The 449,629-nt window shown below is 72.2% G+C and carries 435 protein-coding genes, 2 tRNA genes, 2 pseudogenes and 3 riboswitches (2 of these 442 cut by a window edge); of the genes and pseudogenes, 275 read left to right on the top strand and 164 right to left on the bottom strand.

What is annotated here, in order from left to right:
* Positions 1-1,354, top strand: the 3' portion of a protein-coding gene (locus H8838_RS16075) for a penicillin acylase family protein (protein ID WP_185994608.1). It extends 1,223 nt beyond the left edge of the window; the window shows 1,354 of its 2,577 coding nt (coding positions 1,224-2,577); the start codon falls outside the window, past its left edge; its stop codon occupies positions 1,352-1,354.
* On the opposite strand, the gene H8838_RS16070 is transcribed toward H8838_RS16075, so the two are convergent.
* Positions 1,338-1,940 (bottom strand): 5-formyltetrahydrofolate cyclo-ligase, encoded by a 603-nt coding sequence (locus H8838_RS16070; protein WP_224766190.1) that lies wholly within the window; start codon positions 1,938-1,940, stop codon positions 1,338-1,340. The genes H8838_RS16075 and H8838_RS16070 overlap by 17 nt on opposite strands.
* Before the next feature lie 23 nt (positions 1,941-1,963).
* Here H8838_RS16070 and H8838_RS16065 point away from each other — a divergent pair, with 23 nt between their 5' ends.
* The 7 genes from H8838_RS16065 to H8838_RS16035 all read left to right on the top strand — a co-directional run bounded on the left by H8838_RS16065 (position 1,964) and on the right by H8838_RS16035 (position 7,249).
* Complete coding sequence (locus H8838_RS16065) at positions 1,964-3,373, top strand: UTP--glucose-1-phosphate uridylyltransferase (RefSeq protein WP_181312442.1); 1,410 nt, start codon at positions 1,964-1,966, stop codon at positions 3,371-3,373.
* Positions 3,366-4,616: a molybdotransferase-like divisome protein Glp gene (glp, locus tag H8838_RS16060; RefSeq protein ID WP_181312443.1), complete on the top strand. Its 1,251-nt coding sequence runs from the start codon at positions 3,366-3,368 to the stop codon at positions 4,614-4,616. Before H8838_RS16065 ends, glp begins: the two co-directional genes overlap by 8 nt.
* Positions 4,617-4,638: 22 nt before the next feature.
* The gene (gene moaC, locus H8838_RS16055; protein ID WP_181312444.1) at positions 4,639-5,106 is read left to right on the top strand and encodes a cyclic pyranopterin monophosphate synthase MoaC; all 468 of its coding nucleotides are present in this window, start codon (positions 4,639-4,641) and stop codon (positions 5,104-5,106) included.
* Positions 5,103-5,600: a MogA/MoaB family molybdenum cofactor biosynthesis protein gene (locus tag H8838_RS16050; RefSeq protein ID WP_224766189.1), complete on the top strand. Its 498-nt coding sequence runs from the start codon at positions 5,103-5,105 to the stop codon at positions 5,598-5,600. Before moaC ends, H8838_RS16050 begins: the two co-directional genes overlap by 4 nt.
* Positions 5,597-6,217, top strand: a complete 621-nt coding sequence (locus tag H8838_RS16045; RefSeq protein ID WP_185994609.1) for a GNAT family N-acetyltransferase — start codon at positions 5,597-5,599, stop codon at positions 6,215-6,217. The genes H8838_RS16050 and H8838_RS16045 overlap by 4 nt, the downstream gene beginning before the upstream one ends.
* 93 nt (positions 6,218-6,310) lie before the next feature.
* Entirely contained in the window at positions 6,311-7,117 is an 807-nt protein-coding gene (gene sepX / locus H8838_RS16040; protein WP_185994610.1) for a divisome protein SepX/GlpR, read from the top strand.
* 56 nt (positions 7,118-7,173) lie between these two features.
* Positions 7,174-7,249 (top strand) — tRNA-Ala (locus tag H8838_RS16035).
* A 68-nt stretch (positions 7,250-7,317) separates the two neighbouring features.
* Here the strand turns inward: H8838_RS16035 and H8838_RS16030 are convergent.
* The gene (locus H8838_RS16030; protein ID WP_185994611.1) at positions 7,318-9,141 is read right to left on the bottom strand and encodes an ABC transporter ATP-binding protein; all 1,824 of its coding nucleotides are present in this window, start codon (positions 9,139-9,141) and stop codon (positions 7,318-7,320) included.
* A gap of 92 nt (positions 9,142-9,233) precedes the next feature.
* On the opposite strand from H8838_RS16030, the gene H8838_RS16025 reads away from it, so the two are divergent.
* The 5 genes from H8838_RS16025 to H8838_RS16005 all read left to right on the top strand — a co-directional run bounded on the left by H8838_RS16025 (position 9,234) and on the right by H8838_RS16005 (position 14,934).
* Positions 9,234-10,865: a family 16 glycosylhydrolase gene (locus H8838_RS16025; RefSeq protein ID WP_185994612.1), complete on the top strand. Its 1,632-nt coding sequence runs from the start codon at positions 9,234-9,236 to the stop codon at positions 10,863-10,865.
* Positions 10,866-10,947: 82 nt separating this feature from the next.
* A complete protein-coding gene (locus H8838_RS16020; RefSeq protein ID WP_185994613.1) occupies positions 10,948-12,015 on the top strand; it encodes a glycosyltransferase family protein in 1,068 nt (355 codons plus the stop codon).
* Positions 12,012-13,088, top strand: coding sequence for a glycosyltransferase (locus tag H8838_RS16015; protein WP_224766188.1), 1,077 nt, complete (start codon positions 12,012-12,014; stop codon positions 13,086-13,088). Before H8838_RS16020 ends, H8838_RS16015 begins: the two co-directional genes overlap by 4 nt.
* Positions 13,085-14,080 carry a glycosyltransferase gene (locus H8838_RS16010; protein ID WP_185994614.1) on the top strand — a complete coding sequence of 332 codons (996 nt, stop codon included), beginning with the start codon at positions 13,085-13,087 and terminating at the stop codon, positions 14,078-14,080. Before H8838_RS16015 ends, H8838_RS16010 begins: the two co-directional genes overlap by 4 nt.
* A complete protein-coding gene (locus H8838_RS16005; RefSeq protein WP_181312512.1) occupies positions 14,077-14,934 on the top strand; it encodes a glycosyltransferase family 2 protein in 858 nt (285 codons plus the stop codon). The genes H8838_RS16010 and H8838_RS16005 overlap by 4 nt, the downstream gene beginning before the upstream one ends.
* Positions 14,935-14,937: 3 nt before the next feature.
* Here H8838_RS16005 and H8838_RS16000 read toward each other — a convergent pair whose 3' ends face one another.
* The 3 genes from H8838_RS16000 to H8838_RS15990 all read right to left on the bottom strand — a co-directional run bounded on the left by H8838_RS16000 (position 14,938) and on the right by H8838_RS15990 (position 16,876).
* Positions 14,938-15,111: a CsbD family protein gene (locus tag H8838_RS16000; protein WP_181312513.1), complete on the bottom strand. Its 174-nt coding sequence runs from the start codon at positions 15,109-15,111 to the stop codon at positions 14,938-14,940.
* Positions 15,112-15,186: 75 nt separating this feature from the next.
* On the bottom strand, positions 15,187-15,963 hold the full coding sequence (locus tag H8838_RS15995) for a SigB/SigF/SigG family RNA polymerase sigma factor (protein ID WP_224766187.1): 777 nt from the start codon (positions 15,961-15,963) through the stop codon (positions 15,187-15,189).
* Between the two features lie 178 nt (positions 15,964-16,141).
* Positions 16,142-16,876 (bottom strand): ANTAR domain-containing protein, encoded by a 735-nt coding sequence (locus tag H8838_RS15990; RefSeq protein WP_185994615.1) that lies wholly within the window; start codon positions 16,874-16,876, stop codon positions 16,142-16,144.
* Between the two features lie 138 nt (positions 16,877-17,014).
* Between H8838_RS15990 and H8838_RS15985 the strand changes: the two genes are divergently transcribed.
* Entirely contained in the window at positions 17,015-18,571 is a 1,557-nt protein-coding gene (locus H8838_RS15985; protein ID WP_185994616.1) for an FAD-dependent oxidoreductase, read from the top strand.
* Between the two features lie 13 nt (positions 18,572-18,584).
* Here H8838_RS15985 and H8838_RS15980 read toward each other — a convergent pair whose 3' ends face one another.
* Genes H8838_RS15980 through H8838_RS15970 form a run of 3 tightly spaced genes read right to left on the bottom strand, consistent with a single transcriptional unit; the run spans position 18,585 to position 21,396 of the window.
* Positions 18,585-18,803: a CDGSH iron-sulfur domain-containing protein gene (locus H8838_RS15980; RefSeq protein WP_224766186.1), complete on the bottom strand. Its 219-nt coding sequence runs from the start codon at positions 18,801-18,803 to the stop codon at positions 18,585-18,587.
* Positions 18,800-19,810 (bottom strand): iron-containing redox enzyme family protein, encoded by a 1,011-nt coding sequence (locus H8838_RS15975; protein WP_224766185.1) that lies wholly within the window; start codon positions 19,808-19,810, stop codon positions 18,800-18,802. The genes H8838_RS15980 and H8838_RS15975 overlap by 4 nt, the downstream gene beginning before the upstream one ends.
* Positions 19,811-19,812: 2 nt before the next feature.
* On the bottom strand, positions 19,813-21,396 hold the full coding sequence (locus tag H8838_RS15970; RefSeq protein ID WP_224766184.1) for a dolichyl-phosphate-mannose--protein mannosyltransferase: 1,584 nt from the start codon (positions 21,394-21,396) through the stop codon (positions 19,813-19,815).
* 40 nt (positions 21,397-21,436) lie between these two features.
* Here H8838_RS15970 and rsmI point away from each other — a divergent pair, with 40 nt between their 5' ends.
* The 7 genes from rsmI to H8838_RS15935 all read left to right on the top strand — a co-directional run bounded on the left by rsmI (position 21,437) and on the right by H8838_RS15935 (position 28,997).
* On the top strand, positions 21,437-22,306 hold the full coding sequence (gene rsmI / locus H8838_RS15965) for a 16S rRNA (cytidine(1402)-2'-O)-methyltransferase (RefSeq protein WP_185994618.1): 870 nt from the start codon (positions 21,437-21,439) through the stop codon (positions 22,304-22,306).
* Positions 22,303-23,142: an alpha/beta fold hydrolase gene (locus H8838_RS15960; protein WP_181312518.1), complete on the top strand. Its 840-nt coding sequence runs from the start codon at positions 22,303-22,305 to the stop codon at positions 23,140-23,142. The genes rsmI and H8838_RS15960 overlap by 4 nt, the downstream gene beginning before the upstream one ends.
* Complete coding sequence (locus H8838_RS15955; RefSeq protein ID WP_185994619.1) at positions 23,139-24,029, top strand: TatD family hydrolase; 891 nt, start codon at positions 23,139-23,141, stop codon at positions 24,027-24,029. Before H8838_RS15960 ends, H8838_RS15955 begins: the two co-directional genes overlap by 4 nt.
* 202 nt (positions 24,030-24,231) lie before the next feature.
* Complete coding sequence (locus tag H8838_RS20280) at positions 24,232-25,353, top strand: transglycosylase family protein (RefSeq protein ID WP_317983767.1); 1,122 nt, start codon at positions 24,232-24,234, stop codon at positions 25,351-25,353.
* Between the two features lie 43 nt (positions 25,354-25,396).
* Complete coding sequence (rsmA, locus tag H8838_RS15945) at positions 25,397-26,278, top strand: 16S rRNA (adenine(1518)-N(6)/adenine(1519)-N(6))-dimethyltransferase RsmA (protein WP_181312520.1); 882 nt, start codon at positions 25,397-25,399, stop codon at positions 26,276-26,278.
* Complete coding sequence (locus H8838_RS15940) at positions 26,275-27,201, top strand: 4-(cytidine 5'-diphospho)-2-C-methyl-D-erythritol kinase (RefSeq protein ID WP_224766183.1); 927 nt, start codon at positions 26,275-26,277, stop codon at positions 27,199-27,201. The genes rsmA and H8838_RS15940 overlap by 4 nt, the downstream gene beginning before the upstream one ends.
* A complete protein-coding gene (locus tag H8838_RS15935; protein WP_185994620.1) occupies positions 27,201-28,997 on the top strand; it encodes an ABC-F family ATP-binding cassette domain-containing protein in 1,797 nt (598 codons plus the stop codon). The genes H8838_RS15940 and H8838_RS15935 overlap by 1 nt, the downstream gene beginning before the upstream one ends.
* On the opposite strand, the gene H8838_RS15930 is transcribed toward H8838_RS15935, so the two are convergent.
* The 6 genes from H8838_RS15930 to H8838_RS15905 all read right to left on the bottom strand — a co-directional run bounded on the left by H8838_RS15930 (position 28,998) and on the right by H8838_RS15905 (position 33,528).
* Positions 28,998-29,483: a MarR family winged helix-turn-helix transcriptional regulator gene (locus tag H8838_RS15930; RefSeq protein ID WP_181312522.1), complete on the bottom strand. Its 486-nt coding sequence runs from the start codon at positions 29,481-29,483 to the stop codon at positions 28,998-29,000.
* Positions 29,484-29,533: 50 nt separating this feature from the next.
* Entirely contained in the window at positions 29,534-30,127 is a 594-nt protein-coding gene (locus H8838_RS15925; protein WP_181312708.1) for a TetR/AcrR family transcriptional regulator, read from the bottom strand.
* Positions 30,128-30,153: 26 nt separating this feature from the next.
* Positions 30,154-31,041, bottom strand: coding sequence for an amino acid ABC transporter permease (locus H8838_RS15920; protein ID WP_185994621.1), 888 nt, complete (start codon positions 31,039-31,041; stop codon positions 30,154-30,156).
* Positions 31,038-31,727 (bottom strand): amino acid ABC transporter permease, encoded by a 690-nt coding sequence (locus H8838_RS15915; protein WP_181312524.1) that lies wholly within the window; start codon positions 31,725-31,727, stop codon positions 31,038-31,040. The genes H8838_RS15920 and H8838_RS15915 overlap by 4 nt, the downstream gene beginning before the upstream one ends.
* A 94-nt stretch (positions 31,728-31,821) precedes the next feature.
* Positions 31,822-32,706: a glutamate ABC transporter substrate-binding protein gene (locus H8838_RS15910; RefSeq protein WP_181312525.1), complete on the bottom strand. Its 885-nt coding sequence runs from the start codon at positions 32,704-32,706 to the stop codon at positions 31,822-31,824.
* A 57-nt stretch (positions 32,707-32,763) separates the two neighbouring features.
* Positions 32,764-33,528 (bottom strand): amino acid ABC transporter ATP-binding protein, encoded by a 765-nt coding sequence (locus H8838_RS15905; RefSeq protein WP_397181004.1) that lies wholly within the window; start codon positions 33,526-33,528, stop codon positions 32,764-32,766.
* Positions 33,529-33,662: 134 nt separating this feature from the next.
* On the opposite strand from H8838_RS15905, the gene miaB reads away from it, so the two are divergent.
* Entirely contained in the window at positions 33,663-35,165 is a 1,503-nt protein-coding gene (gene miaB, locus H8838_RS15900; RefSeq protein WP_185994622.1) for a tRNA (N6-isopentenyl adenosine(37)-C2)-methylthiotransferase MiaB, read from the top strand.
* Here the strand turns inward: miaB and H8838_RS15895 are convergent.
* The 4 genes from H8838_RS15895 to H8838_RS15880 are packed head-to-tail and all read right to left on the bottom strand — an operon-like array spanning position 35,162 to position 36,408.
* Positions 35,162-35,524, bottom strand: a complete 363-nt coding sequence (locus tag H8838_RS15895; RefSeq protein ID WP_185994623.1) for a hypothetical protein — start codon at positions 35,522-35,524, stop codon at positions 35,162-35,164. The genes miaB and H8838_RS15895 overlap by 4 nt on opposite strands.
* Positions 35,521-35,772 carry a hypothetical protein gene (locus tag H8838_RS15890; protein ID WP_185994624.1) on the bottom strand — a complete coding sequence of 84 codons (252 nt, stop codon included), beginning with the start codon at positions 35,770-35,772 and terminating at the stop codon, positions 35,521-35,523. The genes H8838_RS15895 and H8838_RS15890 overlap by 4 nt, the downstream gene beginning before the upstream one ends.
* Positions 35,769-36,242, bottom strand: a complete 474-nt coding sequence (locus tag H8838_RS15885) for an NUDIX domain-containing protein (protein WP_185994625.1) — start codon at positions 36,240-36,242, stop codon at positions 35,769-35,771. Before H8838_RS15885 ends, H8838_RS15890 begins: the two co-directional genes overlap by 4 nt.
* Position 36,243: 1 nt before the next feature.
* Positions 36,244-36,408: a hypothetical protein gene (locus tag H8838_RS15880; RefSeq protein ID WP_185994626.1), complete on the bottom strand. Its 165-nt coding sequence runs from the start codon at positions 36,406-36,408 to the stop codon at positions 36,244-36,246.
* A gap of 65 nt (positions 36,409-36,473) precedes the next feature.
* Between H8838_RS15880 and miaA the strand changes: the two genes are divergently transcribed.
* On the top strand, positions 36,474-37,397 hold the full coding sequence (gene miaA / locus H8838_RS15875) for a tRNA (adenosine(37)-N6)-dimethylallyltransferase MiaA (protein ID WP_185994627.1): 924 nt from the start codon (positions 36,474-36,476) through the stop codon (positions 37,395-37,397).
* Here miaA and H8838_RS15870 read toward each other — a convergent pair.
* Complete coding sequence (locus H8838_RS15870) at positions 37,375-37,998, bottom strand: hypothetical protein (RefSeq protein ID WP_185994628.1); 624 nt, start codon at positions 37,996-37,998, stop codon at positions 37,375-37,377. The two genes, miaA and H8838_RS15870, sit on opposite strands and share 23 nt — an antisense overlap.
* Positions 37,999-38,132: 134 nt before the next feature.
* Between H8838_RS15870 and dapF the strand changes: the two genes are divergently transcribed.
* Positions 38,133-38,939 carry a diaminopimelate epimerase gene (dapF, locus tag H8838_RS15865; protein WP_185994629.1) on the top strand — a complete coding sequence of 269 codons (807 nt, stop codon included), beginning with the start codon at positions 38,133-38,135 and terminating at the stop codon, positions 38,937-38,939.
* Between the two features lie 5 nt (positions 38,940-38,944).
* Here dapF and H8838_RS15860 read toward each other — a convergent pair whose 3' ends face one another.
* Positions 38,945-39,532 (bottom strand): NAD(P)H-dependent oxidoreductase, encoded by a 588-nt coding sequence (locus H8838_RS15860; protein WP_185994630.1) that lies wholly within the window; start codon positions 39,530-39,532, stop codon positions 38,945-38,947.
* A 76-nt stretch (positions 39,533-39,608) separates the two neighbouring features.
* Here H8838_RS15860 and H8838_RS15855 point away from each other — a divergent pair, with 76 nt between their 5' ends.
* Positions 39,609-40,184, top strand: a complete 576-nt coding sequence (locus tag H8838_RS15855) for a TetR/AcrR family transcriptional regulator (protein WP_185994631.1) — start codon at positions 39,609-39,611, stop codon at positions 40,182-40,184.
* Positions 40,185-40,284: 100 nt separating this feature from the next.
* The gene (hflX, locus tag H8838_RS15850; protein WP_185994632.1) at positions 40,285-41,805 is read left to right on the top strand and encodes a GTPase HflX; all 1,521 of its coding nucleotides are present in this window, start codon (positions 40,285-40,287) and stop codon (positions 41,803-41,805) included.
* Between the two features lie 78 nt (positions 41,806-41,883).
* Here the strand turns inward: hflX and H8838_RS15845 are convergent, their stop codons facing one another.
* From H8838_RS15845 to H8838_RS15840, 3 genes are read right to left on the bottom strand one after another with little or no spacing between them, the layout of a single operon-like run.
* Complete coding sequence (locus H8838_RS15845) at positions 41,884-42,903, bottom strand: hypothetical protein (protein WP_224766182.1); 1,020 nt, start codon at positions 42,901-42,903, stop codon at positions 41,884-41,886.
* 50 nt (positions 42,904-42,953) lie between these two features.
* Positions 42,954-43,085, bottom strand: a complete 132-nt coding sequence (locus H8838_RS20045) for a putative transporter small subunit (protein WP_224766181.1) — start codon at positions 43,083-43,085, stop codon at positions 42,954-42,956.
* 23 nt (positions 43,086-43,108) lie between these two features.
* Positions 43,109-44,779, bottom strand: coding sequence for a sodium:solute symporter family protein (locus H8838_RS15840; protein WP_185994633.1), 1,671 nt, complete (start codon positions 44,777-44,779; stop codon positions 43,109-43,111).
* A gap of 295 nt (positions 44,780-45,074) precedes the next feature.
* On the opposite strand from H8838_RS15840, the gene secD reads away from it, so the two are divergent.
* Both secD and H8838_RS15830 read left to right on the top strand, forming a co-directional pair.
* Positions 45,075-47,345: a protein translocase subunit SecD gene (gene secD, locus H8838_RS15835; protein WP_185994634.1), complete on the top strand. Its 2,271-nt coding sequence runs from the start codon at positions 45,075-45,077 to the stop codon at positions 47,343-47,345.
* 29 nt (positions 47,346-47,374) lie between these two features.
* Positions 47,375-49,357 (top strand): ATP-dependent DNA helicase, encoded by a 1,983-nt coding sequence (locus H8838_RS15830; protein ID WP_181312540.1) that lies wholly within the window; start codon positions 47,375-47,377, stop codon positions 49,355-49,357.
* Here H8838_RS15830 and H8838_RS15825 read toward each other — a convergent pair.
* The 3 genes from H8838_RS15825 to H8838_RS15815 all read right to left on the bottom strand — a co-directional run bounded on the left by H8838_RS15825 (position 49,351) and on the right by H8838_RS15815 (position 51,754).
* Positions 49,351-50,112 carry a sulfotransferase family 2 domain-containing protein gene (locus H8838_RS15825; RefSeq protein WP_181312541.1) on the bottom strand — a complete coding sequence of 254 codons (762 nt, stop codon included), beginning with the start codon at positions 50,110-50,112 and terminating at the stop codon, positions 49,351-49,353. The genes H8838_RS15830 and H8838_RS15825 overlap by 7 nt on opposite strands.
* A 29-nt stretch (positions 50,113-50,141) precedes the next feature.
* Positions 50,142-50,870: a transcriptional repressor LexA gene (gene lexA / locus H8838_RS15820; RefSeq protein ID WP_181312542.1), complete on the bottom strand. Its 729-nt coding sequence runs from the start codon at positions 50,868-50,870 to the stop codon at positions 50,142-50,144.
* 92 nt (positions 50,871-50,962) lie between these two features.
* On the bottom strand, positions 50,963-51,754 hold the full coding sequence (locus tag H8838_RS15815) for a GNAT family N-acetyltransferase (protein WP_185994635.1): 792 nt from the start codon (positions 51,752-51,754) through the stop codon (positions 50,963-50,965).
* Between the two features lie 296 nt (positions 51,755-52,050).
* Between H8838_RS15815 and H8838_RS15810 the strand changes: the two genes are divergently transcribed.
* Entirely contained in the window at positions 52,051-52,479 is a 429-nt protein-coding gene (locus tag H8838_RS15810; RefSeq protein ID WP_181312544.1) for a LysM peptidoglycan-binding domain-containing protein, read from the top strand.
* A 122-nt stretch (positions 52,480-52,601) separates the two neighbouring features.
* Here the strand turns inward: H8838_RS15810 and H8838_RS15805 are convergent, their stop codons facing one another.
* Positions 52,602-52,976 carry a hypothetical protein gene (locus H8838_RS15805; protein ID WP_181312545.1) on the bottom strand — a complete coding sequence of 125 codons (375 nt, stop codon included), beginning with the start codon at positions 52,974-52,976 and terminating at the stop codon, positions 52,602-52,604.
* Between the two features lie 339 nt (positions 52,977-53,315).
* Between H8838_RS15805 and nrdR the strand changes: the two genes are divergently transcribed.
* Both nrdR and H8838_RS15795 read left to right on the top strand, forming a co-directional pair.
* Positions 53,316-53,783 carry a transcriptional regulator NrdR gene (gene nrdR / locus H8838_RS15800; RefSeq protein WP_181312546.1) on the top strand — a complete coding sequence of 156 codons (468 nt, stop codon included), beginning with the start codon at positions 53,316-53,318 and terminating at the stop codon, positions 53,781-53,783.
* 157 nt (positions 53,784-53,940) lie between these two features.
* A complete protein-coding gene (locus H8838_RS15795; RefSeq protein WP_397180992.1) occupies positions 53,941-56,820 on the top strand; it encodes a vitamin B12-dependent ribonucleotide reductase in 2,880 nt (959 codons plus the stop codon).
* 106 nt (positions 56,821-56,926) lie between these two features.
* Here H8838_RS15795 and H8838_RS15790 read toward each other — a convergent pair whose 3' ends face one another.
* Together H8838_RS15790 and H8838_RS15785 are read right to left on the bottom strand one after the other, a co-directional pair.
* The gene (locus tag H8838_RS15790) at positions 56,927-57,460 is read right to left on the bottom strand and encodes a hypothetical protein (protein ID WP_185994636.1); all 534 of its coding nucleotides are present in this window, start codon (positions 57,458-57,460) and stop codon (positions 56,927-56,929) included.
* A 72-nt stretch (positions 57,461-57,532) separates the two neighbouring features.
* On the bottom strand, positions 57,533-57,868 hold the full coding sequence (locus H8838_RS15785) for a hypothetical protein (protein ID WP_185994637.1): 336 nt from the start codon (positions 57,866-57,868) through the stop codon (positions 57,533-57,535).
* Between the two features lie 41 nt (positions 57,869-57,909).
* Here H8838_RS15785 and H8838_RS20040 point away from each other — a divergent pair, with 41 nt between their 5' ends.
* From H8838_RS20040 to H8838_RS15765, 5 genes are all read left to right on the top strand, one after another.
* The gene (locus H8838_RS20040; protein WP_224766180.1) at positions 57,910-58,110 is read left to right on the top strand and encodes a response regulator; all 201 of its coding nucleotides are present in this window, start codon (positions 57,910-57,912) and stop codon (positions 58,108-58,110) included.
* A gap of 7 nt (positions 58,111-58,117) precedes the next feature.
* Positions 58,118-58,291, top strand: a complete 174-nt coding sequence (locus H8838_RS20035; protein WP_263458196.1) for a response regulator transcription factor — start codon at positions 58,118-58,120, stop codon at positions 58,289-58,291.
* A gap of 29 nt (positions 58,292-58,320) precedes the next feature.
* Positions 58,321-59,115 (top strand): endo alpha-1,4 polygalactosaminidase, encoded by a 795-nt coding sequence (locus tag H8838_RS15775; RefSeq protein WP_224766179.1) that lies wholly within the window; start codon positions 58,321-58,323, stop codon positions 59,113-59,115.
* An 89-nt stretch (positions 59,116-59,204) separates the two neighbouring features.
* Positions 59,205-59,507 (top strand): hypothetical protein, encoded by a 303-nt coding sequence (locus tag H8838_RS15770; protein WP_185994638.1) that lies wholly within the window; start codon positions 59,205-59,207, stop codon positions 59,505-59,507.
* A 5-nt stretch (positions 59,508-59,512) separates the two neighbouring features.
* Positions 59,513-60,040, top strand: a complete 528-nt coding sequence (locus H8838_RS15765; protein ID WP_185994639.1) for a hypothetical protein — start codon at positions 59,513-59,515, stop codon at positions 60,038-60,040.
* Here H8838_RS15765 and H8838_RS15760 read toward each other — a convergent pair.
* Complete coding sequence (locus H8838_RS15760) at positions 60,037-61,599, bottom strand: bifunctional NAD(P)/FAD-dependent oxidoreductase/class I SAM-dependent methyltransferase (RefSeq protein WP_185994640.1); 1,563 nt, start codon at positions 61,597-61,599, stop codon at positions 60,037-60,039. The two genes, H8838_RS15765 and H8838_RS15760, sit on opposite strands and share 4 nt — an antisense overlap.
* A 65-nt stretch (positions 61,600-61,664) precedes the next feature.
* On the opposite strand from H8838_RS15760, the gene H8838_RS15755 reads away from it, so the two are divergent.
* The gene (locus H8838_RS15755; RefSeq protein WP_181312558.1) at positions 61,665-62,237 is read left to right on the top strand and encodes a helix-turn-helix domain-containing protein; all 573 of its coding nucleotides are present in this window, start codon (positions 61,665-61,667) and stop codon (positions 62,235-62,237) included.
* Between the two features lie 55 nt (positions 62,238-62,292).
* On the opposite strand, the gene H8838_RS15750 is transcribed toward H8838_RS15755, so the two are convergent.
* Positions 62,293-63,465, bottom strand: a complete 1,173-nt coding sequence (locus H8838_RS15750; protein ID WP_185994641.1) for a M14 family zinc carboxypeptidase — start codon at positions 63,463-63,465, stop codon at positions 62,293-62,295.
* Positions 63,466-63,546: 81 nt separating this feature from the next.
* On the opposite strand from H8838_RS15750, the gene H8838_RS15745 reads away from it, so the two are divergent.
* Positions 63,547-65,322 (top strand): acyl-CoA dehydrogenase, encoded by a 1,776-nt coding sequence (locus H8838_RS15745; RefSeq protein WP_185994642.1) that lies wholly within the window; start codon positions 63,547-63,549, stop codon positions 65,320-65,322.
* Here the strand turns inward: H8838_RS15745 and H8838_RS15740 are convergent.
* Both H8838_RS15740 and H8838_RS15735 read right to left on the bottom strand, forming a co-directional pair.
* Positions 65,319-65,930, bottom strand: a complete 612-nt coding sequence (locus tag H8838_RS15740) for a contact-dependent growth inhibition system immunity protein (protein ID WP_185994643.1) — start codon at positions 65,928-65,930, stop codon at positions 65,319-65,321. The genes H8838_RS15745 and H8838_RS15740 overlap by 4 nt on opposite strands.
* A 52-nt stretch (positions 65,931-65,982) precedes the next feature.
* Complete coding sequence (locus H8838_RS15735) at positions 65,983-69,093, bottom strand: M14 family metallopeptidase (RefSeq protein WP_185994644.1); 3,111 nt, start codon at positions 69,091-69,093, stop codon at positions 65,983-65,985.
* Positions 69,094-69,218: 125 nt separating this feature from the next.
* On the opposite strand from H8838_RS15735, the gene H8838_RS15730 reads away from it, so the two are divergent.
* Entirely contained in the window at positions 69,219-69,626 is a 408-nt protein-coding gene (locus tag H8838_RS15730) for a DUF7715 family protein (protein ID WP_185994645.1), read from the top strand.
* On the opposite strand, the gene H8838_RS15725 is transcribed toward H8838_RS15730, so the two are convergent.
* The 3 genes from H8838_RS15725 to H8838_RS15715 are packed head-to-tail and all read right to left on the bottom strand — an operon-like array spanning position 69,623 to position 71,882.
* Positions 69,623-69,907 (bottom strand): contact-dependent growth inhibition system immunity protein, encoded by a 285-nt coding sequence (locus H8838_RS15725; protein ID WP_185994646.1) that lies wholly within the window; start codon positions 69,905-69,907, stop codon positions 69,623-69,625. The two genes, H8838_RS15730 and H8838_RS15725, sit on opposite strands and share 4 nt — an antisense overlap.
* 14 nt (positions 69,908-69,921) lie before the next feature.
* Positions 69,922-71,289: an RNase A-like domain-containing protein gene (locus H8838_RS15720; RefSeq protein ID WP_185994647.1), complete on the bottom strand. Its 1,368-nt coding sequence runs from the start codon at positions 71,287-71,289 to the stop codon at positions 69,922-69,924.
* On the bottom strand, positions 71,286-71,882 hold the full coding sequence (locus tag H8838_RS15715; protein ID WP_185994648.1) for a contact-dependent growth inhibition system immunity protein: 597 nt from the start codon (positions 71,880-71,882) through the stop codon (positions 71,286-71,288). Before H8838_RS15715 ends, H8838_RS15720 begins: the two co-directional genes overlap by 4 nt.
* Before the next feature lie 140 nt (positions 71,883-72,022).
* Between H8838_RS15715 and H8838_RS15710 the strand changes: the two genes are divergently transcribed.
* Entirely contained in the window at positions 72,023-73,450 is a 1,428-nt protein-coding gene (locus H8838_RS15710; protein ID WP_185994649.1) for a DUF222 domain-containing protein, read from the top strand.
* Here the strand turns inward: H8838_RS15710 and H8838_RS15705 are convergent.
* The 3 genes from H8838_RS15705 to H8838_RS15695 form a co-directional block, all read right to left on the bottom strand.
* Positions 73,425-73,721 (bottom strand): WXG100 family type VII secretion target, encoded by a 297-nt coding sequence (locus tag H8838_RS15705; RefSeq protein ID WP_185994650.1) that lies wholly within the window; start codon positions 73,719-73,721, stop codon positions 73,425-73,427. The genes H8838_RS15710 and H8838_RS15705 overlap by 26 nt on opposite strands.
* Positions 73,718-74,023 carry a WXG100 family type VII secretion target gene (locus H8838_RS15700; RefSeq protein ID WP_181312569.1) on the bottom strand — a complete coding sequence of 102 codons (306 nt, stop codon included), beginning with the start codon at positions 74,021-74,023 and terminating at the stop codon, positions 73,718-73,720. Before H8838_RS15700 ends, H8838_RS15705 begins: the two co-directional genes overlap by 4 nt.
* 164 nt (positions 74,024-74,187) lie before the next feature.
* Positions 74,188-74,622 carry a hypothetical protein gene (locus H8838_RS15695; RefSeq protein ID WP_185994651.1) on the bottom strand — a complete coding sequence of 145 codons (435 nt, stop codon included), beginning with the start codon at positions 74,620-74,622 and terminating at the stop codon, positions 74,188-74,190.
* Between the two features lie 145 nt (positions 74,623-74,767).
* On the opposite strand from H8838_RS15695, the gene H8838_RS15690 reads away from it, so the two are divergent.
* Complete coding sequence (locus H8838_RS15690) at positions 74,768-74,986, top strand: hypothetical protein (RefSeq protein ID WP_181312571.1); 219 nt, start codon at positions 74,768-74,770, stop codon at positions 74,984-74,986.
* A 7-nt stretch (positions 74,987-74,993) separates the two neighbouring features.
* On the opposite strand, the gene H8838_RS15685 is transcribed toward H8838_RS15690, so the two are convergent.
* The 4 genes from H8838_RS15685 to H8838_RS15670 all read right to left on the bottom strand — a co-directional run bounded on the left by H8838_RS15685 (position 74,994) and on the right by H8838_RS15670 (position 78,806).
* The gene (locus H8838_RS15685) at positions 74,994-75,359 is read right to left on the bottom strand and encodes a DUF3054 domain-containing protein (RefSeq protein ID WP_181312572.1); all 366 of its coding nucleotides are present in this window, start codon (positions 75,357-75,359) and stop codon (positions 74,994-74,996) included.
* A 22-nt stretch (positions 75,360-75,381) separates the two neighbouring features.
* Entirely contained in the window at positions 75,382-76,293 is a 912-nt protein-coding gene (locus tag H8838_RS15680) for a Gmad2 immunoglobulin-like domain-containing protein (protein ID WP_185994652.1), read from the bottom strand.
* A 96-nt stretch (positions 76,294-76,389) separates the two neighbouring features.
* The gene (locus H8838_RS15675; protein ID WP_185994653.1) at positions 76,390-77,400 is read right to left on the bottom strand and encodes a cytochrome d ubiquinol oxidase subunit II; all 1,011 of its coding nucleotides are present in this window, start codon (positions 77,398-77,400) and stop codon (positions 76,390-76,392) included.
* On the bottom strand, positions 77,397-78,806 hold the full coding sequence (locus H8838_RS15670; RefSeq protein ID WP_224766178.1) for a cytochrome ubiquinol oxidase subunit I: 1,410 nt from the start codon (positions 78,804-78,806) through the stop codon (positions 77,397-77,399). Before H8838_RS15670 ends, H8838_RS15675 begins: the two co-directional genes overlap by 4 nt.
* A gap of 77 nt (positions 78,807-78,883) precedes the next feature.
* On the opposite strand from H8838_RS15670, the gene H8838_RS15665 reads away from it, so the two are divergent.
* The 6 genes from H8838_RS15665 (at position 78,884) to H8838_RS15640 (ending at position 89,202) form a co-directional block, all read left to right on the top strand.
* Positions 78,884-79,840 (top strand): ABC transporter ATP-binding protein, encoded by a 957-nt coding sequence (locus H8838_RS15665; protein WP_224766177.1) that lies wholly within the window; start codon positions 78,884-78,886, stop codon positions 79,838-79,840.
* Positions 79,841-79,844: 4 nt separating this feature from the next.
* Positions 79,845-81,020 (top strand): ABC transporter permease, encoded by a 1,176-nt coding sequence (locus H8838_RS15660; protein WP_224766176.1) that lies wholly within the window; start codon positions 79,845-79,847, stop codon positions 81,018-81,020.
* Entirely contained in the window at positions 81,017-82,159 is a 1,143-nt protein-coding gene (locus H8838_RS15655; protein WP_185994654.1) for an ABC transporter permease, read from the top strand. Before H8838_RS15660 ends, H8838_RS15655 begins: the two co-directional genes overlap by 4 nt.
* 149 nt (positions 82,160-82,308) lie before the next feature.
* Positions 82,309-83,604, top strand: a complete 1,296-nt coding sequence (locus tag H8838_RS15650; protein WP_224766175.1) for an MFS transporter — start codon at positions 82,309-82,311, stop codon at positions 83,602-83,604.
* Positions 83,585-86,359: a DUF2804 family protein gene (locus tag H8838_RS15645; protein WP_185994655.1), complete on the top strand. Its 2,775-nt coding sequence runs from the start codon at positions 83,585-83,587 to the stop codon at positions 86,357-86,359. The genes H8838_RS15650 and H8838_RS15645 overlap by 20 nt, the downstream gene beginning before the upstream one ends.
* A gap of 62 nt (positions 86,360-86,421) precedes the next feature.
* Positions 86,422-89,202: an ExeM/NucH family extracellular endonuclease gene (locus H8838_RS15640; protein WP_185994656.1), complete on the top strand. Its 2,781-nt coding sequence runs from the start codon at positions 86,422-86,424 to the stop codon at positions 89,200-89,202.
* Positions 89,203-89,310: 108 nt separating this feature from the next.
* Here the strand turns inward: H8838_RS15640 and H8838_RS15635 are convergent, their stop codons facing one another.
* Complete coding sequence (locus H8838_RS15635) at positions 89,311-90,057, bottom strand: zinc metalloprotease (protein WP_181312578.1); 747 nt, start codon at positions 90,055-90,057, stop codon at positions 89,311-89,313.
* 14 nt (positions 90,058-90,071) lie between these two features.
* Positions 90,072-90,833, bottom strand: coding sequence for an endonuclease/exonuclease/phosphatase family protein (locus tag H8838_RS15630; RefSeq protein ID WP_185994657.1), 762 nt, complete (start codon positions 90,831-90,833; stop codon positions 90,072-90,074).
* Between the two features lie 66 nt (positions 90,834-90,899).
* Here H8838_RS15630 and H8838_RS15625 point away from each other — a divergent pair, with 66 nt between their 5' ends.
* Positions 90,900-91,451, top strand: coding sequence for a nucleotidyltransferase family protein (locus H8838_RS15625; RefSeq protein ID WP_181312716.1), 552 nt, complete (start codon positions 90,900-90,902; stop codon positions 91,449-91,451).
* On the opposite strand, the gene H8838_RS15620 is transcribed toward H8838_RS15625, so the two are convergent.
* The gene (locus H8838_RS15620) at positions 91,441-93,642 is read right to left on the bottom strand and encodes an MMPL family transporter (RefSeq protein ID WP_224766174.1); all 2,202 of its coding nucleotides are present in this window, start codon (positions 93,640-93,642) and stop codon (positions 91,441-91,443) included. The two genes, H8838_RS15625 and H8838_RS15620, sit on opposite strands and share 11 nt — an antisense overlap.
* Before the next feature lie 89 nt (positions 93,643-93,731).
* Between H8838_RS15620 and H8838_RS15615 the strand changes: the two genes are divergently transcribed.
* Together H8838_RS15615 and H8838_RS15610 are read left to right on the top strand one after the other, a co-directional pair.
* Complete coding sequence (locus H8838_RS15615) at positions 93,732-95,120, top strand: GntP family permease (RefSeq protein WP_185994658.1); 1,389 nt, start codon at positions 93,732-93,734, stop codon at positions 95,118-95,120.
* On the top strand, positions 95,117-95,638 hold the full coding sequence (locus H8838_RS15610; RefSeq protein WP_181312581.1) for a gluconokinase: 522 nt from the start codon (positions 95,117-95,119) through the stop codon (positions 95,636-95,638). The genes H8838_RS15615 and H8838_RS15610 overlap by 4 nt, the downstream gene beginning before the upstream one ends.
* Here the strand turns inward: H8838_RS15610 and H8838_RS15605 are convergent.
* The 3 genes from H8838_RS15605 to H8838_RS15595 form a co-directional block, all read right to left on the bottom strand.
* Complete coding sequence (locus tag H8838_RS15605; RefSeq protein ID WP_181312582.1) at positions 95,622-96,827, bottom strand: DUF4032 domain-containing protein; 1,206 nt, start codon at positions 96,825-96,827, stop codon at positions 95,622-95,624. The two genes, H8838_RS15610 and H8838_RS15605, sit on opposite strands and share 17 nt — an antisense overlap.
* Positions 96,828-96,849: 22 nt before the next feature.
* A complete protein-coding gene (locus H8838_RS15600; protein ID WP_185994659.1) occupies positions 96,850-98,664 on the bottom strand; it encodes a glycoside hydrolase family 13 protein in 1,815 nt (604 codons plus the stop codon).
* Between the two features lie 18 nt (positions 98,665-98,682).
* A tRNA-Thr gene (locus H8838_RS15595) sits at positions 98,683-98,755 on the bottom strand.
* A 78-nt stretch (positions 98,756-98,833) separates the two neighbouring features.
* On the opposite strand from H8838_RS15595, the gene H8838_RS15590 reads away from it, so the two are divergent.
* The gene (locus tag H8838_RS15590; protein WP_181312584.1) at positions 98,834-99,244 is read left to right on the top strand and encodes an HNH endonuclease; all 411 of its coding nucleotides are present in this window, start codon (positions 98,834-98,836) and stop codon (positions 99,242-99,244) included.
* 11 nt (positions 99,245-99,255) lie between these two features.
* Here the strand turns inward: H8838_RS15590 and pdxY are convergent, their stop codons facing one another.
* On the bottom strand, positions 99,256-100,107 hold the full coding sequence (pdxY, locus tag H8838_RS15585) for a pyridoxal kinase PdxY (RefSeq protein ID WP_181312585.1): 852 nt from the start codon (positions 100,105-100,107) through the stop codon (positions 99,256-99,258).
* A gap of 653 nt (positions 100,108-100,760) precedes the next feature.
* Here pdxY and H8838_RS15580 point away from each other — a divergent pair.
* Positions 100,761-101,297: a hypothetical protein gene (locus tag H8838_RS15580; RefSeq protein WP_185994660.1), complete on the top strand. Its 537-nt coding sequence runs from the start codon at positions 100,761-100,763 to the stop codon at positions 101,295-101,297.
* A 94-nt stretch (positions 101,298-101,391) separates the two neighbouring features.
* Here the strand turns inward: H8838_RS15580 and H8838_RS15575 are convergent, their stop codons facing one another.
* The 3 genes from H8838_RS15575 to H8838_RS15565 are packed head-to-tail and all read right to left on the bottom strand — an operon-like array spanning position 101,392 to position 104,037.
* Positions 101,392-102,162 (bottom strand): dioxygenase family protein, encoded by a 771-nt coding sequence (locus H8838_RS15575; RefSeq protein ID WP_181312587.1) that lies wholly within the window; start codon positions 102,160-102,162, stop codon positions 101,392-101,394.
* A gap of 28 nt (positions 102,163-102,190) precedes the next feature.
* Positions 102,191-102,886 carry a uracil-DNA glycosylase gene (locus tag H8838_RS15570; RefSeq protein WP_185994661.1) on the bottom strand — a complete coding sequence of 232 codons (696 nt, stop codon included), beginning with the start codon at positions 102,884-102,886 and terminating at the stop codon, positions 102,191-102,193.
* A gap of 11 nt (positions 102,887-102,897) precedes the next feature.
* The gene (locus H8838_RS15565) at positions 102,898-104,037 is read right to left on the bottom strand and encodes an alpha/beta fold hydrolase (RefSeq protein WP_185994662.1); all 1,140 of its coding nucleotides are present in this window, start codon (positions 104,035-104,037) and stop codon (positions 102,898-102,900) included.
* A 55-nt stretch (positions 104,038-104,092) separates the two neighbouring features.
* On the opposite strand from H8838_RS15565, the gene H8838_RS15560 reads away from it, so the two are divergent.
* Positions 104,093-105,616, top strand: coding sequence for an FMN-binding glutamate synthase family protein (locus H8838_RS15560; RefSeq protein WP_185994663.1), 1,524 nt, complete (start codon positions 104,093-104,095; stop codon positions 105,614-105,616).
* A 3-nt stretch (positions 105,617-105,619) separates the two neighbouring features.
* On the opposite strand, the gene H8838_RS15555 is transcribed toward H8838_RS15560, so the two are convergent.
* Positions 105,620-107,056, bottom strand: a complete 1,437-nt coding sequence (locus H8838_RS15555) for an alpha,alpha-trehalose-phosphate synthase (UDP-forming) (RefSeq protein WP_317983766.1) — start codon at positions 107,054-107,056, stop codon at positions 105,620-105,622.
* Positions 107,057-107,189: 133 nt separating this feature from the next.
* Here H8838_RS15555 and H8838_RS15550 point away from each other — a divergent pair, with 133 nt between their 5' ends.
* The 6 genes from H8838_RS15550 (at position 107,190) to H8838_RS15525 (ending at position 111,195) form a co-directional block, all read left to right on the top strand.
* Positions 107,190-107,486: a DUF3263 domain-containing protein gene (locus H8838_RS15550; RefSeq protein WP_181312591.1), complete on the top strand. Its 297-nt coding sequence runs from the start codon at positions 107,190-107,192 to the stop codon at positions 107,484-107,486.
* 1 nt (position 107,487) lies between these two features.
* On the top strand, positions 107,488-107,976 hold the full coding sequence (locus tag H8838_RS15545) for a LytR C-terminal domain-containing protein (RefSeq protein ID WP_185994664.1): 489 nt from the start codon (positions 107,488-107,490) through the stop codon (positions 107,974-107,976).
* A gap of 34 nt (positions 107,977-108,010) precedes the next feature.
* On the top strand, positions 108,011-108,868 hold the full coding sequence (gene otsB / locus H8838_RS15540; RefSeq protein WP_185994665.1) for a trehalose-phosphatase: 858 nt from the start codon (positions 108,011-108,013) through the stop codon (positions 108,866-108,868).
* Between the two features lie 96 nt (positions 108,869-108,964).
* A riboswitch (SAM riboswitch) is annotated at positions 108,965-109,101 on the top strand.
* Between the two features lie 13 nt (positions 109,102-109,114).
* Positions 109,115-110,404: a threonine synthase gene (thrC, locus tag H8838_RS15535; protein ID WP_185994666.1), complete on the top strand. Its 1,290-nt coding sequence runs from the start codon at positions 109,115-109,117 to the stop codon at positions 110,402-110,404.
* A 25-nt stretch (positions 110,405-110,429) separates the two neighbouring features.
* A complete protein-coding gene (locus H8838_RS15530; protein WP_181312595.1) occupies positions 110,430-110,705 on the top strand; it encodes a MoaD/ThiS family protein in 276 nt (91 codons plus the stop codon).
* Positions 110,706-110,727: 22 nt separating this feature from the next.
* Positions 110,728-111,195, top strand: a complete 468-nt coding sequence (locus H8838_RS15525; RefSeq protein ID WP_185994667.1) for an OsmC family protein — start codon at positions 110,728-110,730, stop codon at positions 111,193-111,195.
* Here H8838_RS15525 and H8838_RS15520 read toward each other — a convergent pair.
* Entirely contained in the window at positions 111,192-111,671 is a 480-nt protein-coding gene (locus tag H8838_RS15520; protein ID WP_185994668.1) for a GDYXXLXY domain-containing protein, read from the bottom strand. The genes H8838_RS15525 and H8838_RS15520 overlap by 4 nt on opposite strands.
* Positions 111,668-112,873: a DUF2157 domain-containing protein gene (locus H8838_RS15515; RefSeq protein ID WP_185994669.1), complete on the bottom strand. Its 1,206-nt coding sequence runs from the start codon at positions 112,871-112,873 to the stop codon at positions 111,668-111,670. Before H8838_RS15515 ends, H8838_RS15520 begins: the two co-directional genes overlap by 4 nt.
* A gap of 96 nt (positions 112,874-112,969) precedes the next feature.
* Here H8838_RS15515 and H8838_RS15510 point away from each other — a divergent pair, with 96 nt between their 5' ends.
* The 11 genes from H8838_RS15510 (at position 112,970) to narI (ending at position 128,408) form a co-directional block, all read left to right on the top strand.
* Complete coding sequence (locus tag H8838_RS15510; protein ID WP_185994670.1) at positions 112,970-113,710, top strand: class I SAM-dependent methyltransferase; 741 nt, start codon at positions 112,970-112,972, stop codon at positions 113,708-113,710.
* A 127-nt stretch (positions 113,711-113,837) separates the two neighbouring features.
* Complete coding sequence (locus H8838_RS15505) at positions 113,838-114,260, top strand: TadE/TadG family type IV pilus assembly protein (protein WP_185994671.1); 423 nt, start codon at positions 113,838-113,840, stop codon at positions 114,258-114,260.
* Positions 114,257-115,849: a pilus assembly protein TadG-related protein gene (locus H8838_RS15500; RefSeq protein WP_191465637.1), complete on the top strand. Its 1,593-nt coding sequence runs from the start codon at positions 114,257-114,259 to the stop codon at positions 115,847-115,849. The genes H8838_RS15505 and H8838_RS15500 overlap by 4 nt, the downstream gene beginning before the upstream one ends.
* Positions 115,850-116,082: 233 nt before the next feature.
* Positions 116,083-117,714 (top strand): chaperonin GroEL, encoded by a 1,632-nt coding sequence (gene groL, locus H8838_RS15495; RefSeq protein ID WP_185994673.1) that lies wholly within the window; start codon positions 116,083-116,085, stop codon positions 117,712-117,714.
* A gap of 147 nt (positions 117,715-117,861) precedes the next feature.
* Positions 117,862-119,097 (top strand): NAD(P)/FAD-dependent oxidoreductase, encoded by a 1,236-nt coding sequence (locus tag H8838_RS15490; RefSeq protein WP_185994674.1) that lies wholly within the window; start codon positions 117,862-117,864, stop codon positions 119,095-119,097.
* Positions 119,098-119,123: 26 nt separating this feature from the next.
* Positions 119,124-120,137, top strand: a complete 1,014-nt coding sequence (locus H8838_RS15485) for an alpha/beta hydrolase family protein (RefSeq protein WP_224766172.1) — start codon at positions 119,124-119,126, stop codon at positions 120,135-120,137.
* 91 nt (positions 120,138-120,228) lie between these two features.
* A complete protein-coding gene (locus tag H8838_RS15480) occupies positions 120,229-121,476 on the top strand; it encodes a nitrate/nitrite transporter (protein WP_224766171.1) in 1,248 nt (415 codons plus the stop codon).
* Complete coding sequence (locus H8838_RS15475; RefSeq protein ID WP_185994675.1) at positions 121,473-125,183, top strand: nitrate reductase subunit alpha; 3,711 nt, start codon at positions 121,473-121,475, stop codon at positions 125,181-125,183. The genes H8838_RS15480 and H8838_RS15475 overlap by 4 nt, the downstream gene beginning before the upstream one ends.
* Positions 125,183-126,943, top strand: coding sequence for a nitrate reductase subunit beta (gene narH / locus H8838_RS15470; RefSeq protein ID WP_185994676.1), 1,761 nt, complete (start codon positions 125,183-125,185; stop codon positions 126,941-126,943). The genes H8838_RS15475 and narH overlap by 1 nt, the downstream gene beginning before the upstream one ends.
* On the top strand, positions 126,943-127,674 hold the full coding sequence (narJ, locus tag H8838_RS15465) for a nitrate reductase molybdenum cofactor assembly chaperone (protein ID WP_185994677.1): 732 nt from the start codon (positions 126,943-126,945) through the stop codon (positions 127,672-127,674). Before narH ends, narJ begins: the two co-directional genes overlap by 1 nt.
* 2 nt (positions 127,675-127,676) lie before the next feature.
* The gene (gene narI / locus H8838_RS15460; RefSeq protein WP_185994678.1) at positions 127,677-128,408 is read left to right on the top strand and encodes a respiratory nitrate reductase subunit gamma; all 732 of its coding nucleotides are present in this window, start codon (positions 127,677-127,679) and stop codon (positions 128,406-128,408) included.
* 17 nt (positions 128,409-128,425) lie between these two features.
* Here the strand turns inward: narI and H8838_RS15455 are convergent, their stop codons facing one another.
* On the bottom strand, positions 128,426-129,037 hold the full coding sequence (locus H8838_RS15455; RefSeq protein ID WP_185994679.1) for an alpha-ketoglutarate-dependent dioxygenase AlkB: 612 nt from the start codon (positions 129,035-129,037) through the stop codon (positions 128,426-128,428).
* 115 nt (positions 129,038-129,152) lie between these two features.
* Here H8838_RS15455 and H8838_RS15450 point away from each other — a divergent pair, with 115 nt between their 5' ends.
* The 3 genes from H8838_RS15450 to H8838_RS15440 are packed head-to-tail and all read left to right on the top strand — an operon-like array spanning position 129,153 to position 133,271.
* Positions 129,153-129,941, top strand: a complete 789-nt coding sequence (locus H8838_RS15450; protein WP_181312609.1) for an ABC transporter ATP-binding protein — start codon at positions 129,153-129,155, stop codon at positions 129,939-129,941.
* Between the two features lie 17 nt (positions 129,942-129,958).
* Positions 129,959-132,496, top strand: coding sequence for an ABC transporter permease (locus tag H8838_RS15445; protein WP_185994680.1), 2,538 nt, complete (start codon positions 129,959-129,961; stop codon positions 132,494-132,496).
* Between the two features lie 52 nt (positions 132,497-132,548).
* On the top strand, positions 132,549-133,271 hold the full coding sequence (locus H8838_RS15440; protein ID WP_224766170.1) for a GntR family transcriptional regulator: 723 nt from the start codon (positions 132,549-132,551) through the stop codon (positions 133,269-133,271).
* 10 nt (positions 133,272-133,281) lie between these two features.
* Here H8838_RS15440 and H8838_RS15435 read toward each other — a convergent pair whose 3' ends face one another.
* The 3 genes from H8838_RS15435 to H8838_RS15425 are packed head-to-tail and all read right to left on the bottom strand — an operon-like array spanning position 133,282 to position 137,759.
* Positions 133,282-134,922, bottom strand: a complete 1,641-nt coding sequence (locus tag H8838_RS15435; protein WP_185994681.1) for a DNA repair helicase XPB — start codon at positions 134,920-134,922, stop codon at positions 133,282-133,284.
* The gene (locus tag H8838_RS15430; RefSeq protein ID WP_185994682.1) at positions 134,919-135,443 is read right to left on the bottom strand and encodes a CGNR zinc finger domain-containing protein; all 525 of its coding nucleotides are present in this window, start codon (positions 135,441-135,443) and stop codon (positions 134,919-134,921) included. The genes H8838_RS15435 and H8838_RS15430 overlap by 4 nt, the downstream gene beginning before the upstream one ends.
* Positions 135,444-135,452: 9 nt before the next feature.
* Positions 135,453-137,759: a helicase C-terminal domain-containing protein gene (locus H8838_RS15425; protein ID WP_185994683.1), complete on the bottom strand. Its 2,307-nt coding sequence runs from the start codon at positions 137,757-137,759 to the stop codon at positions 135,453-135,455.
* An 83-nt stretch (positions 137,760-137,842) separates the two neighbouring features.
* Between H8838_RS15425 and H8838_RS15420 the strand changes: the two genes are divergently transcribed.
* From H8838_RS15420 to H8838_RS15385, 8 genes are all read left to right on the top strand, one after another.
* Positions 137,843-138,661, top strand: a complete 819-nt coding sequence (locus tag H8838_RS15420) for a PP2C family protein-serine/threonine phosphatase (RefSeq protein WP_181312614.1) — start codon at positions 137,843-137,845, stop codon at positions 138,659-138,661.
* Entirely contained in the window at positions 138,658-139,818 is a 1,161-nt protein-coding gene (locus H8838_RS15415) for an FHA domain-containing protein (RefSeq protein WP_185994684.1), read from the top strand. Before H8838_RS15420 ends, H8838_RS15415 begins: the two co-directional genes overlap by 4 nt.
* A complete protein-coding gene (locus H8838_RS15410; protein WP_185994685.1) occupies positions 139,815-140,888 on the top strand; it encodes an RDD family protein in 1,074 nt (357 codons plus the stop codon). The genes H8838_RS15415 and H8838_RS15410 overlap by 4 nt, the downstream gene beginning before the upstream one ends.
* A 9-nt stretch (positions 140,889-140,897) precedes the next feature.
* Positions 140,898-142,349 (top strand): HAD hydrolase-like protein, encoded by a 1,452-nt coding sequence (locus H8838_RS15405; protein ID WP_224766169.1) that lies wholly within the window; start codon positions 140,898-140,900, stop codon positions 142,347-142,349.
* Between the two features lie 97 nt (positions 142,350-142,446).
* Positions 142,447-142,842, top strand: a complete 396-nt coding sequence (locus tag H8838_RS15400; protein WP_181312617.1) for a cold-shock protein — start codon at positions 142,447-142,449, stop codon at positions 142,840-142,842.
* A gap of 44 nt (positions 142,843-142,886) precedes the next feature.
* The gene (locus H8838_RS15395) at positions 142,887-144,149 is read left to right on the top strand and encodes a hypothetical protein (RefSeq protein WP_181312618.1); all 1,263 of its coding nucleotides are present in this window, start codon (positions 142,887-142,889) and stop codon (positions 144,147-144,149) included.
* Positions 144,146-145,339: a hypothetical protein gene (locus H8838_RS15390; RefSeq protein ID WP_185994686.1), complete on the top strand. Its 1,194-nt coding sequence runs from the start codon at positions 144,146-144,148 to the stop codon at positions 145,337-145,339. The genes H8838_RS15395 and H8838_RS15390 overlap by 4 nt, the downstream gene beginning before the upstream one ends.
* Positions 145,336-145,875: a hypothetical protein gene (locus H8838_RS15385; protein WP_185994687.1), complete on the top strand. Its 540-nt coding sequence runs from the start codon at positions 145,336-145,338 to the stop codon at positions 145,873-145,875. The genes H8838_RS15390 and H8838_RS15385 overlap by 4 nt, the downstream gene beginning before the upstream one ends.
* A gap of 10 nt (positions 145,876-145,885) precedes the next feature.
* Here H8838_RS15385 and H8838_RS15380 read toward each other — a convergent pair whose 3' ends face one another.
* A complete protein-coding gene (locus H8838_RS15380) occupies positions 145,886-147,310 on the bottom strand; it encodes an MFS transporter (protein ID WP_224766168.1) in 1,425 nt (474 codons plus the stop codon).
* A gap of 79 nt (positions 147,311-147,389) precedes the next feature.
* Here H8838_RS15380 and H8838_RS15375 point away from each other — a divergent pair, with 79 nt between their 5' ends.
* A complete protein-coding gene (locus H8838_RS15375; protein ID WP_181312621.1) occupies positions 147,390-148,157 on the top strand; it encodes a DUF3027 domain-containing protein in 768 nt (255 codons plus the stop codon).
* 1 nt (position 148,158) lies between these two features.
* Here H8838_RS15375 and H8838_RS15370 read toward each other — a convergent pair whose 3' ends face one another.
* A complete protein-coding gene (locus H8838_RS15370) occupies positions 148,159-148,461 on the bottom strand; it encodes a DUF2530 domain-containing protein (RefSeq protein WP_224766167.1) in 303 nt (100 codons plus the stop codon).
* Positions 148,462-148,555: 94 nt separating this feature from the next.
* Between H8838_RS15370 and H8838_RS15365 the strand changes: the two genes are divergently transcribed.
* The 8 genes from H8838_RS15365 to ilvA all read left to right on the top strand — a co-directional run bounded on the left by H8838_RS15365 (position 148,556) and on the right by ilvA (position 157,682).
* On the top strand, positions 148,556-150,022 hold the full coding sequence (locus tag H8838_RS15365; RefSeq protein WP_224766166.1) for an NCS2 family permease: 1,467 nt from the start codon (positions 148,556-148,558) through the stop codon (positions 150,020-150,022).
* 109 nt (positions 150,023-150,131) lie between these two features.
* Positions 150,132-150,581 carry a MarR family winged helix-turn-helix transcriptional regulator gene (locus H8838_RS15360; protein ID WP_181312622.1) on the top strand — a complete coding sequence of 150 codons (450 nt, stop codon included), beginning with the start codon at positions 150,132-150,134 and terminating at the stop codon, positions 150,579-150,581.
* 10 nt (positions 150,582-150,591) lie between these two features.
* Positions 150,592-151,845: an MFS transporter gene (locus tag H8838_RS15355; protein ID WP_181312623.1), complete on the top strand. Its 1,254-nt coding sequence runs from the start codon at positions 150,592-150,594 to the stop codon at positions 151,843-151,845.
* Positions 151,846-152,031: 186 nt separating this feature from the next.
* Entirely contained in the window at positions 152,032-152,406 is a 375-nt protein-coding gene (rpsL, locus tag H8838_RS15350; RefSeq protein ID WP_011757353.1) for a 30S ribosomal protein S12, read from the top strand.
* Positions 152,406-152,876: a 30S ribosomal protein S7 gene (gene rpsG, locus H8838_RS15345; RefSeq protein WP_181312624.1), complete on the top strand. Its 471-nt coding sequence runs from the start codon at positions 152,406-152,408 to the stop codon at positions 152,874-152,876. Before rpsL ends, rpsG begins: the two co-directional genes overlap by 1 nt.
* Positions 152,877-152,954: 78 nt before the next feature.
* Complete coding sequence (gene fusA / locus H8838_RS15340; protein ID WP_181312625.1) at positions 152,955-155,072, top strand: elongation factor G; 2,118 nt, start codon at positions 152,955-152,957, stop codon at positions 155,070-155,072.
* Positions 155,073-155,141: 69 nt separating this feature from the next.
* Complete coding sequence (gene tuf / locus H8838_RS15335; protein WP_181312626.1) at positions 155,142-156,335, top strand: elongation factor Tu; 1,194 nt, start codon at positions 155,142-155,144, stop codon at positions 156,333-156,335.
* A gap of 90 nt (positions 156,336-156,425) precedes the next feature.
* Positions 156,426-157,682 carry a threonine ammonia-lyase IlvA gene (gene ilvA / locus H8838_RS15330; protein WP_224766165.1) on the top strand — a complete coding sequence of 419 codons (1,257 nt, stop codon included), beginning with the start codon at positions 156,426-156,428 and terminating at the stop codon, positions 157,680-157,682.
* A 25-nt stretch (positions 157,683-157,707) separates the two neighbouring features.
* Here ilvA and H8838_RS15325 read toward each other — a convergent pair whose 3' ends face one another.
* Both H8838_RS15325 and H8838_RS15320 read right to left on the bottom strand, forming a co-directional pair.
* Entirely contained in the window at positions 157,708-158,160 is a 453-nt protein-coding gene (locus H8838_RS15325) for a VOC family protein (RefSeq protein WP_185994688.1), read from the bottom strand.
* Positions 158,157-158,624: a helix-turn-helix transcriptional regulator gene (locus H8838_RS15320; protein ID WP_224766164.1), complete on the bottom strand. Its 468-nt coding sequence runs from the start codon at positions 158,622-158,624 to the stop codon at positions 158,157-158,159. Before H8838_RS15320 ends, H8838_RS15325 begins: the two co-directional genes overlap by 4 nt.
* Positions 158,625-158,659: 35 nt before the next feature.
* On the opposite strand from H8838_RS15320, the gene trmB reads away from it, so the two are divergent.
* The 25 genes from trmB (at position 158,660) to map (ending at position 172,352) form a co-directional block, all read left to right on the top strand.
* Entirely contained in the window at positions 158,660-159,394 is a 735-nt protein-coding gene (gene trmB, locus H8838_RS15315) for a tRNA (guanosine(46)-N7)-methyltransferase TrmB (protein WP_397180947.1), read from the top strand.
* 398 nt (positions 159,395-159,792) lie between these two features.
* A complete protein-coding gene (rpsJ, locus tag H8838_RS15310) occupies positions 159,793-160,101 on the top strand; it encodes a 30S ribosomal protein S10 (protein WP_008360994.1) in 309 nt (102 codons plus the stop codon).
* An 11-nt stretch (positions 160,102-160,112) separates the two neighbouring features.
* Entirely contained in the window at positions 160,113-160,784 is a 672-nt protein-coding gene (rplC, locus tag H8838_RS15305) for a 50S ribosomal protein L3 (protein WP_181312630.1), read from the top strand.
* A 2-nt stretch (positions 160,785-160,786) separates the two neighbouring features.
* A complete protein-coding gene (gene rplD / locus H8838_RS15300) occupies positions 160,787-161,422 on the top strand; it encodes a 50S ribosomal protein L4 (protein ID WP_181312631.1) in 636 nt (211 codons plus the stop codon).
* The gene (gene rplW, locus H8838_RS15295; RefSeq protein ID WP_181312632.1) at positions 161,419-161,724 is read left to right on the top strand and encodes a 50S ribosomal protein L23; all 306 of its coding nucleotides are present in this window, start codon (positions 161,419-161,421) and stop codon (positions 161,722-161,724) included. The genes rplD and rplW overlap by 4 nt, the downstream gene beginning before the upstream one ends.
* A 33-nt stretch (positions 161,725-161,757) precedes the next feature.
* A complete protein-coding gene (rplB, locus tag H8838_RS15290) occupies positions 161,758-162,594 on the top strand; it encodes a 50S ribosomal protein L2 (RefSeq protein WP_181312633.1) in 837 nt (278 codons plus the stop codon).
* A 5-nt stretch (positions 162,595-162,599) separates the two neighbouring features.
* The gene (gene rpsS, locus H8838_RS15285; RefSeq protein WP_110182960.1) at positions 162,600-162,881 is read left to right on the top strand and encodes a 30S ribosomal protein S19; all 282 of its coding nucleotides are present in this window, start codon (positions 162,600-162,602) and stop codon (positions 162,879-162,881) included.
* The gene (gene rplV, locus H8838_RS15280) at positions 162,878-163,312 is read left to right on the top strand and encodes a 50S ribosomal protein L22 (RefSeq protein WP_181312634.1); all 435 of its coding nucleotides are present in this window, start codon (positions 162,878-162,880) and stop codon (positions 163,310-163,312) included. Before rpsS ends, rplV begins: the two co-directional genes overlap by 4 nt.
* Entirely contained in the window at positions 163,312-164,157 is an 846-nt protein-coding gene (gene rpsC / locus H8838_RS15275; RefSeq protein ID WP_181312635.1) for a 30S ribosomal protein S3, read from the top strand. Before rplV ends, rpsC begins: the two co-directional genes overlap by 1 nt.
* 4 nt (positions 164,158-164,161) lie before the next feature.
* Entirely contained in the window at positions 164,162-164,581 is a 420-nt protein-coding gene (gene rplP, locus H8838_RS15270; RefSeq protein WP_181312636.1) for a 50S ribosomal protein L16, read from the top strand.
* Entirely contained in the window at positions 164,581-164,829 is a 249-nt protein-coding gene (rpmC, locus tag H8838_RS15265; RefSeq protein ID WP_181312637.1) for a 50S ribosomal protein L29, read from the top strand. The genes rplP and rpmC overlap by 1 nt, the downstream gene beginning before the upstream one ends.
* Positions 164,826-165,107 carry a 30S ribosomal protein S17 gene (gene rpsQ, locus H8838_RS15260; RefSeq protein ID WP_181312638.1) on the top strand — a complete coding sequence of 94 codons (282 nt, stop codon included), beginning with the start codon at positions 164,826-164,828 and terminating at the stop codon, positions 165,105-165,107. The genes rpmC and rpsQ overlap by 4 nt, the downstream gene beginning before the upstream one ends.
* A gap of 107 nt (positions 165,108-165,214) precedes the next feature.
* Complete coding sequence (gene rplN / locus H8838_RS15255; protein ID WP_110182954.1) at positions 165,215-165,583, top strand: 50S ribosomal protein L14; 369 nt, start codon at positions 165,215-165,217, stop codon at positions 165,581-165,583.
* The gene (rplX, locus tag H8838_RS15250) at positions 165,583-165,948 is read left to right on the top strand and encodes a 50S ribosomal protein L24 (RefSeq protein ID WP_219924443.1); all 366 of its coding nucleotides are present in this window, start codon (positions 165,583-165,585) and stop codon (positions 165,946-165,948) included. Before rplN ends, rplX begins: the two co-directional genes overlap by 1 nt.
* Position 165,949: 1 nt before the next feature.
* Positions 165,950-166,519 carry a 50S ribosomal protein L5 gene (gene rplE, locus H8838_RS15245; RefSeq protein ID WP_317983763.1) on the top strand — a complete coding sequence of 190 codons (570 nt, stop codon included), beginning with the start codon at positions 165,950-165,952 and terminating at the stop codon, positions 166,517-166,519.
* Position 166,520: 1 nt separating this feature from the next.
* Positions 166,521-166,706, top strand: a complete 186-nt coding sequence (locus H8838_RS15240; RefSeq protein ID WP_011757321.1) for a type Z 30S ribosomal protein S14 — start codon at positions 166,521-166,523, stop codon at positions 166,704-166,706.
* 92 nt (positions 166,707-166,798) lie between these two features.
* A complete protein-coding gene (gene rpsH, locus H8838_RS15235; protein ID WP_181312639.1) occupies positions 166,799-167,206 on the top strand; it encodes a 30S ribosomal protein S8 in 408 nt (135 codons plus the stop codon).
* 27 nt (positions 167,207-167,233) lie between these two features.
* A complete protein-coding gene (gene rplF, locus H8838_RS15230; RefSeq protein ID WP_181312640.1) occupies positions 167,234-167,776 on the top strand; it encodes a 50S ribosomal protein L6 in 543 nt (180 codons plus the stop codon).
* A gap of 3 nt (positions 167,777-167,779) precedes the next feature.
* Positions 167,780-168,163: a 50S ribosomal protein L18 gene (gene rplR, locus H8838_RS15225; protein ID WP_181312641.1), complete on the top strand. Its 384-nt coding sequence runs from the start codon at positions 167,780-167,782 to the stop codon at positions 168,161-168,163.
* A 37-nt stretch (positions 168,164-168,200) separates the two neighbouring features.
* A complete protein-coding gene (gene rpsE, locus H8838_RS15220; RefSeq protein ID WP_181312642.1) occupies positions 168,201-168,803 on the top strand; it encodes a 30S ribosomal protein S5 in 603 nt (200 codons plus the stop codon).
* Positions 168,803-168,985, top strand: a complete 183-nt coding sequence (rpmD, locus tag H8838_RS15215; RefSeq protein WP_101525234.1) for a 50S ribosomal protein L30 — start codon at positions 168,803-168,805, stop codon at positions 168,983-168,985. Before rpsE ends, rpmD begins: the two co-directional genes overlap by 1 nt.
* 1 nt (position 168,986) lies before the next feature.
* Positions 168,987-169,427, top strand: coding sequence for a 50S ribosomal protein L15 (rplO, locus tag H8838_RS15210; protein ID WP_181312643.1), 441 nt, complete (start codon positions 168,987-168,989; stop codon positions 169,425-169,427).
* Between the two features lie 213 nt (positions 169,428-169,640).
* On the top strand, positions 169,641-170,936 hold the full coding sequence (secY, locus tag H8838_RS15205) for a preprotein translocase subunit SecY (RefSeq protein WP_181312644.1): 1,296 nt from the start codon (positions 169,641-169,643) through the stop codon (positions 170,934-170,936).
* The gene (locus tag H8838_RS15200; RefSeq protein ID WP_181312645.1) at positions 170,936-171,511 is read left to right on the top strand and encodes an adenylate kinase; all 576 of its coding nucleotides are present in this window, start codon (positions 170,936-170,938) and stop codon (positions 171,509-171,511) included. Before secY ends, H8838_RS15200 begins: the two co-directional genes overlap by 1 nt.
* 10 nt (positions 171,512-171,521) lie before the next feature.
* Entirely contained in the window at positions 171,522-172,352 is an 831-nt protein-coding gene (gene map / locus H8838_RS15195; protein WP_181312646.1) for a type I methionyl aminopeptidase, read from the top strand.
* A gap of 3 nt (positions 172,353-172,355) precedes the next feature.
* Here the strand turns inward: map and H8838_RS15190 are convergent, their stop codons facing one another.
* Together H8838_RS15190 and H8838_RS20230 are read right to left on the bottom strand one after the other, a co-directional pair.
* The gene (locus H8838_RS15190) at positions 172,356-173,765 is read right to left on the bottom strand and encodes a serine/threonine-protein kinase (protein WP_185994690.1); all 1,410 of its coding nucleotides are present in this window, start codon (positions 173,763-173,765) and stop codon (positions 172,356-172,358) included.
* Positions 173,762-174,898 carry an FHA domain-containing protein gene (locus H8838_RS20230; RefSeq protein WP_185994691.1) on the bottom strand — a complete coding sequence of 379 codons (1,137 nt, stop codon included), beginning with the start codon at positions 174,896-174,898 and terminating at the stop codon, positions 173,762-173,764. The genes H8838_RS15190 and H8838_RS20230 overlap by 4 nt, the downstream gene beginning before the upstream one ends.
* A gap of 148 nt (positions 174,899-175,046) precedes the next feature.
* On the opposite strand from H8838_RS20230, the gene H8838_RS15180 reads away from it, so the two are divergent.
* The 11 genes from H8838_RS15180 to rplQ all read left to right on the top strand — a co-directional run bounded on the left by H8838_RS15180 (position 175,047) and on the right by rplQ (position 190,005).
* Positions 175,047-181,286, top strand: coding sequence for a fibronectin type III domain-containing protein (locus H8838_RS15180; RefSeq protein ID WP_185994692.1), 6,240 nt, complete (start codon positions 175,047-175,049; stop codon positions 181,284-181,286).
* Between the two features lie 73 nt (positions 181,287-181,359).
* On the top strand, positions 181,360-182,328 hold the full coding sequence (locus H8838_RS15175; protein WP_181312650.1) for an AAA family ATPase: 969 nt from the start codon (positions 181,360-181,362) through the stop codon (positions 182,326-182,328).
* Positions 182,329-182,335: 7 nt separating this feature from the next.
* Positions 182,336-183,526, top strand: a complete 1,191-nt coding sequence (locus H8838_RS15170; protein ID WP_185994693.1) for a DUF58 domain-containing protein — start codon at positions 182,336-182,338, stop codon at positions 183,524-183,526.
* A complete protein-coding gene (locus tag H8838_RS15165) occupies positions 183,523-185,928 on the top strand; it encodes a transglutaminase-like domain-containing protein (protein ID WP_185994694.1) in 2,406 nt (801 codons plus the stop codon). The genes H8838_RS15170 and H8838_RS15165 overlap by 4 nt, the downstream gene beginning before the upstream one ends.
* Before the next feature lie 221 nt (positions 185,929-186,149).
* Positions 186,150-186,371: a translation initiation factor IF-1 gene (gene infA, locus H8838_RS15160; RefSeq protein ID WP_026145687.1), complete on the top strand. Its 222-nt coding sequence runs from the start codon at positions 186,150-186,152 to the stop codon at positions 186,369-186,371.
* Between the two features lie 27 nt (positions 186,372-186,398).
* Positions 186,399-186,512: a 50S ribosomal protein L36 gene (gene rpmJ / locus H8838_RS15155; protein ID WP_038272979.1), complete on the top strand. Its 114-nt coding sequence runs from the start codon at positions 186,399-186,401 to the stop codon at positions 186,510-186,512.
* A gap of 206 nt (positions 186,513-186,718) precedes the next feature.
* Positions 186,719-187,093, top strand: coding sequence for a 30S ribosomal protein S13 (rpsM, locus tag H8838_RS15150; protein ID WP_181312653.1), 375 nt, complete (start codon positions 186,719-186,721; stop codon positions 187,091-187,093).
* A 73-nt stretch (positions 187,094-187,166) separates the two neighbouring features.
* On the top strand, positions 187,167-187,562 hold the full coding sequence (gene rpsK / locus H8838_RS15145; RefSeq protein ID WP_181312654.1) for a 30S ribosomal protein S11: 396 nt from the start codon (positions 187,167-187,169) through the stop codon (positions 187,560-187,562).
* Between the two features lie 33 nt (positions 187,563-187,595).
* Positions 187,596-188,204: a 30S ribosomal protein S4 gene (rpsD, locus tag H8838_RS15140; protein ID WP_181312655.1), complete on the top strand. Its 609-nt coding sequence runs from the start codon at positions 187,596-187,598 to the stop codon at positions 188,202-188,204.
* A gap of 149 nt (positions 188,205-188,353) precedes the next feature.
* Positions 188,354-189,370 (top strand): DNA-directed RNA polymerase subunit alpha, encoded by a 1,017-nt coding sequence (locus H8838_RS15135; RefSeq protein WP_181312656.1) that lies wholly within the window; start codon positions 188,354-188,356, stop codon positions 189,368-189,370.
* Positions 189,371-189,450: 80 nt separating this feature from the next.
* On the top strand, positions 189,451-190,005 hold the full coding sequence (gene rplQ, locus H8838_RS15130) for a 50S ribosomal protein L17 (protein ID WP_185994695.1): 555 nt from the start codon (positions 189,451-189,453) through the stop codon (positions 190,003-190,005).
* 68 nt (positions 190,006-190,073) lie between these two features.
* On the opposite strand, the gene H8838_RS15125 is transcribed toward rplQ, so the two are convergent.
* A complete protein-coding gene (locus H8838_RS15125; RefSeq protein ID WP_185994696.1) occupies positions 190,074-190,439 on the bottom strand; it encodes a GntR family transcriptional regulator in 366 nt (121 codons plus the stop codon).
* Between the two features lie 51 nt (positions 190,440-190,490).
* Between H8838_RS15125 and H8838_RS15120 the strand changes: the two genes are divergently transcribed.
* Positions 190,491-191,414: a carbohydrate kinase family protein gene (locus H8838_RS15120; protein ID WP_224766163.1), complete on the top strand. Its 924-nt coding sequence runs from the start codon at positions 190,491-190,493 to the stop codon at positions 191,412-191,414.
* Here H8838_RS15120 and H8838_RS15115 read toward each other — a convergent pair.
* The 4 genes from H8838_RS15115 to H8838_RS15100 form a co-directional block, all read right to left on the bottom strand.
* Positions 191,395-192,141: a DUF2786 domain-containing protein gene (locus H8838_RS15115; RefSeq protein ID WP_219924445.1), complete on the bottom strand. Its 747-nt coding sequence runs from the start codon at positions 192,139-192,141 to the stop codon at positions 191,395-191,397. The genes H8838_RS15120 and H8838_RS15115 overlap by 20 nt on opposite strands.
* Before the next feature lie 86 nt (positions 192,142-192,227).
* A complete protein-coding gene (locus tag H8838_RS15110; protein ID WP_185994697.1) occupies positions 192,228-192,806 on the bottom strand; it encodes a TIGR03086 family metal-binding protein in 579 nt (192 codons plus the stop codon).
* 2 nt (positions 192,807-192,808) lie between these two features.
* On the bottom strand, positions 192,809-193,306 hold the full coding sequence (locus H8838_RS15105) for an SRPBCC family protein (RefSeq protein ID WP_181312660.1): 498 nt from the start codon (positions 193,304-193,306) through the stop codon (positions 192,809-192,811).
* The gene (locus tag H8838_RS15100; RefSeq protein ID WP_181312661.1) at positions 193,303-193,674 is read right to left on the bottom strand and encodes an ArsR/SmtB family transcription factor; all 372 of its coding nucleotides are present in this window, start codon (positions 193,672-193,674) and stop codon (positions 193,303-193,305) included. Before H8838_RS15100 ends, H8838_RS15105 begins: the two co-directional genes overlap by 4 nt.
* 84 nt (positions 193,675-193,758) lie before the next feature.
* Between H8838_RS15100 and truA the strand changes: the two genes are divergently transcribed.
* From truA to H8838_RS15085, 3 genes are read left to right on the top strand one after another with little or no spacing between them, the layout of a single operon-like run.
* A complete protein-coding gene (truA, locus tag H8838_RS15095) occupies positions 193,759-194,589 on the top strand; it encodes a tRNA pseudouridine(38-40) synthase TruA (protein ID WP_181312662.1) in 831 nt (276 codons plus the stop codon).
* Positions 194,586-195,197 carry a class I SAM-dependent methyltransferase gene (locus tag H8838_RS15090; protein WP_181312663.1) on the top strand — a complete coding sequence of 204 codons (612 nt, stop codon included), beginning with the start codon at positions 194,586-194,588 and terminating at the stop codon, positions 195,195-195,197. Before truA ends, H8838_RS15090 begins: the two co-directional genes overlap by 4 nt.
* Before the next feature lie 40 nt (positions 195,198-195,237).
* Positions 195,238-196,605, top strand: a complete 1,368-nt coding sequence (locus H8838_RS15085) for an FAD-dependent oxidoreductase (protein WP_185994698.1) — start codon at positions 195,238-195,240, stop codon at positions 196,603-196,605.
* A gap of 35 nt (positions 196,606-196,640) precedes the next feature.
* Here H8838_RS15085 and H8838_RS15080 read toward each other — a convergent pair whose 3' ends face one another.
* Genes H8838_RS15080 through H8838_RS15060 form a run of 5 tightly spaced genes read right to left on the bottom strand, consistent with a single transcriptional unit; the run spans position 196,641 to position 201,518 of the window.
* Positions 196,641-197,978, bottom strand: a complete 1,338-nt coding sequence (locus H8838_RS15080; RefSeq protein WP_181312665.1) for an ABC transporter substrate-binding protein — start codon at positions 197,976-197,978, stop codon at positions 196,641-196,643.
* Positions 197,975-199,120, bottom strand: a complete 1,146-nt coding sequence (locus tag H8838_RS15075; RefSeq protein ID WP_185994699.1) for a branched-chain amino acid ABC transporter permease — start codon at positions 199,118-199,120, stop codon at positions 197,975-197,977. The genes H8838_RS15080 and H8838_RS15075 overlap by 4 nt, the downstream gene beginning before the upstream one ends.
* Positions 199,120-199,998 (bottom strand): branched-chain amino acid ABC transporter permease, encoded by an 879-nt coding sequence (locus tag H8838_RS15070; protein ID WP_181312667.1) that lies wholly within the window; start codon positions 199,996-199,998, stop codon positions 199,120-199,122. Before H8838_RS15070 ends, H8838_RS15075 begins: the two co-directional genes overlap by 1 nt.
* A 45-nt stretch (positions 199,999-200,043) precedes the next feature.
* Positions 200,044-200,757 carry an ABC transporter ATP-binding protein gene (locus tag H8838_RS15065; RefSeq protein WP_181312668.1) on the bottom strand — a complete coding sequence of 238 codons (714 nt, stop codon included), beginning with the start codon at positions 200,755-200,757 and terminating at the stop codon, positions 200,044-200,046.
* Positions 200,757-201,518 carry an ABC transporter ATP-binding protein gene (locus H8838_RS15060; RefSeq protein ID WP_224766162.1) on the bottom strand — a complete coding sequence of 254 codons (762 nt, stop codon included), beginning with the start codon at positions 201,516-201,518 and terminating at the stop codon, positions 200,757-200,759. Before H8838_RS15060 ends, H8838_RS15065 begins: the two co-directional genes overlap by 1 nt.
* 170 nt (positions 201,519-201,688) lie before the next feature.
* On the opposite strand from H8838_RS15060, the gene H8838_RS15055 reads away from it, so the two are divergent.
* Positions 201,689-202,921, top strand: a complete 1,233-nt coding sequence (locus tag H8838_RS15055; protein ID WP_181312669.1) for a PucR family transcriptional regulator — start codon at positions 201,689-201,691, stop codon at positions 202,919-202,921.
* Between the two features lie 4 nt (positions 202,922-202,925).
* Here the strand turns inward: H8838_RS15055 and H8838_RS15050 are convergent, their stop codons facing one another.
* The gene (locus H8838_RS15050; protein ID WP_185994700.1) at positions 202,926-204,200 is read right to left on the bottom strand and encodes an HNH endonuclease signature motif containing protein; all 1,275 of its coding nucleotides are present in this window, start codon (positions 204,198-204,200) and stop codon (positions 202,926-202,928) included.
* Positions 204,201-204,582: 382 nt separating this feature from the next.
* On the opposite strand from H8838_RS15050, the gene H8838_RS15045 reads away from it, so the two are divergent.
* Complete coding sequence (locus H8838_RS15045; protein WP_185994701.1) at positions 204,583-206,220, top strand: ABC-F family ATP-binding cassette domain-containing protein; 1,638 nt, start codon at positions 204,583-204,585, stop codon at positions 206,218-206,220.
* A gap of 3 nt (positions 206,221-206,223) precedes the next feature.
* Here the strand turns inward: H8838_RS15045 and H8838_RS15040 are convergent, their stop codons facing one another.
* From H8838_RS15040 to H8838_RS15000, 9 genes are all read right to left on the bottom strand, one after another.
* Entirely contained in the window at positions 206,224-206,511 is a 288-nt protein-coding gene (locus H8838_RS15040) for a DUF1905 domain-containing protein (protein ID WP_181312672.1), read from the bottom strand.
* A gap of 32 nt (positions 206,512-206,543) precedes the next feature.
* Positions 206,544-206,963 carry a BLUF domain-containing protein gene (locus H8838_RS15035; RefSeq protein WP_181312673.1) on the bottom strand — a complete coding sequence of 140 codons (420 nt, stop codon included), beginning with the start codon at positions 206,961-206,963 and terminating at the stop codon, positions 206,544-206,546.
* A gap of 87 nt (positions 206,964-207,050) precedes the next feature.
* Positions 207,051-207,761 carry a lysoplasmalogenase gene (locus H8838_RS15030; protein WP_181312674.1) on the bottom strand — a complete coding sequence of 237 codons (711 nt, stop codon included), beginning with the start codon at positions 207,759-207,761 and terminating at the stop codon, positions 207,051-207,053.
* Positions 207,762-207,810: 49 nt separating this feature from the next.
* Complete coding sequence (locus tag H8838_RS15025; RefSeq protein ID WP_181312675.1) at positions 207,811-208,323, bottom strand: DinB family protein; 513 nt, start codon at positions 208,321-208,323, stop codon at positions 207,811-207,813.
* Positions 208,320-209,300 (bottom strand): alpha/beta hydrolase, encoded by a 981-nt coding sequence (locus tag H8838_RS15020; protein ID WP_185994702.1) that lies wholly within the window; start codon positions 209,298-209,300, stop codon positions 208,320-208,322. The genes H8838_RS15025 and H8838_RS15020 overlap by 4 nt, the downstream gene beginning before the upstream one ends.
* Positions 209,301-209,316: 16 nt before the next feature.
* Positions 209,317-210,564: an acyl-CoA dehydrogenase family protein gene (locus tag H8838_RS15015; RefSeq protein ID WP_181312677.1), complete on the bottom strand. Its 1,248-nt coding sequence runs from the start codon at positions 210,562-210,564 to the stop codon at positions 209,317-209,319.
* A 13-nt stretch (positions 210,565-210,577) separates the two neighbouring features.
* Positions 210,578-211,657, bottom strand: a complete 1,080-nt coding sequence (locus H8838_RS15010; protein ID WP_181312678.1) for a phosphotransferase family protein — start codon at positions 211,655-211,657, stop codon at positions 210,578-210,580.
* On the bottom strand, positions 211,654-212,463 hold the full coding sequence (locus tag H8838_RS15005; protein WP_181312679.1) for an SDR family NAD(P)-dependent oxidoreductase: 810 nt from the start codon (positions 212,461-212,463) through the stop codon (positions 211,654-211,656). The genes H8838_RS15010 and H8838_RS15005 overlap by 4 nt, the downstream gene beginning before the upstream one ends.
* Positions 212,463-213,215: an SDR family oxidoreductase gene (locus H8838_RS15000; protein WP_181312680.1), complete on the bottom strand. Its 753-nt coding sequence runs from the start codon at positions 213,213-213,215 to the stop codon at positions 212,463-212,465. Before H8838_RS15000 ends, H8838_RS15005 begins: the two co-directional genes overlap by 1 nt.
* 86 nt (positions 213,216-213,301) lie before the next feature.
* Between H8838_RS15000 and H8838_RS14995 the strand changes: the two genes are divergently transcribed.
* Entirely contained in the window at positions 213,302-213,925 is a 624-nt protein-coding gene (locus tag H8838_RS14995) for a TetR/AcrR family transcriptional regulator (protein ID WP_185994703.1), read from the top strand.
* Here the strand turns inward: H8838_RS14995 and H8838_RS14990 are convergent.
* From H8838_RS14990 to H8838_RS14980, 3 genes are all read right to left on the bottom strand, one after another.
* A complete protein-coding gene (locus tag H8838_RS14990; RefSeq protein ID WP_181312682.1) occupies positions 213,871-215,016 on the bottom strand; it encodes an acyl-CoA dehydrogenase family protein in 1,146 nt (381 codons plus the stop codon). The two genes, H8838_RS14995 and H8838_RS14990, sit on opposite strands and share 55 nt — an antisense overlap.
* 10 nt (positions 215,017-215,026) lie before the next feature.
* A complete protein-coding gene (locus H8838_RS14985; RefSeq protein WP_185994704.1) occupies positions 215,027-216,178 on the bottom strand; it encodes an acyl-CoA dehydrogenase family protein in 1,152 nt (383 codons plus the stop codon).
* Between the two features lie 89 nt (positions 216,179-216,267).
* Positions 216,268-217,554, bottom strand: a complete 1,287-nt coding sequence (locus H8838_RS14980) for a cytochrome P450 (protein ID WP_224766161.1) — start codon at positions 217,552-217,554, stop codon at positions 216,268-216,270.
* A gap of 108 nt (positions 217,555-217,662) precedes the next feature.
* Here H8838_RS14980 and H8838_RS14975 point away from each other — a divergent pair, with 108 nt between their 5' ends.
* On the top strand, positions 217,663-219,360 hold the full coding sequence (locus tag H8838_RS14975; RefSeq protein WP_185994705.1) for an ABC-F family ATP-binding cassette domain-containing protein: 1,698 nt from the start codon (positions 217,663-217,665) through the stop codon (positions 219,358-219,360).
* Positions 219,361-219,374: 14 nt separating this feature from the next.
* Here the strand turns inward: H8838_RS14975 and H8838_RS14970 are convergent, their stop codons facing one another.
* Positions 219,375-220,646 carry a S1C family serine protease gene (locus H8838_RS14970; protein ID WP_224766160.1) on the bottom strand — a complete coding sequence of 424 codons (1,272 nt, stop codon included), beginning with the start codon at positions 220,644-220,646 and terminating at the stop codon, positions 219,375-219,377.
* A gap of 161 nt (positions 220,647-220,807) precedes the next feature.
* Positions 220,808-222,139 (bottom strand): citrate synthase, encoded by a 1,332-nt coding sequence (locus tag H8838_RS14965; protein WP_181312685.1) that lies wholly within the window; start codon positions 222,137-222,139, stop codon positions 220,808-220,810.
* Positions 222,140-222,454: 315 nt separating this feature from the next.
* Between H8838_RS14965 and rplM the strand changes: the two genes are divergently transcribed.
* From rplM to glmM, 3 genes are read left to right on the top strand one after another with little or no spacing between them, the layout of a single operon-like run.
* Entirely contained in the window at positions 222,455-222,898 is a 444-nt protein-coding gene (rplM, locus tag H8838_RS14960) for a 50S ribosomal protein L13 (RefSeq protein WP_181312686.1), read from the top strand.
* Positions 222,899-222,924: 26 nt separating this feature from the next.
* Positions 222,925-223,437 (top strand): 30S ribosomal protein S9, encoded by a 513-nt coding sequence (rpsI, locus tag H8838_RS14955; protein WP_181312687.1) that lies wholly within the window; start codon positions 222,925-222,927, stop codon positions 223,435-223,437.
* Positions 223,438-223,447: 10 nt separating this feature from the next.
* A complete protein-coding gene (gene glmM, locus H8838_RS14950; RefSeq protein WP_181312688.1) occupies positions 223,448-224,815 on the top strand; it encodes a phosphoglucosamine mutase in 1,368 nt (455 codons plus the stop codon).
* 19 nt (positions 224,816-224,834) lie between these two features.
* Here glmM and coaA read toward each other — a convergent pair whose 3' ends face one another.
* Positions 224,835-225,788: a type I pantothenate kinase gene (coaA, locus tag H8838_RS14945; RefSeq protein WP_181312689.1), complete on the bottom strand. Its 954-nt coding sequence runs from the start codon at positions 225,786-225,788 to the stop codon at positions 224,835-224,837.
* Between the two features lie 44 nt (positions 225,789-225,832).
* Between coaA and glmS the strand changes: the two genes are divergently transcribed.
* The 14 genes and pseudogenes from glmS (at position 225,833) to H8838_RS14875 (ending at position 239,092) form a co-directional block, all read left to right on the top strand.
* Positions 225,833-227,677, top strand: coding sequence for a glutamine--fructose-6-phosphate transaminase (isomerizing) (glmS, locus tag H8838_RS14940; RefSeq protein ID WP_185994706.1), 1,845 nt, complete (start codon positions 225,833-225,835; stop codon positions 227,675-227,677).
* Positions 227,678-227,685: 8 nt separating this feature from the next.
* A complete protein-coding gene (locus tag H8838_RS14935; protein ID WP_181312691.1) occupies positions 227,686-228,042 on the top strand; it encodes a holo-ACP synthase in 357 nt (118 codons plus the stop codon).
* Between the two features lie 4 nt (positions 228,043-228,046).
* On the top strand, positions 228,047-229,483 hold the full coding sequence (locus H8838_RS14930; protein WP_185994707.1) for an NAD(P)H-hydrate dehydratase: 1,437 nt from the start codon (positions 228,047-228,049) through the stop codon (positions 229,481-229,483).
* Positions 229,476-230,642, top strand: a complete 1,167-nt coding sequence (gene alr / locus H8838_RS14925) for an alanine racemase (protein ID WP_185994708.1) — start codon at positions 229,476-229,478, stop codon at positions 230,640-230,642. The genes H8838_RS14930 and alr overlap by 8 nt, the downstream gene beginning before the upstream one ends.
* The gene (locus H8838_RS14920) at positions 230,639-231,709 is read left to right on the top strand and encodes an alpha/beta fold hydrolase (protein WP_224766159.1); all 1,071 of its coding nucleotides are present in this window, start codon (positions 230,639-230,641) and stop codon (positions 231,707-231,709) included. The genes alr and H8838_RS14920 overlap by 4 nt, the downstream gene beginning before the upstream one ends.
* Positions 231,706-232,614, top strand: a complete 909-nt coding sequence (tsaE, locus tag H8838_RS14915; protein WP_224766158.1) for a tRNA (adenosine(37)-N6)-threonylcarbamoyltransferase complex ATPase subunit type 1 TsaE — start codon at positions 231,706-231,708, stop codon at positions 232,612-232,614. Before H8838_RS14920 ends, tsaE begins: the two co-directional genes overlap by 4 nt.
* Before the next feature lie 30 nt (positions 232,615-232,644).
* Entirely contained in the window at positions 232,645-233,280 is a 636-nt protein-coding gene (gene tsaB, locus H8838_RS14910; protein ID WP_185994709.1) for a tRNA (adenosine(37)-N6)-threonylcarbamoyltransferase complex dimerization subunit type 1 TsaB, read from the top strand.
* Positions 233,277-233,762, top strand: a complete 486-nt coding sequence (locus H8838_RS14905) for a GNAT family N-acetyltransferase (RefSeq protein ID WP_185994710.1) — start codon at positions 233,277-233,279, stop codon at positions 233,760-233,762. The genes tsaB and H8838_RS14905 overlap by 4 nt, the downstream gene beginning before the upstream one ends.
* On the top strand, positions 233,759-234,814 hold the full coding sequence (gene tsaD / locus H8838_RS14900; RefSeq protein ID WP_224766157.1) for a tRNA (adenosine(37)-N6)-threonylcarbamoyltransferase complex transferase subunit TsaD: 1,056 nt from the start codon (positions 233,759-233,761) through the stop codon (positions 234,812-234,814). The genes H8838_RS14905 and tsaD overlap by 4 nt, the downstream gene beginning before the upstream one ends.
* Positions 234,815-235,117: 303 nt before the next feature.
* Positions 235,118-235,222, top strand: a pseudogene (locus tag H8838_RS14895) (IS481 family transposase); the annotation flags it as partial.
* A gap of 75 nt (positions 235,223-235,297) precedes the next feature.
* A complete protein-coding gene (gene istA / locus H8838_RS14890; protein WP_185996702.1) occupies positions 235,298-236,542 on the top strand; it encodes an IS21 family transposase in 1,245 nt (414 codons plus the stop codon).
* A complete protein-coding gene (istB, locus tag H8838_RS14885) occupies positions 236,542-237,360 on the top strand; it encodes an IS21-like element helper ATPase IstB (protein WP_185996701.1) in 819 nt (272 codons plus the stop codon). Before istA ends, istB begins: the two co-directional genes overlap by 1 nt.
* Positions 237,361-237,425: 65 nt before the next feature.
* Positions 237,426-238,331, top strand: a pseudogene (locus H8838_RS14880) (IS481 family transposase); the annotation flags it as partial.
* Between the two features lie 125 nt (positions 238,332-238,456).
* Positions 238,457-239,092 carry a hypothetical protein gene (locus tag H8838_RS14875; protein ID WP_191465636.1) on the top strand — a complete coding sequence of 212 codons (636 nt, stop codon included), beginning with the start codon at positions 238,457-238,459 and terminating at the stop codon, positions 239,090-239,092.
* A 67-nt stretch (positions 239,093-239,159) separates the two neighbouring features.
* Here H8838_RS14875 and H8838_RS14870 read toward each other — a convergent pair whose 3' ends face one another.
* Positions 239,160-240,698 (bottom strand): hypothetical protein, encoded by a 1,539-nt coding sequence (locus H8838_RS14870; RefSeq protein ID WP_191465635.1) that lies wholly within the window; start codon positions 240,696-240,698, stop codon positions 239,160-239,162.
* Positions 240,698-241,087: a hypothetical protein gene (locus H8838_RS14865; protein ID WP_185996530.1), complete on the bottom strand. Its 390-nt coding sequence runs from the start codon at positions 241,085-241,087 to the stop codon at positions 240,698-240,700. The genes H8838_RS14870 and H8838_RS14865 overlap by 1 nt, the downstream gene beginning before the upstream one ends.
* Before the next feature lie 212 nt (positions 241,088-241,299).
* Between H8838_RS14865 and H8838_RS14860 the strand changes: the two genes are divergently transcribed.
* Entirely contained in the window at positions 241,300-241,908 is a 609-nt protein-coding gene (locus H8838_RS14860) for a hypothetical protein (protein ID WP_185996531.1), read from the top strand.
* Between the two features lie 42 nt (positions 241,909-241,950).
* Here the strand turns inward: H8838_RS14860 and H8838_RS14855 are convergent, their stop codons facing one another.
* Complete coding sequence (locus H8838_RS14855; RefSeq protein ID WP_185996532.1) at positions 241,951-243,147, bottom strand: class I SAM-dependent methyltransferase; 1,197 nt, start codon at positions 243,145-243,147, stop codon at positions 241,951-241,953.
* A gap of 207 nt (positions 243,148-243,354) precedes the next feature.
* Between H8838_RS14855 and groES the strand changes: the two genes are divergently transcribed.
* Both groES and groL (H8838_RS14845) read left to right on the top strand, forming a co-directional pair.
* Positions 243,355-243,651 carry a co-chaperone GroES gene (groES, locus tag H8838_RS14850; RefSeq protein WP_181312401.1) on the top strand — a complete coding sequence of 99 codons (297 nt, stop codon included), beginning with the start codon at positions 243,355-243,357 and terminating at the stop codon, positions 243,649-243,651.
* A 94-nt stretch (positions 243,652-243,745) separates the two neighbouring features.
* On the top strand, positions 243,746-245,368 hold the full coding sequence (gene groL, locus H8838_RS14845) for a chaperonin GroEL (protein WP_185996533.1): 1,623 nt from the start codon (positions 243,746-243,748) through the stop codon (positions 245,366-245,368).
* 69 nt (positions 245,369-245,437) lie between these two features.
* On the opposite strand, the gene H8838_RS14840 is transcribed toward groL (H8838_RS14845), so the two are convergent.
* The gene (locus tag H8838_RS14840; RefSeq protein ID WP_181312136.1) at positions 245,438-246,931 is read right to left on the bottom strand and encodes a hypothetical protein; all 1,494 of its coding nucleotides are present in this window, start codon (positions 246,929-246,931) and stop codon (positions 245,438-245,440) included.
* Between the two features lie 83 nt (positions 246,932-247,014).
* Here H8838_RS14840 and guaB point away from each other — a divergent pair, with 83 nt between their 5' ends.
* The 11 genes from guaB (at position 247,015) to H8838_RS14785 (ending at position 261,436) form a co-directional block, all read left to right on the top strand.
* A complete protein-coding gene (gene guaB, locus H8838_RS14835; RefSeq protein ID WP_185996534.1) occupies positions 247,015-248,517 on the top strand; it encodes an IMP dehydrogenase in 1,503 nt (500 codons plus the stop codon).
* Positions 248,518-248,530: 13 nt separating this feature from the next.
* The gene (locus H8838_RS14830; RefSeq protein WP_181312138.1) at positions 248,531-249,637 is read left to right on the top strand and encodes a GuaB3 family IMP dehydrogenase-related protein; all 1,107 of its coding nucleotides are present in this window, start codon (positions 248,531-248,533) and stop codon (positions 249,635-249,637) included.
* Positions 249,638-249,706: 69 nt separating this feature from the next.
* Positions 249,707-251,437, top strand: coding sequence for a glycerol-3-phosphate dehydrogenase/oxidase (locus tag H8838_RS14825; protein WP_181312139.1), 1,731 nt, complete (start codon positions 249,707-249,709; stop codon positions 251,435-251,437).
* Positions 251,438-251,470: 33 nt separating this feature from the next.
* Positions 251,471-253,087 (top strand): succinic semialdehyde dehydrogenase, encoded by a 1,617-nt coding sequence (locus H8838_RS14820; protein WP_185996535.1) that lies wholly within the window; start codon positions 251,471-251,473, stop codon positions 253,085-253,087.
* Positions 253,084-254,811, top strand: a complete 1,728-nt coding sequence (locus H8838_RS14815; RefSeq protein ID WP_185996536.1) for a GMC oxidoreductase — start codon at positions 253,084-253,086, stop codon at positions 254,809-254,811. The genes H8838_RS14820 and H8838_RS14815 overlap by 4 nt, the downstream gene beginning before the upstream one ends.
* Before the next feature lie 184 nt (positions 254,812-254,995).
* Entirely contained in the window at positions 254,996-256,573 is a 1,578-nt protein-coding gene (guaA, locus tag H8838_RS14810) for a glutamine-hydrolyzing GMP synthase (protein ID WP_185996537.1), read from the top strand.
* A complete protein-coding gene (locus H8838_RS14805; RefSeq protein WP_185996538.1) occupies positions 256,570-257,082 on the top strand; it encodes a hypothetical protein in 513 nt (170 codons plus the stop codon). The genes guaA and H8838_RS14805 overlap by 4 nt, the downstream gene beginning before the upstream one ends.
* An 83-nt stretch (positions 257,083-257,165) precedes the next feature.
* On the top strand, positions 257,166-258,188 hold the full coding sequence (locus H8838_RS14800; RefSeq protein ID WP_185996539.1) for a substrate-binding domain-containing protein: 1,023 nt from the start codon (positions 257,166-257,168) through the stop codon (positions 258,186-258,188).
* 88 nt (positions 258,189-258,276) lie between these two features.
* Entirely contained in the window at positions 258,277-259,374 is a 1,098-nt protein-coding gene (locus H8838_RS14795) for a sugar ABC transporter substrate-binding protein (protein ID WP_185996540.1), read from the top strand.
* On the top strand, positions 259,371-260,177 hold the full coding sequence (locus tag H8838_RS14790) for an ATP-binding cassette domain-containing protein (RefSeq protein ID WP_185996541.1): 807 nt from the start codon (positions 259,371-259,373) through the stop codon (positions 260,175-260,177). Before H8838_RS14795 ends, H8838_RS14790 begins: the two co-directional genes overlap by 4 nt.
* Positions 260,174-261,436 carry a sugar ABC transporter permease gene (locus H8838_RS14785; RefSeq protein ID WP_185996542.1) on the top strand — a complete coding sequence of 421 codons (1,263 nt, stop codon included), beginning with the start codon at positions 260,174-260,176 and terminating at the stop codon, positions 261,434-261,436. Before H8838_RS14790 ends, H8838_RS14785 begins: the two co-directional genes overlap by 4 nt.
* On the opposite strand, the gene H8838_RS14780 is transcribed toward H8838_RS14785, so the two are convergent.
* The 5 genes from H8838_RS14780 to H8838_RS14760 all read right to left on the bottom strand — a co-directional run bounded on the left by H8838_RS14780 (position 261,401) and on the right by H8838_RS14760 (position 268,838).
* A complete protein-coding gene (locus H8838_RS14780) occupies positions 261,401-263,503 on the bottom strand; it encodes an MMPL family transporter (RefSeq protein ID WP_185996543.1) in 2,103 nt (700 codons plus the stop codon). The two genes, H8838_RS14785 and H8838_RS14780, sit on opposite strands and share 36 nt — an antisense overlap.
* A gap of 135 nt (positions 263,504-263,638) precedes the next feature.
* Positions 263,639-264,592: an SDR family oxidoreductase gene (locus H8838_RS14775; RefSeq protein WP_185996544.1), complete on the bottom strand. Its 954-nt coding sequence runs from the start codon at positions 264,590-264,592 to the stop codon at positions 263,639-263,641.
* A complete protein-coding gene (locus H8838_RS14770) occupies positions 264,589-265,536 on the bottom strand; it encodes a bile acid:sodium symporter family protein (RefSeq protein WP_185996545.1) in 948 nt (315 codons plus the stop codon). The genes H8838_RS14775 and H8838_RS14770 overlap by 4 nt, the downstream gene beginning before the upstream one ends.
* Complete coding sequence (locus tag H8838_RS14765; protein ID WP_224766156.1) at positions 265,533-266,870, bottom strand: flavin-containing monooxygenase; 1,338 nt, start codon at positions 266,868-266,870, stop codon at positions 265,533-265,535. The genes H8838_RS14770 and H8838_RS14765 overlap by 4 nt, the downstream gene beginning before the upstream one ends.
* A 123-nt stretch (positions 266,871-266,993) precedes the next feature.
* A complete protein-coding gene (locus tag H8838_RS14760) occupies positions 266,994-268,838 on the bottom strand; it encodes an AMP-dependent synthetase/ligase (protein WP_185996546.1) in 1,845 nt (614 codons plus the stop codon).
* 151 nt (positions 268,839-268,989) lie between these two features.
* On the opposite strand from H8838_RS14760, the gene H8838_RS14755 reads away from it, so the two are divergent.
* Together H8838_RS14755 and H8838_RS14750 are read left to right on the top strand one after the other, a co-directional pair.
* Positions 268,990-269,292: a hypothetical protein gene (locus H8838_RS14755; RefSeq protein WP_185996564.1), complete on the top strand. Its 303-nt coding sequence runs from the start codon at positions 268,990-268,992 to the stop codon at positions 269,290-269,292.
* Between the two features lie 106 nt (positions 269,293-269,398).
* Entirely contained in the window at positions 269,399-270,535 is a 1,137-nt protein-coding gene (locus H8838_RS14750; protein ID WP_185996547.1) for a D-alanyl-D-alanine carboxypeptidase family protein, read from the top strand.
* 33 nt (positions 270,536-270,568) lie between these two features.
* Here the strand turns inward: H8838_RS14750 and H8838_RS14745 are convergent, their stop codons facing one another.
* Both H8838_RS14745 and H8838_RS14740 read right to left on the bottom strand, forming a co-directional pair.
* Positions 270,569-271,711, bottom strand: a complete 1,143-nt coding sequence (locus H8838_RS14745) for an acyl-CoA dehydrogenase family protein (protein WP_181312152.1) — start codon at positions 271,709-271,711, stop codon at positions 270,569-270,571.
* Entirely contained in the window at positions 271,708-272,748 is a 1,041-nt protein-coding gene (locus H8838_RS14740; protein WP_181312153.1) for an LLM class F420-dependent oxidoreductase, read from the bottom strand. The genes H8838_RS14745 and H8838_RS14740 overlap by 4 nt, the downstream gene beginning before the upstream one ends.
* 134 nt (positions 272,749-272,882) lie before the next feature.
* On the opposite strand from H8838_RS14740, the gene H8838_RS14735 reads away from it, so the two are divergent.
* Positions 272,883-273,281, top strand: a complete 399-nt coding sequence (locus tag H8838_RS14735) for a MerR family transcriptional regulator (RefSeq protein ID WP_185996548.1) — start codon at positions 272,883-272,885, stop codon at positions 273,279-273,281.
* Positions 273,282-273,289: 8 nt separating this feature from the next.
* Positions 273,290-274,297, top strand: coding sequence for an aldo/keto reductase (locus H8838_RS14730; RefSeq protein ID WP_185996549.1), 1,008 nt, complete (start codon positions 273,290-273,292; stop codon positions 274,295-274,297).
* Between the two features lie 6 nt (positions 274,298-274,303).
* Here H8838_RS14730 and H8838_RS14725 read toward each other — a convergent pair whose 3' ends face one another.
* A complete protein-coding gene (locus H8838_RS14725; protein WP_185996550.1) occupies positions 274,304-276,061 on the bottom strand; it encodes an ABC transporter ATP-binding protein in 1,758 nt (585 codons plus the stop codon).
* Positions 276,058-277,782: an ABC transporter ATP-binding protein gene (locus H8838_RS14720; RefSeq protein WP_185996551.1), complete on the bottom strand. Its 1,725-nt coding sequence runs from the start codon at positions 277,780-277,782 to the stop codon at positions 276,058-276,060. Before H8838_RS14720 ends, H8838_RS14725 begins: the two co-directional genes overlap by 4 nt.
* A 264-nt stretch (positions 277,783-278,046) precedes the next feature.
* On the opposite strand from H8838_RS14720, the gene H8838_RS14715 reads away from it, so the two are divergent.
* Entirely contained in the window at positions 278,047-278,928 is an 882-nt protein-coding gene (locus H8838_RS14715; protein ID WP_191465634.1) for a hypothetical protein, read from the top strand.
* Positions 278,929-278,993: 65 nt separating this feature from the next.
* Here H8838_RS14715 and H8838_RS14710 read toward each other — a convergent pair whose 3' ends face one another.
* Both H8838_RS14710 and H8838_RS14705 read right to left on the bottom strand, forming a co-directional pair.
* The gene (locus tag H8838_RS14710; protein ID WP_181312160.1) at positions 278,994-279,245 is read right to left on the bottom strand and encodes a hypothetical protein; all 252 of its coding nucleotides are present in this window, start codon (positions 279,243-279,245) and stop codon (positions 278,994-278,996) included.
* The gene (locus H8838_RS14705; protein WP_185996553.1) at positions 279,242-280,480 is read right to left on the bottom strand and encodes a PspC domain-containing protein; all 1,239 of its coding nucleotides are present in this window, start codon (positions 280,478-280,480) and stop codon (positions 279,242-279,244) included. Before H8838_RS14705 ends, H8838_RS14710 begins: the two co-directional genes overlap by 4 nt.
* A gap of 143 nt (positions 280,481-280,623) precedes the next feature.
* On the opposite strand from H8838_RS14705, the gene H8838_RS14700 reads away from it, so the two are divergent.
* From H8838_RS14700 to pcrA, 6 genes are all read left to right on the top strand, one after another.
* Positions 280,624-281,913 carry an ATP-binding protein gene (locus tag H8838_RS14700; RefSeq protein ID WP_185996554.1) on the top strand — a complete coding sequence of 430 codons (1,290 nt, stop codon included), beginning with the start codon at positions 280,624-280,626 and terminating at the stop codon, positions 281,911-281,913.
* A 1-nt stretch (position 281,914) separates the two neighbouring features.
* Positions 281,915-282,559: a LuxR C-terminal-related transcriptional regulator gene (locus H8838_RS14695; RefSeq protein WP_181312163.1), complete on the top strand. Its 645-nt coding sequence runs from the start codon at positions 281,915-281,917 to the stop codon at positions 282,557-282,559.
* Positions 282,560-282,612: 53 nt separating this feature from the next.
* Entirely contained in the window at positions 282,613-284,016 is a 1,404-nt protein-coding gene (locus H8838_RS14690) for an APC family permease (RefSeq protein WP_219924378.1), read from the top strand.
* Between the two features lies 1 nt (position 284,017).
* Entirely contained in the window at positions 284,018-284,491 is a 474-nt protein-coding gene (locus H8838_RS14685) for a universal stress protein (RefSeq protein ID WP_181312164.1), read from the top strand.
* 75 nt (positions 284,492-284,566) lie between these two features.
* Positions 284,567-284,920, top strand: coding sequence for a hypothetical protein (locus tag H8838_RS14680; protein WP_181312165.1), 354 nt, complete (start codon positions 284,567-284,569; stop codon positions 284,918-284,920).
* A gap of 38 nt (positions 284,921-284,958) precedes the next feature.
* Positions 284,959-287,394: a DNA helicase PcrA gene (gene pcrA, locus H8838_RS14675; RefSeq protein ID WP_181312166.1), complete on the top strand. Its 2,436-nt coding sequence runs from the start codon at positions 284,959-284,961 to the stop codon at positions 287,392-287,394.
* A 37-nt stretch (positions 287,395-287,431) separates the two neighbouring features.
* On the opposite strand, the gene H8838_RS20225 is transcribed toward pcrA, so the two are convergent.
* Both H8838_RS20225 and H8838_RS14665 read right to left on the bottom strand, forming a co-directional pair.
* Positions 287,432-288,496 (bottom strand): peptidoglycan DD-metalloendopeptidase family protein, encoded by a 1,065-nt coding sequence (locus tag H8838_RS20225; protein ID WP_219924379.1) that lies wholly within the window; start codon positions 288,494-288,496, stop codon positions 287,432-287,434.
* 320 nt (positions 288,497-288,816) lie between these two features.
* Positions 288,817-290,178: a cryptochrome/photolyase family protein gene (locus H8838_RS14665; RefSeq protein WP_185996555.1), complete on the bottom strand. Its 1,362-nt coding sequence runs from the start codon at positions 290,176-290,178 to the stop codon at positions 288,817-288,819.
* 135 nt (positions 290,179-290,313) lie between these two features.
* On the opposite strand from H8838_RS14665, the gene sucC reads away from it, so the two are divergent.
* Both sucC and sucD read left to right on the top strand, forming a co-directional pair.
* Positions 290,314-291,483 carry an ADP-forming succinate--CoA ligase subunit beta gene (sucC, locus tag H8838_RS14660; protein WP_185996556.1) on the top strand — a complete coding sequence of 390 codons (1,170 nt, stop codon included), beginning with the start codon at positions 290,314-290,316 and terminating at the stop codon, positions 291,481-291,483.
* Between the two features lie 19 nt (positions 291,484-291,502).
* Positions 291,503-292,384 (top strand): succinate--CoA ligase subunit alpha, encoded by an 882-nt coding sequence (gene sucD, locus H8838_RS14655; protein WP_181312170.1) that lies wholly within the window; start codon positions 291,503-291,505, stop codon positions 292,382-292,384.
* Between the two features lie 102 nt (positions 292,385-292,486).
* Here the strand turns inward: sucD and H8838_RS14650 are convergent, their stop codons facing one another.
* A complete protein-coding gene (locus H8838_RS14650; protein WP_185996557.1) occupies positions 292,487-294,361 on the bottom strand; it encodes a SigE family RNA polymerase sigma factor in 1,875 nt (624 codons plus the stop codon).
* 159 nt (positions 294,362-294,520) lie between these two features.
* On the opposite strand from H8838_RS14650, the gene H8838_RS14645 reads away from it, so the two are divergent.
* The 6 genes from H8838_RS14645 to H8838_RS14620 all read left to right on the top strand — a co-directional run bounded on the left by H8838_RS14645 (position 294,521) and on the right by H8838_RS14620 (position 300,771).
* Complete coding sequence (locus H8838_RS14645) at positions 294,521-295,795, top strand: cell division protein PerM (RefSeq protein WP_185996558.1); 1,275 nt, start codon at positions 294,521-294,523, stop codon at positions 295,793-295,795.
* A gap of 9 nt (positions 295,796-295,804) precedes the next feature.
* On the top strand, positions 295,805-296,437 hold the full coding sequence (purN, locus tag H8838_RS14640) for a phosphoribosylglycinamide formyltransferase (RefSeq protein WP_185996559.1): 633 nt from the start codon (positions 295,805-295,807) through the stop codon (positions 296,435-296,437).
* A 2-nt stretch (positions 296,438-296,439) separates the two neighbouring features.
* Positions 296,440-296,517, top strand: a riboswitch (ZMP/ZTP riboswitch).
* Positions 296,518-296,552: 35 nt separating this feature from the next.
* Positions 296,553-298,127, top strand: a complete 1,575-nt coding sequence (purH, locus tag H8838_RS14635; RefSeq protein ID WP_185996560.1) for a bifunctional phosphoribosylaminoimidazolecarboxamide formyltransferase/IMP cyclohydrolase — start codon at positions 296,553-296,555, stop codon at positions 298,125-298,127.
* Between the two features lie 42 nt (positions 298,128-298,169).
* Complete coding sequence (locus H8838_RS14630; RefSeq protein WP_185996561.1) at positions 298,170-299,033, top strand: bifunctional methylenetetrahydrofolate dehydrogenase/methenyltetrahydrofolate cyclohydrolase; 864 nt, start codon at positions 298,170-298,172, stop codon at positions 299,031-299,033.
* Entirely contained in the window at positions 299,030-299,410 is a 381-nt protein-coding gene (locus tag H8838_RS14625; protein WP_181312176.1) for a DUF3017 domain-containing protein, read from the top strand. The genes H8838_RS14630 and H8838_RS14625 overlap by 4 nt, the downstream gene beginning before the upstream one ends.
* A 128-nt stretch (positions 299,411-299,538) precedes the next feature.
* Positions 299,539-300,771, top strand: coding sequence for an IS30 family transposase (locus tag H8838_RS14620; RefSeq protein WP_185995629.1), 1,233 nt, complete (start codon positions 299,539-299,541; stop codon positions 300,769-300,771).
* Between the two features lie 186 nt (positions 300,772-300,957).
* On the opposite strand, the gene H8838_RS14615 is transcribed toward H8838_RS14620, so the two are convergent.
* Positions 300,958-301,950, bottom strand: a complete 993-nt coding sequence (locus tag H8838_RS14615; protein ID WP_181312178.1) for a malate dehydrogenase — start codon at positions 301,948-301,950, stop codon at positions 300,958-300,960.
* A gap of 128 nt (positions 301,951-302,078) precedes the next feature.
* Here H8838_RS14615 and H8838_RS14610 point away from each other — a divergent pair, with 128 nt between their 5' ends.
* Entirely contained in the window at positions 302,079-302,795 is a 717-nt protein-coding gene (locus H8838_RS14610; RefSeq protein ID WP_185995630.1) for a hypothetical protein, read from the top strand.
* A gap of 12 nt (positions 302,796-302,807) precedes the next feature.
* Here the strand turns inward: H8838_RS14610 and H8838_RS14605 are convergent, their stop codons facing one another.
* Positions 302,808-303,920: an aquaporin gene (locus H8838_RS14605; RefSeq protein WP_185995631.1), complete on the bottom strand. Its 1,113-nt coding sequence runs from the start codon at positions 303,918-303,920 to the stop codon at positions 302,808-302,810.
* 111 nt (positions 303,921-304,031) lie between these two features.
* Here H8838_RS14605 and H8838_RS14600 point away from each other — a divergent pair, with 111 nt between their 5' ends.
* The 10 genes from H8838_RS14600 to H8838_RS14555 all read left to right on the top strand — a co-directional run bounded on the left by H8838_RS14600 (position 304,032) and on the right by H8838_RS14555 (position 315,244).
* On the top strand, positions 304,032-306,245 hold the full coding sequence (locus H8838_RS14600; protein ID WP_181312181.1) for an NADP-dependent isocitrate dehydrogenase: 2,214 nt from the start codon (positions 304,032-304,034) through the stop codon (positions 306,243-306,245).
* A 34-nt stretch (positions 306,246-306,279) separates the two neighbouring features.
* Positions 306,280-307,029, top strand: a complete 750-nt coding sequence (locus tag H8838_RS14595; protein ID WP_185995632.1) for a DUF6498-containing protein — start codon at positions 306,280-306,282, stop codon at positions 307,027-307,029.
* On the top strand, positions 307,010-308,236 hold the full coding sequence (locus H8838_RS14590; RefSeq protein WP_224766155.1) for an MFS transporter: 1,227 nt from the start codon (positions 307,010-307,012) through the stop codon (positions 308,234-308,236). Before H8838_RS14595 ends, H8838_RS14590 begins: the two co-directional genes overlap by 20 nt.
* A 55-nt stretch (positions 308,237-308,291) precedes the next feature.
* A complete protein-coding gene (locus H8838_RS14585; protein ID WP_185995633.1) occupies positions 308,292-309,596 on the top strand; it encodes an endonuclease/exonuclease/phosphatase family protein in 1,305 nt (434 codons plus the stop codon).
* Positions 309,597-309,665: 69 nt separating this feature from the next.
* Positions 309,666-310,688 (top strand): tryptophan--tRNA ligase, encoded by a 1,023-nt coding sequence (trpS, locus tag H8838_RS14580; protein ID WP_181312184.1) that lies wholly within the window; start codon positions 309,666-309,668, stop codon positions 310,686-310,688.
* 10 nt (positions 310,689-310,698) lie between these two features.
* Complete coding sequence (locus H8838_RS14575) at positions 310,699-311,211, top strand: 2'-5' RNA ligase family protein (protein ID WP_181312185.1); 513 nt, start codon at positions 310,699-310,701, stop codon at positions 311,209-311,211.
* A 91-nt stretch (positions 311,212-311,302) separates the two neighbouring features.
* Positions 311,303-312,154 (top strand): ABC transporter permease, encoded by an 852-nt coding sequence (locus H8838_RS14570; RefSeq protein ID WP_224766154.1) that lies wholly within the window; start codon positions 311,303-311,305, stop codon positions 312,152-312,154.
* Positions 312,151-312,864, top strand: coding sequence for an ABC transporter ATP-binding protein (locus H8838_RS14565; RefSeq protein WP_185995634.1), 714 nt, complete (start codon positions 312,151-312,153; stop codon positions 312,862-312,864). The genes H8838_RS14570 and H8838_RS14565 overlap by 4 nt, the downstream gene beginning before the upstream one ends.
* A 104-nt stretch (positions 312,865-312,968) precedes the next feature.
* Positions 312,969-313,946, top strand: coding sequence for an ABC transporter substrate-binding protein (locus H8838_RS14560; protein WP_185995635.1), 978 nt, complete (start codon positions 312,969-312,971; stop codon positions 313,944-313,946).
* Entirely contained in the window at positions 313,943-315,244 is a 1,302-nt protein-coding gene (locus H8838_RS14555) for an LLM class flavin-dependent oxidoreductase (RefSeq protein WP_185995875.1), read from the top strand. Before H8838_RS14560 ends, H8838_RS14555 begins: the two co-directional genes overlap by 4 nt.
* A 76-nt stretch (positions 315,245-315,320) precedes the next feature.
* Here H8838_RS14555 and H8838_RS14550 read toward each other — a convergent pair whose 3' ends face one another.
* From H8838_RS14550 to H8838_RS14540, 3 genes are read right to left on the bottom strand one after another with little or no spacing between them, the layout of a single operon-like run.
* Entirely contained in the window at positions 315,321-316,064 is a 744-nt protein-coding gene (locus H8838_RS14550) for a succinate dehydrogenase/fumarate reductase iron-sulfur subunit (protein ID WP_185995636.1), read from the bottom strand.
* Between the two features lie 2 nt (positions 316,065-316,066).
* Complete coding sequence (locus H8838_RS14545; protein WP_185995637.1) at positions 316,067-318,109, bottom strand: fumarate reductase/succinate dehydrogenase flavoprotein subunit; 2,043 nt, start codon at positions 318,107-318,109, stop codon at positions 316,067-316,069.
* A 14-nt stretch (positions 318,110-318,123) separates the two neighbouring features.
* Positions 318,124-318,813 (bottom strand): succinate dehydrogenase cytochrome b subunit, encoded by a 690-nt coding sequence (locus tag H8838_RS14540; RefSeq protein ID WP_224766153.1) that lies wholly within the window; start codon positions 318,811-318,813, stop codon positions 318,124-318,126.
* Between the two features lie 210 nt (positions 318,814-319,023).
* Here H8838_RS14540 and H8838_RS14535 point away from each other — a divergent pair, with 210 nt between their 5' ends.
* From H8838_RS14535 to H8838_RS14520, 4 genes are read left to right on the top strand one after another with little or no spacing between them, the layout of a single operon-like run.
* On the top strand, positions 319,024-320,796 hold the full coding sequence (locus H8838_RS14535) for a methylmalonyl-CoA mutase family protein (RefSeq protein WP_185995638.1): 1,773 nt from the start codon (positions 319,024-319,026) through the stop codon (positions 320,794-320,796).
* A complete protein-coding gene (gene scpA / locus H8838_RS14530) occupies positions 320,793-322,964 on the top strand; it encodes a methylmalonyl-CoA mutase (RefSeq protein ID WP_181312193.1) in 2,172 nt (723 codons plus the stop codon). The genes H8838_RS14535 and scpA overlap by 4 nt, the downstream gene beginning before the upstream one ends.
* Positions 322,961-323,956, top strand: a complete 996-nt coding sequence (meaB, locus tag H8838_RS14525) for a methylmalonyl Co-A mutase-associated GTPase MeaB (RefSeq protein ID WP_181312194.1) — start codon at positions 322,961-322,963, stop codon at positions 323,954-323,956. Before scpA ends, meaB begins: the two co-directional genes overlap by 4 nt.
* A gap of 44 nt (positions 323,957-324,000) precedes the next feature.
* Positions 324,001-325,212 (top strand): amidohydrolase, encoded by a 1,212-nt coding sequence (locus H8838_RS14520; protein ID WP_181312195.1) that lies wholly within the window; start codon positions 324,001-324,003, stop codon positions 325,210-325,212.
* 10 nt (positions 325,213-325,222) lie between these two features.
* Here the strand turns inward: H8838_RS14520 and H8838_RS14515 are convergent, their stop codons facing one another.
* From H8838_RS14515 to H8838_RS14500, 4 genes are all read right to left on the bottom strand, one after another.
* The gene (locus H8838_RS14515; RefSeq protein ID WP_181312196.1) at positions 325,223-326,509 is read right to left on the bottom strand and encodes an ABC transporter permease; all 1,287 of its coding nucleotides are present in this window, start codon (positions 326,507-326,509) and stop codon (positions 325,223-325,225) included.
* Positions 326,506-327,726: an ABC transporter permease gene (locus H8838_RS14510; protein ID WP_181312197.1), complete on the bottom strand. Its 1,221-nt coding sequence runs from the start codon at positions 327,724-327,726 to the stop codon at positions 326,506-326,508. Before H8838_RS14510 ends, H8838_RS14515 begins: the two co-directional genes overlap by 4 nt.
* A complete protein-coding gene (locus H8838_RS14505; RefSeq protein WP_185995639.1) occupies positions 327,723-329,237 on the bottom strand; it encodes an ABC transporter ATP-binding protein in 1,515 nt (504 codons plus the stop codon). Before H8838_RS14505 ends, H8838_RS14510 begins: the two co-directional genes overlap by 4 nt.
* A 209-nt stretch (positions 329,238-329,446) precedes the next feature.
* Positions 329,447-330,541: a BMP family lipoprotein gene (locus H8838_RS14500; RefSeq protein WP_181312199.1), complete on the bottom strand. Its 1,095-nt coding sequence runs from the start codon at positions 330,539-330,541 to the stop codon at positions 329,447-329,449.
* Positions 330,542-330,720: 179 nt separating this feature from the next.
* On the opposite strand from H8838_RS14500, the gene H8838_RS14495 reads away from it, so the two are divergent.
* Complete coding sequence (locus tag H8838_RS14495) at positions 330,721-331,125, top strand: cytidine deaminase (RefSeq protein WP_181312200.1); 405 nt, start codon at positions 330,721-330,723, stop codon at positions 331,123-331,125.
* A gap of 1 nt (position 331,126) precedes the next feature.
* Positions 331,127-332,434, top strand: a complete 1,308-nt coding sequence (locus tag H8838_RS14490) for a thymidine phosphorylase (RefSeq protein WP_185995640.1) — start codon at positions 331,127-331,129, stop codon at positions 332,432-332,434.
* Between the two features lie 57 nt (positions 332,435-332,491).
* Here the strand turns inward: H8838_RS14490 and H8838_RS14485 are convergent, their stop codons facing one another.
* The gene (locus H8838_RS14485) at positions 332,492-332,944 is read right to left on the bottom strand and encodes a MaoC family dehydratase (RefSeq protein WP_181312202.1); all 453 of its coding nucleotides are present in this window, start codon (positions 332,942-332,944) and stop codon (positions 332,492-332,494) included.
* A gap of 19 nt (positions 332,945-332,963) precedes the next feature.
* Here H8838_RS14485 and H8838_RS14480 point away from each other — a divergent pair, with 19 nt between their 5' ends.
* On the top strand, positions 332,964-334,055 hold the full coding sequence (locus H8838_RS14480) for an adenosine deaminase (protein WP_224766152.1): 1,092 nt from the start codon (positions 332,964-332,966) through the stop codon (positions 334,053-334,055).
* On the opposite strand, the gene H8838_RS14475 is transcribed toward H8838_RS14480, so the two are convergent.
* On the bottom strand, positions 334,006-334,635 hold the full coding sequence (locus H8838_RS14475; protein WP_181312204.1) for a hypothetical protein: 630 nt from the start codon (positions 334,633-334,635) through the stop codon (positions 334,006-334,008). The genes H8838_RS14480 and H8838_RS14475 overlap by 50 nt on opposite strands.
* The gene (locus tag H8838_RS14470) at positions 334,632-335,252 is read right to left on the bottom strand and encodes an ATP-binding protein (RefSeq protein ID WP_181312205.1); all 621 of its coding nucleotides are present in this window, start codon (positions 335,250-335,252) and stop codon (positions 334,632-334,634) included. The genes H8838_RS14475 and H8838_RS14470 overlap by 4 nt, the downstream gene beginning before the upstream one ends.
* A 159-nt stretch (positions 335,253-335,411) precedes the next feature.
* On the opposite strand from H8838_RS14470, the gene H8838_RS14465 reads away from it, so the two are divergent.
* A complete protein-coding gene (locus tag H8838_RS14465; RefSeq protein ID WP_185995641.1) occupies positions 335,412-337,037 on the top strand; it encodes a VWA domain-containing protein in 1,626 nt (541 codons plus the stop codon).
* A 10-nt stretch (positions 337,038-337,047) separates the two neighbouring features.
* On the opposite strand, the gene H8838_RS14460 is transcribed toward H8838_RS14465, so the two are convergent.
* The 6 genes from H8838_RS14460 to H8838_RS14435 form a co-directional block, all read right to left on the bottom strand.
* Positions 337,048-337,932 carry an aldehyde dehydrogenase family protein gene (locus H8838_RS14460; protein WP_185995642.1) on the bottom strand — a complete coding sequence of 295 codons (885 nt, stop codon included), beginning with the start codon at positions 337,930-337,932 and terminating at the stop codon, positions 337,048-337,050.
* A complete protein-coding gene (locus H8838_RS14455; protein WP_185995643.1) occupies positions 337,929-339,392 on the bottom strand; it encodes an aldehyde dehydrogenase family protein in 1,464 nt (487 codons plus the stop codon). Before H8838_RS14455 ends, H8838_RS14460 begins: the two co-directional genes overlap by 4 nt.
* Positions 339,393-339,399: 7 nt before the next feature.
* Positions 339,400-340,404 (bottom strand): deoxyribose-phosphate aldolase, encoded by a 1,005-nt coding sequence (gene deoC / locus H8838_RS14450; RefSeq protein WP_181312209.1) that lies wholly within the window; start codon positions 340,402-340,404, stop codon positions 339,400-339,402.
* Between the two features lie 25 nt (positions 340,405-340,429).
* Positions 340,430-342,088: a phospho-sugar mutase gene (locus H8838_RS14445; protein WP_185995644.1), complete on the bottom strand. Its 1,659-nt coding sequence runs from the start codon at positions 342,086-342,088 to the stop codon at positions 340,430-340,432.
* Positions 342,089-342,198: 110 nt separating this feature from the next.
* On the bottom strand, positions 342,199-342,696 hold the full coding sequence (gene tpx / locus H8838_RS14440; RefSeq protein ID WP_181312211.1) for a thiol peroxidase: 498 nt from the start codon (positions 342,694-342,696) through the stop codon (positions 342,199-342,201).
* Positions 342,697-342,776: 80 nt separating this feature from the next.
* Positions 342,777-343,448, bottom strand: coding sequence for a biliverdin-producing heme oxygenase (locus tag H8838_RS14435; RefSeq protein ID WP_181312212.1), 672 nt, complete (start codon positions 343,446-343,448; stop codon positions 342,777-342,779).
* Positions 343,449-343,628: 180 nt separating this feature from the next.
* Here H8838_RS14435 and H8838_RS14430 point away from each other — a divergent pair, with 180 nt between their 5' ends.
* From H8838_RS14430 to H8838_RS14405, 6 genes are all read left to right on the top strand, one after another.
* On the top strand, positions 343,629-344,759 hold the full coding sequence (locus H8838_RS14430) for a heme/hemin ABC transporter substrate-binding protein (RefSeq protein WP_181312213.1): 1,131 nt from the start codon (positions 343,629-343,631) through the stop codon (positions 344,757-344,759).
* Positions 344,756-345,817 (top strand): FecCD family ABC transporter permease, encoded by a 1,062-nt coding sequence (locus H8838_RS14425; RefSeq protein WP_185995645.1) that lies wholly within the window; start codon positions 344,756-344,758, stop codon positions 345,815-345,817. The genes H8838_RS14430 and H8838_RS14425 overlap by 4 nt, the downstream gene beginning before the upstream one ends.
* Entirely contained in the window at positions 345,814-346,698 is an 885-nt protein-coding gene (locus H8838_RS14420; protein ID WP_181312215.1) for a heme ABC transporter ATP-binding protein, read from the top strand. Before H8838_RS14425 ends, H8838_RS14420 begins: the two co-directional genes overlap by 4 nt.
* Positions 346,686-347,879 carry a hypothetical protein gene (locus tag H8838_RS14415; RefSeq protein ID WP_185995646.1) on the top strand — a complete coding sequence of 398 codons (1,194 nt, stop codon included), beginning with the start codon at positions 346,686-346,688 and terminating at the stop codon, positions 347,877-347,879. The genes H8838_RS14420 and H8838_RS14415 overlap by 13 nt, the downstream gene beginning before the upstream one ends.
* Positions 347,866-349,149 (top strand): hypothetical protein, encoded by a 1,284-nt coding sequence (locus tag H8838_RS14410; RefSeq protein WP_185995647.1) that lies wholly within the window; start codon positions 347,866-347,868, stop codon positions 349,147-349,149. The genes H8838_RS14415 and H8838_RS14410 overlap by 14 nt, the downstream gene beginning before the upstream one ends.
* Before the next feature lie 81 nt (positions 349,150-349,230).
* Positions 349,231-350,652, top strand: a complete 1,422-nt coding sequence (locus H8838_RS14405) for an HtaA domain-containing protein (protein ID WP_185995648.1) — start codon at positions 349,231-349,233, stop codon at positions 350,650-350,652.
* Between the two features lie 121 nt (positions 350,653-350,773).
* Here the strand turns inward: H8838_RS14405 and H8838_RS14400 are convergent, their stop codons facing one another.
* Both H8838_RS14400 and H8838_RS14395 read right to left on the bottom strand, forming a co-directional pair.
* A complete protein-coding gene (locus H8838_RS14400) occupies positions 350,774-351,571 on the bottom strand; it encodes an NAD-dependent epimerase/dehydratase family protein (protein WP_185995649.1) in 798 nt (265 codons plus the stop codon).
* Positions 351,571-352,371 (bottom strand): purine-nucleoside phosphorylase, encoded by an 801-nt coding sequence (locus H8838_RS14395; RefSeq protein ID WP_181312220.1) that lies wholly within the window; start codon positions 352,369-352,371, stop codon positions 351,571-351,573. Before H8838_RS14395 ends, H8838_RS14400 begins: the two co-directional genes overlap by 1 nt.
* Positions 352,372-352,465: 94 nt before the next feature.
* On the opposite strand from H8838_RS14395, the gene H8838_RS14390 reads away from it, so the two are divergent.
* Positions 352,466-353,593 (top strand): FUSC family protein, encoded by a 1,128-nt coding sequence (locus H8838_RS14390; RefSeq protein ID WP_181312221.1) that lies wholly within the window; start codon positions 352,466-352,468, stop codon positions 353,591-353,593.
* 12 nt (positions 353,594-353,605) lie between these two features.
* On the opposite strand, the gene H8838_RS14385 is transcribed toward H8838_RS14390, so the two are convergent.
* Positions 353,606-354,058, bottom strand: a complete 453-nt coding sequence (locus tag H8838_RS14385) for a gamma-glutamylcyclotransferase (RefSeq protein ID WP_181312222.1) — start codon at positions 354,056-354,058, stop codon at positions 353,606-353,608.
* 67 nt (positions 354,059-354,125) lie between these two features.
* Here H8838_RS14385 and lpdA point away from each other — a divergent pair, with 67 nt between their 5' ends.
* Together lpdA and H8838_RS14375 are read left to right on the top strand one after the other, a co-directional pair.
* Positions 354,126-355,532 (top strand): dihydrolipoyl dehydrogenase, encoded by a 1,407-nt coding sequence (gene lpdA, locus H8838_RS14380; RefSeq protein WP_181312223.1) that lies wholly within the window; start codon positions 354,126-354,128, stop codon positions 355,530-355,532.
* 2 nt (positions 355,533-355,534) lie between these two features.
* Positions 355,535-356,947 carry an NAD(P)H-quinone dehydrogenase gene (locus H8838_RS14375; protein WP_181312224.1) on the top strand — a complete coding sequence of 471 codons (1,413 nt, stop codon included), beginning with the start codon at positions 355,535-355,537 and terminating at the stop codon, positions 356,945-356,947.
* Between the two features lie 67 nt (positions 356,948-357,014).
* Here H8838_RS14375 and serA read toward each other — a convergent pair whose 3' ends face one another.
* Entirely contained in the window at positions 357,015-358,205 is a 1,191-nt protein-coding gene (serA, locus tag H8838_RS14370) for a phosphoglycerate dehydrogenase (RefSeq protein ID WP_181312225.1), read from the bottom strand.
* 72 nt (positions 358,206-358,277) lie between these two features.
* On the opposite strand from serA, the gene arfB reads away from it, so the two are divergent.
* Positions 358,278-358,688: an alternative ribosome rescue aminoacyl-tRNA hydrolase ArfB gene (gene arfB / locus H8838_RS14365; RefSeq protein WP_185995650.1), complete on the top strand. Its 411-nt coding sequence runs from the start codon at positions 358,278-358,280 to the stop codon at positions 358,686-358,688.
* Between the two features lie 98 nt (positions 358,689-358,786).
* Here the strand turns inward: arfB and H8838_RS14360 are convergent, their stop codons facing one another.
* Entirely contained in the window at positions 358,787-362,164 is a 3,378-nt protein-coding gene (locus tag H8838_RS14360) for a pyruvate carboxylase (protein ID WP_185995651.1), read from the bottom strand.
* Positions 362,165-362,319: 155 nt separating this feature from the next.
* Here H8838_RS14360 and H8838_RS14355 point away from each other — a divergent pair, with 155 nt between their 5' ends.
* The gene (locus H8838_RS14355) at positions 362,320-363,582 is read left to right on the top strand and encodes a SpoIID/LytB domain-containing protein (protein ID WP_185995652.1); all 1,263 of its coding nucleotides are present in this window, start codon (positions 362,320-362,322) and stop codon (positions 363,580-363,582) included.
* 79 nt (positions 363,583-363,661) lie between these two features.
* On the opposite strand, the gene H8838_RS14350 is transcribed toward H8838_RS14355, so the two are convergent.
* Positions 363,662-365,440: an acetyl/propionyl/methylcrotonyl-CoA carboxylase subunit alpha gene (locus H8838_RS14350; protein WP_224766151.1), complete on the bottom strand. Its 1,779-nt coding sequence runs from the start codon at positions 365,438-365,440 to the stop codon at positions 363,662-363,664.
* Positions 365,441-365,595: 155 nt separating this feature from the next.
* Here H8838_RS14350 and H8838_RS14345 point away from each other — a divergent pair, with 155 nt between their 5' ends.
* The 6 genes from H8838_RS14345 to H8838_RS14320 all read left to right on the top strand — a co-directional run bounded on the left by H8838_RS14345 (position 365,596) and on the right by H8838_RS14320 (position 370,900).
* Positions 365,596-366,792 (top strand): acyl-CoA dehydrogenase family protein, encoded by a 1,197-nt coding sequence (locus H8838_RS14345; RefSeq protein WP_185995653.1) that lies wholly within the window; start codon positions 365,596-365,598, stop codon positions 366,790-366,792.
* A 65-nt stretch (positions 366,793-366,857) separates the two neighbouring features.
* Positions 366,858-367,868 (top strand): Bug family tripartite tricarboxylate transporter substrate binding protein, encoded by a 1,011-nt coding sequence (locus tag H8838_RS14340; RefSeq protein WP_224766150.1) that lies wholly within the window; start codon positions 366,858-366,860, stop codon positions 367,866-367,868.
* Positions 367,868-368,371 carry a tripartite tricarboxylate transporter TctB family protein gene (locus H8838_RS14335; RefSeq protein WP_181312230.1) on the top strand — a complete coding sequence of 168 codons (504 nt, stop codon included), beginning with the start codon at positions 367,868-367,870 and terminating at the stop codon, positions 368,369-368,371. Before H8838_RS14340 ends, H8838_RS14335 begins: the two co-directional genes overlap by 1 nt.
* Positions 368,371-369,942, top strand: coding sequence for a tripartite tricarboxylate transporter permease (locus H8838_RS14330; protein ID WP_185995654.1), 1,572 nt, complete (start codon positions 368,371-368,373; stop codon positions 369,940-369,942). The genes H8838_RS14335 and H8838_RS14330 overlap by 1 nt, the downstream gene beginning before the upstream one ends.
* Before the next feature lie 15 nt (positions 369,943-369,957).
* Complete coding sequence (locus H8838_RS14325) at positions 369,958-370,344, top strand: universal stress protein (protein WP_185995655.1); 387 nt, start codon at positions 369,958-369,960, stop codon at positions 370,342-370,344.
* Positions 370,345-370,414: 70 nt separating this feature from the next.
* Complete coding sequence (locus H8838_RS14320) at positions 370,415-370,900, top strand: GtrA family protein (RefSeq protein ID WP_181312233.1); 486 nt, start codon at positions 370,415-370,417, stop codon at positions 370,898-370,900.
* Here H8838_RS14320 and H8838_RS14315 read toward each other — a convergent pair.
* The 3 genes from H8838_RS14315 to H8838_RS14305 are packed head-to-tail and all read right to left on the bottom strand — an operon-like array spanning position 370,889 to position 373,349.
* Positions 370,889-371,509, bottom strand: a complete 621-nt coding sequence (locus tag H8838_RS14315; RefSeq protein WP_185995656.1) for a Maf family protein — start codon at positions 371,507-371,509, stop codon at positions 370,889-370,891. The two genes, H8838_RS14320 and H8838_RS14315, sit on opposite strands and share 12 nt — an antisense overlap.
* Positions 371,510-371,511: 2 nt before the next feature.
* On the bottom strand, positions 371,512-371,745 hold the full coding sequence (locus H8838_RS14310; RefSeq protein ID WP_181312235.1) for an acyl-CoA carboxylase subunit epsilon: 234 nt from the start codon (positions 371,743-371,745) through the stop codon (positions 371,512-371,514).
* The gene (locus H8838_RS14305) at positions 371,742-373,349 is read right to left on the bottom strand and encodes an acyl-CoA carboxylase subunit beta (RefSeq protein ID WP_181312236.1); all 1,608 of its coding nucleotides are present in this window, start codon (positions 373,347-373,349) and stop codon (positions 371,742-371,744) included. The genes H8838_RS14310 and H8838_RS14305 overlap by 4 nt, the downstream gene beginning before the upstream one ends.
* 69 nt (positions 373,350-373,418) lie before the next feature.
* Here H8838_RS14305 and H8838_RS14300 point away from each other — a divergent pair, with 69 nt between their 5' ends.
* The 9 genes from H8838_RS14300 (at position 373,419) to H8838_RS14260 (ending at position 381,515) form a co-directional block, all read left to right on the top strand.
* Positions 373,419-374,207 carry a biotin--[acetyl-CoA-carboxylase] ligase gene (locus H8838_RS14300; RefSeq protein WP_185995657.1) on the top strand — a complete coding sequence of 263 codons (789 nt, stop codon included), beginning with the start codon at positions 373,419-373,421 and terminating at the stop codon, positions 374,205-374,207.
* A 13-nt stretch (positions 374,208-374,220) separates the two neighbouring features.
* Positions 374,221-374,739: a PH domain-containing protein gene (locus H8838_RS14295; RefSeq protein WP_181312238.1), complete on the top strand. Its 519-nt coding sequence runs from the start codon at positions 374,221-374,223 to the stop codon at positions 374,737-374,739.
* A 1-nt stretch (position 374,740) separates the two neighbouring features.
* Positions 374,741-375,724 (top strand): adenylate/guanylate cyclase domain-containing protein, encoded by a 984-nt coding sequence (locus H8838_RS14290; RefSeq protein ID WP_181312239.1) that lies wholly within the window; start codon positions 374,741-374,743, stop codon positions 375,722-375,724.
* A 95-nt stretch (positions 375,725-375,819) separates the two neighbouring features.
* Positions 375,820-376,158, top strand: a complete 339-nt coding sequence (locus tag H8838_RS14285; RefSeq protein WP_185995658.1) for a winged helix-turn-helix domain-containing protein — start codon at positions 375,820-375,822, stop codon at positions 376,156-376,158.
* A gap of 10 nt (positions 376,159-376,168) precedes the next feature.
* Positions 376,169-377,329 (top strand): 5-(carboxyamino)imidazole ribonucleotide synthase, encoded by a 1,161-nt coding sequence (locus H8838_RS14280; RefSeq protein WP_224766149.1) that lies wholly within the window; start codon positions 376,169-376,171, stop codon positions 377,327-377,329.
* A gap of 7 nt (positions 377,330-377,336) precedes the next feature.
* A complete protein-coding gene (purE, locus tag H8838_RS14275; protein ID WP_185995877.1) occupies positions 377,337-377,906 on the top strand; it encodes a 5-(carboxyamino)imidazole ribonucleotide mutase in 570 nt (189 codons plus the stop codon).
* Between the two features lie 4 nt (positions 377,907-377,910).
* Entirely contained in the window at positions 377,911-379,386 is a 1,476-nt protein-coding gene (locus H8838_RS14270; RefSeq protein WP_185995659.1) for a heparan-alpha-glucosaminide N-acetyltransferase domain-containing protein, read from the top strand.
* Positions 379,387-379,415: 29 nt separating this feature from the next.
* On the top strand, positions 379,416-379,862 hold the full coding sequence (locus tag H8838_RS14265; protein ID WP_185995660.1) for an SRPBCC family protein: 447 nt from the start codon (positions 379,416-379,418) through the stop codon (positions 379,860-379,862).
* 9 nt (positions 379,863-379,871) lie between these two features.
* Positions 379,872-381,515 carry a phytoene desaturase family protein gene (locus tag H8838_RS14260; protein WP_185995661.1) on the top strand — a complete coding sequence of 548 codons (1,644 nt, stop codon included), beginning with the start codon at positions 379,872-379,874 and terminating at the stop codon, positions 381,513-381,515.
* 12 nt (positions 381,516-381,527) lie between these two features.
* Here H8838_RS14260 and H8838_RS14255 read toward each other — a convergent pair whose 3' ends face one another.
* From H8838_RS14255 to H8838_RS14245, 3 genes are read right to left on the bottom strand one after another with little or no spacing between them, the layout of a single operon-like run.
* Entirely contained in the window at positions 381,528-382,331 is an 804-nt protein-coding gene (locus H8838_RS14255) for an alpha/beta hydrolase (RefSeq protein WP_185995662.1), read from the bottom strand.
* A gap of 10 nt (positions 382,332-382,341) precedes the next feature.
* Positions 382,342-382,755 (bottom strand): CoA-binding protein, encoded by a 414-nt coding sequence (locus tag H8838_RS14250; RefSeq protein WP_185995663.1) that lies wholly within the window; start codon positions 382,753-382,755, stop codon positions 382,342-382,344.
* A 16-nt stretch (positions 382,756-382,771) separates the two neighbouring features.
* Positions 382,772-383,233 (bottom strand): SRPBCC family protein, encoded by a 462-nt coding sequence (locus H8838_RS14245; RefSeq protein ID WP_185995664.1) that lies wholly within the window; start codon positions 383,231-383,233, stop codon positions 382,772-382,774.
* A 146-nt stretch (positions 383,234-383,379) separates the two neighbouring features.
* Between H8838_RS14245 and H8838_RS14240 the strand changes: the two genes are divergently transcribed.
* Positions 383,380-383,865 carry a pyridoxamine 5'-phosphate oxidase family protein gene (locus H8838_RS14240; protein ID WP_185995665.1) on the top strand — a complete coding sequence of 162 codons (486 nt, stop codon included), beginning with the start codon at positions 383,380-383,382 and terminating at the stop codon, positions 383,863-383,865.
* Between the two features lie 6 nt (positions 383,866-383,871).
* Here the strand turns inward: H8838_RS14240 and H8838_RS14235 are convergent, their stop codons facing one another.
* The gene (locus H8838_RS14235; RefSeq protein WP_185995666.1) at positions 383,872-385,449 is read right to left on the bottom strand and encodes an FAD-dependent monooxygenase; all 1,578 of its coding nucleotides are present in this window, start codon (positions 385,447-385,449) and stop codon (positions 383,872-383,874) included.
* Between the two features lie 268 nt (positions 385,450-385,717).
* On the opposite strand from H8838_RS14235, the gene H8838_RS14230 reads away from it, so the two are divergent.
* Positions 385,718-386,632 (top strand): zinc metalloprotease, encoded by a 915-nt coding sequence (locus H8838_RS14230; RefSeq protein ID WP_224766148.1) that lies wholly within the window; start codon positions 385,718-385,720, stop codon positions 386,630-386,632.
* Positions 386,633-386,687: 55 nt separating this feature from the next.
* A complete protein-coding gene (locus H8838_RS14225; protein ID WP_185995667.1) occupies positions 386,688-387,005 on the top strand; it encodes a hypothetical protein in 318 nt (105 codons plus the stop codon).
* Here the strand turns inward: H8838_RS14225 and H8838_RS20220 are convergent.
* From H8838_RS20220 to H8838_RS14215, 3 genes are all read right to left on the bottom strand, one after another.
* Positions 387,002-387,127, bottom strand: a complete 126-nt coding sequence (locus H8838_RS20220) for a hypothetical protein (protein WP_263458195.1) — start codon at positions 387,125-387,127, stop codon at positions 387,002-387,004. The two genes, H8838_RS14225 and H8838_RS20220, sit on opposite strands and share 4 nt — an antisense overlap.
* Before the next feature lie 218 nt (positions 387,128-387,345).
* Positions 387,346-387,498 carry a hypothetical protein gene (locus H8838_RS14220; RefSeq protein ID WP_185995668.1) on the bottom strand — a complete coding sequence of 51 codons (153 nt, stop codon included), beginning with the start codon at positions 387,496-387,498 and terminating at the stop codon, positions 387,346-387,348.
* Positions 387,499-387,533: 35 nt separating this feature from the next.
* A complete protein-coding gene (locus H8838_RS14215) occupies positions 387,534-388,289 on the bottom strand; it encodes an alpha/beta fold hydrolase (RefSeq protein ID WP_185995669.1) in 756 nt (251 codons plus the stop codon).
* 123 nt (positions 388,290-388,412) lie between these two features.
* On the opposite strand from H8838_RS14215, the gene H8838_RS14210 reads away from it, so the two are divergent.
* On the top strand, positions 388,413-389,708 hold the full coding sequence (locus H8838_RS14210; RefSeq protein WP_185995670.1) for a FlgD immunoglobulin-like domain containing protein: 1,296 nt from the start codon (positions 388,413-388,415) through the stop codon (positions 389,706-389,708).
* A 17-nt stretch (positions 389,709-389,725) separates the two neighbouring features.
* On the opposite strand, the gene H8838_RS14205 is transcribed toward H8838_RS14210, so the two are convergent.
* Complete coding sequence (locus H8838_RS14205) at positions 389,726-390,292, bottom strand: GNAT family N-acetyltransferase (RefSeq protein ID WP_224766147.1); 567 nt, start codon at positions 390,290-390,292, stop codon at positions 389,726-389,728.
* A gap of 267 nt (positions 390,293-390,559) precedes the next feature.
* Between H8838_RS14205 and H8838_RS14200 the strand changes: the two genes are divergently transcribed.
* Positions 390,560-391,885: an HNH endonuclease signature motif containing protein gene (locus H8838_RS14200; RefSeq protein ID WP_317983762.1), complete on the top strand. Its 1,326-nt coding sequence runs from the start codon at positions 390,560-390,562 to the stop codon at positions 391,883-391,885.
* Positions 391,886-391,942: 57 nt separating this feature from the next.
* On the opposite strand, the gene H8838_RS14195 is transcribed toward H8838_RS14200, so the two are convergent.
* Both H8838_RS14195 and H8838_RS14190 read right to left on the bottom strand, forming a co-directional pair.
* The gene (locus H8838_RS14195) at positions 391,943-393,295 is read right to left on the bottom strand and encodes a hypothetical protein (RefSeq protein ID WP_185995673.1); all 1,353 of its coding nucleotides are present in this window, start codon (positions 393,293-393,295) and stop codon (positions 391,943-391,945) included.
* A gap of 184 nt (positions 393,296-393,479) precedes the next feature.
* Complete coding sequence (locus tag H8838_RS14190) at positions 393,480-394,157, bottom strand: TetR family transcriptional regulator (protein WP_185995674.1); 678 nt, start codon at positions 394,155-394,157, stop codon at positions 393,480-393,482.
* A gap of 124 nt (positions 394,158-394,281) precedes the next feature.
* Here H8838_RS14190 and H8838_RS14185 point away from each other — a divergent pair, with 124 nt between their 5' ends.
* Both H8838_RS14185 and H8838_RS14180 read left to right on the top strand, forming a co-directional pair.
* The gene (locus tag H8838_RS14185) at positions 394,282-395,460 is read left to right on the top strand and encodes an acyl-CoA dehydrogenase family protein (RefSeq protein WP_185995675.1); all 1,179 of its coding nucleotides are present in this window, start codon (positions 394,282-394,284) and stop codon (positions 395,458-395,460) included.
* A 327-nt stretch (positions 395,461-395,787) separates the two neighbouring features.
* The gene (locus tag H8838_RS14180) at positions 395,788-396,609 is read left to right on the top strand and encodes a hypothetical protein (RefSeq protein ID WP_185995676.1); all 822 of its coding nucleotides are present in this window, start codon (positions 395,788-395,790) and stop codon (positions 396,607-396,609) included.
* 74 nt (positions 396,610-396,683) lie between these two features.
* Here H8838_RS14180 and H8838_RS14175 read toward each other — a convergent pair whose 3' ends face one another.
* Entirely contained in the window at positions 396,684-398,270 is a 1,587-nt protein-coding gene (locus tag H8838_RS14175; RefSeq protein ID WP_224766146.1) for an LVIVD repeat-containing protein, read from the bottom strand.
* A 62-nt stretch (positions 398,271-398,332) separates the two neighbouring features.
* Between H8838_RS14175 and H8838_RS14170 the strand changes: the two genes are divergently transcribed.
* Both H8838_RS14170 and H8838_RS14165 read left to right on the top strand, forming a co-directional pair.
* Entirely contained in the window at positions 398,333-399,064 is a 732-nt protein-coding gene (locus tag H8838_RS14170) for a DUF305 domain-containing protein (RefSeq protein ID WP_185995677.1), read from the top strand.
* Between the two features lie 374 nt (positions 399,065-399,438).
* Positions 399,439-400,866, top strand: coding sequence for a prenyltransferase/squalene oxidase repeat-containing protein (locus H8838_RS14165; protein WP_185995678.1), 1,428 nt, complete (start codon positions 399,439-399,441; stop codon positions 400,864-400,866).
* A gap of 84 nt (positions 400,867-400,950) precedes the next feature.
* Here H8838_RS14165 and H8838_RS20215 read toward each other — a convergent pair whose 3' ends face one another.
* Positions 400,951-402,147 carry a DUF4430 domain-containing protein gene (locus H8838_RS20215; protein ID WP_263458194.1) on the bottom strand — a complete coding sequence of 399 codons (1,197 nt, stop codon included), beginning with the start codon at positions 402,145-402,147 and terminating at the stop codon, positions 400,951-400,953.
* 35 nt (positions 402,148-402,182) lie between these two features.
* A riboswitch (cobalamin riboswitch) is annotated at positions 402,183-402,318 on the bottom strand.
* 281 nt (positions 402,319-402,599) lie between these two features.
* Here H8838_RS20215 and H8838_RS14155 point away from each other — a divergent pair.
* The 11 genes from H8838_RS14155 (at position 402,600) to H8838_RS14105 (ending at position 413,588) form a co-directional block, all read left to right on the top strand.
* Positions 402,600-404,051, top strand: a complete 1,452-nt coding sequence (locus H8838_RS14155; RefSeq protein ID WP_185995679.1) for a hypothetical protein — start codon at positions 402,600-402,602, stop codon at positions 404,049-404,051.
* Positions 404,048-405,082 (top strand): hypothetical protein, encoded by a 1,035-nt coding sequence (locus H8838_RS14150; RefSeq protein ID WP_185995680.1) that lies wholly within the window; start codon positions 404,048-404,050, stop codon positions 405,080-405,082. Before H8838_RS14155 ends, H8838_RS14150 begins: the two co-directional genes overlap by 4 nt.
* Entirely contained in the window at positions 405,079-406,059 is a 981-nt protein-coding gene (locus tag H8838_RS14145) for a hypothetical protein (protein WP_185995681.1), read from the top strand. The genes H8838_RS14150 and H8838_RS14145 overlap by 4 nt, the downstream gene beginning before the upstream one ends.
* 2 nt (positions 406,060-406,061) lie before the next feature.
* Positions 406,062-407,504 (top strand): ABC transporter ATP-binding protein, encoded by a 1,443-nt coding sequence (locus tag H8838_RS14140; RefSeq protein ID WP_185995682.1) that lies wholly within the window; start codon positions 406,062-406,064, stop codon positions 407,502-407,504.
* Complete coding sequence (locus tag H8838_RS14135) at positions 407,501-408,391, top strand: hypothetical protein (RefSeq protein WP_181312267.1); 891 nt, start codon at positions 407,501-407,503, stop codon at positions 408,389-408,391. Before H8838_RS14140 ends, H8838_RS14135 begins: the two co-directional genes overlap by 4 nt.
* The gene (locus tag H8838_RS14130) at positions 408,388-409,374 is read left to right on the top strand and encodes an AAA family ATPase (RefSeq protein WP_185995683.1); all 987 of its coding nucleotides are present in this window, start codon (positions 408,388-408,390) and stop codon (positions 409,372-409,374) included. The genes H8838_RS14135 and H8838_RS14130 overlap by 4 nt, the downstream gene beginning before the upstream one ends.
* 4 nt (positions 409,375-409,378) lie before the next feature.
* Complete coding sequence (locus H8838_RS14125) at positions 409,379-410,272, top strand: DUF58 domain-containing protein (protein ID WP_185995684.1); 894 nt, start codon at positions 409,379-409,381, stop codon at positions 410,270-410,272.
* Complete coding sequence (locus H8838_RS14120; RefSeq protein WP_185995685.1) at positions 410,262-410,735, top strand: hypothetical protein; 474 nt, start codon at positions 410,262-410,264, stop codon at positions 410,733-410,735. The genes H8838_RS14125 and H8838_RS14120 overlap by 11 nt, the downstream gene beginning before the upstream one ends.
* A gap of 191 nt (positions 410,736-410,926) precedes the next feature.
* Entirely contained in the window at positions 410,927-411,691 is a 765-nt protein-coding gene (locus tag H8838_RS14115) for a vWA domain-containing protein (protein WP_185995686.1), read from the top strand.
* Complete coding sequence (locus H8838_RS14110) at positions 411,688-412,638, top strand: VWA domain-containing protein (protein WP_185995687.1); 951 nt, start codon at positions 411,688-411,690, stop codon at positions 412,636-412,638. Before H8838_RS14115 ends, H8838_RS14110 begins: the two co-directional genes overlap by 4 nt.
* On the top strand, positions 412,635-413,588 hold the full coding sequence (locus H8838_RS14105) for a hypothetical protein (protein WP_185995688.1): 954 nt from the start codon (positions 412,635-412,637) through the stop codon (positions 413,586-413,588). The genes H8838_RS14110 and H8838_RS14105 overlap by 4 nt, the downstream gene beginning before the upstream one ends.
* 41 nt (positions 413,589-413,629) lie before the next feature.
* On the opposite strand, the gene H8838_RS14100 is transcribed toward H8838_RS14105, so the two are convergent.
* Positions 413,630-414,406, bottom strand: a complete 777-nt coding sequence (locus H8838_RS14100) for a thioesterase family protein (protein WP_185995689.1) — start codon at positions 414,404-414,406, stop codon at positions 413,630-413,632.
* Between the two features lie 81 nt (positions 414,407-414,487).
* Between H8838_RS14100 and H8838_RS14095 the strand changes: the two genes are divergently transcribed.
* On the top strand, positions 414,488-415,366 hold the full coding sequence (locus H8838_RS14095; RefSeq protein ID WP_185995690.1) for an aldo/keto reductase: 879 nt from the start codon (positions 414,488-414,490) through the stop codon (positions 415,364-415,366).
* Positions 415,367-415,633: 267 nt separating this feature from the next.
* On the opposite strand, the gene H8838_RS14090 is transcribed toward H8838_RS14095, so the two are convergent.
* A complete protein-coding gene (locus tag H8838_RS14090) occupies positions 415,634-417,259 on the bottom strand; it encodes an acyl-CoA dehydrogenase family protein (protein WP_185995691.1) in 1,626 nt (541 codons plus the stop codon).
* Between the two features lie 107 nt (positions 417,260-417,366).
* Here H8838_RS14090 and H8838_RS14085 point away from each other — a divergent pair, with 107 nt between their 5' ends.
* From H8838_RS14085 to H8838_RS14060, 6 genes are all read left to right on the top strand, one after another.
* Positions 417,367-418,092 carry a PaaX family transcriptional regulator C-terminal domain-containing protein gene (locus H8838_RS14085; RefSeq protein ID WP_181312277.1) on the top strand — a complete coding sequence of 242 codons (726 nt, stop codon included), beginning with the start codon at positions 417,367-417,369 and terminating at the stop codon, positions 418,090-418,092.
* Between the two features lie 99 nt (positions 418,093-418,191).
* Positions 418,192-418,755 (top strand): hemerythrin domain-containing protein, encoded by a 564-nt coding sequence (locus tag H8838_RS14080; RefSeq protein ID WP_185995692.1) that lies wholly within the window; start codon positions 418,192-418,194, stop codon positions 418,753-418,755.
* A gap of 88 nt (positions 418,756-418,843) precedes the next feature.
* A complete protein-coding gene (locus tag H8838_RS14075) occupies positions 418,844-419,587 on the top strand; it encodes a hypothetical protein (RefSeq protein ID WP_185995693.1) in 744 nt (247 codons plus the stop codon).
* A gap of 98 nt (positions 419,588-419,685) precedes the next feature.
* Positions 419,686-420,336 (top strand): copper chaperone PCu(A)C, encoded by a 651-nt coding sequence (locus H8838_RS14070; RefSeq protein WP_185995694.1) that lies wholly within the window; start codon positions 419,686-419,688, stop codon positions 420,334-420,336.
* Positions 420,333-421,544 (top strand): Dyp-type peroxidase, encoded by a 1,212-nt coding sequence (locus H8838_RS14065; protein WP_185995695.1) that lies wholly within the window; start codon positions 420,333-420,335, stop codon positions 421,542-421,544. Before H8838_RS14070 ends, H8838_RS14065 begins: the two co-directional genes overlap by 4 nt.
* Before the next feature lie 47 nt (positions 421,545-421,591).
* Positions 421,592-422,602, top strand: coding sequence for an alpha/beta hydrolase (locus H8838_RS14060; protein ID WP_185995696.1), 1,011 nt, complete (start codon positions 421,592-421,594; stop codon positions 422,600-422,602).
* A 103-nt stretch (positions 422,603-422,705) separates the two neighbouring features.
* Here the strand turns inward: H8838_RS14060 and H8838_RS20025 are convergent, their stop codons facing one another.
* Entirely contained in the window at positions 422,706-423,620 is a 915-nt protein-coding gene (locus H8838_RS20025; RefSeq protein ID WP_224766145.1) for a DUF480 domain-containing protein, read from the bottom strand.
* A 205-nt stretch (positions 423,621-423,825) separates the two neighbouring features.
* On the opposite strand from H8838_RS20025, the gene H8838_RS14045 reads away from it, so the two are divergent.
* The 10 genes from H8838_RS14045 (at position 423,826) to H8838_RS14000 (ending at position 431,503) form a co-directional block, all read left to right on the top strand.
* Positions 423,826-424,242: a MarR family winged helix-turn-helix transcriptional regulator gene (locus H8838_RS14045; protein ID WP_185995697.1), complete on the top strand. Its 417-nt coding sequence runs from the start codon at positions 423,826-423,828 to the stop codon at positions 424,240-424,242.
* Between the two features lie 50 nt (positions 424,243-424,292).
* Positions 424,293-424,715, top strand: a complete 423-nt coding sequence (locus tag H8838_RS14040; protein WP_224766144.1) for a hypothetical protein — start codon at positions 424,293-424,295, stop codon at positions 424,713-424,715.
* Positions 424,716-424,732: 17 nt separating this feature from the next.
* A complete protein-coding gene (locus H8838_RS14035; RefSeq protein WP_224766143.1) occupies positions 424,733-424,975 on the top strand; it encodes a hypothetical protein in 243 nt (80 codons plus the stop codon).
* Complete coding sequence (locus tag H8838_RS14030) at positions 424,972-425,301, top strand: rhodanese-like domain-containing protein (RefSeq protein ID WP_185995698.1); 330 nt, start codon at positions 424,972-424,974, stop codon at positions 425,299-425,301. The genes H8838_RS14035 and H8838_RS14030 overlap by 4 nt, the downstream gene beginning before the upstream one ends.
* Positions 425,302-425,426: 125 nt before the next feature.
* On the top strand, positions 425,427-426,281 hold the full coding sequence (locus H8838_RS14025; protein ID WP_185995699.1) for a nucleoside hydrolase: 855 nt from the start codon (positions 425,427-425,429) through the stop codon (positions 426,279-426,281).
* Positions 426,282-426,371: 90 nt separating this feature from the next.
* Positions 426,372-426,737 carry a hypothetical protein gene (locus H8838_RS14020; RefSeq protein WP_181312288.1) on the top strand — a complete coding sequence of 122 codons (366 nt, stop codon included), beginning with the start codon at positions 426,372-426,374 and terminating at the stop codon, positions 426,735-426,737.
* 179 nt (positions 426,738-426,916) lie between these two features.
* The gene (locus H8838_RS14015; protein WP_185995700.1) at positions 426,917-428,494 is read left to right on the top strand and encodes a Na+/H+ antiporter; all 1,578 of its coding nucleotides are present in this window, start codon (positions 426,917-426,919) and stop codon (positions 428,492-428,494) included.
* Positions 428,495-428,702: 208 nt separating this feature from the next.
* Positions 428,703-429,149: a hypothetical protein gene (locus H8838_RS14010; protein ID WP_185995701.1), complete on the top strand. Its 447-nt coding sequence runs from the start codon at positions 428,703-428,705 to the stop codon at positions 429,147-429,149.
* Positions 429,150-429,407: 258 nt separating this feature from the next.
* Complete coding sequence (locus H8838_RS20275; protein ID WP_185995702.1) at positions 429,408-430,925, top strand: fatty acid desaturase; 1,518 nt, start codon at positions 429,408-429,410, stop codon at positions 430,923-430,925.
* The gene (locus tag H8838_RS14000) at positions 430,922-431,503 is read left to right on the top strand and encodes a TetR family transcriptional regulator (RefSeq protein ID WP_185995703.1); all 582 of its coding nucleotides are present in this window, start codon (positions 430,922-430,924) and stop codon (positions 431,501-431,503) included. Before H8838_RS20275 ends, H8838_RS14000 begins: the two co-directional genes overlap by 4 nt.
* A gap of 60 nt (positions 431,504-431,563) precedes the next feature.
* Here the strand turns inward: H8838_RS14000 and H8838_RS13995 are convergent, their stop codons facing one another.
* Both H8838_RS13995 and H8838_RS13990 read right to left on the bottom strand, forming a co-directional pair.
* On the bottom strand, positions 431,564-432,112 hold the full coding sequence (locus H8838_RS13995; protein WP_185995704.1) for a GrpB family protein: 549 nt from the start codon (positions 432,110-432,112) through the stop codon (positions 431,564-431,566).
* Positions 432,113-432,173: 61 nt separating this feature from the next.
* Positions 432,174-433,403: a CoA transferase gene (locus H8838_RS13990; protein WP_185995705.1), complete on the bottom strand. Its 1,230-nt coding sequence runs from the start codon at positions 433,401-433,403 to the stop codon at positions 432,174-432,176.
* 139 nt (positions 433,404-433,542) lie between these two features.
* Here H8838_RS13990 and H8838_RS13985 point away from each other — a divergent pair, with 139 nt between their 5' ends.
* The 3 genes from H8838_RS13985 to H8838_RS13975 are packed head-to-tail and all read left to right on the top strand — an operon-like array spanning position 433,543 to position 435,172.
* Positions 433,543-433,968: a hypothetical protein gene (locus tag H8838_RS13985; RefSeq protein ID WP_181312295.1), complete on the top strand. Its 426-nt coding sequence runs from the start codon at positions 433,543-433,545 to the stop codon at positions 433,966-433,968.
* Positions 433,962-434,192: a helix-turn-helix transcriptional regulator gene (locus tag H8838_RS13980; protein ID WP_181312296.1), complete on the top strand. Its 231-nt coding sequence runs from the start codon at positions 433,962-433,964 to the stop codon at positions 434,190-434,192. The genes H8838_RS13985 and H8838_RS13980 overlap by 7 nt, the downstream gene beginning before the upstream one ends.
* Positions 434,189-435,172, top strand: a complete 984-nt coding sequence (locus H8838_RS13975; protein ID WP_224766142.1) for an NAD(P)-dependent alcohol dehydrogenase — start codon at positions 434,189-434,191, stop codon at positions 435,170-435,172. The genes H8838_RS13980 and H8838_RS13975 overlap by 4 nt, the downstream gene beginning before the upstream one ends.
* A 16-nt stretch (positions 435,173-435,188) precedes the next feature.
* Here the strand turns inward: H8838_RS13975 and H8838_RS13970 are convergent, their stop codons facing one another.
* The 3 genes from H8838_RS13970 to H8838_RS20010 form a co-directional block, all read right to left on the bottom strand.
* Positions 435,189-436,655, bottom strand: a complete 1,467-nt coding sequence (locus H8838_RS13970; RefSeq protein WP_181312297.1) for an AAA family ATPase — start codon at positions 436,653-436,655, stop codon at positions 435,189-435,191.
* Positions 436,656-437,087: 432 nt separating this feature from the next.
* Complete coding sequence (locus H8838_RS20350) at positions 437,088-437,330, bottom strand: hypothetical protein (protein ID WP_397180827.1); 243 nt, start codon at positions 437,328-437,330, stop codon at positions 437,088-437,090.
* Positions 437,331-437,366: 36 nt separating this feature from the next.
* A complete protein-coding gene (locus H8838_RS20010; RefSeq protein ID WP_224766141.1) occupies positions 437,367-437,642 on the bottom strand; it encodes a hypothetical protein in 276 nt (91 codons plus the stop codon).
* 172 nt (positions 437,643-437,814) lie between these two features.
* On the opposite strand from H8838_RS20010, the gene H8838_RS13960 reads away from it, so the two are divergent.
* Together H8838_RS13960 and H8838_RS13955 are read left to right on the top strand one after the other, a co-directional pair.
* A complete protein-coding gene (locus tag H8838_RS13960; protein WP_181312298.1) occupies positions 437,815-438,183 on the top strand; it encodes a DUF5997 family protein in 369 nt (122 codons plus the stop codon).
* Positions 438,184-438,210: 27 nt separating this feature from the next.
* Positions 438,211-439,956, top strand: a complete 1,746-nt coding sequence (locus tag H8838_RS13955; protein ID WP_224766140.1) for a DEAD/DEAH box helicase — start codon at positions 438,211-438,213, stop codon at positions 439,954-439,956.
* A gap of 57 nt (positions 439,957-440,013) precedes the next feature.
* Here H8838_RS13955 and H8838_RS13950 read toward each other — a convergent pair whose 3' ends face one another.
* Positions 440,014-441,180 carry a DUF6544 family protein gene (locus tag H8838_RS13950; RefSeq protein WP_185995706.1) on the bottom strand — a complete coding sequence of 389 codons (1,167 nt, stop codon included), beginning with the start codon at positions 441,178-441,180 and terminating at the stop codon, positions 440,014-440,016.
* A 166-nt stretch (positions 441,181-441,346) separates the two neighbouring features.
* On the opposite strand from H8838_RS13950, the gene H8838_RS13945 reads away from it, so the two are divergent.
* From H8838_RS13945 to H8838_RS13930, 4 genes are all read left to right on the top strand, one after another.
* Positions 441,347-441,931: a GNAT family N-acetyltransferase gene (locus tag H8838_RS13945; RefSeq protein WP_185995707.1), complete on the top strand. Its 585-nt coding sequence runs from the start codon at positions 441,347-441,349 to the stop codon at positions 441,929-441,931.
* Between the two features lie 72 nt (positions 441,932-442,003).
* Entirely contained in the window at positions 442,004-442,678 is a 675-nt protein-coding gene (locus tag H8838_RS13940; RefSeq protein WP_185995708.1) for an aspartate/glutamate racemase family protein, read from the top strand.
* Between the two features lie 49 nt (positions 442,679-442,727).
* Complete coding sequence (locus H8838_RS13935) at positions 442,728-443,141, top strand: YccF domain-containing protein (protein WP_181312305.1); 414 nt, start codon at positions 442,728-442,730, stop codon at positions 443,139-443,141.
* Positions 443,142-443,232: 91 nt separating this feature from the next.
* A complete protein-coding gene (locus tag H8838_RS13930) occupies positions 443,233-444,387 on the top strand; it encodes a hypothetical protein (RefSeq protein ID WP_191465632.1) in 1,155 nt (384 codons plus the stop codon).
* Here the strand turns inward: H8838_RS13930 and H8838_RS13925 are convergent.
* The 6 genes from H8838_RS13925 to H8838_RS13900 form a co-directional block, all read right to left on the bottom strand.
* Positions 444,341-445,054 carry an alpha/beta fold hydrolase gene (locus tag H8838_RS13925; RefSeq protein WP_185995710.1) on the bottom strand — a complete coding sequence of 238 codons (714 nt, stop codon included), beginning with the start codon at positions 445,052-445,054 and terminating at the stop codon, positions 444,341-444,343. The genes H8838_RS13930 and H8838_RS13925 overlap by 47 nt on opposite strands.
* A 4-nt stretch (positions 445,055-445,058) precedes the next feature.
* A complete protein-coding gene (locus tag H8838_RS13920) occupies positions 445,059-445,736 on the bottom strand; it encodes an HAD family hydrolase (RefSeq protein WP_185995711.1) in 678 nt (225 codons plus the stop codon).
* Positions 445,737-445,791: 55 nt separating this feature from the next.
* Complete coding sequence (locus H8838_RS13915; protein ID WP_185995712.1) at positions 445,792-446,802, bottom strand: NAD-dependent epimerase/dehydratase family protein; 1,011 nt, start codon at positions 446,800-446,802, stop codon at positions 445,792-445,794.
* A 3-nt stretch (positions 446,803-446,805) separates the two neighbouring features.
* The gene (locus H8838_RS13910; RefSeq protein WP_185995713.1) at positions 446,806-447,786 is read right to left on the bottom strand and encodes a TIGR03557 family F420-dependent LLM class oxidoreductase; all 981 of its coding nucleotides are present in this window, start codon (positions 447,784-447,786) and stop codon (positions 446,806-446,808) included.
* 113 nt (positions 447,787-447,899) lie between these two features.
* The gene (locus H8838_RS13905) at positions 447,900-449,081 is read right to left on the bottom strand and encodes an alcohol dehydrogenase catalytic domain-containing protein (protein ID WP_185995714.1); all 1,182 of its coding nucleotides are present in this window, start codon (positions 449,079-449,081) and stop codon (positions 447,900-447,902) included.
* A gap of 100 nt (positions 449,082-449,181) precedes the next feature.
* Positions 449,182-449,629 carry the 3' portion of a crotonase/enoyl-CoA hydratase family protein gene (locus tag H8838_RS13900; RefSeq protein WP_224766139.1) on the bottom strand. Its footprint extends 443 nt past the window's final position, so the window shows 448 of its 891 coding nt (coding positions 444-891); its start codon lies off the right edge, out of view — the gene reads right to left on this strand; the stop codon is at positions 449,182-449,184.

Here is a 449,629-nt window from a genome sequence, read left to right as displayed (position 1 = left end):
CAAGGTCCGCGAGACCCGGCACGGCCCGCTGATCTCCGACGTCTCCCAGGACGCCTCCTCGGTGGGCGCCAACGCGGCGGCCGAGGACCGGGAGCAGGGCCGCGAGTCACCGCCCGGCGGGTACGCCGTCTCCCTGGCCTGGACCGCCCTGGACCCGAGCCCGACCGCGGACGCGATCCTGCAGATGAACCGGGCGAGCAGCTGGCCGGAGTTCCGCGCGGCCGCCTCGAAGTTCGCGGTGCCGGCGCAGAACCTCGTGTACGCCGACACCGAGGGCAACATCGGCTACCAGGCGCCGGGCCGGGTGCCGATCCGGCAGCGCGGGCACGACGGCTCGCGTCCGGCGGCCGGGTGGCTGCCCCGCAACGACTGGACCGGGGAGTTCGTGCCGTTCGATGCCCTGCCCTCGGTGCTCAACCCCGAGGAGGGGTTCGTGGTCACCGCCAACCAGGCGGTGGTCGGCCGGGACTACCCCTTCCACCTGACCGACGACTGGGACCACGGCTTCCGCTCCGAGCGGATCCGGACCCTGATCGAGTCGAAGGAGAAGCTGACCGTCGACGACATGGTCGAGATGCAGACCGACGAGCACAACGCGATGGGCCCGATCCTGGTGCCCTACCTGCTCGACCTCGACGGCTTCGAGAGCGCCTACCAGCGCGAGGGCCTCGACCTGCTCCGCGACTGGGACTTCCAGGACTCCGCCGACAGCGAGGCCGCGGCGTACTTCAACGTGCTCTGGGCCAACCTGCTCCGGCTCGCCTTCCACGACGACCTGCTGCCGCGTATCCACCCCACCGGCGGGGACCGCTGGTTCACCGTGGTCGACGCGCTCCTCGACGACCCGGCCCACCGGCTGTGGGACGACCGCACGACCGAGGAGGTCCGCGAGGTGCGCGACGACGTGCTGCGCCAGGCGGTCATCGACGCGCGCGACGAGATGACCCGGCGCCAGTCGGTGCGGCCCTCGGAGTGGAGCTGGGGGCGCCTGCACCGGCTCGACCTGGTCAACCAGACGCTCGGCACCTCCGGGATCGGGGTGGTGGAGCGGCTGCTCAACCGCACCGGGCACCGGATCGGCGGCGGCTCCTCGGTGGTCAACGCCACCGGGTGGGACGCCAGCGACGACTACACGGTCACCTCGGCGCCGTCGATGCGGATGGTGGTCTCGCTGGCGGACCTGGACGACTCCCGGTGGATCAACCTCACCGGGGTCTCCGGTCACCCGGCCAGCGGCCACTACGTCGACCAGACCGAGCTCTTCGTGGCCGGCGCCACACTGCCGTGGCGCTCCAGCCGGGACGCGGTGGAGCGGGCGGCCGAGCAGACCCTGGTGCTCACGCCCCGGGGCTGAGCGGGTCGAGCGACTGCACGCCCTGGCTGGTGGCCACCGCCCGGACCGCCCGGTCGTGCGCCTGCGCGGGGACGTCGAGCCCCACCTCGTCGGGGTGCAGCAGCACGCAGGTCCACACGTCCGCGGCCACCCGGGCCAGGGCGCGGTCGTAGGAGCCGCCCCCGCGGCCCAGCCGCATGCCCGCCGACGAGACGGCCAGCCCGGGCACCAGCACGGCGTCGGCGCGGGTGATCGCCTCCACCCCGAGCCGGGGGCCGACCGGCTCCAGCAGCCCGCGGCGGGCCGAGACCAGCGTGCCCGGGCCGTCGTAGGTCGCCCAGTCGAGGTCGCCGTCGGGGAGCAGCACCGGCAGCAGCACGCGCCGGCCGCTCTCGCGCAGGGCGTCGAGCAGCACGCCGGTGCCGGGCTCGCGCCCGGTGGAGACGTACGCCGCGACCGTCGCGGCCCGGCGTACGGGGGGTGCGGCCAGCAGGTGCTGGGCCAGCAGGCGCGCGTCCTCGGCGGACTCGGCGAGCGGGCGGCGCCGCCGGGCCGCCAGCACCTGGTCCCGCATGGCGGTCTTGCGGGGGACGTGCACCTCTTCCACGCCGACCAGCCTACGATCGCTCCATGGGGAGTCATTCACAGTCCGCGGGCCTGACCGCGGCCACCGCCAAGATGCGTGCGGCCGGCGTCGACGAGGTCGCCGTGCAGACCTTCGCGCACTACCACCGGCTGCTCGAGCACGGGGAGACCGGCATGATCCCCGAGTCCTCGATCGAGCCGCTGGACATGGAGTCGCTGTCCGAGGTCGAGGTCGACGAGGAGGCGGCGCGCGACGCGATCCGGGCCACCGTCTCGATCAAGCTCAACGGCGGGCTCGGCACCTCCATGGGCATGGACCGGGCGAAGTCGCTGCTCTGCGTGCGCCGCGGGCTCTCGTTCCTCGACATCATCTGCCGCCAGGTGCTGCACCTGCGCACCAAGTACGACGCCCCGCTGCCGCTGGTCTTCATGAACAGCTTCCGCACCTCCGGCGACACGATGGCAGCGATCGCGCGCTACGACGAGCTGCCGGTCGAGGGCCTGCCGCTGGAGTTCCTGCAGAACAAGGAGCCCAAGCTGCTGGCCGACTCGCTGATGCCGGTGGCCTGGCCCAAGGACCCGGACCTGGAGTGGTGCCCGCCGGGTCACGGTGACCTCTACACCGCCCTGCGCGGCAGCGGCCTGCTGGCCCAGCTGATCGCGGCGGGGTACCGCTACGCGTTCGTCTCCAACTCCGACAACCTGGGGGCGGTGCCCGACCCGAAGGTCGCCGGCTGGTTCGCCGGGTCCGGGGCGCCGTTCGCGATCGAGGCCGTACGGCGTACCGCCTCGGACCGCAAGGGCGGGCACTTCGCCCGGCGCAAGTCCGACGGACGGATCGTGCTGCGCGAGTCGGCGCAGACCTTGGACTCCGACAAGAGCGCGCTGGCCGACCTGGACCGGCACCGCTACACCTCGACCAACAACCTGTGGTTCGACCTGCACGCGATGGAGCAGACCCTGGACTCCCGCGAGGGGATCCTGGGCCTGCCGCTGATCCGCAACGTCAAGACCGTCGACCCCGCGGACCCCGCCTCCCCGCAGGTGGTCCAGATCGAGACGGCGATGGGTGCGGCGATCGAGGTCTTCGAGGGGGCCCGGACGATCGAGGTGGGGCGTGACCGGTTCGTCCCGGTCAAGACCACCGACGACCTGCTGGTGCTGCGCTCCGACATCTACGACCTGGGTCCGGACTTCGTCCTGGACCAGAGCGCCTCCGCGGTGCCGTTCGTCGACCTCGACGGCACGTTCTACAAGCTGGTCGACGACTTCGACCGGCGCTTCCCCGAGGGTGCGCCGTCGATGCGGCGGGCCACCCAGGTGCGGATCAACGGCGACTGGACCTTCGAGCGCGGCGTCACCCTGGTCGGCGACGTCGAGCTCGACGCCTCGTCGGCGCAGCGGGTGCCGGCGGGTGCGGTGCTGGGGGAGGACCCCGGGGGCGACGATGCCTGAGGGACCGTCGGCCGACGAGGGGCTCCTCACCGTCCACGACCTGGTGCAGCGCGTGCTGGCCACGGTCTCCCCGCTGCCCGACTTCCCGCAGCCGCTGATGGAGTCCCTGGGGATGGCGGTGGCCGAGGACGTCTTCGCCGAGGTGGCGCTGCCCGGCTTCGACAACTCCGCGATGGACGGCTACGCCGTGCGCAGCGAGGACGTCGCGGGGGCCTCGCCCGAGACCCCGGTGCGGCTGCCGGTGGTCGGGGAGATCGGCGCCGGCCAGGCCCGGATCCTGGCGCTCTCGCCGGGCACGGCGGTCAAGATCATGACCGGGGCGCCGCTGCCCACCGGCGCGGACACGGTGGTCCCCTACGAGTGGACCGACCGTGGTGTCGCCGAGGTGCTGATCGAGCGGGCGCCGACGCTTGGCCAGCACGTGCGCCGGGCCGGCGAGGACGTCGCGGTCGGGGACCGGCTCGTCGAGCACGGCACCGTGCTGGGCCCCCGGCACCTGGGGCTGCTGGCCTCGGTCGGGCGCGCCACGGTGCGCTCGCGGCCCCGACCCCGGGTGGTGGTCATCTCCACCGGCTCCGAGCTGCGCGACCCGGGCACGGCCCTGGGCCACGACTCCATCTACGACGGCAACTCCTTCCTGCTCGCCGCCGCCGCCCGGGCCGCCGGGGCGCTGGCCTACCGGGTGGGCATCGTGCCCGACGAGCCGAGCGCCTTCACCGACGCGCTGAGCGACCAGCTGGTCCGCGCCGACCTGGTGGTGACCAGCGGCGGGGTCAGCGAGGGCGACTACGACGTGGTCAAGGAGGCGCTCTCCGAGCTCGGCACGGTCTGGTTCGGCAAGGTGGCGATGCAGCCCGGCAAGCCGCAGGGCTTCGGCGTCGTGGGCGAGGACCGGATCCCGATCTTCACCCTGCCGGGCAACCCGGTCTCCTCCTACGTCTCCTTCCAGGTCTTCGTGCTGCCCGCGCTGCGCCGGATGATGGGGCGGCTGCCGTACGAGCGTCCGACCCGGCGAGCCCGGCTCACGCACACCATCTCGTCCCCGCCGGGACGGCGGCAGTTCGTCCGGGCCAGCTACCAGGTCGACCGGGGCGGCGCGTTCGTGCAGCCGGTGGGCGGCCACGGCTCCCACCTGATCGGCGACCTGGCCGCCTCCGACGCGCTGGTGGTCGTGCCGGAGGACGTGACCTCCCTGGCCGCCGGCGACATGGTCCAGGTGCTGCGCCTGGACGAGGACTACTGACGGACATCTCGAGGAGCTGACCATGGATCGGTTGACCCACGTCGACGAGAGCGGCGCGGCCCGGATGGTCGACGTCTCGGCCAAGGACGTGACCGCCCGGACGGCGGTCGCGTCGGGGCGGGTGCTGGTCTCCGCGCAGGTGGTCGCCCTGCTCCGCGGCGAGGGGGTGCCCAAGGGGGACGCCCTGGCGGTGGCGCGGGTGGCCGGGATCATGGGTGCCAAGCAGACCCCGGCGCTGGTGCCGCTGTGCCACCCGATCGCGGTCTCGTCGGTCGCGGTCGACCTGCGCGTCGCCGACGACGCGGTGGAGATCACCGCGACCGTCTCCACCGCCGACCGCACCGGCGTCGAGATGGAGGCGCTGACGGCGGTCTCGGTGGCGGCCCTCACGGTGGTCGACATGGTCAAGGCGGTCGACAAGGGCGCCACCATCACCGACATCCGGGTCGAGTCGAAGACCGGTGGCAAGTCGGGGGAGTGGCGCCGGTGACCGGGCCGCTGCCGGCCGGCGTGGTGGTGGCCTCCAACCGCGCCGCCCGCGGTGTCTACGAGGACGAGACGGGCCCGGTGATCGCCGACTTCCTCCGCGCCCAGGGGTACGCCGTCACCGAGCCGGTCGTGGTCGAGGACGGGGAGCCGGTGGCCCGGGCGCTGCGGGAGGCGGTCGCGGCGGGGGCGCGGGTCGTGCTCACCACCGGCGGCACCGGGTTGACCCCCACCGACCGGACGCCGGAGGCGACCCGGACGGTGCTGGACTTCGAGGTGCCCGGCATCGCCGAGGCGATCCGGGCGTACGGCGTGGCGCAGGGCCAGCCCGCCGCGGTGCTCTCCCGGGGGCTGGCCGGGGTGGCCGGCCGGTGCCTGGTGGTGAACCTGCCGGGCTCGCGCGGCGGCGTCCGCGACGGGCTGGCGGTGCTGGAGCCGGTGCTGCGGCACGCCGTGGAGCAGGTGGTCGGCTCGGACCACGACCGCGGCGCCTCATGAGGCCCCTCGGCTGGGCCCTGCCCCCGACCGCCCCGGGGTGGCCGGCGCGCCTGGTCGAGGACTCCCTGGTGCTCCGTCCGATCGAGGTCTCCGACGGGCCCGCCTGGACCGCCACCCGCCAGCGCAACGCCGTCTGGCTGCAGCCCTGGGAGGCCACGGTGCCGCCGGGTGGCGACGCCAGGCCCACGTCGTTCCGCCAGCTGGTCGGTCGGCTGCGCCGGGCCGGGCGGGAGGGCACCACGATGCCCTTCGTGATCGAGCTCGAGGGGCGGCTGGTCGGGCAGGTGACGGTGAACAACATCGTCCGCGGCTCCGCCCTCTTCGCCTCGGTCGGCTACTGGCTGGACCAGGGGGTCGCAGGCCGGGGCGTGATGCCCCGCGCGGTGGCGATGGTGATCGACCACTGCTTCACCGCCGGGCGCCTGCACCGGATCGAGATCTGCGTCCGCCCGGAGAACACCAACTCCCTGCGGGTGGTGGAGAAGCTGGGGCTGCGCGAGGTCGGCTACGCGCCCCGGTTCCTGCACATCGACGGCGCCTGGCGCGACCACCGGGTCTTCGCGATCACCGCCGAGGAGGTGCCCGACGGGCTGCTCGCCCGGGTCCGGGAGGGCTGAGGGACCCGCTCGCGTCCAAGTCACACGAGTTGTTCTGCGACACACCTGTGATCTTGCGCCCCAAGCAGCGGCGTCGAACCTAACCTCGACCTTGTGGACCTCAGCGCATTGATCTTCGTGGCCATCGCCGTGACCTGGGCCGTCTACCTGGTCCCCAAGGCGATCAAGCACCACGACGAGGTCCAGCGCGCCCGGTCCGTGGACCGGTTCTCCCGCACGATGCGCGTGCTCGCGCGCCGGGAGCCGGTCGGCCCGCGGGACGCGCGGCTGGTGGTGACCCCCGGCCGGGCTCCGTCGGTGCCGAAGATCGAGACCAAGGGCCCCGCGCCCGTGGTCGCGACGGTGGCCGCCCGGCGCGCCGCGGCCAACCGCGCCGCCCGCCGGCGCCGCAACGTGCTCAGCCTGATCCTGGGTCTCCTGGTGACGGTGACCGCCGTCGCCGCGGCCGGCGTGATCTCCTGGTGGTACGTCGCCGCCCCCGCCACGCTGCTCGTGGCCTGGCTGGTCGCCTGTCGCCTGATGGTGCGCCAGGAGCGCGGCATCTCCCGCGCTCGGGCGCCCCGTACCCCCGAGGCGGCGGCGCCGGCTCCTGCTCCGGTCGACGACGACACCGTGACCACCGGGATCCCCGCGGTCTCCGGCGACGAGGTCGTCACCACCGCCCCCGAGGTCGTGGTCTCGGACCCGTCGATGTGGGACATGGTGCCGGTCACCCTGCCGACGTACGTGGGCAAGCCCGCCGCCGTGCGCCGCAGCGTGCAGACCATCGACCTGGACTCCACCGGCGTGTGGACCTCCGGCCGCACCGACCAGGACGCCGCGATCGCCCGCGCCGCCGACGACGCCGACCAGGCGCGCCGCGACGACGAGGGCGAGCAGCGCCGGGCCGTCGGCTCCTGAGGAGCAAACCCGATTGGGAGCGCGCGGCACGCGGGTGCTAACGTTCCTACTCGCCTGGGGCTGTGGCGCAGTTGGTAGCGCGTCTCGTTCGCAATGAGAAGGTCAGGGGTTCGAATCCCCTCAGCTCCACCAGAGGCAGATGAGAAGGCAGGTCCCCCGGGACCTGCCTTCTCTGCGTTCCGGGTCAGTGTGGCCCGGGTTCAGGCCGGGAGCTGGTCCCCGGTCTGCACCGCCCACAGCGCCGCGTACGCGCCGCCGGCCGCGACCAGCTCGTCGTGGGTGCCGGCCTCGACCACCCGTCCGGCCTCGAGCACCCAGATCCGGTCCGCGTGGCGCACGGTCGAGAGCCGGTGCGCCACCACCAGCGCGGTGCAGTCGGCCGTGGCCACCCGCAGGGAGCGCTGGATCGCCGCCTCGGTCTCGTTGTCGACCGCGCTGGTCGCCTCGTCGAGCACCAGCACCGCGGGCCGGCGCAGCAGCGCGCGGGCCAGGGCGAGCCGCTGACGCTGGCCGCCCGAGAGGGTCACCCCGCGCTCCCCGACCGGGGCGTCGAGACCGCCGGGCAGCACCTCGATGAACTCCCAGGCCGCCGCGGCCTCGGCCGCCGCCCGGATCTCGTCCCGGGTCGCGTCGGGCCGGCCGTAGGCGATGTTCTCCGCGATCGTCCCGGCGAACAGGTAGACGTCCTGGGCGACGTAGCCGGTCGAGCCGCGCAGCGACTCCCAGTCCAGGTCGCGCACGTCCTGCCCGTCCAGCAGCACCTGGCCCGCGCGCGGGTCGTCGAACCGCATGACCAGCCGGAGCAGCGAGGACTTCCCGGCGCCGGTCGGGCCGACGACCGCGTGGGTCTCGCCCGCCGGCACCACCAGGTCGACGTCGCGCAGCACGTCGGGCCCCTCGCCGTACCCGGCCCGGACGCCGCGCAGCTCCAGCCGGCCCGCGACCGGCGCGGGCAGGCTCCGGGTCCCGGCCGGGACGTCGCTGCGCTCCTCCAGCAGCGACAGGATCCGCACGGTCGAGGCGCGGCCCCGCTGGTAGAGGTCGAGCACCTCGGCCACCTGGGTCAGGGGCCACAGGAGCCGCTGGGTCATGAAGACCAGCACCGAGTAGACGCCGAGCTCGAGCCGCCCGTCCAGGGTGGCCCAGCCGCCGAGCAGCAGGGTGGCGGTGAAGCCGACCAGGATGGCCAGCCGGACCAGCGGCACGAAGGCCGCCGAGGAGCGGATCGCCCGGGTGTTGGCGTCGCGGTACGCCGCGGAGACGGCCGCAACCCGGTCGCGCTCGCGGTCCTCGGCGGTGAACGCCTTGATCGTGGTGATGCCGCCGAGGTTGGCGCTCAGGGTGCCGGACAGGTCCGCCACCGTCTCCCGCACCCGGGCGTAGAGCGGCTCGAGCCGGCGCTGGAAGACCAGCGAGCCGAGCACGATGGCCGGGATCGGCAGGAACGCCAGGAGCATCAGCTGCCACGAGGCGACGGCGAAGACGGCCCCGACCAGGATGACGTTGAGCGTGGTCTGCAGGATCTGCGGCGCCCCGACGTCGAGGAACCGCTCGAGCTGGTTGACGTCGTCGTTGAGGGTGGCCAGCGTCGCGCCCTGGGAGCGTCCCTCGTGCCAGCCCACGTCCAGGTGCTGGGCGTGGTCGTAGGCCTCGACCCGCAGGTCGTGCTCGACGCCCTGGGCCAGCCCTCGCCACAGCACGTCGGCGACGTACTGGCTGGCCGACTCCACCAGCCAGATCACCACGTTGATCGCCGCCAGCCAGCCCAGCTGGGCGTACCGGGACTCCACGCCGAGCAGGTCGGCGACGAAGGAGGCGTCGCCGCGCACCACCACGTCCACGGCGGCGCCGATCAGCAGCTCGGGCATCACGTCGGCGACCTTGTTGATCGTCGAGGTGGCCACGGCGGCCACGAACCGGCCGCGGTAGGTGCGGTGTCGCTGCCACAGTGCGCGCAGGGGCCGGTCGGCGCCGGACGCGGAGGTGGACGCAGGGATGGACGCCTGCGTGTCGGGGGAGGGCATGGGGTGATCCTAGGAACCCGGGCGTCCGGGTTTGTCTCCGGCCGTGACACCCGGTTCAATCGACCACTCATCCCCACCGATCGACAGGACACATGGCCGAGATCCTCTGGTTCCGCGAGCTGGTGGTGATGGTGTCGACCCTCATCGCCTCGATGCTCCCGGTGCCGCCGGCAGCGCCGGACCCGCCGGTGGTCGCCGCGGCGGCGCCGGCGGTCGGGACGACGGTCGAGCAGGTCTTCCTCGACGAGTTCACCGCGACCCCGACCGGGTCGCCGGGGGAGCAGTGGGTGCACCAGGCCAGCTCGACCCCGGAGCGGACCGAGCTGACCGCGGTGGACGGGCGCAGCGTGCTGCGGGTGCGGCCCGAGGGCAACCTGATGTCCCGCGACCCGGTGCCCTACCGGGTGGGCGAGACCTACCGGGTCTCGGCGATGGTCAAGATGCCCGGGAGCACCGGGACCCACCCGGCCTTCTGGCTGCGCTCCCACCTGCCCGACCGGGTGGGCGAGATCGACGTGGTGGAGAGCTGGGGCGGGACCGGCCGGTGCCGGGTCCAGGTGGCCTTCTACTGGCGCTACTTCCCCCGCGAGGGGACGATGGAGTGCCTGGGCGACCGCTACCCCGCGGACATGTCCGGGTGGCACGAGTACGCCGCGGAGTTCACCTACGCCGGCCCCGGGGAGGACCCGGCCACCGCGGTCGCCGCGCCGACCCGGCTCTTCGTCGACGGGGTGGAGACCTGGTCGGCGCCGCACTCGCCGGTGACCCCGGAGTACCTGCGGCTCCAGCACAAGCGCAACTGTCCCGACGACCAGCAGCCGAGCTGCGGCGAGCCGCCGGGCGTCGTCGACGGCCCCTCGATGTACGTCGACTGGGTGAAGGTGGAGCGGCTGGGCCGCGGGATGGCGACCGCCCAGCCCGCGGGGGTGCAGGCGGTGACCGGGACCGCCGCGGGGACCACCGAGCTGCACGCCCTCGACGCGGGCGCCGACTACACCGGCTTCAGCACCCAGACCGCGCTGCCCCTGGTGCCCGAGGAGTGGCGGATGGCCCGGGGCGACTACGACGGCGACCGGGTGCAGGACCTGTACGCCGTCGATCCGGCGGGCACGGTGCACGTGCTGGACGGCGCCGCCGGGTTCCAGGCGTTCCTGGCCCATGACGCGGGCGCCGCCCAGGTCGACCTCTCCGCCGAGGCGGTCTTGGCCCTCCGGGTCGGCGACGCCGACGGCGACGGCCGCGGCGACCTGCACGTCGTGGGCCGCGACGGCTCGGGGAACGCCGTGGTCACCGTCCTGGACGCCGCCTCCGGATTCGCCGAGGTGATCTCCAGCGCGAGCACGCCGCTGCCCGCGGTCGAGAGCCCCGAGTGGAGCTGGGGGGTCGGCGACCACGACAACGACGGGGTCGCGGACCTGCACGCGGTGAACCTGGCGGGTCGCGGCGGCACGGTCGAGGTGCACGTGCTCGACGGCTCGACCGGCTTCCAGACCGTGCTGACCCGGACCAGCACGGCGATGCCGGCGCTCGACCCCGCCACCTGGACGGCGACCTGGGGCGACCACGACGGCGACGGCCGCGTCGACCTGCAGCTGGTCGACCGCGACGACGCGGGACGGACCTCGGTGCACGTGCTCTCGGCGGCCTCGGGCTTCGCGGAGTTCCTGGTCCAGCAGGCCTCCCCGCTGGGCGCGACCACGGACCCCGCCTGGCGGCTCTTCTGAGTTTGCCGCCCGGCCCGGACGGGTACCAGGGGCGCACCGTTCAGGAAGCCGGACGGGAAGACCTTTTTTCCCAGGAGACCTGATGCCGCCACAGCCGATGCGCGTCCTCTCCGTGCCGTCGGGGCACGTCTACGTCCGTCACCTCAGCGAGGTCGAGCCCGACGGGTCGGTGCTCCGGCTCGCCGACGAGCCGGTGCCGGGAGACGTCCCGGCCGCCCAGTGGTGGCCGCCGCCGGTGCTCGACGTGCGTTGGGTGCTCGACCATCAGCAGGCCTTCGACCTGGCGCACCTGCACTTCGGCTTCGACTCGCGCTCGCCGCGCGACCTGGAGGCCTGGGTGCAGACGCTGCGCTGGTGCGGCAAGCCGCTCGTCTACACCGTGCACGACCTGCGCAACCCCCACCACCGCGACTCCGCGACGCACGCCGCGCAGCTCGACGTCCTGGTGCCGGCCGCCGACGCGCTGATCACGCTGACCCCGGGCGCGGCCCGGGAGATCTCCCGGCGTTGGGGGCGCACCGCCACGGTGCTGCCCCACCCGCACGTGGTCCCGGACGCGCTGCTGGACCGCCCCCGGCCCGCGCACGAGGGGTTCACCGTCGGCCTCCACCTCAAGAGCCTGCGGGCCGGGATGGAGCCGCTGCCGATCCTCGAGGTCCTGGTCAAGGTGCTCGCCCCGCTGCCCGACGCCACCCTCCAGGTCGACGTGCACACCGACGTGATGACGCCCGGCATGCCCCGCCACGACGAGGTGGTCGCGGCGACCCTGACCGAGCTGGCCGACGACGGCCTGATCGACCTGCGGGTCCACGACTACTTCTCCGACGACGAGCTGTGGGACTACCTCAGCAGCCTCGACCTCTCCGTGCTGCCCTACCGGTTCGGCACCCACTCCGGCTGGCTCGAGGCCTGCTACGACCTGGGCACCCCGGTGGCCGTGCCCAGCTGCGGCTACTACCGCGAGCAGCGTCCCTGCCTGCCCTTCGTGCTCGACCAGGACGGCCTGGACGTGGCCAGCCTGGAGGAGGCCGTGCTGCGGGCGTACACGGAGCGGCCGCGGTGGCGGGCTGACGCCGCGGTGCGCCGTGCGGAGCGGTCGGCGCTGGCCCGCGAGCACGCGCGCCTGTACGCCGCGGTGCTGGACCGGTGAGGGAGGCTCGTCTGCGGGTGGCGCTGGTCGCCGACTCCCGGCACCCGATCCGCGAGCCGTTCGCCGGTGGCCTGCAGTCGATGACCTGGCACCTCGCCCGCGGGCTGGCAGCCCGGGGCGTGGACGTCACGGTCTGCGCCGCGCCGGGCAGCGACCACGGCCTGGGGGTCCGCGAGCTCGCAGTCTCGCCGCCGCGGCTCAGCGACCAGGCGCGGGCCGACGTCTCCATGCAGCCGACCGAGTGGGTCGAGCAGCACCACGCCTACCTGCGGCTGATGCTCGACCTGGCCCGCGACCCGGGGCTCACGCTGGTCCACAACAACTCGCTGCACTACCTGCCGGTGGCGATGGCCGACGCGCTGCCGATGCCGCTCCTCACCACCCTGCACACCCCACCCACCCCGTGGCTGGAGCCGGCGATCGAGCAGGACGTCAGCAGTCGCAGCCACTTCTCGGCGGTCAGCGACTTCACCGCCCGGCAGTGGGCGCACGTGACCACCGCGACGGTAGTGCGCAACGGCATCGACACCACGCACTGGCCGCTCGGGCCCGGTGGGGAGGACCTGGTCTGGTTCGGCCGGATCGTGCCGGAGAAGGGGGTCCACCTGGCCCTCGACGTGGCGGCCCGGGCCGGCCGACGGCTGCTGCTCGCCGGCCCGGTGGCCGACCGGGACTACTGGGCCGAGCAGGTCGCCCCCCGGCTCGGTCCCCACGCGGAGTACGTCGGCCACCTGCGCCAGCGCGAGCTGGCCCGCCTGGTCGGCCGGTGCGGGGTGGCGCTGGTGACCCCGGAGTGGGACGAGCCCTACGGGCTGGTCGCCGCGGAGGCGCTCTCCTGCGGGACCCCGGTGGTCGGCTTCGCCCGGGGCGGGCTCCCCGAGGTGGTCGACGACACCTGCGCCGAGCTGGTGCCCGCCGGCGACGTCGAGGCCGCCGCGGAGGCGGTCGGCCGGGCCTGGACCCTGGACCGGACGGCGGCCCGCCAGCGGGCGGTCACCGCGTGCTCGGTCGACGCGATGGTCGACTCCTACCTGGGGCTCTACGCCGGCCTGGCCGGGGAGCGGGCCGCGTGATCGGCTGGTACGTCCACCACCAGGGCGCCGGGCACCTGCACCGGATGCTCACCGTGACCTCGCGGCTGGACGAGGAGGTCACGGTCCTCAGCTCGCTCCCGCGGGCGCCCGGGACGCCGCACCGCTGGCTCCAGCTCGAGCGCGACGACCTGGGCGACCTGACCGCGGAGCGCGACGTCACCGCGCGCGGCCGGCTGCACTGGGTGCCGCGCGGCGACAAGGGGCTGGCCGAGCGGCACGCGCAGGTCGCAGCCTGGGTCGCCGTCGCCCGGCCCCGGCTGGTGGTGGTCGACGTCTCGGTGGAGATCGCCCTCCAGCTGCGGCTGAGCGGGGTGCCGGTGGTGCTGATGGCGCTGCCGGGGGAGCGCACCGACCCGGCGCACACCCTGGCCCACGACCTCGCCGAGGCGCTCGTCGCGGCCTGGCCAGCGGGCCTGCCCAGCAACTGGCCACCCGGGTGGCTGGAGCGCACCACCCACGTGGGCGCGCTCAGCCGCTTCGACGGCCGTGCCCCGGACGGCGAGCGACGCCCGGGTACGGCGTACCTGCTGTGGGGGAGCGGGGGCGAGCGGAGCCGCGAGGAGCTGCTGGCGGGCTTGAGTGCCGCCGTGCCGGACCGGGAGTGGATCGGCACGGAGCCGACCTCCGACCCCGACGAGGTCTGGCACCACCTGAGCACGGCCGAGGTGGTGCTCACCCACGCCGGGCAGAACGCGGTCGCGGAGGTGGCGGCCGCCCGGGCGCCCGCGGTGGTGGTCGCCGACCCCCGCCCGTTCGGGGAGCAGGACCACACGGTCCAGCGGCTCGGGCTGCTCGACGTCGCGCTGCCCCTGCCCGCCTGGCCCGCCCCGGAGCGCTGGCCCGGCCTGCTCGACGAGGCGGTGAGCCGCGGCGGGGAGTCCTGGTCGCGCTGGCACGACGGGGCGGGCGCGGAGCGGTTCGCCGCGCTGCTGCGCGAGGTGCTCGACCGGCTGGCGGGGTCCGGGTCGTGAGGCTGGTCGTGGCCACCGTGGTGGCCGGCCGGCACACGCACCTGGCCCGGCAGCACCGGTCGCTGCACGCGGGCCCCCGCCAGCCCGACGGGCTGGTCGTGGTGTCGATGGGGGACCCCGAGGTCGCCGGCGTCGTCGCCCGCGGCCCGTACGCGGACACGGCGCGGGTGCTGGCGGCACCTCTGGGGCCCGAGGGCAGGCTCCCACTGGCCCGGGCCCGCAACACCGCGGTGCAGGCCGCCTGGGAGCAGGACGCCGATCTGGTGGTGCTGCTGGACGTGGACTGCCTGGCCGACGCCGAGCTGCTGGCCCGCTACGAGGAGGCGGCCAACCGGACGGCGTCCTCGCCGGCCGGCCGGGTGCTCTGCGGGCCGGTGGCCTACCTGCCGCCGCCGCACGACCCCGGGCGGGGCTACGACGAGCAGGAGCTGGCCGCGGCCCGGCCCCATGCCGCCCGCCCGGCGCCCGCGCCGGGCGAGCTGCTCGAGCTCGAGGACTGGCGGCTCTTCTGGTCGCTCTCCTTCGCCGTCGACCGTGCGGCCTGGGAGGCGATCGGCGGCTTCGACGAGGCCTACACCGGCTACGGCGGGGAGGACACCGACCTCGGCCAGCGAGCCCGCGCCGCCGGCGTGCCGGGATGGTGGGTCGGAGGCGCTCTGGCCCGGCACCAGTGGCACCCGGTCGAGGACCCCCCGGTGCGGCACCTGGCCGACGTGGTGCGCAACGCCAACCTGTTCCGGGAGCGGTGGGGCTGGTTCCCGATGGAGGGCTGGCTGGAGGCGTTCGAAAGGGCAGGTCTCGCGCGTCGGGGTCCGACGGGCTGGGAGACCTGCCCTTCCGTGGCTACTGCCTGATGTCTACTTCTTGAAGGCGTCCTTGACCTTCTCGCCGGCCTGCTTCAGGTCGGCCTTGGTCTGGTCGGTCTTGCCCTCGGCCTGGAGGTCGCGGTCACCGCTCGCGTCGCCTGCGGCTTCCTTGCCCTTGCCGCCCAGCTTCTCGGTGGCGTTGGAGATCTTGTCGTCGAGACCCATGCTCAGGCTCCTGTCGATCGCGGTTGGAGTACTTCCCGTACCCAGCGACTCCAGGATCATGTGGCGGGCGGTGCCTCAGGCCGCCGTGCTCTCCATCGCCGTCCGGAGCTTGGCGAGCGTGGCGCTGAGCAGGCGCGAGACCTGCATCTGGGTCACGCCGATCTCCGCGCCGATCTCGGCCTGGGTCTTGCCTCCGGCGAACCGGAGCTCCAGGATCAGCCGTTCGCGGTCGGTGAGCGTGGCCAGGATGGGCTCGAGGGCCGCACGGGCCTCGGCCGCCTCGAAGCCGAACTCGTCGGTGCCCAGCGAGTTGCCGAGCTCGTTGGCCTCGCCCGGGGTGAGCGGGGCGTCCAGCGAGCTGGGCACGAAGCAGCCGCTCGCGCCGAGCGCCTCGAGGACCAGGTCGAGCTCGACGCCGAGGTGGGCGGCGATCTCGCGAGGCCGCGGCGAGCGGCCCAGCTCCTGGACCAGCGCTTCCTCGGCGCCGTTGATCGCGGCCTGCATCTCCTGGATGGAGCGCGGCGGGCGCACCATCCAGCCGCGGTCGCGGAAGTGACGACGCAGCTCACCGCGGATGGTGGGGACGGCGAAGCTCAGGAAGTCGCGGCCCTTGTCGGCCTGGAACCGGCGCACGGCCTTGACCAGTCCGAGGCAGGCGACCTGCTCCAGGTCGTCCAGGTCGATGCCCCGGTTGCGGTAGCGCCGGGCCACGTCACGGGCGACCTCGACGTTGAGCTCCACGACGAGCTCCTCGATCTCCCGGCGCTCGTCGCCCTCCTTGCCCGCCGCCTTCTCCAGGAGCTGGGCGGTGGCGGCACGACGGTCGGCGGGGTCGGGCCAGATGTTGTCCACACCGGCCCTGCTAGCGAGTTTCTGCAACACGATGAACTCCCAAGAAATGGGGGTTGACGTGGCAACGACTGCTCGACCACTGCACCTAGATAAGCATGCCTATCCAAAGCCTGCAAGCCGAGAAATCAGTGCAGAAATTCTTTCCCGAAAGGGGTTTCAGACCCCTCCGACAGGGGCATCAGTCATCGATCGTCTGGGCCCGGTAGACCAGGGCCCGAGCCACCTCGGCGACCCGGACGTTGGAGTTGTTCGACAGCCGGACGAGCCGCTTGAACGCCTCCTCGGGGGTGCCTCCGTGGCTGGCCATCAGCAGCCCCTTGGCCTGCTCGATGGTGCCTCGGGACTCCAGCGCCTCGCGCAGCTGGCTGACCTCCCGGCCGAGCTCGCTGATCTCGCGGATGGCCTCGCTCAGCGCCTCCAGCCGGGACTGCTCAGCCGGCTCGTCGAGGAAGAAGCCGCCGCCGGTCGCCTGGCGCACCGCCGCGATCGCGGCGAGCGTCTTCTCCGTCGGGGGGTCGACCGGCTGCGCGGAGATCACCACGCCGCGCACCGAGTCCTCGACCAGGAACGGCCGGTTGACCGGCTCCCAGTAGCGGGTCATGAACCGGCCCTCGTCGGCGCGGTCGGGGATGTCGTAGCGCTGGATCAGCAGGTGGTGGAGCCGGCCCTCGCGCAGCACCCGCTCCGCCGAGCGGCGTACGTGCACGTGCCCGTCGCTCTCCGGCTCCTCGGGGTTCCCCGGGAAGAGCTCGAAGAGGTCGAAGGAGAGGAGGGCGTCCTCCTCGGTCCCGGTGGCCAGCGTGTACGCCGGGTTGACCGCGCGGATGACGAAGTCCTCGTCGATCGCACAGGTGGGGACGGGGGAGGCCAGGAAAGCCTCGTGGTGTCGAAGTGCCTCGAGCACCTTGGTCATGCCGCCTCCGAAATGCGTCCAGCCCCGTCTTCAGGATGAGGCTCGCGGCTAGAACCTCTCTGATCATTCAACCATCGTCGGGGGGCGGCTCGCACCTTCGCAGGTTTCCGACCGGACCCGCCCGGGTACGCCGCCCAGGTGAGCGACCCGATCTGGCTGGACGGCCGTGACGCACCGGCTCATCCATCGCTGGCCGCCGACATCGACTGCGACGTGCTCGTCGTCGGAGCCGGGATCACCGGGCTCAGCACGGCGTGGGAGCTCGCCCGGGCCGGCCGCCGGGTGGTCCTGCTGGAGGCGCGGGCGCTGGGCGTCAGCACCACCGGGGGCTCGACGGCCAAGGTGAGCGCGCTGCAGGGCACGGCGTACTCCCAGATCGCCGCCCGGGCCGGGATCGACTCGGCGCGCGCCTACGCCGCCTCCCAGCAGATGGCCGTGGAGCACCTGGCCGGCGTGGTGGAGCGGATCGGCGTCCGGTGCAGCCTGGAGCGCCGCACCTCCTGGCTCTTCGCCGAGGACCGCCAGGAGGTCACCACGCTGCTGCGCGAGGCCGAGGTGCTCGCCGAGTGCGGGCTCTCGGTGCGCACCGGCTCCGACCCGGGCCTGCCGTTCTACGTCGAGGAGACCCTGCGGCTGGACCACCAGCTGCTCGTCGACCCGGTCGCCTACCTGGACGCGCTGGCCGCCGACTTCGTCCGCTCCGGCGGGATCCTGCACGAGCAGACCCGGGTGGTCGAGCTCGACACCGGGGACCCGCACCGGGCCCGGACCCAGGAGGGCCACACCGTGCGGGCCGCGCACGTGGTCGTGGCCACCCACTTCCCGGCCTTCTCCGAGGGGGTGCTCTTCGCCCGCCTCAAGACCCACCGTGAGCACGTGCTGAGCGCCCCCGTGCCGAACGGCGCGGAGTCCCTGGCCGACATGTACGTCGGGGTCGGGCCGGAGGCGCCTGCCCTGCGCCCGGCCTCCGCGCCCGCGGGCGGCCCGCGCGAGCTGCTGGTCTCAGGCGCGCCGTACATGCCGGGCAAGGAGAGCGCCGCGGTCCGGCTCGCCGACCTGATGGACTGGGCGCGCGACCGGGTCCCCGACTACCAGCCCACGCGGCAGTGGTCGGCACAGGACCACGACTCCCCGGACCGGATCCCCTTCATCGGCGAGCTGCGCCCGCTCACCCGACCTGGCAACGGGGTCTGGGGGGCCACCGGCTTCGGCGGCTGGGGGATGGCCAACGGCGTGCTCGCCGGGGTGCTGCTGCGCGACCTGATCCTGTCCTCGGACGCCGGCGAGGCCCGCGCGGCCGGCCGGTCGGGGGACTGGCGCGAGCTGTTCACCGTCGGCCGGGCCCGCTGGGCGGCCGAGGGCCGTCGCGTGGTGGGACAGGGGGCGGCCTTCGTCGGGCACGCGGTGACCAGCCGGGTGGTCGCAGCCGGGACCAGCGTCCTCCCGGGCGCCCCGGAGGACCTCGCGCCGGGCGCCGCGGGCCGCTTCCAGCGAGGGGTCGACGTGGTCGCCGCCTACCGGGACCACGACGGCGTGCTGCACCAGGTGTCGGCCTCCTGTACCCACATGGGGTGCCTGGTCTCCCTGGACGAGACCGCGGAGAAGTGGCAGTGCCCCTGCCACGGCTCCCGGTTCGAGCTGGACGGCCGGGTCCTGGAGGGCCCGGCCACCTCCCCGCTGCGCCCCGTCGACTGACCGGGCCGGGCCCCTAGGGCCGCAGCTTGGGCGGCAGGACCTTGTGCGTCCCGTCGCACCAGGGCGCGGTCTCGCTCTTGCCGCAGCGGCAGACCGCGCTGACCGGGCGCTGGGTGCGCACCAGGTTGCCCTGGCCGTCGTCGATCACGTGGTCGCCGCGGAGCAGCATCGGCCCACCGGGGCACAGGATCACGTCGGCGTGCGTGAACTCCGCCCCCTGCTCGGCGCTCACGCCGCGCCCGCCGAGGACGGTGCGGCCGCCAGCCCCCACCGGTCCCAGAAGTGCTGGGCGATCCGGTCCTCCTGGTCCAGGCAGGTCCAGGCACCCAGGATCACGTCGTCGAGCAGGTCGGGGGACTCCGCCAGCAGCGCCCCGCAGATCGTCCGCACGGCGAGCTGCTCGTGCACGGCGTCCGCCTCCACGTGCTCGCGGTAGTAGTGCTGGATCTCGGCCGGCATGTCGAGCCGGTCCATCCCCTGGGCGAGCCGTCGGCTCGGCAGCGAGCTGGTCGCCTCGAAGGCGGCCAGGTGCCCCAGGGCCGCGCCGCGGAGCCTGCGGTGCAGGCCGAAGAGGCTCATCACGTTGTTCTGCTCGAGCACCTCGGTGGGCGTCTCGGGCAGGTACGCGCCGTACTCGGCGTCCAGCCCGCACGCCTCGAGGCCGAGGGCGAACAGGTGGGCGTGCAGCCGGCGCGGGTCGCCGCCGCCGTACTCGTCGTACTGCAGCTCCATCAGCGCCGCCTTGGCCACCGGACCGAGCCGGGGGATCACCCAGGAGACCGGGTCGGACTCCTTGAGGTGGTAGACCGAACGGGCCTTGAGCAGCTCGAGCACCTGCTCGCGGGTCGCGTGCCGGTGCACGTACGAGGCGAGCGAGGGGCCCTCGTGCTCCTCGGCGATGCGGAAGATCTCCTCGGCGCTCTCCGCCCGGACACCCGACCTGGCGAACCGGGCGCGCAGGTCCTGCTCGAGGTCGTCCTCCAGGCGGCGGCGCAGGCCCAGCAGGGCGGGGTCCCACTCCAGCCGCTCGTCGACGCCGTCGAAGCCGCGGTAGTGCAGCTCGTGCAGCATCCACAGGCTCAACATCGCGTCCGCGTGGTCGTCCGCGGCCGGGGCCGGGCGGGAGGCGAGGGGGCGGGTGCTGGAGTCGGCGAGCGCGTCGCGGACGCGTTGGCTGAGCGTCCCGCGCGGAGGTGGCATCTGCATGCCGCCGCAGTACCCCGCGTCTCGGGCGGGCATGCTCAGATCCATCTCCTGAACCACATGCGTCCCAGCCACTCGTCGTGGGTGATCAGCTCGTTGGTCCACACCGGCCAGAACCAGGCGAACGCCAGCACCACGAGCACGGTGAACGAGCCGCCGACCACCGCGCCCAGGGTGCGGCGACGTCTCGGGCGCAGGTCCGGACCGACCAGCCGGGCCAGGTAGAGCGCCAGGGCCAGCACCACGAAGGGCAGCATGGCGATCGCGTAGAAGACGAAGATCGTCCGGTCGTCGTACTGGAACCAGGGCAGCCAGGTGGCCGCGACCCCCACGACCGGGACCCCGAACCGCCAGTCCCGGGCTCCCGCCCACAGCGCGAGCGCCGCCAGCAGTGCCAGGCACCCGCCCCACCACAGGACCGGGTTGCCCAGCAGCATCACCTGGCGCAGACAGGTCGATCCCTGGGCGGCCTCGCAGCCGTCGGTGCCGGGCGGGATGTCGAGCTCGACGGAGACCCCGACCGGCCGCTCCATCAGGAGCCACCCCCCGGGCTTGGAGGAGTAGGTGTGGGTGGCGTCGTTGAGGAACGCGGTGTGGAAGGTGTAGACGTCGCGGTGGTAGGAGAGCAGCGACTCCAGAGACTGCCGCACCTCGCCCAGCCCGGAGGCGTCCGGCTCCGAGGCGGTGGGCCAGGGCTCGCCGCCGTCGTAGGTGGAGTACTGGGTCGCCGAGAGCGTCCGCTCGTACTCCTCGGCGTGCACCAGCCAGCCCGTCCACGAGGCGACGTAGACCACGAACGCGACCAGCACGAGGTGGACGAAGGCAGGGACGCCGTCGACCACGGCCGCCCGCAGCACCGGCCACCGGACGCCGAGCGAGCGTCGGGCGCCCGCGCTCCAGGCCCAGACCAGCAGGCCGAACGCGGCCAGCGGGTAGAGCGCCGTCCACTTGGTGCCGACCGCGAGGCCGAACGCGATCCCGCCCAGCAGCAGCCACGGACGGAACCAGACGCGGGGGCCCCACCCGCGGGTCACGCCGTCCGGAGCGAGCCGGGCCAGCCGGGCGTGGAACCACTGCCGGTCCGCCACCACGCAGTGCACGCCGCAGAGCAGGAAGAACGCCATGAAGATGTCGAGCAGGGCCAGCCGGGAGAGCACCAGGTGCAGGCCGTCGAGCGAGACCAGCAGCCCGGCCACCAGACCCCAGAAGACCGAGCCGGTCAGGCGCAGCGCGAGTCGGCACATGACCAGCACCATCAGCGAGCCCACCACGGCCGACGCGATCCGCCAGCCGAAGGGGTCCATCCCGAAGGCCTGCTCGCCCAGCGCGATCAGCCACTTGCCCACCTCGGGGTGGACCACCATCGAGGGGTCGTCCTTCCGCAGGCCGCCGGTGGTGCCCTCGAGGATCTGGGCGTCCGCCCCGTCGACGTAGCTGCGGACGTAGCCGTGGTGCAGCAGCGACCAGGCGTCCTTGGCGTAGTAGGTCTCGTCGAAGGCGAACTGCCGGGGCGAGCCCAGGTGCCAGACCCGCAGCGCGAAGGTGACCCCGGTCAGCAGCAGCGCCGCGGTCCACGCGACGACCGGGTCCTGGAGGCGGGGCCGACGGCCGGGTGGGGTCACGATCGGACACTGTAGAGGTAGCGGGGTGCAGGATGTGGGCATGAACACTGGCCGTTCCCCCCGCCCCGAGTCCGCCCCGACCGGGGTCCTGGTCCTGGCGGCGACCCCGATCGGTCAGCTCGGCGACGCCCCGCCCCGGCTGGCCCAGGAGCTGGCCGCCGCCGACGTGGTCGCCGCGGAGGACACCCGCCGGTTCCGCCGGCTCACCAGCGACCTCGGGCTGGAGGTCAACGGCCGGGTCGTCTCCTACTTCGAGGGCAACGAGCAGGCGCGCACCCCGGCGCTGCTCGACTCCCTGCTGGCCGGCGAGCGGGTGGTGCTGGTCACCGACGCCGGGATGCCCAGCGTCTCCGACCCCGGCTACCGGCTGGTCGTCGCGGCCGTCGAGCACGACCTGCGGGTGACCGCGGTGCCCGGCCCGAGCGCGGTGCTGACCGCGCTCGCGGTCTCCGGGCTCCCGGTCGACCGGTTCTGCTTCGAGGGCTTCCTGCCCCGCAAGGCCGGGGAGCGGGCCCGGCGGCTGGCGTCGCTGGCCGCGGAGGAGCGGACGATGGTCTTCTTCGAGGCCCCGCACCGGACCCAGGCCGCCCTGGAGGCGCTCGCCGAGGCCTTCGGCGACGAGCGGCCGGCGGCGATCTGCCGGGAGCTGACCAAGACCCACGAGGAGGTGCGCCGGGGCGGGCTGCGCGAGCTGGCCCGGTGGGCGGCCGACGGGGTGCGCGGCGAGGTGACGCTGGTGGTCTCCGGGGCCGAGTCGGTGGCCGAGGTCTCCGCCGACCCCGAGAGCCTGCTGGCCGCCGTTTGCGCGCTGGAGGAGCAGGGCACGTCCCGGAAGGAGGCCATCGCCGAGGTGGCGCGCCGGGCCGGAGTGCCGAAGCGGGACGTCTACGAGGTGGTGCACGTGCGATGACGAGGATCGAGACCTTCACCCACGACGGGTTGACCTTCGACGTCCGCGACGGTGGTCCGCTCGACGGCGAGCCGGTGGTGCTGCTGCACGGCTTCCCCGAGCGCTCCGACAGCTGGGACGACGTCCGCGCGCTGCTGCACGCCGAGGGCCTGCGCACCTTCGCACCCGACCAGCGCGGCTACTCGCCGAGAGCCCGGCCCTTCGGCCGGTGGGCCTACCGGCTCGACCGACTGGTCGAGGACGTCGTCTCCCTGGTCGACCGGATCGGCAGCCCGGTGCACCTGGTCGGGCACGACTGGGGCGCGGTCGTCGCCTGGGCGCTGGCCGTCCGGCGGCCCGAGGTGGTGCGGTCGCTGACCGCCGTCTCGGTGCCGCACCCCGGCGCCATGTTCTGGGCGGTGCGGCACGGGCCGCAGGCGGCGAAGTCCTGGTACGTCGGTCTGTTCTTCCTCCCGGTGCTGGTCGAGTCGCTGGTGCGGGTGCGCCCGGACGCCTTCGACACCGCGCTGCTCAAGGGCGGGATGCGCCCCGAGGACGTGGCCCGGGTGCAGGCCGAGATCATCGACGACGGCGCGCTCCCCGGCGCGCTGGGCTGGTACCGGGCGCTGCCGTTCGCGCCGCGCGACGTGTCCCGGACCCCGGTGACCGTGCCGACCACCTACGTGTGGAGTGACAGGGACGTCGCGCTGTCCCGCGAGGCGGCGGAGGCCTGCGGCCGGTTCGTCGAGGGCGACTACCGGTACGTGGAGCTCGAGGGGGTCTCCCACTGGGTGCCACGGCAGGCCGCCGACCTGCTCGCCGCCGAGATCGTGGCGCGGGTACGGTCGGGAGGATGAGCGAGGGACCCGTCCGCAGCCGTTCCGCGACCGAGGAGCGCTCCGGCGCGACCCGGGACCGGGCCCGCCCGCCGGCACCCGAGCCGCTGCCGCACCCGGTGGTGGACAACCACTGCCATCTCGACATCGCCGACGGCGACTGGCTGGCCACCGCCGAGGCGATCGCGGCGGCCGCCGAGGTGGGCGTGCCCCGGATCGTCCAGATCGGCTGCGACCTGCCTGGTGCGCGCTGGGCGGTGCAGGCCGCGGCCGAGCACGACGCCCTGGTCGCCGGTGTCGCGCTGCACCCCAACGAGGCGCCGCGGCTGGCCGCCGCCGGCGAGCTGGAGGACGCGCTGGTCGAGATCGAACGGCTCGCCGCCTCCTCCCAGCGGGTGCGTGCGGTGGGGGAGACCGGTCTCGACCTGTTCCGCACGCCGCCCGAGGGGCTGCCGGCGCAGGAGGAGAGCTTCCGTCGCCACATCGACCTGGCCAAGCGGCTGGACAAGACGCTGGTCATCCACGACCGGGACGCGCACGACGAGGTGCTCCGGGTGCTGGACTCCGAGGGCGTGCCCGAGCGCTGGGTGATGCACTGCTTCTCCGGCGACGCCGCCTTCGCCCGGGCCTGCCTGGACCGGGGGGCGTACCTGAGCTTCGCCGGGACGGTGACCTTCAAGAACGCCGACCCGCTGCGCGAGGCGCTCGCCGTCGCGCCCCAGGACCGGGTCCTGGTGGAGACCGACGCGCCCTACCTGACCCCGGTGCCCTACCGCGGCCGGCCCAACGCCTCGTACCTGGTGCCGCTGACGATGCGGGTGATGGCGCAGGTGCGCGCCGACGACCTCGGAGAGCTCTGCGCGGCCGTCGACCGCAACACCGAGGTGGCTTTCGGGGGCTCCTGGTAGGCGAGAGTCTGGTCACGTCCCACGCCTGGATTGCTGCGTTCGGGTTTGCGACCGCCCCGATTCTCGTTATCGTCTCGTGACTGTTGGCCGGGATCGGAACGATGTTTGCCAGCCGGGTCCCGTGTCCTTCTCACCTCACCAGGTGCGGACGTGAGGTCCGTGCTGGTCTCCGAGGCCCGGGAAGTACGACGCTTGGAGAACCGTGCGCGACAAGATCGCACACCTCAGCCGCAGCAATTCCCTGCTGATCGGGCTGGCCGCCCTCGTGGCCGTCGCCCTCGTGGGGACCACGCTCGGCTACACCGCCCTCACCACGTCGGTGACCCTGACGCTGGACGGCGAGACCCGCGAGGTCAGCGCGCTGGGCGACACGGTCGGTGAGGTCCTGGACGCCGAGGGCATCGAGGTCGGTGAGCGCGACGAGGTCGCGCCCGGCCTGGACACCCCGGTCGACGACGGCAGCGAGATCACCGTGGCCTTCAGCCGCCCGCTCGAGCTGGTCGTGGACGGCCGCTCGAAGACGCACTGGGTGACCGCCACCGACGTGGACGGCGCGCTCGCCCAGATCGGCGACCGGTTCCGCGGCGCCGACCTGTCGGTCAGCCGCAGCTCGTCCATCCGCCGGGACGGGCTCGAGCTCGAGGTCGTCACCCCGAAGAAGATCTCCGTCTCGGTCGCCGGCCGCACGGCCAAGAAGCACCGCGTGCCCGCCGTGACCGTGGCCGACGTGCTCGACGAGCTCGACATCGCGGTCGACGGCGACGACGTGGTCAAGCCCGCGCCGAAGCGCAAGGTGGAGCCCGGCGACTCGATCACCGTGACCCGGGTCAAGACCGTCCGCAAGGCCGTCCAGGGGGAGCCGGTCGCCTTCCGCACCGTGGAGGAGAAGGACGCCGACCTGTTCACCGGCGAGAAGTCCGTGGCCCGCGAGGGACGCAAGGGACTGCGCGACGTGGTCTACCAGCTGCGCTACGAGAACGGCGAGCTGGTCGACCGGACCGTCGTCCGCGCCACCGTGCGGCGCAAGCCCACGAACGCGCTGGTCAAGGTCGGCACCAAGTCGACCGGACCCAACTTCGCCGACGGCAACACCGTCTGGGACCGGCTCGCCCAGTGCGAGTCCGGCGGCAACTGGGCGACCAACACCGGCAACGGCTACTACGGCGGGGTGCAGTTCAGCGCCGCCACCTGGCGCTCGGTGGGCGGCACCGGCCTGCCCCACCAGCACAGCCGCGAGGAGCAGATCAAGCGGGCCTCGATCCTGCAGGCCCGGGCGGGCTGGGGCCAGTGGCCGCACTGCTCGGCGCAGCTGGGCCTGCGCTGAGGCGGCTCGTCCCGCGCCGCGGGGCAGGTCATAGGGTGACGGCATGACGACGACACCGCCGCGGCTCCTCGGTCCGGCGGAGGTGCGGCAGCTGGCGGCCGAGCTCGACCTGCGGCCCACCAAGCAGCGCGGCCAGAACTTCGTCATCGACGCCAACACCGTGCGCCGGATCGTGCGCGAGTCCGGGGTCGGCGCCCACGACGTGGTGCTGGAGGTCGGGCCGGGGCTGGGGTCGCTGACCCTGGCCCTGCTCGACGTCGCGGGCCGGGTGGTCGCCGTCGAGCTGGACCCGCTGCTGGCGGACCGGCTGCCCCGCACGATCGCCGAGCACGCGCCCGACCAGGCCGCGTCCTTCGAGCTGGTGCTGGGCGACGCGATGCGGATCACCCAGGTGCCCGGACCGGCCCCGACCGCGCTGGTGGCCAACCTGCCCTACAACGTCTCGGTCCCGGTGCTGCTCCACCTGCTGGCGCTGCTGCCCTCGCTGGAGCGCGGCCTGGTGATGGTGCAGGCCGAGGTCGCCGACCGTCTTGCCGCCCGCCCCGGCTCCAAGGTCTACGGCGTGCCCTCGGTCAAGGCCGCCTGGTACGCCGACGTACGCCGGGCCGGTGCCGTGGGCCGCAACGTCTTCTGGCCCGCGCCCAACGTCGACTCCGGACTGGTCGCCTGGACCCGCCGGGAGCCGCCGACCAGCAGGGCCACCCGGGAGCAGGTCTTCGCGATCGTCGACGCGGCCTTCGCCCAGCGTCGCAAGACCCTGCGCGCGACGCTCAAGCCGCTGGCCGGCTCGTCCGCCGCCGCGGAGGAGGCGCTGCTCGCGGCCGGGGTCGACCCCACGGCCCGCGGCGAGGTGCTCGAGGTCGCCGACTTCGCCCGGATCGCCGAGCAGCTGCCGGTGGTCCCGACGCGGGGGCTCGCCTCGTGATCCGGGCCCTGGAGGACACCCGCTCGGGCGCGCTCACCGTGCGCGCCGCCGCGAAGATCAACCTGCACCTGGGCGTGGGGGCGCCGCGCGAGGACGGGTTCCACCCGCTGGACACCGTCTACCACGCGGTCAGCCTCTACGACGACGTCTCGGTCGCCCCCGCCCAGGAGTGGACGGTGGAGACCGCGCTGGCGGCCTACCTGGAGGGCGTCGAGCTCCCCGGCCCCGGGGAGAACATCGTCGACGCGGTGGGCCGGCTGCTCGACCCGACCGGCGACCGCGCGGCCGCGGTCCGGATCGGCAAGTCGATCCCGGTGGCCGGCGGCATGGCCGGTGGCTCGGCCGACGCGGCCGCCGCGATGGTGGCGCTGGACCGGCTCTGGGACCTGCGCACCCCCGACGACGAGCTGCTGCGCCTGGCCGCCGAGCTGGGCAGCGACGTGCCGTTCGCGCTGCTGGGCGGCACCGCCCGCGGGCAGGGGCGCGGCGAGCTGGTCACCCCGGTGGCCGACCACGGCGACTACGCCTGGGTGCTGGTGCCGTCCGAGCGCGGGCTCTCCACGCCGGAGGTCTACCGGCGCTTCGACGCGCTCTTCCCGGACGCCTCCCCGGAGCCGCCGTCGCCGACGCGCGTGCTGGAGGCCCTCTCGTACGGCGATGCCGGCCGCCTGGCGATCGCCCTGCGCAACGACCTGGAGCCGGCCGCGCTGGACCTGCGGCCCGATCTGGTCGGCGTGCTGGAGCGCGGCGAGGCCGAGGGGGCGCTGCGCGGCATCGTCTCCGGCTCCGGGCCGACCTGCGCGTTCCTGTGCGAGTCGCACGAGTCGGCGCAGACGGTGGCCGACGCGATGACCGGCGCGGGGCAGCTGGCCCTGCTGGCGCTCGGCCCGGTGGCCGGCGCCCACGTGGTGGAGGTTCTCTGATGGCGGGCCCACGCCCCAACCTGCTCAACCTGGAGCGGGTCTCGAAGTCCTACGGCATCCGGCCGCTGCTCGACGACGTCTCCCTGGGGATCGGCGCGGGGGAGCGGATCGGCATCGTCGGCCGCAACGGCGACGGCAAGACCACGCTGCTCGAGGTGATGACCGGGATCGAGGAGCCGGACTCCGGCCGGGTCTCGCGCACCGGCGGCCTGGACGTCGGCTACCTGCACCAGGGCGACGAGCTGGTCGAGACCCACACCGTCCGGGAGGCGGTGCTGGGCGGCAAGGCCGACCACGAGTGGGCGGCCGACCCGACGGCGCGCGGCGTGGTCCGCGAGCTGCTCACCGGCATCGACCTGGACCGTCCGGTGCTCGGCCTCTCCGGCGGCGAGCGGCGTCGCTGCGCCCTGGCCGCGCTCCTGCTGACCCCGCACGACCTGGTGGTGCTCGACGAGCCCACCAACCACCTCGACGTCGAGGCCGTCGCCTGGCTCGCCGAGCACGTCAAGAACCTCTCCTCGGCCCTGGTGGTCGTCACCCACGACCGCTGGTTCCTCGACGAGGTCTGCGAGACCACGTGGGAGGTGCACGACGGCCAGGTCGACTCCTACGAGGGCGGGTACGCCGCGTTCGTGCTGGCCAAGGCCGAGCGGCAGCGGCAGGCGGCGGCCTCCGAGACCCGCCGGCAGAACCTGGTCCGCAAGGAGCTCGCCTGGCTGCGCCGCGGGGCTCCCGCGCGCACCTCGAAGCCGAAGTTCCGGATCGACGCGGCCAACCAGCTGATCGAGGACGTCCCCCCGCCCCGGGACCGCCTCGAGCTGCAGCGCTTCGCCACCCAGCGGCTCGGCAAGGACGTGTTCGACGTCGAGGACGTCGACCTCTTCCGCGGCGAGCGGCAGCTGCTCTCGCACGCGACCTGGCGGCTCGGCCCCGGTGACCGGATCGGCCTGGTCGGTGTCAACGGCGCGGGCAAGACCTCGGTGCTCTCCCTGCTCACCGGTGACCTCGCGCCGACGGCCGGACGGGTCAAGCGCGGACGCACGGTGGCGTTGCAGCACCTCGGTCAGCAGCTCGACGACCTCGACCCCGCGGGCCGGGTGCTGGACACCGTGGAGTCGGTACGCCGGGTCACCCGGACCCTGGACGGCCAGGAGCTGACCGCCACCTCGATGCTGGAGCGGTTCGGCTTCACCGGCGACCGGTTGACCGCGCGGATCGGAGACCTCTCCGGCGGCGAACGGCGCCGGTTCCAGCTGCTGCGGCTGCTGCTGAGCGAGCCCAACGTGCTGCTGCTCGACGAGCCGACCAACGACCTGGACATCGAGACCCTCAACGTCCTCGAGGACTTCCTCGACGCCTGGCCCGGCACGCTGGTGGTGGTCTCCCACGACCGCTACTTCCTCGAGCGCGTCACCGACTCGGTCTGGGCGCTGCTCGGCGACGGCAAGGTCTCGATGCTGCCCCGCGGCGTCGACGAGTACCTCGAGCGCCGGCAGGCCCTGCTGGCGCGCGAGGCGACGCAGAACCAGCAGACCTCCGCCCAGACCTCCGCGCCGGCACCGGAGAAGGTGCGCGCCGGCGGCGCCGAGGAGCGCGCCGCGCGCAAGACGATGGCCCGGATCGACAAGCAGCTGGCCAAGATCACCGCGCAGGAGGCCAGCCTCAACGAGCAGATCCTGGCGGCGGGGCAGGACTACGAGCGGATGGGCGCCCTGAGCGCCGAGCTCCAGGAGCTGGCCGCCCAGCGCGAGGAGCTGGAGCTGGAGTGGCTGGAGGCCGCCGAGCAGGTCGAGTGATCAGCTGAAGGGGCGCATCAGGCGGCGCAGCAGCCCGGCCAGCTGGGCCCGGTCGTGGTCGGGCAGGTCGGCGAGCAGGGCCGACTCGGCGGCGAGCAGCGCCTCGAAGGCGCCGTCGACGGCCACCTTGCCCTCGGGGGTCAGCCGGACCAGCACGCCGCGGCGGTCGTGCGGGTCGGGCAGCCGCTCCACGAAGCCGCGCCCGGTCAGCCGGTCGACCCGGTTGGTCATCGTCCCGCTGGTCACCAGGGTCTCGCGCAGCAGCCGGCCGGGGGAGAGCTCGTAGGGGTCCCCGGCCCGCCGCAGGGCGGCCAGCACGTCGAACTCCCAGGACTCGATCTCGTGGGCGGCGAAGGCGGACTTGCGGGCCAGGTCCAGGTGCCGGGCCAGCCGGCCGATCCGGCTGAAGACCTCAACGGGGGCGAGGTCGAGGTCGCTGCGCTCACGCGCCCAGGCATCCACCAGGTCGTCGACTTCGTCCCTCATGGGCCGATCCTAGCCGAGTCGAGAATCTTGATGTCGAGACAGGTATGCCTTCAGTCGCCGAGCAGGTGCGGGTCGCGCTCCATCCCGGACAGCCCGTTCCAGGCGAGGTTGACCAGGTGGGCCGCGACGACCTCCTTGGCCGGCTCCCGGGTGTCGAGCCACCACTGGCCGACCATCGCGACCATGCCGACCAGCATCTGGGCGTACATCGGCGCGACCCGGGGGTCGAGCTCCTTCTCCTTGAACTTCGTCATCAAGATGCCCTCGACCCGGCTCGTGACGTCGCCGATGATCGAGCGGAAGGACGAGCTGGAGGCGCCGATCGGGCTGTCGCGCACCAGGATCCGGAAGCCGTCGGGGTTGGCCTCCACGAAGTCCAGCAGAGCCGCCGCCGCCGACTGGAGCAGCTCGCGGGAGGTGCCGTTGGTCAGCGAGTCGCGCATGGTCGTGAGCAGCTGGGTGACCTCGCGGTCCACCACGACGGCGTAGAGCCCCTCCTTGCCGCCGAAGTGCTCGTAGACGACCGGCTTGGAGACCCCGGCCCGGGTCGCGACCTCCTCGATCGCGGTCCCGTCGAAGCCGCGCTCGGCGAAGAGCCCCCGCGCGACCTCGACCAGCTGCTCGCGGCGCTCGGTCCCGGTCATCCGGGGGCTCTTCTTCTTGGCGCTCATCAGCGCAGGGTGTCGCTGTCGAAGCCCGGGCCCACCGGCCCGGCCGTGCCGGTGCCGTCGCCGACCATCGAGACCTGGAGCACGTCCTTCTCGCCGACCAGGCGCTTCTGCACCTTCGTGGCGATCCAGGTGAGGATCAGGTTGACGACCACGTAGACCGCGGTGATCACGATCGCGGTCGGCACCTGGTTCTGGAACTCCAGGTAGATCGGCTTGGCCACCGCGGTCAGGCCGGGGGCGAGGATGTAGTAGCCCAGGCTGGTGTCCTTGAGCGCGACCACCATCTGGCTGATGATCGCGGGCAGCATGATCTTCACCGCCTGCGGGAGCAGGATCAGGACCATCACCTGCGACTTGCGCATGCCGATCGCGTACGCCGCCTCCGCCTGGCCGGCGGGCACCGCGTTGATCCCCGCGCGGAAGACCTCGGCCAGCACCGAGCCGTTGTAGAGGGTCAGCGCGATCACCACGCACCAGAACGAGCTCAGCGGCCCGTTGCCGATCGCGAGGAGGAAGAAGAGGAAGATCATCAGCAGCAGCACCGGGGTGGCCCGGAAGAACTCCACGACCAGCCAGGCGGGCCAGCGGACCCACACGTGGTCGGAGAGCTTGGCCACGCCGAAGACCAGCCCGAAGACGGTGGCGAAGATGATCGAGAAGAACGCCATCTGCAGCGTCCGGAGCAGCCCGTCGACCAGGATGAACTCGAGGTACTGCGGGGTGACGAAGGGCTCCCAGAGCTCGTACTCGAGCTGGCCGCGGTCGTAGAGACGCCACACGGCGAAGGCGACCAGGGCGACCAGCGCGACGACGCTGACGACCGAGTAGAGACGGTGCCGGGCAACGGTCTTCGGCCCGGGGGCGTCGAAGAGGATGGACGCGCTCATCGGGCCACCCGGACCTTCCGCTCGATCGCGTAGGACGAGAGGGCCACGACCTCCACGATGATGATGTAGCCGATCGCGAAGGCGAGGAAGATCCCCATCTTCTGGTCGGAGTAGTTGTTGGTGAACGAGCGCATCGTGGCGACCGCCTCCGCCATGCCGAACGCCGCGGCGACCGAGGTGTTCTTGATCAGCGCCACCTGGACGCTGGTCATCGGGGGGATCGAGGCCGCGATGGCCTGGGGGAGCACGACCAGCCGCATCGACTGGGTGAAGGTCAGCCCGATGGCCCGGCCGGCCTCGGCCTGGCCGAGGGGGACGGCGTTGACGCCGGAGCGCAGGGCCTCGCAGACGAACGCCGAGGTGTAGAGCGTCAGGGCCAGGCAGGACCGGAAGAAGAAGGAGGAGACCTCGTAGCCGGCGATGGAGAAGTTCTCGACGACCTTGAAGGTGTAGCCCAGCTTGGGCATCGCGATCGCCATGAAGATGAAGATCATCAGCAGCGGGGTGTTGCGGAAGAGCGTCACGTAGAGCGCGGCCGCCTTGCGCAGGATCGAGACCGGGCCGACCCGGAAGGTGGCCAGGATCGTGCCGAGGACCATCGAGGCCAGCCCGGAGACGACGAACAGGCCGATCGTCAGGCCGAAGGCCTTCAGGTACTCGTCGAAGTTCGAGAACACCGCGTCCATCGTGCGGTGGCTCCTCTCAGTGGGAGGGTCGGACGGTGCCGACGGACCCGGGGGTCCGTCGGCACCGTCGTCAGGGTCTGGCGGAGCGTGCGCGTCAGGCGCAGGCGTCCATCTCCGGAGCCTCGGGGGTCTCCACGCCGGACTGGCCCAGCGTCGCCTCGAAGGCGTCGGCCCAGGCGCCGTCCTCCTGCGCCTCGGTCAGCGTGTCGGTGATCCACTGGCACATCTCGGGGCTGTCGGGGCTGTAGCCCACGCCGTACCGCTCCTCGGAGAACGGGTCGACGACGACCTTGAGCTCATCGGGGTTCTGCGCGGCGTAGCCGAGCAGGATGGCGCCGTCGGTGGTCATCGCGTCGACGGTGCCGTCGAGCACCTGGTCCACGCACTCGGAGTAGGTGTCGAAGCCGCGGGGCTTGGCGCCCGCGGCCTTGATGTTGTCCAGCGAGGTGGAGCCGGTGACCGAGCAGACCTCGGAGCCCTTGACGTCGTCGAGGGACTCGATGTCGCTGTCGGAGCGGACCAGCAGCTGCTGGCCGGTCACGTAGTACGGCCCGGCCTGGCCGACGACCTTGCGACGGTCGTCGGTGATCGAGTACGACGCGATGACCAGGTCGACCTCGCCCTCCTGGAGGAAGGGCTCACGGTTGTCGGAGATGGTCTCCTTCCACTCGATGCCCTCGGGCGCGATGCCGAGGTCGGCGGCGAGGATCTTGCCGATCTCCGGGTCGAAGCCCTTCGGGGAGTCGTCGGTGGCGCCCTTGAAGCCGATGCCGGGCTGGTCGTACTTGACGCCGATGACGATCTTGCCGTCCTCGGCGAGCTCCTTCATCCGGGTGCCGTCGTCGAACTCCTCGGCGGCGTTGTCCTGCACCTCGACGTCGGCGGTCTCGGTGTCGTCGTCGCCGGCGTCACCGCAGGCCGACAGGCTCAGCGCCAGCGCTGCTCCCACGACGAGGGCCTTGCTCCTGATGAATCGCATGCTCTCTCCCTTGTTTCTACTTCGGATGATGAGTGGTGCGTCGGGGCAGCCGGGGGCTCAGTGCTTGAGGATCTTGCCGAGGAAGTCCTTGGCCCGGTCCGACTGCGGGTTGGTGAAGAACTGCTCGGGGGTGTTCTCCTCGACGATGGCGCCGTCGGCCATGAAGACCACCCGGTCGCCCGCGGTCCGCGCGAAGCCCATCTCGTGGGTGACCACGACCATGGTCATGCCCTGCTGGGCGAGGTCGACCATGACGTCGAGGACCTCCTTGATCATCTCCGGGTCGAGCGCGGAGGTGGGCTCGTCGAAGAGCATCACCTTCGGCTCCATCGCCAGGGCGCGAGCGATCGCGACGCGCTGCTGCTGGCCGCCGGAGAGCTGGGCGGGGTACTTCTGCGCCTGGTGCGCGACGCCCACCCGCTCGAGCAGCTCCATGGCGCGCTTCTCGGCCGCGGACTTGTCCTGCTTGCGGACCTTGATCGGCCCGAGGGTGACGTTCTCCAGGATCGTCTTGTGCGCGAAGAGGTTGAAGGACTGGAAGACCATGCCCACCTCGGCGCGCAGGTTGGCCAGCGCCTTGCCCTCCTGGGGCAGCGGCTGACCGTCCAGGGTGATCGTGCCCTGGTCGATCGTCTCCAGCCGGTTGATCGCCCGGCACAGGGTGGACTTGCCCGACCCGGAGGGGCCGATGACCACGACCACCTCACCGCGCTTGATCTGCAGGTCGATGTCCTGCAGCACGTGCAGCTGCCCGAACCACTTGTTGACACCCTGCAGGCTGACCAGCGCATCCCCGGGCGGGGTCTTCTCGGACTCCGTCATTGGCGCAACCTATCCACACCTAGCCGCCGGAGGCATCCTGAGAAGGCCGCGTTGACCGAATCGTGACCATCACGTAGTGCGGGTGCGGTCGCAATTCATGGGCGTCCGCGGGGCCGCCGTACCCTGGGGAGGCCATGACTGCCACGCCCCAGACCCCCGCGCGCACCTACGAGGTCCGCACCTACGGGTGCCAGATGAACGTCCACGACTCCGAGCGGCTCACCGGCCTCCTGGAGGACGCGGGCTACGCCGCCGCACCCGCGGGCGAGCAGGCCGACGTCGTCGTCTTCAACACCTGTGCCGTCCGGGAGAACGCGGACAACAAGCTCTACGGCAACCTCAGCCACCTGGCGCCGGTCAAGGCGAAGCGCCCGGGCATGCAGATCGCCGTCGGCGGCTGCATGGCGCAGAAGGACCGGGACACGATCGTGGAGCGTGCGCCGTACGTCGACGTCGTCTTCGGCACCCACAACATCGGCTCGCTGCCCGCGCTGCTCGACCGGGCGCGCTCCCAGGAGGAGGCGCAGGTCGAGATCCTCGAGTCGCTCTCGGTCTTCCCCTCGACGCTGCCGACCAAGCGCGACTCCGCCTACGCGGCCTGGGTGTCGATCTCGGTCGGCTGCAACAACACCTGCACGTTCTGCATCGTCCCGTCGCTGCGCGGCAAGGAGACCGACCGGCGTCCCGGCGACATCCTCGCCGAGATCCGCGCCCTGGTCGCCGAGGGCGTCACCGAGGTGACGCTGCTGGGCCAGAACGTCAACGCGTACGGGGTCGAGTTCGGCGACCGTCAGGCCTTCTCCAAGCTGCTGCGCGCCTGCGGTGAGATCGAGGGGCTGGAGCGGGTGCGCTTCACCTCCCCGCACCCGGCGGAGTTCACCGACGACGTGATCGAGGCGATGGCGCAGACGCCCAACGTGATGCCGCAGCTGCACATGCCGCTCCAGTCCGGCTCGGACCGGGTGCTCAAGGCGATGCGCCGTTCCTACCGGCAGGCGAAGTTCCTCGGCATCATCGAGCGGGTGCGTGCCGCGATGCCGCACGCGGCGATCAGCACCGACATCATCGTCGGCTTCCCCGGCGAGACCGAGGAGGACTTCCAGGCCACCCTGGACGTCGTCCGCCGGGCCCGGTTCGCCAACGCCTACACCTTCCAGTACTCCATCCGCCCCGGCACGCCGGCCGCGACCATGCCCGACCAGATCGCCCCCGAGGTGGTCAAGGACCGCTACCAGCGGCTGGTCGCGGTGGTCGAGGAGATCGCCTGGGAGGAGAGCAAGAAGCTCGTCGGCAGGACCGTCGAGCTGATGGTCTCCGAGGGGGAGGGGCGCAAGGACCGGGCCACCGCGCGGCTCTCGGGCCGCGGCCCGGACAACCGGCTGGTCCACTTCGCCGCCGACTTCTCCGGGGTCGAGGCCGACTCCGTGCGTCCCGGCGACATGGTCACCGTCCAGGTCACCTACGCCGCGCCGCACCACCTGGTCGCCGACGGCCCGGTGCTGGCCGTGCGCCGTACGCGCGCCGGTGACGCCTGGGAGCGGCGTACGTCGGCGCCCCCCGCCCCGTCCGGCGTCGGGCTGGGCATGCCGAGCATCGGCGCCCCCGCGCCGCTGCCGCCCGCGCCCGCCTGCGGCTAGCGCAGGCCGGGGTCCTGCTCGTCCGGCTCCTCGCCGTGCGCGCGGGGGTCCGCCTCGGGGTACGCGGACTTGCGGCCCATCCGCGCCGGGTTGCCCGGCTCCTGGCCGTCCGCGGTCTGCTCGGGCGGCGCGTCCTCGCCCGGCCCGAACTCGTCGGGGGAGACATCGCGGAGCCCGTCGGTGGACCGCTGCCCGGGGCCGGTGTGACCGACCCGCTCGCTGCTCACCCCGATCCCGCCCTCGAGGTGGTCGGGGCCGGCGCCGTTGGGGTTGGAGCCCTCCAGGGACTCGGCGACGTCGGGATCGACGCGGGGCTCCCCGTGCTCGGGTCGGTGCTCCTGCTTGCGCTCGTCGCTCATGCCGGGGGCTCGTCCTCGGTGTCGTCCTCGCCGGAGACCTTGCCGTCGTCCGGCGCCTGTTCCTTGTCCTGGTCGGGCTCGGTGATCTCGTCCGGGACCACGTCCTCGTCGACGGCCGCGTTGCTCGAGGGGTCCAGGTCGTGGCCGAGGGTGGCCGGCTCCTCCGGGATCACGGCGTCGACGCCTCCGGGGTAGAGCTCGGGCTCCTCGGTGGTGGGCGTGGGCTGCTCGCCGATCCCGTCGTTCATGTGTGCTCCTGGTCGAATCCGAAGGTCAGGTACTTCACCTCTGTGCCCAGATTCGCCAGGGCCAATCGTTCGTGCGGCACCACCGGGTCCGGCAGGTCGTCGAGCGGGCACCACCGCAGCTCGGCGCACTTCTCCGGCTCCACGATCCGTGGCTCCCCGCGCCAGGAGCGCGCGGAGAAGAAGAAGTCGACCCGCTCGTCGATCGCCAGGTCGTGCCGGGTCCGCTGCATGGTCGCCTCGAACGTCAGCTCGGGCTCGGTGATCGACAGCTCCTCGTACGCCTCGCGGCGGACCGCGTCGTACGCCGTCTCGCCGCGCTCCACGTGGCCGGCGGCCGCGGCCGCCCAGTGCTCGTCCATGTAGCCGGTGCCGCGCCGCAGCTGGAGCAGCACCTCGGTGCCGCCTGTGCCCCCTGCGCCTTCGCGGAGCAGGTAGAGGTAGGAGGCGGGGACGACGACGAAGCGGTCCACCTCAGCCGGTGGGGTTCGACGGGTCGGTGGGCGGGCCGGCCTGGGTCACGCCCTCCTGGCCCTGCTGCAGCTGGTCGGGCAGCTCCTCGCCGTGCTCGCGGGACTGCTCGGCCTCGGCCGTCTCCCCCGGCTGGTCCGAACGCGGGGTGTCCTTCGGTGAGGTCACGGTGGTCCACCTCTTCCTGGGTCGGCAGTTCTCGGTCGGTGGTGCGTGCTTGGCACACTAGCCGCATGCCGAGCGAGGTCCTCCCAGTCGTCGCGGTCGTGGGAGCCACGGCCGCCGGCAAGACCGGTCTCTCCCTCGACCTCGCCGAGCGGCTCGACGGCGAGGTGGTCAACACCGACGCCATGCAGGTCTACCGGGGGATGGGCGTCGGCACCGCCAAGGTGCCGGTCGCCGAGCGCCGCGGCATCCCGCACCACCTGCTCGACCTGATGGGGGTGCGCGAGCCCGCCAACGTCGCCCGGTTCCAGGCACTGGCCCGGCGCACCATCGCCGAGATCCGCGACCGCGGCCGGGTCCCGGTGCTGGTCGGCGGCTCGGCCCTCTACACCCGCGCCGTGCTGGACCGGTTCGAGTTCCCCGGCACCGACGAGGCGCTCCGCCGCCGGCTGGAGGGCGAGCTGGCCGAGGTCGGCCCGGCGGTGCTGCACGCGCGGCTCGCCGAGCGCGATCCCGAGGCGGCCGCCGCCATCCAGGTCGAGAACGGCCGCCGCGTCGTCCGCGCCCTGGAGGTCGTGGAACTGACCGGCCGGCCGTTCAGCGCCAGCCTGCCCCGCCTGGAGTACGTCGACCCGGCCACCGTCCAGATCGGTGTCGACATCGACCGCCCGACCCTGGACGCCCGGATCGAGGAGCGGGTGGCGCAGATGTTCGACCAGGGCTTCGTCGCCGAGGTCGAGCGGCTGCTCGACGAGGGGCTGGAGGACGGACTGACCGCCTCCCGGGCCATCGGCTACCGCGAGGTCGCCGCCGCGCTGCGCGGCGAGCTCACCCTGGCCCAGGCCCAGGAGCGCACGGTGATCGCCACCCGGCGGTTCGCCCGGCGCCAGGACTCCTGGTTCCGCAAGGACCCCCGCGTCACCTGGGTCCGCTTCGACGCCGCGGACCGGGTCGAGCAGGCGCTGGCCGCTATCCGACCGGCGCCACGCTGAGCTCCAACGTGCTCCCGGGTCCGGCCAGCAGCCCGCTGACCAGGGCGTCGCGCGCCGAGGGCAGGTTGAGGAAGGACGCGCCGCAGCGGCGGAACGTGGGCACGGTGAGGTCGCCCGCCAGCGTGGTGGGGGTGAAGATATCGGCCCAGCTCCCGGTCAGGGTGGCGGTCACCTCGCCGCTCGTGCAGGTCTCCCGGACCAGGTTCGTCTCCGGGCTCTCGTCGCGGAACAGCTCGGTCACCTGGACGGCGAACCCGGACCGGACCACCACCGCGCCCTCCCCGTCGGCAGTCGTCCCGCCCGGATCGGTGGTGACGAAGCGGACCCGGGCGGTGGCACCCGGCAGCTCCACCGTGAACGGGGTGCTGGAGAAGTGCAGCCCGCCGTCGATGCTGAAGTCCGGGTTGAGCGTGCCCTCCAGCCGCGTGCCCCAGGGCAGGCGCACGGACGTCTCCCCGCCCGCCAGCGTGGCCGAGCCGGTGGCCAGCCGGGTGAGCGTGTCCCCGGAGTCGGAGTCTGCCGCCGCCGCGGACGGTGCGGCCACCCCCGTGGTCAGGGCCAGGCCGCCGGCCACCAGGGCGCCGAGCATCGAGTGGTGCATGTGGATCTCCCTCCCCAGAGAGTCCGGTTGCCCCCGCCGCGGACTTGCGTCGCTGGAACGTACTGAGACCTGGGTCACGACGCAAGGTGTCCGGCACCGGTGGTCCAGACGTGGGGGCCTGACAGACTGGCCCGGTGACCTACCCGTTCCTCAAGGGGCACGGCACCGAGAACGACTTCGTGCTGCTGCCCGACCACGACGGCTCCGTGCACGGCGACCTCGCAGCGGAGCGCGTGCGCGCGCTCTGCGACCGGCGAGCCGGGATCGGCGCGGACGGCGTGCTGCGCGTGCTGCGGACCGCGGACCCGGCAGCCGCCGGGGCGGAGTGGTTCATGGACTACCGCAACGCCGACGGGTCGCTCAGCGAGATGTGCGGCAACGGGCTGCGCGTCTTCGTCCGGCACCTGGTCGACGAGGGCCTGGTCCCGGCCGGTGAGCTGGTCCCGGTGGCCACCCGCGACGGGGTGAAGGTCTGCTTGGTCGAGGGCCACCTGGTGACCCTCGACATGGGGGCGCCGCGGGTGCTGGGCGAGACCTCGGTGACCGTCGGCGAGCGGTCCTGGCCCGCCCTCCAGATCGACATGGGCAACCCGCACGCGGTGGCCTTCGTCGACGACCTCGCCGACGCCGGCCCCCTGCTGGAGGCGCCCGGCCACGACCCGGCGGTCTTCCCCGACGGGGTCAACGTGGAGTTCGTGGTCCGCCGCGCCGACGGGCACGTGGCGATGCGGGTGCACGAACGCGGCTCGGGGGAGACCCGCAGTTGCGGCACCGGCGCCTGCGCGGTGATGGTCGCGGCCTCCCGGCTGGACGAGGCGCCCGGGCCCAGCAGCTACCGGGTCGACGTACCGGGCGGATCGCTCCGGGTCACCTGGACCGACGACCGGGTGCTGCTCACCGGCCCCGCGGTGATCGTCGCCCGCGGCGAGACCGACCTGTAGCACCCTCAGGCTGTGACGGACGCCGGTGCACGCCGCCCCGCGTCCTGCGCGCCCAGCGCTTCGGCGCGCTCCAGCCACGCAGCCCGACGGGCGTCGTCGGCGTGGCGGACGTCGGTGAACCGGCTGACCCGCACGGGCTTGATCCCGCAGAACTCCATGGTCCGCGCCTTCACCTGCTTGACGGTGGTGTCGCCGACGAGCGGCAGGTACCACCGGGGGGAGTCGGAGGTGACGACCAGGCGCCCGGTCCGCCCGCCGAGCAACCCCTCGGGGCGGCCGTCCTCGCGGTAGCGGAAGGCCCAGCCGATCTCGAGGGTGCGGTCGAAGAACCCCTTGAGCAGCGCGGGCACCGAGCCCCACCAGACCGGGGTCAGGACGGTGACGTGCTCGCTCCCGGCGAGCAGCTCGCGCGCCCGGACCAGGTCGGCCTCGAGCGGCTGGCCCGGCCGGTAGCCCCGGTGCAGGTCGGCGTCGAACGCCAGGTCGCGCAGGGCGAGGACGTCGGTCCCGGCCCCGGCCGCGTAACGCACGGCGAGGGCGGCGGTGAGGGAGGAGGGATCGGGGTGGCCGTCGATGACGAGGGTGCGGGTCATGGGTGTGCTCCTGGGGTGGGAAATCTAGACATTGCCAAGAATCTGGACAATGACAACATCGCGTACCATGTTGCTCGTGTCAAGATCTTCGGCCCGCTACCACCACGGCGACCTGCAGAACGCCCTCGAGGAGGCGGCCCTCGAGCTGCTCGAGACCGTCCCGGCGGGACGGATCAGCCTGCGCGAGGTGGCCAGGCGCGCCGGGGTGAGCCACAACGCGCCGTACCACCACTTCGGCGACCGCGCCGCCCTGCTCAAGGCCCTCGGGGTCCGGGCCATGGGTGACCTGGTCGCCGCCCAGGAGGAGGCGCTCGCTGCCGAGGAGGGGGTGGTCGCGAGGCTGACCGCCATGTTCGGCGCCTACGTCGAGTACGCCTGCGCGCACCCGCAGGCGTTCGCGCTGATCTTCGACCCGGAGTACTGCGTGCCCGGCAGCCCGTCGGAGGAGATGGCGGCCCTGATCTCGCGCAACGAGGAGCTGCTCGCGAGCGAGGTCGCCGACCTGGTCCGGCTGCCCCGGTTCGAGGGACGCGACCCGGAGGCGCTCGCCGCGGGCCTCTGGGCGACGGTGCACGGCATGTCCCAGCTGGTGGTGCTGGGCCACCTGCCGCGCACGGCCAGCAGGCACGCGCTCACCGCCCTGCTCGCCTGAGAGCCAGGCCCCGAGGCGGGACTATCCGGTGTCGGCCGAGCGTTGTGGGTACACATAACGGGTCGCGGCAGCCGCTCCCGAGACCTACAGTGAAGGGCATATGACGAACGCACGAGACTTCTCCCTCGCCGACCAGCTCGACGCCACGCGCGACTGGGAGGACGAGGACCACGACGCCGATCACGACGCCGACACCGACGCCGACACCGAGTTCGCCTCCGGCTACGCCGACGAGCCCGATCCCGAGGAGCCGGAGGAGTCCGTCGGGGCGATGGACCTGGCCGAGCGGCACGCGCTCAAGCGCGTGGCCGGCCTCTCCACCGAGCTCGAGGACATCACCGAGGTCGAGTACCGCCAGCTCCGGCTGGAGCGGGTCGTCCTGGTCGGGGTGTGGACCGAGGGCTCGGTCGAGGACGCGGAGAACTCGATGGCCGAGCTCGCGCTGCTCGCCGAGACCGCCGGGTCGGAGGTGCTGGAGGCGATCTACCAACGCCGGCAGAAGCCGGACCCCGCGACGTACATCGGACGCGGCAAGGTCGACGGCCTGCGCGAAATCGTCGCCGCCAGCGGCGCCGACACGGTGATCTGCGACGGCGAGCTGGCGCCCAGCCAGCTGAGGAACCTCGAGGACCGGCTCAAGGTCAAGGTGGTCGACCGGACCGCGCTGATCCTCGACATCTTCGCCCAGCACGCGAAGTCCCGCGAGGGCCAGGCCCAGGTCGAGCTCGCGCAGCTCACCTACATGAAGCAGCGGCTGCGCGGCTGGGGCGGCAACCTGTCGCGCCAGGCCGGTGGCCGGGTCTCCGGCGGTGAGGGAATCGGTGGCCGCGGCCCCGGTGAGACGAAGATCGAGACCGACCGGCGCCGGATCAACGACAAGATCGCCAAGCTGCGTCGTGAGCTCAAGGCGATGAAGGGCACCCGCGACAACAAGCGGGCCCAGCGCCAGCGCAACCAGATCCCGAGCGTGGCGATCGCCGGCTACACCAACGCCGGCAAGTCCTCGCTGCTCAACCGGCTCACCGACGCCGGGGTGCTGGTCGAGGACGCGCTGTTCGCCACCCTGGACCCCACCACCCGGCGGACCACCACCGCCGACGGCCGGGTCTACACGATGAGCGACACGGTCGGCTTCGTCCGGCACCTGCCGCACCAGCTGGTCGAGGCGTTCCGCTCCACGCTGGAGGAGGTCTCCGACTCCGACCTGATCCTGCACGTGGTCGACGGCTCCCACCCCGACCCGGAGGGTCAGCTGGCGGCGGTCCGCGAGGTGTTCGCCGAGATCGGCGCCGACAAGGTGCCCGAGATCGTGGTGATCAACAAGGCCGACGCGGCCGACCCGATGGTCATCGCCCGGTTGCGCCAGCGCGAGCCGCACTGCGTGGTGGTCAGCGCCCGCACCGGCGAGGGCATCGAGCAGGCGCTGGCGGTGATCGAGCAGGAGCTGCCGCACCCGTCGGTGGAGTTCGACGCGCTGCTGCCCTACGAGCGGGGCGACCTGCTCAACCAGCTGCACCAGCACGGCGAGATCGACGAGCTCGAGCACACCGGGGCCGGCACCCGGGTGCGCGGGCGGGCGCATGAGGAGCTCGCGGGCGAGCTCGCGTCGTACGCCGTCTGAGCCCAGCACACGTGCACCCGATTTGCTGCTGTCCTTGCTCGACGAGCAGCAAATCGGGTGCACGTGCGCGTCCAGGGCCTAGTCCTGGCCGCGGAAGTGCGCCCGCCACGCGTCGCTCGGGCGCGCCGGGACGCCGGCCATCCCGCGGGCGCGGAGCAGGCGGTGCACCCGCCGGACGGTCTCACCGGGCTGACGGTAGATGTCGGCCGAGGTGACCACGAGAAGACGCCAGCCCTCGTCCTCCAGGGACTCGCGCCGGCCCAGGTCGCGCTCCCACTGCTCGATCCGCTCCACGTGGTGGCGTCCGTCGTACTCGACCGCGACCCCGACCTCGGGGTAGCTCAGGTCGTAGCGCCGCAACAGCGCGCCCTCGACGTCGCGCACCACGAGGTTGACCTCGGGCTCCGGTAGTCCGGCGAGCACCAGGAGCATCCGGGTCCGGGTCTCCATGGGGGAGTCGACCTGGTCGCGCACGTACGCCGCGGCCCGACGCGCTCGGACGGCGCCACGTCGCCCGCTGCCGTGGCAGGAGGCGCGCAGCCGGTCGGGGGAGAGCAGTCCCCGGCGCGCCATCTGGTCGCCGACCACGACCAGGTCGACCAGGCCGAGGGTCGAGGCCAGCTCGACGAAGGTCTGCGCGGGGGAGGAGACGGGCAAGCCGCCGACCGTGACCAGGTCGGGCTCACCGCTCGCGAGGTGGCACCGGATCCCGGCGGTACGACGGCGCTCCTCCCGTCGGCGGACGGTCACGTGCTCCTCGGCGTCCTGCGGAATCGCCACCCCGTGGATCCTGGCCGCGGACGCGTGGCTGGCGAAGGCCCCCGCCGGGTGCAGCCGCAGCGCCGCCTCCGCGCGGAGCCGGGCCGTGACCTGCACGCTGGCGCACAGGTGCAACCGCGGGAAGAGACGGACGAACCGCGGTCCCCGCAGCTGTGCGTCGGTGAGGCCGGCAGCGAGGGCCTCGGTGCGGGTGAACGGACGCCGTACGTCGAGCTCGGGCATGTCGCCCAGCCTGCCGAGGACGAAGCCATGGCGGTGCGGCTCGTCCACAGGTCCGCCGAAAATGGCCACGTGCACCCGTTCTGCTGCGGCGATCACCAGATCGACAGCAAGACGGGTGCACGTGGGCGAGGCGGGGACGCCGCAGCTCAGATGATGTCGCGCCCCTCCCGCCGCGCCGCACGCCAGTCGGAGACGAAGGCCCGGCTGAGGACGAAGAGGACGACGGCCACGATCACGGGCCAGATCAGGACGTAGAGGGTCAGGGCGGTGGTGGTCACGGTGCTGCTCCTTCTGCCCGCGCTCAGCGGACCGGGTCGAGGTCGTCGTCGAGGTCGTCGTCGGCCTGGTAGTCGCCGACGCGCTCCTTGACGGTGTCGAAGTCGAACGTCGCGCCGCCGGCCGCCGACATCGCCCAGCAGACGATGGTGCTGACCGAGTACGCGACCAGCGAGCCGCTCAGGGTGGCGTAGTCGTGGACCGCGCCGAGGGCGAACGGCGTGGCGACGACCGCCGCCAGCACGGCGGCCACCTTGGCGGGGCGAAGCCCGAGGAAGCCGAAGACCATCAGCCCCGCCACCACCCCGACGCCGATGATCGACAGCACGTCGACCACCAGGCCGGTGACGCCGTTCATCGGGACCAGGGAGAACCGCACCGGCAGGAAGACCGCGAGCGCGGCGAGCACGGAGACGGTGAAGGCCTTGTTGGTGACCTTCTCCCAGTAGAAGCTGGCGATCACCGGGAAGACCAGGGCGCCCCACAGTGCGCCGACGAAGACCAGCAGGTCGAGGATGTTGAGCTGGAGGCTGGCGAAGGCGATCGCGATCGCCGTCGCGGCGACCATGGTGCCCCGCCCGACCAGCAGCATGGTGCGCGGGTTCGCACCCGCCCGGCCGGCGACGTTCTGCCCGTAGACGTCGGCCATCACGATCGAGGAGAGTGCCGAGAGGTCGGAGTCGGCGGTGGAGGAGAGGGCGCCGACGATCATGATGAAGAAGACGGCGACCAGGATGCCCGGCAGGTACGACGTGGCCATCTGCGGCACCAGGTTGTTGACGTCGCCGCCCTCGGGCTCGATCCCGAGATAGAGCGCGAGCACGCCGAGCATCCCGATCCCGATCACCATCGCGCCGTAGCCGACGGTGGCGGTGATGAAGGTGGGCTTGATCAGGTCCTCACGGACGGCGAAGAGCCGCTGCGCGATGGTCTGGTTGCCGATCGCGTAGGCCAGCACGGCGGCGATGTACGGCGCGCCCTGCTCCAGGAAGGCGGTGCTGGAGAAGAAGCTGCCCTGCTGCGAGGTCAGGTTGCCGGCGCCGGTCTCGAACGCCGCCGGGAACCCCGCGGCGAAGAAGATCACCGGGACGATCACCGCGACCGCCCCGAGCATCGCCACGACCTGGACGAAGTCGGTCAGCACGGAGGCGCGGAAGCCTGACCAGAGCGTGTAGAGCAGCACGCCGCCGGCCACCATGAAGACGCCCTGGACGAAGGTGAACGGGGAGAGCAGCGAGATCAGCACGCCGCCGGCGATGAAGTTGGACATCAGGCTGATCAGGCTGCCGACGACGTTGGAGCCGGCGAGCAGGAGCTGGCTGGACCGCCCGTGGCGCACGTGCAGCACCTCGGCCAGGGTGTGCGCCCGGGGCGCGACCGCCCGGATCCGCTTCCCGAACGGGTAGATGAACAGGATCATCAGGGCGCCCCAGAACCCGTAGTGGATCGGGCCGGAGAGGCCGTAGGTGTAGCCCGAGGTCGCCGAGGCGTACATGGAGGAGGCCCAGATCCAGGTGGCGGTCATGCTGGCTGCGGAGATCCCGAAGCCGATGCCGTGGCCTGCGGTCATGTAGCCGTCGGCACTCTCCTGCTTCTTCCCGATCCGGGTGGAGATCCAGAAGGTCCCGCCGTAGAAGGCGAGCAGCAGGAGCAGGACTGTCCCGGCTCCGAACGTCACGGTGTCGATCTGGTTCAACTCATCGCTCCTCCGCGCCGGAGTGCGAGGCAGCGCCCCGCCACGGGACCGCCTGAGCAGGTCCGCAGATGGCGGCGAGCGAACGGCCTGGATCGGCCGGACGTCGGGGTCGGTCCCCGAGAGGCGCACCTCGGAAGCCCACCCAGGAACGTCAGTCCGGGGGCTCGGCGCCGGGTCACCGTAACAACCGGACGAGACGCTCGCCACTCCGGGAACTCCGCCCGGTCCACGCTCGTTGGATCCCCGGGTCGCCCCGGATTGGGTCGCCCCGACCGGCTAGGGAAAGATGCGTCGCATGTCACGTGGTGCTTGGATCCGCTTCGTTCTCGTGCTCGGCCTCCTCGTCGGGTGCGCGGTTCTCGCACTCAACAAGGAGCCCCGCCTGGGTCTGGACCTCAGCGGTGGTACGTCGATCACGCTCGAGACCAAGGACTCCCCGTCGGGGGTGGAGGCGAACGGTGCGAACACCGACCGCGCCGTCGAGGTGCTCCGTGGCCGAGTCGACGCCCTCGGCGTCTCCGAGCCGACCCTCGTCCGCTCCGGCGAGAACCGGATCCTGGTCGAGCTGCCCGACGTGCAGGACTCCGAGCAGGCGGTCAACACGATCGGCCGGACCGCTCAGCTGACCGTCCACCCCGTCGTCCAGGGCGGACTGACCAGCACCGACGAGAAGCCCTCGAAGAAGGGCAACCTGCTGGTGCCCAGCGAGCAGGGCGACGTGCTCGAGGTCGGGCCCGCGGTGATGGAGGGCAACGACATCACCGGCGCGGAGGCGGTGCAGCCGCAGAACAGCACCGGCTGGGCGGTCGCCGTCGACTTCTCCGGCACCGGCTCCGACGCCTTCGAGAAGCTCTCCGGCGACGCGGCCTGCGCGACCGGAGACCAGCGCCGGATCGCGATCGTCCTGGACGGCAAGGTCATCTCCTCGCCCGAGGTCCAGGTCGCCTGCGGCAGCTCCATCATCGGCTCCACCCAGATCACCGGAAACTTCTCCGTCGCCGAGGCGCGCGAGCTCGCCATCCTGATCGAGGGCGGCGCCCTGCCCCTGCCGGTCGAGGTGATCTCGGTCAGCGAGGTCGGCCCGACGCTGGGCGAGGCCGCGATCGACGCCTCGATCCAGGCCGGGATCATCGGTCTGATCCTCACCGGGCTCTTCATCATCTTCGTCTACCGCTTCGTCGGCTTCCTGGCCACGATCGCGCTGGCCTCCTACGCGCTGCTGGCCTACGCGATGCTGATCGGGCTCGGCTCCACGCTGACGCTGCCCGGCCTGGCCGGTTTCGTGCTCGCCATCGGCATGGCGATCGACGCCAACGTGCTGGTCTTCGAGCGAGCGCGTGAGGAGTACGAGGCGAACCCGTCCGCCGGCCTGCGCCGGGCGCTGATGATCGGCTTCAACAAGGCGTGGACGGCGATCATCGACTCCAACGTCACCACCCTGCTCGCCGCCGGCCTGCTGTTCTTCCTCGGCTCCGGGCCGATCAAGGGCTTCGGTGTCACGCTGAGCATCGGTGTCGTCGCCTCGATGGTCTCCGCGCTGATCATCGCCCGGGTGCTCACCGAGCTCGGCGTCAGCAACAAGTGGATCTCCCGGCACCCGAAGGTCTCGGGCATCGGCGACATCGGCCGGGTCCGCACCTGGCTGGAGCGCAAGAACCCGCAGCTGATGGTCAAGCGCGCCCTGTGGCTGGCGATCTCCGGCGTGGTCACCCTGGTGGCCCTGGCCGGCATCGTGGTCAACGGGCTCAACCTGGGCGTCGAGTTCAGCGGTGGCCGGGTGATGGAGTTCTCCACCACCCAGCCGGTCGACGTCGACGAGGCACGCGACGCCGTCTCCGACGCGGGCTTCGAGACCGCCACGGTCCAGCAGTCCGACCAGGAGAACATCACCGTCCGCACCGGCGAGATCAGCAACGACGAGGCGGAGGAGATCCGCACGGCGCTGGCCGAGATCGGCGGGGACGCCGAGGAGGTCCGCGACGAGGCGATTAGCGCCTCCTTCGGCAACGAGCTGCGGGACAAGGCGATCATCGCCTTCGGCATCGCCTTCGCGGCCCAGCTGATCTACCTCGCCATCCGGTTCAAGTGGACCTTCGGCCTGAGCGCGGTGATCGCGATGGCCCACGACGTGCTGATCGTGGTCGGGCTCTTCGCCTGGCTGCAGAAGCCGATCGACGGCATCTTCCTGGCCGCGGCGATGACCATCATCGGTCTCTCGGTCAACGACACCGTGGTCGTCTTCGACCGGATCCGCGAGCGCTGGCGGGGCTCCAAGCCCGGGGAGCTCTTCCGTGACATGGCCAACAAGGCCGCGGTGGAGACGCTCCCGCGCACGGTCAACACGGGTCTGGGCACCATGTTCATCCTGGCCGCGCTCGCGGTCCTCGGCGGCGACTCGCTGCGCGACTTCGCGATCGCCCTGCTCGTGGGCCTCGTGGTGGGCACCTACAGCTCGGTCTTCACCGCGACCCCACTGGTCACCTACCTGCAGGAGCGGTGGCCGATGAGCAAGGAGACCAAGGTCAAGGTCGAGCGGGCCCCCGACGACTCCGGTGCCGTCGTCTGAGCGTCGGCGGTCCCGACTAGGGTTCACGGGTGCCTGATTCCGTCCGGAAGGTCCTGAGCGACGCCGTCACCGCCCTGGGTGGCCAGGAGCGGGACGGTCAGGTCGCGATGGCCGACGCGGTCGCCGAGGCGATGGCCAAGGGCGAGCACCTGCTCGTCCAGGCCGGCACCGGCACCGGCAAGTCGTTGGCCTACCTGGTCCCGAGCCTCCTGCACGACACCAGGGTGGTGGTCGCCACCGCCACCCTGGCGCTCCAGCACCAGCTGGTCGAGCGGGACATCCCGCGGCTGGTCGAGGCGGTCGGGGACCGGCTCGACGCGTCGTACGCGGTGCTCAAGGGGCGCTCCAACTACGCCTGTCTGCACCGGGTGCGCGAGGGTGTGCCCGACGAGCAGGGCGTGCTGGTCGACGTGCCCGCGGGCTCGATGGGCGCCGAGGTGCTCGAGCTGCGCGCCTGGGCGGAGAAGGAGTCCGAGCAGGGCGGCACGGGGGAGCGCGACCACGCGCCCCGGCACACCGACCGGACCTGGCGCCAGGTCAGCGTCAACCACCGCGAGTGCCTGGGCGCGGCCCGCTGCGCCTTCGCCCAGGAGTGCTTCGCGGAGCGGGCCAAGGAGAAGGCGGCCCAGTCCCACCTGATCGTCACCAACCACTCGCTGCTCGCGATCGACGCGATCGAGGGGGTGCCGATGATCCCGGAGTACGACGTGGTGGTCATCGACGAGGCGCACGAGCTGACCGCGCGGGTCACGCAGGCGGCCACCGACGAGCTGAGCGTCGCCGACGTCGAGCGGGCGGCCCGCCGGGCCTCCCGCTTCGTCGAGGACCAGACCAGCACCTCCCACCCGGCCGATGACCTGGCCGACGCTGCCGAGGCGCTCGCCGACGCGCTGGCGATGACCCCCGGCGGGCGGATCGACTCCGCGAGCGAGCAGCTCAGCGACGCCCTCGTGCTGGTCCGGGACGCCGCACGCGCGGTGGTCTCGGCGTTCGGCAAGGAGGACAAGGCCGCCAAGGACGCGGACGCCGCCCGAACCCAGGCCAAGGGGCTGGCCCAGGAGGTCTTCGTCACCGCCGAGCGGATGGCCGCGGGCAGCGACGCCGACGTGCTGTGGCTCAACGAGGCCCGGGAGCGGATGCCCGCCCGGTTGGCGGTGGCGCCGCTGCAGGTGTGGGCGCAGATGCGCGATCGGCTGCTCACCGACAAGACGGTGGTCTTCACCTCCGCCACCCTGATGCTCGGCGGCGACTTCAGCTCGGTGGCCGGCAGCGTGGGGCTCAAGCCCTCGGAGCGGATCGACACCGGGGCGCCCCAGGCCGCCGACGACAAGGCCCTGCCGTGGCGCGGTCTCGACGTCGGCTCGCCGTTCGACTACGGCCGCCAGGGCATCCTCTACCTGGCGCGACAGCTTCCCCCGCCGGGACGGGACGGGCTCGGCCCCGCGCACCTGGACGAGATCGTCGACCTGGTCGACGCGGCGGGGGGTCGCGCGCTGGGTCTCTTCTCCTCCCGGCGGGCGGCGGAGGCCGCGGCCGAGGTGGTGCGCGAGCGGCTGCCGCACCTGACCACGCTGGTCCAGGGGGAGGCTCAGCTCCCCGAGCTCTCCCGGCAGTTCGTCGAGGACCCGCACACCTGCCTGTTCGGGACGCTGAGCCTGTGGCAGGGCCTCGACGTGCCGGGCGACACCTGTCAGCTGGTGCTGATCGACCGGATCCCGTTCCCGCGGCCCGACGACCCGCTGATGTCGGCCCGGCAGCGCGCGGCGGACCGGGCCGGTGGCAACGGGTTCATGCAGGTGGCCGCCACGCACGCGGCGCTGCTGCTGGCCCAGGGTGCCGGGCGACTGATCCGCACCACGTCGGACCGTGGGGTGGTCGCCATCCTGGACTCCCGGCTCGCGACGGCTCGCTACGGCGGTTTCCTCAAGGCGAGCCTGCCGCCGATGTGGACGACGACGGACCCGCAGGTGGTGCGCAAGGCGCTGAGCCGGCTCGCGGCCTCGGCTCAGTAGCCGAGGATCTGGTAGTCGCGCCGGTACATCCGGCGCACCCACTTCTCCAGCTCGGCCGAGGCCTCCCGGCGCTGTCCGGGGGCGGCGGTCTGGTTCTGCGGGTTCGCCGGCACCGCGGGGGCGCCCACCTGCTCGCAGACCTCGGCGAAGTCCCGGTCGAAGGACTCCAGCCGCCCGACGAAGTCCACCTGGCTGAGGTCGACGAGCCTGGTCTGCAGGGCCAGGTGCTGGTCGGTGCCGGGCACCGCGGCCAGGTCCTGGGTGCTCACCCACCGCGCGAACTCCACGACGTCCTGCATCCGCTTGTACGTCGCGGCGTCGAACCGGAAGTAGTTGTGGTTGACGACCTTGTCGTGCCACGCGGAGACGAACCGGTCCAGCGGGTCCCGGACGAAGGCGAACTTGAAGTAGTCCGAGAACGTCGACGTCGGGTAGTGGATCCGCATGGCGTGGTCGACGTCCATCGTCACCGAGTGCGCGGCGAAGTGGTGCCGGACCGTGCGGGTGGCCACCTTGGCCACCCGGTACCAGACGAACCGGTGGCTGTGGCTGATGGTCAGGTTGTAGCCGAGCGGGGAGAGCCAGCCCGTCTCGGCGCTCCGCTCACCGAGGTCGCGGACCAGGGTGGAGGCGTCGGCGGTCAGCTTGAACCGGTCGTCGGGCCGGGTCCGGAAGAGCTCGGGTGCCGGGGGCGCCGGTGGCTCTCCGCGGGACCCGCGCCCGCGGTCGTGCTGGTCTCGTCGGCTTCGGCGCATCGCCGGTGAGGCTACACGAGCGACGACCCTCACATCCGGCGCAGGACCGCCGTGACCTTGCCCAGGATCGTGGCGTGCGTGCCGTCGATCGGCTCGTAGGCGTCGTTGTGGGGGAGCAGCCAGACCTGGCCGTCCTTGCGCTGGAAGGTCTTGACCGTGGCCTCGCCGTCGATCATCGCCGCGACGATCTCTCCGTTGGCGGCCTCCGGCTGCTGGCGGATCACCACGTAGTCGCCGTGGCAGATGGCCGCATCGATCATCGAGTCGCCCGAGACCTCGAGCAGGAACAGGGTGCCGTCGCCGACCAGCTGCTTGGGCAGCGGGAAGACGTCCTCGACCCGCTCCTCGGCGAGGATCGGCCCGCCCGCGGCGATCCGGCCCACGACGGGGACGTACTGCGCGGCGGGCATCGAGTCGCCGATCCCCGTGGGGTCCACGCTCGCCTCGTCGGCGTTGCCCATCGCCCGCCGGGCGGCCATCATCTCGGGCAGGAAGACCTCGAGGGCGCGGGGCCGGTTGGGGTCGCGCTTGAGGTAGCCCTTCTCCTCCAGCACCTTGAGCTGGTGCGCGACGCTGCTCGAGCTGGTCAGCCCGACCGCCTGGCCGATCTCGCGCATGCTCGGCGGGTAGCCGCGCTGCTCGAAGGAGTCCTTGATGGTGGAGAGGATGCGCTGCTGGCGCGGGGTCAGCCCGGTGGCGTCCGGAGGACCGTCCGGCATCGGCACGACCTTGCCGCTGGTCTCGCGCGTCTTCGCCATCCTGGTGCCTCCTGGGGGTGGTGCGGGCTCGTGCCCTCACCGTAGTGCTCCAGCAGGCCTACTTCAAACAGGTGTTCGAAGACCGCGTGTCGTCAGTCCTCCGGCGTCCAGCCCCAGGTGACCAGCTCGAAGCCGGTGCGGAAGCCCAGTGCCACCAGCGCCTGGTACGTCGAGTCGGTGCCGATCACGGTGGCCGTGCCGGCACCGGTCTCCCGGGCCCGGTTCATCATCGTGCCGGTGAGCGCGTGCTCGATCCCGCGCCCGCGGGCCTGGGCCAGCGTCGTCACGTTCCCGAACATGACGCTGCCGTCGCGACGGTGGGAGCTGCCGGCCCCCTGCGGCTCGCCGGTGAACATGCTGCGAGCCACGAAGAACTGGTGGTCGGCCGGGTCGAGCGTGTCCAGGAAGCCGAGGTGGCTCGCGCTGGCCGAGGCCGAGAGGCCGAGACCGGCGAAGATCGTCGCGGCGGCGGGCTCGGTGTGGTCGGGCCAGGCCACGTCGATGTAGACGTGCTCGGGAGTCAGCGGGTCGATCGGGTGCTCGAGGTTGACGTGCATCGCCGGCGCCTGGTGCGGCGTCAGCCCGGCCTGGGCCAGCGTCGCCTCCAAGGCCGGGGTGGTGGTCTCCGGGGTGGTCACCCACTGGAACGGCAGGCCACGCTGCCGGAACGGCTCCAGCAGCTCGGGGACCCGCGTGGGCACGTCGGCGGAGGCGATCCGCGCCGTGGCGATCACGTTGCACGCGGCCAGCGGCAGGTGGGACCAGTAGACCGTGGCGTCCGGCTCGTCGCTGGTCGTAAAGACCGGGGACTTCGACACCGCGGCATGGAAGGCCGCGAGGTCGGCCTCGATGGTCTCCATGGGGGTGGTCAGGAGATCGCGCATGTGCAGGACGCTATGCGCGGGACCAACGGCCCGCATGCCTCAAACTGGTGACATCCCCTGTGTCATGGCCGGGGGCCCCGCGTAGCCGGTGTCGGTGCGACACGCCCTTCGAACAGTTGTTCGCCCAGATGCTTGATTCGTTCGAACAGGTGCTCTAACGTCGCACATGTGTTCGATCGAACGTCTGATCGAGACCATCCCGCCAGTCGCTCCCAGCAGGACTGTCGGAGGTCGCGACTAGACATCAGGTCGACAGCGATCCACCGGCTGACCGCCACTTCCCCAGGAGGTCCCAGATGAGCACCATGACCCTCGAGCACCCCGTCCGCCTCGCGACGGTGCACGAGCTGCGCCCGGCCGCCTGCGGTCCGGCGCCCGCCGTGCCCGTCCAGCGCGGCGCGGTGCGGCCTGAGGCTCGTCGCCAACAGGGCTCCGTGCGGCTCACCCGCCGCGGTCGTCTGGTCGTCTTCCTCACCTCGCTGGTCGCCGTGCTGGTCGCCGGCGTCGTCTTCGGCGCCGTCTCGGTGGCGACCGACAAGGAGGGCGTCGCGCCCGCGACGCAGGTCGTCATGGTCGACGAGGGCGACACCCTGTGGGGGATCGCGGCCGAGATCGCCGACGACGGCGACGTGCGCGCGGTGATGAACGAGATCGAGCAGCTCAACGCGCTCGACTCGAGCGTGGTGATGCTGGGCCAGGAGCTCCGCGTCCCGCTCGAGGGCTGACGCCCGGATCGCTCATCTCACAGACCCACAACTGAATAGCTTCCGCCGGTCGACTCGACCCCGGCCGGCGGAGCGGGGAAGAGGAGAGGCGGGGCCTGCGGGCCCCGCCTCTTCGTCTCTGGTCAGCGGGCGGCGCGTCGTCCGCCGGGCTTCCGGGGCGGCGGCTGGGGGCCGGGTGTGGGCTCCTCGGTGTCCTCGTCCCCGCCCTGCGCGGGGTTGCGCGCCAGCCCCAGCGCTGCGCTGAGCCGGGAGGCGAGCAGGAGCCCGACGAAGAGGCACGCCATCGCGCCGAGCGAGGCCAGTGCCAGCAGCGCCCATCCGGTCGAGCTCCCGCTCCGGGCGGAGGTGCCGAAGTCGATGGCCGTGTAGACGAGGTATCCCCAGGCGACTACGCAGGCGGTGATCCCCGCTGCCAGCGCGGCGATGCTGGTGTTGACCGAGGGGCCGGAACGCCTGGGCGCCGCTCGCCTCGCTCCAGCACGCTTCCCGGTCGCCACCTCCTCATTGTGACAGGTGCGTCGCGACGGTGGTCCAGAGCGCTTCGGTCGCCCGCCACGCCCCTGACCTGCGGCTTTGCCGGGGGAGCGGAGGTGGTGAAAAACAGCCTCGGCGTGTTGGGCCGTTCGGCTTGCACCCGTGGTGTCGGCGACGTACGGTTACCACTACATCTAGTACTTACACCGTTGTGGTTCTCCACATCTAGTCCACAGAGACTTCCCCGGACCCCACAGCGAGAACCGTTTCATCCACAGGAATCAGACACTCGTCCACAGGCGTTGAACCCTTAGCAGGGTGTTCTTCAGCGTGCCCGGACTTCACCCAGGGAGGGAGACCCCATGCACTGTCCGCACTGCCGGCACACCGACACGCGGGTCCTCGACTCCCGGGTCTCCGACGACGGCGGCCAGATCCGCCGCCGGCGTACCTGCCAGAGCTGTGGCAAGCGGTTCAGCACCGTCGAGCAGATGCAGCTGCTGGTCCTCAAGCGCTCCGGCGCCACCGAGCCCTTCACCCGCGACAAGGCGATCCACGGCGTGCGCAAGGCGTGCAAGGGTCGTCCGGTCACCGAGGACCAGCTCGCCTGCCTCGGCCAGGCCGTCGAGGACGCCCTGCGCAGCGAGGGGGTCGCCGAGGTGCCGGCCCACGAGGTGGGCCTGGCGATCCTGGCCCCGCTGCGCGAGCTCGACGAGGTCGCCTACCTGCGGTTCGCCTCCGTCTACCGCGCCTTCGAGAGCGCGGAGGACTTCGAGGCGGAGATCGCCATGCTGCGCGCAGAGCGCCCGCTGCCCGTCCCGACGGGATAGGCCCACGATCCGCCCGGCACGTAGTGGGGAAGCTGCGTGCCGGGCGCTCCACCCCAGGAGCACCCAGCAACACCCAGAGCACGACGTACGACGTACGACCAGCAAGACCGAACACGCGCCAGACCGACGCAACGAAGCCAGGACTGAGGAGATCCGCATGACGAAGACGGTGAACAAGGGGGGTCTGAAGATGCAGCGCGTCTTCAGCACGGCGGGCACGCACCCCTACGACGCGATCAACTGGGAGCGACGCGACGTCGTCCAGACCAACTGGAAGACCGGCGAGACCGTCTTCGAGCAGCGCGGAGTGGAGTTCCCCGACTTCTGGAGCGTCAACGCGTCGACCATCGTCACCACGAAGTACTTCCGTGGCGCGGTCGGCACCGACGCGCGTGAGTGGAGCCTCAAGCAGCTGATCGACCGCGTGGTGCACACCTACACCAAGGCGGGCAAGGAGCACGGCTACTTCGCGGCCGACGAGGACGCGGAGATCTTCGAGCACGAGCTCACCTGGCTGCTCGTCAACCAGTACTTCTCCTTCAACTCCCCGGTCTGGTTCAACGTCGGCACCTCCTCTCCCCAGCAGGTGTCCGCGTGCTTCATCCTCAGCGTCGACGACTCGATGGACTCGATCCTCAACTGGTACAAGGAGGAGGGGTTCATCTTCAAGGGCGGCTCTGGCGCCGGCCTCAACCTCTCCCGCATCCGCTCCTCCAAGGAGCTGCTCTCCTCGGGTGGCACCGCCTCCGGTCCGGTCTCCTTCATGCGCGGCGCGGACGCCTCCGCGGGCACCATCAAGTCGGGCGGCGCCACGCGTCGTGCGGCCAAGATGGTCGTCCTGGACGTCGACCACCCCGACATCGTCGAGTTCGTCGAGACCAAGGCGCGCGAGGAGGACAAGATCCGCGCCCTGCGCGACGCCGGGTTCGACATGGACCTGGGCGGCAAGGACATCACCTCCGTGCAGTACCAGAACGCCAACAACTCGGTGCGGGTCAGCGACGAGTTCATGCGCGCGGTCGAGGACGGCCGTGAGTTCGGGCTGCGCGCCCGCGACACCGGCGAGGTCATCGAGACCGTCGACGCCCGCGAGCTGTTCGCCAAGATCAGCAAGGCCGCCTGGGAGTGCGCCGACCCGGGTCTGCAGTACGACGACACGATCAACGACTGGCACACCAACCCCGAGACGGGCCGGATCACCGCGTCCAACCCGTGCTCGGAGTACATGTCGCTCGACAACTCCTCGTGCAACCTGGCGTCGCTCAACCTGCTGAAGTTCCTCAAGGACGACGACACCTTCGACGCCGAGCTGTTCGCGAAGGCGGTGGAGTTCATCATCACCGCGATGGACATCTCCATCTGCTTCGCCGACTTCCCGACCGAGTCGATCGGCAAGACCACCGTCGACTACCGCCAGCTCGGCATCGGCTACGCCAACCTCGGCGCCCTGCTGATGGCGATGGGCCTGGGCTACGACTCCGAGGGTGGCCGCTCGATGGCCGCGACGATCACCAGCCTGATGACCGGTACGTCGTACAAGCGCTCGGCCGAGCTCGCCGCGATCGTCGGCCCGTACGCCGGCTACCAGCGCAACGCCGACGCCCACAAGCGGGTCATGCGCAAGCACCAGTCGGCCAACGACCAGGTGCGGGTGCTGCACACCGAGGACGGCCGGGTGCACAAGCTGGCGACCAAGGCGTGGGCCGACGTGATCAAGCTGGGCGAGAAGAACGGCTTCCGCAACGCGCAGGCCTCGGTGCTCGCGCCCACCGGCACCATCGGCTTCATGATGGACTGCGACACCACCGGCATCGAGCCCGACTTCTCCCTGGTGAAGTTCAAGAAGCTCGTCGGCGGCGGCTCGATGCAGATCGTCAACCAGACCGTGCCGCGGTCGCTGAAGAAGCTGGGCTACCAGCCGGAGCAGGTCGAGGCGATCGTCGCCTACATCGCCGAGCACGGTCACGTGATCGACGCGCCGGGCCTCAAGCAGGAGCACTACGAGGTCTACGACACCGCGATGGGTGCGCGTGCGCTGGCCCCGATGGGCCACGTGCGGATGATGGCGGCCTGCCAGCCGTTCCTCTCGGGCGCCATCTCCAAGACGGTGAACCTGCCCGAGACCGCCACGGTCGAGGAGATCTCCGACATCTACCTGCAGTCGTGGAAGCTGGGGCTCAAGGCCACGGCCGTCTACCGCGACAACTGCAAGGTCGGCCAGCCGCTGTCGGGCGGCAAGGGCGAGAACAAGGGCACCGACTCGAACGCCAAGGCCGCCGTCGCCGCGGTCGAGCCGACCGTGGTGGAGAAGGTCGTCTACGCCCCCACCCGCAAGCGCCTGCCGAAGTCGCGCGTCTCCCGGACCACGTCGTTCACCGTCGGTGGCGCCGAGGGCTACATGACCTCGGGTGCGCACGACGACGGCGAGCTCGGCGAGGTCTTCCTCAAGCTCGGCAAGCAGGGCTCGACCCTGGCCGGCGTGATGGACGCCTTCTCGATCGCCGTGTCGATCGGCCTGCAGTACGGCGTCCCGCTGGAGACCTACGTCTCGAAGTTCACCAACCTGCGCTTCGAGCCCGCCGGCCTCACCGACGACCCGGACGTGCGGATGGCGCAGTCGATCATGGACTACATCTTCCGCCGCCTGGCGCTGGACTACATGTCCTTCGAGGACCGCTCGATGCTCGGCATCTACTCCGCCGACGAGCGTCAGCGCCACCTCGAGACCGGCTCCTACGAGCCGATCGTCGAGATCAGCGAGGCCGAGGCCCTGAAGACCGACGCCCCCGCGTCCGAGCCTGTCGAGGCCACCTCCTCGCTGCAGGACGTCGAGACCAAGGACACCCACGGCGCCGAGGCCCGCGAGGTCCCCGCCAAGCCGACCACCGGCGAGGCGCACACCTCCGCCGAGCTGTTCGAGAAGCTCACCGGGACCGCGGTCGACAGCCCGCTCTGCATGACGTGTGGGACCAAGATGCGTCCGGCCGGCTCGTGCTACGTGTGCGAGGGCTGCGGGAGCACCTCGGGCTGCTCGTGATGGATCGGTAGCGCGACAGCCTGAATAGACGCTGCAACGGAGCCCCTGAGGAAAATCCTCAGGGGCTCCGTTGTCGGTTCTCGGGGAGATCGCCGGGTGTGTGGCGTCAATAGCCGAAGACGTGGACGCTCAAGACGTCAATCTCTCGGCGCGGATCGCCAAAGAAGGCTCCGAGGCGGCGCGCCACCAACGGGAATGGTTTCTCTCGAGCGGTCCCATCGGCGCGCCAGTTGTTGTTCGGAACGATGAGAAACAGATGGTGAGCGTCAGGCGCCACGTGCGCCTTCCAGAGGTCTTTGAGGTCGTGGTTGTTGGTGGTGGTCCCACCGCGCTCCACCTCGGCCACAATGCCCCGCTCGTCCTCTAGACGAAAGAAGAAGTCGGGTCGCGCCCGTGTCACCAGTCCGGTCTGTGGAGTGAGTACGACCTCTTCGCCGAAGCCGAGTCGATCTTTCAGCAGAGTGCTGAAGACGCTCTGAATGGCCTGACTGGAAGCTCCATGGACGTGAAGCGTCGCCAACTCCGCGGCCCTCCGTTGGATCTCGGCCCGCAACTCCGCGGCCAATTCATCAACGATGAGCAGTTCGGCTTCCTCGGCGGCAGTCGGTGTAGCCCGGGTCCATCGCTTGTAGTCACTCACGCACCCAGCTTTGGCTATGGGCGAATCCCTCGGCGTGGTTTTCGCGAGAATGCTGACGTGAAGCTGCGTGCTTCACCGAGTGGTCTTCGACACCGAGGGCAGTGCGATCATCAGCCGCAGTTCGAGCAGGAGCACCCACGCGGCGTGCCGCGGACGGAACCGTGCCCGGACCAGCCCGACTCCCAGCAGCACCCTGCCGACGATCCCGACCAGCAACGCGAGCAGCACCACCAGGTAGCCGCCGTCGACGGCGCCGAGCCAGTAGACGATGAACTGACCGAGGCACATGACGAGCGTCGCGGAGACGCTCAGCCGCCAGCCCCACCGTTGGGCCCAGCCCAGCTGCGTGGGCCGCCCGGGCGTCCAGGAGGTACGCCAGCTGCGCCCCGACGTGTGCCTGATGGACATCCGGATACCCGTCCTCGACGGCATAGAGGCGGGACATCCGGATGCCCGTCCTCGACGGCATCGAGGCGACCCGCCGGCTGGTCGCCGACGGGAGCCCGACGCGTGTGCTCGTGCTCACGACGTACGACCTCGACGACCTGGTGCACGCCGCGCTGCGGCACGGGGCCGCCGGGTTCGTGCTGAAGACGACCCCCGTGGACCGGGTCGTCCAGGGCATCGAGCTCGTGGCCGACGGAGCGTGAGCGCGAGGTGCTGGTGCTCGTCGGCCGCGGCCGGTCGAACGACGAGATTGCGGTGGAGCTCTGCGTCTCCCGCGCCACCGTGAAGTCCCACATCAACCGGGTCTTCGCCAAGCTCGGGATCACCAGCCGGGTGCAGGCGGTGGTGCTCCGCTACGAGCACGGGCTCGTCGGATCGGTGTGAACCGGGGCCTCCCCTGGGAGACTGTCCCCATGAAGTCCTCGGGCGTCGCCTTCCTGGCGAGGATGGCGGTGGCGTGGCCGCTGGCCGTGGCTGTCCTCCTCACCGGCGTGACCGTGCCGGCGTCGAGCGAGGTGCTGCTGCCTCCGGCCGACGCGCCGTGGGACTACCAGATCGGCGGCGCCCGGCCCGTGCCCGACGGCGTGCAGGTGGTCGTGCGCGACCGGCGTGAGGCCCCGGCCGGGGCCTATCCGGTCTGCTACGTGAACGGCTTCCAGACCCAGCCGGGGGAGCGTGCGACCTGGAAGAGGCGTCCCGGCCTCGTCCTGCGCGACGACCGGGGCCGGCCCGTGGTCGACTCCGGCTGGGGGGAGCAGCTCCTGGACCTGCGCACCCACGCCAAGCGGACCCGCCTAGCGCGGCTGGTGGAGTCGTGGATGGCCGGCTGTGCCCGGCGCGGCTTCGTCGCCGTCGAGCTCGACAACCTGGACTCCTGGACCCGCTCCCAGGGGCTGATGCGACGTCAGCACGCGGCCGCCTACGCCCGGTTGCTGACCGCTGGTGCCCACGCCCAGGGGTTGGCCGTCGCGCAGAAGAACACCGCGTCCCTGCTGGGCCAGGATCTCGGGTTCGACTTCGCGGTCGTCGAGGACTGCGCGCGCTGGGACGAGTGCCGGCGGTTCGCCGACGCGTTCGACGGCCGGGCCTTCCTGGTGGAGTACCGGACGCGGCGCTTCGAGCGGGCGTGCCGACAGGTAGGGGACGTCGTCTCGGTCCTGCTGCGGGACCGGCAGGTCACCCCCGGCGGGCCGTTCCGCACCTGCTGAGGCGAGGACGTCGCCGCGAGGCATAACCCTTCGCCCGCCCGCCTCGTTCACTCTCTGTCCCCGGTCTGTCCCGGCGAGAGGAGAGGAACGTGAGCGAGCTGACCTGGTTGCTGCAGCAGGTCCGCGAGGGCCAGGTGGCGGTCGAGGACGCCGCGCCGCGGATCGCGCGACTCGTCTCCACGGTCGCCGACGGCCGGCACGGGTGCGAGCGACTGTGCCCGTTCGAGGTCATCCAGCTGAAGATGGAGGGCGCCCTCGACGATCCGGCCGACAGCTTCAGCCAGGTGGAGATCGCCCACGTCGTCGGCGAGCTGACCGACGAGCAGTACGCCGCGATCAGGGTCGCCGTCGTGCGGGGTGCCTTCGATGTGTGGCGTCGTACGCCAGACTGACGCCCATGTCGTCCCAGCCTGCCGTCCCCACGAGCTTCGTCCAGACCCTGCGCGTGCTCACCACCGCCCTCGTCGGCGCCCCGGTCATCATCGGAGTCGTCCTGGCCTTCGCCGGCGGCACCGACGAGTCCGACGAGTGGCTCACCGCCGCCCCCGACCCGATCTTCGCCGGGGTCCTCCTGGTCGCCGGGGTCGCGCTCTTCGCGCTCATCCCGGCGAGGGGCTACAAGATGCCCCCGCTCAGCCCCGGCACGGACGCCGATGCCGCGCGGGCGCAGGCCAAGGGCCGTTTCCAGAGCGCCACGTTCCTCCGGTTCGCGCTCGCGGAGGCCCCGGTCCTGATCGGGATCGCGCTGGCCTTCGTGGACTCCTCGTACCTGCTCTACCTGATCGGCGCCGTCATCGGTCTGGCGCTGATGTTCCTGCATGTGGTGCCGAACCGTCGGGTGGTCGAGCGGTCCGCGGAGGTGCTGGAGGCCCAGGGAGTTGACTCCGGGCTGCGCCAGGAGTTCGGCTACGACCACCGGCTCTAGAGTCGTCGCGCCCGCAGCACGGAGTCCCGCACCTGCATCTCCTCACCCGTCTGCGGGTTGGCCTGGGTGCGGTCGCGCGCCTCGCACACCTGCACCTCCCAAGCGTCCGGCTCCAGCGCGGGCAGAAGCGACTCGGGGGTGAAGAGGAACGAGCGGTGCCCGTGCCGCACCCCGGTCGCGTGGTCGTCCGGGTGGTGCCCGACGACCAGCAGGGTGCCACCCGGCGCGACGGCCGACCCGAGCCGCCGGGTCACCTCCACCATCCCGCCGTCGGGCAGGTGCATGAACTGGGAGCTGACCAGGTCCCAGCGCTCGTCGCCCGGCTCCCAGGTCCGTACGTCGACCTGCCGGGTCTCGACCCGCTCGCCGACGCCGGCGTCAGCGGCGTGCTCGGCGGTCTTCGCCAGTGCGGCCTCGGCGAAGTCCACCGCGGTGACCGCCCAGCCCTGCTGGGCCAGCCAGACGGCGTCGCCGCCCTCGCCGCACCCGATGTCCAGCGCCCGGCCGGGCGTCAGCGACGCCGCCTCGGCCGCCAGCTGCGGGTTGACCCGCCCGCTCCACACCCGGTCCCCGGAGTAGCGCTCCTCCCACGCCGGGCGCTCGAACCGGTGCTCCCGTGCCTGCAACACGGCCCGCTCGGCGTCGGCCGCCGCCAGCTCGGCGTTGACGAACGCGCCCACCCGGTTGCCGTGGGCGGCCGAGGCCATCAGGGTCATGCTGATGTCGGTGGCGTTGCCCGCGGCGTACACGCCCGGGACGCCGGTGGCCCCCGTCGGGTCGACCCTCAGCACCGACCCCATCACCACCCCGCCCATCTCGAACGGCTCCGGGGTCAGCCCCACCGGCTTCAGGAAGTCGGCGCGGACCTGCGGCTTCGAGGCGACCACGACCGCCTGCCGCTCCAGCACGGACCCGTCGGCCAGCCGCAGGCCGACCAGCCGGCCGTCCTCGACCACGACCTCGCGCGGCGTGCCGTGCAGCAGCCGTACGCCGATCGCCTCCAGCTTCTCCACGTCCGCGTCGGGCAGCTCCACGCCGTCCGCCACGACCATCACCACGTCCTCGGAGAGCTGACGGAACAGCAGCCCGTGGTGCGCCGCGAGCGAGCTCGTCGCCAGTACTGCGATCGCCTGGTCGCGCACCTCCCACCCGTGGCAGTAGGGGCAGTGCAGCACGTCGATGCCCCAGCGCTCGGCCAGCCCGGGGACCTCCGGCAGCTCGTCGACCATGCCGCCGGTGACCAGCACCCGCCGGGCGGTCACCGCGCGCCCGCCCTCGCTGGTCACGGTGAACTCGTCGGCCGACCCGGTCACGCCCGTCACCCGGTCGGCGACGACCTCCACGCCGTACGCCGCCACCTCGGCGCGTCCGTCCGCCAGCAGGTCGAGCGGCGCGACGCCCTCGCGGCCCAGGTAGTTGTGCGCGTGCGCCGACGGCGCGTTGCGCGGCTCGCCGCCGTCGATCACCAGCACCCGGCGCCGCGAACGCCCCAGCGCCATCGCCCCGCTCAGCCCGGCCACGCCGCCGCCGACCACCACCACGTCATAGTTCTCGCTCATGACCCCAGCATCGCCCCGCCATCGATTGATGGCAAACATCCTTGCCACTCTGGCAAGATAAACCCATGAGCGAACCCGTCACCGACCAGGACGTCCTCCGCGGCGTGGGCCCGCGGCTGCGCCAGCTGCGGCTCGAACGGGAGGCGACGCTCGGCGACCTCGCCGAGGAGACGGGCATCTCGGTGAGCACCCTCTCGCGCCTGGAGTCCGGGCAGCGCAAGCCGACATTGGAGCTCCTGCTGCCGCTGGCCCGGGCCCACCAGGTCGCCCTCGACGAGCTGGTCGACGCCCCGGAGACCGGCGACCCACGCGTCCGCTCCAAGCCGATCACCCGGCACGGCCGCACCTTCATCTCCCTGACCAAGCGGCCCGGGGGGCTGCAGTCGTTCAAGCTGGTCCTGCCCGTCGACGACGTGCCCAACCCGGAGCTCCAGACCCACGAGGGCTACGAGTGGATCTACGTGCTCAGCGGGCGTCTCCGCCTCGTGCTCGGCACCCGGGACCTGGTCCTGGAGGCGGGGGAGGTGGCGGAGTTCGACACCCGCACGCCGCACTGGCTCGGCAACCCGGGACCGACGCCGGCGGAGGCGCTGGCGATCTTCGGTCCGCAGGGGGAGCGGATGCACGTGCGGTCGTGACGCGACACCGCCCCCGCCCGGACGAGCCGAGCGGGGGCGGTGAGCAGCGCTGGGGTCAGCTGCGCGGCACCGGCATCCGGTTCGGGATCGCCTCGTACGTGTTCGGGTCGATCGAGTTCACGGTCCCGTCGACGATCGCGTCGATGAGGCCCTGGAGCCCGATCTCGACCTGCTTGGTGAGCATCCCGTTGCCCTTGAGGCCGGTGGACTGCGTCTGCGAGCTGGTCTCGAAGAGCACGGTGGCGCTGCCGCGCAGGGCGAACGAGCCGAGCGCGGTGCCGGGCAGGTCGGTGTCCTGCGGGTAGAGGGTGACGTCACCGAAGCCCGAGCCGTTGCCGGCGCGGTCCTTCAGGGCGTCGTAGATCGCGACGTTCGCGCGGCGCGACGCGTCGTAGTCGAACTCGGGCCAGGTGCCGTGCTCGGCGGGGTCGGCGATGAAGCGCCCGGAGATCGACAGGGTGGAGAGCCGGTTCGTGCCCTCGACGAGGTAGCACGGACCCTGGTTGTGCAGGTCGACGAAGTAGTCGACGGTGCCGAACTCCTGCTCCAGGTCGCGGTAGACCTCACGCACGGTCTGCGCCTCCGGGGTCAGGTACCAGCCGACCGACCCGCTGTCTCCGGGGAAGTCCGAGGCCTGGGGCACGTAGTCGAGGTCGGGGTTGAAGTCGCGGTTGGTGTCGAAGCCGGGGACGTTCGCGTTGTAGTTCCACGCGGGCTGCGCGCCGGCCAGCTGCGGGAACCGCGCGACCGTCTGCGCCCAGCTCTGGTCGTTCTGCCGGTGCTGGTGCTCCCCACCGTCGACGTTGAGCCGCGGGATCGCGACGATGGTGATGCCCTCACGGGTCGCCTGCGCGGCCGGGCTGTTGCCGCCGAGCTGCTGCAGCATGTTGAGCAGCGCCTCGGTGCCGTGGTTCTCGTTGCCGTGGATCTGGGACTGCACGAGCATCACCGTGTCGCCGGTGCCGACCCGGGCGGAGTAGATCGCGCGGCCCTCGTTGCTCCGGCCGATGACGTCGACCTCGACGTTGCCCTTGCTGGTGCGCTCGACCTTGTCGAGCGCGGAGGTGAGCTGGGAGTGGTTGACGAACCCGGCGGAGTTGCCGCCGGCCTCGGTGCCGCAGTGGGAGTTGATCGGCTTGGCCGTGGCGGGTGAGCCGATGGCGAGGCCGGTGATGCTGAGGGCGAGTGCCCCGGCGAGGGTGAGCGCCGGAAGACGACGTGAGGTCACGACAGATCCTTCTTTCCCGAGAATTGAAAGGGTGGGCACACCCTCGGGGAGTACTTCCCAGTAGGCAAGTAGCCTGCGGCGATGAGCCAGATCATGTCCCGCGCCGACCTGCAGTTCCTGCTGTTCGACTGGCTCGGCACCGAGCGTCTCTTCGAGCGCCCGCGGTACGCCGACCACTCGCGCGACACCGTCGAGGACCTGCTGGGTCTGGCCGAGCAGATCGCCACCGGTGCGTTCGCGCCGCACAACCGCAAGGCCGACCTGGAGGAGCCGCGCTTCGACGGCGAGAAGGTCGAGCTGGTGCCCGAGGTCGAGCCCGCGCTGCGCGCGTTTGCCGACGCAGGCTTCCTGGCCGCCCCGCTGCCCGAGTCGGTCGGCGGCCTCCAGCTGCCGACCTCGGTCTTCAACGCCGCGATGGCGTGGTTCCACGCCGCCAACGTCGGCACCACCGGCTACGCCCTGCTCACGATGGCCAACGCCAACCTGCTCACCGTGCACGGCACCCCCGAGCAGGTGGAGCGCTACGTGCGGCCGATGGTCGAGGGTCGGTTCTTCGGCACGATGGCGCTCTCCGAGCCGCACGCCGGCTCCAACCTGGCCGACATCACCACCCGGGCCGAGCCCCAGGACGACGGCAGCTACCGGCTGTTCGGCCGCAAGATGTGGATCTCCGGCGGCGACCACGAGATGGGCGAGAACATCGTCCACCTGGTGCTCGCGCGCACCCCGGGCGCCCCGGCCGGCACCAAGGGTGTCTCGCTCTTCCTGGTGCCCAAGTACCTGGTCGACGAGGACGGCTCGGTCGGCGAGCGCAACGACGTGGTGCTCGCCGGGATCAACCACAAGATGGGCTTCCGCGGCACCGTCAACACCGCGCCGGTGCTCGGCGATGGCGCCTACACGCCGGGCGGCCGACCCGGTGCCGTCGGCTACCTGGTGGGCGAGCTCAACCGCGGGCTCCCGGCGATGTTCACGATGATGAACGAGGCGCGGATCGGCGTCGGCCTGGGCGCCACCGCGCTGGGCTACACCGGCTACCTCAAGTCGCTGGCCTACGCCCGCGACCGGCTCCAGGGCCGCCCCGCCGGCGCCACGCCCGACACCCCGCAGGTCCCGCTGGTCGACCACCCCGACGTACGCCGGATGCTGCTCGCCCAGAAGTCGTACGTCGAGGGCGCCCTCGCGCTCAACCTCTACTGCGCGCGGCTGGTCGACGACATCGCCTCGGTCGAGGACGCCGACCAGGTGCGCGCCGCGGAGAAGCTGCTCGGCGTGCTCACCCCGATCGCCAAGAGCTGGCCCTCGCAGTGGTGCCTGACCGCCAACGACCTGGCCATCCAGGTGCTCGGGGGCGCGGGCTACACCCGCGACTTCGACGTGGAGCAGCACTACCGCGACAACCGGCTCAACCCGATCCACGAGGGCACCCACGGCATCCAGGCCCAGGACCTGCTGGGCCGCAAGGTCCTGCTCGACGGCGGCGCCGGGCTCGGCCTGCTCGCCGAGCGGATCCGGGCGACCACCGCCCGGGCGGCAGGCCATGACTACGCGACCCAGCTGGACGCCGTCCTGGACCGCCTGCTCGAGGTGACCGCCCAGGTCGCCGGCCGAGGCACGCCGGCCGAGATCCTGGCCGACGCCACCGCCTACCTCGAGGCCACCGGGCACGTGGTCGTGGCCTGGCTCTGGCTGGAGCAACTCCTGGTCGCCGAGGGACGCGAGGGCGCCTTCGCCGACGGCAAGCGCGCCGCCGCGGCGTACTTCTTCGGCCGCGAGCTGCCCAAGGTGGGACCGATGCTCGATCTGCTCGCCTCCGGGGACCGGACAACGCTCGACCTGGACCCCGACTGGCTCTAGGGACGTTGTGTGATCAGCCGGCGCGTGAGGTCGTCGAGCCATTCGTGCCAGGTCTCGCCCTCGAGCAGGACGAACTGGCAGCCGAGCAGGTCGAGCATGGCGTCGAGCTCGGACTCGGAGAGCCCGCGGACCTTGGCCAGCTCGTCGACCAGCGGGGTGGCCAGGTCGGGGGAGTCGCGCAGGAAGGCGTCGAGCGCGCGGGGGTACTCGCGGTAGTCGGTGTCCCAGTCCTGGTGGAAGTAGGCGCCCACAAGGTGCCGCAGCGTCGGTAGCGGCGTGTGCGGGCTACGAGCCGCCTGCGGATAGCAGGTGTGCACGCGGAACCCGTCGGGCATCTTGGCGTCCCGGGCCAGGACCACGCGGACCCCGCTGACCTCCTCGACCCCGCGCTCGGAGGCGGAGCGCCCGCTCGGGCGGTCGAAGGTGGCGTCAAGGACGAGCCATCGGCCGCCGCCGGCGAGCCAGCTCGCGACTTCCTCGGCGTGCGCCTCGACGGCGTGGGCGACCAGCTTCTCAGCGGTCTCCTGGTCGGGGAACGAGGAGGCGTGCCGCGGCGGGCGACCCCCGCTGAACGGGGCGGACTGGCGGGTGCGGAATCGAAGGTTCATGAGGGGAAGCATGGCGAAGAACGGCACCGCCGTGTCGACGCTTTCCACAGGGTCACCGCAGCAGGTGCTTCAATGCCCTCCGCATCACGGCGTTGCGCTCCGCGGCGGTCGCGATCCCCTCGAACCCGAAGCCGAGGAGCAGCGAGTCCGGGGTGCTGATGGCGGCTCCGACCGGGAAGCCGCTCGCCTCGGTGGCGATCCAGTCGTTCGCGTTGGCCCCGCTGCCGGCGGGCGGTCCTGAGACGGTCCAGCCGTCCAGCCCGTCCTCGAACGACGTGCCGGTCCCGTCGGGGTAGGTCACGTCGTCGACGAAGACGCCCAGGTTCTGGGTGCCCCAGTCGCTGGCGTAGGAGATCGACACCTCCACCTGCTGACCCGCCCAGCGCGAGAGGTCGACGCTCCACTCCTGCCAGCCGCCGGAGTTGCCCGACGCCGCGTGCCACTCGCCGGTCGTGCCGGTGGGCGTGCAAGTCCCGGTCGCCGCGTCGAACGTCTGGTACCGGTCGAGCTGCGGGTGCAGCTCGCGCCAGCCGGCGGCGCAGCTGTCGCCGGTCTCCTGGGTGGTGTGGCCGTTCACGTCGGGCAGCGTCGTCCAGTCGTCCCCGCCGGCGGTGCGGGCCTCGACGAAGACGTGGTCCCACGCGCCCTCGGTGTCGTACGACGTCCCGAAGTCGAGCGTCCCGCCACCCGCCGGCACCGTCACCGTCCGGGTCAGCCGCTTGTACGACGCGTCGGCGATCTGGCTGTAAACGTAGCGCTCGCCGGTGAGCGGGTCGAAGGGTCCGCCCGGCTTGTCCCAGCGGGCCGACGGCCAGCTGCGGAACTGCGGGAACTCCTCGACCGGCAGCAGCCCGCTGGTGGCCAGGAACGACGACGTGGCGTCCTGGTTGTCCGCGGACCCGGGGCCGTTGATCGCCCACCGCAGACCCTCGAACGGGTCGTCGATCCCGGCGACGTCGTAGGCCTCGCCGCTCTCGTCGAGCCCGTCCCCGGCCAGCGCCTGGTAGCCGCCGAACCAGTACTGCAGCACGTCGTTGACGCCGTCCCCGGAGCCGCGCAGCCGCAGGCATCGGCGCGGGTCGACGCCGGCGGGCAGCGGGTTGCACGCGATGGTGCCCTGCGGGTCGTAGAGCTGGGTGCCGAGGTTGCCGGTGTACTGCGCGCCCGCCTGGTCGCCGGTGTACATCACCTTGCCGCCCTCGTTCATGAACGCGCGCAGCTCGAGCATCTGGTCGAGCGCGAGCCGGTCGACGTTGCCGGCACCGCGCCCGGTGGTCCGGGTGACGTCGTCGTCGCCGGTGTACCAGACGACCGCGTCGTAGTGGCTGAGCACGCCGAGCGCGTCGGGGGCGACCCGGCCCTTGGCGTCCACGTCGTAGACGTCCGCGCGGGTCCTGTTGGCGCGGAGTGCCTGGAGGTAGTAGTCGAGGTAGCGCGGGCCGGCGCCCTGGTCGGGCGCGGTCCCGGTGTAGTCCTCGGCCGCCATCACCAGCACCTTGTTCCGGCTCTCGGAGACGGCTCGGTAGGTGAACGAGTCGCTGCGCTTGCCGCGCGCCTCGAACCAGACCGTGACCCGGTCGCCCGGCCTGGTGCCGCGGACGATGCCGCGCACCTGCCGGTAGTGGGTGGAGGTGAGCCCGTACCGCTCCCCGCCGCGCCACTCCCGGGTGGGAGCGGAGTAGGTCTTGCGGCTGCCGTTGATCCGCCACTTCGCGGTCACCCGGCCGAGGCTGCGCTTGGCGATCACGGCGACGGGCTGCGGGTCGCCGTACGACTCGGTGAAGGTGAGCTGGAGCGAGGGGATGCCGCGCTTGTACGGGTCGGGGCTCTCCAGGTAGAAGGGCTCGGTCCGGATCCCCAGGGACGACTTCGGGTCGTCGGGGTCGGCGGCGGAGCGGGCGACCGACTCGGCGAACGGCAGGTTCCGCTCGAACTCCTCGGCGACCAGCTGCTCGTCGTCGGGGAAGACGAACCCGCAGGTGGGGCAGCCGGGCGAGAGCTCCGGCGTCCAGGCCAAGGTGCCGGTGGCCTCCTGGGCGTAGCCGTCGATCTCGCCGTTGGTCACGTAGAGGACGTCGGAGGAGAGACCGGGGTGGAAGCCCTCGATCGCCGGGCGGTCCAGGTTGCCGGAGAGCGCGTAGTAGATGGGGTCGTCCGCGGTCGGGGTGCCGATCTGCCAGCCCTCGTTGTAGAGCAGCCAGCGGCCGTTGGAGTGGTAGTTGATCAGGAACTCCGCACGCGCGGTCCTGAAGAGCCGCATCGCCGCCCTGGTCTCCGGCTCGGATGCCGCGGAGGGCCCGCGGTAGGTCTGGCTGGACGGGATGGGGGAGGAGCCCTCGTTGTCGTAGCCCCAGTGCGAGGGGAAGTTGCGGTTCGGGTCGACGCCGTCGCCGACCTGGGTGATGCCGTCGCCGTTGTTGTCGCGCAGGTTCTTGCGCCAGAGCCGCTCGGTGTCGAACGTGTACTGGTAGCCGTCGGGGTTGAGCACCGGCACGAACCACAGCTCGGTGCCGCGCAGCAGCTTGCGGACCTCCCGGTCGCCGGCGCGGTAGCGGTCCAGGTAGCTGAACATCAGCCGCCGGGTCACCTCGGTGGCGATCCACTCGCGGGCGTGCTGGGTGGCGCTGAAGATGGCCGCCGGCCGGGAGCCGTCACGCTTGTACCGGGCGCCCTGAGTCACCTTGAGTGCGAGGATCGGGCGGCCCTGGTACGTCGTCCCGAGGTCGACCAGCTTGGCCACGTCGGGATTGCGGCGCGCGGCCTGCACCATCTGGTCGCGGATGCCGCCGGGCTCGTCGTAGGAGCGCCACACCTGGTAGCCGTCCTCGGCCTGCTCGGCGGCGAACTGCTGGACCGTCTGGCCGCCGGCCACCCGGGTGAGCTGTACGTCCACCCCCTGCTCACGCAGCTCGGTGGCCTCCTCGCCGGTGAGGACGAGGTCGACCTCCGAGGTGTCACCGGAGGGGTGCGCCTCGGTGAGGTCGTAGCCGCGCTGGGCGAGGTCGCTCAGCTGTTCGGCGGACACGTCGGTCGCCGTGTACGCGTCCAGCCGGTCCGCCCCCTCCGGCTCGGCGGGCGGCGCGGCGGAGGAAGCCGGCGCGAGGCCCACCCCGAGGGCGGCGACGAGCGCCGCGGCGGCAGTTGCGGAAACCAGACGTCGCATGAGGACCTCCCGAGAAGTGACCTACATCACAGTGACACCGAGTCGTCCGGAGCGGAAGGGCCAGAGGGACCGGACGGAGTCGTGTCGGTGGACGCCCCTACGTTCGTGGAGCAGGAGGTAGGGACATGAAGCTGCTGGTAGCGACACAGAGGACACAGGGGACGAGCGAGGAGGACTACGCCTGGTGCGTGCCGGGGGAGCTGCTCTGGCTCCCGATGATGTGCGACGACGACAGGCTCTATCCCGAGCATGGTTGCGGCTGTAGCCGTGGGTTCGGCGGCCTGACGAGCCACAAGGCGACGACCACGGCGGAGATCGTCGAGCGCGACTTCAGCGAGGACGACCTGCGCCTCGCTGTGACCACGAGCCTGACTGACCAGGGGTGGCTGGGACCGGCGCTGCCGGCGTCGCTCAAGGAGGAGGTGCTCGCCGAGGTCCTGGAGGACATCGGCATGGTGACGCGCCACTTCCGGGTGAGCGCCGTCGTACGGCGCGCGGGCGACCAAGTGTTCGAGTCGCCGATGTTCCCCTAGGTCGTCAGCGCTCGAGCGCGCAGTTCGTAGAGCCATCCGCGGGTGCTGCCGTCCGCGCCGACGGGGACGAAAGCGGCGCCCAGGGAGAGGAGCAGTGCGCGAAGTTCCGCGTCGGACTCGCAGGTGTTCAGGAGGCGGTCGATCTCGGTGACGAACTGGAGTGGGTCCAGGTCGTGCCTGAAGTCGTCGAACGCCTCGACCCAGCTGTCGTAGTCCAGACGCCAGTCTTCGTGCAGGTAACTCCCCAGGAAGTCCCAGAGCTGAGGGAAATCGGTGGCCATGCGTCTCCTTGGCATCACGGTTGCGGGAAAGCGGTCCGGACATACCAGTCCGACGGATCATTGGGGTTTCGACGCAGGATCAATCTCATGTTCATCGCCTCCAGGATCTCGCCGGATGGTGTCACAGAGATCCCTGTCGGTGACCCGATCTCGATGTCGAGGCGCCGGCCCCTTTTCGTGGACCCGAGCCAGTCCTCAATCTCAGTGCGACGACTCTTAAGGGCGTGGTGCACAAGGCGTTCTGCGTCAGCCCTTGACCGAAAGGACGAAGCATGTGCCAGGTTCTCCTCGCGCGCGCGCTTGGCGAGTTCGTCGACCGCCCGACCGACGTGGCGTTCCAGAGCATGGCCTCCCAGGGACTCGTGTTCTTCCAGTGAACGTGAGAAATTCGCACGTCCCCAGCCCAGTGACCCCCGCTCGTCCCGCAGCCGGGCCCGCGCCCGCACGAACTTCAAGAGCTGACCCTGGCTGTGGGTGAGCCCCTGGCCGGCCGTGCGGATGCTGCTGGCCGAGTAGCCGGCACTAGCCGCGAGTGAGGCCGCGAGCGCGTGCAGCTTCGGTGCCTTGGCGGCGATCTTGCCCGAGACCACGCTTGCGCCGCCGAGCAGGCCGACGGCCCCGCCGAGCAGGGCGAGCACGCCCGCGAAGAGCACGCCCTCCAGGAGCATGGCGATGATCTCCTCGAGAACGGCGTGCATCGCCTGACGGGCCCCCTCGACCCGGTCGGCGTACTCCTCGCAGGACTGCGCCAGTGCGGCCAGCTCAGCCTGCACGTCGGTCGCCAGGTCGCTGAGCTCGGCCAACGCGTCCAGGGCGAGCGGCACCTCGGGGGAGACCTCGTCCTGTAGGCGGTCCGCGGCCGCCCGGCAGTAGTCGGGCAGGTCGGCCACGATCCCGGCGGCGTACTGCCAGGCGGAGGCCGCCTCCCTCAGCGCGTCGACGTCCGCCGAGGGCCAGACGAAGCCCTCGACCTGGTCGACGATCCAGCCCTTCACGTCGCCCGGGGAGGCGGGCTCGCCACCCGCCGCGCTCGGCAGCGCGCGGAGGGTGAAGGTGCTCAGCGCCGGCTCCGGCACGCGGGCGGAGCTCGGCCGCCCCGCGCTGGCCTCCTCGGCGGCCGTGTGGTTGGCCTCGGAGGCTGTGAGCAGCACGGCGAGGCTCCCGTAGGAGTCCGTCAGGTCGGCCAGGGTGTCGAGCGCCTGCCCCGCCGCCTCGTCGTACGCCGCTGCGAAGTCGTGGCTGGTGGCGTCGTCTCCCGCCATGCCGGCGCAGCCGGCCAGCCTCGTCGCGAGGATCTCGGCGGCGACGGCGAGGACGTCGTTGCCCGTGGCGAGCTCGTCGGCCGCCGTGCGATACCCCTCGCCGAGGAACGCGATCCTCATGGCGTGGACTGTGAGGCGTGCTCCACCCGCCGGGCCAGGTCGTCGACCCAGCCCTGCCAGGTCTCACCGCCGGTGAGGGTGAACTCGCAGCCCAGGTCCTCGAACACCCGGTCCAGCTCGGCCTCCGGCAGCGCCCGCAGCCGGTCCAGCTCGTCGAGCAGCGGGCCGGCCAGGTCCGGGGAGTCGCGGAGGAACGTCGCGAGAGCGCGGGGATAGGTCCCGTAGTCGTGGTCCCAGTCCTGGTGGAAGTAGACGCCCGTGAGGTGCCGGAGGGCCGGCAGGTCGGTGCGCCGGTCCCGTCGCAGCTGCGGGTACGCGGTGTGGACGCGGAAGCCGTCGGGCATCTTCGCGTCCTTGGCGAGGACGACCCGGACGCTGTGGGCGTCCGACACCCCCATCGCGTTCGCGGCGCGACCGGTCGGCACGTCGAAGTCGTCCTCGACCATCAGCCACGGTCGACCCGACGAGAGCCAGGCGAGCACCTCCGGGGCATGGCCGTTGATGAGCTCGCCGACGAAGTTCTCGGCGGCGTCCTGGTCGGCGAAGGACGAGGCGGAGCGGGGCGGGCGGTTCGCGCTGGTGAAGAGATCCATGCCCGGGAGCATGGCGAAATCGGGACCGGGTCTGCTGGCGTTATCCACAGGGCTGGCTGGCGGCCCAGAAGGTTGTCTCAGAGACGGAGACGACTCTTGCGCCTTCGAACGGATGTTCGAGAACATGAAGCATGGTGGACGTGGACGAGCTCTCTTCGGTGGCACTTCTTGCTGCCGCGTCCGAGGCCGTGCGCGTGCGCCGCCTCGCCGAGGTGGCTGAGATGGAGCTGGCCTCCCAGTGGGCAGTGCTGCACGGGCACCCCACGGACGATCGAGACCCGATGGTCCGCTGTGGAGGGGACGGCACCCCGAAGGTGCGGGAGTATGCGCTGCCCGAGCTGGCGATCGCGCGCGGGACCCACGTGGCCACGACGAGGGCCCTGGTCGCGGACACCCTCGACCTCCAGCACCGGCTGCCGAGGACCTGGGCCGTGGTCGCCGCAGGGGAGTGCGAGCCCTGGGTCGCCCGGAAGGCCGCTGTCCTCTCCCGCGAGGTGCCCGAGCAGACGGTCGGCCTCGTGGACGCAGCAGTCTCTCGGGCCATCGCCGGCCATGCGCCGTCCACGGTGCTGGAGATCGCCCGGGCCAAGGTCATCGAGGCGGATCCCGAGGCGTACGCCCTGCGCCGCGAGACGGAGCGGCACCGGCGCTACGTCGCGCTCGGCAAGATCGACGAGCTGGGCTTCCGGCACGTCATCGCCCGGGTGAGCGCGGGGGACGCCGCCTGGGTCGACGCTATGGTCGACCGGGTCGCCGACATCCTGGGGGCCGAGCTCGGTCATGACCACAACCGCGACGAGCTGCGCGCAGAGGCGTTCGGCTGGTTGGCCCGCCCCGCCGACCTGTTGAAGCTCCTGCTCGACCACCACCAGCCCGACCACCAGGATCCTGAGCCTCCCGCCTGGGCGCCCAGCCACCTGCTGCGCACAGCTGAGCGCCTCGCCGCTATGTCGACCCGGCAGCTCGCTTCGCTGCGCGGACGCGGGCAGGTCTTCGTGCACGTCACCACCAGCGCCCTGAGCCTGCAGGCCGGCCTGGCCCGGGTGGAGGGCATGGGCCCGGCTCTCGTCCAGGCGCTGCGCGAGATCGTCGGTCACGCCGACGTCCGCCTGACTCCGGTGCTCGACACCCGGATCCGGCCACGGGTCGACCAGTACGAGCACCCCGAGAGCAGCAAGGACATCGCCTGGCTCCTGAGCGGGGGAGACGTCTTCCCCTTCTCACCCCGGAGCTCGACCCGGGACCGGGTCGACTTCGACCACGTCGTGGCCTACCGGCATCACGGCCCCGCGGGCCAGACCGGACCGCACAACTCGAGCCCGCTACGGCGTACACACCACCGGTGGAAGACCCACGGCGGATACCGCTACCGCGGGTGCGGACCCGGCCGGGTCCTGTGGCAGACGCCGTACGGCGCCTGCGTCCTGGTCGACGACCGCGGGAGTCGACGGTTGGACCAGGACGAGGCGGCCATCATGCTCTCCGCCCCACCGGGGGTCGACGTCTACCTCAGCCGGCTCGCGCTGGACTACGAGCAGGCAGTCACCGCACCCGTTGCCACATCGTGAGGTTCGCCTCGACGGCGCTGCCGTAGTTCGCCTGGGCCATCGCCCCCAGTGCCCGGATGCCCTGGAGCGCCTGCCGCATGTCGGCCAGCTCGTCCTGCCACCGGGCGTGCGAGCCGGCGTGCGCGTCCCGTGCCAGCCCCGCCCAGCCCTCGTGCAACCGCCGGGTCTGGGCCGACACGTCCGCGGCCAGCTCCGCCAGCTCCGTGTGGAAGGCGGCCATCTCGTCGACCACGAGGCGCAGCTCCTCCAGGTCGACCCGGTAGGCCGTCATCCGAGCCGCCTCGTCAGCCGGGCGTGCGCCTGCCCCCGGTCCGTGTCGACATCGGTGAGCTGGGTGCCAGCGTGCCGGACCGCCGCGATGTCGGCGCCGAGGTGGTCCAGCACCAGGGCCGCGCTGGACCGCCACTCCTCCCAGTGTCCGGCGAACCGGTCCGCAGCGTCACCGCGCCACCCGCCGAGCAGCGACGAGACCGAGACCTCGATCTGCTGGGCGCGCGCCGCCAGCTCCTCGGCCCGAGCGTCGAGCACCTGGGTCGCCGACGCCATCACCTCCTGCTGGAGCCTGATGTCCATGCTTCCTCCCCCTGGGCAGACGCCTCACTGGGAACGATCCTGCCGACTCCGGGCCGTCCGCGTCGGCGGAGGACGCCGCACCTGTGGACAACCGACCCGAGCGTTGAGACCTCAGCCGAACACGAACACCACCTGCGGCCGCCGCTGCTCGCGCTCCTGCGTCCCTACCGCTGGACGCGGCAGTAGAGGGAGCCGCCGGCGGCTCGGGCGGCGCGGGCCAGCGCAGCCAGGAGCCGCAGCTGGACTCGCAGGGTCTCGGGGGACACCTCGCCGCGGAACTCCTCGGTCATCGCCCAGGGTCCCGCCACCTCGGCCAGCCGCTCGTCGTCGGCGGTCGCCAGGGCGTCGACCAGGGCGTCGGTGATGGTCAGCACCATCCGATCGCCGGCGTCCCGGGTCGCCAGCTGGGCGCCCCAGCGCGGGTCCCCGGCGATCTGCTCCGACGAGCGCCCCGTGAGCAGCGCCTCGAGGGTGCCGCCCTGGGCGACCGGGTCGACCCGGGTGTCGGCCAGGGTCCGGTACGACGTCGCGCCGGGCGTCAGCGCAGCAGCCGCCGCGGCGTCGTCGGGGGCGAGGAACCAGTGGTAACGCAGGGCCATGCGCGGCACCCTAGTCCGGTTCGCCGTCGGACTCAGACGGTGCGGGTGCGCCTGCGTCGACCCCATGAGAGGTGGCAGGCCGAAGTGGGTACGCACCTCTTCGGCCCGCCATCAGGGGGTGCGGGAACGCGCGGAGGGAGCGGTGATGGAGTCAGTGAGGTCCTTGCTCGAAGCCGTGGCGACCGGGGCGAAGACGGCCGAGGAGGCTGCGCCACGGATCGCTGAGCAGGTGCACGCCACCGGGCTGCGCGGGCACCGTCCGCCGCACACGTTCAGCGCGGTCGCGGACGCGCACATGACCGGGCGGATCAGCGACGAGCAGTACACCGCGATCTGCCGGGCGGTGACCGGCGCCTCCAGGTGAGCCCGGATCAGCGCCCGGGGCGGTCCACCAGGGTGGCGATCTGCCGCCAGGCGAGCATCGCGACGCCGAGCACTCCGGTCGCCACCGCCACGAACGACCAGGCGGTCCCGTCGCCGGTGAGCTGCCGCAGCACCATGCCGAGGACCACGGTGCTCGGCCACACCACCAGACCGGCCGGCAACCGGGCCGGGGACAGTCGGCGCAGCGCCGGCACCGCGCGGAGCAGCAGGTGCCCCACCAGCGCGCCCACCAGGAACGGCCACGCGATGTCCACGACGGCGAGCAGCCCGTCGTCGCCCTCGTGCGAGCGTCTGCCCAGTGCGGCGAAGATCAGGACGGCGACGAAGTCGAGCAGGATCGGGAGCGCAGGCACGTCGCCAGGCTAGCCCGGCGCGCTACTCGACCGTGATGGTGCGGGAGTCGGTCAGCGCCGCACCGCCCTCGCCGCCCGACGGGTCGTCCTCGGTGACCTCGATCGTCCACGTCCCCGGCTTCAGCTTCACCGTGAAGCTGAACGGGGAGAGCGTCATGCCCTCCTCGGCGGTGGTGAAGCCGGACTCCACCTCCTTGCCCTGGGAGTCGAGCACCCGCCACGGCACGTTCGCCTCGAACGCCGAGGCCTCACCGGTCACCGTGACCGGGGAGCTGACCGTCTCGCCCTCGCCGGGGGAGTCGATGTTGAGCAGGGAGCGGACCTCGTCGGCGGCCGCCCGGGTGGCCTGCCCCGGCCACGTCACCCCGGCCCACAGGTCGGTCGCCGGCTGGCCCTCGATCAGCAGCTGCACCGGCAGCTCGGCGTCGAGCGCCTCGCTGGCCGTCCAGACCAGCTGCTGGACCATCATCTTGGCCGTGCGCTTGTCCACGTCCGCCTCGAGCGCGTCGGCGGAGAGGTCGACCGTCACCGCGCCGTCGGCCTTCTCGACGCTCAGCACCTGGGTGCCGGGGTTCCAGGTGGTCCGGTAGTCGGGGTCCTGGGCGCCGGCGATCATCGCCTCGACCTCCGCCACGCCGGGCGCGCCGGTCACCGGCCGCGACTCCCGCACCAGGCGCGGACCCACCCGGGTGTCGACCAGGTAGTAGACCAGAGCGTCGGTGGTCGGGGCGGGCTCCGGGATCTCGGTCTCGCTCTCGACCGGAGTCGGCGTCGGCGTGGGGGTCGGCGTCGGCGTCGGCGTGGGCGACTCGCTCGCAGCCGGGTCGGTCGCGGCGCCGGTCTCCTGCTGCTCGCCACAAGCCCCCAGGGTGCCGAGCGCCAGCAGGGTCACGGCGAGTGACGCCGTACGGCGCAGAGTCGGTCGGGCGAGCATGGGGGACCTCCAGGTTCCGGGGGAAGATCGGGAGGCCCCATCGTGGCAGGCGTTCGCGACGAAGTGGCCGAGCCGTCCCTCTCGGCGCGTCCCGGCTCACTCAGGGTCGGGGCGGCTCCACTCCTCGGACTGCGTCAGCTTGAACAGCCAGTACAGCGACGGGCCGACGATGATCACGGCCAGCACCACCACGATGATCAGGCCCCACAGCGTCGCGTCGGCGCCGGCGGCGTCCTCGATCGTCACCTCGTCGACGAGCAGCCACGGGTACTGGCCCAACCCCCAGCCGCACAGCACCGCCGCCACCGCGCAGACCGCGGTCACCCGCGCCACGACGTACTCGCGCCGGACCAGGAGCCACAGCGTGGCGATCCCGGTGAGCGCGGAGAGCACCACCAGGGGAGCGGCCTGGGTGGTCAGTCCCTCGGTGAGCGTCGGGGCGTCGTCGAGGAGCGGGATCAACGCGGCGAAGACCACCACCCCGGTGATCAGGCCGCTGATCAAGGTACGGCGCCGCAGCCGCTCCGCCAGGTAGGTGATCCCGGCGCGCTGGGCGTCCGCGGTGAGGAAGACCCCCGCGAGGAACGAGCAGGTCAGCACCGCGATGACGCCGCCGAAGAACGACGTCGGGGTGAGCCAGGAGGACCACAGGTCGCCGCGTCCCTCCGCGGGCACCCGGCCGGAGGCGATCGCCCCCGCGACCGCGCCCAGGAAGAACGGCGTGACCACCGAGGAGGCGGCGAAGACGACGCCGAAGAACCTGGCCCGCCCCAGGGTGTCGGAGTACTTGCGGAACGCGAAGCTCGAGCCGCGCAGCACGATCCCCAGCAGGGCGAAGAGCATCGGGAGGATCAGCGTCGACATCGCCGAGGCGAACGACTCGGGGAAGCCGGTCCACCAGACCACGAGCACGTAGATCAGCCACACGTGGTTGGCCTCCCAGACCGGGCCGATGCTGTGGTCGATCAGGGTCCGCAGCTCCGCGCCCTCCACGTCGCCGCCCGCCGTCAGGTCGTAGGAGCCGGAGCCGAAGTCGGCCCCGCCCAGCACGCCGTACACGACCACGCCCAGGAAGAGTGCGGCGGCGACGACGAGGGCCAGGCTCACGGCCGCTCCACCTCCCGCTGGGTGTCGCGCTCCCGCAGCTGCGGGCCGTACGGGCTCGGCAGGTCCAGGCTGCCGCTGCGCCAGCGCCGGGTCATCGACCGGATGACCACGGTGGCTGCCACGGTCATCGCGGCGTAGAGCAGGAAGGTCGCGCCGAGCAGCCACCACAGCCAGCCGTTGCTGTCCGCCGCGTCGGCGGTGCGCAGCACCCCGTAGACCACCCAGGGCTGCCGCCCCACCTCGGTGGCGGTCCAGCCGGCCTCGACGGCGATCACCGCGAGCGGGCCGGCGACCGCGACCGTGCGCAGGAACCACGAGGTGCCCAGCAGGTCCTTCCCGCGCCACCGGGCGATCCAGTAGACGAGCACCACCAGCATGAGAAGGAAGCCGATCCCGACCATCAGCTGGAACGACAGGTGGGTGATGTTGACCGGCGGCTGGTCGGCGACCGGCACGGTGTCCAGGCCTGGGACCGGGGCGTCGAAGGAGTTCCGGGCGATCAGCGAGCCGATGTAGGGGATGTCGATCGACCACTTGGCCTCGCCGTCGATCAGCAGTCCGCCCAGGCGCAGCGGCGCCGGCGCCTCGGTGGTCGTGGACAGCTCGAACGCCGCCAGCTTGGCCGGCTGCCGGTCGGCCAGGCCACCGCCGAGGAAGTGTCCGACGAAGGGCTGCACGAAGGCGGCGACCGAGCCGAAGGTGAACGGGACGATGAACCCCTTCCGGTGGAGGGCGTCGCGCCGGCCGCGGAGCATCCCGACGGCGTAGACACCCGCGGCGAGGAAGCCGACCACCATGAACGCGGCGACCCACATGTGCAGGAACTGCAGGAACGCCAGGTCGTTGAACATCGCCCGCCAGGGGTTGATGTCGACCACCTCGCCGTCGACGATCCGGAACCCCGCGGGCACGTTCATCCAGGCGTTCACCGAGACCACGCAGAAGGTCCCGACCAGCCCGGCCACGGCCATCGGCAGGATGGTGAGCAGATGTCGCTCGGGTGGCATCCTGCCCCACCCGTAGAGGTAGATCCCGAGGAAGATCGCCTCGGTGAAGAAGGCCAGGCCCTCGAAGGCGAAGGGGAGTCCGAGGACGTCGCCGAACGGCCCCATCAGACCGGGCCACAGCAGCCCCATCTCGAAGCTCAGCACGGTGCCCGAGACGGCGCCGACGGCGAACAGCACCGCCGAGACCTTTGCCCAGCGCTGCGCCAGCACCAGCGCGTCGGCGTCGTCGCGGTAGATGCCGCGCCAGTGCATCGTGAAGATCATCGCCGGGAAGCCGACCCCGAAGCAGGCCAGGACGATGTGCCAGCCCAGGGAGAAGGCCATCTGCAGCCGTGCCGGGAAGAGGCCCGCGGGTTCCTCCGCGGCGACCACCTGGAGGAGCACCTCGGGCAGGGACACGCTTTTCAAGGTAAGGCCGGCCGTCGCTGCCCGCTACCCTCCTCGGTCCCGAGCACTTCAGGCCCTAGGCTCTGGTCGTGACCGCGCCGCCACCCTCCTCAGACGTGCTCGTCGTCGACTCCCTGGTCCGGCGCTTCGGCGACGCGACGGCGGTCGACGGAGTCTCGTTCACCATCGCGCCCGGCGAGACCTACGGCCTGCTCGGGCCCAACGGGGCCGGCAAGACCACCACCATCTCGATGGTCGCGGGCCTGCTGCCCGCGGACGCCGGGACGGTCACCGTCGCGGGCCGGCGGATGACCCCCGCCACCATCGAGCCCAAGCGGCACCTGGGCCTGGTGCCGCAGGACCTGGCGATCTACCCCGACCTCACCGGGCGGGAGAACCTCACGCTGTTCGGACGACTCCAGGGCCTGCGCGGCAAGGAGCTGACCGGGCGGGTCGAGGAGGTGCTCGGCCTGATCGGGCTGAGCGACCGGGCCACCAGCCTGAGCAAGGAGTACTCCGGCGGGATGAAGCGCCGGCTCAACATCGGCATCGGCCTGCTGCACCGGCCGGACCTCCTGATCCTGGACGAGCCGACCGTCGGCGTGGACCCGCAGTCGCGCAACGCCATCCTCGAGTCCGTCGAGGCGCTGGCCGGGGAGGGGATGGCGGTGCTCTACACCACGCACTACATGGAGGAGGCCGAGCGCCTCTGCGACCGGATCGCCATCATCGACTCGGGCAGGCTGCGCGCCGAGGGCACCCGCGACGAGCTGATCCGGCTCACCGGCGGGGTGGACACGATCCGGCTCGCCGGCAGCGGTGACCTGGCGGAGGCGGCGGAGAAGCTCCGCGGGATCCCGGGGGTCGAGCGGGTGGACGCGGACCGCCGTACGGCGACCCTCACCGTGCGCGACGCGCCCGCCCTGGTCGCCGAGGTCGTGGGCACCGTCGCCGACGCCGGCGTGGTGCTCAGCGACGTGGAGGTCGCCCGGCCCGACCTGGAGTCGGTCTTCCTGCACCTGACCGGCAAGGCCCTGCGGGACTGATCCGGTGCGCCCACTCCTCGCCCTGACCCTCAGCGACCTGCGGATGCGGATCCGCGACCGGTCCGTCCTGATCTTCGCCTTCGTCGTGCCGCTGGCGCTGATGTTCGTCTTCAACCTGGTCTTCGGCGGCACCGACGACCTCGAGCTCGAGCCGGTCACGGTCGCGGTCACCGCCCCGGCGGGCGACCGGCTGGCCGGGGTGCTCACCGACGTGGTCAAGGACCTGGACGGCCAGGACGGTCTGGAGGTGACCGTCCGCGAGGGAGACGCCGCGGCCGGCCGGACCGCGGTCGAGGAGGGGGATGCGGCCCTCTCGATCGTGCTGCGCGAGGGCTTCGGTGCCGCGGCGCGGGCCGGGGAGCCGGTGAGCGTCGAGGTCGTCCGGGGCGACGAGGCCGGGCTGGAGGCCGATGTCGTGCTCTCGGTCGTCGACGGCGTGCTCGACCAGTTCGCCGCCAGCGCCGTCGCCGTCCAGGCCGGCCTGGACCAGGGCGTGCCTCCCGAGGAGCTGGGCGCGCTCGCGCAGGCCGCCGCGGACGGTGGCCAGGGCTACGAGCTGCGCCAGGGCCAGGCGGCCGACGAGCAGCTCGACTCCGGCGCCGCGCTGGTCGCCGGCCAGGCCGGGCTGTTCCTGATGTTCACCGTCAGCTTCGGGGTGACCGCGCTGCTCGTCGACCGCGAGACCGGCACCCTCACCCGGCTGCGTTCGATGCCGATCCCGTCCTGGGCGATCGTGTCCTCCAAGGCCCTGGTCAGCTTCCTGCTCGGCGTGGTGGCCACCGGCGTCCTGCTCGTCGTGGGCGGGCTGCTCTTCGGAGCGGACTTCGGCTCCCCCCTCGCGGTCGCTGCCCTGGTGCTCTGCGTCTCCCTGGCCGCCACCTCGGTGATGTTCCTGATCGTGCGGATCGCCCGCACGAGCGAGCAGGCGGGGATCGCGACCTCGATCGTGGCGGTCGTCCTCGGCATCGGCGGCGGTGCCTTCTTCCCGGTCAGCGCCACCGGACCGCTCTCGGCGCTGGTCGACCTCAACCCGGTCGCCGCCCTGCTGCGGGGACTCGGGATCACCTCCGCCGGTGGCGGGCTGGCCGACCTGGGCGTCCCGATCGCCATCATGCTCGGCTTCGCGGCCGCCATGCTGCTGCTCTCCCGGCTGGTCCCGGACCGGGGGGCGCTGGCATGAGGGGCCTGGGCAACGTGCTGACCGTCGCCGGGGTGGAGCTGCGGCTCTTCGTGCGCGACCGGTCCAACATCTTCTTCGTCTTCGTCTTCCCGCTGCTGCTGGTGCTGATGATCGGTGCCCAGTTCGGCTCCGGCGCCTCCACCGGCCGGGTCGCGGTCAGCGGTGGCGACGCCGCGGTGCAGCTGCAGCTGGTCGAGCAGCTGGAGGCCGACGAGGTCACCGTGAGCGACCCGGAGTGGGACGCCGCGCTCGAGCAGGTCGCGCGTGGCCGCCTCGACGCCGCCGTCCGGGTGGTGGACGGGACCACCTTCGAGCTGGTCCGGGGCTCCTCGGCCAACGCGCAGGTGGTGGAGCAGCAGGTCCGCACCGCGGTCGGCGCCGTCGCCAGCCACGACGCCCAGGCGCGCGCCCTGGAGGAGTACGGCGTCCCCGCCGACCGGGTGGCCGGCGCGCTGACGAGCGCGGAGAACAGGCTGAGCGCACCGAGCCTGGAGGTCACCGACGTCGACGAGCTGAGCCAGCAGTTCGACGGCCTGGGCCAGTTCGACCTGGGCGCCTCGGGGCAGCTGCTCCTCTTCGTCTTCCTGGCCTGCCTGACCGGCGCCACCACGCTGATCCGCGCCCGCCGGCTGGGCGTGATCACCCGGATGCTCTCCGGGCCGCTCTCCACCACACAGCTGGTGGCGGGGGAGACGCTGGGCCGCTGGGCGATCGGCCTCTTCCAGGGCGTCTACATCATGGTCGCCACCAGCCTCCTCTTCGACGTCCAGTGGGGCACCCTGTGGCTCTCGCTGCTGGTCGTCGCGCTCTTCGCGCTGGTGGCCGCGGCCGCCGCGATCCTGCTCGGCACCCTGCTGGAGAACGAGGGCGCCGCCAGCGGGGTCGGCGTGGGTCTGGGCCTGGTGCTGGCGGCGCTCGGGGGCTCGATGCTGCCCCTGGAGCTCTTCCCCGACACCATGCGCACCGTCGCCGACCTGACCCCGCACGCCTGGGCGTACGAGGCGTTCGCCGAGATCCAGCGACGCGGCGCGGGACTGGGCGAGGTGCTGCCGCAGCTCGGCGTGCTGCTGGCGATGGCAGTGGTGCTGCTGCTGCTCGGGTCGTGGTCGCTGCGCCGCAGCCTCGCCCGGGCGATCTGACGGCCGAGCCATCTTTTTTGGTGATCTTCTCGGAATCGGCTGCGCGCGGCGACGATCGTCGGGCATGCTCTTCCCCAAGACCCCGCTGGTGACCCGAGACACCAGCGGGGTCTTGCTTTCCCCACCCCCGCACGACGAAGGACCGGGCCGTGACCGTGGACCGTAGGTTCTGGGTCTGGGCGGTGCTGCTCGGACTGACCGGCCAGCTCGCCTGGACGGTCGAGAACATGTACCTCAACGTGTTCGTCTACGAGACGATCACCGACTCCCCGATGGTGCTGGCCGCCCTGGTCGCCGCCAGCGCGGTGGCCGCCACCGTCACCACGCTGCTGGCCGGCGCCTTCTCGGACCGCAGCGGCCGGCGTCGCGAGCTGATCGCCGGCGGGTACGTCGCGTGGGGGCTGTGCACCGCGGGCTTCGGGTTCGTGCAGGTCGACCGGGTCGCCGGGCTGGCGCCCGCGCTGGACGCCGTCGTGGTGGCGGTCGTGGTGATCGTCCTGCTCGACTGCGTGATGAGCGTGCTCGGGGCGACCGCCAACGACGCGGCGTTCAACGCCTGGGTCACCGACGAGACCCACCCGGGCAACCGCGGGCGGGTCGACGGCGTGCTGGCGACGCTGCCGCTGCTGGCCATGCTGCTGGTCTTCGGCGCCCTCGACCCGCTGACCCGCGGCGGTCACTGGCAGCTCTTCTTCTCGATCGTCGGCGGGGTCACCGCCCTGGTCGGCGTGGTGGCCTGGTTCGGGCTGCGCGCCCGCGCGGCGCCGCGGCCGGGCGGCAGCTACCTGGGCTCGGTGGTGCACGGGTTGCGCCCCAGCACCGTACGCAGCAACCCGCGGCTCTACCTCGTGCTGGCGGCCTGGGCGGTGCTGGGCACCAGCACCCAGGTGTTCATGCCCTTCCTGATCATCTACGTCCAGCGCTTCCTCGACATCGACGGCTATGCGGTGGTGCTCGCCTCGGTCCTGCTCGGTGCCGCGGGGGTCAGCGTCCTGGGCGGCCGGGTGCTGGACCGCGTCGGCCCCGCGTCGGCGATCCTGCCGGTCGCCGGCGTCTACGCGGCGGGGCTGCTGGCGATGTTCTTCGCCCGCGGGATGCTCCCGGTGATCCTGGCCGGCATCGTGCTGATGTCGGGCTTCATGCTCGGCGTCGCCGCGCTGTCCGCGACCGTCCGCAACCTGACCCCGGCCGACCGGGCCGGGCAGGTCCAGGGCCTGCGGATGGTCTGCGCGGTGCTGGTCCCGATGGTCGTCGGGCCCTTCGTGGGCGCCGCGGTGATCGCCGGGGCGGACGAGACGTTCGTCGACCTCGGGGTGGTCAAGCAGGTTCCCACCCCGTGGATCTTCCCCGCCGCGGCCGCGGTGGTGGTGCTGATCGTGATCCCGGTCCTGGCCCTGCGCCGGGTCCGGCAGGAGGAGGAGACCCGTGAAGACGCCCTGGGGTGAGGCCCTGGACCCCGAGCACGTGCTGCCCGAGCACCCGCGCCCCCAGCTGGTGCGCGAGGGCTGGCTCACCCTCAACGGCACCTGGGAGCACGCCTTCACCGACGCCGGGCAGTGGGGCCACCCGACGACCTGGGACGGCCCGATCCTGGTGCCCTTCTCCCCGGAGGCGCCGCTCTCGGGGGTGGGTCGGACGCTGATGCCGCACGAGGCGCTCTGGTACCGCCGGACGGTCCGGGTGCCCGAGGAGCTCGCCGGCGGGCGCCTGCTGCTCCACTTCGGGGCGGTCGACCAGGACTGCGAGGTCTGGGTCGACGGGGTCCCGGTAGGCGGCCACCGGGGCGGCTACCTGCCGTTCACCCTGGACGTCACCGACACGCTCACCGGCGGCGCCGACCACGAGCTGGTCGTGCGGGTCGTGGACGTCACCGACACCTCCTTCCGCAGCCGGGGCAAGCAGAAGCTCGAGCCCGGGGGGATCTGGTACACGGCCCAGTCGGGCATCTGGCAGACCGTCTGGCTGGAGGCCGTGCCGGAGCAGTACGTCGAGCGGCTGGTGCTCACCCCGCACCTGGCGGCGGGCGAGGTGGAGGTCACGGTGACCTCTTCTGCCGGCCAGGTCGCGCGGGTGCGGGTGAGCGCCGAGGGCCGCGAGGTGGTCGCCGGGGACGTGCCGGTCGGCGTACCGGTCCGGCTGCGGCTCGGGGAGGTCCGGCCCTGGTCGCCCGAGGACCCGTTCCTCTACGACGTGGAGGTCGTGCTCGGCGAGGACCGGGTGGTCAGCTACGTCGGGATGCGCTCCTTCGGGCTGGGCCCGGACGCCCGCGGGCGCACCCGGCTGCTGCTCAACGGGGAGCCCTACCTGCACGCCGGACTGCTGGACCAGGGCTACTGGCCCGACGGTCTCTACACCGCGCCGTCGGACGAGGCGCTGGTGCACGACATCGCGGTCGCCAAGGACCTCGGGTTCACCATGCTGCGCAAGCACATCAAGATCGAGCCGCTGCGGTGGTACCACCACTGCGACCGCCTCGGGATGCTGGTCTGGCAGGACCTGGTCAACGGCGGCCGCTCCTACCGGGCCCCGGTGGTGACCGCCCCCGTGCTGCTCCCGGTCCGGCTCAGCGACTCCCGGCACCGGCTCTTCGGACGCGGCGACGACGAGGGCCGCGCGGAGTTCGTCGACGAGCTGGAGGCGACCGTCGAGCTGCTCCGCTCGGTGCCGAGCATCGCGGTGTGGGTGCCCTTCAACGAGGGATGGGGGCAGTTCGACGCGGCGCAGGCCGCGGACTGGCTGCACGAGCTCGACCCGACCCGTCAGGTCGACCACGCCAGCGGCTGGCACGACCAGGGAGGCGGCGACCTGGTCAGCCGGCACGTCTACTTCCGGCGCTACCGGCTCTCCGCGGCAGACGCCGCCGACCCGCGCGCCGCCGTGCTCAGCGAGTACGGCGGGTACTCCCACCGGGTGCCCGGCCACACCTGGAGCGAGCGTGAGTTCGGCTACCGCAAGTACGCCGACCGCGCGGCTTTCCAACGCGCCTTCCTGCGGCTGCAGGACCGGCAGGTCGGGCCCGCGGTGGACGCGGGCCTGGCCGGCTTCGTCTACACCCAGCTCGCCGACGTCGAGCAGGAGACCAACGGACTGATGACCTACGACCGACGGGAGACCAAGGTGGATGCCGAGCAGGTACGAGCCTCCAACGAGCGACTGCGGGGACGGCTGGCCCGCGCGGGCACCGAGGCCAGGGCGGTGACCGAGCGCGAGATCACCGAGCCGGTCTCGCTCACGCTGCCGGACGGGCGGCTCAACCCCGACGCGGTGGGGTGGACGCGCACCCCGCTGATCACCACCGACGGCATCGGCCGCGGCCGGGTCGGCCGGGGCCGGAACAAGCGCTGGGAGTACTGGGCGGTGACCACGCCCACCCACGTCGTCGCGCTGGTCACCTCGAGCATCGACTTCGCGGCGGTCCACGGCATCTGGCTGCTGGACCGGCGTACCGGGGAGGCGGTGGCGCACGACGCGATCGGCGTCCTGGGTCGCAGCGCCACGCTGCCGGGCACGTTGGGGGGTGGGCCGGTGCGCTCCCGTACGCGGGCCGTGAAGATCCAGGTCGACGAGGTGGAGGGCGGCACGCGCCTGCGCGCCCAGGGCAAGCGCGTGCGGGTCGACGTCGTCGCGCACCGGCCGGAGGGGCACGAGTGCCTGGGCGTGGTGGTGCCCTGGAGCGAGCGGCTCTTCCAGTACACGGTCAAGGACGTGGCCCGGCCCGCCACCGGCACGGTCTGGCTCGACGGGGTCGCCCACGACGTCGAGGCCGGCGAGTCCTGGGCGACGCTGGACCACGGGCGCGGGCGCTGGCCCTACGACGTCGAGTGGAACTGGGGCGCAGGCTCCGGCCAGGTCGACGGCCGGGTCGTCGGCGTCCAGGTCGGTGGCCGGTGGACCGACGGCACGGGCTCGGTGGAGAACTCGCTCTACGTCGACGGGCACCTGTCGAAGATCAGCGAGGAGCTGGTCTGGGAGTACGACCGGGACGACTGGATGGCGCCGTGGAAGATCTCCGGTCGCAGCGTCGACCTGACCTTCACCCCGTTCCACCTCAAGCGCTCGGTGACCGACCTCAAGGTCTTCTCCTCCCGCACCCACCAGTGCTTCGGCCACTGGGACGGACGGATGCTCGACGACGCGGGGGAGTGGATCCAGGTCGCCGGGCTCGTCGGCTGGGCCGAGGACGTGCACAACCGCTGGTGACTGCGGGGTCCCGGCGAGGTTAGGGTCACACTCCCAACGCTTCGTCGGTCTCGGAGGATCACATGCGCGCGTCCCTGTCTCGTCTCCTGACGGGCGGTCTGGTCGCGGCCGCCCTGGCGGCTCCCGCCACCGCGGTCGCCGCCCCGACCGAGCTGCTGCTCAGCGAGTACGTCGAGGGGTCGAGCAACAACAAGGCGGTGGAGGTCTACAACGGGACCGGCGCGCCGGTCGACCTGGCCGCCCAGGGCTACGCCCTGCGGATGTTCTTCAACGGCTCCGCCACCGCCGGCCTCACCGTGCCGCTGACCGGGACCGTGGCGGCCGGGGACGTCTTCGTGCTCGCCCACGCCTCGGCGTCCCCCGAGATCCTCCAGCAGGCCGATCAGACCAGCGGCGCGGCCTTCTTCAACGGTGACGACGCGCTCGTCCTGGTCAAGGGCGACGCGGTCGTCGACTCCCTCGGCCAGGTGGGGGTCGACCCCGGGACCGAGTGGGGCACGGGCCTGACCTCGACCGCGGACAACACGCTGCGCCGCAAGGCCTCGGTCACCGCCGGCGACCTCGACCCGGGCGACACCTTCGACCCGGGGCTGGAGTGGGACGGCTTCGAGACCAACACCTTCGACGGGCTGGGCAGCCACCTCGGCACCGGACCCGTGGACCCCGAGGACCCGCCGGCCGAGGGCCCGTCCCCGCTCTGCGGCGACGAGGCGACCGCCGTCGGGGCCGTCCAGGGCACGGGTGCCGCCACCCCGGTCTCCGAGCCCGTCGCGCTGGAGGGCGTCGTGGTGGGTGACCACGAGGGCCCGGCCCCGCGGCTGCGTGGCTTCTACCTCCAGGACGAGGGGGACGGCGACTCCGCGACCTCGGACGGGATCTTCGTCTTCAACGGCGGTGCCGACGAGGTCGCCCTGGGCGACCGGGTCCGCGTGGTCGGCACCCCGGCGGAGTTCCAGGACCAGACCCAGGTCTCTGCGACCTCGGTCGAGGTCTGCGGCACCGGGGCGTCCGTGGCGCCCGCCGAGGTGACCTTCCCGGCCACCGCCGCCGAGCTCGAGCGGGTCGAGGGCATGCTCGTCCGGGTGCCCCAGACGATGACCGTCACCGAGCACTTCCAGCTGGGCCGGTTCGGCCAGGTGGTGGTCTCCTCCGGCGGCCGGCTGCTCCAGCCCACCGACGTGCTGGCCCCGGGTCCGGAGGCGCAGGCCCTGCAGGCCGCCAACGACCGGCGCCGGCTGATCATCGACGACTCCACCCAGGCGCAGAACCCCGACCCGGTCGCCTTCGGGCGCGGCGGGCGGCCGCTCACCGCGGAGAACACCCTGCGCGGCGGCGACACGGTGACCGGCGCGGTCGGCGTGATGACGTACACCTGGGGCGGCAACAGCGCCAGCCCGAACGCGTTCCGGCTCCGTCCGCTGGACGCGCTCGGCGGGCAGGCGCGGTTCGAGGCGGCGAACCCGCGGCCGGCGTCCGAGCCGGAGGTCGGCGGGAGCCTGCAGGTCGCCGGGATGAACGTGCTCAACTACTTCAACTCCTTCACCGGGTGCACGCTCGGCGTGGCCGGCGGACCCACCGACTGCCGGGGCGCCGACGACGCGACCGAGCTGGAGCGGCAGGCGGCCAAGACCGTCGCGGCGCTCACCGAGCTGGACGCCGAGGTGGTCGGGCTGGTCGAGATCGAGAACGACGGCTACGGCGCGGACAGCGCGCTGGCCGACCTGGTCCGCCGCCTCGACGAGGTGGACGGTGCGGGGACCTGGGCCTACGTCGACGCCGACGCGGGCACCGGACAGGTCGACGCGCTCGGCACCGACGCGATCAAGGTGGGGCTGCTCTACCAGCCGGCCCAGGTCACCCCGGTCGGCACGACCGCGGCGCTGAACACCGACTCCTTCGTCACCGGCGGCGACTCCGCCGAGCGGAACCGGCCGGCGCTGGCCCAGGCGTTCCGCGAGAACGACGGTGGCGAGGTCTTCACGGTCGTGGTCAACCACCTCAAGAGCAAGGGCAGCGCCTGCGACGTGCCGGACGCCGGCGACGGGCAGGGCAACTGCACCCAGGTCCGGGTCAACGCCGCGACCGAGCTGGCCGAGTGGCTGGCCGGCGACCCGACCGGCACCGGCGACCCCGACACCCTGATCCTGGGCGACCTCAACTCCTACGCCCAGGAGGACCCGGTGCGGGCGCTGCGCGAGGCGGGGTACGCCGACCTGGTCGACGCCCGGGAGGGTGCGGAGGAGTACAGCTACGTCTTCGACGGCCAGTGGGGCTCGCTGGACCACGCCCTGGGCACCGCGAGCCTGGACCGCCAGGTGACGGGAGCGGTCTCCTGGCACGTCAACGCCGACGAGCCGAGCGTCCTGGACTACAACACCGACTTCAAGACCCCGGCCCAGGTCGAGTCGCTCTTCGCCCCGGACGAGTTCCGCAACTCCGACCACGACCCCGTCCTGGTCGGCCTGGACCTGCGCGGCGTGGTCGAGGACGGCAGCGTGCTCGGCGGTGGCTGGATCCCGACCGACGGCGGGCGTGGGGTCTTCGCCCTCGGGGTGACCGCGCGCGACGGCAAGGCTCGCGGCGTGGTCACCTACCTGGGCCGCGGCGGCCTGGTCGCCACCACGTCGGTGACCCGGCTGAGCATCGAGTCCGGCACGGCGCGGCTGGCCGGCGAGGCGCGGGTGGCCGGGGGGAGCGGGCGCTACGAGCTCACCGTGGTCGACGGCGGGCCGCGTGGCGCGGACCGGTTCGGGCTCGTGGCCTGGGACCGGACGGGCCGCCAGGTGCTCGACACCGGGCTGCGACGGGTGACCGGGCAGGTGCGGGTCTCGCCGGGCCGCTGAGATTCGCGTCACATCGCCCGCAGAACACGTGCGCTAAGGGCAGGAGACGACCTAATCTTCTGCCCAGACCCCGCTGGTGACCCGAGACATCAGCGGGGTCTTCCAATTTCAGCACTCGATGGCGCCGAGCCGGGCCAGCCCTTCCAGGTCGCCCGGGCCGAACTCGCCGCGCGAGGCGCCGCGCGGATGCATCAGCTCGCCCTCGTCGTCCACGTGGTCCAGGCCGACCAGGTGGGCCAGCTCGTGGTCGAGGATGGCGGCCGCGTGCGCCCGGCCGGACGGTGAGCCCATCAGCTCCTGGAACGTCTCGGCGTCCAGGGCGACCATCCCCGTCACGTACTCCCGGCGGCCCAGCTGCCGGGAGACCATGGTGCTGCCGCCGATGCCGGCCACCTCGTCCTCGAGCTGGGGCAGCTCCTCGGGCGTGGCCCAGCCGATCAGCACCGGGTCGCCCGCCAGCGAGCGGGCCAGGAAGTTGCGCGAGGTCGTCTCACCGACGTACTCGAAGACCAGGCCGGTGGCCTGCTCGATCCGGGCCACCGAGCCCTGAATCAGCTCCATGTGGTCGTCGGGGGCCTGCTGCGGGTTGACGGCGTACCGCACGGGGCGGCACGGGCTGTAGGAGACCGGCTCGTCGGAGCCGCGCTGGGTGTGCAGGAACTCGTACGTCCCCGACCCCTCGCGCACCGGCAGGGGCGCGCTCAGCCGGTCCTGGCCGAAGCCGAAGAGCCGGCGCAGGTCGTCGTACTCGGCGCCGGGGTGCAGGACGAACACCCCGCCCAGCAGCATCACCACCACCAGCAGGCCGCCGACGAACGCGCCGCGAGGACGCTCGGGGGAGGTCGGGGGTGACACGGGCCAAGCCTGCCCTATGCCAGGTCCACGTAGAGCGCCCGATGGTCCGAGAGGGCCAGCCGGGACGAGCCCCCGGAGAGCACCGCGGCGTCGACGTCGAGGGTGCCGAGGATGTGGTCGAGCTGCTCGGTGGGCTCGTCGACCGGGAAGGTCTTTGCGCTGACCAGGGAGCGCAGCCCGGTCAGCCGCTGCGCCCGCTCCTCGCCCATGTTGAGGTCGCCGAGCAGCATCAGCCGACCCGGGTGGCCCGCGAGCGCCGAGCGCAGGGTGCGCAGCTGGCGGCGCTGCCACCACTCGATGAACGTCAGGTGCGTGTTGGCCACGGTGATCGGGCCGCCGGGGGCGTCGACGGTGGCGACGACCGCGACCCGGGCCTCGTCCCGGACCAGGTCGGGGCGGCGGTTGCCGTCGAAGCGCATCGGCACCCGCACGGGCACCGGGGCCAGGCGCACCGACTCCCAGGAGAGCACCGGGAGCCGGGAGAGCAGGGCCACGCCGTACGCCGCGGCGTCGGGCGCCAGGTCGCCGTCGGCGGCGATCCACACCCCGGGGCTGCCGTGCAGCGCGGCGACGAAGAGGTGCTCGGCCGCGCCCATGGCCTCGGCGGCCAGCGCGGTCAGGTCGGCACCGGCGGAGCGGGGCTGGTTGCGGTCGACCTCCTGGAGGGCCAGGACGTCGGCGTCCAGGCTGGCCACGGCGTCGACGAACCGGTCCAGGTCGACCTGGTCGTCCTCGGGGGAGCGACCGTGGAGGATGTTGAACGTCGCCACGCGCATGCCCTCCTGTTCCCGGTCGCCGGGTGCGGCAATCAATTGCCGCCGGCTGGGTACCGTGGCGCCGTGATGGTGGACGAGGAGCAGAGCAACCTGCGCGAGGCGCTGAAGCGCGTCGCGGTGACCTTGAAGGAGAGCGGGATCCCGTTCGCCCTGGCCGGCGGGTACGCCGTGTGGGCCAGGGGTGGTCCCGAGCCCAGCCACGACGTGGACTTCCTGGTCGCCGAGGCGGACGCGCCCCAGGTCGCGACGTACCTGGCCGAGCACGGGCTGCAGGTCGTCCAGCCGCCCGAGGACTGGCTGTTCAAGGTCTTCACCGACGACGTGATGGTCGACGTCTTCCACCGCGACGCCACCATCCCGGCGGAGCGGGAGACGTTGGCCGACGCGGACGAGATCGAGGTCATCTCGGTCTCCATGCCGGTGCTCTCCGCCACCCGGCTGATGATCCACAAGCTGCACGCGATCGACGAGCGCTACTGCGACTTCGGCAAGCTCCTGCCGGTCGCCCGGGCGCTGCGCGAGCAGGTCGCCTGGGACCAGGTCCGCAAGGAGACCGAGGAGAACGACTTCGCGGCCGCCTTCCTGTTCCTGCTCGAGCGGCTGCGGATCATCGACTGACCGGCGCCGGCTCGGCGCGCACGGGGGAGGAGTGCTCGCTGACGCCGTACCGGGCGTGGATCCGCTTCATCCAGCCCGGCGCCCACCAGTTCCACCGGCCCAGCATGGTCATGGTGGCCGGGACGATGACCATCCGGACGATCGTGGCGTCGATCAGCACGGCCACCGCCAGCGCGAACCCGGTCTGCTTGATCACCAGCATCTGGCCCGCGGCGAAGCCGGCGAAGACGATCACCATGATCGCCGCCGCCGAGGTGATGATCCGGCCCGAGCGCTGCAGGCCGACCCGGACCGCGGTGTCGTCGTCGGCCCCCTGCTCGTGCAGCTCGATCACCCGGGCGAGCAGGAAGACCTCGTAGTCCATCGAGAGCCCGAACCCGAAGGCCAGCACCAGCAACGGGATCACCGACTCGATGCCGCCGGTGGAGTCGAACCCGAGCAGGCCGCCCAGCGCGCCGTCCTGGAAGGCCCAGACCAGGATGCCCAGGCTGGCGCCCAGCGAGACGATGTTGAGCAGCAGCGCCTTGACCGGGATCACCACGCTGCCGGTGAGCAGGAAGAGCAGCAGGAAGGTCGCCCCGGCGATCCACAGCGCGGCCCACGGAGCCCGGTCCATCACCGAGTCGGTGAAGTCCTGCAGGGAGGCGGTCTGGCCCGAGACCCAGGTCGGCACGCCGAGGTCGGCGTCGCGCAGCGTCTCGGCGACCTCGCGCGCCGGGTCGTCCATCGCCGTGCCCTCGATGTGCAGGCCGATCGAGACCAGGCCGGGGCCGTCCGGGTCGGAGCCCGGTGCCGCGACGTCGTCGGGCAGCGGCCCGAGCGTGCGCGGCGGGTCGACCCGGGTCACGCCGGGGACGTCGGCCAGCTGCCGCGCCAGCCCTGCGGCCTGAGCCTCGTCGGCCTGGGCGACCAGGGTGACGCCGGGGGAGGCCAGCGCCGGGTAGTCCTCCTCCAGCTGCTCGGCGAAGACCCGCTGCTCGGCGTCGGCCGGGAGCAGTTCGACCCCCGAGGCGGTGAGTCGTAGGCCCAGCGCCGGCACCGCGAGCAGCAGCAGGACCGCGACGCTGACCACCGTGGTGAGCACCGGCGCGCGCTGCACGACCCGGGCGAGCCGGCTGAAGACCCCCTCCTCGGGGGCGGCCTCGGCGCCACGGCGCCGGACCAGGCGGGAGGCGCCCATCGCGCACAGCGCCGGCACCAGGGTGAGCGCGACGACCAGCGCCACCGCCACCACCGAGACGCCCGCGGCGCCGATCGCGCGCATGATCGGGGCCTCGAAGACCATCAGGCCGGAGAGCGAGATGCCCACGATCAGGGCGGAGAAGAGCACGGTGCGCCCGGCGGTCGCGACCGCGGCCCCCACCGCCTCCTCGACGTCGGTGGTGCTGCTCAGCTCCTCGCGGAACCGGCTGACCAGGAGCAGCCCGTAGTCGATGCACAGCGCCAGGCCCATCACCGTGACGATGTTGACCACGGTGGCGTCGAGGTCCAGCAGGTAGGAGAAGCCGAAGAGGATCGCCAGGGCGCCGGAGATCGACGCGATCGCGCCCACGATCGGCAGGCCGGCGGCGAGGAAGCCGCCGAAGACGAAGACCATCACCAGCAACGACAGCGGCAGCGCGATGCCCTCGCCGCGGGTCAGGTCGGACTTGATCTGGTCGACCACGTCGTCGACCAGTAGGCCGGTCCCGCCGACCGAGAGCTCCGCGTCGTACGGGGCGAGCAGTTCCGCGCCGTCCTCGCGCAGCACCTCGGCAACCTCGTCCTGCACCGGGCCGCCGATCTCGCTCCCCACCTCGACGGTGACCAGGAAGGAGTCCGACCCGTCGGGCGCGGGCACCGGGCCGGTGACCGCGCCGACCCCGTCGACCGCCTCGAGCCGCTCGACGAGCCCGGCGGCGGCGCGAGCGACGGCCGGGTCGGTCGGGTCGGCGCCGTCGACGCGGCCGACCACCTGGAGCGCGCCCTCGTCGGTCGCGGTGACCAGGTCGCGGGCGGTCTGGGCCTGACCCGGCGCGACGATGTCGCCGGTCTCGAGCCGGTCGAAGAGCGAGGAGCCCCCGAGCAGCCCCAGGCTGGTGACGAAGCCGAGGACGACCAGGACCGCCCAGGTGAGGACGTAGCCCTTCCGGTGACGGGCCGAGTGGCGGCCCAGACGCATCAGCAGCGGTTCGGAGGTCACGGGATCCACGGCCCGAGCCTCTCACCCGGAGCAACCGGCGACTCTGGAGGGGACGGAGCGTGGGCGCTACGGTGACTTCACCTGCGAACGGAGACGTGATGGACCCCATGGCCCCGGCCTACGGCTCGGCGACACTGCTGATCATCGCGGCGGTCGCCGTCGCGGTGCTGCTCCTGCTGATCATCGCGCTGCGGATGCACGCCTTCGTGGCGCTGATCCTGGTCAGCTTCCTCACCGCGATCGCGGCCGGTGTCCCGCTGAGCGAGGTGGGACCGGTGGCGGTCGCCGCGTTCGGCTCGACGCTGGGCACCGTCGCGCTGCTGGTCGGGCTGGGAGCGATGATCGGGCGGCTGCTGGAGATCACCGGCGGCGCCCAGGTGCTGGCCGACACCCTGATCAACCGGTTCGGCGAGAAGCGGGCGCCGCTCGCCCTGGGCGTGGCTGCGCTGCTCTTCGGCCTGCCGATCTTCTTCGACGCCGGCCTGGTCGTCTTCCTGCCGATCATCTTCTCCGTGGCCACCCGGTTCGGCGGCTCGGTGCTGCTCTACGCCCTGCCCGCGGCCGGAGGCTTCGCCGCGATGCACGCGATCGTGCCCCCGCACCCCGGCCCGGTCACCGCGGCGACCGAGATCGGCGCCAGCATCGGCCTGACCACGCTGATCGGGGTGCCCGTCGCGGTGGTCGCCTGGTACGTCGGCGTCTACCTGTTCACCCTCGGCTACGCCGGCAAGGTGATGGTGCCGATCGACGACAGCGTGCTGACCGGGCGGTCCGACGGTTCGGAGGAGGAGCGCCAGGCCCAGCCGCCGGCGTTCTGGCACGTGCTCGGGATCCTGCTCCTGCCGCTGGTGCTGATCGGCGCCAACACGGTGCTCAGCACCCTGCGCACCTCCGGCGACATCCCCGCGGAGGGGACCTTCGTGGACGCGGTGATCTTCATCGGGCAGACGCCGGTGGCCCTGCTGATCACCCTGCTCGTCGCCACCTACACGCTCGGCACCCGGGGCCGCTCGCTGGCCCGGGTCGAGTCGATCCTCAACGACGCGCTCGGCCCGATCTGCGCGATCATCCTGATCACCGGCGCGGGCGGGATGTTCGGCGGCGTGCTGCGCTACAGCGGCATCGGCGCCGCCCTCTCGGACTCCCTGGCCGACCTGGGGCTGCCGCTGATCGTCTCGGCGTTCGTCATCGCCACCATCCTCCGGGTGGCGCAGGGCTCGGCCACGGTGGCGCTGACCACCACCGCGGGCCTGATCTCGGCCGCGGTGGTCACCGAGGGGCCGAGCTCGGTCCAGCTGGTCGCCCTGGTGATGGCGATCGCAGCCGGCGCCACCGTGCTCTCCCACGTCAACGACTCCGGGTTCTGGCTGGTGAGCCGGTTCTTCGGGATGGACGTCAAGACCACGCTGCGCACCTGGACGGTGATGGAGACGACCCTGGGGCTCTCGATCTTCGTCCTGGCCTGCGGGCTGTGGGTGGTCGGATGACCTCCGACCCGCCGCTGCACCTGGTCTTCATGGGGGTCTCCGGGTCGGGCAAGAGCACGGCGGCGGTGGCGGTGCGCGACGTGCTCGGCTGGGAGCTCGCCGAGGGCGACGACTTCCACCCCCCGGAGAACATCGCCAAGATGGAGTCCGGCCGTCCGCTCACCGACGACGACCGCTGGGGGTGGCTGGAGTCGCTGGCGGAGTGGACCCGTCGCCACGACGAGGCGGGGACCCCGACGCTGCTCAGCTGCTCGGCGTTGCGCCGGGTCTACCGGGACGTGCTGCGCCGCGGCGGGGAGCGGACCTTCTTCGTGCACATGGTCGGGGACAAGGGGCTGCTCCTGGAGCGGATGGGCGCCCGGGAGCACTTCATGCCGCCGGCGTTGCTGGAGTCGCAGCTCGACACCCTGGAGCCGTTGCAGCCGGACGAGGCGGGCATGGTGGTCGACGTCGTGCACCCACCCGAGCGGATCGCCGCGATGGTGCTGGCCCGGCTGGACCTCAGCGCTCGGGAGTGATCGCCTCGTCCGGGCGACGGGAGAGGTAGCGGTCGACGTAGTCGCGGGCGGTCTCGAAGATGTCGATCTCGTGGCCGGCCCGCTCGGAGAGGTACCACCGGTGCTCGAGGATCTCGTGGAAGACCTCGGCCGGCTCCAGCTTGGCCCGGGCGTCCGCCGGGATCATCGCGGTGATCGGCTCGTAGACCTCGGTGAGCCAGCGGCTGGCGATCAGGTCCCGGTGCTCTCGGCCCAGGTCGTGCTGGGCGGCGTACGCGGTGAGGTCGTTGAGCAGCCGCCGCGCCTGGTTCTCCTCGACGTCGAGCCCGGTCAGTGCCCGCAGCTCGCGGGCGTGGTGGCCCAGCTCGACGACCCGGGGCTGGATGCGTACCTGCTCCCCGTCGTAGTCGGTGACGATGGCCAGCTCGTCGACGTCGAAGCCGAGCTCGTTGAGCCGCTCGATCCGGCGCTCGATGCGCCACAGGTCGTCCGTGGAGAACTCCTCCTCGTGGGTGAGCTCGGCCCACAGTGCCTCGTAGGACTCGCGCAGCAGCTCGATCACCTGGTGCGGGTCCAGCCCGCCGACGGCGCCGCTGGCCTGCAGGTCGAGGAGCTCGACGAAGACGTTCTCGCAGCCCACGGTGATGTCGTGGTCGCGCAGCCGGTCGCTGACCTCGTCGTGCAGCTCGCCGGTCTCGGCGTCGACCAGGTAGGCGGTGAACTCCCCGGCGTTGCGGCGGAAGAGCGCGTTGGAGAGCGAGACGTCGCCCCAGTAGAAGCCGGCCAGGTGGAGCCGGACCAGCAGCACCACCAGGGCGTTGATCAGCGAGGGCACGTTGTCCGCGGTCGCGCCGTGCAGGAACAGGCTGCGGTAGGGCAGGGAGAAGCGCAGGTGCTCGGTGACCAGGGCGGCGGGCAGCTCCTCGCCGTCGGCGCTGACCCGGCCGGAGACCACCCCCTGCGGGACCACCGTGGGCAGCTCGAGGCGGCGCAGGTCCCGCAGCGTGCGGTACTCGCGGAACGCGATCGGCTCCTGGGTCTCCTTGACCGCGAAGATCCGGTCCCGCATCCGGACGATCCGCACCACGTGTCGCGACAGGCCACGGGGGAGCGGGACGACGTACTCGTCGCTCCACTCCTCCAGGGGCAGCTTCCAGGGCAGGCGGACGATCGCAGGGTCCGGTCGGTTGGCCACGATCCGCAGCGGCATCGTGGCAGCGTAACGCAGGTGCTCAGACGGTGTGGATGGTCAGCACCGGGCCGTCGTGTGCCGCGCCCACGGCCGGGTCGACGTCGTCGGTGGCCAGCAGCAGGTCTCCGGCGGGAAGACCGGCGATCGCGGGACCGCCGGCGCGGCGGGCGGTCACCAGCAGGGTCTGGGTCGGGTGCTCGCGCAGGTACGCCACCGCGTCGGTGCCCACGTGGGCCCAGCGCAGGCCGCCGCGGCGCAGGGCGGGGCTCTCCCGGCGTACCCGGGCCAGCGCGGCGTACGTGGCCAGCGTGGCGGTGTCCCACTCCTCGCGCCGGTGCCAGGGCATCGGGCGGCGCGAGTCCTCGCCGAGCACGCCCTCCAGGCCGATCTCGTCGCCGGCGAAGACCATCGGGATGCCCGGCATGGTGAACTGCAGGCCGGCGGCGACCCGGTGCACCTCGGCGGAGCCGACGACGGTGCGGATCCGCGCGCTGTCGTGGGAGCCGAGGATGTTCCAGCCGGCGGCGGTGGCCCGCCAGCCCAGGGACCCCTGCCAGTCGCGCAGCGCGCGGACCAGTGCGTGGCCGTCGCGGCGCGGCACCGGGAGCGGGCGGCCGAAGGCACGGGCCGGGCTCGCCGGGTCGCGCAGCCAGGACCAGACCGGCCAGGAGAAGCCGGAGTAGTTCATCGCCCCGTGCCAGCCGTCCCCGTCCACGTCGCCGGTCGCGTCGTGGTTGTGCTCGCCGATCACCCAGGCGTCGGCGCGCTCGGCGGTCGCGGTGCGGCGTACGGCGCGGGCGACGTCGTGGGCCACGTCGATCGCGCCCAGCCGGCCGGTCATGTTGGCCACGTCGATCCGCCAGCCGTCCAGGTCGAACGGAGGCCGCAGCCACCGGGCGACCACGGAGTCCGGGCCCTCGACCATCCGCGCGCGCAACGCCTCGCTGGTGTGCGCGATCTTGGGCAGGGTCAGGTGCCCCATCCAGGTCTCGTAGCGACCGTCCTCGTCGAAGTGGTAGTAGTCGCGCTCGGGGGCCTCGGGGTCGGCCGCGGCGCGGCGGAACCACTCGTGGGTGTCGCCGGTGTGGTTGGTGGTCAGGTCGCCGAGGATCCGCCAGCCGCGCTCGTGCACCGCGCGGCTCAGCCGGGCGTACGCCTCGTCCCCGCCGAGCAGCGGGTCGACCCGGTCGAAGGTGGAGGCGTTGTAGCGGTGGTTGCTCTCCCCGGGGAAGACCGGGGTGGTGTAGACGATGTCGGCGCCCACCTCGGCGACGTGGTCCAGGTGCTCGGTCACCCCGTCGAGGTCGCCCCCGAAGAGCTGCAGGGGCGTCCGCGGGTCGTGCGGCTCGAAGAGGACCTCGTCGTCCCACTCCGCCGGGACCGCCCAGTCGGGGGTCGGGCGCTGGTCGGCGGCCGCCGAGCGGGCGAACCGGTCCGGGAAGATCTGGTAGACGACGCCGTCGCGAGCCCAGTCGGGTGCCTCCGGGAACGCCGAGACCTTGAAGTCGAAGGCGTCCGGGACGTCGTGGTCGACCAGCCCGGCACCGGTCAGCCACTGCTGCTCCTCGCCGCGCGCCAGCAGGAACCGGTAGTGGGTGACGGGGTTGTGCACCGGGAGCCGGCCGCTCCACCAGCGGGTCTCGACGCCCTCGCGGTGCGGCTCGCCCACCATCAGGTGGTAGACGGGCTCGGCGTCGTACGTCGTGCGCACCCACATCGCGTCGATCGGGTCGCTCGCCGCGGTGCGCACCCGGACGGTGACCAGGTCGCCGCGCTGGGGCGGGGTGTCAGGCCCACGTCCACTGTCGAGGTAGACGCTCGATCCGTCGTGGTGCGGCTGGTCCAGGAGCGTCATGGCGTACATCTTGCGGGGAGCCGGTGACAGGAGTCGAACCCGCGACATTCCGCTTACAAGGCGGATGCTCTGCCAACTGAGCTACACCGGCATGCGCCCGGTCGGTGCCGGGACCCGCACATCCTAGTCAGCGGGTCGCGTTGTCGGTGGTGACCCCTAGCTTCTCAGCATGCCCACGGAGTGCAGAGGCTGCGCAGAGCCCATCGACGGTCGTAAGACGCGCGTCTACTGCAGCAACGCCTGCCAGCGGGACTACGAACGTGTGCTGAGGGTGGCTCTCTGGTTGGAAACCGGCGAGGTCCCCCATGCAGGCTCGGCCCGTGGGCATTACGTCCGACGGCACATCCACCGGGAGCAAGAGGGCGCGTGCGAGCTGTGCGGGTGTCTCGACGAGTGGAACGGGGCGCCCTTGGTGTTCGTCCTCGACCACATCGACGGTGACTCGACGAACAACAGGCGCGAGAACCTTCGCCTGCTGTGCCCCAACTGCGACAGTCAGCTCGACACCTACAAGGCGAGGAACTGGGGCAAGGGCAGGCACTCCCGACGGGAGCGGTATGCCCGCCAGCAGTCTTACTGACCAGCCGACTCTCAGCGGACCTGCCGCACCTCGAACTGCATGCGCGGGTTGGCGAAGACCTCCTGGGACTGGATCAGCTGCAGCTCGCGCTCGCCCGAGTCCAGGGTGTTCTGCAGGAGGTCGAAGACGCTGGAGGTGGTCGCGGCCAGTGCCTCCGCCGGCGAGCCGGTCTCGTGCAGGTGTGCGGTGAAGAGGGCGGCGGTCACGTCGCCGGACCCGTTCGCCTTGAACGGCAGGTGCGGGGTCTGCACGATCCAGGCGCCCTGCGCGGTGACGGCCATCATCTCGATGGTCCCCTCAGGGCGGTCCGGGCGCTCCACGCTGGTGACCAGCACGGTGCTCGGGCCCATCGCCATCGCCTTGTCCGCGGACTCCAGGGTGCTCTCGAGGGTGTCGGGCTCGGTGTGGGTGAGGAAGCCCAGCTCGAACTGGTTGGGGGTGAGGATGTCCGCCTTCGGCACCACCCGCTCCCGGATGATCGGCGGGATGTCGGGGTGCACGAAGCAGCCCGACTTCGCGTTGCCCATCACCGGGTCGCAGGTGTAGGTCGCGGCCGGGTTGGCCGCCTTCACCCGGTCGACCGCGGAGAGGATGACGTCCGCGATCCCCGCGCCGCCCTGGTAGCCCGAGAGCACCGCGTCGACCTGACCGAGGACGCCGCGGTCCTCGATCCCGGTGATCACCGAGGCCACGTCCTCGGGTGCCAGCAGCGGACCACCCCAGGAGCCGTAGCCCGTGTGGTTGGAGAACGTGACCGTGTGCACCGGCCACACCTCGTGCCCGCGGCGCTGCAGCGGGAAGACGGCGGCGGAGTTGCCCACGTGGCCGTAGGCGACGTGGGACTGGATCGAGAGGATCTTCACGGGCGTCAGTCTCGCACTTGTGGGCCTCGCGGCGGACCCCGTGCTCGCGGTTCGTCCCTGTTGGTTTCGCCGGGGCCCCGGCGAAACCAACAGTTCCTGACCGTTGCAACGGTCAGGAACTGCTAGGAGAAGTAGGGAAGTCCCACGGTTTCAGGCCCCCTCGTCGTGCACAGCCGCAGCCCGCTGGCTCTTCTCCCCAATAGCACGGAGGTTCCCAGGCGTTAACCCGCGATCTGGTCACAGAGTTCACCGTGCTCGTTCTCTCTCAGCTCCGTCCCAGCGGCGTGTTCCTGCGTCGTGACGCCCTCGCCCACGGGTACCGCGATCGTGACCTGTCTGCTGCGCTCCGCGGCCAGGTCCTCCAGCGAGTGCGTCACGGCGCGTACGTCGACGCCGGCCGGTGGGCGGACGCCACGCCGGAGGACAGGCATGCGCTTGCCGTGCACGCCGTCCTACTGAGCCATCGACCGGGTTCCGTAGTGCCCAGTCACACCTCGGCCGCTGTCCTGCACGGTCTCTCCCTCTACCGCCCAGACCTGACCCGGGTGCACCTGACAGTGCTTGACGGGGCCGCAGGCAGGCGTGGGCCGGATGTCGTCTACCACCAGGGGGACGTTGGACCCAGCGATCTCGTCACGGCCGAGGTGACTCTGATGGAGCCGGTCCGGACGGCCTTGGAGGCGGCGTCGTTGGCAGACGTGGAGGCTGGGCTGGTCGTCCTCGACGCCTTGCTGCACCGCGGTCTTGCCGACCTCGGCGCCGTGTGGGCGGCGTACAAGCGGATGACACGGTGGCCGGGCACCCTCCGTCTGCAGACCACGGTGCGGCTCGCGAGGCACGGTGCCGAATCCGTCGGCGAGTCTCGTGCGCGGCACCTGTGCTGGTGGGCAGGCGTGCCCGAACCTGTGCTGCAGCACCCAGTGAGGGACCACGACGGTCAGCTGATCGGGCTCAGTGACTTCTGGTGGCCGGACCAGCGCTTGCTGGGCGAGTTCGACGGCGCCGTGAAGTACGGCCGCCTGCTGAGGCCTGGCGAGACGGCGGGGGAAGCGGTATTCCGGGAGAAGCAGCGGGAGGACCGGATGCGCGAGGCCGAACGCGCCTCGATGATCCGTTTCGTCTGGTCGGACCTGTCTCAGCGCGGGGTCACCGCCCGACGCTTGCGACACGCGCTGGGTCTCGATCGGTAGCGGACGTCTCCTCGACCATTCCTGTCACTTCTTGACCGTTGCAACGGTCAAGAAGTGACAGTTTCACCGGGGCCCCGGTGAAACCACGGGCGCCTCAGGCGACCTGGAACGAACGCTTGGAGAGCCCCATCCAGAACCCGTCGACCCGGTGCTCGCGGGGGTCGTCGGCAGCGGCGGCGGCGCCGAGCGTGACGAAGAGGGGGGAGTAGTGCTCCACGGTGGGGTGGGCGTACGGCATCCCCGGGGCCTTGTCGCGGTACGACGCGAGCTCGTCGACGTCGCCGCGGCCCAGCGCCTCGGCGGCCCAGGCGTCGAACTCCCGCGACCAGCCGGGGGCCGGTGCGTCGATCCGGAAGTCGCGCAGGAACGGCAGGCCGTGGGTGAGGAAGCCGGAGCCGATGATCAGCACGCCCTCCTCGCGCAGGGGACGCAGGCGGGTGCCGAGCTGGAGCAGCGTGCCGGGGTCGTGGGTGGGCAGCGACATCTGCACGACCGGGATGTCGGCCTCGGGGTACATGAGCTTCAGCGGGACCCAGGCGCCGTGGTCGAGACCCCGGGAGACGTGCTGGTGCACCGGCTGGGTGTCCGGCATCATCGCCGCGATCCGCGCGGCGAGCGCGGTGGAGTCCGGCGTGTCGTAGCGCATCGAGTAGTACTTCGGCGCGAAGCCGCCGAAGTCGTAGACCAGCTCGGCGCCGCTCGCGGTCAGGCTCACCGGTGCGGACTCCCAGTGGGCGCTGACGATCAGGATCGCCTTCGGCCGGGGCAGGTCCCGGGCCCAGGAGGCGAGCTCGGCCGACCAGACCGGGTCGTCGAGCAGCGGAGGAGCGCCGTGGCCGAGGTAGAGCGCGGGCATGGTGTTCATGCAGGACACAATAGTTTAACTGTCAACTTTATTCCGGGAGGCGCCAGTCGACCGGGGTCCCGCCCTGCTCCTCCAGCAGCCGGTCCACCCGGCTGAACGGGCGCGAGCCGAAGAAGCCCCGGGAGGCCGAGAGCGGTGAGGGGTGGACGGACTCGACCCAGGGGATCGGACCGAGCAGCGGCTTGAGCGTCTGCGCGTCCCGGCCCCAGAGGATGGCGACGCACGGGCCGCCGCGGGCGGCCAGCGCCTTGATCGCGTGCTCGGTGACCGCCTCCCAGCCGCGCCCGCGGTGCGACCCGGATTCGCCGGGACGCACGGTGAGCACCCGGTTCAGCAGCATCACGCCCTGGTCGGCCCACGCGCTCAGGTCGCCGTGCGCGACCGGTGGATGGCCCAGGTCGTCGGCGAGCTCCCGGTAGATGTTGACCAGGCTGCGCGGGATCGGCCGGACGTCGGGGGCGACCGCGAAGCTCAGGCCGATCGGGTGGCCGGGCGTGGGATAGGGGTCCTGGCCCACGACCAGCACCCGGACGTCGGCCAGCGGGCGCTGGAACGCCCGGAAGACGGCGTCACCGTCCGGCAGGTAGGGGCGACCGGCCGCGACCTCGTCCCGCAGGAACCGGCCCAGGGCGGTGATCCGGTCGTCGACCGGCTCCAACGCGCGTCCCCAGTCCTCGGCCACCAGGCCTCGTTCGACCAGCGAGGCGACTCCACGTGCTCCCATGGCGGGACAACCTAGCGGGCGAGTGCGCGTGACTCCCGGGAGCGGTGGCGGCGCCTCGGGTTCGCCCCGATCGGCGGCTCCTCGTGCCCCGACCACTGGTCGAACCACTCGTCGAGCACCCGCCAGGTGGTGCTCCGCGCCTGGCGGCCGCTGAGCATCCCCAGGTGTCCGCCCGGCACCATCTCGAAGCGCACCTCGGGCGCCCCGGTGAGCAGGGGTACGCCGGCGCGGACGGAGGCGATCGGCGCGATGCCGTCCGTCATCCCGCCGAAGAGCAGCACCGGCGCGGTGATCCGGGCGAGGTCGACCACCCGGTCGCCGATCTCCATCGCCCCGTCGACCAGCCCGTTGGCCCGGACGAACCGGTGGTAGAGCTGCCCGAAGGTCCGGCCGGGGTAGGCGGTCATCCGGTCGACGAAGCGGTCCACCGCCTCGAGCTGGGAGAGGAAGTCCCGGTCGTCGAGGTTGACCGCCATCGCCAGCGGCTTGGTCACGAGCTTCTGCACGCTGGTGAGCTGGAAGGCCCACCGCACCAAGGGCTGGGGGGCACCGCCGAAGGTCTGGTAGAGCCGGTTGACCACCCCGCCGCCCTCGGTCAGGTTGAGCAGCGGGCGCACCGGTGCCACGAGCGGCACCTTGCGGACGTCGAACGGGGTGCCCAGGACGCTGAGCGAGGCGATCGGCAGGTCGGGCCGGTCGGCCGCGGCGAGGAGCGCGAAGATGCCGCCCAGGCTCCAGCCGACGACGTGCACGGGGCGGCCGCCGGTGTGCTCGGAGACCCGCCGCACCGCGGCGGGCAGGACCTGCTCGACCCAGTGCTCGAGCCCCAGCGCGCGGTCGCGGAAGGAGACGGCGCCGTACTCCACCAGGTAGGTGGGGCGGCCCTCCTCGACCAGGTGCTCGACCAGCGAGCAGCCCCGGCGCAGGTCGTAGCAGAGCGCGGGTGCGGCGAGCGGGGTGACCAGCAGGACCGGGTCGCCGTGCTCGGTGCCGTGCGGTCGTGGCCGGTAGTGGTAGAGCTCGCGCAGCTCGCCCTCGTCGATCATCGTGCGGGGCATCGGCCGGAGGTCGGCGAGACCGCCGTACAGCACCATGTGGGCGAGGTTGCCGGCCGCGGCGACGACCTGCCCCGGCTTCGGCACGAGATCCATGGGTCGAATGTAGCGGCGGTTCGACAAGGCGTGGCCGCTCGGCTAGACACGGACCATGGGATGGAAGAGGGCGACCGGGCTGGCAGCGACCGCGCTGGGCGGTGTCGCGGCCTACGACCTGACGCAGCGCCGGCACGCGATCCTGCGCAACTTCCCGGTGATCGGTCACTTCCGCTACTGGGCGGAGAAGGTCGGCCCTGAGCTGCGCCAGTACATCGTGACCAGCAACGACGAGGAGCGGCCCTTCAGCCGCGACCAGCGCCGGTGGGTCTACGCCAGCGCCAAGCTGGAGAACAACTACTTCGGCTTCGGCACCGACAACGACGTGGAGCAGGCGGCGGGCTACCCGATCATCAAGCACCGCACCTTCATGGGCGAAGGCGCCCAGACCGCGCCGCACGGCGACGAGGGCGTCTCCCTGCCCTCGGCGAAGGTGCTGGGCGGTCCGCGAGGACGCCGGCACGCCTTCCGGCCGCGCTCGGTGGTCAACATCTCCGGGATGAGCTTCGGCTCGCTGTCCGGGCCGGCGATCGAGGCGCTCAACCGCGGTGCGGCCCGCGCCGGCTGCCTGCAGAACACGGGCGAGGGCGCGCTCTCGCCGCACCACCGGCACGGCGGCGAGATCGTCTTCCAGATCGGTACGTCGTACTTCGGCTGCCGCGACGAGGACGGGAACTTCGACCTCGCCCGGCTCAAGGAGGTCGTCGCCTCCGCGCCGGTCCGGGCGCTGGAGATCAAGCTCTCCCAGGGGGCCAAGCCCGGGCTGGGCGGGATGCTGCCGGGGGAGAAGGTGAGCCGGGAGATCGCCGAGATCCGCGGCATCCCGGTCGGCCAGGACTGCGCCTCGCCGAGCCGGCACACCGTCTTCCACGACGTCGACTCGATGCTCGACTTCGTCGAGCTGCTCGCCGAGGAGACGGGGCTGCCGGTGGGGATCAAGGCGGCGGTGGGCAACCTGGAGTTCTGGGACCAGCTGGTCGACCAGATGGCCGACCGGACGCGAGGGGTCGACTTCGTCAACATCGACGGCGGCGAGGGCGGGACCGGGGCGGCGCCGATGATCTTCGCCGACTCCGTGGCCTACCCCTTCCGGATCGGCTTCAGCGAGGTCTACCGGCGCTTCGCCCAGGCCGGGCTGACCGACGAGGTCACCTTCATCGGCGCCGGCAAGCTCGGCCTGGCGGAGAACGCCCTGGTCGCCTTCGCCCTGGGCGCCGACATGGTCAACGTGGGGCGTGAGGCGATGATGTCGATCGGCTGCATCCAGGCGCAGAAGTGCCACACCGACCACTGCCCGGTGGGTGTGGCCACCCAGAAGGCGCGCTACACCCGCGGGCTGGACGTGGGGCTGAAGCACGAGCGCGCCGCCAACTACATCGTCTCGCTCCGCCGCGACCTGCTGAAGGTGGCCGAGGCGGTCGGCGTACCGCACCCGGCGTTCATCACCCCCGACGACATCGACATCCTCGACGGACAGCGCACCGCGGTCTCGCTCGGCGAGCTCTACGGCTACGAGCCCGGGTGGGCGGCGCTGCCGCCCGAGCTGGCCGGACCGCTGATCGAGGAGATGCGCGCCTGAGGGCTACGGCTTCGCCGGCCGGACCGTCTTGCCGTGGTCGCCGCGGACCTCGGACAGCTCGTCGAGGAACTCCGTGGCCCACTTCTTCACGTCGTGCTCCACGACCGTCTTGCGCATCGCCTTCATCCGCCGGCTCCGCTCCCGGGGCGGGGCCTGGAATGCCTCGAGCAGGGCGGCCTTCATCCCGTTGATGTCGTAGGGGTTGATCAGCCAGGCCTGGCGCAGCTCGTTGGCGGCGCCGGCGAACTCCGAGAGCACCAGCGCCCCGTCGTCGTCGTAGCGGCAGGCGACGTACTCCTTGGCGACCAGGTTCATCCCGTCGCGCAGCGGGGTGACGACCATGATGTCCGCGGCCCGGTAGAGCGCCGCCATCTCCTCCCGGGGGAAGGAGGAGTGCATGTAGGAGATGGCCGGGGACCCGATCCGGCCCAGGTCGCCGTTGAGGCGGCCGACCAGCCGGTCGATCTCGTCGCGCAGGATCCGGTACTGCTCGACCCGCTCTCGCGAGGGCGTGGCGACCTGGACGAAGACGGCGTCGCTGACGTCGATGTGCCCGTCCTCGATCAGCTCGCCGAAGGCGCGCAGCCGGGCGTAGATGCCCTTGGTGTAGTCGAGCCGGTCGATCCCCAGGAAGACCTTGGTGGGGTTGCCCAGGGCCTCGCGGATCTCCGCGGCGCGGCGCTGGACCGGCTCGGAGCGCGCCAGCTCCTCGAAGTCCGCGGCGTCGATGGAGATCGGGAACGCCGCGGCCCGCACGGTGCGCCCGTCGGGCAGGTAGACCAGGTCGCGGTGCGTCTTGTGCCCCACCCGCTGGCGGACCAGGCGGATGAAGTTCTGCGCGCCGCCGGGCAGCTGGAAGCCGATCAGGTCGGCTCCGAGCAGCCCCTCGAGCACCTGGCGGCGCCACGGCAGCTGCTGGAAGAGCTCGGTGGGCGGGAACGGGATGTGCAGGTAGAAGCCGATGCGCAGGTCGGGGCGGAGCGCCCGCAGCATCGACGGGACCAGCTGGAGCTGGTAGTCGTGGACCCAGACGGTGGCGTTCTCCGCGGCCACCTCGGCGGCCTTGTCGGCGAACCGCTGGTTGACCCGGACGTAGGACTCCCACCACTCGCGGTGGAACTCCGGCTTGGCCACCACGTCGTGGTAGAGCGGCCAGAGGGTGGCGTTGGAGAAGCCCTCGTAGAACTCTTCGAGCTCGTCGGCGCTCAGCGAGACCGGCACCAGGTCGAGCCCGTCGGCGACGAACGGCTCGTGCACCTCGTCGGTGCCGCCGGGCCAGCCGATCCAGGCCCCGTCGTTGGCCCGCAGCACGGGTTCGAGGGCACTCACCAGACCGCCGGGGGAGCGGCGCCAGCCCATGCTGCCGTCCGGCATCTCGTAGCGGTCGACGGGCAGCCTGTTGGCGACGATGACGAGGTCTGCGGAGCCGGGTGCGGTCACAGGCCTCACCCTAGGGGACGCGCGGTCGCGACTCGCGCCAAGCGAATGACATCGTTGTGGTTCGTCGCCTAGAGTGGGTCGCGCACGCCTGTTCGACGACCCGCCGCCAGCGACCATCAGGGAGACACACGACATGGACGCAGCGAACGCCCTCCCGGCCCCGGAGCCCGAGGCCGCCCAGGGCCTCAGCGACCGCGACCGAGAGATCCTGGAGTTCGAGCGTCACTGGTGGAAGTACGCCGGCGCCAAGGAGCAGGCGGTCCGCGAGAAGTTCGACATGAGCTCGACCCGCTACTACCAGGTGCTCAACGCGCTGATCGACCGCCAGGAGGCCCTCGAGGCCGACCCGCTGCTGGTCCGTCGGCTGCGACGGCTCCGCTCCCAGCGTCAGCGTCAGCGCTCCGCCCGCCGCCTGGGCTTCGAGGTCTGAGATGAAGCGCGACGAGCGCGGGGTCGCCTACCCGTCCCCGCTGGTCATGCTGAGCGTGATCGCGGTCGCGATGGCCGGCGTCGCCTTCGTGGCGACCAAGGACCAGCCCGAGCAGGAGCGCCGGGTGGAGACGGTGGCCAGCACCCCGACCCCCACGACCGAGGCCGCTCCGGAGCCGGCACCCGCGCCGGAGCCCCCGCCCGAGCCGGAGAAGCCCGCGGTGGAACGCGGGAAGATCTACGTCGAGGTCTACAACAACACCGGCATCAAGGGGCTCGCCGCGAGCACCGCCGAGAAGATCAGCGGCGCCGGCTGGCAGGTCGTGGGCACCGACAACTGGGTCGGCACGATCCCCGCCCCGACGGTCTACTTCCCCCAGCGGCTCAAGGCGGCGGCCGAGCTGCTGGCGCTGGACCTGGGCTTCCAGCGGGTGCAGCCCGCGGTCGCCCCGATGAAGCAGGACCGGTTGACCGTCATTCTGACGGGCTGAGTCACTCCCGCCCGGATCTGAGAGAGTGGAGGGCATGGAGCTCCCCACCCCGCAGGTGGCCGATCAGTACGCCGCACTCGTCGCGTCCGCGGAGACCCTGGTGGTCGGGCTGGACTTCGACGGCACGCTGGCGCCCATCGTCGACGACCCCACCCAGGCCCACATCCACCCCGACGCCCCCGACCTGCTCCTCGAGCTGGCCAAGCGGGTCCGCGGTATCGCCGTGGTCACCGGCCGGCCGGCCCGCCAGGCCCTGGCGCTGGGAGACCTCGACGTGCTCGGCGCCCGCGTGGCCGAGCTGGGCAAGGAGTTCCACGTGCTCGGCCAGTACGGCAACGAGCGCTGGACCTCGACCGAGCGCCGGGTGATCTCCCCGCGCCCGCCGCACGGGCTGGCCTCCTTCGTCCGGGAGGTGCCCACGCTGCTGCGCCGGGCGCAGGCTCCCGACGCCTACGTCGAGCTCAAGGGGCTCGCCGTGGCGCTGCACACTCGCCGGCTGCCCGACCCCCAGGGCTCCTTCAGCCGGATGCTGCCGTTGATCGAGCAGGCCGCCGAGCGGCACGGGCTCAGCGTGGAGCCGGGCCGCCTGGTGGTCGAGGTCCGGGCTCCGGGGATGCACAAGGGCCTGGCGGTGCGCACGCTGGCCGATCGGCTCGAGGCGGGCGCCTTCCTGTTCGCCGGGGACGACCTGGGCGACGTGGAGGCCTTCGACGAGCTGCGGACGATGCGCAAGGAGGGCACGCCGACCCTGATCGTCTGCTCCGACGGGGGAGACGGCCCCGACGTGCTCGCCGAGCTCGCCGACGTGGTGGTCCAGGGTCCGGACGGTGTGATGGACGTGATCCGGGACCTGCTGAGGGACATCGACGGGCATCGCTCCGGCACCTCCTGACCCGCTCTGACCTGCGCACTCTCGACTGGCGGGACGACTGCGATCCACTATGTGGGACGCATGTGCACATCGTGAGACGGCGTCCTACGCTGACACAGCTCATCCAGAGGGACTGAGGGAACGGCCCTACGAAGTCCCGGCAACCGCCGCGTGCCTCCTGACGACTCGTCGTCAGTCGCGGAAACGGTGCTAATTCCGACCCGCAGCGAGGTACGCCGCGGGGCAGATGAGAGAAGGAGATCTTCTATGAGCGCCGTCACGACCGCGATCGCCCCCACCGGGACCGGTGCGACCACCCTCCGCGAAGGAGCCTTCGGTCACGCCACCGGGCTCTCGTGCCGCGAGTGCGGGCACGCCATCGCCCTGGGCCCGCACTACGCCTGTCCGGAGTGCTTCGGGCCCCTGGAGATCGCCTACGACTTCCCGGCCGTCAGCCGCGAGCAGATCGAGGCCGGCCCGGCCAACATCTGGCGCTACAAGGCGCTGCTGCCGGTGCCCGCCGACATCGAGCAGAGCCCCAACATGGAGCCGGGCTTCACCCGGCTGCTCAAGGCCGGCAACCTGGGCCGCGAGCTCGGCATCGACAACCTGTGGGTCAAGGACGACTCGACCAACCCCACCCACTCCTTCAAGGACCGCGTCGTGGCCTGCGCCCTGAGCGCCGCCCGCGAGTTCGGCAGCAAGGTCTTCGCCTGCCCCTCCACCGGCAACCTGGCCAACGCCGTCGCCGCCGCCGGTGCGCGGGCCGGGATCAAGACCGTGGTCTTCATCCCGAGCAACCTGGAGCGGGCCAAGCAGGTCAACTCCGCGGTCTACACCGACTCGCTGGTCGCGGTGGACGGCAACTACGACGACGTCAACAAGCTCGCCTCCGAGATCGCCGGGGAGGAGGACGGCTGGGCGTTCGTCAACGTCAACGTCCGGCCGTACTACGCCGAGGGCTCCAAGACCCTGGGCTACGAGATCGCCGAGCAGCTCGGCTGGCGGCTGCCCGACCAGATCGTCATCCCGGTCGCGTCCGGCTCCCAGCTGACCAAGGTCGACAAGGCCTTCCAGGAGCTGATCAAGCTCGGCCTGGTCGAGGACAAGCCCTACAAGGTCTTCGGCGCCCAGGCCACCGGCTGCTCGCCGGTGAGTGTGGCCTACAAAGCCGGCACCGACGCGATCCGCCCGGTCAAGCCCGACACCATCGCCAAGAGCCTGGCGATCGGCAACCCGGCCGACGGCATCTACGTGCTCGACATCTGCCGGCGGACCGGCGGAGCGGTGGAGGACATCACCGACGAGCAGGTCCGCGAGGGCATCCTGCTGCTGGCCCGGACCGAGGGGATCTTCACCGAGACCGCCGGCGGCACCACGGTCGGCGTGCTCAAGAAGCTGGTCGAGACCGGCCAGCTCGACACCTCGCTGGAGACCGTCGTGATCAACACCGGCATGGGGCTGAAGACCCTCGACGCCGTCGCCGACTCGGTCGGCCCGGCGGCCACGATCGCGCCGTCGTACGCCGCCTTCGCCGCCACCGGCCTCGCCGACTGACCCCTGATCCGAGAGAGTTGAGCCCATGAGCGTCTCCGTCCGCATCCCCACCATCCTGCGCACCTACACCGGGGGCGACTCCGAGGTCACCGCCGAGGGTGCCGACCTGGCCGCCGTGCTCGACGACCTGGACGCGCGGTTCGCCGGCATCAAGGGCCGGATCCTGGACGAGGCGGGCCAGCTGCGCCGGTTCGTCAACGTCTACGTCGACAACGACGACGTGCGCTTCCTCGACCACCTGCAGACCCCCACGCCGGACGGCACGCAGATCTCGGTGATCCCGGCGGTCGCGGGCGGCTGAACCGCCCTGCCAGACTGGCGCGATGGCTGAGCACACCTACGCCCTGGCGCTGCGCTGGACGGGGAACCGGGGGGCCGGGACCTCGGGCTACCGGGACTACTCGCGCGACGTCAGCGCCGTCGCCTCCGGGAAGCCGGAGCTGCTGCTCTCGGCGGACAGGCCGTTCCGGGGTGACCCGGCTCGTTGGAACCCGGAGGAGCTGCTGGTCGCCTCACTCAGCGAGTGCCACCTGCTCTCGTTCCTGCACGTGGCGGTGACGCACGGCGTGACGGTGACGGCGTACGAGGACGAGCCGGTCGGCACGATGGAGCAGCGCGGGATCGGCGGGCGGTTCACCCGGGTGCTGCTGCGTCCGACGGTGACGATCGCCAACGCCGCGCACGTCGATCTGGTGCCGCAGCTGCACCGCGAGGCGCACGATGCCTGCTTCATCGCCAGCTCGGTGGCGTTCCCGGTCGAGCACGAGGCGACCACGCTGGTCGCCGGCTAACGCTGCGGCGGCAGCAGTCCCACGACCGCGGCGTTGCCGCGGCCGTCGATCTTCACCTCGGCGAGTGTGCCGTCCTCGCGAAGCGTTTCCTCGATCCGCCTGGCCTCGTCCTGCGACACGAACCAGCTCTCGATGCCGCACCGGATCTCCCAACGCTCGTCGCGGCAGGCCAGGTAGGCGCCGTCCTCGGGGCGGGAACGAGTCCAGCCGGAGGAGACCATCAGGCCGTCCTCCTCGACGAGCCGGACGTAGATGGTCCTGCCCTCGCCCTCGCCGCGGTCCGCCTCGTCGGGCCACAGGTCGGGGTAGTCGAGGACGACGTACGCCCCGCGGAACGGGTCGATCGGGTCCACGGGCGCCACCCGCATCAGGTAGGTGTCCCCGGTCAGCCGGGCGGAGAGCTGAGGCGCGACGGCGACGCCGGTGAGGGCGAGCTGGACGGCGGCGACGCCTGCCGCCACGGCGTACCTGTTCATCGGTCGGACTCCTGCTCGAGGGTGGCGGCCAGGTGGCGACGGGCCCGGTCGAACCCGACGCCGGCGGCGAGGAGGATCGCGCCGAGGAGCAGGAAGAGCCAGGCTCCCTGCACGATCGGGGCGAAGACGGCGAAGCTCTGCACGACCGTGAACAGGACGAGTCCCAGGGTCGCGGTGACGCTGAGCAGCGGCGCGTCCCGCAGGGTGCCGACCGCGGCGACCCCCACGGACAGAGCGACGTAGGCGGTGACCGCTACCAGCGCATGTGCCAGATCATCCAGGCCCACGGAACGGGAGTCGGCGCCGGCCGGCCAGGCCGCCAGCACGACCCCGACGGTCAGCGCGAGCGACCCGCCCAGCACCTCCCAGCGTGCCGCGACGGGGCCGACCAGGCAGGTCGCCGCGGCGAGGACCCCCGCGGCAGTGACCAGAGCAAGAGTCCAGCCGAATGAGGGGAGACCACCGTCGACGCCGACCGGGAGCCCGGCCACGAACAGGCCGCCCAGGGCGAGGCCGGCGCCGACATGGCGCCACGGGCCGGAGAAGGCCGGCAGCCACCGCTCGTGCAGCCCCGCCATGCCGAGTGCCGCGACCGCCGAGGCCGTGAGCGCCAGGACGGTGCCGGTCAAGGTCGGGTTCTGCTCGACGGCCTCCCACAGCACCCACCCGATGAAACCGGCGATTGCGACCAGCAGCGGGCCGCGGGCAGCGGTGACGTAGGCCTGGACCAGCGCGCCGAGACCCCACAGACCGACGAGTCCCGGCTCGTACGCCGGCACCTGCAGGCTCTGCGCGGCCTGGAAGATGACCGCCCCGACGCCGAACGCCGCCAGCGTGCGGACGGCGCCGACCACGACGGCCGACGTACGACGCGAGTCGAGCACCTCGGCGCCGACCAGGCAGGTCAGCCAGAGGACGACGACCGCCAGGAACCGGGTGAGAGGGGAGAGCTCGTCCAGGTTGGCGGCGACCAACCAGATCAGGCCGATGCCGAGGAACCCCGTTCCGACGGCGAGCAGCAGGCGGCCCAGCGAGAACCGCCGCGACTCGAGGTAGCGCGCGAGGACCGCCTCGGCGGTGGCCGGGTCGATCAGGCCCTCTGCCCGCCAGTCGTCGACCTGGTCCCGGAGCCAGGCCAGCTGGCCCGGCGTCGCAGGAACGGCGTACGACGCCGGCTCGCGGCGTGCGGTGGTGGGGTCCATGGGCACATCGTGGTGTCGGCGCGGCGGCGGCGCCATGAGTCGGTGTACTCATCCGCCCGGCGGGCTAGACGTGTCGTGGCCCACTAGGGTGGCGGCGTGCCGGACGAACCCTCGACGCAGCCCCCGCTGAAGGGGCGCAGCCTCACCGAGCTCGCCCAGCACTTCGGCACCGACAAGTGGGGCGTGCACCGTTACACCCCGCACTACCAGCGGTTCCTCGAGCACCTGCGCGACGAGGAGTTCACCCTGCTGGAGATCGGGGTCGGCGGCTACGCCCGCAACCGGCAGGGCGGCGCGTCGCTGAAGGCGTGGAAGTGGTTCTTCCCGAAGGCGAACATCGTCGGCCTGGACATCGAGGACAAGTCGTTCGTCGACCGCAACCGGATCACCACGTACCGCGGCGACCAGACCGACGAGGCGGTGCTGCGGCGGATCCTCGACGAACAGGGCGTCCCGCGCGTGGTGATCGACGACGGCTCGCACGTGCCCGCGCACATCCGGCGGACCTTCGAGATCCTCTTCCCGCTGCTGCCCGACGGCGGTATCTACGCGATCGAGGACACCCAGACCTCCTACTGGCCCGAGTGGGGCGGGGCCGAGGACCGGCATGCCCGCGGCACCACGATGGACCTGGTCAAGGACCTCGTCGACGGCCTCAACCACGAGGAGTACGTCGTACCGCACGAGCCGTCGTACGCCGACCGCTGGGTGAAGGCGGTGCACTGCTTCCACAACCTGGTGATCATCGAGAAGGGCGACAACCTCGAGGGCACCAACAAGTGGACGGTGCTGAGCGAGCGCTACCCCGATGGTCAGCCGAAGGGACAGCGGGACTAGACCGTTCGGGCCATTTTTGCCTGAATCTGTGTCCGGGCTCTGAGCGCGTTCGTACAGTCGTGCCGCTGTGCCCTACCCGGTGGTACCTCCACCGGGCCGCGGCCGGCGCGACTGCTTGAGGAGACCCATGTCGATACGTCGTAGGCGCCGCGGGGAGCGGGGGGCGGCCGCCGTCGAGTTCGCGCTGATCATGCCGATCCTGTTCATGCTGGTCTTCGGCATCGTGGACTTCGGTTACGCGATCAACCGGCACTCCGTCATCAACAACGCCACGCGAGACGCTGCGCGCGAGGCCAGCCTCGGGGGGGGCAAGGCCGACATCATCGCCGTTGCCCAGCAGAGTCTCGACGGGGTCGCGGGGGCGGTGGTCCAGGTGACGTGCATCAAGCCGACCAAGGCGGCGTGCGGCAGCAACTACGACGCCGATGCGGTCTCCAACGGTTGGGCGGTCGTGACCGTCAAGTACAACCACAAGATGATCACGCCGGTCAGCATCTTCTTCGGCGACTCCATCAGTCTCGATCGCACCGCGCAGATGAGGATCGAATGACCATGAACCGTTTTGTGAGGCTGTCTCGAATGTCCGAAGGTAGCCGTCGGGGCGACGATCGTGGCGCCGTCGCGATCATCATGGCGGTGGTCGTCGTGGTGCTCTTCGCTGCAGCGGCCATCGGCGTGGACATCGCCAGTCAGGTCGCCGCCAAGCAGCGTCTGCACGACACCATCGACATGGCTGCCCACGAGGCGTCGTTCAGTCTCACGACCAGCGGGTCCGCCGCCCTCGCCGCCGCGGTGGCGACTGCCAAGGCTGCGGATCCCGACTCGAGCCCGGAGGGCAAGCTCTACTGCGTGGTGGCCTCCAACACCAAGGTGAACCCGCTCGCTCCGGACTGGACGCAGATCCCCGCCACGTGCAAGCCGGGCGCAAAGACTCCCTACAACACCACCAACTACCCCCGGAAGACCCCCACCAAGGACGGGTTCACCTGCAACGAGGCCATCTGCGCGATCCCGTGCGATCCAGTCGTCGGTTCGTGCAACACGATCTCGGTGTGGGACAGCAAGACCGTGAAGTACGGCTTCGCCCCCGTGATCGGCTTCGACGAGGGCAACACGGGGGTCGTGGTCTCCACGGCGTGCGCCGGCTCCTGCGGCACCTCCACACCCAACCCGATGGACGTGGTGATCATGGCGGACCGCACTGGCTCGATGAGCGAGACCAACCGCAAGGCCATGGTCACCGGGATCGAGGGCGCCTTGAAGACGATGAACCCGCTGATGCACTACGTCGCCCTCGGGGCGCTGCACAAGTCCAAGGGGACCAGCGCCACCTGCCGGACGGATCCGCAGGACTACTCGAAGCCATCGAAGAAGAGCGGGGAGACCACCACCGCCTACAACAACCGGGTGGCCGCCGACCTCCAGGTCCAGGTGAAGGGGGGCAGTTGGGTCGCGGTCCCGTTCAGCAACAACTACCTGACCGGCGCGACCACCCCGACGCTCAACTACAGCAGTGAGCTCGTCGCCGGGGTCGGGTGCATCCGGAACGAGGCGTCCTCAGGCTCGTACAAGACGCACCCGGCGAGCGCGCTCAAGGGCGCGGCGCGCTACCTCCTCGGGTGGGACATCAACAACCTGGGATCCCTGCCTGCCGACCGTCCTGGGACTGTTCGCAAGGCGATCATCTTCGAGACCGACGGCATGCCTCAGGAGGTGCTCGACGAGCACAGCACCGGACTCAGCCTGAACACCCCCGGCGACATGGGGGTCGGGGGAGAAGAATCCAGCCAGGTGAGTCAGGCCTGCAAGAACTTCAACGACATCGCCACGCAGACCAAGGACGAGGGAGTCATCATCATCACGGTCGGCTTCGGGTCTGCCAACACGGCCAACTGCGGCAACAGCAAGAGCACGCCGAAGGTCCGTAACGCGCTGGCTGCCGCTGCGTCGCCACACCCAGGCACGGGCGAGGCGTCCAAGGCGGAGAGCGACTGCAGCACCACGAAGGAGAAGACCGACGAGAACGGCGACGGCGACTTCTACTTCTGCGCCTCCAACGGGTCCGAGCTCGGCCCGATCTTCCAGACCGCACTGGGATCGCTCTCGGGTGGCGTCAAGCTGATCCGGTTGCCGCGTTAGCTCCGCGACCCGCAACGCCCCGACCGCTCGAGCGCGGTCGGGGCGTTTGCACTCCCACCACCCGAGTGCTAAACATGGAGTTGGCACTCTCAGCATGAGAGTGACAGAAGCGGACTGGTGACGTTGAGGTCCGAAGCGCCGGCGGGAAGGGTTCGCCGGGCAGCCGGATCGTCCGTCGCGGGCAACCCATCAGGGCCGCACCCCCAAACTCCCGAAAAGGAATCACAGGAGTTATGCCGAAGCTGATTGCTTTCAACGAGGAGGCCCGTCGTGGTCTCGAGCGTGGCATGAACACGCTCGCCGACGCGGTCAAGGTGACGCTGGGCCCCAAGGGTCGCAACGTCGTCCTCGAGAAGAAGTGGGGCGCGCCCACCATCACGAACGATGGTGTGTCGATCGCCAAGGAGATCGAGCTCGAGGACCCGTACGAGAAGATCGGTGCCGAGCTCGTCAAGGAAGTTGCCAAGAAGACCGACGACGTCGCCGGTGACGGTACGACGACGGCGACCGTGCTCGCCCAGGCGATGGTCCGCGAGGGCCTGCGCAACGTGGCTGCGGGCGCGAACCCGATGGGTCTCAAGCGCGGCATCGAGGCGGCCGTCGAGGCTGTCTCCACCGAGCTCCTGAGCATGGCCAAGGACGTCGAGACCAAGGAGCAGATCGCGTCCACCGCGACCATCTCCGCCGGTGGCGACACCACGGTCGGCGACGCCATCGCCGAGGCGATGGACAAGGTCGGCAAGGAAGGCGTCATCACCGTCGAGGAGTCGAACACCTTCGGCATCGACCTCGAGCTGACCGAGGGCATGCGGTTCGACAAGGGCTACATCTCGGCCTACTTCGTCACCGACCCCGAGCGCATGGAGACGGTCCTCGAGGACCCCTACATCCTCATCGCGAACTCCAAGATCTCGTCGGTCAAGGACCTGCTCCCGCTGCTGGAGAAGGTCATGCAGTCCGGCAAGCCGCTGGTCATCATCGCCGAGGACGTCGACGGCGAGGCGCTGTCGACCCTGGTCGTGAACAAGATCAAGGGCACCTTCAAGTCCGTCGCCGTCAAGGCTCCGGGCTTCGGCGACCGCCGCAAGGCCATGCTGCAGGACATCGCGATCCTGACCGGCGGCCAGGTCATCTCCGAGGAGGTCGGCCTCAAGCTGGACACCGCGGGCATCGAGCTGCTCGGCCAGGCCCGCAAGGTCGTCATCACCAAGGACGAGACCACCATCGTCGAGGGCTCGGGCGACAGTGGCCAGATCGAGGGCCGGGTCAACCAGATCCGCGCCGAGATCGAGAAGTCGGACTCCGACTACGACCGCGAGAAGCTGCAGGAGCGCCTGGCCAAGCTGGCCGGCGGCGTTGCGGTGATCAAGGTCGGCGCGGCCACCGAGGTCGAGCTCAAGGAGCGCAAGCACCGCATCGAGGACGCCGTTCGCAACGCGAAGGCTGCCGTCGAGGAGGGCATCGTCGCCGGTGGTGGCGTTGCCCTGGTGCAGGCCGCCAAGAACGTCTTCGAGAAGCTGGACCTCTCGGGCGACGAGGCGACCGGTGCCGAGATCGTCCGCAAGGCGACCGAGGCCCCGCTCAAGCAGATCGCGATCAACGCCGGTCTCGAGGGTGGCGTCATCGCGGAGAAGGTGCGCAACCTGGAGTCGGGCCACGGCCTCAACGCGGCCACCGGCGAGTACGTCGACATGATCGCCGAGGGCATCATCGACCCGGCGAAGGTCACGCGCTCCGCCCTGCAGAACGCCGCCTCCATCGCGGCGCTGTTCCTGACCACCGAGGCCGTCGTGGCCGACAAGCCGGAGAAGGCGGCGCCCATGGGCGGCGACCCGACCGGTGGCATGGGTGGCATGGACTTCTGATCCTCGGATCAGACACGCACCATCGGCAGGGCCCTCGCTTCGGCGGGGGCCCTGCTCCCATGTCGGGGCGACCATGTCCGGCGCGCTTGTGACACTTGATGCGCCTGATGGGTGGCGTGTGTCACAGATCCGGGGCATGCTGCCTCCATGGGAGCGCAGAGGCCGGACCACGTCGCGATTGTCGGAGCTGGGATGGTCGGTCTCGCGACCGCCTGGTTCCTCCAGGAGCAGGGCGTCCGGGTCACGGTGCTCGACCGCACCGGCGTGGCCGCGGGCTCCTCGTGGGGGAACGCCGGCTGGCTGACGCCGGGGCTGGCGACGCCGCTGCCGGAGCCGGCCGTGCTCAAGTACGGCATCCGGGCGGTGGTCAGCCCCAAGTCGCCGGTCTACGTGCCGATCACCACCGACCGCCGGCTGCTCTCCTTCCTGGTCCGCTTCGCCCGCAACTCCACGATGGAGCGCTGGCGGGAGGCGATGCGTGCGCTGGTGCCCATCAACTCCCTGGCGCTCGACGGCTTCGACCGGCTCCGCGACGGCGGGGTGGCGGCGCCCACGCCCGAGGCCAAGCCGTTCCTGGCGGCGTACCGGACGCCGGCCGAGCGGGCCGTGCTGCTCGAGGAGATCGAGCACATCCGCGCCAGCGGGCAGGAGCTGGACTACGAGGTCCTCAGCGGCGACGAGGCGCGGAGCCTGGAGCCCGCGCTCTCCCCGGCCATCGGCGCCGCGATCCGGCTCGACGGCCAGCGCTACCTGACGCCCAGCACGTACGTCGCCTCGCTCGCCGAGGAGGTACGACGCCGGGGCGCCCGGATCGTCAGCGGGGTCCAGGTCGACGCCCTCAAGCAGCGCGGCGACCAGGTGCAGGTGGCCGGCGAGTCCTACGACGCCGTGGTGATCGCCTCGGGCGCCTGGCTCAACCAGCTCGCCCGGCCGTTCGGGGTGACGCTGCCCGTGCAGGCGGGCCGCGGCTACTCCTTCACCGTGCCGATCGACCCGGTCCCGGCCGGGCCGGTCTACTTCCCGTCGCAGCGGGTCGCCTGCACGCCGGACGGCGACCGGCTGCGGATCGCCGGGATGATGGAGTTCCGGCCCGCCGACGCCGGCCTGGACACCCGGCGGATCGAGGCGATCGTGGACGCCGCCCGACCGCTGCTGCGCGGCGCCGAGCTCGGCGCCCGGCGCGACGAGTGGGTCGGCGCCCGGCCCTGCACCCCCGACGGGCTGCCGCTGGTCGGGGCCACCCGGTCCGACCGGGTCTTCGTCGCCGGCGGACACGGCATGTGGGGGATCACCCTGGGGCCGACCACGGGGAGGCTGCTGGCCGAGCGGATCGTCACCGGCCGGCTGCCCGCTCCGCTCCAGCCGTTCGACCCGCTGCGCTGATCCCGACCCGGGCTACCGTGGGCGAGGTGCGACGGATCCTGCCCCTGCTGATCGGCCTGCTGGTGCTGGCCAGCTGCACTGAGGAGGCGGAGAAGGCCGCGCGCACGCCGGACGCGGCGGAGTCGGTGACGCCGTCGCCGACGCAGGCTCCCGAGGACGAGACTCCGCAGCCTCGGTCGCCGTGGTCCCTGCCCTCCCTGATGGACGACGAGCTCACCAGCGAGCGGCCGAGACGGCTACGCGTCTCGGTCGACGACCCGGCGTACACCGAGTACGAGGTGCGCTACCGCAGTGGCGACCTGCGGGTCTCCGGGGTGCTGCTGATCCCGACGGGGAAGGGGCCCTTCCCCGGGGTGGTGCTCAACCACGGCTACATCGAGCCGTCGGTCTACGCCACCGGCCAGGGGCTGAGCCGGGAGCAGGACTACCTGGCCCGTCAGGGCTTCGCGGTGCTGCACACCGACTACCGCGGCCACGCCTCCTCCGACCCCGCCGGCGACCTGGACCGGGAGACCCGGCTGGGCTACACCCGCGACGCGATCAACGCCGTGCACGCCTTGGCCGCCGAGCCGAAGGTCGACGGCGAGCGGATGGCGATGCTGGGCCGCTCGATGGGGGGCGGGGTGACGATGAACGCGCTGGTCGCCCAACCCGGCCTGGTCGACGCCGCGGTGCTCTACGCCTCGGTCAGCTCGGACTACCTGGACAACCTGCGACGGTGGACGGTGCCCGAGCGGCCCGAGGCCGCGCAGCGGCTCTTCGACCGGTTCGGCACGCCGCAGGAGGCACCCGGCTTCTACGACGCCCTCTCGGCCCGCAGCTACTTCGACCGGATCGACGTCCCGGTGCTCTCCCACCACGGCACCCTCGACGACTCCTGTCCGCTGCCGTGGGCCCGGACCACCCACCGGCTGATGCGGCGGGCCGGGGTCCGCAGCACCCTCGAGGTGTACGACGGGGAGCAGCATGCGTTCGGGCCGCAGTGGACCGACTCGATGGAGACCACCGTGGCGTTCCTCCGGCGGCACCTGAGGAGGTGACCGGGGCCCGGGTACAACGGCCCTTCCCTGCCTCCCGGCGGGAGGGGACGTTGGAGGCACCGATGCCCATCACGTCGGGGGAGGGCTTCCCATGGCCGACAGGAGCGCCACGGATCCGGAGGTGTCCGGCCGGGCCTGGCTGATGCTGGCGCTGGCCACGATCGGGTTCGCGGTCAACTTCTGGGCGTGGGCGCTGCTCAGCCCGTTGGGCCCGAAGTTCCGCGACTCGGGCTCGCTGGGCGACCTGACGGAGTCCGACGTGGCCCTGATGGTGGCGGTACCGGTGATCGTCGGCTCCTTGGGCCGGATCGTCGTGGGCGCGCTGACCGACCGCTTCGGCGGCCGGGTGATGTTCCCGCTGGTCTCCGCCGTGACCATCGTCCCGATCCTCTTCATCGCCTACGTCGCCATGGACTCCTACGTCCTGCTGCTGGTCGGGGGCTTCTTCCTCGGGATCGCCGGCACCGCGTTCGCGGTCGGCGTGCCGTTCGTCAACGCCTGGTTCCCGCCCGAGCGTCGAGGTCTGGCGGTGGGCATCTTCGGCGCGGGCATGGGCGGGACGGCGATCAGTGCGCTGACCACGGTGCAGCTCTACGACGAGCTGGGGGAGAAGGCGCCGTTCCTGATCACCGCCGCGGTGCTCGCCGTCTACGCCGTCGTCGCCTGGCTGCTGATGCGCGACGCCCCGGGCCGGACGGTGCCGACCACGAGCCTGATGACGCGGCTGGTGGCCAACTCCAAGCTTCCCGTCACCTGGCAGACCTGCATCCTCTACGCGGTCTCGTTCGGCGGGTACGTCGCCTTCTCGGTCTACCTGCCGGCGTACCTGAAGAACGCCCACGGGCTCACCGCGGCGGACGCCTCCAACCGGATGGCCGGCTTCGTGGTGGTCGCGGTGGTGATGCGGCCCGTGGGCGGCTGGCTCAGCGACCGGTTCGGCTCGATCCCGGTGCTCGCCGGGGGGTTCGCCGTGGTCATGGTCTGCGCGGCCATCGCCGCCGGCAACCCGCCCCTGGAGAGCGTCGGCACGATCGTCTTCCTCGCGATGGCAGCGGCACTGGGGTCCGGGAGCGGTGCCACCTTCGCGCTGATCGCCCAGGTCACCGAGCCCGCGCGGGTGGGCGGGGTCACCGGGCTGGTCGGCGCGGCCGGCGGGCTGGGCGGGTTCGTGCCGCCGCTGATCATGGGCTACGTCTACGGCCACACCGACTCCTACGCCATCGGCCTGTGGCTCCTGGCCGTGACCGCGGCGCTGACGCTCGCGCTGACCCTGACCGTGGTCCGCCGCACCGCGGCGGGCTCCGCCGACGCACCGGCGACCGAGAGGCAGACGACGTGACCACCGAACGACAGGCACCGCGACAGGCACCGGGGCTCGACGGTCCCCTGACCGAGGCGCTGGTCTCCAGCCGGCGCTTCTTCACCAAGGCCGAGGTCAGCGAGGACCTGCGCTCGATGGAGCGGAAGGGCGGCCGCGGGGCCGACGCCTTCTACCGGGACCGCTGGAGCCACGACAAGGTGGTGCGCTCCACCCACGGGGTCAACTGCACCGGGTCGTGCTCGTGGAAGGTCTACGTCAAGGACGGGATCATCACCTGGGAGACGCAGCAGACCGACTACCCGAGCGCGGGCGCCGACCGTCCGGAGTACGAGCCCCGCGGCTGCCCGCGCGGCGCGGCGTTCTCCTGGTACACCTACAGCCCGACCCGCGTCCGGTACCCCTACGTGCGGGGCGTGCTGCTGGAGATGTTCCGCGCCGCGAGGGCCGAGACCGGGGACCCGGTGCTGGCGTGGGCCTCGATCGTCGAGGACCCCGAGCGCGCCCGGCGCTACAAGTCCGCCCGCGGCAAGGGCGGACTGGTCCGCGCCACCTGGGAGGAGGCGGCCGAGATCATCGCCGCCGCGCACGTCCACACGGTCAAGCGCTGGGGGCCGGACCGGATCGCGGGGTTCTCGCCGATCCCGGCGATGTCGCCCGTCTCGTACGCCTCCGGCGCCCGGTTCCTCGAGCTGATCGGCGCGCCGATGCTCTCCTTCTACGACTGGTACGCCGACCTGCCCAACGCCTCGCCCCAGATGTTCGGCGACCAGACCGACGTCCCGGAGTCCGGCGACTGGTGGGACGCCGGCTACCTGTTCATGTGGGGCAGCAACCTCCCGGTCACCCGGACCCCGGACGCGCACTGGATGGTCGAGGCCCGCTACCGGGGGCAGAAGGTCGTGGCCGTCGCCCCGGACTACGCCGACAACGTGAAGTTCGCCGACGAGTGGGTGAACCCGGCACCCGGCACCGACGGGGCCCTGGCCATGGCACTGGGCCACGTGCTGCTCAAGGAGTACTTCGTGGACCAGCAGGTCCCGTTCTTCGCCGACTACGACAAGCGCTACACCGACCTGCCGTTCCTGGTCACGTTGGAGCCGGGCGGAGTCGAGGGCATGTGGCGGCCGGGCAAGTACCTGGTCGCCGGTGACATCGACCACCCCGAGGGCGGGTCGGAGCACGCCATGTGGAAGCCCGCGGTGATCGACGCGGGCACCGGGGAGGTGCGGATCCCGCGGGGCTCGGTGGGACATCGCTACGGGGACGAGGGCCAGGGCCAGTGGAACCTGGACCTCGGCGACATCGACCCCGCCCTGACCATGTACGACGGCAGCCGGGAGAGCGTCGAGGTCGAGCTGGCGCGCTTCGACTCCGCGGACGGCAAGGCGTCCTACCAGCGCCGCGGCGTCCCGGTGGCCCGGGTGGGCGAACGGCTGGTCACCACCGTCTTCGACCTGCTGCTGGCCCAGTACGGCGTGGCCCGCGACGGACTGCCCGGCGAGTGGCCCACCGGGTACGACGACCCGTCGGTGCCGGCGACCCCCGCGTGGGCCGAGGAGCTCACCTCGGTGCCCGCCGCCCAGGTCACCCGGCTGGCCCGGGAGTGGGCGCAGAACGCGATCGACACCCGGGGCCGCGGGATGATCATCATGGGCGCCGGCGTCAACCACTGGTTCCACGCGGACCAGATCTACCGGGCGATGCTGATGCTCACCACGATCACCGGCTGCCAGGGACGCAACGGCGGCGGCTGGGCGCACTACGTCGGCCAGGAGAAGGTCCGCCCCCTCACGGGGTTCCAGCACGTGGCCTTCGCGCTGGACTGGCACCGCCCGCCGCGTCACATGAACCAGACCGCCTACTGGTACGTGAACAGCTCGCAGTACCGGTACGACACCTTCGACGCCGACGACCTCGACGCCGGGACCGGAGCGTTCGCCGGCCGCGGGCTGATGGACCTGCTCGCCCAGTCGGTGCGGCTCGGCTGGACGCCCAGCTACCCGACGTTCGACCGCAGCAGCCTGGTGCTGGCCGACGAGGCGGCGCAGGCGGGGCTCGAGCCTGCCGACTACATCGTGCGCGAGCTGCGCGAGGGCCGGATGCGCTTCGCGGTCGAGGACCCCGAGCACGAGGCCAACCATCCCCGGATCCTGAGCCTGTGGCGGGCCAACCTGCTCGGCTCCTCGGCCAAGGGCAACGAGTACATGCTGCGGCACCTGCTGGGCACCGACAGCGCCGCGACCGCGCGGGAGGCGTCGCCTGAGCAACGCCCGCGCGACGTCGTGTGGCCCGAGACGGCGCGCGAGGGCAAGCTCGACCTGCTGATGACCATCGACTTCCGGATGACCAGCTCGACGATGCTCTCCGACGTCGTCCTCCCCGCCGCCACCTGGTACGAGAAGCACGACCTCAACACCACCGACATGCACCCGTTCGTGCACTCGTTCAACCCGGCCATCTCCCCGCCCTGGCAGACCAGGACGGACTGGGACGCCTGGAAGGCGATCGCCGCGCGGTTCTCCGAGCTGGCCGTGGACCACCTGGGCACCCGCACCGACGTCGTGGCGAAGCCGTTGTGGCACGACACCCCGGAAGCGTTGTCCACCGTGCACGGGGTGGTGCGGGACTGGCGGACCGGAGAGACCGAACCCGTCCCGGGACGGACCATGCCGGTGCTCGCTGTCACCGAGCGCGACTACCCGGCCACCTTCGAGAAGATGACCTCTCTGGGCCCGCTGCTGGAGAGCAAGGGGATGGCCACCAAGGGAGTGGCCTACGAGGCGGAGCGGGAGGTCGAGATCCTCCGCCGGCGCAACGGAGTGGTCCGGACCGGGGCCGGGGCCGGCCAGCCCCGGCTGGAGACCGACGTCCAGATGGCCGACGCCATCCTGCACCTGTCCGGCACCACGAACGGGCACCTGGCCACCCGCGGGTTCCGGTTCCTGGAGCAGCGCACCGGGAAGCCGCTGGCCGACCTCGCGGCCGAGCACGAGGGCAAGCAGGTCACCTTCGCCGACACCCAGGCCCAACCGGTGTCGGTGATCACCTCGCCGGAGTGGTCCGGGTCGGAGAGCGGCGGGCGGCGCTACAGCCCGTTCACGACCAACATCGAGCGCGGCAAGCCGTTCCACACCCTGACCGGGCGCCAGCAGTTCTACGTCGACCACGACTGGTTCCTGGCGATGGGGGAGGCGCTGCCGGTCTACCGGCCACCTCTCGACATGACCGGCCTCTTCGGGGAGCCCCGGATCGGCGCCGAGGGGGAGCTGGGGGTCTCGGTGCGCTACCTGACCCCGCACAACAAGTGGTCCATCCACTCGGAGTACCAGGACAACCTGTTCATGCTCTCCCTCTCCCGGGGCGGCCAGGCGATCTGGCTCTCGGACCGGGACGCCGCCAAGATCGGTGTGCGCGACAACGACTGGATCGAGGCGACCAACCGCAACGGCGTGGTGGCGGCCCGGGCGATCGTCAGCCACCGGATGCCCGAGGGCACGGTCTACATGCACCACGCCCAGGACCGGCTGATCGACGTCCCGCTGACCGAGCGGGACCGCAAGCGCGGTGGGATGCACAACAGCCTCACCCGGATCCTGATGAAGCCCAGCCACCTGGTCGGCGGCTACGCGCAGCTGGCCTACGCCTTCAACTACATCGGGCCCACGGGCAACAACCGCGACGAGGTCACGACCATCCGCAAGCGGACGACGAGGGTGGAGTACTGATGAAGGTCATGGCCCAGATGGCGATGGTGATGAACCTCGACAAGTGCATCGGGTGCCACACCTGCTCGGTCACCTGCAAGCAGGCGTGGACCAACCGGGCAGGCACCGAGTACGTCTGGTTCAACAACGTCGAGACCCGCCCCGGCCTCGGCTACCCGCGCCGCTACGAGGACCAGGAGGAGTGGCAGGGCGGCTGGAGGCTCAACCGGCGCGGACGCCTCGCGCTGCGGTCCGGGGGGCGGCTCCGCAAGCTCGCCACCATCTTCTCCAACCCGAAGATGCCCTCGATCCAGGACTACTACGAGCCCTGGACCTACGACTACGAGACGCTCACCAGCTCGCCGGCCACCGACACGTTCCCGGTGGCCCGTCCCAAGTCGCTGCTGAGCGGCAAGACGATGAGCATCCGGTGGTCGGCCAACTGGGACGACAACCTGGGGGGCTCCCGCGAGCACGCCAGCCGCGACCTGATGCTCAAGGGCATCGAGGACAAGGTGCGGCTGGAGTTCGAGGAGACCTTCATGTTCTACCTGCCGCGGATCTGCGAGCACTGCCTCAACCCCTCGTGCGCGGCGTCCTGCCCCAGCGGGGCGATCTACAAGCGCTCCGAGGACGGCATCGTCCTGGTCGACCAGGACCGGTGCCGCGGGTGGCGGATGTGCGTGTCGGGGTGCCCCTACAAGAAGGTCTACTTCAACCACCGCACCGGCAAGGCCGAGAAGTGCACGTTCTGCTACCCGCGCGTGGAGGTGGGCCTGCCGACGGTCTGCTCGGAGACCTGCGTGGGCCGGCTGCGCTACCTCGGGCTCGTGCTCTACGACGCCGACAAGGTGCTGGAGGCCGCCTCGGTCACCGATGACCAGGACCTGTACGCCGCCCAGCGCGGCTGCTTCCTGGACCCGGACGACCCGCAGGTGCGGCAAGCGGCGGAGGAGGCCGGGATCCCCGCCGACTGGGTCGACGCGGCTCGACGGTCCCCGGTGTGGGCCCTGATCAACCGCTACCAGGTCGCCCTCCCCTTGCACCCGGAGTACCGGACAATGCCGATGGTCTGGTACATCCCGCCGCTCTCCCCGGTGGTCGACGTGGTCAAGGACACCGGCTTCGACGCCGAGGACCGGGGCAACCTGTTCGCGGCGATCGAGGCGCTGCGGATCCCCGTGGAGTACCTGGCCAACCTGTTCACCGCGGGTGACGTCGGCTCCGTCGAGGCGGTGCTGCGCAAGCTGGCGGCGATGCGCTCCTACATGCGCGACATCAACCTCGGCCGCGACCCCGACGAGTCGATCCCCGCGGCGGTCGGGATGGACGGGGAGACGATGTACGAGATGTTCCGGCTGCTGGCCATCGCCAAGTACGAGGAGCGCTACGTCATCCCCACCGCGCACGTCGAGCAGGCGCACGCCCTGGAGGAGCTGGCGACCGAGTGCTCGCTCGACTACGAGGGCGGCCCGGGCATGCACGAGTCGGGCCCGTTCGGCGAGGGGTCTGGCCGCCCCGTGCCGGTGGCGGTGGAGAACTTCCAGATGCTCCGGGACCGGCAGAGCTCGGACACCGTGGCCTCCCCGGACGACAAGGGGCAGCGGGTGAACCTGCTCAACTGGGACGGCAAGGGCACGCCGAGCGGGCTCTTCCCGCCCAAGCCGGACGCCTCGCCGGACCGGCCGGACGCGGGGCTGACGGGCGGCACCGGCGGGCAGGGCAGCCATCCGCCGGGGGACCGGCCGGGCGAGGACTCCGGGCGGGGGCGGGGAGCCTGATGGCGCCGCTGCTACGGAGCCGGAACCGCCCGCCGGCCGGTGTCGACGAGGCGACGGCGTGCGCGACGTGGCAGCTCGCCTCGCTGCTGATCGACTACCCGGACGACGGGCAGCAGCTGGACGTGGTGGACGCCGTCCTCCCGGGGCTGCCGCGGGAGCTGGCCGAGCCCTTCAGCCGGTTCCTGGCGCACCGGCGTACGGCTCCGCTCAACCGGCTCCAGGAGGAGTACGTCGAGACCTTCGACACCCGCCGCCGGTGCGCCCTCTTCCTCACCTACTTCCTGCACGGCGACACCCGCAAGCGCGGGATGGCCCTGCTCCGGTTCAAGCAGACCTACCAGGCCGCCGGGCTGGAGCTCGGCGACCAGGAGCTGCCCGACCACCTGGCGGTGGTGCTCGAGTTCGCCGCCACGGCCGACCCGGTCGCCGGTCGGCAGCTGCTCCTGGACCACCGGGCAGGCCTCGAGCTGCTGCGGCTCTCGCTCACCGAGCTGGGCTCGCCGTGGGCCGACGTGGTCGTCCCCGTCTGCGCCACGCTGCCCGCGCTCGACGGGGAGGGGATGGAGCTGGTGCGACGGCTGGCCGAGGAGGGCCCGCCCGAGGAGGAGGTCGGGATGACGCCGTACGGGACGCCGGGGTTCGACGCGGCGCTGACCGACCCGCGACCGTCGGGCACGGTCGACCTCGGGCTCCCGGGGTTCCCCGCCCCGGCCGGTGGGAGAGGAGCCTGACCATGGACCAGTTCCTGTGGGTCGTCGTCCCGTACCTGTGCCTGGCCACCTTCGTGGTGGGCCACTTCTGGCGGTACCGGTACGACAAGTTCGGCTGGACCACCCGGTCCTCCCAGCTCTACGAGGACCGGCTGCTCCGGCTCGGGTCCCCGCTCTTCCACTTCGGGATGCTGGGGGTGGTGGGCGGACACATCATCGGCCTGCTGGTCCCGCGCTCGTGGACCGAGGCCGTGGGGATCGGGGACCACGCCTACCACTACATCGCGGTGGGTGGCGGCCTGCTGGCCGGCGTCGCGACCGTCGTGGGGCTGGTCATCCTGATCTACCGCCGGCGCACCGTGGGGCCGGTCTTCCGCGCCACGACGCGGATGGACAAGGTGATGTACGCCTTCCTCGCGCTGGTGATCGTGCTGGGGATGTGGAACACCGTCGCGGGGTCGATCTTCACCCTGGGCGGGGAGTACAACTACCGGGACGGCGTCTCGGTCTGGTACCGCTCGTTCCTGGCCTTCGACCCGGACGCGTCGCTGATGGCCGAGGCGCCGTTCGGCTTCCAGGCGCACGCGCTGGTGGCCTTCGGGCTCTTCGCGCTCTGGCCGTTCACCAGGCTGGTGCACGTGTTCTCCGCGCCCGTGGGCTACCTGACCCGGCCCTACATCGTCTACCGCTCGCGCGACGACGTCGGCTCGGCGCACCGGCCGCGTCGCGGCTGGGACGAGCCGGTCGGTCGCTGAGGGCTGCCGCCTGCGGGCTACAGCACGCCGCGCGGGCGGAACTGCACCGAGATCCTTGGTCCCGCGTGCGCCTGCTTGGGCACGGCGTGCTCCCAGGTGCGCTGGCAGGAGCCACCCATCACCACGAGGTCGCCGTGACCCATGGTCACCGCGATCGACTCGCCGCCGCCGCGCGGCCGGAGCATCAGCCGGCGCGGGTCGCCGAGGGAGACGATCGCGACCATCGTGTCCTGGCTGCGCCCCCGGCCGATCCGGTCGCCGTGCCAGGCGACCGAGTCGCGCCCGTCGCGGTAGAAGCAGCACCCGGCGGTGGTGAACGACTCGCCGAGCTCGGGCCGGTAGTGGGCGGTGAGCGCCTCGCGGGCCTGGACCAGGGCGGGGTGCGGGAGGGGTGCGCCGGCCCCGTAGTGGTGCAGCAGCCGCGGCACGTCGACCACCGCGTCGTACATCTCCCGGCGCTCCGCGCGCCAGGGCACCTCGGCGACCATGGTGGCGAAGACCTCGTCGGCGCCCCCGAGCCACTCGCGCTGGACGTCGATCCAGGCGCCGGCGGTGAGCTGACGGCGGGTCGGGTGCAGGGCCTCCGGCCCCGGTTCGGCGGGTGCGAAGAGGGTGGACTGGAACTCCATCCTCCGAGGCTATCGAACAGGCGTTCGACCCACAAGGCCGTGCGCGTCCCGTGCGCCGCTCACGATTCGGCCATCCCGGTGGCGCGCGGCTTGACCGACGCGGGAGGGTAGGGCCATGACCGCACTCCCCGGGGCCTCCGTGACCCGCCTGCCCAGGCGGGGCAAGGCGGCTGCGCGGGTCAAGGACCTGACCAAGAGCTACGGCTCCGGGCAGGCCCGGGTGCAGGCGCTGGCCGGGGTGAGCCTGGACCTGTGGGAGGAGCAGTTCACCGCGGTGATGGGCCCCAGCGGGTCCGGCAAGTCGACCTTGATGCACTGCTGCGCTGCCTTGGACACCGGCACCTCGGGGGAGGTGTGGGTGGGGGACCGTGAGCTCAGCGGGCTCGACGACGGCGAGCTGACCGCGCTGCGCCGCGACGAGATCGGCTTCGTCTTCCAGTCCTTCAACCTCGTGCCCACCCTGACCGCGGAGGAGAACATCCTGCTGCCGCTCTCGATCGCCGGCCGCAAGCCGGACCGCAAGTGGTTCGACGTGGTCATCGACACCGTCGGGCTCCGCACCCGGCTGCGGCACAAGCCCAACGAGCTCTCCGGGGGCCAGCAGCAGCGGGTGGCCGTGGCGCGGGCCCTGGTGAGCCGGCCGCGGATCGTCTTCGCCGACGAGCCGACCGGCAACCTCGACTCGCACTCCGGGGCCGAGGTGCTCGAGCTGCTGCGGCGCAGCGTCGACGACCACGGCCAGACCGTGGTGATGGTGACCCACGACGCGGTCGCCGCTGCGTACACCGACCGGGTGGTCTTCCTGGCCGACGGCCGGATCGTCAGCGAGCTGCACGAGCCCGACCGCGAGCAGGTGCTCGCGGTGATGACCCGGATGACGGCGCCGGGCGCCGGCAGCCACTGACCCGAGCGGTTCCCGGGATGCTGCGCGCCGCGATCAAGAGCCTGCTCGGGCGCAAGGTGCGCCTGCTGATGAGCACGTTCGCGATCGTGCTCGGGGTCGCCTTCGTGGCCGGCACGCTGATCTTCACCGACACCCTCAACCGCAGCTTCACCGCGCTCTTCGCCTCCACCGTGGGCGACGTCGTGGTCCGCCCCGAGGGAGCCGACGGGCTCACCGGCACCACCCGGACGATCCCGGCCAGCCTGGTGCGCAAGCTGGAGAAGGTCGACGGCGTCGCCCGGGTCGACGGCAACGTGACCAGCTCCTCGGTGATGATCATCGGCGCCGACGGCAAGGCCCTCGGCGGCCTCGGGGCCCCCGGGCTCGCCGGGAACTGGACCGGCGCGCCCGCCGGGCACGGCCTGACCGGGATGGAGATCGTCTCCGGCAGGGAGCCCGAGGGACCGGGGGAGATCCTGATGGACGCCGGCGCGCTGGGCCGCTCCGGCTACTCGGTGGGCGACGAGGTGCAGCTGATCACCACGCTGGACCGCCCGCTGCTGACGCCCACCCTGGTCGGCGTCGTCGACTTCGCCGACGGCGGCTCGCTCAACGGGGCCTCCTGGGTCGGCTTCGAGACCAAGGTCGCCCAACGGCTCTTCCTCGACGGCCGGCCCAAGTTCAACGACGTGTGGGTGAGCGCCGAGCCGGGTGTCTCCCAGGCCGACCTGCGCGAGCGGGTGGCGCCCGAGCTGCCCGGGCGGCTGGAGGCCCGGACCGGGGACGACGTGGCCGACGAGAGCGCCAGCGCGCTGCTGCAGGCGGTCGGGTTCCTCACCACCTTCCTGCTGATCTTCGCCGGCATCGCCCTGGTGGTCGGTGCGTTCCTGATCGTCAACACCTTCTCGATCCTGGTGGCCCAGCGCAGCCGGGAGCTCGCCCTCTTCCGGGCCCTGGGGGCCTCGAAGCGGCAGGTGACCGGCTCGGTCCTGGCCGAGGCCGCGGTGCTGGGCGCGCTGGGTGCCACGCTCGGGATCGGGCTCGGGGTGCTGATGGCGATGGCGATCCGCAGCCTCTTCTCCACCGTCGGGCTCGACCTCTCGGGCCAGGCCCTGGTCTTCCAGACCCGGACGTTCGTGGTCGCCTACCTGGTCGGCGTCCTGGTCACCATGGGCGCCGCCTGGCTGCCTGCCCGGCGCACGTCCCGGATCGCCCCGGTGCAGGCGCTGCGCGACGACGTGGCGATGCCCGAGGGGTCCCTGCGCCAGCGCTTCGGGGCCGGGATGGCCCTGCTGGTCGTCGGCGGCACCACGCTGGCGCTGGGGCTGTTCGCCGAGGACGTCGACAACGGCGGGTGGTACGTCGGTGCCGGCGTGCTGATGATCCTCTTCGGCGTGGTCGCGGCCAGCCCGGTGATCAGCCAGCCGTTCCTCGCCGGGGCGCGGGTGGTCCTGGCCGCGCTCTTCGGCACCGTCGGCAACCTGGCCGGCCAGAACTCGCTGCGCAACCCGCGGCGCACCACCGCGACCGCCTCGGCGCTGATGATCGGCCTCGCGCTGGCCGGGACCATGGCCATCCTCGGGGACTCCGCCAAGGCCAGCGTGGACCGCAGCATCGAGCGCAACTTCCGCGGCGACCTGATCGTCAGCAACACCCTCGGCCAGCCGTTCTCCCCCTCGATCGCGCGGCAGATGAAGAAGGTCAAGGGAGTGCGCGACGTGGTGGCCCAGCGCGTCGTCTTCGCCGAGGTCGGGGACCGGCCGCGCGGGATCGCCGCGGCCAGCGCGGGCGCCCTCTCCGGCCTGCTCGGGATGGAGGTGGTCGAGGGGTCTCTGGACCGGCTTGGCCGCGGCAAGGTGCTGGTCGACACCAGCTACGCCGAGGACGAGGGGGTCAGGGTCGGGGACTCCGTCCGGGTCACCATGAACGGGACGCCGAAGAAGCTGGACGTGGTCGGGGTCTTCGAGGACAACCCGGTCCTCGGCGCCTCGCTGGTGACCAGCAAGCAGACGCTCGTCGCGGCCGGCTACCCGGACCAGGACAGCGTGCTGGTGCTCGACGTGAAGTACAACAACGCGATCGTGCGGGCCCAGGTCGAGGACGTGGTCGCCGACCTGGTCACCGTCACGGTCAAGGACCAGGATGCCTTCGCCGAGGAGCAGCGGGCCCCGATCGACCAGCTGGTCCTGATGATCTTCGCCCTGCTCGGCCTGGCCCTGCTGATCGCGGTGCTGGGCATCGTCAACACCCTCGCCCTCTCGGTGATCGAACGGACCCGCGAGGTCGGCCTGCTGCGGGCGATCGGACTGGGCCGGCCGGCGCTGCGCCGGATGATCACCCTGGAGTCGGTGGTGATCGCCAGCCTGGGCGCGACCCTCGGCGTGGTGCTCGGCGTGGGCTTCGGCATCTCCCTCATCCGCGCGCTGGCGGACCAGGGGCTCGACGTCGTCTCGGTGCCGTGGGACCAGCTCGGGGTCTTCCTGGTGGTGGCCGTGGTGGTGGGTGTCCTGGCCGCTGTCCTGCCGGCCCGGCGGGCCGCCCGGCTCGACGTGCTCAAGGCGATCGCGACCGACTGAGCTTCCCTCATTCGCCGGACGCGGGCGGGGGGCTGCACCTATCGTTCCGCTCGTGGAACAGGCGGTCGAGACGGCGCAGCGCGCGCTCAAGCACGTGGTCGTGCGCGAGTACGTGCGCGACCTGCTCGACGGCGCCGAGCCCGGTACTCCCGCCCCCTCCGAGCGGGAGCTGGTCTCCCACTTCAAGGTGGCGCGGATGACGGTGCGCCAGGCCCTGGACGCGCTGGTGGCCGAGGGGCTGCTGGAGCGGATGCCCGGGCGGGGGACCTTCGTGGCCCGCCCGCGGCGCCGGGCTGCCCGGCTGACCAGCTTTACCGAGGACATGCGCCGGCGGGGGATGAGCGCGGAGTCCCGGACGCTGCTGGCCCGGGTCGAGAAGGCCGGACCCGGGGTGGCGCGGGCTCTGGAGATCGCGCCGCACGCGCCCGTGCTGCACTGGAAGCGGCTGCGCCGCGCCGGCGGGAGCGCCATCTGCCTGGAGGACGCCTACCTCAACGAGGCGATGCTGCCGGGCTTCCTGGCCGAAGGACTGCCCACCAGCCTGTACGACGCCCTGCAGAGCCGCCAGCTCCGTCCGACCTGGGCGGAGGACGCCGTCCAGGCCGACGTCGCCAACCCGGAGGAGGCCGAGCTGCTCGGCCTCGACGCCGGACGGCCCGTGCTGCGCCTGGCCCGCCGCGCCCTGTGCGGCGAGCGGGTGGTGCAGGTCTCCCGCTCCACCTACCGCAGCGACCGGTTCACCCTGCACGTGCAGCTGGGCGACGACACGCCCTGAGGCCTGAGGCTCAGGCGCCGACGTCGTGGGAGTCCACGATCCGGTAGGCGTACCCCTGCTCGGCCAGGAAGCGCTGCCGGTTCTGGGCGAAGTCGGCATCCACCGTGTCGCGGCTGACCAGGGTGTAGAAGTGCGCGCTCTTGCCCTCGTCCTTCGGCCGCAGCAGCCGGCCCAGACGCTGGGCCTCCTCCTGGCGGGAGCCGAAGGAGCCCGAGACCTGGATCGCGACCTCCGCCGAGGGCAGGTCGATGGAGAAGTTCGCCACCTTGCTGACCACCAGCAGGGAGAGCTCCCCGGACCGGAACGCCTCGAAGAGCCGCTGCCGCTCCTTGACCGGCGTCTCGCCCTTGATCACAGGGGCGTCGAGGGTCTCGGCCAGCTCGTCGAGCTGGTCGATGTACTGCCCGATCACCAACGTCGGCTGGCCGGCGTGCTGGGCGACCAGCCGCCGGACCACCTCGAGCTTGCGAGGCGTGCAGGCCGCGAGCCGGTAGCGCTCCTCCGGCTCCGCGGTGGCGTAGACCAGCCGCTCGGCATCGGTGAGGGTGACCCGGACCTCGGCGCAGTCGGCCGGAGCGATCCACCCCTGGGCCTCGATGTCCTTCCAGGGCGCGTCGTAGCGCTTGGGGCCGATCAGCGAGAAGACGTCGCCCTCACGGCCGTCCTCGCGGACCAGGGTGGCGGTGAGCCCGATCCGGCGCCGGGCCTGGAGGTCGGCGGTCATCCGGAAGATCGGGGCCGGCAGCAGGTGCACCTCGTCGTAGACGATCAGGCCCCAGTCGCAGGCGTCCAGCAGCTCCAGGTGCCGGTAGACGCCCTTGCGCCGCGTCGTCATCACCTGGTACGTCGCGATCGTCACCGGACGGATCTCCTTGACCGAGCCGCTGTACTCGCCGATCTCGTCCTCGGTCAGGGTGGTGCGCCGCAGCAGCTCGTCCTTCCACTGCCGGGCGGAGACGGTGTTGGTGACCAGGATCAGGGTGGTCGCCCGGGCGTGAGCCATCGCGCTCGCCCCGACGATCGTCTTGCCGGCCCCGCAGGGCAGCACGACCACGCCCGACCCGCCGTGCCAGAAGGAGTCGGCGGCGTCGCGCTGGTAGTCGCGCAGCTGCCAGCCGTCCTCGACCAGGTCGATCGGGTGGGCCTCGCCGTCGACGTACCCGGCGTGGTCCTCGGCAGGCCAGCCGAGCTTGAGCAGGGCCTGCTTGAGGTTGCCCCGCTCGCTGGGGTGGACCGCCACGGAGTCCTCGCCGAGCCGCTCGCCCAGCATCCCCTTGATCCGCTTGGCCCGCAGCACCTCCTCCAGCACCGGGCGGTCGGTGCTGACCAGCAGGAGCCCGTGGGTCGGGTGCTTCTCCAGCCGCAGGCGGCCGTAGCGCGCCATCGTCTCGGCGACGTCGACCAGGAGGGCGTGCGGCACCGAGTAGCGGCTGTAGGTCAGGAGCGTGTCCACGACCTGCTCCGCGTCGTGCCCGGCTGCCCGGGCGTTCCACAGGCCGAGCGGGGTGAGCCGGTAGGTGTGCACGTGCTCGGGGGAGCGCTCCAGCTCGGCGAACGGCGCGATCGCCCGGCGGCACTCCTGGGCGCGCTCGTGGTCGATCTCGAGCAGCAGCGTCTTGTCGGACTGGACGATCAGCGGGCCGTCGTTCATCGTGCCCCCGCTCGCTGACGGGCCCGGTACGCCGCCACGTTGGCCCGCGACGAGCACCGGTCGGAGCAGTAGCGGCGGGACCGGTTGGGCGAGGTGTCCAGGTAGGCCTGGCGGCACGGAGCCGCGCTGCACACGCCCAGCCGGGTCGGGCCGAGGTCGCAGACCAGCGTGGCCAGGCCCAACAGCATCTCGGCGATCAGCAGGTCGGAGACGGCCACCGAGCCGCTGGCCGCGTGCAGGTGCAGGCCGGCCGGGTCGTGGTCGCTGATCTGCGGCGTCACCGGGTGCTCGGCGAGCAGGGCGTTGAGGCCCGCGACCACGTCGGGGACGCGGCCCTCGTCGGAGGCGGCGAAGACCGGCCGCAGCCGCGCGGCGAACTCCGTCAGCCGCTTCGCGTCCCGAGCGGTTGCCTGCTCCTGCAGCCGCGTCCGGCCCGCCAGGAGCACTCCCAGCGAGTCGAGGTCCACGGGGTCGGCGTTGAGCAGCGCCGCGCCGGACTCGGCATACCGGAGGAAGTCCACGCGCTGAGTCTACGGACGCGGGGAAGCCACTCCGACCGACGTGATCCGGTGCACCGAGAAGGTCCGGACGTCGTCGCTGCGGTGGTCGCGCGCGGTGAGCTGTCCGCCCTCCAGACGGAGCGGGTCGACCAGGCGCTCGGAGGTGGTGCCGTGGTTGTCCACGTAGCCGATGACCACCGTGCTGTCGGACTCGATCGCCTCGCGCAGCGCGGCCAGCGCGGTGGTGGGCGACGTCGCCCGGCGGGGGCCGGCCGGCCACACCGCGGTGGCCCGGTCCCCGGCGCGGACCGCGGTCACCGCCGCCTGCACCCGGGCGGCCTCCCGGGCCACGGCCACGGCGTCCGCGGGACGGGCCCGGGGCGTGCGCGCCCGCTGCAGGTCCGGGCGCGCGACCCGGACCGACCCGTCGGGAGCCTCCACCACCGGGGCGGCACCGAGGTCGCGCAGCCGGGGCAGCAGCAGGTCGACCGGGAGCGAGGAGACCAGCACGGTCGGAGCGAGGCGGCGCAGCTCCAGGGACGCGGCCTGCGGGTGCGCCATCAGCGCGCCCAGCGCCGCCTCGTCGTCGGAGCGCAGGAACGCCTCGGCGCTGCCGACCCGCAGCGTGCCGAAGGTCCGGACGACGTCGTCGACGAGGTAGTCCAGGGGCTGCGGGACCGGGGTCCGGGAGGTGCGGGCGAGGAACTCGTGCACCTCGGCGCCGCTCCATCCCGCGTCCAGCGCGCGCCGCAGGGAGGAGGGGGTGAACCGGTAGACGGTCGCACCGCCGCGGGACTCCACGTCGGCGAGCAGGTGCAGGTCGCGGGCCACCCCCGACTCCAGCGGGCCGGGCGCGACCGCGGTGAGGTCGGCCTGGAGCAGCACGTGGTCGACCGGGGTCGGCAGCTGGGGGGCGAGCAGAGCCGCGGCCGCGGCGGGATCCGGCTCCGGCCCGACCAGGGGGCGGGCGTGGGCGGCCATGCCGCCCAGACCGGTGAGCCCCAGCACGGCGGCCTCGCGGACCGCCCACCCGACCATCTCCTCGCGGGTGCCGGGCCGCCGGGGCCGCAGCCAGACCACCCGGGCGACCAGGGAGGGGAGCCCGGTCCCGGCGGCCAGCACCTCGCCGGGCGGCAGCGAGCCGAGCTGCTCCAGCGCCATCTCCCTGGCCTCGGCGGCGAAGGTGCTGGCCAGCTCGGGGTCCAGGGCGTTGCGGGTCTTTCCGGCCCGGTCGCGGGAGCCGACCAGGGCGCTGAGGCGCGGGGAGCCCAGCCAGGCCCGGACCAGCACCAGCCACCGGTCGGCCGGGGCCGAGGCCACCCAGCCGTCGAACCCGTGGGTGGGCAGCCAGGCGGCGACGCCGTCGGCGTCGCTGCCCTCGGCGACCAGCCCCGCGGCGGCGGCCACCTCGATCAGGAGGGCCGCCTCGGTCTCGTCCACGTGCAGCTCGGTGGCCGCGGCCTTCAGGTCGCGCACCGCCAGACCGCCGCTGCGCAGGACGGTGGGCGGCCGCAGGCCCCAGGAGTCGAGCAGCAGCTCGACCCGGCGGACCGCCTCGAACGCCGCGCCGGCCGCGGTCCTGTCCACCAGGGCCTGGTCGCGGGGCGTGGTCGCCAACGGCGGCAGGTCGTCGGCCGGTGAGGCGGTGGTGCGTCCTGCGCGTACGGCGATCCCGACCTGCCCGGGCAGCAGCAGCGTCGCCGGTCCACGGCCCTCGGCCTGCTGGGGCACCAGCAGACCGTGTGCCAGCGCCTCCTCCACCGGGGTGCCGGCCTCCTCGGGGCTGGCGGGCACCCGCACCCGTTCGGTCGTCCCCTCCCCGCCGTGGTCGGCGAGGTGCTCCAGCAGCGCGCGGGCGGCCGGGCTGAGCCGCTCGACCCGCGTCGTGGCCTGCTCGAGGGACAGGCCGTGCGGGGTGACCGGGCGCAGCCCGCTCAGGCCCGAGCGCTGGTCGCCGCGCAGCGCGTCGGCCACGCCGCTCAGCGGCCGCAGACCCTGCGGGGACTCCCAGACCAGGGCCCGGTCGACGAGCACCTCGAGGGCCGCGCGCACCGCGTCCGGCGCGGCATGCACCCGGGGGACCAGCTCGGAGGCCGGGGCCTGGCCCAGCACCACCAGGGCGTCGAGCACCAGCAGCTGCAGCCGGTCGAGGTCGTCGAGGGCGCGGAGCACCGACGACCGGGTGGCCGCCCGGGAGGCGACCTGGGCCGAGTCGTGCGGCGCCGGGCTGGCCAGGTCGGGGCGCGCTGCCAGCAGGCGGGCAAGCCGGTCGTCCGGCCAGCTGCGCAGCTGGTCGGCGAGCGTCCTGGGGGAGGGCCCCTGCCCTTCTGGTGACATCCCTCCTACGCTACTCGCCAACCCCCGGGGTGCCGGAGGCGGCGACCAGCCGCGACGAGCCCCGCCAGACCAGGAGGACGCAGATGGTGGCGGTCGACCTGCACCACGGTGCCGCCACCGACGTGGGCCACGTGCGTGCGGGCAACGAGGACGCCTTCGCGGTGGCTCCCGGGGTCTTCGTGGTCGCCGACGGGATGGGCGGCCACGCGGGCGGCGAGGTGGCCAGCGCGCTGGCGGTCGAGGAGCTCGGTCGGATGGGCGGCGGGCACTACGACGCGCGGGCCGGCGTGGTGGGGGTGCTGGAGGCGCTGGAGCGCTGCCAGGTCCGGCTCCGCGACTACGTCCGGCAGCAGGCCGGGGCGCACGGGCGCGCCAAGCACGCGGGCACCACGGCGGCGGTGGCCGTGCTGGTCCACGACGAGGGGCCTCGCTGGCTGCTCGGCAACGTCGGGGACTCGCGGATCTACCGGCTCACCGACGAGGGCCTCGACCAGGTGAGCGTGGACCACTCGGTGGTCCAGGAGCTGCTCGACGCGGGCCGGATCACCGAGCAGGAGGCGGCCATCCACCCGGAGCGGCACGTGATCACCCGTGCGCTGAGCGCGGCCGAGGCGCCCGAGCCCGACTTCTTCCTGCTGCCGTTGGCCTCGGCCGAGCGACTCCTGCTCTGCACCGACGGCATCACCGGCATGATCGACGACGCCGCGATCGAGGAGCTGCTGGTCCGCCACACCGACCCGCGGGACGCCGCCGAGCAGCTGGTCGCCGCGGCGCTGGCGGCCGGGGGACGCGACAACGCGACCGCACTGGTCGTCGATGTGGTGGGATTGGCCAAGGACGACGGATACGACGCTCAGCGACAGAAGCTGAGCCTCGAGACCAAACTGGGGGCCCTGCCGTGAACGACGTGAAGAACCGCGCCAGCTCGACCGGGACGTGGCTTGCCCTGCTCGGCCCGGAGCTCACGCTCCTGCTGCCCGGCCGGGAGAAGGCACGCGCCGCCGAGCTCTGGGCCGAGGTCGACGAGGGGGCCCGCTTCGAGGCCGTGCTCGACGCGCTGCTCGCGCCCGGCCTGCAGGCGGTGAGCGAGTTCGTCCTGGTGGCGGTCTCGGGAGGCTCGGCGCGGGTGCTGGTCCGCGGCGGTGCCACCGTCTCGGTGCACACCGACCGGGGCACCACCGAGGTCACCGCCGGGGACCGGCTGTGGGCCGAGGAGTCGTTCGCCACGGTGACCGCGATGGTCGCCACCCTGCCGGACAGCGAGGAGCAGGGGACCCGGACGCCGGTCCGCGAGGGACTGGTCCGGGTCGGGTCGCTCGCTTGGGGCGAGGCCCAGCAGCCGGAGCAGTCGGTGCAGGCCGTGGCTCCCCAGCCGGTCGCCGACCCGGTCGTCGAGCCCGTCGCTGAGCCCGTCGCTGAGCCCGTCGCTGAGCCCGTCAGCGAGCCCGTCGGCCGGCACGTCTCCACCCCGACGCCCGCGCCGGTGCCCGGGATGACGGTGCCGCCGCTGCCCAGCGTGCCGGCGTTCTCCGTGCCGAAGGTCGCCGCCCCGGCCGCCCCTGCCCCCGCCGCGGCCGCCGAGACCGGCGAGATCCCGATCGTCCCCGGCTTCGAGCACGACGGGCTGACCCAGATCGGCGAGCCGCAGGAGGAGCCCGCGCCCCTGGGCATCCCCGGCCAGCCGCAGGCCCCCCAGGTGACCGCCCGCCCGGTGGCTCGCCTGGTCTTCTCCCACGGCACGACCACGGAGGTCGACCGGGCCGTGCTGGTCGGGCGCGCGCCGGAGGCCCGACGCTTCGCCCCGGGCGACCAGCCCCAGCTGGTGACCGTGCCCAGCCCGAACCAGGAGGTCTCCTCGACCCACCTGGAGATCCGGCCGGGCTCGGGCGTCGACCACGGCTCGGCGGTCGCGACCGACCTCGGCTCCACCAACGGGACGCTGCTGGTCCAGCCCGGTCTGCCGCCCGAGGACCTCCAGCCCGGCATGGCCGTCCAGCTCATCCCCGGTGCGATCCTCGACCTCGGGGACGGAGTCACCATCCAGGTCACCCAGCCGTGACCCAGCTGCCGATCACGTTCCCCGTCGCGGACCTGGAACGCAGGTTCCTGGCGTTCGTCCTGGACCGTGCCGTGACCTGGCCCCTGTACGCCGCTGCCGCGGCCGGTGGCTGGCTGGTGTGGGGACGTGACGGCCTGTGGGCCACGGCCGGGATCGTGCTCGTCCTGGCGTTGCTCGTGGTCGTGGTCCTGGGGGCCGTGACCGGCGTCAAGGGCACCACCCCGGGCAAGCGGGCCACGAGCCTGCGCGTGGTCCACCACGGCACCGGGATGCCGATCGGGGTGGGGCCGGGCATCCTGCGCTCCCTGGTGCAGGGGCTGCTGACGCTGCCCACCTTCGGCTTCGGGCTGGCGGCGCTGGCCTGGACCGCGCTCGCGGACTCCCGCGGACAGCGCCGCGGTTGGCACGACCACCTGGCCGGCTCGGTGGTGGTCGACCTGCGGCCGGAGCAGGAGGAGGTCGCCGAGGAGGCGGAGGGACCGCGGCACGTGGTCAACCTGACCGCCATGCGGCTGGTTCCCGCGCCCGCGCAGCCGGCGCCCGTGGTCGAGCGACCGGTACGCCGTCCCGCCCCGGTGGCGCCCACGCCGGAGGCCCCGTCGCCTCCGCCTTCGCCTGCGACCGCGCCGGCTCCCGCTCCCACCCCTGTCCCGGTCCCCGCCGCACCCGCGGCCGAGGACGGTCGCACGGTCGCCCGGAGCGCTCCCCGGCACGCCGCCGCGCCGACGGCGCCCCGGTGGCGGGTCTTCTTCGACACCGGTGAGACCTTCCCGGTGGAGGGGCTGGTCCTGGTGGGCCGCCGTCCCGAGCCGCGTCCGGGCGAGCAGGTGCGGCACGTCGTGGCGTTGCCCTCCTCGGACATGTCGCTGTCCAAGACGCACGCCCAGTTCGGTCCGGCGCCGGACGGCAGCCTGGTGGTGATGGACCGCGGCTCCACCAACGGGTCCATGCTGCTGCGCCAGGGCGTCGTGCGCGAGCTCGGTGCGGGCAAGCCGGCCACGCTCCTGCCCGGCGACCGGGTGCGGTTCGGCGACCGGGAGATGAGCGTCCAGCGCGACACCCCCGCCTAGGCTGGCGGCATGGCGACCTCATCTGACCCCTCGCTGGTCGTCGGCTTCGACCTCGACATGACGCTGATCGACACCGTCCCGGGGGCCACCGCCACGCTGCGGGCACTGGCGACCGAGCGGGGGTACGACCTCGACGCCGAGGCGCTGACCGCACGGCTCGGGCCGCCGCTGGCCCACCTGCTGGCCGACTCCGTGCCGGCCGAGGAGATCGACGACGCCGTCGACCGGTTCCGCGAGCTCTACCCGGGGCTGGCCGTGGCCCCGGTGCCCGTGCTCCCGGGCGCCCTGGAGTCGCTGGCCGCCGTACGACGCTCCGGTGGCGGCGTGGTGGTGGTCACCGGCAAGTTCGCCGCGAACGCCAGGCTGCACCTGGACCACCTCGGGCTCGAGGTCGACGTGCTGGCCGGCGACGTGTGGGGCGCCGGCAAGGGCGCGGTGCTGCGCGAGCACGGGGTGGGCATCTACGTCGGCGACCACGTGCACGACGTGGAGGGTGCGCTGGCCGGCGGCGCGCTCAGCGTCTCGGTGCTCACCGGCGGCTGCACCCGCGAGGAGCTGCTGGCCGCCGGGACCCACGTCGTCCTCGAGGACCTCACCGAGTTCCCCGGCTGGCTGGAGCAGCATCTCCTGAGCACCCGGCTGGCAGCCCTGGAGGCGGACCTGGCCGGCCGCGGGTCGGTGCTGGTCGCCTACAGCGGGGGAGCCGACAGCGCGTTCCTGCTGGCCGCGGCGGTCCGTGCGCTGGGGCCGGAGCGGGTGGCCGCCGCCACGGGCTACTCCCACTCGCTGCCGCAGGCCGAGCGCGAGCCGGCCCGCCGGTTCGCCGAGTCGCTGGGGGTCAGGGTCCTGACCCCGGAGACTCGGGAGATGGAGCGCGAGGGCTACCGGGCGAACACCGGCGAGCGGTGCTACTTCTGCAAGGCCGAGCTGGTGGAGGTCCTGGCGGACCTGGCCGCGGAGCACGGGCTGGCGCACGTGGCCACGGGCACCAACGCCGACGACGCGGTCGCGGGCTTCCGGCCCGGGATCCGGGCGGCGGCCGAGCGCGGGGCGATCACCCCGCTGCGCGACGCCGGGCTGACCAAGGAGCAGGTCCGGGCGGCCTCCCGGGCCTGGGGGCTGCCGACCTGGGACAAGCCGGCCGCGGCCTGCCTCTCCAGCCGGGTCGCCTACGGGATCGAGGTCACCCCGTCCCGGCTGGCCCGGGTCGAGCGGGCCGAGGAGTCGGTACGCCGCGTGCTGGCCGAGCACGGGGTGCTGGTCCGCGACCTGCGGGTGCGGGACCTGGGCGCGGGCGCCAGCCTGGAGGTGGACGCCTCGCTGCTGGCCGGCCCGCTCGCCCCGACGACGTCGCTGCGCCGGGCCGTGCTGGACGAGGTCCGGGCCGCGGGGTTCGACGCGGTCGAGCTCGACCCTCGGGGGTTCCGGAGCGGCTCGATGAACGAGCGTCTCGCCCGCTGACCGGGGCCGTCCGGGTGGCGGCACCGAGTCGGAGCCCCCTATCCTTCCCGGACGCCGTGGTGAGCGCCGCGGTCCGTGCTGAGGAGACGTGAGAGCTGTGCCCACTGGCAAGGTCAAGTGGTTCGACACCGACAAGGGCTTCGGGTTCCTGTCGCAGGACGACGGTCCCGACGTGTACGTGCACGCCGACGCGCTCCCCGACGGGGTGACCACCCTGAAGAACGGGGCCCGGGTCGAGTTCGGCATCGCCCAGGGACGCCGCGGTGACCAGGCGCTGCAGGTCCGGCTGCTGGACGCGCCGACCTCGGTGCGGCGCAACCAGCGTCAGGCGCAGCGCAAGAAGCCCGAGGAGATGGTCACCATCGTGGAGGACCTGATCAAGCTCCTGGACGCGTTGGGTGAGGGGTACCGGCACGGTCGCCAGCCGGACCCGCGGACGGCACGCCCGACGGCCAAGCTGCTGCGGGCGCTCGCCGACGAGCTGGAGCTGTGAGGACGCGCTAGGGTCTCGCCAGCACATCGAGCGGAGGGGGCGCCGTGAGCGAGACGGCCATCGACGAGGTCGTGGCCGACCTCCTGGAGACCGGAGCGCACGTCGACCCGGCCGCGGACGGGTGGATCCCGCCCGAGCAGCTGGCCTCGATCACCGCCACGGCGCGCGAGGCCGAGATCCCGGTCCACGTGGTGCTGGTGCCGCCCGAGGGGGGCGGGATCCGCGCCGGTGACGACCTGCTGGTGCGGGTGCACGACGCGGGCGCTCCCGACGGGCTCTACGTCGGTGTCAACAACGTCTACGAGGCCGCGGCACGCGAGTCGGACTCCGGCTACGCCACCCTCCCCGACGGCTCGACCCTGAGCCTGGCGGTGCAGCAGTGGGGAGAGGTCGCGGGCCGCAGCGAGATCACCGGCGAGGTCGAGACCCTGCTGGCGTGGTCCGAGGCACCCGCCGCGCTGGGGGACGGGCTGCAGCGGGTGGTCGAAGGTCTGGCCGACGACAGCTTCGAGGCCGAGGTCGAGGCAGCCCGACAGGCCCGCGACGACCACCTGGACGCCCGGGCGGCCGAGCGCGCGGGCGAGGGGACGTCGCTGGAGTCCTGGATCCCGTTCGCCGACGACGAGACCGGAGTCGGCGACTACCTGGGCGTGCTGCTCCTGGGGGCGGCGCTGCTGGTCGCGGTCTCCCGGTTCCGCCGGCGCCAGCCAGCCCCCCGGACCTTCGTGCTCCCGGAGTCGGTCCTGGACCGGGTCCGGGCCGCCGGCGACGCCGAGCTGGTACGCCGGGCCCGGCGCGACGTGCTCGCGCTGGGCGAGGCGATCGACGGCCTCGAGATGAGCGGCTCGGGCAGCCCGGCCTGGGCCGCGGCCCTGGACCACTACGAGGCGGCGGGTCGGGTGCTCCCGGCCGACCTGCCCGACGACGCCGCGGACCCGCTGGACGCGGCGGGAGCCGTGGTGCTGGCGACCCGTGGCCTGGAGGCGCTGGCCGCCGCCGAGCGGGGTGCGGAGTTCACTCCGAGCACCCCCTGCTTCCTCAACCCGCTGCACGGCGAGGCGGCCGTCGACCGGACGCTGGAGCACGACGGGCGCACCGTCGAGGCGCCGGTCTGCACGACCTGCCGGCGCGACCTCGAGGCCGGGCGGCGTCCCGACGTCCTCGACGTCGTGGTCCGCGGCACACCGCGGCACTACTTCGAGACCGACCGCGAGCCGTGGGCCTCGACCGGGTTCGGCGCGCTGGAGCCCGACCTGGTCCGACGGCTGCACGCCGACCGGTCCGTGGAGCGGGGGGACCGCGGATGAGCCGGACGGACGAGCTGCTCGAGGGCGACGTCGACGCGATCGCCGAGGCGCTGCGCGAGGACCCGGTGCAGGTGCCGCAGATGTTCGGCAACGGACACACCGATCAGGTGCGTGCAGGGCTGCGCGAGATCGTCGAGGAGGCGGACTTCCCGGTCTACGTGGTGATGGTCCCGGAGGTCGACGGCGTGACCGGGGACGACGCGGCCCGGGAGGTGGCGACGCTCCTGCACACCCGGCTGGGTGGGGGTGACGCGGTGATCGCCGTGCACACCCAGGAGGGGGACTACCTCGGCACGGAGGTGGCCACCTTCGGCGACGCTCCGGACGAGGGCCTGATCAACCAGGCCGCCACCGAGCACGCGCCGAACGGCGGGGCCGACGCCGGGGTCTCGGAGCCCGGGCTGATCGCCCGCGACCTCACCGTGCTGCTCCGCCACGGCGAGATCAGCCGGTCGGAGTACAAGTCCTTCGCCAAGGAGGAGGGGTGGCGCGCGCCGCCGGACTGGCGGGCCGGGGAGGGCGTCCAGGACGGGATCGGCTCCTCGTGGGTGCTCGCGGTGCTGGTCGGGAGCTTCGTCGCCGGGGCCGCGTGGCTCCTCTGGGGCGGCGTCGCGGAGCGCCTGGCAGCCGCCCGGAAGGAGGCTGAGGCGCGTGGGCCCGAGCCGGTGCAGGCTACCCCGGGGGAGGTCCGGGCGGAGGCGGAGCGCGAGCTCGACGCCGTCGCCCGGACGCTGGCCGACCGTGCTGCGTCGCTCGGCGGCGACACCAGGGTGCTGGTCGACGGGTCCTACGACACCGCACGGTCCCTCCTCGAGCGGGGCGGGAGTGCGGACCTCGACCTGGGTGACCTCGTGGGGGCGCAGGTGCTCGCCCGGGTCGCCCGGCACGCGCTCTCCGACGACGGCGGACGAGCGCCGTGGCGGCCCTGCTTCGTCGATCCCCGGCACGGCGAGGGCGCGCACCAGCGCCGGGTTCCGGTGGGCACCCGCCAGCTGGAGGTGCCCGTCTGCGCGGACTGCCACGACCGCGCCGCGCTGTGGCCGATGCGGGTGGTCTCCGGCCCGCTCGGACGTGCGCGGCCGTGGTACGAGCTCGACACCGTCTGGGCTCGCACCGGGTACGGCGCGTTCGTCGAGGAGCTCTGGCAGCCGGTCGCCCGCGAGCTCGGCGCCCGGGAGGTGGACCGGTGAGCGCCGTGCTGCGACTGCTGCTCTCGCTCGCCCTGGGGGTCGCCGCGGGGTCCGGGGTGCTGCGGCTCCTGCACGGCGAGGACCCCGACGTGTCGACCCGGGTCGGTCCGGTCGAGCCGGGCGACCGGGTCCGCGACGCGGTCGCCGGGGTGGCCGACGACCGGGTGCACGTGAGCGCCGAAGGCCGGGCGATGCTCGACGAGGAGGGGGAGGCAGCCGTCGCCGCCGCTCTGGCCGAGCGCGACCTCCCGGTGCACGTGGTGGTGTGGCGGCACAGCATGGACGCCGGCTACGACCACTACATCGAGGCCGCCGAGCAGATCGTGGCCGAGCTCGACGAGCCCTCTCTCGTGGTGCTGTGGCAAGGGCCTGAGGACAGCCACGCCGAGGCGACCGAGGGGTGGACGGCGGTCTACCGCACCGACGAGACCGGCTCGGTCTCCCCGGAGCCGGACTACCTGGGCGATGCCCGCAAGCGGCTGCTGGAGTGGATCGAGCAGCTGCCGGACGAGCCGTTGCGCCGCCTCGACGACTGACCGCCGGTCCTCAGCGCGCGGTGCGCGACCGGACGCTGAGCCGGTCGACCAGCACGTAGAGCGCCCAGGCGCCGAGGACCGCGGCGGCGACGCCGAGCCCGAGCCGTGGCATCAACGGCATCGCGATGCCGACGAAGCCGCCCACCACCCAGGCGAGCTGGAGCGAGGTGTCGCTGCGGGCGAACGCGCTGCTCTGCATCCGCTCGGGCACGTCGCGCTGGATCGTGGAGTCCAGGGAGAGCTTGGCCAGGGACTGCGCCAGGCCGGCGGTCAGTCCCAGCAGGGCGAGCGTGACCACCCCGTAGAACGCGGCGGTCAGCAGCGCCAGGAGGCAGTCGGCGAGCAGGGCGGCGACCACCGTGGTCCGCGGGTCGATCCGCCGGGTCAGCGACGCGACCGCGATGCCCAAGGTGTTGCCCAGCCCGGCCGCGCCGATCACCAGGCCCAGCAGCACCTCGGGGCGCCAGCCCTCGATCGGGTTCTCCCGGAGCAGGAACGCCATGAACATGGTGAGGAAGCCCGAGAGCCAGCGGGGTCCGCAGTTGGCGCGGAGCGCGAAGGCGACCGCCGGCGGGATCCGCAGGCGGGGGCGGCGTCCTCCGGGGGTGACCACCTCGGGTCCGGGTCCGGGGTCGCTGTCGGCCAGCAGGACCAGAGTGCCCTCCCCGGTGCTGGAGTCGACCCGGGCGGGAAGCCGGATCGCCCAGATGGTGGCCACCACGAAGACCACGAACGCGTATCGCAGGGACCACTCGGGCCCGGCCCAGGAGGCGAGCCCGGCCAGGGGTGCGGAGACGCCCGCGCCGACCACGCCGGCCAGGGAGAGCCGGGCGTTGGCCTTGACCAGGGTGAGGTCGCGCGGCAGCAGCCGGGGCACCGACGCGGCCCGCGTGACGCCGTACGCCTTGGAGGCCACGAGCACGCCCAGGGCGGCCGGGAACATCCAGGCGGACTCGGTGACCACCGCGGTGGCCAGCACCCAGCACAGGAACCCGCGGACCGCCATCGTGGTGCCGATCGCCCACCGCCGCCCGTGGCTGAAGCGGTCGAGGAACGGGCCGATCAGCGGCGCCACGATGGCGAAGGGGAGCATGGTCAGGCCGAGGAACAGCGCGACCTGGCCGCGCGCCTCACCGGTGGGCACCTGGAAGAAGAGGGTGCCGGCCAGGGAGATGGCGACCGCCGCGTCGCCGGCGGCGTTGAAGGCGTGCAGCTCGATCAACCTCGACAGGCCGGAGTCGCCCGCTCCCTCGGCCCGGGCGGCCCGGCGGGCCTGGCCGGCGGTGAACCTGCCGGCGCGCCCGGCGGCCCGGGCGGCTGCCCGGGCCGCACGGCCGGAGGCGCGGGCCGCGCCGGCGCCGGCGTCGGCCAGTCGACGCCCCACCCCGGGGGCGGCACGCTCGTGCGGGTCCGGCCCGGGGGCTGAGGTGGTCACGGACACATCCTGCCGCCTGGTCCGTTCCGTTGCCGACGGTGCCTTGGGAGTGTCCGGGATCGCGTGACATGATTCCGGCGTGAACACCGTCGTCGAGCCCGACCCCGTCCTGGCTGCCGCTGTGGGAGTGGCCCGGGCCGCGCTGTTGGAGGAGGCCCCGGCCGGTCAGGTCGGCGAGCACCTGAGCGTCCAGGTCGAGGACGAGCACACCGCCAGCCACCTCTTCGGCTGCGCGCACCCCGGCTACGTCGGGTGGTACTGGTCGGTGACCGTCTCCCGGGCTCCGGACTCCGAGCGCGTCACCATCGACGAGGTCGTGCTGCTCCCGGGCGAGCAGGCGATCGTCGCCCCCGGCTGGGTGCCCTACAAGGAGCGCCTGCAGCCCGGCGACCTCTCGCCCGGCGACCTGCTGCCGGTCGAGGACGAGGACCCGCGCCTGGTCCCCACGTACCTGGTCGGCGAGGAGCCGGAGGATCCCGACGCCCGCGGGCAGGTGCGCGCAGTGGTCCAGGAGCTGTACGCCGGCCGCGTCCGCACGCTCTCGGTGGAGGGTCGCGACATGGCGGCCCAGCGCTGGCACGACGGCGAGGGCGGCCCGGACGCGCCGCTGGCCAAGTCGGCGCCGCAGCACTGCGACTCGTGCGGCTTCCTGGTCCGGCTCGCCGGACCGCTGTCCGAGATGTTCGGGGTGTGCGCCAACGGCAACGCCAACGACGACGGCCGGGTGGTGACCTACGACCACGGCTGCGGTGCCCACTCCGAGGTCAAGCTGGCCCGCAAGCAGCAGCCGGTGCCGGTGCCCGAGCACGCCCACGACACGCTGGACCCGGAGCTCGAGCGCTTCTGAGCTAGTGCCGGTGACCCGGAGCCGGGTCGTCGGCCTCGGCCCTGGCGTTGCGCCGGCGGCGGCAGTACTCCAGGCCGAGGAGTCCCAGGCCCAGCCCCGCGGTGCAGGTCCACAGCCACCAGAGCCTGCCCGCCTCGGCCAGCGGGGAGTAGAACGGCAGCAGGGCCACGAACCCGACGAACCACAGGACGGTTCCCACCTCGACGGTGCGCACCCCGTCCACGTCGAGCGGCTCCACGTCGGCCACCAGGAAGGTCCGTCGGCCGAGCCGGTGCTCCTGGGGCTGGTCCTCTGGCGCGTCCACGGAGGCCAATCTAGCGTGGGTTCCGGCGGGGCTGCCGTCCCACCTGTCGGTGCCGTGTGCGGTCCCTTGATCGGTCGTGCCAGGATGGCGAAACGTGAGCAAACTGCAAGCCGAACACGGCGCCGACGACAAGGCCTCCACCAAGCGGGGAGGCCTGGACGGTTTCTTCCGGATCAGTGAACGTGGGTCCTCCGTCGGGCAGGAGGTTCGCGGCGGGATCGTGACCTTCCTGACGATGGCCTACATCCTGGTCCTGAACCCGATCATCCTGACCGGTGGCGCCGACATGAACGGCGACACCCTGGACTTCGCCATGGTCGCGGCCGGCACCGCCTTGGTGGCGGGCCTGCTGACCATCGCCATGGGCCTGGTCGCGAACTTCCCGATGGGCATGGCCGCGGGCCTGGGACTCAACGCCTTCGTGACCTACTCCATCGCCAACCAGATGACCTGGGCCGACGCCATGGGCCTGGTCGTCATCGAGGGCGTGGTGATCCTCGTGCTCGTCCTGACCGGGTTCCGTGAAGCGGTCTTCAACGCGGTCCCGGTCTCGCTCAAGGTGGCGATCTCGGTCGGGATCGGACTCTTCATCACGCTGGTCGGCCTGGTCGACGCCGGCTTCGTCAACCCGGGCGGGGGCACCCCGCTCGAGCTCGGGGTCGGCGGCAGCCTCGCGGGCTGGCCCGTCCTGGTCTTCTGCTTCGGCCTGGCACTGGTGATCGCGCTCTACTCGCTCAGGGTCCGCGGAGCGATCCTGCTCTCGATCGCGGTCACCACCGTGGTGGCCATCGTGGTGGAGAAGCTCGCCGACATCCCGCCGGCCTTCGGCGCCGACGGCACGCCCAACCCGACCGCGTGGAACCTCAACGTCCCGGCGTTCCCGGACAAGCTCGTCGCGTGGCCCGACTTCGGTCTGCTGGGCGAGTTCAGCCTGCTGGGCTCCTGGGAGAACGTCGGGGTGGTCACGGTCTTCCTGCTGGTCTTCACCCTGCTGCTCACCGACTTCTTCGACACCATGGGCACGATGACCGCGGTGGGCGCCGAGGCCGGCCTCAACGACGAGACGGGCGTCCCGCCGCACACCCGGCGGATCCTGGTCGTCGACTCGGTGGCCGCGATCGCCGGTGGCGCCGCCTCCGTCTCCTCCAACACCTCCTACATCGAGTCGACCTCCGGCGTCGCCGAGGGCGCCCGGACCGGGCTCTCGGCCGTGGTCACCGGCGTGCTCTTCCTGCTCGCGACGTTCCTGTCGCCGGTGGTGGCGATCGTGCCGTCGGAGGCCGCGGTGCCGGCGCTGGTGCTGGTCGGCTTCCTGATGATGCAGCAGGTGCGCGACATCGACTGGGACGACCTGGAGATCGCCATCCCGGCGTTCCTGACCATCGTCCTCATGCCGTTCGCCTACTCCATCTCGGCGGGCATCGGCGCCGGGTTCCTCGCCTACGTGCTGATCAAGCTGGTGCGCGGCAAGGTCCGGGAGATCCACGGGCTGATGTGGGTGATCGCGGTGATGTTCGTCGTGTACTTCGCCATCAACCCGATCACCAGCTGGCTGACCTGACCCCCGACCGACCTCGTCCCGGTCCCTCGCGCCGTCCGGCGCGGGGGACCGGTGTCGTTCTCGCCCCGTCCCGTTTTGTTTACCACAGGTAATGACCTAGACTAAGGACATGCCCGCGCTCGAGAAGGTCACCCGCTCCGACGCCGGCCTCGCCTCCGAGCTCCGGTTCGGCGTGATGCGGCTCCGTCGCCGGTTGGCCATGGAGCGTCACCCCGACAACCCGCTCAGCCTCGGCTCGATGTCGGTGCTGGCCTACCTGGTCCGCGCCGGCGACCGCACCGTCGGCGAGCTCGCGGCGTTCGAGGGGGTCCAGCCCCCGTCGATGACCCGGACCGTCACCCTCCTCGAGGAGGCCGGGTACGTCGTCCGCCGGCCGCACGAGACCGACGGCCGGGCCGTGGTCGTCCAGGTCACCGCGCGAGGCCGCGAGGCCGTGCTGGCCGACCGGGACCGCCGCGACGCCTGGCTCGACATGCGTCTGAACACCCTGACCGACGAGGACCGTGCGCTGCTGCACCGCGCCTCCGCCCTGCTCCACCAGCTCGCACAGGAAGATTGATCGCCACACTTTGAGTCCCACGTTCCGCTCCCTGCACAACGCCAACTACCGCCGGTACGCCGCCGGCGGGGTGGTCTCCAACACGGGCACCTGGATGCAACGGGTCGCCCAGGACTGGCTGGTCCTGGTCCTCAGTGGCGGCAGCGGGATGGCGCTCGGCATCACCACCGGCCTGCAGTTCCTGCCCACCCTGCTCCTGGCCCCGTTCGCCGGCCTGGTCGCCGACCGGCTGCCCAAGCAGCGGCTCCTCCAGCTGACCAACCTGGGCATGGCGCTCCCGGCGCTGGTGCTCGGGCTCCTCGCCGTGACCGGCTCCGCCCAGATCTGGCACGTCTACGTGCTGGCGGTCGTGCTCGGCGTCAGCTCGGCCTTCGACGCTCCCGCGCGCCAGTCGTTCGTCTCGGAGATGGTCGCCCCGGAGGACCTGAGCAACGCGGTCGGCCTCAACTCCGCCTCCTTCAACGCCGCCCGCCTCGTCGGCCCCGGACTGGCCGGCGTGCTGATCGCCGCGCTGGGCGGGGGAGCGGTGGCGACCGGCTGGGTCATCCTGGCCAACGCCGTCTCCTACGCCGCCCCGATCGCGGCGCTGCGTCGGCTCGACCCCGCCCGGCTGGACACGCCGGCGCCGCAGGAGCGGGGGCCCGGGGCGATCCGCGAGGGTGTGCGCTACGTCCGCGACCGCCCCGACCTGCTGCTGATCCTGGCCATCGTCTTCGTGGTCGGCACCTTCGGCCTGAACTTCCAGATCACCTCCGCCCTGATGGCCACCGAGGTCTTCGGCAAGGGCGCCGGCGAGTACGGCGCCCTGGGCACCTTCCTGGCCGTCGGCTCGCTGGCGGGCGCCCTGCTCGCCGCCCGGCGTCCTCGGGTCCGGCACCGCCTGGTCGTCGGCGCGGCGCTGGTCTTCGGCGCGATCGAGGTGGTCGCCGGGCTCGCCCCGACGTACCTGACCTTCGCCCTGCTCGCCCCGGTGCTCGGCCTGACCTCGCTGACCATGATCACCGCCGCCAACACGTACATGCAGATGAACACGGGCGCGGGAATGCGCGGCCGGGTGATGGCGCTGTACCTCATGGTGTTCATGGGCGGCACGCCGCTGGGGGCTCCGGTGGTGGGCTGGATCGGCGAGGAGATGGGGGCCAGGTGGACCCTCATCCTGGGAGGTGGGACGACCGTGCTGGGTGTCGCCGTGGCCGCGGCGGTCTTCCTCGCCTCGGCGAGGAGGAGGCAGGTTCCCCAGGACGCCGTGCTGGCGCCATTTTGACCCTCCCCCACGGGGGCGAGTAGCCTCAATCCTCGTGTCTGGAACACCCAGACCCACGCGCGTGCCCTGACGCCGACAGGCCGAATCTCCCGCGCTGAAGATCGACAGGCACACAGCTTCAGAGCAAGACCCCGAGCCCGGCAAGGTGCCGGGCCGTGATGAGTGAAAAAGAAGGGGAACCACCCGGTGCCCACCATTCAGCAGTTGGTCCGCAAGGGCCGTCAGGACAAGGTGTCCAAGAACAAGACGCCTGCGCTCAAGGGCTCGCCCCAGCGCCGGGGCGTCTGCACCCGCGTCTACACCACCACCCCGAAGAAGCCGAACTCCGCTCTGCGCAAGGTCGCCCGCGTGCGCCTGTCCAGCGGCGTCGAGGTCACGGCGTACATCCCGGGCGTGGGCCACAACCTCCAGGAGCACTCCATCGTGCTCGTCCGCGGCGGCCGGGTGAAGGACCTCCCCGGTGTCCGCTACAAGATCATCCGCGGCACGCTCGACACCCAGGGCGTGAAGAACCGCAAGCAGGCCCGTAGCCGCTACGGAGCGAAGAAGGAGAAGAGCTGATGCCGCGCAAGGGCCCCGCACCGAAGCGTCCCCTCGACGTCGACCCCGTCTACGGGTCGCAGATCGTCACCCAGCTCGTCTCCAAGGTTCTTCAGGACGGCAAGAAGCAGGTCGCTCAGCGCATCGTCTACACCGCGCTCGAGGGTTGCCGCGAGAAGACCGGCACGGACCCGGTCCTGACCCTCAAGCGTGCGCTCGACAACGTCAAGCCCGCCCTCGAGGTCAAGTCCCGCCGTGTCGGTGGCGCCACCTACCAGGTCCCGATCGAGGTCAAGGCCAACCGCGGCACCACGCTGGCGCTCCGCTGGCTGGTCGGCTACGCGGCTGACCGCCGCGAGAAGACCATGGCCGAGCGCCTGATGAACGAGATCCTCGACGCCAGCAACGGCCTCGGTGCCGCTGTGAAGAAGCGCGAGGACACGCACAAGATGGCCGAGTCCAACAAGGCCTTCGCCCACTACCGCTGGTGACCCGTCCGGGCGCACGCCGCCCGCGGCGTGCGCCCGGCACCACCGCACCCCTCGATCTTTAAGGAACTGTGACTTTCAGTGGCCGTTGACATCACCACGGACCTCAACAAGGTTCGCAACATCGGCATCATGGCCCACATCGACGCCGGCAAGACCACCACCACCGAGCGCATCCTCTTCTACACCGGCATCACCTACAAGATCGGTGAGGTGCACGAGGGCGGCGCGACGATGGACTGGATGGAGCAGGAGCAGGAGCGCGGCATCACCATCACGTCCGCCGCGACGACCTGCTGGTGGAAGAACCACCAGATCAACATCATCGACACCCCCGGTCACGTCGACTTCACCGCCGAGGTCGAGCGCTCGCTGCGCGTCCTCGACGGCGCCGTCGCGGTCTTCGACGGTGTCGCCGGTGTCGAGCCCCAGACGATGACGGTGTGGCGCCAGGCCAACAAGTACTCGGTGCCCCGCATGTGCTTCGTCAACAAGCTCGACCGCACGGGTGCGGACTTCTTCCGTTGCGTCGACATGATGATCGAGCGCCTCAACTCCACCCCGCTGGTCCTGCAGATCCCGATCGGCGCCGAGAGCGACTTCCTCGGCGTGGTCGACCTGGTCGGCATGCGCGCGCTGACCTGGCGCGGCGAGACCAAGATGGGTGAGGACTACGAGGTCGAGGAGATCCCGGCCGAGCTCGCCGAGAAGGCCGCGGAGTACCGCACCCGGCTGATCGAGACGCTTGCCGACGCCGACGACGACATCATGGAGAAGTACCTCGACGAGGGTGACGAGAACTTCACCGTCGAGGAGCTGACCGCCGCGATCCGTCGCGCCACGCTGGCCGACAAGGTCAACCCGGTCCTGTGCGGCACCGCGTTCAAGAACAAGGGCGTGCAGCCCCTGCTCGACGCGGTCGTCGCCTACCTGCCCTCGCCGCTGGACATCGACGCCATCGAGGGTCACGACCCCCGCGACGAGGAGAAGACGGTGCTGCGCAAGCCGTCGGACTCCGAGCCGTTCTCCGGCCTGGCCTACAAGATCGCTGCCGACCCGCACCTGGGCAAGCTGATCTACGTCCGCGTCTACTCCGGCAAGCTCGAGGCCGGCACGACCGTGGTCAACTCGGTCAACGGCAAGAAGGAGCGGATCGGCAAGGTCTACCAGATGCACGCGAACAAGCGTGAGGAGATCTCGTCGGTCGGCGCCGGCCAGATCGTCGCCGTCATGGGCCTGAAGGACACCAAGACCGGCCACACCCTGTGCGACCCGCAGAACCAGGTCGTGCTGGAGTCGATGACGTTCCCGGCCCCGGTGATCGAGGTCGCGATCGAGCCCAAGACCAAGGGTGACCAGGAGAAGCTCGGTACCGCCATCCAGCGGCTCTCCGACGAGGACCCGACCTTCACGGTCAAGACCGACGAGGAGACCGGCCAGACGATCATCGCCGGCATGGGCGAGCTCCACCTGGAGATCCTGGTCGACCGGATGAAGCGCGAGTTCCGCGTCGAGGCCACCGTCGGCAAGCCGCAGGTCGCCTACCGCGAGACCATCCGCAAGAAGGTCGCGAACCACAGCTACACCCACAAGAAGCAGACCGGTGGGTCGGGCCAGTTCGCGAAGGTCGTCGTCTCCCTGGAGCCGAACATCGACCCCGAGACCGGTACCGGTGCGGGCTACGAGTTCGTCAACAACGTCTCCGGTGGTCGCGTCCCGCGCGAGTACATCCCGTCGGTCGACCAGGGTGGTCAGGACGCCATGGAGTTCGGCGTGCTCGCCGGCTACCCGATGGTCGACGTGAAGTTCACGCTCGAGGACGGCGCCTACCACGACGTCGACTCCTCCGAGCTGGCCTTCAAGATCGCCGGAAACCAGGCCTTCAAGGAGGCCGCACGGATGGCCAAGGCCGTCCTGCTCGAGCCGATGTTCGCCGTCGAGGTCACCACCCCCGAGTCCTTCCTGGGCACGGTCATCGGTGACATCAACTCGCGTCGCGGCCAGATCCAGGCGCAGGAGGAGCGGCACGGCGACATGGTCGTCAACGCCCTCGTCCCGCTCTCCGAGATGTTCGGGTACGTTGGCGACCTGAGGTCCAAGACCTCCGGGCAGGCGTCGTACTCGATGGAGTTCGACTCGTACGCCGAGGTTCCCACGAACATCGCCGACGAGATCATCAAGAAGGTCCGCGGCGAGTGACCTCGCCCGGATCCTCGGCTGCACCAACCAACCCACGAGTCAAGAAACAACCAACAGGAGGAGCCCACAGTGGCTAAGGCGAAGTTCGAGCGGACCAAGCCGCACGTCAACATCGGTACGATCGGTCACATCGACCACGGCAAGACGACTCTTACCGCGGCGATCACGAAGGTCCTGCACGACAAGCACCCGGACCTGAACGAGGCTTCGGCCTTCGACCAGATCGACAAGGCTCCCGAGGAGCGCCAGCGCGGTATCACGATCTCGATCGCGCACGTCGAGTACCAGACCGAGGGCCGCCACTACGCGCACGTCGACTGCCCCGGTCACGCGGACTACATCAAGAACATGATCACCGGTGCCGCGCAGATGGACGGCGCGATCCTGGTGGTTGCCGCGACCGACGGCCCGATGCCGCAGACCCGCGAGCACGTGCTGCTCGCCCGCCAGGTCGGCGTGCCGGCCCTGGTCGTGGCGCTCAACAAGTGCGACATGGTCGACGACGAGGAGCTCATCGAGCTCGTCGAGATGGAGGTGCGCGAGCTCCTCTCGGAGTACGAGTACCCGGGCGACGACATCCCCGTGGTCCGCGTGGCGGCCTTCCCGGCGCTGCAGGGCGACGCGAAGTGGGGCGAGTCGATCGCCGAGCTCATGCAGGCCGTGGACGACTACATCCCGACCCCCGAGCGTGAGGTCGACAAGCCGTTCCTCATGCCCGTCGAGGACGTCTTCACCATCACCGGTCGCGGCACGGTCATCACCGGCCGCATCGAGCGGGGCATCGTGAAGGTCAACGAGGAGGTCGAGATCGTCGGCATCCGCGAGGGCTCGCAGAAGACCACCGTCACCGGTGTCGAGATGTTCCGCAAGCTGCTCGACGAGGGCCAGGCCGGTGAGAACGTCGGTCTGCTGCTTCGTGGCACCAAGCGCGAGGACGTCGAGCGCGGCATGGTCGTCATCAAGCCGGGCACCACGACCCCGCACACCAACTTCGAGGCCTCGGTCTACATCCTCTCGAAGGAGGAGGGCGGTCGCCACACCCCGTTCTTCAACAACTACCGTCCCCAGTTCTACTTCCGCACCACGGACGTGACTGGCGTGGTGACCCTCCCCGAGGGCACCGAGATGGTGATGCCGGGTGACAACACCGAGATGTCGGTCGAGCTCATCCAGCCCATCGCCATGGACGAGGGCCTGAAGTTCGCGATCCGCGAGGGTGGCCGCACCGTCGGCGCCGGCCGGGTCACCAAGATCACCAAGTGATCGCCGCCGGTCGCACGACCGGCTGATCCATCCAGAACGGCCCCGGACCTGATGGTCCGGGGCCGTTCTGCGTCCACGTAGGCTGCTGCGGTGAACCGATCTGAGCTGGGCGCCTCGGGCGTCGAGGCGGCGGCGGCCCTGTTGGCCCCGGTGGTGCGGCGTACCGAGCTGGAGCTCAGCCCCCGACTCAGCGGGCTGGTCGGGGCACAGGTCCACCTCAAGCGCGAGAACAGGCAGATCACCCGTTCCTACAAGGTCCGTGGCGCCTTCCACCTGATCAGCGGACTGACCGCGGAGGAGCGTGGCAGGGGAGTGGTCTGCGCCAGTGCCGGCAACCACGGCCAGGGCGTGGCCTGGAGCTGCGCCCGCCTGGGTATCGACGGCCGCGTCTACGTGCCGGGCAACACCCCCAGGCAGAAGCGTCAGCGCATCGTCGCGCTCGGCGAGGGCCGCGTCGAGCTGGTGGTCTCCGGCAGCACGTACGACGCCGCAGGAGCCGCGGCCCGGGCGGACGCGGACCGCACCGGCGCCGTCTTCGTCCACCCCTTCGACGACGCCCGCACCATCCTCGGGCAGGGCACGGTGGCCATGGAGGTCATGGACCAGCTGGACCGCCCGCTGCACACGCTGCTGGCTCCCGTGGGCGGCGGTGGCCTGGTGGCCGGGATGGCGCTGTGGCTGCGCGAGCGACACCCCGGCGTGCGGATCGTGGGGGTGGAGCCGAGCGGCGCCGCCAGCATGACCGCCGCGCTGGCCGCGGGCCGCCCGGTCCCCCTGGAGCACGTCGACACCTTCGTGGACGGCGCGGCCGTCGGCCGGGTGGGGGAGCTGACCTACCCGGTGGTCCGCGACCTGGTCGACGAGGTGGTCCGGGTCGACGCCGGCGCGGTGAGCACCGAGATGCTCGACCTGTACCAGGTGGACGGCATCATCGCCGAGCCGGCCGGCGCCCTGGCCAGCGCCGCCGCCCGCGAGCTGGCGGGTCAGGTGCCCTCGGACCAGGCGGTGGTGTGCGTGGTCTCCGGAGGCAACAACGACGTCAGCCGGTACGGCGAGATCCTGGAGCGGTCACTGATCCACCTGGGTCTGCGCCACTACTTCCTCGTCTCCTTCCCCCAGGAGCCGGGAGCCCTGCGGCACTTCCTCGAGGACGTGCTGGGGGAGGGGGACGACATCGTGGTCTTCGACTACGTGAAGAAGAACAACCGGGAGACCGGCCCGGCCCTGGTGGGGATCGAGCTCGAGCGCGCCGAGGACCTGGGGGCACTGCTGGCCCGGATGGAGACGAGCCCGTTGACCATCGAGCAGGTCTCGCCGGGCTCGCCGCTCTTCACGTTCCTGATGTGAGCCCCGCAGGTGAGGCGGCGGGGCGTCACGACATGTCGACACCCTCGAAGTCCTCGGGCGTGTAGTCGCGCGGCTGCACCAGCACCATCCAGTTGCCGGAGTTGTCGCGCATCAGCGCCTCCACGCCGTACGGGCGCTCCTGCGGCTCCTGGAGGAACTCCACGCCCTTGGCGCTGAGCTCCTCGTAGGTCTTCTGGCAGTCCTCGACGTTGAGCCCGACGCCGGGCAGCCCGCCCTCGTCCTGGGCCCGTCGCATGGCGTCGATCAGGTAGTCCGGCAGGGGACCGCTCGGGGTGGTCAGGTGCAGGTGCAGCTCGGGCTGGCGGGGGTGGACGACGGTGCACCAGCGGAAGTCGGGACCCAGGGTCAGGTCGTCGCCGACCTCGAACCCCAGGACGTCGGTGTAGAAGGCCTTGGACTCGTCGATGTCGCGGACCCAGACGGAGACGAGCGAGATGTTCGTGATGTGTGTACTCATGCCTCGACCCTAGGGAGCGTGGCCGGGGTCCTGCTTCTCCTCGATTGCTCTCCTGCGCTCCACCAGGCCGGCCATGAAGATGTGGCAGCCGGGATCCTGGGCGCACCCGCTGCGGCGTACCGGGCGGCGAAGGCGCTGGGCGTCTCGCCGGTGATCTCGCTGAAGCGGGCCGAGAAGGAGCCGAGGCTGCTGTAGCCCACGGCGTGACAGACCTCGGTCACCGTGAGGTTGGCCGTACGCAGCAGGTCCTGGGCCCGCTCGATCCGCCGCTCGCACAGGTAGGCGGCCGGCGTGATGCGGTACGTCGCGGCGAACGAGCGCAGGAAGTGGTATTTGCTCAGGCCCGCCACCGCCGCCACCTCGGCGAGGTCGAGCTCCTCGGCGAAGTGCCGGTCCATGTGGTCCCGGGCCCGGCGCAGGTGCACCAGGACGTCACCGGGCACGCGGCGCGTGGGGGTGGGCATCCTGGCATCGTAGGCCGCGGGAGAGAATGGGTGGCGTGAACGAGTCCGTCCGTCCCGCGCGTCCCCACCACAAGCTCACCGAGGACGGTCGGCGGATGCGCGAGGTGCTCTCCTACTCCCGGCGCGGCAGCAGGTTCACCCCCAAGCAGGCCGAGGGCTGGGCGGCGCACCAGGCGGACTGGGTGATCCCGGACGAGGCCGTGGACCGCCCGGACTTCGAGCTCGACCAGTGGTTCGGGCGCAGCGCCCCGCTGGTGGTCGAGATCGGCTCGGGGGTCGGTGAAGCCACGGCGGTGCTGGCCGCAGCCCGGCCCGAGTGCAACGTGCTGGCGCTGGAGGTCTGGCGGCCCGGGGTCGCCGACGGGCTGTGGCGGGCAGCGGACGCTGGTGCCGAGAACATCAGGTTCTGCTCGGTGGACGCCGCCTGGTTCCTGGAGCACGTGCTGGCCCCGGACAGCATCGCCGAGCTGTGGACCTTCTTCCCCGACCCGTGGCACAAGAAGAAGCACCGCAAGCGCCGGCTGATCGACCGGGACTTCGCCGCGACGGCGGTCTCCCGGCTCCAGGTCGGCGCCCTGTGGCGGCTGGCCACGGACTGGGCGGACTACGCCGACCAGATGCGCGAGGTGCTGGACGCCGAGCCGTTGCTGGACGGGGGAGCGGTGCCGCGGTGGGACGCCCGGCCGGTCACGAAGTTCGAGCGCAAGGGCCTGGAGAAGGGCCGGGAGATCACCGACCTGGCCTATCGCAAGGTCGATCCGCAGGCCTGAAGGTCGCGAGGCCGGGACGATTTGGTCGAACGTGGTGCGGTCTGCCAAGATAGTCCGGTTGCTCCGGCGGGTCGCCGGGGTGCGCCACACCTTGACTATTGAATCGCGTCTCCCAGCTGCTTCGGCTGCTGAGTGCCCTGAATCCGTGGTCTTGCGTGCGTCGCACCATCTGAGAACACCTTCAGGCCGAGACCCGATCGGCCCGGCGAACCGCTGGGCGCCAAGAGAAACACCGCAGGATCCCGGTCCTGTGTCGTCCGAACTAGGCGACACGCCCGACCGCGGGGGTCGGCGGTGGAGGTGAGGAACAGGCGGTACGGCTCCACCCGGGGCCGTGTCGAGAGAACAGACCGTGACGCGGCACCTCCTGGGGTGCGAGAGAAGGACGAGAGAGACCTATGGCGGGACAGAAGATCCGCATCAGGCTCAAGGCCTATGACCACGAGGTGATCGACACCTCGGCGCGCAAGATCGTGGACACCGTCACCCGCACGGGTGCCAAGGTCGCCGGCCCCGTGCCGCTGCCGACCGAGAAGAACGTGTACTGCGTCATCCGCTCGCCCCACAAGTACAAGGACTCCCGCGAGCACTTCGAGATGCGCACGCACAAGCGCCTCATCGACATCATCGACCCGACTCCGAAGACGGTCGACTCGCTGATGCGCCTCGATCTGCCTGCCGGTGTCGACATCGAGATCAAGCTCTGAGGTCTGAGACGATGACTTTCGAACGAAACGTGAAGGGGCTGCTGGGCACCAAGCTCGGCATGACCCAGCTGTGGGACGAGAACAACCGCGTCGTCCCCGTGACCGTGATCGCTGCGGCGACCAACGTGGTCACCCAGGTCCGTCAGCCCCAGACCGATGGCTACAACGCCATCCAGGTCGGGTTCGGCGAGATCGAGGCCCGCAAGGTCAACCGCCCCGAGGCCGGTCACTTCGCCAAGGCCGGGGTCACCCCGCGTCGCCACGTGGTGGAGATCCGGACCGCTGACGCCGCGACCTACACCGTCGGCCAGGAGCTCAGCCCCGAGCTGTTCTCCGCCGGCGAGCAGATCGACGTCACCGGCACCAGCAAGGGCAAGGGCTTCGCCGGAACCATGAAGCGTCATGGCTTCTCCGGTGTCTCTGCCTCGCACGGTGCCCACCGCAACCACCGCAAGCCCGGCTCCATCGGCGCCTGCGCCACCCCGGGCCGTGTCTTCAAGGGCACCCGGATGTCCGGCCGCATGGGTAACGACACCGTCACCACCCAGAACGTCACCGTGCACGCCGTGGACGTCGAGAAGGGCGTGATCCTGCTCAAGGGCGCCGTTCCCGGTCCCCGCGGCGGTCTCGTGGTGCTGCGCTCCGCCGCCAAGGACTCCCTCACTGCTGGCAAGGAGGCCTGAGCATGGCTACCAAGACCGTCAAGGTTGACTTCCCCGCCGAGATCTTCGGTGTCGAGGTCAACATCCCGCTGATCCACCAGGTCGTGGTGGCGCAGCAGGCAGCCGCTCGTCAGGGCACGCACGCCACCAAGACGCGGGCCGACGTCCGCGGCGGTGGCCGCAAGCCCTACAAGCAGAAGGGCACCGGCCGGGCTCGCCAGGGCTCGACCCGCGCGCCGCAGTTCGTCGGCGGTGGCACGGTGCACGGCCCGCAGCCGCGCTCGTACGACCAGCGCACCCCCAAGAAGATGAAGGCCGCCGCCCTGCGCGGTGCCCTCTCCGACCGGGCCCGCAACGGCCGCATCCACGTGGTCGACGCTCTGGTGTCGGGCGACAAGCCCTCCACCAAGGCCGCGATCACCGCGCTGTCCGAGCTGACCGACCGCGCCCGCTACCTGCTAGTGCTCGAGCGGAGCGACTCGCTGACCTGGCTGTCGCTGCGCAACGCGCCGCAGGTGCACATCGTGGCCGTCGACCAGCTGAACACCTACGACGTGCTCGCGTCGGACGACGTGGTCTTCACCAAGGGCGCCTACGACGCCTTCGTGGCCGCGGCTCCCGCCGGCAAGACGAAGAAGGCCGAGGAGGACCAGAAGTGAGCACCCTGCACAAGGACCACCGCGACATCCTGATCGCCCCGGTCGTCTCCGAGAAGAGCTACGGCCTGCTGGACGCGAACAAGTACACGTTCGTCGTGCACCCGGACGCCAACAAGACCGAGATCAAGATCGCGGTCGAGAAGGTGTTCAACGTGAAGGTGACGTCGGTCAACACGCTCAACCGTCAGGGCAAGACGCGTCGTACCCGCAACGGCCTGGGCAAGCGCAAGGACACCAAGCGCGCCATCGTCAGCCTCGCTGAGGGCCACCGTATCGACATCTTCGGGGGTCCGGTCGGCTGACCGGACGACTGAAGGCGAAGAAGGACTAAGACAATGGCTATCCGCAAGTACAAGCCGACCACCCCGGGCCGTCGTGGCTCCTCGGTGGCCGACTTCGTCGAGATCACCCGGACCACGCCGGAGAAGTCGCTGACCCGTCCGCTGCCCAAGAAGGGCGGTCGCAACAACCAGGGACGCATCACCACGCGTCACCAGGGTGGCGGCCACAAGCGGGCCTACCGGATCATCGACTTCCGCCGGTACGACAAGGACGGCGTGCCGGCCAAGGTCGCTCACATCGAGTACGACCCCAACCGCACCGCGCGCATCGCCCTGCTGCACTACGCCGACGGCGAGAAGCGCTACATCATCGCGCCGAAGGACCTGACCCAGGGCACCCCGGTCGAGAGCGGCGTCGGCGCCGACATCAAGCCCGGCAACAACCTGCCGCTGCGCAACATCCCGGTCGGTACCACCATCCACTGCGTGGAGCTCCGTCCGGGTGGCGGCGCCAAGATCGCCCGGTCCGCCGGCATCTCGGCCCAGCTCGTCGCCAAGGAGGGCTCGCGCGCCACGCTGCGCATGCCGTCCGGCGAGATGCGGTTCGTCGACGTGCGCTGCCGCGCCACGATCGGCGAGGTCGGCAACGCCGAGCAGTCGAACATCAACTGGGGCAAGGCCGGCCGTATGCGGTGGAAGGGCAAGCGCCCGACCGTCCGCGGTGTCGTGATGAACCCGGTCGACCACCCGCACGGTGGTGGTGAGGGCAAGACTTCGGGTGGCCGTCACCCTGTCTCCCCGTGGGGCAAGCCCGAGGGCCGTACGCGCAAGCGCAAGGCCTCCGACTCCCAGATCATCCGCCGTCGCAAGTCCGGCAAGGGTAGGAAGTAACTGACATGCCTCGTAGCCTCAAGAAGGGTCCCTTCGTGGACGACCACCTCATGAAGAAGGTGGACGCCGAGAACGACAAGGGATCGCACAACGTCATCAAGACCTGGTCGCGCCGGTCGATGATCGTGCCCGCCATGATCGGTCACACGATCGCGGTGCACGACGGTCGCAAGCACGTTCCCGTGTTCGTGACCGACTCGATGGTGGGCCACAAGCTGGGCGAGTTCGCCCCGACCCGCACCTACCGCGGGCACGTGAAGGAAGACCGGAAGGGTCGTCGTCGATGAGTGTCACTGAGCGTATGCGCACGAGCGCCCGCCGCGAGACCCTGCTGGGTGACCAGCCGGGCTCCTTCGCCAGCGCGCGGTACGTGCGGATCTCCCCGATGAAGGCGCGCCGTGTCGTCGACATGGTCCGCGGCCTCCCCGTCGACGAGGCCCTGGCGCTGCTGCAGTTCGCGCCGCAGGCCGCCTCGGAGACCGTCTACAAGGTGCTGGAGAGCGCGATCGCCAACGCCGAGTCCACGGAGGGCCTCAAGGCCGCCGACCTCGTCGTGTCCCGGGCGATGGTCGACGAGGGCCCCACCATGAAGCGCTGGCGCCCGCGTGCGCAGGGTCGTGCGACCCGGATCAACAAGCGCACCAGCCACATCACGCTGGTGGTCCAGCCGGCCGATGTCGTCGACGCCACCAAGGCACGGAAGGGCGGTTCCAAGTAATGGGACAGAAGATCAACCCGAACGGCTTCCGCCTCGGCATCTCCACGGACCACAAGTCCCGCTGGTACGCCGACAAGCTGTACAAGTCCTACGTCGGCGAGGACGTCGCGATCCGCAAGCTGCTCTCCAAGGGCATGGAGCGGGCCGGCATCTCCAAGGTCGAGATCGAGCGCACCCGTGACCGCGTGCGGGTCGACATCCACACCGCCCGTCCCGGCATCGTCATCGGTCGCCGTGGCGCCGAGGCCGACCGCATCCGCGGCGAGCTGGAGAAGCTGACCGGCAAGCAGGTCCAGCTGAACATCCTCGAGGTCAAGAGCCCCGAGGTCGACGCTCAGCTGGTCGCCCAGGGTGTCGCCGAGCAGCTCTCGGGCCGCGTGCAGTTCCGGCGTGCGATGCGCAAGGCGATGCAGACCTCGATGCGTTCCGGTGCCAAGGGCATCCGGATCCAGTGCTCGGGCCGGCTCAACGGCGCCGAGATGTCGCGCACCGAGTTCTACCGCGAGGGTCGCGTGCCGCTGCACACCCTGCGTGCCGACATCGACTACGGCTTCTACGAGGCCCGTACGACCTTCGGCCGGATCGGCGTGAAGGTCTGGATCTACAAGGGTGAGGTCTCCGGCTCCCGCGCCGAGCGCCAGGCCCAGCAGGCCGCCCGCGCCGGTGCCCCCGGCCGCGGCGGTCGTCCCAGCCGTGGCGCCGACCGTCCGAGCCGTGGCTCGCGCGGCGACCGCGCCCCCCGCACCGAGGCTGCGCCGTCGGAGGCCACCGCCAACGCTGCTGCGTCGGCCGAGGCCACCGGTCAGGCTGCCGCCGAGGTGCCCAGCACCGGACAGGAGGCCTGACACCATGTTGATGCCCCGTCGTGTCAAGCACCGCAAGCAGCACCACCCCAAGCGGACCGGTGCGGCCAAGGGTGGCACGAAGCTCGCTTTCGGCGACTTCGGCATCCAGGCGGTGGAGGGTCACTACGTCACGAACCGGCAGATCGAGTCTGCTCGTATCGCGATGACCCGTCACATCAAGCGTGGCGGAAAGGTCTGGATCAACATCTACCCGGACCGCCCGCTGACCAAGAAGCCTGCCGAGACCCGCATGGGATCTGGTAAGGGTTCCCCCGAGTGGTGGGTGGCGAACGTCAAGCCCGGCCGCGTCATGTTCGAACTTTCCGGTGTGACGGAGGAAGTCGCCCGCGAGGCCATGCGCCGCGCGATGCACAAGCTTCCGATGAAGTGCCGGTTCATCTCCCGCGAGGCTGGTGAATTCTGATGAGCGACAAGCTGAGCGCCACGGCGCTGGACGAGCTGACCGCCGCCGACCTCGAGGGTCGACTGCGTGAGGCCAAGGAGGAGCTGTTCAACCTCCGGTTCCAGGCTGCCACCGGGCAGCTGGACAGCCACGGCCGGCTCCGTACGGTCAAGAAGGACATCGCCCGGATCTACACCGTGGTGCGTGAGCGCGAGCTCGGCATCCGGACCGCGCCGGGCGCCGAGAGCAAGGAAGAGGCCACCGCATGAGCAAGGACACCACCGCGGTCGAGGCTGCACGGAACTCCCGCAAGGTCCGTGAGGGCCTGGTCGTCAGCGACAAGATGGACAAGACCATCGTCGTCAGCGTCGAGGACCGGGTGAAGCACGCCCTCTACGGCAAGGTCATGCGGCGCACCTCCAAGCTCAAGGCGCACGACGAGACCAACGAGTGTGGCATCGGCGACCGGGTCCTGATCATGGAGACCCGCCCGCTGTCGGCCACCAAGCGCTGGCGTGTGATCCAGGTCGTCGAGAAGGCCAAGTGACCGCGGGCCGTCCCGTACGGCCCTTGATTTTCCATTAACCAGTTCGGCAAGGCTCCCCACCGCGTCCGCGGCCGGGCGAGAACCAGCTCGACAACCAGGAGAAACCAATGATCCAGCAGGAGTCGCGGCTCAAGGTCGCCGACAACACCGGTGCCAAGGAGATCCTTTGCATCCGTGTTCTCGGTGGATCGGGTCGCCGCTACGCCGGCATCGGCGACACCATCGTCGCCACCGTCAAGGACGCGATCCCCGGTGGCAACGTGAAGAAGGGTGACGTCGTGAAGGCCGTCGTCGTGCGCACCGTCAAGGAGCGCCGTCGCGCCGACGGTTCCTACATCCGCTTCGACGAGAACGCCGCCGTCATTCTCAAGAACGACGGCGAGCCGCGTGGTACCCGCATCTTCGGCCCCGTCGGTCGTGAGCTGCGCGAGAAGAAGTTCATGAAGATCATCTCGCTCGCCCCGGAGGTGCTGTGATGCCCAAGAAGTCCCCGAGCATCAACATCAAGAAGGGTGACACCGTCAAGGTGATCGCCGGCAAGGACAAGGGCGCCCAGGGCAAGGTCATCTCGGTGCTCCGCGAGGAGCAGCGGGTGATCGTCGAGGGTGTGAACCGCATCAAGCGCCACACCAAGGTCGTCAACTCCGGTTCCGGCAACACCGGTGGCATCATCACCGCCGAGGCCCCGATCCACGTGTCGAACGTGATGCTGGTCGAGGACGACGGCGTGACGCGTGTCGCCTTCCGCCGCGACGAGGTCACCAAGCGCCGGGCCGACGGTTCGACGTACACCGCCGAGCGCAGCGTCCGTGTGTCTCGCAAGACCGGGAAGGAGATCTGAGATGACCCAGACCGCCACCGAGACCACCATGCCTCGTCTCAAGGTCCGCTACCGCGAGGAGATCCTCCCCGCGCTGCAGTCCGAGTTCGACAACAAGAACGTCATGCAGGTGCCCGGCCTGACCAAGGTCGTCGTCAACATGGGCGTCGGCGAGGCCGCGCGCGACTCGAAGCTGATCGAGGGCGCGATCAAGGACCTGACCGCCATCACCGGCCAGAAGCCGATGGTGACCAAGGCCCGCAAGTCCATCGCGCAGTTCAAGCTGCGCGAGGGCATGCCGATCGGTGCCCACGTCACCCTGCGGGGCGACCGCATGTGGGAGTTCATGGACCGTCTGCTGTCGCTCGCGCTGCCGCGCATCCGCGACTTCCGCGGCCTCTCGCCCAAGCAGTTCGACGGGCGGGGCAACTACACCTTCGGTCTCACCGAGCAGGTGATGTTCCACGAGATCGACCAGGACAAGATCGACCGGTCGCGCGGCATGGACATCACCGTCGTGACCACGGCGACCACCGACGACCAGGGCCGCGCCCTGCTCAAGCACCTCGGCTTCCCGTTCAAGGAGAACTGACATGGCGAAGACTGCTCTGAAGGTCAAGGCGGCTCGCAAGCCGAAGTTCGCCGTTCGTGGATACACCCGGTGCCAGCGCTGCGGTCGGCCCAAGGCCGTCTACCGGAAGTTCGGGCTGTGCCGCATCTGCCTGCGGGAGATGGCGCACCGTGGCGAGCTGCCCGGTGTGACCAAGTCCTCCTGGTGACGTCCCCCCTGCCAACAACCAACCGCTGAAGGTCGGCCCGCCCTCCGGGGAGCACCGGGCCGAAACCACAGAGAGAAAGGGCCGAACCGGCCATGACGATGACTGACCCGATCGCAGACATGCTCACGCGTCTGCGCAACGCCAACCAGGCGTACCACGACGCGGTGTCGATGCCTTACAGCAAGCTCAAGGCCGGCGTCGCGGAGATCCTCCAGCAGGAGGGGTACATCACCTCTTTCGACGTGAAGGAGCCGGCTGAGGGCGAGGTGGGCAAGACGCTCAACATCACCCTCAAGTACGGCCGCAACCGCGAGCGCTCCATTGCCGGAGTGCGTCGCATCAGCAAGCCCGGTCTCCGGGTGTACGCCAAGTCCACGGGTCTCCCGAAGGTGCTCGGCGGCCTGGGGGTCGCGATCATCTCGACCAGCCAGGGACTGCTGACCGACCGCCAGGCGAACCAGAAGGGCGTGGGTGGGGAAGTCCTCGCCTACGTCTGGTAACGACGAGACCGAAGGAGGACACAAGCAATGTCACGCATTGGCAAGCTCCCGATCACGGTCCCGTCCGGCGTCGACGTGCAGATCGACGACGCGCTGGTGACCGTCAAGGGCCCCAAGGGCACCCTGTCGCACACGGTGGTCTCCCCGATCACCGTCGACAAGGGCGAGGACGGTGTGCTCGAGGTCAAGCGCCCCGACGACCACCGCGACAGCCGCTCGCGCCACGGGCTCACGCGCACCCTGATCAACAACATGGTCGTGGGTGTCACCGAGGGCTACGAGAAGAAGCTCGAGATCGTGGGCGTGGGTTACCGCGTCCTGTCCAAGAGCCCGACCCAGCTGGAGTTCCAGCTCGGCTACTCGCACCCGATCATCCTCGACGCGCCGGAGGGCATCACCTTCACCGTCGAGAGCCCCACCAAGCTCGGTGTGGTCGGGATCGACAAGCAGCTGGTCGGCGAGACCGCTGCGAACATTCGCAAGCTCCGCAAGCCCGAGCCGTACAAGGGCAAGGGCGTGCGATACGCCGGCGAGCAGATCCGCCGCAAGGTCGGAAAGGCTGGTAAGTAAGTCATGGCTATCTCGCTGTCGAACAACAAGCACACGGCCGGTCGTGTCCGGTCGCGCCTGCGCCGCCAGATGCGCGGTCGCAAGCGGATCTCGGGCACCCCTGAGCGTCCCCGCCTGGTGGTGACCCGGTCCGCGAAGCACATCAGCGTGCAGGTGGTCGACGATCTCGTCGGCAAGACGCTGGCCTACGCCTCGACCATGGAGGCCGACGTGCGCTCCGTGGACGGGGACAAGACGGCCAAGGCGAAGAAGGTCGGTGAGCTGGTTGCCCAGCGCGCCAAGGCCGCTGGTGTCGAGGGCGTGGTCTTCGACCGCGCCGGCAACAAGTACCACGGTCGCGTCGCGGCCCTGGCAGACGCCGCCCGTGAGGGCGGCCTGGCCTTCTGATCGCACGGACAAGCAAGAGAGAGAAGAGGAAAGTCTCATGAGCGGAGCCCAGCGCGGACAGCGCAGTGGCGAGCGCCAGTCGGGAGGCCGCGGTCGCGACGGTCGTCGCGACCAGAGCGCTGACAAGACCGCCTACATCGAGCGCGTCGTTGCGATCAACCGTGTCGCCAAGGTCGTGAAGGGTGGTCGTCGCTTCAGCTTCACCGCCCTGGTGATCGTCGGTGACGGCGAGGGTCTGGTCGGCGTCGGCTACGGCAAGGCGAAGGAAGTTCCTGCGGCGATCGCCAAGGGCGTGGAGGAGGCCAAGAAGCACTTCTTCAAGGTCCCCCGCATCCAGGGCACCATCCCGCACCCGGTGCAGGGCGAGAAGGCGGCCGGTGTCGTGCTGCTGCGTCCCGCCGCTCCCGGTACCGGTGTGATCGCCGGTGGCCCGGTGCGTGCGGTGCTCGAGTGCGCCGGCATCCACGACGTCCTGAGCAAGTCGCTCGGGTCCTCCAACCAGATCAACATCGTTCACGCGACCGTCGAGGCGCTGAAGATGCTGGAGGAGCCCGAGGCCGTGGCGGCGCGCCGCGGGCTCACTGTGGAGCAGGTCACCCCGGCGGCGATCCTGCGGGCTCGTGCGGAGGTGACCTCCTGATGGCTCAGCTGAAGGTCCAGCAGAAGCGCGGCCTGGTCGGTCTCAAGGCCAACCAGCGCGAGACGCTTCGGACGCTCGGTCTCAAGCGGATCGGTGACGTCGTCGTCAAGGAGGACCGCCCGGAGATCCGGGGCATGGTCAACACGGTCCGTCACCTGGTGACGGTTGAGGAGGTGGAGTGAGATGACGCTCAAGCTGCACCACCTGCGTCCTGCCCCCGGCGCCAAGACCGCCAAGACCCGCGTGGGTCGTGGTGAGGCGTCCAAGGGCAAGACGTCGGGTCGCGGTACGAAGGGCACCAAGGCTCGCTACCAGGTCCCGGTGGCGTTCGAGGGTGGCCAGATGCCCATCCACATGCGCCTGCCCAAGCTGAAGGGGTTCAAGAACCCGTTCAAGGTCGAGTTCCAGGTCGTCAACCTCGACAAGATCCAGGAGCTCTTCCCCGACGGTGGCGCGATCTCCGTCGAGGACCTGGTCGCCAAGGGTGCGGTCCGCAAGGGCCACCCGGTCAAGGTCCTGGGCCAGGGCGAGATCTCGTCGTCGGTCCAGGTGACCGCGAACGCGTTCTCGGGCTCTGCGAAGCAGAAGATCGAGGCTGCCGGCGGCACCACCACGGTGGCCTGAACAGCACACGTATGAGCACGGGGCTCGTCCCGGTCGTCCACGGACGTCGGTGACGGGCCCTGTGCGCGTGGTGGGTGGTACCGAACGCCCTGTTAGGCTTCCCCGGGTCGTACGACACGTACGCCGAGTGCTGCTCGGCGGTCGCGTCCGGACCCTGTTCCCCGGAGGCCGGGTCCCGACCCGCCCTCCGACCCAGCTGAGAAAGAGGAACCAGTGCTAGGCGCGTTCGCCAATGCTTTCCGGACGCCGGACCTGCGGCGCAAGCTGCTGTTCGTCCTGCTGATCCTGACGCTCTTCCGACTCGGCTCCCAGGTCCCCGCGCCAGGCGTCAACGTCGCCAACGTGCAGAACTGTCTGGCGAACGTGGAGGACCAGGGGCTCTACAACCTGATCAACATGTTCTCGGGCGGCGCGCTGCTCCAGCTGACGATCTTCGCGCTCGGGATCATGCCGTACATCACCGCCAGCATCATCCTGCAGCTGCTCGTCGTGGTCATCCCACGGCTGGAGACGCTGAAGAAGGAGGGCCAGGCGGGGCAGACCAAGATCACCCAGTACACGCGCTACCTGACGCTGGGCCTCGCGCTGCTGCAGGCCACCGGCATCGTCGCGCTGGCCCGCTCGGGCAACCTGATCCAGGGCTGCCAGGAGGACCTGCTGCACAGCGACAGCACCGCGACCTTCCTGATCATGGTGATCACCATGACCGCGGGCACCGCGGTGATCATGTGGCTCGGCGAGCTCATCACCGACCGCGGCATCGGCAACGGCATGTCGCTGCTCATCTTCGCCCAGGTCGTCGCCACCTTCCCGGGTGCCATGTGGCAGGTCCAGCAGACCAAGGGCTGGGTGACCTTCTCCATCGTCATGGTGGTCGGCCTCTCGATCGTGGCCGGCGTCATCTTCATCGAGCAGGCCCAGCGCCGGATCCCGGTGCAGTACGCCCGCCGGATGGTGGGCCGCAAGATGTTCGGCGGCTCCTCGACGTACATCCCGCTCAAGGTGAACCAGGCCGGCATCATCCCGGTCATCTTCGCCTCCTCGCTGCTCTACCTGCCGGCGATGGCGGTGCAGTTCAACGAGAGCACCAGCAACCCGGTGCTGCGGTTCGTCAACCGGTACTTCGTCACCGGCGACCACCCGCTGTACATGGCCACGTACTTCCTGCTGATCATCTTCTTCACGTACTTCTACGTGTCGATCACCTTCAACCCGGAGGAGGTCGCCGACAACATGAAGAAGTACGGCGGCTTCATCCCCGGGATCCGCGCCGGGAAGCCCACCGAGACGTACCTGTCCTACGTGCTGTCCCGGATCACCTTCCCCGGCGCCCTCTACCTCGGCCTGATCTCGCTGGTCCCGCTGATCGCTCTCGCACTGATCGGGGCCAACCAGAACTTCCCGTTCGGCGGGACCTCGATCCTCATCATGGTCGGCGTCGCGCTCGACACGGTGAAGCAGATCGAGAGCCAGCTCCAGCAGCGCAACTACGAAGGGTTCCTCAGCTGATGCGTCTGATCATCATGGGCCCGCCCGGTGCCGGCAAGGGCACCCAGGCGAAGTTCATCGCCGAGCACTTCGGTGTCCCGGCGATCTCCACCGGCGACATCTTCCGCGCGAACGTCTCCGAGGGCACCCCGCTGGGCGTGGACGCCAAGCGGTACATGGACGCCGGGGAGTACGTGCCCGACGAGGTCACGAACCAGATGGTGCGCAACCGGCTCGGCGAGGAGGACGCCCTGCCGGGCTTCCTGCTCGACGGGTACCCCCGCACGGTCGCGCAGGTCGAGGAGCTGGACCAGATGCTCGCCGCCCTGAACGAGAGCCTGGACGCGGTGCTGGTGCTCACGGTCGACGCCGAGGAGCTCGTGCAGCGCCTGCTGCAGCGCGCCCAGGTCGAGGGCCGTGCCGACGACACCGAGGACGTCATCCGCCGACGCCAGGAGATCTACGTCGAGCAGACGGCTCCGCTGATCGACGTGTACCGCGAGCGCGGGCTGCTCGTCGAGGTCGACGGCATGGGCGAGGTCGCGGAGGTCTCCGAGCGGCTGTTCGCCGCGCTCGACCGGGTGCCCCAGAGCTGATCCTGCCGTCATGGGCTTCCGAGACCGCGGGATCGAGATCAAGACCCCCGAGCAGATCGACAAGATGCGCGTCGCCGGCCTGCTGGTGGGACAGACCCTGGAGCTGCTGCGCTCCTCGGTCCGTCCCGGTCTGACGACCGGCGAGCTGGACGCGATCGCGGAGGACAACATCCGCTCGGCCGGGGGAGTGCCCTCCTTCAAGGGCTACAGCCACCCTCCGTTCCCCGCCACCATCTGTGCCTCGGTCAACGACCAGGTGGTGCACGGGATCCCGGGTGGCCGGACCCTGGAGTCGGGCGACGTGCTCTCGATCGACTGCGGCGCGATCGTCGACGGCTGGCACGGCGACGCCGCGATCACCGTCGCGGTGGGCGAGGTCCGCCCCGAGGTCGCCGAGCTGATGGAGGTCACCGAGGAGAGCCTGTGGCGCGGCCTGGCTGCCGCCCGTCTCGGTGGCCGGGTCAGCGACATCGGCCACGCGGTGGAGTCGTACGTCCGCTCCCGCGGGGACTACGGGATCCTCGAGGACTACACCGGCCACGGCATCGGCACCCAGATGCACCAGCCGCCCAACGTGCCGAACGTGGGCCGACCCGGCCGAGGTCCCAAGCTGGTGCGCGGCCTGGCGCTGGCGGTGGAGCCGATGGTCACCCTCGGGTCCGCGGAGACCGACCTGGACGACGACGAGTGGACCGTGGTCACGTCGGACGGCTCCTGGGCGGCCCACTTCGAGCACACCTTCACCCTCACGCCCGAGGGCGCGTGGGTGCTCACCGCCCTGGACGGCGGCGAGCAGCGCCTGCGCGAGCTGGGCGTCCCCTTCGGCGGACGTCGCGACTGAGGCTCAGACGCACTCGCGGCCGGCGGGGGAGTCCTCGCCGTCGCGCTGGAGGACCACCTGCACGCAGGCGCGGTCCTGGGTGCGCAGCACGATCCGCTTCTTGCTGGTACGCAGGAACTCGTCGTTCTCCACGTGGTAGACCACCCAGGTGTCGCCTGACCGCGAGCCGTCGGGAGCGCGCCAGGTGAAGCGCGCGCCCTCGGGCGTCCGGTCGCCGCTCACGACGGGAGGTGAGTCCAGCGCCCCGGGCAGCACGGGGGACGGCGTGCTGGTGGCCGGGTCCGTAGGGACCCTGTCGGCCTCGGAGGGCCCCCGGTCCCCGCGGAGGAGGAGCCCGCCCACGACGACGGCCAGGACGGCGACTCCGGCGACCGCCCACACGACGGGGGAGCGGCTGGAGCCGGTCGCCGACTCGGGCTCGGCGGCGGCGGCGGCGGTGACGGCCGGGGCGGGCGGCCGCACCGGCGTGACCACGGTGACCGGCTTCATCACCGTGTGGTCCTCGACCGGCGGCCGCGTGGGCTCGGGCTTTGCCACCGCGGCGTCCGACCGGTCGCCCTCGACCGCCACCGCGGTCCGCGGGAACCCTGCGTCCGCCTCGATCCGCTGGAGGGCGCGCGCGAGGTCCAGCGCGGTCCGTGGCCGGTGGTCGGGGTTCTTCGCCAGGCACTGCTGGAGCAGCCGGTCCAGCGCCGGCGGGACGTCCGGGCGCTGGGTGGCCGGCGGGGCCGCGTGCAGGATGCGCGCGCTCAGCGCCCGGGTGGAGTTGTCTCCGTTGGGCACCGAGAACGGCGACCGGCCCACCAGCAGGTGCCAGATGGTGGCGCCCAGGGAGTACACGTCGGAGGCGACGGTGCCGTTGGAGCGTCCGTCCAGCATCTCCGGCGGGGACCAGGGGTAGGAGATCCGGACGTCGTGGTCGCCCTCCACGTCCTGGATCCGGCCGGCGATGCCGAAGTCGGTGAGCGCAGGCTCGTGGTAGGTGGTCACCAGCACGTTGCTGGGCTTGATGTCGCGGTGCAGGATCCCGGAGCGGTGCGCGGTCTCGATCGCACTGGCCAGCTTGATCCCGGTCGCGACCGCCTCGACCGGAGGCATCGGGTTCGCACGTACCCGGACCCCGAGGTCGGGAGGCGGGCAGAACCGCATCACCAGGAAGGGACGACCGCCCTCCTCGGTGATCCCCGCCGTGATCACCGAGACGATGTAGGGGTGGTCCGCCAGCCGTGCCATGGCGTTGGCCTCGGCGGCGAACAGGGACTTCTCCCGGTCCGTCAGCGGGACGTCGGGGCGCACGACCTTGACCGCCACGCGCTGACGGGGCCAGGCCTGCTCGTAGAGGAAGACGTCCGCGAACCCGCCGCTGCCGAGGTGCTCGACGAAGGTGAAGCCGGGGATGTGGGGGGCGCTCACGAGCTCCGTCCCCCCGTCTCGGCGCCGACCTCGGGACCGACCTCGTAACGCACCTCGTAGGTGTCGGCGAGGGTGAGCACGTGTCCGGGCTCCAGGACGTAGGGCCGCTCGCCGGCCAGCCGGACCGGCGCCTGGCCCGGCGCGGTCAGGGTCGTCCCGCCCCGGGAGCCGAGGTCGCGGACGACGACCTTCCACCCGTCCAGGCTCAGGTGCAGGTGCATCCGGGAGACGAAGCCGTGCTCGGACGGGACCGTCACCAGGTGCGGCCACTCCCCGACGCTGGGCAGCGGCTGCGGGCGACGACCCAGCACCACGGGTCGGTCGAGGGGGACCACCTCGCCGGTCGCGAGCCGGAGCCCGCCGAGGACCGGGCGCGGGACGCGCTGCGGATGCTGCGGGGCCACCTGGCTGCGGCAGATCCGGCACAGCGGCTGCGTGGGCGCGGTGAGGTGCCCGGACGGGCACCAGACGGCGTCCACCGTGTCGGCAGGAGTGGCTGCCACCAGGTGGTCGGGCCGGAAGACGGTCGACCCGTCGTGGTCCTGGTGCTCGTCCTGGCCGTGCTCCTCGTGCTGGTCCTGCTCCGCCGGCTCGGGGGTGCCCGCCAGCGCGGCGACGAGCTCGGGGTCGGGCTCGGTGGTCTCCCGGGCCGTGGAGTCGGCGGTGTCGGGGCGGCGCGGGCGTGGGCGAGGTGGGGGAGGGCCGTCGGGACCCTTGGCGGCGAGGATGGCGGCCGGAACCCCGTCGATCAGGGCGCCGTCCGAGGACTCCACCGAGCGGGGGACCGCGACCGAGGAGGCGGAGACGACTCCGCCGGCCAGCCGCCGGGACGGACCGGGGACCGGGTCGGCCAGGGCGAGCCGGACCAGCGCGCCCTCCTGCTCGACGCGGCCGGTGCCGCGGACGGCCTGCTGCGCGCGAGCGCTGCCGGCGACCAGGGCCAGGCCCGGGACTCCGGTGGGGAAGGCGCCGTCGACGACCGCGAGCACCCGGCGGACCGGGTCGCTCGAGGTGAGCGCGGTCCAGAGGTCCTCGACGACCTTCTCGTCCGCGGGGTCGGTCAGGAGCAGCCAGCGACCTGCGTCGCCGATCAGCAGGTGATCCCCCGGGACGTAGCGGGTCTCCACGTCCATGCTCCGCTCCCTCCTTCGCCCGGACATTCTGACGGACCGGCGTCTGCCGGCCCGTGATGCGTCCATGATGGCACCGAGGGTGCCTCCATCGCGTACTCTCACGCACCACAGCACGTGGTCGCACGAAATCCGGGGGGAGAGCAAGACGATGCGCGGGTTCCTGCGGCGCCACCGGGCGGCCATCGCGTCGAACACGGCCCTCGTGGTGGCGGCCGGAGCAGTCCTGGTCTACGCCGTCTCGGCCGACGGCTACCGCTCGCACCGCACCGAGCTCAACGACGGCGGCATCTGGGTCACCAAGTCCGACAAGGGCTACTACGGCCGCCAGAACAAGCCCATCGGCAAGCTCGACGGCGCCGTGCCCACGGAGCAGGACGCGGATCTGGACGTGCTGCAGGACGGTGCCGCGGTGATCGGCGTCAACGGTCGCTCGGGACGCCTCGCGCCCATCGAGCCCGGGGCCCTCCAGCTGGACGAGGGAGCGAGCGCCTCGCTGGTGCCGGGAGCCTCGGTGACCATGGCCGGCGGCACCCTGGCCGCCGTCGACCCGAAGTCCGGCACGACCTGGGCGGTGCGCTACGACCCGCAGCTGGGCGGACCGGTGGCCGGCGGGCTCGACCAGCAGAGCGAGCCGCTCACCGAGGTGGGTGAGGGAGCAGCCCTGACGGTGACCGAGTCGGGCGCCCTCGTCGTCTCCTCCACCGAGGAGCGCGAGCTCGTCACCTGGCGTCCCGCGGCGGACTCCACGATGGAGCTGACCGAGGCCGGCACCGAGGAGCTACCCGAGGCGGCCGGCGCGCCGACCGCGATGACGGCGGTCGGGGAGAACGTGGTCACCCTGGACCGCGCGGCCGGCACCCTGTGGGTCCGCGGCGGCGCGAGCGCGTCCGTGCCGGCGGGTGCGGTCCTGCAACGGCCCGGCCCGGCGGCCGGCTCCGTCCTGGTCGCGCACGAGAGCGGCCTGGTCGGCGTCGACCTGGAGACGGGCGAGGTCGCCACCCTGGTGGACGCGGTGTCCGGGTCGCCCACCGCCCCGGTGCGGCTCGGCGCGTGCACCTTCGCCGCCTGGTCTGGCGGGGTCGGGCAGTACGCCTCCGCGTGCGGCGGGGGCGAGCACACCGTCTCCCAGCTGGACGAGAAGGGCGCCACCACCAACCTGGTCTTCCGGGTCAACCGCGACCAGATCGTGCTCAACGACGTCGAGACCGGCTCGGTGTGGGACGTGGACGCCGACCGGCCGCTGCGGATCGACAACTGGGAGGCCTTCACCGACACCAAGAAGGTGGAGAAGCAGCAGAAGGACGACGAGCAGCAGTCCACGGGGGACCGTCGTCCGCCGCAGGCGAAGCCGGACGACTTCGGCGCTCGTGCGGGCCGGACCAGCGTGCTCTACCCGCTGGACAACGACGCGGCCCCCGAAGGACGGCTGCTCGCCATCCAGGGGGTCGACCAGCCGAACATGCGCGGGGCGCGGGTCGCGATCAGCCCGGACCGGCAGACCCTCCAGCTCACCCTCCCGCAGGAGGCCCGGGGCCAGGTCAGCTTCGACTACTACATCGACGACGGCCGCAACCTGAAGGACCAGGCGACCGTCACCGTCGCCGTGCGCGGAGGGCAGGAGAACGAGGCGCCGAGCCTGCGCGAGGGCTACGAGCCGCGGCAGTGGCGGGTGCCGGCGGGCGGGTCGCTGGAGCTCCCGGTGCTTCCCGACTGGCGCGACCCCCGGGACAGCGACCCGCTGATGCTCGAGTCGGCGCGGGTGCTCAGCGGACCCCCCGGGGCGGTGGCCCGGGCCACGACGAACGGCCGGCTCCGGGTCAAGGCCTCCGGCGAGGGCGGCGAGGTCCAGGTGGAGTACGCCGTCTCCGACGGGCTCTCGGTGCCGGTGCGCCGCACCGTCGGGGTCACCGTCCAGGACAAGTTCGACCAGGAGACGCACCCCGGCATCGCCGAGCCGGACGTGGTCAGCGGCCAGGTCGGGAAGCCGATCGTGATCCGGCCGCTCGCCAACGACCTGCCCGGCTCCGACCCCGGGTCGCCCAACGCCCAGCTCGAGCTCGGCGGACGCATCCCGGACCAGGCCGGCGCCAAGGTCCGCACCGAGGTCAACACCGGTCTGGTCCGGGTGGACGCGGCCAAGGCCGGGACCTACCTGCTCGACTACCAGGCGGCGTACGGCAACGCCCGGCTGGCGCGCGGCAAGATCCGCGTCGACGTGCGCCCGCCGCCGAAGAACCCCGAGGACCCGGTCGCCACGCCGGACACGCTGACCCTCTACGGACAGTCCTCGGCCACGGTCGACGTGCTGGCCAACGACGTGGACCCCGCCGGCGGGATCCTGGTCGTCCAGGACGCCCGCCCGGACCGCGAGGACCAGCTCGAGGTCGCCGTCGTCGAGGGGCGCTGGCTGAAGATCTCCGCGACGCAGGGGACCCTCGCCCCCTCCTCCCAGGTCGTCCGCTACACGATCAGCAACGGGGCGGTCTCCGGGGTCCGCGGTGAGGTGCTGGTCACCCAGCGGCCGCGGCCCGAGGACAACACCCCGGTCACCGGACCCGACCGGGTGGTCGTCCGGTCCGGGCAGGTGGTCGCGCACCCCGTGCTCGACAACGACTTCAGTCCCTCGGGGGACCGGCTGGAGCTGGTGGCCTCGACCGGCGAGGCCGCCGGCGGCCTCGAGGTCGAGGCGCCGCAGGACTACCGCGGCGACGTCGGCGCGGCGTACGTCTCCGGGCGCCTGATCCGGTACGTGGCTCCGGCCGGGATCGAGGAGCGGGAGACGTTCGTCGTCCCCTACGTCGCGCAGAACTCCACGGGCGAGACGGGCTCGGGCGAGCTGACCGTGGTGGTCGTCCCGGACGACGAGACCAACAACCCGCCGGAGGCGCCCGCCCTCGAGGGCCGGGTCTTCGCCGGCGACACCGTGCGTCTGACGCTTCCGGGCAGCGGTGCCGACCCGGACGGCGACCCCGTGACCATCACCGGCATCTCCGCGGCCCCGCGGCTGGGCCGGGTCACCGAGTCCGGCGCCAACTCGCTGCGGTACCTGGCGTTCCCGCGCAGCTCCGGCACCGACGAGTTCACCTACACCGTGATGGACTCCCGCGGCGCCGAGTCCACCGGCGTCGTCCGGGTGGCAGTGGTGCCCGCCGGCCTCCCGCAGCCTCCGGTCGCGGTGGCCGACAGCCTGGTGGTCGCGCCCGGCGGCGAGGCACGCGTCGACGTGCTCGCCAACGACGAGATCGGCCGGGCCAAGCGCGTCACCCTCGACCTGGTGGACCCGCCCGAGGGAGTGCGCCTGGAGTCCGAGATCGGCCCGCTGGTGGTGCCGGCTCCCGCCAGCGCGGAGGCGGACACCGTCGAGGTGGTCTACTCGTTGAGCAACGGCCTGGCCTCCTCGCTGGCCCAGGTCCGGGTCGAGGCGGAGGACGGCTACAACAACCCGCCCGTCGTGCAGGACGCCTTCGGCCGGGCCGGCGCGAGCGACGCGGTGAAGGTCGACCTGCTGGCCGGGGACCGGGAGCGCGCGGCGGCCTACGACCCCGACGGCCCGGCCGACGAGCTGCGGGTGACCCGGATCTTCGCCCCCGAGGACAGCTACCAGCTGGAGGGGAACACGGTGACGGTGACCCGGGCCGAGGCCCCGATGGTGGTGCCGTTCCAGGTGGAGGACGCCGACGGCGGCGTGGCGAGCGCGTCGCTCTACGTCCCGCCGGCCGCAGGCAGTCGCCCGTTCGTCAAGGACGGCGCACTGATCGAGATCGAGTCGGGTGGCTCGACCACCTTCTCCCTGGCCGACCACCTGGCCAACCCCGGGGGCGGCACCCTGCAGCTGACCGGCCCGCAGCAGGTCTGGACCTCGCCGCGGAGCGCCACGAGCGCGCGGGGCACGTCGGCGGACCAGGTGGAGCTCACCGCGCGCGACGACTTCCGTGGCCCGGCGGCCGTGACCGTCGAGGTGATGACGGTCGAGGACGGCGAGGAGAGCGACCCCACGGTCCTCTCCATCCCGGTCCAGGTGGGCTCGGACCGTCCCGAGATCGACTGCCCGGACAGCCCGATCGACGTCGCGGCCTCGGACTCCGTGGTCATCGACGTGATCTCGGTGTGCACCGTCACCCCGGTCGTCCCGGGGGACGAGTACACGCTCGCCTACACGGTGGACTGGGCGGACCGGGTGGAGGGCATGGGCCTGTCCGCGGACGGTCCCCTGCTCGACGTCTCCGCGGCCGGCGGGGTCCGCGCGGGTACGCAGGCCGCGCTCTCGGTGCGGGCCGCCAACAGCGAGCCCGCGCTGCTGCGGGTGCAGGTGGTCAAGGCGCCGTCGCCGTCGCTGCTCTCGTTCTCCGTGCCCGACATGAAGCCCGGCGACAGCCGGGAGGTCAACCTGTCGCGCTACCTGCGCCCCGGGGTCAGCGACGCGGACCCCACGATCCTCGGGGTCCGCCGCATCTCCGGGAGCTCGGTCAACGCGTCCTCGTCCGGTCCGGTCCTGCGCCTGAGCGCCCCGCGCAACGCCGAGGGGCGCACCGAGCTCGAGGTCGAGATGAGCGACGTCTCCACCGGCAACCCCGGCCCCGAGCGGCGGGTCACCGCACGGGTCGGGATCGAGGTGCTCGACACCCCCACCACGCCGGGGCCGCCGGTGGCGATGAGCATCAAGGACCGCTCGGTGAAGCTCAGCTGGCGGCCGTCGCAGCCCCGGGGCTCCCGGATCGACCACTACGAGGTGCGGGTGGTCAACGGGCCCGCGCGCAGCCAGCGGTTCCGCACCAACGGCGGGACCTTCCGGGTCCCGGAGAACGGCAAGCGGTACTCGTTCCAGGTCCGCGCGCACAACAAGAGCGGCTACTCGGACTGGAGCGACCGCTCGCTCTCCGCGGTGATCGACAAGGCGCCGTCCCGGGTGCCGTGGATCCGGGCAGAGGACCCCGGCGACGGCACCCTCATGCTGCGCTGGGGCCAGCCGCGCAGCATGGCCTCGGACATCCAGACCTACTACATCTCCTGGCGCGACGGCTCGACCGAGGTACAGGGCTCCGGCCGGAGCAAGCTGATCTCCGGCCTGGACAACAACAGCCAGTACGACTTCACCATCCGGGCGCGCAACGCCACCGGGATCTCCGAGCCCCGGGTCTCCGGCCTCTTCCAGTCGGTCGGCACCCCGGCGAGCCCGAAGGGGCTGACGCTCCGGGACCTGCAGACCGGCGAGCGCGAGACCGCGCTGCGCCTGGACTGGAACGGCACGCTGCCCGAGGGGCCGGGACCCACGACGTACACCGTGCGGGCCACCGTGGCCGGACAGACCGTCACCCTGCCCGAGTGCCGGCAGATCGAGGCCACCACGTGCCGGCACGCGGGGATCCCCTACGACGGCCGGGTGTGGAGCTACACCGTGGTCGCGCAGAACGCGCCGGGCAAGACCTCGTCCCCCGGCTCGCCCGAGCAGTTCGCCGCCGTCGGCGTGCCCGAGGGCTGGGGCAACTGGACCTGGGACGCCACCGGGGTCGACAACCAGATCAGGCTCGGCTACCAGGTGCCCCTGCCTCGCGGAGCCCAGAGCAACGTCACGGTCCTGGTCAACGGCGTCCCCGCCGGACCACCCACGCAGGAGCGGGGGGTGCGTTCGCGGACCGTGACCCTGCCCAGCAACACCACGACCCACAAGGTCGTGCTGCAGCTGTGCAACGAGCAGGACAAGTGCAGCACCAGCAACCCCCAGGACGCCCAGAGCTACGGTCCGCTGACCAACGAGATGGTCCGGGTGACGCCCAGCGTCGTAGGCGACTCGGTGCAGTGGGCCGTGCAGGGCAACAGCAACGGCAACCCCGGCAAGCTCGCGATCGTCGTCTACGACACCAGCGAGTTCGACCCGCGGGTGGTCGAGCAGCGCACGGTGGACCTGGGCGGCTACGGAGCGGGTCAGTTCGACTACCAGCTGCCGCCCGTGAAGATCGGCTGGCGGGGCGCCTCGAGGATCGATGTGACGCTCTTCGACGACGCCCCGGGTGGCCGCGGCGAGGGCTCGGCCACCGGGACGGCGGCCACGCCGGACCCCCCGCCGCCTTCCATCCGGATCTACAAGGTCGAGTGCAGCGACGCCGAAGGGAGCACGAACCCGTGCGGCGGGACCGGAGTCACGCAGTGCACCGGACAGGGCTGCGGGTTCGTCGCGGTGGAGATCACCGGGTTCCTCACGCCCTACGACTGCTCGGTCATGCGCCCCGGTCTGTTCGACCCCGACATCGTGCACACCTTCAGCCGGCAGGGGAACATCAACGAGCGGACGCCGTACTTCTTCCGGAGCGGCAAGGTCATGGTCGAGTGCCGGACCACCGACCAGGGTGACCGGGTCCGCCAGGAGGCCTACGTGGAGACCACGTGGTGACCACTGCCGCCGATTGCCGTGCCGACCACCGACCGCTGCCGGGACCGCCGTCCGGCCGAACGAAAGAAGACCGATGACGATCTCGCACGAGCAGGCGGAGTGGTTCGCCAAGACCTTCGACCAGCTGGCCGACAACATCGAGAAGGCGGTGCTGGGCAAGCGCCACGTGATCCGGCTGGCCCTGACCTGCCTGCTCTCGGAAGGCCACATCCTGCTCGAGGACAACCCGGGGACCGGCAAGACGATGCTGGCCCGGGCCCTGGCCAACACCGTGCAGGGCAGTCACGCGCGGATCCAGTTCACCCCGGACCTGCTGCCCTCGGACGTCACCGGGGTGACGGTCTACGACCAGCACAAGGGGTCCTTCGACTTCCACCCGGGGCCGATCTTCCACACGATCGTGCTCGCCGACGAGATCAACCGGGCCTCGCCCAAGACGCAGTCCGCGCTGCTGGAGGTCATGGAGGAGGGGCGGGTCACCGTCGACGGGGTCGCCCACCCGGTGGGCCGTCCGTTCCTGGTGATCGCGACGCAGAACCCGATCGAGCAGGCAGGGACCTACCGGCTGCCCGAGGCCCAGCTGGACCGGTTCCTGATGAAGACCTCGGTGGGCTACCCCGACCGGCAGGCGATGGTCGAGCTGCTGGTCAACGCCCGGGTCCGCGACCGCGCCTCCCTGGTCTCCCCGGTGATCACCGCCCAGACGATCGCGCAGATGAGCGAGCTCGCCGACGAGGTCTACGTCGACCCCGCCGTGGTGGGCTACGTCGCCGAGCTGGCGGAGGAGTCGCGGCGTCAGCCGCACGTCAAGCTGGGGCTCTCGGCGCGAGGCTGCCTCGCCTTCGTCCGAGTCGCGAAGACCTGGGCCGCGGCCGACGGCCGTGACCACGTGGTCCCCGACGACATCCGCGAGCTCGCCGAGCCGGTGCTCAGCCACCGGCTCCTCCTCGATGCCGAGGCACAGTTCAGCGGCGTGACGGTGGAGACCGTGATCGGTCGGCTGCTCGACGCGGTGGCTCCTCCGACCGACCGGGTGGCCTGAGGTCTCGATGGAGGAGCTCACCAGGAGGGCACGCGAGCTGGCCTCGGTGGTCAAGCCGGTCGGCTGGACGGTGCTGGGCGTCGGCGTGGTCGCCGCGGTCCTGGCCCGGGTCACCGGCTGGCTCGAGCTCGGCGTGCTCTCGGTGGCCTGCCTGGCGCTGCTGCTGCTCGCCGCCCCGTTCCTGGTGGGCAGCACCCGGGTCCGGGTCGACCTGCGGCTGGAGCCGGAGCGTGTGGTCGCGGGCGAGTCGGTGGCCGCCGGGGTGGTGGTCACCAACGTCTCCGGGCGGCGGATGGTCTCGGCGACCCTCGAGGTGCCGGTCGGCACCACCGTGCACCGGTACGCCGTCGGCACGCTGGCCGCGGGAGCAAGCGACGAGGAGTCGTTCACGATCCGCACCGAGCGCCGCGGCGTGATCGGCGTCGGACCGGCCTTCACGCTGCGCGGCGACCCGCTGGGGCTCTTCTCCCGGGACATGGCCTGGACCCCTCGGCGCGAGGTGCTGGTCCGTCCGGCGGTGGTTCCCCTGGAGTCGCTGGGTGCGGGCATCCTGCGTGACCTCGAGGGAGTCTCGACGGACGCGGTGAGCCAGAGCGACCTGGCCTTCCACGCCCTGCGCGAGTACGTCCCCGGTGACGACCTGCGGCACGTGCACTGGCGCTCCTCGGCCAAGGTGATGGCCTCCTCGGGCCAGAGCGCGCTGCTGGTGCGTCAGTACCTGGACACCCGGCGCAGCCACGCCACGATCGTCGTCGACGACCGGCTGCGCTCCTACCACGACGAGGAGGGCTTCGAGACCGCCATGACCGTCGCCGCCTCGCTCGCGGTGCGCGCGGCGGCGGACGAGTTCGACGTCTCGTTCGTCTGCGGCGACCAGGCCTCCACCGGCGGCGAGGGACGTCGTGCCTTGGACTCGGTCTGCCGCGCCGACTTCGGCGAGGCGGGCCTGGTCGGGACCGCGCGCCGGGCGATGGGCCTGGCGCCGGCGACCAGCATCGCCTTCCTCGTCACCGGCTCCGAGGCGAGCTTCTCCGACGTCCAGCGGGCCTCGGTGGCCTTCCCGCCCGAGGTGCGACGCCTGGCGATCCTGGTCGAGCCCGCGCAGACCAGCCGGGTCTCCGACGCCGCCGGGCTGCCGGTGCTGCACCTGGCCGCTGCGCAGGACCTGGGCCCGCTGCTGCGGTGGAGCGTCCGATGAGCGCCGGCAGCCCCGTCGTCACCACCGGGACCCGGACCCGCGCCATCCGGACCCACCGGTGGCCCGACGTCGGACAGTGGGCGGACCTGGGGGTGATGGTGCTGCTGGTGGGCCTCGCGCTCTCCGGGCTGGCCGCCTCGTTCATCGGCGTGGAGTTCCTCGTCGTGGGCGTGATCGGCACGCTGCTGGGCGCGGGGTGCAGCGTGCTGGCCCGCGCCTTCGGCCTGCCGATGGTCGCCGCGGTGCTGCTGGCCGTCCTGGTCTTCTTCCTGCTCGGCGGCCCGCTCACCCTGCGCTCGCTCGGGGACACGGCGTTCCTCCCGGGGCCCGAGGTGCTGCGCACCCTGGTGGACCAGCTCCTGTTCGGCTGGAAGGACCTGCTGACCACGCTGCCACCGGTCGACGGGAGCGGGCCGCTGCTGGTGCTGCCGTGGGTCATCGGCCTGCTCGCCGGACTTCTCGGCGCCGGCGCGGTCTTCCTCGGGACCGCACGCGCCTGGGTGACCGCACTGGTGCCCGTGCTCGTGGCGACCGCGGTCCTGGTCGTCTCGATCCTGCTCGGGGTCTCCCAGCCACAGTCCCTGCTCATCCAGGGCGGGGTCTTCGCCGCCGTCGCCCTGGGCTGGCTGGCCGTCCGCGCCCGGCGGGAGAGCGCCAGCGTCCGGGTGGGCCGGCAGAGCCCGACCAGGGTGCTGGCGGGCGTGCTGCTGCTGGCGGTGGCCTCCGGCCTGGCGCTGCCCGGCGCCCGGGCTCTGATAGGGGAGGAGAGCGAGCGGCTGGTGCTGCGCGACCACGTGGAGCCACCGTTCGACATCGGGCGCTACCCCTCCCCGCTGGCCGCCTTCCGCAACTACGTGGACCTGGGCCAGCGCTCGGAGCCCACGAACGTCTTCGACAAGGAGCTGTTCTCCGTCTCGGGCCTCGAGGCCGGCGCCCGGATGCGGATCGCGACGCTCGACCACTGGGACGGAATGGTCTACGGGGCGACGAACGACCCCTTGAGCGCCGAGTCCGGGGACAGCTTCCAGCGCGTCTCGTCGGTGATCGACAACCCCGTCGAGGGGGAGAAGGTCCGGGTCAGGGTCCGGCTCGGCACCGGCTACTCGGGGGTCTGGCTGCCCACCGCCGGAGCCCTGCAGTCGATGGAGTTCGAGTCCGGCGACCCGACCGCCAAGTCCGAGAGCTTCCGCTACAACCTGGCCACCTCCACCGCGGTGGTGCCCAGCATGCTGCACCCGGGGGACGCCTACGCGTTCGACGCCGTGCTCCCCGAGGACTCGGTCGCCGCGGACTCGGGTGTCTCGCCCCTTCCGGGCGCGCTGAACGCCGACACCGGCTTCCTCGACCAGGCCCGCGACAAGTGGACCGAGAAGGCCGACACCCCGATGTCCCGGGTGTTCGCGGCTGCGGACTACCTCAAGGACAAGGGGCGCTACTCCGACGGCGTACGCCGGGCGGAGCGCGGCTACCACCCCGGGCACGGGCGCAAGCGGCTCTCCGACGAGTTCGTCAACGCCGACCCGATGGTCGGCAACGACGAGCAGTACGCCGCGGTGATGGCGCTGATGGCCAACAAGCTCGGCGTGCCCGCGCGCGTGGTGCTCGGTGCGGTGGTGCCCGAGGACGGCGTGGTCCGGGGCGAGCACGTGGAGGCCTGGGTCGAGCTCCGGGTCGAGGACGGCACCTGGCGCACGCTGCCCACCGAGCGGTTCATGTCCACCAAGCCGCCCGCCGAGCGCCAGCCCGAGACGCAGGAGCCGATGACCGGCACGGTGGTGCCGCCGCCGGCGCCGATCCCGCCGCCCTCGGCGCTGGGGGAGTCCGCGGACTCCGACCTCCGGGCGCGGATGCAGCAGGAGAAGCAGGAGGAGGAGCAGCAGGACGAGGAGGGCGGGCTGCCCGCGTGGGTGGGCACGGTGGCCACCTGGGTCGGCATCCCGCTGCTGCTGGTCGCCCTGGTCCTGGGGTCGATCCTGGGGGCGAAGCTGCTCCGGCGTCGGCGGCGTCGCACGGCGCCGGTCGTCTCCTCGCGGTTCGTGGGCGCCTGGCGTGAGCTGGTCGACCACGCCCGCGACCTGGGCCAGCCCGTCCCGGCCGGCCCGTGGGCGACCCGGCGCGAGCAGAGCCGGAAGATCTCCTCGGACCTGGCGCCGGAGCTGGCCCGTCGGGCCGACCGGTTCGTCTTCGGGCCGGCCGAGCCGGAGGCCGAGGAGGCCGAGCGGTACTGGGAGAGCGTCGAGGAGGAGCGGCGTGAGATGATGCGGGGGTTGAGTCGCGGACAGCGGCTCCGGGCCGCGCTGAGCCTCGCGAGCCTGCGCCCCGCCCGGCCGCGACGCGGCCACGGCCCCGTCTCCCGGGCCCGGGGACTGATTAGGGTTTCTCGGCAGCGCCTACTAGACTGACGTGTCGGCCCAACGTGGGCATGCTCGCTGGTCCCTCGCGGCTGCCGTGGCACCGCACCAGGTACTTCCTCGGACGTACTCGGTCATGTGCGCGGATTTGAGGCACCAGCGACTGCCGTACGAGGTCCACCCGCTCCGGCGGGAGGTTCCCGGGCCACCCGGACGGCACCCGCCGTGCGGTGCACACGCGGTAGACGACGTTTCAACAGATTGTGGAGGACATGCCGAAGAAAGAAGGCGTGATCGAGCTCGAGGGCACCATCACGGAGGCCCTGCCCAACGCTATGTTCCGGGTCGAGCTGAGCAACGGACACAAGGTGCTCGCCCACATCAGCGGAAAGATGCGTCAGCACTACATCCGCATCCTCCCCGAGGACCGGGTCGTGGTGGAGCTCTCTCCGTACGACCTCACCCGGGGTCGCATCGTCTACCGCTACAAGTAACCAGCCGATCCAGAAAGGCCCTCCGAAGTGAAGGTCAACCCCAGCGTCAAGGCGATCTGCGACAAGTGCAAGGTCATCCGTCGCCACGGCCGCGTCATGGTCATCTGCGAGAACCCGCGCCACAAGCAGCGCCAGGGCTGATGAACCGGCGGTCCGCCGCCGGTCTCGCACCAAACTGAACACACCACTCAACGTGATCGCTAGCTGGTCCCGCCCCTCGGGGCGACCAGCGAACCCACCTCCGGAGCAGCGGCCGGAGCCCGGTTGCACAGGTCCTCCTGTGCGAGGCGCCGGGACGCGACACGAACGAAACCGCAGCGAACTACCCGAAGGGAATGCCAGACAACATGGCTCGCCTCGTTGGTGTTGACCTCCCGCGCGACAAGCGCATCGAGATCGCACTCACCTACATCTACGGCATCGGCCGTACCCGCGCCCAGGAGCTGCTCGCCGCGACCGGGGTCGACCCGAACGCGCGTGTGCACACGCTGGGTGACGAGGAGCTGGTCAAGCTCCGCGATGAGATCGAAGCCAACTTCAAGATCGAGGGTGACCTCCGTCGCGAGGTCCAGGCCGACATCCGTCGCAAGATCGAGATCGGCAGCTACCAGGGTCGCCGCCACCGCATGGGCCTTCCGGTCCGCGGTCAGCGCACCAAGACCAACGCGCGTACCCGCAAGGGCCCCAAGCGCACCGTCGCCGGCAAGAAGAAGGCGAAGTGATCCGCGGCTGACGCCGCCTCGCTCGTCTGCTTCCTCGAAACTTTCGCTTACCAGTTACCTCAGGAGATATTGAATGCCTCCCAAGAGCCGCACCACCAAGGTGCGCCGCAAGGAGAAGAAGAACGTCGCTCAGGGCGAAGCCCACATCAAGAGCACGTTCAACAACACCATCGTCACGATCACCGACCCCACGGGCGCCGTGATCGCGTGGGCCTCGGCCGGCACCGTCGGCTTCAAGGGCTCGCGCAAGTCCACCCCGTTCGCGGCGCAGATGGCTGCCGAGGCTGCGGGTCGCCGTGCGCAGGAGCACGGCATGAAGAAGATCGACGTCTTCGTCAAGGGCCCGGGCTCGGGCCGCGAGACGGCGATCCGTTCGCTGGGTGCGATCGGCCTCGAGGTCGGCACCATCCAGGACGTGACGCCTGCCCCGCACAACGGCTGCCGCCCGCCCAAGCGCCGCCGCGTCTGAGCCGACCCGAGACTTTCAAGGAGACTTTGAACAATGGCCCGTTACACCGGTCCCATGACCAAGAAGTCGCGCCGTCTCGGTGTCGACCTCGTCGGTGGCGACGCAGCATTCGAGCGTCGTCCCTACCCGCCCGGCCAGCACGGCAAGGGTCGGATCAAGGAGAGCGAGTACCTCCTCCAGCTGCGTGAGAAGCAGAAGGCCCGCTTCTCGTACGGCATCCTGGAGAAGCAGTTCCACAAGTACTACGTCGAGGCCTCTCGGCGCCAGGGCAAGACCGGCGACAACCTGCTCCAGCTGCTCGAGAGCCGCCTGGACAACGTCGTCTACCGCGCCGGGTTCGCCCGCACGCGTCGTCACGCCCGCCAGCTGGTCGTCCACGGCCACTTCAAGGTGAACGGCAAGAAGGTCGACATCCCGTCCTTCCAGGTCTCCGCCCACGACGTCATCGACGTGCGGGAGAAGTCGCTGGAGATGACCCCGTTCATCGTGGCTCGCGAGACCCACGGCGAGCGCGTCGTTCCCGCCTGGCTCGAGGCCATCCCGTCGCGGATGCGCATCCTCGTGCACCAGACGCCGACCCGGGCGCAGATCGACATGCCGGTCCAGGAGCAGCTGATCGTGGAGTTCTACTCCAAGAAGTAGTAGTTGCGTCGGGGGGACTCCGGTCCCCCCGACCACCCCGTCCCGTGGTTGCGGCCGTCTTCGGCCGGGGGCACACACCTCAACTTTCGCCTCGTCACCGAAGTTCGGGCCCGTCAAATGGTGGGTGGGTCCGGAAAGGAAAGAATCCAGTGCTTATCGCCCAGCGCCCGACCCTGTCGGAAGAGACCGTTGACGAGTTCCGCTCCCGGTTCGTGATCGAGCCGCTCGAGCCCGGCTTCGGCTACACGCTCGGCAACTCGCTGCGCCGGACCCTGCTCTCCTCCATCCCGGGAGCTGCGGTCACCAGCATCAAGATCGACTCGGTGCTGCACGAGTTCTCGACCATCGAGGGCGTGACCGAGGACGTCACCGAGATGATCCTCAACCTCAAGGGTCTGGTCGTCTCCTCCGAGCACGACGAGCCCGTCACGATGTACCTGCGCAAGTCCGGTGCCGGCGACGTGACCGCGGCGGACATCACCCCGCCCGCCGGTGTCGAGGTGCACAACCCCGACCTGAAGATCGCCACGCTGTCGGACAACGGCAAGCTGGAGATGGAGCTGGTCGTCGAGCGTGGCCGCGGCTACGTCTCGGCCGTGCAGAACAAGGGCGCCGACAACGAGATCGGCCGCATGCCGGTCGACTCGATCTACAGCCCCGTGCTGAAGGTGACCTACAAGGTCGAGGCCACCCGTGTCGAGCAGCGCACCGACTTCGACAAGCTGGTCATCGACGTCGAGACCAAGCCGTCGATCCGTCCCCGCGACGCCATCGCCTCGGCGGGCAAGACCCTGGTCGAGCTCTTCGGCCTGGCGCGCGAGCTCAACGTCGAGGCCGAGGGCATCGACATCGGCCCGTCGCCGGTCGACGAGGCGCTGGCCGCCGACCTGGCTCTGCCGGTCGAGGACCTGCAGCTGACCGTCCGGTCCTACAACTGCCTCAAGCGCGAGGGCATCCACACCGTGGGTGAGCTGATCTCGCGCTCCGAGCAGGACCTGCTCGACATCCGCAACTTCGGCGCGAAGTCGATCGACGAGGTCAAGGCCAAGCTCGTCGAGATGGGCCTCTCCCTCAAGGACAGCGCTCCCGGCTTCGACCCGCACGCCGCCCTCGCCGCCTACAGCGACGACGACGACGACGCGTTCGTCGAGGACGAGCAGTACTGACACACCCCAGATCCCGGCGAACGACGCCGGGACCGACTACCCCGGTACCTGGTACGGCCGGGGAGGAATGAGTAGAAGCGATGCCCACCCCCAAGAAGGGTCGCCGTCTCGGCGGTAGCCCCGCCCACCAGCGCCTGATCCTGTCGAACCTGGCCACCGCCCTGTTCGAGCACGGCCGGATCACCACCACCGAGGCCAAGGCCCGGCTGCTGCGCCCCTACGCGGAGAAGCTGATCACCAAGGCCAAGAAGGGCGACCTGCACAACCGTCGCGAGGTGCTGAAGGTGGTGCGGGACAAGTCCGTCGTGCACACCCTGTTCGTCGACATCGCCCCCACGTTCGCGGAGCGTCCGGGCGGCTACACCCGGATCACCAAGCTCGGCCCCCGCAAGGGCGACAACGCCCCCATGGCCGTGATCGAGCTCGTCACCGAGGCGTACTCGCCCAAGGCTCCCTCGACGAAGAAGACCGAGGCCGCCGCTCCGGCTGCCCCGGCCGAGATCGTCGCCGAGGACGTCGACGGTGAGGAGGAGGTGCTCGCCGTCGAGGCGGACACCGAGACTGCCGAGGCGCAGTCGACCGACGAGGCCGAGGTCAAGGACGAGGCTGAGGTCAAGGACGAGGTCAAGGAGTAGTCACTCCGCAGACCAGCCGCGAGGCCCGCTCCCGTGAGGGGGCGGGCCTCGTCGCGTTCCCGGGGCACCTACCAGGCGTCCTCGACCAGGCGGACCGCCTCGGGGAGCGCCAGCCCTGAGGTCCGGCACAGGGCGGCGTAGTCGGCCGCGGCCTGCCGGACCTGACCCAGGTCGCGGGCGGCCCCGGAGCGGACCAGCGTGCCGGCACGTCCACGGGTCTCGACCACCCCGTCGGCCTCGAGCTCCTTGTAGACCCGGGCCACGGTGTTCACGGCCAGGCCCAGGTCGGCTGCCAAGGTGCGTACCGGTGGTAGCCGGGTGCCGGCGGGCAGACTGCCCGAGGCCACCTGCGCGGCGATCTGGGTGCGTACCTGCTCGAAGGGCGGGGTGGTGTCTTCCCGGTCGATCCGGATGAGCGGCTCGGCGTCGGTCATGGGAGGAGTATGCCGCTGGACGTGCGGCTCAGCAGCGGCGAGCATCGACCCATGACGCGGGTGCTGGTGGTGGGGGAGACCTTGGTCGACGTCGTCCGCCGGGCCGAAGAGGCGCCCGTCGAGCTGCCCGGTGGCAGTGCCGCGAACGCCGCCGTGGCGCTGGCGCGGCTCGGCGTGGAGGTGAGCCTGGCCACCGCGCTGGGGCGGGATCGCCGGGGCGCTCTTCTGCGGCAGCACCTGGACTCCGAGGGCGTCGCCTGGGCGGTGGATCCGCTGGTGCTGGACCGGACGGCGGTCGCCGAGGCCGAGATCGACGACCGAGGGACGGCGACCTACCGGTTCGACCTCGCGTGGCGGCTGTCGCCGGACGTGGCCGGGCTCGGCGACGAGGGGGCCGAGCCTCCGGACGCTCTGCTGGTCAGCTCGCTGGCGCCGGTGCTGGACCCGGGGGCGGCGCAGGTCGTGGACCTCGTGACCCGGCTCGGCGGCCGGTGCCCGGTCGTCTACGACGTGAACGCCCGCCCGGCGATCACCGGGGCTGGTCCAGGCCTGTGGGAGGCGGTCCGCACGATGGCCGCGCTCGCGGACGTGGTCAAGGCCTCGGACGAGGACCTCGGGGTGCTGCTGCCCAGCGCCGGCCCCGTGGAGGCGGCGCGGACCCTGCTCCAGGCCGGCGCGGGCGCCGTGGCGCTCACCCTGGGCGAGGACGGCTCCGCCTGGGTCGACCTGGACGGTGTCGTGGAGCTCGGGGCACCGCCCGTCGAGGTGGTCGACACCATCGGCGCCGGGGACACCTACGGGGCCGGGCTGCTCGCCGGTTTGCTGCGCGAGGGCTTGCTGCGCCCGGGGGAGCGGGGACACCGATGGCCCCGTGCCGGGCTGCTGGCGGCCCTGGACCTGGCAGGCCGGGCGGCGGCGGTCACGGTCTCGCGGGCCGGAGCCGACCCGCCGACGCTCAGCGAGGTCGAGGGCTGAGCCTGGTCGTGCCGAGGTCGGCGAGCTCGCCCGCCAGGTACCCGTCGCGCATCCCGGACCCCGAGAGCGTGCGCGGCCGGGCGAAGCCGAGCGAGGGGTACGTCGCGGTCAGCGCCTCCTCGACCTCGCGGGTCCGGTCGGCGAGCACCAGCGCGGTGGAGCGTCCGGCCTCGGAGGCGCGGCCGGTCGCCCGCTCCTCGGCCGCGCTCTCGGCCTCGGCGAGCCGCCGGGAGACCGCCATCCGGAAGCCCTCCTGCCAGGACCGGCGGAACGCCGCCTTGTGCTCCCACGGGGGCACCGGCGTGCGGGCCAGCTGCTGCCCGGCCTGGAGCAGGAGGCTGGTGAACAGCAGCTCGGCGCGAGCCAGGTCGGAGTCGTGCCCGAACAGGTGGACGGAGTGCTCGGTGGCGCCGGGTCCGCGACGGGTGCGCAGCACCGCGCGGCAGCGCAGCCGGGAGGCGACGTCGCACAGCAGGGCCGCCTTGTCCCGGGCGTACGGAGCGTCCAGCCCCACCACCCGGTCGGCCACCCGGTGGCTGCCCGGTGCGTCGGCCTCCAGCAGAGCAGCGTCGATGCCGTAGTCGGCGATCAGCTGTGCCGCCTTGGCGGTGTAGGTCTCGGCCTCCGCGGGGCTCGCTGCCGGGTCCTCGGCCTTGGCCAGCAGCTTGCGGATCTTCGCCAGCATGTGCTGCTCGGCCTGGCTGGGTGGGGAGGGCGTGATCGGCACGGGAGGACTCCGGTCGTCGGGGACAGGTCCCGTACCTTGCCAGGGGACGCCGACGTCCCGCCCATCCTCTCCACAGCGCCCTCGCGTCAGGCCACGGGCGGGGCCCAGGCCGGGTCGCGTCCGACGAAGGCCATCAGCCGTGCGGCCGGAGGTGCGTCGGGAGCCACGGGGTGGGCGGGGCCGTACTGGCCGGAGCTGCGCATCGAGTCCTCCATCAACAGCATGCCGGCGAGCATCTGGGCGCAGGTCTCCGCGTCGAGTCCGTCGTCCTGGGCAGTGGCCCGGGCCAGGTCCCAGCTGTGCATGAAGACGTCGGCGGTGTAGAAGCGGGTGATCGCGGTCCCCAGGTCCTGGGGCGGGAGTCGGGGATGGTTGAAGGGCGACGCGGCGGCGGCAGGGTCGTCCAGCAGCCCCTGCACGCCGTCGGCCTGGGCCTGCCAGGCCCCGAGCGGGTCCTGTCGGGCAGGGGGCCCGGGAGTCCACTGCCGGTCGCTGCCCCCGGCGACGAACGCGGGCAGCCAGGCCACCAGGTGCTCGACCACGTCCAGCGCGGTCCAGTCGGTGACCGGGGCGGGGCTCGACCAGTCGGCCGTGCCTCGCACCAGGTCGGTGAACCGGCCGGCCACAGCCCGGTGGCGGGCGGCCGGCTCCTCGGGGAGCGCCACGGTCAGACCTCGCCGGCGGCGAGCAGGCGATCGAGCTTGGCGTACCCCTCGTGGATGCCCACCTCCATGCCGGAGGCGAGCATCCCGTCACGGGCCTCGAAGGAGTCGCACAGCGAGAGCCCGTGGAGCCGGCTGCGGCCCTCGCCCAGGTCGGTGATGGTGAGGGTCTCCAGCGCGACCGCCTCGGGCATCGCCTCGTAGCAGAAGGTCTGGACGATCCGGTTCTCCGAGACCTCCGGGAAGGTGCCTCGGAAGGAGTACTCCTGGTCACCCTCGGTGTTGACGTAGCGGTAGGAGCCCAGGGTGCGACAGTCCCAGTGGTCGATCCGGGTGCCGAGGGCGTCCGGGCCGATCCAGCGGGCGAAGAGGTCTGGGTCGGTGTGGGCGCGCATCAGCTGCGCGGGGGTGGCCGCGAAGTCGCGCCAGATGTGGACGGCGGGCACCGTGGTGTCCGCCTCGATGGCTGCCTCGGTGTAGCGCTGCGTGCTGGTCGTGCTCATGATGCTGTCCCTTCCTCGGGGTGGGTGTCGGTGCGGTGTCCTTGCTCGTGGGCGGTCATCTGGGCCAGGACGGCATCCAGACGCTGGTAGCGCTCCTCGGCCTGTCGCCGGTAACGCTCGATCCACTTGGTCATCAGGTCGAGCACCTCCGCCTCCAGGTGGACCGGACGGCGCTGCGCCTCCCGGGTCCGGCTCACCAGCCCGGCGCCCTCGAGCACCTTGAGGTGCTTGGAGACCGCCTGCACGCTCACGTCGTACGGCGCGGCGAGCTCTCCGACCGTGGCGTCGGCGACCGCGAGGCGGGCGACCATGTCGCGCCGGGTCGGGTCGGCGAGGGCGGCGAAGACGCGTGACAGAGGATCGCTCACAAGACTCCTTCTTCAACTAATCGGTTGAATAACCACGGTAGGGCGGTACGCGTCCTCACGTCAACGGTCTGGGAAGATGGGCCCGTGCGCCTGCGGATCGACCTCGCCTACGACGGCACCGACTTCTCGGGCTGGGCCGAGCAACCCGGCCTGCGGACCGTCCAGGGGGCGCTGCAGCTGGCGCTCACCACCGCGCTCCGGGTGCCGGAGGCGCGGGTCGTGGTCGCCGGGCGGACGGACGCGGGCGTGCACGCCCGAGGGCAGGTCTGCCACGTCGACGTCGACCCCGAGAAGCTGGCGGTCGCGGCCGGCCGTATCCCGGGTCCGGTGCCGGACGCCCTGATGCGCAGGCTCAACGGCATCCTGCCCCCGGACGTGCGGGTCCACCGGGTCGCCGAGGCGCCTCCCGGGTTCGACGCCCGCTTCTCCGCGAGCTGGCGGCGGTACGCCTACCGGGTCGCAGACCGTCCTGAGCTGGTCGACCCGCTGCTGCGCCGCTCCGTGCTGGCCTGGTCGCGACCGCTGGACCTGGCGAGGATGAACGAGGCCGCGACCGCGCTGCTCGGGCTCAAGGACTTCGCGGCGTTCTGCAAGCGGCGTGAGGGCGCGACCACGGTCCGCACACTGCTCGAGCTGGAGTGGCGGCGCGACGACACCGGTGTGGCGGTGGCCCGGGTGGTCGCCGACGCGTTCTGCCACTCGATGGTGCGCGCCCTGGTGGGGTGCCTGCTCGCGGTCGGAGACGGACGGCGGCCTCCGGAGTGGGCGAGCGAGCTGCTGGTGGCCCGGGTCCGCGACTCGGCGCTCACCGTCGTGCACGCGCACGGACTGACGCTGGAGGAGGTCGGCTACCCCGACGACGACGAGCTGGCGACCCAGGCCGACCGGGCCCGGGCCAGGAGGGAGCTGGTATGAGCGACGACGAGCAGGAGCACTACTTCTCCGCCGACCCCGACGTCCCCTTCACCCGGGAGCGCTTCACCTGCGAGGTGTGGGGCCACGAGCTCGCGCTGACCAGCGGCTCCGGGGTCTTCAGCCGCGGTCACCTCGACCACGCCACGGCCGTGCTCCTGCGCGAGACCGAGCCGCCCGCGCCGGGGCAGTTCCTCGACCTGGGCTGCGGCTACGGGGTGATCGGGCTGGCGATCGCCAAGGCCGTCCCGCTGGCCCGGGTGATCGGGGTCGAGGTCAACGAGCGGGCGATCCTGCTGGCCAACGAGAACGCCCGTGCCCTCGGTGTCTCCGGCACGTTCGCGGCCTGCCGCCCCGACCAGGTGCCCACCGACTACGTCTTCGACGAGATCTGGTCCAACCCTCCGATCCGGATCGGCAAGGCGGCGCTGCACGAGCTGCTGCTGACCTGGCTGCCCCGGCTCGCTCCCGGCGGTCGGATGGTCTCGGTCGTCGGGAAGAACCTCGGCGCCGACTCGCTGCAGCGCTGGCTCGGCGAGCAGGGCTGGCCCACCACCCGGCTGGCCAGCGTCAAGGGCTTCCGGGTGCTGGAGACCCGCCGGGCGCAGTAGCCCTGCCGGCGCCGCCCCGGCTCGTGCGAGGCTTGCCCGCATGAGCGAGCGCATCGTCATCCTCGGCGCCGACGCGGCCGGCATGTCCGCGGCGCACCAGATGCTGCGCACCGCGCGCCGCACCGGGCGTGAGCTGGCGGTGACCGTGCTGGAGAAGGGCGCGCACACGTCGTACTCGGCGTGCGGCATCCCGTACTGGATGGCCGGCGACGTGGACTCCGTCGACGACCTGGTGGCCCGCGCCCCCGCCCAGCACCTCGAGGCCGGGATCGACCTGCGGATGGGGGCGGAGGCCGTCGGCGTGGACCTGGCGGCCCGCCGGGTCGAGCTGGTGGCCGGGGAGCCGGTCGGCTACGACCAGCTGGTGGTGGCCACCGGCGCCCACCCGATCGTGCCGGACTGGGCGTACGGCGCCGACGGACGGTTGGTCGGCGGGGTGGGACCGGTCAAGACGCTGGACGACGGGGAGGAGTGGCTGCGCCGGTTCTCCGCGGCCGGACCTGGGTCGCACGTGGTGGTGGTGGGCGGTGGCTACATCGGCCTCGAGGTCGCCGAGGCGGCGCTGAGGCGAGGCTTCGGGGTCACCCTGGTGACCCGCTCCCGGGTGATGAGCTCCCTGGAGCAGGAGCTGTCGGACCACGTCGCGCTGACCCTGACCCGGGCCGGGGTGGAGGTGGTGCTGGACGCCGACGTCACCGGTCTGGACGTCTCGCAGGGGCGTGCCGCCGCCGTCCGCTGGGACGGCGGCGGCCGGGAGTGCGACCTGGTGGTGCTGGCCCTCGGCGTCCTGCCGGCCACCGAGTTCCTGGCCGGCTCCGGCCTGGAGCTGGGCGAGAAGGGGGCCCTGCGCCCGGACCCGCACGGCCGGGTGGCCGACCGGGTGTGGGCCGCCGGCGACTGCTGCGAGACGTTCCGCCGGCTGGCCGCCGACCACGTGTTCCGTCCGCTCGGCACGCACGCCAACAAGATGGGACGGGTCCTGGGGGACAGGCTGGCGGGCGGCTCGCTGGCCTTCGACGGCATCCTGGAGACCGCGATCACCCGGTTCGCCGCCGGCGGCCAGTACGTCGAGGTGGCCCGGACCGGGCTCTCCCTGGACGACGCCCGAGCCGCGGACTACGACCCCGTGGCCGTGACGACCTCCGGCTCCACCGCCAGCGGCTACCTGGACGAGGCCGACCCGGTCGAGGTGTGGGTGATGGCGGACCGGGCCTCGCGCCGCCTGCTGGGCGTGCAGATCGTCGGCGGCCGGGGCGCCGGCAAGCGGATCGACACCGCGGCCGCGGTGCTGTGGGCCGAGGGCACCGTCGACGACCTGGCCTGGATGGACCTGTCCTACGCGCCGCCGTTCAGCACCGCTTGGGAAGTGCTGGGCCTCGCCGCCCGCCGGGCCGCCGAGCGGCTCTAGCGGGGACGAGGCCCAGCACCGGGTGGGAAGGTGACCTACTCGGGGATCCCGTTCTCCGGCGGGGCGTCGTCGGCCTGACCCGACTCGTCCTCCACGATCTCGGCGTCGCCGATGTCGGTGGTCAGCACCGGGGTGAGCGGCTCGGACGAGTCGCCCTTGAGGGTGACCAGCTGCATGCCCGAGATGCCCATGTGGCTGTCGGCGCTGAAGCGGAACGGAGCCAGCTGGGGACCCTCGAGCCCCTCGCCGTTCTCCTCGAGGTACTCCACCAGCCCCTCGCGGGTGAGGTCCTCACCGGCGCCCTGGAGCGCCTGCACGAACGCGTAGGCGTGGGACATGCCGTAGACCCGGTAGTTGGTCAGCTCGCCCTTCTCGCCGTGCTCGTCCCAGACCTTCTGCCACAGCTGGACCCACGGGTTGTCCGGCTCGTCGATGCCCGGGATGTACGCCGAGGTCATCACGCCGTCCAGCGCCCCCTTGCCGTCGAGCGCGCCCTCGGAGAACTCCGCGAGCAGCCCGCCGACCAGCGCCTGGTCCGAGCCGATGCTGGCCACGTACCAGTCGGGCTGGTAGCCGAGCTTCATCGAGACCAGCTGGGCCAGGGCGGTGTAGGACGGGGTGTTGAAGGAGAGCACCAGGTCGGCCTTCGCGCCCTGGAGCCCGGCGATCTGCGGGCCGACGTCGGTGTTGCCCGAGGTGTACCGCTCGACCGCGACGATCTGGTCGTCGAGGAACTGGCGCACGCCCTTCTCGGCGTCCTCGCCCATGTCGTCGTCCTGGAGGAAGAGACCGACCTTCGCGTCGGGCATGTTCTCGGCGACGTACTGACCGATGATCTTCCCCTCGGACTCGTAGTCGGGCTGCCAGCCGAAGGTCATCGGGTAGGCCTCCACGTCGTCGCCCCACATGAGCGAGCCCGAGGAGACGAAGAGGTCCGGGACGCCCTCGCTGTTGAGCTGGTCGATGACCGCGCTGTGGGTGGGGGTGCCCAGTCCGCCGACCATCGCGAAGATCTCGTCCTGCAGGAGCAGCTCGTTGGTCACCTTGCTGGTGTTGGTCGGGTTGTAGCCGTCGTCCTTGACCACGTACTCGATCTGGCGCCCGTGGACGCCGCCGTTGGCGTTGACGTAGTCGAAGTAGGCCTTGGCCCCGGTGGGGATCTCGCTGTAGCCCGGGGCCGCGACCCCGGTGAGCGGGAAGTGGCCGCCGATGGTCACGGTGTCCTCGGTGACCCCGACGTCGGAGGCGCCGCCCCCGCCGTCGGAGTCGTCGTCGTCCCGCCCGCCCGCGCCGCACGCGGTGAGGACGAGGGTCGTGACGACCAGCCCGGCCAGGCCGGCGAGCCCGCTCGGCCTCGTGTTCCTGCGTCTCATCTTGTTGCTCCCTCTCTGGTGGTGGTCGTGCTTCCGGGGGTTTCCGGCGTCGCCGGGTCCGCCGCCGGGCGAGCGCCCGAGGCCAGCGCGCGGCGGGTACGGCGTACGACGAGGGCGCGGTGCACGGTGCCGTACAGGCCGCTGGGGGCCAGCAGGATCACCAGGACCATCACCAGGCCGTAGACCAGGGGCGCCAGCTCGGCCGCGGCGATGTCGTCGAGGCCGGCGTCGGTGCCCAGCCCGGTCACCACCTGGGGCAGGAAGGTCAGCAGGGCGGCGCCGACCAGCGCCCCGGTCAGGCTGCCCAGGCCGCCGAGGACGACGGCGGCCAGCAGGGTCAGGCTCAGGGTCAGGATGAACGAGCTGGGTGCCGCCAGCCGGACCGCGATCCCGAGCACGGCACCGGCCGCGCCCGCCGCGGCGGCGCTGACCATGAACGCCGAGACCCTGGCCCGTCCCAGGTCGATGCCCGCCAGCTGGGCGGCGACCTCGTCGTCGCGCACCGCCCGCCAGCGGCGTCCGACCCGGCTGCGGGAGAGGTTGGCCAGCAGGACGAAGGTGACGATCAGGGTGGCCCAGCCCAGGAACGCCACCCAGCCGCTGGGGGTGAGGTCCTGGCCGGTGAGGAAGTACGTCGCGTCGTCGGCCCAGGTGGGGATCTCCGGCAGCACGATCCGCAGCCCCTGCTCGCCGCCCAGCGTTCCCTTGAAGTAGAGCGCGATGCCCGGGACGGCGACGGCCAGTGCCAGGGTCGCACCGGCGAGGTAGGGGCCGTGCAGCCGTGCGGCGGCCGCGCCGACCAGGGCGCCGACGACGAGGGTGACCAGGACTGCCGCGAGGATCACCAGCACCAGCGGGGTGCCGGCGTCGCGGTCGGGCAGCAGCAGCGCGGTGGTGTAGGCGCCGAACGCCATCAGCGCGCCGTGCCCGAGCGAGAGCTGCCCGTTGAGCCCGGTGAGCACCGTGAGACCGCCCGCGGCGATCCCCAGGTAGGCCATCTCGGCCAGCTGGAACCGGCGGAAGTCGCTGACGCCCTGGAGCACCAGCACGACCAGCACGAGGCCCAGGAGGGCACCGAGCAGGTGGCGCAGCAGGGTGTTCGTCTCCCGGGCAGCCTTGGCCCGGGCCAGGATCGCGCTCATCAGACCCTCCTCGCGGTTGCGGAGGAGAAGATGCCGCCCGGCCTCAGCGTCAGCACCAGCATCAGGATGAGCAGGGCCGCCAGGGCGACCAGCTGGGAGCCGACGTACCCGCTGACGAAGCTGAGCGAGAGGCCCAGCACGAGCCCGCCGACGACCGCTCCGGCGGGGCTGTCCAGCCCGCCGAGCACCGCGGCGACGAAGCCGTAGACCACCACCGAGTCCATGTAGCCGGGGTGGACCAGGCTGCCACCGGCGATCAGCAGGCCGGCCAGCGAGCCGACCAGCGAGGCCAGGGCCCAGCCCAGCGTCTTCATCCGGCCGACCCGCACCCCCAGGAGGCGGGCGACCTCGGGGTTGAAGGCCGCGGCCCGCATCCGCAGCCCGACGTCGGTGAAGCGGAAGAGCGCCACCAGCATCGCCATCACCACCAGCACGGCGACGATGGTGAAGACCCCGAAGCCGGTCAGGGCGATGGTGCGGTCGCCGACCTCGAACCCGCGGATCCCGAACGGGGCGGGGAACGAGCGGTAGGCGTTGCCGAAGACCACCGCGGCCAGGGAGTGGAGCACGATGAAGAGCCCCAGGGTGAGGATCACCGCATTGATCTCGGCCTTGCCGTCGACGTGGCGCACCACCAGGCGCTCCAGCAGCGCGCCGATCAGCAGGCCGGAGGCGAGTGCGGCGGCGAAGCCGAGCCAGTAGGAGTAGCCCGCGTCGATCACCACCAGGGCGATGAACGTAGTCACCATGGCCATCGGCGCCTGGGCGAAGTTGACCACCCGGGTGGAGCGCCAGATGAGCACCAGGGCCAGGGCGAAGGCCGCGTAGACCATGCCCAGGGTGAGGCCGCCCAGGGCGGTGTTGAGGAGCTGTTGCACGGTGGCGAGGTCTCCTGTTCGAAGATCGGGGGTGGAAGGTCTGGGTCAGAAGCCGAGGTAGGCGTGGCGGAGCTGGTCGTCGGCGGCCAGCACGTCGGCGTCCGCGTCGGCCACCACCCGGCCGAGGTCGAGCACGACGCCGTGGTCGGCCACCGAGAGGGCGCTGCGGGCGTTCTGCTCGACCAGCAGCACGGTCAGTCCCTGCTCGGCGACCAGGTCGCGCAGCAGGGCGAAGATCTGCGCGACGATCCGGGGAGCCAGTCCCAGCGAGGGCTCGTCGAGCAGCAGCAGCTCCGGACGGGCCATCAGCGCCCGGCCGATCACCAGCATCTGCCGCTCGCCGCCGGACAGGGTGCCGGCCTGTTGGTTGCGCCGGTCTCCCAGCACGCCGAAGAGGTCGTAGACGACCGACAGGTCGGCGTCGGTGACCCGCCCGCGCTCACCGGCGCGGCCCAGCCCGCCCAGGCGCAGGTTCTCCTCGACGCTGAGCTCGGTGATCACCCCGCGCCCCTCGGGCACGTGCGCCATGCCGCGGGCGGTCATCTCCTCGGCCGCCACGGAGTCCAGCGGCTGTCCGGCCAGGGTGATGGTGCCGCTGCGGGCGCGGTGCAGGCCCGAGAGCGTGCGCAGCAGCGTGGTCTTGCCGGCGCCGTTCGCGCCCAGGACGGCGGTGATCTCCCCGCGGCCGGCGGTGAACGAGACGTCGTGCAGGGCGGTCACCGGCCCGTAGGAGACGGTGAGCGAGTCGACGGCGAGCATCAGACCACCTCTCCCAGGTAGGCCGCGAGCACGGCAGGGTCGTTGCGGACGTCGTCGGGAGAGCCGGAGGCGATGCAGCGGCCGAAGTCGAGCACGGTGATCTCGTCGCAGACGCGCATCACCAGGTCCATGTGGTGCTCGACCAACAGCACCGACATCCGGTCGGTGAGCCCGGTGATCAGCTCGCCCAGCTCGTCCATCTCGTCGGCGGAGAGCCCGCTGGCCGGCTCGTCCAGCAGCAGGAGCTCGGGCTCCGCGACCAGGGCCCGGGCCAGGGCGACCCGCTTGCGCACCGGGTAGGGGAGGCTGCCGGGGTAGAGGCCGGCGACGTGGGCGATGCCCAGGGAGTCGAGCGTCGCCATCGCCCGCTCCTTGAGATCCCGCTCCTCGCGCCAGGAGCGCGGCAGCGCCAGCAGTGCGGAGAGGAACCCGGCGCGGGCGTGCCGGTCGGCGCCGGTGACCACGTTGTCGAGCACCGTCACCCGGTCGAACAGCCCGAGACCCTGCAGGGTGCGGGAGATGCCGAGGCCGGCGAGCTGGTGGGGGCGGAGCCGGTCGAGCTGCTCGCCCTTGCGATGCATCGTCCCCTCGTCGGGCACCACGAACCCGCAGGCCACGTTGAACAGCGTGGTCTTGCCGGCGCCGTTGGGGCCGATCACCCCGTGCACGGTGCCGGGGGTGACGGACAGCGAGACGTCGGAGAGCGCGACGAGCCCTCCGAAGCGGACGGTGACGTGGGCCAGCTCGAGGTCGGCGCTCACGGGGCCTCCTGTGACCGGCGCCGTGGCCGGTTGGGCAATGTGACCTGGCCCACTTTGGTGTGCCAGTACACCGGGGTCATTGGGCGGACTGCCCAAAACTGCTTGGTCCAGTGGACCCAAGTTGCCCGTGGGTCTGGTCAGGATTGTGCGCGGAGTGCGACGGTGCTGACATGCCTGTCACGTCTGTCACCCCCGCCCAACAGGCGCTGCATGCCGCCTGGGCGCTCTTGCTGGACCAGTCGGACGTGATCGCCGACAGCATCACCCTGACGCTCTTCGAGCGCGACCAGGACCTGTGGGAGCGGATCGGCCCGGAGTTCCGCGCCGACGTCCGGGCGAGCACCCGACAGCACATCCGGCGTGGGCTGCGGATCCTCTCCGCCTCTCCCGACCTGCGCGCCGAGGCGTCGGGCCAGCAGGAGAACGCCGTCGAGCTGTGGCGCGACACCGGCCGGCGCCGGGCCCGCCAGGGCGTCCCGCTCGAGCTGGTGCTCAACGCCTACACGCTGGGGGCGCGGATCCTGTGGGAGGCGCTGGTGAGCCGGGTCGCGGCCGACCCGTCGATCGAGGTCGACGACCAGGTGCTGCTCATGGCCGCGCGCACGGTGTGGACCAACCTCGACGTCCAGAACGCGGTGCTCATCGACGCCTACCGCCGCGAGAGCGCCCGCATCCAGCGCCAGGACCTCCAGCGCGAGCAGAGCCTGCTCGACGGGCTGATCGAGGGCCGGGGTGCCGACCCGCTCTTCGCCGAGGAGGCCCGCACCGCCCTGGAGATCGAGCCGGACGACGAGGTCGCCTGCGTGGTCGCCATCCATGACGGCGCCGACGCCAGCGACAGCCTGGCGCCGGTCGAGGACCGGCTGGACCGGATGGGTATCGCCGCCCGCTGGCACGTGCGCTCCGGGGTCTACTACGGGCTGCTGTCGGGGCGGGTGCCGGGGGAGAGCGGACTGGTCGACCTCTTCGCCGCGCACGCCCCGGGACGCATGGGGATCGCGCTCAGCAACGACGGGATCGCCGGCTTCGCGACCGCGTTCCAGCTCGCGCACCGGGCCGCGGAGACGGTGCCCCGCGGCGTACGGCGGGTGGTCTCGGTCTCCGACCGGCTGCCCGAGGTGCTGCTGGCCGGCAGTCCCCAGGTGGCACCCCGGCTGTTGTCGGAGACGCTCGGGCCGATCCTCGCGCTGCCCAAGGCGCAGTCGCAGACCCTGCTGGACACCCTCAGCGCCCTGCTGCACCACGACGGGTCGCCCACGCACGCGGCGAGCGACCTCTACTGCCACCGCAACACGGTGATCTACCGGATGAAGCAGATCGAGCAGCTCACCTCACGGTCGCTGACCGACCCTCGGGACAAGATGCTGCTGGGACTGGCCCTGATGGCCAGCGGGCGCGCCTGACGGCCTAGGTCCGTCGGTGGTAGCGCAGGGACCCGTCCGGGTGCTGCGTGGTGGTGAATGCCGGGTCGTGGGCCCGTTGGTGGTGCCACGGACACAGGAACAGCAGGTCGTCCAGGTCGGTGTTGCCGCCGTGGCCCCAGGGATCACGCCCGTGGTGGGCCTCGCACCAGGTCGAGGGCACCGTGCACCCCTCCGCGCCGCAGACCCGCTGGGTCAACGTCTTCGCGGTCCGTTGCCCGTCGGTGAAGAACCGCGACGCCCGACCCTGGTCCAGCACCTGCGACTTCGCGCCCAGGACCACGGGGATGATCTGCGCCTGGCAGGCCAGCCTTCTGACCTGTCCCGCCGAGAGGGTGGTGACGTCCTCGCCGTTGCTGAGGATCGACCCCGTGCCGAGCCCGCTGCGTAGGGCTTCCAGGCTCATGGTGACCAGCACTCGGGTCGCCGACCCGCCGTGCGCCGGGACCCTGCTGGGGTCGGCGGCTTCGAGGAATGCGCAGAAGGCCTGCCCGTGCAACCGCTCCTGGGGCAACCGCAGCCCCGTCGCCGGATCCCGGTGGTTGAACGAGCCCAACCCGGTGGCGGCACCGGTGTCCTTGCCGTCGTCCTGCTTCGGCGAGGTCCACGCCTCCAGATACGTCCGCAACCGGGCAGCCACCTGGTCCGGGATCCGCGCCGCCACATCGGTCGCGCCGTCCCCACGCCGGCGGAACGTCAACCTCGTCGCAGCGTTCGCCCGCCGCTCGGCCCGCTCCAACACCTTGCGCTCATGCTCCTCACACGTGGCCGGGGCGACCACCGCCAGGATCCTCGCGCCCAGCGCCTCCAGCTGGGCGGGGGTGAACACGCCCGCGTACTCGACCAAGTGGGCCTCGGCCCTCGCGAGCACATCGTCGGGGACCTCCTCACCCGGCAGCGGGTCGATCACCAACGCCTCCAGCGCCTTCACGATCACCCGTGCCTGGGGCAGGTTCACCGACCCGTCCTCCAACCCCGCGCCCACCCGCTGCCATCGCGAGTCCAACGCTTCGGCGAGCTTCTCCGCCGCCCGCGCGGACCCGTACCCACACCGGGTCCGGCCCGCCACCCAGGTCGCCGCCGACTTCGCCCCGTCCGCCTGAGCCACCCCACCCGGAACCCCGACGACCCCGAGCACCCGCATCCGCAGCCGCTCCAGCTGGTCGACCTGACGGGACAACCCCAGCAGCACCTCCCGCTGCTCACCCTCGGACAAGAACGCCGGGTCCGCGCCCTTCACGCAGTCCAACGCCTCATCCACCAGACCGACCGCACGTGCGATCGGATGACCTACACCCGCCTGCTCCCACATCCCCAGGACCCCCGTCCCCGACGCGCCGAAGGCCCCCGATGAGCTCCCGACACACCCCACTCAACCGGCCACCACCGACAAGACAGACCCCCAGAAGCACCCGTTCCCACATTGTGGACATCTGTTCGAAAAAAGGCACCCGTGTGATCCGATGGAGTTCGGGAGGGGGTCTCGAGGGCGTGAACTTCCTCCATCCCGCGGGCCGCTTCGCGACGCGTCCGGAACGCGACCAGATCACACTCCTGCCTGGTCCGGAAGGTGCTGCGAGCCCTGGGCCGGACGGCCTGACCTACCCTTCGTCCGTGAGCACGACACTCCTGGATCGACGCCCGTGACCGGCACCCTGGTCGCCAAGGGCCTGGCCGGCGGGCACGACCACCGGGTGCTCTTCGAGGACCTCGACCTGACCGTGGCTCCCGGCGACGTGGTCGGCGTGGTCGGCGCCAACGGGGCGGGCAAGTCGACGCTGCTGGAGCTGCTCGCCGGCCGCGCCACCCCGGTCGCCGGCACGGTGAGCACCGCACCCGCCGACGCCTTCGTCGGCTGGCTGCCGCAGGAGCACGAGCGGGTCCCCGGCGAGACGGTGGGCGACTACCTGGCACGGCGTACCGGCGCGGCGGCGGCGACCGCGGCGATGGAGGAGACCGCTGCCCTGCTGGGCAGCGAGGCTCCCGGCGCCGACGACGCGTACGCCGTGGCGCTGGACCACTGGCTGGCCAGCGGCGCCGCCGACCTGGAGGACAGGATCCCCGCGACCCTCGCCGAGCTCGGCCTGGAGACCGGCACCGAGACGCTGATGACCTCGCTCTCGGGCGGGCAGGCGGCTCGGGTCGGGCTGGCGGCGCTGCTGCTGAGCCGGTTCGACGTGGTGCTGCTCGACGAGCCGACCAACGACCTCGACCTCGACGGGCTGACCCGGCTGGAGGCCTTCGTCCGCGGTCTGCGGGCCGGCGTGGTGCTGGTCTCGCACGACCGCGAGTTCCTGGCCCGGTGCGTGACCCGGGTGGTCGAGCTGGACCTGGCCCAGCACCAGGTCTCGGTCTACGACGGCGGGTACGACGCGTTCCTGGAGGAGCGCGCCGTCGCCCGCCGGCACGCGCGCGAGGCGTACGAGGAGTTCGCGGACAAGAAGTCCGAGCTCCAGGCCCGGGCCCGGACCCAGCGCGAGTGGAGCTCGCAGGGCGTGCGCAACGCGATGCGCAAGTCGCCCGACAACGACAAGATCCGTCGCCGCGCGCAGAGCGAGTCGAGCGAGAAGCAGGCGCAGAAGGTGCGCCAGATGGAGTCCCGGATCGCCCGGCTGGAGGAGGTCGAGGAGCCCCGCAAGGAGTGGGTGCTCCAGTTCGACATCGCCGCCGCCCCGCGCTCCTCCAGCGTGGTCGCCACCCTGGACGGGGCGCTCGTGCGGCAGGGCGACTTCGTGCTCGGTCCGGTCTCGCTCCAGGTCAGCGCGGGCGACCGGATCGGGATCACCGGGCCCAACGGCGCCGGCAAGACCACCCTGCTGAGGCTGCTGCTGGGCCACCGGGCCCCGGACGAGGGCCGGGCGTCCCGGGGCGCGAGCGTCGCGGTGGGCGAGATCGACCAGGCGCGGTCCGGGCTGGCCGAGGAGCTGCCGCTGGGCGACGCCTTCGAGGCGGTGGTGCCCGAGCTGACCTCGGGAGAGGTGCGCACGCTGCTGGCCAAGTTCGGTCTCAAGGCCGACCAGGTGAACAGCACGGTGGGTCGGCTCTCCCCGGGGGAGCGGACCCGGGCGGCGATGGCGCTGCTGCAGGCCCGCGGGGTCAACCTGCTGGTCCTCGACGAGCCGACCAACCACCTCGACCTCCCGGCGATCGAGCAGCTCGAGCAGGCCCTGGACTCCTACGACGGTGCGCTGCTCCTGGTCTCGCACGACCGACGGCTGCTGGAGAACGTCCGTCTCGACCAGCGCTGGCATGTCGAGGACGGCCGGGTCGCGCTCGGCTGAGCCTCAGCTGCGGCCGACCCGCAGCTCGGCCGCCACCACCTGGCCGGGCTCGATCCCCTCGGCACGTCGTACGGCGTCCTTGAGCGGCATCAGGTAGCGGCCGTCCTTCGGGAAGAGCCCGGTGCTGAACTCCGTGTCGCCGACCCGGACGACCACAGGAACCTGGCCCCAGTACTCCATCCCCTTGGCGGCGGCCTTGATGTCGGCGCTCTCGTCCTCGGGGATGGCGAGGAAGTAGTAGGGCGCCGGGCCACGCCACTCGACGACCGGTCCCTCGAGCTCGAACTCCATGAGGACTTCCTACCGGATCCGGCCGCCCGGGGTCAGAGCACGGGACGGCTGAACGCGCGCAACAGGTGGTGCGGAGCGGTGTCGCCCGGCACGGGACGACCGGCTCGCACGTCCTGGACGAAGGTGGAGAACCCCTCGGCCTCCCGGGCAGCGGCTCCGCCGAGGTCGCGGAAGCTCATCGCCCAGTCGGGGAAGGCGCGCTCGGTGATCTCGTCCTCGAACGCCACGTAGATGCCGCGGTGCCGACGGTCCAGGCAGATCCGGTCGAAGGTCCGGCGCACCTGCTCGGCCGGCCCCTCGAGCGCCTGGGCGAAGCTGCCGTCGTGGTAGAGCAGCATGCCGGTGATGTCGTCGGCGGCGTTGCGCGGGCGGACGGTGGCGAGCAGCTGCTTCAGGTCCGCGGCCGAGAACTCGGTGGTGGCGGAGCTGAAGTAGGTCAGGCTGAACAGCATGCGGTCCTCGGGTCGGGGAGGAGGGGCGGCCCTCGATCCTCTCCCGGCGGCGGGGTGGGGCGCAGGCCATTGGCCCGATTGCGCGGCTCAGGTCGCCTGCGCGACTCCTGCGGCGATCAGCCCCTGGCCGGCGGTGTAGGTGGTCATCACCAGGGACTCCAGGAACGGCGACGGCTCGTCGCGCAGGAACATCTGCGCAGCCAGCACCGTGTCGGAGATGACGAACAGTGCGGTGCCCGCCTTCATCGTCCTCCGGGCCCGCGCCGGCAGTGCCGGGTCGAGCATGCAGGAGGTGGCGAACATGCCCGACAGGATGGTGGCGTAGGCGGCGACCGGGACGCGCAGCGCCGGGTCCTTGCGCCCCGCCGCGTGGCTCAGCACCGGACCCGCGGTCAGCCAGACGGCGAGTGCGGCCTTGAGGCCCGCGGTGTCGTGGTCCGCGGGCGCCCCGCGCACCGAGAGGAAGGCGCCGACGTACGCGACGTGGGCGCCGAAGAAGGAGCCGACCCCGGTGAGGAACGCACGCTGGCCGCTCCCGAGCAGCGCCACGTCGCCGCCCCAGGAGAAGGCCTGCCCGACCGCGGTCCCGGTGTGCAGCACCCTGGTCCCCGGACGGGGACCCTCCCGGGTGCCGGCCAGGAAGGCGGTCGTCAGCGCCGGCATCAGGGCCGGCTTGAGGACGTGCCGCAGTCGTCGGGCCGAGGTGCTCCTGCGTCCGGCCGCGATGCTGTCGGCGACCGACAGGGCGGCGTAGGCGGCGGCAGGCAGCAGGGGCGTCAGGGCGCGGCGGAGTCTCATGCCGCACATCCTGCGCGACGGACCGCGCTCAGGTCCGCGTTTCCGGCCCTCACGAGGCCGGTGTGTCTGCTCCCAGCACCTGCTCGCGCAGGATGTCGGCGTGGCCGCAGTGCTGGGCGAGCTCGCGCAGCACGTGGAGGTAGACCCACCGCAGCGGCAGCGGGCCTCGGCGGTTGCCGGGCAGCAGGTCGTCCGGGCCCAGGCCCGCGACCGCTGCGCGCGAGGCGCGGCAGGCGGCCCGGTGAGCCTCCTGCACGCCGGCGATGGTGTCACCGTCGTCCAGGTCGAAGGACTCGTCCGGGCCCGCCTCGATGCCCAGCTCGTCGCGGGGGCGCCCGGTGACGGCCTCGGAGAACCAGACCTTCTCGACGAACGTCGCGTGCTTGACCAGACCCAGCAGCGTGGTCTTCGACGCCACCAGTGATCGGCGGGCCTGCTCCTCGCTCAGTCCGTCCAGGCAGGAGCTCAACGCATCCCGGTGCTGGTCGAGGAACGTCTCGGCCTGCACCTGCACGGACTCCCCGATGACGTCCTCGGGAGCACGGGCGGGGGCGGTGGTCACGGGGCCGTCCTGGCACGGTGCAGCACCGAACGGAACATCTCGCACGTCCGCTCGACCGCGGTCTGGGCGGCGGGGGAGTGCCGGCCCATGTCGACGAAGCCGTGGATCAGCCCCGCGAACTCCTCGACCAGCACCGGCACGCCCGCGGCGGCCAGGGCCTCGGCGTACGCCGTGCCCTCGTCGCGCAGCGGGTCGAACTGGGCGACCACCACGACGGCGGGTGCGAGGCCCGCCAGCTCCCCGCGCAGCGGGGAGAGTCGGGGGTCGGCCGGGTCGGGGAAGTCGCCGAGGTAGTGCTGGGCGAACCAGGTCATGGTCGGGGTGTCGAGGAAGTAGCCCTCCGCGTTCTCGGTGCGCGAGGGGAGCTCGGAGAGCATGTCGGTGCCGGGGTAGATCAGCAGCTGAGCGCCCAGCGCGACCCCTTCGTCCCGGAACGTCTGCGCGACGACCGCGGACAGGTTGCCCCCGGCGGAGTCGCCCGCCACCGCCAGCACGTCGTTGCCGCCGAGGTCGGCCAGGTGCTCCGCCGCCCAGTGCGCCGCGGCCAGCGCGTCGTCCAGCGGGGCCGGGAAGGGGTGCTCGGGGGCGAGCCGGTAGTCGACCGAGACCACCACCGCGTCGCACAGGGTGGCGAGCGTGCGACAGGTCAGGTCGTGGGTGTCCAGGTCGCCGACCACCCAGCCCCCGCCGTGGAAGAAGACCACGGTGGGCAGATCACCGGCGTGTGGCCGGTAGAGGCGGGCGTCGAGCTCGCCCTCCCCGCCGGGCACCCGGATCTCCTCGACGCTCTCCACCGCCGGCACCGCCGCCGGGTCACGGAGGTCGACGGTGAGCGTGCGGAACATCCGCCGCGCCTCGGCGGGGGAGACCTCGTGCATCTTCGCGCCGGCGCTGTCCATCATGGCCAGCAGTCCGGCGAGCTGGGGGTCCAGCCCGGGGTCGCGGCCGGGCGCAGGTGCGGCGGGGACGTCGGTCATCTCGGCTCCTCGGTGCTCAGGCGTGCTCGGTCGGGGCGGGGTGGCGGGCCATCTCGGCCTTGGCCAGCGAGTTCTTGTGCACCTCGTCCGGGCCGTCGGCGAAGCGCAGCGTGCGGATCCCGGCGAACGCGGAGGCCAGCGGGAAGTCCTGGGAGAGACCGCCGGCGCCGTGCACCTGGATCGCCCGGTCGAGGATCTCCTGGACCACCTTCGGGGTGGCGATCTTGATCGCCTGGATCTCGGTGTGCGCCCCGCGGTTGCCCACGGTGTCCATCAGCCACGCGGTCTTGAGCACCAGCAGCCGCAGCTGCTCCACCGCCACCCGCGACTCCGCGATCCACTCCCGCACCACGCCCTGCTGGGCCAGGGAGCGGCCGAAGGCGACCCGCGACTGCGCCCGCTCGCACATCAGCTCGATCGCCCGCTCGGCGATCCCGATCGAGCGCATGCAGTGGTGGATCCGGCCCGGGCCCAGCCGGGCCTGGGCGATCGCGAAGCCGGCGCCCTCCTCGCCGACCAGGTTGGCCACCGGCACCCGCACGTCGGTGAACCGCAGCTCGGCGTGACCGCCGTGCTCGTGGTCGTCGTACCCGAGCACGTGCATCGGCCGGACCACCTCCAGGCCGGGGGTGTCCCGCGGGACCAGCACCATCGACTGCTGGCGGTGCCGCGACGCCTCGGGGTCGGTCTTGCCCATCACGATGAAGATCTCGCAGTCGGGGTTCATCGCCCCGGTGATCCACCACTTGCGGCCGTTGATCACGTAGTCGTCGCCGTCGCGCACGATGGAGCACTCGATGTTCGTGGCGTCCGAGGAGGCGACGTCCGGCTCGGTCATCGCGAACGCCGAGCGGATCCGCCCGTCGAGCAGCGGCTCCAGCCAGCGCTCCTGCTGCGCCGGCGTGCCGAACATGTGCAGCACCTCCATGTTGCCGGTGTCCGGCGCCGCGCAGTTCATCGCCGCCGGGGCGAGGTGGCCGCTGCGGCCGCTGATCTCCGCCAGCGGGGCGTACTGCAGGTTGGTCAGCCCGGCGCCGTGGCCCTGCTCGTCGGCCGAGACCGGGAGGAAGAGGTTCCACAGACCGCGCTTGCGGGCCTCGGTCCGCAGCTCGCCGAGCACCGGCGCCTGGGTCCAGGCGAACGGGTCGTCGAGGGCGGCGAGCTCGGTCTCGAACCGCTGCTCGGCGGGGTGGACGTGGGCGTCCATGAAGGAGAGCAGCTCGTCCTGCAGCTCTCGGGTGCGCTCGTCGAAGGTGAAGTCCATGTCAGCCCTTTCGTCAGGAGATGAGGTCGGCTCGTCCGGTGGCCGCGGCGAGCCCGGCGGCGAGCAGCGGCTCGACGGCGTCGCCGATGGCGTCGAAGCCGCCGCCGACGGTCTGGCCCGCCTGGTGGCGGTGGTTGATCCCCTCGAGGATCACCGCGAGCTTGAGGTGGGCCAGGCCCAGGTGGAAGCCCATGTCGCCGCCCGGGCCGGCCGTCTCGCGCCCGCCGGCAGCGACGTACGAGGCGAGCTGCTCCTCGGCGCTCGGGTAGCCCGGCGCGGTGCTGGCGTCGGCGAGCGGCAGGTCGCCGATGAGCCGGGGGAGGTTGTCGTAGGTCAGCAGCAGCGCCAGGTCGGTGAGCGGGTCGCCGAGGGTGGCCATCTCCCAGTCGACGACCGCCTTGACCGGCCGGTCGTCGTCGGCGACCGAGAGCAGGTTGTCGAGCCGGTAGTCGCCGTGCACGATGCCGGCCGCGCCCTCCGACGGGACGTGGTCGGCCAGGTGCGCCAGCAGCCGGTCGGCGTCGGGCAGCTCGCGGGTCCTGGACCCTTCCAGCTGCTTGCCCCAGCGGCGCACCTGCCGCTCGAGGAACCCCTGCGGGCGACCGAACTCGGCCAGCCCCACCTCGGCGGGGTCGACGGTGTGCAGCGCGGCGAGCACCTCGATCATCGCCTGGGCGAGGTGCGCGGTGCGCTCGGTGCCCAGCTCGGTGAGCTGGGCGGCGCTGCGGTACGGGGTGCCTGCGACGCGTTCCATCACGTAGAACCGCGCACCCAGCACCGACTCGTCGGAGCACAGCGCGAAGGTCTGCGGCACCGGGACGTCGGTGCCCGCGAGCGCCGTCATCACCGTGTGCTCGCGGCCCATGTCGTGCGCGGTGGCCTGCACGTGGCCCAGCGGCGGACGGCGGACGATCCACCAGGAGTCGCCGTCGGTGACCTCGTAGGTCAGGTTGGACTTGCCGCCGGCGATCAGGCGGGCCGTCAGGTCGCCGACCCGGTCGGCGGCCAGCTGGTCGGGACGCTGTGCGGCGTACCAGGCCCCGAAGGCGTCGAGGTCCAGGCCGGGGACGCCGTCGTGCTGCAGCTCGCTCACGAGGTCGCCCCCGTCCGCTGGTCCAGCCCAGCCTGCAGTCGGCGCATGCCGCGCAGCCAGCGCTCGTTCTGGGTGGCCCGGGCTGCGTAGTAGTCGGCCACCTCGGGGTGGGGGAGGACCAGGAACCGGTCGTCGGCCAGCGACTCGACCCAGGCGTCGGCCACCTGCTCGGGGGTGAGCGCCACGTCGTGGGAGAGCAGCTCCTTGAGCGGACCGGACTGCTCCAGCATCCGGGTCTGCACGCCCTGCGGGCAGATCGCCTGCACGGTGATCCCGCGGTGGCCGTAGGTCGCCGAGAGCCACTCGGCGAAGCCGACCGCCGCGTGCTTGGTCACCGAGTACGGCGCGCTGCCGAGCATCGTCAGCAGTCCCGCCGCGGAGGCGGTGACCACGAACCGGCCGCCTCGCCCGTCGGCCAGCCAGCCGGGCACCAGCGCGCGGGCCGCCCGGACGTGGGCCATCGTGTTGACCTGGAGCATCCGCTCCCAGACCTCCTCGGCCACCTGGAGGCTGTCCTGCCCGGTCTCGTGCGCGGCGTCGATGCCGGCGTTGGCCAGGAAGACGTCGATCCGGCCGAGCGCCTCCTGCGCCTGCGACACCAGGTCGGCCACGCCCTCGACCGAGGCGCAGTCGCCGGGCACGGCCGTGCCGCCGATCTCCTCGGCGACCGCGGTGACCGCCTCGGCGTCCAGGTCGTTGACCACCACCCGGGCGCCCTCCGCGGCCAGCCGGCGCGCCAGCGCCCGGCCGATGCCGTGTCCCGCACCCGTGACCACGGCGCCCGCGCCGTCCAGGAGGCCGGCCATCAGACGCCGCCGGTCAGCGTCAGCCCGCCGTCGACCACCAGGGTCTGGCCGGTCAGCCAGGCGGCCTCGTCGGAGAGCAGGAACGCCACCACGCTGCCGATGTCCTCCGGCACACCGAGCCGCTTGAGCGGGTAGGACGAGGCGACCTCCTCCTCCCGGCCCTCGTAGAGCGCGCTGGCGAAGCGGGTCTTCACCACCGCCGGGGCGACCGCGTTGACCCGGATGTCGGGGCCCAGCTCGACGGCCAGCGACTCGGTGACGCTGATCAGCATCGCCTTGCTGGCGCCGTACATGGTGATCCCGGGCGCGGGCTTGGTGCCGGCGACCGAGGAGATGTTGACCACCGAGCCGCCGTGCTCGCCCATCCACGCCCGGTGGGCCGACTGCACCCAGGCCAGCGCGCTGATCACGTTGGTCTCGACGATCTTGCGCGCGGCGTCCAGGTCGATCTCGACCATCGGCCCGTAGACCGGGTTGATGCCGGTGTTGTTGACCAGCAGGTCGACGCTGCCGAAGGTCTCGAGGGTGCGGGCGACCACCTCCTCCCGGTGGCTCTCGTCGCTGGCGTTGCCGGCCACGCCGATCGCGTGCTCGGGTCCGCCGAGCGCGGCCACGGCCTCCTCCAGCGCCTCCGCCTTGCGGGCGGTCACGCAGACGCGTACGCCCTCGGCGACCAGCCGCTGGGCGATGCCCAGCCCGATGCCGCGGCTCGCGCCGGTGATGATCGCGGTCTTGCCGTTGAGTCCGTGCACGTGCTGTCTCCTGCGATGTCGGTCCGGTGGTGGGACGGCTCCCTCAGGGTTGCCCCCTGACTAAGCGCTTGCTTACTATCTCTGGCATGGCCGACCCCGTCAATCCCCCCGGCGCGCCCTCCGCGAGGGGACGCGACGCCCGAGCCCGGCTGCTCGACGCCGCGGTGCAGGCCTTCGCCGCGCGCGGCTTCCACGGCACCACCACGCGCGACATCGCCTCCGCAGCCGGCATGAGCCCGGCGGCGCTCTACGTGCACTACGGCTCGAAGGAGGAGCTGCTGCACGAGATCTCCCTGGCCGGGCACCGCACCGCGCTGGGCATCTGCGAGCAGGCGGTGGCCGCCTCCGAGCAGCCGGCCGAGCAGCTGCGGGTGCTGGTCCGCGACTTCGTCCGGCACCACGCGGCCAACAACACCGTGGCCCGGATCGTCAACTACGAGCTCGGCGCCCTCGCCCCCGAGCACCGCGCGGAGATCGACGGCCTGCGGCACGCGATGGACATGCTGGTGCGCGACCTGGTCCGGCGCGGCGTGCGCGACGGGGAGTTCGACACCCCCGAGCCGGCGGTGACCGGCGCCGCCCTGCTCTCGCTGGGCATCGACGTCTCCCGCTGGTACGCCGCCGGCGGCTGGAGCCCGGACCAGGTCGCCGACCACTACGCCGAGCTGGCGCTGCGCATGGTCGGAGCCAGCGGGTCCAGCCCGGGGTAGCCGTCGACCCCGGCGGCCAGCTCGGTCAGGTGCCGCCGGCCGTCGCCCAGCAGGTGGTCGAGCGCGGTGAGGTGGGCGGTGATGTTCCCGACCAGGTACTCCGCGGTCATCCCGATCCCGCCGTGCAGCTGGACCGCCTCCTGGCCCACGTGCCGGCCGGCCCGGCTGGTCTGCAGCGCCGCCCGGGTGACCGCCTCGTGCGTCAGTGCCGGGTCGGCCCCCGACGCGACCACCATGGTGGCCCAGGCGACCGTGCTGCGCGTCAGCTCGAGCGAGACGTACATGTCGGCCGCCCGGAAGTTGAGCGCCTGGAAGGTGTTGAGCGGCACGCCGAACTGCTTGCGGCTCTTCAGGTACGCCGTGGTGGTCTCCAGTGCCACGGCCATCCCGCCCAGCGCCTCGTGGCAGGCCGCGATCCGGCCCAGGTCGAGGACCGAGGCGAGTGCGGCCGAGGCGTCGACCCCCGGCTCGCCCAGTGGGGTCGCCGCCGTGCGGTCCAGCTCGACCCGGGAGACCCGGGACCCGTCGTAGGCCCGCGAGGTGGTCCGGGTGACGGCGTCGCCGTCGACCAGGAAGAGGCCGGTGCCGCCCTCAGGCAGCTCGGCGGAGACGACCAGCCGCTCGGCGTCGCCGCTCAGCACCGGCTCCTTGACCCCGGTCAGGGTCCACGCGTCCCCGCTGCCCTCGGCGCGGGTCGGTGTGCCCCCGTCGTGGTGGGCGAGCGCCAGCCGGAGCTCGCCCGAGGCGAGCGCGGCGATCAGCTCGGCGCGCTGGGTCTCGGTGCCCGCGGCGGCCACGGCGCCTCCGCCCAGCACCACCGCGGCCAGGAACGGCTCCGGGGCCAGGACCCGCCCGATCTCCTCGGCGACCAGGCCGATCTCGACCGGCCCGGCGCCCATCCCGCCGTACTCCTCGTCGAAGGCCAGGCCGAGCACGCCCATCTCGGCGAGCTGGCGCCACAGGGTCTCGTCGAAGCCGGGCTCGGCGCGCACGGTGCGCCGCCGCTCCTCGAAGTCGCCGTACTTCTTGGTCAGCAGGGCCCGCACCGCGTCACGGAGGGCGACCTGCTCGTCGTCGTGGGTGAAGTCCATCGGATGCTCCCTACAGTCCCAGGATCGTGCGGGCGATGATCTGGCGCTGGATCTCGTTGGACCCGCCGTAGATCGACGCCTTGCGGTAGTTGAGGTAGACCGGTGCGGCCCGGCGGGCCCACAGGGGTACGTCGGAGCCCTCGGCCGCCGTCGGCACCAGCGACGCCGGTCCGGCCAGGTCGACCATCAGCTCGCTGACCGCCTGCTGGAGCTCGGTCCCGCGCAGCTTGAGCACGCTGCTGGCCGGGTGCGGCGCGCCCCCGGCGGAGTGGGCGACCACGCGCAGGGCGGTCAGCTCGAGGGCGAGCAGCTCGTTCTCCAGCTCGGCGATCCGAGCCCGGGTGAGCGGGTCGGCCAGCTGGTCGCCGGCGAGTGCCTTGGCCCGGGCCAGCATCCGCTTGACCATCGCCACCGGCGCCACCCCGACCCGCTCGTTGCCGAGCAGGAACTTGGCCATCGTCCAGCCCTGGTTGACCTCGCCCACCAGGTTCTCGCCCGGCACCCGGACGTCGGTGAACCAGACCTCGTTGACCTCGTGGCCGCCGTCGATCAGCTCGATCGGCCGGACCTCCAGGCCGGGGCTGGTCATGTCGATGAGCAGCATCGAGATGCCCAGCTGCTTCTTGGCGTCGGGGTCGGTGCGGACCAGGGTGAAGATCCAGTCGCCGTACTGGCCCAGGGTGGTCCAGGTCTTCTGCCCGTTGACGATCCAGTCCTCGCCGTCGCGCACCGCGGTGGTGCGCAGGCCGGCCAGGTCGGAGCCGGCGTCGGGCTCGCTGAACCCCTGGGACCACCAGATGTCCAGGTTGGCGGTGGCCGGCAGGAAGCGCTCCTTCATCTCCTGGGAGGCGAACTGCGCCAGCACCGGGCCGATCATCGAGGTGTTGAAGGGCAACGGCGCCGGCACCCCGGCGCGCACCATCTCCTCGTGCCACAGGTGCCGCTGCAGGTCGGTCCAGTCCCGGCCGCCCCACTCGGTGGGCCAGTGCGGGACCGCCAGCCCGGCGGCGTTGAGCGCGCGCTGGCTCTCCCGGATCATGTCCGGGCTGATCTCCTGGCCCTCGAGCACGGCGGTGCGGATGGAGGCGGGAACCTCGGTGGTGAAGAACTCGGCCATCTCCTGACGGAATGCCCGGTCCTCCGTGGACAGCTCAAGCCGCATCAGCAGCCCCTCTCGCGTCGACTCCGCCCATCATCTGCTGGGCGGAGGTCCCAGGACCATGTGCGCAGCGCCCAAGGCGGCCAGAAGGTTCAGGCCAGCCGCACCGGCAGGGCCTCCAGGCCGTAGACGATGGAGAGCTCGGTGAACCGGAGGTCCGCGGGGTCGCTCACCTGCATCGCGGGGAACCGGCGGGTCAGGCCGACCAGTCCGGCGCGCAGCTCCATCCGGGCCAGCTCGGCGCCCACGCAGCGGTGCATGCCGTGCCCGAAGGCCAGCTGACCGCCGGGTGCGGCGAGCGGGTCGAAGTCGCCACGGTCGGGGCGCACCGCCGGGTCCCGGCCGGCGGCCGAGAGCGAGACAACGACGAGGTCGCCCTGGCTCATCGGCACCCCCGCCACGGTCACCGGGCGGCGGGCGAAGCGCGGGAAGGCCACTTGCACGGGGCAGATGTAGCGCAGCAGCTCCTCGACCACCGCGTCCACCTGCTCGGGCGAGCCCGTGCGCACCAGCTCGTGCGCCACGGGGTCGCGGGAGAGGACGTAGGCCCCCAGGGAGAGCATGCTCGCGCTGGTCTCGTAACCGCCGACGAAGACCCCGTCGGCCAGGCCGCCGATCTCGACGTCGTCCAGCTCGTGACCGTGCTGGGCGATGATCCCGGCCAGCAGCCCGTCGGGCAGGAAGGGGGAGCGGCGCTCGCGCGCCACCAGGTCGATCAGGAACTCACGGGTGCCCGCGGTGGCGGCGAAGGGGCCCAGCCCGCCGGTGGTCAGGTCGAACCGGGCGCTGCCGCGGCGCCGGAACTCCTCCCGGTCCACCTCGGGCAGCCCGAGCAGCTCGCAGATCACCCGGAAGGGGACGGCGAAGCCGAAGCGCTCCACGAGGTCGACCTCGGGGCCGTGCGCCTCCAGGTCGTCGAGGCAGTCGGCGACCACGCGCGAGACCGCCTCGTCGAGCCGGGCCAGCCGGCGACGGGTGAACTCCGGGGTCAGCACGCGGCGCAGGCGCTGGTGCTCGGGGTCGTCGGTCATGCCCAGGCCGCCGATCTGCTCGGCCGGGGTGCGCCCCTGCCGGCCGAAGAGGTGGCGGACGTCGTTGCCGAAGGAGTCCGAGTCCGAGAGCACGGTCCTGGCCGCCGCGTGCCCGGTGACCAGCCACACGTCGGTGCCGAGCAGCCGGGCCAGCCGGACCACCTCGCCGCGGGAGCGGGCCTCGGCGAGCGCGGGGACCGGGTCCAGCGCGTCCCGCTGGAGCGGGAAGCGCCAGGCCGCGGGCACCGCACGGAGCGAGGAGACGTCGATCCCCTCGGCCCGTCGGGCGGCGAGTCGGAGGGCGGTGCGACGCATCCGCGTGCGCATCGACGGCAGCAAGGTTGTCATGGTGGAAGTGAAGAGTAGTCGCGACGCCGTCGCGTCGGGGGAGTCCCCGGACCTTGCCCCGGGGTTGTCGAGGTGCGTCCGGGGTCCTTCTCGGGGGAGGATCCCTGGGTGGGTCATGTCGAGGTGTCCGGGGTCCGGTACGAGCTGCCCGACGGGCGTGTCCTGCTGGAGGACGTGTCGTTCCGGGTCGGCGACGGCGCCAAGATCGCCCTGGTGGGGGCCAACGGCGCGGGCAAGACGACCCTGCTGCGGCTGGTCACCGGCGACCTCGAGCCGCACGGCGGGGCGGTGACCCGCAGCGGCTCGCTGGGGGTGATGCGGCAGCTGGTGGGCCACGGCGGCAGCGACGAGACCGTCGCGGACCTGCTGCTCTCGGTCTCGCCGGCGTCGGTACGCCGGGCCGCGGCCGCGGTGGACGCCTGCGAGCGCGCGCTGATGGAGGTCGACGACGAGCCGACCCAGATGCGCTACGCCGCGGCCCTGGCCGACTACGCCGACGCCGGTGGGTACGACCAGGAGGTCGTCTGGGACGTCTGCACGGTGCGGGCGCTGGGCGTGCCCTACGACCGGGCGCGGAACCGGCTGCTCGGCACCCTCTCGGGCGGCGAGCAGAAGAGGCTGGTGCTGGAGTACCTGCTGGCCGGCCCGGACGAGGTGCTGCTCCTCGACGAGCCCGACAACTACCTCGACGTGCCCGGGAAGCTCTGGCTGGAGGAGCGGATCCGCAGCTCGCCCAAGACGATCCTGTTCGTCAGCCACGACCGCGAGCTGCTGGCAAACACCGCCACCCGGATCGTCACCGTCGAGCTGGGTCACGCGGGCAACCTGGTGTGGACCCATGCCGGCGGCTTCGCGACGTACAACCGGGCGCGCGAGGAGCGGTTCCTGCGGTTCGAGGAGCTGCGCAGGCGGTGGGACGAGGAGCAGGCCAAGCTGCGCACGCAGATGCTGATGTACAAGCAGAAGGCGGCGTACAACTCCGACATGGCCAGCCGCTACCAGGCCGCGCAGACCCGGCTGCGACGGTTCGAGGAGGTGGGCCCGCCGACCGAGCAGCCCCGCGAGCAGCAGGTGGTGATGCGGCTGCGGGGCGGACGCACCGGCAAGCGCGCCGTGGTCTGCACGGGCCTCGGACTGACCGGGTTGATGGAGCCGTTCGACCTCGAGGTCTGGTACGGCGAGCGGGTGGCGGTGCTGGGCAGCAACGGCTCGGGCAAGTCGCACTTCCTGCGCCTGCTCGCCGCCGGGGGCACCGACCCGGAGGTGGCGAACCGGCCGGTGGGCGAGGTCCGGCCGGCCCCGGTGCCGCACACCGGCGTGGCCCGGCTGGGAGCCCGGGTGCGGCCGGGCTGGTTCGTCCAGACCCACGACCACCCCGAGCTGGCGGGCCGGACGCTCCTGGAGGTGCTGCACCGCGGAGAGGTCGGGCCCGACGGCAGCGGTCGGGCCGGCATGGGGCGGGAGCAGGCGAGCCGGGTGCTGGACCGCTACGAGCTGAGCGCCAGCGCCGAGCAGCGCTTCGAGCAGCTCAGCGGCGGCCAGCAGGCCCGGTTCCAGATCCTGCTCCTGGAGCTCTCAGGGGCCACCCTGCTGCTGCTCGACGAGCCCACCGACAACCTCGACGTGCAGTCCGCCGAGGCGCTGGAGGCGGGGCTCGCCTCCTTCGAGGGGACCGTGGTCGCGGTCACCCACGACCGCTGGTTCGCCCGGGGCTTCGACCGGTTCCTGGTCTACGGGTCCGACGGCCGGGTCTACGAGACCGCCGAGGCGGTCTGGGACGAGACCCGGGTCCGCCGGACCCGTTGAGAGAGGACTGGCTCTCAGTCGGCGTCGGAGTCGAGCACCAGGTCGACGGTGCGCTCCTCGCCGTCGCGCATCACGGTGACCTTGACCTCGTCGTCGGGACGGTAGGTGCGCACCGTGGCGACCAGGTCGTCGGCGCTGTCGATCACCTCGTCGTCGACCTTGGTGATCACGTCGCCGGACTCGAGCCCGGCCTTGTCGGCGCTGGACCCGGAGGTCACGTCGCCGACCAGGGCGCCGAGCGAGGAGGAGTCGGAGGAGGCCGAGGCGTCGGAGACCTGGACGCCCATCCGGGCGTGGGTCGGCGTCTCGCCGTCGGCCATCTGCTCGACCACGGGCATGATCTCGTCGATCGGGATGGCGAAGCCGAGGCCGATCGAGCCGCCCTGGCCACTGACGTTGCTGGTGGCGGTGCGGATCGAGGAGTTGATGCCCACCACGCGGCCGCTCAGGTCGACCAGCGGGCCTCCGCTGTTGCCGGGGTTGATCGCTGCGTCGGTCTGGATCGCGGGGTACGTCGTGGAGTTGCCCTGACCGTCGGAGCTGACGTTGACCGGGCGACCGAGCGCGCTCACGATGCCGCTGGTGACGGTCGCGTCGAGGCCGAACGGAGAGCCGATGGCGACCACCTGCTGGCCGACGCGGAGGTCCGCGGAGTTGCCGATCGTGGCCGGGGTCAGGCCGGAGACGTCCTTGGCCTGGATCACCGCGGTGTCGGTGAGCGGGTCGGCGCCGAGCACCTCGGCCTCGGCGCGGGTGCCGTCGTCGAAGGCGACGCTGATCGTGCCGCCGGACGAGACCCCGGAGATCACGTGCTCGTTGGTGAGGATCTGTCCGTCCTCGGTGAGCACGATGCCGGAGCCGGACCCGGCGCCGTTGGCGCCCGAGACGTCGATGCGAACCACGGAGGGCAGCACCTGGTCGGCGACCCCCTCGACCGACCCGCGGCCGGCCTGGGGAGTGTCCTTGTCGATCACCGGCGGGGCGACCTCGGAGCTGGCGGAGGAGGAAGAGGAGGAGTCGTCGGCGATCCACTCCTCGTGGATCGCGGCCCCGCCGAGACCGGCGAGACCACCGACGACGAGGGCACCGGTCAGCACGCCGGCGACCAGGCCGGTCCGTCCACCGGGACGGCGTCCGGCCGGGCCGGCAGGGGCGTTCCCCTGCGGCGGCATGGCCTGGGTGTCGTGCAGTCCGAAGGGCGACTGCGCACGCGGAGGCTGCTGTCCCGGAGCCTGCTCGGGGTCGGGAGAGCTGCCGTAGAAGCTGGGCGGCGGTGTGTCACTCATGGCTCCTACTGTGCCAACCGCTCCTGAGACCGGGCTGAGACCGGGCTGGAAGAACGATGTGACTCCGGGCGTGCCGGCCGCATGCACACGCGCCGCGTGCAGGGCGGACCCTGCACGCGGCGCGTGTGATGGTGAGACGGGTGCTGCGTGGAGCCTGCGGCTCAGGCCCAGCGCTCGGAGGCCGGGACGAAGTCCAGGCCGCGCTCACCGGTGTAGATCTGCTTGGGCCGGGCGATCTTCTGCTCCTTGTCCTGCACCAGCTCGAGCCACTGCGCGAGCCAGCCGGGGGTGCGGCCGATCGCGAAGAGCACGGTGAACATCTCCGGCGGGAACTGGAAGGCCTCGTAGATCAGGCCCGAGTAGAAGTCCACGTTGGGGTAGAGCTTGCGCTTGACGAAGTACTCGTCCTCCAGCGCGATCTTCTCCAGCTCCAGGGCGATGTCCAGCAGCGGGTTGGTGCCCGTCACCGCGAAGACGTCCTCGGCCGACTTCTTGATGATCTTGGCCCGCGGGTCGTAGTTCTTGTAGACCCGGTGACCGAAGCCCATCAGCTTCTCGTCGCCGTTCTTCACCCCGGCGATGAAGTCCGCGATGTTCTCCTTCTTGCCGATCCGGCGCAGCATCCGCAGCACCGACTCGTTGGCGCCGCCGTGCAGCGGGCCGTAGAGGGCACCCACGCCCGCCGCGACCGCGGAGTACGGGTCGACCTGGGTCGAGCCCACCGAGCGGACGGCGTTGGTGGAGGCGTTCTGCTCGTGGTCGGCGTGCAGGATGAACAGCGTGTCGAGCGCCTTCACCAGGCGCTCGTCGGCGTGGAAGCTCTTCTCGCTCATCTTGAAGAGCATCGAAAGGAAGTTCTCGGTGTAGCTGAGCTCGTTGTCCGGGTAGACGAACGGCTTGCCCTGGGCGTGCCGGAAGGACCAGGCGCCGAGGGTGGGCATCTTGGCGATCATCCGGACGATCTGCATGTGCCGGTTGTCGCCGTCGGTGATGTTGCGGGCGTCGGGGTAGAACGTCGACAGGGCGCCCACCGAGGCCATCAGCATGCCCATGGGGTGGGCGTCGTAGCGGAAGCCCTCCATGAACGTCTTGATGTTCTCGTGCACGAAGGTGTGGTAGGTGATCTCGTGCACCCAGTTCTCGTGCTGGTCCTTGGTCGGCAGCTCGCCGTGGATCAGCAGGTAGGCGACCTCGAGGAAGCTGGACTTCTCAGCCAGCTGCTCGATCGGGTATCCCCGGTACTCCAGGATCCCCTTCTCGCCGTCGATGTAGGTCACCGCGCTGCGCGTCGAGGCGGTGTTCACGAAGCCGGGGTCGTAGGTGGCCAGGCCGGGGTCCTCGCCCACCCTGATCTGCCCCAGGTCCGCGGCGCGGATGGTGTTGTCGGTGATGGCCAGCTCGTACTCCGTACCGGTGCGGTTGTCGCGTACGGTGAGGGACTGGTTGGATGCGCCGGCGGTGGCCGGGGCATCGGTGGCCGGTGCGTCGGTCACGTCGGCTCCTTAGCACGTATTCTCACGTCATCGGGTCCGTCCCAACTTAGTCCTCGCTGTCTCGCGCCGGTAGCGGGGGGTCCGCTGGACGGCCATGCGACCTCACGGGATTTGGTCGCCCGTCCGCCGGGTGCGTAGACTCGTGCGTCGCGACTCCTGCCGCGCCCGGACCCCGTACGACGGGTCCAGGTGCAGACCCGGACAGTCCCTCGGCCCCGTGCCGGTGGCAAGCCGGGCAGTGTTCGTCAGAAGCCGCAGCAACACCACCGGTCTGGACACCTCCAGCCCGGCCCTACGAACGAGAAGGTTCTCGCCGTGCGTACGTACAGCCCGAAGCCCGCTGACATTCAGCGCGAGTGGCTCGTCATCGATGCTGCTGACGTGGTCCTGGGACGCCTTGCCGTCCAGACCGCCAACCTCCTGCGGGGCAAGCACAAGCCCACCTTCGCGCCGCACATGGACATGGGTGACTTCGTCATCATCGTCAATGCGGACAAGGTCGCCCTGTCCGGCAACAAGAAGGTCACCAAGATGGCCTACCGCCACTCCGGCTACCCGGGCGGTCTCTCCGCCACGCCGTTCGGTGAGCTGCTGGAGAAGGACGCCCGCAAGGCGATCGAGAAGGCCGTCTGGGGCATGCTCCCCAAGAACCGGCTCGGCCGTCAGATCCTGAAGAAGCTGAAGGTCTACGCGGGTCCCGACCACCCGCACGTGGCCCAGCAGGCCAAGCCGTTCGAGATCTCCCAGGTCTCCCAGTAATTTTCAAGGACGAGTGAGGAATTACCGTGGCTGAGACCACCGAGAACACCCAGACCGAGGTCGAGGAGACCTTCGAGACCAACGAGCAGGGCGTCGCCTACAGCTCCGAGTCCGCGCCGTCGGCGGACGCGCCGCTGCGCCCCGCCACGATCGCTCCCGCGCAGGCCACCGGCCGGCGCAAGGAGGCCGTCGCCCGGGTCCGCATCGTGCCGGGCACCGGCGAGTGGACCGTCAACGGTCGCACCCTGGACTCCTACTTCCCCAACAAGCTGCACCAGCAGGTCGTGAACGAGCCGTTCGCCAACCTGCAGCTCGAGGGCCGCTTCGACGTCATCGCCCGCATCCACGGCGGCGGCATCACCGGTCAGGCCGGCGCCCTGCGCCTCGGCGTGGCCCGCTGCCTCAACGAGATCGACGTCGAGGCCAACCGCCCGTCGCTGAAGAAGGCCGGGCTGCTGACCCGCGACGCGCGCGTCATCGAGCGCAAGAAGGCCGGTCTCAAGAAGGCCCGCAAGGCGCCGCAGTTCAGCAAGCGCTGATCCTGGTTCCGTGGAGTCCTCGACGAAGCGACTCTTCGGCACCGACGGGGTCCGGGGCCTGGCCAACGGTCAACTGACCGCTGAGCTGGCCCTGGACCTCGCGGTGTCTGCGGCCCACGTGCTGGTCGAGCTCAAGGAGTTCGAGGGCGACCACACGGCCCGGCCGCTGGCCGTGGTCGGCCGCGACACGCGCGTCTCCGGGCAGTTCCTGGAGGCCGCGGTGGTCGCCGGGCTGGCCTCGGCGGGTGTCGACGTGCTGCTGCTCGGCGTGCTGCCCACGCCCGGCACCGCCTACCTCACCGACGCCCTGGGGGCCGACCTCGGCGTCATGCTCTCGGCCTCGCACAACCCCATGCCCGACAACGGCATCAAGTTCCTGGCCCGTGGCGGCCACAAGCTCGACGACGCCATCGAGGTGGCGATCGAGCGCCGGATGGGCGAACCGTGGGCCCGCCCCAAGGGCGCCGGCGTGGGCCGGGTGCGCGTCTACGAGACCGCCGTCGACGAGTACGCCGCCCACCTGGTGCGCACCCTCGGCGCCCGGCTCGACGGGCTCACCGTGGTGCTCGACTGCGCCGCGGGCGCGGCGTACCAGGCCGGACCCCGGGCCCTGCACGCCGCGGGGGCGACGGTCATCGCGCTGCACGCCGAGCCCGACGGCACCAACATCAACGACCAGTGCGGGTCGACCCACCCCGACTCGCTGCGCGCCGCCGTGGTCGAGCACGGCGCAGACGTCGGCTTCGCCCTGGACGGCGACGCGGACCGCTGCCTGGCGGTCGACGCCGAGGGCAACCTCGTCGACGGCGACCAGATCCTGGCGATCCTGGCGATGGCGATGCAGGAGGACGGCACGCTCGCCCGCGACACCGTGGTGGCGACCGTGATGAGCAACCTCGGCTTCGTCCAGGCCATGCGCGAGCACGGCGTGGGCGTGCGGCAGACCAAGGTCGGCGACCGGTACGTGCTCGAGGCCATGAGGGTCTCCGGCTACAACCTGGGCGGAGAGCAGTCCGGCCACGTCATCCTCAGCGACCACGCCACCACCGGTGACGGGATCCTCACGGCGCTGCACGTGCTGCAGCGGATGGCCCGTACGGGGCGCTCGCTCCAGGAGCTGTCCTCGGTGATGACCCGGCTCCCGCAGGTGCTGGTCAACGTCGCGGGCGTCGACAAGGCGCGCGCCGACGAGGACGCGGTGCTGGCCGCCGCGATCGCCGAGGAGGAGGCGCTGCTGGGCGACCGGGGCCGCATCCTGCTCCGCCCCTCGGGCACCGAGCCGCTGGTCCGGGTGATGGTCGAGGCCCCCAGCGGCGAGGAGGCCGAGGCGGTCGCCTCCAGGCTTGCCGAGGTCGTGCGCAGCCAGCTCGCCCTCTGAGGCGGCCCGCACGCCGGGCTCAGAGCTTGCGGAGCCTGACGTAGCGGACCGAGTGGTCGACGTCCTTGCGCAGCACCAGGGTCGCCCGGCTCCGGGTCGGCAGCACGTTCTGGTCGAGGTTCGGCCCGTTGATGGAGTCCCAGATCCGCAGCGCCTCGGCCTCCGCCTGCTCGCGCGTGAGCGCGGCGTACTTGCTGAAGTAGGAGCCCGGGTCGCGGAACGCGGTCTCGCGCAGCCGCAGGAACCGCTCGACGTACCAGCGGCGGATGTCGGAGGTGGCCGCGTCGACGTAGACGCTGAAGTCGAAGAAGTCGCTGACCGCCAGGCTGGTGCGGCCGTCCTCGCGCACCCGGGCCGGCTGGAGGACGTTGAGCCCCTCGACGATGACGATGTCGGGCCGCTTCACCACGACCTTCTCGTCCTTGACCACGTCGTAGACCAGGTGGGAGTACGTCGGCGCCTCCACCTCGTCGCGACCGGACTTGATGTCCACGACGAACTTCAGCAGTGCGCGCCGGTCGTAGGACTCCGGGAACCCCTTGCGCTGCAGCAGGCCGCGTCGCTCCAGCTCGGCGTTCGGCAGCAGGAACCCGTCGGTGGTCACCAGGGCCACGTGCGGGTGCTCGGGCCAGTGCGCCAGCATCTGCTGGAGCACCCGGGCGGTGGTGGACTTGCCGACCGCCACCGACCCGGCGATGCCGATCACGAACGGCGTGCGCGGAGGGTGCCGGCGGTGCAGGAAGGCCTCCTGCTTGCGGTGCAGCCGCCCGGCGCTCTCGACGTACATGGAGAGCAGGCGTGAGAGCGGCAGGTAGACCTGCTCCACCTCGCCCAGGTCCAGGGAGTCGCCCAGACCGCGCAGCCGGTCGATCTCCTCGGGCGTGAGCGGGTTGTCCGCCGCCGGCGCCAGGGAGGCCCACGCGGCCCGGTCGAGCTCCACGTACGGCGAGGACTCGTCGCCGGAGAGTGACATGCACGGCATTGTTGCAAAGCCTCCTCGCACTAGACTCACCGGCCATGTGCGGAATCGTGGGGTACGTCGGTGCCCGTCAGGCCCAGGACGTGGTTGTCGAGGGGCTCCGGAGGCTCGAGTACCGGGGGTACGACTCCGCGGGGATCGCCCTGGTGCACGACGGGAGGGTCGCCTCCGCCAAGCGCGCGGGCAAGCTGGTCAACCTGGAGAAGGAGGTCGCCGGCAACCCGCTGCCGACCTCGAGCACCGGGATCGGCCACACCCGCTGGGCCACCCACGGCGCCCCCAACGACGCGAACGCCCACCCGCACCTGGGCCGCGAGCGCCGGGTCGCGGTGGTGCACAACGGCATCATCGAGAACTTCGCCCAGCTGCGCGGCGAGCTTGAGGCGGTCGGCCACGAGATGAGCTCGGAGACCGACACCGAGGTCACCGCCCACCTGCTCGAGCTGGAGGTGCAGGCCGGTCACGACCTGACGGTCGCGATGCAGCGCGTGTGCTGCCGGCTGGAGGGCGCCTTCACCCTGGTCGCGGTCGACGGGGCCGACCCGGACCGGGTGGTCGCCGCCCGGCGCAACTCGCCGCTCGTGGTGGGCCTGGGGGAGGGGGAGAACTTCCTCGGCTCGGACGTGGCCGCGTTCATCGAGCACACCCGCGAGGCGATGGAGCTCGACCAGGACCAGGTCGTGACCATCACCCGCGAGGGCGTCGAGGTCAGCGGCTTCGACGGCTCGCCCGCCCAGGGCCGGCGCTACCACGTCGACTGGGACCTGACGGCCGCCGAGAAGGACGGCCACGACTGGTTCATGCGCAAGGAGATCTACGAGCAGCCGCGCGCGGTCGCCGACTCCCTGCTCGGCCGCCGTACTCCCGAGGGGCTGCTCCAGCTGGACGAGATGCGGCTCTCCGACGACGAGCTGCGCGAGGTCGACAAGATCATCATCATCGCGGCGGGCACGTCGTTCTACGCCGGGATGGTCGCCAAGTACGCGATCGAGCACTGGACGCGGATCCCGGTCGAGGTCGAGCTGGCCAGCGAGTTCCGCTACCGCGACCCGATCCTGACCCAGTCGACCCTGGTGGTGGCGATCAGCCAGTCCGGGGAGACCGCGGACACGCTCCAGGCGATCCGGCACGCGCGGGTGCAGCGCGCCAAGGTGCTGGCCATCTGCAACACCAACGGGTCCACCATCCCGCGCGAGTCCGACGGGGTGATCTACACCCACGCGGGTCCGGAGATCGGCGTCGCCTCCACCAAGGGCTACCTGACCCAGCTGGTCGCCTGCTACCTGCTGGCGCTCTACCTCGCCCAGGTCAAGGGCACCCGGTTCGGCGACGAGATCGGGGAGGTGATGGACCAGCTGGACCAGATGCCGGCCCACATCGAGACGGTGCTCGCCAACGACCAGCAGGTCTACGACCTGGCCCGCGACCACTTCGACAGCTCCTCGGTGCTCTTCCTCGGCCGGCACGCCGGCTACCCGGTGGCGCTGGAGGGTGCGCTCAAGCTCAAGGAGCTGGCCTACATCCACGCCGAGGGCTTCGCTGCCGGCGAGCTCAAGCACGGGCCGATCGCCCTGATCGAGGACGGCCTGCCGGTCCTGTGCATCGTGCCCCCGCGCGGCCGCGACCAGCTGCACGCCAAGATGCTCAGCGGCATCCAGGAGGTGCGGGCCCGCGGGGCGCGGACCATCTGCCTGGCCGAGGAGGGCGACGAGTCGATCACGCCGTACGCCGACGAGCTGATCCGCCTGCCGCAGGTCCCGGTGCTGCTCCAGCCGCTGGTCGCGGTGGTGCCCCTGCAGCTCTTCGCCTGCGAGCTGGCCACGGCGATGGGCCACGACGTCGACCAGCCCCGCAACCTGGCCAAGTCCGTCACGGTCGAGTAGGCCGCGCGGTGGCCGTGATCGGGGTAGGGGTCGACGTCGCCGACGTGGCACGGTTCGAGGCCTCGCTGGGACGTACCCCGGCGTTGCGCGGCCGCCTCTTCACCGCGCAGGAGTCGCAGTCGAGGACGCCGCGGTCCCTGGCCGCCCGGTTCGCCGCTAAGGAGGCGCTCGCCAAGGCGCTCGGCGCACCGCCCGGGCTGGACTGGCACGACGCCGAGGTGGTCTCCGAGCCCGACGGCCGGCCCCGGTTCGAGCTGCGCGGCACGGTGGCTGCCCGGGCCGCCGAGCTGGGGGTCGAGGGCGTGCACGTCTCGCTCTCCCACGACGCCGGGATCGCCACCGCGATGGTGGTGCTCGAGGGATGAGCCGATGATCCGCGCGCACGAGGTCGCCCAGGTCCGCGAGGCCGAGGCGGTCCTGCTGGCCCGGCTGCCCGAGGGGGCGCTGATGGCCCGCGCCGCCACGGGTCTGGCCACCGCCCTGGTCGAGCTCCTCGGCGGCGCCTACGGCCGTCGTGTCGTGCTGCTGGTGGGCCCGGGAGACAACGGCGGGGACGCCCTGTGGGCGGGTGCGACCCTGGCCCGCCGGGGCGCCCAGGTCTGGGCGGTGCCGATGGCCGAGCGGATGCATCCGGCCGGGCTGGCCGCGCTGCTCGGTGCCGGCGGGCAGGTGGTCGATCCGGGTGCCCTGGGCGAGCGGCTCGAGGACGTGCGGGTGGACGTGGTGGTCGACGGCATCGTCGGGATCGGCGGCCGCCCGGGTCTGCGTGAGCCCGCGCCCGAGGTCCTGGAGCTCCTGGCCGGCGTCCCCGTGGTGGCGGTGGACGTGCCCTCCGGTGTCGACGTGGACACGGGGGAGACCCCGGGGCCGCACGTGCGCGCCGACCTCACGGTCACCTTCGGCACCGGCAAGCCGGCGCACCTGGTCGACCCGGCGGCCGCGGCGTGCGGGCAGGTCCGGCTGGTCGACCTGGGACTCGACCTGCCGGAGCCGGCGGTGGAGGCGCTGACAGCCACGGACGTGGCCGCGCTCCTGCCGGTGCCGGACCCGCAGGCGCAGAAGTACACCCGCGGGGTGGTGGGCGTCCGGGCCGGCTCCTCGGCGTACCCCGGTGCCGCGCTGCTGTGCGTGGCGGGCGCCGCGACCGGGCTGGCCGGCATGGTCAGGTACGTCGGGCCGGCCGCCGTCGCCGAGCGGGTCCGTCAGGCCCACCCCGAGGTCGTGGGGGCGGGGCGCGTCCAGGCCTGGTGCGTGGGATCGGGCGGGGATGACGAAGCGGCCGAGGCGCTCGCGGCCACGCTGGCCGACCGGGTGCCGGTGGTGGTGGACGCCGACGCGCTCGCCCACCTGCCCGAGAGCGCGGCCGACCTGCCGGCCGACGCCTCCTGGGTGCTCACCCCGCACGCGGGCGAGCTCGCCCGGATGCTGGGGTGCCGCCGCGAGCAGGTGGAGGCGGCGCCGTGGCGACACGCCCGGCAGGCCGCCCAGCGGTGGCAGGCCACCGTGCTGCTGAAGGGACGGAGCACCCTGGTCGTGACTCCCGACGGCCGGACCCGGAGCAGCTCCACCGGGACGCCGTGGCTGGCCACCGCCGGCGCCGGGGACGTGCTCACCGGCCTGGTGGGTGCCCTGCTCGCCGCCGGGTTGTCGCCGTACGACGCGGCCTCGGTGGGGGCCTGGCTGCACGGGGACGCGGCCACCCGGGCGTCGGCCGGCGGGCCGCTCCAGGCCGGTGCCGTCGCCCGCCACGTCCCGGAGTCGGTGCGTCGCCTCTTAGCCGGGGTGGGAGAATCTAGGCATGAGTGAGTCGACGGCCCCGGCACGGGCCGAGATCGTCGTCGACCTGGCCGCCGTCCACGACAACGTGGCGGCCCTGCGCGCGCACGTCGCGCCCGCCGCGTTCATGGCGGTGGTCAAGGCAGACGGCTACGGGCACGGGATGGTCGAGGTGGCCCGGGCGGCCCGCGAGGCAGGGGCCGACTGGCTGGGCGTCGCCACCCTGGACGAGGCGCGGGCCCTGCGCGCCGCCGGGGACGACGGACGGGTGCTGTGCTGGCTCGGGGTGCCCGGGGAGGTCTACGACGACCTGGTCGTCGGCGACGTCGACCTCTCGGCGTACTCCGTCGCCCAGCTCGACGAGATCCGTGCTGCCGCCTCCCGGGTGGGTCGGGCCGCGCGGGTCCAGCTCAAGATCGACACCGGCCTGGCCCGGGGCGGCGCGACGCCCGGCGAGTGGCCGGGCCTGGTGGCGGCGGCCCGGGACGCGGAGGAGGCCGGCGACCTGCGGGTCACCGGGATCTGGTCGCACCTGGTCGCCAGCGACGACCCCGACCACCCCGCCAACGCCGCCCAGGAGGCCGTCTTCGCCGAGGCGCTCGCGGTCGCGGAGACCGTCGGGCTGCAGCCCGAGGTGCGGCACCTGGCCAACTCGGCCGCCGCGCTGCTGCGCCCGGGCGCCCGCCACGACCTGGTCCGCTGCGGTCTGGCGATCTACGGGCTCGACCCTGCCCCGGGTGTCACCACGGAGCTGATGAGCGACCTGGGCCTGGTCCCGGCGATGACCGTGCAGGGCAGCCTGGTGCGGGTCAAGCCGGTGACGGCGGGGTCCGGGGTCTCCTACGGGCACACCTGGGTCGCCGAGCACGACACCACCCTCGGGCTGGTCCCGGTGGGGTACGCCGACGGGGTGCCGCGGGCGGCGAGCCCCGGCGCCGAGGTGTGGGTCGCCGGGCGGCGCCGCCCGCTGCGCGGCCGGGTCTGCATGGACCAGTTGCTGGTCGATCTGGGCGACGACGACGAGGTGGCCGCAGGCGAGCCGTTCGTGCTGCTCGGGCCCGGCACGAGGGGCGAGCCGACGGCGCAGGACTGGGCCGAGGCGATCGGGACGATCAGCTACGAGGTGGTCTCCGGACTGGGTGGCCGGCTCACCCGGCGCCACGTCTGCCGGAGCGGGGAGCCGGTGTGAGCCGCGGACGTCGGACCCTGGGACTGACCGCGGGCGCCCTGGGCGTCGCGGCCGCGGGCGGCGCGGCCGCCAAGCTGGCGCAGCAGCGGCGGGTGATGGCCCGGCGCGGTGCCGGGGAGGCGGTCGGTTTCGGCGAGCTGCGGTCCCCGGGGCTCAAGGTCGTCACCGACGACGGCATCGACCTGCACGTGGAGATCGACGAGCCGGACGCGCCGCCCGCTCCGGGCGAGCCTGACCTGACGGTCGTCTTCGTCCACGGCTACACCCTCACCCTGGACTCCTGGCACTTCCAGCGGGCCGCCTACCGCGGAGAGATCCGCACGGTCTTCTACGACCTGCGCTCGCACGGGCGGTCGGCCCGGGCCCCGGGGGAGAGCTGCACGATCGAGCAGCTCGGACGCGACCTGCGGCGGGTGATCGAGACCACCGCCCCCGGCCCGGTGATCGTGGTGGGTCACTCGATGGGCGGGATGAGCGTGATCTCGCTGGCCCAGCAGTTCCCCGAGCTCTTCGCCGACAAGGTCGTGGGCAGCGCGCTGATCGCCACCACGGCCGGCGGTCTGGACCCCGGCCGCATCATCTTCCCGATGGTGCCGCTGGGTCTCGGCGGCCGCGCGGTCAGCCGGGCCGTGCGCATCCTGGACCGCGGCCACCTGCTCGTCGACCGCCTGCGCGGGGCCGGTCACCGGTTCGCCCGAGTGGTGGCGGACCACTACTCCTTCGGCGCCGACGTGCCGCGCAGCTACGTCGACTTCGTCTACGGGATGATCGACGACACGCCGTTCGAAGTGGTCGCCGGTTTCTACCCGGCTTTCGCCACGCTCGACCACTTCGACCACCTCGAGGCGCTCGCCCAGGCCCCCTGCAGCATCGTCTGCGGCACCGAGGACCGGATGACGAGGATCGGGCACAGCCGCAAGCTGCACGCCCGGATCCATGGCTCGGACCTGTTCGAGGCCGTCGGCGCCGGGCACATGGTCATGCTGGAGAGCCACGACGAGGTCAACCGCGAGCTGGACGACCTGATCGCCCGTGCCTCCCTGCTGGCCAAGGAGCGCGAGGCGTGAGCGGGGCTCCGGACGGCCTGGCGGTGCGCCGGGTCGGGGCCCAGGCGGCCGCCGAGGTGCACGCGGTGGTGTCCGCGGCGTTCTCTGCCCGCCCGGCGCTGGACCCGCCCGCCGACGCGCTCGCCGAGACGCCGGAGTCCGTGGCGGCGAAGCTCGGCCGCGGCAGCGGCGTCCTGGCCACCCTCGACGGCCGTCCGGTGGGCGCGCTGGTCCTGGACCCCCGCGACGACGTCCTCTACCTGCGCAGGGTCGGGGTGGTCCCCGGTGAGCAGGGGCACGGGGTGGCCGCGGCGCTGCTGGCGCACGCCTGCGAGGCCGGCGCGGCCCAGCAGCAGGTGGCCGTGCTGGCCCGACCCGAGCTGCCGGCGACGGTGGCCTTCTGGGAGTCCCAGGGGTTCACTCAGCGACCGGTCGACCCGCCGTACGTCGAGCTGCGCCGCGACCTGCCGGTCATGCACACCGTCGTGGACGGGGAGCGGATGCAGGAGCTGGGCCGCCGGGTGGGCAGCCTGCTGGAGGCCGGCGACCTGGTGGTGCTCAGCGGCGAGCTGGGCGCGGGGAAGACGACGTTCACCCAGGGACTGGGCGAGGGGCTCGGGGTCCGCGGCGGCGTGACCTCGCCGACGTTCGTGATCGCCCGGGTCCACCCCTCGCTGGTGGACGGTCCGGACCTGGTCCACGTCGACGCCTACCGGCTCGGTGGGATCGCCGAGCTCGACGACCTCGACCTGGACACCTCGCTGGAGGACGCGGTCACGGTGGTGGAGTGGGGCGAGGGCCTGGCCGAGGTGCTGGCCGAGCGCCGGCTCGAGGTGCACATCTCCCGGGCGCTCGCCGACGAGGCGGAGCTTCGCGACGACGACCTCGACCCGCGCGAGGTGCGGCTGCGCTGGGTGCTGGGCTGAGACTGCGCCGCGGCGAGTAGCCTCGACGGCGTGCTCCTCGCGTTCGACACCGCCACGCCCCTGGTCACGGTCGCCCTCCACGACGGGGAGCAGGTCGTGGCCGAGCGGCTCTCCGAGACCCCGATGAAGCACGGCGAGCAGCTCGCCCCGCTGATCGAGGCGGTGCTGGCCGACGCGGGCGCGGACCGGCACGACCTGACCGCGATCGCGGTCGGCGCCGGTCCCGGTCCGTTCACCGGGCTGCGCGTCGGGCTGGTGACCGCACGCACCCTCGGCTACGTCCTGGAGGTCCCGGTCTACGCCGTCTGCACCCTCGACGTGCTCGCGGTCGAGGCGGCGGAGACCGGGGCCGTCGCGGGACGGTTCCTGGTCGCCACCGACGCACGCCGCAAGGAGGTCTACCTGGCCTCCTACGAGGACGGTGTGCGGGTGGAGGGACCGGTGGTGACCAAGCCGGCCGAGGTCGCCACCGACCTGCCCGTCGTGGGGGAGGGGCCGCGGCTCTACCCCGAGGCGTTCAGCTGCCCGGTCGGCCCGACCCGGCCCAGCGCCGGCTGGCTCGCCCGGGTGGTGACCGAGGAGCTCGCCGAGCTGCTCGACCCGGAGCCGCTCTACCTGCGCCGCCCCGACGCAGTCGCCCAGCACGCCCCCAAGCCCGTCTCGTGACCGGCGCGCAGCACCCCGCCCCCGGCGAGCTGCGCCCGCTCGGGAGCTCCGACCTGGCCGCGGTCGCGTCCCTGGACGCGGAGCTGTTCGAGGACGAGGCCTGGGGCGTGCAGGCCTGGGCGGAGCTGCTCGCGGGACCCGGCCGACGAGGCTGGGTCCTGGTCGGGCCCGACGGCCCGGCCGGCTACGCCCTGTCCGGGGCGGTGGGGGACTTCGCGGAGCTGCTGCGGCTCGGCGTACGACCCGCGTGTCGGCGCGCCGGGCTCGCCTCCTGGCTCCTCGACGCCGTCGTCGCGGCGGCGCTGGCGGACGGGGCCGAGCGGCTGCTGCTCGAGGTCAGCGCCGGGAACGCCGCTGGGCTGGGGCTCTACCGCGCCCGCGGGTTCGAGCAGATCGACGTACGGCCGCGCTACTACCGCGACGGCTCGGACGCGCTGGTGCTGGAGCGCCGGCTGGAAGCATCGGAGAGGATGGAGCCATGAGCTCGCTGACCGACGGACCGCTCGTGCTGGGCATCGAGACCTCGTGCGACGAGACCGGCATCGGGATCGTCCGCGGACACACCCTGCTGGCCGACGCGGTGGCCAGCAGCGTCGAGGAGCACGCCCGGTTCGGCGGCGTGGTGCCGGAGGTGGCGAGCCGCGCCCACCTGGAGGCGATGGTGCCGACCCTGGAGCGCGCCTGCGAGACCGCGGGGATCCGGCTCCAGGACGTGGACGCGATCGCGGTCACCAGCGGCCCCGGCCTGGCCGGCGCCCTGCTGGTCGGCGTCGCCGCCGCGAAGGCGCTGGCGCTGGGCCTGGGCAAGCCGCTGTACGGCGTCAACCACCTGGCCGCGCACGTGGCGGTCGACCAGCTCGAGCACGGCCCGCTCCCGGAGCCCTGCCTGGCGATGCTCGTCTCCGGCGGGCACTCGAGCCTGCTGAAGGTCGAGGACGTGACGGTCGGGGTGGACCCGCTGGGCGCCACGATCGACGACGCGGCGGGGGAGGCCTTCGACAAGGTCGCCCGGCTGCTGGGGCTGCCGTTCCCCGGAGGCCCGCACATCGACCGCGCCGCGGTGAGCGGCAACAGCGTCGCCATCGACTTCCCCCGCGGGTTGACGGCGCGGCGGGACCTCGAACGGCACCGGTTCGACTTCTCCTTCTCGGGGCTCAAGACCTCGGTCGCGCGCTGGGTCGAGGCCAAGCAGCGGGCGGGGGAGACGGTGGACGTGGCCGACGTCGCCGCCTCCTTCCAGGAGGCGGTCTGCGACGTCCTGACCCGCAAGGCGCTGGACGCCGCGGTGACCCACGGCATCGAGGACATCCTCATCGGCGGCGGCGTCGCGGCGAACTCGCGGCTGCGTGCCATGGCCGAGGAGCGCGCGGCGGCCAAGGGGATCCGGGTGCGGGTCCCGCGCCCCGGGCTGTGCACCGACAACGGTGCCATGGTCGCAGCGCTCGGTGCGGAGCTGGTGGCCCGCGGACGGGCAGCCTCGAGCCTGGACCTGCCGGCCGACTCGAGCCAGCCCATCACCACCGTCGTGGCCTGACGCGCGTCGGGATCAGGTCAGGACGCCGGGCGCGGTCCCCTCGTCGTCCAGCCACCCGCCCCGACCCGCCTCGACCCGCCACGTGCCGGCCCTGCGCGTCCTGCTGGCCGAGACCCCCGGATCCGCCGAGGACGACGCCGTCGCATCCCGCTCGGGGCGGGGGACCGCGTCCGCCTAGTTGTGATGCCCAGGCACGTTGGTCGAGATCGTGCGACGACACGATCTGATCTGTAGATGAACGAAGGCCTCCCCGGTGTGGAGTGGAGCTATCTAGGAACCGCTCCGCCACCGAAGGAGGCCTTCGTGTCCCACGCTACCCACTCCAACGCTGCCCTGACCCCGCGCGCCCGGCTTCGACTCGCACTTCTGATCGTCGACCACGGCTGGCCGCCGGCTCGCGCGGCCGAGCGTTTGTCGACGCTCCTCGAAATCTAGGCCAGTAGCGCTCTCCGAAAAGTAGGCCACCCGACCACGATGGATTGGGTGATGACAGTGGAGGACTGGGCTGAGATCCGGCGTCTGCATGCGCAGGAGCAGATGTCGATCCGGGCGATAGCCAGGCATCTGGGGATCGCCCGGGACACGGTCACGAGGGCGGTGAACTCCCCTGCCCCGCCGCGGTACGTCCGACCGAAGGCGCCCTCGGTGTTCGACGTCTACGAGCCGCGGGTGCGGGAACTGTTGAAGGAGTTCCCGACGATGCCGGCCTCAGTGCTGGCCGAACGGGTGGGCTGGCAAGGGTCGACGTCGTGGTTCCGCAAACAGGTCGCGGTGCTGCGGGTCGACTACGCACCCCGCGACCCTGCGGACCGGTTGGAGTACCGGCCCGGCGATCAGGCCCAGTGCGACCTGTGGTTCCCACCGGTCATGATCCCGCTGGGTCCAGGACAATCTGGTGCCCCGCCGGTGCTGGTGATCGTGTCCTCGTATTCCCGGTTCATCACCGCGACCATGCTGCCCTCGCGTACGACCGGTGACCTGCTGGCCGGCATGTGGGAGCTGTTGTTGACCCAGCTCGGTGCGGTGCCGCACAGGTTGATCTGGGACAACGAGGCAGGCATCGGGCGCCGGAACCGCTACGCCGAAGGGGTGGCCGGGTTCTGCGGCACCCTGGCCACCCGGATCGTGCAGCTCAAACCGTTCGACCCTGAGTCCAAGGGGATCGTGGAACGCGCCAATCGCTACCTGGAAACCTCGTTCCTGCCCGGGCGGACCTTCACCAGCCCCGCGGACTTCAACACCCAACTCACCGCCTGGCTCCCGGTCGCCAACGCCCGCACCGTGCGGCGACTCGGGGGCCGCCCCGCCGAGCTGGCAGCGATCGACCGGGCCGCGATGCTGGCTCTGCCCCCGATGCCACCCGCGACCGGGTTCCACACCCGGGTCCGGCTGCCACGCGACTACTACGTCCGGGTCGCCGGCAACGACTACTCCGTCGACCCGACCGTGATCGGACGGATGGTCGAGGTCCATGCCGACCTGTCCACCGTGCAGGTCACCTGCCAGGACCAGGTCGTGGCCAACCATGCCCGCAGCTGGGGCACTGCCGCGACCATCACCGACCCGGCCCACGTGGACACCGCTCGACGGATGCGTGAGGACTACGGGCGTCCGGCGGCACCGACCGGTAGTGACCTGCTGCGCGACCTGGCCGACTACGACACCGCCTTCGGTGTCGACCTGCCCGACCAGGGCGGACTGGACGACACCAACGGCGAGGTGGCCTGATGCCCACCAAGAAGAGCTCCGCCGCCGCGACGAGCGCGTCCGTGGAGTCGGTCAAGCAGATCGAGTATCTGTCCCGGGCGTTGAAGGCGCCCCGGATCCGGGAAGCCGCCACCCGGCTGGCCGACCAAGCGAGGGAGGCGTCCTGGACCCACGAGGAGTACTTGGCAGCGGTGCTGTCACGAGAGGTGTCGGCCCGCGACGCCGCCGGGGCAGAGCACCGCATCCGTGCCGCCGGGTTCCCCGGACGCAAGTCGCTCGAGGACTTCAACCTTGAGCACCAACCCGCCCTCAAACGTGACGTCGTGGCCCACCTGGCCACCGCGACGTTCATCGACGCCGCCCAGAACCTGGTGCTCCTCGGCCCGCCCGGGACCGGGAAAACCCACCTGGCCATCGGACTGGGCATCAAGGCCGCCCACGCCGGACACCGGGTGCTGTTCGCAACCGCCACCGACTGGGTCACCCGACTCCAAGAAGCCCACGCCACCGGACGACTCGGCAACGAGCTGGCCCGGCTACGCCGCTACGGGCTGATCATCGTCGACGAGGTCGGCTACATCCCCTTCGAGCAAGACGCCGCGAACCTCTTCTTCCAGCTCGTGTCCTCACGCTACGAACACGCCTCACTGATCCTGACCAGCAACCTGCCCTTCGCCCGCTGGGGCGACGTATTCGGCGACCAAGTCGTCGCCGCGGCCATGATCGACCGCATCGTCCACCACGCCGACGTCCTCACGCTGAAGGGCAGCTCCTACCGACTCAAGGACACCGGCATCGCGACACTTCCCTCAGCACGAGCCGAGAACACGGCACAATGACCAACACCGAAGTGGCCTAACTTCCAAAGAGCAGAACCGGCCCAACATTCGGGGAGCGTCGACAGCGTTACGACGTCTCGTGGCGAACCGCGAAGAAGTGGGCTGAGCGCTACCGCACCGAGGGCCCGGCCGGGATGGTCGACCGGTCCTCGGCGCCGCACCATCAGCCGAACCGGACCCCGGCCCCGGTGGTCCGCAAGATCGTGCACCTGCGGTGGAAGCAGCGGCTCGGCCCGGTCGAGATCGCCGACCGGCTCAACATGGCGTCCTCGACCGTGCACGCGGTACTGGTCCGCTGCCGTCTCAACCGGCTGACCCACATCGACCGCGCGACCGGGGAGCCGATCCGCCGCTACGAGCACCAGCGGCCCGGCGACCTGATCCACGTCGACGTCAAGAAGCTCGGCAAGGTCCCCGACGGCGGCGGCTGGCGTTACGTCGGGCGACAACAAGGCGGCAAGAACCGCGCCGCTACGGCCCTGCGAACAGGTGCCCCCAAGAGCAAGTACCACCAACCGCTGGTCGGGACCTGCTACCTGCACACCGTCATCGACGACCACTCGCGAGTCGCCTACGTCGAGGCCCACGACGACGAAACCAAGGAGACCGCCGCAGCCGTGCTGCGCAACGCCGTGGCCTGGTTCGCCGCACGTGGCGTGACGGTGCAACGGGTGCTGTCCGACAACGGCGGCGCCTACCGCTCCCACCTGTGGCGCGACACCTGCACGGAACTTCAGATCACTGCGAAGCGGACCCGCCCCTACCGTCCCCAGACCAACGGCAAGATCGAACGCTTCCACCGCACTCTCGTCGAGGGCTGGGCGTTCAAGAAGTTCTACAACTCCGAATCAGCCCGGCTCGCCGCTCTGCCAACATGGGTCCACGAGTACAACCATCACCGGCCCCACTCAGCGATCGGGAAAGCCGCACCCATCACCAGGTTGAACAACCTGCCTGGGCATCACACCTAGTGAGTGGAGTCACACCTCTTCCCGGGCCTTTCTACGACACAACGTAGTAGTTATCTACTACTGTCCGTAGTACTTGATCAGTCGACAGTGGGCCGGCCGGTCGGACGAAAAAGAGGAGAAGTGTGATGCGTGCGACGCTCGACAAGGTTCTGTCCGGGATCGGCCTGCTGCTGGCCGTGGTGCTGGTGGTGGCTGGTGGGTTGATGACCTGGGCCAACGTGTTCATCGGCAGCCAGGTCGAGGAGCAGTTCTCCGCCCAGGACATCGTGATGCCGACCCAGGAGGCCATCGACGGCCAGGTCGCCTCGGGTGGGATCACCGAGGAGAACGCCAAGGAGCTGGAGAAGTTCGCCGGGGAGAAGCTGGACAACGGTCCCGCGGCTCGGGCGTACGCCGACCACTACATCCTGGCGCACATGAACGGTTCTGGCGCGGCGCTCAACGACGGTGAGCCGGTCACCTACGAGGAGGCCTCGAGCATCGGTCGGGAGAAGATGGCTGCGGTCGCCGAGAACGCTGACGCCACCGAGGAGGAGGTCGCCGAGGCCCAGGCCTGGATGGACCTGCGGGAGTCGCTGTTCCAGGGCAACACCCTGCGTGGCCTGCTGCTCTACGGCTTCGCCTTCGCCACCATGGGCACCATCGCCGGCTACGCCGCGATCGCCGCCTACGTGGGAGCTGCACTGTTCCTGGTCCTGGGCCTGCTCGGTCTCGCCCACTCGCGCAAGGTCGCCCACGCGGAGGCACGCGCGGAGGCCTGAGCGGTCCGGAAGGTCGGCCCGTCCCCCTCGGGGACGGGCCGATCTGCATGTCCGGGTGGGGCAGGGGTCAGCCGAGGACCCCGGGCCCCGCCTCGTCGTCCAGCCAGTCCTGCTCGAACTCCATGGCGCTGGAGCTCGCGCCCTGCTCCTTGCCGGACCGGCGCCCTCCGGTGGCGCCGGCGGCCGAGGCGGTGCCGGTGCTCGCGCCGCGACCCGAGGACGCGTTGCTGCCGACGGCACCACGCGCACCGCCAGGAGCCCCGGCCGCCCGGCCCGTGCCCGCGGCGGCACCAGGGCGAGCCGCTGCGCCGGCCGCGCCGGCGCGTGTGCCGGAGCCGCCGACCGCACCTCGGGCGCCGGAGGTCGGAGCGCCGGTCCGCGCGCCCGACCCCGCCGCGCCGCGCGCGGCCGACCCAGCCCGCGAGGCCGCTCCCGGCGCGGAGCCGGCCCTGCCGGCGGCACCCGGGGTGGCCGCGGCGCGCGAGACGGCTCCCGCCGTACCGGCTCGGACGCTTGAGCCCGGCGCCGCGCCGGCCCTGCCGAGGGTGCCGCCAGCGGCGGCGCGGGCACCGGAGCCGATCGGTCGGACGTTGCTGGCGGCCGCACCCCGGGGTGCGGCTGCGCCGGCCGTGCCGGGTGCACCTCCTCCGGCGAGCACGGGCCCGGCGAGCGGGCCGGTTCCTGCGCCGGAGACGGCGCTACCGGCTGGCGGGGCTGCCGCGCCGGTGCTCGGAGGGGTGTACGACGGCACCGCGTTGCCGGACTGGGTCCCGCCGCCGACCCCGGTCTCGGGGGGCAGGCCTCCGGGCGTGGGGGCGGACGGCTCGGGGATCGGCAGGGGTGACCCGGGGCCCCCGGGCAGCGGGACTCCCGGAGCGGGCACGGGCGTCCCGGGGACGGGCTGACCGGGTACGGGCACGCCGGGCGTCGGAGTCGGCACGGGCGTCCCGGGGACCGGCTGGCCGGGGCCGGGGGCGACGACCTCCGTCGCCGACGGAGGGGCGCCGGGGGTCAGCGGAGGTGCCGCCGAGGGGGCTGCCGGTCCCTGGCCGCCGCCGCCCGGGTAGACCGGGTCGGGCTCGCCGTGGATCTCCTTCATGGTGCCGACGGACTGCTGGAACGCCTGCTCCAGAGCCTCCAGCGCCACCCGCGCCTTCTCCTCGTCGGCGGCCTCGGCCGCCTGGTACTGCGCGGCAGCGGTGTCGTAGTCCCGCTGGGCCGCGATGTCCTCGTCGGTCGGGGGCCCCGTCGTGGGGCGCGGCGGCACGGGCGCCGAACGCCCAGCGCCGGCTTGGAGCGAGTCGCTGATGGAGCGTGCGGTGGTCATCGCGTGCGCCACCGAGCCCAGGGTGGGAGCGGCGCTGGCGAGGATCTCGGCACGCTTGCCCATGTCCTCGGCGGCCTTCCGGAAGGCCTGGTCGATCGCCTCGCCGGTCTGGCCGCCGATCTCCTCCTTGGCCTGTGGCGAGGCGTTCTGCAGGGCGTGGCGCACCTGGTTGAGCAGTGTGGAGAGGGCGAGCCAGTCCTGCTCCACGCTGAGCGACTTGGCTTCCCGGGCGGTCTGGATTGCCTGCTTGAGGCGTGACCGGTGGTAGCGCGACACCATCAGGAGTCCTCCTCGGGCGCGGGCGTGCAGGCGTTGGTCCCGACGGTGTCGGTCTTCAGGTCGCCGCCGGTGGCGCAGGCGGCCGACTGCTCGATCATGGTCTGGATCGGCTTCAGCCGACCCGCTGCCTCCACCTCGTCCACGTCGACGACGTGCTGCTGGTGCTCCTTGATGCCGGTCTTGAAGCCGCGCAGGCCCGCGACCATGTCGACGATCGCCTGGACCACGTTGGCCTGGGCCTTCTCGGCGTGACGACCGAACTCGCCGCCCCACCAGGAGCCGCCGAAGTCGCTGCGGCTGATGTCGGTCGGCTGCTGCTGCTGCAGCTCGGCGGCATGGGTCTCGAGCATCTTGGTGATCTGGGCGATCGTGTCCTCGTCCATCTGCATGGCTCTGAGGGCGCCGATTGTCCCGATTCCGTCGATCAGCGGGATGGCTGGCATGACTTTTCTCCCCTTCGTGCCTGGTCGCCGGGGAGCGTGCCCACGTTCCGTCGCCCCCAAACCAGCGAATCTTGGCACGTTTACGGCGCCCCCGCTCGCGCCGGCCCGCGTCGGCCGGGTCGCTATCCTGTCGCCCTGATCTCGGAGGAGGGGTACCCGTGGGCCGATCCGTGCTGCGCACGATCCTGTCGTTGACCGTCCTGGCGTTCCTGGCGGGCTGCGCCCAGGACGAGGGGGCCGACGAGGGAGCCGGCGCCGGGGGAGGAGCGCCCGCGAGCGCGTCGCCCACGCCGAGCCCGGAGACCGAGGCGCCGGCGCCGTCGGCCTCGGTCGCCCCGGCCACCGGGAAGTACCTGGAGCTCGAGACCGGCAAGATGCGGGCACCCGAGGGGTGGACCCACGACGCGCTGATCAGCACCCAGATCTCGGCCAAGGACGTCGACAGCGTCAGCTGGGTGGCGATGGGGGAGATCCTCTTCGTCCGGGAGGCCCCGCTGGAGGAGATCGCCCGGGACGCGCTCTCCAGCCACAAGAACGTCTCGCCCCGGGTGCGCCGACTGCCCGACAGGACCCTCGACGGCGTGGAGGTCTACCACTTCGCCGGGATCAGGGACCGCGACGAAGTCGTCTGGTACGAGGAGTTCGGGGCGATGCACCAGGGGATGAAGCTCACGCTCTTCTTCCACCTCGACACGACGAAGTACACGACCAAGAAGGAGCGCGCCGAGTTCGTCGAGGGTGTGCTGGCCACCTTCGAGTGGGCCTGAGACGAGTGGGCCTGAGACGAGTGGGCCGGGTGGTCGCCGTGCTCAGAACGGACGCACCAGCAGCGCCCGGCCGACGCCGTCGATCCGGGTGAGCACGATCGTCGCCTCCTCGTCACCGGTCAGCGCCAGCCGCTTGCGCAGCTGCTCGGGCACCACGTCGACCCCGCGCTTCTTGATGGTCAGCGGGCCGACGTTGCGCTCGGCCAGGGCCGCCCGCAGCTGCTTCTCCCGGAACGGCAGTTCGTCGATCACGTAGTAGGCGCGCATGAACGGGCTCCGGAACGACTTGTCCGAGGTGACGTAGGCGATGTGCGGGTCCAGCAGCCCACCCTCCACCCCCGCGGCGACCGCGGTCACCAGGCCCGCCCGGATCACCGCGCCGTCCGGCTCGTAGAGGTGCTGCCCCAACGGGCGCACGGGCCGGTCCCGGCCGGCGTACGGGTCGTCCTCGGCGGTGAGCGAGGCCAGGCCGGCGCCGCTGATCACCGTGGCGCGGCGCGAGGTGGTGGCCAGGCCGGAGGACCACAGGGCGGCCTCCTTCACCTCACCCTCGTCGCTGACCCACTCCGCCTCGACACCCTCGGGCACCAGGGCGTGCGGGATCCCGGGCGCGACCTTGACGACCGCCCCCGACCCCTCCGGCCGGGCCAGCAGGGCGGTGACGAAGTCCCACGACGGGGTCCAGCCGTCCTGGTCGAAGATGCGTCCGCGGGCGCCGCGCCGGGCGGGGTCGGCGAAGACGGCGCCGAACGGGGCCAGGTCCATCCGGGTCGCGTCGGTGGCCATCGCGGCCCCCTCCAGGCCCAGGGCGGCCAGGTTGGCCTCGGCCATGGCGACCCGGACGGGGTCCAGGTCGACGCCGGCCGCCACCAGGCCGGCCCGGGCGAAGGCGATCAGGTCGCCGCCGATCCCGCACCCGAGGTCCACCACCGACGAGGGCTGCGCCGCGGCGAGCCGGGCGGCGCGGTGGTCCGCCACCCGGCGGCGGGTGGCCTGCTCCAGGGCGTCGGGGGAGAAGTACATCGAGACCGCGTCGGGGCCGAACTTCGGCACCGCGCGCACCCGCAGGGCGACCACGGTGAGCGCTGCGGCGGCCCGGTCGGGGTCGGACTCGACCCGGCGGACGGCGGCGGTGGCGCGCAGCGGGTCGGCACCGGCGTCGGCGTAGGCGTGGGTGGCCGTGTCGATCAGGCGCTGGCCGTCGTCGGTGAGCAGCCAGCGGAAGGTCTCGAGGTCCACGCCGCCATCCTGTCAGGAAGTCACCTGTCTGGCACTCGATCGGGGGGAGTGCTAACGTGGCCCTTGGCACTCTCGACCCGAGGGTGCCAGCATCTCGCAAGCGATCCGCGACCCCCGCGACGGCGCAGGTCAGGCGCGAGAGTCCCAGACAAAACTGAGTCCGCGCCCGCGGGCGCACGCTACGTGGAGAAAGTGGAGGTCGACAACGTGTCGGTCAACATCAAGCCCCTCGAGGACCGCATCGTCGTGCAGCCGCTCGACGCCGAGCAGACCACGGCCTCCGGCCTGGTCATCCCGGACACCGCCAAGGAGAAGCCCCAGGAGGGCGAGGTCGTGGCCGTGGGCCCCGGTCGGTTCAACGAGGGTGGCAGCGAGCGCATCCCCATGGACATCTCCGTGGGCGACAAGGTCATCTACAGCAAGTACGGCGGCACCGAGGTGAAGTACTCCGGCGGCGAGTACCTGATCCTCTCGGCCCGCGACGTGCTGGCCATCGTTTCCTGATCGTTCCCCGGTCCCGGACGACCACCGCCCCTCGCGCACGCCGTGTCGGTCGGTCGGTCGTCCGGGATTCGCTTTTTTCTGAGAAGGAGTCCACATGCCCAAGATCCTGGAGTTCGACGAGAGTGCTCGTCGCGCCCTCGAGCGCGGAGTCGACAAGCTTGCCAACACCGTCAAGGTGACGCTCGGCCCCAAGGGCCGCTACGTCGTCCTGGACAAGAAGTGGGGCGCGCCGACCATCACCAACGACGGTGTCACCGTCGCCCGTGAGATCGAGCTCGACGACCCGTTCGAGAACCTCGGTGCGCAGCTCACCAAGGAGGTCGCCACCAAGACCAACGACGTCGCCGGTGACGGCACCACGACCGCCACCGTGCTGGCCCAGGCGATGGTGCACGAGGGCCTGCGCGCCGTCGCCGCCGGCGCCAACCCGATGAGCCTCAAGCGCGGCATGGACGCGGCCGCCGAGGCCGTCGGCGACGCCCTGCGCGAGGCCGCCCGTGAGGTCGAGACCCGTGAGGACATGGCCTCGGTGGCCACGATCTCCAGCCGCGACGCCCACATCGGCGACCTCCTGGCCCAGGCCTTCGACAAGGTCGGCAAGGACGGCGTGATCACGGTCGAGGAGTCCAACACCATGGGCACCGAGCTGGAGTTCACCGAGGGCATGCAGTTCGACAAGGGCTACATCTCGGCCTACTTCGTCTCTGACCCCGAGCGGATGGAGGCCGTCCTCGACGACCCGTACATCCTGCTGCACCAGGGCAAGATCTCGGCGATCGCCGAGCTGCTCCCGCTGCTGGAGAAGGTCATCGCCGCGGGCAAGCCGCTCTTCATCCTCGCCGAGGACGTCGAGGGCGAGGCGCTCTCCACCCTGGTGGTCAACAAGATCCGCGGCACGTTCAACGCCGTCGCGGTCAAGAGCCCCGCGTTCGGCGACCGTCGCAAGGCGATGATGCAGGACATCGCGACCCTGACCGGCGGTCAGGTCGTGGCGCCCGAGGTCGGCCTCAAGCTCGACCAGGTCGGGCTCGAGGTGCTCGGCCAGGCGCGGCGCGTGGTGGTCACCAAGGACCACACCACGATCATCGACGGCGCCGGTGACTCCGGCGAGGTCGAGGCCCGGGTCAACCAGATCAAGGCCGAGATCGAGAACACCGACTCCGACTGGGACCGGGAGAAGCTCCAGGAGCGGCTCGCCAAGCTCGCCGGCGGTGTGTGCGTGATCAAGGTCGGCGCCCACACCGAGGTGGAGCTGAAGGAGAAGAAGCACCGGATCGAGGACGCGGTCTCCGCGACCCGTGCCGCGATCGAGGAGGGCATCGTCGCCGGGGGCGGCTCCGCCCTGGTGCACGCCGTCTCCGTCCTGGAGGACGGACTCGGCCTCACCGGTGACGAGGCGATGGGCGTGCGCGTGGTGCGCAAGGCCGCCGACGAGCCGCTGCGCTGGATCGCCGAGAACGGCGGGGTCAACGGCTACGTCGTCACCACCAAGGTCCGCGAGCTCGGGGTGGGCAACGGCTACAACGCCGCCACCGACGAGTACGGCGACCTGGTCGCCCAGGGCGTGCTGGACCCGGTCAAGGTGACCCGGTCCGCCCTGGTCAACGCGACCTCCATCGCGGGCATGCTGCTCACCACCGAGACCCTGGTGGTGGACAAGCCCGAGGAGGAGGACGACGCTCCGGCGGCCGGTCACGGCCACGGGCACGGTCACTGACCGCGTCTGACTCGTCAGCCGAACGGCCCGTCACCCCGAGGGGTGACGGGCCGTTCGTCGTCCCGGGCCTCAGCAGGCGGGCTGCGGGGTGGCCCGGTCTGCGCTCTTGAGCCGCCAGATGCGCTGGGCGTCCCCGCACTCCGGCACCACGTCGTCGTACTTCTCCCGGACCGCGGCGCGCAGGCGGGCGCCGGCCTCCTGGTTCCAGGCTCCGAAGTACGCCGCCTCGACCAGCCAGGTGGGGGCGTCGGGCCCCTCGACCAGCTCGGTGAGCTCGTCCAGGTCGGGGTCGAGCGTCCGCATCGGAAGGCTCCACAGGTGGGTGTACGGGGAGGACAGGCCGCTGGTGAGCTGGATGTCCGCCTGCCCGCCGTAGACGACCAGGGTGTCCCCGGGCTGGGAGACCTCGCCGATCGCCCGGCCGGTGTCGTCGGCGTGGATGCTGCTGATCCAGGCCGGGCTGAAGACCAGCCAGGCGACCATGCCCACGGTGCAGGAGAGCACCACGGCGCCCACGGCCGCCGGGATCACCGCGGACCCCGGGTCCAGGCTTCCGATCAGGGCCGAGGCTGCCAGCGCGGTGACCGGGATCAGGGCGAACAGGTAGTCCAGCCAGTAGCTGCCGCTGACCACCACCGCGAGGACGTCGTAGGCGCACATCGCCGCGATCGCCGCGGTCAGGGGAGCGTTGATCCGCCACTGGACCGGCAGCAGCGCCAGGAAGCAGGCGAGCACCGCGAAGATCCCGGTGAGCACGCCCACCGCGAGCAGGGCCCAGGCCCGGATCTCGGCGCTCTTGGAGGGTCGGGAGGAGAGCACCTCGCTGGCCTCGGCGCGGAAGGAGACCACCGTGTGCCACAGAGTGGCCAGGTCGACGCCCGCCCACTGCGCCCAGGCCACCGTGACCGCCGGGTGCAGGGCAGCCCCGAGCAGCCCGGCCAGCGCGAGCCGGGTGAAGACGCGGCCGCTGATCCGGCCGCTGAGCACGGAGCCGACCAGCAGGACCGCGGCGAAGACGAGCGCGCCCAGCAGGTTCTGCTTGAGGCCGACCGCCAGCGAGGCCAGGGCGCCGGCCAGCAGCGCGAGCCCCGCGGACTCCCGGCGCAGGGCCAGCAGGGCGAGCCAGCAGCCGGCCATCACGAAGGGGATGCCCAGCAGCTCGCCCTTCACGTGCACCGGGTCGATGAGCGGGGTCGAGGTGGCCGCCGCCACGCAGACGGCGACCCAGGCCGGTGCCCGGCGCCCCGCGATCAGCCGCGCGCAGGCCGCTGCGGTGAGGACCAGCACGGCGCAGGACAGGGCCCCGAGCAGGCGTACGGCGGTGAGGCCGCCCACCGCGTCGGCCAGCCGGATCACCAGCAGCAGCAGCGGGGGCCGGTCCACGAAGTAGGGTCCGAACAGGCTGTCGGGCTGCGGGTCCCAGGTGCGGGCCACGATCAGGAACCCCGACTCGTCGGCGCCGGGCGGTCCGGTCAGGCCCGGGAGCCGGAGCAGGAAGGCCGCCAGGGCGATCGCGGCGACCACCCAGCGCGCGTCGGGGCGGGTCGTGCGAGCTGTCTGCATGTCTCCCTCGGGTGGCGTCCTGCTGAGGTCAGCATGCTGGTCTGGGGACATCGGGGTCAAAGCAGGCGACGTAGCATGGTGGCGTGGAGATCCCTGAGAAGTTCGCAAGCCTCGGCCTCACCTACGACGACGTGCTGCTCCTCCCCGGGGAGTCGGACCTGGCCCCGTCGGAGATCGACACCACGAGCCGGCTGACCCGGGAGATCTCGCTCAAGGTGCCGCTGGTCAGCGCCGCGATGGACACCGTGACGGAGTCGCGGATGGCGATCGCGATGGCGCGTGAGGGCGGCATGGGCGTGCTGCACCGCAACCTCTCGATCACCGACCAGGCCTACCAGGTCGACCTGGTCAAGCGGACCCAGACGGGCATCATCTCCAATCCCGTGACGATCGGCCCGGACGCCACCCTCGAGGACCTGGACCGCATCTGCGGGGAGTACCGGGTCTCGGGGCTGCCCGTGGTCGACCCCGACCAGCACCTGATCGGCATCATCACCAACCGCGACCTGCGTTTCACCCCGGTCGCCGAGTGGGCCACCACCAAGGTCGACGAGGTGATGACGCCGATGCCGCTGATCACCGGCCACGAAGGGATCAGCCGGGAGGAGGCCACCGCGCTGCTGCGCCAGCACAAGCGCGAGCGGCTCCCGCTGGTCGACGGCGACGGCCGGCTCGCCGGCCTGATCACGGTCAAGGACTTCGTGAAGTCCGAGCAGTTCCCGCACGCCTCCAAGGACGCGGACGGCCGGCTGCTCGTCGGTGCCGCCATCGGCTACTTCGGTGACGCCTGGGAGCGGGCGACCACGCTGGTCGAGGCCGGCGTCGACGTCCTGGTCGCCGACACCGCCCACGGCCACGTGCACCTGCTGCTCGACATGGTGCGCCGGCTCAAGAGCGACCCCGCCACCCGGCACGTGCAGGTGATCGGCGGCAACGTCGCCACCCGCGCCGGCGCCCAGGCGTTCGTCGACTCCGGCGCGGACGCGGTCAAGGTCGGGGTGGGCCCCGGGTCCATCTGCACCACCCGCGTCGTGACCGGTGTGGGCGTCCCGCAGGTCACCGCGGTGTACGAGGCCTCGCTGGCCGCGAAGCCCGCCGGCGTGCCGGTGATCGCCGACGGCGGCATGAAGCACTCCGGGGAGATCGCCAAGGCGCTGGTCGCCGGCGCCGACTCGGTGATGCTCGGCTCGCTGCTGGCCGGCTGCGAGGAGTCGCCCGGCGAGCTGGTCTTCGTCAACGGCAAGCAGTTCAAGTCCTACCGCGGCATGGGGTCGCTGGGCGCGATGTCGAGCCGGGGCAAGAAGTCCTACTCCAAGGACCGCTACTTCCAGGCCGAGGTCACCAGCGACGACCAGATCGTGCCGGAGGGCATCGAGGGCCAGGTCGCCTTCCGGGGCCCGCTGGGCGCCGTCTCCCACCAGCTGATCGGCGGGCTCGCCCAGTCGATGTTCTACGTGGGCGCGCGCACGGTGCCCGAGCTGCAGGAGAAGGGGCGGTTCGTCCGGATCACCTCGGCCTCGCTCAAGGAGAGCCACCCGCACGGCGTGCAGATGACCGTCGAGGCCCCCAACTACACCGGCATCTGAGAGGCTGCGACCCGTGACCGAGATCGAGATCGGCAAGAACAAGCGCGCCCGGCGCGCCTACGCCTTCGACGACGTGGCCATCGTCCCCTCCCGTCGCACCCGCGACCCCGAGGAGGTGAGCGTGGCCTGGCAGATCGACGCCTACCGCTTCGACCTGCCGGTGCTCGCGGCGCCGATGGACTCGGTGATGTCGCCGGAGACCGCCATCGCGTTCGGCCGCCTCGGTGGTCTGGGCGTGCTCAACCTCGAGGGCCTGTGGACCCGCTACGAGGACCCCACCCCGCTGCTGGAGGAGGTGGCCTCGCTGCGCGGCGCCGAGGGCACCGCCCGCATGCAGGAGATCTACACCGAGCCGGTCAAGGCCGAGCTGATCAGCGCCCGGCTGCACCAGATGCGGGACGCCGGGGTCACCGTCGCCGGCTCGCTCTCCCCGCAGCGGACCAAGGAGTTCGCCAAGACCGTGGTCGACGCCGGGGTCGACATGTTCGTGATCCGCGGCACCACGGTCTCCGCCGAGCACGTCTCCAGCCAGGCCGAGCCGCTCAACCTCAAGGAGTTCATCTACGAGCTCGACGTCCCGGTGATCGTCGGCGGCTGCGCGACGTACCAGGCGGCGCTGCACCTGATGCGCACCGGTGCGGCCGGCGTGCTGGTCGGCTTCGGCGGCGGCGCCGCCCACACCACCCGCACGGTCCTGGGCATCGCGGTGCCGATGGCCAGCGCGGTGGCCGACGTGGCCGCCGCCCGCCGCGACTACCTCGACGAGTCCGGTGGCCGCTACGTGCACGTGATCGCCGACGGCTCGATCGGGCGCTCCGGCGACATCTCCAAGGCGATCGCCTGCGGCGCGGACGCGGTGATGATCGGCTCCCCGCTGGCCCGGGCCTCGGACGCGCCGGGGCGCGGGTTCCACTGGGGCACCGAGGCGCACCACGCCGAGCTGCCGCGCGGACAGCGGGTGGAGTTCGAGGCGGTCGGGACGCTGGAGGAGATCCTCTTCGGCCCCTCGCACGTCGCCGACGGCACGATGAACCTGATCGGCGCGCTCAAGCGGGCCATGGCCACCACCGGCTACACCGAGCTCAAGGAGTTCCAGCGCGTCGAAGTGGTCCTCGGCTGAGCCCTCGGGGGCCACGGGTGTGACCCGGGGCCCGTCAGGCGGGCACCACCCGTCCGGCAGAATCGAGACATGACCACTCCCATCGCACTGAACCCGGCCTCCCGCGCCGCCGCGCTCGAGGCGATGCAGTCCGCCGAGCTGGACGTGCTGGTCGTGGGGGGCGGCATCGTCGGCGTCGGCGCGGCGCTCGACGCGGTCACCCGTGGCCTGAGCACCGCGCTGATCGAGCAGCGCGACCTCGCCAGCGGCACCAGCAGCCGCAGCAGCAAGCTGGTGCACGGCGGGCTGAGGTACCTGGAGATGTTCGACTTCGCCCTGGTCAAGGAGGCGCTGGAGGAGCGTGGCCTGCTGCTCACCCGGCTCGCCCCGCACCTGGTCCGCCCCGTGCCCTTCCTCTACCCCCTCGAGCACGCCTGGGAGCGCCCGTACGTCGGCGCCGGCGTCGCGCTGTACGACTCGATGGCGATGGCCGGCAAGTACGACATGGGCGTGCCCAAGCACAAGCACGTGTTCCGCAAGCAGCTGGCCCGGATGGCCCCGGACCTGCGCACCGACGACCTGCACGGCGCGATCCGCTACTACGACTGCCAGGTCGACGACGCCCGGCTGGTGATGACCGTGGCCCGCACGGCGGCCAACAACGGGGCGCACGTGGCGACCCGGACCAAGGTCACCGGCTTCCTGCGCGAGGGGGACCGGGTGGTCGGGGTGACCGCCCGGGACCTGGAGAACGGCGTCGACCTGGAGGTGCGGGCGAAGGTCGTGATCAACGCGGCCGGCGTCTGGACCGACCAGATCCAGGAGATGATGGGCGGCGAGGGAGCGCTGGAGGTGGACGCCTCCAAGGGGATCCACCTGGTGGTGCCCCGTGACCGGATCCGGTCCGAGTGCGGCTTCATCACCAAGACCGAGAAGTCGGTGCTCTTCGTCATCCCGTGGGGTCCGCACTGGATCATCGGCACCACCGACACCCCCTGGGACCTGGACCTGGCCCACCCCGCGGCCAGCCGCACCGACATCACCTACCTGCTCGACCACATCAACCGGCTGCTCAAGGTGCCGCTCGACCTCGAGGACGTGGTCGGGGTGTACGCCGGGCTGCGCCCGCTGCTCAAGCCGATGCGCAAGGTCGGTGCCGAGGCCGAGACGACCAAGCTCTCCCGGGAGCACACGACGATCAGCCCGGTCCCCGGCCTGGTGCTGATCGCCGGCGGCAAGCTCACCACCTACCGGGTGATGGGCCAGGACGCGGTCGACGTCGCCTTCGACGGCGTCGACGGGGTGCTGCCCAGCATCACCGACCGGGTCCCGCTGGTCGGCGCCTACGGGTTCGAGACGCGCACCAACCAGCGGGTCGCCCTGGCCCGTGCCTCCGGGCTGGAGGTCGGCCGGATCGACCACCTGCTGGGCCGCTACGGCGGCCTGGTCGACGAGGTGCTGGCCCTGGTCGAGGCCCGGCCGGAGCTCGCGGCGCCCCTGGCGGGTGCGCCGGACTACCTGGCGGCCGAGGTGGTCTACGCGGTCACCCACGAGGGTGCCCGGCACCTGGACGACGTGCTCACCAGGCGTACCCGGATCTCCATCGAGACCTTCGACCGGGGCACGGTGGCGGCCGGCGAGGTCGCCTCGCTGATGGCCGGCGAGCTCGGCTGGGACGAGCCGACCACCGCCACGGAGGTCGACCACTACCTGCGCCGGGTCGAGGCCGAGCGGCAGAGCCAGGCCATGGCCACGGACCTGGAGGCCGACGAGGCGCGGGTCCAGGCGCCGGAGATCGTGGCCGCGGCTACTGAGAGGTAGCCGCCGGAGACCTGGGTCACATACTCTCGGTACATGACTGCTGCCAGCTCTCCCCGCGGACCCCTCACCGACGGACCTCGGGACCCCGAGCACGACCCGAGCGCCAGCTACGCCCTCGAGCCCGACTACGTGGCCGCGCTGACCGCCCGGGTGGCGGCCAGCGGCGCGCAGACCCACGAGGTGCGCTCGCCGCTGGACGACGCGCCGTTGGCGCACGTGCCGCAGAGCTCGCCGGCGGACGTCGAGCGGGCGATCGTCCGGGCCCGCCAGGTGCAGCAGGCCTGGTCGCGCACCTCGGTCGCGGACCGGGCGCGCCGGCTGCTGCGCTTCCACGACCTGGTGCTGGACCGTCAGGACGAGATCGCCGAGCTGGTCTGCCTGGAGTCGGGCAAGGCCCGCAAGGACGCCTTCCTGGAGATCGCGCACGTGGCGATGACCGCGCGCTACTACGCCCGCACCAGCGAGGCGCACCTGGCCACCCGCCGGGTGCCGGGGATGTTCCCGGTGCTGACCCGCACGGAGGTCAACCGACTGCCCAAGGGCGTGGTCGGCGTGATCTCCCCGTGGAACTACCCGTTCACCCTGGCGATGAGCGACGGCCTGGCCGCGCTGATGGCCGGCAACGCGGTGGTCGCCAAGCCCGACTCGCAGACCACCCTCACCGCCCTGCTGGGCGCCGAGCTGCTGGCCGACGCCGGGTTCCCCGCCGACCTGTGGCAGGTCGTCGCCGGCCAGGGCTCGGAGGTCGGCACCCCGCTGATCGGCGGCGTCGACTACCTCTGCTTCACCGGTTCGACGGCCACCGGCAAGGTGATCGCCCAGCAGTGCGCGGAGCGGCTGATCGGCTGCTCGCTGGAGCTCGGCGGCAAGAACCCGATGCTGGTGCTCCGGGACGCGCCGATCGAGCGGGCCGCCGAGGGCGCGGTGCGCGGGGCGTTCTCCAACTCCGGCCAGCTGTGCATCTCCATGGAGCGGCTCTACGTCGCCGACCAGGTCTACGACCGGTTCGTCGAGCGGTTCGTGGCCCGCACCCAGGCGATGGCCCTGGGGGCCAGCACCGACTGGGAGGTGGACATGGGCACGCTGATCAGCGCCCGCCAGCTCGAGACGGTCACCGCCCACGTCGAGGACGCGGTGGCCAAGGGTGCCCGGGTGCTCACCGGCGGCCGGGCCCGGCCCGACCTGGGGCCGTACTACTACGAGCCCACGGTGCTGGAGGGCGTCACCCCGGAGATGACCTGCTTCGGGACCGAGACCTTCGGTCCGGTCGTCTCGCTCTACCGGTTCCACGACGAGGCGGACGCGGTGGCCCGCGCCAACCAGGGCGACTACGGGCTCAACGCCTCGATCTACACCGGCGACGGCCGACGCGGCCGGGAGATCGCCCGGCAGGTGCGCTGCGGCACGGTCAACGTCAACGAGCCGTACGGCGCCGCGTTCGGCACCCTCGCCGCGCCCATGGGCGGGATGCGGGAGTCCGGCCTCGGACGCCGCCAGGGGGCGGAGGGGATCCTGCGCTACACCGAGACCCAGTCGGTGGGCACCCAGCGGGGCCTGCCGATCGGCCCGCCCGCCGGGATGTCGGAGGAGACCTACGCCAAGGTGATGACCGTCAGCCTCCGGCTGCTCAACAAGCTGGGGCGCGCGTGACCCACTACGACGTCCTGGTCATCGGGTCGGGGTTCGGCGGGTCGGTCTCCGCGCTCAGGCTGGCGGAGAAGGGCTACCGGGTCGGTGTCCTGGAGGCGGGCGCCCGGTTCGCCGACGACGACTACCCCGACACCTCGTTCGACCTCAAGCGCTACCTGTTCATGCCCGCGGCGGGGATGTACGGCATCCAGCGCATCGACGTGCTCAAGGACTGCCTGATCCTGGCCGGCGCCGGGGTCGGCGGCGGGTCGCTAGTCTACGCCAACACGCTGTACGAACCGCTGGACGCCTTCTACCGCGACCCGTCGTGGTCGCACATCACCGACTGGAAGGCCGAGCTGGCGCCGTACTTCGACCAGGCGAAGCGGATGCTCGGGGTGGTGCAGAACCCGCTGCGCACGCCTTCGGACGACGTGATGGAGCAGGTCGCCGAGCAGATGGGGGTCGGCGACACCTTCCACCCCACGCCCGTCGGCGTCTTCTTCGGCGGGCCCGGCCAGGCCCCGGGGGAGGAGTCCGCGGACCCCTACTTCGGCGGAGCCGGACCCGCCCGCCGCGCCTGCACGGGGTGCGGGGAGTGCATGACCGGGTGTCGGCACAACGCCAAGAACACCCTGGTGAAGAACTACCTGCACCTGGCCGAGCAGCTCGGGACGGTGGTGCACCCGCTGACCACCGTCACCCGGGTCCGGCCCCGTCCGGGCGGGGGGTACACGGTCCAGGCCCGCTGGACCAAGGCCAAGCTGTCGCGCCGGCGCGCGGTCAAGGAGTTCACCTGCGACCAGGTCGTCTTCTCCGCCGCCGCCCTGGGCACGCAGAAGCTGCTGCACCAGCTCAAGGGCGACGGCGACCTGCCCGGGATCTCCGACCGCCTCGGCGTGCTGGCCCGGACCAACTCCGAGGCGATCCTGGGCGCGCTCGCCCCGGACCTGTCGACCGACTACAGCCGCGGCGTGGCCATCACCTCCTCCTTCCACCCCGACGAGGACACCCACATCGAGCCGGTCCGCTACGGCCGGGGCAGCAACGTGATGGCGATGCTGCAGACCGTCCTGGCAGACCCGGTCCCCGGCGAGCACCGGCTGCGCACGTGGCTGCGCGAGCTGTGGAAGGAGCGCGCCAACGCCCTGGACCTCTACGACCTCAAGCACTGGTCGGAGCGCTCGGTGATCGCGCTGGTGATGCAGACGCTGGACAACTCGATCACCACCATCCGGGTGCGGACCCCGTGGGGGTGGCGGATGTCGAGCACCCAGGGACACGGCGAGCCGAACCCGACGTACATCCCGCAGGCCTACGAGGCGGCCCGGCGGATGGCGCAGGTGATCAAGGGCACGCCGGGAGGCAACATCGGGGAGCCGTTCGAGCGTCCGCTGACCGCCCACTTCATCGGCGGCTGCACGATCGGGGACTCGCCCGAGACCGGCGTCATCGACCCGTACCAGCGGCTCTACGGGCATCCCGGGATCCACGTCGTGGACGGCTCCGCGATCTCGGCCAACCTCGGCGTCAACCCGTCGCTGACCATCACCGCGCAGGCCGAGCGGGCGATGGCGCTGTGGCCCAACAAGGGTGAGGCGGACCTGCGGCCCGCGCTGGGCGAGGCCTACCGGCCGGTACCTCCGGTGCCGCCCCGGCGGCCGGCCGTGCCGGAATCGGCGCCCGGCGCCCTGCGGCTGCCGATCGTCGCGGTGACGAGCGGGCAGGCGATCGGCGGGGAATAGGCGCGGGCTGTGGCGGAACCTTGTGCGGTACGGCATCGTTGTACAACAAGCAGGCCCGGCGCTCCCTCCCATTGTTGCCGGGCCTCCGCCCAGGCGGCTTGCCGTATGGGCGCTCAGGGCCCGGCCACCCCCTCCCCGGTCGGGCCCTGAGGCATGTGCAGGGGGCTCTCGATAGAGTGCGGTCATGACTGCGTCAGCCGAGCACGACCTGGTCCTGGTGGTCGACTTCGGAGCCCAGTACGCCCAGCTCATCGCCCGTCGGGTGCGTGAGGCGCGGGTCTACTCCGAGATCGTCCCGCACACCACTCCGGTCGCCGAGATGCTGGCCCGCAAGCCAGCGGCGATCATCCTGTCGGGCGGACCCTCCAGCGTGTACGCCGAGGGCGCCCCGTCCCTGGACCCGGCGCTCTTCGGAGCCGGTGTCCCGACGTTCGGGATGTGCTACGGCTTCCAGCTCATGGCCCAGGGGCTGGGCGGGGATGTCGCGCACTCCGGCGCCCGCGAGTACGGGCGTACGCCGGTCCGGGTCACCGAGCCGGGCACCCTGCTGGCGGAGCTCCCGAGCGAGCACAACGTCTGGATGTCGCACGGCGACTCGGTCCGCGCCGCCCCCGAGGGCTTCACCGTGCTGGCCTCGACCGACGTCACCCCGGTGGCCGCGTTCGAGGACACCGCGCGCGGTCTGGCCGGGGTCCAGTGGCACCCCGAGGTGCTGCACTCCGAGCACGGCCAGCGGGTGCTGGAGCACTTCCTCCACGACATCGCCGGCTGCCGGCCCACCTGGACGATGGTCAACATCGTCGAGGAGCAGATCGAGCGGATCCGCGAGCAGGTGGGCGAGACCGGGCGGGCCATCTGCGGGCTCTCCGGGGGCGTCGACTCCGCCGTCGCGGCTGCGCTGGTCCAGCGCGCGATCGGCGACCGCCTCGACTGCGTCTTCGTCGACCACGGGCTGCTCCGCAAGGGGGAGGCCGAGCAGGTCGAGCGCGACTTCGTCGCCGCCACCGGGGTCAACCTCCACGTGGTCGACGCCGAGGAGCGCTTCATGTCCGCCCTCGCCGGGGTCACCGACCCGGAGGAGAAGCGCAAGATCATCGGACGCGAGTTCATCCGGGTCTTCGAGGCCGCCGAGGCCGACGTGCTCGGTGACGCGGCTGCTGACGGCGCCAAGGTCGCCTTCCTCGTCCAGGGCACGCTCTACCCGGACGTGGTCGAGTCCGGAGGCGGCGCCGGCACCTCCAACATCAAGTCCCACCACAACGTGGGCGGGCTCCCCGACGACCTCGAGTTCGAGCTGATCGAGCCGCTGCGCACCCTGTTCAAGGACGAGGTCCGCCTCGTCGGCGAGCAGCTGGGCCTGCCGTCGGAGATCGTCTGGCGCCAGCCGTTCCCCGGTCCGGGGCTGGGGATCCGGATCATCGGCGAGGTCACCCGCGAGCGGCTGGAGATCCTCCGCGAGGCCGACGCGATCGCCCGGGAGGAGCTCACCCTCGCCGGGCTGGACCGGGACATCTGGCAGATGCCGGTGGTCCTGCTCGCCGACGTCCGTTCCGTCGGTGTCCAGGGCGACGGCCGGACCTACGGCCACCCGGTCGTGCTGCGCCCCGTCACCTCCGAGGACGCGATGACCGCCGACTGGGCACGCCTGCCCTATGAGGTGATGGAGCGGATCTCGACCCGGATCACCAACGAGGTGGCCGAGATCAACCGCGTCACGATCGACGTCACCTCCAAGCCGCCGGGCACCATCGAGTGGGAGTGAGAGGCCGGGTCGCCGCCCTGGTGCTGGCCGGTCTGGGCCTCGTCACGGCCTGCAGCGACAGCGACGCGGACAGTCCCGACGGGGCGGGCGGGTTCCGGGAGGCCTCGTGCGAGCTCGAGGGCTCCGCCTCCGGCCAGGCCGCGCTGGTGGAGGAGGACGACGCCTTCACGGTGACCTGGGACGGCTTCGGCGTGCCCTCGTCGGACCGGTTCGACTACTCCGTGCAGCTGGCCGACGAGCAGGGGACGCGCGCCCAGCTGCTTCTCGTCTACCAGGACGGCGAGCTGGCCGAGCACCTGGTCAACGTGGTGGGTGCGGACTTCAGGCAGCACGACCAGGAGACCGCGCCCCAGGTGGAGGGGGACCGGGTGACCGCCGTCTTCGCCCGGGACGACGACGCGCTCACCGACCTCGAGGTGACCCAGTGGCACGCCGCCGCCTACAGCAGGGACCTCAGCGTCGGGGGCGCGTGCGGGCCCGAGGACGAGCCCTTCCTGCCGTTCCCCTGAGCGGTGGCCGGGTCCGGGCCTCGGCGCGGCTGCGCTAGCGTCCCCAGCGACCGGTACCGCCCCGTCCAGAAGGAGTCGTCGTCGTGGCCACCCCCAGGAGCTGGATCGCGCTCGCGCTCTGCCTCGCCCTCTCGGCGGGGTTGTCGGCCTGTGTGAAGCCCGACCGCGCGGTGGTGGCCTTCCTGCTCGCCTCCACCCAGGCGGACCGCTGGGAGAGCGTCGACGAGCCGGTCTTCCGCGCGCAGGTGGAGCAGACGTGCCGCGGGTGCGACTACCTGACCTACAACGCCGACCAGGACCCGGAGCGCCAGGAGGCACAGCTCGAGGAGGCGCTCGACGCGGGCGCCGACGTGGTCGTGCTCAACGCGGTCGACTCGGAGTGGGGGGAGCGGATGGTGCTCTCCGCCGGCGAGGTGCCGGTGATCGCCTACGACCGGTACGTCGCCGGGGCCGACTGGTTCGTCTCGGTCGACCCCGCGCAGATCGGCCGGCAGATGGGGGAGGCCGTGGTGGAGGCGGTCGGTCGCCGTGCCCGCGTGGTGCTGGTCAACGGCGCCCGGGGAGACGCCAACGCGGCGGCGATCCGCGACTCGCTGGCCGACGTCTTCGACCGGGCCGGCGTCCGGGTGGCGGCCGAGCACTCCCCGCAGACCTGGAGCGCCGAGGAGGCGCGTGCCTTCGTCGAGGACGAGGCGCGGCTGCTGCGCCGGGTCGACGCGGTGGTGGCAGCGAACGACACCCAGGCCGCCGGGGTCGCGGATCTGCTGGAGGAGCTGGACCTCGGGCGGCGCAGGCCGTACCTGACCGGCCAGGACGCGCAGCTCGACGCCGTGCACCGGCTGGTCGCGGGGGAGCAGCAGATGACCGTCTACAAGCCCCTGCCCGCCCTGGCCCGGCAGGCGGCGGACGTGGCCGTCGCGCTGCTCTCCGGCGCCGAGGTCGAGGGCGGCGTGGACTACGAGGGGGTGCCCTCGTTCCTCCTGGAGCCGGTGTCGGTGACCGGCGAGACGGTCGCCCGGACCGTGGTGCGCGACCGGGTCTTCACCCTGGACCAGATCTGCACCGCCGAGCTGGCGAGCGCCTGCGAGGAGCTCGCGCTGCGCTGAGCAGCCGCCCTTGACCGCGAGTGTGAGGCTGATCACACTCAGGGAAGGTATCTCGGTCACTCGGTCCGGGAGCCTCCCAGGAGGGACCATGCCCAGCAGCCTGCCCGCTCGTCTTCCCGCCCGCTTTCCCACCCGCCTGGCCACCCTGGGGGCCGCGCTCCTGTGCGGCTCCCTGGCGCTGACCGCGTGCGGCGCCAACGACGACGCGGGAGGCGACGACGGCGAGGACAGCAAGGTCATCGCCCTGCTCCTGCCCGAGTCGAAGACCACCCGGTACGAGGCCTTCGACCGGCCGCTCTTCGAGGACAAGGTCGACGAGCTCTGCGACGACTGCAAGCTCCTCTACTACAACGCCGACCAGGACGAGAACAAGCAGAGCGAGCAGGTGGACACCGCCCTGTCCGAGGGGGCCGCCGTCCTGGTGCTGGACCCGGTCAACGGCGAGGGGGCCGGCGGCATGGTCCAGTCCGCGGAGGACCTCGGTACCGAGGTGGTCGCCTACGACCGCTTCATCGCCGACGCCGACTACTACATCTCCTTCGACAACGAGACCGTCGGCCGGATGCAGGGCGAGGCGCTGGTCGAGGCGATGGGCGGCAAGGGCAGCATCCTGATGCTCAACGGCGCTCCCTCCGACCCGAACGCCGCCCAGTTCAAGGCCGGGGCGCACAGCGCGATCGACGACTCGGGGGTGAAGATCCTCGAGGAGTACGACAACCCCGACTGGAGCCCGGAGAACGCGCAGACGTTCGTCACCGACATGCTCAACCAGTACGACGTCGACGAGATCCAGGGGGTCTACGCCGCCAACGACGGCCAGGCCGGGGGCGTGGTGGCCGCGCTGACCGGGGCCGGGGTGGCCGCCGACGAGCTGCCGCCCGTCACCGGCCAGGACGCCGAGCTCGCCGGTATCCAGCGGATCGTCGCCGGCGAGCAGGAGATGACGATCTACAAGCCGATCGCGATCGAGGCCGAGAAGGCGGCCGAGCTGGCGGTCGACCTCGTCAACGGCGACGACGTCGGGGAGACCACCGACTTCGAGGGCGTCCCGTCGTTCATCTTCGACCCGATCGTGGTGACCGCCGACAACGTCGGCGACACCGTCGTGGCCGACGAGTTCTACTCGGTGGAGGACATCTGCACCGACCAGTACGCGGAGGCCTGCGCGGAAGCGGGTCTGCAGTGACCTCGCCAGCTGCCCCGGTCCGGGAGAGCGTGCTCTCCCTGGCCGGGGTGAGCAAGCGGTTCGGCGCCGTGCAGGCGCTCACCGAGGTCCGGCTCGAGGTGGGAGCCGGCGAGGTGGTGGCCCTGGTCGGGGACAACGGCGCCGGGAAGTCGACGCTGGTCAAGGTGATCTCCGGCGTCCACAGCCCCGATGCGGGCGAGGTCACCTTCGACGGCGCCCGGTTCGCCGTCGCCGGACCCGCCGAGGCCCAGGCGATGGGCATCGCCACGGTCTTCCAGGACCTGGCCCTGTGCGACAACCTCGACGTGGTGGCCAACCTGTTCCTCGGTCAGGAGCTCCACCGGGGTCCGGTGCTGGACGAGGTGGCGATGGAGAAGGAGGCGTGGCGGCTGCTGCGCTCGCTGTCGGCGAAGATCCCCTCGGTCCGCATCCCGGTGGCCTCGCTCTCGGGAGGGCAGCGGCAGACGGTCGCGATCGCCCGCAGCCTGGTCGGTGCCCCCAAGGTGGTGATGCTCGACGAGCCGACCGCCGCGCTGGGCGTCGCCCAGACCGCCGAGGTGCTCAACCTGATCGAGCGGCTGCGCCAGTCCGGCCTCGGGGTGATCCTGGTCAGCCACAACATGGCCGACGTGCAGGCCGTCGCAGACCGGATCGTGGTGCTGCGCCTGGGGCGCAACGCCGCGGAGTTCCTGGTCGAGGAGGCCACCACCGAGGACGTGGTGGCCGCGATCACCGGCGCCTCCGACAACGTCGTCGCCCAGCGGGCCGAGCGGGCGCGTGTCCAGCACGGGGAGCGGTCGTGAGCACCACCGACGAGACGCGCTCCGAGGCCGCCGACCTGGCCGTCGACCTCAGCGACGAGCGGCTGATCCGGACCGTCGGGCTGGGTGGCTACCTGCGGCTCTCCTGGGCCCGCCTGCGCTCGGGCGAGCTCGGCAGCCTGCCCGTGGTGGTCGGGCTGCTGATCATCTCGGTGGGCTTCTACCTGGAGAACCCGCGCTTCCTGTCCTCCCAGAACATCGTCTCCATCACCCAGTTCGCCGCCCCCGTCGGGATCATCTCCCTGGGCATCGTGCTGGTCCTGCTGCTCGGCGAGATCGACCTGTCGGTGGGCTCGGTGAGCGGCTTCGCCGCGGCCACCATGGCGGTGCTGCTGGTCGACCGCGACGCGGGCACCGTGCTCTCGCTCCTGGCCGGCATCGGGGTGGGCGTCGCGGTCGGGCTCTTCTACTCCGTGCTCTACACCAAGGTCGGCGTGCCGTCGTTCGTCTTCTCCCTCGCCGGGCTGCTGGGCTTCCAGGGCGCCCTGCTCTACGTGCTGGGCACCCAGGGGACGATCAACCTGCCCAGCGACAGCTTCCTGGTGCAGTTCACCCGCTTCGAGTTCCTCGCCCCGGCCGCCTCCTACGTGCTGGTGGTCGCGGTGGCGGGCCTCTACCTGCTGGGCCAGGTGGTCGGCAACCGGCAGCGGGCCCGCGCCGGGCTGGGCACGGCCTGGATGCCGGTGGTGCTGGCCAAGGCCGCCGTCCTGCTGGTCGGGCTGGGCGCGCTGACCTGGTACGTCAACATCGACCGCGGCTGGACCTACCTGTGGCTCTTCTTCGTCGCCCTGGTGGTCGCCACCGACCTGGCGCTGCGCCGTACCCGGTGGGGGAGGCACGTCTTCGCCGTCGGCGGCAACGAGGAGGCCGCCCGGCGGTCGGGGATCAAGGTGACCCGGGTCTACGTCTCGGTCTTCGTGCTGGCCTCGACCCTGGCCGCCCTGGGCGGTCTGCTGGCCGCCGGGCTCCAGACCTCGGTCTCCCAGGCCTCCGGCACCACCGACACCAACCTGATGGCCATCGCGGCGGCGGTGATCGGCGGCACCTCGCTCTTCGGCGGCCGGGGCTCGGCGTACTCGGCGTTGCTCGGGATCCTGGTGCTCCAGGCGATCCAGCGCGGGCTCAACCTGGTCGGGGTCGACTCGTCGGTGCGCTTCATGGTCACCGGGGCGGTGCTGCTGCTCGCCGTGGCGATCGACTCCCTGTCACGGCGGGCCCGCTCCTCCAGCGGTCGGGGCTAGGTCGGGCTCGGGCGGCGGCCCGGGACGGTCCAGCCGGCTGGGCCACCAGATCCGGCCGCCCAGGTCCAGGTTGATCGCGGTGACCAGCACCGAGCGCACCACCATCGTGTCCAGGATGACGCCCAGGGCGACGGCGACCCCCAGCTCGGCCAGGAAGACCACCGGGATGGTGCCCAGCACCAGGAAGGTCGCGGCCAGGACCAGCCCGGCCGAGGTGATCACCCCGCCGGTCGTGGTCAGCGCGTAGAGCGATCCCTCCCGGGTGCCGGAGTGCTTGGTCTCCTCCCGCACCCGGGTCATCAGGAAGATGTTGTAGTCGATCCCCAAGGCGACCAGGAAGACGAAGGCGAACAGCGGGAACGACGGGTCGGAGCCCTCGAACCCGAAGACGTACTCGAAGAGCACGGCGGAGATGCCCATCGCCGCGCCGAAGGAGAGCACGACGGTGGCGACCAGGATCAGCGGGGCGAGGACCGCCCTCAGCAGCACCATCAGGATCAGCAGCACCATCACCAGGATCACCGGGATGATCACCCAGTTGTCGCGGGTGGAGGCCTCGCGGATGTCGAGGAAGGCCGCGGACCCGCCGCCGACCAGGGCGTCGGCCTCCGGCACCGCGTGGGTGGCGTCCCGGACCTGTTCCACCACCGCGAAGGACTGCGGCGAGGAGACGTCGTGCGCGATCACCGCCTGGACGTACGCGGTCTCGCCGTGGACCGTCGGGCGGTCCGGCGGGCCGAGCCCGTCGATGTCGGACATCGCGGTGCGCACCTCGCCGGCCTGGGCCGAGCTCGACACCACCTGCACGGTGTTCGATTCGTCCAGCAGACCGTGGGCCGCGAGCAGCTGCTGGCCGGTGACCGACTCGATCTCCTGGGTGTAGGTGTCCTCGGTGGAGAGGCCGCTGGCATCCAGCCGGAAGAGGCCGAGGCACGCCACCCCCAGCAGCACGGTGGTGCTCACCCAGACCACCCGCGGTCGCCGCGCGATCCGGTGCCCGACGCGGGCCCACAGACCGGTGCGGGTCGGCTCCGGCGACCCGTACGAGGGGACCCGGGGCCAGAAGACCCAGCGGCCGCTGATCACCAGCAGCGCCGGGAGCAGGGTCACCTGGACCAGGAACGTGACCACGATGCCGACGGCGGCGACCGGGCCCAGGCCCGCAGTGGAGTTCATCTCGGCGAAGACCAGGCAGAGCATGCCCAGGGTCACCGTGAGGGCGCTGGCCAGGATGGCGGGTGCTGCCCGCCGCAGGGCGAACGCCATCGCCTCGTGCCGGTCCTCGTGCCGGCGCAGCTCCTCGCGGTAGCGAGCCACCAGCAGCAGGGCGTAGTCGGTCCCCGCGCCGATCACCAGGATGGTGAGGATGGCGTAGCTCTGCCCGTTGACCGTCAGGTCGGCGAACCGGACCAGGAGGTAGACCAGTGCCTGGGAGCCGAAGAGCGCCACTCCGGCGCAGAGGATCGGGAGCAGCCACAGCACCGGGCTGCGGTAGGTGAGCAGCAGGATGACGATCACCACGCCGAGGGTGGAGAAGAGCAGCGTGGTGTCGATGCCGCCGAACGCCTCCGCGGAGTCGGCTGCCTGCCCGCCGGGCCCGGCGATGTAGACGTCCCCGCCGTCGAGCACCGCGATCTCGTGCAGGTCGTCGGCGATCCCGGGCATCAGCTCCCAGCCCTCCGAGCCGTAGTCGAAGGTGACGATCGTCTGCATCACCTCGCCGTCCTTGGACGGGATCGGCCCGACCACCTCGCCCTCGACGTGGTCGAGGGCGGCGAACTCCTTGGCGTCCGCCTGCGCGGCGGCCATGTCCGTGCGGGCCAGGCCGGAGTCCTTGACGTAGACGACCACCGTCGGGATCGCGTCGGGGTCGCGGAACTCCTCGGTCTCGGCCAGCGCCCGGGTGGACTCGGCGCTCTCCGGCAGCCACGAGCTGGTCTCGTTGTTCTGCACGTCGACGAGCCGGGAGGCGAGGACGGAGCTGCCCACCGTGACCAGGATCCACAGGCCGAGCACGACCCACTTGGAGACCGGACCGGTGAGCCGGCTGGTGAGCATCTGAGGCATCCCCCCAGTGCAGCATCGGGGCACCGTCGGTGGCACCAGGGTTTTTCCCTAGGTTCCCGCTGGCCCTCCGGCTGTCGAGCAGCCGGTGCTGCGCACGCCCGGAATCCGGAGACGGTCGGCCCGTCGGTGCGCCGGCTAGAGGCCCTTCGCCACCCGCCACGCCTCGAACGCCTCGGCGCTGGTCCGCCGGGGCCGGTAACCCAGGACCTCCTTGAGCCGGGTGTTGTCCAGGACCGGGCGGTGGGCCAGGAAGACGGTCTGCTCCGGGCCGTACGCCGTGAGCCCGAGTCTGCTGCCGACGGCCAGCACGCCGCGCAGCACCGGCTCCGGGATCGCCAGGGTGCGCTTGCCCAGCGCGGCCGCGATCTCGTCGATGGTCAGGGCACCGTCCCCGGCGACGTTGAAGACCCCGGTCACCTCGCCGGTCGCGGCCTGCTCGATCGCGCCCACCACGTCGGTGTCCCAGACGAAGACGAACGGGGAGGCGCTGCCCCGGATCTTGAGCAGCCGCTTCTTCTCGAACAGGGCGGTGATCTGGTTGTCGACCCGCTCGCCGAGGATCGTGCCGATCCGCAGCACCACCTGCTCCAGCCCGGGGTGGCTGGCCCGCAGCTCGGCGAGCATCTCCTCGACCTGGCGCTTGTGGTCGCTGTAGGCGAACTCAGGGTTGCCGCGCACGGGGTCGTCCTCGGTCAGCCAGCCGCCGTGGGCTGCCCCGTTGTCGGGGTGGTAGCCGTAGGCGGCGCCGGAGGAGGAGACCACCACCCGGCGTACGCCGGCGGCCAGGCAGGCGTCCAGCACGTGCCGGGTCCCGCCGACGTCGACGGCGTGCTCCAGCGCGCGTGAGCTGTCCTTGCCGGGGGTGACGATGGAGGCCAGGTGTACCACCACCTCCACGTCGTGCCCGGCGAACGCCGCCTTCACGGCGTCCGGGTCGGTCACGTCCACGACCAGGTGCTCGACGCCGGGGACCGGGTCGGCGGGCGTGCGGAGGTCGGCGCTGAGGACGCGGTGACCAGCCCCGGCCAGGCCGCGCACCACCGAGGTGCCGAGGAAGCCGCTGCCGCCGGTGACCAGGATCGTGCTCATGCTGCGGCCTCCTGGCTGCGTCGGGTCGTTGTCCGGGACCGCCACCACTGGGCGACGGCGAGTCCGGCGATGATGTCCCAGATGCCCCACCAGGCGGCCACCAGGGCCATGCCGCCCAGCCCGTCGAAGTAGGTGAAGACGAGCAGCAGGCCCAGCCCGGCGTTGCGGATGCCGACCTCGAAGGTCATCGCGCGGGTGCTGGAGTCGGGCAGGCGGGTGGCCTTGGCGATGCCGTAGCCGAGCAGCAGCGCGAGCGCGTCGTGCAGGAAGACCGCGATCACCACCACGCCGATGTAGTCGAGGAAGATCGACCAGTTGTTGGCGACACCGACCACGATCACCGCGCCCAGGCCGAGGAAGGCGACCGGGCCCACGACCTTGCCGGCCCGCGCGGCGACGACCGGCCACAGCCGGGCGATCGTGATGCCGGCGACGAAGGGCAGCCCGATCACCAGCGCGATCTCGGACAGCATGTCCCACGCGGAGAGCTCGATGTCCTCCAGCACCGCCTTGCCGGTGGGGTGCAGCGCGCCCCAGAACGCCACGTTGAGCGGCATCGCGAAGATCGCGAGCACGTTGCCCACCGCGGTCATCGAGACCGAGAGTGCCACGTCGCCGCGGGCCCGGTGGGTGAGGATGTTGGAGACGTTGCCGGGCGGGCAGCAGGCCACCAGGATCATCCCGAGCGCCACGGAGCCCCGGACGTCGAGCAGCAGGGTGAGGCCGAAGGTGAGGGCCGGCAGCAGCAGGAACTGCGCCACCACGCCGATCGCGATCGTGCCCGGGCGACGGGCGGCCACCGCGAAGTCCTCGAGCCGGGTGTCCAGCGCGATGCCGAACAGGATCGCCCCGATGACGATCTTCAGGGTGGTGAGCGAGCCCTCCTCGAACGCGATCTTGATGCTGTCGACGTCGGCGACGAGCGGGAGCAGGTCGGGGATCATCGGGCGGCCTCCTTCTGCTGGAGGCTCTCCAGGGCCTCGCGGACGGCCGCCCGGTAGGCGTCCTTGTTGACGTAGTAGCTCATCCGCTCCAGCCCCAGGTAGCGGTAGCCGCCGGTGAGGTCCGGGGCGGGGCCGTGCACCTGCTCGCGCTCGAAGCGCGCGGCCAGCGCGGGGTCCTCCTGCCGCGCCGCGAGGTAGGAGGCGACCAGGTCGGCCTGCTCGTAGCGGCCCTGCCAGCCCAGTCCGGAGGCCTCGACCATGCCGAGCACGAAGAGCCCGGGGGCGTTGCGGGCGAAGATGTTCAGGTGCAGGTCGGGTGCGGTGCCGCTGCCCGGTCCGGCCCAGTCCAGGAGCGCCGGCTCCAGGAACGGGTAGTGCAGGTGGTACCCGGTGGCCAGCACGACCAGGTCGTACGTCGCCCGCTCGCCGTCCACGAACCGCACGCCGTCGCCGTCGAAGCACTCGACGTCACGACGCACCGTGATGTCGCCGTGGCCGAGGTGGTGCAGGACGAGCGAGTTCACCACCGGGTGGGACTCGTAGATCTTGTAGTCCGGCGCGGGCAGGCCGAACCGCACCGGGTCGCCGGTGAACGCCTTCAGCACCCGGGTGTCGATCGCCTGCTTGATCCGCGGGGGGAGGGGCCTGCCCTGGTTCAGCGTGTCGGAGGGGCGGCCGAAGAGGTACTTGGGCACGAAGTAGTAGCCGCGTCGCACACTGAGGTCGACCGAGGAGGCGTGGTGCACGGCGTCCACGGCGATGTCGCAGCCGGAGTTGCCCGCGCCGATCACCAGCACCCGCTTGCCGGCGAAGACCTGGGCCCGCTTGTAGGCGCTGGTGTGCAGCACCTCGCCGTCGAAGCGACCGCGGAAGGTGGGCACGGCCGGCTCGCTGAGGGTGCCGTTGGCCACCAGGACGCCGGCGTGCCGGTCGGTCCGGGTGCCCTCCGCACCGGTGCTGGTGACCAGCCACTGGTCGCCGTCGGGCTCGACGCGGGTCACCCTGGTCCGGAACCGGAAGCCCTCGCGCACGCCGAAGTGGTCGGCGAACGCGTTGAAGTAGGCCAGCAGCTCGCGGTGGCTGGGGTAGTCGGCCACCGACTCGGCCATCGGGAACTCGGTGAACTCGGTGGTGGTCTTGGAGGAGATCAGGTGAGCCGACTCGTAGACGGTGCTGTGCTCGGCGTCGATGTCCCACAGGCCGCCGACTCCGGAGGCCTGCTCGTAGCCGGTCCAGGACAGGCCGCGGCGCTGGAGGTTGCGGGCGGCGGCCAGTCCGCTGGGACCGGCTCCGATCACGGCGTAGGTCGGGGCCTGCGCCTGGTTCTGCTGCACGTGCTGACTCTCCTTCTCGTTCTGCGTTCTTCTTGGTCGTTCGGCGGGTGCGTCCGGACGCGGAACACCGGACCGAAGTAAATCACTCGACTTACTTCGGTCCGGTGTCCGGGTGTGCGCTGGCTAGCGGTAGAGCTTCTCCACCAGCTCGGCGTACTTGCTGTTGATGACCCGGCGCTTGAGCTTCAGCGTCGGGGTGAGCTCCTCGGACTCGGCGGTCCACTCGGTGCCGAGCAGCTCGAACGCCTTGACCTGCTCGGGCCGGGAGAGGCGCTCGTTGGCCTTGTCCACCGCCGCCTGGGCCATCGCCCGGATCTCCGGACGGGCGGCGAGGTCGGCCAGGTCGGTGAACTCCAGCCCCAGCTTCTCCGCCACCACGGGCGCCACCTCGCCGTCCAGGGTCAGCACGGCGACCACGTACGGACGCGCGTCGCCGATCGCCATCGCGTGCCCGATGATCGGGGACTCCTTGAGGTAGTTCTCGATGTTGGACGGTGCGATGTTCTTGCCCTGGGAGGTGATGATCAGCTCCTTCTTGCGGTCCACGATGGAGACGAAGCCGTCCTCGTCGATCGTGCCGATGTCACCGGTGTGCAGCCACCCGTCCTCGTCGATCAGGGCCCGGGTCGCCTCCTCCTGGTGGTGGTAGCCCGGGGTGTTGACCGGGCCGCGCACCAGGACCTCGCCGTCCTCGCCCAGGGTGACCTCCATGCCGGGAGTCGCACGTCCCACGGTGCCCATCCGGAAGCCGCCGGGGCCGTTGGCGGTGACCGCGCCGCAGGTCTCGGTCATCCCGTAGACGTCGTAGACCTTGAGGCCGAGCCCGGCCATGAAGCGGGTGGTCTCCACCGGCATCGGCGCCGAGGCCGAGCCGGCCCAGCGCACCTGGTCCAGTCCGAGCAGCAGCTTGAGGAACCCGAGGATCGCCTCGTCGGCCTTGCGGTAGGCCTCCTCGATCTCCGGGGTCATGGTGCCCCCGACCTCCTGGGCCTCGACCCAGGCGAGCGCCGCGGCCATCGAGTTCTGCACGAGCGTGACGTTGTCGGGGTTCGGGTCGGCGGCGAGCTTGGCCGCGATGCCGGTCTGGATCTTCTCCCACACCCGGGGGACCCCGAAGAACGCGGTGGGGTGCACCTCGCCGAGGGTGGCCAGCAGCAGGGAGGGATCGGCGATGCAGTACTGGTGGCTGCCCTGCATCTGGGGGCCGTAGACGCCCAGGACGCGCTCGGCGATGTGGGCGAGCGGGAGGTAGCTCACCTGGGTCTGGCGCTGGTCGAGCAGTCCGGCGGCCTCCAGCGTGCTGGCGGCCTCGAACTGGACGTTGTGGTGGGTCAGCACCACGCCCTTGGGGTTGCCGGTGGTCCCGGAGGTGTAGAGGATCGTCGCCGGGCTGTCCGGCGTGAGGACCTGGTGCCGCTCCTCCAGCTCACCCGGATTCTCGGCGCGACGGGCGCGCCCCGCCTCGACCAGCTGGTCCCACGACCGGTAGCGCCGGCCCTCGGGCACCTCGGCGTCGATCAGCACGACCTCGATCTCGCCGTCGGCGTCGAGTGCCGACTTCCACCGCTGCAGGTGGTCCTCGGTCTCCAGGACCGCCACCTTGGCGCCCGAGTGTGCCGCGACGAACGAGACCTGCTCGGGGGAGAGGGTGTTGTAGATCGACATCGGCACGGCGGCCGCGTGCACGGCGCCCATGTCGGCCACCACGTGCTCGATCCGGTTGGTCGCCATGATCGCCACCGGGTCGCCGGGCTGGACGCCCATCGAGGCCAGCCCCTCGGCCACGTCCAGGGCGAGCTCACGGGTCTCGTGCCAGGTCAGCGTCCGCCAGCCCTCGCTGACCCGGTTGCGGTCGGAGTACGCCGCCTCGTCGCCGTGCTCGCGCACGGTGTCGGCCAGCGAGTCGATCAGGGTGCGGCCCTCCACCTTCTCCTGGAGGCGGGCGCGCTCGGCTAGGACGTCTGTCATCGTGGAACTCCCTCGGGGTGGTGTGTGACGTGAGTCTCACCTACCTCGGGTATGGCCGCAACCAGTTCTGTGCGCTCCGCCCAGAAGGGTCTCGAAAGGGCAGCCGGTGCGCCCAGGTTTGCCCGGCCCGGTGAGCAGGTACGGGGCCGCCATGAGCGATCCGAGCCAGTCCGACCCGAACCAGTCCGACCCGAGCCAGTCCGACCCGAACCAGTCCGACCCGAGCCAGTCCGACCCGAGCCAGGCCAGCACCGGGAGCGAGCGCGCCCGGGAGGACGCGGCCGACCACCGGCACGTGGAGCAGCGGGCCGACCTCCTGCCCGAGGAGCAGGCCGCCGGGAGCGAGGACCCCGAGGCCCAGGCGCGGGTGATCCTGGAGGAGTCCGCCGAGCGCACCGACGACCCGTCGGGCACCCGGGCCGAGTCGACGCAGACGCTCGGGGAGGACGGCTGAGCCCTTCCTGAGAGGTGGGTAAAAGACCTCCGAGAACGCCGGAACGGCCGGTTACCAGTCAGTACGCTGGGCTGCGTCCCTGTACGCGACCCTGGATCTGACGCTCATGTCCGAACCTACTCAGACCCGCTCGTCCGGCACCCTGATCACCGCCCTCCTGGTCCTGGCCGCCATGGTGATCACGCTCGTCCCACCCGCGGTGATGGTGGCCGCCCACGACGACAACTCCACCGAGGGGGCCGTGACCACGGTCCGCAAGGGCCGGCTCAAGCGAGGTCCGGCCAAGGCGAAGGCCAAGGCCAAGGCCAAGGTGAAGCCGGCGGCCCGGGTGCTCCGCCCCGCCGCGGTGCGACAGGCCAAGCCGGCACCGGCCCGCGCGGTGCAGCACGGCGTGGTGCCGCCGGCCAAGCAGGCGGTGGCCGCCCGCGGCGTGGTGCTCTCCCCGCGCCGCCAGGTCCCGCTCCCGCCGAAGATCAACGCGACCGCCTGGGCGGTGGCGGACCTGAAGACCGGGGAGCTGCTGGCCTCGCACTGGGCCTACTCGCCGCGGCACCCGGCCTCGACGATCAAGCTGCTGACCGCGCTGACGGCGGTCGACCACACGGCCGACCGGGTGCAGGCCGACGAGTACGCCGCGGGCCAGACCTGCTCGTGCGCCGGCGTCCGGCCCGGACGCACCTACCGCCGACGTGAGCTGCTGGCCGGTGCCCTGCTGCACTCCGGGAACGACGCCGCCGAGGCGCTGGCCGCCGGCCACCCGCAGGGGCGCCAGGCCTTCTACGCGGCGATGCAGCGCAAGGCCGAGTCCCTGGGCACTCGGGCCACCCGCGTCGCCAACGCGTCCGGGCTCACCCACGAGCAGGGCTGGTCCACGGCGCGGGACCTGATGGTGATCCTGCGCGCTGCGGTGAAGGACCCGCGCCTCGCCCAGGTGATGGCCCAGCCCTCGGCCCAGTTCGGACCGGTGCACGGACGCAAGTACCGGATCGAACGCGGCACCGACTACGTCAACAACACCCCGGGCAGCCTGGGGAAGTCGGGCTACACCACGCCCGCGCAGAACACGCTGGTGGTCTCCACCCGGCGAGCAGGCACCAACATCGGCGTGGTCACCCTGGGTTCCCCCGGCGGGTACTCCACCTCGGGTGCGGCGGCGCTGACCGACTGGGCCGCCCGGCACCGCCACCAGCTCAAGGCGGTGGAGAAGCTGCCCGACCCCGCGCCGGCCGCCCAGGCCGACTGACCCGGGCAGACCGACTAGGGCGGCCCGCCCGGGTCAGATGCCCAGGCTGCGGCCGATGATCTCCTTCTGGATCTCGGTCGTCCCGCCGTAGATCGTGGAGATGCGGCTGTCGATGAACGCCCGCGCGATCGGGAACTCCATCATGTAGCCGTAGCCGCCGTGCAGCTGGACGCCCTGGTTGACCAGCTTGTTCTGCAGCTCGGTGGCCCACCACTTGATCATCGCGGCGTCGACGGCCGTGAGCTCCTTGGCCAGGTGCTTGCGCATGCAGTCGTCCAGGAACGCCCGGGCGACGCGGGCCTCGGTGGCCATCTCGGCCAGCAGGAACCGGGTGTGCTGGAACTTCCCGATCGGGCGGCCGAACGCCTCCCGCTCGCGGGCGTACTGCAGGCAGAGCTCGACCACGTGCTCGGTCGCGGCGACCGCCTGGGCGCCGATGATCAGCCGCTCCTGCGGGAGGTTCATCATCAGGTAGATGAAGCCCTGGCCGGCCTCGCCGAGGAGGTTCTCCTTGGGCACCCGGACGTCGGTGAACGACAGCTCGGCCGTGTCCTGGGCGTGCATGCCGATCTTGTCCAGGTTGCGGCCCCGCTCGAAGCCCTCCATGCCCCGCTCGACCACCAGCAGGCTGATGCCCTGGTGGCCGGCCTCGGGGTCGGTGCGGGCGACCACGATCACCAGGTCGGCGTTGATCCCGTTGGAGATGAAGGTCTTGGAGCCGTTGAGCACGTAGTGGTCGCCGGCGTCGACGGCGCTGGTCCGGATCCCCTGGAGGTCCGAGCCGGCGCCGGGCTCGGTCATCGCGATCGCGGTGATCGTCTCCCCGGAGACGCAGCCGGGCAGCCAGCGCTGCTTCTGCTCCTCGGTGCCCAGGCTGATCAGGTAGGGCACGATGATGTCGGTGTGCACCGAGAACCCGGGGCCGCTCGCGCCGACCCGGGTCGCCTCCTCGGAGACGATCACGTTGAACCGGAAGTCGTCGATGCCCGGGCCGCCGTACTCCTCGGGCACGTCGAAGCAGAGCAGGCCCGCGTCCCCGGCCTTGGTCCACAGCTCGCGGGGCACGATCCCGGCGGCGTCCCACTCCGCGTGGTGCGGGACCACCTCCTTCTCCAGGAAGGAGCGGACGGTCTGGCGGAAGTCCTCGTGCTCGGCCTCGAAGACGGTGCTGGTCACGAGACCATCTCCTTGACCTGGGCGATGGTGGCCGCGGGGTCCTCGCTGACCGGGGTGATGTTGAGGTTGGTCACCCCCGCCTCCTTGAACGCGGCGATCCGCTCCTTCACGTACGACGCGGGGCCCACCAGGTTGGCCGCCTCCAGCCAGTCCATGGGGATCAGCGCCTCGGCCTCCTTCTTCTTGCCCGAGAGGTAGAGGTCCTGGATCTCCTCGGCCTCCTTCTCGTAGCCGTACGCCTTGGCGACGTCGTTGTAGAAGTTCTTGCCCTTCGCGCCCATGCCGCCGACGTAGAGGGCGAAGATCGGCCGGGCGAAGTCGAGCAACGCCTTGGTCTCCGGGCCCTCGCCGATCGACACCATGCCGCCGGCGAGCACCTCCAGCGGGGCCAGCCCGTCGAGGCGCTTCTTGTTGCCGGCCGCCAGGGCGTCGCCCCAGACCAGGTGCGCCTTCTCCGGGTGGAACAGGTGCGGGATCCAGCCGTCGGCGATCTCGGCGGTCTGCTCGACCGACTTGGCGCCGAGCGCGGCGATGTAGATCGGGATGGTGTCGCGCTCGGGGCGGGTGAGCAGCTTGAGCGCCTTGCCGAGCCCGGTCACCGCGCCGTGCTCCTTGTCCAGCGGCAGGTGGTAGAGGCCGTCGGCGGTCAGCGGCTCGCGCTTGAGCCCGCGCCGGACGATGTCGATCACCTCGGCGGTCCGGGCCAGCGGCTTGCTGTACGGCACGCCGTGGAAGCCCTCGATCACCTGGGGGCCGGACGCGCCCAGGCCGAGGATCGCCCGGCCGCCGGAGACGTTGTCCAGGCCGGCGGCGGTCTGCAGCAGCGCGCCCGGGGTGCGCGAGTAGATGTTCAGGATGGCCGAGCCGATGGAGATCGTCTCGGTCTTGGCGGCCAGGTAGCCCATCAGCGTGGGGGAGTCGAAGCCGTACGCCTCGGCCACCCAGACCACGTCGAGGCCCGCCTTCTCCCAGCCGGACACCGTGTCAGCGGTGGCGCGCGGGTTGCCGTCGTACATGAGCTGGGTGGAGAGCTTCATCTGGTTCCTTCTCGTGTCGTGCGTCACTGTGACACCAACACTGTCACAGTTGTCCGGGGCGGTGAAGGGGCTCTCCGGCTTTTCACCCGCCTCGGCCTTGCCCTGGAGTGCCCTCCAGGGCGGAGACTGGTCGGATGACCACCGGGTTCACCATCGCCGAGGCCGCGGACCGGGCGGGGTTGAGCATCGACACCCTGCGCTACTACGAGCGCGACGGGCTGCTGCTCCGGCCGGTCGGCCGCTCCGCGACCGGCCACCGCCGCTACCTCGACGACGACCTGCGGTGGATCGAGATGGTGACCAGGCTGCGTGCTACCGGGATGCCCATCCGCGACGTCCGTCGCTACGCGGCGCTGGTGCGGGCCGGCAGCGGCAACGAGGCCGCCCGGCTCGAGCTGCTGCGCGGGCACCGGCAGGCCGTGCTAGCCCGGCTCGCCGAGGTGACCGAGCACCTGGGCGCGATCGACCGCAAGATCGGGGCCTACGAGAACGCGGTCGAGGGTGTTGACCTGGAGCGCGCTCCACGGCCTTGAGTGGAGGCATGACCACTCCCACACGCACCCTCGGCACCACCTCTTCCCTGACCGTCTCCGCCCTCGGGCTCGGCTGCATGGGCATGTCCGAGTTCTACGGAGCCCCCGACGAGCAGGGCGGGATCGACACCATCCACCGCGCCCTCGACCTCGGCGTCACCTTCCTGGACACGGCCGACATGTACGGCCCGTTCGTCAACGAGCAGCTGGTCGGCAAGGCGATCGCCGGCCGCCGCGACGACGTCCAGCTGGCCACCAAGTTCGGCAACGAGCGTGCTGCCGACGGCACCATGCTCGGCGTGAACGGTCGCCCCGACTACGTACGCAGCGCCTGCGACGCCTCCCTGCAGCGCCTCGGCGTCGACCACGTCGACCTCTACTACCAGCACCGCGTCGACCAGTCGGTGCCGATCGAGGAGACCGTGGGGGCGATGGCCGAGCTCGTCGCCGCCGGGAAGGTGCGGCACCTGGGGCTCTCCGAGGCCTCCGCCTCGACCATCCGGCGCGCGCACGCCGTGCACCCGATCACCGCCCTGCAGACCGAGTACTCGCTGTTCACCCGCGACCTGGAGGACACCGTCCTGCCCACCCTGGTCGAGCTCGGCATCGGGCTGGTGCCCTACTCGCCGCTGGGTCGCGGCATCCTCACCGGGAGGATCACCGACGACTCCTCGCTGACCGAGGACGACTCGCGGCGCAGCGGCTACTTCCCCCGCCTGCACGGGGAGGCGCTGAAGGCCAACGTCCGGCTCGTCGACCGGGTCCGCGAGATCGCGGACGGGCTCGGCTGCACGCCCGGACAGCTCGCCCTGGCCTGGGTGCTGGCCCAGCAGCAGCGCACCGGCATCGGCGTGGTGCCGATCCCGGGCACCAAGCGGGTCGCCTACCTGGAGGAGAACGTCGGCGCGCTCGACGTCACCCTCTCCCAGGCCGACCTCGCGGCCCTGGACGAGGCCGTGCCGCGGGACGCGGTCGTGGGGGAGCGGTACGGCGACATGACCTCCATCGACGCCTGAGCGAGCTCAGTCGCGGCCGTGCCAGGACTCCCAGAGCGCGGCGTACGAGCCACCTGCGGCGACCAGCTCGTCGTGCGAGCCGAGCTCGGTGATCATGCCGTCCTCCACCACCGCGACGCGGTCGGCGTCGTGGGCGCTGAAGAGGCGGTGCGCGATCGCGACCACGGTCCGCCCGTGGAGCACCGCGGCCAGCGAGCGCTCCAGGTGGCGGGCGGCGCGGGGGTCGATCAGCGACGTCGCCTCGTCCAGGACCAGGGTGTGCGGGTCGGCCAGCACCAGCCGGGCCAGCGCGATCTGCTGGGCCTGGGGCGCGGTGAGCGCCGCGCCGCCGGAGCCGACCTCGGTCTCCAGCCCTTCGGGAAGCGCCTCGACCCAGTCCAGGGCGTCGACGGCCTCGAGGGCGGCCCGTACGTCGTCGTCGGTGGCGGGGCGCCCCTCCGGCACGGCCAGCGCGAGGTTGTCGCGCAGCGAGCCCACGAAGACGTGGTGCTCCTGGGTGACCAGCGCGACGTGGCCGCGCAGGTCCGCCAACGGCAGCTCGGTCAGGCCCACGCCGCCGACGGTGACCGAGCCCTCGCGGGGCGGGTGGATGCCGGCCAGCAGCCGGCCCAGCGTCGACTTGCCGGCACCCGAGGGCCCGACCATCGCGATCCGCTCGCCGACCCCGATGTCCAGCGAGACCCCGTGCAGCACGTCGCGGCCCTCGACGTAGGAGAAGTGGACGTCCTTGGCCTGCAGCCGCTCGTCCAGCGGCTGGGCGTCGGTGGCCTCCCGGTCGTCGGGCACGTGCGCGACGCCGAGCAGCCGGGCCAGGGACGCCGCACCCATCTGCAGCTCGTCGAGGATCGCCACGATCCGGTCGACCGGGTCGATCAGCATCTGCACGTAGAGGGTGGCCGCGGTGACCTCGCCGAGGGTGACGCTGCCCTGGGTGTAGAGCCAGCCGCCGAGGAGCAGGGTGCCCACCGTCGGCAGCAGGTAGGAGATCTCCATGCTGGGGAAGAACCGGGTACGCAGCGCGAGGGTGTAGCGCTCGGCGTCGAAGGAGTCCTTGCAGTCGGCGTCGATCTGCCGGGTCCGCTCCTGCGCCAGGCCGAGGGCCTCGACGGTGCGGGCGCCCTCGACGGTCTCGGTCAGCGTGGCGCTGATCTGGGAGTACGTCGCGGACTCGCGCAGGTAGCCGTCCTTGGCGCGAGCCAGGTACCAGCGCAGCCCGATCACCAGCGGAGGCAGCGCCAGCAGGCAGGGCAGCGCCACCCACCAGCCGACGCTGATCGCCGCGGCCAGGGTCAGCACGGCGGTGACCACCGCGATGGTCCACTCCGGCAGGGCCCAGCGCACCGACCAGCCGAGCTGCTCCACGTCGCGGCTGGTCCGGGTCATCAGGTCGCCCGAGCCGGCCGACTCCACCGTGCCGATCGGCAGCGCCAGGGCGTTGTCGACGAAGTCCTCGCGCAGCTCGGCCAGCACCCGCTCGCCGAGCACCTGGCTCAGCAGCCGGGCGAACCGGGTGGCCACGGTCTGGGCGAGCAGGAAGCCGCCCAGCAGCAGGATCACCTGGTCGACGTAGCCCACGGTGGTCCCGGTCTCGACCGCCTCGACCAGGTCGCCGAGCAGTCGCGGTGCGGCGAGTGCGGCGAGCGCGGCCAGCACGTGCAGCGCCAGCGCACCGCCCAGAAGCCGCGGATGGCGGCGCAGGATCGAGACGGCGTACCGGCCCACCTCGCCGCCCTGGGCGACCGGCAGCGTGGTCTGAGCGCTCATCGGGCGGCCTCCTCGGCCTCGCGGGTGACCACGGCCCGGTAGGCGGCACTGGTCTCCAGCAGCTCGGTGTGGGTGCCTCGGGCCACGATCCGGCCGTCCTCGAGGAGCGCCACCTCGTCGGCGGCGTCGAGCATCAGCGGACTCGTGGTGGTGACCACGGTCGTCCGCCCCGCGCGGTGCGCGCGCAGCCGCGCGGCGATCCGCGCCTCGGTGTGGGCGTCGACCGCGGAGGTCGGCTCGACCAGGACCAGGATCTCCGGGTCGCCCGTCAGTGCGCGGGCCAGCACCAGCCGCTGGCGCTGCCCGCCCGAGAAGCTGCGTCCCCGCTCGGTGACCAGGGTGTCCAGGCCGTCGGGGAGCGCCTCGAGGACGTCCTCGGCGCTGGCCGTGGCCAACGCGGTCCGGACCGCCTGCTCCCCGCCCCGGCCGCTGACGTCGAGCCGGTCGGCGAGGCGGCCGGAGAACAAGGTGGCGCCGGTGTCGGAGACCACGATCCGCTCGCGTACCTCGCTGCGGCGCAGGGCGGGCAGCGGCACCCCGCCGAGGGTGACGTCGTCGTCCAGCTCGGCCGCGGCCATGCCCAGCCGGTCGGCGAGCAGCGCCGACTCGTCGGGTCGCTCGCAGACCACCGCGACCAGTCGCCCGGGGTGGACCCGCAGCCCGGTGCGGGAGTCGTGGAGCTCGGAGCCGACCGGCGGGGAGGGAGCCGGGGAGTCGGGGTCGGTGTGGTCGGGCGTGAGCGCCAGGACCGTGCAGACCCGCCGGGCCGAGACCCGCGCCCGGATCAGCTTGTTGGCGAACTCGGTGACCGTGCGCAGCGGGATCACCAGGAACGCGGCGTACCCGTAGAAGGCGATCAGCTCGCCGACGGTGATGTCGCCCGCGACCGCGGACCGGGCGCCCAGCCACACGACCAGCACCACGAAGAAGCCGGGCAGGAAGACCTGGAGCGCGTCGAGCACCGACTGCACCCGGGCCACCTCCACGCCGGCGCGCCGGGTCTCCTGGGACTGGCGGCGGTAGCGGTCGAGGAAGACCTGCTCGCCGCCGATGCCGCGGAGCACCCGCAGGCCGCTGACGATGTCGGTGGCGGTGTTCGACAGCCGGCCCATCAGGTGGCGCTGGTGCGCGCTGCGGCGCTGCAGGGGGCTCAGCAGCGGACCGACCAGCAGCATCATCAACGGGACTCCGACCAGCACCACCAGGCCCAGGGTGACCGAGGTGCTGAGCAGGATCGCGGAGACCAGGACGAAGGAGACGATCGCCCCGGCGAACCGGGCCATCACGTCCATCACCTGTCCCAGGTGGGAGATGTCGCTGGTGCCGATCGCGATCACCTCGCCGGCGGAGACCTTGCGCGGCAGCGTGCCCCCCAGGTGGACCGTGTGTCGGCCCACCAGCTGCACGGTGCGGTAGGCGGCGATCAGCCAGTTGGTCACCGCGAACCGGTGACGCATGATGCCGCTGAACGCCTGGACCAGGCCGATCGAGAGCATCACGCCGGCCCAGACCAGCAGCTGGTCGGAGTCCTGCGCGGCGACGCCGCGGTCGATGGCTCGCCCCAGGACGGCGGGCATCACGGCCTGCGCGCCCATCCACACGATGCCGAACGCCATGCCACCCGCCAGCGTCTGCCACTGGCCCTTCGCCAGCCACCAGAGGAAGCGTCCGGGGGAGCGGTGGTCGGCGACTCCGGGGTCGCTCAGGGGCAGGTCGCGCACTTGTTCGATTCTACGGAGCGCGGCCCCCTGGCGACGAATCAATTACCGCCTCGGGCCAGCCGGGCGAGACGTCCTGCGGGGCTCATGTGGTGGGTTGGTGCACGATCTGGCCCGCTCAGGCTCACCAACCCACCACTTCACAGGGCCATCCACAGGCGCGGACACGATCTGGCGCAGGCCCCGGCGCTCGGCGCGAGGCTGCGTGCCGTGGAGGAGATAAGACGCGCCGTCGGGGGCGCCCGGGCCGGCCGGGGATGGCAGCCGGTGACCCGCGGGGTCCACCGCAGGACCGACGCGACCGACCCCTTCCTCGCCGACCTGAGGGGGTGGGCGCAGGTGCTGCCGCCAGCAGGACGCTTCACCCACCTCACCGCCGCGACGCTGCACGGGCTCTGGCTGCCACCCCTGCCACCCGGGATCCCGGTCTTCGCGGCGATCCCGCAGGAGCAGGGCCGGCCGGTGCGCCCGGGGCTGACGGTGCTGCGGCCGAGTCGGCTGGAGCCGGCCGTGCTCGTGGCAGGGGTCGAGGTGGACCCGCCGGAGCGCACCCTGCTGACGCTGGCCCGGCACCTGTCCGAGCTCGACCTGACCGTGCTCGTCGACTCCGCGCTGCACGCTGGCCTGACCGACGTGGCAGGGCTGGCACGGTGCGCGACCGGACGGCAGCGAGGTGCTCCTCGGCTGCGGCGGGTGCTCGCGTGGGTCGACGGTCGCTCCGAGTCCGCGTGGGAGACGATGCTGCGCCGTCTGCACGAGCTGTGCGGAGTCCGGGTCGAACCGCAGGTGGAGGTGCGTGACGACGACGGGACCTTCGTCGCGCGGGGAGACCTCCGGCTGGTCGGGACCCGGGTGCTGCACGAGTACGACGGCGGTCACCACCTCGAGGTGTCCAGGCAGCAGGCCGACCTGAGGCGCGCGCGGGGCCTGGTCCGGGCCGGGTGGATCCGTCGGGGCTACACCGCCGGCGACCTGCTGCACCGCGCCAGCGGCGTACTGCGTGACGCGGACGACAGCCTCGGACGGCCCCACGACCCGGCGCGGGTCGCGGCCTGGCACGAGCAGCTGCGCGCTTCCTGCTTCACGCCCGCGGGCAGGTTCGCGCTGCTCGGCCGGCTCGGGCTCGCGACGGACCGGACACAGCGCTGAAGTGGTGGGTTGGTGCACGCCCCGGCCCGCTCAGGCTCACCAACCCACCACTTCGCGGGCATGCGTCAGGGTGTGCCGGACCGCCGGCCGACGGAGACCGCCAGCAGGCCACCGAGCCCGGCCAGCACCCACGGCACCGGCAGCAGCCAGCGGAGGTCGTCGGCGTCGGCCAGGTCGGAGCTGACCGCGGCCCAGACCCCGACGAAGCAGAGGAAGGCGATGCCCATGACCAGGTGTGTCACGTTGACCGGGTGCGTGCCGCCGGTCGGGGGGTCGGGGGCGAACGGGTCGTCGTCCCAGTCGCGGTACTCGGTCATGACGCCTCCTGGGCTCGGGTCCTGACGACGATCTCGCCCACGCCGATCTCGACGTCGAGGTCGAGGCTGGGCTGGTCCTTGGTGCCGGGGCCGGCGGAGGTGGCGGAGCCGGTGAGGTCGATCCCGCCGCGCTCCAGGGAGTCGAAGAGCTCCAGCCGGCCGGGCCCGCCCACCTCGGCGTCCACCTCCGCGTCCAGGCCCTCGGGCAGCAGCACCTCGATCCGGCCGACGCCGCCCTCGATCCGCACGGCGCGCCCGTCGAGCGCGTCGAGGTCCTCGACGTCCCGGAGGTCCAGCACCAGCTCACCGGTCCTCAGCTCGTAGGTGTCGGACACGTCGTCGGCGATCACCGGCACCACCTCGATCCGCTCACCCGGGAGCTTCTCCACGGCCAGCGCACCGGCGGTGGCCACCAGGGCGACGAGGCCGAGGGCGATCAGGCCGCCGGCCCGGCCGTAGAAGGAGCCCACCAGCAGCATCGCCGCGATCAGCGCCAGCGCCAGGGCGGGGTAGGTGCTGTCGGGCACCGAGAGGCCGGCCAGGTCGAGCACGCCGAGGGCGCCCACGGCGAGCGCGACCAGCGCGCAGGTGAACCAGAAGAGCACCGGGCCGCGCTTGCGCGGGTCGCGCGGGCGGGTCGGCGGCACCGCCGGGGCCGCGTACGTCGGCGCGGCGTACGCCGGTCCGACCGGGGCGTAGGTCTCGGCGTAGGAGCCGGCCGCCGGAGGGGCCGCCGGCCCGTAGGTCTCGGTGTACGTCCGGGGCGGAGCGGGCTGCTGGGCGGGCTCGGCGGACCCCGGAGCGTCGTCGCGGAAGAAGAAGAACCAGACGGCGAGGGCGACCAGCGCCAGCGGCCACGGGAACCAGTAGAGGTTCCAGGAGTCACCCAGCACCAGCAGGGCGGCCAGGACTCCCGCACCGATCACTGCGATACCGCGGCTGCGCTCGTCCAGGTGCAGCGGTGCCTGGTCGCTGCCGTCCTCTGGCAGCAGGAGCCACAGGGCGGCGTACAGGACGAGCCCGGCGCCGCCGAAGAAGGCCAGGACCACGAAGGTGATCCGCAGCAGCAGCGGGTCGACGTCGAGGTGGCGGGCCAGGCCGGCCGCGACCCCGGCGATCTTGCGGTCCTCGGTGGGGCGCCTGAGCCTCCCCACGTCGCGGACCTGGGCACTGCTCACCCGGGGGCCGTCTGCCGGAGGCGGTGCCGCCGGGCCGGGGTGGGGGTTCTCGTCCATGGCACCAGCCTGGTGCCTCGCGGGTCCGCGCACCATCGGGGGTGACCCTGAGATCGGGCCCGGGACGCACGCCCGGGCTCAGGGTCGACTCGGGGTCTGTCCTGATGGCCGGCCCCGTCCGCGCCTGAGACGATGAACCCGCCATGACCAGCACCGAGCCCCTGCCGCCCCCGCCCGGACCGTCCGGACCGGCCGCGCCTCGCCGGGCCACCAGGGACTCCCAGCACCTCGTGCTCGGCGGTGTCGCGTCCGGGTTGGCCCAGCACCTCGGACTGCCGGTGACCTGGGTCCGGGTGGCCTTCGTCGCCACCACCGCCCTCGGCGGCCTCGGCGCGGCGATGTACGCCGCGATGTGGCTCTTCCTGCCCTCCGACGCCCGGTTCGAGACCGCGGCACCCGGGCTGGAGGGGGCGACCCGCACCGGTCGCCGTCCCGGCAGGGCCGCCAGGCTCAGCGACGCCGGACCCGCGATCGCCCTGGGCGCCCTCGGCCTGGGCGTGCTGCTGGGGCTGCAGGCGTTCGTCGGGGCGACCGGTCTGCTGTGGCCGCTGGTGCTGGCCGGCGTGGGGGTGGCGTTGCTGTGGCGCCAGGCCGACGAGGCCCAGCGGGAGCGGTGGCTCAACCCGGCCGGCGGCGTCGGCCCGCTCCGGGCCGTCTTCGGCACCGGGACCTGGTCCTCCTACCTGCGCGTGGCCGCCGGGGTGGTGCTGGTGGCGGCAGCCGCCACCCTGGCCGCCGTCAACGACGAGGGACTCTCGGTGGCCCGCGACGTGGCCTTCTCGGCGCTGCTGGGGATCGCCGGCGTGGCCGTGGTGATCGGGCCCTGGGTCTTCCGGCTCGCCTCCGACCTCGGCGCCGAGCGGGCCGAGCGGATCCGCACCCAGGAGCGCGCCGACGTGGCCGCCCACCTGCACGACTCGGTCCTGCAGACGCTCGCGCTGATCCAGCGCAACGCCGGCGACCCGGAGACGGTCTCCCGGCTGGCCCGGGCCCAGGAGCGCGAGCTGCGCACCTGGCTCTACGTCGGCGAGGAGGGCACCGACGAGACCGTCGCCGGGGCGCTCCGGGAGGCCGCGGCCCGGGTGGAGGACGAGCACGGGGCCGTCGTCGACGTGGTCACGGTGGGGGACACCGTCGCCGGGCCCGGCCTGCGGGCGCTGGCGCTCGCCGCCAAGGAGGCGATGGTCAACGCCGCCAAGCACGCCGGCACCGCCCGGGTCGACGTCTACGCCGAGACCGGGCCGGAGTCGGTGGAGGTCTTCGTGCGCGACCGGGGCGTCGGGTTCGACCTGGACGCCGTGCCGCAGGACCGGCTCGGCGTACGAGGGAGCATCATGGACCGGATGGCCCGGCACGGCGGCACCGCCACGGTGCGGTCCGCGCCCGGCGAGGGCACCGAGGTGCGGCTGTGGATGCCGCTCGAGGAGGGGTGAGGTGGAGCGCACCAGGGTGGTGGTCGTCGACGACCACGCGATGTTCCGGGCCGGCGTGCGGGCCGAGCTGGCCGTGGCCGGCAAGGACCTGGTCGACGTGGTCGCCGAGGCGGCCGACGTCGACGAGGCGGTCCGGGTGATCCGGGACGAGGCGCCCGACGTCGTCCTGCTCGACGTGCACCTGCCCGGCGGCGGCGGGGTGGAGGTGATGCGCCGGACCCAGGACCGGCCGCGCTTCCTGGCGCTCAGCGTCAGCGACGCCGCGGAGGACGTGATCGGCACCATCCGGGGCGGTGCGCGTGGCTACGTGACGAAGACGATCACCGGCCCGGAGCTGGTGGACGCGATCCGACGGGTGGCCGACGGGGACGCCGTCTTCTCCCCGCGGCTGGCCGGCTTCGTGCTGGACGCCTTCTCCGGGTCCATCGAGGTGGCCACCGTCGACGAGGACCTGGACCGGCTGACCGAGCGCGAGCGGGAGGTGATGCGGCTGATCGCCCGGGGCTACGCCTACAAGGAGGTGGCGCGCGAGCTCTTCATCTCGGTCAAGACCGTCGAGACCCACATGTCCTCGGTGCTGCGCAAGCTCCAGCTCTCCTCGCGCCACGAGCTCACCCGCTGGGCCTCGGACCGCCGGCTGCTGTGACCGGGCGCCGCGCCTGAGGTTTCGCGCGAGAACCGTTCGGGCAAAGAGAGCGGGTGAACGACACATCCGTGGCAGGGGCGAGCACCCCCGACGCCTCCGAGGACTCCGAGCTCAAGCGCTCGATCACCGGCCGTCTGCTGTTCTTCTACGTCCTGGGCGACGTGCTCGGCTCGGGCGTCTACGTCCTGATCGGCTCGGTGGCCGGCGTGGTCGGCGGGGCCTTCTGGATCGCCTTCGCGGTGGGCGTCTCGGTCGCCGCGATCACCGGCCTGGCCTACGCCGAGCTCGCGACCAAGTACCCGCGGGCGGCGGGGGCGGCGCTCTACGTCAACCAGGCGTTCGGCAACCGTGCCCTGACCTTCCTGGTCACCGTCAGCTTCCTCGCCGCGAGCTTCGCGGCCGCCGGCTCGCTGGCCACCGGCTTCGCCCAGTACTTCGGGGAGCTCTGGGCGTTCCCGCCCACGCTGGTGGTCGCGCTGGTCTTCCTGCTGCTGCTCACCGTGATCAACTTCCTCGGCATCACCGAGTCGGTGGTGGCCAACATGGTGATGACCTTCGTGGAGATCGCCGGCCTGGTGATCATCGTCGGCATCGGGATCTGGTACGCCGCCCAGGGCGAGGCCGACTTCGGGGTGCTGACCCAGTTCGACACCCGCGACGGCGACAACGCCATCTTCGCGATCATCGCCGGTGTGGCGCTGGCATTCTTCTCCATGACCGGCTTCGAGAACGCCGTCAACGTCGCGGAGGAGACCGTCGAGCCGGAGAAGGCGTTCCCACGGGCGCTGATCGGCGGCATGGTGGCCGCCGGGGTGATCTACGTGCTGGTCTCGATCGCCGCCGCGATCACCGTCGAGGTCTCCACGCTGACCGACTCCGACGCCGCGCTGCTCGAGGTGGTCAAGGCCGACCTGGTCCCGGTCCCGCTCGGCTTCCTGACCGTGCTGTTCACGATCATCGCCTGCGTGGCGATCACCAACACCACCCTCGTCGCGGTGGTCACCCAGCCGAGGATCCTCTACGGGATGGCGCGGGAGAACGTCGTGCCGCGGGTCTTCGCCCGGATCCACGAGGGCCGGCGCAGCCCCTGGGTGGGCCTGGTGTTCAGCGCGGTGGTCCTCGTGCTGCTGCTGGTGATCGGCACCTGGGTGACCGAGGCGACCGACGGCGGGCTCGACCTGGTCGCCCGGCTCGCCACCGTCACCGTGGTCTTCCTGCTCTTCATCTACGCCCTGGTGATCGTCGCCGCGTTCAAGCTGACCGGCTCCGACGAGCACGAGCACACCTTCCACGCCCCGCGCTGGCTGCTCGCCGTCGGGCTGGTCGGCAACGTGGTGCTGCTCGGCTACGTGGTCTGGGACGACCCCTCGTCGCTGCTGTGGTGCGGCGGACTGGTGGCGGTGGGCTTCGTGCTCTTCGTGGTGCAGTATGTGGTCAGCCGGAGAAAGGCAGCCTGACATGGACGTCGTCGTCGCGACCGATGGGTCGAAGCAGTCACTGGCTGCGGCCCGCCACCTGAAGTCCTTCGCGGACCCGGCGAAGATCGGCACGATCACCGTGGTCGCGGTGATCCGCCCGCTGGCGGCCGTCCCGTTCGCCGACGACCTGCCGGTGGGCGAGGAGAAGGACGACGTGCTGAGCTCCGGCTTCCGGGCGCAGGCCGAGCACGCGGTCGCCACGGTCGCCGCCGTCTTCGACGGGTGGGGGCCGAAGGTGCAGCGCCGGATCCGCAGCGGCTCCCCGGCCACCGAGATCCTCAAGGTAGCCAAGAAGCAGGACGCCGGCCTGGTCGTCGTCGCCAGCGGCAGCCGCGGACTGAGCGACACCGTGCTGCTGGGCAGCACGGCCCAGCGGGTGCAGCAGTACGCCCCGTGCCCGGTGCTGGTGGTCCGCCCGGCGCCGCGTGCCCGCCGGGCCGTCCGCAAGGGCTGACGCGCCGGGTCGGCGGCGGCTCCGCCGCCTCAACCCGGAGGTCCGGGGCTGCGTACCGCCCGGTAGTCTCCGCGCATGGACACCCTGCGCCTGATCCTGCTGTTCCTGCACATCCTGGGCTACGCCGCGCTGCTGGGCGGGCTGCTGGTCCAGGCGAGGTCGGGGGAGAAGCAGGTCAACAGCCTGATGCGCGACGGCATCGGCACCGCCTTCGTCACCGGCATCCTGCTCGTCGGGGTGCTGGAGTCGGTCGGCGAGCCCGACCACGTCAAGATCGCGGTCAAGTTCGCGATCGCGCTGGTCCTGCTGGTGCTGGTGATGGCCAACATGCGCAAGCCGTCCATCCCCAACGGGCTGTACTACGGCCTGCTGGCGCTGACCCTGGTCAACATCGGCGTCGCGGTCTTCTGGAGCACCGCGCACGCCTGAGGCCGGCGTCGGTGCCGCCGCGTAGGGTTGGCACCGAGATGAGCAACCCCTTCACCCTTCCTGGCCTCGAGCACCTGTCCCGCCCCGAACGCCCCGCCCCGAGCGGGTCCGGGGGGAGTGGCGGTCCCACCGCCGAACAGCTGCTGGACGGGCTCAACGAGCCGCAGCGCAAGGCCGTGGTGCACGCTGGTGCGCCGCTGCTGGTGGTGGCCGGGGCCGGCTCGGGCAAGACCCGGGTGCTGACCCGCCGGATCGCCTGGCTGGTCGCGCAGCGACAGGCCCACCCGGGCTCGATCCTCGCGATCACCTTCACCAACAAGGCCGCCGCGGAGATGAAGGAGCGGGTCGAGGAGCTGGTCGGCCGGCGTGCGCGGATCATGTGGGTCTCGACCTTCCACTCCGCCTGCGTGCGGATCCTGCGCAAGGAGATCGACCGGCTCGGCTACAAGTCGGGCTTCTCCATCTACGACGCGGCCGACTCCAAGCGGCTGATCACCCTCGTGCTGCGCGACCTCGAGCTGGACCCGAAGCGCTACCAGCCGGGCGCGGTGCTGAACTGGATCTCCGACCAGAAGAACGAGCTGCGCGACGCCGAGGACGCGGCCAAGGAGACCAAGAACGGGTTCGAGGAGGCGTACGCCTCGGCGTACAAGGTCTACCAGCGGCGCCTGCGCGAGGCGAACGCGCTGGACTTCGACGACATCATCATGCTCACCGTCCACCTGTTCCAGGCGTTCCCGGAGGTGCGCGAGACCTACCGACGCCGGTTCCGGCACGTGCTCGTCGACGAGTACCAGGACACCAACCACGCGCAGTACGCGCTGATCCACCAGCTGTGCGCGCACGACCCGGAGGAGATAGGCAGCGCCCCCGCCGCCGAGCGGGTGGAGCCGGCCGAGCTGATGGTGGTCGGCGACGCCGACCAGTCGATCTACGCCTTCCGTGGCGCCAACATCCGCAACATCCTCGACTTCGAGCAGGACTTCCCCGACGCCAGCTCGATCCTGCTGGAGCAGAACTACCGCTCGACCCAGACGATCCTGGCCACCGCGAACGCGGTGATCGGCCACAACAAGGGCCGCAAGCCCAAGCGGCTGTGGACCGATGCCGGCGACGGGGAGCGGATCGTGGGGTACGTGGCCGACGACGAGCACGACGAGGCCCGGTTCGTCTCCGACGAGATCGACCGGCTGGTCGACGCCGGTCAGCGGCCCGCGGACGTGGCGGTCTTCTACCGCACCAACGCGCAGTCCCGGGTGTTCGAGGAGGTCTTCATCCGAACCGGCCAGCCCTACAAGGTCGTGGGCGGCGTCCGGTTCTACGAGCGCAAGGAGGTCCGCGACGCGCTGGCCTACCTGCGGATGCTGGTCAACCCCGACGACGAGATCTCCCTGCGACGGATCCTCAACACCCCCAAGCGCGGCATCGGGGACCGGGCGGAGGCCTGCATCGCCGCGCTCGCCCAGCGCGACGGACTCACCTTCTGGCAGGCGCTGACCCGGGCCGACCAGGCTCCTGGTCTGGCGACCCGCTCCCTGCGGAGCATCACGCCGTTCGTGGAGATGGTCGAGGAGCTCATGTCGATGGTGGCCGCGGGGGAGCGGGCCGACGTGGTGCTGGAGACGGTGCTCGAGCGCAGCGGCTACCTGGCCGAGCTGGAGGCCTCCGACGACCCGCAGGACGGGACCCGGGTGGAGAACCTCGCCGAGCTCGTGGCCGTGGCGCGGGAGTTCTCCGAGGACCCGGTCGCCGGTCCCTCGGCCGACCCCTCCGACGTCGACGCGGGGACGGTGGCCCCCGGCCTGCCCGACTTCCTCGAGCGGGTCGCCCTGGTCGCCGACAGCGACCAGATCCCCGACCCCTCGGAGGAGGACCAGGGCGTCGTCACGCTGATGACCCTGCACACGGCCAAGGGTCTGGAGTTCCCGGTGGTCTTCCTCACCGGGATGGAGGACGGCGTCTTCCCGCACATGCGCTCCCTGGGCGACCAGGTCGAGCTGGAGGAGGAGCGCCGGCTCGCCTACGTGGGGATCACCCGGGCCCGCGAGCGGCTCTACATCTCCCGGGCGGTCGTCCGCTCCGCCTGGGGCGCGCCCTCGCACAACCCCGCCTCGCGCTTCCTCGACGAGCTTCCGGTCGACCTCGTCGACTGGCGGCGTACCGAGGCCGCGCAGACGCGCTGGAGCCGACCCGACCTGACGTCGGGCTCGCCCGCGCGGATGGGCTCGCCGACCGAGGCCGGGCGACGCAACTTCTCCTCGGCCGCCCTGCGCGCCGACGCCGCCGCCAAGTCGAAGCGGACCCGGGAGATCCCCTCGCTGTCGCCCGGGGACCGGGTCGTGCACGACTCGTTCGGACTCGGCACCGTGGTCTCGCTCGACGGCGCAGGGGAGAAGTCGGTGGCGTCGATCGACTTCGGGTCCGAGGGCGTCAAGCGCCTGCTGCTGCGCTACGCCCCGGTCGAGAAGCTCTGAGGGCCGGCCTCAGGGCTCCTGGATCAGCGCCGCTGGATCAGGGCTGGAGGCCGTGCTCGAGCAGCGCCGAGTACGGGTTGACGTGGTCGCCGCCGCCGGGGCGGACCTCCAGGTGGAGGTGCGGGCCCGTGGAGTTGCCGGTGCTGCCGACGGTTCCGATGGTCTCGCCGCCCACGACCTGGTCGCCGACGCTGACGTGCATGCTCGTCTGGTGGCAGTACCAGATCTCGGTGCCGTCCTCGAGGGTGAGCACGGTCTTGTTGCCGTACGAGCCGTCGTAGCCGACCTCGGTGATGGTGCCGTTGGCGACCGCGCGCAGCGGGGTGCCCGCGGGGGCCGCGAAGTCGAGGCCGGTGTGGCTGGAGGCCCACAGACCGCTGACCGAGCCGTAGGTGGCCGAGAGGCGGTAGCCCTCCACCGGCATGACCCACAGGTTGGCCTCGATCTTGTCGGCCTGCCGCTCGGCCTGCACGGTGATGGTCTCGAGGGTCTTGGAGCGCTGCGCCGCGGCCTTCTCGGCCTGGGCGACCAGCTTGGCCTCCGTGGCCTTCTGCGCCTCGACCCGGTTGGAGTCGCGGCTGACGACCTCGGTGCGCTCGGCGAGGATCTCGCTGCCGGCGCCGGCGCCGGAGATCGTGCTCGCGGCGGAGAGCTCGGAGCTCGCGCTGTGCGTGGAGTCGGCGATCGTCGGGCCGGCTACGGTCACCGCGCCGCCGGTGGAGACGGCCAGGGCCGCGACTCCCGCCAGGATCGGCGCGGAGGGAAGACGCTTGAGCAGGGCGGAGCGCGTGCCGCTGGAGGTGCGGACGGCGCGGCGCTTGCCGGTGGCGGGCGAGAGGATCTCGGTGGACGAGGTGGCCACCCGGACCGGGCCGGACGGGGCGGCGGCGTGCGAGGCGATGGTGGGGGTCTGCTCGACCGCGGCGCGGGAGACGCGGGCGGGAGCGGTGCGGGCGGGCGCCAGGGTGCGGGTGGTCCGCGCACGCTTGGGCTCAGGACGGGCGGCGCGCTTGCCGGGACGGCTGCTCGCAGGGGCGGCTGCCCTGGTGGGGGCCGCCGTGACGGTGGGCGCGACGGCCGGTGCGGCGACGGGGGCCGCCACGGCAGCCGCGGGCCTCTCCGGGCTGCGCACGGTGCTCTGACGGGTGAGGAGGGGCTTGCGCGGTGCGCGAACCTCCGAGGTCGCACGACGACCGCCGCGCTCGGCTCGGTGGTTTCCCATAAAGGTTTACCTCGCGAAAAGTGGGGGTACAGACGTGCATCAGTCCGAATAACTCGGCTGACTGTACTGGATAGTGCTACCCGGGCGTAATTGAACGCAACCAGCAATGTTCATCGTTGTGCGCATCGCACGGGGTCCACAGGACCAGGTTCGGCGTGCGGGCTGGGAGTCCTGCGGCGGGTGTGACTGATGGGGTCACCTCAGCGCTCGCGCGTGGTCTGCTCGTACCGGCGCAGCGCTTCGCGGCGCTCCTCGGTGTGGTCCACGATCCGCGCGGGATAGTCGCGCTCGTAGCCCTGCGGGTGGCGCCACGGCTCGTGCGCGGCGGCCCCCGCCAGGTGCGCGAGCTCGGGCACCCAGCGGCGTACGTAGTCGCCCTGAGGGTCGAAGCGCAGCCCCTGCTGCACCGGGTTGAAGACCCGGAAGTAGGGGGAGGCGTCGGTGCCGGAGCCCGCCACCCACTGCCACCCGTGGTTGTTGGAGGCCAGGTCGGCGTCGACCAGGTGCTGGAGGAAGTGCCTGGCCCCCAGCGGCCACCACACGTGCAGGTCCTTGCACAGGAAGCTGGCCGTGACCATCCGCAACCGGTTGTGCATCCACCCCTGCGCCAGCATCTGTCGCATCCCGGCGTCGACGAAGGGGTAGCCCGTGGTGCCGGTGCGCCAGGCCTCGACGGCGTCCTCCTCGGTGCTGTAGGCCATGCCCGCCAGCGTGGGGCGCAGGTCGGACCAGGCGGAGCCGGGAGCGTGGTGCAGGACGTCGGCATAGAACTCGCGCCAGCCGAGCTCGGTGACGAACCGCTCCACCGAGGGGCTCGCGTCGGCCGGGAGGTCGGCGAGCAGGGACCGGGGGTGCAGCACGCCCAGGCTCAGCCAGGGCGAGAGGCGGGACGTCCCGTCCCGGTCGGGGCGGTCCCGGTCGTCGTCGTAGCGCGCCAGCAGCTGGTCGCGGAAGTGCCGCCATCGGCGCCACGCCCCCTCCTCGCCGGGGGAGGGCAGTCCCTCGGGCGCCTCCTCGACGGCTGCGCTCAGCACCCCGACGGCCTCGGCGTCGGAGTCCGCACGGACCAGGTCGGGGGAGCGCGGGGTCGCCGCCGGCGCCGCCCAGCCCGTCTCCCGCCAGGCCCGCGCCCACGGGGTGAAGACGCGGTAGGGGTCGCCGGCCTTGTTGCGCACCCGGCCCGGGCCCACGGCGTACGGCGAGCCGGTGTCGCGCCACCGCGTCCCCTGCTCCGCCAGCGCCGCGGCCACCGCGACGTCGCGGGCAGCGCCGTACGGGGTGGTCTCGGCCGAGACGTGGACCGTGCGCGCCTCCACCTCGCGGGCCAGCCGGGGCAGGACCTCGACCGGGTCCCCGGTCCGCACGGTCAGCCGGCCCTCCAGACGCTCGTCCAGGGCGCGCAGGGTGAGGGCGAGCCAGGAGCGGCGTACCGGGGAGGCGCGGTGCCACAGACGGGGGTCGACGACGAAGACCGGGACCGTGGCGGCCTCCGCCAGCGAGGCGAGCAGCGCGGGGTGGTCGCGGGTCCGCAGGTCGCGCCGGAACCACACCACCGAGGTCATGGAACTCACGCTACGTCCGGGTAGGGCGCGGGGGCTGGTCCACCGCGGGACCCGGACTGCGGGAACGGCTCCGACCGGGTCTAGGGTGCCCTGAGGAATCCCCGGACTGTCAATGAGAAAAAAAGGACTGGGTGAATGTCAGACCTGATGGAGTACCAGGCGAAGGAGCTCTTCGCCAAGCACGGCGTCGCGACCACCCTCGGAGTCGTCGTGGAGACGGCCGAGGAGGCCAAGGCCGCTGCTGAGCAGATGGGCGGCGTCACCGTCGTCAAGGCCCAGGTCAAGGCCGGCGGCCGTGGCAAGGCCGGCGGCGTCAAGCTCGCCAAGACCGCCGACGAGGCCTTCGAGCACGCGTCGAACATCCTCGGCATGGAGATCAAGGGGCTGACGGTCAACCGCGTCCTGGTCACCCCGGCGACCCCGCCGGTCGAGGAGTACTACTTCTCCTTCCTGCTCGACCGCTCCAACCGGTCGCACCTGTGCATCGCCTCGGTCGAGGGTGGTGTGGAGATCGAGGAGGTCGCCAAGACCAACCCCGAGGCCGTTCGCCAGATCCCGATCGACGCGCTCGAGGGCGTGACCCCGGAGAAGGCCGCCGCGATCGTGGACGACGCGAAGTTCCCCGCCGAGCTGCGGGACCAGGCCATCGAGATGGTCCAGGCCCTGTGGAAGGTGTACGTCGAGGAGGACGCCACCCTCGTCGAGGTGAACCCGCTCGCGCGGCTCGAGGGCGACAAGCTCGAGGCGCTCGACGGCAAGGTGTCGCTCGACGACAACGCCTCGGAGGTCCGGCACCCCGAGCACGCGCAGTTCGAGATCCGCGAGGAGGCCGACCCGCTCGAGGCGAAGGCCAAGGACCTGGGTCTCAACTACGTCAAGCTCGACGGCCAGGTCGGCATCATCGGCAACGGCGCGGGTCTGGTCATGTCGACCCTCGACGTCGTCGCGTACGCCGGTGAGGCGCACGGCGGCGTGAAGCCCGCCAACTTCCTCGACATCGGCGGCGGCGCCAACGCCACCGTGATGGCCAACGGCCTCGACGTGATCCTCAACGACCCCCAGGTCAAGAGCGTCTTCGTCAACGTCTTCGGTGGCATCACCGCGTGCGACGAGGTCGCCAACGGCATCAAGGGTGCCCTGGAGATCCTCGGCGACAACGCCACCAAGCCGCTGGTGGTCCGTCTCGACGGCAACAACGTCGAGCAGGGTCGCGCGATCCTGGACGAGCTGAACCACCCGCTCGTGACCCAGGTGGACACGATGGACGGCGCGGCCGACAAGGCCGCCGAGCTGGCGAACGCCTGAGAAACGGAAGACTCGAACTATGACGATCTACCTCAACAAGGACTCGCGCATCATCGTCCAGGGCATCACGGGCGGGATGGGCTCCAAGCACACCGACCTGATGCTCCAGTCCGGCGCCAACATCGTGGGCGGCGTCAACGCCCGCAAGGCCGGCACCACGGTCGAGCTCAACGGCCAGACCCTCCCGGTCTACGGCACCGTCGAGGAGGCGATGAAGGAGACCGGCGCCGACGTGTCCGTCGCCTTCGTCCCGCCGGCCTTCACCAAGGCTGCGTGCCTGGAGGCCATCGACGCCGAGATCCCGCTCCTGGTGGTCATCACCGAGGGCGTCCCGGTCCAGGACACCGCCGAGGTCTTCGCCTACCTCAAGGGCAAGAAGACCCGGATGATCGGCCCCAACTGCCCCGGCATCATCTCGCCCGGAGAGTCGCTGGCCGGCATCACCCCGCACACCATCGCGGGCAAGGGTCCGGTCGGCCTGGTCTCGAAGTCGGGCACGCTGACCTACCAGATGATGTACGAGCTGCGTGACTACGGCTTCACCACCGCCATCGGCATCGGTGGCGACCCGATCATCGGCACCACGCACATCGACGCCCTCGAGGCCTTCGAGAACGACCCGGAGACCAAGGCGATCGTGATGATCGGCGAGATCGGCGGCGACGCCGAGGAGCGGGCCGCGGCATACATCAAGGAGCACGTCACCAAGCCGGTCGTCGGCTACGTGGCCGGCTTCACCGCCCCGGAGGGCAAGACCATGGGCCACGCCGGCGCCATCGTCTCCGGCTCCTCGGGCACCGCGCAGGCGAAGAAGGAGGCCCTCGAGGCCGCCGGGGTCAAGGTCGGCAAGACGCCGTCCGAGACCGCCGCGCTGATGCGGGAGATCCTCGAGAGCCTCTGAGCTCCGACGTCTCGACGGACGCCCCGGCCACCTGGTGGTCGGGGCGTTCGTGCGTCCTGACGGTGCCCCGAGCGGTGCCTGGGGGTGCGGAGCGCCCCCCGGCTACTCGAGGGTGAGCCGGGGCAGTCGCTCCAGCGCGCGGCGGGAGAGCCAGGTGAAGTCGTCGCGGGCCATCGTGCGGCCGCGCGCCGGGGTGAAGCCCACCTGGGCCACCGTCTTGCCGTGGCGCATGATCGCCATCAGGAACTCGACGGAGGCCTGGTCGGAGATCGCCAGCTCGAGGCGCCACACGGTCAGGTCGACCTTCTTGCTCTCCCGGTGGACGAGCCGCTCCACCTCGGTGCCGAACCCCTCCTGGGCGCACTGCGCCACCCGGTTGCGGACCTGGGCGACGAAGGCGCGCCCGACCTTGGGGTTCCTGCTCCGGGCCGCCGACTCGGTCACGCCGAACTCGTCCGCGCGCTTGCCCCGGGGGAAGAGGTACGTGCGGGTGACCCCGCCCTGCAGCCCCTTGCCCTGGAAGCTGGTCCGGTCGCACCGGGTGGCGGCGACGTTGACGTCCGCGGGCTCGGGGCTCGTGCCCACCCAGGGTCCGACCGCGCCGGCCACCGGCGGCAGGTCGACCTCGCTGAGCAGGCCGGGGACCACTCCCGTGCTCGGCACCGCGGTGACCCGGGGCTTGGGCGGGGAGGCGCACTCGCCCGCGCCGGGAGTCCCGCACGTCGCGTTGACCGCGGCGGCCAGCACGCTGGCTGCGGGCCCGGGAGCGGGCCGTAGGCCACCGACGTTGGCGGCGGTCGCGACCAGCAGCTGGCCCGTGCGGGCCAGGGCGACGTGCACCGTGCGGGTGGGACCGGCCCACCGGCGGAGCGTGAAGACCCGTGCCTCGTCCCCGACGCCGGGCAGGTCGTGCACGGCCAGCAGCTGGGTCCTCGGCATGGCGCAGCCGGCCACCCACGCCTGGGCGGTGCCGAAGGCCTCGGCGGCCTCCTCCGGGCTGGCGGCCAGCTCGACGGACTGGACGGCGCTGGCGGACTCCTGGGCCTTCTTGTTCGTGTTCTTCTTCTTGTTCTTGCCGCCCCCGCGCGCCGGGCGGTCGCTCGCGGAGAAGTCGCGGACCAGCGCGGCCAGCGGCGCGGGACCGGCGTACCGGTCCTGCTGGCAGGGCAGGACCAGGCCGTCGCCCTCCTGGTTGCCGTGGGCGGTTGACTCGGTCCACTCCAGGCCGCGCCCGAGCCGGCGTACCTGGGGGGCGCTCAGCAGCACCTCGTCGGAGAGGGTCGGCGCGGTCTCCTCGGCCTCGACCTGGGTGGCCCGGCGCTCGAACCCCTGCTGGCCCAGGGTGGCGTCCACGGAGTCGCCCTGGGCGACGACCATGCCGCTGGTCACCACCGCGACGACCGTGGCCGCGACCCCGAGCGCGGTGTAGGTGCGGCGGCGGGCGGTCCCGGCACGACGCAGGATCGTGCTCCTGGGCCACCTGCCGCCGGCCACCGCGGCGGCCAGGCCCCGCAGGTGGTCGCCCACCTCTTCCGGGGACGACTCGCGGGCCTCGGCGAAGCGGCGGGTGCCCTCGGCCACGAGCTGGGCGGCCACCGACGGCGGGACGCCGATCTCACGGGCCGCGTCGGGCTGGGAGAGCGGCGTGAGGTGCGTGAGCACCAGTGCCTTGCGCTGCGGCAGGTCGAGGGTGGCCAGGGCGTCGAGGGTCGAGACGACCTCGGTCGGCACCCCCTTCTCCTTGTGCCACGGGCGGGCGGAGTGCCGGTGCCGGGCCCGGCTCCAGACGAGCGGCCGCAGCCACGCCTCCTGGTCCGGCAGGTGCTGCACCTTGTGCCAGTGGTGCCACGCCACCGCGAGGGCGTCACGGACCGCAGTGCGGGAGACGTGCAGGTCCCCGGTGAGGGCGTACGCCTCGGCGAGCAGGCGGTCACGGACGTCCCGGTAGAGGTCGTCGAAGTCGTTCGCGTGCGTCATGGCGACTCCACGGTACGGGAGGAGCAAGGCCGCGCGCAGGCGACCCGGGATGCCCGGAGCAGGAGTGTGAGGAACGTTGCCCGGTCTCGGTGCCGGGCCGCGGCGAGGACGGCGTGCCTGCGCCGGGGAGCCAGTCGCCGGAGCGATGATGGCAGGGCCATGACCTCCCTGCTCTCCTCCTCCGCCGTCCGGGAACGAACCACCCCGGACCAGCCGGAGCCTGGGCGGCGGCGCCGTCCGGTGCTGCTGCTGGCCGTGGTCTCCGGTCTCCTGGCCGCAACGCTCACGCTGGTCCTGGCGGCCCTGCTCACCCTGCTCGGCTGGTACCTGAGCGACGCGGGCGCCCACGGGGAGCCGCGCGACGCCCTCGCCGTGGCCGCCGGGGCGTGGCTGGTGGCCCACGGCTCGGGTGTCGAGGTCTCCGGCGTACCGGTGACCCTGGTGCCGCTGGGGCTCACCCTGCTCGCCTGCTGGAGCACCTGGCGCTCGGGTCGCCGCCTCGGGGAGTCGCTGTGGGGCCACGGTCCCGACGTGCACCGGCTCGCGGACGGGGAGCGCGACTGGACGGTGCCGGTGGCGGTCACCGGGTTCGCGGCCGGCTACACCGCGGTCGCCTCGGTGGTCGGCCGCGCGGTCGGGGACGACTTCCCCTCCGCCGGCGGTCCGGTCCTGCTCTGGGTGCTGGCGCTCAGCCTCCTGGTCGCCGCGCCCGCGGTGGCCATCGGCTCCGGCCGGGCCGCGGTGTGGGCCTCCGCCCTGTCGCCGGTCGTGCGCCACGGCGCCGCGACCGCCCGCTCGGCCGTCCTGCTCCAGCTCGGCGTCGCCGCGCTGCTGCTCGTCGCCGCGCTCCTGCTCGACCTGGGCGCCGCGGCCAACATGGTGGAGCAGCTGGGCACCTCGCCCGGCGAGTCGGTGCTCCTGGTCCTGGTCACCCTGGCGCTGGTGCCCAACGCCGTCCTGTGTGCCGGCGCGTTCCTGGCCGGTCCCGGGTTCGCGGTCGGGGGAGCCACCGTCGTCTCGCCGGGCGTCGTGGTGCTGGGACCCCTGCCGATGCTCCCCCTGCTCGCGGCGCTGCCCGAGCAGGGCACCCCGGTGGCCTGGCCCACGCTCGTCCTGCTGGTGCCGGCCGCGGTGGCCGCGGCGGCCGCCGTCCGGGTGCAGCGCCGCCGCCCGACGCTGCGCTGGGACCACGGGGCGCTGCGCGGTTGCGGCGGCGGGATCGTCGCCGGGCTGGTGCTCACCCTCCTGACCTCGCTGGCCGGGGGCGCGGCCGGGCCCGGGCGGATGCGGTTCGTCGGGCCGTTCACCTCCGAGGTCCTCTTCCACCTGATCACCGCGATGGGCGTGGGCGGGCTGGTCGGCGGGCTGGCCATCACCTGGTGGCAGCGGCACACCTCGGTGCCGGCCGACGCCGAGGAGCTCGAGGGTCACTAGACTCGCGGCGTGGCCAGTCCCTCCGCGCCCGCGCGCCTCGTCGTCCTCGTCTCCGGGTCCGGCACCAACCTCCAGGCGCTGCTGGACGCGTGCGAGGACCCGTCGTACGGCGCCCGGGTGGTCGCCGTCGGCGCCGACCGGCCCGACATCGAGGGGCTCGCACGGGCCGAGGGCCACGGGGTGCCCACCTTCGTCAAGCAGCTCTCGCACTTCGAGTCGCGCGCCGAGTGGGACCGGGCGGTGACCGCGGCGGTCGCCGGCTTCGAGCCAGACCTGGTGGTGCTGGCCGGGTTCATGAAGCTGCTCAGCGAGGAGTTCCTCGCCGCCTTCCCCGACCGGGTCGTCAACACCCACCCGGCGCTCTCGCCGGCGTTCCCCGGCGTGCGCGGCCCGGCCGACGCCCTGGCGTACGGCGTGAAGGTCACCGGCTGCACCCTGTTCGTCGTGGACGGCGGGGTCGACACCGGCCCGATCATCAGCCAGTCGGCGGTGCCGGTGGCCGACGACGACGACGTGGCGAGCCTGCACGAGCGGATCAAGGTCGCCGAGCGGGCCATGCTCGTGGACGCGGTCGGGCGGATCGCCCGGGAGGGGCTGCAGGTCGAGGGACGCAGCGTGCGTTTCGGGGGCCCGGCCACGTAGGCTGGGCCACACACGACTGGCGCAGGTGGGTCACCACCAGGGAGTGACGTCGAGTGGCATCGAACGCCTGGGTGCCCTCTCGTCCGTCCGCTACCCCGACGAGGAGTCACCCACCGTGTCCGACCGCATCCAGCTCCGCCGCGCACTCGTGTCCGTCTACGACAAGACCGGTCTCGACGACCTGGTCCGCGGCCTGCACGAGGCCGGGGTCGCCCTCGTCTCGACCGGCGGCTCCGCCGCACTGATCGAGGGCCTCGGCCTGCCGGTCACCCGGGTGGAGGAGCTCACCGGCTTCCCCGAGTGCCTCGACGGGCGGGTCAAGACCCTGCACCCGCGGGTGCACGCCGGGATCCTGGCCGACCGCCGGCTGGAGAGCCACGTGGCCCAGCTCGCCGAGCTGGACGTGGAGCCGTTCGACCTGGTGGTCTGCAACCTCTACCCGTTCACCCAGACCGTCGCCTCCGGCGCGACGCCGGACGAGTGCGTGGAGCAGATCGACATCGGCGGGCCCTCGATGGTCCGTGCGGCGGCCAAGAACCACCCCTCGGTGGCGATCGTGACCTCGCCGCAGCGGTACGCCGACGTCCTGGCCGCCGCCTCCGCCGGCGGGTTCACCCTGGCCGAGCGCCAGCAGCTGGCGGCCGAGGCCTTCGTGCACACCGCGACGTACGACGTGGCCGTCGCCTCGTGGATGGGCAACGTGCTCACCGACACCGGTGAGGGCACCGGCTTCCCGGCCTGGATGGGCGCCACCTGGCAGAAGCAGGCGGTGCTCCGCTACGGCGAGAACCCGCACCAGGCCGCCGCCCTCTACACCGACGGCCAGGTGGGCGAGCCCGGGCTGGCGCAGGCGGTCCAGCTGCACGGCAAGGAGATGTCCTACAACAACTACGTCGACGCCGACGCGGCCCGCCGGGCGGCGTACGACTTCGGGAAGCCGGCGGTCGCGATCATCAAGCACGCCAACCCGTGCGGCATCGCCGTGGGCGACGACGTCGCGGACGCGCACCGCAAGGCGCACGCCTGCGACCCGGTCTCGGCGTTCGGCGGGGTGATCGCCACCAACGTGCCGGTCTCGGTGGAGATGGCGCGACAGGTCGCCGAGGTCTTCACCGAAGTCGTCGTCGCCCCCGGCTACGAGGAGGGCGCGGTCGAGGTGCTGGCCGCGAAGAAGAACATCCGGCTGCTCGAGTGCGCCCCGCGCGGCGGCTCCGGCACCGACCTGCGGCCGATCTCCGGCGGGCTGCTGGTCCAGCAGCGCGACGACGTCGAGGCCGTGGTGGCCGAGGGCGGGGACGACCCCGCCGCCTGGCGGCTGGTGGCCGGCGAGCCCGCCACCGCCGACGTGCTCGCCGACCTGGAGTTCGCCTGGCGCGCCTGCCGCTCGGTGAAGTCCAACGCCATCCTGCTCGCCTCCGACGGGGCCTCCGTCGGCGTCGGGATGGGCCAGGTCAACCGGGTCGACTCCTGCCGTCTCGCCGTGGAGCGGGCCGGCGAGCGGGCGGCCGGCTCGGTCGCGGCCTCGGACGCGTTCTTCCCGTTCGCCGACGGTCCGCAGATCCTGGTCGACGCCGGCGTCCGGGCGATCGTCGCGCCCGGCGGCTCGGTCCGCGACCCCGAGGTGGTCGAGGCGCTGGCCGCTGCCGGCGTGACGACGTACTTCACCGGCACCCGGCACTTCTTCCACTGACCGGCGACCCGGCCCGGACCCCGGCATCCCTACACTGACCCCGTGACTGCACTCAGGCTCGACGGGACGGCGACCGCAGCGGCGATCAAGCAGGAGCTCACCGTGCGGGTGGCCGCGCTCAAGGAGCGCGGCATCCACCCCGGGCTGGGCACCGTGCTGGTCGGCGACGACCCGGGCTCGCGGTGGTACGTCAACGGCAAGCACAAGGACTGTGCCGAGGTCGGGATCGAGTCGATCCGGGTGGACCTCCCGGCGACCGCCTCCCAGGAGGAGATCGAGGAGGCGGTCCGGGGCCTGAACGCGGACCCGGCCTGCACCGGCTACATCGTGCAGCTGCCGCTGCCGAAGGGCCGCGACGAGAACCGGGTGCTCGGGCTGATCGACCCGGCCAAGGACGCCGACGGCCTGCACCCGACCAACCTCGGGTGGCTCGTGCTCGGGCACGAGGCCCCGCTGCCGTGCACGCCGTTCGGGATCGTCGAGCTGCTGCGGCGCCACGCGGTGCCGATCGCCGGCGCGGAGGTCGTCGTGGTCGGCCGAGGCGTGACCGTGGGCCGGCCGCTGGGGCTGCTGCTGACCCGGCGTACCGAGAACGCCACGGTGACGCTGTGCCACACCGGGACCGTCGACCTGGCCGCGCACGTGCGGTCCGCCGACATCGTGGTCGCCGCGGCCGGGGTGCCGGGGATCATCACCGCGGACATGGTCAAGACGGGTGCCGCGGTGCTCGACGTCGGGGTCTCCCGGGTCGACGGCAAGCTCGCCGGAGATGTCGCTCCCGACGTCTGGGAGACCGCGGGCTGGGTCTCGCCGAACCCCGGGGGAGTGGGTCCGATGACCCGCGCCATGCTGCTGTCCAACATCGTCACCCTGGCTGAGAAGCAGGCGGCGGAGCGCGACGCGTGAGCTCCAGCGACCTCACGCCTCCCGAGGACGTCCCGCCGGTCTCGGCGGAGGCGCTCGTCGACGGCGAGGTGCGCGAGGACGCGCCCGAGGTCCCGGAGGAGCGGACCTACCCCTCCACCATCGGCGGCGCGTTCTACCTGCTCTTCCTGGTGATCGCCGCGGTCGCCCTGGTCGTCGTCTCCGTCGGGCCGTGGCGCACCGGCGTCCGGCTCTTCGGCGGTGTGCTCCTGGTGGCCGCGGTCGTCCGGGTGCTGCTGCCCAGCCGTGACGCCGGGATGCTCGCGGTGCGCAACAAGGGAATCGACGCCGGCCTGATGACCGCCGTCGGGGCGGCGCTGCTGGCCCTGGCCAGCTCGATCCCCGACCAGCCGGTCTGACCCCGCGCCGTCCTGCCGCCGGCGCCCTCCAGCGCCCTCCAGACCGCGTGTAACGCTGCGTTATGGCGTCCAACTCGCCCGGCGGAGTCAGTCGGTCGAAGCAACGCCAACGAATGGTGGTGTTGTAGATGCCGAAGCGGCATGTGTCTTACGAGCAACGCGAAGAGTTCTTCGAGCTGGTGTGCGCGGGGCTGTCGATCAAGGCGGCCTGCCGTGGTGCCGGTGTGTCGGAGCGGGCCGGCACGGTGTGGTGGCAATCCTCGGGGCTTGTGAGTCCAGTGATCCAGTACGGCACGGTGGGTGGTCTGCCCGGCACCGCGCCTGCCCGCACGCCGGGCGGGCGCGGCGCCGACGAGCTGCCACGCCCGCGACGGCCCTTGAGTGGTGAGGACCGGGCGGTGATCGCGGCAGGTCTGCAGGCGAGCTGGTCCTACGGCCGGATCGGGCGGGCGATCGGACGGGACAAGTCAGTGGTCAGTCGCGAGGTCACGCGCAACCGTGGCCCCGACGGCACCTACTGGGGGCCGGTGGCGCACCGTGCCGCGCACGAGCGTCGTCGTCGTCCCAAGGAGTTCCGGCTGGTCGAGAACCCCGGCCTGTGCCGGCGGATCGAGGACTGGATGGACGCCGGGTGGTCCCCGCGGCTGATCGCCCGGGTGCTGGGTGAGGAGTCGCCGCACGTGATCATGGGTCGGGTGTCGCACGAGACGATCTACCAGGCCTTGTACGTCCAGACGCGTGGGTCGTTGCGCCAAGACCTGCACCGGCAGCTGTCGACCAAGCGGGCCCGTCGCAAACCCCAGGGCGGGGCCAAGAGGTCCAACAGCCCGTACCGGGATGCGTTCACGATCAGCCAGCGCCCACCCGAGGTCACCGACCGGGCCGTACCCGGGCACTGGGAGGGCGATCTGGTGATGGGCATCAACGGCGGGGTCGCGGTCGGGACCCTGGTCGAGCGGTCGACCCGGTTCACGATGCTGCTGCACCTGCCCGGCCGGCACGACTCCGAGTCGGTCGCCCAGGCGATGATCGCTGAGATGTCCGCGCTGCCCGAGCACCTGCGTCGCTCGCTGACCTGGGACCGTGGCGTCGAGATGGCCCGCTACGACCAGATCCAGCTCGCGTTGAACATGCCGGTCTACTTCTGCGACCCGCACTCACCTTGGCAGCGCGGCACCAACGAGAACACCAACCGGCTGCTGCGGCACTGGCTGACCAAGGGCACCGACCTGTCCCGATTCACCGCCGTAGACCTGCAACAGATCGCAGCCAGCCTCAACGCCCGACCACGCCCTACCCTCGACATGCGAACCCCAGCCCAAGCGCTGGACCAACTGCTGACCAAACCGGCAGCAGCCTGACCCGTTGCTTAGACCGATAGACCTCGCCCCCTTGTCAGAACGCCGCGGTAGACCCGCTAACGCAGCGTTACACGCGGCGGGAGACGGGAGACGGGGAGACGGTGGGCGAGGGCGGAGGGGGGGCGGGGAAATGCGAGACGGCGCCGGCCCCCGGAAGGGCCGACGCCGTCGGGCGGAAGAGCCGGGTCAGATCAGCCCGAGCTCCGTGACCGCCTTGCGCTCGTCCTCCAGCTCGGCGACCGACGCGTCGATCTTGCCGCGGGAGAAGTCGTTGACCTCGAGGCCCTGGACGATCTCCCAGTCGCCGTCCCGGGTGGTGACGGGGAAGGAAGAGATGATGCCCTCGGGCACTCCGTAGGAGCCGTCGGAGGCGACCGCCATCGAGACCCAGTCGCCCTCGGCGCTGCCGAGCAGCCAGTCACGGGCGGCGTCGATGGTGGCGGAGGCGGCGGAGGCGGCCGAGGAGGAGCCCCGGGCCTCGATGATCGCCGCACCGCGCTTGGCGACGGTCGGGATGAAGGTGTTCTCCAGCCAGTCCTGGTCGTCCACGGTGGCCGCGGCGTTCTGGCCGTTGACCTCGGCGTTGAAGAGGTCGGGGTACTGGGTGGCCGAGTGGTTGCCCCAGATCGTCATCTTCTTGATGTCGGTCACCGAGGCGCCGGTCTTGGCCGCCAGCTGCGAGATCGCCCGGTTGTGGTCGAGGCGGGTGAGCGCGGAGAAGCGCTCGTTCGGGATGTCGGGGGCGTTGGTCATCGCGATCAGCGCGTTGGTGTTGGCCGGGTTGCCGGTGACACCGATGCGTACGTCGTCCGCGGCGACCTTGTTGAGGGCCTTGCCCTGGGCGGTGAAGATCGCGCCGTTGGCCGAGAGCAGGTCGCCGCGCTCCATGCCCGGGCCGCGGGGACGCGCGCCGACGAGGAGGGCGAGGTTGACGCCGTCGAAGATCTTCTCCGGGTCGGCGCCGATCTCGACCCCGGCCAGGGTCGGGAACGCGCAGTCGTCGAGCTCCATGACGACACCCTCGAGCGCCTTGAGCGCGGGCTCGATCTCCAGCAGCTGGAGCTGGATGGGGCGGTCGGGGCCGAGCAGCGAACCGCTCGCGAGACGGAAGAGCAGGCTGTAGCCGATCTGACCGGCGGCACCGGTCACGGCCACCTTGAGCGGGGCGGAGGTGGACACGAGGACTCCTGGATCACGAATTCGAGGACAGGGTGTGATCCCCGACTCTAGTCCTCGACGGCGCTGCGCCCACGCCGGGGTTCGCCCGCTGGCACCGAGTCAGGGTCGCGCTGGCATCATGGGCCGGCATGAGTCCCAGGGCGTCGCTGGCCGCACGCACCGCGTCGGGGCTCCTGCTCGTGGTGGCGCTGGCCGTCGGCTGCGGAGGCTCCCCCCGCACCAGCCCGCCGTCGGGCGTGGACGGGCTGGTCATCCCCACGCCGTCCCCGGCGCCGGACGACTTCGTCACCGGCATCGACAACCCCTGGCTGCCGCTGGCGCCCGGGGCGACGTGGACCTTCGAGGTCCAGGACGCCACCGGCGAGGCCGTCCGGACCACCCGCGTGCTGAGCGGGACCCGAGAGGTGGCGGGTATCGCCGCCACCCAGGTGGAGACCCGGACCGAGACCGACGGAGCGGGGACCGCGGAGGCGACAGAGCTGCGCTGGTACGCCCAGGACCGCGCCGGCAACGTGTGGGCGCTGGGGGAGCAGGGGGTCTGGGAGGCGGGTGTCGACGGCGCCGAGGCCGGGCTGGCGATGCCGGCCGCCCCCCGGCGCGGCGACGCGTTCGCGCTGTGGTGGGACGACGGGACGCCGGGCACGGTCGTCCGGGTCGGCGAGCGGGACTCCTCGGTGACGGTGCCCGCGGGGCGGTTCACCGAGCTCCTGGAGATCGAGCTCACCGGCGGCCCCCCGGAGGACGAACGGACCGTCTACCTGGCCCGTGAGGTCGGGGAGGTGCTCAGCCTGGAGCAGGACGGTGCCAGCCGGGTCGAGCTGGTGGAGCACCGCGCCGGCGCGTGAGCCGGACGGGCCTCAGCCGCCGGGGCGGATCTGGGTCCGCCCGTCCTCCTCGTCGGAGGCGGGAGCACCCCAGCCCTGCTGCGGGGCGGGTGCCCCCCACTGGCCGCCCTGGGCGGGGGGCTGCTGCTGCTGCTGCTGGTACTGCTGCGGCTGCGCGTAGCCCGGGTCCTGGTAGGGCTGACGGGTCTGGGTCGGCGCCGCCTGGCCCCACTGCGGGTCGGGTGCGCCCCACTGACCGGGCTGGGGAGCACCCCACTGGCCGGGCTGCGGCTGCCCGGGCTGACCGGGCTGCTGGGGCTGGGCCGGCCAGGCGCCGCCGGGGGCGGGCTGGGGGTAGCCCTGGGCCTGCGGCTTGGGCCGCGCGGAGAAGCTGAGGCCCGAGCCGGGCACTGCCGGGGCGCCCTGGCCGAAGACCAGCGGGTAGACGAGCCCGGCGAGCGCACCACCGAGCAGCGGGGCGAGCACGAAGACCCAGAGCTGGGCCATCGCGTCGGTGCCGGAGAAGAGGGCGGTCCCGATCGAGCGGGCGGGGTTGACGGAGGTGTAGGTGGCCGGCATGGAGGCGAAGTGGACCATCGCCAGGGTGAGGCCGATCGCGACCGGCGCCAGCGCAGCCTGGGCGGAGTTGCGGGCGTCGGTGGCGCTGAGCACCACGGTGACCAGGACGAAGGTCAGCACCAGCTCGAGGAGCAGCGCGGCCCACCAGACGTACCCGTTCGGGGACAGGTCGCCGAAGGCGTTCGGGCCGAGCGCGTTGCCGGGCTCGAAGTTGGGGAAGCCGTGCATCAGCCCGAAGAGGCAGCCGCCGGCCAGGATGGCGCCGAGCAGCTGGGCGCCCAGGTAGACCGGCGTGCTGCGCCAGGCGAGCCGCCCGCCGAGCGCGGCGCCCAGGGTGATCGCGGGGTTGAAGTGCCCGCCCGAGATCCGGCCCAGGACGGCGACCAGCACGAGCATGGCGAAGCCGAACGCGAGCCCGGTCGCCACGACGTCCCCGGTGCTGAACAGCAGGGCCGACACGCCGACCAGCACCAGTACGAAGGTGCCGAGCGTCTCGGCTGCGACCTTCTGGCCGGTGGTCGGCTCGTCGGTCTTCGGCGTCGTCTCAGGCGTCAGTCCCCCAGTCATGGCGCCTAGCCTCCCATGCCTTCGGGTGCGAGGCTAGGAGAACCCCCACCGTCAGGTATCTTGACATCAAGCAATCCGTTACGGACCGTTCCGACAAGGAGTCGCTGCCTCATGGCGAAGATCATCTACACCCACACCGACGAGGCGCCGCTGCTGGCCACGTACTCGTTCCTCCCCATCGTCTCGGCGTACGCCCGGACCGCAGGGGTCGAGGTCGAGACCCGTGACATCTCGCTGGCGGGGCGGATCATCGCTCAGTTCCCCGAGCGGCTCACCGAGGAGCAGCGTCTCGACGACGCCCTCGCCGAGCTCGGCGAGCTGGCCACCCAGCCCGAGGCCAACATCATCAAGCTGCCCAACATCTCGGCCTCGATCCCGCAGCTCAAGGCCGCGGTCAAGGAGCTGCGCGAGCAGGGCTACGACCTCCCGGACTACCCGGAGAACCCGCAGACCGACGAGGAGCGCGAGACCCGCGCGAAGTACGACAAGGTCAAGGGCTCCGCGGTCAACCCCGTGCTGCGTGAGGGCAACTCCGACCGGCGCGCGCCGGCCTCGGTGAAGAACTACGCCAAGGCGCACCCGCACCGGATGGGCGCCTGGAGCAGCGACTCCAAGACCAACGTGGCGACCATGGACGACCGCGACTTCCGGCACAACGAGAAGTCGGTCGTGCTCGAGGGCGACGACACCCTGACCATCCAGCTGGTCGGCGCCGGCGGCGAGACCACCGTGCTCAAGGAGTCGATCCCGGTGCTCGCGGGCGAGGTCGTCGACGCGACGTACATGAGCGCCTCCGCGCTGGACGCGTTCCTGCGCGACCAGGTCGCCCGGGCCAAGGAGGAGGGCGTCCTCTTCTCCGCGCACCTCAAGGCCACGATGATGAAGGTCTCCGACCCGATCATCTTCGGCCACGTGGTGCGCGCGTTCTTCCCCGACGTCTTCGAGCAGTACGGCGAGCAGCTGGCCGCGGCCGGCCTCTCGGCCAACGACGGGCTCGGCGCGATCTACGCCGGCCTGGACGGCGTGGAGAACGGTGCGGAGATCAAGGCCGCCTTCGACGCCGCGATCGAGAACGGCCCGGCGCTGGCGATGGTCGACTCCGACCGAGGCATCACCAACCTGCACGTGCCCTCCGACGTGATCATCGACGCCTCGATGCCGGCGATGATCCGCACCTCGGGCCACATGTGGAACGCCGCGGGCGAGGAGCAGGACACCCTCGCGGTGATCCCGGACTCCTCCTACGCCGGCGTCTACCAGACGGTGATCGACGACTGCCGGGCTAACGGCGCCTTCGACCCCGCCACCATGGGCTCGGTGCCCAACGTCGGCCTGATGGCCAAGGCCGCCGAGGAGTACGGCTCGCACGACAAGACCTTCGAGGTGCCGACCTCGGGCAAGGTGCAGGTCGTCGACTCGGCCGGCAACGTGCTGCTCGAGCACGACGTCGAGGCCGGTGACATCTGGCGTGCCTGCCAGACCAAGGACGCGCCGATCCAGGACTGGGTCAAGCTCGCCGTGACCCGGGCCCGGGCGACCGGCGTGCCGGCCGTCTTCTGGCTCGACGAGACGCGTGCCCACGACGCGCAGCTGATCGAGAAGGTGCGCACCTACCTCGCCGACCACGACACCGAGGGCCTGACCATCGAGATCATGGACCCGGCCGCGGCGACGGCGTACTCGCTGGAGCGGATCCGTCGCGGCGAGGACACCATCTCGGTGACCGGCAACGTGCTGCGCGACTACAACACCGACCTGTTCCCGATCCTCGAGCTCGGGACCAGCGCCAAGATGCTCTCCGTCGTCCCGCTGATGAACGGCGGCGGCCTCTTCGAGACCGGCGCCGGCGGCTCCGCGCCCAAGCACGTGCAGCAGCTGGTCAAGGAGAACTACCTGCGCTGGGACAGCCTGGGCGAGTTCTTCGCGCTGGCCGCCAGCTTCGAGCACCTCGCCCAGAGCACCGACAACGCGCGGGCGCAGATCCTGGCCGACACGCTCGACCGGGCGACCGGGACGTTCCTCAACGAGGACCGCTCCCCGGGCCGCAAGCTGGGCACGATCGACAACCGCGGCTCGCACTTCTACCTCGCCCTCTACTGGGCCGAGGAGCTGGCCAAGCAGACCGAGGACGCCGAGCTGGCCGAGGCGTTCTCCGCGCTCGCCACCCGCCTGCGCGAGCAGGAGGCGACCATCGTGGAGGAGCTCAAGGCCGTCCAGGGCTCGCCGGTCGACATCGGTGGCTACTACCGCCCGGACGCCGAGAAGACCGAGGCGGTCATGCGTCCCTCGGCGACCTTCAACGAGGCTCTCGCCTCGCTGGGCTGACCGAGTGGGCTGGCTGAGTGGGCTGAGTGGCTGAGTGAGCCAGCGACCTGACGGCCGCGGCGCCGCCGACCTCGTGTCGGCGGCGCCGCTGCTGTCTGTCTTGGCGCTGGTCGCGGTCAACCTGCTGCCGGTCGCGGCGCTGCTGGCGGGGTGGATGACGCTGGGCGACGTCTTCGTCGTCTACTGGCTGGAGAACCTCGCGGTGTGGGCGGTCACCGTGGTCAAGGTCGCCACCGCCCGGGCGCCGGAGCCCACCGACACGAGCCTGCGGATCAACGGCCGGCCCGCCTCCCGGATGTCGCGGGGGGTGCTCGCCGGGTTCTTCTCCTTCCACTTCGGGATCTTCACCCTGGTGCACGGCTTCTTCGCCTTCGGCCTGGCGTTCGCCGCCGACGGCGAGCTGCACGGGCGGACCTGGCTGCTGACCGGTCTGGCGTTCCTGGCCAGCCACGTCGCCTCCCTGGGAGTCAACTGGTTCGGCGAGGACGAGCGCGCGCGGGTCTCGCCCAGCCAGGCGATGTGGCAGCCCTACCCGCGGATGCTGGTGCTGCACGCCTCGATCATCGGCGGGTTCCTGCTGATGGTCCGCGACCAGATCGACCAGCCGGGTCCGTTGAGCCAGACCAGCGTGCTCCTCCCGGTGCTGCTGCTGTGCGGGCTCAAGACCCTGCTGGACCTCTGGTTCCACCTCCGTGAGCGGGCGCGGGCCCGGACGCCGGAGACCGTGGCCGGAATAGTCGACGACGGGCAGGTGCTGCACCCTCGTGGCGCAGACGACGACTGACCAGGCTCCGGGCCGGAGCCGGGTTCCCCGGCACGCGACCGCGGCGATCGCGGCACTGGCGATGGGCGGCTTCGCCATCGGCACCACCGAGTTCGTCTCGATGGGCCTGCTGCCGCAGATGGCGCGCGGGGTCGGTGCGAGCATCCCCTCGACCGGGCACGCCATCTCCGCCTACGCCCTTGGCGTGGTGGTCGGCGCACCGGTGGTCGCCTTCCTCGGCTCCGGCTGGCCGCGACGCGCCCTCCTGGCCTGGCTGATGGTGCTCTTCGCGGTCGGCAACGTGGCGACCGCGCTCGTCTCCTCCTACGAGGGCCTGCTGATCGCGCGGTTCGTCTCCGGACTGCCGCACGGCGCCTTCTTCGGGGTCGCCTCGCTGGTCGCGGCCGGACTGGCACGCCCGGGACGGCAGGGCCGGGCGGTCGCCATGGTGATGCTCGGGCTCTCGGTGGCCAACCTGCTGGGGGTGCCCGCCGCCACCTGGCTGGGCCAGGGGCTCGGGTACCGGGCGGCGTACTGGCTCGTCGCGGTCCTCGGCCTGCTCACCCTGGCGCTCGTGCTCGCCTTCGTGCCCTCCCAGCCCGGCGACGTCGACGCGCACTGGCGCCGCGAGGTCGGGGCGCTGGCCAAGCCGCAGGTCCTGCTCACGATCCTCACCGGCGCCGTCGGGTTCGGCGGCATGTTCGCGGTCTACACCTACATCGTGCCGACCCTCACCGAGGTCGGCGGGCTGCCCGAGTCGGTCGCCCCGGTCTTCCTGCTCGCCTTCGGCCTGGGGATGGTCGCCGGGACCTGGCTGGCCGGCGAGCTGGCCGCCTGGTCGGTCTTCCGGTCGCTCTTCATCGGCGGCGGGGGACAGGGCCTGCTGCTGCTCGTCTTCGCCGTGCTCGCCCCGTACGGCTGGTGGACGCTGCCGGTGGTCTTCGGCATCACCGCCACCGGATCGATCCTGGTGGTCAACCTGCAGCTGCGGCTGATGGAGGTGGCCGAGGACGCGCAGACCATCGGGGCCACGATGAACCACGTCGCGCTCAACATCGCCAACGCGCTCGGCGCCTGGCTGGGTGGCCTCGTGGTGGCGGCCGGGTGGGGCTACCAGGCGCCCGGTCTGGTCGGGTTCGGCCTGTCGGTGCTGGGGCTGGGGATCCTCACCGTCTCCGCCCGGTTGCACGTACGCCGTCCCGCCAACTTCGCCGGTGGCACCGTCTGAGCCGCGTACCGGCCTCGGGGTTCCGACCGGCGGCGGGATCCGGCAGGGTGTCCCCATGCGCCGCCTGACCGCTCTCACCGTCCCGTCCAGCCTGCTCGCCGCGGGGGCCCTGCTCTGTGCCGGGGCGGGGGTGCTCGCGCCCTCCGCGTCCGCGACCGGCCCGGGCGACCGTCCCGCGCACGGCAAGCACGGGCACGGGCACGGGCACGGAAAGGGACACGGGCACGGGCAGCCAGGCGTGCGGTTCGCGACGTACAACGCCTCGCTCAACCGGGCGACGGCGGGGCAGCTGATCGCCGACCTGGCGACCGGTACGAACGCCCAGGCCCGGGCGGTGGCCGAGGTGGTCCAGCGCACCCGCCCCGACGTCCTGCTGGTCAACGAGTTCGACCACGACGACCAGGGCAGGGCCGCGAGGCTCTTCCGCGACCTCTACCTGGGGGTGGGCCAGGGGGGTGCGCGGGGGATCGAGTACCCGTACTGGTACGCCGCCCCGAGCAACACCGGCGTGCCCAGCGGGCTGGACCTGGACAACGACGGGACGGTCGGCGGCGGCAACGACGCCTTCGGCTTCGGCGAGTTCCCGGGGCAGTACGGGATGGTGGTCTACTCCCGCCACCCGATCCAGGAGCGCCAGGTGCGGACCTTCCAGCGGTTCCGCTGGGCCGACATGCCGGGTGCCCGGCTCCCGGACGACCCGGCGACGCCTGAGCCGGCCGACTGGTACAGCCCCGCCGAGCTGGCCCAGGTGCGCCTGTCCAGCAAGTCCCACTGGGACGTGCCGATCCGGGTCGGGCGGCGCACGGTGCACCTCCTGGCCTCGCACCCGACCCCGCCCACCTTCGACGGCCCGGAGGACCGCAACGGCACCCGCAACGCCGACGAGATCCGGTTCTGGGCCGACTACGTGACCGGGGGCCGGACGGCGCGCTACGTCTACGACGACCGGGGACGGCGGGGCGGCCTCGCGCCGCGCTCGGCGTTCGTGGTCGCGGGCGACCTCAACTCCGACCCGTACGACGGCGACTCGGTGCCGGGCGCGGTGCAGCAGATCCTCGAGCACCCTGCGGTCGACGCCACCCCGGTGCCGACCAGCGCCGGCGCGGTCGAGGCGTCGCGGCTCCAGGGCGGCGCCAACGCGACCCACCGCGGGCCGGCGAGCTCCGACACCGCCGACTTCGCCGACGGTGCTCCCGGCAACCTGCGGGCGGACTACGTGCTGCCCGGGGGAGGCGCGCAGGGCGAGCGATCCGGCGTCTTCTGGCCCACGCTGGCGGACCCGTTGTCGCGGCTCACGGGGGTCTTCCCGTTCCCCACCAGCGACCACCGGCTGGTGTGGGTCGACGTGCGGCTCCGCTGACACGACCCGACGCGAACCCGACGCCGAGCCGGTTCGGCGAGTCCGGGTGCTGCCTGTGACAATGGCTCCATGTCCGCTCCGACCGCTCGCCCCCGGGTGCTCTCCGGCATCCAGCCCACCGCCGACAGCTTCCACTTCGGCAACTACCTGGGTGCGCTGCGGCAGTGGGTCCACCTGCAGGACGAGTTCGAGCCGTTCTTCTTCATCGCCGACCAGCACGCGATCACCGTCGAGCAGGACCCGAAGGTGCTGCGCGAGCGGACGCTGCGGGCCGGCGCGCAGCTGCTCGCCGCCGGGGTCGACCCCGAGCGGGCGGCCATCTTCGTGCAGAGCCAGGTGCCGGCCCACGCCCAGCTCGGCTGGGTGCTGCAGTGCCTGACCGGCTTCGGTGAGGCCCGCCGGATGACCCAGTTCAAGGACAAGTCCGCCAAGCAGGGGGAGGGGGCGGCCAGCGTCGGCCTCTTCACCTACCCGATCCTGATGGCGGCCGACATCCTGCTCTACCGCCCGCAGTACGTGCCGGTGGGCGAGGACCAGCGCCAGCACCTGGAGCTGACCCGCGACCTCGCGCAGCGGTTCAACCACCGCTACAAGAAGACGTTCCGGCTGCCCGAGCCGTTCATCGTCAAGGAGACGGCCAAGATCGCCGACCTCCAGGAGCCCACGGCCAAGATGTCGAAGTCGGCCTCCTCGCCGACCGGGATCATCGAGATGCTGGACGACCCCAAGGTGAGTGCCAAGAAGATCCGCTCCGCGATGACCGACTCCGGGTCGGAGGTCCGGTTCGACGCCGAGGAGAAGCCGGGCGTCAGCAACCTGCTCACCATCCACTCGGCGCTCTCCGGGACCCCGGTGAGCGAGCTGGAGGAGCGGTTCGCCGGTCGCGGGTACGGCGACCTGAAGAAGGAGCTCGCCGAGGTCGTGGTGGAGTTCGTGACCCCGTTCCGTGACCGCACCTTCGAGCTGCTGGAGGACCGCACCCACCTCGACCAGGTGCTCGCGGCCGGGGCGGAGAAGGCGTCGGCGGTGGCCGAGGCGACCCTGCGCGACGTCTACGACCGGGTGGGCTTCGTCGCTCCCGCCGGCAGGTAGGGTCGAGGACGTGCAGACCATCGGGGTCGCGATCGCCATCCCGGAGCCGTGGGGGACCACGCTCCAGGACTACCGCACCGACCTCGGGGACGCCACGGCGACGATGATCCCGACGCACATCACGCTGGTCCCGCCGACCGCGTTGCCCGACGACCGGGCGGTCGCGGAGGTGGAGGAGCACCTGGCCCGGGTCGGCGCCGAGCACCGCTCGTTCCGGGTGCACCTGCGCGGCACGGGAACCTTCCGGCCGGTCTCCCCGGTGGTCTTCGTGGCGGTGGCCGAGGGCATAGCGCACTGCGAGCAGCTCGCGCGGGACGCCCGGACCGGTCCGCTCGCGGTCGAGCTGGCCTTCCCCTACCACCCGCACGTCACCGTGGCCCACGAGCTGTCCGACGACCTCCTGGACCGTGCCTTCGCCGAGCTGGCCGACTTCGAGTGCGTCTTCGAGGCCACCGCGTTCCACCTCTACCACCACGGCGAGGGTGAGGGCTGGGTGCCCAAGCGGGCGTTCTCCCTGGGCTGAGCGCCCGACCCGGCGACCCGGCCGCGACACGCGGTCACTCCGTGAGACGCTTACTCTAAGTCGAGTAAGTCAATGGAGTAAGGTCTCCAGTGTGACCCAGGTACTCATCCCCCCGCGCAGCGCGGACCAGGCCACGGCCGCCGCGCTCTCCGCCCCACCGCGGGCTCGGCGTCGCCGCACGCTCCCGGCGCGCAGCTACACGGTGCTGCGTGCCCTCAGCCCCGTCCTCGTCCTCGGGGTGTGGCAGCTGGCCTCGTCCACCGGCCTCCTGGACGAGAGGACGCTGGCCTCGCCACTGACCCTGCTCGACACGGCCCAGCGGCTGATCTCCACCGGTGAGCTGCAGGAGGCCGTGCTCGTCTCCCTGCGACGTGCGGCCACCGGCTTCGCGCTGGGCGGCGCCGTGGCCGTGGTGCTCGGCGCGATCGTGGGCCTGAGTCGGCTCGGCGACGCCCTGGTCGACCCGCTGGTGCAGATGCTGCGGATGCTCCCGCTCTTCGGCCTGGTGCCGCTGTTCATCATCTGGTTCGGGATCAAGGAGGAGCCCAAGGTCTACCTGGTGGCGCTCTTCGTCATCGTGCCGCTCTACCTCAACCTGGTCTCCGCCCTCCGCGGCGTCGACCGGGACCTGCGCGAGGTGGCCTCGGCGCTGCGGCTCACCACCCTGGAGCGGTGGCGCAACCTCTACGTGCCGGCGGTGACCCCCGGCGTCCTGGTGGGCCTGCGCCAGTCGCTGGGCTCGGCCTGGATCGCCCTGATCGTCGCCGAGCAGGTCAACGCCGGCGCCGGGCTCGGCTACCTGATCAACAACGCCCGCGACTTCCACCGGGTGGACGTGATCGTGGTCGGGCTCCTCTGCTACGCCGTGCTGGGCCTGCTCAGCGACTCCCTCGTGCGGCTGCTGGAGCGCCGCTCGCTGCGCTGGCGGGGGGACGCGGCATGAGCGAGATCGTCAGCGAGCTCTCCGGCGTGAGTCGCCGGTTCGGCGCCAAGACCGTGCTGGACGGCATCGACCTCACCATCCGCAAGGGCGAGTTCATCGCCCTGCTCGGCCACTCGGGCTGCGGCAAGTCGACCCTGCTCCGGATCGTCGGCGGTCTCGACGACGAGGCCGAGGGGTCGGTACGCACCGTGCCCGACACCGCGGTGGCGTTCCAGGAGCCTCGGCTCTTCCCCTGGCGCTCGGTCCTGGAGAACGTCTCGCTGGGCCTGCGGCTGCCCGACCCCGAGGCCCGGGCCCGCGAGGTGCTGGAGGAGGTGGGTCTCGGCGACCGGGCCACCGCGTGGCCGCGCGAGCTCTCCGGCGGCCAGCGCCAGCGGGTGGCCCTGGCCCGGGCGTTGGTCCGGGACCCCTCGCTGCTCCTGCTCGACGAGCCGTTCAGCGCGCTGGACGCCCTGACCCGGCTCACCGCCCAGGACCTGGTCCGGCGGCTGATCGCCGCCCACGGGCCCGCGGTGCTGATGGTGACCCACGACGTCGAGGAGGCCCTGCTGCTCGCCGACCGCGTCCTGGTCATGGCGGACGGGGGATTCGTCCACGACGAGCGCCTCGACCTCCCGCAGCCCCGTCGTCGCGACGACCCGGAGATCGTCCGCCGGCGCGCCCACCTGCTGGGCCTGCTGGGCGTCATCCAGGAGGACCGCAGCGCCTGAGCCGTCCGTCGCTCCCAGACCGTACCGCCGCACATCCCGTCATCCTCCGGCACGTCGACACCCCGTCGACGCTCCTCGCCGACCCCCACACAGAGAGTCGATCCATGTCCCGACACCTTCGCCGAGGCCTCCGCGGCACGGCCACCGCCTCCCTCGCCGGTCTCCTCCTCGCGGCCGCTCTGACCGGGTGCTCCGCCGACGCCGAGGACGGCAAGCCGGTCCTGCGCGTGGGCGTGCAGAAGGACGGCGTCCGCTCCGTCCTCACCGCCTCGGGCCAGCTCGAGGACCTGCCCTACGAGATCGAGTGGTCGGAGTTCACCGCCGGCCCGCCGATCATCGAGGCCGCCGCAGCCGACCAGATCGACGTGGCCTGGGTGGGTGCCGCGCCGCCGATCGTGGGCGCCGCCTCCGGCGCGGAGTTCAAGATCATCGCCACCGTCGCCGAGAAGGACCGCAAGCAGGACTCCATCCTGGTGCCCGCGGACTCCGACATCACCAGCGTCGCCGACCTGAAGGGGAAGACGATCGCGGTCAGCAAGGGGACCAGCGGGCACGGGCACCTGCTGATGGCCCTGGAGGCGAACGGCCTCACCCTCGACGACGTCGAGCCCCAGTACCTGACCCCGCCCGACGGCCAGGCGGCGTTCCAGTCGGGCCAGGTCGACGCGTGGGTGATCTGGGACCCGTTCGTCACCCAGGCGGTGATGGAGGACGGCGCCGTCGACCTGACCATCGACCAGCCCGAGACGGACCCCTACCTGCAGTTCGAGATCGCCGCGACCCCGTCGCTGGAGGACGAGGAGACCCGCGAGCACATCAGCGACTTCGTCGGCCGGCTCCGCGAGGCCTTCGTCTGGGCGGGGGAGAACCCGGAGCAGTACGGCAAGGGCTGGGCCGAGGAGTCCGGCCTCTCCGAGGAGGTGCTGGTCGCCGTCGCGGAGAAGAAGAAGAACGAGGTCCGACCGGTCAGCGACGAGGACGTCGCCGCCATCCAGAAGCTGGCCGACCTGTTCGCCGAGGCCGGGGAGATCCCCGGCGAGGTGGACATCGCCTCCGTCGTGGAGGACGGCCTGATCGACTGACCGGGCGCCCCGCGTCCCACGCAGCACCGCGGCCGCCCGGTCATGCCGGGCGGCCGCGTCGTACCCAGCCACCCCCAGGAGAGAAGAGCTCTGCCGAGCAGGCCAAGCTCGACGCGGTCTTCCTGGCCGACGTCCCCGGACTGATCTACGACACCGGGCACCGGCTCTCCCACGGCCTCGAGCCGGCCACGCTGCTCTCGGCCGTCGCGGTGGTCACCTCGCGGATCGGGCTGATCGGCTCCGCCTCGACCACGCTGAGCGACCCCTACACGCTGGCGCGGCAGTTCAGCACCCTGGACCACGTCTCCGGAGGCCGGGCCGGGTGGAACATCGTCACCACCTACAGCGACCAGGCGGCGCGCAACTACGGCCTGGAGGACACCGGCAGCCACGCCGTGCGCTACGCACGGGCCGAGGAGTTCGTCGAGGTCGTGTGCAAGCTGTGGGACAGCTGGGAGGACGACGCCGTGGTCGTGGACCGCGAGCGCGGGGTGCTCTACGACGTCGACAAGGTGCACGCCCTGGACCACGCGGGGGAGCACTACCGGGTCGCCGGTCCGCTCAACCTGGCTCGCTCACCGCAGGGCCGCCCGGTCCTGGTCCAGGCCGGCTCCTCCAACGTGGGCCGGGACTTCGCCGCCCGCACCGCGGACGCCGTCTTCGTCGCCTCCCAGCACCTGGCCGACGCCCGGGCGTTCTACGCCGACATCAAGGGCTCCGCGAAGGCCGCCGGCCGGGAGCCGGGGCACGTGCTCGTGCTGCCCGGCATCAGCCCCTACGTGGGGGACACCGAGGCCGAGGCGCGCGAGCTGTTCGAGGAGCTCAACGAGCTGACCGTCGTCGACTACGGCCTGCGGCAGCTGAGCCTGATGACCTCGGGCACCCGGTTCGACGACGTGGGCCTCGACGAGAAGGTGCCCGGCGAGCGGTTCGCCGACGCGGGCTCGGTGACCGACAACAACCGTGGGCGGTTCCAGGTGGTCGCGGGGATCGTCCAGCGGGAGCGCCCCACGCTGCGCCAGCTCCTGCACCGGCTGGCCGGCGCCCGAGGGCACCACGTGGTCTGCGAGACGCCGGAGCAGATCGCCGCCACGATCGAGGAGTGGTTCACCGAGCGAGCCGCCGACGGCTTCAACGTGATGCCGCCGCTCTATCCGCACGGACTGGACGCGTTCGCCTCGCGGGTGGTGCCGCTGCTCCAGGAGCGCGGACTGTTCCGCGCCGACTACGAGTCGCAGACCCTGCGCGGGCACTACGGGCTCCCACGCCCCGAGAGCCGGTACGCCGCCGCCCGCTGAACGGGCCTGGAACGGATCGAGCCCCTGCTGCCTTCAGGCAGCAGGGGCTCGAGGCGTCCGGGGACCAGGAGCTGGGTCAGTGACCGTGCTTCATCGCCGTGCGGAGGTCCTTGTTGAGCTGGGAGATCACGTCGAGCGGGATCTCCTTGGGGCAGGCCGCGGTGCACTCGCCGATGTTGGTGCAGCCGCCGAAGCCCTCGTGGTCGTGCTGGCCGACCATGCCCACCACGCGGGAGTCACGCTCCGGCTGGCCCTGCGGCAGCTCACCCAGGTGGGTGATCTTGGCGCCGAGGAAGAGCGAGGCGGACCCGTTGGGGCAGGCCGCGACGCAGGCGCCGCAGCCGATGCAGGTGGCCATGTTGAACGAGCGCGACGCCTTGTCCCGGGGGACCGGCACCGAGTTGGCCTCGGGAGCCGAGCCGGTGTTGGCCGAGATGAAGCCGCCGGCCTGGATCATCCGGTCCAGGGAACCGCGGTCGACGACCAGGTCCTTGACCACCGGGAAGGCGGTGGCCCGCCACGGCTCGATGGTGATCGTGTCGCCGTCGGAGAACGCCCGCATGTGCAGCTGGCAGGTCGTGGTGACCTCCGGACCGTGCGCCTGGCCGTTGATCATCAGGCCGCACATGCCGCAGATGCCCTCGCGGCAGTCGGAGTCGAACGCGACGGGCTCCTCGCCCTTCTCGTTCAGCTGCTCGTTGAGCGTGTCCAGCATCTCCAGGAAGCTCATGTCGGGGGAGATGTTCTCGACCTGGTAGGTGTGCATGGCACCGGAGGCCGCGGCATCCGGCTGGCGCCAGATCTTCAGGGTCAGGTTCATGCTCACTTGTAGCTCCGCTGCTTCATCTCGATGGCCGTGTAGATCAGGTCTTCCTTGTGCAGGACCGGCTGGCCGGCCTCGCCGCCCCACTCCCAGGCCGCGACGTAGGCGAACTCGTCGTCGTGACGCATCGCCTCGCCGTCCTCGGTCTGCGACTCGGCGCGGAAGTGGCCGCCGCAGGACTCGCGGCGGTTGAGCGCGTCGATGCACATCAGCTCGCCGAGCTCGATGAAGTCGGCCACCCGGCCGGCCTTCTCCAGGCTCTGGTTGAGGCTGTCGGCGGTGCCCAGGACCTTCAGGTTGCTCCAGAAGTCGGCCTTGAGCTCGCGGATCATGTCGATCGCCTTGCGCAGACCGGCCTCGGACCGCTCCATGCCGCAGTACTCCCACATGATGTTGCCCAGGGCCTTGTGGTAGCTGTCGGCGCTGCGGGTGCCGTTGATGGAGAGGAACTTGGCGATCCGCTGCTCGACGTCCTGGCGGGCCGCCACGACCTCGGGGTGGTCCTCCGCGATCTGCTCGAACGGGGCGTCCGCGAGGTAGTCGCGGATGGTGTTCGGGAGGACGAAGTAGCCGTCGGCGAGCCCCTGCATCAGCGCCGAGGCGCCGAGGCGGTTGGCCCCGTGGTCGGAGAAGTTCGCCTCGCCGGCCACGAAGAGCCCCGGGATGTTGGACTGCAGGTGGTAGTCCACCCACAGGCCGCCCATCACGTAGTGCACCGCGGGGTAGATCCGCATCGGCACCTGGTAGGGGTTCTCCCCGGTGATCCGCTGGTACATGTCGAAGAGGTTGTCGTACTTCTCCCGCACGGCGTCCTCGCCCAGGCGGGCGATCGCGTCGGCGAAGTCGAGGTAGACGCCGCGACGGACCATGCGCTCGTTGCCGTCCTTGTCGACCTCGCGCACGGCGGGGCCGACACCGCGGCCGTCGTCGCACATGTACTTCGCGGCGCGGGAGGCGATGTCGCGGGGGACCAGGTTGCCGAACGCCGGGTAGATCCGCTCCAGGTAGTAGTCGCGGTCCTCCTCCGGGATGTCGCGCGGGTCCTTCTCGACGTCCTCGACGTTCTTGGGCACCCAGATGCGACCGTCGTTGCGCAGCGACTCCGACATCAGGGTCAGCTTGGACTGGTGGTCGCCGGAGACCGGGATGCAGGTCGGGTGGATCTGCGTGTAGCAGGGGTTGGCCATGTAGGCGCCCTTGCGGTGCGCGCGCCACGTCGCGGTGACGTTGGATCCCATCGCGTTGGTGGAGAGGTAGAAGACGTTGCCGTAGCCGCCGGAGGCGAGCACGACCGCGTCGGCCAGGTGCGTCTGCACCTCACCGGTCACCAGGTCGCGCGCCACGATGCCGCGCGCCTTGCCGTCGACCATCACCAGCTCGAGCATCTCGTGCCGGGTGAACTGCTCGACCGTGCCGGCCGCCACCTGTCGCTCCATCGCCTGGTAGGCGCCGATCAGCAGCTGCTGACCCGTCTGGCCGCGGGCGTAGAACGTGCGGGAGACCTGGACGCCGCCGAAGGAGCGGTTGTCCAGCAGGCCGCCGTACTCGCGGGCGAACGGGACGCCCTGGGCGACGCACTGGTCGATGATGTTGGCGCTGACCTCGGCCAGCCGGTAGACGTTCGACTCGCGGGCGCGGTAGTCGCCACCCTTGACCGTGTCGTAGAAGAGACGGTGGATCGAGTCGCCGTCCTCCTTGTAGTTCTTCGCGGCGTTGATGCCGCCCTGCGCGGCGATCGAGTGCGCCCGGCGCGGGGAGTCCTGGTAGCAGAAGGACTTCACGTGGTAGCCGGCCTCGCCCAGGGTCGCGGCCGCGGCGCCGCCGGCCAGGCCCGTGCCGACGATGATGACGCTCATCTTCCGGCGGTTGGCCGGGTTGACCAGGCGGTTGTCGAACTTGCGGTTGGTCCAGCGGTCCTTGATCGGGCCGGTCGGGGCGACCGGGTCGACCAAGGGCTCGCCGAGGGTGTAGTAGCCGCGGGCGTCGTCGGAGACCTGCACCGGTGGCCGGGTGAGCTGGGTGGTTCCGTCCAGGAGAGCCATGAAGAGGAGGGTCCTTACTTGGTGACGATGCCGAGGAGCACGGAGATCGGGACGAGCGCGAAGCCGCCGGCGATGACGATCGCCACCACCCAGCCCGCAGCCTTGGCCCGCGCACGGGAACGCGCGGTGTTGGTGAACCCGAGGGTCTGCATGGCGCTCCAGGTGCCGTGGTGCAGGTGCATCCCCAGCGCGACCATGGCCAGCAGGTAGATCCCGGTCATCCACCACAGCTCGAACGACTCGACGAGCAGGTTGTACGGGTCGGCCGTCCCCGTGCCGTCGGGGTTGGGGTTGACCTTCCCGATGGTGAAGTTCAGCAGGTGCCAGACCAGGAAGAAGAGGATCGCCACGCCGCCCCAGCGCATGGTGCGCGAGGAGAGGGAGGAGCCCTTGTTCTTCTTCACCACGTACTTGGTGGTCCGGGCGCTCTGGGCGCGAGCCGTGAGCTTGACGAACGAGTACAGGTGGGCGACCAGGGCGACGATCAGCAGGACGCGCATGACCCACAGCAGCCCGTTCTCCGGGAGCATCGGCTCTCCGAAGACGCGCAGGTGGTGCGCGTACTCGTTGAAAGCGTCGTGCCCGGCGAACACCTTGAGGTTGCCGTACATGTGGAGGACCAGGTAGCCGATGAAGATGAGGCCGGAGACGGCCATCGTGATCTTCAGGGCGACGGTCGAGCGCGTGGAGCGTGATCCCTTCACCAGGGTCCGCGTAGGAGTTTGGGTTGCCACAAGATGACAAGGTACCGCGCCGAGTCACGAGATGTGACCACGGCCTCCCGGTGCGGATGTGACATATCCCCGGTTACCGATCGGTCACCTGGGACGGGCACCCGTGGCCGGACCGCTCGGGCGGTCCGCGGATGCGACCGGGCGTCGGCGCGGGCCCGGAGTCGGCCTATCCTGCGGACCATGACTGCACCTGACGACCGGCTCGCGCTGGCCTCGGACGAGGACTCCGCCACCGCCGCGGACTGGGAGCGCGCGACCGCCGCCGTGCTCCGCAAGTCCCGCCGGCTGCGCGAGGAGGACCCCGACGACCGCGTCTGGACCACGCTCACCCGGACCACGCTCGACGGCATCCCCGTCGCCCCCATCGGGACGCCCGCCTCACTGGAGGGCCTCACCACCGCGGGGCGCCCCAGCCGCGCCGGTGCCTGGGACGTACGGACCCCGCTGAGCGGCGGCGACGCCTCCGCGCTCAACGAGGCGGCGCTGGTCGACCTGGAGAACGGCGGCACCTCGCTGCTGCTCGACGTCGACGAGGGCGTGGACCTCGCCGCGGTGCTCCGCGGCGTGCTGCTCGACCTCGCCCCGGTGGCCCTGGACCGGCCGAGCGCCGCGCAGGCCGCCGCGCTGGCCGACGTGCTCGAGTCCTACGACGGCCCGGTGGCCGCGGGCGCCAACCTCTCCTTCGACCCGCAGTCGCTCGACCTGTTCTCCGCCGCGGACACCGAGGAGGGCGAGGAGCCGGCCGAGCAGCTGGTCGCGCTGGCCCGGCGCGCCTGGCAGCTGGGCGTCCTCGGACTCGTCGTCGACGGCACCGCCCTGCACGACCGCGGTGCCAGCGACGCCCAGGAGCTGGGCTGGACGATGGCCGTCGGCATCGACTACCTGCGGGTCCTGACCGCGGGCGGGATGTCGGTCGAGGAGGCGGCGAAGGTCATCGAGTTCCGCTACGCCGCCACCGACGAGCAGTTCCCGACCATCGCCAAGCTCCGGGCCGCGCGGCGGCTCTGGGCGCGGGTGCTGGAGGCCTCCGGCGCGGAGGCCGTCGCGATGCGCCAGCACGCGGTGACCAGCCGGCCGATGATGACCACCTTCGACCCGTGGGTGAACATGCTGCGCACCACCGTCGCGGCGTTCGCGGCCGGGGTGGGCGGCGCGGACGCGGTCACCGTCGTGCCGTTCGACGAGCCCCTGGGCCGCCCCGACGCCTTCGGCCGCCGGATCGCGCGCAACACCTCCTCCCTGCTGATCGAGGAGTCCCACCTCGCCGTGGTCGCCGACCCGGCCGGTGGCTCGTACGCCGTGGAGCGGCTCACCGACGACCTCGCCGTCGCCGGCTGGGCCGAGCTGGGCCGGATCGAGGAGGCCGGCGGGGCCTCGTCGCTCGCGGCCCGCCAGGGAGTGGTGGACCGCGTCTCGGCGACCGCGGCCGAGCGCGACGCCCAGGTGGCGGACCGCTCGCGGCCGATCACCGGGCTCTCGGAGTTCCCGAACCTGGCCGAGACCCTGCCCCAGCGCGAGCCGGCCGAAGGTCGCCGGGTGCGGCGCTACGGCTGGGCGTTCGAGGCGCTGCGCGCCGAGCCCGCGGCGTCGCCGGTGTTCCTGGCCACCATGGGCCCGATCGCGGCGCACACCGCCCGGGCCACCTTCGCCACCAACCTGCTCGCCGCCGGCGGCGTGGCGGTCGAGGTCGCCGGTCCCACCGACGGCGTCGAGTCCGTCCTGGCCGCCTACCGCGGGCAGCCGGTCGTCTGCCTGGCCGGGACCGACCCGGCGTACGCCGAGTGGGGCGCCGACCTGGTCGCCGCGCTGCGCGGCGCCGGGGCGTCGTACGTCGTGCTGGCGGGCAAGCCGGGCGAGAAGATCAACATCACCGAGGACACGGTGGACGACTCCGCCGCCATGGGCGTGGACGCGCTGGCGTTCCTGACCCGGATCCGGGAGGCACTGGCATGACCATTCCGAGCAACTTCGCCGAGGTCGACCTGGCCGCGACCGGCGAGCGGGCCGAGACGCCCCGCACCGAGGGCGACGGCTGGCTGAGCCCCGAGGGGGTCGAGGTGCTGCCGGTCTACGGGCCGGAGCACCTCGAGGGCCTGGACGCCCTGGACACCTGGCCGGGCCTGAGCCCGTTCCTGCGCGGTCCCTACCCGACGATGTACACCACCCAGCCGTGGACGGTGCGCCAGTACGCCGGCTTCTCCACCGCCGAGGAGTCCAACGCGTTCTACCGGCGCAACCTCGCCGCGGGGCAGAAGGGGCTCAGCGTCGCCTTCGACCTGGCCACCCACCGCGGCTACGACTCCGACCACCCGCGGGTGCGCGGCGACGTGGGCATGGCGGGCGTGGCGATCGACTCGATCTACGACACCCGCACCCTGTTCGACGGCATCCCGCTGGACCAGATGTCGGTCTCGATGACGATGAACGGCGCGGTGCTGCCGGTGCTGGCGCTCTACATCGTCGCGGCCGAGGAGCAGGGGGTGAAACCGGAGCAGCTCACGGGGACCATCCAGAACGACATCCTCAAGGAGTTCATGGTCCGCAACACCTACATCTACCCGCCGCTGCCGAGCATGCGGATCATCAGCGACATCTTCGCGTTCACCTCCCAGCGGATGCCGCGGTTCAACTCGATCTCGATCTCCGGGTACCACATGCAGGAGGCCGGGGCGACCGCCGACCTGGAGCTGGCCTACACGCTGGCCGACGGCGTGGAGTACATCCGCGCCGGGCTCGAGGCAGGGCTCGACATCGACCACTTCGCCCCGCGGCTCTCGTTCTTCTGGGCGATCGGCACGAACTTCTTCATGGAGGTCGCCAAGATGCGCGCCGCCCGGGCCCTGTGGGCCCGCCTGGTGCGCCAGTTCGACCCCAAGAACCCCAAGTCGCTCTCGCTGCGCACGCACAGCCAGACCAGCGGCTGGTCGCTGACCGCGCAGGACGTGTTCAACAACGTCCAGCGCACCGCGATCGAGGCGATGGCCGCGACCCAGGGGCACACCCAGTCGCTGCACACCAACGCCCTCGACGAGGCGATCGCGCTGCCGACCGACTTCTCCGCGCGGATCGCCCGCAACACCCAGCTGCTGCTCCAGCAGGAGTCGCGCACCACCGAGATCATCGACCCGTGGGGCGGCTCCTACTACGTGGAGCGGCTGACCCACGACCTGGCCGAGCGCGCCTGGGCCCACATCCAGGAGGCCGAGGCCGCCGGGGGCATGGCGAAGGCGATCGAGCAGGGCATCCCGAAGATGCGGATCGAGGAGGCTGCCGCGCGCACCCAGGCGCGGATCGACTCCGGGGCCCAGAAGGTGATCGGCGTCAACACCTACCGGCTCGCCGACGAGGACCCGCTCGACGTGCTCAAGGTCGACAACAACGAGGTCTACAAGCAGCAGATGGCCAAGCTCGAGCGGCTGCGCGCCGAGCGGGACGACGACGAGGTGCGCCGTACCCTCGACGCGCTGACGGCCTCCGCCGAGCGGGGCACTGAGTCGACGGGAGGCGGCGGCAGCCTGGACGGCAACCTGCTCGCGCTCGCGGTCGACGCGGCCCGGGCCAAGGCCACCGTCGGCGAGATCTCCGACGCCCTGGAGAAGGTCTACGGACGCCACCAGGCGGTGATCCGTACGATCAGCGGCGTGTACCGGGACGAGGCGAAGAGCGGGCAGGACTCCCGCGTCGAGCAGGTGCTCACCGCGACGGCGGAGTTCGAGGAGGAGGAGGGGCGTCGTCCCCGCATCCTGGTGGCCAAGATGGGCCAGGACGGGCACGACCGCGGGCAGAAGGTGGTGGTCACCGCCTTCGCCGACCTCGGCTTCGACGTCGACGTGGGCCCGCTGTTCTCCACCCCCGAGGAGGTCGCGCAGCAGGCGGTCGACGCGGACGTGCACATCGTCGGCGTCTCCTCGCTCGCCGCGGGCCACCTCACGCTGCTGCCCGCGCTCAAGCAGGCGCTCGCGGACCTGGGTCGCCCCGACATCATGGTCGTGATCGGCGGGGTGATCCCGCCGGACGACGTGAGCACGCTCAAGGAGATGGGTGCCGCGGAGGTCTTCCTGCCCGGCACCGTGATCGCCGAGAGCGCCCTGGGTCTCCTGGCACGCCTGCGCGAGCAGTGAGCCCGGCGCCGCGGGTCGACGTCGGCGAGCTGGCCGACGGGGTCCGGGAGGGCCGGCGCGCGTCGGTCTCCCGGGCCATCACCCTGGTCGAGTCCTCGAGGCCCGACCACCGGGCGGCGGCCCGCGAGCTGCTGGCCGAGCTGACCCCCGGGGCGGGGGTCGGCTCGCCGGCCGTGCGGGTCGGCATCTCCGGGGTTCCCGGGGTGGGCAAGTCCACGTTCATCGAGTCGCTCGGCACCCACCTGACCGGCCGCGGCCACCGGGTGGGCGTGCTCGCCGTCGACCCCTCCAGCGTCCGGACCGGCGGCTCGGTGCTCGGTGACAAGACCCGGATGGCCCGGCTGGCGGTCGACCCCCAGGCCTACATCCGGCCCTCGCCCTCGGCCGGCACGCTCGGCGGGGTGGCCCGCGCCACCAGCCAGGCGATGACCGTGCTCGAGGCCGCCGGGCACGACGTGGTGCTGGTGGAGACCGTCGGCGTGGGCCAGTCGGAGATCACCGTCTCCCGGATGGTCGACACCTTCCTGTTCCTCACCATCGCCCGCACCGGCGACCAGCTCCAGGGGATCAAGAAGGGGATCCTGGAGATCGCCGACGTGGTCGCGGTCAACAAGGCCGACGAGGACCGGGAGGGCGAGGCCCGGGTCGCCGCCCGCGAGCTGGCCGGCGCGCTGCGCCTGGTCCGCGGGCACGCGGAGTGGGCACCGCCCGTGGTGACCTGCTCGGGGCTGACCGGCACGGGCGTCCCGGAGGTCTGGGAGCGGGTGCTCTCGCACCGCGAGCACCTGGCGACCGAGGGCCTGGCGGCGAAGCGGGCCGAGCAGCAGCTGGAGTTCACCTGGTCGCTGGTCCGGGAGGAGCTCGAGCACCGGCTCGCCCGCTCGCCGGGCGTGCGCGCGATCAGGGACGAGGTGCGCGCGGAGGTGCTCGCCGGGCGGATCGGCGCGGCGGAGGCATCCGACCGGATCCTGGCGGCTTGGCAGGACGACTGAGCAAGCCCCGGGGCCGGCCTGTACGACCCGGTAAACTGGAGACGATGTCGATCCCTGAGAGTGTGCCTGAGCAGTCCGCGTCCCGCGTGGTGTCCGAGGTCGTGGGGAAGTTCAGCGACGAGCTGCTGGAGCTGCGCCGGGACGTGCACGCGCACCCCGAGCTGTCCTGGGTCGAGTCCCGCACCACCGACCTGGTGCTCCGCACGCTGCAGGGCACCGGCTGGCAGACCCGCCGGGTGCCCGGCGGGGGAGTGCTCGCCGACATCGGGACCGACGGTGCCCGGGTCGCCCTGCGGGCGGACCTGGACGCGCTCCCGGTCGACGACCTGACCTCCGACCCGTGGCGCAGCACCGTGCCGGGAGCCGCGCACGCCTGCGGTCACGACGTGCACATCGTCGGCCTGCTGGGAGCCGCCCTCGCCCTCGACGAGGTGCACGCGCGCGGCCTGCTGCCCGGGCGGGTGCGCCTGGTCTTCCAGCCGGCGGAGGAGGTGATGCCGGGCGGCGCGCTGCACCTGATCGAGGCGGGCGCCCTGGAGGGCGTCGACCGGATCTTCGGCCTGCACTGCGACCCCAGCCTCGACGTGGGGCGGGTGGGCCTGCGGGTCGGACCACTGACCGGCGCCGCCGACGCGCTCAGCGTCCGGCTCACCGGCAAGGGCGGTCACACCTCGCGCCCCCACCTGACCCAGGACCTCACCTTCGCGCTCGGCAAGCTGCTCACCGAGCTGCCCGCCATCCTCTCGCGCCGGCTCGACCCGCGCGCCGGGGCGAGCGTGGTCTGGGGGCGGGTGCACGCCGGCTCCGCGCACAACGTGATCCCGGGCGTCGGCGAGCTCGCCGGCACGGTCCGGATGCTCGACGCGGTGGCCTGGGCCGAGGCGGAGCAGTTGGTGCGCACGCTGGTCAGCCAGATCGTCGCGCCGTACGGCGTCACCGCCGAGGTCTCCTACCAGCGCGGCGTCCCGCCGGTGGTCAACGACTCCCGGTCGACCGCGGTGCTCGCGAGCGCCGTCGAGTCCGTGCTCGGGGAGCCCGGACACGTCTCGACCAGGCAGAGCCTGGGCGGCGAGGACTTCGGCTGGTACCTCGACCGGGTCCCGGGCGCCATGGGCCGGCTCGGCACCCGGACGCCGGGAGGCCCGACGTACGACCTGCACCAGGGCAACCTGCGGGTCGACGAGGGCGCCCTGACGATCGCCGCCCGGGTGCTCGCCGAGGCCGCCGTGACGGCGCTCGACTCCCACCCGGGGTAGGCGACCGGGCTCAGCCCGTGCGGTAGGGCTCGCCGCTGGCCGCGGGGGACCGGGTGCGCCCGACCAGGCCGGCCACCGCGAAGATGGTCACCAGGTAGGGGAGCATCAGCATGAACTGGCTGGGCACCGGCGACCCGATGACCGACAGCACGCCCTGCAGGTTGGAGGCGAAGCCGAACAGCAGCGCCGCCAGGGTGGCGCGGATCGGGTCCCAGCGTCCGAAGATCACCGCCGCCAGCGCGATGTAGCCGGCGCCGCCGGTCATCTCCCGGTTGAACTGGGGGACCGAGACGAGGGTGTAGAACGCCCCGCCCATGCCGGCGATGGCCCCGGCGATCAGGATCGTGCGCCAGCGGGTGCGGTTGACCTTGATGCCGACGGTGTCCGCGGCCTTGGGGTGCTCGCCGACCGCTCGCACCCGCAGGCCCCACCGGGTGCGGTAGAGGGCGAAGGTGACCACGGCCACCATCACGTAGAGCAGGTAGACGATCGGGGTCTGGCGGAAGAGGATCGGGCCGAGCAGCGGGATGTCGCCGAGCAGCGGGATCGCCACCACGGAGAAGTGCTGCGGGGTGTTGAGCGAGGCGGCGTTGGGCGCCAGGACCTGGGTGAACATGAAGCCGGTCAGACCGACCACCAGCACGTTGAGCACCACGCCGACGATCACCTGGTCGACGTAGTAGTTGATGGCGAACAGTCCGAGCACCGCGGCCACCAGCAGGCCGGCGACCATCGAGGCACCCAGCCCCGCCCAGGTCGAGCCGAGCCAGGAGGCGACCAGCGCCGCCGCGAACGCGCCGGCGAGCAGCTGGCCGTCGATGGCGATGTTGACCACGCCGGCGCGCTCTCCCAGGACGCCGCCGAGGGCACCGAAGACCAGGGGCACGGCGAGCGCGACCGAGCCGGCCAGCAGGCCGACCATCGGCAGCGTGGCACCAGCCCCGGCCCAGGTGAGGAAGCCCAGCAGCCAGACCACCGCGAAGAGCACGACGAGGCCCAGCGGGGTGCTGCGGCGGCGCACGGTGAGAGCCACCGAGACCGCGGTCAGCGCCGCGCAGACGAGGACCAGGAGCCAGGCGGTCAGGTTCGCCGGGACGGTGACGTCAGGGAGCTCGACGAAGTCGGTGCCGCGGGCCAGCCGGAAGGTGGTGTCGCCCTCGCGCGTGGCCAGCCCCACGAGCAGGGCGAGGCCGAGGGTGAGCAGGGCGAAGAGCACCGGGGCCTTGCGGTCGGCCGGCGGGCCGACCTCCGGCAGGACGATCTCCTCGCCGGGAGTGGTACGCGTCGTGGAGCTCACTTCGCCTCCTTGGCGGGCAGACGGAACATGGCCCGGACCAGCGGAGGGGCCGCGATGAAGAGGACGATCAGCGACTGGACCACCAGGACGATGTCGACCGGGATGCCCTCGGCCGCCGACATGGAGAAGCTGCCGGCCTTGAAGGCGCCGAAGAGCAGGCCCGCGGCCAGGATGCCGAGCGGGCGGGAGCGACCCAGCAGCGCCACCGTGATGGCGTCGAAGCCGATCCCGGCGTCGAGGTCGACCGAGACGCCGTTGGTCACGGTGCCGAGCACCTGGTTGGCACCCGCGAGCCCGACCAGGGCGCCGGCGATCAGCATCACCACCACGTAGGTCCGGCCGACGTTGATGCCGGCGGCCCGTGCGGCCGTGGGGTTGAGGCCGACGGCGCGGATGCGGAAGCCGAGGGCGGAGCGGTTGAGGATCCACCACACGAGGCCGACGGCGATCAGCGCCAGCAGGAAGCCCAGGTGCAGGTTGTAGGAGTCCCCGGCCAGCTTGGGCAGGGTGGCGGACTCCTTCATCGGCAGCGACTTGGGGTTCGCCGACCCGGGGGCCTGGAGCAGGCCCTGCTCGGAGAGAGCGAAGAAGACGAGGTAGAAGCCGACGTAGTTGAGCATGATCGTGACGATCACCTCGTGGGCCCCGGTACGGGCCTTGAGGACGCCCGCGATCCCGGCCCACAGCGCTCCGGCCAGCATGCCGGCCAGCACCGCGAGGGTCAGGTGCAGCGGCCAGGGCAGGTCGAACGAGAAGCCGACCCAGCCCGCGGCGGCGCCGGCGACCAGCATCTGGCCGCGGCCACCGATGTTGAACATCGCGGCCCGGAACGCCAGGCCGACGCCGAGACCGGCCGCGATCAGCGGCGCGGCGAACTTCAGCGTCTCGGTCAGCGGGCGGATGCCGAGCTCGAAGGTCTCGGCCCGGGTGTTGTAGATCGATCCGCGGAACAGCGAGGTGTAGGCGCCCCACACGGCCTCCCAGGCCGCGTTGAGCAGGTCACCGGGCCGGGAGAAGAAGTAGCCCGACGCCTCGCGGACCGCCTCGTCGGTGACCGCGACCAGGAAGGACCCGACCAGCACGGCGAGGAGCACGGCGAGCATCGCCACCAGGGCGTTGCCGGTGGCGATGCTGTGCATCGCCCGGTGCCACTGGCTGGGCTCGGGAGGGGTGGGCCGCTCCGCCTGCTCGGGGGACGGGGCCTGGGTGCTGCTCATGCGACCGCTCCTTCGGGACGCTCTCCGGTCATCATCAGACCGAGCACTTCTCGGGGGGTGTCGGCCGGCACGATGCCGACCACTGCGCCTCGGTAGAGGACCATGATCCGGTCGGCCAGGGCCGCCACCTCGTCCAGCTCGGTGGAGACCACGAGCACCGGGATGCCGGAGTCGCGGGTGGCGACGATCTGCTTGTGGATGAACTCGATGGACCCGACGTCGACGCCGCGCGTCGGCTGGGCGGCGACCAGCAGCCGCAGCTCGCGGGAGAGCTCGCGCGCCACCACGACCTTCTGCTGGTTGCCGCCGGAGAGCTGACCGGCCCGGGTGTCGATCCCGGGGGCGCGGACGTCGTACTCCTGGAGCTTCTCCCGGGCGAACCGCTCGAGCACCTTGAGCTGGAGCGAGCCGTGCCGCACGAACGGCTCGGAGCTGCTGCGGTCCAGCATCAGGTTCTCGGCCAGGGTGAAGTCGGAGATCAGCCCGTCCTCCTGCCGGTCCTCGGGGATGAAGCCGACCCCGGCGTCGAGCACCTTGCGGACCGACTTGCCGACGAGCTCCTCGCCGTCGAGCCGGATCGAGCCCCGGACGTTGTCCTGGAGCCCCAGCAGGGCCTCGGTGAGCTCGGTCTGCCCGTTGCCCTGCACGCCCGCGACCGCGAGCACCTCGCCGGCGCGGACGGTGAAGCTGAGGTCGTCGACGTGGGCGTGACCGGTCTCGTCGACCACGGTCAGGCCCTTGACCACGAGCGCCTCGGCGCCGAGCTTGGGCGCGTCCTTGTGGACGGTGAGCTCCACCGGCCGGCCGACCATCAGCGAGGCGAGCTCGGCGTTGCTGGCGCGCGGGTCGGCCTCGCCGACCACCTTGCCCAGCCGGATCACCGTGATCTTGTCGGCGACCTCGCGCACCTCGCGGAGCTTGTGGGTGATGAAGACGATGCTCTTGCCCGACTCCTTGAGCTGACGCATCACGTCCATCAGCTCGTCGGTCTCCTGCGGGGTCAGCACCGCGGTGGGCTCGTCGAAGACCAGCACCTGCGCGTCCCGGGAGAGGGCCTTGATGATCTCCACCCGCTGCTGGACGCCGACCGGCAGGTTCTCCACCAGGGCGTCGGGGTCGACGTCCAGGCCGAACCGGCTCGAGATCTCGCGCACCTTGGCGCGTGCGCTGTCCAGGTCGAGGGTGCCGGCGAAGCCGGTGGACTCGTTGCCGAGCATGACGTTCTCGGCGACCGTGAAGACGGGGATCAGCATGAAGTGCTGGTGCACCATGCCGATGCCGGCGGCGATCGCGTCGCCCGGCCCGGAGAAGTGCTGCGGCACGTCGTCGAGGAGGATCTCGCCCTCGTCGGCGGTGTAGAGCCCGAAGAGCACGTTCATCAGGGTGGACTTGCCGGCACCGTTCTCACCGAGCAGGCAGTGGATCTCCCCGGGCTCGACCGTCAACGAGATCCGGTCGTTGGCCACGAGGCTCCCGAAGCGCTTGGTGATATCACGCAGAACGAGCTTCATGAGGCGAATCCTAGGTGTCGGGACGGGGGCGTCAGCAGCCGGGCGGGCATCGCGCGCGGGGGCGGTGCCGAGAGGGTGCGACCGGTCACACGGAGGCGCCGGTTGCGAGAGGAGGGAGGCCGGCGTGAGCCGGCCTCCCTCCTCCGGTGGTGCGGTGGTTCAGACGGTGCAGCGTGACTCGGTGGCCCCGGGGAGTCCGGGGAACCGGATCACTGGTCCAGGTAGGACTTGACCTCGATGTCGCCGTCGATGATGCGCTGACGCACGTCGTCCAGCTCGTCGGCCAGGGTGTCGGACACCTTGTCCTCGAAGTTGTGGAACGGCGCCAGGCCGACGCCCTCGTTCTCCAGCGTGCCCACGTAGGGCTCGAAGTCGAACTCGTCGTTGCCGGCGGCCACGATGGCCTCGTAGGTCGACTGCTTCATGTTCTTCAGGATCGAGGTGAGGACCACGTCCTGGGTCTTCTCGTCGGTCTCGTAGAAGTCGGCGTCGACGCCGATCAGCGCGATGTCCTTGCCCGAGGAGTCGATCGCGGTCAGCGCGCCCTGGTAGATCGGGCCGCCCACCGGCAGGATGACGTCGGCGTCCTGGTCGATCAGCTGACGCGCGGTGTTCGTCGCGGACTCGTTGGCCTCGAAGCCACCGGTGAAGGAGCCGTTCTTGCCGTCCCAGCCGACGACCTTGACGTCGGTGCCCTTCTCCTTGTTGTAGAACTCCACGCCCTGCTTGAAGCCGTCCATGAAGATGGTGACGGTCGGGAAGGGCTCGCCACCATAGGTGCCGACCACGCCGGTCTTGCTGTAGTCGGCGGCCACGTAGCCGGCGAGGAAGGCGGCCTGGGCGGTGTCGTAGAGCACCGGCTTGATGTTGGCCTCGTCAGCCTTGCCGTCGAAGGTCTGGCCGTCGTCGCCACCGTCGGCGGCGTCGTCGATCAGGACGTACTCGACGTCGGGGTTGGCGGCCGCGGACTCCTTGGTCGCCGCGGCGAGCGCGAAGCCGACCGTGACGATGGCGTCGCAGCCCTCGGCGACCAGGTTCTCCAGGTTCGGGCCGTAGTCGTTGACCGAGTTGGACTCCACCTCGCGGAAGTCGGCGCCGAGCTCGTCGGCAGCCTCCTTGACGCCCTCGTAGCTGAGCTGGTTGAACGACTTGTCGTCGAAGCCGCCGGCGTCGGAGACGACGCACGGCAGGAAGTCGCTCGCCTCGTTGCCGCCCTCGTTGTCCTCGTCCGGCGCGTCACCGCACGCCGTCAAGGCCGCGGACGCGATCAGACCGGCAAAACCGAGGGTCGCGGCCCTCCTCATGTTCCTCACTGCATGTCCTCCAAACTTGCCGCCGCGTCGGGTACGCGACGATGCTCAAACCGTATTCCAACCCGCCGGTAGATGGGGCCGGAGAGGGAGAACGGTTACCATGTTGCGATGTTGCGACCGTTTCCCCCGGCCCGCCGGACGAGTGATCTCTGGACCTCCGGATCCCCGGAGTGAGTGCCCCCGACGACGTCGACTGGGAGGCTCTCCGGGCCCTGGCCGTCGAGGCGATGCAGCAGGCCTACGCCCCCTACTCGAAGTTCCAGGTGGGCGCCGCCGCCCTGGTCGACGACGGCCGGACGGTGTCCGGCTGCAACGTCGAGAACGCCGGGTACGGCGTCACCCTCTGCGCCGAGTGCGGCCTGGTCTCCGAGCTGGTCCGCTCCGGCGGGGGCCGGTTGACCCACTTCGTCTGCGTGGGGCCGACCGGCGAGGTGATCATGCCCTGCGGCCGCTGCCGCCAGCTGCTCTTCGAGCACGGAGGCAGGGACCTGGTGCTGTGGACGGTGTCGGGGTTGCGCACCATGGACGAGGTGCTGCCCGACGCGTTCGGGCCCGACGACTTGAAGGATGTGTGAGATGAACCAGCCCACGACCCGGCCCGCGAGCCGGCACGACGCGGTCGAGGTGATCGCGACCAAGCGGGAGCGGGGCGAGCTCAGCGACAGCCAGATCGACTGGGTGGTCGACGCCTACACCCGGGGCGAGGTCGCCGACGAGCAGATGTCGTCGCTGGCGATGGCGATCCTGCTCAACGGGATGGAGCGGCGCGAGATCGCCCGCTGGACCGCGGCGATGATCGCCTCGGGGGAGCGGATGGACTTCTCCGCGCTCTCCCGGCCGACCGCCGACAAGCACTCCACCGGGGGAGTGGGGGACAAGATCACCCTGCCGCTCGCCCCGCTGGTCGCGGCCTGCGGCGTCGCCGTCCCCCAGCTCTCCGGCCGCGGCCTGGGCCACACCGGCGGGACGCTGGACAAGATGGAGGCGATCCCCGGCTGGCGGGCGACCTTGTCCAACGAGGAGCTGCTCGCCCAGCTGGAGTCGGTGGGCGCGGTCATCTGCGCCGCCGGCGACGGACTGGCCCCCGCGGACAAGAAGCTCTACGCCCTGCGTGACGTCACCGGCACGGTCGAGGCGGTCCCGCTGATCGCCTCCTCGATCATGAGCAAGAAGATCGCCGAGGGCACCGGCGCCCTGGTGCTCGACGTCAAGGTCGGCACGGGTGCGTTCATGAAGGACGAGGCCAAGGCCCGCGAGCTGGCTGAGACGATGGTCGCGCTGGGCACGGACGCGGGCGTGCGCACCGTCGCGCTGCTCACCGACATGTCCACCCCGCTCGGGCTCACCGCCGGCAACGCGATCGAGGTCGCGGAGTCGGTCGAGGTGCTGGCCGGTGGCGGCCCTGCCGACGTGGTCGAGCTGACCCTGGCCCTGGCGCGGGAGATGCTTGCCGGCGCGGGTCGCGGCGACGTCGACCCGGCGGAGAAGCTGGCCGACGGCTCGGCGATGGACGTGTGGCGGGCCATGGTCAGCGCCCAGGGCGGGGACCCGGACGCGGCGATGCCGCAGGCCAAGGAGTCCCACGTGGTCACCGCACCCCGCTCCGGGGTGCTGACCAGGCTCGACGCGATGGCCGTCGGCCTGGCCGCCTGGCGGCTCGGTGCCGGCCGCGCGCGCAAGGAGGACCCGGTGCAGGCCGGGGCCGGGGTGGTCTGGCACGCGCGACCGGGCGACACCGTGCGCGAGGGCGAGCCCCTGCTCACCCTGCTCACCGACGAGCCCGAGCGGTTCGACAGGGCGCTCGCCTCGCTGGAGGGCGGCTACGACGTCGGCGACGCCGCGTCGTACGAGCCCCGGCCGCTGGTCATCGACCGGATCGGCTGACCTGCGTCGGCCGGCGCCCTCGGGCGCCGGCCGCAGTGGGATCAGGTCGGGTCAGGGTCAGGGCAGCAGCAGGACGACGGTCTCGGCGACGCAGGCCGGCTTGGCCTCGCCCTCGATCTCGATGGTGTGCTTCAGCGTCATCTGCAGGCCCGCCGGCAGCTCGGTGCACTCGCCGATGGCGATGTGCGAACGGATCCGCTTGCCCACCAGCAGCGGCTGCGGGAACCGGACCTTGTTGACCCCGTAGTTGAGCTTGGCGCCGGGGGTCTCGAGCGCGAACACGTCGGTGCCCAGCACCGGGAGCAGGGACAGCGTCAGGTAGCCGTGGGCGATCGTCCCGCCGAAGGGGCCCTGAGCGGCGCGCTCGACGTCGACGTGGATCCACTGGTGGTCGCCGGTCGCCTCGGCGAACTGGTCGACCCGCTCCTGGTCGACGGTGAGCCACTGACTGGTGCCGAGCTCCTCGCCGGCGGCGGCGACGACTTCCTCGAGGCTGGTGAAGGTACGCATGGATGGAACACTAGGGGGCGTGACGACTCCGAGCAGGGACCAGGTCCGACGTGCGCCCAAGGTTGTGCTGCACGACCACCTCGACGGTGGTCTGCGCCCAGCCACCATCCTCGAGCTGGCCGAGGAGGTGGGGCACGAGCTGCCGGCCGGCGACGCCGAGTCGCTGGGCCGCTGGTTCTCCGAGTCGGCCGACTCCGGCAGCCTGGAGCGCTACTTGGAGACCTTCGACCACACGGTCGGGGTGATGCAGACCGGTCCCGCCCTGACCCGGGTGGCCCGGGAGTTCGTCGAAGACCTGGTCGCCGACGGCGTGGTCTACGCCGAGGTGCGCTACGCCCCCGAGCAGCACGTGGAGGCCGGGCTCACCCTCGACGAGGTGGTGGCGGCGGTGCAGGAGGGGATCGACGCCGCCGTCGCGGCCGCCGGCGGCCGGATCGTGGTCCGCCAGCTGCTCACCGCGATGCGGCACCAGGCCCGCTCCCAGGAGATCGCCGAGCTCGCCGTCGCCTGGCGCGACCGGGGCGTGGCCGGCTTCGACATCGCCGGCGCCGAGGCCGGCTACCCGCCCACCCGGCACCTGGACGCCTTCGAGTACCTCCAGCGCGAGAACGGCCACTTCACCATCCACGCCGGGGAGGCGTTCGGCCTGCCCTCGATCTGGCAGGCCATCCAGTGGTGCGGCGCCGACCGGCTCGGCCACGGGGTCCGGATCGTCGACGACATCGAGGTCGGCGAGGACGGCAGCGTCCGCCTGGGCCGGCTCGCGGCGTACGTGCGCGACAACCGGATCCCCCTGGAGATGTGCCCGACCTCCAACGTGCAGACCGGGGCGGCCACCTCGATCGCCGAGCACCCGATCGGTCTGCTCACCCGGCTGCGCTTCCGGGTCACCGTCAACACCGACAACCGGCTGATGAGCAGCACCACGATGACCGACGAGATGCACGCGCTGGTGGAGGCGTTCGGCTACGGGTTCGAGGACCTGCGCTGGTTCACCATCAACGCCATGAAGTCGGCGTTCCTGCCGTTCGACGAGCGGCTGGAGATCATCGAGCGGGTGATCAAGCCGGAGTACGCCGCGCTGATGGCCGAGGAGCCGGCGCGACCGTGAACCACGGCACCGGCCACCCGGTGCCGAGCCGCCCGGAGACCAGCTCGGGGACCTCGAGCCGGCGCGGGCGGCCGGTCGCCGGGTCGTGGGCCACCAGCGGGTCCGCCGGCCCGCGCCCCGCCGCCAGCACCAGCAGCACGTGCCGGGGCAGCGCCGCCGAGCCGACGTAGACCGGGCAGGGGAGCCCGGCGAGCACGGCGGTGCGCAGCTCGGCGAGGGCCGCGGCACGTGCGCTCTCGCGGGCCACCCCGGGCCACAGCGGCCGCACCCGGTAGGGCAGGCCGGTGCGGCCGGCGAGCTGACGGGCCGCTGCCCAGGGCGGGGTGCCCAGGGCGCGTGGCCAGGGGGTCTGGAGACGGCCCGTGACGTCGACGGCACCGGTGACCCGCCGGTGCATGGCCGAGGTCTCCGCGGCGAGGTCGACCCGGCCCTCGACCAGGGCACGCGCGTAGGCCTCGGACCGGCAGGCCTCGGCGAGCACCAGCGCCGACGCGCCGCAGGTCCGGGCGTCGGGCTGGACCGGTCGCCGGCTCAACAGCTCGCGGGCCCAGCGGGCCGGGCCGTCGGCCGGCGTGCTCATCCGACCTGGACGCCCGGCGCGCCGCCGGTCAGCTCGTGCACGGCCTGCCACCCCTGCTGCGGGGTGAGGGCGACGCAGCCGCGGTCGACCGCGTGGTCGACCACCCTGCCCTGGGCGCGCATCAGCGCGAACCCCCGCCGGACCAGCACCGCCGGCGCCTTCCGGTGCTCGCGCAGGTCCCGGGCGAGCCGCCGCCAGAACGTGACGAGCGGGTGCTGGCGCACGCAGTACGCCGCCGCCAGCAGGCCGAGGCCGCGGACGGGAGCCACCACCTCGGCGGCGAAGATCCCCTCCGCGACGAAGAACCGCTCGCCGTGCAGGTCGAGCAGCTGGGTGCCGATGGCCCGGTTGTCGGGGATCGAGTAGACGGGGACCTCGGCGCGGCCCTCGGCCGAGAGCCGGGCGATCGCGGCCACGGCGGCCTCCTGGTCCCACGACGCCGGGTCGTCCCAGTCGACCATCCCGGCGTCGGACCCGGAGCTGAGACGGGGCATCTCGGGGTCGTCGGCGGCGCGGTAGAAGTCGTCGAGCCGCAGCACCGGCAGGCCGAGCCGTTCGGCGAGGCGGGACTTGCCGGCGCCCGAAGGGCCGGCCAGGACGATCACCCGGGCGCGCACCCGCTCATTGTGCCTGAGACGGATTTCGGTAAAGAAACCGAGTCCGGTGGTCTGGACACGTATCCTCACCGCGGCAGATAGTCATTACCGTCGGTTTTCTCGTGGTCACCGGCAGGTCAGGTGTTCCGGCGGCAGGAGCCGGGTCGAGGGAGGATCGCCATGGGCTCCGGTCGCCATGCGCACAGCAAGTCCCAGGAGCGCAGCGGGCTCTCGCCCGTGCTGCTCGTCGGCATCCTGGTTCTCGCGGTCGCGGGGGTCAGCTGGGTCGCGCTCGGCCCCGGACTGGGGGGCACGGGGGCGGCGGACGCCGACGACTGCCCGCAGTACACGCCCGTGGTGATCAGCGTGGTCCCGGCGATGGAGCTGGCGGCGCAGCGCGCGGTGAGCGAGCTCTCCGACGACGACGGCTGCTTCCCGGCCGAGGTCCGGGTGGAGAGCCCGGCCGAGGTCGAGGACTCGTTCTTCAACGGCGGACGCCCCGACCTGTGGATCGCCGACACCACCGCCCGGGTGGAGCGGCTGTCCCGCATCGGCATCTCCACCACCACCCTGGTCCCGTCTCTCGCGGTCACCCCGGTCGGTCTGGCCGGCGGCCCGACCAGCGAGCGCCCTGAGTCGTGGCTGCGGGCCCTCGAGGCCGACCGCCTGGTGCTCGGCGACCCGAAGTCCGACAGTGCGAGCGCGCTGGCCCTGGTGGCGCCGCGCCTCGAGGCCGAGCTGGCCGGACCGGAGGTGCAGCGCGCGGAGGCGGCCGTGGTCACCGCTGCCCAGTCCTACGGGATGCGCAGCGCCGAGGGTGCCGCTGAGCGTGCGGCGCTCGACGACATCTCGGCCACCTACACCCGGCTGATCCCGGCCACCGAGCAGGAGCTGCTCACCCGTGGCGCAGGCGTGGCCAACCTCAAGATCCTCACCCCCCGGACCGGCGCGCCGCGTCTGACCTTCCCGATGGTGCAGGCAGGCACCGGGTCGGTCGACTCCGGCGACGTGGCCGACCGGCTCGCCGGCTGGTTCGCCTCCGAGAAGGGGATCGCCGCGCTCGCCGAGTCCGGCCTGCGCACCCCGGACGGGGCTCCCATCGCGGGGCGTGGGATGGGCGAGGTGGCGCTCCTCGCGGAGCCCCCGGTCGAGCAGTTCGACGCCGTGCTCGGCGCCTGGGGTGTCCTCACCGTCCCCTCCAGCCTGCTCGCCGTCTTCGACGCGTCGGGGTCCATGGACTTCCCCGCCGGGGACGGCGAGACCCGGGTCGATCTCGCGGTGGACGCCGCGCTCACCGCCCTCGGGGTCTTCCCCAAGCACGCCCGGATCGGGATGTGGGCCTTCTCCATCGACCAGGGCGGCCCGGGTCAGGACTGGCGCGAGATCGCGCCGATGCGCCGCCTGGCCGAGACCACCCGGGGCACCACCCACCTGGAGTACCTGCGCAAGCGGATCCCGGTGCTCAAGTCGATCACCCAGGGCGGCACCGGTCTCTACGACACCACCCTGGCGGCCTACCAGAAGGCGGTCCGCGCCTACGACAAGAGCTTCTTCAACGCGGTGATCCTGCTGTCCGACGGCGCCAACGACGACCCGGGCTCGATGTCGCTGGAGCAGCTGCTCAAGGAGCTCGAGCAGGCGCAGGACCCCGACCGCCCGGTGCGGATCATCTCGGTCGGGATCAGCACGGACGCGGACATGCCGGCGCTGACCAAGATCTCCCAGGCCACCCGCGGCCAGGCGTTCCTGGCCGAGGACCCGCGCGACATCCTGGACGTCTTCGCCCAGGCCCTGATGTCGCGCTGAGCCCGCGGGGTCAGATGCCGATCGGGTGCCAGACGGTCTTGGTCTCCAGGAACCGCGTCATCCGCTCGGTGCCCTGGTCCCCCAGCCAGTCCGGCTCGGCGGCCGGGGCGCGCAGCACCCGCTTGAGGTTCTCCGCGGCCGCCTGCTCGTAGGCGATGGCGGCCTCGGGGTCACCGGCCACGCCGGTCAGGTCCAGGGCGTTGACGTCCATGTGCCCGGCCAGCCACGGCGCGGTGTCGCGCCAGGGGCCGGTGAGCAGGTTGACCACCCCGCCGGGGACGTCGGAGGTCGCCATGACCTCGCCGAGCAGCACCGCCGGCAGCGGCCGCTCCTCGGAGGCGAGCACGACCGCGGTGTTGCCGGTCACGATCACCGGGGCGATCACCGAGACCAGCCCGAGCAGCGAGGACCGCTGCGGGGCCACCACCGCGACCACGCCGGTCGGCTCGGGGCTGGAGAGGTTGAAGTAGGGGCCGGCCACCGGGTTGGCGGAGCCCTCCACCTGGGTGATCTTGTCGGCCCAGCCGGCGTACCAGACCACGCGGTCCACGGCCTCGTCGACGACCTGGTCGGCCTGCTTGGCGTTCAGGCCCTCGGCCTGCCGGACGGCCTCGACCAGCTGGGGGCGGCGGTCCTCCATGATCTCGGCGATCCGGTAGACCACCTGCCCACGGTTGTACGCCGTACGCGCGGACCAGCCGCCGAACGCCTTGCGCGCCGCCTGCACGGCGTCCCGCGCGTCCTTGCGGGACGCCTTCGACGCGTTGGCCACGAAGTTCCCCTTCGAGTCGGTGACGACGTAGGAGTGACCGGACTCGGAGCGCGGGAACGCCCCGCCGATGTAGAGCTTGGCCGTCTTGCGCACGGTGGCGCGGCCGGGTGTCGTGGGGCTCACCGCAGGTATCCCTCCAGTCCCTGACGGCCGCCCTCGCGGCCGTACCCGGACTCCTTGTAGCCGCCGAACGGCGACGTGGGGTCGAACTTGTTGAACGTGTTGGCCCAGACCACGCCCGCGCGCAGCTGGTTGGCCATCCACAGGATCCTGGAGCCTTTCTCGGTCCAGACCCCGGCGGAGAGGCCGTACGGGGTGTTGTTGGCCTTCTCGACCGCCTCGGAGGGGGTGCGGAAGGTCAGCACCGAGAGCACCGGGCCGAAGATCTCCTCACGCGCGATCCGGTGCGCCTGGGAGACCCCGGTGAAGAGCGTCGGGGGGAACCAGAAGCCCTGGGCGGGCAGCTCGCAGGGAGCCGACCAGCGGCCGGCGCCCTCGTCCTCGCCGACCTGCGCGAGGTCGCGGATCCGGCCCAGCTGCTCGGCGGAGTTGATCGCGCCGACGTCGGTGTTCTTGTCCAGCGGGTCGCCGACGCGCAGGGTGGCCATCCGGCGCTTGAGCCGGTCGAGCACCTCCTCGGCGACGCTCTCCTGGACCAGCAGCCGCGAACCGGCGCAGCACACGTGGCCCTGGTTGAAGAAGATGCCGTTGACGATGCCCTCGACGGCCTGGTCGATCGCGGCGTCCTCGAAGACGATGTTGGCGGCCTTGCCGCCCAGCTCGAGGGTCACCCGCTTGTCGGTCCCGGCGACGGTGCGCGCGATGCTGCGCCCGACCTCGGTGGAGCCGGTGAACGCGACCTTGTCCACGCCGGGGTGGGCGACCACCGCACGGCCGGTGGCGCCGGCGCCGGTGACGATGTTGACCACGCCGGGCGGCAGGTCGGCCTGCTGGCAGATCTCGGCGAAGAGGAGCGCGGTCAGGGGAGTGGTCTCCGCGGGCTTGAGCACCACCGTGTTGCCGGCGGCCAGTGCGGGCGCGACCTTCCACGCGAGCATCAGCAGCGGGAAGTTCCACGGGATCACCTGGCCGGCCACCCCGAGCGGGCGGACGTCGGGCCGGCCCGGGACGGCGTACTCCAGCTTGTCGGCCCAGCCGGCGTAGTAGAAGAAGTGCGCCGCCGCGGTCGGCACGTCGACGTCCCGGCTCTCGCGGATCGGCTTGCCGTTGTCGAGCGTCTCCAGCACGGCGAGCTCGCGGGCCCGCTCCTGGATGATCCGGGCGATCCGGAAGAGGTACTTGGCGCGCTCGCGCCCGCTCATCCGCCCCCAGACCCGCTCCTGGGCGCGGCGGGCGGCCTGGACGGCGGCGTCGACGTCGCGCTCGTCGGCCTCGGCGACCTCGGCCAGCACCTCCTCGGTGGCGGGGTTGATCGTCTTGAACGAGCGTCCGCCGCCGTCGACGAAGACGCCGTCGACGAAGAGCCCGTAGGAGGGCGAGAGGTCGACGACGGCGCGCGACTCGGGCGCGGGGGCGTAGTCGAAGAGGGGCGCGGAGCCGCTCGACTCGGGAACCTTGACCATGTGTGCCTCAGTCCAGGGTGAAGTAGTCGGGGCCGGAGTAGCGGCCGGTGGTCATCTTGGTGCGCTGCATCAGCAGGTCGTTGAGCAGCGTGGAGGCGCCGAACCGGAACCAGTCCGGGTCGAGCCAGTCGGCGCCGCAGGTCTCGTTGACCATCACCAGGTACTTGATGGCGTCCTTGGCGGTGCGGATGCCTCCGGCCGGCTTCACGCCGACCATCTGCCCGGTCTGCTCGCGGAAGTCGCGGACCGCCTCGAGCATCACCAGCGTGACCGGGAGGGTCGCGGCGGGCTGGACCTTGCCGGTGGAGGTCTTGATGAAGTGCGCCCCGGCCATCATCGCCAGCCAGCTGGCGCGCCGGACGTTGTCGTAGGTCTGCAGCTCGCCGGTCTCGAAGATGACCTTGAGGTGCGCGTCCTCGCCGCCGGGGCGGGCGCAGGCCTCGCGGGTGGCGACGATCTCCTCGAAGACCTGCAGGTAGCGCCCGGAGAGGAACGCGCCCCGGTCGATGACCATGTCGATCTCGTCGGCACCGGCGGCGACCGCCGCGCGGACGTCGGCGAGCTTGATCTCGAGGGCGGCCCGGCCGCTGGGGAACGAGGTGGCCACGGCCGCCACGTGCACGCCGGAGTCGCCCAGGGTCTCCTTCGCGACCTCGACCAGGTCGGGGTAGACGCAGACGGCGGCGACGGAGGGGCAGGACGGGTCGGCCGGGTCGGGACGCATCGCCTTGGAGGCCAGCGCGCGCACCTTGCCGGGGGTGTCCATCCCCTCCAGCGTGGTCAGGTCGACCATCCGGATCGCGAGGTCGAGGGCCACGGCCTTCGCCTCGGCCTTGACCGAGCGGGTGCCGAGGGCGGCGGCGCGGGCCTCGCACCCGACCTGGTCGACCCCGGGGAGTCCGTGCAGGAAGCGGCGCAGGGAGGCGTCGGAGCCGACGACGTCGCCGAAGCGGGCCGTGAGGTCGGCGCCCGCCGGGCCTGCACTCGTCGTTGAGGCAGAAGTGGCAGTCACGCCCCCAGCATAAGGTCGGGGCCCCTCACAGCCCCGCGGCGGTGCGGACGTCCGCCTTGATCGCGTCCAGCCGGCCGGCCGCTGCGATCCGTGCGGCGTCCACCCCGTCGTCCGGCGTCACCGGGACGACGACCTCCAGGTAGCACTTCACCTTCGGCTCGGTGCCCGAGGGGCGCACGATCACCCGCGCACCCTCCGCGAGGGTGTAGCGCAGCCCGTCGGTCGGGGGCAGCTGGGCGGAGCCCTGCGCCAGGTCCTCCACCCGCTCCACGGCCAGCCCGCCGAGGCTGGTGGGCGGGTTGCCGCGGAGCCGGTCCATGGCCGCGTCGATCCCGGCGACGTCGGCGAACCGGACCGAGAGCTGGTCGGTCGCGTGCAGCCCGAACTCGCTCGCGATGTCGTCGAGCAGGTCGATCAGCGTCCGGCCCTCGGCCTTCGCCGCGGCCGCGATCTCGCAGAGCAGCAGCAGCGCCGAGACCCCGTCCTTGTCGCGCACGTGCTCGGGGTCGACGCAGTAGCCCAGGGCCTCCTCGTACCCGTAGGCCAGGCCCTCGAGGCGGCCGATCCACTTGAAGCCGGTCAGGGTCTCGGCGTGCGGCTGGCCGGCTGCGCGGGCCATCGTGCCGAGCAGCGAGGAGGAGACGATCGACGTCGCGTAGACCCCGGGGCGCCCCTGCGCGAGCAGGTGCCGGGCGAGCAGCGCGCCGGCCTCGTCGCCGCGCAGCATCCGCCAGCCGTGCGGTCCGGGCACGGCGGCGGCGCACCGGTCGGCGTCCGGGTCGTTGGCGACCACCAGGTCGGCGCCGCGCTCCTGGGCGAGGGCGAGCGCCAGGTCGAGCGCACCGGGCTCCTCGGGGTTGGGGAAGGCGACGGTCGGGAAGTCGGGGTCCGGCTCCTCCTGCTGCTCCACCACCAGCGGGGCGTCGAAGCCGGCGGTCTCCAGCACCTGCACCACCGAGGCGCCGCCGACGCCGTGCAGCGGGGTGTAGACGATCTCCAGGTCGCGCGGGCCGTCGCCCGCGAGGTCGGCGACGGTGTCCAGGTAGCGGTCGACGACCTCCTCGCCGAGCACCGTGCCGGGTCGGCCGCGGGGGATCTCGCCCACCGGCCCGACCGCGGCGATGTGGGCCGCGATCCCGGTGTCGGCCGGCGGCACGATCTGGCTGCCGTCACCCAGGTAGACCTTGTAGCCGTTGTCCTGCGGGGGGTTGTGGCTGGCCGTCACCATCACCCCGGCCACGCAGCCCAGCTCGCGGATGGCGTAGGCGAGGACGGGGGTGGGCAGGGGCCGGGGGAGCAGGAGGGCGCGCAGCCCGGCGCCGGTCATCACCTCGGCGGTGTCGCGGGCGAAGACGTCGGAGTTGTGCCGGGCGTCGTAGCCGATCACCACCGAGGAGTCGTCGACGGCACCCTGCTCGCGCAGGTACGCCGCCAGGCCCGCGGCGGCGCGGAGGACGACCACCCGGTTCATCCGGTGCGGGCCGGCACCCAGGGCACCGCGCAGGCCGGCGGTGCCGAACTCGAGGGGCCCGCGGAACCGGTCGGCCAGGTCGGCGGCGTCGCTGCCGGCCTCGACCTCGGCGATGATCGCCTCCAGCTCGGCCCGGGTCGCCTCGTCGGGGTCCTCGGCGGCCCAGGCGCGGGCGCGGGCGAGGAGGTCTGCGGTCTCGGCGTCGTGCGTCATGCACGCACGGTAGCGCGACGACGCACGGCCCCGCCCAGGGGCGTCGAGCGCCTCCGGGCGGGGCCGGGGAAGAGCGTGCCGGGCCTGGGGTCAGGCGCGGCGGACGGAGCTCAGGAGAGGGCCGCGAGCGCCGCGTCGTAGTCGGGCTCGGTGGTGATCTCGTCGACCAGCTGGGTGTAGGTCACCTTGCCGTCGGCGTCGAGCACGACCACCGCGCGGGCCAGCAGGCCGGCCATCGGCCCGTCGGCCAGGGTGATGCCGTAGTCCTCGCCGAAGGTGGACCGGAAGGCCGAGCCGACCTTCACCTTGTCGATCCCCTCGGCGCCGCAGAAGCGGGCCTGGGCGAACGGCAGGTCCTTGGAGACGTTGATCACCACGGTGTCGTCGAGCTCCGCGGCGAGCTCGTTGAAGCGGCGCACGCTGTTGGCGCAGATGCCGGTGTCGACGCTGGGGAAGATGTTGAGCACCACGCGGGTGCCCTCGGTCTCGGCCTGGGTGAGGGAGGAGAGGCCCTCGCCGACCAGCTCCCAGCCGGGAGCGGAGGTGCCGACGGCCGGCAGTTCGCCGACGGTGTGGACGGGGTTGCCCTTGAGCGCAGTGGTAGCCATGGCCCTATTCCTACACCGGTCGGCCCAACCCGCCGAGGTCCGACCGTGCTGCGGACCTCTCCTCGCCCGGTGTCCGCGCCTCAGCGGGCGAAGAGCGCCAGGTGCTGGGCCAGCTCGGCGAAGACCGCCTGGTTGTGGCTGAACGCGTGCTGGACCTCCTCGACGGCCGCAACCTGCTGCGCCGCGTCCAGCGGCAGTGCGTCGAGCCGCTCCCGGTAGCCGTCCTTGTAGACCTTGACCTTGGGGATCGAGTCGAACCGGTAGAAGCTCAGCCCGGCGCCCTGCCGCGCGAAGTCCCGGTCGAGGATCCGGCCGATTGCCTGGCCGCCGGAGAGGTCGCCGAGGTAGCGCGTGTAGTGGTGGGCGACGAACCGCTCCGGCTGGTCGACGGTGGCCCGGATGGCGGCGGCGTACGCCTGCGCGGCACGGCCCGCGCAGGCCTCCTCGGCGGGAGCCCCGGTGCGCCAGGACTCCAGGTCGGCGTCCAGGCTCTCCAGCCGCTCCAGAGCCGGGTCGTGCAGCGGGGCGATCAGCGGGTCCTCGGCGAGCTCCCGGGCGGTCTCCTCCAGCGCGGCGTAGACCGGGCGCAGCGAGCGCAGGTAGTTGACGTAGCCCGCCTCGTTGACCCGTCCGCCCATCAGGTCGGTGATGAAGGTCGAGCTCTCCGCCGCGTCGTGCTGGGGCTGGGAGCCCTCCCGGAACGCGACCGAGAGGGCCGGCCGGGGGGTGGAGGGGGCGTCGAGGATCGTCATGGGTTCTCCGGTCGTCGTGGTGGGGCGCGGCCGAGCCCGCCGTGGGGGTGATTAGGGCACCCTAAGTGATCTTAGGCTAACCTAAGCCCGCACCGGGTCGACTCCGCGGTTCTCATCTCGGGCGAAGTCGGATCCCCTCGGTCGCGCCACCCGCGTCCGACCACCTGTCGAGGAGTAGAGATGTCCAGGTCACTGGCCCGTCCGGCCACTGGTCCGGTCGCCCGTCTGGTCGCCGTCGCGGCTGCTGTCGCGCTCGCCGGCGGTTGCGGCATCCAGGGACCAGACCGGGCCGCGGGGAACGACGCGGCGTCGGGAGCCGCGGTCGCCCCTCCGATCTCGGAGGTGACGCCGGCCGAGGATCCTCGCGCCTGGCGCGGCCCGGTCAGTGCGGGCGTGGCCGCCTCGGACCTCGATCCGGTCGCCGAGGACCCGGCGCCCGCGCTCCCGGTCACGCTCACCGACGCGCAGGGCACCGAGGTGGTGATCGAGGACGTCTCCCGGGTCCTGGCCCTGGACCTGCACGGCACCCTGGCGCGCACCGTCTTCGAGCTCGGGCTGGGGGACCGGCTGGTCGGGCGCGACCTGTCCACCCAGTTCGACCAGGCCGCCGACCTGCCCCTGGTCACCGGCAGCGGGCACGAGCTGAACGCCGAGGCGATCCTGGACCTGGACCCGACCCTGATCATCACCGACACCTCGCTCGGCCCGTGGGACGTGGTGCTGCAGATGCGGGAGTCCGGGATCCCCGTCGTCGTGGTGGAGTCCTCGCGCTCCCTGGGCAACCTCGACGAGCTCACCCGGATGGTCGCCGGCGCGCTCGGCGTCCCGGACGCGGGTGAGGTGCTGGTCGAGCGGGTGGCCGACGAGGTCGCCCAGGTGCGCGCCGACATCGACGAGATCGCCCCGGCCGACGAGCGCCAGCGGCTGCGCACGATATTCCTCTACGTCCGGGGCAACGCCGGCGTCTACTACATGTTCGGCAAGGGGTCGGGCGCCGACGACCTGATCGACGCGGTCGGGGCCTACGACGTGGCCGAGGAGATCGGCTGGTCGGGCATGCGCCCGGTGACCGCCGAGGGCCTGGTGGCTGCGGCGCCCGAGCTGGTGGTGATGATGACCAAGGGCCTGGAGTCCACGGGCGGCGTCGACGGGCTGCTGGAGAAGCTCCCGGCCCTGGCCAACACCCCGGCGGGACAGAACGAGCGGTTCGTGGACATCGCTGACTCGCTGGTCCTGGGCTACGGCCCCGGCACCGCGGAGGTGCTCAACGCACTGGCCGTTGCGGTGCACGCACCGCAGGAGCTCGGATGAGCCTGAACCTCCCGCTGCCGCCCACCGCGACCAGCCGGACCGTCGTCCTCGGCGCCCTGGGGGCCGCCCTCTTGGTCGCCGTGACCGTCGCGGCCGGCGCCGGACAGCTGCACATCCCCGCGGGCGAGGTGGTCGGCTCGGTCCTGCACCGGCTCGGCCTCGACCTCGGCACCCTGCCGAGCCACCCCCAGGGCGAGTCCACCTTGTGGCAGGTCCGCTTCCCGCGGCTGGCCATGGCGGTGCTCGTCGGCGCCTCCCTCGGCGTGGCGGGCGCGGTGATGCAGGGGGTCTTCGGCAACCCGCTGGCCGAGCCCGGCGTGGTCGGGGTCTCCGCCGGCGCGGCCCTGGCGGCCGCGGCGGTGATCGTCTTCGACCTGGTCGCCCTCGGCCAGTGGACCCTGCCGGTGGCCGCGTTCCTCGGTGGCCTGGTCACCACCGTCGCGGTCTACCTGCTGTCCCGGGACGGCGGTCGCACCGAGGTGGTCACGCTGGTGCTCACCGGTGTCGCGGTCAACGCGATGGCCGGGGCCGCACTGGCGTTCCTGATGTTCCTCGGCGACACCCAGGCACGCGAGGAGATCGTCTTCTGGCAGCTGGGCAGCCTCAACGGCTCCCGGGGCGAGCAGGTCCTGATCACGGCCCCCGTCGCGCTGGTGGGGATCGCCGTCGCGATCCTGCTCTCGCGCCGCCTCGACCTGCTCGCCCTCGGGGACAAGGGCGCGCGCCACGTCGGTGTCGACGTCGAGCGGCTCCGGATCGCCAGCATCGTGGTGGTCGCGGTGCTGACCGCGGCGGCGGTCGCCTTCGCCGGGATCATCGCCTTCGTCGGGCTGATCATCCCGCACCTGATGCGGATGGTGGTGGGCCCCGGGCACCGCGCGCTGGTGCCCGCGAGCGCGCTCGGCGGCGCCGTGCTGCTGGTCCTGGCCGACCTGTGGGCGCGCACCGCGATCGCGTACGCCGACCTGCCGATCGGCATGCTCACCTCGCTGGTCGGCGGACCCGTCTTCTTCTGGCTGCTGCGCCGGGCCCGGCGTACGGCGGGGGGCTGGGCATGAGCGGCCAGGGCGGTCCCGTCCAGAGCGCTCCCGTGCTGTGCGCCCGGGGCGTGGGCGTGGCGATCGAGGGCCGGGCGATCCTCGACGACGTCTCCTTCGACGTGCGTCCCGGTGAGCTGGTCGCGCTGGTCGGACCCAACGGTGCCGGCAAGTCCACCCTGCTGGCGGTGCTGGCCGGTGACCGACGTCCCGAAGTCGGCGTGGTGGAGCTGGGCGGCCGCCCGGTCGCCTCCCAGTCGGCGGCCGAGCTGGCCCGGCAACGCGCGGTGCTCCAGCAGAAGCAGACCCTGGCCTTCGGCTTCCGGGTCCGTGAGGTCGTCGAGATGGGACGCGCGGTCTGGCGTCGGACGCCGCGGGCCGCCGACGACGACGCCCGCGTGCAGGAGGCGATGGACGTAGCCGACGTCTCCCACCTGTCGGCCCGGGTCGTGCCGACGCTGTCCGGCGGCGAGCAGGGCCGGGTCGCGTTCGCCCGGCTGCTGGCCCAGGAGGTCGAGGTGCACCTGCTCGACGAGCCCACGGCCGCCCTCGACATCCGGCACCAGGAGGCGGTCCTCGCGAAGGCGCGGGGGAGCGCCCACGCGGGTGCCGCCGTCGTGGTGGTGCTGCACGACCTGAGCCTGGCGGCGGCCTTCGCCGACCGGGTCTGCGTGCTCTCCCAGGGGCGGGTCCGGGCGGTCGGGCCGCCGCGGGAGGTGCTCACCTCCGAGCTGCTCACCGAGGTCTACGAGCACCCGGTGGAGGTGCTCGACCACGCCGGCTCCCTGCTGGTCGTCCCGGTACGCCGCCCGCCGGCCCCCACGCCGTCCGCCCCCTCGTCCGCACCCTCGTCCGCACCTTCTGCCCACCTGGTACCCGAGGAGCCCTCGTGCCTGACCTGATCCAGTCCCCGAGGTCGCGCCGTACGCGCGTCCCGCGGGCCGCCGCCCTGCTGGCGGTCTCCGTGCTTGCTTCCGTCGGCCTGGCCGGGTTCGTGGGCGTTCCGCAGGCCCACGCAGCGGGTCGGGTCACCGTCGACAACGGTGGGCGCGGCGCGGTGATCGACTCGCGTTACTCCAGCACGCTCACCGTCACCGGGCGAGGGTTCCAGTCCATCAAGGGCGGTCACGGCGGCGTCTACGTCTGGTTCGGCACGGTCGACGGCCGCTGGCAGCCCAGCAAGGGGGGCAAGTCCGGCGTCGACTACGTCTACGTGCCCGACAGCGAGTCCAAGAGCAACGCCGGGTTCCAGCGCTACGTCGCCTTCCCGGGCTCCGACACCGCCGCCGCGGCGAACGGCGGCATGCTGAGCGCGGACGGCTCGTTCACCGTCCGGCTGCTGGTCCCGGGCCCCACCTTCCAGGGCGTGGGCCGCGACGGCAGCGTGCGCACGGTGGACTGCCGCAAGGTGACCTGCGGGGTGATCACGGTCGGCGCCCACGGTGTGCACAACGCCAACAACGAGACCTTCACGCCGGTCGGCCTGCGCGAGCTCTCCGGAGGCGGGCAGCAGGCCGAGCAGCCCGCCACGACCGACGACGGCACCGGTCCGGTGCCGGCGGTCGGCGCAGCCGGACCGGGGTCGGGGGAGCGGGGCGAGGTCCGAGTGCCTCGGTCCGGCGCGGCGGGCCAGGGCGTGACCGCCGTACGGGCGCGCGGCAAGGCCCGCCTGGACGTCGACCGGCCCTCGGCGGTCGCGGGGCGGGGGCTCTCCTTCGTCGCCAGCGGGCTCGTGCCCGGCGAGCAGGTGACGGCGATCCTCGACGACGGGCTGGTGGCCAGCGGTCCCCACCTGGTCGGCTCCGACGGCCGGGTGGCCGGGGTGCTGGCGCTGCCCAGCGAGGTCGCGGGCGGCACCCACGAGCTACGGCTCTTCGGCGCCGGGCGGACGCCGTCGGTCCGGTTCGCCATCGTGGCCGACCCCGACCCCGACCCGGCGAGCAGCGCGAGCGGGACCGAACAGACGGACGACCGGGCCGCGGTCGCGGCCACCGCGTTCGCCGTCGGGGCGGGCGTCCTGTTCTGCGGGGCGCTCTTCATGACGGTGCGGCGCTTCACCCGGAGCCGACGTGCGCTGGCGTGAGCGGAGCGGCCGGGTACGCCGGTCCGCCGCGGCCCTGCTGGGCGCCGGGGCCCTCGCCCTGCTCACGGTGAGCGGGGCGGCGCACGCATCAACCGAGACGCCCGAGCCTTCGTCCGGGCCGCTCGCGGTGGACGACGCGGTCTTCACCTGGTCGCTCAACGAGCAGACCAACGCCCGCTCGCACAACCCGGGCGCGATCAACTTCCTCGCCGCCGGGGTGGCCGACCCCGGCCGTGGCGGTGCGATCCTGCCGTCGTCGAAGTGGCAGGCCACCGCGGGCCCGGTGACGATCCAGAAGCGGGACGGCGCCGGTGCCTGGCGGACCGCCACCTGGGCCGGGCTCTCCACCGACGCCACCGGGGCGCCGATCGACATCTACGGCCCGTTCAGCGGGCACCGCGTGCACATCGGGGCGGGCACCGGCACCCTCGACCCGGTCGCCGAGGACGCCACCCTGGCCTGGTCCGGCACCTTCACGGTCGTCTACTACGGCGGCAACACGGTCTTCACCGTCACCGACCCGGTGCTCGAGGTCCGCGGCGGCACCGGCACCCTCACCGCCCAGCTCGGCGGTTGGGACGCCGACCGCAACGACCCGACCCTGTGGTCACCGGTCCCGCCCCAGCGGGTGACCGTGACGGACCTGGCCGGTGTCGACGTCACCGAGACCGGGCTGGTCGCCACTCCGGCGTACGCGGGTGTCCAGGTGGACGGCACCGTGCCGCAAAGCCGGACCGGGGAGAGCTGGGGCAGCTTCCCGCCCGCGATGATCGCCTTCCTCGCCCCGCTCGGGGTGGACCAGTTCTGGTACTCCACCGGGCTGCAGTCGGACTGGACGAAGCTGCCGGCGCCGGTGGTCGTCGGCTACGGGGGAGGCGAGCCGCCGGCCGAGCCGGTCCCGAGTGCGAGCGCGAAGCCGTCGCCGAAGCCGAACAACGAGGTGGTGAAGCCGCCGAGGCGGACGCCGACCCCGAAGCCGGCGCCCGCGCGCACGCCCGCAGCGGCCCCGGTGCCGGTCTCCTCGCCGGTCGTCGCGGCGCCGTCGGGCGGCGCGGCCGTCCCGCCCGCGGCCGCCGACGACGCCCTCGGTGCTGTCGGGGCCGTCGGCGCGGCGGCGAACCAGCCCGTGGTCGTCTCGGCGGCCACGGTCTCCCCTGCCCTCGCGCCCGCCTCCGCGGCGCCCGGCACCCATCCCGGCTGGTGGATCGGGGGACTGCTGCTGCTCGCGGCCGCCGCCCTGCTCCTGGTGCCGGTCCGCACCCGTCCCTGACCCGTGCCCTGACCCCGTCCCTGACCTCCTCCCCTGACCTCCTTCATGGAGCACCTGCACCACCCACCCGAAAGGAACCCCATGCAGTCCCTCACCCGCGCCCCGCGCCGTCGGGTCGCCGCCGGCGTCGCCGTCGCCGGCCTGGCCGCCGCGACCTTCGGCGTGCTGCCGGCCGCCCAGGCCGCGCCCCCGTCCGCGTCGTACCTCGACTGGAACATCTCCGAGCAGTTCGTCAGCCACCTGAGCACCCGCACGCTCGCGGGCGGCGCCTCTTTCGACGAGGCGTCCCAGAAGTTCCGCTTCCCCGCGAGCACCATCACGGTCGAGGCGGACGGTGACGTGGTGCGCAGCTACTCCGGCACCGTGCGGGGTGCGTTCGCCAACCCGGCGACCCGCAGCGAGCTGTACGCCGTCACGCTCACCGACCCGCGGTTGACCGTGGAGCCGGACGGCGAGGGCCGGATCGAGGCGACGGTCTCCGCCAGCAACGCCGCCTTCGGCGGCCCGGCCGCCGCGACTGACCCGACGTTCGTCACCGTGGCCGAGTTCGCCGGTGCCACCACGTCGCAGAACACCACCACGGTCACCCCCAAGTACGCAGGCGTCCTGCCGGCCGGCTCCGAGGCCGCGGTGGAGCTCGGCCTGTCCGCCTCGCAGCCGGTGGGCGGCGAGTCGTTCCACCCGGAGTTCCTCGGCGCCCTCACTCCCGGCGTCCGCGCGCACTTCTACAACTCGGGCACGGGGAGCAGCAACCCGAAGAAGCGGGTCGGCACGCTGGTGGCCACCACGGTGCCGTCGGTGACCACGACGGTCACGGGCGCCTCGGTCACCCACGGCCTGGACGTCAAGGTCGAGGGCACGGGGTTCAACCCCACGACCAACCCCGGCGACGCCGGCGTCTACGTGGCCCTGGCCCCGGCCGACACCGTGATCGACTACGGGAACCGGGCGAGCATGGCCGCGATGACGGCCGTCAACTACGTGATGCCCAGCGACTTCGACGGTGACAGCTTCACCACCGTGCTGAACGCTCCCACCGAGAAGCTGGTGCCGGGCAAGGAGTACGCCGTCTTCACCTGGCAGGCCCACACCCACTCCAACACCACGCAGGACACCAGGACCCCGGTCACCATCGACTGGAGCGTCTTCGCCCCGGCCCCGGCTCCCACGCCGGCTCCGGTGCCCACCCCGGCCCCTGCCCTCCAGGTGAAGCCGAAGGTCAAGGCCAAGGTGGCGAAGGCGCCCAGCACGAAGAAGGCCGGCAAGGCCGTCGTCACCCTCACCGGCAAGGCCGGCACGGTCACGGGCAAGGTCAACGCCACCCTCAAGTCGCCGGGCAAGAAGAAGGCCGTCAAGGTCACCGCGAAGCTGAACAAGAAGGGCAAGACGACCATCAGGCTGCCCAAGGGCAAGCGCGGCGCCTACAAGCTCGTCGTCCGGTTCACCGGCGACGACAGCTACACCAAGGCCCGCAAGGTCGTGAAGTACCGCATCGCCCGCTGACGGCGTACGTCACACGAATCCCCGCACAGCCGGGGTTCCCCGTGGTTGGCACACGTTGCAGTACGTGCCAACCCGCGGAATCCCCGGCTGTGCGGGGAATCCGCGAGCCCACCAAGAAGGCTCAGGGACGGGAGAGCGCCGGGCGCCAGAACTCCTCGCCGGCGAACGGGCCACCGACGTACGCCGCCTCCGCGGGGTCCTCGGGGCGCGGGCCGATCTCGTCGACGTACGCCGCTGCGTCGTCCTGCGGCGCATAACCCAGGGCGCGGCCGGGCTCGAGGTCCCACCAGGCGTCGGTGTTCGCGGAGATGCCGTAGAGCACCGCGAAGCCGGGGGCCTGCGTGGTGAGCGCGGCCTCGACCATCCGCACGCAGTCGTCGTGGGAGAGCCACGTCGACAGGTGCCGGGCGGTGGTCGGCCGGGGGAGGAACGAGCCGATCCGGCAGGCCACGGCGTCCAGGCCGTAGCGGTCGGCGTAGAGGCTCATCACCGCCTCGGCCGCCACCTTGCCGACGCCGTAGAAGGTGTCGGGCCGGGGCCGCGCGGTGACCTCGACGCAGTCGGTGCGCGGGGTGCGCCCGACGGCGTGGTTGCTGGAGGCATAGACCAGCCGCCGGACGTCGTGGGCGACCATCGCGTCCAGCAGGGCGGCCGTGGTCACCACGTGCGAGGTCAGGGAGCCCGCGAGGTCCAGCTCGTCGGGGTGGCCGGCCAGGTGCACCACGGCGTCCAGCGGCTGGGCGGCGAAGACCGCGTCGACCGCGTCGGGGTCGGTGCAGTCCGCGGTGTGCCAGGGCACGTCGGCCCCCTCGGGCACGGGCACGATGTCGAGGCCGACGACCTCGTGGCCCGCAGCCAGCAGCCCGGGCACCAGCACCCGGCCGATCGAGCCGGCCGCGCCGGTGACCAGGACTCGCATCAGATCCTCGGCACGAGGTCGCCGAGCAGGGCGCCCATCCGGCTGGCGGCGGAGCGGCCGGCCTCGAGCACCTCCTCGTGGTTGAGCGGCTCGCCGCTGATCCCGGCGGCGGCGTTGGTAACCAGGCTGATGCCCAGCACCTCCATCCCCGCCTCGCGGGCCGCGATCGCCTCGAGGGTGGTGCTCATCCCGACCAGGTCGCCGCCGATCGCCCGGACCATCCCGATCTCGGCCGGCGTCTCGTAGTGGGGGCCGGGGAACTGCACGTAGACCCCCTCGTCCAGGCTCGGGTCGACCTCGCGGCACAGCTCGCGCAGTCGGCTGGAGTAGAGGTCGGTGAGGTCGATGAAGGTGGCGCCCTCGAGCGGCGAGGTGGCGGTGAGGTTGATGTGGTCCTTGATCAGCACCGGCGTACCCGGGGCCCAGGTCTCGCGCAGGCCGCCGCAACCGTTGGTCAGCACGATCGTCCGGCAGCCGGCGGCCGCGGCCGTCCGCACCGGGTGCACGACCGCGCGCACCCCCTTGCCCTCGTAGAAGTGGGTGCGGGAGAGGAAGACCAGCACGTGCCGCCCGGCGACCTCGATGCTGCGGATCCGGCCCGAGTGCCCGGCCACGCCGGCAGCGTGGAAGCCGGGCAGGTCGGTGGTGGCGATCTCGGCGGTGGCAGGGCCCAGGGCGTCGACCGCGGGCAACCAGCCCGAGCCCAGCACCAGGGCGACGTCGTGGGTCTGCACACCGGTCAGGTCGCGCAGCGTCTGGGCGGCCTCGGAGGCCAGGGCGAAGGGATCGGTCTGGGTCACCTGCCGATCCTAGGCAGCGGCTCGTTGGTCGGGCCACTCCCGGGTGGTGCAGGCTTGTGGCCATGACGCACCGCTTCGCTCCGGGGAGGCAGCCATGACCGAGGACTCGCGTGCCTCGGTGCACCATCGGGTGCTGCGCGCCGCCGGCATCCAGCCCCGGCTGACCCTGACCGACCGGTGCCGGGCGGTCGCCCGGCGCTGGCGCCAGCTGCTCCGGCTCGCGGCTGCGACCGCCGGCGCCTACGCCATCGCCACGCACCTGCTCGGCCACCAGCAGGCCTTCTTCGCCCCGATCGCGGCGGTGATCGTGCTGGTCGCCGGGGCGGGGCTGCGGCAGCGGATGCTGCTGGAGCTGGTGCTCGGCGTGGCCGTCGGGGTGCTGGTGGGCGAGCTGCTGATCCTGGCGATCGGCCGCGGCGCCTGGCAGCTCGCACTGGTGGTCGTGCTGGCCACCAGCTCGGCGCTCTTCGCCGGGCTGCGCGGCGTGGCGATCACCCAGGCCGCCAACTCCGGGGTGCTGATGGCCGCCGTGGTACCGGCCGTCGGGGCCTCCGACCCGGCGGTGACCCGGTTCCTCGACGCCCTGGTGGGCGGTCTGTGCGGGCTGGCGATGGTGCTGCTGCTGCCGCGCAACCCCACCCGCGACCTCGGCCGCGAGGTCCGGCCGCTGCTCACCGAGCTGGCGGGGATCCTCGACGAGCTGGCCGTGGCCATGCGCGCCGGCGACCCGGGCGCCGCGGAGACGACGCTGGCCCGGGCCCGTGGCCTGCAGGAGCGGGTCACCGCCGCGCAGAACACGGCCGCCAACGTCGCCGAGGTGGCGGCGATGTCGCCCGTGCGCTGGCGGCAGCGTCCCGAGGTGGCGAGGTACGCCGGCGCCCTGACCGACGTCGACAACGCGATCCGCGACGCCCGGGTGCTGGCCCGCCGGCTCTCCTCGATGCTGCGGATGGGGGAGCGGTGCTCGCCGTCGATGACCGCCTCGGTGGAGGCGCTGAGCCGCGGCGTACGGATCTTCGAGTCCGACTTCGCCGCGCCCGGGCTGCCTCAGGACGCCGAGGAGAATCTGGTCGAGGCGGTGCGGCTCGCGATGGAGTCGCTGACCGACCGGATGACCCTCAACCGGGCCGCGGTGGTCTCCCAGATCCGCTCGCTGGCCGCGGACCTGCTGTTCGCGGGCGGGATGACGCGCGACGAGCTCGACGTACGCCTGAACTTCTGAGCGGCGGTCGGCTCAGAGCCCGGTGGACCGGCAGGTCCGGCGGCGCAGCGCCGAGACGTAGTCGTCGGGCGCCCCGGCCGACTCGGCGGCGTCCGCGAGCACCCCGAGGTAGGAGGCGCTGGGCAGCCCGCCCTCCCAGGAGTCCAGCACGTAGGCCCACGCGGTGACCTCGCCCGACAGCGTGTGCACCCGGACCCGGGTCTTGCGGTAGAGCCCGGTGTCGGCGGACTCCCAGCCGTCGAGCAGCACCACGTCCTCGTCGGTCACGTCGTAGACGGCGACGAACACCTGCTCGTCCGGGTCCTCGACGATCGTGGCCAGCGCCCCGTCCCACCCGTGCTCCTCGCCGCCGAACGTCAGCCGCCACCCGGTGAGCCAGCCGGTGGAGCGCAGCGGGGAGTGGGGACAGCGCTCGCCCATGCGGGCCGGATCGAGGTTGGTCCCGTAGGCGGCGTACAGCGTCACGGACCGCAGGCTACCGCGCCCAGAGCCGGGTTACGCCGCCCACCGGGCGCAGCCTAGGGTGGGGTCCGTGACTGACTCCGCACACTTCGACGTCGTTGTCCTCGGTGCCGGCCCTGGTGGGTACGTCGCTGCCATTCGCGCCGCCCAGCTGGGCAAGTCCGTGGCGGTGGTCGAGAAGCAGTACTGGGGAGGGGTGTGCCTCAACGTCGGCTGCATCCCGTCCAAGGCGCTGCTCAAGAACGCCGAGCTCGCCCACACGCTGACCCACGAGAAGGCCAAGTACGGCATCGAGGGCGACGCCACGATGTCGTACGGCCCGACGCACAAGCGCTCCCGCCAGGTGAGCGCCGGGATCGTCAAGGGCGTCCACTTCCTGATGAAGAAGAACAAGATCAAGGAGATCGACGGCTGGGGCACCCTGACGTCGGCGACCTCGATGGACGTCGCGGGCGACGACGGCTCGACGCAGCAGCTCACCTTCGACAACCTGATCATCGCCACCGGCGCGACCGTGCGGATGCTCCCGGGCATGGAGGTCAGCAAGAACGTCGTCACCTACGAGGAGCAGATCCTCGACGAGCAGCTGCCGTCCTCGATCATCATCGGCGGGTCCGGCGCGATCGGCGTCGAGTTCGCCTACGTGATGAAGAACTTCGGCGTCGACGTCACCATCGTGGAGTTCCTGGACCGGATGGTGCCCAGCGAGGACGCCGACATCTCCAAGGAGCTGCTCAAGCACTACAAGAAGCTCGGCGTGAAGGTCATGCTCTCCACCAAGGTCGACAACGTGGAGGACACCGGCTCCGGCGTGCGGGTCACCGTCAGCCCGGCGGCCGGCGGCGACTCCCAGGTGCTGGAGGCCGACAAGATGCTCGCCGCCTTCGGCTTCGCCCCGCGCCTGGAGGGCTACGGCCTCGAGGCGATCGGCGTGGAGACCACCGAGCGCGGCGCGATCGCCATCGACGAGCGCGGGCGTACCAACGTGGAGAACGTCTACGCGATCGGCGACGTGACCGGCAAGATGATGCTGGCCCACGTGGCCGAGGCGATGGGCATCGTGGCCGCGGAGACGATCGCCGGGGCCGAGACCATGGAGATCAACTTCGACATGATCCCGCGGGCCACCTACTGCCAGCCGCAGATCGGCTCGTTCGGCTACTCCGAGGCCCAGGCCAAGGAGAAGGGGTACGACGTCAAGACGGCGACCTTCCCGTTCAGCGCCAACGGCAAGGCCCAGGGCCTCGGCGAGCCCGTCGGCTTCGTCAAGGTCGTCGCGGACGCGAAGTACAACGAGATCCTCGGCGCCCACATGATCGGTCCGGACGTGACCGAGCAGCTGCCGGTCCTCACCCTGGCCCAGCAGTGGGACCTGACCGCGGACGAGGTCTCGCGCAACGTCTTCGCGCACCCGACCCTGTCGGAGGCGGTCAAGGAAGCCGTGCACGGCATCGCCGGCCACATGATCAACTTCTGACGATGAGCAGCAACAACCCCAGCACCGACCGCGTCGTCATCATCGGCGGCGGCCCCGGCGGCTACGAGGCCGCGCACGTCGCGGCCCAGCTGGGCGCCGAGGTGACGATCGTGGACTCCGACGGGATCGGCGGGTCCGCGGTCATCACCGACTGTGTCCCGTCCAAGACCCTGATCGCCACCGCCGAGGTGATGACCGAGGTCGAGGACGCCGCCGAGCTCGGCGTCAGCTTCGTCGACCCCGAGGGCGACCAGGCCGCCCGGGTCGTGGTCGACCTGGCCCGGGTCAACGCCCGGGTCAAGGAGCTCGCCGCCCAGCAGTCCGCGGACATCCAGCGGCGCCTCGAGCGCGACGGCGTCCGGGTGGTGCGCGGCCGCGGCCGGTTGAGCGGCCCCCAGCAGGTCGTGGTCGAGCTCGCCGACGGCGGGTCGGAGACCCTGGCCGCCGACGCGGTGCTGGTCGCCACCGGCGCCGCGCCGCGCACGCTGCCCTCCGCGCAGCCCGACGGCGAGCGGATCCTCACCTGGGAGCAGGTCTACGACCTGACCGAGGTGCCCGAGAGCCTGGTCGTGGTGGGCTCCGGGGTCACCGGCGCCGAGTTCGCCTCCGCCTACCTGGCGCTGGGCATCCCGGTCACCCTGGTCTCCTCCCGCGACCGGGTGCTGCCCGGCGAGGACGCCGACGCGTCCGCGGTGCTCGAGCAGGTCGCCGTACGGCGTGGCATGAACGTGCTGTCGAAGTCGCGGATGGAGTCGGTCACCCGGACCGGGGACCGGGTCACGGTCACCCTCACCGACGGGCGCACCGTCGAGGCCTCCCACTGCGTGCTGGCCCTCGGCTCGGTGCCGAAGACCCACGACCTGGGTCTGGAGGAGGCCGGCGTCCGGGTCGACGAGGGCGGCTTCATCAAGGTCGACCGGGTCTCGCGCACCTCGGCGCGCGGCGTCTACGCGGCCGGTGACTGCACCGGCGTGCTGATGCTCGCCTCGGTCGCGGCGATGCAGGGCCGGATCGCGATGTGGCACTTCCTCGGCGACGCCGTGGCCCCGCTGGACCTGAAGAAGGTCTCCTCCAACGTCTTCACCGCCCCCGAGATCGCCACCGTCGGCTGGTCGCAGCAGGCGGTCGACAACGGCGAGATCGAGGCCGAGGTGGTGACCCTGCCGCTGGCCGGCAACGCCCGGGCCAAGATGCAGGGCGTCAAGGACGGCTTCGTCAAGCTCTTCTGCCGTCCCGGCACCGGCATCGTGGTCGGTGGCGTGGTGGTGGGGCCGCGGGCCAGCGAGCTGATCCACCCGGTCTCGCTCGCCGTGGCGGAGTCGTTGACCGCCGACATGCTGGCGCACGCGTTCACGGTCTACCCGTCGATGAGCGGCTCGGTCGCCGAGGCCGCACGGCGGCTGCACCGCTTCTGAGGGCGGCGGCTCTCCGGTCACTGCGCGGGACGGGGCGACGGCGTGGCCGTCGCCCCGTCTCCGGCTGCTACCAGGTGCGGACCCAGAGCGAGTGCTCGGAGTCGCGCAGCTGCTGCAACGACGTGGGGGAGAGGTCGCCGGCCGCGTCGGTGACGACGTAGCCGACCGGCCCGCGGGTGGCGAGCTGCTGACCGAGGATGTTGTCGCCCTCGGCGGCGAGCAGGGCGTTGAACCCGGCCAGCACGCCGGGCACGTTGTGGTGCAGGATCCCGATCCGGTGCCCGGTCAGCGACGGCATCTTCACCTCGGGCAGGTTGACCGACAAGGTGGTGGTGCCCTCGAAGGCGAAGCCGGAGAGCTTGCCCGCCACGAACCGGCCGATCTCCTCCTGCGCCTCCTGGGTGGAGCCACCCACGTGCGGGGTGAGGATGACGTTGTCCAAGCCGCGCAGCACCGACTCGAACGGGTCGCCCTGCGCCTTCGGCTCGACCGGGAAGACGTCGAGCGCCGCCCCGGCGATGTGGCCCGACAGCAGGTGGTCGCGCAGCGCGTGGTCGTCGACGACCATGCCGCGGGAGGCGTTGATGAACAGCGAGCGCGGCTTCATCGCGGCGAACTGCTCGGCGCCGAAGAAGCCCTCGTTGCCGGGGCGGCCGTCCACGTGCAGGCTGACGACGTCCGCGACCTCCAGCAGCTCCTCCAGGCTGTTCATCCGCTGGGCGTTGCCGTGCGCGGGACGGTCGGCGGTGTCGTAGAAGACCACGCGCAGGCCCAGCGCCTCGGCCAGGTTGGAGAGCTGGGTGCCGATGTTGCCGTAGCCGATGATGCCCAGGGTGCGCCCCCGGACCTCGTGGCTGCCGCGCGCGGACTTGTCCCAGACGCCGTCGTGCATCCGCTGCAGCTTCTCCGGCAGGCGGCGGGCCAGGGCGATGATCTCGCCGATCACCAGCTCCACGACGCTGCGGGTGTTGGAGTACGGCGCGTTGAAGACCGCGACGCCGCGCTCGGTGGCGGCGGCGAGGTCGACCTGGTTGGTGCCGATGCAGAAGCAGCCGATGGCCAGCAGCTGCGGTGCGGCGTCCAGGACGGTCTGGGTGACGCGGGTGTTGGAGCGGATCCCCAGCAGGCTGACGCCCTCCAGCGCGGCCACCAGCTCGAGCTCGGAGAGGGAGCCGGGACGCAGCTCGACCTCGACCCCTCGGCGCTCGAGCGCCGCGACTGCGCTGGGGTGGATGTTCTCGAGGAGGAGGGCCTTCATGCGGCCACTTTATGCAATGACCACCCCGGCCCCCGACGGGTGTCAGCGGCGCGGACGCATACTGGTGCCACCATGACGCGTGTGCCTCGGGTCCAGATCGACGACAGTGAGCTGAGCTGGCGGTTCTCCCGCTCCTCGGGGCCCGGCGGGCAGCACGTCAACACCTCCGACACCCGGGTCGAGCTGAGCTGGTCGCTGGCCGAGACCGCGGCGCTGACGCCGGCGCAGAAGGAGCTCGCCGCCCGGCGGTTGGGCGGCCGGCTGGTGGACGGCACGCTGACGGTCGCCTCCTCGACGTACCGCTCCCAGCACCGCAATCGCGAGGCGGCCCGGGCCCGGCTGGAGGAGCTGGTGGCCGAGGCGGTGGTGCCGCCGAAGGCGCGCCGCCGGACCCGCCCCACCCGGGGGGCGGTGGAGCGCCGGCTGGGGGCGAAGAAGCGCCGGTCGGAGACGAAGAAGTCCCGGCGTACGTCGTGGGACTGAGCAGACTGGGACCAGCGCGGACTTCGTGACGTCTTCGTGGGGTTGGCACGTGGTGCAACGCGCGCCAACCCGCGCGATCCCCGGCTGTGCGGGGATCGCTACTCGAGGACCAGCAGCAGGTCCCCACCCTCCACGTGCCGGGTCTGGCCGACCACCACCCGGGCCACCCGGCCGGCGGTGGGGGCGGTGATCGCGGCCTCCATCTTCATCGCCTCGATGGTCGCCACGGTGTCGCCGGCCGCGACCTGGTCGCCGGCGGCGACCAGCACCGTGACCGCGCCCTGGAAGGGGGCCGCCACCTGGCCCGGCACCCCGGGGTCGGCCTTCTCCGTGGGCTCCACGTCGGCGGAGACGCTGCGGTCCAGCACGCTCACCGGGCGCAGCTGGCCGTGCAGGGTCGCCATCACCGTGCGGTAGCCGCGCTCGTCGGGGTCGCCGATGGCCTGCAGGCCGAAGAGCACGCTCTTGCCCTGGGCCAGGTCGACCTCGAGCTCCTCGCCCTGCTCGAGGCCGTAGAGCCAGCCGCGGGTGGGCAGCACCGAGAGATCGCCGAAGGCGTCGCGGCGCTTGCGGAACTCGGCGGTCGGGCCGGGGAAGAGCAGCTCGTTGAGGGTCTCGCGGGGCTTGCGGGCCAGGCCCTCGCGCTGCTCGTCGGTGAGGCTCTCGGCGGGCTTCTTCCAGGTACGCCCCTCCAGCGCGCGGCTGCGGAACGGCTCGGGCCACCCGCCGGGCGGGTCCCCGAGCTCGCCGTGCAGGAAGCCGACGACCGAGTCGGGGATGTCGAAGCGACCCGGGTCCTCGGCGAACTCCGCGGGGTCCGCGCCCACGGCCACGAGCTGGAGGGCCAGGTCGCCGACCACCTTGGAGGAGGGCGTCACCTTGACGATGTTGCCGAGGATGTCGTTCGCCGCGGCGTACATGTCCTCGATCTGCTCGAACTTCTCTCCGAGGCCCAGCGCGATCGCCTGCTGGCGCAGGTTGGAGAGCTGCCCGCCGGGGATCTCGTGGGTGTACACACGGCCGGTGGGCGAGGGGATCCCGGACTCGAACGGGGCGTAGAGCCGCCGGGTCGCCTCCCAGTAGGGCTCCAGGCTGCAGACCGCCGCCAGCGAGAGGCCGGTCTCCCGCTCGGAGTGGTCGGTCGCGGAGACCAGCGCGGAGAGCGAGGGCTGCGAGGTCGTCCCCGACATCGGCGCCGCCGCGGCGTCGACCGCGTCCACGCCGGCGTCGATCGCCGCCAGCAGGGTGGCCAGCTGCCCGCCGGGGGTGTCGTGGGTGTGCAGGTGCACCGGCAGGTCGAACCGCTCGCGCAGCGCCGTCACCAGGGTGCGCGCAGCGGGTGCCCGCAGCAGGCCGGCCATGTCCTTGATCGCCAGCACGTGCGCCCCGGCGTCCACGATCCGCTCGGCCAGCCGCAGGTAGTAGTCGAGGGTGTAGATCCGCTCCTCGGGGCTCGACAGGTCGCCGGTGTAGCACATCGCCACCTCGGCGACCGTGCTCCCGGTGGCCCGCACCGCGTCGATCGCCGGGCGCATCTGGTCCACGTCGTTGAGCGCGTCGAAGATCCGGAAGACGTCGATCCCGGTGCGTGCGGCCTCGGCGACGAAGGCGTCGGTCACCTCGGTGGGGTACGGCGTGTAGCCGACCGTGTTGCGGCCGCGCAGGAGCATCTGCAGGCACAGGTTGGGCAGCGCCTGGCGCAGCTCGGCCAGCCGGTCCCAGGGGTCCTCGCCGAGGAAGCGCAACGCCACGTCGTACGTCGCCCCGCCCCAGGCCTCCACCGACCACAGCGAGGGGGTCAGCCGGGCCACGTGCCCGGCGACCTGCACCAGGTCGCGGGTGCGCACCCGGGTGGCGAGCAGCGACTGGTGGGCGTCACGGAAGGTGGTGTCGGTGACCGCCACCTCGCGCTGGGCGCGCAGCCGGGCGGCGAACTCCTCGGGCCCGAGCTGGAGCAGCTGCTGCCGGGTGCCGTCGGGTGCCGGCACGGAGAGGTCGACCGCGGGCAGCTTGGTCGCCGGGTCCACCTCCACCGGGCTGGCGCCGTACGGCTGGTTGACGGTGACGTCGGCCAGGTGCGCCAGCAGCGCGCTCCCGCGGTCGGCGTCGGCGTGCGCGGAGAGCAAGGAGGGGTGCTCCTCGATGAACGAGGTGGTCACCCGCCCGGCCAGGAAGTCGTCGTCCCCGAGCACGGCCTGGAGGAAGGCCAGGTTGGTCGTGACCCCGCGGATCCGGAACTCCGCCAGCGCCCGGCGGGCCTTCTGCACCGCGAGCTCGTAGGTGCGTCCGCGACAGGTGAGCTTGGCCAGCATCGAGTCGAAGTGGGCGCTCACCTCGGCGCCGGTGTAGGTGGTGCCGCCGTCCAGCCGCACGCCGGCGCCGCCGGGGGAGCGGTAGGTGGTGATCTTCCCGGTGTCGGGGCGGAAGTCGTTGGCCGGGTCCTCGGTGGTGATCCGGCACTGCAGCGCCGCCCCCCGCAGCACCAGCGTCTCCTGGCTCAGGCCCAGGTCCTCGAGGGTCTCGCCCGCCGCGATCCGCAGCTGCGACTGCACCAGGTCGACGTCGGTGACCTCCTCGGTCACCGTGTGCTCGACCTGGATCCGCGGGTTCATCTCGATGAAGACGTAGTCGCCGTCCGGGTTCAGCAGGAACTCGACCGTGCCGGCGTTGCGGTAGCCGATCTCCCGGGCGAAGCGGACCGCGTCGGCGCACATCTGCTCGCGCAGCGCCGGGTCCAGCCCGGGCGCGGGCGCGATCTCGACCACCTTCTGGTGGCGGCGCTGCACCGAGCAGTCGCGCTCGAACAGGTGCATCACCTGTCCTTGGGAGTCGGCCAGGACCTGCACCTCGATGTGGCGCGGGTCGACCACGGCCTGCTCGACGAAGACGGTGCCGTCGCCGAACGCGCCCTCGGCCTCGCGCATGCACGCCTCGATCGCCGCCCGCAGGTCGCTCGGAGCGGCCACCCGGCGCATGCCCCGCCCGCCACCGCCGGCCACGGCCTTGACGAAGAGCGGGAAGGGGATCGCCTCGGCGGCGGCGAGCAGCTCGTCCACGTCCGTGGAGGGCGCCACCCCGGCCAGGGTGGGCACCCCGGCGGCCTTGGCCGCCGCGATCGCCCGGGACTTGTTGCCGGTCAGGGTCAGCACCTCCGCGGAGGGCCCGACGAAGGTCAGGCCGGCGTCCGCGCAGGCCTCCGCCAGCCGGGGGTTCTCCGAGAGGAAGCCGTAGCCGGGGTAGACCGCGTCGGCGCCGGCGCGCAGCGCCGCCTCGACGATCGCGTCGGGGTCGAGGTAGGCCCGCACCGGGTGCCCGCGCTCGCCGATCTCGTACGCCTCGTCGGCCCGCAGCCGGTGCTCGGACCAGCGGTCCTCGTACGGATAGACCGCGACCGTGCGGGCCCCCACCTCGTTGGCCGCGCGGAAGGCGCGGATCGCGATCTCGCCACGGTTGGCCACCAGCACCTTGTTGAACATGACAAGACGGTAGTCGCTGCGCCTGCGCGCAGCGCAGGGCGACCGAACTACAGACCGGTAGTTCGGGGGTTCCGATTGTCTGCCCCCATGGCACGTGCTTCCCTGTCGTCACAGGAGACCCATCCATTCCGGCCGAACGAAGGTGACCGCTCCTCATGCGTCTGCGTCCCGTCCTGCACGTCCCTGCTCGTGCCGCCGCGCTGGCGGCCGCGCTGGTGCTGGTGCCCCTCGGGGTGCCGGCGGCGACCGCGGCGAAGGGGACGCCGGCCCCGGTGGCCAACCCCCAGGACATGTGGTCGGTGCAGGGTGCGGCGGCGATCCGGGTGCTCGGCAAGGGGTACGGCCACGGGCACGGCATGTCGCAGTACGGCGCCGAGGGCGCCGCTCGCGCCGGGCTCACCCACCAGCAGATCATGGAGTTCTACTACCCGGGCACGCAGTGGGGCACGGCCACCGGCAAGGTGCGGGTGCACCTGACCGCCGACACCACCGACGACGTGGTCGTCGTCGCGAAGCCCGGCACCACGGTGAAGAACCTGGCCACCAAGAAGCGCTGGAAGCTGCCGAACCGGACCACGGGACAGTGGCGGCTGACCACCAACCGGCGCAACAACAAGACGATCGTGCAGTGGCGCGACCGAGGCTCCTGGAAGCGCTGGAAGACGTTCTCCGGCGACGGCGAGCTGGCCGCTCCGGGCGGGCTCACCCTGGTCACCCCGAGCGGGCGCACGACCTACCGCGGCAAGCTCCGCGCCGCCTCCCCGACGCCGGGGAGCAAGCAGCGCGACACCGTCAACGTGGTCTCGCTGGAGAACTACCTCAAGGGGGTCGTCCCGCTGGAGATCCCCGCCTCGTGGAACCCGGAGGCGGTGCGCTCCCAGGCCGTGGCCGCCCGCAGCTACGCGGCCTTCGAGCGGGCCCAACCGCTGGCGCGGCACTACCAGATCTGTGACACCACCGCCTGCCAGGTCTACGGCGGCAAGTCCGCCGAGCACCCGCTGGCGACCGCCGCGGTGACCGCGACCGCCGGACAGGTGCTCACCGCGGACGGCGCACCGGCGTTCACCCAGTTCGCCTCGAGCAACGGCGGGTGGAGCTCGGCCGGCTCGCGGCCCTACCTGGCCGCGCAGGCCGACCCGTACGACGGCTGGGCGGGTAACCCGAACCACACCTGGTCGGTGACCATGGGCGTGGAGAAGCTGGAGTCGGCCTGGCCGGCCGTGGGCTCCCTGCAGACGGTCACGATCACCGCGCGCGACGGCAACGGCGAGTGGGGCGGCCGGGTCTCGCGGATGACCCTGACCGGCACCGCCGGCTCGGTGGAGGTCACCGGCGACCAGGTGCGCAGCGCGCTCGGGCTGAAGTCGAGCTGGTTCACCCTGGACGTCTTCCAGGCGACCCTGCGCGGCAGCTGGTAGCTCGCGCGCCGGCTGGACGCCACAGCGCCCGCGGTGCCGGTCGGCACGCGCGGGCGCTGGGATCGATCCTGCGGACTCGTCAGTCCTTGATCTCGCAGATCACCGCACCGCTGGTGACGGTGGCGCCCACCTCGGCGGCGAGGCTGGTCACGGTGCCGGCCTTGTGCGCCTTGAGCGGCTGCTCCATCTTCATCGCCTCGATGACGACCACGACGTCGCCCTCGGCGACCTCCTGACCCTCCTCGACGGCGATCTTCACCACGGTGCCCTGCATCGGGCTGGTCACCGAGTCGCCGGAGGCAGCCGCGGTGGCCTTCTTGCCGGCCGCGCGCTTGGGCTTCTTGGCCGCACCGGCGGCGGCGCCGCCACCCAGGCCCGAGAGCCCGGCCGGGAGGACGACCTCGAGCCGGCGGCCGCCGACCTCGACGGTCACCTTCTGCCGCTCACCGGCCTCCTCCGCCTCGGCGGAGTCGCCGGCGTACGGCTCGATCTGGTTGTCGAAGTCGGTCTCGATCCAGGTGGTGTAGACCTCGAAGGAGCCCTCGCCGCTCGGGGTGGAGGCGCCGACGTACGCCGGGTCCTCCAGCACCGCGCGGTGGAACGGGATGACCGTGGGCATGCCGTCGACGGTGAACTCGGCCAGCGCGCGCCGGGAGCGCTCGATCGCCTGGGTGCGGTCGCGGCCGCTGACGATCAGCTTGGCGATCAGGGAGTCGAACGAGCCGGGGATGGTCTCGCCCTTCTCGTAGCCGCCGTCGAGGCGGACGCCCGGGCCGCTGGGCGGCGCCCACTCGGTCAGGGTGCCGGGGGCGGGCATGAAGTTGCGGCCCGCGTCCTCGGCGTTGATCCGAAACTCGATCGAGTGGCCGCGGACCTCGGGGTCGTCGTAGCCGAGCTCCTCGCCGGCGGCGATCCGGAACATCTCGCGCACCAGGTCGATGCCCGTGACCTCCTCGGAGACGCAGTGCTCGACCTGGAGGCGGGTGTTGACCTCGAGGAAGGAGATGGTCCCGTCGGCGGCGACCAGGAACTCGCAGGTGCCGGCGCCGACGTAGCCCGCCTCGCGGAGGATGGCCTTGGAGGACTCGTAGAGACGGGTCACCTGGTCCTCGGTGAGGAACGGCGCGGGCGCCTCCTCGACCAGCTTCTGGTGGCGGCGCTGCAGCGAGCAGTCGCGGGTGGAGATGACCACCACGTTGCCGTGCTGGTCGGCCAGGCACTGGGTCTCGACGTGGCGCGGCCGGTCGAGGAACTTCTCCACCAGGCACTCGCCCCGGCCGAAGGCGCCGACGGCCTCGCGGACGGCGGACTCGAAGAGCTCGGGGATCTCCTCCAGCGTGCGGGCGACCTTGAGGCCGCGGCCGCCGCCGCCGAAGACCGCCTTGATGGCGACGGGAAGGCCGTTGGCCTTGGCGAACTCGACGATCTCGTCGGCGTCCTTGACCGGCTCCTTGGTGCCGGGGGCCAGCGGTGCGTTGGCCTTCTGTGCGATCTGCTTGGCCTTGGCCTTGTCGCCCAGGGCGTCGATCGCCTCGGGGGAGGGGCCGATCCAGATCAGCCCGGCGTCGAGGACGGCCTGGGCGAACTGGGCGTTCTCGGCGAGGAAGCCGTAGCCGGGGTGGACCGAGTCGGCGCCGGACTCCTTGGCCACCGCGATGATCTTGTCGATGTCGAGGTAGGAGTCGGCCGGGGTGGCGCCGCCCAGGCTGTACGCCTCGTCGGCGAGCCGGACGAACAGGGCGTCGCGGTCGGGGTCGGCGTAGACGGCGACCGAGCCGATTCCGGCGTCCTTCGCTGCGCGGATGACGCGGACCGCGATCTCGCCGCGATTGGCGATGAGGACCTTCTGCAAGCTCACTCCGGGCTCCTGTTGCCGAGGGGTAACGAACGGGGGCAGGTTACCTCCCCCTCGGGACACGGTGGCTGGGGGTCTGCGGCGCGGACGCACGGGCCCGGTCAGCGGTCGACGCGAAAGCGGTTAACATTCATTAACCTCTGGGCTAGCATCGGTCCATGAGCTTCGAACTGTCCCGCGAGCACGAAGAGTTCCGTCGCAGCGTCCGAGACTTCGCCGAGGCGGAGATCGCCCCGCACGCCGCGCAGTGGGACCGCGAGCACCACTTCCCGACCGATGTGGTGCAGAAGATGGGTGCCCTGGGCCTGATGGGCCTCACCGCGCCCGAGGAGTTCGGCGGGGCCGGCATGTCCGGCGAGGACGGCGGGTTCACCAGCCTGTGCCTGGCGATCGAGGAGATCGGCCGGGTCGACCAGTCGATGGGGATCACCCTGGAGGCGGCGGTCGGGCTGGGGATCAACCCCATCCTCACCTTCGGCACCGAGGAGCAGAAGAAGCAGTGGCTCCCCGACCTGGTCGCGGGCCAGAAGCTCGCCGGCTTCGGGCTGACCGAGCCGGGCGCGGGCTCCGACGCGGGCGCCACCCGCACCCGCGCCGAGCTGGTCGAGGGCCAGTGGGTGGTCAACGGGGCCAAGCAGTTCATCACCAACTCCGGCTCGGCGATCACCAGCCTGGTCACCGTCACCGCCCGGACCGGCGACCGCGGCGACGGCCGCCCGGAGATCTCCACGATCATGGTGCCGGCGGGCACGCCCGGCTTCACCGCCGAGAAGGCCTACGACAAGCTCGGCTGGCACGCCTCGGACACCCACCCCCTCGCCTTCGAGGACGCCCGGGTCCCGGAGGAGAATCTGCTGGGCGAGCGCGGTCGCGGCTACGCCCAGTTCCTGGCCACCCTCGACGACGGGCGGGTGGCGATCGCCGCCCTGGCCGTGGGCTGCCTCCAGGCCTGCCTCGACCTCACCCTGGCCTACGCCGGCGAGCGGCAGACCTTCGGCGGCCCGATCGGACGCAAGCAGGGCGTGGCCTTCCAGATCGCCGACCTCCAGGTGATGCTCGACGCCTCCCGGATGCTGACCTACCGCGCCGCGGCGATGAAGGACGCGATGGACGCCGGCGGCCCGGTGAGCACCGCGCAGTTCAAGCAGGCTGCTGCCGTGGCGAAGCTCTACGCCACCGAGTCGGCGGTGAGCGCCACCCGGATCGCCACCCAGGTCTTCGGCGGCTACGGCTTCATGGAGGAGTACCCGGTGGCCCGGTTCTACCGCGACGCCAAGGTGCTCGAGATCGGCGAGGGCACCTCGGAGGTGCAGCGGATGCTGATCGCCCGGGGGCTCGGCCTGCCCGTGGAGTGAGTTGAGTGACCGGGCGCCCCGGGCCGTGCTCGACAGCGCGGCTCACGAGGGGCACAGTGTGACCTGTGTCACGGAGTCCGGGTCTCCAGGCGGCGCGACGCGGTGACCGCGTCGCCGCCGCCGCACTGCTGCTCGTGTGCTGGCCGCTCGCGGCCTGCGGGGTGACCCGCGGGGAGGAGAGCCGCGACCTGCTGATGATCATCCCGAACAGCCCGGGCGGCGGTTACGACCAGACCGGTCGGGCTGCGGTGTCGGCGATGGAGGACAACGACGTCACTGGCGGCAGCTTCACCGTGCAGAACGTGATCGGCGCCGGCGGGGCCAGCGCGATGACCTCCCTGGTGGGCAACGCCGGCGACGAGCACACGCTGATGACGGTCGGGCTGGGCGTCGTCGGGTCGACGTACTCCGCAGGAAGCGCCTACGGGGTCCAGGACGGGACGGCGCTGGCCCAGCTGATGAGCGAGCCCGAGGCGGTGCTGGTGCCCGCGGACTCGCCCTTCCGGACGATGGACGACCTGGTCGAGGCCTGGACCGAGGACCCCGGTGCCCTGGCGATCGGCGGCGGGTCCTCCCCGGGGGGACCGGACCACCTCTTCCCGATGCAGCTGGCCGACGAGGTGGGGATCGACCCCAACCAGGTCAACTACGTGCCGTACGACGGGGGTGGTCCGCTGACCAGTGCGCTGCTGGGCAGCAAGATCGACGTGGGGTTCTCCGGGCCGGCGGAGTTCGAGGGGCAGGTGGCCGACGGCGAGCTGCGGCTCCTGGCGGTCTCGGGGGAGGCCCGCTCCCCGCAGGAGACGTTCGCCGACGTGCCGACCCTGGTCGAGTCCGGCATCGACCTGGTCTTCCTCAACTGGCGCGGGGTGCTCGCCCCGCCGGAGATCTCCGCAAGCCGCCGCGAGGAGCTGATCGGCTACCTCGAGACCATGCACGCGACTCCGCAGTGGCAGGAGCAGCTGGTCGTCAACGGGTGGACCGACGACTTCAAGACCGGCGAGGAGTTCGCCGACTTCATCGAGGAACAGGACGCCAGGGTCTCCGGGACCCTGGAGGAGCTGGGGCTGCTCTGATGGCGAGCACGGCACCCGAGGCCCGGCAGGTCGACCGGGCGCAGTACCTGCTGGCCGCCGTGCTCGCGCTCGTGGGTCTCTACACCGTCGTCGACGCGCGCGGCCTGACCGTGGGGTTCGGCGACCCGGTGGGCCCGCGCGTCTTCCCCTACGTGGTCGGTGGGGCGATGATCCTGCTCGCCGTCCTGCTGGCGGTGGCGACCGCCCGCGGTGACGTGGCTCAGGGCGAGGAGGGGGAGGACGTCGACCTGACCAGCCCGCCCGACTGGCTCACGCTCGCCAAGCTGGTGGCCATCCTGGTGCTCAACGTGCTGCTGGTCGACGTGCTCGGGTGGGCGATCACCGGGGCGCTGCTGTTCGCCGGCTGCGCGTGGGCGCTGGGCTCGCGCACCCTGCTGCGCGACGTGCTGGTGGGGGCCGTGCTGTCGGTGGGCAGCTGGTACTTCTTCTACGTCGGGCTCGACGTGCCGCTGAGTCCCGGCATCCTCGACGGGATCCTGTGATGGACACCCTGCAGCTGCTCCTGGACGGCCTGGTCAACGCCGCGACCCCGCAGAACCTGCTCTTCGCCGCGATCGGCGTGCTGCTCGGCACCTTCGTCGGGGTGCTCCCGGGGATCGGCCCGGCGATGGCCGTGGCCCTGCTGCTGCCGCTGACCTACGGGCTGGAGGCCACCCAGTCGTTCATCCTCTTCGCGGGTATCTACTACGGCGGGATGTACGGCGGGTCCACCACGTCGATCCTGCTCAACACCCCCGGTGAGTCGGCCTCGGTGATGACGGCGATCGAGGGCAACAAGATGGCCAAGAAGGGCCGCGCCGCCCAGGCGCTGGCCACCGCGGCGATCGGCTCGTTCGTCGCCGGCACCATCGGCACGCTGCTGGTCGCCTTCTTCACCCCGCCCCTGGCGCGGATCGCCGTGCAGCTCGGCGCGCCGTCCTACTTCGCGATCATGCTGCTCTCGCTGGTGCTGGTCACCGCGGTGCTGGGCGGGTCGAGGCTGCGCGGCTTCATCGGGCTGGCGATCGGTCTCACCATCGGGCTGGTGGGCCTCGACCTCTCCACCGGTCAGGCGCGGCTCACCGGGGGTCTGCTCCAGCTGGCCGACGGCGTGGACATCGTGGTGGTCGCGGTGGGCATCTTCGCGATCGGCGAGGCGCTGTGGATCGCCGCCCACCTGCGCCGGCGCCCGGTGGAGGTGATCCCCGTCGGCCAGCCCTACATGTCGCGGCAGGACTGGTCCAGGTCCTGGGGGCCGTGGCTGCGCGGCACCGCGCTGGGGTTCCCCTTCGGCGCGCTCCCGGCCGGTGGGGCCGAGACCCCGACGTTCCTCTCCTACGTGCTGGAGCGTCGGCTCGCGCGCAGGTCGGGCAGCTCGGAGGAGTTCGGCCACGGCGCGATCGAGGGGGTCGCCGGGCCGGAGGCGGCCAACAACGCGAGCGCGGCCGGCATGTTCGTGCCGCTCCTTGCGATGGGGCTGCCGGTGACGGCGACGGCGGCGATCCTGCTCGCGGCCATGCGCGTCTACGGCATCGTCCCGGGACCTACCCTGATGGAGGACCAGGCCGAGCTGGTCTGGACCCTGCTGGCCAGCCTGCTGATCGGCAACACGCTGCTGCTGCTGATCAACCTGCCGCTCGCGCCGCTGTGGGCACGGCTGCTGCGGATCCCTCGTCCCCAGCTCTACGCCGGCATCCTCTTCTTCGCCTCCCTCGGGGCCTACGCGGTCAACCAGGACGCCTTCGACGTCGCCCTGCTGCTGGTCTTCGGGGCGATCGGCTTCGCCGTGCGCCGGTTCGCCATCCCGATCCTGCCGCTGATCCTCGGGGTGATCATCGGGCCGTTGATGGAGGAGAGGATGCGGCAGGCCCTGGACCTCTCGGACGGCAACGTCAGCGGCCTCGTCGACGAGCCCCTGGCCGTGGGCATCTACGTCCTGATCGTGCTCGCCCTGGTGGTGCCGCCGGTCCTGGGGAGGCTCCGCCGACCCCGGGCAGAGGGCGGTGCGCAGCCGGTGGAGGAGCGTCCGGGGCCCAGCCCGCACGACGACGAGCACACGCCCACCTCCGGGTGAGCAGAGGAGGCACAGATGAGCGTGGTGGTGGGCTACATCCCCAACCAGTACGGGGAGGCGGCGCTGCAGGCCGGGGTGGCCGAGGCGGAACGACGGTCGACGTCGCTGGTGGTGGTCAACTCCACCCGGGGCGACTCCCTGGTCGACGAGCGCTACCTCGGACGCAACGGCCGGGCCGCGCTGGCGGAACGTCTCTCCTGCGCTCCGGTCGCGGTCGAGATCCGGCAGAGCATGGGGGCCGACGTCGCGGGGGAGATCCTCATGGTGGTGCGCGAGGTGGGCGCCGAGGCGCTGGTGATCGGCCTGCGTCACCGCTCCCAGGTGGGCAAGATGCTGATGGGCAGCGTCGCCACCCGCCTGCTGATGGAGGCGCCCTGCCCGGTGGTCGTGGTCAAGCCCTGAAGGTGACGCGCGGAGCGTCACAGCGCTGGCGTTTCGGACACCGCGGCGATCGCCCCTTACCCTTTTCCTCATGCCACGCGCAAGGAGGAGGGTCGCCGCAGACGCGTCCCGCTTCCTGGTCGTCGGAGCGGTGGCCACCACCGTGGCGCTGCTGATCTTCAACGGCCTGGTCCACGGGTTCAACCCGGGCAGCGACGCGCCGCTCAACGACCGCCCGCAGCTGGCCTTCTTCCTGGCCAACGTGGTCGGGATGCTGGTCAGCTTCCGCGGCACCCGGGACTGGGCCTTCCGCAACCGCAGCAGCCGGCACACCGACGGCGGTCGCACCGCGTTCGTGGTGATCAACCTGGTCACCATGGCGATCCCCATGGGGTTCCTGTGGATCAGCCGCAACCTGCTGGGGCTCGACGACCCGGTCTCGGACAACCTGGCCGCCAACGTGCTCGGGCTCTTCGCCGGGACGTCGGTGCGGTTCCTGCTGCTGCGTCAGTACGTCTTCCCGCGCAGCTTCGCCGTCACCCGCGAGCAGGTCCCGGAGCAGGTCTCAGAGGTCTGACCAGAGGTCGGTCCAGGACCCGCCCACCTCGGCGACGAGCTCGCGCAGCACCGGCAGGCTCACGCCGATCACGTTGTGGTGGTCGCCCTCGACCCCGGTCACGAAGCCCCCGCCGAAGCCGTCGAGGGTGAAGGCGCCGGCCACGTGCAGCGGCTCGCCGGTGGCGACGTACGCCGCGATCTCCTCGTCGCTCACCTGGGCGAAGTGCACCACCGTGCTCGCGGTCCTCGACAGCGTGCGACCCGAGCCCGCGTCGGCCAGGCAGTGGCCGGTGTGCAGCACGGCGCTCCGCCCGCGCATCTGCTGCCAGCGCCGGGTCGCCTCCTGCGGGGTGCCCGGCTTGCCCAGCGCCTCCCCGTCGAGCTCGAGCACCGAGTCGCAGCCGAGCACGAGCGCACCCTGCGGCACCTCGGGCCGACCCACCACGGCCCGGCACTTCAGCTCGGCCAGCCGCAGCGCGAGGTCGGCCGGGCCGAGCCCGGTCAGCTGGTCCTCGTCGACCCCCGAGACGACGACGACCGGCTCGATCCCGGCCCGGCGCAGCGTCGCCAGCCGGGCCGGGGACTGCGAGGCCAGGACCAGCCGGCGTCGCGGCGTCGGAACGGTCACGCTCAGCGCGGCAGGCCGCTGGCGCGCCAGCCGCCGGGGCCGTGCGGCGGCGTGGTGCGCACCAGGCGCCCGGGCGCCGACCACGACGGCCGGGTCCGGGGTGCGGGTGCCTCGCCGCCGCCGAGCGCGGAGAAGACCGCGACCAGCGCGGCCACCTCCTCCGGGGTCGCGTCGGGGTTGACCACGCGCAGCACCGGCGTGGCCGGGGGGCTCGGGGGCGTCGGCTGCTCGCTCACAGCGGGATGTTCCCGTGCTTCTTGGCCGGCAGCGTCTCCCGCTTCGAGCGGAGCAGGCGCAGCGCCCGGACGATCTCGGAGCGGGTCTCGTGCGGCGGGATGACCGCGTCGATGTAGCCACGCTCGGCCGCGACGTACGGGTTGGCCAGGGTGGTCTCGTACTCGTCGATCAGCTCGGCCCGCTTGGCCTCGACGTCGCCGCCCTCGTCCTCGATCGCCTTCAGCGTCTTGCGGTGCACGATGTTGGCCGCACCCTGGGCGCCCATCACCGCGATCTGCGCGGTCGGCCAGGCGATGTTCATGTCGGCGCCGAGGTGCTTGGAGCCCATCACGTCGTACGCGCCGCCGTAGGCCTTGCGGGTGATCGTGGTGACCAGCGGGACCGTCGCCTCGGCGTAGGCGTAGATCAGCTTGGCGCCGCGGCGGATGATGCCGTCCCACTCCTGGTCGGTGCCCGGCAGGAAGCCCGGGACGTCGACGAAGGTGAGGACCGGCACGTTGAAGGCGTCGCAGAACCGGACGAAGCGCGCCGCCTTCTCGGAGGCGTCGATGTCCAGGGTGCCGGCGAACTGCATCGGCTGGTTGGCGACCACGCCGACCGGCCGGCCCTCGACCCGGCCGAAGCCGACGATGATGTTGGGCGCGAAGAGCTCCTGGACCTCGAGGAACTCCTCGTCGTCGACGACCGCCCGGATCACGTCGTGCATGTCGTAGGGCTGGTTGGGCGAGTCCGGGATCAGGGTGTCCAGCGACCGGTCCAGGTCGTTGACCTCGAGGTCGGCCGGCTGGTCGTAGACGTGGCCCTCGTCCAGGTTGTTCTGGGGGAGGTAGGAGAGCAGCGCCTTGACGTACTCCAGGGCGTCCTCCTCGTCGGAGGCCATGTAGTGGGCGTTGCCGGACTTGGTGTTGTGGGTCCGGGCGCCGCCCAGCTCCTCCATCGACACGTCCTCGCCGGTGACGGTCTTGATCACGTCGGGGCCGGTGATGAACATGGCGGAGGTGCCGTCGACCATGATCGTGAAGTCCGTGACGGCGGGGGAGTACACGTGGCCGCCCGCGCAGTTGCCCATGATCAGGGAGATCTGCGGGATGACGCCCGAGGCGTGCACGTTGCGGGTGAAGATCTCGCCGTACAGGCCCAGCGAGACCACGCCCTCCTGGATCCGCGCGCCGGCACCCTCGTTGATGCCGATGATCGGGCTGCCGGTCTTGATCGCCAGGTCCATGATCTTGACGATCTTCTCGCCGTAGACCTCGCCCAGCGAGCCGCCGAAGACGGTGAAGTCCTGGGAGAAGACGCAGACCTGGCGGCCGTCGATGGTGCCGTAGCCGGTGATGACGCCGTCGCCGTAGGGGCGGGTCTTCTCCAGGCCGAAGGCGGTGGAGCGGTGCCGCGCCAGCTCGTCGATCTCCACGAAGGAGCCCTCGTCGAAGAGCATCTCGATCCGCTCGCGGGCGGTCTTGCGGCCCTTGGCGTGCTGCTTCTCGATGGCCTTCGCGGAGCCGGAGTGAACCGCCTCGTCGATGCGTCGTTCGAGGTCGGCCAGCTTGCCCGCCGTCGTGTGGATGTCGATCTCAGGCGTGTTGGATGCTTCGGCGCTCACCGGTCAGGTCTCCTCGGCTTGTGCTGGTCGGGGTGTGCTGTCGCGCGATCGTGGGTCAATGTAGTCCTCATGCCCGACGCCCCCGCACCTCGCCCAGCCCTCGATCCGATCCGTCTCGCCGACGTCCCCGCCCCGTTGCGGGTCGAGGTGGTCGAGGCGACCGGTTCCACCAACGCGCTGGTGGCCGAGCGAGCCCGCGCCGGCGAGCCCGCCGGACTGGTGGTGGTCACCGAGCACCAGACCGCGGGCCGCGGCCGGCTCGACCGCGTCTGGGAGACCCCCGCCCGGGTGGCGCTGACCTTCTCGGTGCTGCTGCGTCCCGACGCGCCGCCGCAGGCCTGGCCGTGGCTGCCCCTGCTCACCGGGTACGCCGTGCAGTCCGCGCTGGCCGACCGGGTGCCGGAGGTCTCGCTCAAGTGGCCCAACGACGTGCTCGTGGAGGACCGCAAGATTGCCGGCATCCTGGTCGAGCGGATCGAGACGCCGGCCGGCCCGGCCGCGGTCGTCGGGGTCGGGATCAACGTCAACCAGGAGCCCGAGGAGCTGCCGATCGCCGCGGCCACCTCGCTGCGGGTCGAGCTGGGGGAGACCTTCGACCGGACCGACCTGCTGATCCAGGTGCTCGGGTCGCTGCACGCGCTGGAGCCGCTGCTCGCGCAGCCCTCCGCCCTGCGGCCGGCGTACGCCGACGTCTGCTCCACCCTGGGCCGCCAGGTCGACGTCCACCTGCCCGGTGGGGAGGTGGTGCGGGGCGAGGCGCTCGACCTGGACGCCTCGGGAGCGCTGGTGCTCAGCACCGGCCAGGGGACACTCACGGTGAGTGCGGGTGACATCGTCCACGTGCGGCCGACAGGGTGACATGATTCACCCCATGTCCTTTCCCGCACGGCTCCTCAACGAGGGTGAGCACGTCGTCGTCTCCACCCGCACCCACCCCAAGGCCCTGATCGGGCCCGTGCTGGTGCTGGTGGTCGTGGTCGCCGCCGCGGTCTGGGGAGGCCGCTGGCTCGACGGGGAGCTGAGTGGCGACGTCGCCACGGTGCTGGGACTCGTCGCCGGGGTCGCCGCGGTGCTGCTGGTCGGCTGGTTCACCCTGCTGCCGCTGCTGCGCTGGCTGACCACCACCTACACCTTCACCAACCGCCGGTTCATCTCCCGCAGCGGCATCGTGGCCAAGGAGGGGCGGACCATCCCGCTCAACCGGATCAGCGGCGTCGACTTCGAGATCGGGGTGATCGACCGGATCTTCGGCTGCGGCACCTTGATCGTTAGCGACGCCAGCGCCGGCGGGCAGGTGCGGGTGCACGACATCCCGCAGGTCGAGAAGTCGCAGCTCCTGGTCGCCGAGGAGCTGCACCGCCTCTCCAGCCGAGTCGACGACGGTGCCTGAGATGACCAACGACCATCGTCCCCCGCGGGGGCAGCTCGAGGAGTCCATCCTGGGCCAGGCGCCGGAGCTCACGGCCGTCGAGGTCGCCGCCCAGTCGGGCGTGAGCATCGAACAGGTACGCCGCCTGTGGCGGGCGCTCGGCTTCCCCGAGGTGGCCGGCGACGCGATCTTCAACGAGTCGGACGTCGAGGCGGTCTCCCGGCTCTTCTCCACCGTCGACAGCGGCACCCTGGGCTTCGACATGGCAGTCGCGCTGACGCGGGCCCTGGGGCAGACGATGTCCAAGCTGGCCGACTGGGAGGTCGCCACCCTGGCCGGCCGGGTGGAGGAGCTGGAGGCCGGCGAGGACGCCACGGGCAGCCGGATCGGCTCCGCGCTGCGGTTGGTCGACGAGCTCAACCCCACGTTCGAGGAGCTGATCATCTACGCCTGGCGGCGTCATCTGGCCGCCGCGGTGACCCGGATGGAGGCACTGGGCGCGGGCGAGGAGGACCTGCACACCACGTACGTGACCGTCGGCTTCGCCGACATCGTGCACTTCACCGCACTGTCCAACAAGCTGACCCAGTCCCGGATCGGCGACCTGGTGGAGATCTTCGAGGCCCGCTGCCACGACGTCGTCTCCCGGCTGGGTGGGCGGGTGATCAAGTCGATCGGCGACTCGGTGCTCTTCACCTCCGACAGCGCCGAGCGCGCCTTCGAGATCGCCGAGGGGATCATCCAGGTGATCGGTCGCGACCCGCGGATGCCCGACGTGCGGCTCGGGCTGGCGTCGGGGTCGGTGGTGACCCGGATGGGCGACGTGTTCGGGCCCCCGGTCAACCTGGCCTCCCGGATGACCGCGGTGGCCCGGCGCAACCGGATCATCGTCGACGCCGCCACCGCCGAGCTGCTGCCCGAGTCGCAGTTCGAGACGCGCCGGCTGCCGGCGCGCCCGGTCCGCGGCTTCGGCGTGGTCGAGCCGCTCGCCGTGCGTCGCCGCTGAGGCACGCTGCTCCGGAGGGCTGCTGGTCCAGACCACAGGGGCCGACCTGAGCCGTTCCGGGGGCGCGAGCGCCGGGGATTTTTTACGGTCGGGGGGTGATCGAGGCGCAGGACGTACTGGTCGATCCGGTCGAGCGACGAGTCTGGCGTGCGGGGCGCGAGGTCACCCTCTCCCGGATGGAGTTCGCGCTGCTGCATGCGCTGATCTCACGGGCCGGCGAGCTGGTGACCCGGCAGGAGCTGATGCACCAGGTCTGGGGCACCGCGTTCTACACCTCGTCCAAGACCATCGACGTGCACCTGGGCTGGGTCCGGCGCAAGCTGGGGGAGGACACCCGCCGGCCGACCCTGATCACCACGGTCCGTGGCCGGGGCCTGCGGTTCGAGACGACCGCCGCGGACGTGCACGCGGAGGGTGCCAGCGCCTCGGGCTAGGGTTCTGCCCGTGCCGACCCCGCTCGCCCCGACCCTCGCCGTCATCGGCGGTGGCCAGCTGGCCCGGATGATGGCCCAGCCGGCGATCGCCCTGGGCCTGCCGCTGCGGCTGCTTGCCGAGGCCGAGGGTGTCTCCGCCGCCCAGGTGATCGTCGACCAGCAGGTCGGGGACTACCGCGACCTCGAGGCGCTGCGGGCGGTGACCGCCGGTTGCGAGGTCGTCACCTTCGACCACGAGCACGTGCCCACCGAGCACCTGCACGCGCTGGAGGCCGACGGGATCGCCGTCCGGCCCGGCCCGGACGCGCTGGTGCACGCCCAGGACAAGGCGGTGATGCGGGCGCGGCTCGACGAGCTGGGCATCCCCAGCCCCCGCCACGCGCTGGTCTCCTCGCCCGCCGAGGTGGAGGCGTTCGGCTTCCCGTGCGTGCTCAAGACCACCCGCGGCGGCTACGACGGCAAGGGCGTCTGGGTGGTGCGCGACGCCGAGGGCGTCGCCGCGGCGTTCGAGACCGCGCAGGCCAGCGGTGTCCGGGTGCTGGCCGAGGAGCTGGTCGACTTCCGCCGCGAGCTCTCGGCGCTGGTGGCGCGTTCGCCGAGCGGCCAGGCGGCGGCGTACCCGGTGGTGGCCTCCACCCAGGTCGACGGGATCTGCAAGGAGGTCGTGGCTCCGGCCCCCGACCTGGACCCTGAGCTGGCCGGTGAGGCCCAGCGGATCGCGCTCACGGTCGCGGGCGCGCTCGGCGTCACCGGCATCCTCGCGGTCGAGCTCTTCGAGACCACCGACGGGCGGATCCTGGTCAACGAGCTGGCGATGCGCCCGCACAACACCGGTCACTGGACCCAGGACGGCGCCGTCACGTCGCAGTTCGAGAACCACCTGCGTGCGGTGATGGACCTGCCGCTGGGCTCTCCGGCGCCCCGTGCGCGGTGGACGGTGATGGTCAACATCCTCGGCGGCGACCGCGACGCCGGGCGGCTGTACGACGGGCTGCGGCACGCGATGGCCCGGGACCCGCACCTGCGGGTCCACCTCTACGGCAAGGACTGGCGGCCGGGCCGCAAGGTGGGCCACGTGAACGCCTTCGGAGACGACCTCGAGGACTGCCTCGAGCGTGCGCGGCACGCAGCCGCGTGGTTCGCTGGAGAGCTGGGAGACGAGAGTGAGTGAGGTCGCGATGAGCGAGCAGCAGAGCGCGGGCGCTGAGGACACCGGGAGCACCGGGACGGCGACCGGCAAGGTCGGCATCGTCATGGGGTCGGCGTCGGACTGGCCGGTGATGGAGGCCGCCGCGCTCGCCCTCGACGAGTTCGACGTGGCCCGCGAGGTGGAGGTCGTCTCCGCGCACCGGATGCCGGAGGAGATGGTCGCCTACGGGCGCACCGCGGTCGACCGCGGTCTCTCGGTGATCATCGCCGGGGCCGGCGGTGCCGCCCACCTGCCCGGCATGCTCGCCTCCCTGACCCCGCTGCCGGTGGTGGGCGTGCCGGTGCCGCTGCGGCACCTGGACGGGATGGACTCGCTGCTCTCGATCGTGCAGATGCCGGCCGGGGTGCCGGTGGCGACGGTGGCGGTCGGCAACGCCCGCAACGCCGGACTCCTCGCCGTCCGGATCCTGGCCGCCTCCGACCCGGCGCTGCGGGAGCGGATGGTCGCCTTCCAGGCGAGCCTGCGCGAGGAGGCGATGGAGCGCGGCAAGGCCGTGCACGACGCCGCCCGGAGCGGCAAGCCGCGCGTCGGGTTCTGAGCCGGTGGAGGCCGGTCCCGCGTCGTCGGCCGGCCCGGCCCCCTCGCGCCTGGTCGCGATCGACGTCGCCCGTTGCCTGGCCCTGCTGGGCATGGTGGCCACCCACGTGCTCGACCCGCGCACCCTGGACGGCGAGCTGACCCTCGCCCAGTCGCTGGCCGGCGGCCGCGCCTCGGCGCTCTTCGCGGTGCTCGCCGGGCTGAGCATCGCCCTGACCACCGGACGGCGGGTGCCGCTGCGGGGTCGCTCCCGCGCGGCCGCCTCGACGGGGCTGGTGGTCCGGGCCGGGCTGGTCGCCGGCGTGGGGCTGGTGCTCGGCGAGCTGGACGCCGGGATCGCGATCATCCTCGTCTACTACGGGGTGCTCTTCGTCTGCGCGCTGCCGTTCCTCGGCCTGGGCGCGCGGGCGCTGCTGGGCTGGGCGGCCGGCTGGCTGGTGGTCGCCCCGGTGCTCGCCCACCTGCTCCGCGCCGAGCTGCCCGCCCGCGGCTGGGAGAGCCCGTCCTTCGCCTCCCTCGCCGACCCCGGGCCCCTGCTCTCCGAGCTGCTGGTCACCGGCTACTACCCGGTGCTGCCGTGGGTCGCCTACCTGCTGGCCGGGATGGCACTGGGCCGGATGGACCTGGGCAGCCGGCGGGTGGCCGCCGCGGTCGCGGTCACCGGGGGACTGCTCGCGGGGGCCGCGGTGGCGGTCTCCGACGCGCTGACTCGGCGGGCCGACGTGGTCGCGGCGCTGGTCGCCGACTGGCCGTCGTGGCTGGCGCCGCCCGTGCCGGGCGCGGACCTGCTCGACCAGCCGGCGGGCGGCATGTTCGGCACCACCCCCACCGGGGCCTGGGAGTGGCTGTTGGTGCGGGCGCCGCACAGCGCGACGCCGTTCGACCTGGCACACACCGTGGGCAGCGCGTGGCTGGTGATCGGGGTTGCGCTGCTGGTGGTGGGGCTGCTGCCCGCGGTCGCCCGGTACGCCGTGGCCGTCGTCTTCGGTGCCGGGACGGCGACGCTGACCTTCTACGCGCTGCACGTCGCGATGAACTCCGCCCTGCTGCCGCCCGCGGAGACCCCGGAGAGCTTCCGCTGGCACGTGCTGGTCCTCGCCGCGGGTGGCGCAGGCCTGGTGGCGCTGGGTCGCCGAGGTCCGCTGGAGACGGGGGTGGGCGCGCTCGCCCGTGGAACCGCCTCCGTCGTGGCCGCATGGCCCGGGGGGCGGGTGGGGTACGGAGCCGCCATGGACGCCAACGACGACAAGACCCCGACCGACGACAGCCAGGACCGGTCCCCGGAGCAGTCCGAGGGCCAGGTCTCCGAGGTGGCCTCGATGGAGGGTGGCGGCGCGGGGGAGGAGATCGTTCCCGGTGACGCGACCGCCGGCTCGCCGGACCACTCGGCGGGGGACGACCGGCCCGACGAGGGCACCGCCGGTCCCGACGCGCCACCCCGGCACGGGATCCCCGAGGACTCCAACGAGTCCTCCCGCTGACCGACGCCACGAGGAAGCAGGAGCGGGCGATGAGCGAGAACTCCAGGACGGTCCACGCCTCGGCCCAGGACGTGTGGACGGTGCTCACCGACGGATGGCTCTACCCCCTGTGGGTGGTCGGCGCCTCCCGGATGCGCGAGGTCGACGACGACTTCCCGGCGGTCGGCTCCCGCCTGCACCACTCGGTGGGCAGCTGGCCGCTGCTGATCGACGACAACACCGAGGTGCTCGAGGTGGAGGAGGGCAAGCGGCTGGTGCTCCAGGCCCGCGCCTGGCCCACCGGGGAGGCCAGGGTCGAGATCGAGCTGCGCCCGATCGTCTCCGACACCGGGGAGGCCACCGAGGTGGTGATGCGCGAGGACGCGCGCCGCGGCCCTGCGCTGCTGATCCCGCCGCCGGTGCGGCACCCGATGCTGGCCTGGCGCAACACCGAGTCGCTGCGCCGACTGGCCTACCTGGCCGAGCGCCGCCAGTAGCCTCGACGCATGACCTCCACCCAGCCGGCGACGTCCCGGCCGACCACCCAGGAGCCCTCCGAGCGCGCCTGGGACGCCGTGGTCGTCGGCGCAGGCCCCAACGGCCTCGTGGCCGCCAACCGGTTGGTCGACGCGGGGTGGCGGGTGCTGCTCCTGGAGGCCCAGGAGACCGTCGGCGGCGCCGTGCGCAGCGACCGCGACGTGCACGAGGACTACGTGCACGACACGTTCAGCTCGTTCTACCCGCTGGCCGGGGTCTCCCCGACGATCCGCTCCTTCGGCCTGGAGGAGCACGGACTGGTGTGGCGGCACGCCCCCGCCGTCCTGGGCCACTTCGTCGATGACCGGTGGGCGCTGCTGCACCGCGACCGTGACGTCACCGCCGCCAGCCTGGAGGCCTTCGCCCCCGGCGACGGCCAGGCGTGGCTGCGGCTGTGCGAGGAGTGGGACCTCGTGGGCGACCAGGTCGTCGGCGGGCTGCTCTCTCCGTTCCCCCCGGTCAAGGCCGGGGTGGGCCTGCTGGCCCGGTTGCCGCGAGCCGGCGGGCTGGAGCTCGTCCGGACGCTGCTCACCCCCGCGCTCGACCTGTCCCGGGAGCGGTTCGCCGGCTCAGGTGCGCAGGTGCTGCTCGCCGGCAACGGCGGGCACTCCGACATCCCGCTGGACGCGCCGGGTTCGGGGCTGATGGCCCTGATGATGTCGATGATGGGCCAGACCGTCGGCTTCCCGGTGCCCGAGGGCGGAGCCGGCGAGCTGGCCGGGGCGCTGTTGTCCCGGTTCACCGCGAAGGGCGGCCGGCTGCGTACCTCGGCGGAGGTCCGGCGGATCCTGGTCTCCGACGGCAGGACCACCGGCGTGGAGACCGCGGACGGCACCCGGTACGACGCGCCCGCGGTGCTGGCCGACGTCGCCGCCCCCCACCTGTACGGCGGTCTGGTCGCGCCCGAGCACCTGCCGGAGCGGCTGCACCGACGGATGCGGGCGTTCCAGATGGACCCGGGGACGGTGAAGGTCGACTGGGCGCTGTCCAGGCCCGTGCCCTGGCGGGTCGAGCCCGAGCACGCCCCCGGCACCGTGCACGTGGCGGACTCGGTGGAGGAGATGACCCGCGCGCTGACCCAGGTGCACTCCGGGGCGGTACCGGCCCGGCCGTTCATGCTGACCGGCCAGATGACCACCACCGACCCGTCCCGCTCGCCGGCCGGCACGGAGTCGTTCTGGGCCTACACGCACGTGCCGCAGCAGGTGACCTCCGACGCGGGGGAGTCCGGCTCCGCGGCGATCACCGGGCGCTGGGACCACGACGAGAACGAGCGGTTCGCCGACCGGATGCAGGCCGAGATGGAGCGGATCGCCCCCGGGTTCGGGGACCGCGTGGTCGCCCGCCGGGTGCTCGGGCCGCACGAGTTCGAGGCCCGCGACGCCAACCTGATCGGTGGGGCTCTCGGCGGCGGCACAGCGCAGCTGCACCAGCAGCTGGTCTTTCGTCCCGTGCCGGGACTGGGGCGTGCGGAGACGCCGGTGCGCGGGCTCTACCTGGCCTCGGCGTCTGCCCACCCGGGCGGCGGGGTGCACGGGGCCTGCGGCAACAACGCCGCGCGGGCCGCGCTGGCCCACGCGCGACTGGACCGCGTGCTGCCCTTCCGCCGCTGAGTCACGGCCGGGTCAGGAACAGGACGCGACCGCGTCGATGACGAGCTCCGCCGCCTCCGGGTGGTTGGCGACCAGCTGCCGACTGTGGTCGGCGCTGTCCACACCCAGCTCGCGCAGCGCGCTGCCCTGCTCGAGGGCACGGGCCGCCAGCAGCTCTGCGGAGGCGGAGACCCCTGCTCCCTGCGTCTCCCAGGTGACCCAGGTCGCCGCCGGCAGCGGGTCGGCGGCGCTGCCGTCGAGCCGGCCCCGCTCGTCGGCGGAGGTGAGCACCGGGGAGATCGCCACCAGGGCGCAGGGGGCCTCGTCGCGCCCGAGCAGGGGGAGGGCGGAGAGGGTCACCGAGTTGCCCATCGAGGAGCCGACGAGCGCCACCTCCTGGGCGCCGCTGCCGCGCAGGTGGCGCACCGCGGCCACGGTGTCGGCGGGCTCCTCGGTCAGGGACTCCTCGGCGGGGCTCGCTCCGCGGCCGCGTCGGTCGAAGACCAGGACCCGGACCCCGGTCGCCGCAGCCACCTCCTCGGCCCAGGGCAGCCAGTCGCACAGTGTCTGGGACGCGCCGTACCGCAGCACCACACCCGTCCCCGCGTCGGCCGGTCCGATCTCGGCGGCGCCGAGGCGGGTCTCGTCGTCGGCGGTGAGCACGACGCGACGCGCGCTGCTCGGCGCGTCCCCGCACTGGTCGCTGAGCGGCGAGTCCGGTGCGTAGCTGCGGCTGAGCTTCCACCACTGCTGTGCCCTGGGGGCCACCGCCCAGCCGGCGAGCGCGACCACCACGCCGGCGACCAGGACGCTCGCGAGCACCCGTCGCCGGTTCACCGCCGGTCGCTCATCGCCGGTTGCGCCACTCGATCGCCGGGCAGGTGTCCATCACCATCGGCAGACCCGCCTTGACGGTCCGCTTGAACGCCTCCTCGTCGACCACGCCGAGCTGGAACCAGACAGCCCGGGCGCCGATCGCCACCGCCTCGTCGGCGAACTGGCCGGCCGACTCCGAGCGGCGGAACACGTCGACCACGTCGACCGGGAACGGGATGTCGGCCAGCGAGGCGTAGCCCTGCTCGCCGAGCACGGTAGGCGCGTCCGGGTGGACCGGGACGATCCGCTTGCCGCGCTGCTGGAGCAGCGCCGCGATCGAGTACGCCGTGCGCGCGGGGTTGTCGGAGAGACCCACGACCGCCCAGGTCTCGCAGTCGTCGAGCATGAAGTCGATGGCGGTGCGGTCGAGCCAGGGTGCGGTCATGAGCAGAACCTAGCCCTCACCCGGTGGCCAGCCGGCGCTCGAGGGCGCGGGCGAACCCGGCCCCCATCACCTCCAGCACCCCGTGCATGGCGGCCTGCACCACCGGACGGGAGAGCCGGGGGAGCGGCAGGTCGACCGTGATCGCCAGGTCGATGGCGACATGGGTGCCACCGGGCACGTCGGCCAGGTCGTAGCGGCCCTCGACCCCGGCCCGCTCCTCGTCCTGGGGGTCGTGGTGGAAGGTGATCGTCTGCTCGGGGGTGAAGGTCATCGCCTCGGTGAACTCCAGGTCGACGTGGCTGCCGAGCAGCGGGATCCGGCGCAGCGTCCAGCGCCACCGCGGGCCGTCGGCGTCGATCCGGGAGACCATCGGCGTCATCGCGGCGACCAGGTCGGGGTCGACGAGCACGTCCCACACGCGCTTGCGCTCGTGGTCGAGGACGGCCTCGGACTGCTTGCGGGCGGTGAACTCGGTCAACTCATCCCCTGGGGGTGCTGCGGGTACGGACGGCGGACGGTGGCTCTGCGGGGTCGCCGTACCCAATCCGCCACGTCGAGCACGCCGAACCACCTTCCGGCACCACCGACCACCGACCACCGAGCACCCGACCCGAGGAGCCCTCCATGAGCCAGCACGAGACACCCGACCGCGAGCGCGTCCTGCAGATCGCCCGCGACGCCAGGTTCGCGATGGTGACCAGCATCAGCGCCGCCGGCGAGCTGCACTCCCGGCCGATGACCCCGCAGCTGGTCGACGACGACGCGGTGATCTGGTTCCTGGTGGCCGACGACGCGGAGCAGGCGACCGACATCAAGGTCCGCCCCGAGGTCAACGTGGCGTTCTCCGAGAGCAGCTCCTGGCTCTCGATCGCCGGGCACGCCGAGGTGGTCTACGACCGGGAGCGGATCCAGGAGTTCTGGTCCGCCGCGTCGGAGGCCTGGTTCCCCGAGGGGCCGGACGACCCGCAGCTGCGGGTGCTGAAGGTCCGCGGCGTCTCCGCGGAGTACTGGGCGGCGCCGGGCGGCCGGGTCGCCACCCTGATCTCGTTCGTCAAGGCGAAGGCCACCGGTGACACGTTGGACGCGGAGAACGAGGAGGTCGACCTCTGAGTCGCCTCAGCGGCTGACCTGCGCCGAGGCCCCGCACCAGGCCGACAGCGTCTCGTGCAGCCCCGCATCGGTGCCGTCGCCGACCCAGGCGACGTGCCCGTCCGGCCGGACCAGGACCGCCGCGGGTGCGGGGACCGGGCCGACCACCGGGAGCTGCCAGGGTTCGGGACAGCCAGGACCGGCCGGGGCCAGCCGTGCCGGCACGTGCTCCACCCGGTCCTCCCAGCCGGTGACGTCGAGGGTCCCCGGTTCCCCGAGGTCGAGCAGCAGCCACCGGCCGGTGCGCAGCAGGGCGTGCACCCGGGTCGCGCCGGGTCCGTCCCCGTCGCTCTCCGGGCCGGTCTCCAGGTCCAGGTCGGGGACCCGACGCCCGAGCAGCGGGTGGATGTCGTCGCTCCGTTCGGGTCCTGCCTCGGGGCCTGCCTCTGGCCCGGCATCGAGCCGGACGTCGAGCCGGACGTCGAGCCCGGAGAGCAGGCCGGCGAGCCCGCGCCGCGCCTGCTCTCCGGCGGTCAGCTCGGCCAGCGTCTCGCCCAGGGCGAGGGTGCGGGCGTCTCCGCGCTGGAGCATCGCCTGGGTGAGCACGGAGGCCAGCACCCGCCGGGTCGCCGGGTGCCGCTCGGCCTGGTAGCTGTCGAGGAGGGTCTCCGGGGAGGCGCCCCGCACCACCTGAGCCAGCTTCCAGCCGAGGTTGACCGCATCCTCGACGCCCAGCCCGATGCCCTGGCCGCCGGTGGGCGGGTGCACGTGCGCGGCGTCCCCGGCGATCAGCACCCGGCCGGCCCGGTAGGCGGTGGCCTGGCCGGTGGTGTCGGTGAACCGGGTGATCCAGCGCGGCCCGTGCACCCCGAAGTCGGTGCCGTAGACCGCTGTCAGCGCGACCGCGAGGTCCGACAGCGTCGGGTCGGTGGCGGGCCCGAGCCGCGGCTCGGTGACCAGCACGCTCACCCCGCCGGGCGCCGGGCTGAGCGCGTGGATCCCGAGCTCGTCGGTCCGCAGCCCCCACGGTGGCTCCCGGGTCGTCTCGACCTCGGCGAGCAGGTGGCTCCGGGTCGGCGGTGGCCCCTGCCGCACGATGCCGGCCGCCCGGCGTACGACGCTGCGCCCGCCGTCGGCCCCGACCAGGTAGGCCGTACGCCAGGACCCGCCGTCGGCGAGGTGGACGGTGACGCTCTCGTCGTCCTGGGCGAAGCCCGTCACCTCGACTCCGCGCCGCACGCGCACCCCGAGCTCCTCGACCCAGCCCAGCAGGATCCGCTCGATCGGCGCCTGGGTCAGCCCCAGCGTGTAGGGGTGCCGGGTGGGGAAGCCGGTCAGGTCCAGGGGCGTGCTGCCGAAGCTGAGCGCCTGCACCGGCGTCCCCTCGGCCAGGAACCGCTCGGCCAGTCCGCGCTGGTCGAGGATCTCCAGCGTGCGGGAGTGGAAGCCGCGGGCCCGGGTGCCGACCAGGTCGGTGGTCGGTCGCCGCTCCAGCACCGTGACCTCGATCCCGGCCAGGGCCAGCTCGCCGGCCATCATCAGCCCCGTCGGTCCCGCCCCGACGATGGTCACCTCGTGCTCGTCCGTCTCCGTCTGCTCGCGCATCTCCCCGCCCCCATGTCATGCACCGTGTCGTGCACCCGTGTCGCACCTGGGCCGCGAGTCTGGCGCGGGTCAGGGGGCTTGCCGCAAGCCCCCGTCGCCGCTATACGTTGGAAGTGGCATGAGGACGGGGGCCGGATCGCTCAGCCGACGCGCAGGAGCCGGTCAAGCGGCTCCTTGACAGGTACGCCGGGACGCGAGGAACCTCGAGAAGGAGGCCGGCATCCGGCGGGTGCGGCGGTCGGCGAAGCCCACTCCGGAGGGAGGCCAGATGGCTCCCAGACGTCGTCAGTGCGCCGCGATGGAGGAGTACGAGCGGCTGCTCGAGGAGCAGCCGTCGTTCCGGACCAACCAGCGCCGTGCCGAGGAGTTCACGGCCCGCGCGGTCAGCTCGGGCGTGGCGGAGCGCGTCGCCCGCCGGCTCGTCACCATCCCCACGGTTGTGCACGTGGTGCACAAGAAGCCGGGGGAGAACATCAGCGACGCCCAGGTGCAGAGCCAGCTCGCCGTGCTCAACCGGGACTACCGAGCGACCAATCCCGAGACGAAGAAGGTGCCGGCCCCGTGGAAGGGGCTGGTCGCCGACGCCAAGATCGAGTTCCGGCTCGCGACCGAGGACCCGCAGGGCAGACCCACGGACGGCATCGTCCGGGTGCAGACCGACCGTGGGTCGTTCGGTCCCGGCGACGAGGTGAAGCGGGACAGCAAGGGCGGGTCGACAGCCTGGCCCTCCGACGCCTACCTCAACATCTGGGTCTGCTCGCTCGGCGGCGGCCTGCTCGGCTACGCGCAGTTCCCCGGAGGCCCGAAGTCGACCGACGGGGTCGTCGTCCTCAACACCGCGTTCGGGACGAAGGGGACGGCCGCGGCCCCGTTCAACAAGGGACGCACCCTGACCCACGAGGTGGGGCACTGGCTCAACCTGCGCCACATCTGGGGCGACACCCTCGACTGCGGCGGCGGCGACCGGGTGCCGGACACCCCCAACTGCGAGGGGCCCAACTACGGCACGCCGAGGTTCCCGGTGATCTCGTGCCAGAACGGGCCGCACGGCGGGATGTTCATGAACTACATGGACTACGTCGACGACGCAGCGATGTTCATGTTCACCGCCGGCCAGGTGAACCGGATGAACGCCTGCCTGGCCGGGCCGCGCAAGTCCTTCGCGACGCCGAAGGCGCTCTGATGACCCGACACCGTGCCGCGGCCCGCGGACGCCGGCTCCGTGGAAGGCTGGCCGGGTGGAACGCGACCAGGTGAGCGGCCGGTGGGTGCACGTCCACGAGGAGGACACCGACGACCAGATGGTGTTCCGCCCCGCGGGCACCCCGCTGCCGCCCGCGCGCGGGCGGATGGCCTTCGAGCTGCGCCCCGACGGCACCTTCGCCGAGTCCGGGCTCGGAGCTGCCGATGCCCCTGAGGAGGCGACCGGCACCTGGGCGGTGGACGGCGACACGGTCCGGCTCAGCGCAGGCGCCGCCCAGGGCGTGCCGCGCGAGCTGCGGGTGGTGACAGCCGACGCTGAGCGGCTGGTGGTACGCCGGGGTGGCGCGGGCTAGGTCCCGCGGGAGTCCGGCGGGCTTGTCGCCGGCGGGCCGCTCCGGCGGCGGATCAACAGCCACAGCACCAGTGCGGCGGCGAGCAGGGCGATGATCGGCGCGTATCCCGGGAACAGATACATCGCGAGCATCGTGAGGGGAAAGGCCAGCACGACGACCAGGAGGCGTTCGGACGGGGTCCGTGGCCCAGGCAGGAGAGACGGCGACCACCCATACCTCCGGGGGTCCCCGCAGTGTGGGCAGACGGCAGCCCGCTCGGAGACCACTCCCTGGCACACGTCGCAGCGGACCAACCCCGCGCCTAGTCCCTGTGCGTGCTCGAAGTGCTGCTCGTGACCGCTCATCGAGGTGCCCGGTCGTCGTGCCTGCCCAGCCACGCACGGTTCATCCGCAACGCGTCGTTCACGCCGTACCGCACCGCCATCCTGATCACCCAGAAGAGGGAGAAGAGGACCAGCAGAGCCAGCAGGGGGAAGAACAGGGTGGCTTCCATGGCCGAAGAGTAGGGGACTTCGGCGCCGGCCGACCTCAGACTGCGGACTCCGCGATCACTCGCGCGCACAGTGCGGGATCGTCGATCATCGGGACGTGCCCGGTGCCCGGGAGCACGATGTGCTTCGCCCCGGGGACCAACTGCTGAGCGGTGGTGCCGTTGACCTGCTGCGGGAAGATCCGGTCGAGCTCGGGCCAGGCGAAGGTGACCGGGCACGGCAGCGGGTCCAGCGGTGCGACCGACTCGGTGGTGGCGAGCAGCTCGAGGCCGGCGGTGCAGTGCAGCAGGTCGGTCGCAGCCGTGGTGGCGGCCTGGGGCGTGAGCCGGTCGCCGTGCGCCGCGATGTCACGCATGCTGAGCCGCCGGACCGTCGCGGAGCGCATGGCCACCGGCATCACCGGGGCGCTCGCCCTGGTCAGGTTGCGCACGAACCGGAGCCGGGACCGCGACCGCGTCTGGTCCGGGGAGCCCGGCGTCCAGAAGCCCGCGGGGGAGAGCCCGCAGACCGACCGGGCCCGACCACGGCGGGCGAGCTCGACGGCCATCCAGCCACCCAGGCTGTTGCCGGCCACGTGCACGGTGTCGAGCCCCAGCTCGTCCAGGTACCGCTCGGTGTGGTCGGTCAGCACCGCGACGCTCGCCCGCCCCGTCAGCGCGGGTCCGCCCCGGTGACCGGCGGCGGTGGGCGCCAGCACGTCGTACCGGTCGGAGAGCAGCGGGACGACCGCGGACCACACGTTCGCGGACATCATCACCCCGTGCAGGAGCAGCAACGGCGGGCGCTCGGTCATGGGGGCTCCTGTGGGTGCGCGAGGACGGCGGCCGGACGGCCAGGTCCCAGGGCATCATGCCGGTGGCGACCGCCCTGCGCATCCCGAAACAGAACACCGTCGTCCTGCACTAGTCTCCGGCGGATGAGCACACATGGGGGAGTGCGACTGGCGGTCCCGACGGTCCTGGCGATGTTGGCGACCTTGCTGCTGGGCGGGGCTCCGGCCGCCGCGGCAGGCGACGGCAAGCCGCGCATCCTCGACGCATCGCCGTCCACGTTCTCGCCGAACGGCGACGGGGTGCGGGACCGGCTGACGGTCCGTTACTCACTTCCGCGGAGCGGACCGGTCGAATTCCGCGTGTCGTCGGTGTCGGACTTCCAGCCGTTCACCGTCTCCCTCGGGTGGAAGGCCGCGGGTCGGCACACCTGGACCTGGGACGGCCGCAACCCGCAAGGCCGCGTCGTCCCGCACGCGAACTACACGATCCGGCTGCGGACCGCACAAGGCTCGGCCGAGGGCTGGGCCACCGTGGACCTGAAGTTCCAGCCGAGCACCTCGGTGATCGAGCGCTACGGCCAGCACCGGCGCGCGGTGACGAAGGTCTACCCCCGCTCCCGGGCGGTCAGGGACAGCGTCGGGCTCCAGGTCAGCGTGGCCAGCGGGGAGGTGCAGCGCGGCCACTTCGTCGTGCGCAGCGCAGCCGGCCGGGTCGTCGTACGCCGGGTCGTGGCGTCGCTGCCCCGCGGGAGCCGGGAACCTTGGCAACGGCAGCTGACCTGGGACGCCCGTGACGGGCAGGGCCGCCCGCTGCCGCCCGGTCGCTACCTCGCCTACGTCTCGGGAGCCGATCGGGCGGGCAACACGGGGAACAGCAAGCCGCTGCCCCTGTGGGTCTCGAAGGACCGGCTGGAGTGGCGCAAGGAGACTCAGCAGCTGCTCCCGTCCACGACGCAGATCGAGCTCGACGCCTGGAGCGACGCCAAGGACCCGTGGGACTTCTACCTCTGCGGCTCCGTGACGCAGAGCAGCCGGCTGCTGGGTGGCCTGACCCACCGAGCCGGAGACTGCCCCGCCACCGAGACCTGGCGGACCAGCGACCTGGCCATGTCCGCCCACTTCCTCCCTGTCCCCGGGGCCGTCCGCGGCGTCGCCGCCCTCCGCGTCGCCTTCGCCGGCGAGCCGACGGACCGCCGCGCGGCCGACCGCGGAACCCTCACAGCGGGAGGCGACAGGCGGGGCGCGGTCTCGTCCGTCAAGGGTGCCCGGACCGCCTGGGTCGAGCGCCCGGACTACGGCCAGGGGCAGGAGGGCGGAGGCCGGGACTGGGACCGGGTCCCCGCCGGCGCCTACTGGACGTTCTCCACCGGCGGCGACGACGCCTTCGACGTCGGCGGGTTCACCGTGGACCTGCGGTACCTGGCGGTCGCGGACCAGTAGAGGCTCGAGCGCGCGGTCTATCGGCCGCGAAGCTCGCGCACCATCTCCAGGTGCGGCTCGCCGGCGATCTCGACCCGGGCGCCGGAGTCGACGTACCCGTAGCGGGCGTACGCGTGCTTGGCCCGCAGGTTCTCCTCGTGCACGTGCAGCCGCACCCGGTGGACGCCGATCTCCTGCAGCCAGCCCTCGGTCATCGCGAGGAGCTGCTGGATGACGCCGATCCCGCGGTGCTCGGCTCGGACGAAGACGCCGACGAGCGCGGCGCGGATCTCGGAGCTGGTCTCGCCGACGTAGTCCGGCTCGCCGGGCTGGTTGACCAGGACGGTCACGGTCCCGGCGAGGTCGCCGTCCCCGTCGGCGGCGACGAACGTGGCCACCGAGGTGCCCTCGGCGGACGTCCGGGCGCGGTCGCGCCAGAAGCTGTCGGGCCGCTCGAGTGCGTCCTCGATCCGGTCGAGGAACGCCAGGTGGGCCACCGGGTCGCGCAGTGCCTCGAACCTCAGGTCCCGGAGGTTCTGCCACTCCTCCGCCGTCGCTCGACGTACGGCGTACGACCTCGGTGCCCTGGCTTCCTCGATGCTCACCGGGGCATCGTGCCAGGAGGGACGGTCGATCCGCGCGTCAATAAGCGACGTGGCCGGGTGGGGTGGCGTCCTCGGTGCGGTCGACCTCGCGGGTCTCCAGGAGGTTGGAGGTGACGAGGGCGTCGACGGGCATATATTCGAACACTTGTCCACAGTGTGGGAACGGGTGCTTCTGGGGGTCTGTCTTGTCGGTGGTGGCCGGTTGACTTGGGTGTGTCGGGAGGCCTGTCGGGGGCCTTCGGCGCGTCGGGGACGGGGGTCTCGGGGATGTGGGAGCAGGCGGGTGTAGGTCATCCGATCGCACGTGCGGTCGCGGGGATCGACGAGTTGTTGGGCGTGGCTCGTGGCGCGGACCCGGCGTTCTTGTCCGAGGCCGAGCAGCGAGAGGTGCTGCTTGGGCTCTCACGGCAGGTCGACCAGTTGGAGCGGCTGCGGATGCGGGTTCTCGTCATCGTGGGTGTCCCTGGTGGGGTGGCCCAAGCTGATGGGGCGAAGTCGGCAGCGACCTGGGTGGCGGGCCGGACCCGGTGTGGTTACGGGTCGGCGCGGGCGGCGGAGAAGCTCGCCGAAGCGTTGGACTCGCGATGGCAGCGGGTGGGCGCGGGTTTGGAGGACGGGTCGGTGAACCTGCCCCAGGCGCGGGTGATCGTGAAGGCGCTGGAGGCGTTGGTGATCGACCCGCTGCCCGGGGAGGTGGTCCCCGACGATGTGCTCGCGAGGGCCGAAGCGCACCTGGTGGAGTGTGCGGGCGTGTTCACCCCCGCCCAGCTCGAGGCGTTGGGCGCGAAGATCCTGGCGGTGGTCGCCCCGGCCACGTGTGAGGAGCACGAGCGCAAGGTGCTGGAGCGGGCCGAGCGGCGGGCGAATGCCGCGACGAGGTTGACGTTCCGCCGGCGTGGGGACGGCGCCACCGATGTGGCGGCGAGGATCCCGGACCAGGTGGCTGCGAGGTTGAAGACGTATCTGGAGGCGTGGACCTCGCCGAAGCAGGACGACGGCAAGGACACCGGTGCCGCCACCGGGTTGGGTTCGTTCAACCACCGGGACCCGACGACGGGGTTGCGGTTGCCGCAGGAGCGGTTGCACGGGCAGGCGTTCTGCGCGTTCCTCGAGGCCGCCGACCCCGCGAGGGTGCCGGCTCACGGTGGGTCCGCGACCCGGGTGCTGGTCACGATGAGCCTGGAAGCCCTACGCAGCGGGCTCGGCACGGGGTCGATCCTCAGCAACGGCGAGGACGTCACCACGTTGTCGGCTGGTCAGGTGCGCCGGTTGGCGTGCCAGGCGCAGATCATCCCCGTGGTCCTGGGCGCGAAGTCGCAGGTGCTGGACCAGGGTCGGGCGTCGAGGTTCTTCACCGACGGGCAACGGACCGCGAAGACGTTGACCCAGCGGGTCTGCGGGGCGGAGGGGTGCTCGGTGCCCTCGACGTGGTGCGAGGCCCATCATGGGCGTGATCCCTGGGGCCACGGTGGCCGTACGGATCTGGACGACCTGCTGTTCCTGTGTCCGTGGCACCACCAACGGGCCCACGACCCCGCGTTCACCACCACGCAGCACCCCGACGGGTCCCTGCGCTACCACCGACGGACGTAGACCGCCGCTCTGGTCAGGTCAGGCGAGGTGCCAGGGGGACGTAGACGGCCGCTCTGGTCACTCCAGCTGCCAAGCGGTCAGGTGCGCCGCCGGCCAGTAATCCTCCTGCCACGCCGACACGAGGCGTTGCCGTTCGGTGTCGAGGTGCAGGCGGAGCGGGAGGTAGGTACGGACCGGGCGGCCAGCCCAGGTGGGCGAGCCGTTCCAGCGGTAGGCCGCCAGCCTGCCACCGGCCACCAGGATGCGGCGCTGCGCGTCGTCGAGGACGAGGTCGAGGTGGTCGACGGGCTGCCGGGTGTGGCGCGTGGTCCAGCGCTGGCGGAGGCTGGGCCGGAGGGCGGTGATGGTGGCCCCTCGCGTGGTCCCCAGCGACGCCACGACGTAGTGCCGCCCGTCCTGGGAGACCGCCAGGTCGGAGATCGTGCCGACGCGCGGGGAGTGCCAGGTGCGCTGCGCGTGGCGACGCCCGTTGCCCTCCCACACGGTCAGAGCGCCCCGGCTCACCTTGCCGCCGCCGTAGGTGGACGTACCGAGCAGGACGCGGCCGCGTTTCGGGTCGACCGTGAGGGCGCCGAAGTCCCTGAACTCGCGCGGACCCTCCGTCAGGGTGCGCCGCCACCGGGTGCGCCCGTGCTGGTCGAGGGCTTGGACCTCGACCGTGCTGCTCCGTCCGGGTACGACGCGACTGAGCGCCGCGTACCAACGGCCGCGCCGGGAGTCGACGGCCAGGCCCAGCTCGTCCTGATCCGCGCTGCCGGACCGGTCGAGGGACCGCAGCGCCACGACCTCGCCGTCCCGCGCCACGCACCCGATCGTCCAGCGCAGCCCGCGCCGGCTGCCGCTTCCGGAGGTCCGCGGCCGCGCGGTCACGGTGGCGGTGCAGGTGGTCCCGCTCGCCGGGTCCGTCACCTGCTCCTGCGCGTACCCGAAGCTGCCCAGATCACGGCTCCAGCGGGGCTCGCCGTCGACCCCGAGGGCATGCAGGCGCAGCCGGGGCCTCCCGGCGAGGGACACCTGCTCGAACAGCAGCAGCTGGCGGGCGTCGGCGTCCAGGGTGAGCCGGGAATACGCCGAGGCGTCCTGGGGTCGCTCCCACTCGGTGGCACCGGTCTCCCCGTCGACCCGGCGCAGGAGGAGCCGGTCGGAGACCTCGCTGTGCCGGGCCAGGGCGAAGACGTCGCCGGTGACGGGGTCGAGGACCGAGTCGATGAGGTAGACGCGCGCTTCGTCGGGGTCGCCCTGCGCCTCCCAGGAGGACTGCCAGATCGGCTCCGGCAGGGGTCCCGAGGCGTCTGCGGGGCCGGCGGCCAGCGCGGCGGCCAGCGCGGTGATCAGCACGGTGGTCAGGGCGGTGACCCTTGCCGAGGATGCGGCGAGAGTGGCGCGGATCGTCGGTCGAGCGTGTCTCATGCGTCCCCCTGATGTCGCTCCGCGCCGCCCGTCGGTGGATCGGGCGCTGTCACAGGTGAGATGCGGCCGCCCCGGCCGTTGTTGCCCGTGCCTGCGAGAAGACTCAGGCATCAAGACCCAGGCATCAAGAGTCAGGCATCAAGACCCAGGCATCGCAGCGCGAGGGCCACGTGCTCCCGGCGGATCAGCCCTCAGCACTGCCGCCGACGGCCTCGCGCAGCGCGGGCAGCACCTCGTCCAGCGGGCGAGAGGTGCGCAGCACCACGACGGCGGTCTCGTGCCCGCCCGTCCCTCCAGCGGCCGAGCCGTAGAGCCGCAGCACCTCCGCCATCGCCTCGTGGAACTCCGACTGCGCGGCGGCGGTGCCGATCTGTCCGCGCAGCCAGCGCCGCAGCACGTGGTTGTGCGCGGTCACCACGGCGTTGGCCATCAGCTCCGCGCGCAGCTCGGTCTCGGCGGTCCCGCCGAGCCACTCGTGCACGAAGGTGCGGAAGGCCTGCTGGTACTGCCGCTGGCTGGCGACCTCGCGAGCCTGCAGGGTCGGCACGCTGCGGGTGAGCCGGTAGCGGATCCGGGCGCGGTCGCCCTCGCCGAGGTAGTGCAGCAGCACCAGCCGGGCCGCCTCGGTGACGGCGACCGGGGCGGTCGCGTCGGTCGCGGAGGCGAGCCGGTCGCGGATCGCGCCCAGGACCACCGCGTGGTCGGGGAAGATCACGTCCTCCTTGGACTTGAACGCCCGGAAGAACGTCGTCCGTCCGACGCCGGCGCGCTCGGCGACGTCGTCGACGGTGGTCTCCTCGAACCCCCGCTCGTCGAAGAGGGCGAAGGCGGCGTCGATGAGTCGCTCGCGGCTGGTCGGCATGGCACCATCCTGGGGCTCGGTACTCAGTACCGTAGCATCGGGATTGAGTCCCGCCCCCGCTTCCGGCACCGATCAGAGATTCCGGCACCGACCAAAGATTCCGGCACCAACCAGAGAAGGATCCATGAGCAACCCTGACTTCGACCTGTACCAGCTCTCCGAGGAGCACCGCGCCGTCCGCGAGGCCGTCCGCGCCCTGTGCGACGCCAAGATCGCGCCGTACGCCGCGGAGGTCGACGAGCAGGCACGCTTCCCGCAGGAGGCGGCCGACGCGCTGCTCGCCGCGGACTTCCACGCCCCGCACGTGCCCGAGCAGTACGGCGGCGCCGGGGCCGACGCGCTGGCCACCGTGCTGGTGATCGAGGAGGTCGCCCGCGCGTGCGTCTCCTCCTCGCTGATCCCCGCGGTCAACAAGCTCGGCTCGCTGCCGATCCAGATCTCCGGCTCGGAGGAGCTGAAGGCCAAGTACCTCGGCAAGCTCGCCCGCGGCGAGGGCGGCTTCTCCTACTGCCTCTCCGAGCCCGACGCCGGCTCGGATGCCGGTGGCATGAAGACCCGCGCGGTCCGCGACGGCGACTCCTGGGTGCTCAACGGTGTGAAGCGGTGGATCACCAACGCGGGGGAGTCGGAGTACTACACGGTCATGGCCGTCACCGACCCGGAGAAGAAGACCCGTGGCGGCATCTCCGCGTTCGTCGTGGAGAAGTCCGACGAGGGCGTCTCCTTCGGCGCCAAGGAGAAGAAGCTCGGCATCAAGGGCTCGCCGACCCGCGAGGTCTACCTCGACAACGTCCGCATCCCCGCCGACCGGATGATCGGCGAGGAGGGCACCGGGTTCGCCACCGCGATGAAGACCCTCGACCACACCCGCGTGACCATCGCCGCCCAGGCTGTCGGTGTCGCGCAGGGCGCGCTCGACTACGCGCTGGACTACGCCAAGGAGCGCACCCAGTTCGGCAAGGCGATCGCCGACTTCCAGGGCCTGCAGTTCCTGCTCGCCGACATGGGCATGAAGGTCGAGGCCGCGCGCCAGATGACGTACGCCGCCGCCGGCCGCTCCGAGCGCGGCGACTCCGACCTGACGTTCTTCGGCGCCGCGGCCAAGTGCTTCGCCTCCGACGTGGCGATGGAGGTCACCACCAACGCCGTGCAGGTGCTCGGCGGCTACGGCTACACCAGCGACTACCCGGTGGAGCGGATGATGCGCGACGCCAAGATCACCCAGATCTACGAGGGCACCAACCAGGTGCAGCGGATCGTGATGGCGCGGCAGCTGCTGGCCGGGGTGCAGTCCGAGCTCTGAGCCGCTGCTGGCCTCAGCCGGGGAGCCGGCCACCGCGAGCGGCGGCGTGAGAGTCAAGCCCGTCGTTCTCGTCGAACCGCCCCGGACGCCGCCCCAGCCAGACAAGCCGGACAGCGCAGACCGGACAGCACAGACCGGACAGCACAGACCAGACAGCTTGGTCCTGCCACTATGGCGCTGGCGGGATCGGCCCGAAGCGAGGTGGTGGCCCCGATGACATCGACCTCTCCGGGAGCCGGTGCTCCTGGCCCCGAGGATGCGTGCGCTGCGCTGGCGCGGGTGTCCCGTCTGGCTGCCGGGGCGGGTGTCTTGGTTGCGCTCCTCACGGTGGCGTTCCTCTGCTTCGTGCTTGTCATAGCCGACCCGCCGCTCGGTGCTGGGACCCTGACCGCCTTCGGGCTCCTCGTGGTGGGGGCGCTGTCGTGGAGCGCGGTCCAGGTGACAGTGGGGCGGTGGGTGCGCGACCGGGGTGACGCGGTCCTGCTCATGGCGCTCTCGGCCGGGCTGGTCGCGGTCGTCGTCGGTGCCCTGGGCGCCTGGGTCGTCGTCGGGACCTCGGCCGCTGCGGTGCTGGTGATCGCCGCGGCAGCTTCGGTCGCGGTCGCGGAGACCGTCCTCGTCGTCCGAGTGGGGTCGGCGGCGACTGTCGGCGCCCCGATGCCCCCGATGCCCCCGACCCTCGTCACTCCTGCTCGCCCGGACCAGCATGCGGCGGAGGATCGGGTCGAGGACGAGAGCGCGGCGGCGATCGCTCTGCGGGGCCTGGCCTACGTCGCGGTGTCGTTCGGGACCGGTGTCGGGCTCCTGGCAATGGGCGTCGCCGTGCTGTACGCGCCGGTGCCCGATCTCGACTTCGACGTGCTCATCGCCATCGCCGCCCTCGGGGTGGCTCTGGTCGCGGTCGTGTGGACGTTGCCCCACCTCGCACTTCTGCGGTGGCTGGGACGCAAGGGCACGCTCAGGCGCCGCAGCGTCCTGCTGGGGGCTCTCGCGACCGCGGCCGTCCTGGGTCTCTGGCCCAACGTGAGCGCCGCGCCGCCGGAGTGGTGGCTCTGGGCCGTGCTCGCCGTGACCGTCGGCCTGCCGCTGGTCGAGCTGCTCCTGGCCGCCGTGCTGCTGGAGAGCCGCCCTCCGCGGCGGCCTCAGTAGCGCCGAACCAGCGACGGCCCGCCGTGGGAGAACCCACGATGGGCCGTCGCCGTACTGCTCGGTCTACGAGCCGATCAGCCGTTCCAGGAAGGCTGCGACTGCGGGTTGAACAGGTCGAACTCGTTCTTCGGGGCCGTCTTGACGATCTTGTCGTCGAGACGCAGCACGTCGAATCCCTGCTGGATGTCGTTGCTGTAGATGTGGCCCTGGTACCAGTACGCCGACCACGAGCCGCCGAGGATCAACCGCTCGTCGGAGAGCGGACCGCGGTCGAACCAGGCGATCTCCTTGGGCTTCTTGGCGTTGGTGAAGTCGAAGACGGAGATGCCGCCCTGGTACCACGCCTGGACCATCAGATCGCGGCCCTTCACCGGGATCAGCGAGCCGTTGTGGGCCACGCAGTTCTCGGTGTTGGAGTTGGTGCGGGGGATCTTGTAGTAGGAGTTGAACTTCAGCTGCCCGCCCTGGAGGCGGTAGATCGCGTTGGCGCCCTTGTCGGGTCCCACGGTCGGGTTGCACGTCGCCGCGCCGCCGCCGCCGAGCTCGTCGGTGAAGACGACCTTGGTGCCCTCGTTGTTGAACGTGGCCGAGTGCCAGAAGGCGAAGTTCTCGGTGTCGCGCACGGTCTCGGTGACCACCGGGTTGGCCCGGTCGCTGATGTCGAGGATGACGCCGTCACCCATGCAGGCACCGGCCGCGATGTCCCGCTCCGGGTAGGCGGTGATGTCGTGGCACCCGCTGGTCGCGCTGGAACCGTTGCCGCCCGGGTTGCCGCCGTCGGGGAAGAGCACCGGGGTACCGACCAGGGAGGCCTCGCTCGGCGCGTCCAGCGGGACCTTGACCACGCCGATCTTGTCGTGCGGGGGTTGGCAGTCCGGGAACGCGGCGTTGGGCCCGTAGCTGGACACGTAGACGAACAGCTCGCTGCCGTCCTTGGTGGGCGCCAGCGTGTGGGTGTGCGAGCCGCAGGGGGTCTCGACCGCCGCGACGTACTGCGGAGAGGCCGGGTTGCTGATGTCGAAGACGCGCACGCCCTCCCAGGCATCCTTGTTGGCGGCCGAGAGCCCGGTGCTGGCGCAGGAGGCGTCGGAGCGGCTGGAGTCGACGCTGAGGATCAGCAGGTCTCCCCACACCGAGATGTCGTTCTGGGCTCCGGTGCAGACCACCTGGGTCACCTGCGTGGGCTGGGCCGGCGTGGAGATGTCCCACACCGTGAAGCCCTCGTAGTTGCCGGCGAACGCGTAGTCACCCTGGAAGGCGAGGTCGGTGTTGTACGCCGTCTGGGCTGCGAACGCGCCGGACTTCGGCACGTTGGTCAGCAGGCGGAGGTTGGGGCTGGACGCCGACTGGCCGGGGGCCAGCTGGGTCTTGCGGTCGTCCATCGCCCCCAGGTCGCCGCCTGGCAGGTCGCAGCCGGCGCCGAAGCGGTCACCCGCGCCCTTCTCGAGCTGCTTGGCGAGACCGGGCGGGCAGCTGGGGGGAGCGGTCTTCTTCGCGGCCGCGGACCCCTTCTGCTCGGAGTGGTCCTCGCCGTCGTGGGCGGAGGCCGCGGGCATCAGTGCCGCGGCGAGCAGGACGGTGATTCCGACGGCGGCTGCGGGCCGTCGTACGGCATGACTTCGTTGGGCGCGCAGACGCTGCGCCAGAGATTCCCGAGACAAGAGTTTTTCCTTCCAGAGGGGGTCGCACGATGTGCTGGTCTTGTCGTACCGTGCCGACCACGATGGAAGCAACGACTCGGGCAAAGATTCTTTCCTCGTGCGCCGCACTTCTTCTCGGGGTCACCGGCCTCGCTGGGTGCAGCGCCGACACGGACGACGACGCCCCACCCCAGGCCGCATCCCCACGAGAGCCGGGCGCGGACAAGTCCGGCGGCGCCGGCGACGACAGCGACGTCCCGGTCATCCAGCCGGGGCTGCCGGGCGAGCCGGCCGCCACCGGCGGGGCCGTCACCACCGAGGAGCCGGCGGAGTGGAACCACTCGGACATCGCCTTCGTGCAGATGATGATCCCGCACCACGCGCAGGCCCTGGAGATGTCCCGGCTCGCGCCGAAGCGGGCCGAGAACCAGCAGGTACGCCGCCTCGCCGAGCGGATCGAGGCCGCCCAGGTGCCCGAGATCCTGCTGATGGCCTCCTGGCTGGAGGAGCAGAACCTCGACGTGCCGTCGGCGGGCGACGACCCGCTCGACTACGACCACGGTGCACACGGGCACGACGGCATGGAGGGCATGCTCACGCCCCAGGAGCTCAAGGAGCTCGCCGCGGCCCGGGGGCGCGCCTTCGACCGGCTCTACCTGAGCTCGATGATGCGGCACCACGAAGGTGCGCTGACGATGGCCGACCGGGTCGCCGTCGACGGCAGCGCGTTGCTGGTGCGTGAGCTGGCGGCGGACGTCGCCTCCAGCCAGGCCGCGGAGATCGGCCGGATGAAGGAGCTGCTCGAGAGCCTCTGAGGAGAGGCGCGGACGGGGCCGAGCCCGCGACGCGGTCGGCCTCGGCGCTCCGACGGCCTTCCCGGTCCCCGTCCCGTCCCCAGTCCCGTCCCCAGTCCCAGTCCTCAGGGACCGGTGTTCTGGGCTAGAGTCCGCGCGACAACTGAACACCTCACACGTCCAGGGGAAGCCGGTCGAAGTCCGGCACTGACGCGCAACCGTAGTTCGACTCCGCCCAGCGGATCGAAGAGTCGGGACACCGGGAAGTGTGGAGTATCCGCACTACACGCTGTCGCGATCGCACGGTAGGGCACGCGACGGCTGCGTGCGGTCCCGTTCCTTCCGCCGTGCGCTGCAGCCGGAAGGAACACACATTGCACACGCCAACCATCAGGGTGAGGCGCCCAGCAGCGCACGTCGCCCTGCTCGCGGTCCTCGGACTGCTCCTCGCTCTCGTCCCCGGGTTCGGAGGGGTCGCGGCTCACGCCGACTCCGCCTCCGCCGACCGGGCGCGCAGCCAGCACGCACAGACGGCGTCCTACATCCTGCAGAACGTCGAGCCCAGCGGGCTGGGACGTGAGTGGGAGGCGCTGGGTCTGGCCCGCAGCGACGTCGACGCGGACCAGTGGCTCAGCGAGTACTACGCCAACCTGGTCGAGGACGTCGTGGAGAAGGAAGGCGACCTGGGACCGGCCACCACCTTCGAGCGGGTCGTCATCGCGCTGAGCGCCATGGGTAAGGACGTCACCGACGTGGGAGGCTACGACCTCCTGGCCGGCCTCGCGGACATGTCGAGGATGCGCGCGATCAACTCCGCCGTGTACGGCCTGATCGCCCTGGACACCCTGGACCACCAGGTGCCGGAGGTCTCCGGCGTCGCTGATCCCACCACGCGGCAGAAGCTGGTCGACCGGGTCCTCCAGCTGGAGATCGCCGGCGGCGGCTGGGCCTTCTTCGGCTCCACGCCTGACCCGGACCTGACGGGCATGGCGCTCCAGGCCCTGTCCCAGTACGTGGATCAGCCTGCGGTGGCCGCCGCCGTGGAGCGAGCCGTCACGAAGCTCTCCGACATCCAGCGCCCGAGCGGCGCCTTCGCGAGCTACGGGGTCGAGTCCGTGGAGAGCACGACCCAGGTCATGCTCGCGCTGACTGCCCTCGGGATCGACCCGGCCACCGATCCCCGCTTCGCCCAGGAGGGTGGCAACCCCGTGACCGCCCACGCCGGCTTCCACGTCGACGGAGGCGGCTTCTGGTACCCCGCTCCCGGCGCACCGAACGGGATGGCCACCGCACAGGGCTTCTACGGGCTGACGGACTACCTCCGCTTCCTCGACGGCAAGCCCAGCCTCTACGCCATGAACGTCCCGGACCCGGTCGTCACCCCGCCCGCGCCCACCCCGCCCGCGCCCACCCCGCCCTTGTCGGCTCCGCCCTCGTCGACCCCGTCCTCGCCGACCCAGCCCATTCCCTCCGCTGCGCCGCCCGCCACACCGGGCGCACAGGCCGTGGCGAAGGTGCGGAAGCCGCGGGTGAAGGTCAAGCCGCGCAAGGTCGTGCTCAGGACCAAGGTCAGCGGCGCCGCTGCGGCGCAGGACCGGGTGCGCTTCGTCATCCGCAAGAGCGGCAAGAAGGTCGTGGCGCGGAGTGCGCGGGTCGACGCGGAGGGTGTCGCCACCGTGACGGTCACCCGCAAGGCCCTGCGCAAGCAGCTCGGGAGCAAGAGGGTCCTCGGCCAGTACGAGGTGGTCGTGCGCAGGGTGGGCAGCGCCGACCCGAAGCGATCCACCACCAGCACCGGCACGTTCCGGCTCCGAGCAGCCTGAGCCGCCCCAGCGCGAAGAACGGGCCCCGACGCCGCTGCGTCGGGGCCCGTTCTGTGCCAGGTCCGGTCTTGGCGAAGGTCCGGGTCAGCGGGAGACGCGCACGGTCCGGGCCGACGTACGGGTGGCCTTGGCGTACCCGGCCTTGGTGCCGGTCACCCGCACAGAGATGCGGTGCCGCACGTCCGTGCGCTTGAGGACGTAGGTCTTCTTGCGGGCCCCGGGGATCGGCTTGCCGTCACGGAGCCACTGGTGGGAGACGTCGACCCGACCGGGTCGCCAGGCAGGCACGACGGCCCGCAGCCTCCTGCCGACCTGGACAGGGCCGGCGACCCGGGGCTTGGTCGGCTCGAGTCGACCACGGAGCACCTTGGTCGTGGGTGCGGCCGCGACCGTGGTCGAGACGTGGCCCGGCTTGGAGCCGGTCACCTCCAGCGCGATCCGTGCACCGCGGTCGGCCGGGCGCAGCCGGTACGAGCTCCCGCCGGCCCCGGGGATCGGGACGCCGTTGCGCGTCCACCGACGCGTCAGGGTGGAGCCTTCGCTCCAGAGGCCGAGATCTGCGGTCAGGCGCAGCCCGACCCGAGCCTTCCCGAGGACCGTGGGCACGGTGCCACTGACGGACGCCGGGGCCTCGGTGCCGGGAGTCGGCGCAGGAGTCGGCCCAGGAGTCGACCCAGGGGTGGGGGTCGGCACGGGGGTCGGCATAGGGGTCGGCTCAGGAGCAGGCGCCGGCGCGGCGAACTGCGGGGTGGGCCGCGGCACGCTGACGTAGTCCTCCCCGACGAGCCGGGCACCGAAGGCCTTGTTGATGTTGGGGCCGTCCGTGACGATGCCGTAGTTGCCGCTGTCCCAGGGGCCCGGGACCTCCGCGCCGGAGAACATCCACCACAGCGCGTCGCCCGAGTACTCCTCGATGCCGGCGATGGAGGTGATGTAGCCGCTGCGATCGTGCTCGACCTCGAGCCCGACCCCCGTCAGGGCCGCGACCCTGCTGAGCTCGGGGGTGGTGTCGACGACGCCGCCGACGAGGCAGCGCACCAGGAACCCCTCCGGCGGGATGGTCTCGGCGACCTCGTTCCCGAAGTCGACGACGACGCTGAGGCCCTCGTCCTCCTGGCACCAGCCGGTGTGCCAGGACGCGGCGTGCGCGGGGGAGAGCACCCCCGAGAGGGGGCTGATGACGAGTGCGCAGGCAACGGCCGACGCGATCTTGCGAAGTTTCACGGGTGTACTCCGGTTCCGGAGCAGGGTGGCCGACATCGCGTCAGCGACCAACTGCATTCCTCGACAGTGTGTGGGTGGTCGTCACGGCGTGAAGGCATTCCGACTTCGAGGGGGTGGGCCCCTTCGTCACGGTTGCGGGTCAGTGCCGGACTTGCACCGGCTTCCCCTTCGACACCGCCCCGGAGGCTACGCCGTCGATGGCGGCGGACCACGAATCGGATCCCGTATGACCCTGCTCACGCGCGTCGCCGGGACCAGGCTGTCTTGGGGCAGATGCCCAGGCCGGGTGGACCAGCCCCCGAGTCCGTGTGCCACCATCTCCGGGTCACTCATCCGTGACGCATCCCCACCAGAGGAAGCCGGTGCGAATCCGGCGCTGTTGCGCAACCGTGAGCTGGTCATCCAGCAAGTCGGGAACTCCGGGATGCAGCCGTCACCCGTCGTCGCACCAACGCGGGCTCGGAAATCCCCTGGGGTTTGCCTTGCCTGCGCACCCCTGGAGGTCCCAGATGCAGGCACCCGAGGCTCGATGCCAGCCGTCCCGTACGGCTCTGGCGATCGCCGCGTCCTGGTGCCTCGTCCTCGCGGGTCTCTGGACGACGACCGCGCACGCGGCCGGTCCGTCCCAGGCGGCCCTGTGCGACGGCTACCAGGCAGGCCCGTGCTCGATCACGACCGAGAGCCACGTGGCCGCCCACGACCAGCTGCTGCGCATCCATGCGACCGGGAACCCCGGCACGCTCCTGACGTTCCAGTTCTACCTCGTGGAGTTCAACTCCCTCGGTGAGCTGACCGGACTGGCCGCGAGCGGGGAGCCGGTGCAGGCGACCACGCGCGCCCTCGGTGGGGGACGGGGAGACCTCCGGGACCCGGCCAGGCTGGTGCCACGGACCGTGCCCGACGTCCCGGGAGGCTGGGGGTTCGTCGGGCTGGCGGACGACACCTCCCTCGACCTGACGACGCGGCTCGGCACGGTCGTGGAGTTCGGGGGGCGGACGCTCAAGCTGCTCGGGGACGGCTACGCCGACCAGAAGCCGGTCGGCGTCCCCCTCGACCTCCAGGTGATCGGGAACGTGCCGGGCGTCGGCTACTGGGTCGAGTACCTGGCGCCCGACGGGACCTGGACGGCTCTCCCGGGCCAGGGGTACGACGCCTCCCAGCGCCTGCTCAGCTCTCCGGGCGAGATCTCGCACCTGACCTACACCGTGCCGGAGGGGCTCGTCGCCGGGCAGCCCTACCGGTTCCGGGTCAACCACCACCTGAACTACGGGGGCGCCGAGGACCGCCCGATCGCCTCGCCGGCGTACAACGAGTGGACCGTCGTGCCCTCGGAACAGGGTGAGGCCCGGGCGAGAGGGCAGAACTTCGACCGGACCAAGGGTCCGGGTGTGCCTGACCCCGACGGTGGCGGTGGCGGTGGCGGTGGCGGTGGCGGTGGCGACGAGGAGACCCCTGGCACTCCGGGACCCGGGCCGGGAGAGCAGGAAGGGGCACCGGTTCCCGGCCCGTCGCCCAGCCCCGTGCCCAAGTCGAGCACCGCGCCGAAGTCGAGCACCGCGCCGAAGCTCAACCCCGGCGCGACGCCCAGCAGTGCGCCCACCCCGACGACCAGCACCGGCGCGACGCCCGGCAGCGCGCCCACCCCGACGCCCGGACAGACGCCGGGAACGAGCCGGCGCGACGCGCCCTCCGCGCAGGCTTCCGCTTCCGCTTCCGCTGCCGCTGGACCTGTCGCTGGACCTGGCCAGGCGACGGCGTCGCCGGGCGCAGGCGCGGGCGCCGCGTCCGAGGATCTCGTCTGGGGAGAGGAAGCGAGGCCGGCCGCCGCGCCACGGATCCAGGAGGTCCGTGGGCCGGTCACGTGGCTGTTCGGTGCTGCCCTGCTGCTGCTCCTCGTCGCGCCGGGACTGGGGATCTGGCTGCGCCGCCGTCTGGTCTCCGACCAGGAGGAGACGTGGTGACCGTCCGTCCCCGCCGGGTGGGCCGAGGCGCGCCGGTCTCCCTCACGGCGGCGCTGGTCCTGGTGCTGCTCTCCCTGCACCCCGCCTCGGCTGCGACGGGGGAGACGGACCGGCTGTGCAGCCACGACGAGGTGCGGTGCTCGGTGCAGGCCCCGCGCCTGTGGGCCGAGGGGTCCACGCAGCGCGTGGGCGTGACGGGACGCCCCGACACGAGCCTGACGGTGCGAGCCTTCCGGCTCTCGACGACCCGCGCGGGTGCTGTCACGTGGGAGCCAGTGGGGCCCGAGGCCGAGGTGACCACGGACGAGCGCGGGTGGGGGAGCGCCGACCTCGCCCTGCCGGCGGCGCCGGCCGGGACGGCCGGTGGGCCCTTGCTCGTCGCTGCCGCCGAGGCCGAGGGAGAGGACCTGACCACCGTCCTGGGCGCGTGGAGCGAGCTCGTCACGCGCACGCCCGAGCTCGTCGGTGACGAGTACACGGCGGACAAGCCGGTCGGTGCGGCCCTCGGGCTCCGCCTGGACCACGTCGTCCCGGGGAGCGTGTACGCCGTCCAACGCCAGGAGGGCTCCGCCTGGACAGCGGTCCCTGCGCAGGAGGGCGCGGGCGCCCCCGACTCGAGGACGACCTGCGAGGAGACTCGCTGCACCGTCTCGTACGTCGTGCCGCGGGGCCTGTCCGCAGGCGCGCACACCTTCCGCCTCGTCGACGTCCGCAGCGGCACCCCGGTGGCGACCTGGCCCGTGCGTCCCCGCGCCGCGGGCGAGCGCCGTGAGCTCCCGGCAGCGGAGATCTTTCCCGTGCTCGGCGTGTCGGTCCAGGGGTCCCTGGCCGCCGGTGTGGGGAGCGACGGTGCCGCGGTCGTCCGTCCGCGGAGTCGCAACCTGGACGTGCCCCTGCTCGACTCGCCGGCCGCCTCTCCCGCCGGCGCCGGGACACACTCCGTCCGGGCGGTCCAGTTCGTCGCCGCCGGCATCGCCGCATGCGCGCTCGCCCTGGTCCTGCGCCCCGGGCGCCTCCGGAGGCGTCGGTGAGCGCCGCGGTGGCGAACGGACGTGCTCGCGCGAGCCGGGGCCTTGCGCCCGTGGTCGACGTCGCGGCCCTCGGCTGGCTGGCCTGGGCAGGGGTGGCCTTCCTCGCCCTCCAGACGGTCGCGTCGTGGTGGGTGCCGGTCTGCGTGCTGGTGGCCGTCCTGGTCATCTGGTGGCACCGGGGCCGCCGGGCGCGGGCCGGTCTGGGATACCCCGTCCTGGTGCTCGCCACCGTGCTGGTCGCCGGGTGGGCCGTCATCACCCTGGCGGTCGGACCGGCGTCCGGCGGCGACGTGGTCTGGGTGCTGCCGGAGTGGGCACCCAGCTCTGGCACGCCGATCGGCGGGGTGGTCACGACGGGACGACTGATCGGTGGTATCAGCCTCGCCGGGCAGGCCCTCGCGCACCTCGCCCTGGTCGCCCTGGTGCTCCGCTGTGTCAGCGGCGAGCGTCTGGCCCGGCTCGCGGACGTGACCCTGGGCCGTGCCGCGAGGTTCGTGCATCCTGCGTGCTTCGCCGCCGAGGAGCTCGCCCGCGCCGAACGCGCCCGCCCGGCCCTCGCGGCGCACGGGCTCGGTGGCGTCACGAGCTCGGTGCCGGAGGCGGTGGCGTCGGCTGCCGAACGAGCCGACCAGTGGGGCCGAGGGGGCCTTCCCGACGAGCCGGCCCGGCTGACGCGGGTGCGGGTGCTGGTCGTCCTCGCCATCGTCCTCACTGCCACGACGGGCGCGGTGGGCCGCACCGTGACCGGGGTGGAGGCGTCCCTGCTGGCCGTCCTCGCGATCGTGGGGACGGGGGCCGTCCTCGCTCGTGCCCGGTTCGTCGTGGGGCGGGCGGTCGACCTCGCGCCCGCCGCCTGCGCTGTCCTGACCGCGGTCCTGGTGCTCAGCGAGGCCGATCCGACGCTGTGCGCGCTCAGCCTGCTGATGCTGCCGGCGGTCACGACTGCGGTGCCCGAAGACACCCGAGGGGAGCAGTGACGGTGAGCGTCTCGATCAACGAGCTGGCCGTGTGGCTCCCGGGTCGCGGGATCGCTGCCGGGCCGTTCTCCTTCGACGTGCAGGGGCTGACGGTCGTCGCGGGGCGCAGCGGCACGGGCGGCTCCCTCCTCGCCTCAGCCCTGGGCGGGACCCTCCCGAGGGGTGCGCTGGTCCACGGCTCCTGGTCGGCCGACGAGGTGACGGTGCACCACGTCGGCGCGTTCCGGCTCGACCCACCGCTGGAGATGACCGTCGCGGAGGCCCTCGGGGGAGAGGGCCACGTGACCGCGGAGCTCTGGGCGGACGTGACCGGCTGCCACGACCTGCGGACGTCGCTGCGCGAGCTCGACCCGGCGGTCTGCTCTGCCGTTCCCGCCGTGCGCGGGATCCTGCAGACGCACCGGTCCCACACCCGCGCCCAGCGGGTCCTCCTGGTCCTCGACCAGCCGCTGGCCCACCTGGGCCCCGACCTGCGCGGTGCACTCGCACGGGCGCTGCGACACTGCGCCGACCTCGGGGTCGACGTCTGCTGGGTCGAGCACGACCTGGCGACCGCCGTACCCGTGGCCGACCAGGTCGTGGAGCTGCTGGGTGACGGCCAGGCACTCGTGCAGCCGAGCGCGGCGTGGAGCCCGCGGACCCTTCCGCTCCCCCCGGAGGCGGCACTTGCGCGGGCTCTCGGCCTCCCACGTGCCGACTGGTGGGACCTCGAGCGGCTGGGCCGGCACCCCCTCGTGCAGACCGCGGTGCCGAGGGCGCAGACCCGGTCCGAACGGCAGGCGACGGCGGTCGTGCGGGTGCCCCCGGGGCGCGCCGGCGTCGACGGGGACGTCGACGTGCTGGTCGGGGAGACTCTCGGCGTCGTGCCTCGGGACGGCGACCACGCTCGAGCCCTCTCCGTGGCGCGGCGGCTCGCGGCGACGATCGACGCTGAGGCTCGCCCTCGGCCACCGCTGGTCTGGCCCGGCCACGTCCCCCTGGGGCGACTCGCCAGGGCGTGGTGCCGGGCGCGCGGGGGTGACGCCGACGTGGCCGTGGCCGCTGCCGCCCGGGTGGCGCCGGTCGATCCGGCTCGGACCCTGGCGCAGCACAGCGCCGGCGAGCGCCGAGCAGCCCAGTGGGCCCTGAACGCGGCGTCCACGCGGACCGAGGTGCTCGACCGACCCGAGGTCGGGCTGGATGCCGCAGGACGGCGGACGCTGGCGGCCGCACTCCACGACGACGAGTCGGAGACGGCGACCCTCCTGGTGTCGCACGACGCGGAGTTCCTGGTGCGCGCCTGTCACCGGCTGCTGGTCCTCCCGGGCGCGGCCGACGGGCACGAGGCCCCGGCCGTGCTCGGCCCTCCGGTCCTGGTGGCCGACCACCTGCCCCACCAGCCTGCCCTGCGTCGTGCGGGTGCGCGGGCGCTGCGGGTGCGCGACGTCCGGCAGGAGACGCGATGACGGGCTGGTCGACGGTGGCCGCCCCAGGACGCTGGTCCGCGCTGGTGGCCACGCTGTGGCTGGTCGGCGGGCTGGCCTGGCTCGGCTGGCCGGTGTGGGACTCCGTCGGTGTGCCGGACCGTGAGCAGGTCCGCGTCGAGGCGCCCTGGGTGCTGGCTGCCCAGGCAGCCGGGCTGGTCCTGCTGCTGGGCACCGTGTGGCGCGAGGCAGGTCGCCGCTCGGAGCTCCTGCGGGCCGTGGCCTGCCTGGTGGTGGCCGACTGCCTCCTGCGCGCGGTCCTGACCCCGGGCACCGCCGGCGTCGAGGTGGTGCACGCCCTGCCGTTGCTGGCCGGCGCGGGTCTGGGGCTGGCTGCCGGGGTGCTGACGGGGGCCTCTGCGGCTCTGGCGTCGACGATGCTGGTCGCCACCCCGGCCGAGACGCTCCCGGCGCAGTGCGTGGTGTGGGCGGTGGTCGGTGCTCTGGGGGCCGCCCTGCGCCGAGTCCCGACCGTGGCGGCCTGGGTGGTGGCGATCCCGGCGGCGGTCGGGGTCGGCGTGCTCTCGGGCGCGTTGCTCAACCTCGTCGGCTGGGCCCAGGAGACCGGGACCACCACCGAGCACTTCGCTCCGGGGCTGCCGCCCGGCGAGGTGCTGGCCCGCCTGTGGTCCTACACGGTGGAGACCTCACTGGCCTACGACGCGGTGCGGGGCCTCACCACCGCACTCCTCGTCGCCGTCCTGGGGCTGCCCCTGCTGCGTCTGCTGCGCGGGCCGTCCGCCCGTGTGCCGAGCGCGCACGGGTCGCTGGCCGACCACCACCTCGCCGCCGCGGTCCGCCGGCGCGAGGACAGTTCCCGAATCGCACGACTCTGGGTCTCCGGGCCCACCGAGCAGGAGAAGACATGACACGACTGGACGACCACGAGATCAAGCGGGCCCGGGAGATCGCCGAAGCCGTCGAGAGGGCGTTCGCCAGCAAGGTGGTGGGTCAGCACGCCCTGCTCCGCAGCCTGCTGGTGACGCTGATGGCGCGGGGGCACGTGCTGATGGAGTCGGTGCCGGGCCTGGCCAAGACGCTGTCCGCCTCCGTGCTCTCGTCGTCGGTCGCGGCGAGCTTCTCCCGGGTCCAGTGCACCCCCGACCTCCTGCCCTCGGACATCATCGGGACGCAGGTCTACGACCCCCGGACCGCGACGTTCTCGACCCGGCTGGGCCCGGTCCACGCGCACTTCGTGCTGCTCGACGAGATCAACAGGTCCTCGGCCAAGACCCAGTCGGCGATGTTGGAGGCGATGCAGGAGCGTCAGACCACGATCGGGGGCGAGACCCACCGGCTGCCCGACCCGTTCCTGGTGCTCGCGACCCAGAACCCGATCGACGAGGAGGGCACCTACGTCCTCCCGCAGGCCCAGATGGACCGGTTCCTGCTCAAGGAGGTGCTCGACCACCCGACCCCGTTGGAGGAGGCCACGATGCTGCGCCGCGTCGCCGACGGGGAGCTGCGCGACACCAGCGTGGAGCCGGTGGCCTCCTTGGACGACGTCGTCTTCCTCCAGTCGGTGGCCGACCGGGTCCACGTGGACGAGTCGGTGCTGCGCTACATCGTCGAGATCGTCAACGTGACCCGCAACCCGGACGCGTACCTGCCCGCGGACGTGGCCCGCTACGTCGAGCACGGCGTGAGCCCGCGAGGGGCGATCGCCTTCCTCCAGGTCGCCCGGGGGATGGCCGTGCTGGCCGGCCGCGACCACGTGCTGCCCGAGGACGTGGTCGCGATGCGCCACCAGGTCCTGCGCCACCGCCTGATGCTCACCTTCGAAGCCGTGGCGGCCCGGGTGAGTCCCGACGTCGTCGTCGACGCCGTGTTCGCGGCCGTGCCCACTCCCTGAGTCGATGGCACTCCTGACCCGCATCCGGACCCGGGCCGAGCTGGTGGCCCGGCGTCGGGTCCGCACGCTGCTCGACGGGCGGCACGCCTCCACGATGCACGCACGCAGTCTCGACTTCTCCGACCTCCGGGGCTACGTCGTGGGCGACGACGTGGCAGACATCGACTGGAAGGCGTCCGCGCGGCACGGGGACCTGCTCGTCAAGCGGCACGTGGCAGAGCGCAGAGCCGTGGTGATGCTGGTCGTCGACACCGGTCGTGAGCTCGCGGCCGCGTCCCACTGGGACCCGTCGACGACCGACCTGAAACGGGACGTCGCCGTGACGGCCGCCGGCCTCCTCGGCTGGGTCGCGATGCGTGCCGGGGACCACGTGGGCCTGGTCCACAGCGGCGCCGAGGGGCCGGTGGCGACGCGCCCCAGCACCCGCGAGGTCGACCTGGAGCGGATGCTGGAGTCGGTGGTGCAGGGCTGCGGACCTGATTCCCCCGGGCAACGGACGCTCGAGCTGCTGGACCATGCCATCCGTGCGCTGCGCCGCCGCACCCTGATGGTGCTGGTCCTGGGTGACCTCGAGCTGGAGTCGGCGGTGGAGCGTCGTCTGGTGCGCCTCGCGGCCCAGCACGAGCTGGTGGTGCTCACGGTCGCCGACGTCGACCCGATGGGGCCCCTGCGCCACGGTGTCCCTGCCGCAGACGTCGGCTCGGGGCGGAGCGTCCCCGCCTTCCTCGCCCTGGACCCCCGTCTGGGCAAGGAGCTGGCGGCCGCCGACGAGGCCCGTCACGAGCGACGGGACGCCGCGCTACGACGCCTCGGGGTGGCTCACGTCCATCTGGCGCGTCTGGAGGACGCGGTGCCGGACCTGTTGTCGCTGATGGAACGGAGGCGTCGTGTCCGCTGATCTCGAGCGGGTCAATCCGCCCGTCCTGTACGACGGCGCATGGTGGGGCGTCGTCGTGGTCTGCCTCCTGGCCGCCGTGGTCGTCGTCCTGCTGCTCCGCCGGTTCCTGGCCCAGCCGGACGAGCCGTCCGGCGTGGACGTCGAGGCGCTGCGCGCTGCCACCCTGTCCCGTCTCCGCGAGCTCCTGGAGGCCGGCGCGGATCTCGACGCCGAGAGCCGGCGGGCCGTCGTCGCCCGCCTGGGTGCCGAGGTGCGGAGGTTCCTCGGCACCGTGTCCACGACCGACCTCGACTACACGACCCGCGCCGAGTGGGTGCTCGCCGTCGACCGGGATCCCCGGTTGGCCCCCGCCGTCGCTCTGCTGGGCGACATCGGCGACGTCGTGTTCCGCCCCGAGGGCGGCGACGTGGCCCTCGAGGCGCTGGGCGGCCGAGCCGTGGACGTGGTGACGTCATGGCGTTGATCCACTGGTGGGTAGGGGCTGTCGTCCTGGCGGCGGGTGTGCTCGTGGCCGTCGCGGCGTGGGCCGTGGCCCGCGCCAGGCCGGTGGACAGGGGGGTGCTGGTGGCTGCGTCGGAGCGGCTGCGGCACCTGCCTTCCTGGAGGGACGTCGTACGGCGTGAGGCCCGGCAGCGGGGGATCGCCGTAGCAGGCGTGTCCCTCGCACTCGCGGGACTGGCCCTCCTCGGCTCGCGCTTCGTGATGGTCACCGACGACTCCGAGGTCGTGCGCCAGCGCGACGTGGTGCTGTGCATGGACGTCTCGGGCTCCATGGTGCCCGTCGTGGAGGACGTGCTGGACACCTACCTCGCGCTGGTCGACGAGCTGACCGAGGAGCGGATCGGCTTCGTGATGTTCGACGCGAACGCCGTCACCGGGTTCGCCCTGACCGATGATCACGACGAGATCGCCGTACGGCTCGCGGCCGCGCGTGCGGAGCTGCTCGGCGAGGAGCCCGTGGCCGGGACCACGGCGCCCTCCTCCGGGTCCTCCCTCGTCGGGGACGGGCTGGCGAGCTGCGTCCAGCACTTCGACCGGCCGGACGAGCAGCGGGCACGCACGCTCGTCCTCGCGACCGACAACCTGCTCTCCGGTGACTCCATCTACACGCTCCAGGAGGCTGCGGGGCTGGCGCTGGAGCGCCACGTGATGGTCTTCGGCGTCATGCCCCGGGGCACGCAGGCACACGCGGTCGCCGAGCTGCGGGGACAGGCCTCGCGCACCCACGGCGACGTGCTGCTGCTGACGCCCGGGGAGCCGACGAACACCGCGGTCATCTCGCGCGCCGTCGCCGCCCAGGAGCGGTCCGCGCTGCTCGCCACGGCACAGGAGCGCAGCTTCGACGTCACTGCCCCCGGTGTCCTGGCGACCCTGCTGGGGCTCGCGATGGCGACGGCGGCAGAGCGGAGGCGGCGATGACGTGGCAGCCGCAGTGGTGGCTGGTGGCGGTGGCGGCGGTCGCCACGGTGGTCCTGCTGCTGAGGGCGGCGTCCCGCTGGCGGGCGTCGACGGCGGAGATCAGGCTGACCGCCGTGCTGCGGGTGGTCGTCGCCGTGGGACTGGTGCTCGTCGCGCTGAGGCCCGCTGGTGAGCAGGAGCGGGACGTCCCGCCGGTCCAGGCGGTCGACCTGGTGCTGATGCTGGACCGGACCGCCTCGATGGGAGCCCTCGACCACGCCGGCGGGAGGTCGCGCATGGACGGGGCCAGCGAGGACCTGGTCGAGGTCGTCGCGGGAGCCGCGGGAGCCCACGTCTCGGTGATCGTGTTCGACGACACCGCGCGTCTCCTCGTACCGGCGACCACCGACGTCAGGAGCGTCGTGACGACGCTGGGCACCGTGGGCTGGCGGCCGTCCGCGAAGGCGACGGGCTCGGACGTCTCCGTCGGGGTGGACCTGGCGCGCCAGACGTTGACACGGATCGCCGCCGAGCGCCCCGACAACGTCAGGGTGCTCGTGTACGCCGGGGACGGCGAGCAGACCCAGACGGAGGCAAGGGCGTCCTTCGCGCCGTTGGCCGAGCTGGTCGACGAGGCGTGGGTGCTGGGATTCGGGACCGCGGCCGGCGGGGTGATGCCGGTGGCTCCGGGCGACACAGCACGGGTGACCCGGGACGGGGTGGAGCAGCGCTCCTTCCTCGACGAGGCATCCCTGCGCGGGATCGCGGACGAGCTGCAGGGTTCCTTCGTGCACCGCACACGGGGTGGAGACCTGCCGGTGACCGTCCGACCTCTCGCCGCCACGGCGCGCGAGATCGTGCCCGGGGCCGAGTACTACTGGATCGTCGCGCTCGGGCTGGCCCCGTTGCTGCTGGTGCACCTGCTGCTGGCGGTGAGGCGTTGGAGAGCCGCGAAGGAGGAGCTGTGAGGAAGGCACGACCGTCCGCGTCGAGCCCCGGGGCGCGTCCCCGCCAGGGCCTGCGCGACCCGGTGGGAGACAGGTCGCGCCGAGGTGCGCGCCGCGCCGGTCTCGCAGCGATCACCTTGCTGGCCACGGTCGCGACCTACCTGGCGGTCCTTGCCACGAGCGTGGTGCTGGGGGACCGGGCCTGGCGTCAGGGTGATCACGCGGCGGCCGAACGCTGGTTCGGCGTGGCCGACCGCATCGACGTCGTCGAGCGGTGGAAGGCGCCGTACGACCTGGGCGTCGCGGTCTTCTCCCAGCGTCGGTGGCTGGAGTCCGCCGAGCTCTTCGCCCGCGCCCGCGCGCACGTCCCGGAGCACTCCCTGTGCCGGGTGGTGCTCAACGAGGCGCTGGCCCTGGAGGTCCTGGGCGACGAGCTGGGCGAGGCCGCCGACGCTGTGGGCGCGAAGGCGCGGTGGGCCCAGGCGCAGCAGCTCCTGGCCGAGGCTCGGGGATGCTCGGCCGACGGCGAGGAGGACCCGGGCGAGGCGGACGCGGAGGAGGAGACGGACGACAGCTCGTCGTCCTCCCAGCCCCAGGACGGCTCGGACCAGGACGACTCGAACCAGGACGGCTCGGAGAGCGAGGACCCTGAGGACGCGGAAGGGTCGTCCGAGGCGGGGGAGCCGGACGCCGACGAAGGGGACACCGAGGGCGAGCAGGGCGAGCAGGACGGGGAGCCCACCGAGGAGGGTGGAGCCTCGGAGGCCGAGCAGCTCCAGGAGGCGACCGAGCGTCTGCAGGGGAAGCTGTCAGACGCACCGCGTCCGGCGCCGCCGGGTGAGGAGCCCTCACCCGAGTCGAAGGCCGACGAGCTCGAGGAGCGTACGGCCGGCGCGGCCCGGCGACGGGCGTCCGAGCAGGACAAGTCAGCTCCCGGCCAGGGTCTGCCCCCCGACCAGCCGACCTGGTGAGAGGTGTCCCGTCGCCGTCCTCGAGCTGGGTCGGCGGCGGGTCAGCCGGTCTGCTGGCGCACCGTGAGCGTCTGCGCGACGGTCCCGAGCGGACCCTGCTCGTCGTGCAGCACGGTGCAGGTCAGGCCCACGCCGTTCGCGCCGAAGGAGACGGTGGTGTCCAGCCCGACCCAGCCGGGCACGGGCTCGCGGAACAGGTGCGCGGTGAGGTCCAGGTTGGGGAAGGCGAAGTGCCGGGGGTCGGTGCGCACGGCGACGCCGTTGCTCACGTCGAGCAGCGTGGCGAACTGCGCCAGCGGGCTCACCTCCTCGTCGGGGACCAGCGTGTGGTCGGTGCGCAGCCACGCCGCGGACCGGCCCGGTCCCATGTCCTTGCGCCGCAGCTCGAGGGTGGCGATGAACTCCCCGGGCCACAGGTCGCTCATCGGCCAGGGCTCCATCTCGTCCGGCGCCGGCATGCTCGGCAGGTCGGTGCCGGCGACGTGACCGGTCTCGTGCGGGGCGGTGAGCCAGGCACGCAGCACCACGCCGACGCGGCCGCCGCACGAGGCGGTCGCCTCCACCAGCTCGATGGTGCGGCCGGGCCGCAGCACCCGGACCTCGACCTCCATCGGCGCGATCGGCATCGTGCCGAGGATGTCGTAGGAGAGCCGGCTGACCGCCAGGCCGTCCGAGCGGCGCGCGTCCCGGTCCCGCACGACCTCGTGGGCGAGCACGCCCAGGGACGAGGCGACGTGCTGGGTGGCGGGGTCCCACGAGCCGCCGACGTACGCGGTGGGCTCGAAGGTGTGCGCTCCGGTCCGGCGCCAGTAGGTCACGTCGACTCCTCTTGCAACTACGTGGGGGGAAGGATCATTCTGCGCGTGGTCGTTCTTCGGTCGGTGCGTAGGGTCGAGGCCATGCACACACGCACCCTCGGCCCCCGGCAGGTCGGCGCCATCGGACTCGGCCTGATGACCTTCACGCAGAGCGGCGAGCAGCCGCGTCAGCAGCTGCTCGACACCCTGCGCGCGGCGCTCGAGAGCGGCGTCACGCTGCTCGACACCGCCGACGCCTACGGGCCGAGCGAGGCGGGGGCGGACGCCCAGGGGGCCAACGAGACCCTGGTCGCCAGCCTGCTCGACGAGCTCGGCGTGCGCGACCGGTTCGTGCTGGCCACCAAGGGTGGTCACGTCCGCGCCGAGGGCGGTGCCTGGGAGGTGGACAGCAGCCCCGAGCACCTGCGCGCCGCCGTCGACGCCAGCCTGAGCCGGCTCGGGGTCGAGCAGATCGCCCTGTGGCAGCACCACCGCCCCGACCCCAAGGTGCCCTACGACGAGGTGATCGGCACGCTCAAGGAGATCGCCGACAGCGGGAAGGTCGCCCACGTCGGGCTCTCCAACGCCGACCCGGAGCAGATCCGCGCGGCGTACGCCGTGCTGGGCGACGCGCTGGTCAGCGTGCAGAACCAGTTCAGCCCGGCCTTCCGGTCCAGCCGGCCCGAGATCGACGTCTGCGCCGAGCTGGGGCTGGCGTTCCTGCCCTGGAGCCCGCTCGGTGGTCTGAGCGACGCCAAGGAGCTGGCGGCCAAGCACCCCGCCTTCGCCGACGTGGCGAAGGAGCGCGGCGTCTCCGCGCAGCAGGTGGCGCTCGCCTGGGAGCTGGCCCAGTCGCCGTGCGTGATCCCGATCCCCGGGGCGAAGCGACCCGAGTCGATCCGCGACTCCGCGGCGGCAGCTGACCTGGAACTCACCCCGGACGAGCTGGCTCGGCTCGACGCCGACCGCGCGGCGGACTGACCGCGCTCGGGCCACGCACCCTCGGGTCACACACCCTCGGGCCACACACCTACGAGGCGGCCGCTCGGCAGGCGCGCGCCCCGGCCGGCACGCGCCGGGGCCCCACGCTCCCCGGCCCGCGCGCGACCGAGACGCCACGCGCCGAGGCCGCCCGAGCCGAGACCCCGATCTGCAGATGACCGGGGTCCCGGCGATGGTGCGACCTTCGACCCACCAGGCTCAACGCCGGTGCCTGGGGAAAGGTCACGTTCGGGTCGTTCGGGCGTCTCACGCAGGCATGGCCCGGGCCAGGACGGCGTCCAGGTCCAGCCCGGGGGGCAGGGTGCCGAAGGCGTGTCCCCAGTCGCGGTCCAGCCGGCTGGCACAGAAGGCGTCCGCCACGGCCGTCGGCGCGTGCCGCAGCAGCAGCGAGCCCTGCAGGACCAGCGCGAGCTGCTCGACCACTCGGCGGGCGCGCAGCTCGAGGTCGTCGGGGGAGGAGAGCTCCTTCTTCAAGCGGCCCAGCGCGTCGTCGTACCGGGAGTCGACCCCGGCTGCCTGCTCGACCTCGGCGAAGTACGCCTCGACGGTGTGCGGCTCCCGGGCCATCGCCCGCAGGGCGTCCAGCGCCGCGACGTTGCCCGAGCCCTCCCAGATCGAGAGCAGCGGCGCCTCCCGGTAGAGCCGGGCCAGGTCGAAGTCCTCGATGTAGCCGTTGCCGCCCAGGCACTCCAGCGCCTCGCCGACCGCCATCGGTGCGCGCTTGCACACCAGGTACTTCGTCACCGCCAGTCCCAGCCGACGCAGGGCCGCCTCGCCCTCGTCGCCGCGCACCGCCCGGTCGGTGGCCCCGGCGAGCCGGGTCATCACGGTGGTCGCGGCCTCGGACTCCACCGCCAGGTCGGCGAGCACGTTGCGCATCAGCGGCTGCTCCAGCAGGGAGCGGCCGAACGCCGAGCGGTGCCGGGCGTGGTGGGTGGCGCGGACCAGCGCGTTGCGCATCGCCGTCCCCGAGCCGATCACGCAGTCGAGCCGGGTCATGTTGACCATCTCCACGATGGTGCGCACGCCCCGTCCCTCCTCGCCGACGAGCCAGCCGACCGCGTCGTCGTACTCGATCTCCGAGGAGGCGTTGGAGCGGTTGCCCAGCTTGTCCTTGAGCCGCATCAGCCTCATCGCGTTGGGCTCGCCGCCGGGCAGCACCCGCGGCACCAGGAAGCAGGAGAGGCCGCCCGGCGCCTGGGCCAGGGTGAGGAAGAAGTCGGACATCGGGGCGCTGGTGAACCACTTGTGGCCGACCAGTCGGTGCGTGCCGTCGGCCTGCGGGGTGGCGGTCGTGGTGTTGGCCCGGACGTCGGAGCCGCCCTGCTTCTCGGTCATCGACATGCCGGCGATCAGCCCGCCCTTGGTGGCGGGGTCGCGCAGCACAGGGTCGTAGGTCCGGGTGGTCAGCAGCGGCTCGAACGTCGCGGCCAGCTGCGGGCTCTCGCGCAGCGCGGGCACCACGGCGTAGGTCATCGAGATCGGGCAGCCGTGGCCCGCATCCACGTTCCACACCGCGAACTTCGCGGCCCGGGCCACGTGCGCGCCCGGCCGGTCGTCGCCCCAGGGGGCGGCGTGCAGGCCGTGCTCCACCGCGGTGCGCATCAGCTGGTGGTAGCTGGGGTCGTAGACCACCTCGTCGACCCGGCGGCCGTACCGGTCGTGGGTGTGCAGGACGGGGGAGTGGCGCTCCGCGAGCCGGCCCAGCTCCTGGGCCTCGGCGGTGCCGGCCAGGCGCCCCAGCGCGCTGATCTCCGGGAGGGCCCAGCCGGCGCCCTCGCGTTCGACGCCCTCGCGCAGGGCCGGGTCCGCGCTGGTGTCGTGCCCCTCCAGGGGCGGCACCTGGTTGGTGACCTCGTGCGTGGCTGCCATCTCGTTCCTCCGGGTCCCTCGCATTACGCTTCTGCGGTCGAGTGTAAGTTCTTTTGTAAGGTCGTGACCAGAGGTTCCGGCGCAGAGGACCGAGGGGAGGGGACGGCGTGAGCGAGGACCTGCCGAAGCCGCTCTCCGCGCGCTCGGCGCTGCTCAGCCTGCTGCTGGGCGCACCCGCCGAGGGGCTCAGCGCCGCGCAGCTGGTCGCGGTCGCCGCCCACCTGGGGATCGGCGAGCCGACCGCGCGGGTGGCGTTGAGCCGGGCGGTCGGTGCTGGCGAGCTGCGCCGCGAGGGGACGACGTACCGGCTGGGCGAGCGGCTGCTGACCCGCCGACGCCACCAGGAGGAACGGGACTCCGTGCGCGCCTGGGACGGCAGCTGGGAGCTGGTGGTGGTCACCGCGACCGGCCGCACCAGCAAGGCCCGGGCGGCGACCCGGACGCTGCTCGCCGCAGCCCGGCTGGCCGAGCTGCGCGAGGGGGTGTGGACCCGGCCGGCCAACCTGGCCCGCCCCGCGCCCACCTCCGAGGTCGAGCGGCTCGAGGAGTTCCGGGCCACTCCCGCCGACGACCCGGTCGCGCTCGCGGCGCGGCTGTGGGACCTGGAGGGCTGGTCCGTGGCGACCCGCGCGACGCTCGCTCTGCTGGAGGCGACCGCCGAGCCGGCGCACCGGCTGGCCGTCGCCGCGCGCCTGGTCCGGCTGCTGGCCGAGGACCCGCTGCTCCCCGACGAGCTGCTGCCGCCCGACTGGCCGGCTGCGCGGGCGCGGGAGCGGTACGCGGCGTACCAGGGCGAGCTGCACGCGCTGGCCGCCGTCGCCTCGTCCGCCTGAGCCGAGCGGCCCCCCGTGGCCCTGGTCACAGACCGCGTAGTGGCCTTCGGCGATGGGTACGGCGCGGACGCGATCCCACCCGCGAGAGAGGACCCCGCCGTGGCCACCACCGCCGATGCTCCGGACGTCGTCAGCCTGCTGGAGGAGCAGCACCAGCAGATCCGCGCGCTGTTCGCTGCCGTGCGTACCACCAGCGGGACCGAGCAGCAGGACAACTTCGAGCGGCTCCGTCGGCTGCTGGCCGTGCACGAGACCGCCGAGGAGCTGATCACCCACCCGTGGGTGCGGATGTCCGAGGGCGGCAACGACGTGGTCGATGCCCGGCTGGAGGAGGAGACCGAGTCCAAGAAGCTGCTCGCCCAGCTCGACGGGATGGCGGTCGACGACCCCGGATTCGCGCCGGGGCTGGCCGCCCTGGAGCAGGCCGTCCTCGCGCACGCCGACGCCGAGGAGCGCGAGGAGTTCCCGCTGCTGCGCGCCGACACCGACCCCCAGCAGCTGCAGCGGATGGCGACCGCGGCCAAGGTGGCCTCCGCCCTGGCCCCGACCCACCCGCACCCGTGGGTCGGCAGCTCGATGACCACGAACCTGATGGCGGGCCCGATCGCCTCGCTGGTCGACCGGACCCGGGACGCGGTCACCGAGGTGCTCAAGCGCACCTGAGCGCCCGGGGGCCGGCGTGCGTGTGATGCCCCGCACGGCGCTCCCGGCGGTGCCTCACGTGCGGGGCGACGCCGCTACGCTGACCCCCGTGGAGGCCACCGCACTCGTGCCGGCCCCGAGCCGCCTGGTGCTCTGGGGCAGGTCGGCGGTGCTCGGCGGTGCGGTCTTCGCCACCGGCACCGTCTCCCACCTCGCCGGCGGCGGCCTGCTGCCGCACCCGGTGCTCACCGCGCTGCTGCTCGCGGGCGCCGTGCTCGTCGCCTCCCGGCTGCTGACCGTGCGCCGGAGCGCGGGGCCGCTGGTGGCGATGGTGGTCGCCGGCCAGACGCTGGCCCACGGACTTCTGTCCACGCTCGCCGGCCACCGCGGCCAGGACGGATCCGCCGCCGACGTCGTCGTGCCGATCGCCCCCGTCCCGGCCGGGACCCCGCGCACCGGCAACCTGCTCGACCACTACACCGCGACGTACGGCGCACAGACCGGTGACGGCGCCGGCCTCAGCGCCCCGACCGGCTGGCTGAGCCACCAGGTCGACCACCTGGTCGCCCAGGGGCCGCTGATGCTGCTGGCCCACGTGGGTGGCGCCGTCGCGCTCGGTCTCTTCCTCGCCGTGGGGGAGGGTGCCCTGTGGCGCCTCCTGCTCGCCGTCTCGGCCCGCGCCCGGGTGGCGGTCGCCGCCGCCGGACTGGTGCTGGTCGCCGACGCCGTACGCCGGGGCGTCCGGCTGGCGTGCGCCGCGCTGCCCGCCGAGACGGCGCAGGTGTGCGGTCCGCAGGTGGTGCACCTGGACTCCCGGCGACGGCGCGGTCCGCCGCTGGCGCTCGCCGCCTGACCCCGCAAGCGACGGGGTCGGCGGGCACGCCCGCACACCCGGCCGTCCCCGGTCGGGCCGCCACCCCGTCCACCCCGCAGTCGCGAGGAGAAGTCCCGATGAAGCACCTGCCCACCTGCACCACCCGCCGTCCCCGTCTCCGTTCGTCCGTCCCGGCCATCGCCCTGGCGCTGCTGCTGGGCACCGGGCTGGTCGCCTGCGGCGAGGACTCCGCCGACTCCGCGGAGTCGGGGGGCAGCGCCGAGGCTGCCGACTCCCTGGTCGTCACCGACCCCTGGGTCCGGGCCACCATCGGCAGCGAGGACGCCACCATGACCGCGGCGTTCATGACGCTCGACAACGACGGCGACGAGGCCGTCACGCTCACCGGTGCCTCCGCGGAGTTCGCCGGTCGCGCCGAGCTGCACGAGATGGCCGCGGTCGACGGCGAGATGGGGATGCGCAAGATCGATGAGCTGGTCCTCGAGCCCGGCCGCGGACAGCTGCTGCAGCCCGGCGGCCACCACGTGATGCTGATGGAGCTCGACGGCGAGCTGGCCGCCGGCGACGAGGTCGAGCTGGTGCTCGAGCTCTCCGACGGCTCGGAGGTCACCGTGACCGCCCCGGTGAAGGAGTTCACCGAGGAGGCCGGGCACTACCACGACCACGACTCCCACGACCACGGCGACGACGACCACGCCGACGAGGGCGGGACGAAGGACGGCAGCAAGCACGGCACCAAGGGCGGCGCGGGGGACGAGCAGCCGTGAACCCCTCGCTCGGCCGGCGTCGCCTGCTGGGCTACGTCGGCACGGCCGTGGCGGGCGCCGCAGCCGGTGCCGGCGCCGGGGTCGTGGGCGCCCAGGCGCTGGAGGAGACACCGGCCAAGCCCGCCCGTTCCGAGGCGCTGCCGCGGGTGGTCTCGCCGTACGGCGTGCACCAGCCGGGCGTCGCCGCCCACCCGACCGCGGTCACCGAGGTGGTCGCGCTCGACCTGCGCCCGGAGCTGAAGCGCAGCCGGGACCGGGAGTCGCTGGCGCGGCTGATGCGGGTCTGGACCGGCGACGTGGAGTCCCTGGCCGCGGGCCGGGGCACTCCGGGCGACACCGCACCGTGGCTGGCCGCGGTCGCCGACCTCACCGTCACCGTCGGGCTGGGCCCGGGCCTGGTCGGGGAGGAGTGGGGGATCGCCGCGCCCGACGGGTTCGCCCGGGTGCCGGCGATGAAGCACGACCGGCTCCAGGAGGAGTGGACCGGCGGCGACCTGCTGCTCCTGGTCTGCGGGGCGGACGCGACCACCGTCGGGCACGCCGTACGCCGGCTGGTCGCCGACGCGCGCCCCTTCGCCACCCTGCGGTGGCGGCAGCAGGGCGCCTGGCGCGGCCGGGACGAGCAGGGGCGGCCGCAGACCGGGCGCAACCTGTTCGGCCAGGTCGACGGCTCGGCCAACCCGAAGCCTGGCACCGACCTGTTCGACACCACGGTGTGGATCGACCGCGGTCCTTGGGCCGGGGGCACCACCCTGGTGGTCCGGCGGATCCGGATGGACCTGCCGACCTGGGACGAGCTGACCCGGGCCGAGCAGGAGGAGTCGGTGGGTCGGCGGCTCGACGACGGCGCCCCGCTGACCGGGGGCACGGAGCTCTCCGACGTCGACCTCGCCGCCCGCAAGGACGGTCGCTGGGTGATCGCCGAGGAGGCGCACGCGCGGCGTACGCACCCGTCCACCAACGGCGGGCGACGGCTCTTCCGCAAGGGGGCGAACTACGAGCTGGTGGGTGCCGGGGGCGAGTCGGAGACCGGACTGATCTTCCAGAGCTTCCAGCGCAACCTGACCGGGCAGTTCGTGCCGATCCAGCAGATGATGGACGCCGCCGACGCGCTCAACGAGTGGACCACCGCGGTCGGGTCGGCGGAGTTCGCGATCCTGCCCGGTTTCGGCGAGGGGGAGTGGCTGGGGCACCAGCTGCTCGCCTGAGCCTGGCACGCGGCCTCGTCCTTGTCCGGCCCCGGCAGCATGGGGACATGGACGACAACCTGCCGCCCGCCGCCCCTCGATCCCCGCACCAGCCACGGATGCCGCTCGGGGTCCGGTTCGTGGGTGCGGTGATGCGCCGGGGGAGGGCCTTCTCGGTGGCGCACATGGACGAGGCCGCGCTGGCCCGGCTGCAGCAGCTGGCGCTTCCCGAGGTCGGGCCAGCGGACCTGGTGCTCGGACGGCGCCCGCGCAACGTGCACGTGGAGCGCGCCTCGCTGCCCGGTCCCCAGGGCGACCTGCCGCTGCGGATCTACCGGCCTCGCGGAGTCACCGGGACGCTGCCCGTGGTCGTCGCCTTCCACGGCGGGGGGTTCTCGCTGGGCAGCGCCCGCCAGGGCGACTGGCTGCACGGCCGGGTCAGCGCCGGCGTGGGGGCCGTCGTGGTGGCGGTCGACTACCGACTCGCGCCGACCCACCGGTTCCCGGCCGCGGTCGAGGACTGCTGGGCGGCGCTGGAGTGGACCTCCGAGCAGGCGCGAGAGCTCGGCGCGGACCCCGAGCGGCTGGCGGTGATGGGCGACAGTGCCGGCGGCAACCTGACCGCTGTCACCTCCCTGCTCGCCCGGGACGCCGGCGGCCCGCCGATCCGGCACCAGACGCTGATCTACCCGGCCACCGACCTGACCGAGCGGCTCAAGGAGGACCGCTCCTACAGGGAGAACACGCTCGCGGTGGTGCTGAGCAACGAGGACCTGGAGGTCTTCCACGGCCACTACGTCGACGACGGCGCCGACCCGGAGGACTGGCGGCTCTCGCCGATCCTTGCCCCGGACCTCTCCGGGCTCCCGCCCGCGACGGTGGTGCTGGCCGGACGGGATCCCCTGCGCGACAGCGGCCTGCGGTACGCCGAGCGGCTCGCCGCCGCGGGTGTCCCGGTGCGGGTGGAGGAGTTCCACCGGATGCCGCACGGGTTCCTGGGGATCCCGTACCTCGCGCGGGACGCGCGGGCGGCGGCTGCCGCGATCGTGGCTGCGCAGCGCGAGGCGTTGACACGCTGACGGCCGTACGCCGTTCCTCCGCCCGTGGTCGCGATCGCCCGCTAACGCGCTCGAGACATGATCTCGGTGACCACCTGGGTCTTGCCGCGGATGACCAAGACCCTCAGCCTGCGTGCTGCTGGACGACGTTGAGCACGTTGCCATCCGGAGCGCGGACGAAGAAGCGGGTCACGCCCCATGCCTCGGTTGTCAGGGGATGCACGATCTCGTACCCACGCTCCTGTGCTTGGCGGTACGCGGCTTCGACGTCGTCGACCATGACCGAGACGACGGGGTCCACGGGCGCGGTGGCATCGCTGGTCATCACCTGGAGCGTCGCTCTGGATGCCGGCGACGTGTGGCGGGCCACCCAGCCCAGGTTGAACTCTTCTTCGGCTAGTCCGAGGTAGTCGCTGTAGAAGCTCCTGGAGGCGGGGAGGTCGGGTACGTGGAGGTCGGCGATGATCTGTGTGACGTGGATACGCGAGGGGTCGGCACTCCCCGTGGGGTCGGTTTCGCCTGAGGTCTGCCCCGGCACGGCGCCCAGGAGGTGGATCCAGCGCGGATCCTGCTGGCCGGACGAGCGCTCGAGCTCGCGCACCAGCGGTTGCGGGCGGCTCGCCATCCGTCGTAGGCACTCCTCGACCTGGCCCCGGTCGGCGAACCCGTGCAACCGCTCGGTGCGGGTGCGCAGCTCACCCGGCGCCTGCGGGCCGCGGAGCAGCAGCACCGTCAGCAGCGCTCGCTCGTCGGGCTCGAGGGCGAGATGCTCGTCGAGGATCTGGTGGTACTTCAGTGTCCGGCGCCCCGTGTCGGACCACACGATCCGCAGCAGCCCGCGTTCCTTGAGCGACTTCGCGGTCCGCTCGACGGTCTGCTGGTCGAGGTCGGTGACGGGGTCGCGGCTGTTCCTCTGGTTGCACGCCGACACCAGCGCCTTCGCGGAGAGGGGATAGGTGGCGGGCACGGTCGTCTGCTTCTCCAGCAGGCTGCCGAGGATTCGCTGGTCGGTCGCATCGAGGACGGGGAGCTCTCTCACGTCACGACCTTAGATCTGCCTCGGCACGATCACGACCGGAGAGCGCCTTTTCGCCGCGTAGCGGTGTCGCTCATCCGGGCCCGACCTTGCGGGAAGTCCGCTCGTGGCTGCCATCACCGCGCTCCGTTCGGCAAGAGTGTCGCGTGGGCCGAGAGCCGTCGAACGCCGCCCGAATCCCAGGTCCGGTGCTGACTAGGCTTCGGGCATGACGGCGCCGCCCCCCTTCAGCCCCACGATCGCGCTGCTCGCGATAGGCAAGCAGTGGGAGACCGCCTTCAACGATGCGTTGAAACCGTTGACGCTGACCGCCCGGAAGTACGGTCTTCTTGGCCACATCCGGAGCACCCCAGGGATCTCGTTCAGCGAGCTCGCTCGGCGCTCACGCATCACGGTGCAGAGCGCGCACACGGCCGTCGCCTCACTGGCCGAGGCCGGCCTCGTCAGTGACGACACCGCGCATGCCGGGTCGGCCTCGAGCCTTGCGGTCACCAGCGCAGGCGAGGCGCTCCTCGGCGAGGTCGCCGTCATCGTCAGCCGCCTCGATGAGGAACTCACGGCGCTGCACCCGGAGCTCGTCGACGGCCTGCGCACCTCTCTGCGTAGGGGTACAGGACTCACCTAACCTTCAGGTAGGCTGAAGGTGTGGTGAAAATACTCCTGTCCATCCATGTCGTGGCAGCGATCCTGCTGATCGGACCCGTCGCCGTGACGACGAGCCTCTTCCCGCGCTACGTCCCTCAGGCGACTCTGCCGTCACGTGGTGACCGGGTCGAGCGGAACGTCGAGACCGCCCAGATGCTCCACCGGGTCACACGCACCTACGGCAGAGTGGCGCTGGTCGTGCCGGTCGTGGGACTGGTCCTGGCCATCGTTCAAGGTCGGGCGTCCGAGATCTGGATCGTTGTCGCGATGGCTCTCACCGCCGTTGCGGGGGCGCTCCTGATCCTCCAGATCGTGCCACGTCAGCAGCACGCGCTGTGGGCCCCGGATGACCCCCAGTTGCGCGGGCTGACGATGCTTGCCGGCATCTTCAACCTGCTCTGGGCAGCGGTGGTCGTCCTCATGATCGTGCGACCTGGATCGGACTACTCGTGAGCCCGCTCCTACGCGCGTTGAGCATCCTGTCGCTCCTGGAGCTCATCAGCGTCCTTGCCCTGCTCGTGAACCTCGCCACCGTTCACGACTCCACGATCGCAAGCATGCTCGGCCCCGTCCACGGCGCCTTCTACCTCGCAGTCGCCGTCACGGCTCTTTTCGGCCGCGGCCTCTCGACACGCACCCGCGCGTACGCCGTCCTGCCCCTGCTGAGCGGCCCGTTGACGCTCGTTCAGGTCCGACGGGAGACGACCCGGTGAGCCTTCGGCACTACCTCCGCCGCGCGCCGTCGGTGACCGCCGAGCAGGCGATGCGGCTAGTCAGCGAGGGCGCGGTGGTCATCGACGTGCGCCGTGCCTTCGAGTGGAATCGCACCCACATTCCAGGTGCAGTGCACCTTCCGCTCGAACACCTCCTCGATCGCTGCGACGAACTGCCGGACGACCGCATACTCATCACCTTCTGCACAGGGGGCCTCCGCTCGGCCGGCGCGGCGAACCTGCTCAGGGAGAACGGCTTCGAGGCGGTCAACATGAACCGTGGTCTGATCGAGTGGCGCGCAGCCGGAGGCGAACTCACCAACTGAAGATGTCCGTTCATGTTTCCCCACCATCCAGAGCCAGCCGTACCCACACATCAGTTCCTGGTCGGGGGTCCGTCCGCACGGTGACTCCGTTCGGGGATCCTCGGTCTGGCTGCGAGGCTAGCTGGATGGCACGGCCGACCAGGGTTCTTCTCGATGTCGACACCGGGATCGACGATGCCTTGGCGATCCTGTACGCGACGGCGACGGCACGCCTCGACGTAGCCGGGGTATCAGCCGTTGTCGGGAACGTGCCCGTCCACGTAGGCGCTCGCAACGCCGCGACTGTCCTGGCGGCGGTCGGCAGGGCCTCAGTGCCGGTGGCGGCCGGCGCGGCCGCTTCGACCGAGGGGCGCGGCCCCCGCATCGGGCCGACGAATCACGGCCCTGACGGATTGGGGGGTGTGAACCCGAGACCGGCCAGCCGGGCGCGGGAGCCGGACCCGGATGTGATGGGGCTGTTCGAGGCGCTGACATCCGATCGACCGATCACGGTGGCCGCCTGCGCTCCGCTGACGAACGTCGCCCGATACGCCTCTCGCCGGGGCGTCGAACGGATCGTGCTGGTCGGTGGCGAGCTGGTCGTGGAGCACGAGCCGGAGTTCAACGTGGGCCAGGATCCAGCTGCCGCAGCCGCCGTGCTCGAAGCCGGCCTTCCTATCACGGTGTACCCGATTGATCTGTTCGAGACGGTCGCAGTCTCGCCGGGACTCGTCGCGCGGCTGCAGGACGCACCAGCCCCTGCGGCTCGGCTCGCCGGTGAGCTGCTCGACGTCCGGCGCGGCCACATGCTCGGTGACGCAGGCGCCCTGGTGTTCCTGACCCACCCTGAGCTCTTCGAGGTCACGAGATCTCGCATGGCGGTCGTGGACCGACGGCTGCTTCGGGTGGGGCACTCGCAGGCTGGGTCCGTCGTGGACGTGGTCACGGCGGTGGACGGCCCCGCAGTGGTCGAGGCGTTCGCTGATGCTGTCCAGCGCTGAGGGAGCCGCCGACCGGGACGCCACGGCCAGCGTGCGGACTGACACTGCTCGCTGACGGACGACTGCTCGACGCTGTCTATCGTTGACGCGATGATCACTCGCCGCGACGCTGCCCAACGTCTTGACATCCCCTTGCAGATGGCTGCCCGGCACGGTCTGCCCGCGACGCTCACCGAAGCCCAGCTGCGCGAGCTCGAGGACAGCCCACCACCCTGGCTGGTCCAGTCCCGTGCCAACCGGACCGGCAAGAAGCCCGTCTGGGTCGATCTGGTGTGCGATGTCTGCGGCTTTGCTGAGAAGGCTCGGCCGAAGAAGTGGTGGCCGACGTTCACCTACGTCAGCTGTGACCACCATCAGCCTTCCGACCTGCCGAGTCCGCTCCCCGGCGAGCAGCGTGAGGAGGTCCCGGGCATCGGCAGCCGGTTCGTCGGCTGGGTCGACACCTCCCTGGACTGACGCCGTCGAGGCGACAGTCTGCAGAACCCTTCGCACCCTGCTGGGTTGAGCCGCATCAAGCGCCGCGCGCCGCATCCCGAGCGATGCGGCGCCCGGTGCAGACGGGGGCGGTCCGACCGTTCCCGAGCAGCTTTCGTCCGAGGCTGGTCGAGTCGCCCCGAGACGGTCACGATGAACACGTGCTCGGACTCGAGATGGTCGTGGTGCTGGGAGTCGCCCTCGTGGCGTGCGGCTCGCTGGCGCGCCGCTACCCGATCGCCCCGGCCGTGCTGCTGGTGCTCGTCGGCGTGCTCGTGGGGTTCGTGCCGCGGCTGCGGGAGGCGCACCTGCCGCCCGAGGCCGTCCTGCTGCTCTTCCTGCCCGCGTTGCTCTACTGGGAGAGTCTGACCACCTCGCTGCGCGAGATCCGCAGCAACCTGCGCGTCGTCATCCTGTCCAGCACCGCGCTGGTGCTGGCCACCGCCGCCGCGGTGGCCTGGGCGGCGCACGCCCTCGGGATGGCGTGGGGTCCGGCGTGGGTGCTCGGCGCGGCGCTGGCGCCGACGGACGCGACCGCGGTCGGGGTCCTGGCGCGCGACCTGCCCCGTCGTACGGTCACGGTGCTGCGCGCGGAGAGCCTGGTCAACGACGGCACCGCGCTGGTCCTCTACGGGTTGGCGGTCGGTGTCACCGTCGGCGAGGAGACCCTGGCCGGGTGGCACGTCACCTGGCTGCTGGTGCTCTCCTACTGCGGGGGCGTCCTCGCCGGTGGCCTGGTCGGCCTGCTCAGCTGGCGGGTCCGTCGCTGGCTCGACGACCCGATGCTCGAGGGCATCACGATGCTGGTCACCCCGTTCGCCGCGTTCCTCGCGGCCGAGGCGATCGGCGCGTCCGGGGTGCTGGCCGTCGTGGCGTGCGGACTGTTCATGAGCCAGGTAGCTCCCCGGATCACGAACGCGGCCACCCGGCACCTCGTCGAGCCGTTCTGGACGCTCTCCACCACGGTGCTGAGCAGCTCGCTGTTCGTGCTGATCGGGCTCTCGGCGCAGTCGGCGTTCCGCAGCCTCTCCAGCACGTCGGTGCGCGAAGCCCTGGTCTACACGGTCGTGGTGGCCGCTGTGGTGATCGGCGTGCGGTGGGTGTGGACCTACACCACGCCGTACGTCGTCCGACTCGTCGACCGCCGGCCCGCGCAGCGCGCCCGGCGGGTCGGGGCACGCCAGCGGACGGTCACCGCTGTCGCGGGCTTCCGCGGCGCGGTCTCGTTGGCAGCGGTGCTCGCGGTGCCGCGCACGTTGGAGTCGGGCGCGCCGTTCCCCGAGCGCGACCTGATCGTGGTCGTCGCCTGCGGCGTGATCGTGCTGACCCTGCTGCAGTCGCTGCTGCTCCCGTCGGTGGTGCGGTTCGCGCGCCTGCCTCGCGACGACTCGGTCGCCGAGGAGATCCAGCTCGCGGAGGTCTCCACCCTCGACGCGGCGATCGAGGCCCTCGAGGCCACCGCCCTCGAGCTCGGCACCGCCGAGAAGGTGGTCGAGCGGGTACGCCGCGAGCTCGACGTCCAGCGCCGGCTGCTCGGCGCCGCCGGGGCCGAGGGCCACCCGCTGGTGCGGCACGACGACCAGCACACGAGCCTGTCGCTCGCCCTTCTCGCGCGGCGCCGGGAGGCGCTGCTGGCGCTGCGCGACGAGCGGCGGATCGACGACATCGTGCTGCGCCGGGTGCAGGCACGGCTCGACATCGAGGAGGTGCGGCTCTCGCGCGCGAGCCCGTCGGAGTGAACGCCGTCGCCGGACCGCCGTCCCCAGGCAGGCCGTCCCATCGTCGCCCGTGACAGGAGCCGGCCGGGCGTGCGCATGGAATGCTCCCGTCATGGGGGAGACCGAGACACGCGCCGACCAGGACCGATCGTGGAGATCGCGGGAGCTCGTCCTCGCGTGCTGCAGTCTGGGGTGCCTCCTGCTGCCTCAGTTCGGGTTCCTCCTGGTCGTGCAGGGGGTCGTCATCCCGCTCTCGGGGCTGGCGGTGCTCCTGGCCGTCGCCGCCCTGGTGACCCGCCGCCTCGCTCGTCGCAGGGACGCCCCGAGCGCCCCGCGGGGGACCTTGCTCGTCACCGTGCTGGGGCTGGGCGCGGGACTGCTCAGCACCGCCTCGGCCGCCGTGTTCACCACCTACTCTCTGCACCCCGCCGCTTCGCCGCAGGGTTGTCGGGTCGTGGCGGCGGAGCACGCCTGGTTCATGTCCGGGGGCGGTGCCGTCTACCTGCTCCGCGGGACGACGGGTCTCGCCCGTCGGGTGGGGGAGTACAAGACCGACGACGGGGACACACCGTTCGCCTACGGCACCGCCGACCTGACGTGGGACGGTGAGGCGGCGATCGTCGAGGGGCCGTTTTTGTGGAGCTTCGACGGCGACGCCGTGGCGTACAGGTGCTGAGCGTGGTGCCAAGTGCCCGGCGCCGTGTCCTGCGGCACGATGAACGCGGGATCCCACGGGGCCCGGTCGAAGGCGAGCGCCTCGGACCAGAACGCGCCAGCGCGTTCGATGGCGGACACCTGCAGCACGACCGCTCCGAGTCTCAGCATGACCAGCACGCTGGCAGTCTGAGGTCGGCTTGGCAACGCTGTGACCCTTGCCACATCGGTTGACAAACCCTATCTTTTTGTCAAACCTCGGCTGCGCACAGGAGATTCGATGGCCCCGGACCGGATCCCCCACAGCACCGTCTCGCCCGAGTCCACCACCGGTTGGCGTGACCGCAAGCGTCGGCTCTGGCTGATCGGGCTCGTCGTGCCGTCGCTGGCCTTCCTCGGCTACGGGATGTACGGACTGACCGGCTGGGGTGTGTGGCTGTGGCTGGGACCGATCGTGATCCTGGTGATCGTGCCCACCATCGACCTGGTGGTCGGGCTCGATCGCGCCAACCCGCCCGACGACGTCATCGAGGCGCTGGAGGCCGACCGCTACTACCGCTGGATCACCTACCTCTTCCTGCCCCTGCAGTACGTCGGCTTCGTCGGCGCGATGTACCTGGTGATGCGCGGGGACCCCTTGGGCTGGACGCCTGAGCTCGGGCCGGTCGACAAGGTCGCCCTGAGCATCTCGATCGGCTGCATCGGCGGGATCGGCATCAACACTGCCCACGAGCTGGGCCACAAGAAGGAGTCGCACGAGCGCTGGCTCTCCAAGATCGCACTGGCCCAGGTCGCTTACGGCCACTTCTACATCGAGCACAACCGTGGCCACCACGTCCGGGTGGCGACACCTGAGGACCCGGCGAGCAGTCGGCTGGGGGAGAGCTTCTACGAGTTCTGGCCGCGGACGGTGCTGGGCTCGCTGCGCTCGGCGTGGCGGCTGGAGAAGCGCCGCTACGCGCGTCGCAGCCAGCACCCGTGGCGGCTCGGCAACGACGTGCTGAACGCCTGGCTGATGACCGCGGTGCTGTGGGGCGCCCTGATGCTCTGGCTCGGGCCAGGCGTGCTGCCCTACCTGGTGCTCCAGGCCTTGGTGGGGCTGAGCCTGCTCGAGGTCGTCAACTACATGGAGCACTACGGGATGCTGCGGCAGAAGGTCGGCGTGGGGGAGCGGGAGCGCTACGAGCGCGTCGACCCGAGCCACAGCTGGAACTCCAACAACATCGCCACCAACGTGCTGCTCTACCACCTGCAGCGGCACAGCGACCACCACGCCAACCCGACCCGGCGCTCCCATTCGCTGCGTGACTTCGCGGAGTCGCCGGTGCTGCCCACCGGATATGCCGGGATGATCCTGCTGGCCGCGTTCCCGCCGGTGTGGCGACGGGTGATGGACCCCCGGGTGCTGGCCCACTTCGACGGCGACGTGACCCGGGCAAACCTGAGCCCTCGGCGCCGCGACGCCTACCTACGCCGCTACGCCGTGCCGGAGGTTCGCCCGACCAGTGCTCGCCCGGGCGCCGACCTCGCGTGGAGCGGCGACGGCAAGCAGGGCGCCGAGGTGCTGGCCGCACGCTGCCCCGGGTGCGGCTACACCTACGAGGTGGCGGCCGGCGACGAGCACGAGGGCTTTGCGGCCGGCACGGCCTGGGCCGACGTGCCCGCCGGCTGGAGCTGCCCGGACTGTGGGGTCCGGGACAAGGTCGACTTCGTGCCGGTGGACCCGGCGGAGGCGGTGTCGAGCGGCGCGCCGGTCCCCAGGCGTTTTCATGCGCGGTTCCTAGACTCACCCGGGTGACCTCCCCGACGGCAGCACCGACGCTCCGGCAGCGCCTGGTGGCGAGCGCGGTCGAGCTGACCACAGCCCACGGCTGGTCGCACGTGACGATGGCCCGGCTCGCCCGCGAGGTGGGGGTGAGCCGCCAGACCGTCTATGACCAGGTCGGCACCAAGCAGGAGCTCGCCGAGGCGGTGATCTCGGCCGAGCTGACCCGCTTCCTCGACGCCGTCACCCGCGCCTTCGACCGCTCGCCCGACGACCTGGTCGCCGCCGTGGAGGGCGCCTGCCACGACGTGCTGGTGCTGGCCCAGGACAACGCACTGCTGCGCGCCATCGTCTCCGCGACCCACGGCACCGACACCGAGCTGCTGCCGCTGCTCACCACGCACTCCGCGACCTTGCTCCAGACTGCGCAGACGGTAGTGGCCGAGCGTGTCGCCGAGTACGACGTCGCGCTGGACCCGGTGCGGCTGGCCACGGGCATCGAGGTGATCGTGCGGGTGGTGCTCAGCCACGTGATGCAGCCCTCGGCTTCGCCGGCTCGGACCGCGGCCGACCTGAGCTGGATCGCTGGGCGCGTGCTGGCCGCTCAGTGACTCACAGGTCGTGGTGCTGCGCGAAGGTGAGAACGTGGTCTCCCTGGTCGTGATCGCTGGCTAGCGTCCCCGGGACAGGATCTCGGTGATCACCTGGGTCTTGGCGTCGGCATAGGCGTTCATGTCCGGCCAGTCCCGCTCGGCCAGCGACCGCTTCGTCCGCTCGTAGAGAGCTCGGTCGGCGTCATCCGCGCGCAGGCGGCCGCGCAGCACGAGGTAGTCGTCGATGTCGGGATGCCCGACCTCCAGGATGTGCACGTGCACGTCCCGTGCGGGGGTCCGCACCAGTCGGTGGCCCGGCTCCCGGGCCCGCAGTTGGTAGCCGGAAGCGAGCAGCTGGTCGAGGTAGTCCTCCTCGGCCGTGATGTCGGGCACCACCAGGAGGATGTCGATGATCGGCTTGGCGGCCAGGCCCGGCACCGAGGTGGAGCCGACGTGCTCCACCCGTACGACGTGCTCTGCGACGGCCTCCCGGATCCGGGCTCGGTGCTCGTCGAAGGTCGCCGGCCACGTGGCGTCGTACGGGTGGAGCACGATCTCGCGCTTCTCCACCCCGCCGACGAGCTCGACCTCGGAGACGTCGGGGTGTCGGTGCTGGTCGTCAGGCATCTGGTGAACCTACCGGTGGCAGCGCCCCAGGGAACGTGTCCGTCGCCGCGCGCTGTGGACGTCACCAAGCGGGGAGGTCCCGTCCCCAGGGCCGCGCCGGGGCGGGGTAGTCGTCGAAGCCCGGGACAGCGGGTCGAGCCGTCGTCATCGCGTCGTGAGTGATGGTCGAGGCCGGTACGGCGGGCGCCGGGTGGTCCGGCGTACGACCCGGCGCGTCGAGCAGCCACGACGCGGTCCGCGCCAGCGAGGCGGAGACGTCGCGTCCGTTGCCGTCCCCGGCGCGTCCGGCGAGCGCGTCGATGATCGCCGCGGCCAGGAGGTACCCGGTCGCGTGGTCCAGGGCCTGGGCGGGCAGCGCGCCCGGGCGACCGTCCGTGCCCTCCACCAGCGCGATCCCCGACGCCGCCTGCACGAGTGAGTCGAAGCCACGCCGCGCCGCCCATGGGCCCGAGTCGCCCCAGGCGTTGACGCGGGCGTGGACGGCCCCGGGCGGCACCTCGAGGCCGAACGCCTCGATCGCCCCCGGCCGGTAGCCGGTCACCAGCACGTCGGCCCCGTCCAGCAGCTCCTGGGCGGCCGGCAGGTCATGGCAGAGGTCGAGCAGCGCCGACCGCTTCCCCTGGCCGGTGTCGAGGTGCTGCCACTCGATCTCCGGCAGGTGCGGCGGGTCGATCCGCAGCACGTCCGCACCGAGAAGCGCCAGGGCCCGGGTGCAGACCGGACCGGCGAGCACCCGGGTCAGGTCGAGCACTCTGACGCCGGCGAGCGGGCGTGCGCCACCGGCGAGCGTGGCGTGCCGGGCGTCCTGCCTGACGCGGGTCGCCACGAGCGGGCCCTCCGCGGCACGCCGGCCGGGCTCGCTGGTCCGCCACTCCTCCTCGGAACGGACCCGGACGACCAGCGCTCCCGCGGCCGCGGCGGCGTCCTCCAGCTCCTGCCCCGGGCGCTCGCCGAGAGCAGCCGCCGCGTCATCCCGGCCGGCACTCGACCCGAGACCGAGAAGGGTGAGCAGGCGAGCGGCGTGGTGCGGATAGTTGGCGTGCGTGCGCACCCACCCGTCGGCGAAGGGGAAGAATCCCGAGAGCGGTGCGAACCCGTCGAACGACCTGCCGTGGACCTGGAAGAGCTTGTCGCTGCCGAAGGCGCCCGCGACCCGCTCCGGGTCCAGCGGCGCGTCGACCACCGGGCCCGTGGCGCCAGCGGCGACCGCTGCCCGGCGTACCGCCTCGACCGAGGTGGTGGCGAGGTCGAGAACGGGGAGTGTTGCGGCGAGCCAGGGCTGGGTGTCCATGGCACTCGACCGTAGCGCCGGCGACGGCTGCCATGCCTCAACCACAAGAGTAAAGAATCTTTGACATCACCTGAAGCGCTCCCTACGCTGAAGGTGTCAAAGATCTTTGACACGACGCCGACGCATCGGAGGGGGACGGATGGCGTACGAGGAGAAGCGGGCCTGGATCACGGTGGTGGTGGCGCTCGCCGCCTACGCGCTCTACCTGGGTCGGGTGGGGCCGCAGCTGGCCGAGGGCTCGGCCGCGACCGTCCCCTACGCGGCGGCACTGCTGTGGAGCGTGGGGGGCGCGATCCTCCTGCAGATCGTCCTCAACATGATCGTGGGCATCGGGGTCGACACGCGGGCCCGCAAGGACCGGCGGGACGTGGAGATCCACCGCGCCGGGGAGTACGTCGGCCAGTCGTTCGTGATCCTCGGCGCCGTCGCCGCGCTGGCGATGGCCCTGGCGGAGTGGGAGCCCTTCTGGATCGCGAACGTCATCTTCCTCGGCTTCACGCTCTCCGCCGTGGTGTCCTCGGCCGCCAAGATCGTCGCCTACCGCCGGGGTTTCCACGCATGGTGAGGCCCACCCGGGTCACGAACTCGATCCGCGCCCTGCGGGCCGCCCACGGCGACCTGACCCAGGCCGAGCTGGCCCGCCGGATCGGCGTGACCCGCCAGACCGTCATCGCCATCGAGCAGGGCCGCTACTCGCCCTCGCTCGAGCTGGCCTTCCAGATCGCTGCCGTCTTCGGTGTCCCGCTGACCGACGTCTTCGACCACCCCGGCACCGAGGAGGAAGCATGATGCGAGCCATCGTCCAGGACGGCTACGGCCCGCCCGAGGCGCTGAGGGTGGGGTCCGTGCCCGTCCCAGCACCGCGGGACGACGAGGTCCTGGTCCGGGTGCGGGCCGCCGGGGTCGACCCTGGTGTCTGGCACGTGGTCACCGGGCTTCCGTACGGCGTCCGGCTCGGCTTCGGCCTGCGTCGGCCGCGGCAGCCCGTCCCCGGACTGGACCTGGCCGGAGTCGTGACCGCCGTCGGCTCCCGGGTCCGCGACCTGGCCGTGGGCGACGCGGTCTTCGGCACCGGCCGGGGCAGCTTCGCCGAGCATGCGGTGGCCAAGGCCGATCAGGTGGCCCCGATGCCTGCCACCCTGTCCTTCCAGGAGGCAGCGGCGGTGCCCATCTCCGGGCAGACGGCCCTCGCAGCCGCGCGCAAGGCCGGCGACCTCGAAGGGCGGCGGGTCATGGTCCTCGGGGCCGGCGGGGGCGTGGGCGCCTTCGCCGTGCAGCTTGCCAAGGCCGAGGGCGCTCACGTCACCGGGGTGTGCAGCGCCGGCAAGGCCGACTTCGTCCGCTCGCTGGGAGCCGACGAGGTCGTCGACTACACCGTCACCGACCCCACCGCACCGACCTCCGCGGCCCCGGCGTACGACGTGGTCATCGACACCGCCGGCAACCGGAGGCTCACCCGGCTCCGTCGTGCCCTGACCCCGCGCGGCGTGCTGCTCCTGATCGGTGGCGAGGCGGGGGAGGGCCGGCTCCTCCAGGGGTTCGACCGGCAGGCACGGGCGCTGCTCTGGTCGCCGCTGCTCCACCAGCGGCTGGTGCCGGTGATGGGCAAACAGCGCACCACGGACCTTCAGACCCTCGCCGGACTCATCGACACCGGACGGATCAGGCCGGTGATCGACCGGGTGTTCCCGCTCGAGGACGCCGCGGCCGCCGTCGCGCACGTCGGCAGTGGCCACGCCCGGGCGAAGACGGTGCTCTCCCTCGACTGAGGCGCGGCGCGAGACCTCAGGCCTCCGGGTCCCGGTAGCCGAGCACCGCGCGGGTCATCTGGTTGCGCGTGTCCAGCAGGTCGTCGAGCGCGGCGTCCAGGTCGTCGGCCGTGACCTGCAGCGACGTGCCGGCGTCCTGATCGTCCCGGTCGGCGGCCACCACGGCCGCGCGACGCAGCAGCTCCTTGAGGAAGGACGCGGTGACTCCGTCGGTGCGGTCGAGGACGTCGTCCATCCGGCCCAGGTCGACGTCGAGACCTCCGCGGTAGAGCTCGACGAGCCGGCGCCGGGACTCCCGATCCGGCAGCTCCACGTGGACCGCCTGGTCGACCCGGCCCGGCCGCGAGGCGAGGGCCGGCTCGAGCAGGTCCGCCCGGTTCGTGGTCAGCAGGAAGACCACGTCGGCGTCCTCGTCGAGACCGTCCATCTCGTTGAGCAGGGTGAACAGCAACGGCGTCTCGCCGCCGTAGTGGCTGCGCTCCTCCGCGATCAGGTCCACGTCCTCGACCACGATCATCGCGGGCTGGAGGGCGCGGGCCACCGAGCACGCCTCCCGGATCCCGTGCAGGGTCTCGCCCGTCAGCTCGACGACCGTGGTGTCCACCAGCTCGCTGATCAGGTAGCGCACCGAGTGCGTCTTGCCGACCCCGGGCGGTCCGTAGAGCAGCATGCCTCGCTTGAGGTGCTGCCCGGCCGCCCGGAGCCGCTCCCGGTTCCGGGCCACGCCGACGACCTGGCGGCGCAGGTCCTCGAAGGTGGCCGCGGGCAGGATCAGCTCCTCGCGCGCCATCCTCGGGCGCTCCCGGAAGCGCAGCGCCGAGGCCCTCTCGCCGAACATGTCCCGCCCGAACGAGACCACGTGCCCGCGATAGACGTTGCGCTCGAGCGCGAGCCGGCGCAGCCGTAGCCCGAGCTCCTGGGCGACCTCGGCGCGCACGGCGATGATCTCCAGGGTCACCTCGGCGAGGCCGCTCTCCGGGTCGGGTCCGCGGAGCAGGAGCGCCATCCGGTCCTCGCCGGCGCCGAGCAGGATGACCGCGGTGCTCAGGCACTCGCGTGTCTCACCGCCGGGGCCGCTGGGCAGCGCCGTCCTGGTGACATTTCCGGGCCGGGGGCCCCCGAAGTGGGGTTCGTTCCCCAGCAGGTCCGCGATCCCGAAGGGGCCGTGGTGGCGGTGACCGGAGACCCCGACGACCCGGGCGTCAGCCTCGTGCTCGCCCAGCACGACGTCCAGTGCTCCCTGGACGTTGACCTGCTCGTAGGCAGGCCACCGCTCCAAGGTCACCGGGAGGTCGTGCACGCTCGGCCCCAGGTGGTCGGTGAGCAGGCTCCGGAAGGTGGGCTGGTCGGCGGCTCGCGCGACGGACACGAACCGACGCACGAGGTGCTGCCCGTAGCGACGTACGTCGGCCAGCTGAGGGGCCTGGTCGTCGACGAGGGCCTGGCCGTGGCCCGGGGCCCCGACGAACACGGAGAAGGACATCTCGGGAGGCTAGGGCATCCAGCTCACCAGGGCGACGGACTTTGAGCACACTCATACCTCTTCCAGCACCCTGCCGATCCACTCGTGCCCTTCAGACTCGAACTTCTCGTCGCCGACGCGGTACGCCCAGACTCCGTGTTGACGGCCTCCCCAGCCGCTCCCTGGACCAGAGCGATGGACACGTCTCGTCCCAGGCAGTCGGCCGGTGCTGAGCATCGCGCGGGCACGCGGTTCCGTGTGACCATGCTTCATGGCCATCACCCCCAAACGGATCCCTGGCGACCGGAATCCGTCACCTGACCGAGATGCACCCATGCACGTCGCTCGCGAGAGCTGGATGGGTGGGCACTCCCTCGGAATCGGTCGCGGCGTCTTCGCCCTCGTCGACTGGTTCAAGCGGCGACGGGCCGAGAAGAACCGGTAGCTCTAGCATCACCCGGAGAGAAATCTCCTCGAGATCGAGCTGCGTGACTGGCGTTCACAGCAGTCGACGCAGGTCCGCCACCGGCGGGCACGGGGTGAAACCGGCCGAGATGTACGTGGCCACGGCCGCGACGTTGGAGGACGCGGCGACACCACGACCCTGGACGAACCCATCTGGCGCAAGGCGGAGGCAGCGGCCTCGCAGATGGCAGCGCCGTATCCCTGTCCGCGATGGTCGCGGTGGGTGCCCATGGGCTCGATCAGCCCGGGACGGCCGCGTCCTGCCGATCACACGCCCGCGACGGCGACCACGCGGCCATCTGGATCGAGGGCCGCCAGCGAGCGACCTCGCTCCGCGAGCTCGAGCAGTCCCAGGCCCAGGAGCTTGCCGCCGCTGAACCAGGCGCGGAGCGCTCGCGCTGTGGCGTCGGGCCCACGCATGGAGAACCAGCCGAGATCGCCGGGGTGCAGCTGGATCGGTCCGCCGTCTTGCTGCCAGGAGCTCAGCGCCGACGCCAGTGCTCGGAGCTCGTCGCTTGCCGGCGTCCTCAGCACGATGTCCACCACGACCACCCAAGGCGCAGCACGAGGTTTCCGCGAGCGGGCGCTCCTCGACTCCTGGCTGGTGGCGGCTCTCGGAGGTGCGATGTGGCAGCTCCTCCGTGACCCGTGAGGAACGTCGCTCGCGTGCCTCCCTCCGACCGTGCCTGTGCTCTTCTGACTATCGTGGAGCGCGATGATCACCCGTCGCGAGGCCGCCCAACGCCTGGACATCCCCACCGAGATGGCCACCCGCCACGGCCTGCCTCCCAAGCTCACCGAAGCCCAGCTGCGTGAGATCGAGGAGAACCCGCCGGCGTGGCTCGTCCAGTCGCGCGCCAACCGGACCGGCAAGAAGGCGGTGTGGGTCGAGCTGGAGTGCAGCGTGTGCGGGTTCACCGAGCAGGCCCGTCCGAAGAAGTGGTGGCCGACGTTCACGCATCTCGCCTGTGAGCACCACCTGCCCTCGGAGCTGCCGCCACCGCACCCGGGGGCGGTGCGTGCGGAGTACCCGGGCGTCGGCAGCCGGTTCATCGGCATCGTCGACGTGCCCTGGGAGCCGTAGGGCCTCGGGTGCGGGTAGCGTCCTCGGGTGGCCAGCACCCGTCGACCCAGCACCCGTCGACCCAGCACCCGCCGGCGCAGTTCCGCACGCCGTAGCGGGACGCGGTCGGCGCAGCGACCGCTGCCGACCGCCGGGCCGGGGGAGCGGCTCTGGGTGCTCGACGTCCCCTACGGCACGCAGGTCGAAGGCGCCACGTGGCACCCGGCGGTCAAGATGCACCTGTACGTCGGACGGGCGCTGCCCGCGCACCTCGCGCCGTACGCCCCTGGCCCCTACACGCTGGGGCGGTTCCTGGAGAACACCCTCAACCCCGACGACCCGGCGCCCAACCCCGAGCCGACGGGGGCGCTGGAGCCGCGCCGGCTCCAGTTCGAGGCGGCCGACACGATCGCCGACCACGCGGCGGCGGGCGGCCGGCTCTTCCTGCTGGCCGACGAGCCGGGGGTGGGCAAGACGATCTCGGCCGTCCTCGGCGCCACCGCGGTGGGCGACCTCCGGGGCGCGCGTCGGGTGCTGGTGGTCGCCGACCGCCCTGCCGCGATCACGATCGGCCACTGGTGCCGCACGATCACCGCGCTCGGCGACGGCGGCCTGGACTGGGTGGTGATCACCTGGGACCGGCTCGACAAGGTCACGGACCACACCTGGGACGTGATCATCGCCGACGAGGCGCACGCGCTGCGGCGGACGACGACCAAGCGCTGGAAGCTGTGGGCGCGGATCTCGGGGCACGGCAAGGCCCACGACAAGGCGCCGTTCGTCATCGCCACCACGGCGACGCCTGGGCACACCCCGCTCGAGCTGCCCTACCTGGCCCCGGCCTACGCCCAGGTGCTCGGCGAGCCGATGAAGCAGTGGACCTCCGCGGCCCAGCCCGGCGCCACCTTCGCCGAGGCACTCGAACGCCACGGCGTCGGCGTGGAGCACGGCCGCTACGGCGCCACCTGGACGACCGACCCGGCGCGACGCGCCGCGGATCTCACGCTGGTCCGTGGCTGGCTCACCGACGTCCGGCCACAGGCGATGCTGCACCGAGCCGCGCCGTGGGGGCCGGTGCCGATCTCCGGGATGCCGGTGGCCCTCACCCCGGCCGAGCGGACGGCGTACGAGGCCGAGTGGGGCGAGTTCTGCCGGGAGATGGAGATCGCCCGCCGCGGCCGCAACGTCGCCAAGGGCCGGGCCGCGCTGCTGCGGTTCCGGCAGAAGGCCGGGCTGATCCGGGTCGACCCGACGGTCGCCTGGATCGCGCAGCAGGTCCAGGCCGAGCGGCAGGTGGCGTGCTCGGTGGAGTTCGTCGCGACCGCCGCCGACCCGATCGCCGACCGGCTGCGTGACTCGGGCATCGAGGTCGCCACGATCTACGGCCGCGACCGGTTCGACCCCGAGGCCGAACGGCTGAGGTTCCAGACCGGAGAGGCGAAGGTCTGCGTCTTCACCACCGTCGCCTCGATCAGCCTGCACGCCGGAGAGACCCTCGCCGACGGCCGGCAGGCCAGCACCGAGCCCCGCGTCGGGGTCTTCCACCAGGCCCGCTTCTCCGGCATCGCCGGACGACAGGTGACCGGCCGCACCCACCGTGACCACCAGGTCTCGCCGTGGCACATCGCCTACGCCGAGGGCACCGTGGAGGAGCAGGTGGGCAAGGTGATGGTCGAGCGGATCGCCGCGGCCTCCGACACCGTCGGCAGCGACACCAGCGGCCTCGCAGAGCTCGCCGAGCTCCTCGGAGCCGACTGGCTCCCGGCCACGACCCTCACCGAGGACGGCGGCTGACGGAACGCCTGCCGGGTGCAAGACCAAGGGGGCGCACTGCGCACGAGGTGCTGACGCTCATGGGCGTGGGACGGGCACCGCGCCCGCCGTCCCGTCTGCGCTGCGCACGTTGTGGGCGACGTCGTCGAAGTGGAGCTCGACGTAGGTGAACCAGCCCTCTGGCGCGAGCCACCGTCCTTGGCCCGAGGTGGGGACCCGCTGTCCCTGCTCGTCGTCGCGGTGCCCGGACAGCGGCGTGGACCAACGCTGTGGGGTGAAGGACCTCCCGTCGTCCGAGGCGCGGAGTCGGTCCTCGGAGACGAAGTCGACCAGGTCGCCGGCTTCGTCGAACGTCAGGTCTGCGGTGACCGTCTGACCCCCGTGGGCGAAGACGCCCCGCACATGGTGTGCATCCACCGTCGTCCACCGGACCGGGGCGTCGACGATCGCGCCGGGGGCGAGGACGACGAGGTCGTTGAAGACCGTCACGGTCTCCCCGCGATCCATCTCAGGACCGGCGGCGTCGACCACGGTGACCAGCGAGATGGCCTTCGCCCGCATGGTCGCCGTGGCGTCCTGGTAGGCGTGCAGCACCGTGACCGGCAGCCCCGACCTGGTCGCGTCCATGATGAACAGGCGCTGCGGTCGCGGACCGAAGGTGTTGATCTGCTTGCCGGTGAACGTCATCCACGCAGCGTCCGGACCGCTGCGGATGCGGCCGTGGAAGTCGGCATAGAGGCTGACCACCCGCGGCCGGCCGACGGCACCCGAGCGCCTGATGTACTCGGCGAGGGGAGCGGGCAGGCCGTCGAGGTCGGTCTCGGTCAGGACCGCCGGGGCAGGGTCGACGTCAGCGAGCGCATGGGTCGCCCGCTCCTGCCACTGGGCGTGGAAGCTGGGCGGTCCGACCGAGAGGAACCCGTACGCAGCGACGAGCACGAGGGCGACGTTGAGCAGCGTGCCGGCCCTGGCGTCGCTCCACGACATCACGATGGCGACCTGAGAGACGAGCGCCCCGCAGCCGGCGACCAGCCACCACCAGACAGGCGCACCCACGGCGATGAACGCGGCGGAGGCCAGGACGAGAAGCCCCGCCAGCAGCCAGAGGGCCCCGCCCCCGACGCCGATGGGTTCCCGCAGCTGGGGAACGCGTGCCCATCCGAATCCCTTGGCGACACCCAGGAGATGGATGAGCCCGTGACACACGAGCGCGACGACGACTGCCCAGCGAAGAACGTTGGTCATGCGGATCAGCTCCTTCGACCCCACTCTCCTCCGAACGGCCGCGCATGTGTCGCCGCTGCGTTGTTCGACAGGTCACCCGAGGCTGTCCCCGACGCCACGGGCCACCCGTGACGAGCGTCCCGGCGCTTCCCATTGACAGCGGCCGCCTGGTTCCTAGGCTCGCTGCATGGCCGACTTCACCTGGCTCCCGGCCAACCGGGCGACTCCGCAGGACGTCGAGGCGGTGTTCGCGACCGGCGGGGCCGCCAGGTGCCGGTGCCAGAACTGGAAGGTGCCGGGCTGGATCTGGCGCGACACGACCCAGGAGGAACGCGACGCCGCCCTGCTGGAGCAGACGGGGTGCGGCACGCCCGGCCCCACCTCCGGGCTGATCGGGTACGTCGACGGCGAGGCGGCCGGCTGGGTGGCGGTCGAGCCGCGGGAGAACTACCCGAGGCTCTGGAGCCGCAAGCAGCCGTGGATGCGGATGGACCCCGAGCTGGCGGGCGTGTGGTCGGTGACCTGCTTCGTCGTCCGCAAGGGCTGGCGCCGGGCGGGACTGACCTACGAGCTCGCGGCGGCGACGGTCGAGTATGGCGAGCAGGTCGGTGCCCGCGTCCTCGAGGGCTACCCCATCGAGCCGGCGCCGGGGAAGACGGTGATCTGGGACGAGGCCTCCGTCGGCCCCCTGCAGGTCTTCCTCGAGGCCGGCTACGAGGTGGTCGCCACGCCCACCCAGCGACGTCGCGTGGTGCGGCGCGCGCTGACATGAGGGCAGGGGACGGGGTCTTCCACTCCCGCGACCCCGGCCCCGACACCGGGGTGACGCTGCCAGACTGGCGGGATGCCGCGCCTCGGATTCCTCCACACCGCTCAGGTCCACGTCGCGACCTTCGAGGCGCTGGTCCGCGCCGTCGACGTCGGCTCGACCGCCGGTCACCTCGTCGACCCCGACCTCCTGACCCGGGCCAGGACCGAGGGCCCCACTGCGGACGTCGAGGCGGCGACGCTGCAGCTCCTACGACGCCTGGTGGACGAGGGCGCGGACGTCGTCGTCTGCACGTGCTCCACCCTCGGCCCGGTGGCCGAGTCCGTCGGAGCGGACCTCCCGGTCCCGGTCCTGCGGGTGGACCGGCCCATGGCCCGGGAGGCGGTCCGCGGCGGGGCCCGGGTGGCCGTCGTCGCCGCCCTGGAGTCCACGCTCGGGCCCACCCGGGAGCTGCTCGCCGACGAGGCGCGCCGCGCGGGCGTCTCCCCGACGCTGGTCGAGGTCGTCGTGCCCGAGGCGTGGGCCGCGTTCGAGCGGGGGGACACCGACGACTACCTCCGGCGGGTCGCCGTGGCTGCCCGTGCGGTGGTCGACCGCGCGGACGTCGTCGTCCTCGCCCAGGCCAGCATGGCCGGCGCGGCCGAGGGACTGGCCGACCTCCCGATCACCGTCCTCGCGAGCCCCCTGCTCGCCGTGCGGCACGCCGTCGCGGCGGCGTACGGGGCGGAGCCGGTCGGCGACAGCGCCTGACCGGCGTTCATCGGCGCAGCGGGCGGCCACGACGTGCCAGAGTGGAGCCATGCGCACCATCGGGAACATCCTGTGGTTCTTCCTCGCCGGCTTCTGGCTGGCCCTGGGCTACGTGGTCGCGGGAGTGGTCGCCTGCGTCCTGATCATCACCATCCCGTTCGGCATCGCGTCGTTCCGGCTGGCCGGCTACGTGATCTGGCCCTTCGGCCGCACCGTGGTCTGGAACCCCGGCGCCGGGCTCTGGTCGGTGATCGGCAACGTCCTGTGGGTCCTCTTCGTCGGCTGGGAGCTGGCGCTGATCCACCTGGCCGCGGGCCTCCTGCTGTGCCTGACCGTGATCGGCATCCCGTTCGGCATCGCCTGCTGGAAGATGGTGCCGCTGGCGCTGCTCCCACTGGGCCGCGAGGTGGTGCCGGTGGGCGCGGTCTCCCGGGACCCGTACGGCGTCCCCGTCAGGTACTGACGACGTACGGCCGCACCTGCCACCATGCGCCATGGCGACATGGGGATGGTCTGACCGGGCGGGCGGGCGCACCGCTGGGCGAACCACGAGGGTGGCGGCCTGGGTCGCGCTCCTGGGAATGGCCGTGGGCTGCTCGGGCTCACCCGCGGTCGACGAGGAGTCCGCTCCCGCGCCTTCGCCCCCCTCCACCGAGACGCCCACACCCACGCCGCCGCGGCCACTCGCCTCCCTCCCGGACGACCTGAGGGTCGAGCTGCCCTCGGCAACCGTCCCCTTGATCGACGACGCCGTCGAGATCGACCTCATGAGCGCTGCGGCCGCCCCCACCCTGGACGAGGCTCCGGTGGCCAGAGGGTTGCTGCTCGCGCAGCTCAACTCGTCCTCGACGGACCCTGATCGCACGGCGCTCCGTGCCGGCCAGCCCTACCTCCTCACCCCGGCCGGGCAGTGGCGTCAGCTCGACCTCCAGCGCTACGGGTTCGGGCCCAGGGCCTACGGCGAGCTGTCGGCGGCGATCTCGTCGGACGGTCGCCGGGTGGCGCTGGCAGCTCCCTCGGGGCTCGTCACGGTGAACCTCCCGGACAACACCTTCCGGGGGTTCGACCTGCCCGTGGGTCACGCCGTGGGCCTGGAGTGGACGCGCGACGCCTCGGCGCTCCTGCTCAAGGCCAGGCACAGCGAGAAGAGGCCGTGCGGGCCGAAGGGCTGCACTCTCGACCTGGGCACCGGTGAGCTGACCCGGGTGCCGTACGACCGCTTCTACTCCACCCCCCGCGACGACGGCCGGGTCTACGAGGTGAAGGGTTCGACCAGGTCCGGTCCGGGGCTGGTGGTCACCTACCCGCCCGGCGGCACACCGACGTCCGTCGAGGTCCCGTACCGGATCGTCCCGCACTCGGCCGGCGGTCCGGAGGTGGCGAAGGACCTGGCGTTCGTCCACTTCCCACGCTCCCGCAAAGCCAAGGAGGAACGCGCGGTCGTCGTCGTGGAGCCGACCTCGGGTGCCGTCGTCGCGACCCTCGGGGACAGACCCAGCCGGTGGGGTCGTCTGGGGGCGAACACCTGGCTCTCGGACAGCCACCTGCTGGTCGACGACTGGGTCACCGGCGACCTCTGGCTGTGGGACGTGCCACGCGGGCGCCTGTCCCGGGCCGGCACCTCGCAGACCACGGGAGTGAACGTGGACGTCGCCCGCGACGTCATGGCCCGACGTCTCCTGGGTTCGTACCGCGCTCCCGCCGGGTAGCAGCGCCCGGCGCCGCCAGCCCGACCATCCCTGCGACCTCGCGGGCGACGAGGTCGCCGTGGGTGAGCGGGACCATATGGGCCCCGGCGGCCAGGGTGACCGCCGGTCCGAGGGAGCTGCACCAGTCGTCCGGGGCGATCCGGTCGTGCGCACCTCGCACGATCCGCACGGGGCAGCGCACCTCGGCCAGACCGTCGGCGATGGCGTCGTGCCGGGTCGCGTCCATGACCCTGACCATGTGCCGCAGCCCGGTGCGGAGGTACTGCCGGGCCAGGCTCGGCACCTGGCGGGGATCCTCGTGCGCGGCTGTCGCGAGCCAGCGGCCTGCAAGACGGGGCCAGGTGGCTGCGCGCGGATCGGTCGTGGGCCCCACCAGGACCAGACCCGCCACCCGCTCCGGCACGAGGCTCGCGGCGTGGACGACGACCTGGCAGCTGGAGGAGTGGCCCACCAGCACCACCCGCCGACCGGCCCGCAGCCAACCGTCGACCAAGCGACGGGCCGACCCTCGCGGACCCACCGGGTCACCGGCCCCGACGGGTCGTCCGTAGCCCGGCAGCGTCGCCACCACGAGGTCGCCCGGGTCGACGCCGGCGCGCACGAGGGCCTGGATCGTGGGTGCCCAGGCCTCGGGTCCCAGCCCCAGCCCGGGCACCAGCACCAGCACGGGGTCAGCCCACGGGACGGATCAGCTCGTCGAGCCGCTCGACCAGCTCGGCGACGTCCTCGACCACCGCGACCGCCCCGGCGGCCTCCAGCTCCTGGCGGGAGAAGCCGCCGGAGAGGACGCCCAGGGTGGGCAGGTCGCGAGCGTTGGCCGCCTCCACGTCCCACACGGAGTCGCCGACCACCACGGCGCGGCGGCCGCCGACCTTGGCGATCGCGGCGTCGAGCAGCTCGGGATCGGGCTTGGTCTCCTCCGCGTCCTCGGCGGTGGTGGCGGCGTCGACCAGGTCGTCGGCTGCCAGCAGCTCGGTGGCGTGCTTGGCGTGCCGAGGGATCGCGGAGCTGGCCAGCACGACGCTGAAGCCGCGCTCGTCGAGTGCGACCAGCAGGTCCCGGGCGCGGGGGAGCAGCGTGGTCTGGTCCATGATCGCGTCGAACTCCTCCTCCCACGCGCCGCGCACGGCGTCGCCGTCCGCGTCCTCGACCTCCTGGCCGGCTGCGGCCGTCACCAGCCGGTCGCCGCCCTTGCCGATCTGCCGGTGGATCCGCCAGGCGGGCACGTCGTGGCCGAAGCGGGCGAAGGCGCGCACCCAGGCCACGGTGTGGTGGTAGTTGGAGTCGAGCAGGGTCCCGTCGATGTCGAGAACGACGGTGTCGACGGACAGGGGGAAGCGGTCGGTCATCTCTCTCCTCGAGGAAGCGGACGGGCAGGTTCGACGCCCGGCTCAGTCAGGTGGATCACGCCGGATGCAGCGGCGCGGTGCCGTGGCCGGCGCGCTCGCGGACGCCGGTGAGCATCTCCGCGAGCGCCTCGGTGGCGGTGTGCGCGGGGGCCCAGCCCAGCTCGGTGCGGGCCCGCTCGTCGGACATCACCGGCAGCCGGGTCAGCGCGTCCCACAGCCGCGGGTCGGCGCCCACCAGGTGGGAGTGCCAGCCGGCGGCGATCGCGCCGCGGACCAGCAGCTTGGGCACCGGGACGTGCCGGGCGTCGAGGAGCGCGGCGAGGTCGGCGGGCTCGACCACCCCGGGGGCGCACAGGTTGAACGGGCCGCCGGCCCGCTGGAGCAGGGTGCGGACCACCGCGTCGGCCAGGTCGGCCGCATGCACGGTCTGGAAGAAGACGTCGCGGGGGAAGGGCAGCACCGGGACGAGCCCGGGGCGGACCAGCCGCTGCGGCACCCAGGAGCCGCCGAAGATGCGTACCTGCTCCGACGACGCACGTCGCTGGAAGACGAACGCCGGGCGCAGGCGGGTGACCACCAGGTCGCCGCGCGCCTCGTGGGTGTCGAGGAGGCGCTCGACGTACGCCTTCTCCCGGGCGTAGCTCGACGCCGAGGCGCCGTCGGTGGGGTAGGACTCGTCGACCGGCGAGTCGTCCACCCGGGGGGAGTACGCCGCGATCGAGGAGGCCGCCACCACCTGGGAGACGCCCGCCCGGGTCGCCGCCTCGAGGACCCGGGAGGTGCCGATGGCGTTGGTCGCCCAGGTGGTCTCGGGGTCGTGGGTCGGCTGGAACATCCAGGCCAGGTGGACCACCGCGTCGGCGCCGTCGAAGATCGGCTCCAGGGAGTCGGTGCGCACGTCGGCGCCGTGCCAGGTGACGGGTACGCCGCCGGGAGTCGCCGCATCCCGGGTGGCGGGCAGGCGGCGCGCCACGCCGACGACCTGGCGCACCTGGGGCTCGGCGGCCAGCTGCTCCACCACGGCGGTGCCGATGTTGCCGGTGGCTCCGACGACCACGATCCGCACGGCTCAGCCCTCGTCCGTCAGGCCGGCCTGGCGCAGCGCCGGCAACAGGTCACTGGTGGACCACTCCAGGAACTCCTCCTGGTGGTCGCCGCCGACCTGGATGAAGGCCAGGTCGGTGAAGCCGGCCTGGTGCCACTCCTTGGCCGCCTCCACCACCGCGGACACGTCGTCGCCGCAGGGGATCGACCCGGCGACGTCCTCGGGCCGGACGAACTGGCTCGCTCCCGCGAACCCGGCCGTGCCGGGGAGCTCGGCGTTGACCTTCCAGCCACCGCCGAACCAGCGGAACTGCTCGTGCGCCCGCTGGACCGCGGCCTCGGCGTCGCGGTCGAAGCAGAGCGGCATCTGCCCGATCTTCCGCGTGCCGCGAGCGCCCGCGCCGTCCCACTGCGTCACCAGGTCACCGGTCGGCTCGGTGGTGACCATGTGGTCCGAGAGCGGAGCCAGGGTCTGGATCGACTGCTTGCCCGAGACGGCGGCGGCGATGGGCACCCGGGTCTCGGGCAGGTCCCACAGCTTGGCGGACTCGACGTCGAAGTGGACCCCGTGGTGGGTCACGTAGCCGCCGTCGAAGAGGCCGTTGATGATCTCCAGCGCCTCGACCAGCATCTCGTGCCGGACGTCGACCGAGGGCCAGCCCTGCCCGACGACGTGCTCGTTGAGGTTCTCCCCGGAGCCGACGCCGAGGGTGAACCGGCCCCCGGAGAGGAGCTGCACCGTCGCCGCCTTCTGCGCCACCACCGCCGGGTGGTAGCGGAAGGTCGGGCAGGTCACGTAGGTCATCAGCTCCACCCGGCTGGTCACCTGGGTGACCGCACCGAGCATCGCCCAGGCGTAGCCGGAGTGTCCCTGCTCGTCGAGCCAGGGGAAGTAGTGGTCGCTCATCACCTCGAAGTCGTAGCCCGCCTGCTCGGCGAGCCCGGCGTGGCGGACCAGGTCGGAGGGGGAGGCCTGCTCGGTCATGAGGGTGTATCCGATGCGCATGGCCGATCCGTACCCGGTCGTTCGGCGCCCATGCGGGGAGACCGCCACGCGCACAGGCCGCGCCCCGGCGTACCGGGGCGCGGCCTGCGAGGTCGGTGCCGAGAGGCCGGCGGTCAGGGCTGGAAGACCACCTTGAACGTGCCGTCGGCCTTGGTCTGGAAGTCCTTGTAGGCCTGCGGGGCCGCGTCCAGCGACAGGTGGTGGCTGGCCAGGTGCTCCAGGCCGAGCGGGTCGGCGTCGTCCATGGCCAGCGGCATCAGGTCGTCGAGCCACCGGCGCACGTTGGCCTGGCCCATCCGCAGCTGGATCTGCTTGTCGAACATGTCCATCAGCGGCAGCGGCTGGGTCATGCCGCCGTAGACGCCGCTGAGCGAGACGGTGCCGCCCCGGCGTACGGCGTCCAGCGCGGTGGTCAGCGCGGCGGCGCGGTCGACGCCGACCCGCTGCATCAGGCCCGCCGCGACCTTGCGCGGCAGCAGGCCCAGCGCCTTCTGGCTGAGCTCGGCGACGGGGGAGCCGTGGGCCTCCATCCCGACGGCGTCGACCACGGAGTCGGCGCCACGACCGGCGGTCCGCGACCGGACCTCCTCGGCCACGTCGTCGACCGCGCCCATGTCGATCGTCTCGGCGCCCGCGGCCGCCGCCCGGGCCAGCCGCTCGGGCACCTGGTCCACGCCGATCACCCGCAGCCCGAGGTGGATCCCGATCCGCACCGACATCAGGCCGATCGGGCCCAGCCCGAGGACCAGCAGGGTGCCGTCGTCGGGCACGTCGGCGTACGCCACGGCCTGCCATGCCGTCGGCGCCACGTCGGAGAGGAAGAGGAACCGGTCGTCGACCGGGCCGTGCGGCACCTTGATCGGGGAGAACTGGGCCTGGGGCACCCGCAGCAGCTCGGCCTGTCCGCCGGGCACCGAGCCGTAGAGCTTGCTGTAGCCGTAGAGCGCGGCGCCCGAGCCGTACTCGCGCACCTGGGTGGTCTCGCACTGGGTGTAGAGCTGGCGGTCGCACATCCAGCAGTGGCCGCAGGCGATCTGGAACGGGATCACCACGCGGTCGCCGACCTGCAGGTTGCCGACCTCGCTGCCGACCTCCTCGACGATGCCCATCGGCTCGTGGCCGACGATGTCGCCGGGGGTCATGAACGGCGACAGCGGCTGGTAGAGGTGCAGGTCCGAGCCGCACAGGCCGGTGGAGGTGACCCGGATGACCGCGTCGGTGGGCTCCTCGATCTTGGGGTCCGGCACCTCCTCGACGCGGATGTCCTCGGTGCCCTGCCAGGTGACTGCCTTCATCGAGATCTGCTCCTCGCTACGTGGGGGTACGTCGTGTGGGGCACAGGACGTACCCGCAGTACGTCGCGGGATGCGTGAAGGTGTCGGATGCGCCGGGCGGCTACCCCTCGAAGATGCGCGGCAGCTCCGAGGCGCGGCCGGTGAACTCCGGGTCGCGCTTCTCCCGGAACGCCGCGACGCCCTCCTTGCCGTCGCCCACGCTGGTGTGGAACATCGCCAGCGAGTCGGCCAGGTGCGCCTCGAGCGGGTGCGGCGCCGCGCTACCCGCGTAGAGCAGCTGCTTGGCCAGCGCCAGCGCCACCGGGGAGCGGCCCACGACGAAGGAGCGGGCCAGCTCGAGCGCCGCCGGGACCAGGTCGTCCGGCTCGTGCACCGAGCGGACCAGCCGGCCGGCGAGCGCCTGCTCGGCGCCGAGCACGTCTGCGGAGTAGATCCACTCCAGCGCCTGCTGGACGCCGACGATCCGCGGCAGGAACCAGGTCGAGCAGGCCTCGGGGACGATCCCGAGCCGGCCGAAGACGAAGCCGATCCTGGCCTTGGTCGAGGCC

Source organism: Nocardioides campestrisoli, from assembly GCF_013624435.2.
GTDB lineage: Bacteria > Actinomycetota > Actinomycetes > Propionibacteriales > Nocardioidaceae > Nocardioides > Nocardioides campestrisoli.
Note: the sequence above shows the minus strand (reverse complement) of the source record. Positions and strands in the feature narration are given on the sequence as shown.

Excerpts from the sequence above, each read along its gene's own strand:
- H8838_RS14930 (WP_185994707.1), top strand. The coding sequence starts at position 228,047 with ATGATCCGCGCGCACGAGGTCGCCCAGGTCCGCGAGGCCGAGGCGGTC.
- sucD (WP_181312170.1), top strand. The coding sequence starts at position 291,503 with ATGACGATCTACCTCAACAAGGACTCGCGCATCATCGTCCAGGGCATC.
- H8838_RS15505 (WP_185994671.1), top strand. The coding sequence starts at position 113,838 with ATGTCGATACGTCGTAGGCGCCGCGGGGAGCGGGGGGCGGCCGCCGTC.
- H8838_RS15580 (WP_185994660.1), top strand. The coding sequence starts at position 100,761 with ATGGAGCCGGTCCGGACGGCCTTGGAGGCGGCGTCGTTGGCAGACGTG.
- H8838_RS20230 (WP_185994691.1), bottom strand. The coding sequence starts at position 174,898 with ATGGACGTGGAGACCCGCTACGTCCCGGGGGATCACCTGCTGATCGGC.
- H8838_RS15735 (WP_185994644.1), bottom strand. The coding sequence starts at position 69,093 with ATGCGACGTCTGGTTTCCGCAACTGCCGCCGCGGCGCTCGTCGCCGCC.
- H8838_RS14300 (WP_185995657.1), top strand. The coding sequence starts at position 373,419 with ATGCCCGACGCCCCCGCACCTCGCCCAGCCCTCGATCCGATCCGTCTC.
- H8838_RS15125 (WP_185994696.1), bottom strand. The coding sequence starts at position 190,439 with ATGACCGACGCCGAGCCGCTCATCCGGATCGACCGGGAAGACACCACC.
- H8838_RS14240 (WP_185995665.1), top strand. The coding sequence starts at position 383,380 with ATGAGCCAGCACGAGACACCCGACCGCGAGCGCGTCCTGCAGATCGCC.
- H8838_RS14995 (WP_185994703.1), top strand. The coding sequence starts at position 213,302 with ATGGCCGACCCCGTCAATCCCCCCGGCGCGCCCTCCGCGAGGGGACGC.
- hflX (WP_185994632.1), top strand. The coding sequence starts at position 40,285 with ATGACGAACGCACGAGACTTCTCCCTCGCCGACCAGCTCGACGCCACG.
- H8838_RS15500 (WP_191465637.1), top strand. The coding sequence starts at position 114,257 with ATGACCATGAACCGTTTTGTGAGGCTGTCTCGAATGTCCGAAGGTAGC.
- H8838_RS15180 (WP_185994692.1), top strand. The coding sequence starts at position 175,047 with ATGCGCGGGTTCCTGCGGCGCCACCGGGCGGCCATCGCGTCGAACACG.
- H8838_RS14070 (WP_185995694.1), top strand. The coding sequence starts at position 419,686 with ATGAAGCACCTGCCCACCTGCACCACCCGCCGTCCCCGTCTCCGTTCG.
- H8838_RS15690 (WP_181312571.1), top strand. The coding sequence starts at position 74,768 with ATGGAGTCAGTGAGGTCCTTGCTCGAAGCCGTGGCGACCGGGGCGAAG.
- H8838_RS16065 (WP_181312442.1), top strand. The coding sequence starts at position 1,964 with ATGGGGAGTCATTCACAGTCCGCGGGCCTGACCGCGGCCACCGCCAAG.
- H8838_RS14665 (WP_185996555.1), bottom strand. The coding sequence starts at position 290,178 with ATGACCTCGGTGGTGTGGTTCCGGCGCGACCTGCGGACCCGCGACCAC.
- H8838_RS14430 (WP_181312213.1), top strand. The coding sequence starts at position 343,629 with ATGTCCAGGTCACTGGCCCGTCCGGCCACTGGTCCGGTCGCCCGTCTG.
- H8838_RS15910 (WP_181312525.1), bottom strand. The coding sequence starts at position 32,706 with ATGCGATTCATCAGGAGCAAGGCCCTCGTCGTGGGAGCAGCGCTGGCG.
- rpsG (WP_181312624.1), top strand. The coding sequence starts at position 152,406 with ATGCCGCGCAAGGGCCCCGCACCGAAGCGTCCCCTCGACGTCGACCCC.
- H8838_RS14825 (WP_181312139.1), top strand. The coding sequence starts at position 249,707 with ATGACCACTCCCATCGCACTGAACCCGGCCTCCCGCGCCGCCGCGCTC.
- H8838_RS14130 (WP_185995683.1), top strand. The coding sequence starts at position 408,388 with ATGACACGACTGGACGACCACGAGATCAAGCGGGCCCGGGAGATCGCC.
- H8838_RS14445 (WP_185995644.1), bottom strand. The coding sequence starts at position 342,088 with ATGACGCACGACGCCGAGACCGCAGACCTCCTCGCCCGCGCCCGCGCC.
- trpS (WP_181312184.1), top strand. The coding sequence starts at position 309,666 with ATGTCCGCTCCGACCGCTCGCCCCCGGGTGCTCTCCGGCATCCAGCCC.
- H8838_RS15695 (WP_185994651.1), bottom strand. The coding sequence starts at position 74,622 with ATGGCCCTGCGTTACCACTGGTTCCTCGCCCCCGACGACGCCGCGGCG.
- H8838_RS14700 (WP_185996554.1), top strand. The coding sequence starts at position 280,624 with ATGACCAGCACCGAGCCCCTGCCGCCCCCGCCCGGACCGTCCGGACCG.
- rplC (WP_181312630.1), top strand. The coding sequence starts at position 160,113 with ATGACTTTCGAACGAAACGTGAAGGGGCTGCTGGGCACCAAGCTCGGC.
- rpsQ (WP_181312638.1), top strand. The coding sequence starts at position 164,826 with ATGAGCAAGGACACCACCGCGGTCGAGGCTGCACGGAACTCCCGCAAG.
- H8838_RS15570 (WP_185994661.1), bottom strand. The coding sequence starts at position 102,886 with ATGGGAGCACGTGGAGTCGCCTCGCTGGTCGAACGAGGCCTGGTGGCC.
- H8838_RS14705 (WP_185996553.1), bottom strand. The coding sequence starts at position 280,480 with ATGGACGAGAACCCCCACCCCGGCCCGGCGGCACCGCCTCCGGCAGAC.
- H8838_RS15080 (WP_181312665.1), bottom strand. The coding sequence starts at position 197,978 with ATGAGACGCAGGAACACGAGGCCGAGCGGGCTCGCCGGCCTGGCCGGG.
- H8838_RS14025 (WP_185995699.1), top strand. The coding sequence starts at position 425,427 with ATGGCACGGCCGACCAGGGTTCTTCTCGATGTCGACACCGGGATCGAC.
- lexA (WP_181312542.1), bottom strand. The coding sequence starts at position 50,870 with ATGGCGAAGACGCGCGAGACCAGCGGCAAGGTCGTGCCGATGCCGGAC.
- arfB (WP_185995650.1), top strand. The coding sequence starts at position 358,278 with ATGACGCGTGTGCCTCGGGTCCAGATCGACGACAGTGAGCTGAGCTGG.
- H8838_RS16045 (WP_185994609.1), top strand. The coding sequence starts at position 5,597 with ATGAGGCCCCTCGGCTGGGCCCTGCCCCCGACCGCCCCGGGGTGGCCG.
- H8838_RS20220 (WP_263458195.1), bottom strand. The coding sequence starts at position 387,127 with ATGTATCTGTTCCCGGGATACGCGCCGATCATCGCCCTGCTCGCCGCC.
- H8838_RS15200 (WP_181312645.1), top strand. The coding sequence starts at position 170,936 with ATGCGTCTGATCATCATGGGCCCGCCCGGTGCCGGCAAGGGCACCCAG.
- H8838_RS14535 (WP_185995638.1), top strand. The coding sequence starts at position 319,024 with ATGACTGCACCTGACGACCGGCTCGCGCTGGCCTCGGACGAGGACTCC.
- H8838_RS14865 (WP_185996530.1), bottom strand. The coding sequence starts at position 241,087 with ATGCAGATGGACGAGGACACGATCGCCCAGATCACCAAGATGCTCGAG.
- rplF (WP_181312640.1), top strand. The coding sequence starts at position 167,234 with ATGTCACGCATTGGCAAGCTCCCGATCACGGTCCCGTCCGGCGTCGAC.
- H8838_RS14560 (WP_185995635.1), top strand. The coding sequence starts at position 312,969 with ATGTCCCGACACCTTCGCCGAGGCCTCCGCGGCACGGCCACCGCCTCC.
- rsmI (WP_185994618.1), top strand. The coding sequence starts at position 21,437 with ATGAACACTGGCCGTTCCCCCCGCCCCGAGTCCGCCCCGACCGGGGTC.
- H8838_RS14425 (WP_185995645.1), top strand. The coding sequence starts at position 344,756 with ATGAGCCTGAACCTCCCGCTGCCGCCCACCGCGACCAGCCGGACCGTC.
- H8838_RS15890 (WP_185994624.1), bottom strand. The coding sequence starts at position 35,772 with ATGAACGACGGGATCGGCGAGCAGCCCACGCCCACCACCGAGGAGCCC.
- H8838_RS15930 (WP_181312522.1), bottom strand. The coding sequence starts at position 29,483 with ATGAGGGACGAAGTCGACGACCTGGTGGATGCCTGGGCGCGTGAGCGC.
- H8838_RS15085 (WP_185994698.1), top strand. The coding sequence starts at position 195,238 with ATGAGCGAGCGCATCGTCATCCTCGGCGCCGACGCGGCCGGCATGTCC.
- H8838_RS15610 (WP_181312581.1), top strand. The coding sequence starts at position 95,117 with ATGACCTCCGACCCGCCGCTGCACCTGGTCTTCATGGGGGTCTCCGGG.
- H8838_RS15390 (WP_185994686.1), top strand. The coding sequence starts at position 144,146 with ATGAGCCGGACGGACGAGCTGCTCGAGGGCGACGTCGACGCGATCGCC.
- H8838_RS15545 (WP_185994664.1), top strand. The coding sequence starts at position 107,488 with ATGAAGCGCGACGAGCGCGGGGTCGCCTACCCGTCCCCGCTGGTCATG.
- H8838_RS15490 (WP_185994674.1), top strand. The coding sequence starts at position 117,862 with ATGGGAGCGCAGAGGCCGGACCACGTCGCGATTGTCGGAGCTGGGATG.
- H8838_RS15590 (WP_181312584.1), top strand. The coding sequence starts at position 98,834 with ATGCCCACGGAGTGCAGAGGCTGCGCAGAGCCCATCGACGGTCGTAAG.
- H8838_RS15825 (WP_181312541.1), bottom strand. The coding sequence starts at position 50,112 with ATGCGCCGAAGCCGACGAGACCAGCACGACCGCGGGCGCGGGTCCCGC.
- rplR (WP_181312641.1), top strand. The coding sequence starts at position 167,780 with ATGGCTATCTCGCTGTCGAACAACAAGCACACGGCCGGTCGTGTCCGG.
- rpmD (WP_101525234.1), top strand. The coding sequence starts at position 168,803 with ATGGCTCAGCTGAAGGTCCAGCAGAAGCGCGGCCTGGTCGGTCTCAAG.
- rpsM (WP_181312653.1), top strand. The coding sequence starts at position 186,719 with ATGGCTCGCCTCGTTGGTGTTGACCTCCCGCGCGACAAGCGCATCGAG.
- H8838_RS14390 (WP_181312221.1), top strand. The coding sequence starts at position 352,466 with ATGACCGAGGACTCGCGTGCCTCGGTGCACCATCGGGTGCTGCGCGCC.
- H8838_RS14190 (WP_185995674.1), bottom strand. The coding sequence starts at position 394,157 with ATGCCGACCAGCCGCGAGCGACTCATCGACGCCGCCTTCGCCCTCTTC.
- map (WP_181312646.1), top strand. The coding sequence starts at position 171,522 with ATGGGCTTCCGAGACCGCGGGATCGAGATCAAGACCCCCGAGCAGATC.
- nrdR (WP_181312546.1), top strand. The coding sequence starts at position 53,316 with ATGCACTGTCCGCACTGCCGGCACACCGACACGCGGGTCCTCGACTCC.
- pcrA (WP_181312166.1), top strand. The coding sequence starts at position 284,959 with ATGAGCAACCCCTTCACCCTTCCTGGCCTCGAGCACCTGTCCCGCCCC.
- alr (WP_185994708.1), top strand. The coding sequence starts at position 229,476 with ATGAGTGAGTCGACGGCCCCGGCACGGGCCGAGATCGTCGTCGACCTG.
- H8838_RS15020 (WP_185994702.1), bottom strand. The coding sequence starts at position 209,300 with ATGACCGACGTCCCCGCCGCACCTGCGCCCGGCCGCGACCCCGGGCTG.
- H8838_RS14355 (WP_185995652.1), top strand. The coding sequence starts at position 362,320 with ATGCGTCTGCGTCCCGTCCTGCACGTCCCTGCTCGTGCCGCCGCGCTG.
- H8838_RS15740 (WP_185994643.1), bottom strand. The coding sequence starts at position 65,930 with ATGAACCTTCGATTCCGCACCCGCCAGTCCGCCCCGTTCAGCGGGGGT.
- groL (WP_185994673.1), top strand. The coding sequence starts at position 116,083 with ATGCCGAAGCTGATTGCTTTCAACGAGGAGGCCCGTCGTGGTCTCGAG.
- H8838_RS14200 (WP_317983762.1), top strand. The coding sequence starts at position 390,560 with ATGTGGGAGCAGGCGGGTGTAGGTCATCCGATCGCACGTGCGGTCGCG.
- H8838_RS15860 (WP_185994630.1), bottom strand. The coding sequence starts at position 39,532 with ATGACCCGCACCCTCGTCATCGACGGCCACCCCGATCCCTCCTCCCTC.
- H8838_RS14135 (WP_181312267.1), top strand. The coding sequence starts at position 407,501 with ATGACGGGCTGGTCGACGGTGGCCGCCCCAGGACGCTGGTCCGCGCTG.
- H8838_RS14335 (WP_181312230.1), top strand. The coding sequence starts at position 367,868 with ATGGCGAGCACGGCACCCGAGGCCCGGCAGGTCGACCGGGCGCAGTAC.
- H8838_RS15565 (WP_185994662.1), bottom strand. The coding sequence starts at position 104,037 with ATGGATCTCGTGCCGAAGCCGGGGCAGGTCGTCGCCGCGGCCGGCAAC.
- rpsD (WP_181312655.1), top strand. The coding sequence starts at position 187,596 with ATGGCCCGTTACACCGGTCCCATGACCAAGAAGTCGCGCCGTCTCGGT.
- H8838_RS14610 (WP_185995630.1), top strand. The coding sequence starts at position 302,079 with ATGAGTCCCAGGGCGTCGCTGGCCGCACGCACCGCGTCGGGGCTCCTG.
- H8838_RS14985 (WP_185994704.1), bottom strand. The coding sequence starts at position 216,178 with ATGCGGCTTGAGCTGTCCACGGAGGACCGGGCATTCCGTCAGGAGATG.
- H8838_RS13990 (WP_185995705.1), bottom strand. The coding sequence starts at position 433,403 with ATGGACACCCAGCCCTGGCTCGCCGCAACACTCCCCGTTCTCGACCTC.
- H8838_RS14645 (WP_185996558.1), top strand. The coding sequence starts at position 294,521 with ATGACCTCCCTGCTCTCCTCCTCCGCCGTCCGGGAACGAACCACCCCG.
- H8838_RS13985 (WP_181312295.1), top strand. The coding sequence starts at position 433,543 with ATGGCGTACGAGGAGAAGCGGGCCTGGATCACGGTGGTGGTGGCGCTC.
- H8838_RS15325 (WP_185994688.1), bottom strand. The coding sequence starts at position 158,160 with ATGAGTACACACATCACGAACATCTCGCTCGTCTCCGTCTGGGTCCGC.
- H8838_RS14295 (WP_181312238.1), top strand. The coding sequence starts at position 374,221 with ATGTCCTTTCCCGCACGGCTCCTCAACGAGGGTGAGCACGTCGTCGTC.
- miaA (WP_185994627.1), top strand. The coding sequence starts at position 36,474 with ATGCCGAGCGAGGTCCTCCCAGTCGTCGCGGTCGTGGGAGCCACGGCC.
- H8838_RS15960 (WP_181312518.1), top strand. The coding sequence starts at position 22,303 with ATGACGAGGATCGAGACCTTCACCCACGACGGGTTGACCTTCGACGTC.
- H8838_RS15520 (WP_185994668.1), bottom strand. The coding sequence starts at position 111,671 with ATGAACAGGTACGCCGTGGCGGCAGGCGTCGCCGCCGTCCAGCTCGCC.
- rplN (WP_110182954.1), top strand. The coding sequence starts at position 165,215 with ATGATCCAGCAGGAGTCGCGGCTCAAGGTCGCCGACAACACCGGTGCC.
- H8838_RS14215 (WP_185995669.1), bottom strand. The coding sequence starts at position 388,289 with ATGACCGAGCGCCCGCCGTTGCTGCTCCTGCACGGGGTGATGATGTCC.
- H8838_RS14170 (WP_185995677.1), top strand. The coding sequence starts at position 398,333 with ATGGAAGCAACGACTCGGGCAAAGATTCTTTCCTCGTGCGCCGCACTT.
- H8838_RS15600 (WP_185994659.1), bottom strand. The coding sequence starts at position 98,664 with ATGACGCTCCTGGACCAGCCGCACCACGACGGATCGAGCGTCTACCTC.
- tpx (WP_181312211.1), bottom strand. The coding sequence starts at position 342,696 with ATGGCTACCACTGCGCTCAAGGGCAACCCCGTCCACACCGTCGGCGAA.
- rpmC (WP_181312637.1), top strand. The coding sequence starts at position 164,581 with ATGAGCGACAAGCTGAGCGCCACGGCGCTGGACGAGCTGACCGCCGCC.
- H8838_RS15655 (WP_185994654.1), top strand. The coding sequence starts at position 81,017 with ATGAGGGGCCTGGGCAACGTGCTGACCGTCGCCGGGGTGGAGCTGCGG.
- moaC (WP_181312444.1), top strand. The coding sequence starts at position 4,639 with ATGGATCGGTTGACCCACGTCGACGAGAGCGGCGCGGCCCGGATGGTC.
- H8838_RS14260 (WP_185995661.1), top strand. The coding sequence starts at position 379,872 with ATGACCTCCACCCAGCCGGCGACGTCCCGGCCGACCACCCAGGAGCCC.
- rpsE (WP_181312642.1), top strand. The coding sequence starts at position 168,201 with ATGAGCGGAGCCCAGCGCGGACAGCGCAGTGGCGAGCGCCAGTCGGGA.
- H8838_RS13980 (WP_181312296.1), top strand. The coding sequence starts at position 433,962 with ATGGTGAGGCCCACCCGGGTCACGAACTCGATCCGCGCCCTGCGGGCC.
- H8838_RS15170 (WP_185994693.1), top strand. The coding sequence starts at position 182,336 with ATGGAGGAGCTCACCAGGAGGGCACGCGAGCTGGCCTCGGTGGTCAAG.
- H8838_RS14820 (WP_185996535.1), top strand. The coding sequence starts at position 251,471 with ATGACTGCTGCCAGCTCTCCCCGCGGACCCCTCACCGACGGACCTCGG.
- H8838_RS14435 (WP_181312212.1), bottom strand. The coding sequence starts at position 343,448 with ATGACGATCCTCGACGCCCCCTCCACCCCCCGGCCGGCCCTCTCGGTC.
- H8838_RS15905 (WP_397181004.1), bottom strand. The coding sequence starts at position 33,528 with ATGACGGAGTCCGAGAAGACCCCGCCCGGGGATGCGCTGGTCAGCCTG.
- H8838_RS15090 (WP_181312663.1), top strand. The coding sequence starts at position 194,586 with ATGAGCGACGACGAGCAGGAGCACTACTTCTCCGCCGACCCCGACGTC.
- H8838_RS14585 (WP_185995633.1), top strand. The coding sequence starts at position 308,292 with ATGCGCCGCCTGACCGCTCTCACCGTCCCGTCCAGCCTGCTCGCCGCG.
- H8838_RS15450 (WP_181312609.1), top strand. The coding sequence starts at position 129,153 with ATGACCGCACTCCCCGGGGCCTCCGTGACCCGCCTGCCCAGGCGGGGC.
- H8838_RS14780 (WP_185996543.1), bottom strand. The coding sequence starts at position 263,503 with ATGCCTCAGATGCTCACCAGCCGGCTCACCGGTCCGGTCTCCAAGTGG.
- glmS (WP_185994706.1), top strand. The coding sequence starts at position 225,833 with ATGTGCGGAATCGTGGGGTACGTCGGTGCCCGTCAGGCCCAGGACGTG.
- H8838_RS14545 (WP_185995637.1), bottom strand. The coding sequence starts at position 318,109 with ATGGCTCTCCTGGACGGAACCACCCAGCTCACCCGGCCACCGGTGCAG.
- H8838_RS14990 (WP_181312682.1), bottom strand. The coding sequence starts at position 215,016 with ATGGACTTCACCCACGACGACGAGCAGGTCGCCCTCCGTGACGCGGTG.
- H8838_RS15030 (WP_181312674.1), bottom strand. The coding sequence starts at position 207,761 with ATGAGACTCCGCCGCGCCCTGACGCCCCTGCTGCCTGCCGCCGCCTAC.
- H8838_RS14405 (WP_185995648.1), top strand. The coding sequence starts at position 349,231 with ATGCAGTCCCTCACCCGCGCCCCGCGCCGTCGGGTCGCCGCCGGCGTC.
- rpsJ (WP_008360994.1), top strand. The coding sequence starts at position 159,793 with ATGGCGGGACAGAAGATCCGCATCAGGCTCAAGGCCTATGACCACGAG.
- rsmA (WP_181312520.1), top strand. The coding sequence starts at position 25,397 with ATGACGACGACACCGCCGCGGCTCCTCGGTCCGGCGGAGGTGCGGCAG.
- H8838_RS14110 (WP_185995687.1), top strand. The coding sequence starts at position 411,688 with ATGACGTGGCAGCCGCAGTGGTGGCTGGTGGCGGTGGCGGCGGTCGCC.
- H8838_RS14775 (WP_185996544.1), bottom strand. The coding sequence starts at position 264,592 with ATGAGCACGATCCTGGTCACCGGCGGCAGCGGCTTCCTCGGCACCTCG.
- tsaD (WP_224766157.1), top strand. The coding sequence starts at position 233,759 with ATGAGCTCGCTGACCGACGGACCGCTCGTGCTGGGCATCGAGACCTCG.
- H8838_RS13945 (WP_185995707.1), top strand. The coding sequence starts at position 441,347 with ATGGCCGACTTCACCTGGCTCCCGGCCAACCGGGCGACTCCGCAGGAC.
- H8838_RS15605 (WP_181312582.1), bottom strand. The coding sequence starts at position 96,827 with ATGCCGCTGCGGATCGTGGCCAACCGACCGGACCCTGCGATCGTCCGC.
- rplX (WP_219924443.1), top strand. The coding sequence starts at position 165,583 with ATGCCCAAGAAGTCCCCGAGCATCAACATCAAGAAGGGTGACACCGTC.
- H8838_RS13950 (WP_185995706.1), bottom strand. The coding sequence starts at position 441,180 with ATGACCAACGTTCTTCGCTGGGCAGTCGTCGTCGCGCTCGTGTGTCAC.
- infA (WP_026145687.1), top strand. The coding sequence starts at position 186,150 with ATGCCGAAGAAAGAAGGCGTGATCGAGCTCGAGGGCACCATCACGGAG.
- H8838_RS15105 (WP_181312660.1), bottom strand. The coding sequence starts at position 193,306 with ATGAGCACGACCAGCACGCAGCGCTACACCGAGGCAGCCATCGAGGCG.
- H8838_RS15870 (WP_185994628.1), bottom strand. The coding sequence starts at position 37,998 with ATGCACCACTCGATGCTCGGCGCCCTGGTGGCCGGCGGCCTGGCCCTG.
- H8838_RS14490 (WP_185995640.1), top strand. The coding sequence starts at position 331,127 with ATGAACCAGCCCACGACCCGGCCCGCGAGCCGGCACGACGCGGTCGAG.
- H8838_RS14485 (WP_181312202.1), bottom strand. The coding sequence starts at position 332,944 with ATGCGTACCTTCACCAGCCTCGAGGAAGTCGTCGCCGCCGCCGGCGAG.
- H8838_RS14795 (WP_185996540.1), top strand. The coding sequence starts at position 258,277 with ATGCCCAGCAGCCTGCCCGCTCGTCTTCCCGCCCGCTTTCCCACCCGC.
- H8838_RS15075 (WP_185994699.1), bottom strand. The coding sequence starts at position 199,120 with ATGAGCGCGATCCTGGCCCGGGCCAAGGCTGCCCGGGAGACGAACACC.
- H8838_RS14235 (WP_185995666.1), bottom strand. The coding sequence starts at position 385,449 with ATGCGCGAGCAGACGGAGACGGACGAGCACGAGGTGACCATCGTCGGG.
- H8838_RS14970 (WP_224766160.1), bottom strand. The coding sequence starts at position 220,646 with ATGAGTGACACACCGCCGCCCAGCTTCTACGGCAGCTCTCCCGACCCC.
- H8838_RS20350 (WP_397180827.1), bottom strand. The coding sequence starts at position 437,330 with ATGGGCACCCACCGCGACCATCGCGGACAGGGATACGGCGCTGCCATC.
- H8838_RS15775 (WP_224766179.1), top strand. The coding sequence starts at position 58,321 with ATGAAGTCCTCGGGCGTCGCCTTCCTGGCGAGGATGGCGGTGGCGTGG.
- rplQ (WP_185994695.1), top strand. The coding sequence starts at position 189,451 with ATGCCCACCCCCAAGAAGGGTCGCCGTCTCGGCGGTAGCCCCGCCCAC.
- H8838_RS14730 (WP_185996549.1), top strand. The coding sequence starts at position 273,290 with ATGACCACTCCCACACGCACCCTCGGCACCACCTCTTCCCTGACCGTC.
- H8838_RS16000 (WP_181312513.1), bottom strand. The coding sequence starts at position 15,111 with ATGGGTCTCGACGACAAGATCTCCAACGCCACCGAGAAGCTGGGCGGC.
- H8838_RS14680 (WP_181312165.1), top strand. The coding sequence starts at position 284,567 with ATGGACACCCTGCGCCTGATCCTGCTGTTCCTGCACATCCTGGGCTAC.
- H8838_RS14510 (WP_181312197.1), bottom strand. The coding sequence starts at position 327,726 with ATGAGCAGCACCCAGGCCCCGTCCCCCGAGCAGGCGGAGCGGCCCACC.
- istB (WP_185996701.1), top strand. The coding sequence starts at position 236,542 with ATGCCCACCAAGAAGAGCTCCGCCGCCGCGACGAGCGCGTCCGTGGAG.
- rplP (WP_181312636.1), top strand. The coding sequence starts at position 164,162 with ATGTTGATGCCCCGTCGTGTCAAGCACCGCAAGCAGCACCACCCCAAG.
- H8838_RS14840 (WP_181312136.1), bottom strand. The coding sequence starts at position 246,931 with ATGCAGACAGCTCGCACGACCCGCCCCGACGCGCGCTGGGTGGTCGCC.
- H8838_RS14220 (WP_185995668.1), bottom strand. The coding sequence starts at position 387,498 with ATGGAAGCCACCCTGTTCTTCCCCCTGCTGGCTCTGCTGGTCCTCTTC.
- H8838_RS14650 (WP_185996557.1), bottom strand. The coding sequence starts at position 294,361 with ATGACGCACGCGAACGACTTCGACGACCTCTACCGGGACGTCCGTGAC.
- H8838_RS14875 (WP_191465636.1), top strand. The coding sequence starts at position 238,457 with ATGCGTGCGACGCTCGACAAGGTTCTGTCCGGGATCGGCCTGCTGCTG.
- H8838_RS13920 (WP_185995711.1), bottom strand. The coding sequence starts at position 445,736 with ATGACCGACCGCTTCCCCCTGTCCGTCGACACCGTCGTTCTCGACATC.
- scpA (WP_181312193.1), top strand. The coding sequence starts at position 320,793 with ATGACCATTCCGAGCAACTTCGCCGAGGTCGACCTGGCCGCGACCGGC.
- narH (WP_185994676.1), top strand. The coding sequence starts at position 125,183 with ATGAAGGTCATGGCCCAGATGGCGATGGTGATGAACCTCGACAAGTGC.
- H8838_RS15065 (WP_181312668.1), bottom strand. The coding sequence starts at position 200,757 with ATGCTCGCCGTCGACTCGCTCACCGTCTCCTACGGGCCGGTGACCGCC.
- H8838_RS14980 (WP_224766161.1), bottom strand. The coding sequence starts at position 217,554 with ATGACAACCTTGCTGCCGTCGATGCGCACGCGGATGCGTCGCACCGCC.
- H8838_RS14725 (WP_185996550.1), bottom strand. The coding sequence starts at position 276,061 with ATGAGCGCTCAGACCACGCTGCCGGTCGCCCAGGGCGGCGAGGTGGGC.
- H8838_RS14685 (WP_181312164.1), top strand. The coding sequence starts at position 284,018 with ATGGACGTCGTCGTCGCGACCGATGGGTCGAAGCAGTCACTGGCTGCG.
- H8838_RS14505 (WP_185995639.1), bottom strand. The coding sequence starts at position 329,237 with ATGAAGCTCGTTCTGCGTGATATCACCAAGCGCTTCGGGAGCCTCGTG.
- H8838_RS15725 (WP_185994646.1), bottom strand. The coding sequence starts at position 69,907 with ATGGCCACCGATTTCCCTCAGCTCTGGGACTTCCTGGGGAGTTACCTG.
- H8838_RS15240 (WP_011757321.1), top strand. The coding sequence starts at position 166,521 with ATGGCGAAGACTGCTCTGAAGGTCAAGGCGGCTCGCAAGCCGAAGTTC.
- H8838_RS15515 (WP_185994669.1), bottom strand. The coding sequence starts at position 112,873 with ATGGACCCCACCACCGCACGCCGCGAGCCGGCGTCGTACGCCGTTCCT.
- H8838_RS15915 (WP_181312524.1), bottom strand. The coding sequence starts at position 31,727 with ATGGACGCGGTGTTCTCGAACTTCGACGAGTACCTGAAGGCCTTCGGC.
- H8838_RS14740 (WP_181312153.1), bottom strand. The coding sequence starts at position 272,748 with ATGAAGCTCTCCACCCAGCTCATGTACGACGGCAACCCGCGCGCCACC.
- rpsH (WP_181312639.1), top strand. The coding sequence starts at position 166,799 with ATGACGATGACTGACCCGATCGCAGACATGCTCACGCGTCTGCGCAAC.
- H8838_RS16020 (WP_185994613.1), top strand. The coding sequence starts at position 10,948 with ATGCCGCCACAGCCGATGCGCGTCCTCTCCGTGCCGTCGGGGCACGTC.
- H8838_RS14755 (WP_185996564.1), top strand. The coding sequence starts at position 268,990 with ATGAGCGATCCGAGCCAGTCCGACCCGAACCAGTCCGACCCGAGCCAG.
- H8838_RS15550 (WP_181312591.1), top strand. The coding sequence starts at position 107,190 with ATGGACGCAGCGAACGCCCTCCCGGCCCCGGAGCCCGAGGCCGCCCAG.
- H8838_RS13970 (WP_181312297.1), bottom strand. The coding sequence starts at position 436,655 with ATGTCCTTCTCCGTGTTCGTCGGGGCCCCGGGCCACGGCCAGGCCCTC.
- H8838_RS15680 (WP_185994652.1), bottom strand. The coding sequence starts at position 76,293 with ATGCTCGCCCGACCGACTCTGCGCCGTACGGCGTCACTCGCCGTGACC.
- H8838_RS15765 (WP_185994639.1), top strand. The coding sequence starts at position 59,513 with ATGTCGTCCCAGCCTGCCGTCCCCACGAGCTTCGTCCAGACCCTGCGC.
- H8838_RS14185 (WP_185995675.1), top strand. The coding sequence starts at position 394,282 with ATGAGCAACCCTGACTTCGACCTGTACCAGCTCTCCGAGGAGCACCGC.
- H8838_RS15975 (WP_224766185.1), bottom strand. The coding sequence starts at position 19,810 with ATGCCCGCCCGAGACGCGGGGTACTGCGGCGGCATGCAGATGCCACCT.
- H8838_RS15625 (WP_181312716.1), top strand. The coding sequence starts at position 90,900 with ATGGTGGACGAGGAGCAGAGCAACCTGCGCGAGGCGCTGAAGCGCGTC.
- H8838_RS15795 (WP_397180992.1), top strand. The coding sequence starts at position 53,941 with ATGACGAAGACGGTGAACAAGGGGGGTCTGAAGATGCAGCGCGTCTTC.
- H8838_RS13960 (WP_181312298.1), top strand. The coding sequence starts at position 437,815 with ATGATCACCCGTCGCGAGGCCGCCCAACGCCTGGACATCCCCACCGAG.
- H8838_RS15700 (WP_181312569.1), bottom strand. The coding sequence starts at position 74,023 with ATGGACATCAGGCTCCAGCAGGAGGTGATGGCGTCGGCGACCCAGGTG.
- miaB (WP_185994622.1), top strand. The coding sequence starts at position 33,663 with ATGACTGCCACGCCCCAGACCCCCGCGCGCACCTACGAGGTCCGCACC.
- H8838_RS16025 (WP_185994612.1), top strand. The coding sequence starts at position 9,234 with ATGGCCGAGATCCTCTGGTTCCGCGAGCTGGTGGTGATGGTGTCGACC.
- H8838_RS15320 (WP_224766164.1), bottom strand. The coding sequence starts at position 158,624 with ATGCCCACCCCCACGCGCCGCGTGCCCGGTGACGTCCTGGTGCACCTG.
- H8838_RS15525 (WP_185994667.1), top strand. The coding sequence starts at position 110,728 with ATGGCTGAGCACACCTACGCCCTGGCGCTGCGCTGGACGGGGAACCGG.
- H8838_RS13910 (WP_185995713.1), bottom strand. The coding sequence starts at position 447,786 with ATGCGCATCGGATACACCCTCATGACCGAGCAGGCCTCCCCCTCCGAC.
- H8838_RS15720 (WP_185994647.1), bottom strand. The coding sequence starts at position 71,289 with ATGAGGATCGCGTTCCTCGGCGAGGGGTATCGCACGGCGGCCGACGAG.
- sucC (WP_185996556.1), top strand. The coding sequence starts at position 290,314 with ATGTCAGACCTGATGGAGTACCAGGCGAAGGAGCTCTTCGCCAAGCAC.
- rpsS (WP_110182960.1), top strand. The coding sequence starts at position 162,600 with ATGCCTCGTAGCCTCAAGAAGGGTCCCTTCGTGGACGACCACCTCATG.
- H8838_RS15425 (WP_185994683.1), bottom strand. The coding sequence starts at position 137,759 with ATGTCACCAGAAGGGCAGGGGCCCTCCCCCAGGACGCTCGCCGACCAG.
- H8838_RS13995 (WP_185995704.1), bottom strand. The coding sequence starts at position 432,112 with ATGCCTGACGACCAGCACCGACACCCCGACGTCTCCGAGGTCGAGCTC.
- H8838_RS14465 (WP_185995641.1), top strand. The coding sequence starts at position 335,412 with ATGGGCTCCGGTCGCCATGCGCACAGCAAGTCCCAGGAGCGCAGCGGG.
- rplV (WP_181312634.1), top strand. The coding sequence starts at position 162,878 with ATGAGTGTCACTGAGCGTATGCGCACGAGCGCCCGCCGCGAGACCCTG.
- H8838_RS15615 (WP_185994658.1), top strand. The coding sequence starts at position 93,732 with ATGGACCCCATGGCCCCGGCCTACGGCTCGGCGACACTGCTGATCATC.
- H8838_RS14345 (WP_185995653.1), top strand. The coding sequence starts at position 365,596 with ATGAGCTTCGAACTGTCCCGCGAGCACGAAGAGTTCCGTCGCAGCGTC.
- H8838_RS14045 (WP_185995697.1), top strand. The coding sequence starts at position 423,826 with ATGACGGCGCCGCCCCCCTTCAGCCCCACGATCGCGCTGCTCGCGATA.
- H8838_RS15005 (WP_181312679.1), bottom strand. The coding sequence starts at position 212,463 with ATGGCCGGCCTCCTGGACGGCGCGGGCGCCGTGGTCACGGGTGCGGGA.
- H8838_RS14020 (WP_181312288.1), top strand. The coding sequence starts at position 426,372 with ATGATCACTCGCCGCGACGCTGCCCAACGTCTTGACATCCCCTTGCAG.
- H8838_RS14090 (WP_185995691.1), bottom strand. The coding sequence starts at position 417,259 with ATGGCAGCCACGCACGAGGTCACCAACCAGGTGCCGCCCCTGGAGGGG.
- H8838_RS14750 (WP_185996547.1), top strand. The coding sequence starts at position 269,399 with ATGTCCGAACCTACTCAGACCCGCTCGTCCGGCACCCTGATCACCGCC.
- H8838_RS14095 (WP_185995690.1), top strand. The coding sequence starts at position 414,488 with ATGCACACACGCACCCTCGGCCCCCGGCAGGTCGGCGCCATCGGACTC.
- H8838_RS13975 (WP_224766142.1), top strand. The coding sequence starts at position 434,189 with ATGATGCGAGCCATCGTCCAGGACGGCTACGGCCCGCCCGAGGCGCTG.
- H8838_RS20215 (WP_263458194.1), bottom strand. The coding sequence starts at position 402,147 with ATGCAGTTGGTCGCTGACGCGATGTCGGCCACCCTGCTCCGGAACCGG.
- thrC (WP_185994666.1), top strand. The coding sequence starts at position 109,115 with ATGAGCGCCGTCACGACCGCGATCGCCCCCACCGGGACCGGTGCGACC.
- H8838_RS14320 (WP_181312233.1), top strand. The coding sequence starts at position 370,415 with ATGCCACGCGCAAGGAGGAGGGTCGCCGCAGACGCGTCCCGCTTCCTG.
- H8838_RS15055 (WP_181312669.1), top strand. The coding sequence starts at position 201,689 with ATGCCTGTCACGTCTGTCACCCCCGCCCAACAGGCGCTGCATGCCGCC.
- H8838_RS14760 (WP_185996546.1), bottom strand. The coding sequence starts at position 268,838 with ATGACAGACGTCCTAGCCGAGCGCGCCCGCCTCCAGGAGAAGGTGGAG.
- rpsK (WP_181312654.1), top strand. The coding sequence starts at position 187,167 with ATGCCTCCCAAGAGCCGCACCACCAAGGTGCGCCGCAAGGAGAAGAAG.
- H8838_RS15360 (WP_181312622.1), top strand. The coding sequence starts at position 150,132 with ATGCCCGCGCTCGAGAAGGTCACCCGCTCCGACGCCGGCCTCGCCTCC.
- H8838_RS13935 (WP_181312305.1), top strand. The coding sequence starts at position 442,728 with ATGCGCACCATCGGGAACATCCTGTGGTTCTTCCTCGCCGGCTTCTGG.
- H8838_RS14600 (WP_181312181.1), top strand. The coding sequence starts at position 304,032 with ATGGCGAAGATCATCTACACCCACACCGACGAGGCGCCGCTGCTGGCC.
- H8838_RS14400 (WP_185995649.1), bottom strand. The coding sequence starts at position 351,571 with ATGCGAGTCCTGGTCACCGGCGCGGCCGGCTCGATCGGCCGGGTGCTG.
- H8838_RS15435 (WP_185994681.1), bottom strand. The coding sequence starts at position 134,922 with ATGAACGACGGCCCGCTGATCGTCCAGTCCGACAAGACGCTGCTGCTC.
- H8838_RS14475 (WP_181312204.1), bottom strand. The coding sequence starts at position 334,635 with ATGAGCACGCCGGCCGACGGCCCGGCCCGCTGGGCCCGCGAGCTGTTG.
- H8838_RS14620 (WP_185995629.1), top strand. The coding sequence starts at position 299,539 with ATGCCGAAGCGGCATGTGTCTTACGAGCAACGCGAAGAGTTCTTCGAG.
- H8838_RS14550 (WP_185995636.1), bottom strand. The coding sequence starts at position 316,064 with ATGAACCTGACCCTGAAGATCTGGCGCCAGCCGGATGCCGCGGCCTCC.
- H8838_RS15925 (WP_181312708.1), bottom strand. The coding sequence starts at position 30,127 with ATGACCGGGACCGAGCGCCGCGAGCAGCTGGTCGAGGTCGCGCGGGGG.
- H8838_RS14455 (WP_185995643.1), bottom strand. The coding sequence starts at position 339,392 with ATGGTCAAGGTTCCCGAGTCGAGCGGCTCCGCGCCCCTCTTCGACTAC.
- H8838_RS15480 (WP_224766171.1), top strand. The coding sequence starts at position 120,229 with ATGGCCGACAGGAGCGCCACGGATCCGGAGGTGTCCGGCCGGGCCTGG.
- H8838_RS15745 (WP_185994642.1), top strand. The coding sequence starts at position 63,547 with ATGAGCCAGATCATGTCCCGCGCCGACCTGCAGTTCCTGCTGTTCGAC.
- H8838_RS14210 (WP_185995670.1), top strand. The coding sequence starts at position 388,413 with ATGAGCACACATGGGGGAGTGCGACTGGCGGTCCCGACGGTCCTGGCG.
- H8838_RS14375 (WP_181312224.1), top strand. The coding sequence starts at position 355,535 with ATGAGCAGCAACAACCCCAGCACCGACCGCGTCGTCATCATCGGCGGC.
- H8838_RS14125 (WP_185995684.1), top strand. The coding sequence starts at position 409,379 with ATGGCACTCCTGACCCGCATCCGGACCCGGGCCGAGCTGGTGGCCCGG.
- H8838_RS20040 (WP_224766180.1), top strand. The coding sequence starts at position 57,910 with ATGCCCGTCCTCGACGGCATCGAGGCGACCCGCCGGCTGGTCGCCGAC.
- H8838_RS15755 (WP_181312558.1), top strand. The coding sequence starts at position 61,665 with ATGAGCGAACCCGTCACCGACCAGGACGTCCTCCGCGGCGTGGGCCCG.
- H8838_RS14520 (WP_181312195.1), top strand. The coding sequence starts at position 324,001 with ATGTCGATCCCTGAGAGTGTGCCTGAGCAGTCCGCGTCCCGCGTGGTG.
- H8838_RS15760 (WP_185994640.1), bottom strand. The coding sequence starts at position 61,599 with ATGAGCGAGAACTATGACGTGGTGGTGGTCGGCGGCGGCGTGGCCGGG.
- H8838_RS15815 (WP_185994635.1), bottom strand. The coding sequence starts at position 51,754 with ATGCGCGATCTCCTGACCACCCCCATGGAGACCATCGAGGCCGACCTC.
- H8838_RS15640 (WP_185994656.1), top strand. The coding sequence starts at position 86,422 with ATGCGCGCGTCCCTGTCTCGTCTCCTGACGGGCGGTCTGGTCGCGGCC.
- serA (WP_181312225.1), bottom strand. The coding sequence starts at position 358,205 with ATGAAGGCCCTCCTCCTCGAGAACATCCACCCCAGCGCAGTCGCGGCG.
- H8838_RS15715 (WP_185994648.1), bottom strand. The coding sequence starts at position 71,882 with ATGGATCTCTTCACCAGCGCGAACCGCCCGCCCCGCTCCGCCTCGTCC.
- H8838_RS15990 (WP_185994615.1), bottom strand. The coding sequence starts at position 16,876 with ATGACCAAGGTGCTCGAGGCACTTCGACACCACGAGGCTTTCCTGGCC.
- H8838_RS14735 (WP_185996548.1), top strand. The coding sequence starts at position 272,883 with ATGACCACCGGGTTCACCATCGCCGAGGCCGCGGACCGGGCGGGGTTG.
- H8838_RS15810 (WP_181312544.1), top strand. The coding sequence starts at position 52,051 with ATGAGCACCATGACCCTCGAGCACCCCGTCCGCCTCGCGACGGTGCAC.
- H8838_RS15785 (WP_185994637.1), bottom strand. The coding sequence starts at position 57,868 with ATGTCCATCAGGCACACGTCGGGGCGCAGCTGGCGTACCTCCTGGACG.
- H8838_RS14500 (WP_181312199.1), bottom strand. The coding sequence starts at position 330,541 with ATGAGGAGGGCCGCGACCCTCGGTTTTGCCGGTCTGATCGCGTCCGCG.
- secD (WP_185994634.1), top strand. The coding sequence starts at position 45,075 with ATGTCACGTGGTGCTTGGATCCGCTTCGTTCTCGTGCTCGGCCTCCTC.
- H8838_RS15120 (WP_224766163.1), top strand. The coding sequence starts at position 190,491 with ATGACGCGGGTGCTGGTGGTGGGGGAGACCTTGGTCGACGTCGTCCGC.
- narI (WP_185994678.1), top strand. The coding sequence starts at position 127,677 with ATGGACCAGTTCCTGTGGGTCGTCGTCCCGTACCTGTGCCTGGCCACC.
- H8838_RS14265 (WP_185995660.1), top strand. The coding sequence starts at position 379,416 with ATGAGCGAGAACTCCAGGACGGTCCACGCCTCGGCCCAGGACGTGTGG.
- H8838_RS14420 (WP_181312215.1), top strand. The coding sequence starts at position 345,814 with ATGAGCGGCCAGGGCGGTCCCGTCCAGAGCGCTCCCGTGCTGTGCGCC.
- purE (WP_185995877.1), top strand. The coding sequence starts at position 377,337 with ATGAGCGAGCAGCAGAGCGCGGGCGCTGAGGACACCGGGAGCACCGGG.
- H8838_RS15630 (WP_185994657.1), bottom strand. The coding sequence starts at position 90,833 with ATGCGCGTGGCGACGTTCAACATCCTCCACGGTCGCTCCCCCGAGGAC.
- H8838_RS15420 (WP_181312614.1), top strand. The coding sequence starts at position 137,843 with ATGGTGGCGGTCGACCTGCACCACGGTGCCGCCACCGACGTGGGCCAC.
- rplE (WP_317983763.1), top strand. The coding sequence starts at position 165,950 with ATGACCCAGACCGCCACCGAGACCACCATGCCTCGTCTCAAGGTCCGC.
- H8838_RS15705 (WP_185994650.1), bottom strand. The coding sequence starts at position 73,721 with ATGACGGCCTACCGGGTCGACCTGGAGGAGCTGCGCCTCGTGGTCGAC.
- groL (WP_185996533.1), top strand. The coding sequence starts at position 243,746 with ATGCCCAAGATCCTGGAGTTCGACGAGAGTGCTCGTCGCGCCCTCGAG.
- rpsC (WP_181312635.1), top strand. The coding sequence starts at position 163,312 with ATGGGACAGAAGATCAACCCGAACGGCTTCCGCCTCGGCATCTCCACG.
- glp (WP_181312443.1), top strand. The coding sequence starts at position 3,366 with ATGCCTGAGGGACCGTCGGCCGACGAGGGGCTCCTCACCGTCCACGAC.
- H8838_RS14605 (WP_185995631.1), bottom strand. The coding sequence starts at position 303,920 with ATGACTGGGGGACTGACGCCTGAGACGACGCCGAAGACCGACGAGCCG.
- H8838_RS15895 (WP_185994623.1), bottom strand. The coding sequence starts at position 35,524 with ATGAGCGACGAGCGCAAGCAGGAGCACCGACCCGAGCACGGGGAGCCC.
- H8838_RS14060 (WP_185995696.1), top strand. The coding sequence starts at position 421,592 with ATGGACGACAACCTGCCGCCCGCCGCCCCTCGATCCCCGCACCAGCCA.
- H8838_RS14770 (WP_185996545.1), bottom strand. The coding sequence starts at position 265,536 with ATGATCCCCGACCTGCTCCCGCTCGTCGCCGACGTCGACAGCATCAAG.
- H8838_RS13905 (WP_185995714.1), bottom strand. The coding sequence starts at position 449,081 with ATGAAGGCAGTCACCTGGCAGGGCACCGAGGACATCCGCGTCGAGGAG.
- H8838_RS15935 (WP_185994620.1), top strand. The coding sequence starts at position 27,201 with ATGGCGGGCCCACGCCCCAACCTGCTCAACCTGGAGCGGGTCTCGAAG.
- H8838_RS15730 (WP_185994645.1), top strand. The coding sequence starts at position 69,219 with ATGAAGCTGCTGGTAGCGACACAGAGGACACAGGGGACGAGCGAGGAG.
- H8838_RS15165 (WP_185994694.1), top strand. The coding sequence starts at position 183,523 with ATGAGCGCCGGCAGCCCCGTCGTCACCACCGGGACCCGGACCCGCGCC.
- H8838_RS14360 (WP_185995651.1), bottom strand. The coding sequence starts at position 362,164 with ATGTTCAACAAGGTGCTGGTGGCCAACCGTGGCGAGATCGCGATCCGC.
- H8838_RS15015 (WP_181312677.1), bottom strand. The coding sequence starts at position 210,564 with ATGGACTTCACCTTCGACGAGCGCACCCGAGAGCTGCAGGACGAGCTG.
- H8838_RS15405 (WP_224766169.1), top strand. The coding sequence starts at position 140,898 with ATGGCGACCTCATCTGACCCCTCGCTGGTCGTCGGCTTCGACCTCGAC.
- H8838_RS15575 (WP_181312587.1), bottom strand. The coding sequence starts at position 102,162 with ATGAACACCATGCCCGCGCTCTACCTCGGCCACGGCGCTCCTCCGCTG.
- H8838_RS13940 (WP_185995708.1), top strand. The coding sequence starts at position 442,004 with ATGCCGCGCCTCGGATTCCTCCACACCGCTCAGGTCCACGTCGCGACC.
- H8838_RS15530 (WP_181312595.1), top strand. The coding sequence starts at position 110,430 with ATGAGCGTCTCCGTCCGCATCCCCACCATCCTGCGCACCTACACCGGG.
- H8838_RS15040 (WP_181312672.1), bottom strand. The coding sequence starts at position 206,511 with ATGGAGTTCGAGCTCGAGGGACCGGTCGTCGAGTGGCGTGGCCCGGCG.
- H8838_RS14155 (WP_185995679.1), top strand. The coding sequence starts at position 402,600 with ATGCAGGCACCCGAGGCTCGATGCCAGCCGTCCCGTACGGCTCTGGCG.
- coaA (WP_181312689.1), bottom strand. The coding sequence starts at position 225,788 with ATGTCACTCTCCGGCGACGAGTCCTCGCCGTACGTGGAGCTCGACCGG.
- H8838_RS14195 (WP_185995673.1), bottom strand. The coding sequence starts at position 393,295 with ATGAGACACGCTCGACCGACGATCCGCGCCACTCTCGCCGCATCCTCG.
- H8838_RS15175 (WP_181312650.1), top strand. The coding sequence starts at position 181,360 with ATGACGATCTCGCACGAGCAGGCGGAGTGGTTCGCCAAGACCTTCGAC.
- H8838_RS15455 (WP_185994679.1), bottom strand. The coding sequence starts at position 129,037 with ATGGAGTTCCAGTCCACCCTCTTCGCACCCGCCGAACCGGGGCCGGAG.
- H8838_RS15955 (WP_185994619.1), top strand. The coding sequence starts at position 23,139 with ATGAGCGAGGGACCCGTCCGCAGCCGTTCCGCGACCGAGGAGCGCTCC.
- H8838_RS16030 (WP_185994611.1), bottom strand. The coding sequence starts at position 9,141 with ATGCCCTCCCCCGACACGCAGGCGTCCATCCCTGCGTCCACCTCCGCG.
- rplB (WP_181312633.1), top strand. The coding sequence starts at position 161,758 with ATGGCTATCCGCAAGTACAAGCCGACCACCCCGGGCCGTCGTGGCTCC.
- H8838_RS15560 (WP_185994663.1), top strand. The coding sequence starts at position 104,093 with ATGGGATGGAAGAGGGCGACCGGGCTGGCAGCGACCGCGCTGGGCGGT.
- H8838_RS15920 (WP_185994621.1), bottom strand. The coding sequence starts at position 31,041 with ATGAGCGCGTCCATCCTCTTCGACGCCCCCGGGCCGAAGACCGTTGCC.
- H8838_RS15035 (WP_181312673.1), bottom strand. The coding sequence starts at position 206,963 with ATGCTGTTCAGCCTGACCTACTTCAGCTCCGCCACCACCGAGTTCTCG.
- H8838_RS14330 (WP_185995654.1), top strand. The coding sequence starts at position 368,371 with ATGGACACCCTGCAGCTGCTCCTGGACGGCCTGGTCAACGCCGCGACC.
- H8838_RS20275 (WP_185995702.1), top strand. The coding sequence starts at position 429,408 with ATGGCCCCGGACCGGATCCCCCACAGCACCGTCTCGCCCGAGTCCACC.
- guaA (WP_185996537.1), top strand. The coding sequence starts at position 254,996 with ATGACTGCGTCAGCCGAGCACGACCTGGTCCTGGTGGTCGACTTCGGA.
- H8838_RS14290 (WP_181312239.1), top strand. The coding sequence starts at position 374,741 with ATGACCAACGACCATCGTCCCCCGCGGGGGCAGCTCGAGGAGTCCATC.
- H8838_RS14230 (WP_224766148.1), top strand. The coding sequence starts at position 385,718 with ATGGCTCCCAGACGTCGTCAGTGCGCCGCGATGGAGGAGTACGAGCGG.
- otsB (WP_185994665.1), top strand. The coding sequence starts at position 108,011 with ATGGAGCTCCCCACCCCGCAGGTGGCCGATCAGTACGCCGCACTCGTC.
- narJ (WP_185994677.1), top strand. The coding sequence starts at position 126,943 with ATGGCGCCGCTGCTACGGAGCCGGAACCGCCCGCCGGCCGGTGTCGAC.
- H8838_RS15445 (WP_185994680.1), top strand. The coding sequence starts at position 129,959 with ATGCTGCGCGCCGCGATCAAGAGCCTGCTCGGGCGCAAGGTGCGCCTG.
- H8838_RS14325 (WP_185995655.1), top strand. The coding sequence starts at position 369,958 with ATGAGCGTGGTGGTGGGCTACATCCCCAACCAGTACGGGGAGGCGGCG.
- H8838_RS14250 (WP_185995663.1), bottom strand. The coding sequence starts at position 382,755 with ATGACCGCACCCTGGCTCGACCGCACCGCCATCGACTTCATGCTCGAC.
- rplD (WP_181312631.1), top strand. The coding sequence starts at position 160,787 with ATGGCTACCAAGACCGTCAAGGTTGACTTCCCCGCCGAGATCTTCGGT.
- H8838_RS14870 (WP_191465635.1), bottom strand. The coding sequence starts at position 240,698 with ATGGTGTCGCGCTACCACCGGTCACGCCTCAAGCAGGCAATCCAGACC.
- rplO (WP_181312643.1), top strand. The coding sequence starts at position 168,987 with ATGACGCTCAAGCTGCACCACCTGCGTCCTGCCCCCGGCGCCAAGACC.
- H8838_RS14565 (WP_185995634.1), top strand. The coding sequence starts at position 312,151 with ATGAGCGAGATCGTCAGCGAGCTCTCCGGCGTGAGTCGCCGGTTCGGC.
- H8838_RS14710 (WP_181312160.1), bottom strand. The coding sequence starts at position 279,245 with ATGACCGAGTACCGCGACTGGGACGACGACCCGTTCGCCCCCGACCCC.